The organism is Bacillus sp. Bwzl_19 (genome assembly GCF_054900515.1).
In genome coordinates this window covers 1,507,767-1,969,139 of the sequence record NZ_CM142729.1, presented here as the reverse complement: position 1 = coordinate 1,969,139, position 461,373 = coordinate 1,507,767, and the positions used below count along the sequence as shown (strand labels likewise).

The following is a 461,373-nucleotide window of genomic DNA, read 5'->3' as shown; positions in this document are numbered from 1 at the left end:
GCTGTGGGAAGTGACCTACATCAACAAAAACGGGCAATATAGTTTTAGCTATGTGGACTTTACAAGCGGCAAGATTCTCAAAAACATCACACCGTGAGACGTATTAGGGGGAGTTCAAGTTGAAATTGGCAAAAAGAGTATCCGCATTAACACCGTCTGCAACACTTGCAATTACCGCAAAAGCGAAACAGCTGAAAGCAGAAGGCCATGATGTCATCGGCCTGGGAGCAGGAGAACCGGATTTTAATACGCCTCAGCACATTATAGATGCCGCGGTGCGTTCCATGAATGAAGGACATACGAAATATACGCCTTCTGGCGGTCTGCCGGCGCTGAAAGACAGTATCGCTGAAAAATTCAAAAATGATCAGGGAATTGAATATCAACCGTCTGAAATCATTGTCTGCACCGGAGCGAAACACGCCCTGTATACGTTATTTCAGGTCATTCTCGATGAAGGGGATGAAGTGATTATACCGACTCCTTACTGGGTAAGCTATCCAGAGCAGGTGAAATTGGCGGGAGGGCGTCCCGTCTATATCGAAGGATTGGAGTCCAATCAGTTTAAAATTTCACCGGAGCAGCTGAAGCAGGCGGTCACGGAGAAAACCAAAGCAATCATTATCAACTCACCGAGCAACCCGACAGGTGTCATGTATACGAAAGAAGAGCTTGCAGAACTCGGAAAAGTGTGCCTGGAGCATGACATTCTGATCGTTTCTGACGAGATTTATGAGAAGCTTACATACGGAGGAAAAAAACACGTCTCAATCGCACAGCTTTCAGATAAATTGAAAGAGCAGACGATCATCATTAACGGCGTGTCGAAATCCCACAGCATGACGGGCTGGAGAATCGGTTATGCGGCCGGTTCCGAGCCGATTATCAAAGCGATGACGAGCCTTGCGAGCCACAGCACATCAAATCCGACGTCCATCGCTCAATACGGCGCCATTGCGGCATACAACGGGCCGGCTGAGCCGCTGGAAGAGATGAGGCAGGCATTTGAGCACAGACTGAATACGATTTACGCTCAGCTCAGTGAAATTCCCGGATTTACCTGTGTCAAGCCTGAAGGGGCGTTTTACTTGTTCCCTAACGCCAAAGCGGCAGCAGAAAACTGCGGATTTAAAGATGTCGATGAATACGTGAAGGCGCTTCTGGAAGAAGAAAAGGTCGCCATCGTGCCGGGCTCGGGCTTCGGTTCACCAGACAACGTCCGCTTATCTTACGCAACGTCACTTGATCTTTTAGAAGAAGCGGTCGAGAGAATCCGCCGCTTTACGGAAAAACACAGCTGATTCTGAAAAAGCGGCTTTTGAAGCCGCTTTTCATCTGCATTGACCCCGTAAGAGTAGAACGGGTATAATAAAGTGATGAAAAAAGAGATTCAGGCAGATTCCTGAATGTCTTTCTTGTTCTGGAGGGAAAGATTTTGAAAACAACAATCAACCAAGTGTATAAACACACAGGCGAGGAAGTAACGATTGGAGCTTGGGTCGCGAATAAACGCTCAAGCGGTAAAATCGCATTTTTACAGCTGAGAGACGGTACGGGCTTCATTCAGGGAGTTGTCGTCAAAGCTGAAGTTGAAGAAAACATCTTCCAAATCGCAAAATCAGTGACGCAGGAGACGTCACTTTACGTAAAAGGGATTGTAAAAGAAGACGAGCGTTCACCGCTTGGCTATGAGCTTGCGGTTACGTCCATTGAAGTCATTCACGAAGCGACTGATTATCCGATTACACCTAAAGAGCACGGCACGGAATTCTTAATGGACCACAGACATTTATGGCTCCGTTCGAAACGCCAGCATGCGATTATGAAAATCCGCAACGAAATCATCCGTGCGACTTACGAATTTTTCAACAAAGAAGGCTTCGTGAAAGTTGATCCGCCGATTTTGACGGGAAGCGCTCCTGAAGGCACGACTGAGCTGTTCGCGACGAAATATTTTGATGAAGACGCCTTCTTGTCTCAAAGCGGCCAGCTGTATATGGAAGCTGCAGCAATGGCGCTTGGAAAAGTATTCTCATTCGGACCGACATTCAGAGCGGAAAAATCAAAAACGAAACGCCACCTCATCGAATTCTGGATGATTGAGCCTGAAATGGCATTTGTCGAATTTGAAGAAAACCTTGAAGTTCAGGAGAATTATGTTGCTTATATCGTACAAAGCGTCCTGAAAAATTGTAAGATCGAGCTGAACACATTAGGTAGAGACACGTCCAAGCTTGAACAAATCAAAGCGCCGTTCCCGCGCATTACGTATGATAAAGCGATCGAATTCCTGAAAGAAAAAGGATTCGACGATATTGAATGGGGAGATGACTTCGGTGCGCCGCATGAAACAGCGATCGCGGAAAGCTATGACAAACCGGTGTTTATCACTCATTATCCGACGTCATTAAAACCGTTTTATATGCAGCCTGCTAAAGATCGTGACGATGTCGTGTTATGTGCGGACTTGATCGCTCCGGAAGGCTACGGGGAAATCATCGGCGGTTCAGAACGCGTTCATGATATGGATTTATTGGAAGAAAGATTAAAAGAGCACGGTCTGGATTCAGATGCGTACAAATGGTATGCTGAACTCAGACAATACGGTTCTGTTCCGCACTCCGGCTTCGGCCTCGGACTTGAGCGGACAGTGGCTTGGATTAGCGGAGCGCCTCACGTGCGTGAAACGATTCCGTTCCCAAGACTTCTGAACCGTCTGTATCCGTAATAGTTATAAAAAACGAAGTCTCCTGTAAGGGAGACTTTTTCTAAGTAAAGGGGAAAGCTCCCGGAGATAACCTTTTACAGTAAGAGGTGTAAGCATGAAAAAACAGCAATTTATAGATATGCAGGAACTCGGCATTTCAAGCATCCCTAACCTGCTGCTGACACATTATCGGCAGCTCGGGCTGAATGAAACCGAATTGATCCTGCTTTTGAAGATTAAAATGCATTTGGAAAAGGGCTCTTATTTTCCGACGCCGTTTGAACTTCAATCAGGCATGTCCATTTCTGCTGAAGAATGTACAAGCTGTCTGAGAATGTTCATTCAAAAAGGCTTTCTGTTCATTGAAGAATGTGAAGATCATAACGGCATAAAGTTCGAAAAATATTCTCTGCAGCCGCTATGGGCGAAGCTGTATGATTACATTCAGCATTCACAAAACGAAACGCAGGAAAGAACGTCAGAAAGAGAGCAAAAAAGCCTGTACACCATCTTTGAAGAAGAATTCGGAAGACCGCTGTCTCCGCTTGAATGTGAGACGCTGGCCATATGGCAGGACCAGGATCAGCATGATGCGATTTTGATTAAACATGCGTTAAAAGAAGCTGTTTTATCAGGAAAGCTCAGTTTTCGCTATATTGACCGGATTTTATTTGAATGGAAAAAGAACGGCTTCAAAACGGTTGAGCAGGCGAAGGCGCACAGCCAAAAATTCCGGCGCGTTCAAACGAAACAAAATGAACCGCAAAAAGAGTATACGAGGCAGGTGCCTTTTTACAATTGGCTGGAACAGTAACATGAGAAGGAGAGAAACGTGTTAAATTTAAAGCAGATTGAATATTGTCTTGATAAAATCAGCGATATGTTTCCGCACGCAGAATGTGAACTTGTCCATTCAAATCCTTTCGAACTGGTTGTGGCAGTCGCTTTATCTGCGCAATGTACGGATGCTCTCGTCAACAGAGTGACAAAAACGCTATTTCAAAAATATAAACGGCCCGAAGATTATTTGGCCGTACCGCTGGAAGAACTCCAGCAGGATATTAAATCAATCGGACTGTACCGAAATAAAGCCAAGAATATTCAAAAGCTGAGCAAAATGATTATCGAAGAGTACGGCGGAGAAGTGCCGAAAGACCGAGATGAGCTTGTGAAGCTGCCGGGTGTCGGACGGAAAACGGCAAATGTGGTCGTGTCCGTTGCTTTCGGTGTACCTGCAATTGCAGTAGACACTCATGTGGAACGGGTCTCGAAACGGCTTGGCATCTGCCGCTGGAAGGACTCTGTATTAGAAGTAGAGAAAACATTAATGAAAAAAGTGCCGAAAGAGGATTGGTCTGTCACACATCACAGACTAATATTTTTCGGGCGCTATCATTGTAAAGCGCAATCCCCCCGCTGTGCGGAATGTCCTTTGCTTTCGCTATGCAGGGAAGGGCAGAAGCGTGACAAAAAAGGACTGGTGAAACGGTGACGGCGATTGACATTCTGGCAGGCTATGAAACATACCTGCGCAGTCTTACAGATCTGGAAAACCTCGAGATCAAAACGGTGCTGCGCCGCCATCCGCTGTATATGGATTTCAGCGGCCAGCCGAAAGTGCAGCCATGGAGGGAAAGGAGTGAATATGTTCCGTTTCTTTTTCAGATTTGGAACGAGACGAAAGAAGCGCTGCTCCCCGTTTTTCAAACAAGGAAATCGAGATGTGATCAAAACGACATGCTGAAAGGGATCGTCTGTCTGATTGCCGCTTTTCATTGGACGGCAGGGGAGCGGGTCACATCACTCGATTGGTCTGTCCTTGAAACAAAGCATTTTCCCGCGGAACCGATTAATTGGGCGGAGAGAATGGCGTTTATTTTAACAAAACCGACTCAATTTCACTCGTTTATTCAGCTGGATGAATTAATGACGGAGATGAAAAAGCAATATCATAAATATGAAGTCATGAACAAATTATAAAAAACCTCCTTTTCTCTTAAGGAGGTTTTTTTGCATGAAAAAATCCTTCACCTGTTTGAGGTGAAGGATTTCGCACGCTAATTAGCGGTATTTGACTGGATGGTTGACGAATTTGACTGGCCGTTGACAGTTGAAGATGAGTCTTGGTTTTTATCCTTCTGGCCGCTGTCAGGATTTTTTGAACCATCTGAACCGGTATCGGAACTATTGTCAGAGCTGTTATCTTGCTGTCCGTTGTTATCCGTCCCGTTACCAGGCTGATTCGGATTGTTATTATCCGTTTGATCCTGATTGGATTGATCCGGATTTTTATTCGGGTCATCAGTAGGTGTTTGATCCGATCCGTCTGACGTATCCGTCTGATTGTCGTCCGTTTTTGAATCATCGGTTTGGGTCTTGTCTTTATCCTTATCATCAGGTTTCTGTTCATCGTCAGTCGCTTTATCTTTATCTGCATTGTCTTCTTCATCTTTCGGAACTTTGAAAGATGCTGATGCCGTATCGCTCTTTCCGTCATCATTTTCCGCTGTCACCTGGAAGCTGTATGTGGACCCAGGGGTGACATCTGAGACGACGGCTTCTTTTGCCGAACTGTTTTGAATGTCGCTGTAGCTTCCGCCATCAACAGATTGTTTGACATTGAATGTTGCATCACCATCATAATCCCAGCTTAAGTTTAATGATTTTTTGTCTTTGTCGTACTTCACTTGCAAGCCTGTCGGTTTATTGGCTTTTTCTTTCTTGTACGTTTTAGAAACGGCAGTAGGCTCCGTTCCTTTCACGAAGTACTCCGTCACTTTTTTATCATCCGGCGTATTCGGTCCGGCTAAAGCGGCGGGGTTCGAGCCTTTCTCAACTGTTTCTTTCACGACGCTGTCAGGCTGCTTGAAGCTTCCTTTACCGTCATCAACATAGGAGATCAGCTTTTGGAAAATCCGTTTTGCAACTTGCTGGTCTGCATAAGATAATGATTTTTTACCTGCTTTGTTACCAGACTCAACACCGGTCCAAACCGCCGCTGTATATTGAGGGGTGTAGCCGACAAACCATGAATCCGGTACTCCGCCTGGAGCAATGTTATATTTTTGAATATCCTCTTTAGTAAAGTTTGTCGTACCCGTTTTACCGGCGACTTCCACGTTCGGTACTTGAGCCAGTTTACCCGTTCCTGACTGCACCACTGTTTTTAGCATATCGGTAATCATGAATGCCGTGTAATCGCTCATAGCACTCTTCGGTTTCGGTGTTAAATCAAGCTTAGTTCCGTCATTAAATTCAATCGATGTGACCGCGTGCGGTTCATTGTACGTTCCGTTATTTCCAAAAGCGCTGTAGGCACCAGCCATAGTCAGCGGGGAAACGCCCGGGTTATCAGCTCCAAAACCGCCGATCGAATAAGATTCTGTTACACTGTCTTTGTTTAATCCTAGTCCTAAGTCGTTTGCGAAGTCGACGGCATTATCTTTACCTGCTGCTTGGAATGCCTTCAGAGCAGGAATATTACGTGAGTCTGAGAGAGCCTCTCGCATTGTTATCATTTGTCTGTATTTATTGTCATAGTCATGAATCGGAGTGCCGTCAGAGTACGTATAGGCTGAGTCATCAATCTGCTCATACGTCGACCATTTTTTATTTTCAATGACCGGACCGTAATCAAGAATCGGTTTTATCGTTGAACCTGGCTGGCGTTGAGTGTCTGTCGCGTAGTTAAATCCCCCGGCAGTTCTGTTTCGTCCTGCTCCGATGGCGCGGATTTCTCCGTTTGTCGTATCAAGGAGGGTGACGCCGCCCTGCATGCCTTGGGTAAAGCCGACTGTGTCGCCGTTCATCAATTGATCAAGATAATCTTGTGCTTTCGTATCAAGAGTCGTGTAAATTTTTAATCCGTCAGTTGAAATATCGACGTCTTTCTTTTCTTTTGTCTCAATTTCTTTCATAACTTCTTCGACAAAAGCGCTGTATTTATTTGTGTCCTTTTTATCGTATTCCTTTTGGCTGACGACGCCTTCATCTTTCATGGACACTTTCTTTGCTTTTTGGTATTCAGAATTTGAGATAAATCCTTGTTTTTCCATTAAGCTGAGAACGATGTTCCGGCGTTTTTCAGAAGCCTTCGGATTTTTAACCGGGTTGTATCCGGTCGGACTTTGCGGCATTCCGGCAAGGGTTGCTGCCTGTTCAACCGTAAGCTTGCTCAAATCTTTCACGCCGAAAAAGTCTTCAGCGGCTTTACCGACGCCGTAGGCGCGCGGTGAGAAATAAATTTTGTTTAAATACATTTCTAAAATTTCATCTTTAGAATAATGGCGCTCCAGCTGCAGTGAAAGCCATACTTCCTGAGCTTTCCGTTTAATCGTTTTCTGGTGGGTCAGAAGCGAGTTTTTCACAACCTGCTGGGTGATTGTGCTTCCGCCTTCTGAACCGAAACCATCCGTAAAGTTGGCGACCAAGGCGCCTCCGATCCGGATCGGGTCTATTCCGTGGTGCTTATAAAAACGGGCGTCCTCTGTTGCGATAAAAGCTTCCTTCACAACATCGGGTATATCCTTAATCGGGACGTAGGTTCGTTTTTCGCCGCCCACTTCCGCGATTTCTTTGCCGTTTTTATCGTAAATTGTTGAAGAGTAAGGCGTTTTCAGCTTGGCTTCGTCCAAAGACGGCGCACCGGAAACTAAAACGGCAAATGCCGCAGCTCCGCCGACTATGCCGAGGACAAACAGAATAACCAAGGACAGTACAATCTTTTTGAATAAACCGCCTTTACGCTGTTTCTTGCCTTTTTTCGGTGAAGAAGGCTTGGGGCTTTTCGTCTGCCTTGCCTTTCGGCGTTCTTCACGGCTCTTAAATTGATCTGACATAACATCTCAACCTTTCGTTAATCAACCTTTCGCTCAGTCTACTGTTCCTGCGAAAAATAAAGCTGTTCAATAATACTAATATAATCAATTCTCGGTGAGTATCCAAGGGAAATCGGAAAGGAAGCATCTTCTAATTCGTCTTTGCGAATTGACTTTCTGCCGTTGTTCTCCTTTCTTTCCCAAAAGACAAACAGCTTGTCAGCTTCGAGGAAATAAACCTTTTCGAAAGCGGATATAATAACAAAACAAATGCCGTCTTGCCTGACTACCTGCTTCATATGCTCAATCTGATGATCATGAAAATTCTGCAGGGGAAATGCCGTTTTGTTTTTTGTTTCTTTTGCCTCAAAATCAATGTAGCGCCCTTTATAAATTCCGTTGTAATCGGTTGTCGAAGACTGCTTAAAATAAGCTTCCTTAATAACTGCGGCGCTTCTTTTCGGATAATGGACGTTTACAATCTGGACGGGTGTCGGCTTTTTGTGAATGACAGCAATTTGGTTAGCCAGATAATATTGATTCGTTTCATTCAGGTCGTCTTCGAGGGTCATGCCGCGATTACTGTATGAATGGGACCGTTTCTGGCTGTTTTGGGATGAAACCGTTTTGTTCGGCTGAAAAGTTTTTCCATTCGGATACCGAATCACTTTTTCCATCCTCCTTATCAAACTAATAGTGACGGAAGTGAATGAACGTGCATAAACGACAGACCGTAACCGCCATTCTTCGCCAGATTGAAAAAGAGACGAAAAGAAAAAATGCCGATAACGTTTCCCGGACGAATGCCTATAAAGCATATTATGACCGCCACCCTGAGATCAAGTGGTCGCTTTTGGCATCCTTTGTGTCCCGCAATGCGGGCTGGTCGATGACTGATTTAAGAGGCATTCTCTACCAGGAGGGCCTTGACAGCAGGCAGAAAAACTGGTTTTTCCTTTCGTATGAAAGGGCGAATTGGCTTATTTTTTCTGATGCCTATCCTCAGCTTCTGGTCTACCAGTGGTCAAAACAAATCGGCGAACCTCTTTTCCGCCATCTCCCTTATTTCCGCGTCTCGGCTTTTATGCAGGAAGAATGGCTCCGTTTTTGGCGTGACGGAGATACGGAACGGCTCATGTATGCTCTTATTATAAATGAACAAAACACTATCCAAGCACCTATTATACAAAATCCTTCGTTTAAAAAGAATGTTTTTGGCACGATTCCTTTTTATTTAAGTGATTGGTTTCACTTTAATACGGTGATATTTCCCTCATTTGACGGATGTTTATACGGAATTTCCGTCAAACGGTTCTCAAAAACGGAAGAAAGAATTACGCTCGGAAAACAGCTTGCCCGTCTTTTGTTCAGCCCTGATCTTCACGCTTCTTTTTACCGATTTCTTGATACCGTTCCTCATACCGGCTCTCGCTTTGATATGGAGAAAATGATCGGCATCAAAAAAAGAACATCACCGATGCTGAGGACAACCTATCCCATTGTTGCCCACTCATTAGACGGCAAAAAAACGGATTGGTTTCAAAAAAGGTTATGGAAAGGGGCTTTTTTACAGGAGGAAATGCCGGAACAGCTTGAACTGACCGACTGGTATTTACAGAAAAGACGTGAGCTCCATGCGCTTTTCGCGGTAAAAGAGTGGCTGACGAAATGAAAAAGCCCGAAACCGTTCGCTGCGGTTTCGGGCTCTGGTGTCTTACGTGGAAGGGCGGTTTGGGCCGCCTAATTTTTTATCAAGCGTATCAGTTGTTTTTGCTTCATTTTTTTGCTGTTTACCTGCATTTTTCGGTCTCGTTTTCATACGGCACCTCCTCAACTGTATCGTTTGCATTAACGTGCCGGTTCATACAAAGTTTGCGGCACTTTTTTGTCGAAAAGTCCGCCTTTTAGGATAATCTCTGTTTGTTTGCCGAACTCCTTCTAGTTTTGTCATGTGCGGAGGAGAGCGGTATAAAAACGAGAATTATATTCGGAGAGACGCAAGTGATAAAAGGGAGGAACATGAATGTCTGTTTACACGAGTAAGGCCGATATTCTCCGTCTGCTTTCTGATATCGAAGTCCGGATTTCTGCCGCTGAAAAGACACTTACCAAGGCAGTTAAGTCCTGTCAGGCGGAAGCTGAAGAAATCAGGCAGGAACGGCTTGCCCGCCTTGAGGAAGAGGCCCGCGAGCTTCATGTTTGTATTGATGATCTGTTTTTGCCTGACCGGCGTAAAGATTTGCCGAGAGCCTGCCGGATTAGCTGATTTTGTGCGAAATCTTTGGTACGATATGTACTGAGGTGAGTCCGTTTGCAGACACAGTCGTTATTGGAACTGACAGAACAAATGATAGAGGCGGCTCTTGAAGCCGAAAGTAGGTATCAGGAAGGAAAAGAAACCGGCCGTTCATATGATTTTTTTGACATCATTAAACCTGACGTTGAAAAAAAAGACCGGCTTTGCGCGTTTTGGACTGAAGCAGCGCTTGCGTTTATTCAGGAAAACCGTCCGAAATACGTTCATCATGCACAAATTCAGGCCGTTACAGAAAATTTCGGAGAGCTGATGCTCCAATCATATGTTCATCATATTCATAAAAAAAGATACAAGGATTTAACTGAATCTGTTTTATATACGCTTCGTATACTAAGGGATGAAATTGAAAAAGAAGGCAGCTGAAAATAGCTGCCTTCTTTTATATAAAGGGGGCGGGTATGTTATTCATACGCCGGGTTTTCTGCTCCACTTGCTTCGAGAACCTTCATACTGTTTCGAAATTCGGTTGCCGTGAGATGGCCTTGAATATAGAGAAACTTTGCAAAGTCCATCAGTTTATCTGCACAATCTGTTTCATATTTTTTCACTTCTGCAAAACGTTTTCTTAAGTATGATACGTTCATAATGGTGCATCCCCTCTCATGTATGTTGAGATTATGTTAACATAACGATTCGACTTTTTTCTGTTTTTAAAAAATTAAGACTTTCGACAGCATTTGACAAAGATGAGGCTCTCCGAAAGCACATAACCAAGGCGGAATTCATACATATATAGAAGAAAACTTAGTGAGAGGTATAGGGGGAATGTCACATGCAATGGAGAGCGCAGCCATATCAAAATATGTACCAGCAGCAGCCAATGGGCTATTTCTATCCGCAGCAGATTCAGCCGTTGCAGCAGCCGTTGCAGCAGCAGTATCATCAGCAAGGGCAGTTTCCGCCGCAATTTTATCCAAATCAGGAATATGGTCAAATGCAGCAGACGTATAATCTCGCTCCTCCTCAGGCAGGCATGCCCGGGGGACCGCCGGGATTTGTGAATCCTTACCCCGTTCCCAGACCGAATCAGCAGCAGCCTTCCCAATTCTCAGGCATACTCTCCCAGTTTAAAAAGACGAACGGACAGTTTGACTTTAATAAAATGATGGATACGACAGGGCAGATGGTAAGCGCCGTAAACCAGGTCGGATCGCTTGTGAAAGGATTTACCAGTATCTTTAAATAAAAAGCATGAATGATAGATATCATTCATGCTTATTTTTTAGGGAAAAAGAGGGTAAGCGTCTGCTCATTCCAGGATGTTTCCATATCTTCTTCACGCACTTCATAAGGGAGGACAACGGTTCTTGTCATGCTTGAAGACATATGGGATGAATGCGCCTGCTTATGATCATGCCGAATAGTCACGTGAAGGTAGCGTTCTTTCGTTTCCACCAGCATATCCCCGTCACGGAATGTCTGAGGGATGCTGATGTCAACTGAGAGGCCCGCAGGCTCTTCCCTGACGTCAATCGTCACTTGTGCTTCAGTGAAAGCCGAATTGACAAGATGCTGAAAGCCCTGCATCAATTCTGAGAAGGTGCCTGATTGAAAAAAATGATCCATCGCATGGCTGATGATGTCTTCATTTCTTTCTAAATAACGTTTATCGTTTTCATTTTGATCCATATGACCACCGCCTTTTTACAACAGACTATGCGATGTTATCCCGTATGGTTAAGAATTGAAGGAAAAAAGAAAGTATGGTTAAATAGTGGAGAATAAACTGGTAACGGATTCAGATTTAGGAAGGGAGCACAACACATTGCTGAAAAAATTATTCGGATTGGGAGACAGCCGGAAAAAGCCGGCCGAGGAAGTGATTTTTTCTCCGGCTGACGGAGCGGTGATGGATTTGGCTTCAGTGCCGGATCCCGTATTTTCACAAAAAATGATGGGGGACGGGATCGCCGTCGAACCTGCAAACGGAGACATTGTTTCACCGGTTGAGGGGGAAGTGATTCAGCTGTTTCATACAAAACACGCTGTCGGCATCCGCACCCTTTCCGGAGCGGAACTTTTGATACATGTCGGTTTAGATACCGTAAACATGAACGGCGAAGGTTTTGAAGCCCATGTAAAAGAGGGAGACAAAGTCAAGACAGGCGACCTGCTTTTAACCTGCAATCTGGATTTAATAAAAGAAAAAGCAAGCAGCACCGTCATCCCTATGGTAATTATGAACGGTGATGCCGCAGAGCCTTTGCAATTTGCAGGCGCAAATGAGGCGAAAAAAGGACAAACAGAGCTTTTTACAATAAAAATGAAGTAGGCAGGGGGCTATTCCCCTGCTTTTTTTCTTGTGCAGTATTTTCATCTAGCCAGGCAAACAAATATTCGGTAAACTGTACCTCATAAAGAGGTGTGGACGATGAAGAAAAAATCACTGAGCGAACTGATTCAGGAATTAAAAGATCATGAAAATATTGTGCATTGGCATGAAGAGGAGCCGCGGGAGGCGAAAACCATGCCAATGCCGGATAAGGTAAACCCGAAAATCCGGGCGGCTCTCAAAAAGAGGGGGATCGAGCGGCTGTTTACACATCAATACTCCGCTTTTCAAACGGTTCAAACCGGAGAAAGCATTGTGGCCGTCACACCGACGGCCTCCGGTAAAACTTTGTGCTATAATCTTCCGGTTCTCCAGTCTATCGCGGAAGATTCCTCAAGCCGCGCGCTTTATTTATTTCCGACAAAGGCGCTCGCGCAGGATCAAAAAAGCGAGCTGAACGAAATCATAGATGAGACGGGCATGGACATCAAAAGCTTCACTTATGACGGCGATACCTCTCCGGCCATCAGGCAGAAGGTCAGAAAAGCCGGACACATTGTCATTACAAATCCCGATATGCTTCATTCAGCGATTCTCCCCCACCATACAAAATGGGTGAGTCTGTTTGAAAACCTGAAATATATCGTCATTGACGAATTACATACGTACCGCGGCGTATTCGGCAGCCATGTGGCGAACGTCATCCGCCGTTTAATGAGAATCTGCGCTTTTTACGGAAGCACGCCGTTATTTATCTGCACATCCGCCACAATCGCCAATCCGAGAGAATTGGCGGAGCAGCTGACGGGAAATTCTGTGAAACTGATTGACGACAACGGTGCCCCGAGCGGAAGAAAGCACTTTGCTTTTTACAACCCTCCGATTGTGAATAAACCGCTGCATATTCGAAAAAGCGCCACTGTGGAAGTGAACGAACTTGCCAAAACGTTTTTGAAAAATAAGATTCAGACGATTGTTTTTGCAAGAAGCCGTGTCCGGGTTGAAATTATTTTAAGCCACATTCAGGAAATCGTAAAAAAAGAAATCGGCGCGAAGTCTGTCAGAGGCTATCGCGGCGGATATCTTCCGAAAGAAAGAAGAGAAATAGAGCGGGGGTTAAGAGACGGCAGCATTCTCGGTGTTGTCAGCACAAATGCACTGGAGCTCGGCGTTGATATCGGCCAGCTTCAGGTCTGTGTGATGACGGGATACCCGGGCAGTGTCGCGAGCGCATGGCAGCAGGCGGGCCGGGCCGGACGGCGGCAGGGAGAGGCGCTGATTGTAATGGTGGCGAATTCTGATCCGATTGACCAATATATTGTGCGCCATCCTGATTATTTCTTTAAACGCTCTCCAGAATCTGCACGGATAAACCCTGATAATCTCATTATACTGGTCGATCATCTGAAATGCGCTGCGTATGAGCTGCCTTTCAGAGCCGATGAAACTTTCGGAGAAAATGATGCAAGAGACATTCTCGAGTATTTAGAGGAAGAAGGCGTCCTTCACGAAAACCGTGAACGCTATCACTGGGCGAGCGAATCATTTCCCGCTTCAAACATCAGTCTCCGTTCGGCCTCACAGGAAAACGTGGTCATCGTTGATCGGTCAGAAACGGCTGATGTAAAAATTATCGGAGAAATGGACAGATTCAGCGCGATGACGCTTCTTCATGATGAAGCGATTTATCTTCATGAAGGAGTGCAGTACCAGGTTGAAAAGCTTGATTGGGAGCACAAAAAAGCATACGTGCGAAAAGTCGATGTCGAATATTATACGGATGCCAATTTAGCGGTGCAGCTGAAAGTGCTGGAAATTGACAGATCAGAAAGCAGAAGGAAAACGGCCATACATTTCGGTGACGTGACAGTAAACGCTCTTCCGACGATATTTAAAAAAATTAAAATGACGACATTTGAAAATATAGGATCAGGACCGATTCATCTTCCTGAAGAAGAGCTGCATACCAGTGCAGCGTGGCTTGAATTAAAAGAGACGGATTCGGAGATCGGTGAAAAAACGCTTGAACAGCTCCTTTTAGGCATTGCTCACGTCCTGCAGCATATCGTGCCTGTATACGTCATGTGCGACCGAAATGATGTACATGTCGTGCCGCAGATCAAAGCCGCTCATACGGGATTGCCGACAATCTTTCTGTATGATCATTATCCGGGCGGAATCGGACTTGCTGATGAAGTATACAAACGATTTGATGAAATCAATGAAGGGGCTGAGCGTCTGATCAGACAATGTCCATGTCAAGACGGATGTCCTTCCTGCATCGGCTCTGAAATAGAGGGAATTGATGCAAAGAAAGCGATTCTCCGGCTCTTAAATTACGTGTAAAAGAAAAGGGGGACGAGAGATGTCCTTGAAAAATAAATTAAAGCGGATGAAAAACCACCTGAATCTCCCGGAAACTGAGAAAAAGCCGGCAGCTTCTTCGCTTCCGGTGCCTGATATTCAAGTCCCGTTTAGAGAAGATTGGGAGGCATTGGGAGTGAAGCCTTTCTTCTTTGAGGATGAATACTGCCTTATCCGTGAAACCGTCTATCCGCTTTCGCACCGCCACGGACGGTATAGCTTCAATGAACTTGATGACGTCATGGCGTTATGGAATAAAGGCGGTTTGACGCATACTTTATCAGCCGAAGGATACGAAAAAAACCAGCTGTTTTTCTTTGATACGGAAACGACCGGACTTGGCGGCGGGGCCGGCAATATGATCTTTTTGCTCGGTCATGCGAGAGTATATGAAGACCGTGTTATAGTAAAACAGCATCTGCTTCCCAAGCCGGGAAACGAGGCGGCTCTTTACCAAAGCTTTTTGAGTGAGGTTGATATTACGTCCCTTGTGACGTATAACGGCAAAGCCTTTGATTGGCCGCAGGTAAAAACAAGGCACACATTGCTTCGGGACAGGCTTCCGAAACTTCCTGAATTCGGCCACTTTGATCTTCTGCACGGGGCGAGACGGCTTTGGAAACATAAATTAGAGCGTGTATCGCTTTCGGCTGTTGAAAATGAAGAGCTGGCCTTTAAAAGGGATGAAGATACACCCGGGTATTTGGCTCCAATGCTGTATTTCCAATTTTTAAAGGCGGAGGACCCGGCTCTCCTGGAAGGAGTGCTCTCCCATAATGAACAAGATGTGCTCTCCCTTATCGCTCTTTACATTCATATGTCAAAAAAGATTTTTGCCTCCTCTGATCAGACGTCAGAACGTCAGGAAGCGTACGCCATGGCGAAGTGGTTTATCGCTCATAAAGAAACCGATCGCGCTGTTTCGCAGCTGGAAGCGCTGCAAGGCAAAGACTTTGAAGATTCGGATCGGGCCCTTTTTGACTTAGCGATGCTTTATAAAAAACAAAACCGAAGGCAAGAAGCAGTGCCCCTTTGGGAGAAACTGACGGACTCCGCTCTTCACATATGCAGACATCAATCAGCGGTAGAGCTGGCAATCTATTTTGAGCATCACGCAAAAGATTTCAAAAAAGCTCTGCAGGCCGCGCAAAAGGCTGCAAAAGACGATGAAATATCGGAAAAAGAAGCCGAGAAACTCCAAGTGAGAATTGCCCGGCTGAGGAGGAAATATTCCTCTTGAAATATTGCCCGGGAAAGCGCAAAAGCCGAGCTGTTTCGCCAAAAATATTTTTTTCTGAATCCGCATCGATTTTGTTGTAGAATGGTGCCGCATCCTGTAAAATAGCGTTAGTTATTTATAGGGGAGAGTTGGTATGTATAAAGGTGTTTTTTACTTGTTCTTTGTCGTGGTTTTTTTGATTGCGTTTGTATTTACGAATTTTAAAGACAGCTTGCTGATGCATTTCTAAATTGGGTGATTGAATTAGAACATGCACCCGCTTTTCTTCATAACTTAACAGTGTAATAAAAGTTAATGGAGAGGGGATTTAGCATGTTTCATCATCATCATCATCATTGTTGCCCAAACGTAATGCCGCCGATTGTCCATCCGACTAATTGCTGTGAACACCATTGTTTTACTAACACAGTTGTGCCGCATATTCATCCGCAACATACAACTAACGTAAATCACCACAACTTTGAGCACGTTCATTACTATCCGCATACTTTTTCAAATGTTGATCCGACGACACACCAGCATTTTCAGTGCGGAAGCCCTTGCTGCGATTATTAGTATTGAACGCTTAAGCAAAGTCGGTAAGGATATCAATCAAAATGGGGCCCGATGGGGAGCCCCATTTTTTAAGCAGGTGATCAATTGAAAGTATTAGCCGTAACGGGGTACAAGCCGTTTGAACTCGGTATCTTTAAACATGATGACCGGGCGCTTATTTATATAAAAAAGGCGATAGAAACCAGACTCAGAAGCTTTCTTGACGAAGGCTTGGAATGGATTCTCATATCCGGACAGCTGGGGACGGAGCTTTGGGCGGCAGAAACGGCGTACGATCTCAGAGAAGAGTATCCGGAATTAAAGGTTGCCGTTATCACGCCGTTCTACGGCCAGGAGGAAAAGTGGAAGGAACCGAATAAAGAAATGTATGAATCGGTGCTTGCACAGGCAGATTATGAGGAGAGCCTGACGCATCGGCCGTACGAAAGCCCGCTTCAATTCCGGCAGAAAAACGCGTTCTTTATTGAAAAGTCAGACGCGCTTTTGCTTTTATATGATCCGGAGATGGAAGGGTCGCCGAAATATATGCTGCAGCAGGCGGAAAAACGCCGCGAAAAAGACGGTTATCCGATTTATTCGATTACGATGGACGATCTCCGGGCTGCCGTTGAAGAAGAAGACTTCTTTACATAACATGCCAGAGAACATTTGACAACGGGACGTGTTTCTGAATAAAATATAACATGATGATTCACGATACGAGGTGAAAAAGATGCTTGCTGATAAAGTAAAGCTTTCTGCGAAAGACATTTTGGAAAAAGAATTTAAAACAGGTGTTAGAGGTTACAGACAAGAAGACGTTGACAAATTTTTAGATATGATTATTAAGGATTATGAAACTTTCCATCAAGAAATTGAAGAACTGCAGCAGGAAAATCTGCAGCTGAAAAAACAGCTTGAAGAAGCAAGCAAAAAACAGCCGGTGCAGTCCAATACGACCAACTTTGATATTCTGAAAAGGCTGTCCAACCTTGAGAAACATGTATTCGGCAGCAAGCTTTATGACGAATAAGACAGATGCACTTGTCAAATGAGACAAGTTGCTTTATAATGAACAAGTGTTCTTAACGTTCGGGTAATCGCTGCAGATCTTTGAATCTGTAGAGGAAAGTCCATGCTCGCACGGTGCTGAGATGCCCGTAGTGTTCGTGCCTAGCGAAGAAATAAGCTAGGGCAGCCTTGATAGGCTGACGGCAGGAAAAAAGCCTACGTCTTCGGATATGGCTGAGTATCCTTGAAAGTGCCACAGTGACGAAGTCTCATCAGAAATGATGAGAGTGGAACGCGGTAAACCCCTCGAGCGAGAAACCCAAATTTTGGTAGGGGAACCTTCTTGAAGGAACTGAACGGATAGAAGGACAGAATACTTTCTGTAGATAGATGATTGCCGCCTGAGTACGAGGTGATGAGCCGATTGCAGTACGACGGAACAAAACATGGCTTACAGAACGTTAAACATTTATTGATATGACAAATTAGAGCTCTCCTTTAAAGGGGAGCTTTTATCTTGAATGAAACGAAAGCTGAAAAGAGACAGGGTGATACGATGAAGAAGTACACACTAATAGCGACGGCGCCGATGGGAATTGAAGCGATTGTCGCCAAAGAAGTGCGTGATTTAGGATATGAATGCAAAGTAGACAACGGAAAAGTCATTTTTGAAGGAGACGCGCTTGCGATCTGCCGCGCTAACCTATGGCTGCGGACGGCTGACCGCATTAAAGTACAGGTCGCCGAGTTTCAGGCAAAAACGTTTGATGAGCTGTTTGAAAAAACAAAAGCGATTGACTGGCGCGCATATATTCCGGAAAACGCAAAGTTCCCGGTAATCGGAAAGTCCGTGAAATCAGTACTTGCCAGTGTGCCTGACTGCCAGCGCATCGTCAAAAAGGCGATAGCGGAAAAGCTGAAGCTGCAATCAGGAAAACAAAATGAATGGATTGAAGAAACGGGTCCCGAGTACAAAGTGGAGATTTCGCTTTTGAAAGATAAAGCCGTCATCACGCTGGATTCATCAGGAACAGGTCTTCACAAACGGGGATACAGGGTTGATCAGGGCGGAGCTCCGATTAAAGAAACGCTCGCTGCGGCGTTAGTTCTGTTAACCAACTGGACGCCTGACCGTCCGTTCGTTGATCCGTTCTGCGGTTCCGGCACGATAGCGATTGAAGCCGCCTTAATCGGGCAAAACATTGCTCCCGGATTTAATCGTGATTTCGTCTCAGAAGACTGGGAATGGATCGGAAAAGAACTGTGGGACAAGGCGCGTCTTGAAGTGGAAGAAAAGGCGAACTATGATCAGCCGCTGCAGATTTTTGCAAGTGACGTGGATCACCGGATGGTAAACATCGCCAAAGAAAATGCAGAAGAAGCGGGGCTCGGGGATCTGATTGAATGCAAGCAAATGCGGGTGCAGGATTTCACGACGAAACTCGAATTCGGCGTAATCGTCGGAAACCCTCCGTACGGCGAACGGCTCGGCGAAAAAAAGGAAGTCGAGCGGATGTATAAAGAAATGGGCCGGGCATTCGAATCTCTTGATACATGGTCTGTTTACATGCTGACGTCAAATGAACAATTTGAAGAAGCCTACGGAAGAAAAGCGACAAAAAAACGCAAGCTCTTTAACGGTTTTATTAAAGCGGATTATTATCAGTATTGGGCAAAAAAGAAAAAAACAATTTCAAAAATATAGTCCCTTTTATAGCAGAATTTTTGTGACAACATGATTTTAAAAATAGGTTATGAATAAGTCTTTCAAGTTATAGCCGAAAAACAGGAACTAGTGTTCTTGTTTTTCGGCTATTTATTATACTTTTAAATATAAATATCTGTGAGGTATTGTTGGATAATAAAGTAAATACATAAATTGGCTGTAAATTTCCTCAAAATAAAGAAAAAAGTATCTTTAGTTTACTAATTTCTTAAAATTTACCTACTAGTCTTGATATATATATAATATCGTTTTATAATATTTTATGTAAAAATATGAAGGAGTTGGAATTAATGAAAAAAGTATCGAAAATCTTGATGGGTGCTTCTGCATTACTGATAGCAGGGTCTACTTTTATTTGCAGTCCTAAAGCAGAAGCAGCCATGAGTTCATGGCAAACAGTTCATGGAATTAAAGGTTGTGAAGCTAGGGTTTGGACTGACGCAACAACGTATACAAGAAATGCTACTTCTATTGATGTATATGCTCAGACAAATGGAAAATGTGGGACATTGAACTATCGAATGGGTGTTACCACCTTAGATGGAGAATACAATATTGGTGATTTTTCCTATAAAGGTTCATTCTCGAATAAAACACCTGTTAAGAAGTTTTATTTTAGTAAACTACTAAAACCTGGATTTAAAGAGAGATGGCAGGTTAATGTTGAGTTATACAAAGGTGGGAAAATGAAAGATGCAGTTCAATCTAAAACTATTTATGTGGAGAAAAGAAAATAGTCAGAAAAAATTTCATTAGAAATAATTTTAAAAGGCTGTCGAATATCGACAGCCTTTTAACATCTTTACGTTTTATTCTGCCATTACCAGCGGTGCGCTTTTGCGTTGCTCCGTAAAATAATGTTGGTCTGGGACATTTCGGTGTGGCCGTTCACTTGCGATTTAGAGCGTTTCGGCCGCGTCCAATTGTGATGAAACAATTCAGAATGCTGATCTAATCGATCTTTATAACTCATGTAACCATCACTCCCGGATAGAATAAATTTGTGAAGATGGATATTCGATCGAATATCTGTTGTAGTTTGTGCAGGTCAGGTGCGGATCATTCAGGAAGGCATGTATAGAAAGTGAGGCATCGGCATAGAATGATGATTATTTCTATTTGAGAGGTGATCTTATTTTATGCTGAACAGTGAGTACTTCAGTAAAATACAAAAGGCGTTAGAAGCAACTGCGTCCCAGCTGCAGGAAGCCGGAGCGGAGCTAGATCCTTCCGCCGTGACACACGCACAGGAAAATCTTGAAAATGCGGTAAAACACACACATTCAACAGACCATCCGTTTTTATGTTCACATGTCATTAATCGGAAATAACAATTACAAAAACTTGGCGCGGCCAAGTTTTTTTGTTGTATTGAAAAGGGTTAAATGATATTATAGATGGTCTGAATGCCGAATAGTTAGGGGTTGGAGTTGGGTGACAACATCACGTTTGCCTTTTGCTTTAACAAAAGAAAAGAATTTTTACGAAGAATTGAACAATTGGATTGGTGACGTGTTTTACGATATCCTTCCCGAAAAAGGCTTTGACCTTCGGGATGAGCAGGTATTTATGGCGTTTCAGCTTGAACGGGCATTTAAAGAGAAAAAGGTCATGTTCGCTGAGGCAGGAGTCGGTACGGGGAAAACGCTGGTGTATCTGCTGTTTGCCATCAGCTATGCCAGATATACGGGGAAACCGGCCATTATTGCATGCGCCGATGAAACGTTAATTGAACAGCTTGTCAAAAAAGAAGGCGATATTTCCAAGCTGACAGAACATTTGGATTTACAGATTGATACAAGGCTGTCAAAATCCCATGAGCAGTACCTGTGTCTGAAAAAGCTTGAGAAAACGATGCAGCGTTCTGATGATGAAAAGTGGCTGGATCTTTATGAGTCGCTGCCTTCATTCGTGCATGAATCACAAGCGATGCAGCGCTTTTATCCGTACGGCGACCGCAAGCAGTACGCTGATTTGACGAATGAAGAGTGGTCAAGCGTAAGCTATGATTCCTTCCAGGATTGTTTAACATGTGATATGAGACATAGATGCGGTTTAACACTTTCAAGAGATCATTACAGAAAATCAACGGATCTGATTGTTTGTTCCCATGATTTCTACATGGAACATGTATGGACAGAAGAATCACGCAAAAGGGAAGGGCAGCTGCCGCTTTTGCCGGATCACAGCGCCGTCGTGTTTGACGAAGGGCATCTGCTGGAATTCGCCGCGCAAAAAGCGTTAACCTATCGTGTGAAGCAATCGACGCTTGAGCTGTTTTTAGAGCGCCTGCTTCAAAATGACATCAGGGAGGAATTTGCCGAATTGATTGAAGATTCCCTTGCCGCAAATGATGAGTTTTTCTATGTGCTGTCAGAGGAATCGAAGGAAATCGCCGGCTCCCACCGATTGGATATCCAAAACGACCAGCGCGTTAAGCGTGCAGCTGACGAACTGTGCCGTCTGCTTGATAAAATCGGCGAGGCGCTCGTATTTGAATCCGAAATGTATACGATTGATAAGTACGAGCTGTCAGTCGTAGAAGAATACGTCGAACAAATGGCATATTCACTTTCGCTGTATCAAAAGGATGCCATCAGCTGGCTTGAAAAGCAGGATACAGACTCAACATTTGTCGTGATGCCGAGAACTGTAGCCGAAGTGCTGGGAGAAAAGGTCTTTTCTAAAAAGATCCCTTATATTTTCTCATCAGCCACTCTTTCTGAGGGCGGTTCATTTGATTATATTGCAGACAGTCTTGGAATCCGCGATCCTTTATCATTTACCGTTGAATCTCCGTACGACTACGAGGAGCAAATGTCTGTTACGCTTCACGGTGATATGACGTCTGAGCAGAAAACAGCGAGAACCATTGAAACGATTAAGGAGAATGAAGGCCGCACCCTCGTTCTTTTCCCTTCTTTTGAAGATATGAAGGAATTTAAAGAACAGGCTGCCGCATGGGAACTGCCGTATCCGATATACTACGAAGGTGACGAAGAGATCAGCAGCCTGGTCGAAAAATTTCAGCGGGATGAAGAATCAGTGCTTTGTTCCGTCCACTTATGGGAGGGTCTTGACATTCCGGGTGACTCACTCCGAAATGTGACCATTTGGGCGTTGCCTTATCCGCCGCATGACCCTGTATTTACCGCAAAGCGGAACGGAGCGAAAAAAGACCCGTTTGAGGAAGTTGATCTGCCGTACATGCTGCTGAGAGTCCGGCAGGGAATCGGCCGCCTTATCCGCTCTAATCAAGACAGAGGAACCATATCCATTTACGCGGGCGGAGAAAGCGAACGGGTTCTGGCCGAAGTCAAAAAGGTCTTGCCTGTTACACCGAAAATCGTATAAAAACACATGCTGCGGGATTTTCATCCTGCGGCTTTTTTTAAATCCGGGAAGTTGACTTTATCACGGCGTTCCATTAGCCTGTAATTGATAGTGAAAAGGGAGGGAACGGTTATGGATTTACATACATATGAAAAAGAATTTTTTGATCTGCTGAAAAGGGTATCCCACTATGAAGAAGCCATTGCGCTTATGCATTGGGACTCAAGAACGGGAGCCCCGAAAAAAGGCTCTGATGACCGTGCGGAAAGCATCGGTCAGCTGTCGGCTGACGTTTTTCAAATCCAGACATCCGACCGGATGAAAGAGCTGATTGACATCCTTCTCGCGCATGCCGAAGAGCTGCCTGAAGATACAGTGAAAGCGGCGGAACTTGCAAAAAAAGATTATGATCATAATAAAAAAATTCCTGAAGATGAATATAGAGAATACGTCATTTTGACATCGAAAGCTGAAACGGCTTGGGAGGAGGCAAGGGCGGCTTCTGATTTTTCTATGTTTGCTCCTTACCTTGAGAAGCTGATTGATTTTAATAAGCGGTTTATTTCTTATTGGGGTTATGAAGACCACCCGTATAACGCATTGCTCGATATTTTCGAACCGGGTGTTACGGTAAAGGTGCTGGATCAGCTGTTTTCTGAATTGAAGGAAGCGATTATTCCGCTTGTCAAAAAAGTGACGGCATCCGGCAATAAACCGGACACCTCCTTTATAACAAAAACATTTCCGAAAGAAAAACAAAAAGATCTATCATTGTATTTCTTAAAAGAGCTCGGATATGAGTTTGACGGCGGCCGCCTGGACGAGACGGTGCATCCGTTTATGACGACAATCAACCGCGGCGATGTGCGGGTCACGACCAGATATGACGAGAACGATTTCCGCACCGCGATTTTCGGAACGATACATGAATGCGGGCATGCGATCTACGAGCAGAATATTGACGAAGCGCTTAGCGGAACGAACTTATCTGACGGTGCATCCATGGGCATTCATGAATCCCAATCGTTATTTTATGAAAACTTTATCGCCAGAAATCAACATTTTTGGACCGCATATTATGAAAAAATGATTGAGGCTTCGCCTGATCAATTTCAAGATGTAAAAAGAGAGGATTTTGTACGCGCCGTCAACGAGGCGAAACCGTCCTTTATCCGAATTGAAGCCGATGAGCTGACATATCCGCTTCATATTATTATCCGTTATGAAATTGAAAAAGCGATTTTCAGCAATGAAGTGACAGTTGAAGAACTGCCTGCATTGTGGAATCAAAAATATCATGATTATTTAGGCATTACGCCGCCATCTGACGCGAAAGGCATTTTGCAGGACGTTCATTGGGCAGGCGGAGATTTCGGTTATTTCCCTTCCTATGCGCTCGGATATATGTATGCGGCTCAGCTGAAGAATACCATGCTTGACGATCTGCCTGAATTTGATCAATTAATAGAACGGGGCGATTTTGAGCCGATCAAGCAATGGCTGACAGAAAAGGTTCATCAGCACGGAAGACGTAAAATGCCGCTAGACATCATTAAAGATGCAACGGGAGAAGAGCTGAACGTCCAATATCTTATTGAGTATCTCGTCGGCAAATATTCAAATTTATATTTATAAACGAAACGCCCGGTATACGCCGGGTGTTTTTCTAAAAATTCCAAAAAGACGAATAATAGAAACTGATTCTTTGTAAAAGTTCGGAAATATTCAAATTTCTCTATGCAAAAGGACTGTATCTTGTTATAATTTGATTAATATCATACGAACACTCATATAATCGCGTGGATATGGCACGCAAGTTTCTACCGGTCACCGTAAATGACCGACTATGAGTGAGCAATGGGACGGCTTTCATTCGCCGTTACGTGTAGATTATTCGGCATTGCTTGCTCTTTTTTGAGAGCGGGCAATGCTTTTTTTATTTTATATAAGCGGGGGTAATCATTGTGGAAGCATTAAAACGAAAAATAGAAGAAGACGGAATCGTTCTTTCTGACCAAGTGCTGAAAGTTGATTCTTTTTTAAATCATCAAATTGATCCGGTTCTCATGCAGCAGATTGGTCAAGAATTTGCGCGCCGTTTCGAAAAAGACGGTATCACAAAAATCGTCACGATTGAATCTTCGGGCATTGCCCCTGCGGTGATGGCCGGTCTTGAGCTCGGTGTTCCCGTCATCTTTGCGAGAAAAAGGAAGTCTCTCACGTTAACGGATGATCTGCTGACGGCGTCCGTCTATTCTTTTACGAAAAAAACAGAAAGTCAGATTGCCGTCTCCGGCAGTCACTTATCTAAAGAAGACCGCGTGTTAATCATTGACGACTTTTTAGCGAACGGACAGGCGGCAGAAGGGCTTTTGTCCATCGTGAAACAAGCTGGTGCAGCAGTTAGCGGAATCGGCATCGTTATCGAAAAATCATTTCAGCCGGGAAGAGATGAGCTCGTGAAAAAAGGATGCCGGGTCGAATCACTGGCGAGAATTCAATCGCTTGAGGACGGAAAAGTGACATTTGTACAGGAGGTCCGTTCATGAAAAACGGCTATGCCAAAACACTTTCCCTCGGTATTCAGCATGTGCTTGCCATGTATGCCGGCGCTGTTGTCGTTCCCTTAATTGTAGGAGCGGCACTGGGGCTGAACGCAAAACAGCTGACTTATCTCGTTTCAATTGACATTTTTATGTGCGGGGCGGCTACGCTGCTTCAAGTGTGGAGAAACAAATTTTTCGGCATCGGCTTGCCCGTTGTGCTCGGCTGTACGTTCACAGCGGTGGCGCCGATTATTTCCATCGGTAAGGAATACGGGATTTCAGCTATTTACGGAAGCATTTTGGCATCAGGTCTGCTAGTCATTCTGCTGTCTTTTTTCTTCGGCAAGCTCGTCGCCTTTTTTCCGCCTGTCGTAACCGGATCTGTTGTAACGATTATCGGAATGACCTTGATGCCGGTTGCGATGAATCACATTGCCGGCGGGGAAGGGAGCAAGGATTTCGGTGATCCGGCTAACCTTGCTCTCGGATTTACGGTGCTTGTCATCATTGTGCTGCTTTACCGGTTTACAAAAGGGTTCTTGAAATCCATTTCGATTTTAATCGGTATTGTCATCGGGACGGCTATCGCTTATTTTATGGGAAAAGTGCAATTTGACAATGTGGCGAACGCTGACGCCATTCAGATGATTAAACCGTTTTACTTCGGGACGCCTACATTTCATGCGGCACCGATTATTACGATGTCCATCGTTGCCATTGTCAGTCTTGTTGAATCAACCGGCGTCTATTTCGCTCTCGGTGATCTGACAAACCGGCGCCTGTCTGAACGCGATTTAGCAAAAGGCTACCGCGCGGAGGGGCTGGCGGTATTCATTAGCGGCATTTTCAACGCGTTTCCGTACACGGCCTATTCCCAAAACGTGGGGCTCGTACAGCTGACGGGAATTAAGAAAAACGCGGTCATCGGAGTCACGGGCGTACTCTTAATGCTATTCGGCCTTTTTCCGAAAATCGCAGCCTTCACGACAATCATCCCATCTTCGGTGCTGGGCGGCGCGATGGTAGCTATGTTTGGCATGGTCATTTCTTACGGCATTAAAATGCTTAGCCACATTGACTTTAAAAAGCAGGAAAACCTTCTGATCGTCGCGTGTTCGGTCGGATTGGGACTCGGTGTAACCGTCGTTCCCGATATGTTTAAGCATCTGCCGTCTTACCTAAATCTACTGACCACAAACGGAATCGTCGCCGGCAGCTTTACCGCCGTGCTCTTGAATATTGTTTATAATATGATTCCTAAAACGAAAAAAACCCTTGATGTGACAAGGGTTCAAGAGGGTTAGTCACCCGTTTTTCTTAAAAAAATAACATTTTAATAATATTTCTTTATGAAATCCCGAGATCGAGGATGCTTCCGAAAGTTTGCTGAACTTTTTGTGAGGCATCCTCTTTCATTTTATTTGTAACGTGTCCTAAAGGACAAATGTTCAAGATACTCCAATATTATTTAGTCGTTAATCCAACCTTCAAATATTCCAGTCCATGTACCATCACTTTCCTGTCTAGCTTCTTTCAAGTATAGTGTCACTCCCATGAAAACTGTTTTGTTAGGAATGCTCCATCTAGATGGATATCCAGTAAGAGGAACTCTTTTTAAATATGCTTGTGGTGTTATTACTTTTTGTTCCTTTTCAACACTGACTGTGTTAGATGTTGCTGAAGCAGCGGTTGCAAATGCAGGTGCAGCTGAAACAAGCAGAGCAAGAGACAAGGCGGAACCAGTTAAGACTTTTTTCATTTTCATTTTAAACACTCCTTTTCTTTTTTGATACAACTGTATTATTACATATTATGTTAAAAGTGTCCATGATCATTTTTGTTAACTTTTTGTGAACATACTAATAATTTACTTAAATCGTGGTTCATGAAAGGGTGATAGAATAAGCACCATCATATAACTATCAAAAAAGATAGCTATAAAACCTGAAAAGAAATAAAAGGTTTAAAAGAATTCATTGTTGAAAAAGGACAATTAAAACTTTAAAAGAGTGAGGGAATTTTGGCTGAAGTGAAATGCACCTCTTCTAAAGGTGCAAACAATCGAGAAATTGAATGTTTCGTTCCACGATGACTATAGAGTTTTTTTGAAACTGCATCATAACGAGGCTAGAATATTTGCTGTGCTGATTTATGGCAGAAATGCACGCGGGGGCTTCATATACTTAATCTAGAAGAAATTGAAAAATGTTTTTTAAAAGACGGAGTATATTACAATTGCACATCTTTTGATGGCTGCTATTTGTTAATTGTCAAAACAAAAATTTCTGCTGATCGGAACTATCTATGGATTCTTAACTAAATTGAATATGAACGAATGCTCCTTAATTTTGAAATTTTTATAGATCGGAATATTTTATCTCAGGGCTCAAATGTTTTGGGAGTGGAATATCTATCCCGCTGAGAATTATTACAGAACTCACCAGTATGATGATTAATTTTTCAGCTATTGCTTCTGACCATCTTTAGGCATGAGCAGTACAAACCTTTTCTTTTTCTTCGGATAGGTACTGAGACGCTTCTCTAAAACCTAGTACAAACAGCAGGCTGCCGCTCAAGTGACTTCACCTTCAAAACTGTTGTATGATAAGTGCGGAAGAAGCTAAGAATACTGCTGTATTTCGGGAAATGAGGGTTTCCATGACATTTACGGAACGGGCGTTAGCCATTATCAAACAGATACCTGAAGGAAAAGTGATGACGTATGGGCAAATTGCCGGCCTTGCGGGAAGTCCGCGGGGAGCGAGGCAGGTTGTGAGGATACTTCACTCCATGAGTAAAAAGCATCGTCTTCCTTGGCACCGGGTCATCAATGCAAAGGGTGAAATCGGGTTAAAAGATGAAGAGCTGTTTTCAGTACAGAAGCTGTCTCTTGAGGCTGAGGGGGTAGAGGTCACGCCAGAAGGACGGATCAATCTCAATTTATACGCATATGATCCGGAAATGTAAAAAACCTGCCGTATATATCGGCAGGTTTTTCAGTTGTATGCCCCGAGCCGGTCAGAAAGGTTTTGCCGGATGTAAGGCCATTCCTCATGAAGGATGGAGTAGTAGGCGGTATCTCTGAGGCCGCCGTCGACATCCGGAATGTGCGCGCGGCGGATTCCTTCAAATTGGGCTCCGATCCGTAAAATCGCAGTCCGTGAGCGCTGGTTGCGAACATCGGTTTTCAGCGTCACTCTGACAGCTTGCCACACGTCAAACGCATGGGTCAGCATCAAAAGTTTACACTCCGTATTGACACCTGTCCGCTGCATGGAAGAGGCATACCACGTGCTGCCGATCTCACACACTTCCGGAGCTGCATCGGGCGGCCGCGTAAACACTCCCACATCCATAAACCTCGTGCTTCCGACGATTCGATCCGTTTTAAGGCTCCGTACTGCAAAAGGCAATGCAAGCCTTTTTCCATAATCGGAAAGCGCATGCTCAATATAACGCTTTGTTTCTTGGATTCCGTCAGGTACATGGCTGTAAGCGTAAGTTGTTCTATTTTCTGAAGCCGCTTCGCAGAGTGCCTGAGAGTGATCAAGCTTCATCGGCTCTAACTGAACGAGTGACCCTTTAAGTATGACGGGTGTCAGCATTCCTATCACAACCTTTTTTATGAATGGATCAAGTATAATCGAACGGTTTGTCATTCAAAAGGGCCAATTTGCAATGAAAATGGCAGGTCAGCGAAATCCTTCATTCAAACCTCGTGCATACATTCAGGAAAAAAGCGGAAACCTTTATGTGAAGAGGTGATGGGTATGGCATATGTGTTATCGGTCGGAACGAGTATTCCGGAGCATCACGTCTCGCAAGAAAAGGCGGCGGAATTTGCGAGAGGGATGTTTGCCAATTCATTTAAGGATATTGACCGGCTGTTAAAAGCCTTTCAAAACGGCGAAATTGAATCAAGACAGTTTGTACGGCCGATTGAATGGTATAAAACGGAACGGGGTTTTTCAGAAAAGAACCGGCTGTATACGGAAGAAACCGTTAAGCACAGCGTGGATGCGGCGGTTGATTGTTTAACAAACCCGGAATGTTTAACAAATCCCTTTCCATATGAAAAAGTAGATGCGATCTTTTTTATTTCCAGCACCGGGCTTTCGACACCCAGCATTGAAGCGAAGGTGATGAATCAGCTTCCTTTTTCTGCGAAAACAAAACGGATCCCGATCTGGGGCTTAGGATGCGCGGGCGGAGCGGCCGGGCTGTCCAGGGCGTATGAATACTGCCGTGCCTACCCTGAAGCATACGTGCTTGTTATCGCGGCTGAGCTTTGCAGCTTAACGTTTCAGCCGGAGGACAAGTCAAAAAGCAATTTAATCGGAACCTCCCTGTTTGCGGACGGAATTGCCGCCGTACTAATCGGAGGGGAGAAGGCGAGCCGGAAAGACGTCAAACAGCCGCTCGTTCCGAGGATATTCGCCACTCAATCGGTGATGATGCCGGATGCGGAAGATGTGATGGGCTGGGAATTCACCGACAGCGGATTTCAAGTCATTTTTTCCAGAGACATTCCCACTCTTGTTTCACATTGGCTGAAGGATAATGTTGATGAATTTTTATATGAACATGGAGTCCTGTCTCACGACATTAAAACCTTTCTTGCCCATCCCGGCGGGAAAAAGGTCATTGACGCCTATTTAACGAGCCTTTCAATGGACGCCGGGCAGCTGGCGGCATCTCAGAAGGTGCTGCAAAAACACGGGAACATGTCTTCAGCAACTATTTTTCATGTCATAAAAGAACAGTTGTTGCACGGACGGCAGAAAGAAAACGAAAAAGGGCTGATCGGCGCTCTCGGGCCGGGATTTTCGTCTGAGCTTTTGCTGTTCAGCTGGGAAAGGGGGGCATCTTAATGTTTTGGCTGTTTATCATACTCCTTGCTGCCCAGCGGATTGCGGAGATGATCGTGGCCCGGCGCAATGAGCGGAAAGTGAAAAAACAAGGCGCCGTCGAATACGGAGAAGGGCATTACCCCTTTCTCGTTCTGATGCACGTGCTCTTTTTTGTCTCTCTTATTGCCGAGGTGGCGGCGTTTCATAAAGCGCATTCTCCAAGGTGGGCCGCCATTATATGTATCATTTTATTTGTGCAGGGGATCAGGTATTGGGCGCTTTTATCGCTGGGGCGATATTGGAATACGAAAATCCTTGTCGTGCCGGATGCGGAGCTTGTCAAAAAGGGGCCGTACAGGTGGATGAAGCACCCGAACTATGCGGTTGTCATCTTAGAATTTATCTTGCTACCGCTGTTATACGGGGCGTATTGGACACTGTTTCTCTTTTCAATCCTTAATGCCTGCATGCTTACTGTGAGGATTCGCGCCGAAGAGAAGGCTTTAGAAGAAAACACCGCAAAATAGCGATTGAAAATCATTCTCACTCATGATAAGATGTAAATATGAAAATGATTCTCATTCAAGGTGGTGCCAAAAATGACAATGTTATTTTTATTTGCAGCCGTTTGTACATACAGCTTTTTAATTGGTTTTGTATTGAAAAAAGTTTCGAATAAATCGATGTCCTCTTAAGCATCTGCGGTTTTTCCTGCCGCGGGTGTTTTTTTCTTTAACAGCTGCCGATATCGGCGGCTTTTTTGCCGTTTCCTGAAGAAAAGTGAACCATTCTTGTGTAAAATGGGAGAGAGGTTTTTTTCAGAGCTTTCTAAAAACGAAAACGTCATTTGATGCGACAGACACAAAGGGGTAAAGACACATGACAGAAGCAGAACGCCATAACAGGGAGATTTTCAGCAGAACGGGTGCCTTATACGCACAATTTTTGGATCATCAGGATGAAAAACGGGCCGATCAGCTCGCGGCCATTATGAAAAAAGCGGCTGATGAAGAGGTTTATATCGCATTTACCGGGCATTATTCGGCGGGAAAGTCCTCTCTATTAAACACATTGCTCGGTGAAGACATACTGCCGACAAGCCCGATTCCCACAAGCGCCAACCTTGTTGTCATCCGGCACGGTGCAGATAAAGTCGTGCTTCATACGACTGACGGGGCTTATGCAGAAATCAAAGGAAGTTACGATAAAGAACAAGTGCAGCAATTCTGTAAAGACGGTGAGCAAATTGAGACGGTGGAAGTCTATGCAGGCTTTGAGGAGTCAGAGCCTCATGCGGCCTACATTGACACACCGGGGATTGATTCGACGGACGAGGCGCATTTTTTATCAGCCGCTTCGATTCTTCACCAGGCAGACGCTTTATTTTACGTCGTCCATTATAATCATGTTCATTCAGAAGAAAATATGCTGTTTCTCAGCTCCATTAAAGACCGTACTCCGAATCTGTTTCTGATCGTCAACCAAATTGACAGGCATGATGAAAACGAGACGAAGTTTGAAGAGTACCGGAGACAGGTGGAAGATATGCTCGAAGGCGCGGGAATACCGAAGGAATCGCTTTTCTTTACGTCTGTCACAGAGCCTGATCATCCTTTAAACGGCATTGAAAAGCTGAAAAAACATCTGCAGCAGCTGAAACAGCAGGCAAAAGCAAATTTATGGTCCTTAACGGAACGAAAGGTCGCCCGCTTAGTCAAAGAGCATACAGACATGCTCGTAAAAGATGATAATAGCGGCGGCCAAGAGCTGTTTGACAAACAAGAAGCACTCGTCCGTTCTGTCGAAGCTGAGCTTGAAAATACCATTCAACAGGCTGAAACAGCAGAGAAAGACATCAGAAACGACGTACAGAACATATTGCAAAACGCTAATCTGACACCATTTGAGATGAGGGAGCTTGCATCTGCTTATATCGAATCGCAGCAGCCCTCATTCAAAACCGGACTTTTCTTTTCAAAAGCGAAAACGGCAGCGGAAAAAGAGAGAAGGCAGGCTGAATTCTTTGCCGATATCAAAAAAAGAACGGAAGGGGAAGCGGATTGGCATATTATCGACACATTTACGAAAGCGGCCAAGCGGTATGAAGCGGAATCTGACGAACTGATCAAGAAAATACAGGCGTACCGCACACCGCTTTCTGGCGATATCACCGCTCAGGCCCTTAAGCAGGGAGCGGCATTTTCATCTGAATACGTATTAACCTATACGAAAGACCTCGCGGAAATGATCAGACGGGAAGCCAAAAGACAGACGGCGGAACTTATTGAGGAGCTGACCGCTTATATTCAGGCAAAAAACGGACCGCTCATAGAGAGCCTGAAAAAACGACTTGAGAAAGAGAGGAAGATAAGGGATGAGCTCGCGCTATCGGCAACAGAAGAACGCAATGCCGAAGAAAAAGCCGCCCGCGTCCGCGCTTTGTGGGAAGGAGAATCGGCCTATGATACGGAAAGCAGCGACTGGTATTTGCGAAAAAAACGCCTTGCGAATGCGCCTGTCCAAAAAGAGAAACCAAAAGAGACTCTACATCATGAAGTAATCCAGCCTGAGAAAAATTCGATAAAGGAACTTCCCATAAAAGAGCAGGTCGATCGGTTCTATGAACTTGCCGGGATTCTTGACTCATCAAGCCTGTTAGGAAAACAGGCAGAAGCCTTTCGAAGCAGGGTTAAGCGGCTTGAAAACCGCCAATTTACTTTGGCGTTATTCGGCGGCTTCAGTTCCGGTAAATCGTCTTTTGCCAATGCGCTTGTCGGTGAATACGTGCTTCCTTCATCACCGACGCCGACAACGGCCACCATCAACAAAATAACCAAACCGCAAGGCGGCAAACCGCATAAATCTGCGGAGATCGTTTTTAAAACGGAAGAGGAGCTTGACGCTGAAATGCTTCAGCTGACAGAGCTGAAGGATGCTGACGTAAAGGGGCGTTCACTGAACGAGAGATGGAATTATGCCATTAAAAAGGGAAAAGTGCCGGAAGATCTTACGCCGGTGATTCAGACGATGCTTCAGGCGTTTCATACGTATGAAGAGCAGATCCGTCAAAGGCTGACATTGACGGTGCCGGTTGAAGATTTAAAACCGTACGCAGCTGAAGAAAAAACGGCCTGCTGTGTGAAAGAAGTCACCGTATATTATGACTGCCCTCTCACGCAAAAAGGCATCACCATCGTTGATACGCCGGGAGCAAGCAGTATCAACAAGCGCCACACGGAGCTTGCCTTTCAATATATAAAAGATGCTGACGCTTTCTTTTATATGACGTACTATCAGCATTCTTTTTCAAAAGGAGACAGGTCTTTTCTGAAGAAACTCGGCCTCGTCAAAGAATCATTCGGCATGGATAAAATGTTTTTTGTCATTAACGCCGCCGATCTGGCGAAAACGGAAAGCGAGCTGGAAACCGTCAAAGACTACGTTCGCTCTGAACTTTCTAAAGAAGGAATTAACCGGCCGACATTATTTCATGTGTCAAGTAAAGAAGAGCTTGCGGGGCAAAAAGAAGCTTTCTATAACAAGTTCTCTGATGTAAGAACCGGACTTGCGCACTTTATTGAAGAAGATGTAATGAGGGCCAGCTGCGCCCAGCTGCAAACAGAAGCTGACAAATTGTGCGATATGGTGGAACAGCTTCACGAATCTCTTCACCAGTCGGCAGAAGAAAAAGAAAAAAAGAAACAGCGTCTGGAGTCTTCTTATGAAAAAGCTCTTGCCGCTATTTCAAAGCGCCGTACGTCTGAGGTCATCATTCGAAAAGTGATGAAAGATACGGAAGAACAGCTTTATCACATTAAACACCGCCTGTCGTTTTATGCGAATGATATGCTGAAAACCGCTTTCCATCCGGGCCTTCAAAACGGTGATTGGAAACAGAATATATCAGCGGCGCTCAAGGAAGCGCTCAAGGAATTCCGTTTTGAATACATTCAAGAGCTGAAGACACTCGATATCCGGATGACCGGCTTTATTGAACGCCATATGACTGCGGAATGGATGGAAAACTGCCGGAAGCAGCTTATGGAAGACGGGGATTTCTCCATTTATGTCAGCGCTGAAAACGAATTTGCCGTTCAGCTGAAAGAGGTCGCTCCGGTAATTGACGCCTCGGCATTCACTCATCACGTAAAAGAAGTTAAATCGCCGAAGCAATTTTTTGAACAGAACGGAAAAGCGGCATTTGTGGAAGGACTCAGGCTCAGCCTGCAAAAAGTGACAGAAAAATGGCTTGAGCAGGAGAAAGAAAGCCTTTCAGCACGCTATACTGAGCAGGTGCGCCGTCTGCAAGAAGATATGGCGGATAAAAGCCTGTCGCAGATCCGCGAGCAGCGGGACACTTATTTACAGGGGCTTGCGGAGAACACCAATGCTGGGGAAATTGAGTACCTTTATGAGGCCGAAAAAGCATGGAAAAAGAAAGATGAAATGCTGAAAATTTAAAAATCAGGTTGGCGGGTATATAACAGTCGTGGTAGACTAAAATGAAAAAAGCGAGATGAAACCTTTTATGTCAGAAGTCCATAAAGCAATTTCAGCACACTCCGCAAAACAGCATCATCACGTCAAGTCATTTGTAGAGCTTGAATATCAGCGTGAACAAGCCATTGAAGCAGCCGTTCTCAAATGCAGACAAAATGAACCGTTCACGACGGACGCCATTAATGAAATTACCGCAAAAATGAACCAGCTGGCCAAAAAAGGCATTGTGCCGGCAAGACGTTTTGTGACTGAAGAGATGGTAAAAGAATTCGTCAGCAGACAGTAATGGATGAACATGCCGCGTGTGGCATCAGCGCATACTGCGCATACTATCCGTATCTTCTCTAAGGGGGGATACGACAATGGGCAGAACAAAACTGGGAAACAGAAATGCTCAGCAGAATAACAATGCCAAAAAGAAAAACGGCTTCGGACAAAAATTTGATTCCTATGCCGGCCGTGAAGCTGAAAAGCTGATGGCAAGCAATAAAAGACACGGTGATTGACGAAGCGGCAGCATCTTCCAAAAGGGAGGATGCTGTTTTTTTACGGCCTTCTTTGGTAAAATAGGAACATTGAATAAAGAAGGAGTTTCGATATATGAATAACAAATTACTGCTCGTTGACGGCATGGCGCTTTTATTCCGATCATTTTTCGCGACGGCCGTTCATCGCAATTTTATGATAAATGAAAACGGAATTCCGACAAACGGCGTCAATGGCTTTTTAAAGCATCTCATTACGGCGGTTGAAACGTTTCAGCCCACACATGTCGTCTGCTGCTGGGATATGGGAAGCAAAACGTACCGTAATGATTTGTTTCAGGATTATAAGGCCAATCGAAGCGAACCGCCGCTTGAGCTGATTCCGCAATTTGATTTAGCAAAGGAAGCGGCAGCTGAACTCGGTATTTTAAATATCGGCATAAAAGGCTATGAAGCGGATGACTGTATCGGCACGCTCTCTGCCTTATTTTCCGGTGAAGCGGAAATTACAATCGTAACGGGTGATAAAGACCTGCTTCAATTGCTGAATAAACAAGTTCAAGTAGCGCTGCTGCAAAAGGGCATCGGCAACTATAAAGTATATACAGAGGAAATTTTCAGAGAAGAAACAGGGGTTCCGCCAAAAGCACTGATTGACATAAAGGCGCTGATGGGAGACACAAGCGACAACTACCCCGGTGTTAAAGGCATCGGAGAAAAAACGGCGTACAAGCTGATCCGTGAGTATGAAAACATTGACCGTTTATTAGAAAGTCTTTCTTTACTACCGAAGGGCCAGCAAACAAAAATTCAGCAAAGCTTAAAAGAATTGGAGCTGTCAAGGCAGCTTGCTGAAATACATTGCGAAGTGCCGTTAGTCTGTACGTTTGAAGAAGCGCTTTTTTCATTGAAGATGGAAGAGGCAGCTCTCATGCTCAGACGCCACCAGATAAAAGGAATTGAAAGAATGCTCGAAAAGCTGAACGCCAGAGAGATCAGCTGATCCCTCTAGCGTTTTGTATTGCTTTTTTTTGCGTTGTTTTCAAGGGCTGATTTCGGGTCTTTGTGCGCATTTCCCTCCATATTTCCCTGAGGATTCACGCCTCCGGTCAGCCGGCCTTTATTTTCTTTTCTCATAGCTGTTCACCTCATTTGTAGGATGAACAGTAAGACACAATTTCATTCCGGTTATTTATTCAGCCGAATCGCTTTTTTTGCAAGCTGATCGGCTGTTTGATTTTGTCTGCCCGGAATCCACTTAATAAAAAACAATGGAAATCCGGCCTTTAATCGGATGATTTCGTCAACAAACGGCTGGAAAGTCTTGTTTTTCACCGCTTCCAGATCTGCGGCCCGCTCCACGATATCCGAATCCGTCCGGAATGACACCGACTCATATCCGCGGGCGGCACACAGCTTCATTCCTTCAATTAAGGCGAGAAATTCAGCTTCCTGGTTTGAATGGTCGCCGATCGGAATTGAGAAAGATTCTGTTTTCCCGTCATGCTTAATGAAAATACCGATACCGGACGGGCCCGGGTTTCCGGCGCTCGCACCGTCTACATAAATTTCAGCGGGCATCATCCGTCACTCTCCGTTCGGTGTCATTCGTTTTGCCGCATATGCATAAGGGACAGAAATGAGTGATACCGCAAATTTAATCAGATAAGTTGAAATAAAAATGCTGAACCACACTCCCGCGGAATAAACGCCGATAAAGGCGACGGCAGTGAAGATAAATGTATCCAGCAGCTGGCTGAGCGCCGTGCTTCCGCTGTTTCTGAGCCAGAGAAGCCTGTCTGAAGGAAAGATTCGCCGAATGGCGGAATATACATAAACATCTATCGTTTGGCTGAAAATAAAAGCCAAGAGGCTCCCGAGCGCAACACGAGGCAGAAAACCGAAAATCGTCTCAAGGGCAGGCTGCGCGATATCTGAAGCAGCCGGTTTATATAAAAGAGCTCCCTGCATGGCGCATGTCAAAGCCAGCAAAGTGGAAAAGCCGAGCCAGACGGCCTTGCGCGCTTCCCGGGGACCGTATTTTTCATTCAGCACATCCGTTGCGAAGAAAACGGTGCCGTACATGATATTTCCCAATGTCGCCGTAAGCCCGAACAGCTCAACTGTTTTGACAACCTGCAAGTTGGCGCACACCGTGGCGAAACCGATCCATACAAATAGGCCCGTTTTGCCAAATCCTTTATAAAACAAAAGAACAATGATAAAATGAATGATCGCAAATAAAATCCATAATACATCATTAAACAAAACCTGCTGACTTCCTTTCAATTTGAGAATGGTTTGATTATAGCATACGCCCGTCAACTAATGAATGGTAAGGTGATTTCAATGAATCTTAAGCCGTATATCGAAATAGAAGCAAAAGGAACAGGCCCTGTCTCGTTTTTTTCAGAAGATTGGCTGACCGTTCCGAAAGCGCGCATGCTTGCAAGAGAAGTCAGCCGCTTTCCTTATATAAAAGACATTTATTTTGAGGATGAAAAAGGCGCAAGCTGGACGCTTAAAGAGCTGGAAAAGCTTACTGAAGAGCTTGCGCAAGAACCTGACGACATTACGGTGTATTTCGACGGCGGCTTTGACAAAAAAAGCGGCCTCGCCGGACTCGGAATTGTCGTGTATTACTCTCTCGGAGGCAAGCGCCACCGCGTGCGGAAAAACAAAAGCCTAACGCTTCAAACGAACAATGAGGCGGAATATGCCGCTTTGTACGAAGCGCTTAAGGAAGTGCAGGATCTTGGCGCAAGCAGAAATTCAATCACGATAAAAGGGGATTCCCTCGTCGTTTTGCATCAGCTTGACGGCAGCTGGCCGTGCTATGACGAAACGCAAAATGAATGGCTCGATAAAATTGAAGCGCTTCTCAAATCCTTAAAGCTGACACCGGCATATGAAGCCGTAAACCGAAAGGAAAATCAAGAAGCGGATGACCTTGCCAAAAAAATTCTTTCAGGCCGGCAGATTGAAAGCCGCATAACATTAGATGGTAACGGAGATGACTGATATTGGATAAAAAAAGCATTTATAAAGAATTGACAGAGCTTCAGGATGAATATTGCAAAGACTGCTTCGTGAAAAAGCATTTCCGTAAGGAGTTCGGAAAAGCGTACGCACATTCTTTCTGCATCAATCAATGCACAGTGGGGGAGAAGCTGAAAGCCTACGGCAAGGTGCTGACAAATCAATAAAAAATAAAACCGCAGCTTCTGCGGTTTTATTTTTTGAATTCATCGAGCTGATGCTGGCAATCGTCCAGAAGCATTCGCTGCTGCTGCAGGAAATCTTGGTCGAGAGCTTGCAGCTCACTCGATTGTGACATCGTTCTCGCATCCTGAATCGCCTGGTAAGCAGATTCAAGCAGTGTGGAATTTTGTCCCCGAGTAGCCGCTGCTGTTGTTTTCTGGGCCGTTTCCACCGCTAATTCAAGCTGGCGTTTATCCGTCAGTCCGTTCGGAAAAAATTCAGAATCCATTAAAAAACACCTCCGTGAATAGTTTGGAGATTTTTTTTAGAAATATGTACGAAAAATAGAAAAAAATACAGAAAATAAGCCGATATAACTATTGAACCTGATTAATTAGGTCTTATTTACTATTATTCAGGGTATCTTGGGAGAGAAGGGAAAAACCAGCCGTGAATGATAATGATTTAAAAAAAATCCTTCAGCAGACATTTAAAGAAATATACGGTGATTTGGGAAGTTTAGCGGAAATGGCGAAAAAAGGAATGCCGTCAATGGAGAAACAAATTGAAGAAATCGAGCAGCGGTGCAAGCAGAATCTTGTAGCGATCGAGATTCAGACGGCAATCAAATAGGAGAGGCATACGCCTCTCCTCTATTTGTCATCTGATCAACATGTATTGAGTTTAGAGTTTTACAACATTAGAAGCTTGAGGTCCACGATTACCTTCGACAATTTCAAAAGAAACTTCTTGTCCTTCTTCTAATGATTTGTATCCTTCTCCTTCGATAGCAGTGAAGTGAACAAATACATCGTCTCCGCCTTCAACTTCGATGAAGCCGAATCCTTTTTCGTTATTGAACCATTTTACTTTACCGTTTTGCATATTGCTTAATTCCTCCTAGTACTGTAGCACCTTCGTGCTAAAAAAAATTTTGTCATCATCCAACCGTACGTATGTAAACGTTGTTAAATGATGGTTCAACTATACACCAAATGGGAGCGGGCGTCAAGCGGCTGCTCCCTATTTTTTATCTTTATTTTTCCAGCAGCAAACCTTATACGGAAAAAATAAAAAGCACACGAGCGTTCGTGTGCTTTTCTTTATGATAATGCCATATCTGCTTTCCCGGCCATCAGTTCAGATTCTTTTATAATGTCCTGCAAAATGACTTCAGAAGAGTTGGGAAGATGAAGGCTTTTAATATTGTCCTTCATCCGGTTCAGCTTTTCTTCATCGGCAAGAAGGGAGGTGACAGACTCTAAAATTTCTTCGTGGCGGTTGACCACGACAGCCGCACCGCGGTCTTCAAAGAAAATGGCGTTTTCCTTTTCCTGTCCGGGCACCGGTTTGTACAGAATGACCGGTACGCCGATCGCTGTCGCTTCCGTCAGTGTGATACCGCCTGGTTTTGTAATCATGCAGTCCGTAATCCGGAACAGCTCGTCAATTCTTTCTACATAGCCGAGCACTTTCAGCCGGTCGGTATTGTCACCTTCCAGGCTGCTGAGTGAATCTTTCAGCGAGCTGTTTTTGCCGCATACCACCACAACCTGCACCTGATCGTCATGAATGAGGTTTTCGCACAGTTCTTTTACGTTTTTCAGCACACCATGCGCTCCCGCCATAATAAGAAGAACTTTTTTGTCGGGAGAGAGATTGTATTTTTTATAAATCGGCTCTTTTGGCATTGTTTCCTCGAATTGAGGCCTGATGGGAATGCCTGTGATCTTTACGTTGTTCGGATGAGTGCCGATTTCAATCAGTTTTTCCTTCACGTAATCGGTGGCGACATAATATTTATCAACATTTTCATGAACCCAGATTTTGTGAAGGCAGAAATCGGTCATAACGTTGAACGTCGGGATCACTTTTCCGGTTCTCCGTCTGTATTCCGGTACGACAATCATCGGAAATGTATTGATAATAATGTCCGGCTTATGCTCTTCGACGAGCTGGCCTAAACGTTTATTTCCCATTTTAAAATAAATATTGAATTTGCGTTTATTATAGATTTTGTCAACTCCGTAATAAAACAAACGATAAAACTGTTTCCCGATTGAGAAGCTTTTTAAATAAAGGTATTGAGTAACCTCTGAAACAATCGGATTTGACTCTTGATACAAATTGGAAACCGTCACATTCAAGCCGAGACGGAGACATTGTTCGTAGAGCGTTTTGGCCACTTGAACATGCCCGTTTCCGTAATTTGCAGTCAAAATTAATACTTTTTTATTGGTATTCAAGTAAATTCACCTCAATGTAATCAACAACAAGCAAGCTTCATGCATCGTAAGGAGTTATTGTCTATAGATAAACATAACACAAGTACATCATTTTATAATAAGCGCGGCAACATATTTAAACTAAATTTAATTGATATGTTCCAGTATTTTAAAGTTTTGTTATACCCATACTGAATCAAGAGTATTTTATCATATTTTTGTCACCGTATCACTCAAAACAAAAATTAATCCCATTCATACGGGGTTTCCTGATATACATAATAATTCAGCCAATTCATAAACAATAACGTCGCATGAGCTTTCCAGCGGTTTACAGGTTCTTTCCCGCCGGGTGCAAAATAGTGCTTAGGAGCTTCTACGTTTGAAAGATTTCTTTCTATATCCCTCTCATACTCCTGAAGAAGCGTATCGGTATCATATTCCGGGTGTCCCGTTAAGAAAATCTGCTTTTCGTCTTTTGATACGATTAAACAGACCCCGGCTTCCTCAGAAACGCTCAGCACATCCAGATCCGAAGCCGCTTGCAGCTGCTCCGTATTAATATCTGTATGCCGTGAGTGGGGCACATAGTATAGCTCGTCAAATCCTCTTACTAATCTCTCATGTTTTTTAAGAACGGTATGCTCAAACACTCCGAATATTTTTTTCGGCATCTCCACTTTCTCAATTCCGTAATGGTAGTACAAACCGGCTTGAGCGCCCCAGCAGATATGGAGCGTTGAAGTGACGTTCGTTTTGCTCCATTCCATAATTTCCTTCAATTCTTCCCAGTAAGAAACATCTTCAAACGGCAGGTGCTCAATCGGAGCCCCGGTAATAATCATTCCGTCAAACCGTTTGTGGCGGATGCTGGAAAATTCCGTATAAAATTCATCCAAATGCTGCCTTGCTGTATTTTTTGGAGTGTGTGTGCTCGGAATTAAGAATGTAAAGTGAACTTGTAAAGGCGAGTTCCCCAGCAGCCTGAGCAGCTGGGTTTCCGTTTGGATTTTTTTCGGCATCAGATTTAAAATGACGATCTTCTGCGGCCGGATATCCTGATGAAAAGCCCGGCTTTCATCCATTACAAAGATGTGTTCACTTTCAAGCACCTGCTTAGCCGGCAGATGATTTGGTATATTGATAGGCAACATGCCACCTCCGTTATTCCCCGTTAATTTTCTTCATTATAGAAATTTTTAAGCCATTTTTCAATCCATCCCGGCGTAATAAACCGCAATTAGCGCATAATGACAGGATAAAAGGGGCAAATGGGCATAAAATCGGAGCGGCTCTTTATTATGACGGGTAAAGAGACGTTTGGTTCCGCGAAAAAAGCGTTTACCGTTAAATGGAAGGAAAAAGCGCTTTCCGTTTGTTTTGCAGTGTAAAACAGGTAAAATAAATGAAGAATGAAAGAAGGAGGGCCGCAGATGACAATTTACGATATAAACGTACGGACCATAACAGGCGAAGACGTAACGTTATCGGCATACAGGGGCAAAGTGATGATCATTGTGAATACAGCGAGCAAATGCGGATTCACGTCCCAGCTTAAGCAGCTTCAGGAGCTCTATGATACATATCAGCAGGAAGGTCTTGAAATATTAGGATTTCCCTGCAACCAATTTATGAACCAAGAACCCGGAGACGAGGCGGAGATTCAGGAGTTCTGTGTGAAAAATTACGGAGTCACATTCCCGATGTTTGCGAAAGTTGATGTCAATGGAGCAGGTGCTCATCCTCTTTTCACATATCTGACAGAGCAAGCGAAGGGGATGCTCGGCACAAAGGCGATTAAATGGAATTTCACTAAGTTTATTGTGGACCGAAACGGTGATGTCAAAGGGCGTTTTTCTTCAAACGTCAATCCGAAAGAGCTTGAAGATACGGTGCAGAGGCTTTTGGCCCGATAAGAGGTGATACGGTGAACGAAAAAGAGCAGCTGGAAAACGTCAGGGATTGGGTCAGAGAAAAGCTTATCAATGAACGTACGGGACATGATTGGCTTCATATTTCCCGGGTCGTAAACCTTTCTGTTTATATTGCAAAGGAAGAAGGCGCAGACTTATTTGTCACTGAGGCGGCCGCGCTGGTTCATGATCTCATTGATGCCAAGCTCGATGAAAGCGAAAGGCTGACGGCAGGCGAAGTAACAGAACGGCTGGCTGCTTTCAACATCGCGGAGGGCCCCATTCAGGAGATCGCGGATATTATCACGAGGATGTCATTCAGACACAGGAAACTGCTGAAAAAGCGGCCGCTTTCATTGGAGGGGAAAGTTGTTCAGGATGCAGACATGCTTGATGCGATCGGCGCTGCGGGCATCGGCAGGGCGTTTATGTTTGCCGGCGCGAAGGGTCATCCGATGTACGGAACTCCAACAAGTGTGCTGGCTCATATAGAGGATAAATTAATCACGCTTAAAGACTTAATGAATACAAAAACGGGGGCCGATTTGGCAGAGGAGCGGCATCAATTTCTATTGCAGTTTGTTGCCCGGATTCAAAAAGAGGCCGTGGACAAAAGCTAAGCGGCGCAATAGAACGCTTGTGCCGACTATGTTAGAATAAGTGTCAGATTGTGCATAGGAGGACCCAATATGAAGATTAAATCAATAGAACCGACGCCGAGTCCCAATACGATGAAAGTGATTTTGACTGAAGAGCTTCCGGCAGGCAAAAGCAATAATTACAAGCTGGACCAGACAGAAGGTGCTCCGGCCGTCGTACGTGATATTTTAAACATTGAGGGAGTAAAAGGTGTTTATCATGTTGCCGATTTCCTGGCTGTGGAGAGAAACGCCCGTTTTGACTGGAAAGAAATTCTGCCGCAAGTCCGATCTGCCTTCGGAATGGAACAAACAGAGCAGTCTGAAAGCCGTTCTGAACAGGAATCATTCGGTGAAGTGAAGGTTTTCGTACAAATGTTCAGCGGAATTCCGATGCAGGTCAAATTGACAGACGGCGAACGTGAAGAACGGTTCGGTCTTCCGGAACGTTTTCAACAAGCCATATTAAAGCTGCGTTCCGAAGCATCAAATGTTGTATTTGAGCGCGCCTGGAAAGAACAAGGCGTCCGCTTCGGAGATTTTACCGAAATCGGGCACGATGTCACAGAAGAGCTTCAGGCTGCTTACAGTGATGAGCGGCTCAAACGCTTGACAGAAGCAGCTGCACAGCAAAAGGGTGAAGCCAAACCGGCAGTGCAGCGGAAGGCTTATAAAGTGACACTTGATATGCTTGATGATGAAGACTGGAAGCAGCGATATGCCCATCTTGAGCAAATGGATCCGGATGAAGACGATTTACCTGTGTTGGAAAAGGCGCTTCATGATCCGAAAACCTCGATTAGAAGACAAGCCGTCGTTTATTTAGGAATGATTGAAAAGCCGTCTGTGCTTCCGCTTTTATACAAAGCGCTTGAAGACAAAACGGTGACGGTCAGAAGAACGGCTGGTGACTGCCTGTCGGATATCGGCGATGCGAGCGCCATCCCGGCAATGATGAAATCGCTCAGTGACTCAAGCAAACTCGTGCGCTGGCGTGCGGCCATGTTTTTATATGAAGTCGGTGATGAAAGCGCGCTTGAAGCATTAAAAGCGGCGGAAGACGATCCGGAATTCGAAGTCAGCCTGCAAGTCAAAATGGCGATTGAACGGATTGAGCACGGAGAAGAGGCGAAAGGTTCAGTCTGGAAACAGATGACTGAAAGCAGAAAAAAAGAACAGTTATAACAAAAAAGGTGCGCCGTGCACCTTTTTTGTTTGAATTCACTTTTTATAAAAATTATTTAGAATATTGTTGAAAAATGATTCAAAACTCTATATAGTAAGTACAATATTAATTGTTGGAGGGTTTTTATCGATATTCTGAAAGAAATAAAAGCGAAACAGGGCGGAGCCGCTGTAAACAGCGGTATGCAAAATGCGCCCTGAAATAAACTGAAAATTTTAAAAATAATACACAGAGTCTAAAAACAGTAGGAGGATCACCATGGCAGAATTACGCAGCAACATGATCACACAGGGAATTGACAGAGCGCCGCACCGTAGCCTTCTTCGCGCTGCCGGCGTAAAAGAAGAAGACTTCGGCAAGCCGTTTATCGCGGTCTGCAATTCATACATCGATATCGTTCCCGGGCATGTTCACCTGCAGGAATTTGGAAAAATCGTAAAAGAAGCAATCAGGGAAGCGGGAGGAGTGCCTTTTGAATTTAACACGATCGGAGTAGATGACGGAATCGCAATGGGGCATATCGGCATGAGATATTCGCTGCCGAGCCGTGAAATCATTGCCGATTCAGTTGAAACGGTCGTCTCGGCTCACTGGTTTGACGGAATGGTCTGCATTCCGAACTGCGACAAAATTACGCCGGGGATGCTTATGGCGGCTATGCGGATTAATATTCCAACCATTTTTGTCAGCGGGGGGCCGATGGCAGCCGGCCGCACAAGCGACGGCCGCAAGATCTCGCTTTCTTCAGTATTTGAAGGTGTAGGCGCATACCAAGCCGGGAAAATCGGCGAAAGTGAACTGCAGGAGCTGGAACAGTTCGGCTGTCCGACGTGCGGATCTTGTTCGGGCATGTTTACGGCAAACTCGATGAACTGTCTGTCTGAAGCGCTCGGTCTGGCGCTTCCGGGCAACGGAACAATTCTTGCGGCTTCTCCGGAAAGAAGAGAGTTTGTGAGAAAGTCAGCGGCCCAATTGATGGAGACTATCAAAAAAGACATTAAGCCGCGCGATATCGTCACCGAAAAAGCGATCGATAACGCCTTTGCGCTAGACATGGCCCTCGGCGGTTCAACCAACACAGTGCTTCATACGCTTGCGCTTGCCAACGAAGCGGGCGTTGAATACTCTTTAGAACGCATTAACGAAGTGGCTGAACGCGTACCGCATTTATCGAAATTGGCACCGGCCTCGGACGTATTCATAGAGGATCTGCATGAAGCAGGCGGAGTCTCGGCGGCTCTTAATGAATTATCGAAAAAAGAGGGCGCGCTCCATCTTGACGCGCTGACCGTAACAGGCCGGACACTCGGAGAAACAATAGCAAGTCATGAAGTGAAGGATTATGATGTGATTCATCCGCTCGACAATCCGTTTACTGAAAAAGGCGGTTTGGCCGTGCTGTTTGGGAATTTGGCTCCGGACGGCGCCATTATCAAAACAGGCGGCGTGCAGGACGGGATTACAAGACACGAAGGCCCTGCTGTCGTCTTTGATTCACAGGATGCCGCGCTTGAAGGCATTATAAACCGCAGAGTAAAAGAAGGAGATGTTGTCATTATCCGTTATGAAGGGCCAAAGGGCGGCCCGGGCATGCCGGAGATGCTCGCACCGACTTCTCAGATTGTCGGAATGGGGCTTGGCCCGAAAGTAGCGCTTATTACAGACGGCCGTTTTTCAGGAGCGTCCCGCGGCCTTTCGATCGGGCACGTATCGCCTGAAGCGGCTGAAGGCGGCCCGCTCGCATTCGTTGAAAACGGCGACCATGTCATCGTTGACATAGAAAAACGGATTTTGGACGTGCAAGTGCCAGAAGAAGAATGGGAAAAACGCAAGGCGGAATGGAAAGGTTTTGAACCGAAAGTCAAAACAGGATATCTTGCCCGGTATTCCAAACTCGTGACAAGCGCCAATACGGGCGGAATCATGAAAATTTAAATCAGCGGCCTGAACAATTGAATTCCGGCTCCCTCTATAGTATCCTTGACTTCATATAAGGATTTTAGAGGGGGCTGTTTTTATGTCAATGGCTTATGAAGAATATATGCGCCAGCTGGTCGTGCCGATGCGCCGCGAGCTGACGGGCGCGGGTTTTCAGGAATTAACGACCGCAGAAGAAGTGGAAAGCTTTATGGAACAAGCAGAGGGCACGACATTGGTCGTTGTCAACTCCGTGTGCGGCTGTGCCGCCGGTCTTGCCCGTCCGGCTGCGACTCAAGCTGTTTTGCAGCATGAAAAAGCGCCTGATCATACGGTTACCGTATTTGCCGGTCAAGATAAAGACGCAACTGCAAAAATGCGTGAATATTTTACGGGGCAGGAACCTTCCTCACCTTCAATGGCGCTGTTAAAAGGGAAAGATGTCGTTCACTTTATTCCCCGCCACGAAATCGAAGGACATGACATGGAGGAAATTATGAAAAATCTGACGGATGCCTTCGATGCACACTGCTAAATGCCCGAATTCCGGGCATTTTCTTTTTGGAGAAAATGATGATTACAACCAGTTACAGACCAAGCGAATATACGATACACACAGCGCAGTCACTCAGTGACAAGCTGGGTGACACTTACTGCAGCCGCAATAAACAGCCCATTGAAAAAATGCTGGAACGTTCAGCAAACGATCTTTTGGTCATCGGAAAGGAACGGTTCGAACTTTACACGAAGCAAGGGGAGAAGTTCTTTTTTCATCCGAATACAGCGATGTTCCGTGCAAAGCGTTTTTTGAGAGGGGAAGCCGAGCCGATGATAAAAGCAGCCGGATTACGCGAGGGCGACACTTTTTTAGATTGCACGCTCGGTCTGGCATCTGATGCGATTTTGGCAAGCATGGCAGTTGGAAAAAGCGGACAAGTAATCGGCCTGGAGAAAAACAAGCTTGTTTCATTGCTTGTTGAAACAGGGCTCCAAACGTGGGAAACCGGTATTGAACCGCTGCAAACCGCTATGAAACGCATTCAAGTCAAGCATGCCGACTGCTCCGATTATTTGCGGAATCTTCCTGATTCATCGGTGGATGTCATCTATTTTGACCCGATGTTTCACGAACCAGTTGAAAAGTCTGACGGCATTGCGTCGCTCCGTGCGCTGGCAGAAGAGGGATTTAACGAAGAGTGCATCACGCATGCCGTTCGGGCGGCGAAAAAATGCGTAGTGCTTAAAGACCATTGGAAAAGCCCGCGGTTTGAACGATACGGCTTCAAGGTGCTGAAAAGAAAGACGGCGCTTTTCCATTTCGGTGTCATTCATATAAGCTCATGATGTCATGGGCTTATATGTTGTTAATCAGTGATTTCCATGACGACAAAATAAAGCAGCGTGAGAAGTGATACAGTCGCAAATAAGGCGTTAATCATCTCATCCCCTCCTTTTTCTCTTTCTTATTGTAAGCGGTTTATCCGCTCGGTCACAGTTACTAATTTCCCATATTGTATGATCATGCGCTGCCGGACATGACGCCGCTCTTTGATCTATGCTAAAATAGAGGGAAAGAGGACAATAAAACAGAGGGGAACAATATCATGAAATTGTGGATGAAAAAGACCCTTGTGGTTCTGTTTACCATTGTAACGTTCGGCCTCGTGTCTCCTCCGGCTGCTTTGATGACAGACAAGCCTTCAGGACAGTCGAGCAGTCTTGAGCAGAATGATTACACCGCTTTTTATGATGAACACGCCCTGCAGGGGGATGAGAAGGCAAGGCGGGAGCCTGAATTACTGTTTCAATCGTATCAGGAGCAGCTTCTCGGTGCCGCTGAAAATCAATCATTTTTAAAATTCGGCAGCAAAATTTCTCCGGTCATTGAAGATGATTACAGAAATGAAATTCTGCCGAAAATCGAAGATGTGATTACAGGGCATTTAGCCAAGTTTCAGGATGATGAAGCGTATCAGGATGTGGTCATTTCCAGCAAACCGTCGGCCGGAAAAACTGAAAAAATTTTTCACGTGTATAACAGGCTGACGGGTGAAGATCTTTTAAGGTTCCACGTCCGCCGGGATCATCCTCCGCAAGACGGCTACTGGTTTAATTTTCATTACCATACCGCTGAAGACGGATTTCAATCACATCATGAGCTCGGCAGCATTTACTGGGACCGCAATACGCCGCCTGACTGGATGAGCGTATAATACCGTGAAGAAATAAAAAAATCATTTCTGAGAAATTTTGCAGAAATGATTTTTTATTGTGTTACACTACTAAAAGACTACTTTAAAAGGATGAAAAAGATGAAACAATATAAAGATTTGTGCCGTCATGTGTTAGAAAACGGAGAAAAAAAAGGAGACCGTACGGGAACGGGTACGATCAGCACGTTCGGCTACCAAATGCGGTTTAACCTTCAGGAAGGTTTCCCGATGCTTACGACGAAAAAACTCCATTTTAAATCAATCGCCCATGAGCTGCTTTGGTTTTTAAAAGGTGACACGAATGTCCGCTACCTTCAGGAAAACGGAGTCCGCATCTGGAACGAATGGGCGGATGAAAACGGAGAACTCGGACCGGTTTACGGCTCTCAATGGCGTTCATGGCGCGGAGCGGACGGCGAGACGATTGATCAAATCTCCCGGCTGATTCACGACATCAAGACAAATCCGAATTCCAGACGTTTAATCGTCAGCGCGTGGAATGTCGGCGAAATTGATCGTATGGCGCTTCCTCCTTGCCACTGTCTGTTTCAGTTCTATGTCGCGGACGGAAAGCTGTCGTGCCAGCTTTATCAGCGCTCAGCGGATGTATTTCTCGGCGTGCCGTTTAATATTGCGTCTTATGCGCTTTTAACAATGATGATCGCGCATGTGACGGGGCTTGAACCGGGTGAGTTCGTTCATACGTTCGGAGACGTCCACATTTACCAAAACCATGTGGAGCAGGTGAATTTGCAGCTGACAAGGGATGTCCGTCCGCTGCCGAAACTGCGGTTTGCGCGAAACGTGGATTCTATTTTTGATTTTGCGTTCGAAGACTTTATCATTGAGGATTATGACCCGCATCCGCATATAAAAGGAGCTGTCAGCGTATGATATCGTTTATTTTTGCGATGGATGAAAACCGGCTGATCGGAAAAGATAACGATCTGCCTTGGCACCTTCCGGATGATCTCGCATATTTCAAAAAAGTGACGACGGGACACACCATTGTGATGGGGCGGAAAACATTTGAATCAATCGGGCGTCCGCTTCCGAACCGGCGTAACATCGTAGTAACCTCGCGGGATGCATCCTTATTCCCGGGCTGTACTGTCGCCGGCTCGGCTGAGGAAGTGCTCAAGCTGATCCCGGCTGATGAAGAATGCTTTGTAATCGGCGGAGCTCAGCTGTACAGTGCGCTCTTCCCTTATGCGGACAGGCTCTACATGACAATCATTCACCATGTCTTTGAAGGAGACCGTTTTTTTCCGGAGTTTAATGAAGATGAATGGGAATTGACATCCCGCCATCAGGGAGTAAAAGATGAAAAAAACCCTTACGATTATGAGTACCTTGTATACGAGAAAAAGAATTGAGATAAAGCAGGGGGACAAGAATTGATTCGTTACGGCTGCCTTGTAATGTACGTTGTATTTATGTTCATGAAAAATATTCAGGAATATTTCAATCAAAAAGAGCTTGACCCGCGGCTTTCTTTTCAAAAACAGATGAGGCTGGTGTACGAGCGGCCGAAAGCGTTTATGAGAGGATGCATTGACATGTCGGGATCGGTCATCAGCATTCATCATGAGCAGCCGATACCGGACGGCCCTGTATTGTATGTGCACCCGGGATTAGGCCCGGCTGATCTTGTGCTGCTTGCGGGACATCTTGAAGAGCCGGCTGGTTTTATCGCCGGCGAGAAAGCTTTCCGGATGCCGTTTCTCGGAAATTGGCTGAAACTGATGGGCGTCATTTGTGACGGAGACAGCCGGGATGCCGTGCTTCAGGAGGCGGAAGTCCGCCTGCAAAAAGGGCAAAGCCTGATTCTTTCTGAAGACGGAAAAATCAATCCGGAGGAGCTGGCCCTGCGTTTCGATCTTCCGATTGTTCCGGTCAACACAACGGGAACAGACCGGCTGCTTCGGGGCAGGTTGCTGAAACGTCTGAAACCGGCAGACATTGAACTGCATGTAAAGCCCGCTTATTATCCGGCTGTTCAAAAACGGCTCCGTGCATAAAAAAAGCACAGTCTCTCGTAAAGAGACTGTGCTTTTTTATTTCAGATAAAAGGAACTTTGACACAATAAAATAAAATACAGAAAAACATCGAGGCGCTGCCGCCTAAAACAAAGCTGTGCCAAATGGCGTGATGAAACGGAATCTTTCTCCAAATGTAAAAAATCGTGCCGGCGGAATACAATAAGCCGCCGAGAAGAAGAAGGCCGAAGCCCGGGCCTGACAGCGAGGCGTACAGCGGTTTAATGGCGACAATAATCAGCCAGCCCATCATTAAATAGACAAGCGTTGAAAAAATGATAAACCGCTTCACGAAAAAGATTTTAAACACGATACCTCCGACGGCAAGGGACCAAACGATAATTAACAAAGTCAGGCCTAGTGCGCCTTTAAGCGGCCCTAATAAAAATGGCGTATATGTCCCCGCTATTAATACGTAAATAGCGGAATGGTCAACAATCTCAAGAATGTCTTTCGTTTTTTTATGCTGAATGCTGTGCAAAAGAGTCGAGCTGAGATACAGCAGCAGCATTGAGGCGCCGAAAATCGAAAAGCTGGCGATGTCTGTCGGCGAACCGTATTTCACCGCGAAGATAATGAGAAAAATAAGCGCCGGGATTGACAGCAATACACCGATTCCGTGTGTAACGGCATTTGCGATTTCTTCTTTTATCGTGAACAATTAAATGTCCTCCTTTTTAAAGGATTTGTTTTTGCAGTGATTGCAAAAAGCCCAACCCTTCTAATGTGATTTTTGTTCCTGCGCGTCCCCGTCCCTTTGTGACATAATTCATCTTTTCTAAGTAATCAAGCCTGTTTCTGACCTGCTGGGGCGTCAATGTCATTGTGCTGTTTTCGCTTAATTCGGAAATGCTCCGTCTGCTGGCGGGTTCGCCTTTTGCATTTAAGTCTTTAATTGATTCCAAAATAAACAAAAATTCTTCTTTTTCCATCAGTGTCAGTCGTTTTTCTTTTTTCTTGGCTGTTTTCGCTTTCTGGCTGTTTTTAATATACGGCGGGACATCCTCGGGATAAATCGTGCCGCCGGATGCTGCCGCAGCCATATAATACGCCGCATTTTGAAGCTCTCTGATGTTGCCGTTAAAGGTGTGCCGTTCACATAGAGGATAAACGGACGGATCGATATGCAAATGCTGCCCCGAAGCTGCCAGAATATGCTGAAGAAGGAGCGGTATATCGCTTTTTCGTTCAGATAAAGCAGGGAGCGGAAGACATAACACGTGAAGCCTGTAGAATAAATCTTTGTTGAACGTGTTTTCCGCATCGGCAAGATCCGCCGTGCTGCTTGCAATGATGCGGGCGGAAAGCCCGGCGTCCAGCTCGGAAAGAAGGCGGGCCTGTACTGAAAGCGGCATGTCTCCGATTTCATATAAGAATAATGTTCCGTATCGGGTTCTGTTTAATGCGCCTTCAGCACCGAACAGTTCATGCTCAAGCCGCTCTTCGCTTTGGCTGCAGTGAACGGTAATAAACAGTTCGCTGTTTCTGCGGGATTTATGGTGGATCGCTGCGGCCATTTGTTTTTTTTCGGTTCCGACTTCACCCGTTATGAAAACCGGCAAATCCGATAATGCAAATTTGGCGGCCAATCGTTTCGCTTCTAAAAAAGATTTATGTTCGCCGGCTAGTTGATGAAAAGGGTCAGTCTGTTCAATTACATTCATTAATTGGCTCCTTTTGGTTCTAATTGGTTCAAGTATAACACGTTTGTGTCTGCAGAAATATCTTTTTCTCATAAATCGGTTCATTTATGTTTATTTACAAAATTAAAATAATTGTCTTATTATTTGAATATTCATGTTATAATGGCATATTAAATAGGGATTTAAATAAGAAAGGACTCTGTAAATGAAACCGTTGCTTAAAGAAGACTCTCTCATCCAGGTAAAAGACATTTTAAAAGCGCACCAAAACGTAAAGGACGTTGTGATACATACGCCTTTGCAGAGGAATGACAGACTTTCTGAAAGATATGACTGCAATATCTATTTGAAAAGAGAAGACCTGCAGGTGGTCAGGTCATTTAAGCTCAGAGGGGCTTATAATAAAATGAGGCAGCTCTCAAAAGAGCAGACTGAAAACGGAATTGTATGCGCAAGTGCGGGAAACCATGCGCAGGGGGTTGCGTTTTCATGCAAACATCTCGGCATTCACGGCAAGATTTTTATGCCGTCAACCACACCGAGACAAAAGGTATCCCAAGTGGAGCTGTTCGGAAAAGAATTTGTTGAAATCATATTGACGGGTGACACTTTCGATGATGCGTATAAAAGTTCTGCGGAATGCTGTGAAAAGGAAAACCGCACGTTTATTCATCCGTTTGACGATCCGGACGTCATGGCCGGGCAGGGAACGGCTGCCATTGAAATTTTAAATGACATTGATGTTGAACCGCATTTTCTTTTTGCGAGCGTAGGGGGAGGAGGACTCCTATCCGGTCTCGGCACTTACATGAAAAACATCTCGCCGGATACAAAAATCATAGCGGTAGAGCCGGAGGGTGCAGCCTCCTATTTTGAATCGAAAAAAGCCGGACAAGTCATTGAACTTGAGAAAATCGATAAATTTGTCGACGGGGCGGCCGTAAAAAAAATCGGCGCGGAAACGTTTCAAACGCTTGAAACAGTCGTCGATGACGTTCTGCTTGTCCCGGAAGGAAAAGTGTGCAGCACGATTCTCGAATTATATAATCAATGCGCCATTGTAGCTGAGCCGGCGGGTGCATTGTCCGTAGCAGCACTTGATCTGTACAAGGAAGAGATTAAAGGGAAAAACGTCATCTGCTTAGTCAGCGGAGGGAATAACGATATCGGCAGAATGCAGGAGATGAAGGAGCGCTCCATGATTTATGAGGGGCTGCAGCATTATTTTATCGTTAATTTTCCGCAAAGAGCGGGGGCGCTTCGCGAATACCTCGATGAAGTGCTCGGGCCTGATGATGACATCACCCGGTTTGAATATACGAAAAAAAATAACAAAAGCAGCGGTCCTGCATTGGTCGGCATTGAGCTGAAGCATCGGGAAGATTATGGCGCGCTCATTGCCCGTATGAACAAAAAAGGATTTCATTACGTAGAGGTGAATAAAGATCAGGATCTGTTTCACCTGTTAATCTGACTTTTTTTAGAACGGCCGCGCAAAATGACAGACACGCCTTCTCAGATTGTATATAATAAAAAGAAAACAATCGAAAAAGAAGGATTGATATCTTGTTACTCAAAAGCCTAGAGTTCAAACGACGGGACGGGATTCAGGTAAAAGTGACAGAAATACCGGTTGTCACGGAAGGTGAACATTATTTTTTTCAAATCCATCAGCACCTTGAGCTTTATTTGAGAGAAGTTTTTGCTTCACAAAGTGTGAGAACAGTGTATTCATTCCGACAATATGTTAAGCGCCGTATGAAGTGGAAAGATTACGAGGCCGTTTTCAACCAAGAGATATTAAAACATAACGCATAACGGTGCACATTCCTTAGCGCCTTCCTTTCGATAAAGGAGGGTGCGGGAATTTTTTTATGACGTAAGCTGTAAGCGTTTTATCCATGGGAGGAATGAAAATGAAAATAATGAAAAGCTTCGCTGCTGTCTTTTGTTTGCTGCTCTTGTGCGCCTGCGGGGGGAAGACGATAAAAGACCCGCTGAACTATCAGATTGAGCCGTTTTCATATCAGAACCAAGACGGGAAAACAGTGTCACTGAAAAGCCTGAAGGGAAAGGTCTGGATTGCCGATTTTATGTTTACAAATTGTAATTCTGTCTGTCCGCCCATGACAGCCCATATGACTGAACTGCAAAAAAAACTGAAGGCTGAGAACCTGGACGTGCGGATTGTGTCATTCAGTGTAGATCCTGAGAATGATACGCCGAAACAGCTGAAAGCATTTGCTTCCAAATACCCGCTTTCACTTCGCAACTGGGATTTTCTGACCGGTTACAGTCAAAAGGACATTGAGGATTTTGCGCTGAACAGCTTTAAAGCCATCGTCAAAAAGCCGGAGGGAGAAGATCAGGTCATACATAAAACTTCTTTTTATTTAGTCGGGCCTGAGGGCAAGGTGCTTAAGGATTATGACGGCGTGCAGAAAGTTCCGTATGATGATATCCTATCAGATGTCAAAGCGGCTGAGGAGCTCAAGTAAACTGGCAGATTAGACATTTTCAAATCTGAAAAAACATGTTACACTTTCCACTAGTAGACGGGGAAGGAGCAACAAGATTGAAGCTGCGAATGTTCTCATTGATCGCCGGACTGGCTTTGCTTTTATCAGCTTGTTCTGTCCAGCGCACCGGTTCTCATGCTGAAGAACCGAAAACGAAAGATCATATTGTCATAGCTGCGGTCGGTGATTCGTTGACTGAAGGAGTAGGAGATCCGGAGGGTTTAGGATACGTCGGCAAGGTAGCGGATTCCCTCAAGAAAAAGGGACATGTGAAAACGGTAGATATTAAAAATTATGCGGTGCAGGGCGACAAAACGTCGGACCTGCTGAAAAAGCTTGATGATAAAAAAGTACAGAAATCATTGAATGGCGCCGACTATATCTTTTTTACCATCGGCGGTAATGATTTAATGAAGGTGCTCCGCCAGAACGTCATGCAGCTGACGGTTCAGCCGTTTCAAAAGGAAGAGAAACCTTTTGAAAAACGGTTTAAGGCGATCATATCAAAAATCCGCAAGTATAATCAAAACGCTGAGCTGGTGTATGTCAGCATGTATAATCCCTTCACATTTACGCTGCCTGAGTTAAAAGAGATTAACGGGGTTGTGACCGATTGGAATCAGATCGCCGCAAAAGAGCTGAAAAAAGATCCTCACGCCGCCGCGGTGAATGTTGAAGACTTGTTCAGTCAAAAAAGCGGCAGCAGACGGATTTCAAAGGATGATGATTTTCATCCGAATGCAAAAGGATATGCACTCATCGCCGATCGATTGTACGGCATCATTGAAAAACAAGGGTTACCAGCAGAATAGGGTGAAATAATGAAGAAGTGGAAATCGCTGTTTTTTGTTCTTCTCGCACTCAATGTGATTGCCGCCGCGGTAATCGTGACATTGATGGTTATGCCGGGAGAGCAGGCGAAAATACAAGATCAGACAAAAAGCGAGTACGGTTTTCATATCACAAGTTCCAAAGAATCACTTTCAAGGTTTGTGAATGCGTACTTAAAAGAGAAGGCATCGAATCAGCTTGACTACAAAGTGGACATCAATAACGACGTGCACGTAGCGGGTAAAATCAAGGCATTCTCAACATCTATTAATGCGGTTGTCACATTTGAACCGTCCGTGCAAAAGAACGGTGATGTGGTTCTGAAAGTGACGAAGTTTTCCTTAGGCGAATTAAGCCTGCCGATCAGCTTTGTGCTGAATTATATGGACAGCTTTTACGAACTGCCGTCATTTGTGCACGTCCATCCAAGTGACAAAAGCATCGAGGTCCGTCTGTCGGAAATGCCGTTAGACAACGGCATGTATGTAAAGGCAGATAAAATCAATCTCGACACGGATGAAATTGAATTTTCCTATTATCATCCGAAACGATAAGTTTTCATTAAAAAAACACAGATCCTTTCGGGGATTTGTGTTTTTTCGTTTCAGCGTTTTTTGTCCAGTTTGCTGAACAGTTTGATTAACGTTGCAAGCTCTTCATCAGAGTAGCAGTCAAACCGTTTAAAAAAGTATTCTGTTTTTTTCTGGTTGAAGTGATCGACAATTTTCTCCCCGTCTTCCGTAATATGGATTCTGATAATACGTCTGTCCTCTTTAGAACGGATGCGGGTGATCCATTCCTTTTCTACTAAAGCGTCGGTCACTGCGGTAATGTGGCTTGCGGAGACCTCAAGAATGGGAGCGAATTCCGTTACTTTTTTAGGTCCTTGTTCACTGAGAATCCGCAAAATGGTGAATTCGTTTCTGGACAGCTCTTTATCTAGAATTTCATTAACTTCATTTCTGATTTGTTTAAACACTTTTCGAAGCAAAGCTTCCATATCATACATCATTTGTGTCCTTACTTTCAAATCATGAACCTCCAATATGTAGTCAGCGTGGCATTCGGCTTAAGCTTCCCCTGAAGGAAGCAGAATTATTTTTATTCTGTTTATACATGCTATAATATAATAATACCACGTATGAACAAAGGAGGGCACCCGTATGTCAGAAAAAAAAGAAATCGCCACATTTGCAGGCGGCTGTTTTTGGTGCATGGTAAAGCCGTTTGACGAACAGCCCGGAATTGAAAGAGTGGTGTCCGGCTATACAGGAGGCCATACTGAGAATCCGACCTACGAAGAAGTGTGCAGTGAAACGACCGGCCATAGAGAAGCCGTTCAAATCACCTTTAATCCTGATATTTACCCGTATGAAAAGCTTGTCGAACTGTTTTGGCAGCAAATCGACCCGACTGACGCAGGCGGCCAGTTTGCAGACCGGGGAAGTTCATATCAAGCGGCGATTTATTACCATAATGATGAACAAAAAGAAATTGCTGAAGCCTCAAAAAAACGGCTTGAAGAAAGCGGCATTTTTATAAAGCCGATTGTGACAGACATTTTAAAAGCTGAGCCTTTTTATGAAGCGGAAGGCTATCATCAGCACTTTTATAAAAAAAATCCTGATCACTACGGGCGCTACCGTGTAGGATCCGGACGTCAAGGATTTCTGGATGAACATTGGAGGGACAGATAGATGGCTCTTAATAAAGAAGAAAAAATCAAATCATTAAACCGCATGCAGTATGAAGTCACACAAAATAACGGAACAGAGCCGCCGTTTCAAAATGAATTCTGGGATCACAAAGAAGAGGGGCTTTATGTTGATATCGTATCAGGAAAACCTCTGTTTACTTCTCTGGATAAATTCGATTCTCATTGCGGCTGGCCCAGTTTCACCAAACCGATTGAGGAAGAAGAGGTTGACGAAAAACTGGACACAAGCCATGGTATGATCCGGACGGAAGTGAGAAGCAAAACAGCGGATTCCCACTTAGGCCACGTTTTTAACGACGGCCCGGGGCCAAGCGGTCTCCGTTATTGCATTAACTCTGCGGCACTCCGTTTTGTTCCGAAAGACAAGCTGAAAGAAGAAGGCTATGAATCCTATCAGCATTTATTTGAGAAATAGAGCTCGGCAATGAGGCCTGCCTATCAGACAGGCCTTTTTTCTATGCTTTTTTTTCTTCATGTAATCGTTCAATAATCTTTACGACTGTGTCTTTTGTGATGAGCGGCGCTTGATCGGATTGATATCTGGGGAGATTGACCTTCCGGAATTCCGGATGTTTGGCGGGGTCCGGCAAAATCGCGTAAAGATTGCCCCATTCATACAAAGCTTCTGTCTCATGCGGAGAGGTCAGTTCTTCGTGAAGCTTCTCACCGGGGCGTTTTCCTACTTCAACAGCGGCGGGACGCGGCAGACCGTGCCGGATCGCATATTCCTCAAATCCGTGAAGCAGTTCTTCAAGCCTCAGGGACTCCATTTTAAAAATAAACGTTTCTCCGCCCTTTGTGATCACCGCAGATTGCAGGGTAAGCATCGCTGCGTCATCAATCGACATAAAAAACCTCGTCATGTTTTTATCCGTAATGGTGAGCGGGCCGCCTTCCATCATCTGTTCAAATAAAATAGGAATAACGGAACCGCGTGAACCGAGCACATTGCCGAAGCGGACCGAACAAAACACCGTACCGCGGTTTTGAACATGGTGATTTGCCTGATGAAACAGCTTCTCGGACAACAGCTTCGTAGCTCCCATTGTGTTTACCGGAGAAACGGCTTTATCGGTTTTTTAGGATATTAACCAGAAGGCGAAGAATTCCCTGTCAAAAAAGGATATCGGAGTACAGGAAGGATTTCAAACTGAGCTGGAATGGGTCCTTTTCGTCTGGCAGTCATTTTGACTATCACTTTTTGAAAAATGATTCTTAAAAGTTTATTTTTCTCTTCCCGGCTTTCCGCGGTTTCATATATATGTGCGGCATACGGTATAAGGGAGCTGAAGCAGGCAGTATCAATTTCCGGTTTGCGGCCGGAGGAATGATTCATTTCCTTTTTCACTTGCTCTAGGCCGTTCATTTCCTCGTCCAAGGCAGACTTCCTCTGTAAAAACATTTCATCTGAATAGATTCCGTTCTCGTATTTATCAAAAATGAAATGTAATTTATTGTGAAGTTCCTTCTCGCGCCGCTTAAGCTGTTCTTTCATTTGTTCTTCGGCCTTTATGCTGTTTCTGCTTTCGTATGCAGTGATCATTGATTCGATTTGTGTAAACAATTCTTTTTTGTTTAATGAGTCAAGAGACCTCAAATAATCCAAGATCGCATCTTCGACATCATCATATCTGACGTTCATACATGTATTGCGGCACCTCAGCAGCTTCATATGATATACGCTGGTTGTGCCGTCCTTATTGCGGCGTTTTCGTCTGGCTTCATATTTTGACAGCGGTGCTCCGCATTCAGCGCATGTACAGACACCCGCTAAGGCATTTAATTGAAAATCACTTCTGGCGGGGAGAAGAGGGATTTTGTGCCGGATCTTTTTTTGCACCTGATCGAATTGTTCTTTATCAATAATAGGAGCATGTGCATCAGGAACAGATATTTGCTCGCTTTCAGGTCTTATCAGGCGTTTGCCGTCTTTTGTTTTTTCCCTGACCTTATATTTAACAGTGCCGATATAAGCTTCATTTTGAAGAATGGCTTTAACGGTGGAAGGATTCCATTTCTTTTTACCGGATGGAGAGGGGATCTTAAGCGCCGTTAAGTGGGAAGAAATCGCAGTGTAGCTGTAATCTTTCCCATTCAGCCCATTTAAAAAAAGATTGAAGATCAATCGGACGACTTTCGCGTTTTCATCAGCCGCTTCCAGCTTGGATTGTTTTTTGTTTAAAGTGTACCCGTACGGCGCCATACCGGATATCCATTTTCCTTGAGCGGCGTAAGTATATTTGGCGCCCGTCATCCGTTCTCTTGTCATTTCAAACTCTTCTCTGGCCATAAATAACTCGAAGCGGATCTGTCTCATGTCGGCAGGATTTCTCGGGTCATATACTTTATAAGGCGTAATAATCAGAAGTCTGCGGCTCTGCAGCAGATTGACGATCCGCCCGGCATCACTATAGCTTCCTCTGCTGAGACGAGTGATTTCTTTGACTGCAATCGCTTGAAATGCACCATTTTCAAGGTCCCGTAAACAATCTTGAAAAATCGGCCGGCCTTCAATGCTTTCACCTGATCCGATTTCCATTTTTAAAGTAAAAGGGACTTGAATAGCGGTTAACACGCTTTCCATCAGTTCCTTTTGTTCCGTCAATGTATCTTCGCCGGTTCTTTTTTCGCGTTCCGCATCCTGGCGTGAGCGTCTGATATACCCTAAAATACTCGTAATCTCATAAGATTGAACAATGGATCGCAAGTCCAAAACTTCACCCCCATACATGTTCATAGTTGCGCAGAAGGGTTTCAAGCCGTCTGTTTCCGGTCAAATACAGCTTCGGTAAGTGAAAGGATGGCCGCAGCAACGGTGAGAACATGTTGCGGAATGAAAATACCGCTTACGATGCTGTCAGCAATATATAAGGTAATGAAGCTGATGATGAAATCGGTTATCATTTTCAGCAAACGGTACAGCGCTTTGTTTTTGACCGTTACAGCGGCCGCCGTCAGCAGGATTTTTCCGATAAACTCAAAAAAGCTTCCGATCAAAATGACCGACAGGATCAAGAGGAAAATGGAACGGTTTGATTCATATGTAATCCCGAAAAGTTTGAAAAAGCCGATAACGCCGAAAAATAAAGGAAAAGCAAATAATATGAGGGCGATCAGAATGAGCAGGCAGAATCCAAGAATGACAGCTGTGTTGATTTTATATTTTGAGTTTTTACAGGACATGGCTTCACGACACCCCCGCACCATTGTTTTCGCTATTTTATCACGTTTTGGAAATAAAAGGAGAGAGCCGTGTTATTGACTGTCTCCCTCATCTCCATAACTCGGCGGATAAGCGCCGAATTGACGTGAATAGAGCATTGTCAACCATTGATCATGCCTTTTAACAAGCGTTAATATTTCATTTGTGGCCGCCAGTTGCTGTGTCATGATTTTGTGCAGGCGGCGGATTTGCTTTTGATTCATGCAGTCAGGCTGGCCTATGCAGCAGTAAAAAAATTGCGGGTGCCAATACATCATATTCCTCCTTATCTGTGTCATTCAGAAATATGCTGAAGCAGGGAACGGTCGATATCTGAAATGGACTTGATCCCGGCATTTGTCATACTTATATCAATATCTCTTATGAAATGACTTATCACGCGCCTGACGCCGGAACTCCCCGCGACAGCTAAGCCATATACATAGGTGCGGCCTAAAAAAACCGCCGAGGCCCCGAGGGCGAGTGCTTTAATGACATCGCTGCCTCCTCGGATTCCGCTGTCTAAAAGGACGGGTATACGGTTTTGAACCGTTTCAGATATTTTCGGCAGAGCTTTGAGTGAAGCTATTTCTCCATTCAGCTGTCTTCCGCCGTGATTGGAAACGATGATGCCGTCTGCGCCGTATTGTACGGCTAATTCCGCATCGCGGGGATCGAGAATGCCTTTCAGCAGAATGGGGAGGTTTGTATGTGTTCGCAGGCAGGCAAGATCGTCCCAGGTCAGAGAGGGTTCGTGAAAAATATCTATAAAAAAAGCGATTGCAGTATTCATGTCTTTTTCGGGAGGCAGCTTAAGCCTAGACCGAAAGACGGGATCAGTCAGAAAATTTGCGATTCCCAATCCTTTTTTTGACGGATGATAACCGTTGCGTATATCTCTTTCCCGCCATCCTTGTTCCGGCAGATCGAGCGTGACAACGATGGCTGAATACCCCGCTTGCTCTGCCCGCCGAACGAAACTGATCATGATATCCCGGTCTTTCGGCCAATACAGCTGAAACCAGCGGGGACATTTTCCCATAACCGCCGCAACGTCCTCAATTGAGTAAGAGGAGTGAGTGCTTAATATAAACGGAATCCCTGTTTCAGCCGCCGCTTTTGCCGATGCCAAGTCACCATGAGGATGAGCGATCTCCTGCACCCCGATCGGAGCCAGAAGAAAGGGGGCGGGGAACGTCTGACCGAACAGAGACACAGTTATATTCCGTTTGGATACATCTCTTAGTTTGCGGGGGCGGATATTCCATTCAAAAAACGCTTCTCTGTTTGAGCGCATCGTATCCTCTGAGCCTGCTCCGCCTGAGATATAGCCGAACGGGCCGTCAGGCAAAATCCGGCGCGCCCTGTACTCCCATTCGTCATGCGACACGGGGAGCTTTTGGGCATGAGAGGAAACGTTCCTGTCCCGTGAATCAAACTCATTGTTCATTCATCAAACCCCCCGCTCATTTTTTTCTAGGGTATGAAACCTGCCCAGTCCTTGTTCATACCGATTAAAAGAATTCTTCCAAGCGGCCGACGGATAAGTGCGAACAGCTAAATGTAAAGATTGTCCAAAAAAATAACACCCGCAGTGTCTGCGGATGTTTGTCCAAAAAGTTCTATAGTCAGCGGGCTTCGACGGTAATTTTATATATGACGTAATTATCATTCACATCATAGGCGTATACGACAGCGGTGCCAAGTGACGAATGGGAGGATACAACACCGGAAGAGCTGATGCTGATCAGATTGCTTCCGGATATAATTTCCCAGCGCTTATAGCCGTTTAATAAGGACACGTTGGAGTTTCTCAGCATATGATAATCAACGGTGGTAATGGGACTGCCGAGCTGTACAACCTGATCAGGGCCTGCGGCTTCATGAGCTGACACAGAACCGGTAAATGACGGAAGAGCCAATGCGGAAATGGACAAAGCAGATACAATCAATCCTTTGCAACACTTTTTCATCAGAAATGCCTCCCCATAAATTTAATCGCGGTACAACGCCAGTATAGCATGTAAAATATTAGAAATAAGTGGATTTTTTGTGAAATTGATTGGTTGAAACGCCGACGTCAAACTACCCCTCATGCCGCATCACTAAAGAGCAGTCAAGAGACAATCATCTGCTGACATATAATGCTCCTGTGAAAACGGGGGGTTATGAGATGCCTTCTGAGGAATATGAAAAATATAAGAAGAGAACGATAAAGACCGTTCAAAAGGGAAATTATTGCATAAGGATTGTCGATCAGACAGACGGAACAAAAAATGAAAGAGTGTTTTATCAGGAATTAGCGCGGCTGTTATTTGAAAGGGCTCTGAAGAAATCAAAATAGCCCTTTCTTTTTGTTTGTTTTATCGTTCATATCTAAAAAAACCGTTTTATCGGTACTGATATTAATCACATGCGTCACCTCTTGCAGCAAAGCGGCTTCTGCGACATTTTGTCCGCCGATAAGGTTGGTTTGAATGGCTTCAAACGGATGATCCTCACAAGTCGGAACCTGCTTCAGCGCAGCGGCGTGAAAGACAATATCAACACCTTTCATCACTTGGTTTACTCTTCTGTAGTCACGTACATCGCCGAGCACAAATGACAATCTTTTTTCATCCGCATATTTTTGTTTCATCACATATTGTTTACTGTCATCTTTGCTGAACACAATGACTTCTTTAGGTGTTAAGAGCAAAAGGCGTTTTACAATTTGGCTTCCGATTGACCCTGTCCCGCCGGTAACGAGAACAGTTTTATCGTGAAAAAATGGTTTTAGCTCAACTGCTTGCTGTTTAGGCATGGCTTATCCTCCAACTCTCGTTTCTCTACCATGCATCATATGTTGAACAATTTCAGCGAGTTAATGAAAGCAACCAATAAATCAAAAATTAGAGAAAATCATTAATCTGATGCGCTTTTATTTCGCTTTACTTGATTAATAGAAAGTAAATTACTAACAAAACAATGTACTAAATATTCATTTACAATTTTGCTCCCGTCCTTTTTTCTTCTTTCATCAAAAATTTACACATTCGACAATTTTCACAAAAACTTAACACTGACAATCATGTATATATGTTACAATTGAAGTGCACGTTCATAAAAGGAGGAAGTAAAATGAATCATTCAAAAACACTTTTGTTAACCGCGGCGGCCGGACTGATGCTCACATGCGGTGCGGTGTCTTCCCAGGCAAAGCATAAGCTGTCCGATCCTTATCATTTTACCGTGAATGCAGCGGCGGAAACGGAACCGGTTGATACGGCCGGTGACGCGGCTGATGATCCTGCGATTTGGCTGGACCCCAAGACTCCTCAGAACAGCAAATTGATTACGACCAATAAAAAATCAGGTTTAGTCGTTTACAGCCTTGATGGTAAGATGCTTCATTCCTATAATACCGGGAAGCTGAACAATGTCGATATCCGTTATGATTTTCCGTTGAACGGCAAAAAAGTCGATATCGCGGCAGCATCCAATCGGTCTGAAGGAAAAAATACCATTGAGATTTACGCTATTGATGGAAAAAACGGCACATTACAAAGCATGACAGATCCAGACCATCCGATTGCAACAGCAATTAATGAGGTATACGGTTTTACCTTATACCACAGTCAAAAAACAGGAAAATATTACGCGATGGTGACAGGAAAAGAGGGTGAATTTGAACAATACGAATTAAAGGCGGACAAAAATGGATACATATCCGGCAAAAAGGTACGGGCGTTTAAAATGAATTCCCAGACGGAAGGGATGGCAGCAGACGATGAATACGGCAGGCTTTATATCGCAGAAGAAGATGAGGCCATTTGGAAGTTCAGCGCCGAGCCGGACGGCGGCAGTAACGGAACGGTTATCGACCGTGCCGACGGCAGGCATTTAACTCCTGATATTGAAGGATTGACGATTTACTACGCTGCTGACGGGAAAGGCTATCTGATGGCATCAAGCCAGGGAAACAGCAGCTACGCCATTTATGACAGACAAGGAAAGAACAAATATGTTGCGGATTTTCGCATAACAGACGGTCCTGAAACAGACGGGACAAGCGATACAGACGGAATTGACGTTCTGGGTTTCGGACTGGGGCCTGAATATCCGTTCGGTATTTTTGTCGCACAGGACGGTGAAAATATAGATCACGGCCAAAAGGCCAATCAAAATTTTAAAATCGTGCCATGGGAAAGAATTGCTGATCAAATCGGTTTCCGCCCGCTGGCAAATGAACAGGTTGACCCGAGAAAACTGACCGACAGAAGCGGAAAATAAACATGCAAAAAGCAGCTTATACAAGCTGCTTTTTGCATGTGAAGAACGTTTCATGAGAAAGTTTTGGAGCGGATAGCCGTGAGCACAGCCGGAATCCGGTCGTACGTGTAAGCAGGCACTGTCTCTTGATAATTAAGCGCCGCGATTTGTTCACGTTCACGTGGGTTTGTCATATAAAAATGGATCTTTTCCGCAAAATCCGCAAGCCCGCTGTAAGAAACAAAGGATGAAAAAGGGGGCGCGGGAGAAAGGTCTGTCAGCTGAAATGCCTGACAAGCCGCAATGTCAAAGCTTCTCGTATTTAAACTGATATTTCGGATGCCGCTCCTATTTTGATTGAGCGCAAACCGATAAGAACGGTGCGGGTTCAAAACCACATCTGCGCTGTTGTAATGCAATGCGGCATGTTCGGGTTCAATCCATTCATCCATTATGAGCACATTTTGCTGTCTGGCGATTTTTTTAGGCAGATGTCTGCGCCATCCCTTCCCGATGATCCGAAGCGTATACGGAAGCTTCGCCGCTGCTTTCACCAGTTCAACCCGATTCGGGTACGGGTATCCGATCAGAAGCAGGTTTGTGTGAAGAGAAGCGTCAGCCGCTTGTTTTGTAAAAAGCCGCTGATTAACGGGAATCGGGACATAATATACGTGCTGTAAGCCCATTTGCCGATAAGCATCAAGAGCGTTTTGTTCTATGGTCAAAACGGCATCGGCGAGCGGGGCGATTGTCTTGCTCACATCGAAATAAAAAGGATCCTCCGTCAACCATAGATAGACGGGAATCTCTTCTGTCCTCAGCCATTGAAGCCATTCAGACGGAATACGGTCGCCCGCCATCATGAGACTGATGTCAGGTTTGAATGCCCGTATACTGCGGATTGAATCTTCCTGAAGCTCAGAAACAGAAAAAAAGCGGACGGAAGACTGTAAAAAGCCTTCCTCGATCCAGCGGTCAAAATACGTGTATATGCCTTTATATCCTGAACGGATATATAAAACTTTCATCTGCTTTACGAAGTGAACGTGACACTTTCAACTTTGTCAACGTCAAGCAATGTTTTAGAAGAGCCTGCCGGTGTAACGGAATTTTCCTGCGTCACATAAACGATGCCGTGAACTTCGTCAAAGAAAACAAATTGAACCGGGCCGATCATGTCTCCAGAATCCATCACAATGCTGATGATAGTGCCGGGCTGAACTCTTGCAAAAATCCATCTCGCGGCTAGTGAAATACCGCTTCCCAGAACAGATTGAGTGCTGAGACTGTCTTTCGCAGCAGCTTCATCCACTTTTGCATCAATTGCAGATTCTAATAAATCTTTTACCTTGTTTTCCACGTTATCTCCTCCATCTGTGCCGCTAGATAAGGCGCTGTTGTCAAATATAGGGGCAATAAGAGTTTTCAATAGCTTCTTTTTGAGCTCTGAACGATCTTCGCTCATGGGGACATACACCTCCTTTAACAATTTCAACCTCACGTTTATTCATATTCCTGATTGATGAGATTGGTATAAGTCGAATGCCGTTTTGCCGTATTTTTTTCATATTTAAGAAAACAGCTGAATTTTAGAATCAGGCTTTATTTGCCTATGCGGATTAGAAAAGAGCGACATACGTTGTATAGATTAAAAAATGAAGGAGAGGAATTATTTTGGATTCAGAAGAAACTGTAAAGCACGGGGGTTTTGAGGAGGAATTTCATCTCTTACTGCTTCTTCTTCTTTTGGTATCACGCCAGCCGTCCGGAGATCAATCAGATTTACGGCGCCAGCTTGTGATGGCAAAAGAGCTTGGAGTTCCTGTATCACGCGTCAATCTGGTTAATGGCAGCACACTGCAAAACGTGATTGTCAAAGAAGTGCTGTCTGATTTGGCCGTTTTTCAAAATCCGCTCAATAATACGAGATCAAATGTGGCGATTTCAAGCATCGTCAGCTGGGGTGCTTTTTAATAACAGATATCAGGCTCTGTCTCTTTCGGAGCCGTTTTTTATGTGAACAGAAGGGGGGATGGCGGTGGAAAAGAAGGTCTCAATTATCTTAACGAGCTATAACAAACCGGATCTTGTTACACAGGCGATTGAAAGTGTTTTGCATCAGACCTACAGCAATTGGGAGCTGTTTGTAATGGATGATCATTCAAATGAAGAAACCTCGGCCGCCATCAGTCCGTATATAAAAGATCACCGCATATACTATTACAACAGTTTTATCAAACCGGCCGACCGGCTGAAATCGACCCGGTATGCCGTTTTGATTAATAATGCGCTTTCACAGGCCTCAGGCGAATACATTACTTATCTGACAGACGACACCGTATTTCATCCGGATAGGCTCAGCCGCATGGCGGAAGCGCTTAATCAATGCACCGAATTTGATGCCGTCTATTCCAGTCAGAAGGTGATACATGTAAACGAGCGCGGAACAGAACAATCCCACTTCTATCGTTTTGCTGATGCCGTGCTTGATCAGGCCGCTTTTCTCGTTGATCACTGTTCAGTGATGCACCGGAGATCATTGCTTCGGCGTGTGAAGGAGAAGTTCGGCAGTTTTTGGGACGAAGATGTCATGCATTGGAATCATGGAGACTCTGTTTTTTGGAGCAGGCTCAACACATTTACATCATTTCTGCCGATAAAAGAAGTGTTGGATACAACCTATAAAACACCCCACTCATTCCAGAACACGTATCAATCGCTTCCGTCAGTGCTGATTGACGGGGCTTTCGTTAAGGGGACGGATCAGAAAGTATATCAGCTTGACGGAAATAAAAGAAAGCCTGTAAACGAGCGCTGGCGTCCGTTATATGAAGGTAGAACCGTCATCATTCCTGATCCGTTTTTATTTCAATACGAGGAAGACAGCTCCGTCAGTATTCCGAATTTTCAGCTCGTTCGTGATCAGTTTCATGTCTATTTTTTAGAAGACGGGGTGAAAAGGCTGGTTGATTCTGGCGCATTTCGCTTTTACCAATTTAAACGGCATGACATCCTGGCTTTAGAACGGGACGAAATACAAGCGCTGCCGGACGGTCCGCCGATCAGCTGGGAGAGATCGGGCTGTATTCAGCACCTTCCCGGGAGAATGCTGTTTCGCATTGAACGGGAATTTTATGTTTATTTGAGAGGCGTTCTCCATCCGATCAGTCATGATGTAGTGAAACGCTTTTTTGCAAAGCAAAAGGCGATACCCATTTCCTTTCAGAAAATTAAACAATTACCAATTGGAAAGCCGTTCTATCCGGTGTACGATGAAATTATAAGAAATCTCAATATAACAAAAGGATGAGAGATGCAGTTGGATGTGTAAGGAAAAGGAGAGCTTTTATGACCGATCAATTTGCTAAAACCGAGAAACAATATATAGAGCTTACTTCCGGCATTCAGAGGTTCGAACATTACAGTGTATGTACAGACCCTTTGCTGCCGCAGATTTTTTCGCATAACTTTGTTCAGCTGCACCGTACATTTCCGTTAGACAGGCTGCTGCCGTTTTTTGCATCCATTCCGAACATGCTTCAAGCCAATTATATTCATGTGAAAGCGGCTCCTGAGCACACATTTCCGCTTCTTCTGAAACAAACATTGGTAAAGCAGGGCTACGTAGTGGAAGATGAGCTGTTTTTTGCAAGGAAACTGGAAAATGGGGATCGGCAGGCCGGACATCCGCTTACCGCTTGGGGGACGGAAAAAAGCCTCGCTGACGGGTCGTCTATTATGAAGATTTATGATGCCCTTTACATTGGCGAGGCGGCGGCCGAAAAAAAGCTTGAGCGGAAATATCCTTTGTATAAGGACGGGACGGTTATGCTTGTCGTGTGCTATAGCGACGCCTCCCGAACGATTCCGATCGGCTGCGGAGAGCTTTTCATCAACAAAGCGGATAAAACCGCCAAAATTGAAGAAGTCGCAATTCTGGATCAATTCCAACGAAAAGGCTACGGGTCAATATTGATGAACGAGCTGATGGCTGCGGCAAAGCTGAACGGCATGGAAACCGTATATCTTGTGACGTCCGGGATGGACGGTGTTAACCGTTTTTATGAAAAACTTGGCTTCAAAAGATTTCGGCGTGTGCATACGATTTTTCATTATTTTCTTACATAGATGGGCATTCGCATAAAACAATTGGGAGTTGGCCCGCATACAATGCCGTATATCGGAAGAAGAAAGGATGATTCGTATGTACGGATATGGGGGCTGCGGCAGTTATGGCTTCGGTTATGGGTACGGCGGCTGCGGAGGCGGAACCAGCACATTTGTACTGATCGTGGTATTGTTTATTTTATTAATCATCGTCGGTGCGGCTTTTATTTGTTAGACTGAAAAATCCTATCATGAAAATCAGCCTGCAGAGAACTTTCTGCAGGCTTTTTGTTGTTTTCATTTTTAAAAATCAGGTTGAAAAACATTTTAATACACATTATTTTTCTGGAGAAGGGGGCGAAAATGTGAAAATAACGATTGAAGAATTACCTGAATCAAGAATTGCTTATTTTCGACATGTCGGGGAGTATGGTGAAAAGCAAAACAAAGAACTCATGGAGTCTTTTAAAAATTGGGCGCAATTGAATGGTCTGCTTTATCATTCTGTCATTTTAGGAATTACGCAAGATCATCCAAATTGTACACCTAAAGAAAAATGCCGCTATGATGTTTGTATTGTTGTCAATCAAGATTTTCATGTGCCTGAACCGGCTCGGATCGGTACATTTTCCGGAGGGAAGTACGCTGTTTTCTTGCTTGATCATACAGAAGAGGCGGTCAGTGGATTTTGGAACACTGTTTTTTCTGAGATCGAAAAAAATAATCTGTCAATCAGAGAACAGCCCATAATCGAAAGATATACTTTACAAAAGATGAATCATCATTTGTGTGAAATATTGATTCCCATACAGTAAAGAAGACGGAAATGTCCGGCCTTCCTGTTGATGCACGTCAGACTGAAGCGTCTTTTTCAAAGGATTATTTTATCGAGATTGAAAGGTTGCTCATGGCAATCACAACATACAGCATACCTCGATAATATTCTTTTTTCTTAAAACAGTTAATGCCGATTCCGATCAAAATGGTTATGAGTATAAGCTGTACAGACAAATATAATTGTGAATTCGAACTGATGACGGAATAAATTAATAATAGGAAAAGAATCAATAAACTGCAGATTTTTAATATTTTCAGCAAATGAACACTCCTTTATTAATACTCTCTTACAATTTATCATAAAATAGTCTATTTGGTAATATTTTCAGAACACCCTTGGGCTGTCGGGAAATCCCCGGCAGCCTGTTTTTCAGAAAATGTTTCTGTGAAAAAAACTTTCTGAAGGATAAGAATGCCGTTATTCATCTGTTCATACAATGAAGCAAATGGGTTTTTGAGGTGGAAAGATATGGGGAGCTATTTAATTAAACCGGAGCTTGACGGGATTTATCCGACAGTAAGCCATGGAAAAGGATCATATGTATATGATCTGGGGGGAAACAAGTATCTAGACGGGTCATCAGGAGCGGTCACTTGCAATATCGGCCACGGGACGGAGGATATTATACAAGCTTTAAAAGAGCAGCTTGACTCCGTTTCGTTTGTGTATCGCTCGCAATTCACCAGTGAACCCGCAGAGGAGCTGGCTTTATTTCTGGCCGATCATCTGCCGGGCGGGCTGAACTGGTCATTTTTTGTAAACAGCGGCTCAGAGGCAGTCGAAACAGCGATGAAAATGGCCGTTCAATATTGGCAGGAAAAAGGCCAATACCAAAAATCCGTCTTTTTATCGAGATGGAGCAGTTACCACGGTATTACTTTGGGAGCGCTTTCGTTATCGGGGTTTTATGAACGGAGATACCGATTCACCCAGCTGCTCGAGCGGTTTCCCGCCGTTTCAGCGCCAAATATGTATCGTTCTGAGCTGCAGGGAGAGGAATTTGTGAAAGCGGCGGCAGCTGAACTGGAAACGGCTGTTAATCGGATCGGTGCCTCATTTATCGCGGGTTTCGTCGCAGAACCGATTGTCGGGGCAGCCGGGGCGGCCATCACTCCGCCGCCAGGTTATTATGAAGCGCTTGAGGATGTCTGCCGCCGGCACAGTATTTTGTTTATCGCAGATGAAGTCATGACGGGGCTCGGGAGAACAGGGCGAATGCTTGCATCTGAGCATTGGGGGATCGTACCTGATATCGCGGTGCTCGGAAAAGGATTAGGCGCCGGTTACGCTCCGATCGCGGCAGCCGTCGCGTCTGATGACATCATTGATACGATCAAGCGGGGCTCCGGAGTCATTATGAGCGGACATACGTACAGCGCCAACCCATACTGTGCAAGAGCGGCGCTTGAGGTGCTTCGCTATGTCAAAAAACACGAGCTGCTTTCGCAGGCAGAGGAAAAAGGCGCGATACTGATGCGGAAATTAGAACAAATCAAAGAGCGCAGCGGGGTAATCGGAGATGTCCGCGGTAAAGGCCTGCTGATCGGGGTTGAGTTCGTTAAAGATAAAACGACGAAGGAAGTTTTTCCGAAGAAACAAGGGTTCACAGAAAAAATGATAAAAGAAGCAAAAAAACGGGGCCTGCTTATTTATCCTTCAAAGCCCGGTATTGACAGCGGAGAAGGAGACGCCGTCATCATCGCGCCGCCGTTCACGATTTCGCATGCTGAGCTGGATGAACTGTCAGATCTATTTTCACAGGCTGCAGAAGAAGTTGAAAAAATGATGAAGAGGGATTGAGCTGACATGTCTATTTTTCATAAACAAATCGATATCCATGAAGCAATTGCCGATGTCAATGACGAATCTGTCATCATGTTCGGCGGTTTCGGGGGAGTGGGGTCACCTCCGTCATTAATCGAAGCGATTTTAGAAAGCGGCGTTAAAGAGCTGACCGTCATCTGCAATGATGCCGGATTTCCGGAAATCGGCATCGGCCCGCTTATCGTGCACAGGCGGGTCAAAAGGCTGATCGCTTCCCATATCGGCTCAAACCCTGTAGCCGGCAGGCAAATGACTGACGGAACGCTTGAGGTGGAATTTTCGCCTCAAGGGACGCTTGCCGAACGGATTCGCGCTGGCGGAGCCGGTCTTGGCGGTATTTTAACTGATATCGGCATTGATAACGCAACCGTTTGTGAAAACAAAGAAACCGTAACGATTGACGGAAAGCCCTATTTAGTTGAAAAAGCGCTGACGGCTGATTTCGCTTTTGTGTCCGCACATACTGCTGATGAATTCGGAAATTTGACGTATGACAAAACGGCGCGCAACATGAACCCTCTGATGGCGGCCGCGGCCGAAAGAACTTTTGCCGAGGCGGTAACGATTGTGCCGGCCGGCGAACTTGACAGCGAGCATATTGTGACGCCGGGCGTTTTTGTAGAGGGCGTCGTGCAAACTGAAGGAGTGAAGTGGAAATGGGCTTGGGAATAGCGGAAAGAGAGAGTATCGCGAAGCGGGCCGCCAGTGAAATCACCTCAGGCATGATCGTCAACTTGGGGATCGGCATTCCTTCTTTAGTGCCGAATTTTTTGCCGGCCGGCATGGAAGTGATGCTGCAGGCGGAAAACGGCGTCCTCGGGATAGGCGGAAGTCCCGAGCGAGGAGCGGAGGATGAGCTTTTATGCAATGCGGCCGGATATCCTGTCAGTACGGTAAAGGGAGCTTCCTATTTTGATTCAGGTTTGTCTTTTGCCATGATCAGAAAAGGGCTGATTGATATTACTATTTTAGGCGCGCTGCAGGTCAGCCAAACCGGAGATCTCGCCAATTGGCTCGTGCCGGGGAAAAAAGTGCCCGGAATGGGAGGGGCAATGGAGCTGGCCCAAGGGGCGAAAAAAGTGGTTGTGGTCATGAGCCACACTGATCAGAAGGGCCGGCCGAAACTGGTCGAAAGCTGTTCATTGCCGCTTACGGCCGCGCGATGTGCAGACCTCATCATTACAGAGAAAGCCGTAATCAGCATCGATGATAAGGCTTTTGTTCTTGAGGAACTGCTGAATGGCTCGACCATAGACGATGTGATTCAAACAACGGATGCTGAAATCAGATTGGGAGAATGTTTTCTTAAAAGGGGGCCTGTCCATGGATCAATTAGAAAAGAAAGTCACTGAGTGGGCGGAAGAAAACGCAGCAAAAGCGGTAAGCCTGCTGAAACGGCTGATCGGGGAAAAAAGTATGTTCGGAAATGAATTTAACGCACAGGCAGTTGTTTTAGAAAAATTGAGACAGTTTGACATGGATATTGATGTGTGGGAGCCGAGTATTAAACAATTGAAAGAACATCCTTATTTTGTATCGGAACGCGAAGACTTTCATGAAAGCCCGAATATCACCGCCGTAAAGAAAGGAGCCGGCGGAGGAAGATCACTGATACTGAACGGACATATTGATGTTGTCCCTGAAGGAAATCCCGCCGCGTGGACGTATGAACCGTTTACCGCTGTTGAAAAGGACGGCAAAATTTACGGACGCGGTTCAACGGATATGAAAGGCGGCAATACAGCCCTCTTGTTAGCGTTAGAAGCGCTTGAAGCTTGCAGCGTTACGTTAAAAGGAGATGTTCTGTTTCAAAGTGTCGTAGATGAAGAGTGCGGCGGCGCCGGAACGCTGTCGGCAGTAATGAGAGGCTACAAGGCTGACGGGGCGCTTATTCCGGAACCGACTAATTTAAAGCTATTTGTTAAGCAGCAAGGGTCAATGTGGTTCCGCATTACGGTAAGAGGATTGTCCGCACACGGCGGCACCCGCTATGAAGGGGTGAGCGCGATTGAAAAAAGCCTGCATGTCATCACGGCCCTTAAAGAACTGGAACACGTCCGCAACGCCCGCATCATTGACCCGCTTTACCGGGATGTTCCGATTCCGGTTCCCATTAATATCGGCACCGTCCAAGGAGGAACGTGGCCATCTTCGGTAGCTGACCGGGTTGTGATAGAAGGCAGATGCGGAATAGCTCCGGATGAAACGCCTGAGGCAGTAAAAGAAGAGCTTACAAGCTGGCTCAAAGATTTGGAGTACCGGGATGAATGGTTTAAACACCATCCGGCGGAAATTGAATGGTTTGGAGCTCAGTGGCTTCCGAATGATCTCCCGGATGAGCATCCGCTGATTTCCGCTTTGGAATCTTCTTTTGAGAAAATGAAAGGGGCAAAACCGATCCGTGAAGCATCCCCGTGGGGAACAGACGGAGGGCTTTTGCACCATGCGGGACAGACGCCTGTCATCGTCTTCGGGCCGGGAGAAGTCAAAGCGGCTCACCAGGCAAATGAATACATTGAAGTCCGGGCGTTAATCGATGCTGTCAAAATCATTTCTCTTTTTATGATGGAATGGTGCGGGGTGGCAGATGGGGGTGACGGAGCTGATAAAGGAACTGAGGGCTGAAAGCGGATCGGCCGAGATTGATGCAGACCGTTTCAATGAGCGGATCAGGGTCATTCGTTATGACGGGCAGCTCGCGTCGCTGATTCCGGCCGTTTTGGCAGAAGCAAAGCAAGAAGAAGCCCAAAAGGTGATTTTCTTTGCCAAGCGCGGCGATCAGCCGGAACTTGTCAAGCATCTCTTTATTCATGAGGGGGTCATAGACGGATATTACAACGGGCATGAGGCTGCTGTGATGGTGCGCTATTTATCAGAGAAACGGAGACAGTCAGATTCATATGTATCTGAAGATTCTACGGTTGACCGTATTTATGAGACACCGCAGCGGGGAGTGACTCAGACAGAAAGCGGGCTGTTGTTCAGAAAAGCGGGTGAAGGTGATGCAGACCGATTATCGCTCTTATATAAACATGTTTTTCAGACCTATCCGACTCCTGTCTTTAATCCCCTCTACATTAAAAAAACAATGAGAGAAAACACCATCTATTTTGCCGCATTCGATCAGGAGCGTCTCATCGGCGCGGCAAGCGCAGATATCAATCCCGTATTGGGGCACGCTGAAATGACCGATTGCGCGGTTCTGTCAGATTACAGAGGGAATTCCGTAACGGCACGCCTGTTTAAAGCCTTAGAGCAGGAACTAGCGGGCCAGGGAATCATTCATCTTTTTTCCTTGGCCCGTGCAGCGTCTTACGGGATGAATGCCGTTTTGTATCATGCGGGATACGGCTACAGGGGCAGGCTTGTGAACAACTGCCGGATTTCAGAAGGGCTCGAAAATATGAATATATGGTGCAAGACATTACGTTTTAGCCATTCATAAGGAGGAATTCGTTTGACAAACAAATGGTTTCAGCCGAAGCGTCATTGGAAGGAGATTGAATTGTGGAAAGATGTGCCGGAAGAAAAGTGGAATGATTGGCTGTGGCAGCTCACCCATACTGTAAGAACCGTCGATGACCTGAAAAAAGTCATTCATTTGACTGAAGAGGAAGAAGAAGGCGTCAGAATGTCTGTAAAAACGATTCCCCTGAACATTACGCCTTATTATGCTTCTTTAATGGACCCCGACAACCCGAGATGTCCGATCCGCATGCAGTCCGTGCCGCTGTCAGAAGAAATGCACAAAACGAAATATGACCTTGAAGATCCGCTGTTTGAAGATGAAGACTCACCGGTGCCCGGCCTTACGCACCGCTATCCCGACCGCGTTCTTTTTCTGGTGACAAATCAATGCTCGATGTACTGCCGATACTGCACCCGCAGACGCTTTTCCGGACAGATCGGAATGGGTGTGCCGAAAAAACAGCTTGATGCGGCGATCGCTTATATCCGGGAAACGCCTGAAATACGTGACTGCCTGATTTCCGGCGGAGACGGGCTTTTAATTAATGATCAGATTCTGGAATATATTTTGAAAAACCTTCGTGACATTCCCCACCTTGAAATTATCCGGATCGGAACGAGAGCGCCCGTCGTTTTTCCGCAGCGGATAACGGATAACCTTTGTCAGATTTTGAAAAAATATCATCCGGTCTGGCTGAACACTCATTTTAATACGAGCATCGAACTGACGGAAGAATCGGTTGAGGCGTGTGAAAAGCTTGTCAACGCAGGTGTTCCGGTCGGTAACCAGGCCGTTATTTTAGCGGGTATTAATGATTCGGTGCCGATTATGAAAAAGCTCATGCATGATTTAGTGAAAATCCGCGTCCGCCCGTACTATATTTATCAATGTGATTTGTCGGAGGGGATCGGGCATTTCAGAGCGCCTGTATCAAAAGGTCTGGAGATCATCGAAGGACTGAGGGGACATACAACGGGCTTTGCCGTTCCGACCTTTGTCGTCGATGCCCCGGGCGGAGGCGGTAAAATCGCCCTGCAGCCGAACTACTTGCTCTCCCAGAGTCCGGAGAAAGTTGTGATCAGAAACTTTGAAGGGGTGATTACGTCTTATCCCGAACCGGAAAACTATATCCCGAATCAGGCCGACGACTATTTCGAATCTGTTTTTCCGGGAACGATGGCCAAACGCGAGCCGGTCGGACTAAGCGCTATTTTCGCGGACAAAGAGGTTTCTTTCACACCGGAAAATGTATCGAGAATCAACAGAAGGAAAGCGTTTACATCTAATCCTGAGCATGAAACGCTGAAAGACCGCAGGGAAAAGAGAGATGAATTGAAAGAAAAGAAATTTATAGCACAGCAAAAGAAAGAGCAAAAAGAAGAAACGGAAGTCGGAGGTGAGTCGCCGTGAAGCCATGCGAATGGTGCAGCAATCAAAAGGCGTCAGCTTGTCAGGCGACTGTATACTGGGAGCTTCCTGACGGTACGAGGGCTATAGAAATTAAAGACACACCCGCGTTCGCCTGTTCATCCTGCGGCATGACTTATCAGGAGGAAGCGGTCATCGGCGAAATTGAAAATCAGCTTTTTTTAGTCGACGCAAAAAAATTACCGGAAACACTCACATATCAAGAGCTGATGCAGACAGAACGGATATTGAAACGGAATTATTTTGACTTCTCCTAGTTTTCTTTTGTTGTAATTTCACTCTTGAAATGTATAATAGTACAACAAAAGACAGTCATCAGGAGGGGAAACCCATGAAATCCTTTTACCACTATTTGATGAAATACAGGCACCCTAAGCCGAAGGACGCGATCAGCCAGTTTGCGAACCAGGCATACGAAGATCACGGTTTTCCGAAAACGTCAAGCGATTATCACGAGCTCAGTTCTTATTTAGAACTGAGCGCCGACTATTTGGAAACGATGTCGACATTTGATGAAGCTTGGGAAAAATATGAGACCGAGGTGCATCACGCCTGACGTAAAACCGCACATTGTGCGGTTTTTTCTGTTGAAACCGCCCGCTGACTTAAGGCGGTGATTGATTGTGAGGCGCAGAATGATCAAATCCTAAAAAACGCACCGGTACGTCTTCCATTTCGGTCAGCACTGAAACGACGGCACGTATCAAAATCAAGCCGTAAATGGTATATTTGAAGTGAAAAACGGTAAAATTACCGGAACCGTCAGAGGCGGAACCGCAGCTGTTTTATATCCCGGCGATATAACCCGACAGACCTGTTTCTGCAAGCGGTGCCCTGTGTAAGGAGCTTCTTTTCATGGGAAATAATCATACAATCTAATGAAGTGAGGGGAATCGAATGATCCATCAGGTGGGGCAGATCATGCTGTACGTCAATAATCAGGATGAGGCACTGACGTTTTGGACGGAAAAAGCGGGATTTCATGTGGTTGCCAAAGAAGATAACGGACAAGGCATGAAGTGGATTGAAATTGCGCCTTCATTGAAAGCCGAAACGAGTTTTGTTCTTCATGATAAACAAACCATTGCAAAATTGCAGCCGGAATTAGAACTCCATACTCCTTCGATTATGTTTTTTACTGAAGATCTTGATCAGTTATATCAAGATTTTTCAAATCAGAATATCACAGTCGGTGATATTGTCGACATGCCTTCTGGCCGGGTATTTAACTTTGCTGATCATGAAAACAATTACTTTGCCGTTATGGAGAAAAAAACAAAAACCTCTTCAAAATAGGGGATCATGCATCATTTGAAACTATTTTTAACAGTACGTGAAAAACCGCACATGACTTGGTGCGGTTTTTTTGACTTTTGAACATGCGCAGAAATGGATATTTCCTGTGGTTTTCATGCCCATGCGAAATAATGGCGGCCGGCATACGATAGCGTATGACAGTCCGCGGCAAGGGGGAGACAGCATGAAGCAAAATAAACCGAAATTTCAAGTGGGAGATATCGTGGTCGTCGTGATGTACGGAACCGTCGGCACCATTACGAAGGTTCATCAAATTGATAAACATTATCTTTACGAAGTCAATCATAATGAAGTGCTTTATTTCGAATCGTCCATCCAGCTTTATAAAGATTATGAGGGCGTGATCGTCGATATGGAAAAATTAGATATTGAATATGAATTTCTGATCGGCGACGTAGTATATGTAAAGGACTACGGAAAGGAATTATTCCGTGTCATCGGCCACAGAACTGAAATATGGAGATATTTAGAGGATGGCTGGGAGGACATTATTTATGAGCTGACTCGGCTGAAAGACGGAGAGTGGCTTGAAACGGAGGAAGAGGATCTCACGCTGGTTCTGAGAAAATATGAAATGGATCAGTTTGTGCATCAGCTGCTGTTTGTCCACTATGTTGGGGAAGCATCTCATGAGATCGGCGAGGATACCGCTGCGTCTGCTCTTCTTCAGTTTGAAGGCGATGCTGATGATCCCGATACACTGCATGTGCTGGCGGTATCGATCGTAGATGAGCTGCTTGATATTTATAACGATTATAAGATCCTTTATGAAATGTTCGGTGACGAAGAATATAAAGATATGATGAATTTTGTGCTGGAAAGCCTCGGGGAGCATTTCAGCTAGCCGGCAAAAAAACGGACGGTGACATATAAAAACCAGGGCAGACAGCCGGCAAAGATCACAAACGACATTCCTTTCAGCACTTTTTCCAATACGATATCAAATCCATCTCCGTCCAATAAAGCCATCATTTTCGTCATCATCTTTTCTCCCTCCGGGGCTTGTTTTTTTAAAAGTATATGAGCGGACAAAACGTTTAGAACTTTCGGGTATAATTTGAAGGGTTTTTTCATAAAACATAAAAAAGGAGGCGGTGTTAGCATGAAAGAAATAGATCTTGTGATTGACACAGAAGAGATAGCTGATTTTTTTTACAGCCAGCTTGCAATGCGCGGGTACATACCGAGTGAAGAGGAGATCTTTGAAATAGCCGACATCACCTTTGATTATTTATTAGAAAAATGTATGATAGACGAAGAGCTTGATGAAGACTGAAACTGCGGAACCGAAGTGAAAAATGCTTCGGTTTTTTCAATCGGCTCGGGAGAATGATAAATGGGGGGAAAACGTTGTACAAGCCAGCAAGTCTTTTCGCATTGTTTATTCTGCTCGCAGCAGCGATCCGGATAGAAGCCGTTCAGGCTTTTGACGAGCGGGTGATAGAAGCGGCGGTCAGGATCAGGGCTGCCTGGCTGAATGAATTGATGCTATGGATAACGGAGCTCGGCACGACCGCGGTGCTTTTGCCGCTTCTTCTTTTGACAGGCGCGGCCCTGTATATGTACAAAAAAACGCCGGATGTTGTTTTTTTGCCGCTTCTTTTTCTCATTGAACGAATTGTAAACATTAAAATAAAAGAATTGATTGAAAGAGCCAGACCCGCTTTTGAGCCGCTCGTCCATGAAACTTCATACAGTTTTCCAAGCGGCCACTCCATGAATGCGGCAGTGATATATCCTGTCATCGCCTGGTTTTTGATCAAGCATGTTCCTTTTTTTACGAAAAGAAAGCGGGCTGTCTCCGTCTTTACCGGAGGTCTCGTCCTCCTCATCGGGTTCAGCAGAATTTATTTGGGCGCGCATTTTCCGACGGATGTCCTTGCGGGATTCAGTCTCGGACTATGCCTCGTCTCGCTTTTTGCGCTCTTTGACGAAAAGTATCACCCGTTTCGACAAAAATAGAGACAGGAAAAATGAGAAAAAACGCTAATACTATTAAGAAATAAGAGGGAGGGATCTTGATGCTGTTATCGCTGCCTGTGTTTAAAAAAAAGACTTGTGCCTATGATGTGACGATTTTTCAAACACCCCGCTACGGTGAGAAAAAGGGATACAGGGTCGTCTATCGGACAGAGCTGGCCGCTGACAATCATCAAGACGCACTGGAAAGGGCATTTTCTGTTTTTAATGTGCCTGATACGGTTCCAAACGACTATCAAGCCAGATTCATAGCGACCGGAGATGTCATACTCATAGACGAAGGAAGAAAAGGAAAGACCTATTACAGGCTTAACCCTGCGGGATGGAGCAAAATTAACCGTCTGCTCGTCCAGCCGAGGTAAAACGGGGCCGGCTGAATCTTCAGCCGGCTTCCGTTTTGTCTTCAAAGGCAGTTTTAAGGCTTCCGTTTAGCAGCGGAATGCTCTTTTCCGTGCGCTTCATCAGCTGCAATCACGTCTGAAACGGGTACATGATTGTTCTTTTTCTGGCCGGTCACCCGATTGCGCTGTTTTTTGCCCATTTATGCTCACTCCTTTTTCTTAGGCTTGTCTTCCCGCCATATTCTGCCCAAGATCGCCCTGATCAATGCTGATGATTGTCTCTTACCGTTATTCAGTGTACAATGGGTGGGAGCTTGAATAGGCAGGAGGAAAAGGAAATGAGTGTACATATAAACGCAGAAAAAGGTCAGATTGCGGATACAGTGCTTTTGCCGGGAGATCCGCTGAGAGCGAAATTTATTGCGGAAACGTATCTTGAAAATGTGGAATGTTATAATGAAGTCAGAGGAATGTACGGATTTACGGGTACATTTAACGGCAAAAAAGTATCAGTGCAAGGCACCGGCATGGGTGTTCCGTCTATCTCTATCTATGTGAATGAACTGATTCAAAGCTATGATGTTCAAAACTTAATCAGAGTCGGTTCATGCGGAGCCATCCGTAATGACGTGAAGGTGCGTGACGTGATTTTGGCGATGACGTCTTCAACGGATTCACAGATGAACCGTGTCGCCTTCGGAAGTGTAGATTATGCTCCTTGCGCAGACTTCGAACTGCTTCATAAAGCGTATCAGGAAGCGCAAAAAAACAATCTTCCTGTAGCGGTCGGAAGCGTATTCACCGCCGATCAGTTTTACAATGAAGACTCTCAAATTGAAAAGCTTGCCAGATACGGCGTTCTCGGCGTAGAAATGGAAACGACTGCTTTATATACGCTTGCCGCAAAATACGGCAAAAAAGCGCTGTCTATCCTGACTGTAAGCGATCACGTGTTAACGGGAGAAGAGACAACGGCAGAAGAGCGTCAAACCACTTTTCATGATATGATAAAATTGGCGCTGCATACTGTATCGTAAACTTGGGATGAGGGTCATGCTGATAAAAGCAGCCCTCTTCTTTATGCATCGCCCTGATTCAAAAATAGAAAGGTAAGGGTAAAATGAAGAAATCCACTAAATGGTTCTCGCTCGCTGCTGCTCTCAGCGTAACTGCAATCGTGGGAACCGGCTGCAGCATTTCAGGCGGCGACAGCCATAAGGACACAAAAACAGCAGCCGAAACAAAACAATCAGATGACACATCTAGCAAAAAAACAACGAAGACAGAAGACAGCGATTTTGTATTGGAGAGCAAATATTTTAATGATATTAAAGAAGTGAACGGGCTTGAGACCATTCAAAACCCGGCAAATACACTTGCGCTCGTGAATAAGACATACACGCTGCCGGGAGAATATAAACCGAATGATCTCGTCATCCCGAAAGTTGAATTTTCTTTCACTGAGAAAATCGAGAAACGATATATCCGCAAACCTGCCGCCGATGCTTTGGCGGAACTATTCAACGCGGGGAAAAAAGAAGGCTATGATCTTGTTGCCGTTTCAGGATACCGCTCATATGACAGACAGAAAGTGATTTTCGATAATGAAGTCAGTCTGAAAGGTGAAAAGAAGGCGAAAGAAGCAGTTGCATATCCGGGACAAAGCGAACATCAGACGGGGCTTGCCATGGACATTTCCAGCAAAAGCAACGGATATGAGCTGAACGAAGCGTTCGGAAACACGGCAGATGGCAAATGGGTGAAAGACCATGCGTATGAATACGGCTTTATCATCCGCTATCCTAAAGGCAAAGAAAATGTGACAAAGTATGAGTATGAACCATGGCATTTGCGTTATGTAGGCAAAAAAGCGGCAAAAGCCATCCATGACCATCAATTAACGCTTGAAGAATACTTTAATGAAGTAAAGAAAGTGTAATAAGAAAAAGCCCGCTTGAAAAACAGAAAGCGGGCTTTCTTTTATTACCAGAAAAGTAAACCTCCAAGCGCAAATCCGGTAATTAAACCAAGACCGATACCGTAGGCTGCTCCCCAGCCTCCCCAGCCCCAGTATCCGTATCCGTAACCTCTGTGGCCTCCGTGACCGACCGGGGAGATATACACTTTGCTGCGTGTTACCCGTACGATTCTCCCTACATGCACTCTGCCGTTTCGTTCTGTAATTCTTGCTACTTTTCCATGGTGCTGTCGGCAAATATGATAATAGTTTTGCATCTTTTCTCCTCCTATCCTATCTAACCTATCTTTCTATGTCAGCTTATGATAGAGTGCCATAAAAAGGTTGGACGAAAACAGGAGGACAACTGCCGATTTACTTGTAAGCGACAAAAGCGCAGTGTCCCATATACTCACTGTACGTCTGCATAAGTTCGTAATGAGCCGTCAGCGTATCGTAGTGGGCAGGCTCGATAACGGGCGACAAATCCATTTCTGTAGTGGGATCCTGCGCATTGTTTTCATAGGAAGCGGGAATGAATTCCGCTTTTTGAAAGCCTTGCTGAAGCAATCTCTGCTTCCATGCCGCTTCATCTTGCAATACGGTAAAACCGTAGAAGTCTTTTATCTGCGTGATGGCGTTTTTCGGCAGGGGTTTTTTTAAAGCTGCTTCAATGCCGATTAGCATGCCCCCGGGTTTAAGAACCCTCAGTATTTCAGAGAGCGATGAATCAAGATTTGAAAAGGTGAGAACTGATTCAGAAAGAACGGCCGAAAATTGATTTTCCGCAAACGGAAGCCGCTCAAGCTCCGCCAAATAGACCGGAATGGTTAAGTCTTCAGCGGCAAATCGCTTTGCTGCTTTTTCAAGCATGAGGGGGTCCTTATCGACACAGGTGACGGGATACATCAGATGGCCGAGATAAGCGGCTGTCTGTCCCGTTCCGCAGCCGGCGTCAAGGATCGGCTCGCCAGAAGGAGGGGCCGCTTTTGTGAGAACGGATTTAGAAAAAGCGAGCCCGCCGGGGTGGGCTCCTCCGACTCCGAATAAGGACAGCATTTCTAAATATTTGCTCAAAGTCCGAATCCTCCTTTCTTCCTCAGCATATGTTGAGAGAAAAGCATAGGTTTGGGTAAACGGGAAAGAAGGGCGCTTCACGTTTGAAGTTGACGAATGAGCGTTCGTCTATGATAATAATGTAAGAATAAAAAGGTGGTGTTTTCTTGAAGCGGCAATTTAAACTGTTTTTTATCATATTGATCACTGCGGTCGCAGCCTCGGCGCTTACGCTGTTTATCACGGGCAATACGACCATTTTAGGACAAGGCTCGGCTGCTTTGTCGAACAGCAAATTTGAGAAATTCAATAAAGCCTACGAGCAGATTAAAAGTGATTACTACCAAAAAACAGATGACAGCAAATTAGTAGACGGAGCGATAAAAGGTATGATCAGTTCCTTGGATGATCCGTATTCTTCTTATATGGACCCGCAGGAAGGAAAGTCGTTTGGAGAAACCATTTCCGCTTCGTTTGAAGGAATCGGCGCACAAGTGGAAGAAAAGGACGGCAGCATCCTGATCGTATCACCGATCAAAGGGTCGCCTGCGGAAAAAGCGGGAATTAAACCGAATGACCAGATCTTGAAAGTCGACGGTAAAAGCGTCAAAGGCCTTAATGTAAGCGAAGCCGTCGCGTTAATCCGCGGCAAAAAGGGAACAAACGTCAAGCTCGTGCTGCACAGAGCGGGTGTCGGCGATCTGAACCTGTCGATCAAACGTGACACCATTCCGGTCGAAACGGTGTACTCTGAAATGAAAAAAGGCGGCATCGGCGAAATCCAAATCACATCCTTCTCCGAATCGACGGCAAAAGAGCTGAATTCAGCCATTGACAGCCTCGAAAAACAAGGGGCGAAAGGGTATATTTTGGATTTAAGAGGCAACCCGGGCGGACTGATGGATGAAGCCATCAAAATGAGCAACATGTTTATCGATAAAGGAAAAAATATCATGCAGGTTGAATATAAGGACGGCACGAAAGAGGTCATGAAAGCGACGAAAGAGCGCAAAGTGACAAAACCGACAGTCGTTCTCGTCAATGACGGCACCGCGAGCGCCGCGGAAATCATGTCGGCTGCGCTGCATGAATCATCGGGCATCCCGCTGATCGGCGAGAAAACGTTCGGAAAAGGGACCGTGCAGACGGCAAAAGATTACAGTGACGGATCCACCGTTAAACTGACAATCGCAAAATGGCTGACAGCGGACGGAGAATGGATTCATAAAAAAGGCATCGAACCGCAATATCAAGTCAAGCTTCCTGATTATGCAAACCTGCCTTATTTAGATGCGGAAAAAACGTATCAATACGGAGATTCCGGAACGACCGTCACAAATGCGCAAAAAATGCTGGAGGCGCTGGGATACAGCGTGAATGTAAACGGCACGTATGATAAAGCGTTTGAACAAGCGGTCAAACAATTCCAAGCAAAAGAGAAACTGAAAGAAACAGGCATTTTAACAGGAGACACAACGGCAAAATTGATGACGGACCTGCAAAAACAGCTTGCAGACAACGATACACAAAAGAAAAAAGCCGTTGAAACATTAAATAAAGCCATGAAGAAGTAAAAAAACACCCAGTGCGTCTGTTTGCGCATTGGGTGTTTTCTGTTCAAGCACCACAGCTTACGTCGTTTCTTGTTCAAATAGGTGGCTGTTCGCCTGGATGAAAAACTGTGATTGTTCGTAGTGATAGGTGACTTTTGAAAAGTCAAACGGCTGGCCGTTGGTTAAATGAAAAATCGTTTCAACGCAAAGCTTAGGCGCTCCTGTAAACAGCCCTAAGTACTCCGCTTCTTCCTCATTTAACATCCCCGCGTACAAGTATAAATCTGAAAAACCGCGCTTCAATCCGAGACCATCCCTAATATAATCAAAAATTGAATCTGACACAATCTCTTTATTCAAATACGTAATAATCGATTTGTTATAAAATGACTCCTCGATACATAATGTCTTCCCGTCAATATACCGGATTCGTTTGACATAATACACGTCGCCGTCAGACGGCATATTCAGATTTTGCGCAGCCTCAGGCGTGGGCTTTCTCACTTCCAGCGCTAATAATGTTGAGGTGACATTAAAATCTTCAAGTGATTCTTTAAATCCCTGATTAGAAAGCAGGCTGATATACCCTTTTCTTTTATTCCGTCTGACAAAAATGCCGCTTCCTCTCACTTGAAACACAATCCCCTTTTTTTCTAATAAATCCAAGGACTTGGTGATCGTGCTTTTGCTCACGTTAAACTGAGTCATTAAAGTTTGCAGCACAGGCAGTTTATCCCCTTGCTGAAGCTGATGCTCTTCTATATATTTTTCAATATCCATCGCGATTTGCTGGTATTTTAACATATACATTCCTCATTTATTTATTGTCCCGCTATTTCAGAATTATAGCATAATCGTTTTTAAAAGCCATTTCGCAAAATAAGTATAACTGTTTATGTATTGAAAAATTGTACCGGTACAATTATAATGTGAGTGTATAATATGAAAAGTAAGGGATTGAATTCTTCCAAACTTGCAAAGCGGATGTGTGAGCTGCCGCGGAGGACTATTCGGCAAAACAAGCGGCGGTCAAATAAAGGAGGATATGAACGATGGGAACATTGCCAAAAGACTTTTTATGGGGAGGCGCTCTAGCCGCCCATCAATTTGAAGGGGGATGGAACAAAGGCGGCAAAGGGCCGAGTGTAGTGGACGTCATGACGGCAGGCGCGCATGGTGTGCCCCGGAAAATAACAGATACAATTGAAGAGCGGGAATTTTACCCGAATCACGAAGCTATAGATTTTTATCATCGTTATAAAGAGGACATCGCATTATTCAGCGAGCTGGGACTAAAATGCTTAAGAACGTCCATCGGCTGGAGCAGAATTTTTCCTAGAGGTGATGAAACAGAGCCTAACGAGGAAGGACTTGCTTTTTACGACCGGGTTTTTGACGAATTGCTGAAGAATGGGATTGAACCGGTTATCACGTTGTCACATTTTGAGATGCCGCTGCATATCGCAAGGGAATACGGCGGATTCAGAAACAGAAAAACGGTCGGATTTTTTGTAAAATTCGCTGAAGTGTGTTTTGAACGATACAAACATAAAGTGAAGTATTGGATGACGTTTAACGAAATCAACAACAAGATGGATGTGAATAATCCGATCTTTTTATGGACGAATTCAGGTGTCGCCGTCAAAGAAAACGAAAACGCAAAAGAAGTCATGTATCAGGCCGGCCATCACGAACTCCTTGCAAGCGCATTGGCTGTTTCGAAGGGAAAAGAAATCAACCCTGATTTCCGGATCGGCGCGATGGTGTCACATGTTCCGATTTATCCGTACTCTTCCAACCCGGATGATGTGATGCTGGCTGAAGAAACGATGAGACAGCGTTTTTTCTTCCCGGATGTGCAGGTGCGCGGATATTATCCAAGCTATGCGTTAAAAGAGTTTGAAAGAGAAGGCTATCAGATACACTTTGAAGACGGTGATGAAGAGATTTTGAAAAACGGCACGGTGGACTATCTCGGATTCAGCTATTACATGTCCACAACCGTAAAAAGTGATGTGTTAAACGATAATACGGGGGATGTCGTAAACGGAGGATTACCAAACGGCGTGGAAAACCCCTATATTACAGCGAGTGATTGGGGCTGGGCGATTGACCCGACCGGTTTACGGTACACATTAAACCGTTTATACGACCGCTATCAGATTCCGTTATTTATAGTGGAAAACGGATTCGGCGCCATTGATACGGTAGAAGAGGATGGTTCCATTCATGACACAGCGAGAATTGAATATTTAGCGTCACATATAAAAGCTTTGGAAAAAGCAGTCACATATGATGGAGTGGATCTAATGGGCTATACACCGTGGGGAATTATCGATATCGTATCATTTACAACCGGAGAAATGAAAAAACGCTACGGCATGATTTATGTTGACCGGGATAATGAAGGCAGCGGGTCAATGAAGCGGTTTAAGAAAGACTCATTTGAATGGTATAAAAAAGTGATTGAAACAAACGGCTCATATATATTCTAAATGTGTATGTTAAAAGAGAAGGCTTCACGACTGTGTGAAGCCGCCCTTTTTATCAGTATTTTTGAAAGCGCATTCATTTTGGTGGAAAGGAGGTGACTGTCCGGCTTTTCATTCTGAATCTTTTATAAAACCCAGGAAGGGGATGATGAGGTTATGTTTTTTAAAAAAGGTCTGTACATGACGCTGGCTTTTCTTTTGCTTTCTTTTTTATTATCAGGCAGCATGGAAACCGAAGTGTATGCGACTGATCGGAAAGCTCCGGACAAAAACAAAGTAAGGGTGTGGTACAGTTCGGAAAAAGATCCGGCTTCCCGTACATGGTATGACGGTCCGAAAGAAGTGAAATACGCCTTAGATGAACAAACCCCACTGACTTTGACAAAAAAGAAGGCTTCTGACTCCACTGCCGTGTATATTGATCCGTCGCACCGCTATCAAAGTGTATTAGGCATAGGATCATCTCTGGAAGAATCCACTATCTCTAATTTATCGAAAATGTCGCCCGGAAAAAGAAAAGAAGTGTTGAAAAAACTGGTTGATCCCAATGAAGGCATCGGCATGGACGTCATGCGCATAACGATAGGGACATCAGATTTTACGGCCCAGGAATTTTATACGTATGACGATATGCCTGAAGGCCGAAAAGATCCTAAGCTCAGACATTTCTCGATTCAAAAGGATATTGATTTACACATTACAGCAACCATCAAGGAAGCGCTGGCGATAAATCCGAAGCTGAAAATCATTGCCTCACCGTGGAGCCCGCCCGCATGGATGAAAACGAATGAAAATCTCAAGCGAGGAAAGCTGAAAGATAAATATATCAGCGAGCTGGCCGTTTATTTCCGCAAATTTATTGAAGCGTACGAAAAGCAAGGGATCCCGATTTATGCGATGACTCTTCAAAATGAACCTTTGCTGGAAATTGACTATCCGAGCATGTATATGCCGCCGTCTCAGCAGCGCAAACTGGCGCAGGCCTTAAAAAAAGAAATGAAGAAACATTTAATTGACACGAAAATTTGGATTTATGATCACAATGCAAGCGGGGCGTGGAACTATATTCCGCCGATTTTAGATGATAAAAAAGGAAACCAGGCGGCAGACGGCATTGCTTTTCATGATTATGACGGAGACCTTTCCGTCATGTCGGAAATCGGAAGGCGATATCCTGATAAATCTATTCACTTAACGGAGCGGTCTGTCTGGGGGACAGAAGGAGCGGACCGGATCGCGCAGTATTTCCGCAACGGCGCGTCCAGCTACAATGCGTGGGTGACGATGCTCGACAGTCAAATTAAGACGCATCATTGGATAGGCACCCCGGATCCGACGCTGTTTATTCAGGACGCTAAAAATCCTGACCGCTATTGGAATATCCCGATCTATCATATGACAGGCAACTTTTCAAAATTTGTCGACCGCGGAGCAAAACGGATAGAAAGTAATTACGGCTCCAAAAACACAGTTTCGAACGTATCGTTTCTTAATCCTGATCAATCCATTGTAACAGTCGTGATCAACCAGACATCTGCGGAGCAAAAATTCCATGTCGTTTCAGAGGATCGGCAGTTCGAAGCCGTTATCCCGGCTAAAACCGTCGCTACCTACAAATGGCAGCACAAAAAGTAAAAAAAGCCGGCACATTTACGTGCCGGCTTCTTTCTGTTAAGCGCCTTTTTGATTCATTTTATCAGAGGGCGCTTTTCCGAATAAACCGTCTTTGACAGCGTTTGAAGCCGCTTTTTTTACAAAAAACGGGTTCAGGATGATAACGGCTGCCATGTTAGCAGTCAAACCCCAGAAGCCTTCATAAACACCGTGGGCCGATTGGGTGATGTTTACGGTGAATGTCACAATAAGACCGACGAGAAGTCCGATGATGGTTGCTTCCTTCGTCTGATTTTTCCAAAACAGACTGACGGCGATAGCCGGAAAAATCTGAACCATGCCGGAAACACCGAGAAGCTGGAGCGTAACGAGCGCCGTCGGGAACAGCATGCCGAATAATAGCGCGAGCCCGATGACGACAAATACCATTGAACGGGTGATGATCGTCAGCTTGCTTTGTGATACGTTCGGATGAATCAAATCCCGATATAAGTTATTCGCAAATAAGTTTGATGCTCCGATCGCCATGATAGAGCAGGGAATCAAAGACGCAAGAGCGATCGTGGAGTAAGCAAAGCCCTGAGCGACCCCTCCGTAAGACATTTGGATCAGCTTCAATAAAGCGAGCCGTGGATTGGTATCGTCCGGCAGGACAAGAAACGCGATAAACCCGAGAAAAATAACAAGAATCAAAACAATATTATAAAGCGGCAGAAACATGCTGTTCTTGCGGACGGCATCTGCGCTTTTTGCCGTGAATACGCCAGTCGCCGCATGAGCCCACATAAAGAGCGCCAGCGCAGATACGATGGAAGCGGTGATAAACCAAGGAATTCCTTTCGGCCCCGCGGTAGGAATCGTCAGCATTTGCGGCGCTTTTTCCGCCAACGTGTCAATCATCGGCGTCCAGCCGTGAAAATGGATCAGCGGGAGTGACACGACCATAAACAGCATAATCACCCACACCAGGATGTCTTTAATAATAGCCGTAAACGTCGGCCCTTTAATTCCGCTGAAAAAGGTATACAGCGCTACAAGCATAAAGGAAATGATAACGACCATATTGACATTTATGACACCCGTTCCGGCCACCTGAAGCGTATCCTGAATGCCGCTCAGCTGGAGACAGATATAAGGAATGAGCATAAGAACGCCGACAATGGCGACAAGACTTGCCAAAAGCTTACTGTCAAAGCGCTCACGGGCGTAATCGGCAAGTGTCGTTAATTTGTGGATTTTTGCCACTTTCCACAGCTTCGGCAAAAAGAAATAAGCAATAAAATACGCCAAAACAGAATACGGGATTGCAAAAAAGGCAACACTTCCCCCTGTATAGGCGGTGCTGGTCAAGCCTAAAAACGTATAAGCCGTATAAAGGTCCGCACCGACTAAAAACCAGACGAGGAGCCCCCCGAACCGTCTGCCGCCGACAGACCATTCCTCAACAGAAGTGCGTGATGATTTGTCTCTCCCGGCTATAAAGCCGATGCAGACAACAGTTAAAACGATGATGGCAGTAATGATCAATGCTGTTATATTTGCGGGCATCAGTCCAATCCTCCTTGCTTCTTCTGCAGCCTATAAATAAGAAACGAACATAAAGGAGTGACTGCGATCCATAAAAGCAGCCAGAAATGAAAAAAAGGCAGCCCGATAATGATCGGATGAACCCGATTAGCGACTGACAGAAAGGCCAGCTGGCTGAAAGGGATTAAAATAAGAATGAAAATTAGTGCTTTTCTGACCATTTACTTTCCTCCTGAACCCTGATAATGCTCCTTATCATAGCAGTTGTCAGATAAGATCACAAGATATTTTTCAGAAAAAAAAGAATTCTATAATTTTTTTAATTAAAACACTTTAGTTGCAACAACATTCATATTAAATTAAAATAATTAATATCTTGAATTCAAGATATTTAGGAGTGAGTACAATGAATACACAAGGATTACACCATGTTACCGCATTTGCGAAAGATCCTGCTGAAAATCTTCGGTTTTATACTGAAGTATTGGGCTTGCGGCTCGTTAAGAAAACCGTTAATTTTGATGACCCGGCCACATATCATTTTTATTTCGGCAACCAAAACGGAGAACCGGGCACGATTATTACATTTTTCCCTTTTCAGGGAAGCCGCCCGGGAACCGTGGGAAAAGGACAGGCCGGAAGAATTTATTTCTCTGTGCCGAAAGGAGCACTCCCGTTTTGGCAGCGCCGGCTTGAAGAAAACGGCGTATCTGTAATAGAGGAGACCATGCTGTCTGAACAAGTTCTCCTCTTTGATGATACAGAAGATCTGCCGCTTGCCATAATGGAAGATGAAAGAAGCGGACAGAGTGAATGGACCCCTTCGGGAATTACTGAAAAAGAAGCGATTACAGGCATGAGAGGTGTTCTTCTGTACTCGTACCGTCCTGAAGCAACCATTCAATTTCTGATGGAACGCTTCGGTTATTCCAAGACAGGAGAAGAAAATCAGATTGTCAGACTGCAATCGGAGGCACGGATCGGACATATCATAGATGTTGACCTTGCACCGAAAGAAGCAGGTGCCGGCGGTTACGGGACAGTGCATCATGTCGCATTCCGCACCACCAAAAAAGAGCAGGCGGAATGGAAGGACATTCTTGCTGATTCTCATCTTGCTTCATCTGACATTCTTGACAGGTCTTACTTTACATCAATCTATTTCAGAGAAAGCGGCGGCATTTTATTTGAAATGGCAACCGATGAACCGGGCTTTATGACGGATGAATCCTTTGAAAATCTCGGAACAGAGCTGAAGCTTCCGGAATGGCTGGAAGAGCACCGCAGTCAAATTACCGCCATTCTACCCAAAATGGTGAAAGGAGATTGATCTAATGAAACATGTGTTTGAACAGGGAACGTCAGAAAATGTCCTGCTGCTTTTGCACGGAACGGGGGGAAATGAACATGATCTCCTCTCACTCGGACGTTTTATCGACCCGAATGCAAGTTTGCTCGGGGTCAGAGGATCAGTGCTTGAAAACGGCATGCCCCGTTTTTTTAAGCGGCTGAAAGAAGGCGTATTTGACGAGAAAGATTTAATTGAACGGACGGAAGAATTAAAGAATTTTATCGATGAAGCGGCGCAAATGTACGGATTTAGCAGAGAAAAAGTGATTGCTGCCGGCTATTCAAACGGCGCCAACATTGCAGCGAGTCTTTTGTTTCATTACAAAGACGTACTGAAAGGAGCGATTCTGCATCATCCCATGGTGCCGATTCGCGGAGTGAAGCTCCCTGATATGGCAGGGCAGCCTGTTTTTATCGGGGCAGGAAAACGGGATCCGCTGTGTACAAAAGAAGAATCGGAGGAGCTTTATCAGTATCTGACAGATGCTGGTGCATCCGTTTCTCTTGTTTGGCAGGAGGGCGGCCATCAGCTCACACAGCAGGAAGCCGAGCAGGCACGAATTTGGTACAGTGAGCGATTCTTATAAAAAAACCTTAGTCTGCATAAGCGGACTAAGGTTTTTTTCGGCTTACAGCCAAGTTGACACTTGTGATACAGGCAACCGGTTGCTTTTGTGCGCCGGTTTAACGGCTTTACCGATTGAAATCAGCATGACGGGCACGAAACGTTCACTCACGTCGAATTCCTTAACGAATTGCTCTTTATTGAATCCGCCGATCGCGCAAGTGTCATAGCCCTTTGCTTTAGCAGCAAGCATCAGCTGCATCGCTGCTAAAGAAGCGTTTAAAAATGCTGAATCACGGGCAAACTGTTCATTTTGGTATGCGCCGTTAATCTGGCCTAACAGCGTCTGTTTAATCTCTTCTGTGATATTGCCTTGCTCAGCCAGTTCAGAATAAACTTCTACACCATTTTCGTTTGCTTTTAAGTCGCCTAATACGGCAATGACTGCTGATGAATCAATAATCTGTTTTTGATTGAAAGCAACCGGTAGCAGGGCGGCTTTTGCTTCATCACTGTGGAATACTTGGAAATGCCAATGCTGAAGGTTCCAGGCAGATGGGGCTTGCGTCGTAATGTCCAGAAGTTCTGTTAATTCCTCTTTTGTAATGACCGCATCTTTATCGTATTCTTTAACGGATGCGCGTTCTTTTAAAACGTCTAATACGGATGTCATCATGTTTCCTCCTTCGGATAAACGTGTTATCATAATAGAAAAGTTAGAAGCTTACTAAATGTAACTCGGGAACTAATTTTAATGGATTACAGAAAACTTGTCAATTCATAGATGAAGGGATGAACTTACGTGGGATATACAATGTGTCCTAAAATGGAATCCGCTTTTTCGCTTTTGGGAAAGCGCTGGAACGGCCTTATTATTCATGTACTGATGGACGGGCCGAAACGTTTTAAAGATATGACCGAAACCATACCGACGATCAGCCAAAAAATGCTCGCGGAGCGGCTCAAAGAGCTGGAACAAAATGAAATCATCGAGCGCCAGGTGCTGCCTGAAACACCTGTCAAAGTCATTTACAAGCTGACTGATAAAGGCATGGCCCTGCAAGCCGTTTTTCAGGAAATGCAAAAATGGGCAGACAGTTTTTGCGAGCCCGGGGCATCTGTCAAAGACGAAACATGCCATGAATAACAAAGGCTGCCAAAGGCAGCCTTTTCTTCATAATATGATGTTCACTCTTCGTAAAAACCGTTGATATAAAAAAATGTCCAGAAGGAAATGATTCCCCCGGAGAAGATTCTTTCCTCAAAACCATGTTTCCAGTACAACTGAAATGCTGTTTCAATGAAAAGATAAGGCGTTGCAGTAACACCAAATCTTACGTCATAGACCTCGCTATAGCCGGACTCAATCCCGCAGCAGGAGCAGATATCGAATGTCATTATAAACAGGACTTTTCTTTAATCCTTTACTTCCGCATACGAAACAAGGATACATACAACTCACTAGCTAAGCCGGGCGGCGTTTTACAAACTTCCGGTTAAAAACTGAGCCTCCCCAAGCCCAAAGCTCCAGTCGGCGTTCCCGTTTTCTGTAATGGAAATCATGACGTCCTCGGGTGATATGCCGCATTCTGTTTCAAGCTGTTCAGCCATCAGTTTATACAACGTTTCTTTTTGATGTTCGGTGCGGGCTTTGCTGACAATGCTGATGATGACAAGGTCTTTGCTTCTTTTGAATCCGAGCCCGGTATCTTCAATGATGAGCTCATGGGGCGGATGCTGGTGGACGATCTGATAACGGTCTGTTACAGGGACGTTAAACGCTTTAACCATGGCGCCATGGGCGGTATCCAGTAATTTTTTTAATGCTGCGTCATCCCGTCCCTCAATGACGTCAAAACGAAGTAATGGCATATTTTTTTCCTCCTGTTGGTTTTATATTGTCGCAGTTTGTGAAAAAAGTATAACAGTTAATCAAAAGATATTCAAATTATAACCATGATTTTATATATTGATGTAATGGTTGAGAGAACACATCGTTTTACAATCGCCCAATCAATTTCCTCACTTTGTGAATACCTTTAAGAATAGGCAGACATAAAGGAGGAAAAAACATGTACCCTCGTCATGCATTGTATCGCGGGAATTTCGGACCTGCCGGATTTCCGGCGAGAAGTCCTTTTTTGTTCGGCGCTCCTTTATTCGGCGGGTTTTTAGGCGGCCTTCTCGGAGGCGTGATTGCCACAGGTTTTACGAGACCCCGGTATCCGTACGGTTTCGCCGGTTACGGATACGGAGGCGCCCCATACGGCGGTTTCGGTCCGGGAGTTGGCGGTTATCCGCCATTTTATTAAAGAAAAAACGGCCCATATCGCGGGCCGTTTTTTTTATCTTAAAATCTCCACTTCCGATAAATTGTAGTCTTCCTGTTTTGAAAACATGACTTCAATCATCCCGTCTTTGTAGACTGCTTTTGTTCCTTTCCGTTTGACGAGGCTCGGAAGAACGATTTCTTTTTTTCCCTCCGCCAGACTGCTGTTCTCTACAACAAGGCTGTGTGACGTATGCTTAATCCTGATCCGGTCGAGTTCATCCTGTTCGGCGGGAATTTTCACAAAAACATGATCTGATGTTTCAAACATGTCAATTTCCGGCTTGGGCGGTTCTGCTTCGACCGGCTCAGCTTTCTTCGACATCGGATCACGAAAAGGGAATTGCCCGGCATAATCGGCACCGAATACGCTTTCCATTACTCGGTTGACATAGGTATCGACATCTTTCGGATCAGCATTTTTAAACGTTTCTTTCGAGAACTGATTTTGGAAGGGAAAATATCTGTTCCAATCAAACACGGCATCTCACCCTTTCTTAACGGACAACATAGTATATGCCCGCCGGAAGCTTCCCGTGATATAATATAATCTGTTTACAGAAAGGAAGGGGAAGGCCGTGGAAGGGAATACCGCAAGAAAAGGAATCATTTATACCGCTTGTTCTTTCGCCATGTGGGGGCTGTTTCCGGTCTATTGGAAACTTCTTGAACATATACCCGCACTGGACATTTTAGCTCACCGGATTTTATGGTCGTTTGTCTTCATGTGCGTGCTTTTAACTGTTCTTAAGAAGTGGAAAACCGGATGGCGTGAACTGCGTCTTTTGAAATCTGAAGGAGGCCTGCTGGCGCTGTTTTTTGCTTCCGTTTTAATTTCCGTTAATTGGTTTGTGTACATATGGGCCGTCAATCACGGCTTTTTGCTTGAAGCAAGTCTCGGGTACTATATTAATCCGCTTGTTTCCGTTCTTTTGGGCATCCTATTTTTAAAAGAAAAGCTGAACAGGATGCAAGCGGCGGCCGTTTCTATTGCCGGGGCGGCCGTCATTATTTCTGCGTTTCAGTATGGCGCGGTTCCTTATATCGCATTGCTGCTTGCATTCAGCTTCGGCCTTTACGGCTTATGCAAAAAAAGAACGCGCATGTCCAGTATGATCGGGCTGACGCTGGAGACGCTTCTGATTACTCCGGCTGCCCTTATTTATTTAGGTTATACAGCTGACGGGAACGCTTCTGGGTCTTTGGGTGCAGGAACATGGACGCTGCTTTTTTTCGCAGGCGTATTTACGGCCCTGCCGCTGTTAATGTTTGCGGAGGGGGCAAAGCGTCTGCCGCTGTATCAAGTCGGCATTTTGCAATATATATCGCCGACCATCACCCTTATGCTCGGCGTATTTGTGTATCATGAACCGTTTTCCGGTCAAAAAGCGTTTACTTTTATTTGTATATGGGCGGCATTGCTCTTATTTACCTTTTCACAGATAAAATGGAAACGGCCGTTAAAAAGCCGCTAAGCCTTTCGCTTTCCAGCGGAAGCGTAAATTATGTATAATCATTACGAGTATGTAAAGGAGCTGTACAATGGGCACTGATAAAGACATAGCCAAAGCTTATCAAGCACTGTGGAATAACCGCACACTCCCGGCTTCAACTCTTGAAGAAGCGGAGAAGGCAATTGATCTTGAACTGCTTGATCAAAGAACACATCCGAGGCTCCGGAAGACGCCCGAGGAAAAGTTTGCTCTGGCGGTGCAGCGAATTGTAGATTCCCGGCTGCAGCCGATTGAGAAATATGAATTGGTTGAACTACATACGAAGCGTTTGCAATTTTTACGAGAAGAAAGAGGGGAGCAGCTATGAAAGCGATCATAAAAGAAGATGTGCAAACTTCTTTAGAACGATATGCCGATCGTCCTGTATATATCCATTTGGAAACAACGACCGGGTCTTATTCAGCGCATCTGAATGAGAAAAACATGACGGTTGTAGCCTATATACGCAATGCCAAAGTGACGTACCATCAGGCGAAAATCAAAGGAAACGGCCCGTACCGCGTCGGTTTGAAAACAGAAGAGGGCTGGATTTATGCAGAAGGTTTGACTGAATATACAGTGGATGACGAAAACCGCCTGTTAATGGCAGGGCATCTGCCGGGCGGTAAATTGGCGATTTCGCTTCAAATCAGCGAAAAACCGTTTACAGTTTAAAGAAAAGGGTGAAAATCATGAAAGAACATGTACTCGTCATCCTGCCTCACCCTGATGATGAATCATACGGAGTGGCAGGACTGATTGCTTTACACAGACAAAAAGATATTCCCGTTACGTACGCATGCGCAACGCTTGGCGAAATGGGCCGGAACATGGGAGATCCCTTTTTCGCGAACCGTGAAACACTGCCGCTGTTAAGAAAGCAAGAGCTGATTGACGCATGCAAGGCAATGGACGTCACTGACCTGAGAATGCTCGGGCTTCGTGATAAAACACTTGAATTTGAAGATGACGAGTGGCTCGCGGATATGATGGAGGAGATTATCGACGATGTAAAACCGAGTCTGATTGTCACATTCTATCCTGGACACGGCGTCCATCCGGATCATGATGCATGCGGCGAAGCGGTCATCAGAGCGCTTTACAGAAAGAAAAAAGAAGACCGCCCGCGCACGCTTTGCATGGCAATTACCCGTAACAGGGAGGAAGCTGTCGGCAAACCTGATGTTATTCTTGATATTAAAGAGGTCGCCGATATTAAAATGAATGCCTTAAAAGCACACCGCACTCAAACGGAAGGCATGCTGAGAGAGCTGGAAGAAAAAATAAAAAATAATGAGCCGGTTCTCCAGACCTGGTTTGAAGAAGAAGTGTATTGGACATATCCGTGGAAAGACTGATAAAAAAAGGATAAGGCATTTAGCCTTATCCTTTTTTACGTCAGATCGGAAGCGATCGCTTCAGCGAGCGAAGACCGTATTGACAAATTTGAAAAACTAAGTCCGAGCTGCACCGCGGTTTGGGCGATTTCAGGACGGATTCCGGATAATGTCGCTTTCACGCCGAGCATTCCGAGTGATTCAATTAAGGTGAAAAGCTGTTGGGCAACCATCGTATCAATCATGGCCACGCCTGATAAATCAATGTACAGCTGTGTTATCCGCTTCTCTGAACACTGGTGCAGCGTATTCTCCAAGATCATTTTGGCCCTTGCCGTGTCAATATCCCCAATCAGAGGCAGCAGTCCGACGTTGTCAAAAAGCACAATGACAGGTGAGCTCAGTTCGGTAATCAATTCTTTTTGAGCTTCAAGCTGAATGTTTGTGTTTTTATACATCTCCTCTATGAAAATATGAATGACCACATCAAATGATTTAATCAGCGTATGGAATATATCTTCGGCATCTTCCTCTGTCACGGTGTCTGAATGCAGTCTGGTAAACTGCTTCACATGGCCGACATACAAATCACGAACTCTGATAAACTCGCGAATGATGTAATGGATAGGAGTTTTTAAATGTTCTTTATCCTGTGCGGCTTCGAACGCCCACTTTTCCAATGCCGCCGTATAAACTTCTTTTTCCTCAGAAAAAATCCGATTGATTTGATAATTAAACGCCAGATTTTGTTTTTTCAGATTCGTGAGCACCGCCGGGTCAGAAGAAGCGTAAACAGAATCAGGATCCGTATCATGAAGGGTATCAAACCATGTCTGACTGATGTCTTCTGCCCGTTCGGTTAAATAATCGTACAGCAGTATATATTTTGGCATGCTGCGCCTCCTTTATGAAATCATCATTTTTTTCATATAACGCTTTTGCAGCTTGAGCAGTCTGAAGAATAAACCGGCAGCTCCTGCGGCGAGTCCTGCAATTAACCCGATCCAATAGCCGAATGCCCCGAGGCTTGTCCAGGTGCCGACTGCGTAACCGAGAGGAAGCCCGATGATCCAATAAGAAACAAACGCCGCACCGAGTGTATAATTGACATCCTTATATCCTCTCAGAGCGCCTTGTATCGGAGCTGCTACGGCATCAGAAAGCTGGAAAAAGAGTGCATAGATTAAAAAATGCTGCGTCAAAATGAGCACGTCCGGGTCTGATGTATACATTCCGGCGATCTGCGGTCTGAACAGCAAAATGAAAGCCGCCGTGCATAAAGAAAAACAAAGGGCCATCACAATCCCGATATAGCTGTATGAACGGGCATCCCTGTAGCGTTTTGCGCCTGCTTCAAAGCCGACCAATATGGTGAGCGCCATCGATACGCTGAGCGGCAGCATATACAACAGGGAAGCAAAATTCATTGCCGCCTGATGGGCTGCAATCGTCACCGTCTGGAAATGGCTCATGAGCAGTGTGACAGCCGCAAAAATGCTCGTTTCAAAAAATACGGCAAAACCGATCGGCAACCCGATTTTCAAAAGCTTTCTGCATTCTGACGGAGAAAACCGGTACAGCTTCCGAAATACAGAGTATCCGGCAAACGGCTCAAATCTGCAGACGATAAAAAAGCTGATGGCGCAAATACACCAGTAAGTCAGGGCGGAGGCAAGACCCGCACCGACTCCGCCCAATGCCGGCATGTTGAATTTCCCGAAAATAAACACATAATTCAAGACAAAATTGATAGGCAATGAGCAGAGCGTAATAAGCATAGTGATTCTCGTTTTGCCGAGCGCATCAATAAACGATCGCAAAACGGCGTAGACAAACAAAGGAAAAATGCCGAGGGATAAAAATCCTAAAAAGTGTTTGGCGATCGTCCGGACATGCGGTTCCAGGCCCAAATGTCCCAAAATCAAATCAACAGTCAAAAAGCCGATAACGATAACTGCCGCACTGAGAATGGCTGCTACATAAACGGCCTGGATGACGGAAAACGGCGCTTCCTTTTGTCTGCCGGCTCCAAACAGCTGCGATACAACGGGCGTAACGGCCATCAATATTCCTGCAAGCCCCGTATAAACCGGTGTCCACAGGCTTGAACCGATTGCAACGCCGGCTAAATCAGCGGCGCTCACTTTCCCTGACATCACCGTATCCAAAAAGGTAATCAAAGAAAGACCCGCCTGTGTAATTAAAATCGGAATAAAGATATGTAACAGCTGTCTGACCTTTTGGCCGATCGTGTTTGTTTCTCTCAAGTTAGGTTCCCCGTTTCTTTATTTTAACGAGAGAAATTATAACATTTTATGTATAAAAAGCAATGAGGCCCGGTCTACTCTTTTTTATCCGGTTTCGGCCTTTTAAACATCTTGGCATAAATGAATGAAAGTGAAATGACCCCTAAAAAGGTGCAAATATACTGCATCAGTCGTGCGAATTCCATATCAAGTCCGCCTCCTTTCATAATTATCGTGCACACTGCGGCGCATATCCATGCGCGCGATGCAGAAAATAAGGGAAAGGAGCTGAAGTGACATGCAACACATTCAAATGTCGGAAAGTGCGTTTACCGCTGCCGTTCAAACGTATTTGAAACAAATTACGGAGGATGCCGCAATGATACTGGGGACATTGGATGAAAAAGATCAATGCCTTCTTTGCGAACTAGATGAACTGGGACATACCTTTCAGGAAATGCAGGCTATTGCTTCGTCATTTTACCTGCAGTCATATATCGAACATTTTACGCCTTCCTATATAGAGCTGGCGAAAGCCGTGCAGCATCTGGCAGAAGAAAAGCATGGGGCGCTGATTGTGATTGAACGTACAGAACCGCTGGACGGAATGATACAAAAAGGGACAAGTCTGCATGCCGAGATCAGTTCAGCTTTAATTGAAAGTATTTTTTATCCCGGCAATCCGCTTCACGACGGAGCCGTATTGGTGAGAGAAAACCGTGTGGTATCAGCAGCCAATGTGCTTCCGCTCACAACAAAAAATGTTGATCTTAAATACGGAACGCGCCACAGGGCCGCGATGGGGCTTTCAGCCGTGACTGATGCACTCGTCCTCGTTGTTTCAGAAGAAACGGGAAAAATGTCCTTTGCTAAAGACGGCGGACTGTATCCGCTTGTTTCGCCGCGGGCGCTTCACACGAAATAATAAGAAAATGGGAATATTGTACCTATTTAATATTAATGAAGTGTACATCTTTACCTTTTTCTGTATTGATGTTATCGTTTAAATATACATAAAATTTAAAAGAATAGGGAGTGGAAAGATGGCAAATGTATTGATGATCGGTTTTCCGGGAGAAGGCCATATTAACCCGTCTTTAGGCGTTGTAAAAGAATTAAAGGCAAAGGGCGAACATGTCGTATATTACGGCGTGAAGGAATATGAGAACAAAATCGCGGCAAGCGGAGCGGAATTCCGTGAATATGAGGATTTCCGGAAAGATGAATTCGGAAAAAACGCAACGGGTGATGAACAGCGGGACGCTACAGAGTTTTTGCTATTAATGATTGAGACTTCTAAAAAAGCCGCACTCCGTATTCTTGAGGAAGTAAAAGATGAATCCTACGACTACATCATGTATGATCATCATTTTCTGGCAGGCAGGCTCGTGAGAAACATGCTGAAACTGCCGGCATATTCACTTTGCACGACATTTGCAATGAATGAAGCATTTATTAAAGAGGTCTTCTCAAATACAAACCTTGTATCAGAGGAATCATCCCATTATCCGGCTTATACCGAAGCGGTCAGCCTGCTCAATGAAGAATTCAGCGCAGACATTAAAACGCCGTATGATATTTTCTCAAATGACGGCAGAAAAACCATCGTGTTTACTTCAAGAGCTTTTCAGCCGAAAGAAGAAGAGTTCGGTGATTCTTACCTCTTTGTCGGTCCGTCCATAACTGACAGGGCGGCCGCTCATGATTTTCCGTTTGAACAGCTTGAAGGAGAAAACGTCCTGTTTATTTCAATGGGTACGATTTTTAACAACCAGAAGGAATTGTTTAATAAATGCTTAAAAGCGGTCAGGGACTTTAAAGGAAAAGTCGTCATGTCAATCGGCAAACATCTTGATCCGGCGGAGCTTGATGAAATCCCGGCGAATGTTATTGTAAAGCCTTATGTTCCGCAGCTTGAGATCTTAAAGAGAGCGGACTTATTTATCACGCACGGCGGAATGAACAGTACGAGCGAAGGGCTTTACTTCAAAACCCCGATGATCGTCATTCCGATGGGCGCTGATCAGTTCGCCGTCGGAAGCCAAGTGGAAAACACAGGCGCGGGCAAGATGTTTAAAAAAGAAAATGTGACGGCGGAACTGCTCACTGAAGCAATAAAAGAGTTGAGCGAAAACCCTGAATATCAGAAAAAAGCTGATGAAATCGGAGAATCCCTGAAAGCGGCCGGGGGAGCACAGCGTGCAGCAGAGTTGATATTGGAAGACGTAAAAACTGCCGAGACCCGGGTTCTGTAATCAGCCATCTCCCGTTTCCTTTATAGGAAGCGGGTTTTTTTGGTTGTTTTTCGGGAAGGATTTTTCCTGACACAAAGAGAATTGTATGAAAAACAGACAAGAAAGGTGGAATGTCGCGGAAAAAAGCCATGTTATGAAAATGATTCCAAAGTCTTTTGTGAAATCTTCTCAATTTATGTAAAATGTGTGGCATTGGTGATGATCTAAGGTCAAATGAAACAGAAATGATGTCGACTTCTGAATGAATTCTGAATAACAGACGGCGTTCAAAGAAAAGGAACGTCCCTTTCAGCAATGATAAATAGGAGGTTTTTCGTTATATGAAGAAAAAAATCGCAGCCGGTCTGGCTGTATCTGCAGTAATGACTTCAACCTTCGCCGTGCATCCCGCTGAAGCAAAAACCATCCAAGTAAAAAGCGGCGACTCTCTTTGGAAGCTTTCCCGACAATATCATACAAGCATTTCAGCCCTCCAGACGGAAAATAAATTGAAATCTACAATACTTCACCCCGGACAGCGGCTGAATATTCCTGATGGCAGCACACATAAAACGGACCAAAAAGGAAAAAAAAGCACAGGTGCTTATACAGTTACATACGGAGATTCCTTATGGGTGATCGCAAAAAAATACCGCATGAGTGTTTCTGAGCTGAGAAGCCTGAACCGTTTGAGTTCAGATGTCATCTATCCGGGCCAAAAACTGAAAGTTAAAGGTTCCGCCGGCAGCACGGACAGAGGCGGCAAACAGACAAAGCCTGATAAAGGCGCATCAGGGACTTACACTGTAAAACCGGGTGACTCGCTGTGGAAAATCGCCAATCAAATCGGCATTACGATAGCTGAATTGAAAAAGCTGAATCAATTAACGTCAGACATGCTGTATCCGAATCAAGTATTAAAAACCAAAGGCTCTTCACATAACGGAAACAGCGGCGCAACACCGCCATCTCATTCAAACCCTTCTGAGAAGCCATCCACTTACAAAGTAAAACCAGGCGATTCCCTCTGGAAAATTGCCAATCGGTTCGGCATCACCGCCCAGCTCATCAGAGAAAAAAATAAACTGACAACTGATGTGCTTCAAATCGGACAAGTTCTGGTGATTAACGGGACGGAAAAAACAGAAGACCCTGTGCGCCAGCCGGAAAACAAACCGGCCAAGCCAAACAAACCAAATACTCCGGAACCTCCGGTGACAGGATCAAAGATTGACAGAATGATTGGCGAAGCGAAAAAATATGTCGGCGTGCCTTACCGCTGGGGGGGCAATACGCCTGCGGGATTCGATTGCAGCGGCTATATCTATTACCTCTTAAATAAGGTAGGCTCCGTTTCCCGTCTGAGCACGGCCGGATACTGGAATACAATGAAACATATCAGCCAGCCGTCAGCAGGCGACTTCGTCTTTTTTACGACATATAAAGCGGGCCCTTCGCACATGGGAATTTATTTGGGCGGAGGAGATTTCATTCACGCCAGCTCCTCTGGGGTTGAAGTTTCAAACTTAAGCAATCCATATTGGAAAAAAGCTTATTTAGGAGCACGCAGTTATTTTTAAAAAAAGCCTTTCGGGGCTTTTTTTGTTTATCATTTTTACGTTTTGACAAGACTGATGGGTAAAAATAAGGGGGAGAAACCATGAATCGTCTCTTGTTTTTTCTCATGCTCGCATCAATCACGCTTTGCGGCTGCGGGGGCGGACCCGCTCCTGTTCCGTCCAAAAAACATGGAGAAAGCCGCGCGTTGGAAGCGTCCGCATACCGTGAGCATGCCGGACTCATCAATCAAAACGGAAAAAATATCGGTTATATTGAAGTGAAAGAATCTGATGATGAAGGGTCAGACATTCATATATCGGCGGATCATCTGCCCCCCGGCGCTTCTCTCGGATTTCACATTTATGAAAAAGGGGTGTGTCAGACACCTGATTTCGAATCAGCCGGCGGGCCGTTCAACCCTTTGAATAAAGAACACGGCTTCAACAACCCGATGGGGCATCACGCCGGAGATCTTCCCAATCTTGAAGTGGGTGCCGACGGTAAAGTGGATGTCATTATGAATGCGCCGCAAACTTCGTTAAAAGAAGGGAGCAGACTCAGCCTGCTTGACCGGGACGGGAGCGCGTTCATCATTCATGAACATACGGACGATTATTTAACAAACCCGAGCGGAAATTCCGGAGCCAGAATCGCCTGCGCTCCTCTGAAAAAAAGCGCCCGCAGGGAATAAGCCCTTTTGTATTGAGAATACAAGGGCTTTTTTAGTATACTCGGTTATGGAATCCAAATGGAAAGGAAACATCACCTATGACTTCAGAATTACAGCACTTATCACTGCCGGAAGATATACAAAACAAACTGCAAGCTTATCAAAATCATCCCGTTTCCCAAGAATTTCAGGATTTAATCGGATCATCGGGCTATGAAGCCGAAGATAAAGCGATTATATTCGATGCGGTCATCGCTTTGACAATGGGAAAAAATATTCTATTAAAAGGACCGACGGGTTCAGGGAAAACAAAATTGGCGGAAACGCTTTCGAACTATTTTCATAAACCGATGCACAGCGTCAACTGCTCCGTAGACCTCGATGCAGAAGCGCTTGTCGGCTATAAAACGATTGAAAATGAACAGGGCCAGGCGACAATTGAATTCGTTCCCGGACCTGTAACAACCGCAATGAACGAGGGACATTTTTTATACATTGACGAAATCAATATGGCGAAGCCTGAAACCCTTCCGATTCTGAACGGCGTGCTTGATTACAGAAAAATGATGACAAACCCGTTTACAGGAGAAGTGGTTAAGGCAAACGAAGGATTCGGTGTCATCGCCGCTATTAATGAAGGCTATGTCGGCACCGTGCCGCTGAACGAAGCCCTTAAAAACCGTTTTGTCATTATTGATGTGCCGTATATTAAAGGAAGCCTTCTGAAACAGGTTCTGACCTCTCAATCTGTTTTAAAAGATGATAAATTAATTGAGCGCTTTATGACATTGTCTTCTGATTTAATCGCACAAGCGCATAACGGGCAAGTGTCAGAGGAAGCGGCGTCCATCAGGGCTCTCATTGATACGTGCGACTTGGCTGCGTACATTCCGCCGAAACGGGCGATTGAAAGAGGCATTGTGGAAAAACTTGATGACGACAGGGAAAAAGCCGCTGTCAGAAATATTGCAGAAACGCTGTTCGAATGAGGAATGTACAATGAAGTTTATCAAATTTAACGACAGCACGATCGATTCGTTTTTGTTCATGATGCTGACTGATCTGGCCAAAACACTGACCAGAAGCAGTGAAGTGGAAGTGGAATACGGCGTGCAGTCTTACTACAATCCCTTTGAAAAGAAAATTTATATGAGCCACTTTTGGAAAGACAGGTCAGCCGGGGATATGGAAGCCGGCTTGAAAAGCGATGTGTATTTGCGCGCTGTCGGCACACGCAGCAGCTCATTCCGGGAATTTGCCGGGTTTTTAAATGACGTTCACCGGCGCTTCAACCGCCAAAGCTTTGCAAAGCAGCTGTTCATGCTGCTTGAGGATATCAGAATTGAAGAGCTGATCAAAAAAGAGCGGCCGGGGACGAAACGTGTATTTCAGAAGCGAAGGGAGATGTACAGGAAACATTTCACAACGCAGCTGACACTGAATTTAGAACGAAGCATTTTCACTGACGCTTTGTATTGCGCGATATTTGTCAAGCTGACGGCGGAGTCTCCGCTTGAAGGCATTCCTTCCATGCAGGAAGATATTGATATGATGATACCGTATATTGAACGCCAGCTCATCAGGGTGTATGAGGCGGATTCTACGAAAGAGATCGCAAGAATAACAGAAGACCTCATGGAAGGCCTTGATGAAGTGCTGGAGAAAGATATGCTGAACACATACTTTTTTCTGCCGGAACTTGATTACGAGAGAGCGGCTGAAGAGCCTTTATTCGAAAGCATCAAAAGAGCGCCGTCATTAAGCGACGACATCACGCTCCCTGAGTCTTCCGACGGAGATGAAGATATCCATGAAGAGAAAATGAATACGTGGCATCGGGAAACCGAAGCGCCGTCAAAAAGTTTCCTTCAATTTGATATTGAGCACGGCGCGAAATCAGATATTGGGAAAGACGCCGCCAGAGAAGGAGATGACGGTGATCAGGCGCTCGGCTCCGTTCAAGGCTCCGCACGGCAGACGAAAAGAGAGGATTACTCCAAGCTTGAGGCGCTTGAATCCAGACAGGATGAACATGAGGGCGCGGGGCTTGCCGACGGAAAAGAAAACAAGTTCGCTTTCCCGGTTTACCAAACACCTCATAAAGCATCGCCCGAGGAGGAGCAGTCTTATAAAGAACAGGCGAAAACGATAGAATCATATCAAAAACGCCTGAAGCAGATGATACAAAAGATACTTGAACACAAAAAAACGCTCCCGCGGACCGACCTTCACGCGGGCCGGCTGAATCGCAAGCTGCTCCGCTACTTTACGGAACGGAATCCGCGTCTTTTCTATAAAAAGCAAGACCCCTCTTCGGAAATTGACGCCGTTTTTACGTTGCTTGTCGATTGTTCGGCCAGCATGTTCGACAAAATGGATGAAACAAAAAGAGGGATTGTTCTATTCCATGAAGCCCTGAAATCAGTGTCCGTCCCGCACCAAATCGTCGGATTTTGGGAGGATACAAACGAAGCGACCGAAACGAGCCAGCCGAATTTCTTCAATACCGTGATTCCGTTTGAAGAGTCGCTGCTGCAGGCGGCGGGACCGCTGATCATGCAGCTTGCGCCGGAGGAAGATAACAGAGACGGATATGCCATCAGACAAATGACGAAACAGCTGATGCGGCGGAGTGAGGCGCAAAAGTTTTTAATCGTGTTTTCAGATGGAGAGCCGGCGGCATTCGGCTACGAACAAAACGGCATCGTCGATACGAGCGAGGCTGTCATCGAAGCGAGAAAAAGAGGGATAGAAGTCATAAATGTTTTTCTGTCCAATACTGCGATAGAAGAATCACAGATGAAAACCATTCAGGATATGTACGGAAAGTACAGTATTTTTGTTCCGGATGTCGATCAGCTGCCTGATGTGCTGTATCCGCTCTTGAAAAAACTGCTTCATAAAAGCATAGGATAGGCTTTTTCCTATGCTTTTTCGCTTTTTATTTTAAAATGATTTAATTTTTTCGTTATGGATCTGTTTTTTTACTATTTTGTGAACAATCAAGGTAGAATCCAAACGCAATCAATGGTAAAATACCCTTGGAAGCGTTTTTATTACATAATTTTGGGCACAGCGTTCAAAAGTTATTTCAAGATAGTGAATTGATCACTTGATTATCTAGGTTGGGGGTAATATTCAAATGTTTCAAAATAATATGAAACAAAGAATGAATTGGGAAGATTTTTACGGACCGAACCTCGGCTACGCACTGGAGCTGTACGACCAATATGCTGAAGATCCAGACAGCATTGATCCGGATCTGAAAGACATGTTTGACGAACTCGGCGCTCCGCCAAGCCAAATAAAAGAGGCATCGGGAACAAAGGAACAGGGACGAGTCACCGCAGATCTGATTCAAAAGATCGCATCAGCAGTTAAACTTGCAGAAGATATTCGAACCTATGGCCATCTGAACGCTTCCGTCAATCCGCTCAGAAAGGATCAAAAAAAGAGCGAGCTCTTTCCGTTATCCGAGTACGGGCTTACAGAAGAAGAAATGAAAGCAATACCCGCGTCTGTCATTTGTAAAGACGCACCTGCCAATATAACGAACGGCTTAGAAGCCATCCAGCATTTACGCAATACGTATAAAAGAACCATCTCCTTCGAATTTGACCATGTGCATGATTTCGAAGAGCGGGCATGGATTACAAAAATGGTCGAATCCGGAGAACTGTTCCGGAAAAATTCACCGGAAAAACTGTCAGCCGTTTTAGAAAGACTGACGGAAGTAGAAGGATTTGAACAATTTTTACACCGGACATTCGTCGGCCAGAAGCGTTTCTCAATTGAGGGATTAGACGCGCTTGTGCCTGTTCTTGACGACATTATCGCCCAGTCTGTGAAAGCAGGCACAACCAATGTCAATATCGGGATGGCGCACAGGGGCCGCTTAAATGTGCTCGCGCATGTGCTCGGCAAACCGTATGAGATTATTTTCTCAGAATTCCAGCACGCGCCGAATAAAGACCTTGTACCGTCTGAAGGCTCGACCGGAATCAGCTACGGCTGGACGGGAGACGTAAAATACCACCTCGGTGCAGACAGACAGTTACAGGATGCTGAAACCAAAAGCGCCCGGATTACGCTTGCAAATAACCCGAGCCATCTGGAATTCATCAATCCGATTGTTGAAGGAAGCACGAGGGCGGCACAGGAAACAAGAACGCAAAAGGGGTACCCGGTTCAAGACGAAACAAAATCGCTCGCCATTTTAATTCACGGTGACGCAGCGTTCCCGGGAGAAGGAATTGTCGCTGAGACGCTGAACTTAAGCTCTTTGAAAGGCTATCAGGTCGGTGGGGCCATTCATATCATCGCCAATAATATGATCGGCTTTACAACTGAAAGCGATGAATCACGCTCTACGAAATATGCCAGTGATTTGGCGAAGGGTTATGAAATCCCGATCGTTCACGTCAACGCCGATGATCCTGAAGCGTGCCTGTCAGCCGTTAAATTTGCGGTTGAATACCGGAAGCGGTTTAATAAAGATTTCTTAATCGATTTAATCGGGTACAGACGGTACGGCCACAATGAAATGGATGAGCCGTCCACGACACAGCCGATGCTGTATGACGCCGTGAGAAAACACCCGACTGTCAAGCGGATCTTTGCGGAAAAACTCGTAAGTGAAGGACTGATCAGCGAGGAAAAAGCGCAAAACATTGAAGCGACAGTGACAAAACGAATTGAAGACGCCTATAAAAAGGTGCCCGCCAAAAAAGAAGATGCCGTACGGGAAATCGAATTGCCGGAACCGGTATCCAACGGTTTTCCTGACGTTGACACAGCCATTGATTTTGATGTTCTCCGCAAGCTGAACGGCGAACTCATCAATTGGCCGGAATCCTTTAACGTGTTCGGCAAGCTGAAAAGAATCTTGGAAAGACGTGCAAAAGCGTTTGATGATGACCGTAAAGTGGAATGGTCATTGGCTGAATCGCTTGCGTTTGCTTCCATTTTGAAAGACGGCACTCCGATCCGGCTGACCGGGCAGGACTCAGAGCGCGGAACGTTCGCTCAAAGAAACCTTGTGCTGCATGACAGCGAAACAGGCAAAGAATTTGTTGCACTCCATCATTTAGACGACTGCGCTGCTTCATTTGCGGTGCATAACAGCCCGCTTTCTGAAGGATCGGTTCTCGGTTTTGAGTATGGATACAACGTGTATTCGCCTGAAACTCTTGTGATGTGGGAGGCGCAGTACGGGGACTTTGCCAATGCGGCTCAAGTCTATTTTGATCAATTTATATCTGCAGGACGGGCAAAATGGGGACAAAAATCAGGATTAGTCATGCTGCTTCCTCACGGTTACGAAGGACAGGGGCCTGAACACTCCAGCGGACGCGTCGAACGGTTCCTGCAGCTGGCGGCGGAAAACAACTGGACGGTGGCCAACCTGACAAGTGCGGCTCAGTATTTCCATATTTTAAGAAGACAAGCGAAAATGCTGCTTCGTGAGGAAATCCGTCCGCTTGTGATCATGACGCCGAAGAGCCTGCTCCGCAACCCGAATACGGTATCTGAAGTACAGGAGCTGAGCGAAAGCAGATTCAAGCCTGTCTATGAGCAATCCGGTCTTTCCCATGCTTATGAAAAAGTGACTCGCGTCGTATTATCAAGCGGAAAAGTGTCAATTGACATCAGCGATCACTTCAACAAAATGGAAGGCGATAAGGATTGGCTTCATATTGCCAGAATCGAACAGCTGTATCCGTTCCCGGCAAAAGACGCGAAAGAGCTTTTCGCCAAACTGCCGAACTTGCAAGAGATCGTTTGGGTTCAGGAAGAGCCGCAGAACATGGGGGCATGGAGTTATATCAGCCCGTATCTGACGGAAATCGCGCCAAAAGGAGTAAATGTTCAATACATCGGCCGAAGAAGACGATCCAGTCCCGCAGAAGGAGATCCGACTGTCCACAAAAAAGAACAGGAACGCATTGTATCTGATAGCTTGACTCGCAAAAACTAAGGGGGAAATGAAAAAATGGCGGAAATTAAGGTACCTGAATTAGCAGAATCAATCTCAGAAGGAACGATAGCCCAATGGTTAAAGCAGCCCGGTGACTATGTAGAACAGGGTGAGTACTTGCTTGAACTTGAGACGGACAAAGTAAATGTTGAATTGACAGCAGAAGAATCGGGTGTTCTAAAAGAGGTATTGAAAGATTCGGGTGATACCGTCCAAGTAGGAGAAATTATCGGTACCATTACAGAAGGCGCTGGCGAAAGTTCTGCACCTGCCCCTTCCGAAAGTGCTCCAGCCAAAGAACAAACGAAAGAGGAAGCAAAAGCTGAACCGGCTGCACAAGAAGTCAGCCAGGAAGCACAATCAGAAGCGAAATCCAGAACGGTAGCGTCTCCGGCTGCACGCAAGCTGGCAAGGGAAAAAGGAATTGATCTTTCACAAATTCCGACGGGGGACCCGCTCGGCCGCGTGCGCAAACAAGACGTGGAAGCTTATGAAAAACCGGCTTCAAAACCTGCGGCACAGACGAAACCGCAGGCTCAAAAAACACAGCAAAGCTTTGACAAACCTGTTGAAGTGCAAAAAATGTCCCGCCGCAGACAAACGATCGCGAAACGATTGGTTGAAGTGCAGCAGACTTCTGCGATGCTGACGACATTTAACGAAGTGGACATGACGGCCGTTATGAATTTAAGAAAACGCCGTAAAGACCAATTCCTTGAGCAAAACGAAGTAAAACTCGGTTTCATGTCTTTCTTTACAAAAGCCGTAGTGGCAGCTTTGAAAAAGTACCCGCTCCTAAACGCTGAAATTCAAGGTGATGAGCTGATCGTGAAAAAATTCTATGACATCGGTATCGCCGTTGCGGCTGAAGAAGGGCTTGTCGTCCCAGTCGTACGTGACGCTGATCGTCTGACATTTGCCGGCATTGAAAAAGAGATCGGCGAACTTGCGAAGAAAGCGCGAAACAATAAATTAACATTAGGTGAGCTGCAAGGAGGTTCCTTCACGATCACAAACGGAGGTACATTCGGCTCGCTTATGTCAACACCAATCCTAAACAGCCCTCAGGTCGGAATCTTAGGTATGCACAAAATTCAGCTGCGCCCTGTAGCGATTGATGCAGAGCGTTCTGAAAACCGTCCGATGATGTACCTTGCATTATCATATGATCACAGAATCGTAGATGGTAAAGAAGCGGTCGGATTCCTTGTCACAATTAAAAACCTGCTGGAAGATCCGGAACAGCTGTTATTAGAAGGATAATGGAGACAGACAAAAAGTACACTGCCCTTATGAGCGGTGTACTTTTTTATTTGAGAGAAGGGGAGTTGTATATGAAAAGCTGTTATCCGCTTGAGATTGAATTTGAATATAATGAAGAATTGCATTCTATCACTCCGGTTCTTCTGCAAGACGAACATGACACGGTTTTAATAGACTGCGGATATCCCGGTTTTATAAATCATCTTCAAAATGCTGCTGTCCGGCATGGATTGTCGCTTCAGTCACTGTCAAAAATCATTGCAACACATCACGATATAGACCATATCGGCTCACTCGCTGCACTGCACCGTCTGTACCCGGGTATCAGCGTGACAGCACATGAACATGAAGCGCCGTATATTGACGGCTCTAAAAAATCATTACGGCTTAAGCAGGCTGAATCAACGTTTTGTTCATTGCCAGAGGAGGCAAAACCTTATGCAAAACAGTTTATCCGCTCACTTCAATCAGTCGAAGCGGCTCCTGTTCATCGGCAAGTAACTGACGGCGAGCTGCTGCCTTGGTGCGGAGGCATTCGCATTGTAGCCACGCCGGGTCATACACCCGGCCATATCAGCCTTTATCTGCCTGCCGAAAAAACAATGATCGCAGGTGATGCGGTCGTCATTGAAGACGGAAAGCTGAACCTTGCGAATCCCCGCTATACGTTACATATGGATGATGCGGTCCGTTCCGTACAGCGCCTGCTCGATTACGATATCCGTCAATTGATTTGTTATCATGGAGGTGTGTTTCAGGGGAATGTAAAAAAGCGCTCCTGCACTTGCTTCGTGACCTGCAGAAAAAACAAGGATAGGGGCGGCAGCCGCCTATCCTTGTTCAGTTATGAAAGCGGAATCTTTACGTTTTCATCCTCTCCGATGCTGTTTTTCTCTTTTTTCTTTGACCAATAAGTGGCGAGAATTGATCCAGACAGATTGTGCCATATGCTGAAAATGACGCTCGGTACGGCTGAAAGGGGGGAAAAGTGGGCTGTTGCAAGCGCCGCGCCCAATCCGGAGTTTTGCATTCCGACTTCTATCGCAATCGCTTTTTGCGAAGCATAATCCATTCTGAACAGCTTTGCACCCAGGAATCCTAACAAATAGCCGATTCCGTTATGTAAGATGACCACGCATACAATCAGCAGTCCTGATTGAAGCAGGTGCTCACGATTTACGCTGACAACAGAGGAAACAATCGCTACGATGCCGATTACAGACACGAGAGGAAGCGCGTGAACAGCTTGTCCGACCTGTTTTCTGAAGAATAGCTTCACAATCACTCCGAGGACGATCGGTAAAAGCACGGCCTGCATAATTGAAACAAACAGTGAGCCGAAAGAAACAGGGAGCCACTCTTTCGCAAACAGCATAATGAGTGCCGGCGTTACAATAGGAGCAAGCAATGTTGAGATCGTGGTGACCGCAACCGAAAGCGCCGTATTGCCTTTTGCTAAAAAGGTCATGACATTTGAGGCGGTGCCGCCCGGACAGCAGCCGACCAGAATGACGCCCGCTGCAATTTCTGCGGGCAGGCGGAGCCCGACTGATAAACAGAAAGCCGTAAGCGGCATAATCGTAAACTGGGCTATGACTCCGATCACGACATGCCAAGGTTTTCTGATTAATTCTTTAAAATCGTCTGCTTGAAGAGTAAGCCCCATACCAAACATAATAATACCCAGAAAAATTGTCATATAAGAACTGATCCAAGAAAACAAATCAGGGCAGGCGAATCCTAAACCAGCAAAGACGATCACCCATAAGCCGAAAGTTTGTCCCGCAAACCCGCTTATTTTTTTCAACCATTCCATAAACACAGCTCCTTTTTCATCCAATCAGTCAAAAAATGAGACTGACTTTTCTGTATTCCATTATAAATAATATTCTGAATAATTCAATATTAAACATTAGTTATAAATAATGATATTATGTAAACTAATATCTTCTTGACTATTCAGACATATATTCTTAAAATTAATTTTTACACTGAAATGAATTGGGAGTGCTGAAGTGAAAGAAGCTAATCAATGGTCATCTAAGCTGGGATTTATTTTAGCTACGGCCGGCTCTGCAATCGGGCTCGGCGCAATATGGAAGTTCCCTTACGTAGCGGGAACCAGCGGAGGCGGCGCTTTTCTGCTCGTTTTTATTTTATTTACGATTTTAATCGGACTGCCGCTTCTGCTTGCTGAATTTATTATCGGCAGAAAAACACAAAAAAACGCCGTTGAATCCTACAAGGCGCTTGCGCCGGGGAAAAAGTGGCACTGGATCGGATATCTCGGAATCATTACGTGTTTTATTCTATTATCCTTCTACAGCGTAGTGGGGGGATGGATATTAATCTACATTATAAAAGGCTTTACAGGCGGTTTATCGCTCTCATCCGGATTTGATACGTTATTTATCAATACCATTTCAAACCCTTATGCAGCGGTTTTCGGACAGCTGCTGTTTATCGTGATGACGATTTTAGTTGTTGCAAAAGGGGTGAGCAGCGGCATCGAAAAAGTAAGCCAGGTGCTCATGCCGGCTCTGTTTATTCTGTTTATTCTCTTAATGATCCGCTCCGTTTCGCTCCATGATGCAGCGAAGGGGTTAAAATTCTTCTTCATGCCTGATTTTGGCGCGATGGATGCCAATACCATATTATACGCGATGGGACAGTCATTTTTCTCGTTAAGCGTCGGTGTGTCCGTAATGGTTACATACAGCGCCTATTTAGAAAAAAAAGAAAATATTGTTCAATCCGCAGTTTCGGTGACGGTATTAAATGTTCTTGTTGCCGTGATGGCGGGAGTGGCGATTTTTCCGGCGGTATTTTCATTCGGCCTCAAGCCGGATCAAGGCCCGCAGCTTTTATTTAACGTGCTTCCGACCATCTTTAACCAAATGCCGTTCGGCATCGTGTTTTTACTCGCCTTTTTGCTGCTGTTTTTATTTGCGACGCTGACATCAGCATTTTCAATGCTTGAGATTTTGGTTGCCGTTTTGTCAAAAGGCGATTCGGCAAAACGAAAGCGGTATGCATGGCTCGGGGGGCTTGCAATATTTATTGTCGGAGTGCCTTCGGCGCTGTCGTACGGAATTTTGAGTGATGTTTCCATTTTTCACCGCAGTATTTTTGACGCTGCGGATTTTCTGGTCAGCAATGTCTTAATGCCGCTGGGCGCGCTTTTAATTGCCGTTTTCGTACCGCTGAAAATTCCGAAACAGGCGCTGTTTGACGAATTGAAAAGCGGTTCAGGCATAAAACGAAAATGGTTTACAGTGTGGCTCTTATTAATCCGTTATGTGTCTCCTGTAGCTATTATTATCGTTTTTCTGCACGTGCTCGGTATTTTTTAAATCAAAAGAAGCAGGCCCCCGTTCTAAACGGGGGCTTTTTTTAATAAAGCGGCCACATCACGCGGTGCGCTTGCTCAAACCGTTTCTCCGCCTCACGCCAATCCACGACATTCCACCATTGATCCACGTAAGCCGCGCGGTCGTTTTTATATTGTAAATAATAAGCGTGTTCCCACACATCCAAAGGGAGCAAAGGGATGATGTCCCATTGACTGAAGTGCTGATGCTTCTCAGCGGCCAAAATCTCCAGCCGTCCCGAGCGCGGCGCCCAGACAAGGATAGCCCAGCCGACTCCTTCGACTTTTTTCGCTGCCTGAGAAAATTGTTCTTTAAAAGCAGAATAGCTGCCGAATGACACATCAATCATTTGAAAGAGAGCGCCCGTCGGCCGTCTTTTTCCGTTTGGATTCATGGAAAACCAGAAAATACTGTGCAGATAATGGCCGGCGCCGTGAAATGCCAATTGCCGCTCCCAATGCGCCACTAAGTCGTACTGTTTCGTCTGGCGCGCGTTTTTCAGCTCAAGTTCAGCTTTATTCAGGCCGTCAACGTAGCTTTGATGGTGTTTTGTATGGTGAAGTTTCATAATCTCCCTTGAAATATACGGTTCCAGGGCGGAATAACTGTAAGGCAGTTTAGGCAGAACATGCTTGCCGATCGGCACATAGGCTCTGCGCTCCTCCGGCTCTTCCGATTCGGAAATGTCCCGGTAAAGAGCTGATGCCTGTTCGTACCATTCCGCCTCCGTTAATCCATCATCCTGAAGGGTGTGAAAAATCCGGTCGATTTGTGCCGCGAAGCGATCGAACCGCCCTTGCTGAATGACTTGTTCCTTCAAGGTTTCACACCAATTCAGCATCTCGGTTTGATAAGCGTGCCGTTTCATTTTTCTTCCTCCTTTTCACTCACTTTCATGAAAGTGCTGAGCGCAAGCAAAGAAAACACATACGGGTAGCTGTGATACTTGATGTAAAACTGCTTCGGAAGGCCGATTCCAGTCGGATAGGTGAAATGAGCTCCTTCGTAATGCCGGTTTTCAATAAGAAACGATATACCTTTTGTGACGGCTTGGTGATGAGGTTTTTCGTATTGTAGCAAAGCTTCCGCCGCCCACGCCGTCTGTATAACCGTCCCGTAAGAAAGCGGGACATAGGTTTTGATTTCTGCGCTTTTACAGGATTCTCCCCAGCTTCCGTCCTCGTTTTGAATGGACTTCAGCCAGCGGATCGCTTTTTTCACGGCCGGGTGGTTATGGCTGACACCGCAAGCCTTCATGCCCGTCAGCGCCGCCCATGTTCCGTAAATATAGCAGACACCCCATCTGCCGTACCACGATCCGTCCTCCTCTTGATGGCGGATCAGCCATTGAACGGCCTTTTCAACCTGGGGATGATCCGATGAAAGCCCCGCTTTTCCTAAACAGTGCAGCACCCGTCCAGTTAAATCGCTTGTTGAAGGGTCGATGGCAGCTTCCTCAGCCGATTCAAGCGGCAGCAGGCGGATCAGGGGATGATTTACATTTTTCTCAAAAGCAGAGAAGCCCCCGTCACTGTTTTGCATTGACAAAAGCCAGCTCAGTCCGCGCTCCCATGAGGCGGGATAAAGTTTTCGCGGGATGGCTTTAAGCACTGCGGCTGTGTCATCACAATCAGGATTATTCGTGTTGATGTTTGAAAAACCCCATCCTCCCGGTTCTGCATGCGGGTTGTGAACGGCCCAATCCGCTACTTTCGTCTGCTGCCGTTCACGCAAAAATCGAGCGGCGCTGGTGATCATCTGATCGTTATCTGAGATGCCGCTTTCCATAAGCGCATAGTTAAGAAGCGCTGTATCCCAAACAGTTGACGTTGAATTTTCCAGATACGGTATATTGCCGCAAGACGTGAGTAAAGCTTTCGTGCCGGCAAGCGCCTTTCTGATAACGGGGGAGTGGCGTGATACACCGAGAGCGAGCAGGCTGTACACCATAAAAATAGTGGCGCTTGCATAGCTTGTACAATGTGCCGTCTTCTTCTATCCGGTCAAGCATATACGTTTTGGCCGTACGCAGACCAAGCTGGTGAAAAGCGGCAGGAATCTGCAAAAGCCGCTTCCAGTGTGCGAAAAGAGAAGCGAGGTCTCTGTCCTCTGCCTGATCGGAACGAAGCCATGTAAACGGATTTTTGGTCATATGCTGATCTAAATGCTCGAGAGACGGAACGTTTGGGTTTTTCAGCGAAAATCTTTTGTTTAGCGTCACAGCCATCGGAACAAAATGAATACGCGCGTATGTACTGAACTGATAAAAATGCAGCGGGAAGGATGGGGGAATCACTAAGAAAGATAATGGCAGGTGCAGTGCGGGCCATGGATATAGGCCGTTTGCCGCCAGCATCCACTTTGTCATGAAGTGTACGTTACGCAAGCCGCCGTTTGAGATGATAAAGCGTTCGGCCTGAATCATATGCGCTTCAGAACGGTTATATAAGCCGGAAGCCAGCAAGCCGACATAGCCCTGTACAGTGGCGGTCACATTTCCTTTCCGTTCATCAGGATAGTTGGCAAATGTTCCGTCAGGGCGCTGCTTCGCGCGGATGCCTTCAGCAAGCTCAGCGATCAGTTCTTTATCATTGTCTCCGAGAGAAGTGAGGAGGAGGATCAGAAAGGCGTTAGTCAAAATCGGACCTTCAAAACAAAATGACCATGAGCCGTCCGCATTTTGCTTTTCTCTTAATAGGGAGATGGTTTTCCTTTGGCGGCTTCTGACTTTTTCATGAATAGTGCTCACACTCGCTCAACTCCTTCAGAAGCATATATATTCATATGCAAATGGCGGCATGACAAAAGAAAGAAACTGCTGGCAGGCAGCAGTTTCTTGTTTTGTCAATCAATCTTCCAGACTGATCCAGACGCTTTTCACTTCTGTATAATTATCCAGCGCATAAGAGCCCATTTCCCGTCCAAGGCCGGATTGCTTATAGCCGCCGAAAGGTGACGCCGCATCAAATACATTGTAGCAGTTGACCCAAACGGTGCCGGCCTGAAGACGGTCAGCAATGTAATGGGCGTTTTTCACATTCTCGGTCCATAGTCCGGCTGCAAGGCCGTATTCCGAGCGGTTCGCCCGCTCAATGACTTCATCAACCGTATCATACGGAATGGCGGCTAAAACCGGACCGAAAATTTCTTCTGTTGCGATGGTCATGCTGTCATCCACATCCGCAAATACGGTCGGGGAGACAAAATACCCTTCTTCAAACGGGCAGCTTCCGCCTGTGACAGCTTTGGCGCCTTCCGCTTTTCCTTTTTCAATATAAGAAAGCACGCGCTCATGCTGTTCCTGGCTGACGAGCGGGCCGATTTGCGTATCCTGATGAAGGCCGGCTCCTTGCCGAAGTGATTTCGCATATGAAACCATTTCGCTTACGACTTCATCATATTTGTCTTTGTGAATGAAGACACGGGAGCCTGCACAGCATACCTGCCCCTGATTAAACATAACCCCGTTTAAAGCGCCGGGGATGGCTTTTTTTAAATTGGCGTCAGGTAAAATGATGTTAGGTGACTTACCGCCAAGCTCCAGTGTTACGCGCTTAATATTTTTCGCGGCTTTCTCCATGATCTTTTTGCCGATTTCTGTAGAACCGGTAAAAGCAAGTTTATCAACATCGTCATGGTTGGTCAGCGCTTCCCCGGCTGTCTCGCCGAACCCAGGAACAATATTGATGACGCCGTCAGGGAAGCCCGCCTGATCTATTAATTCCGCTAAATAGAGGGCGGTCAGGGGTGTCTGCTCTGCCGGTTTCAAAACGATTGTGCAGCCTGTGGCAAGGGCGGCGCCCATTTTCCACATCGCCATAAGGAGCGGGAAGTTCCAAGGGATGATTTGCCCCACGACGCCGACAGGCTCATGGCGGGTGTAATTAAAATATGAGCCGGCGACCGGAATCGTTTGTCCGGTTATTTTTGTGGACCACCCGGCATAATAACGCATATGCTCGATTGCCAGCGGGATATCTCCATTCGTTGTTTCATTAATCGGTTTTCCGTTATCAAGTGTTTCAAGCTGCGCGAGTTCAGTTTTGTGCTCTTCCATTAAATCGGCAAGCTTATACATCAGCCTGCTTCTGGAAGCGGCCGGCATAGTGCGCCATTCGCCGTGATCAAAGGCTTTGCGTGCCGCTTTCACTGCGCTGTCAATGTCTTCAGCCTGTGCCTCGTAAAGCGTCATCAAAGTTTCTCCGGTTGCCGGATTTGGCGTGACAAATGTTGCTCCTGAAGCGCTCGGAACAAATTTTCCGTCAATATAAAGCTTCTTCGTGCCCTGTAAAAATGTTTCCAGCCTTTTTGTGATCTGCATCGTTAAAGAACTCATTCGTAACAAACCTCCCGAAATTTTTTATGGTCTGTTTTGAGCATCTTGATGTCCGCGCAAAGTAAGCGCATACAGTCATTCTATAATACAGACCCCGGTAAAATCAATTGATAACCGTTATTGCAATTCACAGGAAAAAACAGCTACAATAAGCTTATCGATGAAGAAAAGGAGTTTTACAGATGATTCATAATAATTGGCAGACAAAAGAAAGCGTCAAAAAAGTAAAATGCGTACATACAGATGCGAAAAAATATATTGTCAAAAACGTGCTGACGCCCGGCAAAGAGTACGAAGTCAAAAATGAAACAGAAGAGTTCATTTTTGTGGTGGACAATACAAATAAAGTCGGCGGTTTCTATAAAGAGTATTTTGAAGAAGTCTGAAGCTGAATGAATTTATTCGCACAGCTTCAGCGGGTGTAATCAGAAGAAGGCTGACACTGTGATGGATCAAATCTCAGATACCTATAAAGAAAGAACAATGATACGGATCGTTGATGTTTTGCAGAAACCGCGGCATTCAGAAGCCGCGGTTTTTTACCGTGAAAAGAAAAAACTGACTTTTCGAAAAAAATATGGTTTTCTTGAAACCTTTTCATCCGCTGAACCGTATTACTACATAACAGAGCACCTTTCGCGAAAAGGCTTATCTAATGAACGTTCTAAAAATGTAATCTGTTCGTAATGGTTTAAATGCCGCCTATGTCGTATTCTTATATAGGGATAAAGAACTTATTTTTTATGATTGTAATAAAACAATAGTATAGAAGCAGAAAGTGGGGTTCTTCATTGGGAATTTTTTCTGTCAGCAGATCAACCGACACAAAAAAGCTGGAGGCTTTGCTCGTTGAGGGAGAACGGATCGAAACGATTTATAAACTGCGGGTTGACCAAATATGCTTTACAAATAAACGAGTGATTTTCTTTGATAATAAAATGTTCTCCAAAAAGAAAGTGCGCGTCTTCCTTCCATATAAAACAATTGAAAGCTTCGCCATTCAAGAAGCTGGGATGTTTGATCCCGATACAGGTCTTGTTTTAATGACAAGAGGAAAAACATTCGAATTGGAATTTGCAAAAGAAACGGACTTGACCGAGGTTCAAGCCATCTTAACAAAATACTTATGCAGTTAAATATGACATAAAAGCCATCCGAATGCAGGCGGATGGCTTTTTTATTAGATAATGCTTGTTTTTCCGGAGTTCGAATCAATAAGATCCGGATCAGCAATAGAACTGATGGGAATATAAATCGGTGCCAAATCACCATTTTCTTCACCGAATCCGTAGTTGATCTTATTGGATAAAAAATAATCGATTTGCTGATAGGGGCCGATCGTAATGGAAGAACCGCGGTCGGCCGCATTCACTTTAAAGCCCCCTACATTTACCAAAACCGGCGAAAACATCATAATGGGCCTCCTTTCCCGGCGGGAATTTTATCGCATGCTGACTCGAAGGTAGACGGAGAATCAATTTGATCCCTGTCATCCACTTTGCCGTTCGTGCCAAAAAAGCCGCTCGCATCCCCAAAATTCTGTCCGTATCCCTGATTCTTTTTATCAGAATTCTGCCATTCTGCCAGTAAATTTTGTCCGACATTCACCGCTGAAGCATTTTCAAAGGAATTAATTTTCAACATGAAAATATTAATATTGATATATGGAGTTGGTTGAACCACAGGCAAACCTCCTTTAATACAGGTGTATGCCGGCTGTTATGACCGTATGCTTAAACAGGGGGCGATAAAAATGGACTTCGACAAGATGAAGCAATGGATGGAAATGGCGCAAAACATGTCCGGCGGCGATTTTTGGAAAAACGTTTTTGATGATGAACAATTGAAATCATTTCAAAACGGCCATTCTAACTTTCCCTTTCAACAGGGAGATGGGCAAATGAGAAGGAATGAGGATACTTTTCCTCTTATAGATATTGTGGAAACCCATGATGAGCTCCAATTTTTGCTGTATTTGTCCCGCTACCGGAAACAAGATGTTCAGCTGCTGTCCTACGGAGAATATATTGTCGTAAAAGGCACGAGAAAATCCTTCTTCAATGAACAGGATTTTAAACAGAAGACCGGAAAATACGGCGATTTCGAAAAAAAACTCGACCTTCCTCATTCCGCTCAGGGAACGAAGGGAATGCAGGCGGTGTTCAAAGACGGAATTTTATATATATCAATTGCTAAACATCTGGGGGATGCAAGCCAAATCATTATCGAAGGCTGACCTTATTGGCGGTGCTGTCGATTAGATCTGTATCATCGATACTCATGATAGGGATAACGACAACGGTGCAATCTCCGCTTTGTTCACCGTACCCTTCATTTCTTTTATTAACGGCTGTGCGCCTCAGTATCACGGAAGAACCGATGTTAAACGTCGCTCCGCCGCTGACACCGTTCATTTTTATATGCTCAAAGTTGATAACGGATGGAAAAAACATCATGATTCACCTCCTTTTTGTATACCATGTTTATATATTCGCAATGCAGGACGCATAGAACTTTCCAAGAGTGACGGGGAAAGAAGTGATTTTTCTTGAAAAAAATAATGAAAGAGCTTTTCAAAAAAGTATGTGAAGAAGAACTAGACAGGATTAAGAAAGTAGAGCAACAGCTTGATGAGCTTCAGGATAAATGTCATCCTGAGCCGCAAACGATTGAAGGGGAAAAAACATATGTCCATATCGAGCGCGTCAAAGTGGACAAAGTCGTCTACAACATTGATTTTGAAAAGCTGAATATAGGAGAGCTGAGCGGAATGCTGAATATCGGCGCCACATACCATACGCCGGAGCATCAGCTCAAAAAAGCCTGCCCTGAAGAATTTCGGGACAACCAGCAAAATGATGCTGCAAAAGAAGAAAGACAGACAAAGCAGCCGGCCCCGAATGTCACGATCAGGGGGAGAAAGCACTGATCTCCATTGTTTCAGCCGCCTTTTTCGAGGGTATGTAATAACTGTGACTCTAGGAATACAGACGAAAAAGGAGATGCTGAACATGTCATTATCAAAAGAACAGCGGGACAGTCTTTATCATAAATTAATCGATTTAAAGGAAAGTCTTCAGGGAGAATCAAAAGAAAATCATTCAATGAGTGAAGACACAGGGGAACTGTCGAACGGAGTAGATAATCACTTAGCTGATCACGGAAGCATTTATTTGGACAGGGTCACGAATCAGACCTTGGATGAAGTCGATCAGAATCTTTTAGATGAAGTGAACGACGCCCTCGAGCGAATGGATAAAGGAACATACGGAATATGCGAAAAAACGGGAAAAGAAATTCCGTATGAAAGGCTTGAAGCCGTTCCGTACGCCAGAATGACTGTCGAAGCGCAGCGAGAAGCAGAGGGAGATGTGAAAACAGACGCTCCGTCATATGAAAGGGAATTTCACGAGCAGGTGAAAGACCTCTCAAATAAAGAAACCGTTGATCAAAAAAGCTCACAAACTTACGAAATCCTGGATCGCGAGCAGGATTCACAGTAATATCAGCAGGTACATTCACATGTACCTGTTTTTTTATTCCATAAAAAATCTCGGAATCGAAATAAAAACGTTGACTTTATATAAAAAAGAAAGTAACATACTATTTGTAAGTAAATATTAAAAGATTACCGGGAGGAATTTAGAATGTCTCAAGTATTATTTGTAAAATCAAGTGACCGTACGGCTGAAGAAGGCGTATCCGTAAAATTATACGAAGCGTTTTTAGCTGCTTATAAAGAAAACAATCCGAATGATGAAGTGATCGAACTGGATCTTCATAAAGAAAACCTTCCTTACCTCGGAAGAGATATGATTAACGGAACATTCAAAGCTTCAAAAGGAATTGAAATGACAGACGAAGAGAAAAAACAAGCATCAACTGCTGACATTTACTTAAACCAATTCGTCAAAGCTGACAAAGTCGTATTTGCCTTCCCGCTTTGGAACTTCACAGTGCCTGCTGTGCTTCATACTTATGTTGATTACCTGTCTCGCGCAGGGGTTACTTTCACATACACGCCTGAAGGGCCTAAAGGTTTGATGGGGGATAAAAAAGTAGCGCTCTTAAATGCACGCGGCGGCGTATATTCTGAAGGACCGATGGCATCTCTTGAAATGTCATTAAACTTCATGAAAACCGTTCTCGGCTTCTGGGGAGTTCAAGATCTGCACACTGTTGTCGTTGAAGGCCATAACGCCGCACCGGATAACGCTCAAGCGATCATTGAAAAAGGACTGCAAGAAGTGAAAGATCTGGCTGCAAAATTCTAATTTCCAAAGACTCTTGCGCCCATTAGGGTGTAAGAGTTTTTTCTATTATATAGAAGAAACTGGTGACAACTTTCGCAGTGATCTTATATTGATATATTGATATTTTGTCGAAAAAACAACTTTTATGGAGATAAAAGCATTTTTTACACAGAAAAAAGGTTTTCTGTAAAAGAATTAACCCTCTTGCTAAAATACGACTGATGGTGTAGGATATAAGAGAAGCTACAGTGTTCGTATTGTTAATTAAGTTTTAACCTTTAAGCTGTAATAGGGAGTTTTATATCGGAGCCGGAATGTCATGCCTCCATTGCAGAGGACGACAGGAACGCTTCTGCAAACACCCACTTTGAGGAGTGGTGGTTTAAAACTTTCTTACTTGCGTACGGCATACGTAGCGAAAGCCATTTCCCTTGCGGAGATGGCTTTTTATTTTGGATTACCTACTGAGCGGAACTCTTTATCAGTATGATAAAATGAAAGAATCAAAGACAAAGTGAGGTTTTACAACATATGCTGGATAAAGCCCAATCCCTTCTGGCGCATTATTTTGGCTACGACAGTCTTCGCGCGGGCCAAAAGCAGGCGATACAATCAGTTGCAGAGGAGAGAAAAAACACGGTCTGCATTATGCCGACGGGGGGCGGAAAATCAATCTGCTATCAGATTCCCGCACTGCTGTTTGAAGGTACCACTATCGTTATTTCCCCTCTTATTTCCTTAATGAAAGATCAAGTCGACGCGCTTGAAGAAGCGGGTATCGCGGCAGCTTATATTAACAGCACTCAGACAAGCCGGGACATTCATGAGCGACTGACCGGTTTGAAAGAAGGGGCTTACCGGCTCTTTTACATAACACCGGAGCGTTTGACTTCTCCTGAATTCATTCACATCCTGCAGAATATTACGGTTCCTCTTGTCGCCATAGACGAAGCTCACTGTATATCGCAATGGGGGCATGATTTCAGGCCGAGTTACCGGAATATCGAAATCCTTTTTAATGAATTAAAAGAACCTCCTGTCATTATCGCGTTAACGGCGACGGCTACGCCTGAGGTTCATGATGATATCTGCAAGCAGCTTCATATTCATAAAGAACATACTGTCTATACCGGTTTTGCCAGAGAGAATTTAACGTTCAAAGTAGTAAAGGGCGAAAACAAAGACCGTTTTATCGAGCAGTACCTGGACAGAAATAAACACGAAGCCGGCATTATATATGCAGCGACCAGAAAAGAAACCGACCGTATATATGAGAAATTAAAACGCAGCGGCATTAATGCCGGCCGTTATCACGGCGGATTGGCAGATGATGACAGAAAAGAGCAGCAGGAGCGGTTTCTTAACGATCAGATACAAGTGATGGTTGCCACGTCAGCTTTCGGAATGGGAATCGACAAGAGCAACATCAGATTCGTTCTCCACGCACAGATTCCAAAAGATATGGAGAGCTATTATCAGGAAGCCGGACGGGCCGGGCGCGACGGTCTCGATAGCGAGTGCGTGCTCTTGTTTTCTCCGCAGGATATTATGGTGCAGCGCTTTTTAATAGACCAATCGGCAGCCGGAGAAGAAAAACAAAAGCAGGATCTCAAAAAACTGAGACAGATGGTGGATTACTGTCATACGGAAGATTGCCTGCAGCGGTTTATTCTGAAGTATTTCGGCGAGAGTGAGGCGGAAGCTTGCGGAGCATGCGGCAATTGCACTGATACAAGGACAGCCCATGACGTCACAAAAGAAGCGCAGATGGTATTGTCATGTATTATCAGAATGAATGAGCGTTTCGGAAAAACGATGGTCGCACAGGTGCTTAACGGGTCAAAAAATAAAAAAGTGCTGGAAAACGGCTTCAGCAGCCTGTCCACATACGGCATTATGAAGCATCAAACAACAGGGGAAATCAGTGATTTTATCGAATTCCTGATTTCAGATGAATATATCAGAATGGCGGACGGTACATTTCCGACGCTTATGGTCACACAAAAAGGCAGGGACGTTCTGCTCGGAAAGAGCGCAGTCGCGAGAAAAGAAGCCTTAGAGGCCGCCGCCGTTACCGAAAACGATGAATTATTTGAGATTCTCCGGCGTCTCCGCAAAGAGCTCGCAGCGGAACAAGGCGTGCCTCCATTTGTCGTGTTCTCAGATCAGACGTTAAAAGAAATGTCGGCGAAACTTCCGAAAACAGATCATGATCTTCTTTCCGTAAAAGGGGTAGGGGAACAAAAAAGATTGAAATACGGAGCGCTTTTTTTAGAAGTAATCCGAAATTATGTAAGAGAAACAGAGTGAAAAAAAAGTTTTTTTAGAGATTTGCACATTATGTTTTCCGTTCGCAACGGAAAAATCAGAAGCTTGAAAACCCTTGCTGTATCAGGGTTTCAGCAAGACTTACCAAGCGAGAGAAATGTTTCATGTAAAGGAACTGTAATCTAAATCAAATCGTTTTGTTATTGAACTGACATTTTCATATGTTACGATATCACCTGTTAGCCGCCAATAAAAAGCTAACAAGGGAGGATTTACTTATGAAGAAGACGATTATGTCCTTTGTGGCAGTTGCAGCAATTTCAACAACTGCATTTGGAGCTCACGCTTCTGCAAAAGAAATCACGGTGCAAAAGGGTGATACGCTCTGGGGGATCTCGCAAAAAAACGGAGTGAACCTAAAGGACCTAAAAGAATGGAATCAGTTATCTTCTGATTTAATCATTGAAGGAGAGAAACTGACTATTTCTTCAGTAGAAACAACCACATCTGGGCAGTACACAGTGAAGCAGGGCGACAGCCTCTGGAAAATTGCTCAGAAATTCGGAACATCAGTCAACAATCTGAAAAGCTTGAATAACTTGCAATCAGATATCATTTACGCAGGCACAACCTTAAAGGTGAAAGGTCAGGCTCAGGCTGCACAGCCGGCTCAAGAAGCCAGCCAGCCGCAAACTGAACAAAAACCAGCTGCAGAGACAGCACAGCCAAAACAAGAAGCTGTCCAAAAAGAGCAGCCTAAACAAGAACCTGTTCAAGAACAACAACAACCTAAACAAGAAGCGAAGGCTGTCGAAGCAAAACAGCAGCCTGTTCAATCAAATACAAACCAACAAGAGCCTAAAAAGCAGCTGACAATGACTGCAACTGCTTACTCTGCTAACGACGGCGGCATTTCCGGTGTAACGGCAACCGGAGTTGACTTAAACAAAAACCCTGATGCAAAAGTCATCGCGGTAGACCCAAGTGTCATTCCGCTGGGCTCTAAGGTTTATGTTGAAGGTTACGGAGTAGCAACAGCAGCAGATACAGGCGGCGCAATTAAAGGAAATAAAATTGACGTATTTGTTGCAAAGAAAAGTGACGCTAACAACTGGGGCGTCAGAACAGTAAATGTTAAAGTATTAGACTAGTTTCATATAGAGAGTGAAGGACACAAGGCAAAATGCCTTGTGTTCTTTTTTCTTCCCTTTTTTGTCTGTGTATAATCGTTATATGCTGAAAAAGAAAAAGCGTTCCTCGAATATGATATGGAGACAATGATTTTGAAAACGGCATCTGAAGGGATGATTCGAATGGAGCCGGAACTTATATTTTTATGGAATGCCTTCACAGAATCACCGATATTTCAAGCAGGTATATGCACAGCTTGCGCCATTGTGCTGCTGGTCATCGGATTGTCTATGCCGGCTGTGAGGCTGTTTCAGGCGCTTGAAAGAGGGAAGGGAAGGCCCGCCGTTATTGAAAAGGTGAGACACACCGGCGTAACGATGAATGGCAGGTGCGGGCTTGTTCTCCTTTTAGACATGAAAAATCAAGACGGAACGTATGATAAACGCGAACTGGCACATGCCGTGTGTCATGAAGAAATCAGCCGTTTTTATGAAGGAGCGCCCGTATGGGTGATGCCAGCGGCTGACGGCCGGTTCAAGATCGCTCCGCGCACGCCGGGGCATTAACACAAAAAGACGGGAAAGCAGCCCCGTCTTCTTGTGTTAATGCTGGTCGATCCATATCCGTCCGCCTTCTGAGCCGGCTTCTATCCTGCATGTTCCTCCGATCGGGAATGTCATCAGAGGTGTGGTATGGCCGAAATCAGCATTTGCGATAACGGGCATGGACGACAGTTCTTCTTTCGTACGGATGACGGCACGCAGAGCCTCTTCAGACACATTTGAAGCATGCTGGAACCGTCCGATAACAATTCCTTTCACGGCTGAAAAAGCGGGGAGATGGATGAGTGACTGCAAATCCCGATCAAACATATGAATGTTAGACATATGATCATCTTCTATAAACAGAATTACTTGTTCCATCTCGGGAAAGTATTCCGTGCCTTGCAGAAGATTCAGGGTGCATAGGTTTCCTCCGATCAGTGTTCCTTCCGCATAACCGGATTGAATGACGAGCGGTCCCGGATTCCGATAAAAACGTCTGTCCTCCTGGTCCATATACCATTTGTCATCGCTCCACTCGGCTGAAGGCAGTACTTCATACGGAGTGTCAGAAGCACAGCAGGCTAAGAAAGAGTCAATCGTATAGTCCAATCCTTTTTTCATGGCGAATGAAGAAAAATGGGGGCCAGAATATGTAACAAGCCCGGTTTTTTGATAAATCGAATGGCCGAGGGCGGTAATATCTGAATAGCCGCAAAGGATTTTCGGGTGCCGCTTGATGATTTCATAATCAAGATAACGGAGCAGCTGATTTGATTGGAATCCGCCGAGTGTCGTCAAAACGGCTTTGATGTCAGGATCAGCGAAAGCTTCGTGCAGATCCCGGACACGCGATTCAATGGATGATGAATCAAATTCATTTATTTCTTTCGCATACTCTGAAAAAGAGACACAAAAACCCAGCTCCTCCAATTTTGTCTTTGCGGCATTTATATTTTCTTCTGACATGACGGACATGCTTGTTGCCGGAGAAACAATACGAATGCCGTCACCTTTTTTCAATTTTTCCGGGTACAAGAAAAAACCCTCCTCTTATGGTTTTATCTATTACACCATATAAAAGAGGGTTTTTCTATTGTTTTTTACAGGTCGACCCATTTAATGCCGCCTGATTGCGTATCATTGTCAATCCAGACATCAAACTGATGCTTCTCATAAAAATGAATGAGTCTGTCGACATGATCCCAATCACGCTTAGCAATATCACCCGTCACTTTCGGGATATTCTGCTCTCTGGCGATATGTTTTAAAAACTTCATGCAGATTGAGCCGTATCCGTGGTTTGGCGGGCCTTTAATGTCCCCGATATGAATGGCATTTTCATAATAGGAAGCGATCAGTGAAAAACATCCTCTTCCCAGGTAGGCTGATTCACAATCAGTCAGCATAATCTTACATGTTTGGCCATCATCAATCGAGGAAACAATGATCCAATCGTCATTGTTCGATTGATCAATACCAAGCACTCGCGCGTCTTTAGATACATCTTTCAGATTTTCCCGCATCCTGAAAATCTGAAATTCAAGCTTATGAAGTTCTTTTTCCAGCTCTTTCTGGTCTCTTTCTTCTGCAGTAAACAAATTCATACTCCTTTCACAGTGCAAAACATCTTAGTCAAACACAAGTATCCATTGTAGTAAATGATGTCTTGGTTTGTAAATGGGTTTTGCAAAAACTTTTCTTAGAAAAGTCTGCCGTGTATATGTGGATTGACGTTTTTAAAGCCGCCAGGTTAGGGAAAGGAACAGTGAGCAGCGGAAAAAGGAGGAATCTATAATGGCAATTGACTCACTCATCGGCAAATTGAAGTACGTGATGACGGAATCTCCTGATAAAATGCTCTCCTTATATGTAAACACGGATATGAGAAATCCGGACCAGCAGGGGGAAGAGTGGAAAATCGCCTTAAAAACCGGTTTTCGGAGATTAAAGGAGTATCTGTCTGCCAGTGATCCGGAAGAAGAAAAATCTCTCGTCCGCATCATGGAACGTGTCTATCAATATATTGATGGGCTCGGTAAAGAGATGCCGCGAAGTCTCGTATTTTTTGCATCTGGAGAAGGCGGTATCTGGGAGACGATTGAATTGCAGGTGCCTGTTGAAACACGGTTTTATTGGGAAGAAACGGCTGTTCTTGACCAATTAGAACATCTTCGTGAACAATATCCGAGCACGGCTTTTATTCTCACACAGCAGAATGAAGTGAAGATCATAGAAACAGTACTCGGAAAGATTGAGGGTGTGGAGCATTACCAATACGATGTCATCAATGAATCGTGGAAACCGCAGGATGTAAGTGAAAGTTCCGCATCGATGGACGAAGACGCTGCCAAAGCCCATGTCGAAGAAAACCAAAAAAGGCTGTATAAACGATTGGCTTCAAACCTTGATCAAAAGGCCGCATCACACAAATGGGAGCGTCTCGTAATCGCGGGGGATAAGGAAACAGCCGATATTCTCGATCACCATATGAACAAACCGATTGATAGAATCATCCAAAAAAATCTGCTGAATGAAAATGAGCATAAGGTCATAGAAGAACTGTTAAAGGAAGCGTAATAAAACGAAAGGCCGGGTTTCTTAAGACCCGGTCTTTTTAGGGCTTAAGTTTGTCTAATTTCTGACGAAGCGGGCGAAACCGTTGACATCAAAGCTGAATTCTCATACCATTTGGATAGTCAGTAAAATTGAGAGAGGTCATAAGATGAACCAGACAGAAAACAAACCTAAAAGTTATACCGGTATCGTGCTGACATTGACCGTTCTGATCAACGGGTTAATTGCGGTGCTGTTTTTTATGCCGAAATCGGGTGAGGTCAGCATAGCCAATATTCATATTCTGCCAATGTTAAATGCTATTTTTAACAGCTTTACTTTTATCTTTTTGCTGGCAGCGCTCTTTATGATTAAGCAAAAAAACATTCAGGCGCATAAACGCTTTATTTTAGCGGCGTTTACGACGACTCTGCTGTTTTTGATCTGCTATGTCGTGTACCACTCGATAGCTGAGAACACTTTATTCGGCGGTCACGGCATTATTCGCGGAATTTATTTCTTTATTTTGATTACGCATATTTGTCTTTCCGCCATTATCGTGCCGCTTGCGCTGTTTACGCTGATCAGAGGCTTCAGCATGCAGGTGGAGCGTCACAAAAAAATCGCAAGATGGACGATGCCGCTCTGGCTGTATGTCAGTCTGACGGGTGTCATTGTATACTTAATGATATCGCCGTATTATTAAAAAAACCGTGCTCTGCGCGGTTTTTTTATTGAAAAAAGGCGCCCTCATACAGGGCGCCTTTTACTCTTCAAGCGTTTCAAGTGTTGTTACATTTAAGGATTGTTCAACGGTTTTGGTTTTTGCTTTTACTTTTTCTGCGTACGTGTAATCACCGTAGCAGTAGGGATAACGGAAATTGTCTTTATTCCCTCCGCAAGTGTATAATTTCGGATTCTTTTTGACCTGCTGCTCGGAGTATTGTTTTGCCAGTTCCTCAGTATGCGATCCTCCATGTTCAGCCACAAAATCAATATAGCCGACTCCCATGTTGTAGCTTTGTATAATCGTATCCAAATCTACGCCTTTTTTCTTGCCTGCTTGATACATGAGAGTGAATTGTTTGATTCCCTGTTTGATACTGGTTTGAGGGTTTTTAATTTCATTTCGCTTTAAACCCAGAGATTCTGAAGACTGCATGGGATCGTTTCCTCTTCCTTTTGACTCCTGATATATCATGCCGAGTACCAGCGATGTATATTTGGTGAGTCCTTTTTCATCCAGCTCGTCTTCTACGAGCGGTTTGTAATCTGTCAGCCGTTCAAGCACGATCGGTTTGACATCAAACGGAAGACTTTTGAGCAATTCATTATTTGAAAATAACAGGATGAGAAAGAAGGAAACCATGACAAAAACACATATCATCATAAGACCCGCGGCAGCGAAACAGCCTTTTTTCTTTTTCTCCACTGTGTTTCACCCTCAATTTCAGGAGCATTATGACTTTTTCATTATGACACAGATAACCGCGCGAAACCAAGCAGAAACCCGTATTTGAAACATAAATTTAAAATAACGGTTCTTTTGCCAGGCGCAGGATGTATCAGCATCAATTGACATTTGGTATAATTGGGCTACTTAAAAAAAGAAGGGTGAGGTATATGACTGAATTTCACGAATCCGGAAACAAGAATGACCCCGCTGTCGATTTAGATGAGGAAACATTATTTTTGGTTGCCCAGACCTTTAAGGCGCTGTGTGATCCGACAAGAATCAGAATCCTCCATTTACTGTCACAGGGTGAGCACGCGGTAAATGATATCGCAGAAAAGCTGAATTTGCTGCAGTCCACCGTTTCTCATCAGCTGCGTTTTCTTAAAAATCTGCGCCTCGTCAAATCACGGAGAGAAGGCACATCCATTTATTATTCTCCTGAGGATGAACATGTGTTAGATGTGCTTCAGCAAATGATTCACCATACGCGGCACGATTAAAAAACATCCCTGCTTTTTAGACAGGGATGTCAGCCGTACTGACCGTTATTGGTTTGGTCTCTGCTCGTTTTTAAAACATAAAAAGAGAATCCGCTGTAATAAACAGCAATGAAATAAAAGACACTGATGGTCAGCGGATCTGCGCCGACCGTTTGGCTGTACGCCTCCGGATGGGTGAAATCCGCTGTGACTCGGTAAATTTCAATAACCCGATAAACAAACCTCGAGATGAATAACGTTAATAGAATAAGTTCAATCCACAGATGAGTGCGAAAATACATTTTTCCGCGGCGTTCTTCAAAAGAAAGGTTCCGTTTGGCAAAAAGGACCAGAAGCCAGCCGCAAAAAGTTCCGAATATCAGATGGCCGTATAAAGCCGGGTGTGTGATGCTGAAAAACGCCAGAGCGGCGGCCAGCAATGAAAACAAAATCATTCTTGTATAAAGCCAGCGGGGCTTCAAAGGCTGAAAGCCGACGGACCGTTTCACCTTTTTATACAGAAAAAAGGCAATCATTAAGACAGGGCAGATGCTTTGAAGTGTGATATGCATGGTGCGGAACTCCCCCTCCGTTGAGTAGTGTATGCTTATCCGGCTGGTTTTAGTAGTCTGATTTATTCGCAGGCTGAAAGCATCTTTTATCACAGTATGCGCGTTTCTTTTTTTGGTATAAGAGAAGCGCCGCGCCTTTATCAGGATTTAAACAGAAAGTTCTTGAAAAACTAATGGTATTAGTTATAATAAAACTAACACTATTAGTTTTTAGGGGGATATTGATGAGAATCTTACAATACGGAACCGTTTGGCAACTGACCTTTTTTCCTGCGCTTTTCCCGGTGAATTGTTATTTGGTTGAAGAGGAAGAAGGAGTAACCCTGATTGACGCCGGACTGCCCAACAGTCATAAAGGAATCAAACAAGCATTACAGAAGCTTAAGAAACCGCTGAATAACATCTTACTCACCCACGCGCATGGAGATCACGTCGGTTCGCTTGACTCATTATCCGCGGAATTTCCGGATGCTTCCGTCTATATTTCTGAACGGGATTCTTTCTTGCTGAAAGGTGACACTGCTTTATTTGAGCATGAAGCACAAACGCCGATAAAGGGAGGAGTGCCGAAACATATTCAGACCGAGCCTGATCATCTGCTGAAAGGCGGCGAGCGGGTCGGATCTTTGCTTGTCATTCCCGCCCCCGGGCATACGCCGGGAAGCCTCGCTTTTAAAGATCTGAGAAACGATATGCTGATCGTCGGAGATGCTTTTCAAGTACGGGGAGGCCTCGCTGTTTCAGGTAAGCTGAAATGGAGATTTCCGTTTCCGGCTTTTGCTACATGGAATAAAGAAGAAGCTGTCAAAACCGCAAGAACACTTATCTCTCATAAACCAAGCATTTTGGCCGCCGGGCATGGAAACGTTCTCCACAATCCCGCTGATTTGATGGCTGAGGCGGCTGATGAAGCCGAACGCAGCCTGCCGGGAGGCCGATCATAATGTCGCCGAGAGTCGGAATGAGCCTTGACATGATTATCGGAGCGGCATCAAACATTGCTGACGAAAAAGGGCTTAACGAAGTGACGCTTGCGGCGGTAGCAAAGTCCTTAAACGTAAAACCGCCTTCCCTTTATAATTTTGTCGATGGTCTTCATGGAATTAAAACAGAGCTGGCCGTCTCCGGTTTAACCATGTTATATGAAAAAATGGCGGCCTCCTCAGCAGGCCTGTCAGGTGAAACGGCTTTGCTCGCTCTTGCTGATGCCTATATCCATTTCGCCGAAGCCAATCCCGGATTATATGAAGCGACATTTCAAAAAGTAAAAGACGGCCGAATTGAGAAGCTGTCCAGCCTGCTTGTGGATCTTGTTGTCAGGCAGCTGACAGCAAATGGTTATGCACGTCCCGAAAACGCAATCCATGCCGCAAGAGGACTGAGAAGCCTTCTTCACGGCTTTGCCGTGCTAAGAAAACAGAGTGCATTTGAATTAACGGAATCAATTAAGGAAAGCCGGAAGTTTGCCGTTGTTGCTTTTTTAAGAGGTTTACAAACGAGTGAACAATAATAATATTATGTAAACTAATGAATAAAACGGATTATCCAAAAGGAGGGACAAATGGATTCATTACAGCACCTCATTTGTGAACGGCGCACGTATTCACATATTTTTGATTCTCATACTCACTCCTACTGTCAAATGCTCTTTCCGCTTGAAGGACAGCTGGACTTGGAGACAGAAAGCTGTGAGATTAGATTAAAACCGGATCAAATGCTGTATATTCCGCCCGGGCATGAACACCGGTTCCGTTCTTTGGAACGAAATGAATGTCTCGTACTTGACATGCCGGCATATTTTTTAAAAGGATCATTTGAACCCGGCGTTATCAATAAGCTTGATTCTTTTTGGGCATCAATTCGGTTTCTGCTGACAGAAGAGACAAAGCAGCAGTCGGTTCATTCATTGAGTCTGCTCGCAGAATATATTGCTGAAAAGATGCAAGAAAGCGCTGCGAATGATTCAATCGCGTATATCCGCCGAAATCTCTCAAAGACATTTACAATCAAAGAGCTCGCCGCAATGGAACATTACCACCCGGCTTATTATTCCGACTGGTTTAAAAGGCAGACGGGGAAAAGCCCCAAAGCTTATATTGCCGAGCTTCGGATGAAGAAAGCGGAGCAAATGCTTATTGAAACAAAAGACCGGCTGACAGACATCGGGTATGAGGTCGGCTTTCAAAATTTGTCTTCCTTTACCAGATGGTTTGTCAGACATAAGGGAATAACGCCGCGCGCTTACCGAAACACCTTTCAAACGGATAAATAAACCCGAAGATCGGTTAAATAAACTGCGTCTTTTTTTGGTATCATGATTGTAAAAAAAGGAGTTTTTGAAATGGCAGTCATGGAAGATTTTATCAAGCTCGATCTCAGAATAGGAACGGTCGTAAAAGCAGAAGTATTTCCGGAAGCAAAGATGCCGGCCATAAAGATGACAATAGATTTCGGCGAAGAAATCGGTATGAAGCAATCAAGCGCCCAGATTACAAAACGGTATGAACCGGATGATTTGACGGGCAGGCAGGTCACCGCTGTTGTCAACTTTCCGCCTCGCCGGATTGCCGGATTTAAGTCAGAAGTACTCGTTCTCGGCGGCATCCCGGAAGAAGGAGACGTGGTTCTGCTTACGCCCAAGCAGACCGTACCGAACGGAACGAAAATCGGATAATAAAAAAAGACGTTTGCAGAAGCAAACGTCTTTTGCGTATTGAGGCGATACACCACACGCCACATTCGTGTGTGCCGCAAGGGCATGTGCATCGGCTTACACAATTCAGCTCATCGCTATATGAATATAGCATGGCGGGTGCAGAAATGCAAGAGAAATTATTGAAATGAGGGCTGAATTACCGCATGACCTCTCGTCAGGGCGTTTAAATTAGGTCAGATTAAGAAGGGATTAAAGGGATATTTCTTTGGTATATTGGAACGAAAATTCAAGCAGAGTTACTTTGAGGAATTGGAAGCATAATTTTGTGAACCTGGCGAGGTATAGCTCATTATGAACCCGACCCTTGGTTAAGTATATATACTTAAATAAGTCTATAAACGATAGTTCAGCCTGAACCATTGCTTTATCCAGAAGTGGAGAACGAAACAGAGAGACATCATGTAGTTCTGTCGGTCCTCAAAATAGAGGAATAAGTGAAGAGGTCGTCACATTTTGTTACCAACGAGCACATCATCAATGATCATGTGGGTAAAACAATCACGACTTTTGTATAGGAATTCTTACAAAAAAGTAAGGTGAGTGTAAGATAACCGCATTTCTTCACAATAAAGTATTAGATAAGAACTATAAAAGGAGTAAGGAGTGATGAAAAATGAAAAAAATGACCGTTTTTATTATAGTATTAGGCTGTCTATCGGTTTTCATGTTAGGAGGTTGCGCTGATCGAGGCGCTGTACTAGAAAGCGATTATTATGTTCAAATTCATGGAAAGGCAGAAAAAAACGAAAACAAAGACAATTACGTTTACAATTTAGAAGGGTATAACGAGAAAGGTAAGAAAAAAATGGTCTCTTTCTTTGTTGAAAAGCCTTATCAAGAAGGGGACATTGTACGTGTGCCGAGGAGCCATGACGGATATACTGGGGAACCTGAAGCTATTAAATCCGATAAACTGCCGGAAAAGATCAAAGGCCGATTTAATCTAAAGAAATAACAACAACCTGAGGTAAGTAATGTTTCGATCAGCTGAAACGAACAATGTTCAGTCCAGGACAAAGTTGATCGGAACGTTATTCCTATCAGAATCAACCACCCCAAATTGGGAGGCGTAAAAGGATCGTAACATTCTTTCGAACCAACTCAATTTGATTCAGTGCTACTGTCCACTCGTATAATGGCAAAGGGTGCACGAATCGTTCAGTCAGATATACCCGAAAGCAATGATGGAGTAACGGAATGGGATGCCGTATATTGCGACACCGTTCGGTCAGTAAAAACAAAGTGCGTCAAAATGTGGATATGTGTTCTGGTCAGAGAAACGAAGGAGGGATTTACGAATGGATTCAAAAGATGATTACTTTAAAACAGCTATTAAGTCATACTGCAAGCGACAAAATATGTCACCACAAAAATCACATTTTTCTAACCGGATTAATAATGAGCATACAAGTATTACTCAAAATACTTGCCACTCCTATCCAAAGTAGCCATTGTGCTGCAGTCAGCCATGAGGCAGTTAGGATAAAGAGTCCAATGGCAATTGATATATAATTGCCGGCTCGGTTCAGTTTACGTTTGCAATGAATTTTATATTTGGCATGAGAAATAAATTGATAGATTTTATCTTTCAGCTCATCGCTTTTTTCCTTCATCTTATCCTCTGTCTCTTTTACTTTTCGATAAAGCATATTATTCACCGTCTGCACTCCCATATCGCCGTTTTGAAAATTCAGCCATGATTTTTTCTTCATAGCCATCTGAGATGAATTGTGCCTGATCTTTAACTTGTAAATGTGCTTTTTCTTCAAAACCAACCTGTTCTTCACCATCAAAACGATAAAGTTTTTGCAGCAGCCTCCAGAATGTTTCAATTTCATCAGTTGTGAAGTCATGAAACATATCCGCTAAAAAATAGGTGGATTTTTCTGTGTAGGAAATTAACGCTTTTTTTCCTTCAGGGGTAATTTCAATATTGATTGAACGTTTATCCAGTTTGCTTGGCAAAGTGTGAACATATCCTTTTTTCGCGAGGCTTGAAATTAATTTGTTAGCGGTTTGTTTTGTTGTGCCCAGCTTTTTAGCGATATTCATAAGTGTGGTATCTTCCGTCGGTAAATGGGCAATAGCAATAAGAGTCATGTGCTGTCGGGAAGTCAACGCTTCTAAGTATTCGTCCCCCCGAGTTTGCACCTTATTGACAACCGAAAATAATGATGCGTAACTTTGTTGCATAAAATGCAGTTCCTTCATTAGTAAATTAATATCCATAGTTATCTCCAATCTAAATTGTCACCTTGTTGACAGTTATAATATACATCGAAATAGAAAATAAGTCAACATGGTGACTAATAGGGATTTACGGTTTGTTTTCACAGGGGAGAGGGATGCAAAACCCTTGGAAAAGTTTGAAGGATACTTTATTAGGAAACAAAGATATCACAGGTAAGAGAAATAGTAGAGGACTCAAAGCTGAATCCAAAGTGAGAAGGTGTTTGACATGCAGAAAGTGAACTGGTCAGAACAGTATGAATGGTTCAATAAACAGGATGAAAAAGACGGGCGTTTGATGGCGCTTCTTCGTCATGAGCTTTCATATGGTGAGATCTTACGATTATACAAGAAAGGGTTTTATTTGAAATCAAAAGAAGGGAATGTTTCCTTAAATAAGGACGATATCCGGTGTATGTTTGGGGTTGAGGAGAAAAAGGGCGGCATGTCTTAATGAACGGGAAGAGAAGAACTCTTCCCGCTTTTCGTGGCAGGTGTTAATCTTTTTCCAGCATAGTAGTCAGCCATTCTCTTAATGCAGTCTTTTGTACATACCGCTTTCCGTTTCTGGTAATGTGCGGAATGCCGGAAGTGTCAGGCACGATTTGTTTCGCTTCTTCCTTTGTAACTCCTAAATAATGGCCAATATAGAAGTGCAGATCTTTTTCCTTAATAAGAATTTGGTCAGTGTGTTCATGAGAATCAGGTGATTTAAAGTTTTTTAATCCGTCTCCTATGAAATATCCGGCTAAAGCGATGCCGATGCCGGTAAATATATCCATACAGCAAACCTCCAATAAAAGTTATCATGTTTTATACGGTCAAAACCGCCGAAAAGATTCACCTTCAGTAAGACCGGGGGAGCTTATTTTTGCTTTCCGAGCTTTTCGATCTGCACCTTTCCGGAGAAGAAAACAGCGCCTCCGCCCATATCCGCCAGCCGATCGGGGGTGAGCGAATTGACCAGCTGTTTTTTATCATCCATGTCGGCCCAAAGACCTTGGCTGACTGCAACGCCGGGAAGGACTTGTTCGCCGACGGAAGCTGTCAATTCACATTCACCGCGGTGGTTCCAAACTCTTACAGTTTCTCCGTCTTCTATGTCTAGGCGGGCAGCATCTTCTGTATGAATAAAAAGCTTTGGCGCCTTTTCCAGTTTTACGTGTTTTTCATTATTCGAAAACGTTGAATTTAAGAAATTATGATTCGGTCCCGGAACAAATAGAAACGGAAAATCGTCATCGCTCTTCAGAGGACTGTGCGTCGGCAACGCCGGATAACCTTCCTGTTTCATCTTTTCAGAATATAATTCAATTTTTCCGCTTGGTGTCTTGAGCTTGCCCGGGAAAAGCGGTTTTTTCCGTTTGGCTCTCATAAAGGAATGGCGTGAGAGCGAATCGTAATCAATATCCTCGATATACGGGTTGTCGGGACAGTCCAGCGCCTGTCTGATTAATTCTTCATCAGAATCCTGAAGCTCCCGCTCGGTAAAGCCCATCGCCCCGGCAAGCAAACGGAACACTTCTGTATTCGATTTGCTGTCTCCATACGGTTCGATCACCGGTTTTTGCAGCTGAATAAAATGATGCCAGTAAGACGTGTAAAAATCCGTACTTTCAAAAGCAGATGCAGCAGGGAGCACAATATCCGCATATTTGGCGGTTTCCGTTAAAAATAAATCATGAACGATTGTAAATAAATCCTCCCGCAGCAGGCCTTTTCTGACTTTATTCGCTTCCGGGGCAACCACTGCGGGATTGGTGCCGTAAATAAACAGGGAGCGCACGGGCGGATTTGTTTCTAAAAGAACGCTTCCGAGCCTGTTCATATTAAATGATCTTGGCTTTCTGCCGTATAGCAGATCAGGACGCTGGAGCGCCTGTCTGTTATAGTTTAATACCGCACTGTTATGTTTGATTGCGCCTCCCCCGGTGTTGAGCCATTGTCCTGTTACAGCCGGAAGACAGGCAACGGTGCGGACGATCATTCCGCCGTTGTCATGATGCTGAATGCCGTTTCCGATCCTGATAAGGGAAGGGGAGGCTTCACCGTACATTCTCGCAAGACGTCTGATATTGTCGGCTTTAACGCCTGTAATAACAGAAACCGTTTCCGGATCATACTGTTTGATATGCGCTTTTAATTCTTCGCTGCCTTCGGTGTATTCTGTGAGAAATGCTTCATCGTGAAGGTTCTCATCGAATAAGACATGCATGATACCGAGAGCGAGTGCGGCATCTGTGCCGGGACGAATGGGAATAAACCAATCGGCAAGCCGGCCGGTTTGATTCTTATGTACATCGATAACGACAATTTTAGCTCCTTTTTTCCGGGCTTTTTGAGCAATCATGACTTGGTGCATATTTGTGCTGACAGCATTGATTCCCCAAAAAATAAAGAGCTTTGCATGGATGGTCTCCTCAGGATCAGTACCCGCGCCTTCTCCCATTGTATAGTTATAGCCTTCAGATCCGGCTTTGCTGCAGATCGTACGTTCAAGATGACTCGCCCCGAGACGATGGAAAAAACGGCGGTCCATTCCCTCTGCAGCCAGTTTTCCCATATTGCCGTAAAAGCTGTACGGAAGAATGCTTTCTGCTCCTTCTTCGGCAATCAGCTCTTTCCAGCGCGCACTGATCGTATTGATCGCTTCCTCCCAAGAAATAGGCGCAAACTTTGCTTCGCCTTTTTCACCAATCCGCTTTAACGGAGCGGTTAACCGCTTCTCATCATAAATGCGCTCAGCCATGTGTCTGACTTTGTTGCATATGTTTCCTGATGTGACAGGGTGATCTGGGTCTCCCTGAATTTTAACGATTTTTCCGTCTTTTTTTGTCACAAGCAAACCGCATTGATCGGGACAGTCCAGTGAGCATACCGACTTAAAGACCCCGTTTGGCTGTTCTGCTGCAGAATTCATAGCCCATTTCTCCTCTTTTTTTATATTGTAAGCATTATAACATTTCAAAATCGAACGTCAATTCTGAAAAAAGTGTTGACATCCAGGAAAGACTTTTCTATGATGGGTTTATTCTTTTAAACAGCCTGACAATTTCATCATTTTATTTTCTATCAAGAGAGGTGGAGGGACTGGCCCTATGAAACCTCGGCAACATTTATTGTGCCAATTCCAGCAAGCGTACGCTTGAAAGATAGGAAAGAATGATCTATACATATTTGTACGCTTCAAGCGGATAAAGACGGTATATGAATCTCTTTCCTTCTTCGGGGAAAGAGATTTTTTTGTGAAAAAATTTATGTGAAAAGGATGTTTTGCACCATGACGGTTGTAATTACCGCACCATATCACGACGAGGGGCTGAAGGAGCTGACAGAGCTGTTCGGCCGGACTGTGCACAGGCCGTGGAAGAAGCACGGCCGGGCTTATCGGGAAGACGAATTAATCCGGATGATCCAAGAGACAAATGCGGCGGGGCTTATTACTGAACTTGATGAGGTATCTGAGCGTGTCATTGACATATTGCCGGATTCCGCTTTTATCGGCGTCTGCAGAGGGATGCCGTCTAATGTGGATATTGAGGCGGCGACTAAAAGAAAGATTCCTGTTTTCTTTACACCGGCCCGAAATGCCCAGGCCGTTGCTGAACTGTTTATCGGAAATGTGATTTCATTTTTGCGTCATACGTATTCTTCCCATCAGTGGCTGAAGGATGGGAAATGGAATGGTGATTATTTGCAGGCTTACGTCAAATTCAGAGGAAATGAGCTGACGGGAAAAACAGTCGGTCTTATCGGTTTCGGAGCTGTTGGACAGAGAATCGCCCGGCTATTGGCCGCCTTTGACTGTAAGGTGCTGTACTATGACCCATTTGTCAATCATGAAAACCGGGAGTATGAAAAAACGACGATGGAACGGGTATTTTCTGAAAGTGATATTGTTTCCGTTCACTTGCCGCGCACAGAAGAAACCATCGGCCTTATCGGCGCCAAGCACTTTCAATTGATGAAACAAGAAGCTGTTTTTGTCAATACGTCAAGAGCGGCGGTAACAGACAGAGAAGAGCTGTTGCGGGTGCTGAAAGAACGGCGGATTAAAGGAGCGATCCTTGATGTATTTTATCACGAACCGCCTGAATCTTCTGATTATGAAATCATTTCTTTGCCGAATGTGTTAGCGACTCCCCATTTAGCGGGGGCACCATTTGAAGTGGAGGATCATCATGTGAGGATTTTAAATGAAGCGCTTTTCAAATGGAAAAAAGATCAAACCTGCTCAATACGTGAACTTTATAACAAAAGAGAACTTGAAACAAAGGGATAGGAAAAGGAGGAAGCTGTAATGGCTGGACAAAAAGGCTACCTTGTATTTGACATCGGGACGGGGAATGCGCGAGTCGCGGTTGTGACTGCCGGCGGCGAAGTGACCGCACTTGAAAGGGAAGACATTGAATATGTGACAGATCCGCTTTATCCAGACGGCCGCTATTTCTCGCCGGAAAGAATATGGACGAAAATCAGCGCGATGGCAAGGACGGTTATTGCCAAAAGTCCTCATATTACATTAATCGGAATTACCTCAACAAGCCAGAGGCAGGGAGTTGTTCTGATCAATAAAGATAAAAAAGCATTTCTCGGTCTGCCCAATATTGATAACAGAGGGCGCGAATGGGAAAGCGGAATTGAGTTAAAAGATGAAGTGCATCAGCAAACCGGACGTCTCCCGAGCGCTTTATTTTCCGCAATGAAACTTGTCGGATTAAAAGAAAGACAGCCGTCATTATGGAAAGAAGTGACGTATATCACGAGCATCAGTGACTGGGTGACATTTGAGCTAAGCGGAATTTTGAGCTATGAGCCGTCACAGGCTGCCGAAACGCTGCTGTTTGACGTAAGGAAAAAAGCGTGGTCAGAAAAATTATGCAATATCTTCGGTGTTCCTTCTTCCATTCTGCCTTCACTCGTCAGATCCGGGACGGTTGTCGGAATGTTAACGTTTAAGAGAGCGGAGGTTCTCGGCCTTCCGGAAAGGGTACCTGTGATTGCAGGCGGAGGAGACACACAGCTTGCCATCAAAAGTGCGGATGCAAAGCCGGGGGATATCGTCATCATATCCGGCACGACAACGCCGATTACAAAGATAACGGCAGAGGCCGGAACTGAAAGTTTAGAGAAAGCATGGCTGAATTGCCACACAGAAGAAGGTCAATGGCTTCTTGAAACAAATCCGGGTGTAACCGGGCTCAATTATCAAAAATTAAAATCCATTTTTTATCCGAATGAATCCTACGGCATCATGGAACGGGAAATTGCAAGGCTGCCGAAATATGATCATGCGTGTGTTTCTGCGTTAGGCTCCTATTTATCGCCTGAGAAAAACGCACTTGCAAAAGGCGGATTTATCTTTGACGCCCCGCTGTCTCAAAATTTAAGCAGAGCGCATTTTGTCAAAGCAGCACTGCTGGAAATTGCTTTTTCAATTAAATGGAACTATGAGGCGTTAACAGAGGTAACTTCCTTTTCACAGAATGATGTGAAAGTATGCGGCGGCGGTTTCCAAAGTGATGCATTGACACAGTTTCTTGCTAACCTTCTGCAAAAGAAGATTTATAAGAGAGAAGGCTTCAGTCAGGCATCCGTGATGGGGGCGGCGGTGATTTGCAACGAGGCTCTCGGTGTGAAAGAAGAGCTTTCGAGTAACACAAAAGTTATTGAACCGGAATCGGATCAGACGGATCTCTTCCTATATGAAGAATGGAAACATACGCAAAGGTTATTTACGCATTTTCAGCCGGCGGTGAAAGCCTGACTCGGGGCTGGGATATATTTCTGAATGAATTAATGACAACATGAAAGTCTGCAGAGGAGGAACAAAAAATGCTTAATAAAATAGGAATTCCGAAACAGCTTACCTGGGGGTTTTTGGGAGTGGTGCTGTTTATGATGGGAGACGGCCTTGAGCAAGGCTGGCTCAGTCCGTTTTTAGTTGAAAACGGCTTGACGGTTCAGCAATCAGCGTCCCTGTTTACGGTTTACGGTATTTCTCTTGCAGCAGCGTCTTGGTTTTCAGGCGTCTGCCTCGAAGCCTTCGGGGCAAAGCGGACGATGTTTATGGGGCTGTTATTTTACGTCATCGGAACAGCCGCGTTTATCGCATACGGATTTGAATATCTTAATTTGCCGGTGATGTATGTCACGTATTTTATTAAAGGGCTGGGGTATCCGCTGTTTGCCTATTCTTTTTTGACTTGGGTGATTTACCGGTCGCCGAAAAACAAGCTCAGTACGGCGGTCGGCTGGTTCTGGATTGCTTATTGCTGCGGCATGTTTGTGTTTGGAGCCTGGTATTCAAGCTGGGCGATCAAATCATTCGGCTATTTGAATACCCTTTGGAGTTCGATTTTCTGGGTATGCCTCGGCGCGTTTTTTGCATTGATTTTAAATAGGGACCGCTTTGAAAAGAAAAAAGCAGATAAGCAGGAAAAGGCGCAGGAATTAATGAAGGGAATCACCATTCTTGCTGAAAATCCGCGTGTGCTCTCAGGGGGTATTATTCGGATCATCAACAGCATCGGAACATACGGATTTCCGGTATTTCTCCCCATGCATATGGCACAGCACGGTATCTCTACAAATGTATGGCTGCAGATATGGGGAACGATTTTTCTAGGCAATATCGTCTTTAACTTAATATTCGGTGCAGTCGGCGATGCATTCGGCTGGAAAAAGACCGTCATGTGGTTCGGAGGAGTGAGCTGCGGCATTTTTACCCTTTTATTATATTACGCTCCTGTTATATCACATGGGAACTTGCTTTTCGTCAGCATTATCGGCTTCATTTGGGGAGGCCTTCTTGCCGGGTTCGTTCCGATTGGAGCCATTGTCCCGACAGCAGCTGGCCAAGATAAGGGGGCGGCCATGTCTGTATTAAATCTGGCTGCCGGCCTGTCAGCGTTTGTCGGCCCGGCGCTGGCTTGGGCATTTATCGGTCTTGTCGGGGTACAGTCAGGAAAATGCGGATTTACAACGCTAAGCCCATTTCCCCGACTATTCCCCCAGTTTTAACAACGTTAAGAAAGTTTCAAGGGTCTTAAAGAATCTAACGAGACCATTTTCTCCGAATTAAAATGGTATTCTCCAAGTAAATTAATATGTTCCCAACCTAGAGGTGACATATGGTGCAATAATTCTTCATTAAAACTACCTGACCGTTTTTGATATTCAACTGCCTTTGTTAGATGTAAAGTATTCCAGATACTGATGGCATTGATAATGATGTTTAAGGCACTGGCTCTTTGCAATTGATGCTGTATGGTTCGTTCCCTAAGCTCTCCTTGTTTTCCGAAGAAAATAGCTCTTGCCAGTCCATTCATGGCTTCTCCTTTATTCAATCCTTTTTGTATTTTTCTTCTTAATGATTCATCCGAAATATAATTCAAAATAAAGATCGTTTTTTCTATTCGGCCCATCTCACGTAAGGCTGTAGCCAAGCTGTTTTGTCTTGAATAAGAACCTAATTTCCCCATAATAAGGGATGCTGAAACTGTTCCTTCCCTTATAGAATGAGCTAATCGCAAAACATCCTCATAATTCTCTTTAATGACCTTTGTATTTATTTGTCCACGTAAAATGACTTCTAATTTTGGATACTCACTTGCCTTATCTATTGTAAATAATTTCGAGTCTGATAAATCTCGTATTCTTGGAGCAAATTTAAATCCTAATAAATGGGTCAGTCCGAATATTTGGTCTGTGTAACCAGCCGTGTCTGTATAATGCTCTACTATATTTAGATCCGTCTCATGGTGTAACAAACCATCCAAAACATGAATCGCATCCCTTGAATTAGTATGAATAATCTTTGTGTAATAAGAAGAAAATTGATCACTTGTAAAACGATAGATGGTGGCTCCTTTTCCAGTTCCATAATGTGGGTTTGCATCTGCATGTAGCGATGAAACGCCTATCTGCATTCTCATACCATCGGACGAGGATGTTGTACCGTCTCCCCAATAGGAGGACAATTGCAATTTGTGATGAAAATTTACTAATACGGCTTGGGCTTTATTCATTGCATCTTCATACATGCGCCATTGTGATACATTGGCCAATTGCTTATATGTAAGTCCGGGTGTTGCTTCAGCCATTTTGCTTAAACCAATATTCATTCCCATTCCTAAAAGAGCAGCCATAATAATAATTGTTTCTTCTTTATCCGGTTTTCGATTATTGGAAGCATGAATAAATTGCTCATGAAATCCTGTTATATAAGCAATATCCATCAGTAAATCGGTTAATTTTATTCTTGGTAGCATCTGATACAGGCTTGCGCTAAATTTTTTTGCTTCTTCTGGAACATCTTTTTCTAAGCGTTCAATTGACAGCTTTCCTTTTTCAAGAGAAACCCCGTCTAACTTGTTGGAATTGGTAGCTAACCACTTTAACCTTTTGTTAAGGCTGCTGGTTCTCTCCGTCATATAATCCTCGAATGATAAACTAACTGATAATCTTGTATTCTCCTTCGTTTGATTCCATGTATCTTCTGAAAACAAATATTCTTCAAAGTCTCTATATTGTCTGCTGCCAACAATGGAAACATCTCCTGCCCTAACATGCTCCCGAAGTTCTGTTAAAACAGCCATTTCATAGTAATGACGATTGATTGTTGTACCATCATCCTCGTATAAATGCTTTTTCCAACGTTTTGAAATAAAATCCACAGGTGAGTTATCAGGCACTTTTCGCTTTCCGGATTCGTTCATTCCACGGATAATCTCAACAGCTTGTAAAAGTGGCTCATTTGCTTTTGTAGAATGAAATTCCAATACCCTTAATAGCGTTGGCGTATATTTTCTAAGTGAATAAAATCGTTTTTGCAGTAAGTCTAAATAATCATAGTCGTCAGGGCGTGCAAGCTCCTGAGCTTCTTCGACCGAAGAGACAAAAGAATTCCATTCGATAACGGATTCTAAAACCTCAAAAACGTCTAATTTTTCCTTTTTTGCTTTGATTAAAGCTTGTCCGATGTTCGTAAAGTGTATAACTTTCTCATTCAGCTTTTTACCGTTTTGTTTCTGAATTTCCTCTTGAGCCTTACGGCCTTTTGATAACAGACTAAGTATTTGTCTATCATGAATTTCAAAAGCTTTATCCGTTAACTCTTGAGTAAGATGTAATAAATAGACGGTTAATATCGAATATCGCTTATTTTCTTGAAAGTCACGGAATGCATATGGCTCATATCTTGAGCCTAAGCGAGATAGTTGAAACAGGCGATTGCGATGCAAATGACTAATTTGTACCGTTTCTAATTCCATTCCTCGTATGTATTCGAGTCGTTCTATTACTTTTAGAAATGTTTCGGGTGAAGGATGACCCGGCGGTTCCTTTAACCAACCCAATATCGTTTTATTGGATTCGGATGGATGCTGCGAAGTAATGATCTCTTCAAGCTTTCCTTTTTGTTCATTTGTAAGAGATTGACTAACAGTATTAAACAGTTTCTTTTCAGCCATTGCCCTTGCCTCCCACACCATTCTTTCAAGTGTAGTAATAGCAGGCAGTATGATTTTGTTTTTTCTTAGAAAATCTATACATTCATGTAGTAGATGTATGGCATCGCCATTTTCAAAAGCTAATTGATGAAGATGCTTAAATGCTATTCGATATTCTCTTAGAGTAAAAGTTACAAAGTCGTATTCACTTCGAAGTTCTTCCAAATGATCCCAAAGTGTATTTTCTCTTTGAGGATAAAGACTAATCGAAGATGGAGTGGCACCGATTTGTTTCGATATATAATGTATGACTGATTCCGGGATGCTTTTGATATGAGTGTATGGCCAACCGGGATACCGAAGAACAGCTAATTGAACAGCAAACCCTAAACGGTTTTCTTCTCTCCTTCGCTTATTAACTATTTCTAAATCCCGTTTGGAAAAAGTGAAGTAGGTCCCCAATATCCATTCATCTTCAGGGATTTGCATAAAATCCTGCCTCTGTTCCAGTGTAAGCAATTCTCTACCTCTCGCAATTTTCATTCAGTATCATCCCATTTCCATAATTATTCAGTTAATTAGTTCAATTATATATCAATAGAGTGTACTCTATTGATACAAGTATAGTAGACTGATAAAATCATAGTTAAGAGTGTCTCATAAGACTTGTCTCAAAAACGAGGTGAAATTTTGCAGAAAATCGGTTATGTACGCGTCAGTTCGACTAGCCAAAATCCTTCAAGGCAATTTCGGCAATTGAACGAAATTGGAATGGATATTATTTATGAAGAAAAAATTTCAGGAGCCACAAAAGATCGTGAACAACTTCAAAAAATGTTAGAGGATTTACAGGAAGGTGACATTATTTATGTTACAGATTTAACTCGGATCACTCGAAGTACGCAAGATTTATTTGAATTGATTGATTTAATACGAAATAAAAAGGCAAGCTTAAAATCACTTAAGGATACATGGCTAGATTTATCAGAAGATAATCCATATAGCCAATTCTTAATTACGGTAATGGCTGGTGTTAACCAATTAGAGCGAGACCTTATTCGTATGCGTCAGCGTGAAGGAATTGAGCTCGCAAAGAAAGAAGGGAAGTTTAAAGGACGGTTAAAGAAATATCATAAAAATCACGCAGGAATGAATTATGCAGTAAAGCTATATAAAGAAGGAAATATGACTGTAAATCAAATTTGTGAAATTACAAATGTATCTAGAGCTTCTTTATATAGAAAGCTATCGGAAGGAAAAAAATAAGCATTCATTACTTATATTAAAAATTTCCGGGGATTGTGAAACAACGTACCTAACCAAGCAGGCTATTTCTATAAGGAAGTATCAATATTTGTTTATCTAACTAGGCACGATCATCAAAGGGTTCCGAGTACATTTTAACGGAGATATACGCTAAACTCAGATTTAAAGCAAGGCTGTATTTTTCGAGAACACTTTTAAAAAACAACCTTAGTCACAAAGGAAGGTTGTTTTTATAAAGTCATGGTCTAATTAAAACAATTGCTGTCCCAAGAGCATACTTGAGACTGTAAAGGCACCAGCAGGTGGTAAAACATTAGTATATATGGGAGGTCCCAAACGGGTTGTAAAGGTTGTAGCAATCCAATTTCCGTATTCACCAGCCAGCAAAGAGGGAGGTTTCATTATAAACCGTCCACTTAAAATGAAATGCCGAATGCTTATAGCGGTCTCATCAATTATTGTCAAGTTGCCAAAAAAGGAGGCATATGGTGAATCGAAACTTATTTGTTTAGCGCTTTCGTCCCAATACCCATTAATCGGAATAGGTATACCACGAAAATTAACTGTACCTACTACTTTGTTGTCTACAATGGAATCAATGGTAAGTATACCTCTAATAATGGATCTCCCCGCAATAGAAGCATCAATCCCCCATACGGATGGAAAGGGGATACTAACTTTGGCTGTCTTTGGAATTTTCAAAATTAACCTCTCCTTGATTATTTTATGTATGGATTGAGTTGTATTTAATCATAATCCTGTAGTAATGATACAGTATATGCACAGAGAATCACTTAGGTGTTTTGTTAAGAAAGAAGCATCAATAATCAATCAGCCTACTGTCTAGATGAACAAGAGTTTGCCTGACCCACGAAAAATATGGAACATTAATTGCTGCTCATACATATGGTCTCTACCAGTTTGAAACAATTATGTATCCAATTTTTTTATCAATTCTATTAGATAGCATACTAATATTTACTTTCTGTTTTTTGTTGTCTTGCCTTCCAGAATATAAAAGAATTTTTCCCTTTCACATCTTCAACTTTTAATTTGACAATGTCACCTACCTGTAATTCTGTATTAATCCCCATCAAATATAGCTATACATCTCTTTCGCCCAATCTCGGATTTTTGGTTTCCTTTTTTTCTCCCAGTTTAATCCCAAGTTTTATTTCTTCAATGTCCTTTTTTGGTTTTAACGTTAAACGTTGAAAGGATTTCCTTTTTTGTTTTGTTGTCATTTTTTCACCTTCTAAAATGTATGAAAAATTTGATGTTTAATAACAAAACAGTTCCTTTTTATGTATTAGACAAACCTTAATACGGCGACAAATGCATGCGTTTATCTTTGTTATTACATTTTCAATGTTAAATACCCATAAATAGGATGATTAAGAGGGAGAAACTCTTAAAACTTTGGGACAATATCCGAAAAATGGGAAAAATATTAGTCCTTTCAGGAAATACAATCATCTTATTTTATAAAGGTAGGGGTGTAAAAGAAATTGAAGTTGAGAAAAGAAAAAATGAAAAGTTATAAGAGCTATTGCTGTCAACGAGAAATAGAAGAAATGATGGGGATATGGAAAAGGGGTTATTATCGAAAAAATGGAGCTATACGTCAAAAATAATTTAGATTTAAATTTCCCAAAAATCATTGAATAAAAAATTCTCCATAAAGCAAAATAAAAGAGTAAAAAAAAATTCAAGAAGGAGGAAATTATCATGACAGTAATAAATGACGTTAAAACAGCTCTAGCAGGATTGAAAAGTGCTCAAGCAAGTTTTGAAACATTTGCTCTTAGTACAGATAATCAACAAGCTAAGCAACTTTACCAAGATGCAGCTAAGCAAACCCAATCCGTTGTAGACAGCATTGAACCACGTGTTCAACAAATCGAACAAGAAGAACCTCAATACAAACAACAGTAATTAGTAAGGCGAAAAAAGGTTGGCCTCTTAACCAACCTTTTTCAGCTGTTCAAATAATGGAAAAACATGGAGGTGATTTTTTTGAAAGATAAAATAACCACATTGAAAAACCTACTTTTTATTATAATGGTCATTGGTTTCGCATCAGGATGTAATGGTAATCAAAATGAATTTATTCAAGGTAATAGTACTTTTGGTATTTCGCAAGTACATACAAGTAAGCCAATTGATCAATCCGTTGCCAATCATGCGAAAGAAAAGATAATTGCCAAGGAAGATATTACAGACGTAAAAGCTGTGAATACTGATAAAGAGCTTATGGCAGCGATTAAAGTTGAGAATTTTGATCGATTTCGATTAAAGAGTATCGAGAAGTCAGTAAAATCCGACTTAGAAAAAAAATATCCCGACTATAAAGTTTTTGTTTCGACTGATAAAAAAATATTCTGGGAACTTGAAAAGGTCGAGCAAAGACTGAAAAAAAACGATATGAATAAGAAGAACTTAAAAAATGATTTGAACAAACTGAAAAGTCTTATGAAGGAACAAACCTAAAGAGGAAGGATCGAGTTATGTCTAACAATCAAAAGAAACAACTTACTCCTGTGCAACAGGAATATCAAAAATTGCAAAAACAACGAGAGATCAAAAGACCGGTTGTTAAAAATTGTATTAAGGCCTTTTTAATCGGTGGACTTATTTGTTTGATTGGTCAGCTTATTTCAGACTTTTACATTTATTATTTCGATTTTACTGAGCAAACGGCCGGAAATCCGACGGTGGGTACGTTAATTTTTATTACAATGCTTCTTACTGGTTTTGGCGTATATGATCGAATGGCCCAATTTGGTGGGGCTGGAACAGCTGTACCTGTAACAGGTTTTGGCAATGCGGTTATATCGCCTGCCATTGAGCATCGAAGCGAAGGATTTGTACTGGGCGTAGGTGGCAACATATTTAAATTAGCGGGGGCGGTTATTTTATTTGGTGTTTTTTCTGCTTTTGTCATTGCCTTAATTAAAACCACTTTAATCCAGTGGGGTGGTTTATAATGCTAGCAGGTCATCGTACATGGATCTTCGAACAAAAGCCTGTCATTATCTCCACTGGAACCGTTGGTGGACCATTTGAAGCCAATGGTGCTATCCCAGATGATTTCGATACTCTTCATGCTGATTTATGGCTTGGGCAGGATTCCTATGAGAAAGCACATAAAATCCTTTTTGAAGAGGCTTGCCAAAAAGCCATGGAAAAAGGGGGCATACAAAAGGATCAAGTTCAATTTATCCTAGCTGGGGACTTAATCAATCAAATCACCCCAACAAGTTTCGCTAGCAGAACGATTGGAGCGCCTTATTTTGGCTTATTCGGTGCTTGCTCTACCTCGATGGAAGGACTGGCTCTAGGTGCTTATATTGTAAATACAAAAGGAGCGAAATATTTGTTAACAGGAGCTTCCAGTCATGATACAGCTGTTGAAAAACAATTTCGGTATCCAACTGAGTATGGTGGACAAAAGCCACCTACGGCACAATGGACGGTTACTGGTGCAGGTGCAGCCCTATTAAGTGATTCTGGGGAAGGACCTCATGTCACATCTGCCACAATTGGTCGTGTAATCGATATGGGATTGACAGATCCATTTAACATGGGAGGAGCTATGGCGCCAGCTGCGGTTGATACCATTGAAGCCCATTTAAAGGAACGAAATGTTGAGCCATCTTATTACGATTTAATTGTAACCGGTGACCTTGGCCAAATCGGACAGGAAGTGTCCATGGATCTATTTAAAAAGCATGGAACTCCTATTAGTGAAGAACAATACCAAGATTGTGGCCTTATGATTTATCGGGAAGGACAACCCGTTCTTGCAGGGGCAAGCGGTGCAGGCTGTTCAGCAACGGTAGTTTATGGGCATTTATTAAACCGCATGAAAAATGGTGAATTTAAACGCATGTTAGTTGTGGCTACAGGTGCTTTGCTTTCACCGTTGTCCTTTCAGCAAAATGAAACAATTCCTTGTATCGCCCATGCAGTGTCAATTGAATACGGAGGTGAACAATTAACATGATCTATTTTTGGGCTTTTGTCGTAGGCGGTTTAATTTGTATCATTGGGCAAATTATGTTTGATGTATTTAAATTGACACCAGGTCATACCTTAAGTGCTCTTGTAGTGATTGGGGCGCTTTTAGATGGATTTGGACTATACGAGCCTTTGATTGATTTTGCTGGGGCAGGGGCTACCGTTCCGATTACAAATTTTGGGAATTCGCTTGTTCATGGTGCGATGCAGGAAGCAGAAAAACATGGGTTAGTTGGTGTACTGACAGGAATGTTTGAAGTAACTAGTTCTGGTATTTCAGCTGCCATTGTTTTCGGCATGATAGGAGCTTTAATTTTTAAGCCAAAAGGATAAGGAGAATTAGGATGACAGTAGGATCAGATGTTAAACAGTGTTTTGCCAGTCTAAAAGGGGTAGAAGCAAGTCTCTCAAGTTTAGCATTACGGACTCTTGATGATGAATCGAAGCGAACTTTGCATGAGGCTATGATGGTAGTACACGAAGTAACAAAAGATTTAAAAAAAAGAGTAGGAGAACTAGAAGGAGAGGAACTTCAGTACAAAGGTTTCTAGAAAAACTATATTTACAGGAGGTGTAAGCAGTGCCTGAATGGTTAGATGTAGCTGTACGCTCAGCATTATTTGTTGCTCTTTTACTTTTCATTACAAAATGGTTAGGGAAAAAGCAAATTTCCGAACTAACTTTCTTTGAATATGTCACCGGTATTTCTATTGGGAATATTGGTGCAGAAGTGGCTATAGGACTTGAACGGAACATTTTTCACGGAATTATTGGAATTGTCATTTTTGCGGTTATTCCCTTTTTCGCTGGTTTAATTTCATTAAAAAGTAAACGTTTTCGCAATTTTATAGAAGGAAAAGCAACTGTATTTATCAAAGATGGGAAGATTATGGAAGATAATTTAAAAAAGGAAAGATATACGACAGATGAACTGTTAGATCTCCTTCGCAAGAAGGATGTCTTTCAAGTCTCTGATGTAGAATTTGCTGTTTTAGAGGCAACAGGTGATTTATCTGTGATGCTAAAGAAAGAAAATCAACCTTTAACAGCAAAGGATATAAACTTGAAGGTTGCTTCAATCAAGGAGCCTCAGACCATTATTATGGATGGTACAATAATGGATGAACCACTAGCCACGATTGGACGAAGTCGGGCTTGGCTACAAACTGAATTAGAAAAACTAGGGGTAACGATTGAAAATGTATTTCTGGGACAGGTTAATTCTTACGGAGAGTTAACGATTGATCTGTTTGACGATAAATTACAAGTCGCACCCCCACAAGAAAGACCCTTAATTCTTTCAACCTTGAAAAAATGTCAAGCAGACTTAGAACTATTTGCTCTTGGAACGGAATCAAAAGACGCCAAACAAATGTATAGGTTAAACAGTGAAAAATTACAAGAAGCCATTGATAAAGTGACCCCTATTTTAAAAGGATAAGGATTTAGCTTAGATTCATACATGACGAAAAAAAGATACCATTTTTAATTGAAATAAGTTTAAAAACCTTAGTCCAATTTCGGACTAAGGTGAATTTTTTTACGAGGTGTTAGAAGTGTCTATTTTTTTAGTTAAAGTTATTTTTATCTATATTGTGTTTATTGTAGCAGTAAATATTTTAGGGAAATCAGCTCTAGCCCAACTTACCCCTCATGATTTTGGAGCGATTCTTTTTTTATCTTAATCGAAAGTTAAAGGAAAGTAGATATCCTTTACCTGAGCTGTTGTCTAATTTAAGAACAACAGGATATCCGGATATTCACGATAATGAATATGCGATTTTGGAAGCAACAGGTGAAATTAGCATTTTTCCAAGAAAAGAATTAGTTCCTATTACTCCAAAAGATTTACATATGAAAGTGGAATACCGCGGATTACCCATAGCCGTTGTCATTGAAGGGAAAGTGCAAAAGCGTAAATTAAAATTTATCAACAAAAATGAAAAGTGGTTAAAGGAAGAACTAAAGGCAAAGGGATATCTTCAAATCAAAGATTTTTTTTATGCTGCTGTTAGAGATACCGATCATTCATTAACCATTAACAAAAAAGATGTTAACGACTAATTTTAAGACGATTTCCTCCCAATATAAATTAATGTTTTCTCTTATTTACTTCTTATTGCATTTACCACTTTCATTTTCCAAATTTATAAAAAATTATACCTATATTTAGGAATTTACCAGATGGTAATTTTCAAAATCACTAAGTCTCTAGTTAGGACAGTGCCCAGATCATTACGCCTTTCTTGATGTCAGAACTTTCCCAACCTTAATTCTCTTTTTTTCGTTCTTAATATCTTATACAAGTTCTTATAAAGGTAGTCCATAATATATAACAGACAATCCCTTCATATTCCATACGTATACTGGTTACATAGTTTGTACATGTTAAGAGTAACAGAAGGAGGGATTCCAGTTGGAGTGGATTTTTTATCTATACCTGTTAAATACGTTCTTTATCTTATTCATAGCAATTTGGGAAGTTCGTCGGCCTGCCAAGGCTTTGAATTGGATAATAATCGTCCTTTTTTTACCTGTCATTGGTTTCTGGCTATATCTTAGCATATCAAACCCTAGGTTTATTCATCGAAAAAGATTGACCTGTTCTAAAAATGAATCTAACAAATTACCTGAGACATTCGGTGCTTCAGCATCGGTAATTGCCAATGCTTTACGGCATTTCACTGTGAATGGGCTTCGAATGGGCCAAGTCCAAGTGTTTAACAATGGGATAGCAAAATATGATCAACTCCTTGTATCCCTGCAAAAAGCCCAAGAAACCATTGATCTGGAATATTTCATCTATCGGAACGACCAAATTGGTAATCGAATCACAGAACTGCTAATCGAAAAAGCATTAAATGGAGTGCAGGTTCGTTTTATGAGAGATAGCTTGGGGAGTTATAAATTCCCGCGTGAAAAAATCCGGCAGATGGTTGAAGCAGGGATAGAATGCAGGACAATATTTCCTCTGCGATTTCCCTGGATTTTGTCCAATTGGAATTATCGGGATCATTGTAAGATTGTGACGATTGACAGAAAGGAATCCTTTACTGGCGGTATGAACGTTGGGTATGAATATACAGGATTAAAGCCAGACGTAGGATTTTGGAGGGACACTCATTTGCAAATTATAGGGGAAGCAACAGGCGACTTGCAGACTGTTTTTGATGTTCATTGGGAAATCGCTGTGCCGGAAAGGATAAAATCAAAAACAAATTTGAAAACAAAATCAGAGGTAACGAAAATCAATTCAATCGGCAGAGCAGATCATTCCAAATGGTCAGCCGAATTGGGATCAGAGTTGAGCACCCTTGATGATAAAGAAATGGACATATCCGGAAAAACTAGGACATTGCATAAAGCGTATATCCATACGTTGGAAGGAAACCCTGGAATTCCTACCCCAGTCATTCGGCAAGCTTACTTTATATGTATAACACAGGCGACCAAGACTATTGATTTAACAACACCCTATTTTGTACCAGAAACGGATATTATCATGGCATTAAAGACAGCAGTAACTCGTGGTGTCCGTGTAAGATTGCTGGTTCCTCGCCACAATAATCAAAAAATCGTGGGTCTTGCAAGCCGTACTTATTACGGAGAACTTATAGAAGCTGGAGTTCAAATCTACCAGTACGACAAAGGAATGATACATGCGAAGGTGTTGACCATCGATGAGGAGATTGCTGCCGTAGGCTCAGCAAACTATGATATGAGAAGTTTTCGCCTGAATTATGAGGTGTGTCAAGTCGTGTACAGTGCTGATGTGGCAAGGGAACTCACAGAGCAGTTCGAGAGGGATCTTACTGATTCTGTACCATTAAGAATTGAAGACTTGTTGCAACGATCCCTGACCGAGCGCATTGTTGAACAGGGTGCTCGCGTGCTTTCTCCATTATTATAAGTTGAAAAAACCGGTATTATTTATCTTTCTGATTTTAATTAGCTTACATGTTGTAATATAAATATTTTAAAACATGAGGATTTTTGAAATCGAGTGAAATATAAAATGGAGGAATAAATCTTAGCGTTGTAAATCCGCATTTTCCTGACTGTACCCCAGGAAGTCGGCTGTTTTGCCGACTTCCTTTTACAGCCAGCCATTCTCTTCAAACCTGATAGATAATGTGTCTCCAAACGGCCTCGCACTTCCACTCATTTGATTCTTTTTTGTTATTTGTCGTATATTGCGCTTGCCCGGGAAATGAAGAATCATTATTTCTGATTTATTTCCCTTACCTTATTCATTCATGCGAGGTAACTTCCTAAAGGAGTGAACATGTTCCAATTAAGAAATCGCAAAGGTAAAATGGCATCCCCTCTTTAAAGGTTCTTACTCTTAACTAAACATTCATGTCCATTGCTTAAGAACCGAAAGTGATATTTCATTCATCAATCCTTCTTTTTAACCCTCAATTTAGACAAAATCTTCATTTTTTCTCCTTTAGACTTACATCTATGTCGAAATTTATCGTTCGGCATATTATATACTATCCTAACAACAGGAGGTGGCAATATGGGAAACTACGGTGGAAATTATGGTGGAAGCTCTTTCGTATTGATCGTTGTGCTTTTCATTTTGTTGATCATTGTAGGTGCTTCTTTCCTTTATTAGTACATTGACGAACCATATTCGTCTCCCAAGAAAATTGCATCTCTCAGTTCGGACAGACGCCATAAGATCTTTTTATGGCGTTTTTACTTTTGAAAACAGATAAATAAATATTAGGAGAGTTTTCTCCCTTTCTATAGCTGCTATTGTCTTGATTTGGCTACATACAAAATCTCAATAGCTAAACAAAGCACGAACTTTTCTTGGGAAAAGCAACCAGGCGCTCTTATGTTTCTGGAGGGACAAAGGTGATACTGGCGCAACAGGTGCTGCCGGTAAAGATTGAAAATCTGCATATGATTTAGCTGTTCAGCAAGGATTCATTGGAACATTAGATGAGTGGCTTGCTCAGTTAAAATCAATAAATTAAACAAACGATCTCCTCCTCGTAATGAGAGTAAGGGATTTTCAAATGAGAAACCCCCGAAAACCTTACATCCTTTTACAATTTTTTCAATAGCTATGTTATGATTATCCTCGAGAGATTTTTGAAATTTTCAGAAAGAGGGGTTTGGATGAGCAAGATCGCTTCAGAAGTTGTTGCAACTACACTGAATGATTGGTACATTGCTATAAAGAAACAAAAGGTAGATGAGTCAATAAAATATTACTCAGAGATAAAGAAACTGTTTGATGAGATGGAAGAGGATCAAGAAGTTCTTGCATATTACAGTTTGTTAGAAGAAAGACATAAAATGTTACTGCATTCCTCACGTGGAGAACCATTACCAAAACACACTTATTTCACTGCAGACAATGAAAGTTTCATAAAAAGAACAAACGATAAATTGGAATATAACTTTTATTTATTTGAAGGAATGTACGAGGCATACAACAAAAACTATGATCGAGCAATTAACTTATATGGATTAGCTGAGAAAAAACTTGCAGAAATTCCAGATGAAATCGAAGCAGCTGAATTTTACTCCAAAGTCTCCTACTTATACACTCTAGTTAAACAAAGCATTGTGGCACAACACTATATAAAGAATGCAATTACAATATATAAACGACACCCTGATTATAAATGCAAACTGGCTACTTCAACAATGATTGCGGCTGCAAACTATGCTGATATGAAACGGTTTGAGGAATCAGAAATATATTACTTAGAAGCAATTGATATTGCAAAAGAAACAAAAGATGAATTTTTAGAATCTCAGTTATTTCACAACCTTAGCATTGTTTATTCTGATTGGGACAAACCTGATAAATGCATTAAATCTCTTGAAAAAGCTGTAGGAAATGAATCCTGGTTGAATTCAATTTATTATATAAATTCTTTATTCATGATGATTAAGGAGCTATTTAAAATTGACGAAAAAATGAAAGCCATTGATTTTTACAATAAAGCACAGGGAAGACTCATATTAATGGAGAATAAGATATACGAAGCCAAAATCAGCATCCTATACCACCTTTATTGTGGTGAGTTAAAAAATAACTTCAATAATTGCATTCGTTATATTGAGTTTTTAAAACAACAAAATGACCTTGAAAGTGTAGATGAATTGGCCTACTTAGCTGCAAAAAGGTTTGAATCAATAGGTGCTTTTGAAGAAGCAACAAGCTTTTTCAATGAAAAGATTTGGGCTGAACAGAAAATGAATCAGGTGGAGGGAATCTTATGAAAAAAATTGTGCTTTGCGTATCTATTTTAACTGTAATTTTAAGCGGGGCAGCTTTAACGCAATTGAGTACGGATTCACCATCTAACATCCAAGTAGCTGAAAGGCCAGTCGGAGGTTAAAAAATGAATTTAGCCCTGCTCATATGAGTGGGCTTTTTATTTTGTCTCCACCAGTCAGCCCATCTCTGTGAAAGCGCAGTTCCTTCAGGTGTTTCTTTTCTTTTCATTATCCAATTCAAATAAACTCAACTATTGTTTTGGTTCGATGACATCCACTGCAAAGCTCACTTTTGACCAACTTTATTATGTCCACGTGCCTTCTTGCGACTTCCTCACAAATCTCCAAGAGAACAGCTTTAACCCCTTCCTCGGGGAGCGCCAATTTCCGACAAATAATTCCCTATACATGATAATACAGTTGAAACATTATTATTCTAAATTTCTTCCAATTCAACTCTTCTTTATTCGACCAAAACAAGAACAAAGGTTCAATTTAAATGTGGGGTAATAAAATTTCCCTGTGTCCCGCCCATGCCTATCCAGCTAAGCCTGTTTAAATTTAATTTTACGTGAGATTTTTCTAAAATATAAGGTCAGTTTATTTAAAAACGGGAAAATCCCATATTAATTAAAAATACGGGATTTTAATAATTCGGTTTCTTGTTTAACGTAACACTTATTCGAAAAAAATTCATTAGTTAAAGAAAAATTCAGATTCCAGCCTAAACATCTTGTATCGTCCTTCAAGTTACAAATGATTCAAGCAACTCCTTGTCTCTTGTTAACTGACTTCATAAATGCTTGATATGCTTGACAAAAGGTATCTTTTACACCTGAGCCATCCGACTTTCATCACCACATAAGCAAAAGGTAAGCTCCAATATTTAAATTAATGTGCGCCACTTAATTTAACTAGAATTTTTGCTTGAGATTTATCATTAATTAACGCATCAAACCCTTGTTCAGCGATATTATCTATATCAATTTTACTTGTAATAATTGATTGCGCGGGTAATCTTCCATTAGCAAATAATTCAATGACCTCATTGTAAGTTTCATTGCTGTATCCTACAGACCCCATTAATTTTGCACCACTAAAGATTAGTGAAGCAGGAACATTAAATTGGATATCTTGCGTGTGGAAGCTGATAACCATCATTGTGCCACGAACTTTAGTTGATTGAATAGCTTGGTGAAATGTTGACTCGACACCTGCAGCTTCAATTGCAACATCTGCTCCATCTGGGAATAATTTTCGAATTTCTTCAACAGGGTTTACTTCTTTAGCATTAAAAACGTGTGTCGCACCCATTTCAGTTGCTTTATCAAGTCGACTATTAAATAGATCAATAACAATAATATTAGACGCGCCTGCAGCTTTTGCACCTAAAACAGCAAATAGCCCAATAGGACCTGCTCCATAGACAACGACAGTATCGCCTTCTCTTACATTTGAATCCTTAATGGATTGGAAAGATACAGCTGCTGGTTCAACCATGGCTGCCAATTCTAGCGGTAAATGATCTGGAATTTTAAAAATCGTTTTTTGTGGAAGTATCACATATTCAGCAAACCCTCCGTCGATTTGTGCACCAACTGCGTCTAAAGTGATGAAACGTTCAGTTTCAGCATTTGAAGGATCTTTAAGCATCATTGGGTAGATACATACTCTGTCACCTTTTTTAAATTTTGTTACATGAGAGCCAACCTCTGCAATTTCACCAGAAAATTCATGTTGACGAAAACGATGAGCAAAAAATAACACATGTCTCAAAGTGAGACATGTGTTTTAAAGTGGTTCATTAATCTATAAATTCTTAGAAATCTGAATTAATTCTTCTTTTGTATATGAATATTCATTGCTTAACCATTTTTTTATAATCTCAAAAAAACCACTGCAGTAGAAATCGCATAGTACCATTGGGTAATCAGAATTTTGGATTTGTTTAGAAAGCGGATCATTATATTCCATTGAAATTTCATATAAATTTTCTGCACCAAATTGAATCAATTTTTCGTATAACTCAAGGCTATTATTTTTACTGGTAAGATTAAAAAACAATTCCCGATTAAGATCTACGTATTCGATTATTTCCTCAAACAATGTATGTTCTTGATCTAAACCTCCCTTTGTTTGTTCAAAGAGGTTTATCGCGATGGAATTTGATGCATCACTAAATAGCTCATATTTATCTTCATAATGACGGTAAAATGTGCTTCTATGAATCATTGCTTTTTCACAAATATGATTAATTGTGATAGATGAAAATGTTTTTTCTTTTAATAACTCCAAAAACGCATCCTTTATTATGGTTTGTGTGCGTAAACGTGTAAAATTACTCAATTCAAGTTTCCTCCTATATTTAACTCCTAAGTAATGATTGAAATTTTAATAGTTTGCATAATCCTATTTTCTTATGCCTAAATTAATAATAATTATGAAACGAGAAGAATAAAATAAACCTGGACTCATGTGAAGCGGAAAGGTTTTATAATTTCCTGCACTTGTTCTTTTGTCCTACTATAATATGTCCAAATAAAAGCCCAGCTACAAGGGCATTCCCCATAAAAAAAGCCGGAATCCTCCTTAAGAGGTTCCAGCTTTTTTTATTGTTTGATCTTTGTCAGTTCAGTGGAAACTTTTTATCATTGGTACAAATGCTGCTTCCATCACCAGTAACCCCTAGTTTAGGGCATATGAAGGGGGTATCTGACGGCTTATAATATTTCAATGCAGCCTTCTGTTCCATGAACGCGGATTCGCTGCCCATCTTTTATCAATCTGGTAGCATTTTCAACTCCGACAACTGCAGGTAAGCCATATTCACGCGCTATAACCGCTCCATGGGTCATCAGTCCGCCAACTTCGGTGACCAGACCTTTTATGGATACAAACAACGGTGTCCAGCTGGGGTCAGTAAAGGAGGTGACTAATATATCTCCCTCTTCCAGATCAGCATCTTCCATATTTAAGATGACACGTGCTCGCCCCTCTATAACTCCGGAGGAAACAGGCAGACCTGCAATCGCACCGGCGGGAAGATTTTCTCGTTTGTACTTGCCTGTAATGATTTCACCATCAGACGTGATAACACGCGGCGGGGATAGTTTTTCATATAATTTGTACTCGTTTTTTCGTTTGCTGATGATTTGATAATCCAGTTTATTTGCGCGTACGGCTTCATGAAGTTCTTCAAAAGTGAGATAGTATATGTCTTCTTTTTCATGAATAACGCCCGCTTCCACGAGTTGTTCGGCTTCTTTCAGTAAAGCCTGCTTATAAACGAAGTAGCGACTGACCATGCCGTATTTCGGATATTCCCTAAACCCGCTGAAATTCCGGATGATGCTGATCATTCGTTTTGTTTCTTTGGCTTTTTGTTCACCATCCGGTAATTGCTTCAATCGATCTAATAACTCTTGTTCTTTCTTCAAAGCTTCCTGTCGCCCTTGCTCAAATTTCCGATGGTTGGCATTAGGCACACTGTTATTGATATTATTTAGAATCATTGGGATAAGTGCAACCGGTTTTTCGCTCCATCGAGTTCTTGTAATATCAATTTCTCCGACGCACCGCATTCCGTATTTGTTGAGATAATCATCAATAGCGTCCCTGGTTTCCTGCCCGCCCTCAAACTTAACCAGCTCATCCATAAAGTGATCATCTTTTACCTGTTGTAAATAATCAATGACTTCTGGATAAGGACGTATCACATCTGCCACATCCAATAATGCCAAACCCATTTCCGAAGTAATATTGCTCGGTACAGATTGAGAAAGCATATCTGCTGCGTTTTTTTCACCTAACCACTCGTTCATTTTTTCGTTAATCCATGATGAAGCATTCATGGCAGCTCGAATTACAGCCGAACTTTTTGGGTCAAATAAAATCTTCTTTAATTGCTGCCCGATATCTTCCAGAATAAATTCAAACAAATCCGCTCCAGATTTCGTTGTGATATTTTGTTTTAACTCTTCGATCGATGTTTGGCTTCTTTTGATCAAATCCGTAACTATTGTCGGATCGTTTTCAACTTGAGCCAGCATATCTGTATTGCCTTTGAAGGGATTCGGTGCTGTTTTATCAGGTATCGACTTAATGAAATCCCGTCGCTCTATTATGGTCATAAGTGCGTCTTTTAAGAGCGGATCGTGCTGTCCCATGCCATTTAATAATCCTTCTCTGCTGTCAGGTGATGCCAGATGATGTGTGACATCAACAAATAATCTTCCGCCAGCTTTATGCATGGGTGCAGAAGTAGTCAGCAGCCAAAAAGACAATCCAAGCGGTTTTATGGGATCTGTCATCATTTGTTGATGACCGACAGAAATATAGACGTGATTTTCTTGATCGCTCGCTTCAGGAACGGGGTATAACGTTGTGATCGGACGGCTCTGGACAATATAAAAAGTATCGCGGACCAAACACCATTCGATATCTTGCGGCTGGCCAAAATAAGCTTCGATCTGTCTTCCTATGCGTGACAGCTGTAAAATTTGTTCATCAGTCAGTGTTTGAGTCTTTTGCTGATCAGGATTGATTTGCTGTGTTTCTGTTCCGCCTTCTTTTCGTCCATTGATAGCCAATTTTTTGGTTTCTATTCTCTTATCGACGATTTGCCCGTCCCGTACTTTATAACAATCGGCAGAGACCAACCCAGAGACCAATGCTTCACCAAGTCCAAAACCGGCATCGATGGATAACACCTTTCGGTTGGAGGTAATCGGATCAGCGGTAAATAAAATCCCCGAAGCCTGAGGGAACACCATCCTTTGAATGATAACTGATAAATAAACTTGGCTGTGGCCGAATCCATTTTGCATCCGATAGATCACCGCGCGATCTGTAAATAGGGAAGCCCAGCATTTGCTGATATGCTGCAAGATTGCATCGACGCCGATAATATTTAAATAGGTGTCTTGTTGACCGGCAAAAGAGGCATGTGGTAAATCTTCAGCAGTCGCACTAGAACGTACGGCATATGCATGTTCCTCGCCAAACCGGGAGAGATAGTGAGAAACTGCCTCAACGACATCGGAAGGAATTTCTGCTTCCAAAATGATTTGCCGAATTTTTCTGCTGATTTTACCAATTTGATCTCGATCCTCAACTTTCAGCATGGTCAATTGATTCAACAACGATTGTAACGTTTCGTTTTGTTCGATGGCTTTTCGATATCCTGCTGTTGTGACACAAAATCCTTCTGGGACTTGTATACCTTGAATTTTTGATAATTCTCCTAAATGTAACCCTTTTCCCCCAACGAGCAAACGCTGTGTTTTTTCCATTTCATGTAAACCAAGTACCAAAGAACTCATTCTGCATCTTCCCTTCAAAAAAAATTGACAAGAGCTTCCTAGCATGATATAATTATAATATAAGATGGACATATATAAATATTTATCAAGAAAGCGCACGTAGACTGATTATATCACCGTGTCTGTTTTTGCGCAATATAAAAAGAACCTGGCCTAATTGGCCAGGTTCTTTCTTAGTTTCCCGCTATATCCCAAAGCGATCTCATCCAGGGAAAGAACGCGAAAAGGTTTACAAAAATATCATACCTTCCGATTTCATCGTACGTTTAGACTGATACCACATCAGAATTTGAATCAGAACCTAAAAGGATTTTCCGCTAATAGTCAGTACATTTGCAGTTACATTAGCACTGCCATTGCTTTGATATCCTTCTACCGTAAGCGCGGTTTCATACATCTTACCCATTGGCATCCCTAAGCTTTCCCACTTCTTGAAATGTTCGCTGACAGATACGGTTCCGCTCGTTCGTTTTGTCTGCCGGACACTCCAATACTGTTTAAAGGTGGCGATACCTATAATGGAAGGTTGGTTGATTCGAGTGGTTTCATAAATGTCATATGTGCCCCCGTCAACAGTAAAAGTTCCCTTCGGCGTTCCAGTCGGTCTGTAGGTGCCCCAATTATCGACGATATAATATTCTGTGAGCGGATCTTTCGTCCATCCATAAACACACAGATAGGAATTCCCCCCGGGATTGAAGGTTGCGTTGTAATTGATTGATATGTTTCCAAGTTGTGAGTGAGTCTTCGTTGAATCGAATTTCTTGCCTTTTCGGAATAAAGCATTCCCAATGTTACTCCACTGGGCACTGAACGCACCGCCGCTATTAAGCGTCATACTGGTATTCCCAGAGTCCTTCCACAATTCATAGTCATAGCCATCTTGTGTGCCAGTCTGATTTGAGGTGATTGTAGTTGCCGCCTGTGCGGACCATGCAGGTAATGTCAGCGCCAGACTAAATAAAACTGCTAATAAAAACTTCATTCTTTTTTGTTTCATTTGGCATTCCTCCCGTTTGATCAGATTGTATTCAGGTCTTACCGTCATGTTTTGTTTATCCTCACCACCTTTCAAAAGAAGGCAGCCAGATCGGTTAATGTATAGGAAATAGAGTTGCATTCAATGATTTTTTGAAGCCGCTTTCAATCTTATTAACACCAACTTATCTGTGTTGCAGCTGTAGGTATGTCAGAAAAGTTTTCACAGCCCATTACGAACCACACTTATCATTAGTTTTTTCGAAAGCTCTGCAAAGCTGTATTGAGATCCTTTGTGTGAGTATAAATTTTCTTATACAAATCGAATAGTGTTTTATATTTTTGAACATTTTGTTCTTTCGGATAAAATGCAGCTGCCTCACGAATGAATTGCTCTGCACATTCTTCAAGGGATTCAAACCACCCGCTTCCAAAGGCACCCAGCATAGCAGCCCCCATGGCTGGACCTTGTTCACTTTCTAACTTAATCACCCGCGCATTGAAAATATCTGCTTGCATTTGAAGCCACGTTTCATTTTTAGCTCCCCCGCCGATAGAAACAACAGTATCAACTGATTTTCCCGCTTCACGGAACAGCTCAATTGATTCATGTAAAGAGAATGTGATGCCTTCCATTACTGCCCTCAAAAAATGCTCTCTTGTATGGGCTCCATCCATTCCAATCAAGCTTCCCCGAATGGATGAATCAGCATGCGGCGTTCTCTCACCAACCAAATAAGGAGTGTACAGCAGTCCATTTGCTCCTATCGGAATAGATTCCACCCCCTGCAGTAATTGCTCAAACGATTCGTTTGGTGCAAACGTTCTTTTAAACCAGTCCAAGCTGTATCCTGCAGCGAGCGTGACTCCCATCGTATAAAAAGAATCTTTTTTTCCATGATTAAAAAAGTGCACTTTCCCTCTAAAGTCTCTTCCTTTGTCTTCTTCACAGGAAAGTATGACCCCTGACGTCCCAATACTGCATAATGTTTTTCCGGGAGAAAGGATACCGGCTCCAACAGCACCGCAAGCATTATCTGCTCCCCCAGCGTACACTTTTGTTTTATCCGACAGCCCGGTCTCCGCTGCAACGTTCGGAAGCAGTGATCCCACACAATCATGGGATTCAACGAGCGGGGGACAAATATCCGCTGAAATACCAAATTGTTTGCAAATCTCATCACTCCACTCCTTGCGGGTAATATGTAAAAGCAAAGTTCCTGCCGCATCGGAGTATTCGGTGTGAATGACTCCAGTCATGCGGAATCTCACATAGTCTTTCGGAAGCAAAAAAACAGCAGCTTTTTTAAAGAGTTCAGGCTCATGTTCCTTCACCCATAAGATTTTAGGTAATGTAAACCCTTCCAGAACACGGTTCTTTGTGATGTCAAGCAGTCGATCACCAAATTTCTCCGTCATTCTGATACATTGAGGCGTCGTTCTGGTATCATTCCAAAGAATCGCATGACGCAACACCTGCGAATCTTGGTCAAGCAGGACTAACCCATGCATTTGTCCTGAATAGCTTATCCCGTCAATATCTTCGGCTTGAACGTTGGATATTGAAACCAATTCAGCCAATGCATTAATTGTTTGCTGCACCCAGTCTTCAGGATTTTGCTCACTATATCCCGCCTTCTCTTGGATGAGCGGATAACTTTTGGACGTTTCCGCACAAACCTTGCCGTTTTGATTAACTAAAATGGTTTTAACAGCACTCGTTCCAAGGTCTATTCCAATGACATACTTCATTTTTTTACTCCTTCCCCTCTAAATAAATCCCCAATTATAGAAATTACCCGTCATAACACAACTATAAAGGAATCATGACGGGCAGTTCAGGGGTGGCTCAGCTATCCCTGCTATAACTTTTCAGCGGGATCTGGAGCTTCTTTTTCATTTGTTATACTTCTAAAATGTATTGGTTCAATATCGCTTTTAATCGCTCCTGTCTTCCTGATTCGTTTTTAATTGGTTTATTATTCAGCGCATATTGCTCAAGTGTCTTGAAATTAGCTCTTCCTTCTGCAATTTCAAGGCCAATCCCTTCAGAAAAGCTGCGGTAACGGTGTTGAATCACATCTTCAAACACACGGTCTTCGATTAATTTGTGGGCGACTTTCAATCCTCTTGCAAATGCATCCATCCCTGCAACATGGGCATATAATAGATCATCAGGCTCAAAAGAAGATCTTCTGACCTTCGCGTCAAAGTTTAATCCGCCGCTTCCAAGGCCGCCATTTTGCAGAATTTCGTACATTGCCAATGTCGCAGAATATAAATCTGTCGGAAATTCATCCGTGTCCCAGCCTAAAAGAGGATCACCCTGATTTGCGTCAACAGAGCCAAGAAGACCATGCACTCTGGCCATGCGTAACTCATGTTCGAATGTATGTCCGGCTAATGTGGCATGATTGGCTTCAAGATTTAATTTAAAATGATTGTCCAGGCCATATTGCTTCAAAAAGGCAATGGTTGTAGCTGCATCTGTATCATATTGATGAGCGGTCGGCTCTTTTGGTTTCGGTTCAATCAAAAACTGCCCGGTATACCCGATTTCCTTCGCGTAATCCACTGCCATATGCATGAATCTGGCCAAATTATCAAGCTCAAATTTCAAATCGGTGTTTAGCAATGTTTCGTATCCTTCACGGCCGCCCCAAAATACATAGTTCTCGGCGCCAAGCTCTTTTGCCGTTTCTAACCCTTTTTTTACTTGTGCTGCAGCATATGCAAATGCAAGAAGTCGCGGCGCCATGGACGAAACGCGGATTCGTAAACATGTTTGCAGTATTCCATAATAGCTTAACGCCGCTGTTTCTCATGTACTCTTTTATCATGCTCACGATAATATCTAAATTTTGATTTGTCTCTTTTAACGTACTGCCTTCCGGTGCAATATCCCGGTCATGAAAAGCAAAAAAAGGCGCATCCAGTTTTTCAAACATTTCAAATGCCGCTTCTACTCTCGCCCTCGCGAGATCCATACCTTTATAGTGATCCCACGGCCTTTGCATCGTAGCTGCTCCAAAAATGTCTGTGCCGTCAGCAGTAAAGGTATGCCAATAAGCAATAGAAAATCGCAAATGTTCTTTCATCGTTTTTCCGCCGATTACTTCTTGAGGATTATAATATTTAAATGCTAAAGGATTAGTCGAATCTTTCCCTTCGTAAATCACTTTGTTTACGCTTTCAAAATAGTTGACTGAACCAGAATGAGAGTGAGCCATGTGGTTTCCCCCTTAAAAATAAATTCAAAACATGATAATTCAAATTCAGGCGCATTTTATGACATACTGTAAGTACGGCTTATGTTAGTTTGTTGCTCAAACAAACTAACATATTTTTATCTTATATAACCTCGTCAGTATTTTCAATATTTTTTTAGTTTTTTATGGATACATTAGATATAATAAAGATTAGATTCAGTATGTACTATGTTTCTCACTACAATAAAATTTCAACTTAATTTAAAGATTATACAAATGGAGTGGATTAAGTGGATATCGCTGATCAAACCTTTGTCAAAAAAGTAAACCAAAAGTTATTATTAAAAGAAATACTTAAGAATTCACCTATTTCAAGAGCAAAATTATCCGAAATGACCGGATTAAATAAATCAACTGTTTCATCACAGGTAAACACATTAATGAAAGAAAATCTTGTATTTGAAATAGGTCAGGGACAATCAAGCGGCGGAAGAAGACCTGTCATGCTTGTTTTTAATAAAAAAGCAGGATACTCCGTAGGAATAGATGTTGGTGTGGATTATATTAATGGCATTTTAACAGACCTTGAAGGGACGATCGTTCTTGATCAGCACCATCATTTGGAATGCAGTTCTCCAGAAATAACAAAAGACATTTTAATTGATATGATTCATCACTTTATTGCCAATATGCCGCAATCTCCGTACGGGCTTATCGGTATAGGCATATGCGTGCCCGGACTCATTGATAAAAATCAAAAAATTGTTTTCACTCCAAACTCCAATTGGAGAGATATTGACTTAAAGTCTTTCATACAAGAGAAGTTCAATGTGCCCGTTTTTATTGAAAATGAGGCAAATGCCGGTGCATATGGTGAAAAAGTATTTGGCGCCGCAAAAAATCACGATAACATGATTTATGCAAGTATCAGTACAGGAATAGGGATCGGTGTTATTATCAACAATCATTTATATAGAGGGGTTGGCGGATTCTCCGGTGAAATGGGACATATGACAATAGACTTTAATGGTCCTAAATGCAGCTGCGGGAACCGAGGCTGCTGGGAATTGTACGCTTCAGAGAAGGCTTTATTAAAATCTCTTCAGACTAAAGGGAAAAAAGTGTCCTGCCAAGATATCATAGATCTCGCCCATCTGAATGATATTGAAACTTTACATGCATTACAGAATTTTGGATTCTATTTAGGAATAGGCCTGACCAATATTCTGAATACATTCAATCCGCAAGCGATCATTTTAAGAAACAGCATCATTGAATCGCACCCTATGGTTTTAAATTCAATCAGAAGTGAAGTGTCGTCCAGGATTTATTCTCAATTAGGCAATAACTATGAATTATTACCATCCCTCTTAGGAAAAAATGCACCGGCTTTAGGAATGTCCTCTATTGTGATTGATCATTTTCTTGATATGGTTAATCATTAATTAAAATGTTTGAATCTCTATGTTTTACGCTCATCTTTTAAGATGAGTTTTTTTGTTTTTTAAACTGAGCAGGAGAATTTATGAAGGGATTTTTCACATAGGTCATTTTCTAATATGAAAAAGGAGTTCTGAAATAGAAGCCTCCTTTTTCAAAAGCGCATTATTTTTCTTTATAGCGAAAATATTTGAAGTCGGCCGGAATATGATTACCGCTGGTATCTTGGCATTGCATCCCTACAAAGGCTCCCGTGAAGAATCCTCCTCCACGGATGTAATCATCTGATAATTTTTTCGATTCCAATGCAATGTCAATTTTGTGCCAGTCTTCTTTGTTCAATGAATAGAAATAATTGTATTTTTCCTTTTCAATTATCGCTTTTAAATATACATATTTGACTTCCGGAGGAATAACAATTTTATTTTTTAATGGTTGTGAAAAAGAAAAGTTATCACATATTGTTAATTCAAGAATACGGCCAAGTTCTTCATCATGCGTGACTTGAAGAGCCGTCCAGTTCTCTGTATTGTAATAGTTCACCAAACCAGCGGCTTGCTGAAAATTTTCAGGATAAAACTCAACAGCAGTTTCCGCTTCAAAATGGAAACTTTGCCACCGTCTGGCTACAAATGCCTGAGTAAATGTCGAGGTTAATGATTCATGACCGTATAATCGTAAATGATTTGGCACTTGAGTCAATGAACCTAATTCATTCGTGAATGGAATCCTTAACGTTTGAAAATTTATATTTAATTTTGAATCCTCAAATTCATCGACTTCCGGGTACGTTGCTTCAAACATGGTTTCGGGTATAGAAGGTGCTTCTGCCTCCAAGCTTCCTTCTTTTCCGCCTGCTACATAGGGCCATTCATCTTTCCAGTAAAGTTTTTGAATAGCTGTTTCTCTGCCCAAAGGACAATATCCTCTCTGCTGAAAAATGGAATCATCATCAGGATGAATAGGGCGTCCCGTTAAATGAGCTAAATACCACTCACCTGTATGTGTTTGAACAATGGATGCATGACCGCACTTTTGCAGCGGATTTCCCGGATCATGCCATGACGTTAAAATTGGATTATCGGGATGAACTTCATATGGGCCCTCAATATTTGCAGAGCGGGCAATTGTAGCAGCATGTTCGAACCGTGTTCCCCCTTCTGCGGTTAATAAATAATAATAGTTCCCGATATGATAAAGGTGCGGAGCTTCTGTCAGTTTTCTATCAGTGCCTTTAAATATCACTTTCGGTTTTCCAATTAATTTTTGCTCCTCATCAGAATATTCCTGCATGACAATGCCTCCGAATGAGTGCCGATCAATACGCTGATCCCATAACATATTTAATAAATATTTTTTCCCATCCGTATCGTGGAACAAAGACGCATCAAACCCCGAGCTATTTAATCTAATCGGCTCCCCCCAATCACCATTAATGGTTTCACAAGTAACTAAATAGTTGTGACAATCTTTCCATGCGCCCTCTACTACCTTAACATCCGTATAGATGAGCCAAAACTTTCCGTCGCTGTAACTTAAACATGGTGCCCAGACCCCGCCTGAATCAGGGTTTCCTTTCATGTCTAATTGTGAAACTCTCTGTAATGGATGGGCAACTAAGTGCCAATTCACTAAATCTTTTGAGTGGTGTATCTGGACTCCCGGAAACCACTCAAATGTAGATACAGCAATATAATAATCTTCACCAACCCTGCAAATACTCGGATCCGGATTAAATCCTTTAAGTACTGGATTGATAATCTTCATTTGGACTCCCCCTCAGCTGTTTTCTGTTGATTCATCATGTTTTAAGCTTTGAAATCATCAATATGATCCAAATAAACTTTGTCTCTATTCTCTAATTCCCGTACCATGTTTTTATATTTTTTCTCATCTAAGTTATAGAAATTAATATCAATCATAGCTAAAACCAGTAAGAACACGGGAATAATGGTTGTTGTAATTAAAATTCCAGTCAATGCCTCCGCCGTTTGCACCTGATTTGCCACATATCCAAACTTATCTAAAACCAGCCCCGGTACAACGCCTCCCAAGGCCATGCCGAATTTAAAGAAAAATCCGATAATAGCGTATATGAGCCCCCCCATTCTTTTCCCTGTTCTGTACTCTCCATATTCTATTGTTTCAGGAATCAGCGCCCACATATATCCCCCGGCAGTGAGACTTCCGGCAGCGGCAATTAATCGAAAGAAGAGTATAAGAAACACATTGCTTGGCGGAACAAACAGTAAAGCCAAGAGGCCGATCATATTCAGTAATAATGCATAGTTTAGTAATTTCTTCTTCCCCAATAATTGATGAAGCTTAGGTATAAACGGTAAAATGACCAAAGCAGGCAAACTTCCGATCAAACCGTACCACTTCACTAAATCCTCTCTTTCTAAGTTATACGTTACATAATAGATGCCAACTGAATTACTGATTGAATTCACTCCAAAAATTATAATAAAGAAAATACTTAATACAACAAGCGGACGATTAACACGAAATTGCTCAAATATATCCGTTAATTTAATTTTTTCTTCAGTTTTTTGAAGAGTGACACGCTCTTTTGTGCTTTTAAAACAAAAGATTAAAAGGCACCCGCCTATTATTCCCATAATACCCATGGTCAGCTGCCAGCCAAGGGATTCGTTACCCGAAGTATCGCTTAAATAAGCAGCCAGTAAAGGAACAAAAAATGCAACAACAAGTCCGCCAAGATTCGCAAATAACATACGGACAGAGGTTATACTAACAACTTCTTGATTATTTCTGGTCATTGCGGAAGTTAACGCGCCATATGGAACGTTTATCGTTGTGTATGTAAGCGACAAGCCGACATAGGTTATATAGGCATATATTAATTTCCCCATATCCGAAAAGTCCGGAGTTGTAAAACAGAGTATTGCCAGGATGACAAATGGAAATGCCCCGAATAAAAGATATGGTCTAAAGCGTCCAAACCTGCTATTTGTTCTGTCTACTATTGTTCCAATAAAAGGATCAGCGAGAGCGTCGATGATTCTGACCACTAAAAACATAGTACCGGCTGTTGCTGCTGATAAACCAAATATATCTGTATAGAAGAACAAAAGGTAAGTAGATACTGTTGCATAAATCAAATCACATGCAAAATCTCCAGACGCATATCCAACTTTTTCAACCATGCTAATCTTCTTTACATTTTCACTGAGCATGATTTCCTCTCCTTTTCGGCCCTTTAATATGGAACAGTGAGAAATGGAACACTTCTTTAAAAACACCAGACAGTAAGCGCTTTCAACAAAACGATAGAGATTACCTTTCACAGAGCATTTTCACCTGCAAATGATGATCGGCAAGCAGTACATTCATGATATTCCTGAAAAAGGATAAAAGCCTTTTTCATTTTGCCTCCAGCTAAATCGTGCCTCTTATCCCCCTTCCATCCATGTTTAAAAGATCCTTATCTCATGGACGATTAAAGTGAGTTTTGTTAGTTTGTTGCATGAACAAACTAACTTGATTTAATATTATAAAATCCTTTCGGCTTTTTCAATGTTTTTTTCAGAAAATTTAAATCTGGCTGAAATAAAATGATTCCTCCCCCTACTCCCCGTATTTCGGAGGAAACACCAAAGCTTTTTGGGAAAGTTTGCGGTCCCCCAATGATTATTATCTTCATGAAATGCATCTGTAACAGCGGTTTGTCCAAATGAGATAAGTTTGAATGAGACTGAAAACAATTAAAAACACCGATAGAATGAAACTATTGGTGTTTGGAGACATGTTTTTTTATGTTGCAGCGTTTATAATGATTCACTCTTAATAACGAGATAATATGTGAAAATCACATGTCCCTTAAAAAGTTAGCGGCAGTTCTTCGAGTGCTCGCATCAGAAAATTCCCTTTCCATTTTATTTGTTCCTTTCCGCCTTTTATCTGTATATTTGGACAGCGGCGTAATAAGGTGGAAATAGCAATCTTTGATTCTAAGCGGGCAAGCTGAGCACCAAGGCAAAAATGGATGCCATGGCCAAAAGCAATATGGCGGTTATTCTTTCTTTCAATATCAAACATGTCGGCATTTGGAAATATCTTTTCATCGCGGTTTGCTGATGCTAAGGAAATGATGATCACATCTTTCCGCTTAATTTCCTGCCCATGCAGTATAAACGGTTCAGCCGTCCAGCGAATCGTCGTTAACTCAACCGGGCTGTGAAACCGCAATGCTTCTTCTATGGCTGAGTTCATCAAATCCGGCTGCCGGCGGAGCTTTTCCAGTTGATCATGGTGACACATCAAAGCATATGTCATATTGGTGATTAAGTTTACGGTTGTTTCATGACCTGCAACGATAAGCAGCATAATCATCGAGTACAATTCTTCTGTACTTAATGGTGTGCCTTCACTTTCCGCCTGAATTAATGCACTGATTAAATCTCCTGCAGGCTCGCTCCTTTTTTTACGAACTAAGTATTCCAGATATTCAACAAATTCCCCTAACAAATGGTCATTCTCCTGAAGTCTTTCAGGGGCTTCTGAAAAATCAATAATTGCTTGCGACCAAATTTTGAAATTTTGACGATCTTCCAGGGGAATACCAAGCATTTCACTTATGACGATAATCGGCAAAGGGAACGCATAATCGTCCACTAGGTTCATGAATTTGCTGGGCTGTACTTTATCCAATAAAGAATCTGCTATATGTTGGATTTTGTCTTCCAGCTGTAAAATCATCCGATGAGTAAATGCTTTCTGAACAAGAGTTCGCAAGCGATTGTGATCAGGGGGGTCTGAATTAAGCATATGCTTTCTTAAAGGCCCTTCATTCTTAAATAGAACAGGTCGTTTCTCTTCTTTTGCGGTAAATACATTTTCATAGTTTTTCTTTAATTTTTCATTCTTTAATAACTGTATTGCATCATCATATCTCGATATAAGCCAGCCTTCCCCAAGACTTCCTAAAGATAATGGGCAGAGAGGGCGGGATTTTCGCAGTTCTTTATAAAAAGCATACGCTTCATCTTTAAATGCTCTGGAAGACAATTGACTTTCCGTCAAAACCGTTAAACTCTCGTTTTGTTTTGAAAACATTGATTCAACCTCCATCTCTATGAAAGGTTATGATAATCTTTAAATAAAATTTCTCAAAGAACGATCAGCAGCCCGTTAGCTAACCCTGATTAAAAATGATCTGTTACCACACTGTTACGTTAGAACTTCCACTACTTTGATATCCCTCTGTCGCTAAGACTTGGTAAGACCAATTACTGCCCAGATTCATTCCATGACTCTTCCATGCGTTAACATGATTGCTGAAAGTGATTGCAGCGTTGATTCCAGTTGGTCTCTTCGTCTGACGGACGCTCCAGTACTGCGTAAAAGTAGTGTTATCGCCATCAATGGAAGGTGCATTATAACGTGTCGTTGTATAGATGTCATATGTACCTCCATCACTGTTTACAGTACCTTTATACGTTCCGGTAGGTCTGTAAGTACCCCATGAATCCACTACATAATATTCGATGAGAGGTGATCTCGTCCAACCATATAAAGTCAAATATCCATTGCCATTAGGCGCCCAAACACCGGCATTATAGTTTATTGTCCTAAATGGCGAACCTGTAGTCCAACCTTTACCAACAACGAAATTTCCGGTATTAGACCAATTAACACTGTAATTTCCTCCAGATCCATTGACAGCGTTTACTGTTCCGCCCCCATCAGTCCAATTTTGCCAGTAGTCTGTGCCAGCTGCAGAAGCGCTTGCTGAAAACAAACTAATACTCATTAATGCTGCCGTTAATCCAACTAAGAAATTCTTTTTAAACTTAAACATATGTTACCTCCTATAAATTTTTCTGGCTTTGACATGAGGTTGCCCTTACGCCAAAGCTTTTGATCGTTCCCTTCAATATAATAGCACGAATCAACGAGTGAATATTATGAATATTTGTAATTTAATTACAAAGGCCTAAAAAATTATATTATAGGTGTCTTGTTTCCCCATGGCCTTACTTTTTTCGTGAAATCACAATTCTTGTTTCTAAATCTGAGAATATATGACTCTCTAATTATAGAAGCTATGATTGAAGAAACCGGGCTTGCAAATTCTTATGTAGAAGAATCGTTCCTTGAAGATGAATTGACAAACGCACTTGATAAATCAGGCGATTATGCAAGAGCAGTGCAATGAAAGGAATGAAGATCGCCCTATACCTGTCAAGGTTCGGCCACCGGTCAAAAACAAGGCAAAAAAAGTATAAATCAAAATTTTCATTTCAACATTTTTTACAAATTAACGGGGCGCCGATGTACAGGAAAATGAAAAAAACACCCGATGAAACGGCGGGGGACTTATAACCTTAATTTATTTATAAAGAATAAAAAGAAACCTTTCTATAACGCTAATAAACTCCATGCAAAATTCTTCACTAAGTATTATTTTGTGATGACTATTTTCAAGAACATATTTTAACTCTTGGATTGCATGTCTAACTTTTTTGGGGTTTTTCGATTTCTCTATATCTCCCCCACAGTGGACAATACAATTTCTAATATGGTTGGCATTAATAATGAAGTGCCATTCTTTAATATCATCAGGAAAAACTTCTTTCTTAATCTTTTTTATATATAAAGCTGCTCTGGTAATACCGTTACCCTGTAAATCTTCTAGCTTAATACTTGTCTCATCCGGCTGACCGCATAAGTCTATAATCTTTTCCTCTAAAAAAGAATACACGCTAATGAATAATGAATTTCTCATAATGGAAGGAAAGACATCTCTAAAATTGACTATTTCATCATAATGCCAGTCAACAAATTCTTCTTTTTCTTCATCACTGAATTCCTTCATAGACTCTTCAAAATCATAAATCTCCCTGCCGAGACTTTGCTCAATGTATCCAGCATACTCCCTAAACATCTCTAACTTCCCAGCAACCAAAAAATGAAATGACAAATTTTTAATATTATTCATAATCAATTACTCCTTTTTTTGACCAATTATAGCCTTTCAGGTATCAAAAGTAATCTGATTATGATGACAAAGCACCTCAAGAATACTTAAGTCGGTATGCTCTTGAATATCGTTTATGATGTCTCTAAGCTCTACTAACCTTTGAGACTTGTTTAAACATCCCTGTTAAGGCACGGACAGCACAATGATAGTTACTTTCTCTAAGCTTCTGTTTTCGAAGGGATTTCCACTCTGTCAAATGGTAATAGGAATAGAGCTTGTTGTTCTCCCTGTTGTATCTCAAATTTTTGTGGTACTGCTTGTCGGTATCCCCCTTGTGCTTCTCTCACAATAACGCTCCGCCCAATCCACATAGCTGCGGCAATCAGGCGCGCTACATCTTTTAGGCGGCAGTACAATCCCCTCTATATATTCTTTCTAAACTGCCCCTACGATCAAGCGGTTAACCGCTAATCGTTTCCCCCCGCTGAATGGATGACATCGCAAAAGAACATAAAGTGAATTATTCTAAGTTACTTCAAAAGCCATTAAAGAACATCTAGGCATTCATAAAAATCCAAGGTTATAAAGATTTTTGCATTAAACAAAACCATTGAAATAAACAATGACAAGTGATACGGATAATGATATAAATTGAGCAGCCCACGGGTTGCTCTTTTTTATCAACTCCTTGTGCTAATCGCTTAATAAGAATTGCGCCTTACACATACTCCGAGAGGAAGCCAAGTACAGTAAGATCGCAGTAAAACGAAATTACTTCCCCGTTATGGCCGTCGCAGACTAGCTGCTATCCAGGCTCAGAATGTTCCTCTCGTTCGGCTTCATTCCTCAACACCTTTGTTCCGTATCCGGATACGCCATTGATAAGGGTTAGACGCGTCACCCTTGTTTTGTTGATAGGTTAAGTTTATCGACATTTCAAACATAAATAGTCCCCCAATTTTGTCGGGATTTTGTTGAAAAAAAACGCCCTGCTAAAAAAAACAGAGCGCAAAAAGCTATTTTATTAACGTGTTACTGTAAACTCAGACGTAAACCAGTCTCCATACCAAGTGTCATAATCACCATACTTGTAAGCTTTAAAGAGAACTTTAAATTTCCCACTTTTCCCTTTTCCTAAAAAGTCACTAATTAATATCTGTCTATCAATATTACCATTGGCATCAATGGTACCTCTTCTTTCTGCGAGTAACTCATGTTTGTTAACATCATTAATCATTAGTTGATAGGAGAGTTTCTTAGAATACTGGGTTTGAATGTTTATTCCGATATAAGTATCAGTTGAAGGATAATTACCTGAACGATCTGTTGTAATTTTAGCTTTTACTCCATTATGTGTCTCCCACCCGGAAGTTGCTGCAAAAGCCTGTCCAGGTTTAAAAATTCCTAAACCACCTAAAGTCAAAGCAAAAACAGCGAAAATCATCAAAACTTTCTTCATGCTTCTCATCTCCTTTTTTTATTTACACTTTTATTAAACCAATTTTTTCTAACAATAACCATATTTTTCTTGTCATTTTAGTGAATTTTTCGTCAATTAATCCCAAGTGCTGTGGCAATATGAGGATAGCACGCTGTTTTTTTCATAATAGGTATCCTTCTTCATGCCAAGTTCCATATAAATATGAATGTCTTTCACCTTTACCAGCTGTCAGGTACTTCTTCTCGATAATCAAACGTTCCTCATCATCCAAGATGTTTTTTAAAGCACATTCCATCTGCTTCACCTTTAGTTCATTAACGGTAAGCGAATCTCGGAGGGAAGGGAAAATGTTAATATCGGTAGATGAACACTCTTTTTATTTTCTAAGTGGACTTTGAGCGCGCGATAATTTTTCAATTATTTGATAACTATTTTACGGACAGCCTTTTCGTCCACATATTCCTTTGACATCTCTTCTCTCCATTCATTCATTTTTCTTGTTCCTATTTATGGATACCTCTTCCTGAATTTTCATCCAAATTAATAGGGAATCAATGATGAACAGCTGCATCAATGAAATATGTACAAGAACGACTGGGCCATAAGAGTATTCAAGTGACGTCAAATATTTACTCACATCATCAAAAAAATTGACAGAGATTCAATGAATAAGTACGAGGATTATATCTCCACAATTATGAAGTAATTTTTTATTGATTTTTTGTGGGTGTTTTGTGGGTGATACATGATTTATATTAAGTTATTAAACTTGTTAATAAACCAAAAAATCCCCTGACACCAAGAGTGCCAAGGGATTGAGAGATTAATATTGAGACATGTATTGTTCGCGCTCCCACGGATGAACCTGTGTGCGGAACATATCCCATTCGATTTCTTTTGCTTCGATGAAGTGTTCGAACAGGTGCTCGCCGAGAGCTGCAACCATAACTTCGTTTGATTTGAATTCATCGAGAGCTTCCGCCAGTGTCGCCGGAAGATCTACGATTCCGTTTTCCATGCGCTCTTCTTTGCTCATAACGTAGATGTTGCGGTCAATCGGAGCCGGCGCTTCAAGTTTGTTTTTGATTCCGTCAAGACCTGCTGCAAGCAATACGCTTAACGCCAAGTACGGGTTTGCCGCCGGGTCTACGCTGCGGACTTCAACACGCGTGCTGATGCCGCGGGAAGCCGGGATACGGATCAGCGGGCTTCTGTTTTGCGCGCTCCATGCCACGTAACAAGGTGCTTCATAGCCCGGAACAAGGCGTTTGTAAGAGTTCACTGTCGGGTTTGTGACAGCTGTAAAGCTTGTCGCGTGTTTTACAATACCGGCAATGAAGTGTTTTGCTGTTTCACTCAGCTGAAGATCAGCGTCTTTATCAAAGAATGCGTTAACGCCCTCTTTAAAGAGTGATAGATTACAGTGCATACCGGATCCGTTTACGCCGAACAGCGGTTTTGGCATGAATGTCGCATGCAGACCGTGTTTGCGGGCAATCGTTTTGACAACCAGTTTGAAAGTTTGGATGTCGTCACAAGAACGGATGGCACCGGCATATTTAAAATCGATTTCGTGCTGACCCGGAGCAACTTCATGGTGAGATGCTTCGATTTCAAAGCCCATTTCTTCAAGTTCAAGCACGATATCGCGGCGGCAGTTTTCTCCCAAGTCGGTCGGAGCGAGGTCGAAGTATCCGCCTTTATCATTCAATTCAAGCGTCGGTTCGCCTTTTTCGTCTAATTTAAACAGGAAGAATTCAGGCTCAGGTCCAAGATTGAAATCGCTGAATCCGAGTTCTTTCATTTCTTTCAGAATCCGTTTGAGGTTGTTACGCGGATCACCTTCGAACGGCGTGCCGTCCGGATTATAGATATCACAGATGAAGCGTGCTACTTTACCTTTTTCAGCCGTCCACGGGAAGATGACAAATGTGTTCAGATCAGGATATAAGTACATATCAGACTCTTCGATGCGGACAAATCCTTCGATGGAAGAACCGTCAAACATACATTTATTATCAAGTGCTTTTTCAAGCTGGCTCACAGGAATTTCTACGTTTTTAATCGTTCCGAGAATGTCTGTGAACTGAAGGCGGATATACTTTACGTTTTCCTCATTTACTAATTTTACGATGTCTTCTCTTGTGTACTTTGCCATTTCGTAAAACTCCTCCTCTAAAAGGTAAATGTATATAGCAAAACAGTTGCTAACGGATTAATGAAAGAATCGGGACATGTCACCTTGGCGGAAAGTATTCCCCCGCTGGAAACGGCCTGCCTGCATCAGTTCGTTTTTCAAAAGCTTTCTGAGTTCATCATCAGACAGATCATGCTTCATCGGTTTGGCCGTTTTGGATTTTTCTTCCGGTTCGGCAGATGCCTTATCCAGAATTTGTTTGATACCAGCCATATTGACGCCTTGTTCAATCAAATTTTTGATTTCTAACAGTTTATCTACATCATGGAATGAAAATAATCGTCTATTCCCTTCGCTTCTCGCTGGAAATATCAGTCCATTTTCCTCATAATATCGAATTTGCCGGGCAGACAGTTCTGTTAACTGCATGACAATCCCAATCGGAAATAAAGGCATTGAGCGGCGAATATTATCACTCATCTCAATTTCCCCCTTTTCTTATCTTAGTCTCATTATAGGTGATGTTATATTTTGTGTCAACACAATGTAAGGAAACTTAACATCTAATTCTTTGAAAATTGCAAACGAATTAGATCAGCCCTTTCTCCATTAAAGCATTTACGGCGCTGCAAATCGCATTTTTCACGTGCGCATAAGTTAATCCCCCTTGGACATAAGCAACGTAAGGCGGTCTGATAGGGCCATCTGCTGATAATTCAATGCTTGCTCCCTGTACGAAAGTGCCCGCTGCCATGATGACATCGTCTTCATATCCCGGCATATAGCTCGGATACGGCGTCACATGCGCATTAATCGGAGAAGCATATTGTATCGCCTGGCAAAAAGCGATCATCTTATCAGGGTCCTGAAACTCAACTGATTGGATCAGATCCGTTCTCGGCGTATTCCAGGCCGGGTTTGACGTAAAGCCCAGCTTTTCGAGAAAACGGGCGGTAAATACCGCTCCCTTCAAGCTTTGCGCCACTACATGCGGAGCAAGAAAGAAACCTTGATACATTTCCTGCAATGAATAAAGCGAGGCGCCGGCTTCACTTCCGATTCCCGGTGAGGTCATCCGGTAAGAGCAGGCTTCAATCCACTTGGCTTTTCCTACAAGATAGCCGCCCGTCTTGGCAAGGCCGCCGCCCGGGTTTTTAATTAAGGAGCCGGCCATAAGATCCGCACCGACGTGGCAAGGTTCCCGCTCTTCCGCAAATTCTCCGTAGCAATTGTCCACAAAAACAATGACATCTTCTTTGATTTCCTTTACGAAACGAATCATTTCTTCAATTTCATTTATTCTGAAGGACGGACGATTCGCATATCCTTTTGAACGCTGAATACCGATCACTTTCGTATTCGGACGGATTGCAGCCCGGACCGCTTCGAAGTCAACCTTGCCTTCTGAGGTTAAATCGACTGCATTATACCCGATTTGAAATTCCTTAAGCGAGCCTGAGTACTCCCCGCCTCTCACCCCGACGATTTCTTCAAGTGTATCGTAAGGCTTGCCTGTTATATAAAGCAATTCGTCTCCGGGTCTCAGCACACCGAACAGCGCGATTGAAATCGCGTGCGTCCCGGAAATGATTTGCGGCCTCACCAGCCCAGCCTCTCCTCCGAACACATCAGCATAGATCTCTTCCAGTGTATCTCGGCCGATGTCATCATAGCCGTACCCGGTTGAAGGCGTAAAATGCGTATCGCTTACTTTATGCTTTCTGTAGCTTTGCAAAACTCTCCATTCATTCCGTTCACTGATCTCTTCTATTTTTTTATGAACGGCGGCGATTTCCGCTTCTGTTTCTTCGGCGGTTTTTTGTAAAAGAGCGCCGTGTGTCAGTGTCTCAAACATGTTGTGTATACCTTCCTTACATGAATTTCTTCAGTTCTCCAAGTATGCTTTGTTCTTCTTGTACGTACCCCGAGACTTCGTATCGCTCATTTTCTTCATTAAAATAAAGGCCGTCGATCATAGTCTCTGATTTGATGCGTGACATCAATTTGCCTTCAGCCGCAGGCACATGAACTTCATACGCCGTCATCAGCTCCCGGCGTAAATAAGCTTCGATTTCCGCTTTTAGTTTCGCTTCATCCCCGGCGATTCTAGCGCTGATCATAATGTGGCCTTCCCCTGCTGTCGGAATGAAGTCAGGAAATGTTTCATCCCGTTTGTTATAAGCGGTCAACACCGGAATATCATCTGCCTCAAGCTCTTTTAACAGGCCGAGAACAGTCTGTTCATGCCCGGCATAATCTTCATTGGAAGAATCAATGACATGAATGATCAAGTCCGCTTCCTTCACTTCCTCAAGCGTTGAACGGAAAGCGGCAATCAGCGTGGTCGGGAGATCTTGAATAAAGCCGACCGTATCAGACAGCAGGACGCTGTAGCCGCTCGGGAGCGCCATCTTTCTCGTCATCGGATCAAGTGTTGCAAACAGCAGATCTTCTTCATAGCTGTCTGAGCTTGTTAATTTATTAAACCACGTTGATTTCCCGGCATTGGTATACCCGACAAGCGCCGCCTGAAGCACGCCATTTTTCTTGCGTCTCTCCCGGTAACGGCTTCTGTGGCGGATAACCGTTGACAGCTGTACGTTAATTTCGTGTATGCGGTTTCTAATGTGGCGCCGGTCTGTTTCAAGCTTTGTCTCACCGGGCCCTCTCGTCCCGATTCCGCCGCCTTGTCTGGAGAGATTGATTCCTTGTCCGCTCAGACGCGGCAGTGCGTATTGTAGCTGGGCTAATTCGATCTGAAGCTTTCCTTCCCTCGTCTTCGCCCTTTTTGCGAAAATATCCAAAATAAGCTGCGTGCGGTCGATGATTTTCGCTTCAATTGCCGTGGCGAGTGATTTAAGCTGACTCGGTGACAGTTCATCATTAAAAATGACCAGATCCGCTTCAAGCTCTTCACACAGCGCCTTCAGCTCGTCTACTTTCCCCTTGCCTATATATGTAGCGGCATCCGCTCTGTTCCGTTTTTGCGTAATCCGGGTCAGCACCGTTCCGTCAGCCGTTTTTGTCAATGAAGCAAGCTCGTCCATCGAATGGTCAAAGTGCTCGTCGGTCACGTGCGGAAGCTGGCAGCCGACCAGAATGACCGTTTCTTTTTTTTCTTCCTGTTCGTTCAAATGGATGTTCCTTTCTGTGTCGTATTGGGCAGTAGTACTATCATACCAAACCCGCAGGGCGTATACCACACATCCGGCGGGTTTTAAAGAGAGAAATAAAAAAGAGGCCTCTCAGACCGGCTGAGAGGATTATTCATGAGCTGCCGTCTCATCTTTTATAAATAAATCCTGGCTCTTGATCGTCATCAGATCGTTTTTTAAGTATTGGTCTCCCATTAAAAGCCTCATGGCCTGAGCGCGGATTGATTTTTCAATCACATTTCTGACAAAGCGACCGTTGCTGAATTTAATGGGGCTTGTCGTGCTTTTTACTGTCATTAAGTAATCTTTTAACTTCCATTCGGCTTCCTGACTTAATTGATACTCCCGTTCTGCTATCATGCGCTTGGCAATGTCCATCAGCTGAGTGACAGAGTAATCCGGAAAATCAATGCTGATAGGAAAACGCGATTGCAGGCCGGGGTTTAATGAAAGGAAATGTGTCATTTCTCTCGAGTATCCTGCCAGAATCAGGATAAATTCATGTTGTTTGTCTTCCATATGCTTGACAAGCGTATCGATCGCCTCTTTACCGAAATCCTTTTCTCCGCCCCTTGCAAGTGAGTACGCCTCATCAATGAATAAAATGCCGCCGAGCGACTTTTTAATCAGATCTCTCGTTTTTTGCGCCGTGTGTCCGATGTATTCACCGACCAGATCAGCACGTTCTGCTTCGATCAGATGTCCTTTTGAAAGAACGTTCATTTCGAAGAAAAGCTTGCCGATCAGTCTCGCGACGGTTGTTTTCCCGGTGCCGGGATTCCCTTTGAACATCATATGAAGAGCTTGTTTCCCGACTTTCAGCCCTTGTTCGGCCCGTTTTTGATTGACGAAGATCCATGCGTAAATTTCTTTAATGTTGCGTTTCATCTCTTCCATTCCCACTAATGTGTTCATTTCTTTTTCAATTTCTTTCAGGATGCTGTGCTTGGCTTCATTTTTTTGCAGGGCGGCCTGGTATTCCGCCTCAGCTTCCGCATTTGTCAGCACTTGCTTTTGGCCATTAAGAATGATGTTAATTTGTCCGTTATTTTTATAGGTTACAGCGCGCTCCAACATGCTCACCTCTCTGTTCTCTCTTTATCTTATTCATGATGAAGACGTTCTGTGACATCCGCCTACATCATGAGGCCCGTTTTCTCCTATATCTGTCACATTTTCCGTTCTCTTCGGGAATGATGCTGAATCCTGCGCTTTCCCGAGAAATATTTTTCATTTCTTATTGTATTCAGCTGAAACGGGGGGACAAACCATTTATTTTTATTTTCCGGGAAATGTTAGGCGGATTTCTTATTTTTCTCATGAATGACAGCCGTACAAGCACCTTTTGAATCTCATCATATGCTGTAATGAGGTGATGGAGAATGGTTAAAATTTTTATAGACCCTGGTCATGGCGGAACTGATTCAGGTGCAACCGGGAACGGCCTCCAGGAAAAAGCGGTCACTCTGGAGATCGCGCTGGCTTTGCGCACAATTCTGACGGATGAGTATGTAGGGGTTTCTGTCATGATGAGCAGGACAAGCGATAAGACGGTCAGCCTGACGGAAAGAACAGATGCCGCCAACAGCTGGGGCGCAGATTATTTTTTATCCATTCATATTAACTCAGGAGGCGGAACCGGATTTGAAAGCTATATTTACCCGGGAGTCGGAGCGCCGACCTCGACTTACCAATCAGCCGTCCACACACAAGTGATCCACGCATCAGGTTTTCATGACCGCGGAAAAAAAACAGACAACTTCCATGTGCTGCGGGAGTCAAATATGCCGGCGATTTTGACGGAGAATGGTTTTATTGATACGACAGCTGACGCAAACAACCTGAAAACATCCAGTTTTATTGAAAGCCTTGCAAGAGGACATGCCAAGGGCTTGGAGCAAGCTTTCAGTCTAAAAAAAAGGCTGACTTATATAAAGTGCAAATCGGCGCTTTCAAAGTGAAAGCAAATGCTGATGCGCTTGCCGCCAATGCGGTGTCTAAAGGTTTTGATGCAATAGTGCTTTCAACAGGCGGCTTATTTAAAGTGCAGATTGGCGCATTCTCTTCCAGAGATAATGCTGAATCGTTAGCAGAGCGGGCAAAAAAAGCGGGATTTGATACCGTCATTACACTAAACTAACGAAAAACCCCTGTTCTCCCTTTTTTAGGAGGAACAGGGGTTTTTCTGTTATTGAAGAATATCGGCGACAAACTGTGACCAAGTTTCAAGACGCTGATACACGTCTTGTTCTTTTAATTCGCTCACTTTCATCCAGCGGCCGGCGATCTGATCTTTTTCTTTCACTTCGACTTGCGCTCCAGACGCTAATTGGAGCGCAGAAAGGATGCCGATATGTACCTTCCCTACATTGTTTTCATCATCGTTGATTAAACCGAGTGTGACAATGTTTTGTTTGTCCTCCTCACGAATGTACAGTTCTTCCGCCAGCTCCCGGTCGGTATTCTCTTTCAGCACCTCTGAAAAAGAAGCCGCCCCTTCCATAGGATTCATGTGTCCGCCGAAACCGAGGGAAAGCTTATTATGGAGGCGCGATTCCCCGCCGCCCGCGAGCCGTTCATACACAAACACCTCATCATCACGGCGGATGACGACATATGGAATCGGCTGTTTAAAACGCGGGTCCTCTTCCGCGTCGCCTCTTCTGATGTCAAAAAAATGCTCCTCAATTTGAGCCATGATCTTTACGATACATTCATCTTCGCTGTTGACTCCCTGAAATGCCAGCGTTTCATTTTGAAAGACGTCGCTTCGCGGTGCAGCCAAGATGATTTCATCCATTTTATTCATGTCCGTTCCTCCTGTCTTACCTCTCCATTCAAGCCAAAAGAGCAGATATTATATCTGCTCTTCATCTTGGCCGAAATAAAAATCTTCGTCTTTAATCGGTTCTACCGTCGCTTTTTTGTAGCCGTTCCCTTTCATGGAGAAGAAATCATGTGATTTCGTTTTGGTGTTTAATCCGTTTAATACGATCGGATTAATATCCTCTTCTTCAAAGTAAGGATCGAATCCTAAGTTCATCAACGCTTTATTGGCGTTATAGCGGATAAATTTCTTTACGTCATGAGACAGCCCGACTTGGTCGTACAGATCCTCGGTATACTCAAGCTCATTATGATAAAGCTCTTCTAAAAGCTCAATCGCAAATTCGCGGAGTTCCGCTTTTTTCGCTTCTGTTTGTTTATTGTATATTTCTTGAGCAAGCAGTCCGACATAGACACCGTGGATCGCTTCATCACGAAGAATCAGGTTGATGATTTCACCGCTTTGCATCAGTTTGCCCTGTCCGTAGAAATATAACGGATAATAGAAACCGCTGTAGAAAAGGAAGCTTTCTAAGTAAACGGAAGCGACCATCGCTTTAAACAGCGAAATCTCATCATCTTTTTTTATGGCGCGGTACAGTCCGACGACGGTGTGGGCTTTTTTCTGCAGGTATTTATTCTGCTTCACCCATTCAAACACTTCGTTGATCGTTTCAGTCGGAGCAAGCGTCATAAAAATATTTGAATATGATTTTGCGTGCACCGCGTTTTCCATCATCGCCATGAAATTAAGAACCGCTTTTCGCTGATGGCCTTCTACGTGCTCGGCCACAATCGGCATGCCCGTGTTCCCCTGCTCTGTATCAAGCAGTGTCAGGCCGGCGAGAACCTTCATGTACGTATCCTGTTCATTTTTACCCAAATACTTCCAAGTGAGAAGATCGCCGTTTAATGCGATCTCTTCCGGAAGCCAAAACTGCTTTACGTTTTGGTTGTAAAACATTTGGGTGAAATCATCTTCATGCTTTGACCAGTTTGCTGCGTCATAAATTTTTGTCACTGTAAACTCTCCTTTAATCAAACAACACAAGAAAGACAGCTGTCCTGCCCGGTATCTTTCGTTCTTGCATAGTAAATGGTTTTGATGCCTCTATGGTGGGCATACAGATCAATACGGTTCAGATCACGAGTTGTCATCGTATCTTTCAAAAACAGGGTGAAGCTGATTCCCTGATCGATATGCTGCTGGATTGTCGCGATCATATCCACCACTTTGAACATGTCCATATCATAAGCTTCTTTGTAGAAGAACCAGTTATTAGACGCTAACCCCGGCATCGGGTAATACGTTTTTGAGTTTCCGTATGTTCTTTCTTCGATCCGTTCCATAATCGGCATAACGGATGCCGTGCTGGATTGGACGTAGGAAATGGAGCCTGTCGGCGCGATACACAGTCTGTAGCTGTGGTACATGCCGTTTTCAGCGACAAACGCCTTCAGCTCTTTCCAGTCTTCGATTGTCGGAATGTGCATGCCTTCAAAGAGCGCAGCGATTTTTTCGTATGCCGGCGAGAACTCTTTCTCGATGTATTTATTGAAATATTCTCCCGTTGCATAAGTGGAGCCTTCATAATGCTCAAACGTTTCGCCTTTTTCTTTCGCAAGCTCAGCTGAACGCTGGATGGAATAAAAGTTTACCATCATAAAGAACGTATTCGCGAAGTCTCTTGCTTCCGGGCTTTCATAAGCGATGCCGTTTTGGGCAAGGTAGCCGTGCAGGTTCATCGCGCCTAAACCGATCGATTTCATCGCTTTGTTCGCGCGTCTGACTGCCGGCGCGTTGCGGATATCCGTCGTCTCGGACACATGAGTCAGGGAATCCGTCGCAAGTTTCACCGTGCGCTCAATCGATTTATGTTTCATGACATTCAAAATATTTAAAGAACCCAGGTTGCAGGAAATGTCCAGGCCGATTTCATCTTCTTCGTCATAATCTGTGTAAGCTGAAACTTGTGACGCCTGAAGCACTTCAGAGCAAAGGTTTGAGAATTTCACTTTTGAGACGTGGTTATTCGCGTGCTCTTTATTTACGTTGTCCTGGAACATAATGTACGGATAGCCTGACTCAGAGCGGAGAACGGCAAGCTTTTCAAGCAATTTGCGCGCATTCACTTTTTCTTTTTTGACGCGCGGATTGTCGACAAGCTCCTCATACATCGCCGTCATGTCCATTTCGTCCATATGCTGGCCGTATTCTTTATAAATCGTATGCGGATAAAAGACATAAGCGGCTTTATCCTCTCTCGCAAGCTCGACGAACTTGTCCGGAATCACGACGCCGATGGAAAGGGTTTTAACGCGGACGTCTTCATCAGCCGAGATTTTTTTCGTATCAAGAAAATCATTAATATCCCGGTGGAAAATGTTCAGGTATGCCGCGCCTGAGCCTTGTCTTTGCCCCATTTGGTCAGCATAGCGGAACGCATTATCAAGAAGTTTCATCACGCCTACGACGCCTTTTGTGGCATTTTCCACATCTTTAATCGCTTCGCCTTTGGCACGGAGCTTCGACAGGTTAAGTGACACGCCTCCTCCGAGCTTCGAAAGCTGCATGGAGATGTCGATCGCTCTTGAAATATCATTCAGCGAGTCATTGACTTCCAAAAGGAAACAGCTGACCAGCTCGCCGCGGCGTTTGCGTCCGGCATTTAAGAATGTCGGCGTGCTCGGCTGATATTCCTGGTTAATCATTAAGCGCACATAGTCTTTCGCTTTTTCCGCGTCGCCGTTTGCAAAAAACAGGGCCACGATTGAAATTCTGTCCTCGTAACGCTCAAGGATTTTTTTCTTATCATTCGTTTTCAATGCATAATCGTTATAAAATTTAAAAGCACTCATGAAGGATGGAAAACGAAATTTCTTCGCGTAAGCTGTCTTGAAAACATCTTTTATCTCTTCAAACGAATAGAGGCTCAAAAACTCTTCTTCGTAATATTGATTTTCAATCAGATAATCCAGCTTCTCTTTCAAATCGTGAAAGAATACCGTGTTTTGATTGATATAGTCAACAAAATAGCTATGTACAGCCTCTTTATCTTTATCAAACTGGAATTTTCCATCTTGTTGGATCATAATTTCGTTATTTAACTGAATCCATTTTGGCACTTGGTTTTGTGACAACTTTTTCTACCTCCTGAGTAAACAATTCAACGTCTTTCGCTGTGCCGCTGAGTTCAAATTTAAGAAGGACCGGCACCTGATACTGCTTTGAGATCGTGTCGGCGCTTTTGGCAAAATTCTCACCCCAGATTTTATTTCCGCTCGCTGCGACTCCTTGCAGAAGATGGGCGTTTTTTTCAAGAAATGCCTGCGTTGATGCCGGCACCTGTCCGAAGTTTGTCGTGTAGGTCACCAGTACAAACGGAGTGTCCAGATCTTCAATTTCGTCCACCTTGCGGATCAGCTGAAAGTCTGTTTTATTCACAAAACGCTGAACATTCCCTGTCTTTGAATCAAATATGATTTGAACCATCCATATCACGACCTATCAAAAATAATGAATCTCTTAACACTATATATAGTATACTAACCTCTCAGAAAAACACAACATATTGAGATCGATTTATAAAAAGTTCATATTTTTGAAAGAGCGGACCTTGGTTCTGCCCCGATTAACGCCCAAAAAAGAGAGCAGAACGAGAATCATCTCTCATCCTACTCAAGGTGTCATGTGTAAGCCGATGTCTATCATAACATGAAAAAAAACTGCTTAGTAGTCTAGACTTTTATTCTTATTTTTTGTAAAATCACATTTTTTTTCGCTTTCAACGGTTTCTTCTATTTCCACATCAGCACCGATTTCTTTCAGTACGGATTTCAGAGCGCTTGTAATGGAAGCCTCTCTGATCAGTTCTTTGCCGTCAACGATGATGCTGGTTCCATATTCATAGCAGGAATCATCTTCACAGGTTTCTTCCCAATGGTTGATTATCACCTTGTGTTTCAATCGTCTCACCCTCTGCATGATCAATGTCAGTACCTAGTGTAGCTTGTGCGGCCTGCTTTGTAAATTCGAACGCTTGTGAAATTTATTCAAGCTCATCCAGCGCCGTTTCTTTTTTCAGTTTGATTTTATTCGTTTTTTCATCGTAGCGGTATATTTTCATGTAACCGTCCTCAACGACGCCGAAATGGTTATGTTCCAGCTGCACCGTGCTTTCAGTCTGCGGTTCGGTATCCGTTGAGCCGCCGTCATGATCCGTCACCACCGTCTCATGATTGCTGCATGCTCCAAACAGCAAAAAAACAGCGATCCAAACGAGCGTAATCCTGATTCTTCTCAGTTCATTCTCACTTTCAAACATGGTGTTCCGAGCCCCCTTTTATGTTTCCGATCTCCAGCCGGCAATATACAGGCGCGCATAAAAAAAGACCATGCTTCATGGTCTTTGGCAAAAAAGTCTATTCAAGCTCAAGCTGAACGTTTTTTTGCGGGGCGAACGTGGAGATGGCATGTTTATAAATAAGCTGCTGCTTCCCCTCCGTTTCGAGCAAGACGGTAAAGTTATCAAAGCCTTTTACCTGGCCGCGAAGCTGAAAGCCGTTGAGTAAAAACACCGTGACGAACGTATTGTCTTTTCGGATTTGATTCAAAAACTGATCTTGAATATTAATCGGTTTCATGTTTCGTCCTCCTTGGTTCTCAATACAATACTGTTTCGATTAAATTTCCAGTTTTCCTGCTATACACTCGAAAATTTCCTTTATTTTCTGTTCGATATCCACAGGCGGGGTCATATCGGTCCATGAGACGGACATTTTATTGCGAAACCAGGTCAGCTGGCGTTTCGCATAACGTCTTGAATTTTGCTTTAATTGTTCCACAGCCTGAGGGAGCGGCACTTTTCCATCCAGATATTCATACAGCTCTTTATAGCCGATCGCCTGAATCGATTGGCTGTCCCGGATATTCATATCATACAGCCGCTTGACTTCAGCAAGAAGGCCGGCTTCCATCATCAGGTCAACACGATCGTTAATCCGGCCGTACAGCACTTCTCTGTCCATTGTAAGACCGATGAGTACCGCATTGTAAAGCAGCTCCCGTTTTTGGGTTTTAAGATGCTCTGACATTGTTTTTCCTGATATGTGGAGAATTTCGAGCGCGCGGATGACTCTTCGCGTATTATTTTGATGAATGGCCGCCGCCGCTTCCGGATCGGCTGCCGCAAGCTTGGCATGAAGAGCTTCCGCCCCTTCTTCTGTCGCCAGTTTCTCCATGCGCTCCCGGAATACAGGATCACCGGAGTGTTCAGTGAACGTATAATCATACAGCACAGACTGAATGTACAGACCAGTCCCTCCGACAATCATCGGGAGCTTTCCTCTGCCGGCAATCTCGCTGATTTTTTCCCTCACCATTTTCTGATAATCCGCCGTTGAAAAAGTGTCGGACGGGTCCAAAATATCAATCAGATGATGCGGCACGCCTTCTGTCTCTTCTTCGGTGACTTTGGCCGTACCGATATCCATCCCCTTATATACCTGCATGGAATCTCCGCTGATGATTTCCGCATTCAGCATTTTTGCGAGTCCGATGCTCAGTTTTGTTTTTCCGACTGCCGTCGGGCCGACGAGTATGACGACAGGCTGTTTTGTATTTTTCAATATGTATCACTCTCTTTTATAAATCTCCCCCTGATTATAGCATTCATTTCTCCAGGCACCTATCCATTTTGCCCTTTTTTCTGAGCGCTAAACGTCAATTACCACCCGAGCGGCTCGTTGCCGACAACCTCTCTCGTTTTTCCTTTGAGCTTGTGGTGGTGTGTTTTCCGGTCTTGCTCCCGCGGATCGTAAACGACCCCGCCGTAGCGGATCTGAATCGGCTCATTGTAAGCGGCAAAGGTGGTCTCTGCAAGCTCATGATAATGTGTTCCGTCAACCCTCGGAATGGCAGGGCCGGAAATACCGTAATACCTATGGAAATGGCCGTTTTCAAAAGAGGTGATGCCCGAATAAAAATGTGTATGCTCATCTGTATTGCTGCCGTTCTCCGGCTGTGAAAAGCCTTCGATCAAATGGTAATGCCCCTGCACTACATCCGTTACAGCCCGGTATGCGTGTGTATGCGGAGGTTTTTTTGACCAGTCGGACTGATACAGGCCCACAAAAGCTCACTCCTTTATTTTTTTGATAAACGCCCAATCAAAAAGGGCTCCTTTCAGGGGCCTTTTTATATAGGCCGAATGTCTTGACTTGCCGGGTAAAGTTCGGATATTATTTTATTTTACTGCCTTAAACAAAAGGCATGAAGATGATGATGAGAGGGGGATTGGATATGATTCTGGGTTATATCTTCCTCACAATTGCTATTTTATCAGAGTCAATGGGTGCGGCCATGCTGAAGGTCTCCCGCGGATTTACGCGGTTTGTGCCGAGCGCACTTGTAGTGGCTGGCTATTCATTGGCCTTTTATATGCTTTCACTGACACTGAATCTCATTCCGCTCAGCTTATCCTATGCCACATGGAGCGGGGCCGGAACGGTGCTTGCGTCCATTATCGGAGCGAAGTGGTTTCATGAAAAACTGGACAAGCAGGCTGTTATCGGGCTCTTTTTCTTATTGGCCGGTGTCATTTTGATGAATTGGTAGAAAGGAGAGGCATGATAATGAAAGGATTACTCTGCTTGGCATTAGCCATTGTATCAGAAGTGTTCGGAAGCACGATGCTGAAGCTGTCGGACGGTTTTACCCACCTATGGCCCGCTCTCGGCGTCATTGCCGGAATCGGAGCCTCTTTTATGTTTTTGAGCTTCTCTTTGAAAAGCCTTGATTTATCCACCGCATACGCGACATGGTCAGGTGTCGGCACGGCTTTAACGGCGATTGTCGGCTTTATCGTTTTTAAGGAGGCCATGACAGTCAAAATGATGATCGGTCTCGTTTTGGTCATCACAGGCGTTATCCTGCTGAACCGTTCCAAGTCTCAAAAAGCTAAAAAAAATCAAACGGCCCGGAGCTGACCGTTTGAACTCATCAATCGCGGGCGGCTTTTACTTCCACTTCAAGCTCCATCTCCACGTTTCCCTGGACCGCTCGTGAAATCATACACGAGGACTCCGCTTTTTGCGCCAGCTTTCTGGCCAGCGTAAACTCCGTTTCAGTTGCACCCGGCTTTAATACTATAAACGGGCGGTGAATGATTTTTTGATATGTAAATACACCGTTTGTTACGTCTACAATTCCTTCAGATTCCATATGTAGATCTTCTTTATCCAGACCGCTTCTTTCCATCATTGCCGCAAGCGTTATAATATAACAGGTCGCGGCCGCTCCAAGCAGCATTTCATCAGGATTTGTGCCTTCTCCCGGTCCGTCCATTTCCTTAGGAATGGACACAGCTGTTTCCAGCCGGCCGCTTTTAATATCGCCGACGCCGTTCCGATTTCCGGGCCAATTTGCTTTTAAATAAAAATGGTGTTTTGCCAAGGGACAATCCTCCTTTTTTTCAGTTTACTCAACTTTCACTGGTTTGTCTTATTTTAAGCTCAAGAATACTCTTGATTGATCACTCTTTTTATCGTACGGACATACCGGTAAAATTCCTCCGTTTTTGTGAATTCTCTTTCGCGGTAATCAAAATTATCAAAAAACGCTTCCCGTTGTTCTCTGCTGATCTCAAGCTGTATGCTCAGCCCGGTTTGGGTCTGGTTATTGATATTTTCGATGTCAACTCCGGACAGCCCGGTTCTTGAGGTTGCCAATTCTGCAGAAAATCCGTTTCGTTTAAGAGCTTTCACCAATTTTTTCGCCCGCTTCCGGTCACTTCCTCCGACAAGAGTGTTTTTCTCGTCGCTTTTATAACCGTGAACTGCGATAACATAACGGTGCTGTTTAATGCTTTTGACTGCTAAAGGCTCATCGAACTTGGTGCTCGTAATATGAAGGGTCTGGTTATCATGCGTTTTTAATCCCTCAAACAGGTAGGTTGAAAAATCATCTCTGAAAGAGCGGACGATCTCGCTCACCCCGCCCTCAATTCTGCCCCCGTGCGGCGACATAATCAATACAGAGCTCCCCTCTTGCTTATTGTACGATATATGATAATCATCGGGGTCTTCGTGTTCAGCCAGATCTTTAAAATCTGTGTATGTATCAGAGGAATTCGAGGGATCAGGGTCTGACGCATAATGAACACATCTTATTAGTAAGACCATTGCTACGATAATGATGACATTAAGTAAAATTCTCTTCATCAGTTTTCCTTTTGTTCTCCTTTCTGAAAAATGAAATGTTCATTATATGGTTTTTTGTCAATAGGTCTTATCTTAACATTCTATTCACATTATCATCAGTTAAAAACTTCCCGGTTTCAAAAAATCAATGGATTGTCACGGTTCAAGCCTTCAGATGCCGGGCATCAGTGAAAAAAGGTTGAGAGAAGGCAAAAAAAAAGGGAGGAATGCCCGAATTTTCACGGACGGGAGATTGACAGAGGAAACAGAAAACATCAAGAATACGCTCTTAAAAATGCAGATCCGCCTCCCGAAGCAAATGCGCAGGACAGAATGGACTCCGTCAAAAAGGTTCTCATCTGCCTTTTTGTACAGCAGAATGCCTTCACAGCCCGCTCATCCCCTTTTTTAATAATAATGGTCCGTTTTGAAATCGAGCCGTCTTTTTTCATATATATAATATCAATTGGAAGCTGCTTTTCCAAGGAATGTCTCAATATCATGTTCATATTTATACCTCCTTCTGTCGGCTTTATTATAAACGAACAAGTGTTCGATTTCAACTTATTCGTTTCTTTTTCATCTGAAAAAGCCGCAAGTAACCAGCTCTCTGAAGGACAAACAAACTGACCGAACATACAGCCTGTTCATATGGTATAGAGAGAATCGCCAGAATGGGAGGAAAAGTATATATGTTTGGTTACTCAATGGTACAAATGGTGCGGTCAAATGCTCATAAACTGGACTGGCCGCTCAGAGAAAACGTATTACAGTTATATAAACCTTTCAAATGGACGCCTTGCTTTTTGCACAGCTTTTTCGAAGAGAAGGTAAAAAACAGAAAGAAAATGTCAGTCATCATTGAATTCGAAGAGGGATGCCACGAATCCGGTTTTCACAGCACGGGTCAGGTCCTATCAAATGAGAAACGCTGCACTATAAAAAAGCAGTTTCAAACATTTAATTGCTGCAGCGCGGAAGTCACCCCGTCCGCCCTTCATATGCTTCTTTCTCAATGCCGGGATATCCGTAAAATCTATTTAAACCGTGAAGTAAAAGCACTTCTTGATACGGCAGCGGAATCATCCCATGCAAAAGAAGTGACCCGAAACGGCACCGTATTAACAGGGAAAGGCGTAACCGTTGCCGTTATTGATACCGGAATCTATCAGCACCCCGATTTAGAAGGCAGAATTACCGGATTTGCCGACTTTGTAAACCAAAGGACAGAACCGTATGATGACAATGGCCACGGCACTCATTGCGCCGGTGATATTGCGAGCAGCGGCGCATCCTCTTCCGGAAAATATCAAGGACCGGCGCCGGAAGCCAATCTGATCGGTGTCAAGGTATTAAACAAATCAGGATCAGGAACCTTGGCTGATATCATTGAAGGAGTGGAATGGTGCATACAATATAATAAAGAATACACCGAGAACCCGATCCGGATCATCAGCATGTCGCTGGGCGGAGAAGCGCTCAGATATGACAAAGAAACGGATGATCCGCTCGTCAAGGCCGTTGAAGAAGCATGGAACGCAGGAATCGTCGTCTGTGTCGCCGCGGGCAACTCCGGTCCGGAAGCACAAACGATTTCAAGCCCCGGCGTCAGTCAGAAGGTCATCACGGTAGGCGCCTATGATGACAATGATACGCCGAGCAATGAAGATGATACGATTGCTTCTTTCTCAAGCCGCGGCCCGACGGTATACGGAAAAGAGAAGCCTGATATTCTTGCACCCGGAGTCGATATCGTATCCCTTCGTTCTCCGCGTTCATATCTTGACAAATTACAAAAATCAAACCGTGTAGGGTCCTTGTATTTCAGTTTGTCGGGCACATCCATGGCCACTCCGATCTGTGCGGGCATCGCCGCCTTAATCCTTCAGCAGAACCCGCAGCTTACGCCTGACGAAGTGAAAACACTGATCAAACAAAGTCCGGATAAATGGACAAATGAAGATCCGAACATTTACGGAGCAGGCGCAGTGAACGCCGAAAACGCCGTACCGAAAGAATAACCTTTTTCTCATGAGAAAACGGGATCGTCTGCATCAGCAGATGACCCCGTTTTTCAGTAAACAGCAGAAACATTATAATGAAGAAACTCGGAACTCTTCATATCCTGCTGTCAGAATAAAAGATGAATGCAAGACAGTGTATTTCTGAAAAAATAGGGAATAAGTATGGTGTAGATAAAAGGAGGAATGACAATGGCACTCACAAACACCGAACTGTCTGAATGGCTGCAAAAGCAAATCGGACAAACGCTTGATATCAGAAAAGGAGAGCTGACAGACAGCCGGAATGAGATTTCTGATATGGATCAAATCATGCTTCACCTTGATGATGTTCTCGTCCGCCGAACAAATCATCCCGATGACTATGTAGCGGACGAAGAACTCGTCTTAAAAGGGCACGGCACAACCTATACGGAGGAAGGCAATGTACCGCTCCCTCAAGATGCGTATGAAATCCCTTTGCTTGGTGACATTACCATTCAAAAAGAGCAGAACGGATTAAAGGTACATACAGATCGGGCCGTTTATACAATCGGGACCCGACAAGAGCAATAAAACGAAAAAAACGCCCTGAATCAGCGGCGTTTTTTTATTGGTTTTTTTCTTCCGAATAACCGTGGAACATCGTGAATGCGCAAAGCATAATACCTAAAATAATGATAATCGGGAGCCAGATAACGGCAAATTTATAATCCGGTTCGGCAAAGGCGCCAATGACCGCCCCGAAGCAATACAGCACCAAGGCAAGCGCGCGCAAAACAGCATCTCTCGTAAACTGCTTCCGCTTGTCCGATTTGTAAAACCTTGCGGTGAGATCTTCAAAAAAATTAGCAAGCGTTCCCGTTAATACGGTCGTGGAAATCCCGGCTACACCAAGTTTTCTCGCGGCTGTCGTCTGCATTCCCATTGCGAAGCTGAGCAGCATAATCAGCACATAAACAGAAATGCTCTCTGCAAAAAAACAAGAGAACAGAGCAAACAGGAGCAAAACAGCTCCTTCAATAACCAAAGCCGCAGTTACGGCAGGCGGCCAGAATGACTTCTTTTTATTGCCGACAAGCACGGCGGCGGCAATAACGCCGGCAATAAATCCGATTAACGAGGTTAAAGATTTGAGTACGGCAAGGTGCCATGAATTGCCGATCGCAAGGCCGAACAGAACGATATTCCCCGTCATATTGGCGGTAAAGACATGCCCTAAACTTAAATAACCGATCACATCCACAATTCCCGCAGTTAAACAAAGAAGCAAAAGTGCAATATTTCGGTATGTAGTCACTGTCAATGTGATCCAATCCTTTCTCATGCCGATTTCCAACATATAAGTTTACTCTTCGCGATTTCATATGTCCAGCCGGCACGCCTCTTTTTCAAAGCAAAAAAACTCCGGCGAACCGGAGAAGGTTACTGAACGATAAATAATACTCTCGTACCGTCGGAATATCCGCTCATTTGATTTCCAACCCATGAACCGGCTCCGCGATTATCCGAAGGGGTTACATATCTGATGTCAGCCCCTGCCCCGCCTTCCGTACAGACTGCCATCGGCCATTCATCACGGTCAAACCCAGGCTTTGTCGGAATGCCTTTCAATGATTCTTTCCTTCTTTCCTCAGCTCCGCCGCGATCAATTGTACAAATGTCAGAATGCCCTGCCGAAATGGCATCTTTTATATGATTCCCCGTCTCCGGATATTTTAACAGCGGGAAATACAGCACATGATCATATCGGGATGCAGCTTCAGCAGTATTCTCCGAATGGATGCCGGCGCCCATAAAGCCGAACTGAAGAAAGATCACCAAAAGCAGACTTGCCGTCCATTTCATAAACGCAGCCATTCACAGCCTCCTTAAGAAGTTGATATGAAGCGTAAATATGTATATTAGCCGGACTTAGCGCACATGATGGAATGGAAAAAAAAGTATGTTGTTTTGTTGATAATCAACGAAAATGGCGGCTTTACGATTTGTCTGTTGAACCGGCTTCTGTTTCCTTATATAGTTTAGACATACTTATGAGCCGTTGTAATCAGGTTCTTCGGCGGATAATAGGAGGAATGCCGTCCGGTCGACAGGCACCGGCTGTTTGTTATGTCTTTTTCAAAAACATGAAGGCGGGGAAATCAAGATGGAAAAAATAATGTTTCACCCACACTCATCCGAGTTTCACGAAAACCCTTTTGCGGTACTAAGCAGATTCAGAGAGCAGGATCCTATACATAAATTCGAACTGCAGCGTTTCGGAGGCACCTTTCCGGCTTGGCTCATCACACGTTATGATGATTGTATGGCGTTTTTAAAGGACGGAAGAATTACAAGAGATGTCAAACGGGTCATGCCGAAGGAGCTGATCGCGAAGCTGAATGTCAGTGAAGATATAGATTTTGTATCAGAGCATATGCTGGCAAAAGACCCTCCCGATCATTCACGCCTTCGATCTTTGGTGCATCAGGGATTCACTCCCCGGATGATTGAGCAGCTTCGCACCGGGATAGAACGGATCACAGAAGAGCTGCTGGATGAAATGGAAACAAAAGCAGATCCTGATATCATGAGAGATTTCGCCGCACCGCTCCCGTTTATCGTCATTTCCGAGCTGCTCGGAATTCCGAAAGAAGACCGTGCCAAATTTCAAGTGTGGACAAGCGCGATGGTCGACACGTCAGAAAGCGGACAAGATGCGACCAACCAGGCGCTCAGAGAGTTTAAACAATATATGCAAACACTGATTGAAGAAAAAAGAAACCACCCGGGTGAGGATCTGACAAGCAAGCTTATTTACGCAGAAGAGGACGGCCAAAAGCTGAGTGAATCAGAGCTGTATTCCATGCTGTTTTTGTTAGTCGTCGCCGGGCTTGAAACAACGGTTAACCTTCTCGGCTCCGGCACACTGGCGCTTCTTCTCCACAAAGACCAGCTGGAGAACATAAAGCGGCAGCCCGACACTATCCAGACGGCGGTCGAGGAGCTTTTGCGTTATACCTCTCCCGTCATCATGATGGCGAATCGATGGGCGATTGAAGATTTCACGTATAAAGATGTTTCCATTAAAAAAGGCGATATGATTTTTATCGGCATCGGTTCAGCCAATCGGGACCCGGAATATTTCGATGAACCCGATACATTAAATGTGGCGAGAACACCGAACCGTCATATCTCTTTCGGTTTCGGCATTCATTTCTGTCTCGGAGCCCCGCTCGCCCGGATGGAAGCATCCATTGCCTTTAATGCGCTTTTAAAACGGTTTCCGAATATAGAGCTGAACGGCTCGTCCGAGGATTTGACATGGAGAAAAAATGTGTTTTTAAGAGGGCTTGAAACATTGCCTGTCAAATTTTGATACCCGCCCCCTTTTTGGGGGCTTTTTAAATGTCTTATAAACAGGAAACAATAAATTTATATGAATATTTAGTACATAGTAAATTTAGTTCTGATTTAGGCAAAAAAGCTGCCGGATTGCTCCGGCAGCTTTCTCTATTACCGTTTTACCAACTCATTTGTTTCGTCCAGCTTTTTCCTGAAAGATTTAAGAAAATTGGCGCTTATCGTCCCTTTGTTTGCGTACAGCTTTTCGCAAAATGCCTTAATGGCGTTTTGCGGCTTTGTTTCCGTCAGCATTGTAACATGATTGGAAGAATGCACGTCCAGCAGGTGAAACTGTTTTATCTGCCGTTCCCATTCTTTCCAATACGCATCATAGTCTAACGGAATTTGTTCTTCCTCTGCTGTGAGATAACGTTCAAGATCCCCGAGAAACAAACCGCTTTTATTTCGGAAATAGTAGCATTGCAGCGCTTCCGGATGAGGCAGCGGCTTCATGTCATACTCTTCCATTCCGTAAGCGAGCTGCGTCTTCATCATTTGCTCCAGCTGCATCCGTATCGCTTCTTCTGATTTGGGCAGGCCGCGCTCTTTGGCAAGTGTGATCAATTCTTTCAGTACATCTTCTTCCTCAGCCTGAACGGTAATGTCTTCCCTGCTGATTAATGCCTCTTCAGGGTTTTCAGGCTTGAGATATGCCGTAAGCATCGTATTGATCGTTTGCAGCATGACTGACTTGATAGATGGTTTTCTTTCTTTCCATTTTTCACTGTACGGGGTATCGATCATGACGGCGCTTTTCACCGTATGCCCTTTCTCCTGCAAGAGGCGCGCTGTTTCATATGCAAGCATGCCGCCCAAGGAATATCCGCCAAGATCATATGGGCCTTTCGGCTGTACAGCTTGGATGATTCTCACATAAGAAGCGGCCATCTCTTCAATTCCTTGCAGCGGGTCTTTCCCTGTCAAACCCCTTGCCTGGATGCCGTAAAAAGGGCGCTGGCTCTTTTTGGCGAAAGGCTGATACGCTTCAACGCCTCCCGTTCCTCCGTGAAACCAAAAAACAGGACGGCCTGTTTCCTTTTCATTCAGTTTGACGAGTTCGGGAAAATTCCCGCCCGCACCTTGCGATTGGTTCGTTTTTAACAGCACGTTGAGCTCCTGAAGAGTACCGCAGTTCTGAAGAGCTTCCAGACTTATGCGGCTGTCTGCGTCCTCAAGTTTTTTCAGCAGCTGAATACAGGAGAATGAATCGAAGCCGTATTCAGTCAGCGGCTTATTTTGATCAATTTCCGCCGCATCCATCCCCAAAATGTCAGCCACAATGTCAGCCGCATCCCCGCGGCGGGACTGAGGGTTCTGTGAAACCGGCGGAAGGCTGATGTCTTCTGTCCGACCGCCTTTCCAATACTTGTGTTTTTCAAAAGGGTATGTCGGAAGCGGGACTCGTCGAACAGGTTTACCTTGGTGGAGTCTGTCCCATGGAATGTCCGCGCCTTTAACCCAGCAAAACGCCAGCTTTTCCAGATTATTTTCTGCCAGAAGCGTCTCCGTAACGACTGTACCGAGTGTCCCTTCCAGTAAAACCCCGATATCTCCTGATCCAGTCTGCTGACTGCCTGTAAAGAAGCTTTTCATTCCTTTGCTTTCTTCGGAAAACTCTCTGTAATCTGTCAGTTTTTCCAGCAGTTCATCTTGATTGCGGGCAACGAGTGCCAGGCGGCAGTTCATCGCCTCACGCCCGGTCTGAAGCGTGTAAGCAATATCCCGCAATGACGGAATATATTCAGTTTGTATGAAAGCAGCCAGCTGACCTGCGGCCGCCTTAAGCCGATCTTCGCTCTTAGCAGAAAGCACGATAAGCTGCGGTTCATGTGCAGATTCCGTGTCTTTCAGACGAGGGCTGTACTGTTCCAAGACGACATGCGCATTCATGCCGCCGAAGCCATAGCTGTTAATTGCGGCCCGGCGCGGAATCAGACTGCCATTATCGTCGGTGAGCTGTGTCCATTCTTGATTGTCTTCGGTGAAACGGAAGCGGCTTTGCTGAATGGTCATTTGCTCATTTGCAGCTGTAAAGCCGGGAATGCCCGGGATAGTATGATGCTTCATGGCCATCGCCACTTTCATAAGGGCTGCCAGTCCGGAAGCGAGTTCGCCATGGCCGATGCAAGGTTTCACAGTGCTGATATAACAAGGCGCGCTTTCCTCCTCATTCGCAAACTCGCCGTAGCCCGCTTTGATGGCATTGAACTCCAGCGCGTCTGCCATTTCGGAGGCAATGCCGTGGGCTTCAATGTATGTGACGGTTTGCGGATCGACATCGGTGCCCTCGTACGCTTTTTTCATCGCGGCCTTCATTCCCGCCGGGTTCGGCGCGTGAAGCGACATGCCCTTACCGCCATGAGACACCCCGGTTCCTTTAATGACCATGTGAATGTGATCACCGTCTTCAATTGCCGCCTCGAGCGGTTTTACGATGATAACGCCCGCCCCTTCACTTCTGACAAAACCATCGGCATCTTTTTGGAAAGATTTCGCCCGGCCGTTTTTGCTTAAATATCCCATTGAATCAAATCCGATAAAGCCCTTCGGTGACTGCAGAATATTGACGGCGCCCACGACAGCCTGCTCACATTCGTTATGACGGATCGATTGAACCGCCCTGTGCAATGCCACAAGCGTTGACGTGCAGGCAGCCTCGTAATATTCACTCGGCCCTTGTAAATTCAAGGCATATGATATCCTGTTCGGAATGATGGACGGAATGGATGTTCCATTGTTTGGGTCGCTATTGCCCGTGGCAACGAAAACGCCTGTCGGTCTACTTGATAACGCCTTATTGGTCAGGCCCGCATCCTCCATTGCCTTCCACGTATGCATCAAGAGCAGAAACTGCTCAGGCCCCATTTGCGAAGCCTCTTTAGGAGAAATTCCGAAAAAGAGCGGGTCAAATTCTCCGACTCCGTCAATAAAACCGCCCCATCTGAGGCTTGTGTCATCCTCATCATCGGCGTAACGGCGCCAGTCCCAGCGCTCCGCCGGAATTTCTGAAATACAGTGATCTCCGTTTACGGTGTGTTCCCAAAAAGACTGGATATCCGGAGATTGCGGAAACTGACCTGACATACCGATAATGGCGATTCCTTGCTTGATCTTACTGTTATCACAGGGTGGATGCTGTTCCTTCGGCAAAGTTGGCGCTTCTTTTGTTACCGAAGCCTCTTCTGTATGCTTGTGATCGGCAAGCAATTGAGAAAATTTGCTCTCATGTGCTGACGCAAAGTAGCGGGTCAGCTCTTCCGCCGTAGGATACTCGAAAAACAATGTTGGATTCACATCGATTTCTGCCTCTTCGCCGATCTCTTTTGTCAGTCCGATCAGGCTTGCGGAATCAAGCCCCAATTCCATGATATTAGCATCAGAACGCAGGGATGACGCAGGTTCATCCATCATCTTGGCGAGCTTGCCAAGGACATAGCTGCGGATATGATCTGTCAGACTGCCGGCAGAAATCGATTCTCCCGCGCTTTTCACAGTCGTTCGAGCCGGCTGATTCATCTGAAACGCTTCCGGGCGGAACCGTTTCAGGGCATAGCCTTCATAACACATAACCACTTCAGACCGGCTGTTGATTACATCTGCGTTAAACAGGATCATCTCCCCTGTTTGTTTGGCCAGCTTGATGTGCAGCCAGCAATCGGTGAGATTTTCCGGGCTGCCGAAGGTGACGGAATTAATGCCGAACGGCAGATAGCTTTCTGCATCCGCTTGATCCAATAAAGAAAGCGCGGACAAGTAAGCACTGTTGGCGATTAACGGATTTATAGCATAATTTTGCGAGTCGCCATTGTTCAGATTCAGCTTTGCTAAAACGGCATCAGTGCCTTTGTATAGGCGGGTGATCGTTTTAAATTCTTCTCCCCACACGACGGTTCCCGTTCCGTCTCCGTATAACTCATCTATCCGTCCCACTTCACTGTAAGAGCGCTGAATGGCCGCCAGATCCGCGTGCCGCTTCTGAAACGGATACGGACTGCACTCGGCATACGCCGCTGCGCTCCAATCAGGAGATGTACGGCTGCGGTACATCATGCGCAGTTCAAAAGCATCCCCGTTTTGTTTTGATTCTGTTTTCAGCTCGATGCGATCGCCTTTTTTTACGGTAATGGGATTGACGTAATTCAGTTTTTTAATTTGTCCTCCTTCTGCATCGGGAAAGAGATGATAAAACTGCTCGGCCGCCAGACTTTTGTATGTAGCGCCGACGAGTACAGGTTCTCCGTTGAATTGATGCCCTTGCACATATGGATCATCATCATTGTATTTCGCCTGAACGCCGGCCGCGTTTTCTGCTTCACCGAAATGAAAAGAAGTCCGGTGGTCAAAAGCATAGGCCGGCAGATGAACGGCGTGCTCTTGCTCCACCTGATCAAATGCGATATTCTCTCCTTTTTCCCATTGCCGCGCACGATTGGCGATAGCAGAATCGGAGAAATTGAGATTCGGCTGATCCAAGCGGTAAGCGGCCAGCTTTTTCACCAGTTCCTGAACGGTTGAAGCCGTAAATGCCGCCCGGTACTCCGAATGATGCGTTCTTTTTTGTAGCGCGGATGCGACAGCGGCCGGATGAAGAGATGGCGTCTTTTCTAAAAAGGCCGCCAGTCTGTCAAGATAGGCTTCAAAACTCCATTTCGTTTTCGCTGACACAGGGAAAATATATTCCTCAGAGCTGTTGCGGTTCTGATGGAAATCTGGACTGATATATTCTTCTATGATCAGATTCGCATATGCCCCGCCTGCCCCGAAGGAATTAATCATGCTTCTCCGCGGTATGATGTCTCCCGTCCCGGCATCCCTCATACGCTCCCAATGCTCGGTTTTTTCCTGCAGGTAAAAGGCTGTTTGTTCAAGCGCGATATTCGGATTTTGCGGTTTAGCGTTAATGGTCGGAACTAACGTTTCCCGCTCCATTTGCAATAGCACTTTTGCGAGCTGGGACATGCCGGAGGCCGCCTCTAAATGGCCGAGGTTTGACTTGACGGATCCAAGCGCGCAAAAACGTTTTTTATCGGTATATTGCGAGAACGCGTTTGTCAGGGCAATGACCTCAATCGGATCTCCCAATACCGAGCCGTTTGCCGCTGATTCAACATAACCGATTGTTTCCGGATTTATTCCGGCCTTGCTGATGGAAGCCGCCATGAGCTTCGCCTGCTGTTTCGGATCCGGCGCCGTATACATCTGCCTTCCTCCGCTATGGCACAACGCGCTGCTTTTAATGACGCCGTAAATATGGTCTTTGTCGGCAACCGCTTTGGAGAGCGGCTTCAGGAGCACCGCCCCGACCCCTTCGCCCGGCATCAGACCCGTGCCTGTTCCGAAGCTTTTACTTTCACTTCCCTGTTCAAGCAAATTCGCCCGTTCGAGCGCATCATATTTAGACGGTTCAAGCGTGAGATTAACCCCTCCGGCAATTGCCATGGAACAGCTGTTAAGCTTCAGGCTTTCACAGGCGAGATGAATGGCGCTCAGTGAGCTGGAGCATGCGGTCGTCACGCCCATGCTCGGACCCGTTAAATTGAAAAAGTGAGAAATCCGGTTGGCGATGTGCCAATCCCCTCCGTTAGAGCTGAGCGCTGCTTTTTCCAATGACGGGATATTCCAAAAATATTGATTGTACATACTGCCCATAAAAACACCGATGCCGCTGTCTGCTTCCTGCCACTTGTTTAATCTCTCTAACGAGTAGCCCCCGTTTTCAAATGTTTCCCATACGGTTTCAAGGCTTAACCGGAGCTCAGGTGTCATCTCCATCACATGGTCTTCCTTGATGTCAAACAGGTGATGGTCAAAAGCGTCAATATGCTGCAGAAAGCCGCCGTACCGTGTTTTTCGGTCTTCTTTTCGTGTTTCTTTTGCCATTGTTTTCAGAAGGCCCGACTTCCATCTGTTTTTCGGAGCCTCTGTAATACAGCTGTCTCCGGCTTTTAAATGCTCCCACAGCTCATCAAGTGTTTCGGACTCCGGGTAGCGGCCGCTGATGCCGATAATGGCGATGTCATCCCGATCAGAGCGATTAGTGTCGGCGGTTTCTGTGTCCGGCTTGGGCGCTTCCGCCTCTTTCGGTTCAGTGATAAATCGCCGTGTTTCCGTTACAAGCGGCACCGGTTCCTCTATTACGGGTTCCTGCTTCTTCGTTTCAGGGGGCGCTTGTTCAGCTCCAAATGCCTGCTGCAGCTTATCGGGGTAAGTGTCCAGCAGATACTCGGCAAGTTCTTTCGTATTCGTGTGTTCAAATAAGACCGTTTTCGGCAGCTCGCCAGTCAATGTTTCCAATTCACGGATAAAATTCACCTGCAAAATGGAGTCGATGCCGTATTTTTCAAAGCTGGTTTCCGGCTGAATTCGCTCGGGCGCAAGCTTTATCGACTTGGCTAACGTTTCTTTTATGAATTGCACCGTCCGTCTGTGACTGAGGAAGCCGGTTCTGTGAATTCAGCCGGCTCTTTGGAAGCCGCAATTTCTTCAACGGCCTGCGCGTCCGGCTGCTTTTGCCTGATGACGCCGTCGCTTTCTGCCGCCACGATCTGCTGACCGAGCTGATGTGACGATTCCGCCATAAATGTAACGTATCGATATCCCTCGCTTTCCAGCACAGACTGCCACGCTTCAGGATAGAGCCCCGGACATCCGGGGATGCGCAGCTCGGCGTCCTCATAAAGCCACCAGCCTTCCAAAAGACCGAATATCAGGTGAGAATAAACCGAATGGCTGCTGATCTCATTTAATAGCAAAATCCCGTTCTTTTTGAGCACGGCTTTGGCATTGCGAAGCGTCTGCCGAATATTTTTTGTCGCGTGAAGCACATTTGCCGCAATCACGGCATCATATGCGCCCGCGTCTACATCCTGCAAAGCCGGCGGCTCTTCCACATTAAACCGCTTATAGGTCAAATACGGATTGTCGGGCCCGTATTCTTTTTCAGCATGCAGGAAAAAGGCCTTTGACAGATCGGTATAGCAATATTCTTTTACGTGATGCTTGTACTCTTTTAATCTTTTAAAAACGGTCGCGCTTGTCCCGCCCGTACCCGCTCCGATCTCTAATATCCGGATTTCTGCGTTCGGGTCTTCTTTCAGGCGTTCTTCAATAAAAGCTGTCAATGTGTCAGCGAGCACCTCATTAAAGTAGTCTGCCGTTTCATTATTTTTATAGATTCCTTCCACCAATTCCATTGAGGAATCAGGAAACAGAACATCAGTGGCAGAAACTCTGCCGGATAAAATATCCGGCAAAGCTCTGAGGGCTGTCTCCACCAATGTGATCATCGCCTGTTTGCTGCTGTCCTTGAGTAAAGGAGCTTTCTTTTCATCCCATTCTTGCCACAGCACGTCCGCATGCTCTATCGGCCCCGTTAACACATACGTACTGCCTGACTGTTTTAAAAAGCCATTTTGCACCAAGATGGAGATGCTTTCTTCCAGCCACCTGCCGTAAAACCCCTGCAATACAGGCTGCGTCTTGTTTTCTGTAAAAAATCCGACAGATTTCAGCTGGCCTGCCAATAGTTTGTAAAGAAGATCTTCCGTGTTTTGCAAAGCCGTCCCCTCCTTAACTCAATTGTTGTACATGTCTTGTTACTTTAGGCTGATAGCTTCGCAGTTTTTGCATCGCCGAGCCGTGATGTTCAGGGTATACTTCTATCATTTCTTCCGGTTTTTCCACAGGCTCTTCCGCCTGTTTCATCATGACGAATTGATTCAATGGGCCGCCGAGCAACCGCTCAAGCGCCGCCATCGCTTCCGGCGCTTCAATCGATCCGACTCCCGCCTGTTTCATCCGTTCTTGATATTCAGCAGATGATACAATTCCGACGCTGCCCCAGTAGCTCCAATTCATCACCGCCGCCGAATACGGACACACTTGAGCCAAATGAGCGGCAAAGGCATCTTTGAAGCTGCATCCGGCCGCATAATTGCTTTGTCCGGCCGCGCGTGCAAATGATTGAACAGACGAGAAGAACAAAGCAAAGTCCAGCGGCTCATTTCGGAAAACGCGGGCCATATTCACGCTGACATTGACTTTTGCAGCGAGCACACTTTTAAAACGGCTTTCCGGCATATTTGCCAGACCCTGATCCTCTAAAACGATTGCGGAATGGATGATTCCGTTAATATGCGGGTGCGTGCGTTTGATCGTTTCATACGCACATGTGAGCTCATCCGGATTTGCCGCGTCTGCTTCAATATAAATTGGCGTCGGCCCGAATTGGCTGAGTCTGTCGATTTTTTCCCGGATAGCGCTGTTATGTTTTCGTCTGCCGATCCAAACGACGCGTGCCTGATACGTTTTCACGGCATATTCGCTCCAAGCCTCGCCGATGCCGCCGGCGCCGCCGATCACGACATAGACGCCGCCTTTTTTGTAAGCAGGCCGGTTTGACACCGGCTGCTGCACAGGAATGAGACGCTGTTTGTACCAATGATTGTTCCGGTACGCCCATGTATTGCCTTGCTCATCAAACGGCGCTGAGAACAGCTCCGCCTTTGAAACATCTTCCGGGCTTCCGGCATCAATCAGCCTTGTTTGCCAGCTTGGATACTCTTTTGCAAGCGAGCCGACCAAACCGTGAATGCCTGCATGAGCCGGATCAATAGTGTCGTCCGGCTGTACGGACTGTGTTTTTATTGTGACTGCGGTCAGGCTGATCCGCTTGCCTCCATATCCTAAAGCAAGCATTGCCTTGATCACTCTGTACATCTGGATGACGCCCGCATCCTGGGCTTTCACCATGTCACTGGCGGTGTGAAAAGGGGCGATCCATACGATATGGCCGAATGGCCCTCTGGCTTTCATTTCTGCCGCAACAGCCTCTATTTCATCCTCCGGAGTGATATGGAGCCTTTTTGCAGCAGGATGATGCATTTGAAAAGCCGCGCTCTCCTCATCCCCCGCGATAAAGACAACCTCTTCCGTCTCACATGCAGGGCTCTGGCCGCGGAATTCCGCTAGATCCCATACCGGAGCCAGAAGGTTTGCTCCATTTAATGATGTTTCCGGCGCAGGGCCTTCCATCATTCTGGAAGAAATCCCTTTAATCCTGACACAGACCCTGCCGTCCTCATCGCATAAATCAATGTCCAGCCGCTGAATTTTTTCATCCGTTCCCCGGGAGCTGACATACGCCCACATACTTGTTGTGCATGGACTGAAAATGTCCAGTTCCTCAAGAGCGAACGGCAATGACAGCTGGTTATCATCAGCGTGCAGTTTCAGTCCGATTGTCGCTTGCAAAGCTGAATCAAGCATGCATGGGTGAAGAACATATTGATCTGCCGTTTCTTCGAGGAAGGAAGGCAGACGGAGCTCAGCCAATGCTTGATTGTTTCCGATGTGAATCTGCTTAATTCCTTGCTGTCCGGGACCGTAATCAATGCCGATTTTGCTGAATAAGCCGTAACACTGCTCAGAAGTCAGCATGTTGTGGCCGCATTGAGCTTTCAGTGCGCCTATATTACGCTGCGGAGCCTTCCCGTCGCTGAGAATGCCGGCAGCCCCCTGACAGTGTATCTGCCTGCCGCTTGCTTCTGTTTTTGAAGCCGTGTAAATGTCATATACGATTTCACCGTTTTCCCTCGGAACGAGGCTGATCTGCGCTTCAATCGGACGGCTCCCCGCTTCAATCGGACGAACCCAGACGATGTTTTTCAGGCGGATGGCAGACGGACGTTCCTTTTGTCCTTTGACTGCCTGAGTAACTGCCGCCCGGGCCATTTCCAAGTAAGCGACACCCGGCATGACCGGTTTGCCTTTAATCAGATGATCGGTGAAAATCGTCTCTTGCCCCGTAAATTCGGAGCGGAAACGCTGCTCTGTTAAATCCGATACGTTTTCGTGAAGAAGCGGATGCAGCACCCGGGCCGTCGCCACGGCTTGCGGTTTCTCTGCTTTTGGCCGGTTGTCCGTGATCCAATACCGCTCTTTCGCAAACGGATAAGTAGGGAGGCTCATTCGACGGGGCTTGATATCAGCATATAGGCCGTCCCATTTGATATCACTGCCCTGCACCCATAATTCCGCAAGCTTGTCATTCTCTCGGCGGCTGATCAGCTCTTCGATATCCGATTCGCCGTTTCCGCCTGCGGCAACGGCGTTCAGCGCGGTTTTACCCGCTTTGCCTTTATAAATACCCGCCGCGTCATAATGTCCTTTTGCACAGCTATTCAGCTTGTCCCGCAGCTCTTCGGCCGAGGAAGCGATGATGGCCGCTCTTTCTTCCATGGCATCACGTCCCTGCTGAAGCGTGTAAGCAATATCGGCAAGATCCTCGTCCGTAAAAGGAGCTTGTGCCAGCTGTTGCGCCTGTTCTTGCAGACGTTCTTCTTCTTTGGCCGACAGCACAAAGATTTGAGGATGTTTGACAATGACGGTTTTTCTTTCTTCCCTCGGGATATATTCTTCAATGACAACATGGGCGTTTACGCCGCCGATGCCGAAAGAACTGATTCCCGCGCGGCGCGGCAGGTAATTGCCGTTTTCGTCTTTCAATGCCGTCCATTCTCTTTTTTCCTGTACGATGTAAAACGGACTGTCCTTCAGTTTGATATACGGGTTGATGACCTCGCTGTGGAGGCTTTTTGCGAGTGTTTTATGCTTCATCTGCATCAGCACTTTGATCACACCCGCGACACCTGCTGCCAGCGATAGGTGTCCGATATTGGTTTTGGCCGAACCCAATCCGCAATGACTCGCGTAAACGGCGGGATCGCCGGTTTTTTCGTACAGCTTTTGAAAGGCGGATTTCAGGCCGTTGATTTCGACCGGATCGCCAAGCTCCGTCCCGGTTCCGTGCGCTTCAATATAAGTGACTGTTCTCGGATCAATACCTGCTTTGTCATAAGCCGTTCTGACGACTTCGGCTTGGGCTTTCGGGTTCGGTGTCGTCAAGGAGTTCGCGCGTCCGCCGTGATTAACCGCGCTGCCTTTGATGACGCCGTAGATATGATCGCCCGCTTTTTCTGCTTCTGACAGCTTTTTCAGGAAAAGAATTCCGGCACCTTCACTGACGGCAAATCCGTCCGCCCGGTCGGAGAACGTTTTACATTTCCCTTCTTTGCTCAGCGCGCCGGCTTTGTCATAAGCAATGTGGCCTTGCGGGGTGACGACGGTATTCACGCCGCCGGCGATCGCCATATCGCAGTTCCCGTTTTCAATGGCGCATACGGCGTGATGAATCGCGACCAGTGAGCTGGAGCAAGCCGTGTCGATCGGTTCACTCGGCCCGTGCAGATTGAGCATATAGCTGACACGGTTCGGCCCCGCTGACGGGCTCATATTTGCGGCTGACGCACCGCCGATATCCAAGTCTGAAAATAGTGAGCCGTATCCGGTATTCCCAGTGCCGATGTAAAGGCCCGTTCTCGTGCCGGAAAGGCTTTTAGCGGAATATCCCGCATCTTCTATCGCTTTCCACGCATACATCATTAACAGGCGCTGCTGCGGATCCATCTGTTCGGCTTCCAGCGGTGAAATTCCGAAGAACAGCGGATCAAAATCCGCAACTCCGTCAATAAATCCGCCCCACTTTACATTTGTTTTGTTGGCTTCATAAAGCGGGTCACCGTAATACTCCCGCCAGTCCCAGCGGTCCGCCGGCACCTCTGTTATGCAATCTGTTCCCTCTTCCAAGTTACTCCAATACTCATCAATATTTGCGGCCTTCGGAAACACTCCGCTCATACCTACGATAGCGATCGGTTCCGGTTTATGTTCAACCGCTGTCTGAACAGGCTGTACGGCAGTTTTTGCAAAGCGTTTGTTCCCTGTCAGCCTGATGCCGCCGTCATCTGTTACTCGGCTTTGGTTTTCTTCTTTTTTCGGCTGTGTGCTGCCGGTAAATTGTGTTTGATAGTCTTCTGCTAAATGATGAGCCAAGGCTTGAATCGTCGCATATTCAAAAAACACGGTCGGTGTCAAATCAAGCTGGTAAGAGTCATTCAGTTTGTTGGCAAATTCCGTCAGCGTAATGGAATCAAATCCGTATTGATTGAACTCCAAATCGATATCTATTTCTTCAATATTTATTTTCAGAAGTCCGGAAACCTCTTTTGCCAGCAATTCCTGAAGTTTTGCCGTCAAGTCTTTCGGCGCAGGCGTTTCCTCCGTTTTTTTAACCGGTGAAAAAGCGGCTATTGGCGTCTTTTGAAGCAGTTTTTCCCGCATAACGGCGAGATTTCCTTCCATGACGAGCACACTTGTTTTCCCCGTGCTCCATGCTTTGTAAAGCGCTTCTATTCCGGTTTCAGTGCGCATCGGCGCCACGCCGGTTCTTTTTTCGGTGAGCTTCGCCATTTCTTCATTGACTTGCATTCCGCCGTCTTTCCAAAGCGGCCAATTGATTGACAATGTATGCCCATGGCGGTACATTGCCTTAACCAGCGCGTTGCGGTATGCCGCATAGCTGTCCATAAACGCGTTTGCCGCAGCATAATCCGCCTGTCCCGCATTCCCCGTGACGCCGGAGATGGAGGAGAAAACGATGAAAAAGTCCAGCGCTAAATGCTCGGTTGCTTCATCAAGGTTGACAAATCCATCGGTTTTAGGCGCTAATACACTGTGAAACTCTTCAGTTGTTTTCTTCGCGATATACTGATCCTTCATCACACCAGCGCTGTGAATGATGCCGTGAAGTCCGCCATATTCCGTCTCAATTGTTTTGACCAGATCCGCCGCAGTTTGAGCGTTTGTCACGTCAGCCTGTTTGTATTCCGCTGTCGCTCCGAGTGATTCAAGCGATTGGAGCTGCTGCCTCTGATTCGCGCTTAATGGGGAACGGCCGGTCAGAACCAGTGTCGGCTCTTTGACGTTACGGGCGATTTCTTTCGCGAAAATAAAGCCAAGGCCCCCGGCTCCTCCGGTAATAAGGTAAATGCCTCCGTCGTTCCAAGGAGTGCGTATTTTACTGCCGGACACAGCCGTTTCTTTGACATCAGCCCTGTATCGAATGCCGTTTTCATATTTGATATGGCCGTCATCAGCACATGTTTTATTTTCTCTGATGATGTCTGTGATTCTGCCGTTTTCTGCCGGCTCTATTTCAATCAGCTGGGTTTTCAGCCTTTTATGTTCCAGGCCGGCTGTTTTTAACAGACCTGAAATCCCTGAGAGCAGCTGATGCTTACCTGTTTTAGAAAGAACCGCCTGGATGAGTACGTCTCCTTCCGTTTCTTCCTTCAGCAGTTTTTGCAGCGTCTCCAATATCCGCCCGGTATAATCACGGAAGCGCGCTGCCGGTTTCTCATGCGGGGAGGTCATTTCAATGCATTCGGCTCCCGCAGTTTCAACGGCTTGTTTCAATCCGGGTTCTGTGTCACAAAGCATCACGATATGCCGGGCAAAAACAGGTTCCGTTTGAGCGGCAGTTTCAGTGCTTTGGGTCCATACGGGCTCAAGCATAAGCGTTTCCGGGGCTTCTTCTTTTTTCTCAGGTTCTTTTTCAGCCGTTCTGAACGACAAACCTTTCAGCCTTACGCAAACCTTGCCGTTTTCATCACAAATATCAAGATCGCGTTTTTCCACCTGTCCGGCTTTATGGTCTTCAGAAAGTCTGGCGTATACCCACATCCCGGCAGTGCACGCGCTGAATACTTCGAGCTCCTGAACCGCAAACGGAAGCATCAGTTTTTCATCATTTGTTCCGGTCAATATGCTTGATGCCTGCAATGCAGAGTCCATTAAGCCCGGATGCATGACATACTGCCGTACCGTGTCCGCACAAGCCGGATCAAGCGACAGTCGGCCCAATACGAAATCATCCCCTGTATAAATCGCTTTGACACCCCGGAAAGCCGGGCCGTAATCAAAACCGATTTTGCGGTACATATCGTACACTTCGTCTGCAGAAAACGGTGTCTCGGCGGATCGTGATTTCAGCTTTTGCAGATCAATAACCGGAGCCTCTGCGTCAGGACGGACTGATACTGCACCTTGGCTGTAAACGGTCGGCTGATCTGTTTCAAGGCCGCTGTAAATGTCAAAGTGAACGTCATTTGCAGTATCAGGAACGAGACGGATATTGACATGGATCGGCTCGTCTTCAATGGTGATCGGCCGCACCCAAACCGTATTCTTAAGCTTGACGCTTCCCTGTCCGGTCGGCACTTCAGATGCCTGTTCCATTGCAGCGCGCGCCATTTCAAGATGCGCCACTCCCGGTAAGATCGGCACGCCTTGTACAACATGGTCCGCAAGGTAAAATTCTTCTCCGGTATAGGTTGAAGTGAATCGCTGTTCGGCAAGGTTTGATGTATTTCTGTGCAGAAGCGGATGAAGCACGTCCTGCGTTCCGGCAGAAACAGCGCTTGTTCTTTCGTGCTTTCCGATGCGTTTTGCCGCCCAATAGCGGTCTTTTGCAAACGGATATGTCGGCAGGCTTATGCGTTTAGGCGGCCGGTCTCCGTACAGCTTCGCCCAATCGACGTTCAGCCCTTTCACCCATAATTCGAGCAGCTTCGCGTATTTGCCGCGTGCCATCCATTTTTCAACGGCTTCTTGAATTTCTTCATCTTCCGTCAGCATTTGCAGCGTGCCTTTGTCTATTCTTCCTCTGTACAAGTCCGCGTTCTTATCTCCATTGACAAACTGCGACAGTTTTTCCTGCAGTTCTTCAGCGGATCCGGCAATAACCGCCAGGCGTTCTTCCATGGCGTCCCTTCCGATTTGGAGGGTATAAGCCATAGAAACAAGGCCGGATTGACCGAACCGCTTTTCTGAAAGCACACGTTTCAGCTGTTCGGCTTGTTCTTTCAGGCGTTTTTCATTTTTGGCGGATAGAACGAAAAGGCATGGATCGATGTGAGAATGATCTGCTTCCGCTCTTTCTTGCGGAATGTATTCTTCGATGACGACGTGGGCATTTACCCCGCCGATGCCGAATGAGCTGATGCCCGCGCGGCGCGGCTGCTCGTTTCCTCGTTCGTCCGTCTGCGTCTTCCATTCCATCGTTTCCCGCACCAGATAAAACGGGCTGTCTTCAAGCTGAATGTACGGATTTACCGTCTCACAGTGAAGACTTTTGACTAATGTTCGATGCTTCATCTGCAGCAAAATTTTAATGATGCCCGCTGCTCCCGCGGCAAGGGATAAATGGCCGATATTTGTTTTGACTGAGCCTAAGCCGCAATAGCCGGACGCTTTCTCTTTTCCGTCTGCAAACGAGCTGAACGCTTGTTTCAGGCCGTTAATTTCAACGGGATCTCCAAGTTCTGTTCCGGTGCCGTGAGCTTCGACATAAGAGACTGTTTTAGGATCAATGCCCGCTTTTTTGTATGCGGCTTTAATGACTTCCGCCTGTTGTTTCGGGTTAGGCGTTGTCAAAGATGCCGCACGGCCGCCATGATTCACTGCGCTTCCTTTAATGACGCCGTAAATATGGTCTCCATCGGCCTCTGCCGCTGACAGTTTTTTCAGGAAAAAGAGTCCGGCCCCTTCACCATGGGCAAAACCGTCAGCTTGATCGGAGAACGTTTTGCATCGTCCTTCTTTGCTCAGCGCGCCCGCTTTATCAAAGCTGATATACACATCCGGAAGAACAATCGTATTGATTCCTCCGGCTAAAGCCATGTCGCACGTCCCTTCTTCTATTGAAGAAACGGCATGGTGAATGGCAACGAGCGAGCTTGAGCAGGCCGTATCAATCGGTTCGCTCGGCCCGTGCAGATTGAGCGTATAGCTGACACGGTTCGGTCCGACAGACGGACTTGTATTCGCCGCGGATGACCCTTCAATCGTCGCATCGGCATTGGCTAATAGAGAACCGTAGCCGGTATTTCCAGTCCCGATAAACACACCTGTTTTTGTGCCTGAGAGACTCTTTGACGCGTATCCGGCATCTTCAATCGCTTTCCATGCGTACGTCAGCAGGAGACGCTGCTGAGGGTCCATTTGCTCCGCTTCCCGGGGTGAAATCCCGAAAAATAACGGATCAAATTCAGCAATTCCGTCAATAAATCCGCCTTGGTTGACATTTGTTTTATTAACTTCCTTTGCGGGATCCCCGTAATAGTCCCGCCAGTCCCAGCGGTCTTTCGGAATCTCGGTCATGCAGTCTTTGCCTTCCTTCAGGTTTTGCCAGTAAGCATCAATGTCTTCAGCCATCGGAAAAATTCCGCTGATGCCTACGATTGCAATCGGCTCCGCCTTCTGACCCCGCTGTACTGTCTGCGGAAGTGTCTCAGGCAGAGTGCGGCGGCGCTTAACGGCCGGGCGTGTTTTTTGAGTCTCTTTTACCGGTTTTGACGATTGAACCGTTTTTGTATTAACCGCAAACCGTCCGGCGAATTCATCCTCATATTCACTGATTAAATGAACGGCAAATTCATGAATCGTCGGATGATCAAAGAAAATCGTCGGCGTTAATCTAAGCCGGTACGTCTCTCTCTCCGGAAGCGGTTTTCTCCGGAAAACATGAAAACAATTGGCTGGCTCATTTGTTCTCCTTTTTATTGCTTATTTTTTTAAAATATTGATTTATGAGTTTTCGTGATGTCATGTGAAGTGATGTGGCCGTGATGTTGTATGATTGGCAATGTTGTGTGAGATAAGAATTTCGTCTTACAATCCGCTACATGGCGGGTGAAGCTTCAGTTTCTTTTTTGATGCGGTGAATAAGCCCTGTCAGCACATGGCCCGGTCCGACTTCTTCAAATTCCATCGGCCCTTTGTTCAGCAGATAGCGGATGCTGTCGTTCCATCGCACTGAATGGTCGATCTGATCGGCCAGAACGGAGTGGATTCCGTCTTGCTCATAAGGTCTGGCATACACGTTAGAAATGACAGGAATTGATATAGCAGAAAAATGAAATGACTGTAAAAATTTTTCGAACTCTTGTTTTGCTTCGCTCATATATCTCGAGTGAAAAGCACCGCTTACGTTCAGCGGATGAAACAGCGTAACATCTTTTATTCCTTCGAATACGGTTTTGGCTCTTTCAATGTCTTCTTTGCGTCCGGATATGACAACTTGGTGAGGAGAATTCATATTGGCAATGTCAATCGTATGTAACCCGTGCGTTTGAAGGGCGTCTTCCGCTTGAGCCGGAGTTAATCCCATAACGGCGGCCATTTTTCCGTCAGTGGCCATACTCATTAATTCGCCTCTTTTACGGACAAGCTGCAGGCCTGTAATAAAATCAAAAGCGCCTGCGGCAAACAGCGCATTATATTCTCCCAAACTGTGGCCGGCCACATAATCCGGCTTTATGTCATTGTCTTGGATTTTTTTCAAATAGCTTAACGCGTTTACAACATATAAAGCAGGCTGAGTGAACTGCGTCTTGTGAAGGTTGGAATACGGATTCTCAAGACAAAGCCGTTTCATAGAATATCCGAGTGTTTCATCAGCCTGCTCAGTTAAGTCTTTAAATTCGTCAAACAATGAACTTCCCATTCCCTGTTTTTGAGAACCTTGTCCGGGGAATAAGTATGTGATCATTTTCTCAGCCATCCTTTCTCGGATTCAGATAAGAAGCATGTTCAAATTGATAGTAACTTCACAAAAATACCATGTCAAGTTAATTTATCCTATGCGGACTCCTGAAGAATGCCTATTTAACCCTGCCCAGAAGGCGGATTCAGGTCTTTCGGAACTGGCATAAGGCGAATGTCCCGCCCGGCTTTTTTCAGGAAAACTCCCGTCACCCAAGTGATTATTACCAAAAATTAAGCAATAACTATCATTCCATTTCAGTTGTTTCTAGTTCCGAAAGAAAAAGTAGATAAATAGAACTAATTATACGCTACTTAAAATGAAACAGCCCTTTTTGATTTTTTCTGTTGCGAAAATTCACAAAATGTTCTTTCTTGTCAATCTGAAAGTAAATATTGTTTTTCAGAAGACTCTCCATTTTTTGTCCCGGCTTCTCCCCGAAAGAGTGTCCCGGATATACACGCACATACGGCGGAATGGAGGCTTTGATCCGCTGTATACTGTCAAACATATCCTCCGCCGAGCTGCCCCTGTCCTCACATATACCGCAACCCTCTGTAAACACGGTGTCACCGGTAAAAAGATGATCAGAAAGCAAATAGCACATTCCCCCGGCCGTATGTCCCGGGGTCAGTATACTTTTGATGATAAATCCCCCCGCGGCAAAGGTCTGACCGTCTTCAAGCGCTATTAAGTTTCTGCACCGGAATTGATAGAAATCGATTTCAGCCGACGACATGTATATATCAGAATGATAGATTTGCTGAAGCGGCTCCGCCAAGTTTACATGGTCATAATGTGAATGTGTTAATAAAACAGCTGATAAATCAACATCCAACTCATGCAGTTTATCGGTTATTTTGCCGATTTCCCAAGACGGGTCCACCGCTATCGCAGAATTTCTGGCACGGTCTGCGATAATATAACAATAGTTGGATCACATCTGATGATACGTTTTGATTTGATGCACTTCATATGTATGATCCATTGTCACCATTCCCATTTAAAAGATCCGGGCAGACTGCTGCCGCCGCCCAGCTGACTGTAACCACTTTACCAGATGACACCACGTTTTTCCATGGATTTTCCGGTAAAGTTAAAAAACTTTCTGCTCCTGTCAAAAGCACCAGGCTGTGCCCTTTCACAAATTGCTATGCTGATATATAAGGAAATCAGAATATTCATATAGATGAATTCTTTAGGGATATTTATTCATTAAAGCTGAAACATTTATTCGGGTTTCCGGCAGAAGAAAAACGAAAAGTAAGCCAAAACTATAGAACTAGTTATTTAGACCTGATTCTTTTTTATTTCAATTATCAAAATGTTTCAACGTTAATATCAGCATAGTATTCAGTTGGTCTTTAAAGGCAAAAATATCAGATTCTCAAAAACAAAAAAAAGGAACACCAGACTGTTCATCCAGTGTTCCTTTCTTTTCATCTTACACGTTCTACATCACGCGTTTAAACATCTTTTCCATCTCATACGTGCTATGGTGAATAATGATCGGCCGGCCGTGCGGGCATGTGAACGGGTCTGCCGTTCGGCGCAGATCGTCCAAGAGCGCTTTGATTTCATCGTTGCGCAAATGACGGTTCGCTTTGATCGAGCCTTTGCAGCTCATCATTATGGCGGCTTCCTCCCGAAGTTTTTTAATGTCGATCTGTTTGGCGTCAAGCACCTGCTGAATGATTTCTTCAATCAGTTCAGCTTCTTCCCCTTTTGGAAACCAGGCCGGATGGCAGCGGACGATATAGCTGTTAGTGCCGAAAGCTTCTAAAAATACCCCTACACTTTCAAGCTCATGCTGATGCTGTTCAATGATAAGCGCTTCATTTGCCGCATAGTGAAAGGTGAGCGGCACGATCATATCCTGCACTTCAGGCTCAACCTGCCCGACTTTTTCCCGGAAATATTCGTATTTAATCCGCTCTTGGGCCGCATGCTGGTCAATGATATACAGGCCGTTTTCGTTTTGGGCTAAAATATATGTCCCGTGCATTTGGCCGATCGGATACATGACCGGAACTCTTTCTTCCTGTATTTCTTCGGAGACAGCTTCCTCTTCCGGCGCCGGAATATCAGAAACAGGCGCAGCCATTTCCGGCATGCTGGTTTCCGACGGCACTTCATGATCCGCTTCATTTGGGTGAAACTCTTCTTCTGTTACCGGCGCCGGCTCTTTTACGACCGAACTCAGCTTCATCGGCGAGTAAGACGGCTCCGGCGTTTTTTCAGGCAGTTTCCGCTCAGGCTCACTTTCACCGAACGTCATAAATTGCTGTTCATTTTTGATCGGTGCCGGCGCTGATTTTTTCGGAAGCTGGGCGCTTGGAATAAGCCGCTGCTTTTGAAAAACTTCCTTTATGCCGTCACGGATCAGCTCATGCAGTTCCGTCTCTTTGCTGAGGCGGACTTCAAGCTTCGACGGATGGACATTGACATCGACTAAAATCGGATCCATCGTAATTTCGATAAACGTAATCGGATGGCGGCCGATCGGCAGAAGCGTGTGATAGCCCTCATGCACCGCTTTTACAAGCGGGAAATTCTTAATGTATCTTCCGTTAATGACAGATGACATGTAGTTTCTGGATGCACGCGTGATTTCCGGCAGCGCAATGTAGCCCTTGACTTCAAAATCAAGTGAGCTGACATGGAGCGGTATCATTTTTTTCGCAACCGCCGTCCCGTAAATTGCGGCCAGCACATGGCGCACGTCCCCGTTTCCGTTTGTCTGCAGCAGGTTTTTCCCCTGATGGCGGAGGCGGATCGATACTTCCGGATGCGCAAGAGCGATCCGGTTGACGACATCCGTAATATTGCCGAGCTCCGTATGCACGGTTTTCATATATTTTAATCTGGCGGGTGTATTGAAAAACAGGTTAGTGACGATGATCTCCGTCCCTTTTCTGCTGGAAGTTCTCTGTTCAGAAATCATATTCCCGCCCTGAAGAATGAGATGAGTTCCCGCTCCCTCGCCGATGCTCGTTTTGATTTCCAGATGAGAAACAGACGCGATACTTGGCAAAGCTTCTCCGCGGAAACCGAGTGTTCTCACCCGGAACAGGTCATTTTCATCTTTGATTTTACTGGTCGCATGGCGGCGGAAAGCCCGCTTGCAATCCTCGGTTTCCATACCTTCGCCGTTGTCGAGCACCCGAATCGACGAAAGCCCCGCTTCCTCTATATCGATTTCAATGACTGTGCTGTTTGCGTCGATTGCGTTTTCCACCAATTCTTTAACGACAGAGGCGGGCCGTTCCACCACCTCACCGGCCGCTATTTTATTTGAAAGCTCATCTGACAGCTGGATGACTTTTGCCAAGTCCGTCACCTCTTTCTATTTTAATTTTTTTTGCAGCTTGTACATTTCATTCATCGCCTCAAGAGGCGTCATATCAAGAATATTGATCGACTTAAAGGCTTCAAGCACTTGTTTTTCTTTATGAGAAACAGCCGGTGCTTTCTGTTCTTTTTCACCGTCTGCAAAAAAGGACAGCTGTGCCGGTTCTTCCTTGACGACGGGCTTTTTCTCAGGTGCCGCCGGAAGCTCCGGTTTATCTCCTGACTGCTCTAGCTGTTTCAGAATCTCCTGCGCGCGGCTGATCAGATCATCCGGGAGCTCGGCAAGCTGGGCGACATGAATGCCGTAACTTTTATCGGCGGCTCCTTCTTTAATTTGATGGAGAAACACGACCGTTCCGTTATATTCCTCGGCGCGCACATGAACGTTTTTCAGCTGAGGAAGCTTATCTTCAAGCACCGTCAGTTCATGATAATGCGTGCTGAACAGTGTTTTAGCGCCGATATGATCATGGACATATTCAATAATCGCCTGTGCCAGCGCCATTCCGTCATACGTTGACGTCCCGCGTCCGATTTCATCGAACAGGATCAGGCTGTCTTTTGTGGCGTTTACGATCGCGTTTTTCGCTTCCAGCATTTCCACCATAAAGGTGCTTTGTCCGGAGATCAAATCGTCCGCAGCCCCGATTCTCGTAAAGATTTGATCAAAAATCGGCAGAACTGCTTCTTTTGCGGGCACAAAACAGCCGATCTGGGCCATGATTGATAAAAGTGCGATCTGTCTCATGTACGTGCTTTTACCTGACATATTCGGACCCGTAATCAAAAGCATTTCCCGTGATTCGCCCATCAGGCAATTGTTCGGCACATATTCTTGACTGTCCATCACCTTTTCAACGACAGGATGTCTGCCTTCAATGACTTTTACCTCATTATCGGAAAAGACGGGCTTTGTGTAATGCCTGTTTTCACTGATCGTGGCAAAGCATTGCAGTGCGTCGAGCTCACTCATTTGCTTGGCTAGACGCTGCAGGCGCGGAATAAATTGCTTAACCTTTTCACGCAGTCCGGCAAAAAGCTCATATTCCAGCTCGCAAATGTTGTTTTCCGCTTCTAAAATAAGCGCTTCTTTTTCCTTTAATTCCGGCGTAATGTACCGTTCGGCGTTTGTGAGCGTCTGCTTCCGCTCATACCGCCCGTCCTCAAGGAGATGAAGGTTTGCTTTTGTGACTTCAATATAATAGCCGAACACTTTATTAAAGCCGACCTTTAATGAACGGATGCCTGTATACGCGCGTTCCTGCTGCTCCAGTCTGGCAATCCAGTCTTTTCCGTTTTTGCTGGCGTCACGGTACTCATCAAGCTTCTGATGATAGCCGTCTTTTATTAAGTTGCCTTCCTTTAAAGATAACGGCGGGTTTTCATGCAGCGCATCTTCTAACAGGTCAAGCAGATCTCCGCACGGGTCAATCAAGCCGGCGCGTTCTTTTGCTTTTTTATGGTTAAGAGACCCGACAAGCTCTTTAATGCTCGGCACCTGTTTTAACGATTCTTTCAGCTGGATTAAATCCCTTGCATTGACGTTTCCGAATGCGACCCGGCCCGCAAGACGCTCCAAATCATACACTTCCTTCAGGCGTTCGCGCAGATCTTCACGCTCAAACAGATGATTGATCAGCGTCTCGACCATTTCCTGACGTTCTTCGATTTGGGATGCCCTGATCAGCGGGCGGTCAATCCATTGTTTGAGGAGCCTGCCGCCCATTGCTGTTTTCGTCTCGTCTAAAAGCCAGAGCAGTGACCCTTTTTTGCTTTTCGAACGAATCGTTTCTGTCAGTTCAAGATTCCGTTTTGAATACAGATCAATTTTCATCGCTTCTTCCAATTCATACACTTGAACCGGCTGCAGGTGATCCAGGCTCCGTTTTTGCGTTTTCTGCAAATACGTATATAAACGCATAAACGTCTCTGTCAGCTCTTCGCCAGGTAAGTGCTTTGCGATTTCAATCCGGTCTGTCATTTTCCCGTCTTCGATGGAAATCGTTGCGCCGCACCGTTCTTTCAGCTGGGCCGCTGTATTTTCATTAAACTTGCTTGATACGACAATTTCCTTTGCGCCGACTGAATAAATTTCTGACATGACATCTTCAATCCGTTCAATAAATACGGCGAGGTTTTCTCCAGTCGTTAAGTCTGATAAAGCAAGGCCGTATCCGCCAGGAAATGCGGAAACGGAAGCGATAAAATTGTTTTCCGACTCATGAATGCCTTTTCCGTCCATCACGGTTCCCGGTGTGATCAGCTGGACGACTTCTCTTTTGACAACGCCTTTGGCCGCCTTCGGATCTTCCGTCTGCTCACAGATCGCGACTTTATAGCCCTTTTTAATCAGCTGTTCAATATAAGCCGCCGCGGAATGATAAGGCACGCCGCACATCGGAATTTTATCAGCCGATCCTCCGTCTCTGCTTGTCAGTGTAATTTCAAGCTCTTGTGACGCTTTTTTTGCATCTTCAAAAAACATTTCATAAAAGTCACCAAGCCGAAAAAATAAAAAGGCATCTTGGTATTCTGCCTTTATCTTCAAGTATTGCTGTATCATAGGCGTGTAACTAGCCATCATTTAATCCCTCACTATGTATCTTCTTTTCCGCATCCCATTATAACATAAACAAAAGAGTGATATCTTTATATATAAAAAAGAGACTTGGGGTGTTATCTCCCCTAGCCTCTGCTTATTCTTCAGGATCTCCGACTAAAAATTCAGGGTTAATGTCCTCTAATTCTTCGTCAAGATCGTCTTCCCAATCATCATCATCGTCTTCTTCCCAATCAGCATTTACTTCTACGACTACTTTCGTTTCCCCGACCACTTCCGCTAAAAACTCCCGCTCGGCCTGAACAACGATTTTATTTCCGTTAGGAGAAATGGTGACTTCAAGACAATTCGGCTGCTGCAGTACTTTGGCAATGACTTCGTGCTCGTCATCTAAGTAATTTGTATCTCTGTATCTGAGTTTAATCACGTCAACATACTTCACTCTCTCGGTTACAACTTCCGTTTTTGTATTATCGGCGTAAGAGTACCAGACGTTTATATCATAATACCCTTCAATCTCTACCGTTTTCCCAATCTTTTCGGCATCATACTTGTGATTGATAATCCAGCCGCCCAATATGCTTGACGGTTTTTGATCAGGTGAGATCGTGTTGGTGCATTGGGTGAATTTTCTTCCTTTCGCAACTACCGCTTTCGTAATAATTTCCCTGTATTCAGACATTCCCGTAGGCCTCCTTGTTCTTCTTCGTGTTATCTTATGCTGGGCATTTGTCTCATGTGCATTTTTATAATAAAAATATAAAAATACAAAGTTTCTGTTTCATTGTATGCAGCCCTGCCCAGAAACTTTACTTTTAAGTCTGATAAAACTTTTTCGGGAAGATCAGGCGAAACGATAAAATGATGAATATTTAGTACATGATATAATTAGTTCTTTCAAAACAAAAAAACACGGGCCGATGAAGGCCCCGTGTTTAAAAGGAACAGCTGTTATTCGAATGTTTTACTTTTGAACCGGTTTCTCCCGTCAGCAGGTTGCCGCCGGTAGACGTAATGATTTCGTTTGTCACCTGATTGGAAATCGTGTGAGCGACAAGCTGAAGAAGGTCATTAACCTCAATCTGGGAATCTCTGAATTCCTGAATGATCGGAATCGCTTCAAGCTCTTCCTGCAGGGCGTCAATTTTACTTTCCACTTGTTTCAAAGCTTCAAGCTTTTCGTAATGCTTCAGGTTAACGGCTTGCTTTTGCAGGGCTTTAATCTGATTAATAATCACAGAGACTTTTTCATTTTCATTAATCTGCGCCTCGGCGCGTTTGAAAAAATCAACTTCTTCTGTTTCAGAAATCATTTTCGCAAGGTTCCTGGCCTGCTGTACAATGTCTTTCTTAGAGTAAAGCGTCATTATTATTTCACCTCGATTGCTTCTCCTGCCATCACACCGTCAAGCGACCATGTTTTCGCCTGTTCGATTTTGACGCGTACAATCTTGCCGATGGCGTCTTTCGGCCCTTTGAAGTTGACGAGCTTGCTTTTTTCCGTATAGCCGGCAAGAATGTCAGGGTTATTTTTGCTTTCTCCCTCAACTAATACTTCGACAGTCCGGCCTTCATATTCCTTCATTTTTTTGGCGGAAATTTCTTTCACCAAATCATTGAGGCGCTGAAGACGTTCTTTCTTGACCCTCATCGGAACGTTGTCTTTCATCTTCGCCGCAGGCGTGCCTTCACGAGGAGAGTAAATAAACGTATACGCGCTGTCAAATTCCACTTCACGATATAAAGAAAGGGTTTCCTCAAACTGTTCATCGGTTTCATTCGGGAAACCGACAATGATATCGGTAGTGAGTGAAGCGTTCGGCATCGCCGCTTTAATTTTTCCGACAAGCTCCAGATAGCGTTCTCTGTCATATTTGCGCGCCATCATTTTTAACATGGCCGAGCTTCCTGATTGAACCGGAAGATGGATATGGTCAAGCAGGTTGCCGCCTTTGGCGAGCACTTCGATCAGATGGTCATCAAAGTCACGCGGATGGCTTGTCGTGAAACGGATTCTCGGAATATCAATTTTACGCAGTTCGTCCATTAAATCACCGAGTCCGTACGTTATGTCCTCAAAATCTTTTCCGTACGCATTAACGTTTTGACCGAGCAGCGTGATTTCTTTATAACCTTCGCTTGCAAGTCTTCTGACTTCCTGGATAATTTCTTCAGGACGGCGGCTTCGTTCTTTTCCGCGGGTATACGGCACGATGCAGTATGTGCAGAATTTATCACAGCCGTACATGATGTTGACCCAGCCCTTAATTTTGCCGTTGCGGACCTTCGGAAGGTTTTCAATGACATCCCCTTCCTTCGACCACACTTCAATCACCATCTCTTTTGATAAGTATGCCTCTGATAACAGTTCCGGCAGACGGTGAATGTTGTGCGTGCCGAAAATCATATCGACAAACGGGTGCTTCTTAAGGATGCGGTTTACGACTGATTCTTCTTGTGACATACAGCCGCATACGCCCAGAATCAGGTCCGGGTTATTTTTTTTGAGCGCTTTTAAATGGCCGAGTTCGCCGAACACTTTGTTTTCAGCATTTTCCCGGATGGCGCAGGTGTTTAATAAAATGACATTCGCATCATCAACTGAATTTGTCGCTTCATATCCAAGCGCCATAAAAATACCTGCCATGACTTCCGTATCATGCTCATTCATCTGACATCCGTAAGTGCGGATATAAAACTTCCTGCCTTCCCCGAGGCCTTTAAATTCTTCTGAGATTTTAAAATCGTTATGATATTGAACGGATTCTTTGCCCCGTTTTTTCGCATCTTTTAATGAAGGCGGAATATATACGGCTTCGAAATACTTGCTGTAATCCTTTTCGGATTTTTTGTCCGCTGGATTTACTTGTCCGCTTTCCTGCTTTTGCTTTTCATTCATGTTCGAATGTCTCCTTTCAACCGAAACTTCCACCCTCAAGTATACTGGTTAAAAGCATTTGGCACAACCGCCAGCCTATTATTGTACACCTTATTGAGAATAAGAATCAATAAGAAATAAAAAAGAGGGAATCATTTCCCTCTTACACAAGCTGCAGCTCTTTTGCGGCGGAACGGATTACTTCAAGCGCCCGGTCAAGCTCCTCTTTTGTATGCTCCGCCGTAATAATGGTGCGGATTCTCGCTTTTCCTTGGGCGACCGTCGGATACACGATGCTTTGAGCAAAAACGCCGCGGGTCAATAAAAGGTCTGATAATCTCTGGGCTTTTTCTTCCTCACCTATTAATATCGGCACGATCGGCGTTTCGCTTTTTGTAAGGGTCAGCCCCATTTGAACCAGTTTGTCTTTGAAATACGCCGTGTTGTCCCAAAGCTTTTCCATATGCTCCGGCTCTTCCAGCAGGACGTCAATGGCTTCTATGCATGCGGCCGTCACCGCAGGCGGATGGGAGGTGCTGAATAAGAAAGGACGTCCTTTATGGCGCAGGTAATCGATTAGAACCTTGGACCCTGCGGCATATCCGCCAAGCACTCCGATGGCTTTGCTTAATGTGCCCACCTGAATATGGACTCTTCCGTCAAGCCCGAAGTGATTAACCGTTCCTCTCCCGTTTTTCCCGAGTACCCCGGAAGCATGCGCATCGTCGACCATTACAAAAGCATCGTACGCCTCTGCAAGTTTGACGATGTCAGGAAGAGGAGCGATGTTGCCGTCCATTGAGAAAACGCCGTCCGTGACGATCAGGCGCATGTGGTAATTCATTGATTTTTTCAGCACCCTTTCCAGATCGTCCATATCGACATGGCGGTACACCTTCTTATCTGCTTTTGTCAGCCTGATCCCGTCAATGATGGAAGCGTGGTTCAGTTCGTCAGATATAACGATATCCTCTTTTGTCAGAATGCTTGATAGGACGCCTTGGTTCGTTGTAAAACCCGATTGAAACACAAGTGCCGCTTCTGTTTTTTTAAAGTTTGCCAGCTTTTTCTCCAGCTCATTGTGCATCGTAAATGTTCCGGCGATTGTCCGGACGGACCCCGTGCCCGCTCCGAATTCCTCCGCGGCGCGTTTTGCCGCTTCGACAAGTCTTGGATGCGACGTCAAACCGAGATAATTGTTCGATGAAAGCTGAATCACGTTTTCCCCTTTGACTGCCACCGACGGCCCCTGCCTCGTTTCAATTTGCTTCATTTCCTGCCATGTTTTATTTTCTTTCATTTTATCAAGCTCTGCTTTTAGATATTCAAATTCTTTCATTGTAGAACCCTCCCCTTATGGAATCAGAATGACTTTGCCGCACTGGCCCTTTCTCATCAGGTCAAACCCTTTTTCAAATTCTTCAAGCGGAAACTGATGGGTGATCACCGGCGTCAGATCAACAAGGCCGGATTCAAGCAGATGCGATACCTGCCGCCATGTTTCAAACATTTTTCTGCCTGTGATCCCTTGGACAGTGAGACCTTTAAACACCACGTCATTTGTCAGGTCAATCGTCACCGGATGTTCCGGCAGACTCAGCATATGGAATCTTCCCCCGTTGGCCGCCATCTTTAATCCTTGTGTTATGGCTGCCGGGTGGCCTGACATTTCGCAGACAAGGTCTATCCCTTCTCCGCCCGTTAAGGTGTCAATGACTTCAAGCGGATCTTCTTTGTCAGCTGAAATGGTGATTGTGGCTCCCAATTTCTTTGCAAGAGCCAGCCTGTAATCATTTTTATCAATGGCCGCAATGCGGGATGCGCCGGCTGCCTTAGCCACCGCCACCGCCATCAGTCCGATCGGCCCGCAGCCGATAATTGCGGCGGAACCGCCTGCCAGATGGCTGTTTTCCAGCACCGTGTGAACAGCGTTGCCAAGCGGCTCTTGAACAGAGGCGACGGCAGGGTCCATGTCAGCGGGGTTTTTCCAAATGTTTTGAGCCGGCACTTTGACATATTCAGCGAATGACCCGGCTGTATCTACGCCAAGGATCTTTGTATGAGTGCACACATGATGTTTTCCTGTTAAACAGGGGACACAAGTTCCGCAGACGAAGTGGGTTTCCGCCGATACATAGTCACCTATTTTGACATTTGTGACGTGCTTACCCGTTTCTGCTACGATACCGCTGAATTCATGTCCGAATACTTGAGGTGTTTTGATTCGCTCCTGCGCCCATTGGTCCCAATTATAAATGTGAACATCTGTACCGCATATAGATGCGGCCTGTACTTTAATGAGAACTTCATTCTCATTAATGGAAGGTATGGGAATTTCTTTCAGAGTTGCTCCGAAAGCGTTTTCATTTTTAACGATAGCTTTCATCTTTCCTCCCAACATGTACACTCCTCCTCAAAAAAACACTGTAATAACTGGATTGTAACATGGTATCAGAAGGAGGTAAATACCAGCGTCCACCTGATAAAAACAATTGCTTCCGTCCGAAAAAATGGGCGGGATTTTTTTTGAATATTATATGAATAAAGTCGTTTATCATCTCTTCGTACTATTAATATAATATTGTGAGAAAATCTGACAGCAATAAAAACAACCTGCTCGCCTTACGCAAGCAGGTTGAGAATGTACATGTTTTGTTTTAACGGGGCTCGACGATTAACTTAATCGCCGTTCTTTCTTCTCCGTCAATCTGTATATCTGTAAAAGCCGGAATACAAATCAAATCTACGCCGCTTGGCGCGACAAAGCCTCTGGCAATCGCAACCGCTTTAACAGCCTGGTTTAAGGCACCCGCCCCAATTGCTTGAATTTCGGCGGCTCCGCGTTCTCTCAATACGCCGGCAAGCGCGCCTGCTACTGAATTTGGACTTGATTTTGCTGAAACTTTTAAGATTTCCATTTCTGCTCCCCCTTAGTTTTACAATGGATAAGTGAGTGTTCATTAGAACAATCATTATTAGATGTTGCTATCCAAAAAGCCATCCCCACAATGCTTTTCAAAAATAGCGGGCTACCTTCCATTTCTACTATATTCACTAAGAAGTTGCTATATTCCTGCTTTTCCTTTTAATATTTTTATAAAATAAACACATGATCACCTATTCAAAGAACATATGGTCATCATTGATTAAAATCCGTTCGATATTTACGGCTTTTTTCGTCTGATCGTCGATGTCGATGAGCACCCCGCTCAGCGTTGTTTTCCCTTCCGCAACGGTAAAACGGACCGGAAGATTGGTTTTAAACCGCTTAATGACCGTTTCTCTGTCCATACCGAGAATTCCATCATACGGACCCGTCATGCCTACATCAGTAATATATGCCGTTCCTTTCGGCAAAATGCGGTTATCTGCCGTTTGTACGTGTGTATGCGTGCCTACAACGGCTGAGGCTCTTCCGTCTGTGTACCAGCCGAGCGCAATTTTTTCGCTTGTCGCTTCAGCGTGAAAATCAATAAAAATGTACGGCGTGCGTTTTTTCGCTTCTTCTATTAGTTCATCTGCTTTAGCAAACGGATCATCAAGCGGCGGAAGAAACGTCCGCCCCTGTAAATTAATGACGGCAAGCTCTTTTCCGTTCGATTTAATATAAGTAATGCCTTTGCCCGGTGTGCCTTCCGGGAAATTCGCCGGCCGGACAAGATGCGGCACATCATCAATAAAGTCAAAGATCTCTTTTTTATCCCACGTATGGTTTCCCATAGTAATGGCGTCGGCTCCTGCTTCCATCAGGCTATGGTAGATCTTTTCCGTCAGTCCTTTTCCGTGTGCTGCATTTTCTCCGTTAATAATCGTAAAATGCGGCTTATGTTTTGCTTTCAATTTCGGGACATATTCTTTTACCATATCGCGGCCCGGAGAACCGACAACATCGCCGATAAATAAAATTCTCATAAATTCCATTCCTTTCTTTTCTGGAGACTCAAAAAAATAAAGTGATGCGCTAAGCATCACTTTATTTTGCATACTCTACGGCCCGAGTTTCTCTTATCACGGTCACTTTAATGTGGCCCGGATAATCAAGCTCGTCCTCAATTCGTTTACGGATATCACGCGCCAAACGATGGGCTTCCAAATCATTAATGGAATCCGGTTTCACCATGATGCGAACTTCACGGCCGGCCTGAATTGCAAATGATTTTTCAACACCTTCGTAAGACTCGGAGATTTCTTCAAGCTTTTCAAGTCTGCGGATATAGTTTTCGAGCGTTTCACTTCTCGCACCCGGTCTTGCGGCTGACAGTGCATCAGCTGCAGCGACCAGAACGGCGATAATGGAAGTCGGCTCTTCGTCTCCGTGGTGTGACGCAATACTGTTAATGACGACTGGATGCTCTTTATATTTGGTCGCAAGCTCCACTCCGATTTCCACGTGGCTTCCTTCCACTTCATGGTCAATTGCTTTTCCGATGTCATGCAGAAGACCTGCCCGCTTAGCAAGCTTTGCATCTTCTCCTAGCTCGGAAGCCATTAAACCGGCTAAAAACGCAACTTCCATTGAATGTTTCAGTACGTTCTGCCCATAGCTTGTACGGAATTTCAACCGGCCGAGAATCTTGATCAGATCCGGATGGAGTCCGTGAACGCCGACTTCAAATGTGGTCTGCTCACCCATTTCCCGGATATAGTCATCAACCTCGCGGCGGGATTTTTCAACCATTTCTTCAATACGAGCCGGGTGAATACGGCCATCCTGAACGAGTTTATCAAGAGCGATTCTTGCCGTCTCCCGTCTGATCGGATCAAATCCGGAAAGAATGACTGCTTCAGGTGTGTCATCAATAATCAGGTCAATACCTGTAAGCGTTTCAAGCGTACGGATGTTACGCCCTTCACGGCCGATGATACGTCCTTTCATCTCATCATTCGGAAGATTGACGACCGATACCGTCGTTTCGGCAACATGATCTGCTGCACAGCGCTGCAAAGCAAGCGACAAAATGTTTTTCGCCTTTTTGTCTGCCTCTTCTTTCGCACGGTTTTCGGTTTCTTTTGTCATGATGGCGATATCATGTGAAAGCTCATTTTCAACCCGGTCAAGAATGATTTGTTTCGCTTCATCCCGTGTCAGGCTCGAAATGCGTTCGAGTTCTGACTGCTGCATACGAATCATCTCATCCACTTTGCTTTCCATCTCTTCAATATGTTGTTGTCGTTCATTCAGAGAATGATCTTTCTTCTCCAACATCGCTTCCCGTTTATCAATTCCTTCATGTTTACGGTCAAGATTTTCTTCTTTTTGAAGTAAACGGTTTTCTTGTTTTTGAAGCTCATTTCGTCTTTCACGAACTTCCTGTTCAGCATCTATTCGAAGTGTATGGATTTCGTCCTTTGCTTCAAGCAGAGCTTCTTTTTTCAGTGCTTCAGCATCACGCTTTGCATCTTCAAGGATTTGCTCGGCAGCACCGCGTGCGCCCGCAATCTTTGCTTCGGCAATGGTTTTACGAACATAGTAGCCAACAACTAAACCGAGCAGAGTCAGCAAAATGGAGATGAGAACCGTCATTGGGGTCATACTTTCACCTCCTCTTGCTATGAACTTGGTTGTTGCTTAAATAAGTGCCGGCATGTACATTGTCTGATTTTCTCAACATACAGAACCTTCACAGGGAATGAGTCTTTCATGCCCTTGTCAAGTTTAAATGGTTTAACAATCATGTTAAAAAACAAATGTTACAACTTCATTGTAATTGTGTCGGAAATACTTGTCAAGCTTGCCAGCTTAACGATTCGCCTTCATCTCGGAATCTTCGCCATGTATATATCATACCATACCTTCAGCTGCTTTTCGTGAATGGCGGCTCGTTAGTTCGCCTGGTTAAGCAATTGGTAAATTCTGTTGTTCACCTGCCCTAATTTGGCGTTATTCTGAATATTTGACAATAAAATGACATATTTGCTTGCCGAATGGCTGAAGCTGTTCAAGATGTTGTAACCGGGCATTACGCCGTGATTGGAATAGCTTCCCGGATCAATGTAAAATCCCATGCCGTAAGCGGAACTGCTTCCTGCTGTGAACATTTTTGTAAAGCTTTCTTTTGAAAGGAGCGTGCCGTTTACGACCGCTTTATCAAATTTGTAAAGATCTTCAGCGCTCATATACATATCGCCCGCCCCGTAGAGCTGCGATAAGTCCAAAAGGTGAGGCGTGACAAGCCGGCCGCTCTCATCAACTTTGTAGCCGACAGCCGGATATTTGGCTTCAGCAAAAGTTTTGTAAAATCCGGCATGCTTCATTCCGGCCGGTTTAAACACATGGTCTTTAATATATTGTTCGTATGACTCCCCGCTGACCTGAGATACGATATAGGCGAGCACTGAATAATTGGAATCCCTGTACTCCCAAACCCCAGGCTGCCGTTTAATTCCGCGGTATTCTATATCCTTGATTAAATCAATAGGAGAAATCGGTCCCTGTCCCTCAATATGTCCGTTTATTCCTGACGTATGATTGAGCAGGTTTTTCAGTGTAATGCGCGTGCCGTTAGGAAAATTCGGCAAGTATGTACTGACGGTGTCACTCGTCTGAAGCAGCCCTTTTTCTTCAAGCTGCAAGACAGCCGTCGCGATTAACGCTTTTTGTGAAGAACCAACATAATATGATGTCTCCGGATTGTTCTTAATTTTTTGTTTTCGGTCCGCATAGCCAAAACCTTTTTTCAGCACAACCTTTCCATCTTTTACGACCATTGCTGTGCCACTGAACCCGATCTGTTGCAAGTAATTGCTGATCTGTTTATTGTGATCGATTGATTTAGGTGTTTTCTCTTTTTGCGTCTTTTCTTTTTTTTGTTGAGTCTGGTCTTTTGAAGAATCAGATTGAGCAGCGGGAGCGCTTTTAACGGATTCCTTCTCCCGGTGATGCGCTGTGACGGTCCAGATCATAATAAAAACAGTGACAAGCAGCAGAAAAAGAAACAGCCCTCCCGTTTTCATCAACTTTTTCTTTCTATGTTTATTAATTCTTGTGCGGCGGGGGCTCGTCATCTTTTTTCCTCCTCAGATATAATTTCAACTTTCGCCATGATGTTAGACGAGTGAAGGGTGAAAAAAGTTGTAACATTTCAGATAAAATTTTCCGAAACAGCCAGTGTTTTTTGAAACACACAAAAAAAGAGCGGAAATTGCTTATTCCGCTCTTTTTATCGTGCTTTTATTCTTCGAATTCAAGCTCTTCCTGAACTTCTTCCGCTTTTTCCGTAACACCGTTATTGTCCAAACCGTAATGTTCACGGATTTGTTCTTGAATCATCAGCATGATGTCTTTATTTTCTTTTAAGAACTGCTTGGCGTTTTCACGGCCCTGTCCGAGGCGTTCTTCTTCATAAGAATACCACGAGCCGCTTTTCTGCACGATATCAAGTTCAGTTCCAAGGTCGATGATTTCCCCTTCTTTGGAGATTCCTTCACCGTACATAATGTCCACTTCAGCCGTACGGAACGGAGGAGCGACTTTGTTTTTTACGACTTTAATTCTCGTTTTATTCCCCATAACGTCGTTGCCCTGCTTTAATTGCTCGGCACGGCGCACTTCAAGACGCACGGAAGAATAGAATTTCAGCGCGCGGCCGCCCGGTGTCGTCTCCGGATTTCCGAACATAACGCCGACTTTTTCACGAATCTGGTTAATAAAGATTGCGATTGTTTTAGATTTATTGATGGCGCCGGAAAGCTTACGGAGCGCCTGAGACATGAGACGCGCCTGTAAACCGACGTGTGAATCACCCATGTCACCTTCAATTTCAGCTTTTGGAACAAGCGCCGCAACAGAGTCAACGACTACGATATCGACAGCTCCGCTTCGCACCAGCGCTTCAGCAATCTCCAGCGCCTGCTCTCCCGTATCCGGCTGAGAAAGCAGCAGCTCTTCGATATTGACACCGAGCTTTTGCGCGTACACAGGATCAAGAGCATGCTCGGCATCAATAAATGCTGCCTGTCCGCCTTTTTCCTGAACCTCAGCGATTGCGTGAAGCGCTACAGTCGTTTTACCTGAGCTTTCAGGTCCGTATACTTCAATAATCCGTCCGCGCGGGTATCCGCCTATTCCGAGAGCGGTATCAAGTGCAAGGGAACCGCTCGGCACCGTTGAAATTCTTGTATCCGTTTTTTCTCCGAGCTTCATGATGGAACCTTTGCCGAATTGTTTTTCTATTTGCTTAAGAGCCATATCTAAGGCTGCCTGACGATCACTCATTTATTTTTTTCCTCCTTTATCTTGCCACTACATATACTATACCTTGTTTACTGACATTTGCCAAGAAAAAAGCGAACGCATATTCGGATTTTTTCCGCGTTCGCTTTTCTTAAAAAGAGCATTATTCCCCTTGTAAAACTTAAAAATCAGAGAAAACGTCTCTTTAAAACTTTATTTTTGATCCAGCATTTTCAAAATAAGATGGCAGCCGTATTTAGCGGCGCGCTTTCTGACTCCGGTTCTTGAGCCGGCAAAGTTAAATTCGTGCACCTCTTCTTTGCCTTCAGCGGAAATACCGATAAAGACGAGGCCCGGGGCATGCCCTTCCTGCGGATCAGGGCCCGCAACACCGGTAAAGCTGATGCCGATATCGCTTCCGGTCAGCTTTCTTACACCGGCGGCAAGCTCTTTCGCGCACTCTTTGCTGACCGCTCCGCTTTCTGCGAGCGTTTCAGCTTTCACGCCGAGCACATTTTGTTTCACGCTGTCGGAATAGCAGACAACGCCCCCCGCAAATAGTTGAGAAGCGCCGCTTAAATCAGTCACCCACTCTGAAAACAGGCCGCCGGTAAAGCTTTCGGCAGAGGAAATCGTGATTCCGTTTTGTCTGCATGCTTTTGAAAGCTCCTTCACCAGCGACGTATCATCATATCCGTAGAAAAATTCACCGACACGTTCCAAAATGGCGGCTTCCGTTTCTTTTAAAAGCCGCTCGGTTTCTTTTTCGTCGGCATGTTTTGCCGTTAAACGCAGCGTGACCTCGCCGTCGGCAGCAAGCGGCGCAATCGTCGGGTTCGTCTGCGCATCAATGATATCTTCTAAGTCAGCTTCAAGCTGCGATTCACCGATTCCGAAAAACCGCAGCACGGTTGAAACGATCTTCTCATTTGAACCGAGCTTTTTAAGAAGCAGCGGCTTCCCTTCATTTTCAAACATCGGACGCAGCTCGCTCGGCGGCCCAGGGAGCAGCATATAAAGTCTTGAGCCGTGCTCTGCAAGCATTCCCGGCGCCATGCCGAAATGATTCGCCAAAACGTCTGAGCCCTCAATGACGAGTGCCTGTTTGCGGTTATTCGGCGACATTGTCCGTTTTGTTTTCGCAAAATACTCTTCAATCGACCGGAACGCTTCGTCATTCAGAACGAGCGGGCGCCCCAAAGTGTTTGCAATGGTTTCTTTTGTTAAATCGTCCTTGGTCGGTCCGAGCCCGCCAGAAAAAATAATCAGGTCTGAGCGCTCTTCCGCAATGCGGATGACTTGCTTAAGCCGCTCCGGATTGTCTCCGACAGCGGTATGATAAAACACATTTACACCGATTTCCGCCAGCTCTTTACTGATAAACTGCGCATTCGTATTGGCGATCTGGCCGAGCAGAAGCTCTGAGCCGACTGCAATGATTTCCGCTTTTTTTGCTATTTCCATCTTTACGTCCTTCTTTCTCAGTTAGATGTTTTTAACGCATCCCAGTTCTTCGCAAAATAATCCCAGCCGGAAATGACTGTGAAGAGCACGGCCACCCATAAAGCGATATCGCCGAATGGGAAAGAAACGAGCTCAAACGGAAGATTATGAAGCAAAAGCGCGGCAACAGCGATGATCTGGGCCCATGTTTTAATTTTCCCCAGCATATTGGCGGCTACGACTTCTCCCGTTCCTGCCAGGACAAGCCTTAACCCCGTTACGGCAAATTCGCGGCTGATGATGACGATGACCATCCACGCCGGCGCAAGGTCAAACTGCACAAGCGTAATTAATGCCGCGGACACCAGCAGTTTGTCAGCCAGCGGATCTAAAAATTTTCCGAAGTTTGTCACGAGGTTCAGCTTTCTGGCGTAGTAGCCATCCACCCAGTCAGTCGTTGATGCAATAATAAACAAAACAGCTCCCGCAAGATGTGCGACCGGAATCGATTCATCTCCTATATGAAGGCTGCCCCATTGAAAAGGAACAAGCATGATAATCATAAATACAGGAATTAAAGCGATTCTTGCCAGTGTGATTTTATTCGGTAAGTTAAACATAAAGCCCCTCCAATATATGTACTCGGACGTGAAGAAAAAGTCATCTTAATCGTTCAGATGACTTTTTCCCCTTTTATTTTTTCATCTTGATTGTGATTGTCTGCGCCATCACATCATGCGGATTGAGTTCATAAGACAGAACCTCTCCGTTGATTTTAATTTTCAGGTTAGGGGCATAGCCCGTGCGTATTTCAATCTGCTTTTGATCCGTGATGTCTTTTTTATAGGTTTCACCTTTTTGCAGCGTTCCTTCTTTTAAAGAACCGCCGCTGTCATCACGGACGCGTATCCATGCGTTATCTGAAGCAATCAGTTCAAGCTTGTACTTATCAGCCCCGGAAACGTCGTATGAAGAAGCGGATCCTTCCGTTCCGGCCGCTTTGATCTCTGTTTTTTCACTGCTTTTTTCTTTCTTTTTCTGCTCTGGCTCTTTTGTGTCCTTTTTGCTGTCAGTTTGCGTGTCATTTGTATTGCCGTCATTTTTCAGCGCGGAATCCTTAGGAATCTCATACTTGCTCTCGCTTTGGGTGGCGGCCTTATCCCCGTCTGTCTGCCCGGACTTGCTCATTCCGAGCTGAATAATCGCATACACGATCGCAATGACGATAATGACACCGATGACAATAAGGACGGTCGGAAGCCATTCTGCCGCCTTTGAAGCGGACTTAGGCAGTTCCCTTTGCATGGCGAGGCCGGAGATTTTTTCCGACACATCGTCATGATACGTGTTAGGGATGTCTTTTTTATATTCTTCAAATAATTGGTCTGAATCAAGCCCGACAGCCTCAGCGTATTGCTTGATAAACGCCCGTACATAAAAATTGCCGGGAATGACGTCATAAGAGCCTTCTTCCAGAGCGGTTAAGTATCTTTTCTGAATTTTGGTCGCCGCCTGGAGTTCATCCAATGACATCCCTTTTTCCTCTCTGGCTTCTTTAAGCCGGATTGCTAATTCTGTCACAACAAACACCTTCCAATATTAAAAATCAAAGCTTGAAAAACCGGCCTGATCAAACATTTGCGGTTCTTCTGCATGTTCATATGTAATGACTTCATCAGGATCATTTCTGAGTTCGATAATATAATCGAAATCATCGAGCGTATACTCCGTATTCTGCACAAAAATATCGGGGTGCTCCACGACCTTTGTCGCCGGAAGCCTCATAATTTCACTGACGAGCTGAAGATGGCGCTCAGATCCGCGTCTTGTCGAAACGATGCCATCGAGGATAAACACGTTTTCCGTGCTGTATTCATCAGCAACCAGCTGGCTCCGGATCGTTTGTTTTAACAGCGTTGATGATACGAAAAGCCATCTTTTGCTGGCACAGACGCTTGACGCAACGATGGACTCCGTTTTTCCGACCCGCGGCATTCCCCGGATTCCGATCAGTTTGTGTCCTTCTTTTTTAAACAGCTCGGCCATAAAGTCAACCAAAAGACCAAGCTCGTCCCTTTCAAAACGGAAGGTTTTTTTGTCATCGGCATCACGCTGAATGTATCTTCCGTGGCGGACTGCGAGACGGTCGCGAAGCCTCGGTTCTCTCAGCTTCGTTACTTTAATGGTCTCCATTGTTTTTAAAATTGATTCCAGTCGTTTAATTTGATCTATATGCCGGCATCTGAGCAGCATTCCCCTTCTGGAAAGGTCGACACCGTTAATTGTGACAATATTAATTGACAGCATCCCGAGAAGAGATGAAATATCCCCGAGCAGGCCGGGGCGGTTCACTTGAATTTCATATTCAAAATACCATTCGAGCTTTGCCAAATGATATACCCCCTCCATTGTGGCAAATTTTTACCTTCCTTTATCATAAAACATTTTTCTCTAATTAGAAAGAAGAATGTTGCTCTATAGAGGAAAACATAAAAAAAGAGAGGAGAAATCCCCCCTCTTAATGAGTGCTGTTATTTTCAACAAGCTTCACCATCATATTTGCGATGGCGCGCTGTTCATCTTCAGAAGCAACGCTCCAAAGATCAGCAAGCACTTTTTCCTGATGGTTTTTCGAGTCGACTTCGTTTGCAAGGTAACCGCCGATTTCTGTAGCGAGGTCAGTGATCGTTTCATCACTCATCCCTTTTTCCTGTGCATAGTTCAATCTGTCGCCAAGGAAATTCTTCCAATTATCCCAGTTTTCTAATACTGACATGTTGGCTTCCTCCATTTCATCTGTTGTTACAAAATTATTTTGTCCGTGCAGATGTAAACTATACATACATTTTTTTCAGCAGTGCCAGCCGCCGTTTACGGATAATATATGCCCCGTAATATAAGAGGCCTTGTCCGACAATAAAAAGGCCGCCGCTTCGGCGATTTCCTCCGGCCTTGCCAGCCTGCCCGCGGGAATTTCCTCTGCTAATGCTTCTTTTTCATCAGACGTGAACTGATCAAGCATATTCGTATCAACGGCGCCCGGTGAGACTGCATTCACCCGGACGCCGCTCGGAGCAAGCTCCTTGGCAAGCGCTTTGACGAACGAATGTTGCGCTCCTTTAACCATGCTGTATAATACTTCGCACGACGCGCCTGTTTCACCCCAGACGGAGCCGATCGCGACGATGCCCCCGCTTTTTTTCCGGATCATGCCGGGCACCAGATTACGCGCCAGAAGAAAGGGGCTCGTCACATGCAGCTGAACCATCTCCCGCGCCGTGTCATCCGTAACGTCCGTAATCAGGCCGAAATGACTTTTGCCGCTGTTTAATATCAGAGCGTCCACAGGCTGTTTGACGGAGCGGCTGAGTGTTTTCGCGCCGTCTGGTGAGGACAGATCCGCCTGAATAACGGAAGCTTTTACTCCGAATGATGCGCTCAGTCTTTCCGCAAGCCCGGCTGCTGCTTCTTTATTAGAATGATAATGCAAAAGTACGTCATATCCGTTTTTTGCGAGGACTTCGCTTATACTTTGTCCGATTCCGCCGCTTGCTCCGGTTACAAGCGCTGTCTGTTTCATCAATCAACATTCCTTCTTTCCCCAGAAAAACATCCCTCAGGGCGCGAGGGATGTTTTGTTATGATTTCGGCACGACTTTGCAGACTGTCAGCCTGTCTTCTGATATTTCTTCTTTGATGACCCGCTCCACGTCTTCCGGCGTAATCTGCTCCAATACGGTTACGACATCAAACAGACTCATGTCTAAAAAGGCGTAGCGTGTGAATTGGTTGGCGATATATTCAGGCGAATTCAGCGCTTTTAAAAATGACCCGATCTTCTTTTTTCTCGCCAGGTCAAGTTTTTCCTCGGTCACGGCAGATCCTGCATCAAGCAGCATCTGTTTTAATTCGTCAGCGAGCTTATCCGGCTCCGGTGTATCTCCTCCGACAGAGGCAAAACCGAATCCGTATTCAGCCGTATAATCAAAGCTGAAGGTTTCATCAATGTAGCCTTTGTCGTATAGGTCGCCGTAATGCGGTGAGCTTTTTCCGAAAAGACACTCAAGCATGAGGTTCATGCTGAGCTCGTGCTTCAATAGCTCCCGTCCCGTTTTATATGGGTCTTTCGCCTTTAGGCCAACCAGACATTTTGAGCCTTGGACGTTCATTTTTAATTCCTGCTCCCGGCGGAAAACCGCTTCCTGCTCCCGAACTTCTTCACGTTTGATTTCAGGCTGATCTGTAAACGGCTTTTTCTCCTGGTTTTTCCGCACCTGGCTGATGATCGCTTCAGGATCTACAGGGCCGACGATAAAGAGCAGCATATTGCTCGGATGATAAAACGTTTCGTAGCACTCATACAGAAGATCTTTCGTAATATGAGAGATGCTTTCCACCGTTCCGGCAATGTCAATTTTCACAGGGTGGTCTTTATACATATTTTCGATGAGGCCGAAAAACAGCCGCCAATCCGGATTATCATCATACATGTTAATTTCTTGGCCGATGATGCCTTTTTCTTTTTCCACTGATTTTTCCGTGAAATACGGGTCCTGGACAAAATCCACGAGCGTTTCCAGGTTTTGCTCTACATTTGAGGTACTGGAGAACAGATAAGCGGTTCGTGTAAATGACGTAAAGGCATTTGCCGATGCCCCCTGCTTGCTGAAGTCCTGAAACACGTCGCCGTCCGCTTTTTCAAACAGTTTATGCTCAAGAAAATGCGCGATTCCGTCAGGGACGTGAACCATTTCTTCCTTTTTTAAAGGAACGAATTGATTGTCAATGGAACCGTACTTTGTCGTAAACACGGCGTATGTTTTATTAAAGCCCTGTTTCGGCAGCACATAGACATCAAGGCCGTTTGCCATTTTTTCATGATACAGCGTTTCTTGAAGCTGTTCGAAGTTTATCGGTTTAGTCAAGATGCTCCCCCCGTCCCTTTTAAGAAATAAGTCGTATCCAGCTTAATGTTCTTTCCGACATTGACAATGTCCTCTTTTGTCACTTTCTCAATATTGTCAAGGAATGTTTCGATCGGTATCTCCACTTGGGCTGAGGCCTGCTGGTACAGAAATTCCGCTAAGCCGTATGCCGTATCGATCGTTTCTAATACTTGGTTTTTAATAACGGCTTTTGTCTGGGCGATATCGTCTTCTGAAAAGTCACCGTTCTGCATCGCCTGAAACTGTTCTTCAATAATGGTGACGGCCTGCTTGTAATTTTTCACTTCAATACCCGACATGACCATCAAGAGCCCTTTGAAGCTTTCCACCCTTGAGGCTGCATAATATGCGAGACTCGCTTTTTCACGGACATTCATAAACAGTTTTGAATGAGAGAAACCTCCAAAGAGCCCGTTAAACACTTGCAATGCAGGATAGTCCGGGTCTGTGTATGTCGTATTGGTCCGGAATCCGATATTCAGCTTGCCCTGTTTGACGTCCTCTTCATCAATAACTTCCTTCGGATCAGGCTGTTCATTCGCCATGCTTCTTTCTAAAGGCTGCTGCGCCCGTTCGTCCGTTTTAAAATACGTATCAACGGCTGTTTTCACCTGATCTGTGTCAACGTCGCCGATGACATACAGGTCCAGCTGATCTTCGCGTATGGCTTTTTGATAGGCTTCATACAGGTCTTCCGGAGTAATGTGTTCAACATCATCGAACTCACCGTTGACGTGAAGGGCATATGGTTCGCTTTTGCACATTTCCTGAACGAGACGAAGATTAGAATATCTCATCTTATCGTCATATACGGCTTGAATCCGCTGTTTCAGGGTCCGTTTTTCCTGCGTGACATAAAGGGGCAGGAAGGCGCCGTTTTCCAAAGCAGGCGAAAAGACAAGCTCTGATAAAAGCTGAAGACCTTTTTCCAATAACGGTGTGCGGTCCTTCAGATACTTTTCATTGGGAATCTCAAGCCGGAACGTAATAACATGACGTTCTCCCTTTTTTGTCAAATCAGCGGAAACGGATGTGCCGTACAGTTCATCAAAATAAGAACGCAAATCAGCCGTTTTCGGCCGGCTTTCTGTCCCGCGGAGAAGCACATGCGGAAACAGCGCCCTTTTTGTTACAAGCTCTTTCGTTAAAGGAGCCAGCATTTTAAACGTCAGTGAAACGGTTTTAAATTTTTCAGTCTTTACGATGTGGGCGGTGATTCCGCCGTGTTTTGACTTCATTTCATTTACGTAAGTCATGTGAAACCTCCTTCGTTCATTCTTTCATATTATGTATTATGACCAAATTTCAGCATTCGCAAAAAAGAGTGCGCAGATGTAATTATATCAACTGGAGGATTTATAAGGAAACAAAAAACCTCTGCCCGAAAACCAGGCAGAGGCATTGTACGTTATTTTTTCAAATTGAAAGGCCACCAGTTGGCTCTTCCGAATATTTTCACCATGACCGGTACAAAAAACGGAAGGACAACAATTGCGTACATGAGAAGGCCGGTTAATACCACGGTTGCGATCTGCAAAAGGGAAAGAACGCCTGACGGCAGCATGGCCGCAAAGGTTCCCGCTAAAATAATTGCCGCAGAAATGATGACTGAGCCCATATTTTTCATACTGCTGATCATTGCCGCTTCCGTTCCTTCTTTTTTCAGCTCATTAAAACGGTCCATCAGGAAGATGGAATAATCCACGCCCAGAGCCATCAGAATGACAAAGCCGAAGAACGGCACGGCCCAGTTCACCCCCGGATACCCGAAAAAGTGTGTAAAGATGTACTCCGTCACGCCGATGGATGCGAAATACGTCAGGACGAGCGAAGCCACTAAATAAACAGGCATAATGAGGGAACGCAGCATGACGATGAGAATCAGAAAAATGCCCGCCAGCATAAACATCGCCGTCCGTTTGAAGTCTGAATCCGATACTTCTTTTAAATCGGCATTCATGCTCGAGACCCCGGAGACGCCGAAAGAGGCATTCTTCAAATCCGTATTCGGAATGACCCTTTTTACGCTCGCTTTGATCGCTTGAATATCTTGAATGGCCGTATTTGAATAAGGATTGTTATCAAGAACGACGGTCAATTCTGTCGTTTTTCTGTCTTCTGACATGTACGTATTAAACACGCTTTTGAAATCACTGCTTTTCAATGCGTCTTGCGGCACGAACCAGCCCGCCATTTCTTTGTCTGACGCCTTATGAAGTTCACCCAGATAATCATTCGCCCCCATCATGCCGCTTGAAACCTTCTTAAGCCCTTTTACACTATCGTTAAGCCCGGAAGAAAGATCACTGAGCTGGGAAGAAAAATCACCGAGGCCGCTTTGCATTTTTTTCTGGCCCTCCGCAAGCTGTCCTGCCGCCGATTCAAGACGCGGCATTTGTCCGGCGAGAGCCCCCTGTCCGTCTGATACTTGCTGAAGGCCGTTTTCAATTCTGGTCAGGCCGTTGATCATTGCGTTAATTTGAGTGTCAATCTTCTGTTGAGCGGCTGACAGCCGGGCAAATTGTTTTTCCGCTTGCTGCAGATTATCCTTTTGACTGTCGACCTGTTTAGAAAACGCTTCTGCGTCTGCATTTGCTTTGGAAACGGCTGACTGAACGCTTGTAAAAGCCGATTTGATCTCTTGATAGGAGGGATCGGTTTTTACTGCCGGTACCGACGCTTCCAATTTTGCAAACGGCAGCCGGTCAAGCTGCTTGTTCAGATCGGCAAGCTGCCTGCTGGCTTCATTTTTCATCGGCAGAAGGGTTTTTACCAGTTTTAAAGCGTTTTGCGTTTCTGATGCGAGACCGCTGCTTTGACTGAGCTGCGCAGACAGCATTTGTTTCTGCTCTTCAATCTGCTTTCTCATTTGAGCGACACCGGCTTTATTCTTGTTCACGCCAGCCTGCAGCTTATTCAGGTTCTCTCCTATATCAGAAAGCCCGGATTTCAGAGACAATGTCCCGTCAATAAGCTGATTGACGCTTTTCCCCGACTCTTCGATCTGCGGCTGTGAATCAGCTAACGACTTTGCGGCATTCCCTAATCCGTCTGTTATTTTTTCAAGCCCTGTATTGCCTTTGCCTAGACCTTCTTGGAGCTGTTTTGCCTGATTTGTGACAAATAATTGATTCAATCCGTTCCCTGTAGGGCGCGTGGCGCTTCTGACCGTTTTCACACCCTCTGTCTTTTCAAGTTCCCTGCTGATTTTTTCGATATCAATCAGGTGTTTTTCGGTATTTAATGCCTCGTCATTTTTTATGACGACTGTTGCCGGAAGAAGTTCTCCCGGTCCGAATGCATCTGAAATCGTATTGAAGGCGCGGACGGATTCATATTTATCCCCGATCTCGTCAAGGCTGTTGTAAGATAGCGCGCCTTTGTAAAGAAGGATCGGCGGGACGGTAAATACCGCGACGATTGCCAGACTGATAAGCGGCCGCTTAAACGAGAACGTTCCTGCTGTTTCCCATGCTTTGCTTTGAGGATGGGAAATATCGCCTCTGACAGGCCAAAACAACCTTTTTCCTAAAACAGCCATAAAAAACGGCACAATCGTCATGAGTGCAAGCAGCAGCACTGCGACACCGACTGCAACGGCGGCTGCCGACTGATACAGCTTAAATGTCGCAAATCCGATGCAGGCAAATCCGATCAGCACCGCTCCGCCGCTGTACAAAACCGTCTTTCCGGCCGTTTTGTAGGTCACAACGATCGCTTCTCTAATATCAGCGCCGTGAGACAGTTCTTCTTTAAACCGGCTGAGAAGCAGAATGCAGTAGTCTGTGCCGATTCCGAACATAATCGCAACCATAAAAATCTGAGTAAAGGTTGAAAGCGGAAAATCCAGCTGATCGACTAAAAAAGCGACAATGGATTGGCTGACTAAATAAGAGATTAATACTGATAATAGCGGCACAAACGGCGCGACCACTGACCGGAATACAAGGATCAGCACGATCAGGATAAAGGCAACCGTTATATATTCAGTCTTTTCCAAGCCGTCCTGAGAGCTTTTTAACACATCTTCGTCAATCAGCGACTGGCCTGTAATGCCGTATGATACGCCGTACGGTTTGAGCTCTTTATCAATTTTATTTTTTATTGCAATGATATTGTTTTTTGATGTATCAAGCTGCAGCTGAACAAGCATCGTTTGTTTGTCTTTTGACAGCAGCTGTTTTTTGATGTCGTCATTTTTTTCCCCGAAATATGAGGTCACCGTTTTAATATGAAGCGCTTCTTTATGTTCAGACAAAGTGCTGACGGCTTTCTGTAAACGATCTTTTTTGTCTGTCATTAAGCCTTTTTCGTGAAAGACGATGACGGCGGAAGAAGACGGTGCATCTGAATCAGACATGTCATCAATCAGTTTGCGGGCGTCTGAAGAGGAATATCCGTCCGGTACGGAAATCTGGCCTTTCTCCCGTGTCAATTCAGCCATATCAGGCGCTGTAAGCATAAATATCACCGTTGCGGCGATCCATGCCGCGGCGATGATCCAGCGGGCTTGGATAATTTTTTTCATTATGTCTGCTGATCCTCCTCTGCCATCATCAATCTGTATAATTTTTCGTATGTATTAACGAACATTTCCGCCTCGTCTTCATCAAAATACATAATATATGAACGGACGAGATCCTCAATCCGCCGCTCCACACGGTGAAATACTTCCGTCCCCTTTTCCGTGACGTTTAACAGGATGCTCCGGCGGTCGCTTTGGCTCCGTTCTCTTTTGATGTATCCTTTTTCATGCAGGCGGTTCGTCATAGAGGTAATGGCGCTTTTGTTGACGTGGCACACGGCGGCAAGTTCAATTGATTTGCAATCGGGATTGAGCATAATATAGCGGAGTATGTAATATTGATCCAATGTAAGCTCTTTGTTCACTTTCTCGGCGATAATGCTGTCAATTTTTTTTAAGACGTGCAGGTATACATCAGAATAACGCTGAATCAGCTGTTTTACTTTTTCTTCGTGCACTCTTTTCCCCCTCCTTTAATAGTTAATATGTTTAACTATTAAAGGATAACGAGCAGACGGTATCATGTCAATATTCAAAATAAAATAAAAAAAGAAAGTGCAGATTACACCGTCTTTAATGATTCCTTTTTTTCTTTTGCTTGAGAAGAGATATTTAACAGCGCTAAGAATACTGATACAATGCCGCAAAAAGCGGATAAAATAAAAATCAGCCAGCCCGCATTTGACATCAGCGCAGCAAATATTGGCGGTCCCGCCGCTACTCCGATAAACCGCATGCTGTTATAAAATGAGGTGATGGTTCCCGATTCTTCGTTGTTTACACCTTCTGTGATGACAGCGTCTAAAGCCGGTAATGCCATTCCGATTCCGATACCGCTGACACACAAGAAGATAAATAATAAATAAAAACTGTGATTCCACCACAGGCCGATAAATGACAGTGTCACGGCACTCATTCCGAAAACGATGCAAAACTTCATTTTGCCTTGGTCTTTCCCGATTTTTCTGCCTGATATATATGAACTGACGGATAGAAATAAAAGCGGGATTGCCAAAAGCGCTCCTTTAGCCACACCGTCAATTCCGTATTTCTTCTCCAGCGAGTCTGATAAATAAAACAGAACCCCGAACAGCAAAAACATAATCACGCAGCCGATAATAAACACCGTAAAGAGCCAGCGTCCGTCACGCTTAAATATGCGGCCCACATTTTTCACAAATTCAGAAATAGAAGGCGCTTCTTTTTGTTCCTCCGGCTTTGCCACCAAAAACAAAACGAGAAAAAAACTGATGAGCGAAAAAAACGGAATGAACCAAAATGGCATAAACCAAAACCAAACGGCCAAGAGCGACCCGATAATCGGGCTTAATACTTTCCCGGCGGTGTTAGACGTCTCAATGTCGCCGAGCCCCGCGGTAATCCGCTCATCATCCCCCTTGAACAAATCACCGATAAACGGCATCACCACAGGAGCCGCCCCTGCCGAACCGATTCCCTGAAGCACCCGTCCCGCCAAGATAATGGGATATGGATGCTTGAACGCGGTGGAAGCTATTGCGGCAAGCGCACCGCCCGCACCGGCTATGAGAAGACAAGGCAGAAGAACCTTTTTTCTTCCGAATTTATCGGACAGATATCCGGCAATCGGAATACAAATAATCGCCACAATCGAATAGACCGTTATAATTAACGATACTTGAAAAGACGATATGGACAGCTTCTTTTCAATCATCGGAAGCACTGGAATCAGCATGGAATTCCCGAGTGTCATGACGAGCGGTACAGAAGCCAAAGCAATGATATTTTTCGTTCCATTTTTCTTCTTACTCAACTTATTCACCCATTCACTATACTTGGTTGTTTCCTGTTTTATTGTGCCTTGCGGCAAACAAAGTATGTACGAACGGCGCAAATAAAAAAACAGACACATGACGCGTCTGTTTTAAAAACGTTTTCTTACAACATGAAAGCGGAACTTATCAGCGCGGAAATAATTTAATGAATATAATACAGGTTCATCATGCTGATTATAGTGGGTTTGTTTCAATAATAAAAGCGACGTCTCCGGCTCACATTCCAAAACGGGTGAAATCGTATCGTGATATCCGATCGGTTCAATATCAGCAACGGCATAGCTGATCACCGATCCCGAGTTTTTTTCCAAGAGATCAAAAATGGACTCCTGTTCATGACAGAAAGAATTCGGCAGAATGTCCATCGGAATCGTATCTAAACAGTAAACGACCGGAGTGCCGCTTGCCGTTCTCACGCGCTCCAAATAAAAAAGCTCCTGCTCAGGCTCAAGCCGGAATCTTGCAATATCTTCATCAGACGGTGTAATGACCTGGGACGACAAAAAAATCGTACCCGGCACCATGTTCGCTTGCTGAATCATTTTCGTCACGCTGTTGAGCTGTTCAATACCTGAAAGAAACAGCGGTTTTGTATGGACGAAAGTGCCCACACCGTGCCTTCTGATAATCACATGCTCCTCTTCAAGGATACGTAAAGCTTCACGCAGAGTCGCCCGGCTGACACCCATCGATTTTGAAAGCTCAAATTCAGAAGGAAGCTTTTCCTTTTCGGTGTAAATTCCGTTTTTTATATCCTCTTTGATTCGCTCAATCACTTTTAAATACAAGTGACGATTGTCAGCTTTTGTAGACATGTTTCCCCTCCGTAAACCACTTTCTTAAATTATTGAACAATTGGGACAACTATATCATGTTTTGATAAAAAAATAAACAGGGATGATTTTGACAGTATTATTTTAAGTGAAAGCCCTCTTCTTTTTAAGAAGAGAGCTCATCGTATTGTTCTTTTGATAATAGTACTTCCCTCGGTTTGCTTCCTTCATACGGCCCGACGACGCCCCGCTCCTCCATTGCGTCAATCAGACGGGCAGCCCTCGTGTAACCGATTCTGAACCGTCTTTGAAGCATAGAGACAGAAGCCGTCTGCATGCCGATAATCAAATCGACCGCTTCATCATACAGATCATCCGTTACTTCACTGTGTGTTTCCGCAGTTTCTTCCGGAATCATTTCTTCTTGATACTGCGCTTTTTGCTGTGTGATGACATGATCTACGACATGCTCAACCTCTTCATCCGATAAGAATGCCCCCTGCACCCGAACCGGCTTATTCGCGCCTACGGGCAGAAACAGCATATCTCCGCGCCCCAGAAGCTTTTCAGCGCCGCCCATGTCTAAAATCGTCCGTGAATCGGTCTGAGATGAGACACTGAAGGCGATTCTCGACGGGATGTTGGCTTTAATCACTCCGGTAATGACGTCGACTGAAGGCCGCTGTGTCGCGATAATCAAATGAATGCCTGCCGCCCGTGCCATCTGGGAAAGTCTCGTAATCGAATCTTCCACGTCGGAAGAAGCGACCATCATCAGATCGGCAAGCTCGTCAACGATCACGACGATGTACGGCAGCTCAGGCTGCTTTACTTCTTCTGAGGCATTTGACCGCTTGATATGATCATTATAGCCTTCTATATTTCTCGTGCCCGTATGGGAGAACAGCTCATAGCGGCGCTCCATCTCATTGACGACCTTTTTCAAAGCCTGTGAGGCCTTTTTCGGATCTGTCACGACCGGCGCAAGCAGATGAGGAATGCCGTTATATACATTCAGCTCAACCATTTTCGGGTCAATCATCATCATTTTCACTTCATGCGGTTTGGCTCTCATCAGGATGCTCGTAATAATTCCGTTGACACATACGCTTTTCCCGCTTCCCGTTGCTCCCGCTACAAGCAGGTGGGGCATTTTGTTCAGTTCGGCAAGCACGGCTTCTCCGGAAATATTTCGCCCCAAGCCGATCAGAAGCTTCGCATCCGGCTTGTCGTTGAGCTTGGATTCAAGCACTTCTTTTAAGGAAACCATCGCAACTTCAGCATTCGGCACCTCGATGCCGATTGCTGATTTGCCCGGAATCGGCGCTTCTATCCGGATATCTTTCGCGGCCAGCGCGAGCGCGAGGTCATCGCTCAGATTGACGATTTTGCTGACTTTGACCCCGACGTCCGGATATACTTCATATTTTGTGACGGCCGGACCGAGATGAACCTGCGTCACTTTCGCCTTTACGCCGAAGCTTTGAAAGGTGCGCTCGAGTTTTCTTGCATTCTCGTAAATGTTTTTCTTATCTGTCTGCTGGCCGGTATGTTTCGGGTCAGCCAGTATGTCCAAGGAAGGCATTTGATAATCCTTATTTTCCAGCTCTGTAAACGTCATCGGCGGAGCCGCGGGCGTTTCGTCACTGTCTTGGACGCCGCCGGAAGGCTCTTCTTGTGCCGCTTGTGCCGTCTCCTGCGTCTTTTCAGGAATCAGCGGCTCGTCGCGCTGCTCCTCACGATCTGAAAAGCTTGAAATAATCGGCTCTGAATGGATGATCGGCGAAATGATTTCCTCATCCTCTTCCTCCGGTTCAGGCTCTTCTTTTTTCTTTTGAACACGTTTTTTTGTTTTCGTTTTCGGCGAAGACATATTCGTTCTGACTGTTTTCATATCTTCAAGAAATGCCTGCCATTGCCCGCGGATAAACCCGCCGACGGGGCTCGTCCACTTTTTGAGCGTTTCCTGCAACGAACGGCCCGTTACAAGAATCAGTCCCATTAAGATCAGCACGATCGCCATAATCTGTGAACCCGTTGATGCAAATAAAAAGTGGGCAGCTGCAAACAGTACCGCGCCGATCATACCGCCCCCCAAGTCAGGTGAGGCAGCCTGCTGTTTCATATCGATCATAAACAGCTCCCACGTGTTGCCGATGACACTTGCCGACTGAATCGACCCATGATGGGACAGATTTTTAAAGAGCTGTACGTGAGACAGCAGCAAAATACTGGCGATAATACAGTACAATCCCGCCTTTCTTCTCGTTAAAAGACTCGGACTCTTCTTTTTCCAAAACAGCGAAATTCCCAGAAGGAACAGCGCCAGTAAGCATAAAATAAACCACTCTCCGGCAAAAAAACGGAACAGGTACACAAATGTCTGTCCCACAACGCCGAGCTGCAAAACAGCAATAATCGAGATTGCAACACAGAGCAGTCCGCTTAGCTCGTATTTTATATTGAGCTTACTCTCTTGTTTCTTTTTAGATTTCCGTTTTTTCTTTGCCACACTCATCACCTTACTGCGTTAAAAAATGTAAAACCATACATCATGAAGAAAAGCAGCCTTTTACCGGCTGCATTTTTCTGTAGGATTCCCCTATTATAGCATATTTTGCCCCTGAGAAACGGACTGAATGCCGGTTAGATTTTCAACTTAATTTTTTGTCCCGGAGCGATGTCCGGATTCAGAAAATCCATCGGGTTCGTACTTAGAATCTGTACGACTTCAGCTTCATTTCCCTTCATTTCAACTAACAGCGGCACACCGGCGTAATCTACCTGTTCATGCACGCTTTGTTCTGCTTCATGACCGTAAACGACTTCTTGGGGCATGACGGTATAAAGGATCATTGAATCATCCTTCCTTCCTCGCCCTTTCGTTCCTCAATCAGCTGATTCAGCTTTTTTATCGCCTGTCCGACGCCGCCGACGGCGTCAATTAAGCCGTAATCAGCCGCATCTTTGCCGACTACGTTCGTTCCGATATCCCGGGTAAGGTTTCCTTTTGAAAACATCAGTTCTTTGAATTTTTCTTCGGAAATATTGGAATGATTGGTCACAAAGTTGACGACCCGCTCCTGCATTTTGTCCAAGTATTCAAACGTTTGCGGGACGCCGATAACCAGACCTGTCAGCCGAACGGGGTGAATGGTCATTGTCGCTGTTTCCGCGATAAAGCTATGATCACATGACACGGCAATCGGCACACCTATAGAGTGGCCTCCGCCAAGTACGATTGAGACGGTGGGTTTTGACAAGGATGCGAGCATTTCCGCAATCGCAAGACCTGCTTCCACATCGCCGCCGACGGTGTTTAAAATGATCAGAAGGCCTTCAATTTTCGGATTTTGCTCAATGGCGACGATTTGCGGAATGACGTGTTCATATTTGGTTGTTTTATTTTGCGGCGGGAGCTGGACATGCCCCTCAATTTGGCCGATGATTGTCAGACAGTGAATATTGGTATCCTGAGACATTTGCGGCAGAGATGTCTCTCCCAGCTGCTGAATTTTGCTCATAAGGCTGTCTTTCGCATCTGATTTTTCGGGCTGCTGTTCTTCGGTGTTTTCCATACGATGATCCATTTTATTTTTCACCCTTTCCGAATGTCTCTTTGTATTATGAACAAAGATGCGGATTTCCATCCGGAGATGAACAAAAACAAAAGCCGCAGCATCATGCGCTCCGGCTTTTGTGTATATTATACTTCCATAATGATCGGAATGATCATCGGCTTGCGTTTTGTTTTTTCATAAAGGAATTGGTTCAGCGCATCGCGCATGGCTTGTTTCAGCGTGGACCATTCCACTGCAGATGTTTCCGTCGCTTCAGTCACGATGGAGCGGACGAGCTCAGTAGCTTGTACAATTAAACCTTCTGATTCTCTGACATATACGAAACCGCGCGTAATGATTTCAGGACCCGATACGAGGTTCTTTTTCTGCTTATCAAGCGTAATCACGACGATGAGAATGCCGTCTTGTGACAGCAGGCGGCGGTCTCTCAGCACGATGTTGCCGATGTCGCCGACACCGAGGCCGTCAATCAGGACATTTCCGTATGTGACCTTATCCCCGATTTTCACATTCTGGCCGCGGAATTCAACGACGTCGCCTTTTTCAATTAAGAAAATGTCGCTGCGTTTCATGCCGATTTCTTCAGCGATTTTGGAATGCGCTTTTTGCATTCTGATTTCACCGTTTACCGGAATTAAATATTTCGGTTTTAGCAAATTAAGCATTAGTTTTAATTCTTCCTGTGAACCGTGACCGGACACATGCACGCGTTTTTGGGCGAAAATGACTTGAGCGCCGGCGCGGACAAGCTGGTTGACGGTTTTGGAATATACCAATTCATGCCCCGGGATCGGTGTTGATGCAATGACAACGGTATCTCCTTCTTCAATGTTAAGCTGCTTGTGCGCCTGCTTCGCCATCCGCGTAAGAGCGGCTAACGGCTCACCATGGCTTCCTGCCGTAACAATTGCCACTTCGCGCTTCGGATATTTTTTCACATCCTGCACCGGAATAAACAGTTCATCATCGGCTTCAATATAGCCGAGCTTTCGTGCAAGCTGAAGTACGTTTTGCAGATTTTTTCCGGCGATTGCAAGTTTGCGGCCATTCTGTGCGGCAGCCTGAATCACTTGCTGGATCCGGTTGATATTAGACGCGAATACGGCAACGATGACGCGATTTTCTGAAATGTACATCGCATCGGAAATTTCACCGCTTACATCTGCTTCTGACGGAGTGTATCCCGGGCGCTCCGCATTGGCACTGTCAGAAAGCAGGGCAAGCACACCGCTGTTTCCGATTTTAGCGATTTCGCCAATATCACATGATTGGTGATATGCAGGCGTCTGGTCAAATTTGAAGTCTCCCGTGCATACAATAGAGCCAAGTGATGTTTTGAAGCTGACTCCCACTGAATCCGGAATGCTGTGAATCGTTTTAAAGAACGATACTTTTGTTGATTCAAATGTAATGACTGATTTAGAATGAACTTCACGTAAATCAGCTTTTCGATTATGCCCGTACTGCTTGAGTTTTTCTCTCAGCAAAGCAAGCGTAAGCTTCGTTCCGTATACCGGTACCGACAGCTTGTTCAATAAATAAAAGACGCCTCCGATGTTTTCATCGTGTCCGTGTGTCAGAAAGATGGCCTTCACGCGGTCAGCCCGTTCTACTAAGTAGGAAATATCCGGAATGACGACATCAATACCGAGCATTTCATTTTCAGGGTGCATCAGCCCCGCATCTACTACAAATATGTCTGAGTCAATTTCAATGACATATAGGTTCTTCCCAATTTCTCCGACACCGCCAAGGGCGATAATTCTGACGTTTTCTGTATTTTTCTTTTTCAAAATCTGTATCCTCCTAGTCTCATACCCGTCCATCATCACTTGTTCCTATTATAACTGATATCAATTTTAGAAAACAAGAAGAAGCGGAAGGTTTAGGGAAAACCAATATGTAGACAAAACGGTCAAACTCACGATAAAAATGAGAATGACCGCGTATTTTAACTGTATAAATTTTTCTTACAGTTCGCTGATGACGCTGCTCAGGCTCAGACGTTCATCTTCATTCAGCGGGATAAGAGGAAGACGCACAGATCCGACATCAAGTCCCTTCAGCTGAAGCGCCGTTTTGACCGGAGCCGGGTTCGGCGCTTTAAAGAGCTCCTTCATGATCGGCAGAAGCTTCTGATGAATCAGTGCCGCGGTTGCCGTCTGCCCGTTCGTATAGTTTTTAATCATCTGCTGCATGTCAGAACCTACGATATGGCTGGCCACTGACACGACCCCTCTTCCGCCGACTGCAAGAATAGGAAGCGTTAACCCGTCATCACCTGAATAGACATAAAAATCTTCCGGCGTTTCGGCAATGATTTTCGTAATGGCATCAAGATCGCCGCTTGCTTCTTTAATCGCAGAGATATTCGGAATCTCCGCAAGTCTGATGGCCGTTTCCGGCGCAAGTGAAGCGACCGTTCTGCCCGGCACGTTGTAAAGCATAACAGGAAGAGACGTTTCTTCAGCTATCGCCTTAAAATGACGGTACATGCCCTCTTGTGAAGGCTTATTATAATACGGCGTGACAAGCATCACACAATCAACGCCGGCTTCTTCAGCTTTTTTTGTCAGTTTAATGGAGTCTTTCGTATTGTTGCTTCCCGTACCCGCAATAACAGGCACTCGTCCGTTCACTTCTTTGACTGTAAATTCAAAGAGTGCAATTTTTTCTTCCGTTGAAAGTGTCGGAGATTCGCCGGTCGTTCCTGCGACGACTAAAGAATCCGTGCCGTTTTTCAACAAATAGTCGATTAATGTAGACAGTTTTTGAAAGTCTACATTCCCTTTACTGTCAAAGGGGGTAATCATCGCTGTAGATATATTTCCGACATTCATTTTTTTCACCTCATCATGATTCAATCACATTTACTTTGAAAGTTCAAACACTTCATGCAGCGCATTTACGGCTGTTACCATATCTTTTTCATGAACGAGCACCCAGATCGTCGTATGGCTGTCGGCAGATTGCAGAATCGGAATGCCTTTATCCGAAAGTGCTGAGACGATTTTTGACGTCACGCCCGGCACACCCATTATTCCGGCACCGACCACTGACACTTTCGCACAGCTTTCCGTCACTGTCGGCTCATAGCCTAATTCGGCCAAAATGCCGCGCGCGGCTTCCGTTTTACTGCCGGCTACGGTATATACGATTTCACTCGGCGTAATGTTAAAGAAATCCACGCTGATGCCGGCATTCGCCATTGCTTTAAAGACTTCTGTCTGAACATTGTATTGCCCCATTTTGGCTGGAACCTTAAATTGCGTCACATCTTTTACATGGGCGATCCCCGTGATCAGCCGTTCGAACACATCGCTGCCGACCTTGGACGAATGATGAGACGTCACCAAAGTGCCTTTGTCTTTTGAATAAGTGGAGCGCACTCGGATCGGCACCTTTGCCTGCATGGCGATCTCCACCGCGCGCGGATGAATGACTTTCGCTCCTTGATAGGCAAGATTGCAGATTTCCGTATATGTGACATTCGGAAGCGGCTTAGCATTTTCCACGATTCTCGGGTCGGCCGTCATGACGCCTTCCACGTCCGTAAAAATGTCGATAAATTCCGCATCAACCGCAGCGCCGATCGCCGCTGCTGATGTATCGCTTCCTCCTCTGCCGATCGTCGTCGTGTCGCCTTTTTCAGTCGCTCCCTGAAATCCTGCGACAACGACGGCATCATGGCTGGCGAGTGTCTCGAACAGCCGCTCTGTTTTCATTTCTATAATTTTGGCGTCAGTATGCTGGGCGTTTGTTAAAAACCCTGCCTGGGCTCCTGTTAAAGCTGCGGCTTTTATGCCGTTTTCCTTCAGCATGCTGGTAAAAACAACAGACGAAATCGTTTCTCCGCAAGACAAAAGCATATCCTGCTCTCTCGGAGAAATATCGGACTGGCTGCCGTAAAGAAGCCCGATCAAAGAATCTGTCGCGTACGGGTCTCCTTTTCTTCCCATCGCCGATACGACAACGATAACTTTATAACCTTCACTGATGGCATCTTTAATGTGTGCTAACGCAAGCTTGCGGCCTTTGTCATCTTTTACGGATGTTCCGCCGAATTTTTGAACAATGATCTTCACTATTTTCACTCCAAATTAGTCTGACGTAACAGAAGAGAGCAGGCAGAGCCTTACTCTCTTCTGATCGCCTATAGAAAATACGTTTGTTTTATACGAGGTTCAGTTTTTGCAGGCTTTCCGCAATTTGAACTGAGTTCCAAGCGGCGCCTTTTAACAGGTTATCAGAAACAACCCACAAATGAAAACCGTTTGCTCTGTCCAAATCTTTACGGATTCTTCCTACAAATACATCACGTTTACCGACGCAATCAGCAGGCATCGGGTAAAGCTGCTCCGCCGGATCATCCTGAAGCGTAACACCCGGAGCCTCTTTTAAAAGCTGTTTAATGTCTTCAACGGTTGCGTCATCACGGTCAAGCTCAATGTAAACAGATTCTGAGTGGCCTGTTTCAATCGGCAGTCTGACACATGTCGCAGCCACTTCCAGCTTCGGCATATGCATGATTTTTTTCGTTTCATTAATCATTTTCATTTCCTCAAACGTGTAGCCGTTATCTTGGAATTTATCAATTTGCGGAATGGCGTTAAAAGCGATTTGATAGTGCTTTTTGTCCCCTTTAACCGGCATAATGGACGGTTCTATAGGTTCATTGTTTAAAATCGCCTTTGTCTGGCTGTACAGCTCTTTCGCCGCTTCATTGCCGGCCCCGGACACAGCTTGGTAAGTAGATACAATGACTTTTTTCAAACCGTATGCTTTGCGGATCGGTTCAATCGCCGCCACCATCTGAATCGTTGAACAGTTAGGGTTGGCGATAATGCCGTTATGTTGATGCAGATCAGCTTCGTTCACCTCAGGCACTACAAGCGGTGTATTTTCGTCCATACGGAATGCGCTGGTATTGTCAATCACGATGGCTCCCCGTTTTACAGCCTCAGGCGCCAGGCTTTGTGATACGCTCCCGCCGGCGCTGAATAACGCGATATGAACGCCTTCGAAGCTTTCCGGAACAGCTTCCTGCACTGTATATTCTTCGTCTTTAAACGTTACTTTCGTACCAGCAGAACGCTTTGAGGATAGTAGTGTGAGTGTTTCGATTTCAAAGTTTCTGTCTTCCAATGTTTCCAGCATTTGCTGTCCTACGGCTCCCGTCGCTCCGACAACTGCTACGTGTAATCCTCTTCCCATCTGTAAAACTCCTTCCGCCAATTAAGCATCATTTGTTGAATTGACTTTGCATTTTACGTTTTATTTTACCATAGAATAGTCACGGATTGACCGAATTTTTTTATTCCGGAATGATTTTCTCTATCATGATTTTTTATTCTTGATGCTGTACGAGCACCGGCTGAACCTGCTGATGCAAAAGAGCTTTTTCCACCGTAATCGGAAGGAGATCCATTCTGGCGACAAGCGATGTCGGTTTTTTCACATGGTCATCCTGGCCGAACGGGATGAAAAATATATGTTTTGCGGACATCAGCCTCATTAAATTCGTTCCGTTTAAACCAAGGCCGTCATTTGTCGAAATTCCGAGCACGACCGGCCGGCTGTTGCGGATCGTGGCTTTCGCCGCCATAAGGACAGGGCTGTCAGTCATCGCATTTGCGAGCTTGCTCATTGAGTTTCCGGTTAAGGGGGCGATGACCATGCAGTCGAGCGGAAGTTTCGGCCCGAGAGGCTCCGCTTTTACGATGGAATCAATGACCTCAAAACCTGTTGCTTCTTCAATTTTTCTGACCCAATCTTCCCCCTCTCCAAAGCGCGTATCGGTCGATTGGACCGTCGACGTCACAATCGGCCGGACTTCAGCCCCCTGACTGACAAGCGCTTCTATTTGCGGAAAAACCTCTTCATATGTGCAATGAGAGCCGGTTAATCCGAATCCGATTCTTTTCCCTTTCAAAGACATGGCTATCTCCCCTCTTTCTTTAAGTCTGCCAAAAGCTTGCTCAGTACGTTCGCAATAATCTGTCCCGCTGTTTTCGGAGCCACAATCCCCGGAAGCCCCGGAGCAAGCAGCGCTTTAATGCCTTGCTTTTCAGCATATTTGAAATCCGTTCCGCCCGGACGGGATGCTAAATCCAAAATCAAGGTCCTCGGCGTCATACGCGATAAAACCCTTTGATTCAGAATCAGGCTCGGTACGGTGTTAATGCAGATATCGATATCATTTACATGATCAGTAATCTCTTCAATTTGAAAAGGAAAAAGCCCCATTTCCGATATACGGGCCAAATGAGACGAACTCCGCGCTCCCACTTTTACCTTCGCCCCTAACGCTGCAAACGTCCGGGCGATTGTCATACCGGTGCGCCCCATGCCGAGAACGGCGACATTTGACCCGTGAATGGTATAATCCGTATGCTGAATCGCCATCATGATTGTACCTTCGACAGTGGGAATCGAGTTGAATATCGCGATGTCGTCCCGCTCAAATAATTTAACAAGCTTGCGGCCGGCTTCGCTGGCGATGCCCTCGAGGTATGCGTTAGAGATGCCGGAATAAATAACGCAATGCTCCGGTGTCTGCTCGAGATAGCTTTGCTTTAATACCACTTCTTCATTTGAAAAAACCGTGGAAACAACGCCTTCTCCGGTCGTTGCCGATACAGGCAGGATGATACTGTCTATTTTCGGAAATGGAATCTCATCAATTTTGCATTTGACGGTTCCCGTAAAACCGTCATCCAATTGGTCAAACCCTGCAAGATAAATATCGGCATGCTGTTCTGTCAGTTTTCTTATAATCTCAAGCTGTCTTGCGTCACCGCCAATGATCGCAATTGTCAATCCGGTTAACATTTGAAACGTTCACCTTCTTTACAGTTACTGGATCTTATAAGTGTCATCCTCCTCTTCATCGTATGTGCGAAGAGAAAGGGCGGTGAATGTACAGCGTTTTTTTCATAAAAAAAGCACCGGCTGTTTGAGCCGGTGCTTGCGAAAAATGAATACGGTCTACTCTTCTGGAGGAGTGATCTCCCCGGGAACATCTAAAATGATCATGTCTGACCCGATTTTTTGAATATGATTCCAGGGAACACGGATGTCGTGGCCTTGTTTTCTCAACCCGAACCATTTTACCGTCGGTATCAACAGCGCGGTAATTTGTCCGTCCTGTTCATTAATTTCCAAATCGGTCTGGCCGAGCACGCCGAGTCGCTCTGCCCGTTTAATGTCTACAATTTCTTTACCTGACAGTTCACTGAGCCTCATGATAGCCACCCCCTTGTACTATATGACCCTGAGCAAAAAAAAATGCCTGCCCCGTACAGAGGCAGACTTCCCGCTTAAGATGAGGCCGGCATATTGCCGGTCGGACTGATGAGCGATAATGCGTAATCATCCGTAAATAAGCGGCGGCTCAGGCCGTTGACGCTCTCCAGGCTGACTGCATTTAATTCAGCGATAATTTCATCCATCGTCTTATGCTTTCCGAGCAGGAGTTCGTTTTTCCCGTTCCGGCTCATTTTGCTGTTTGTGCTTTCTAAGCTGAGCATTAAACTTCCCTTCATTTGCTCTTTGCTGTTTTCCAGTTCTTTCGGGGTAATGCCGTCACGTTTTAGAACCGATAACGTTTCTTGAATGGTTTCAGACAGAAGCCCGAGCTGATTAGCGCCGGTGCCTCCATAAATCGTCAGCATACCGCTGTCTTCATAGGAACTGTGATAGCTGTATACAGAATAGGCCAGTCCTTTATCTTCACGCACATCCTGGAAAAGACGGCTGCTCATGCTTCCGCCCAGCACGTTGTTTAAGACGATTAAATCGTAGATGTCCGGGTCTCCGACTTTCAGGCCTTTAAAACCGAGGCAGAGATGCGCCTGTTCGGTGTCTTTTTTTCTGGTCAGCTTTTCATAATGAAACTCAGGCTGGCTGATACCGCTTGCCTTGCCCTTTGCTTCGTATGTACCGAACCATTTCTCCACGTCTTTAATAAATTGTTCTGTTACATTTCCGGCGACAGAAATGACGACGCGGTCCGGTGTGTAAAAGTTATCCATATGCTGTCTGAGAGAATCACCGTTAAAAGCAGAAAGCGTTTCCTCCGTCCCGAGTATCGGGTAGCCGAGCGAATGATTTCCGTATGTCGCTTTGCTCAGCAGATCGTGGACAATGTCATCCGGCGCGTCTTCATACATCTTAATTTCTTCATATACGACGTTCTTTTCTTTTTTGAGTTCATCTTCATCAAAAGCAGAATGAAAGAACATATCGGCCAGCACGTCAAGTGCGTAGTTTGCATGTTCATCCAGCACTTTGGCGTAATAGCACGTATATTCTTTTGAAGTGAAGGCATTCACTTGACCGCCTATCCGATCGAAGGATTCTGCGATTTCCCGTGCGGATCTCGTATTTGTTCCTTTAAAAAACATATGCTCAAGAAAGTGCGAAATACCGTTTGTATCCGGCGTTTCATGGCGTGATCCCGTTCCGATCCAGACGCCGATTGCCACGGACCGCACCGTTGGATTATTTTCAAGCACAACTCTTACACCGTTTTGGCATGTATAGCGTTTTATCAAGTTTGTTCCTCCTATTCAAAGACAGGCAAACTACCGCCTGCTACTTCATCAGCCTGTTTTCATCCATTAAGTCAGACACTGAGCCGAGCGCATAGCCTTTTTCTTTGATTTTTGTAATCAGCGTTTCCAGGCTTTTCGCAGTCGGATCAGTCGGATGCATTAAAATCATGGCTCCGTTATGTATTTTGCTCAACACCCTTGTTTGTAAAACAGCCGGAGACGGTTTTTGCCAGTCAATGGTGTCAACGGTCCACATGATGGTGCCCATTCCTTTTTCCGCCGCAAGGTCGACCACGGCTTTTCTGAAGCTGCCGCTTGGCGGCGCAAACCATTTCGGCTTCATGCCGAGCGTCTCGCTGATTTGTGCATTGGTTTTGTCAAGCTGTTCGGAAATGCTTCCTGATGTCAGTTTGCTCATATCAGGGTGATTGTATGAATGATTTCCGATTTCATGTCCGTCTGCCGCTATTTTTTTCCCAAGTTCCTGATTGTTTTTGAGCCATTTTCCTTCAAGAAAGAAAGTTGCTTTGACCTGATGCTGCTTCAGAATAGGCAGCATTTGCTCCACGTATTCATTTCCCCAAGCTACATTTATCAGGAAAGCGACCATCGGCTTGTCGGGATTTCCTTTATAAATGGGTTCGGGCGCAAGAGAATCGAGATGGACTTTCGGTTTTACCTGTTCATAGACAAGGTCATCTTCGTGAAATTCTCCATCCTTTTTCATTTGCTTATAGGATTTTTCCACATTGACCTTTAAACCGTTATAACCAGGTATCGCCTTCCATATTTTATCAATCCTCGCATCTTGCGGCTTCACTTCATACTCCGGCGCTTTTTGGAGCAATTCCTCATAAAGCGGATCTTTTGATGCTGACACAGTCACTGCGTCTTTTTTCATTGCGTCTATGTAATCAACTGTATACGGGTTTTTTAACATCTCAAACGAAACAAAAAAAAGAAATAAAAAAACGGCAAACGGCACGAATTTTTTCAACATGTCCTTCCCCCCTCATCACACATTATGTATGAGGAGGACAAGGTAGAACCCGCTGTTGTCTTTCTCAAAATAAAGAAGCCGGGTCTCCCAGGCTCCTTGTTAGGTTTTCATTTAAGATTGTTGTTGTTCTTGTTCTTTTTCTTTCTCTTCGCGCAGCACTGCTTTACGCGACAGGTTGACTCGTCCCTGTTTGTCGATTTCAGTTACCTTCACAAGGATTTCGTCACCGATTTTCACAACATCCTCAACTTTGCCGACCCGTTCGAGCGCAAGTTCAGAGATGTGAACGAGACCGTCTTTTCCGCTGAAGATTTCAACGAAAGCGCCGAATTTCTCAATCCGCTTGACTTTACCGAGGTAAAGCTGGCCGACTTCGACTTCTCTGACAAGATCTTCGATGATTTTTTTCGCTTTTTGGTTGCTGCTTTCATCAGTAGAAGAAATAAAGATGGTGCCGTCTTGTTCAATGTCAATTTTAACACCGGTATCTTCAATGATTTTGTTGATTTGTTTGCCGCTCGGTCCGATAACGTCACGGATTTTATCCGGATTAATTGTCATCGTTAAGATTTTCGGCGCATATTGAGAAAGTTCTTTTCTTGATTCACCAAGCGTGCTGAGCATGCTGTTCAAGATTTCCATTCTTCCTTTTTTCGCCTGCTGAAGCGCTTCTTCAAGAATTTCTCTTGAAAGGCCTTCAATTTTAATGTCCATTTGCAGCGCTGTCACGCCTTTTTCCGTGCCGGCTACTTTAAAGTCCATGTCACCGAGGGCATCTTCCATCCCTTGAATATCCGTTAATACCGTATAGTACTCGCCTGATTTCACAAGTCCCATCGCGATACCCGCAACAGGCGCTTTAATCGGAACACCGGCGTCCATCATGGCAAGCGTGCTCGCGCAAATGCTGGCCTGTGAAGTGGAACCGTTTGATTCAAGCACTTCAGATACGAGACGAACCGTATACGGGAAGTCTTTTTCATTCGGAATGACCGGCTCAAGCGCACGCTCTCCAAGAGCCCCGTGACCGATCTCACGGCGTCCCGGTCCGCGCATCGGGCCTGTCTCCCCTACGCTGAATTGCGGGAAGTTATAATGATGCATAAACCGTTTTGATTCTTCCACGCCTAAACCGTCAAGAATCTGAACGTCGCCAAGAGCACCTAATGTACAAACACTGAGCGCCTGCGTCTGTCCTCTCGTAAACAGCCCGGAGCCATGCGTTCTCGGCAGAAGGCCGACTTCTGAAGAAAGCGGGCGGATTTGATCGACACCGCGGCCGTCAGGACGGACTTTTTCTTCTGTGATCAAACGGCGCACTTCGTTTTTCACAAGTTTAGACAGTGTCTGTTTCACTTTTTTGATCGTATCTTCATCGTGCTCTTCTTCTTCAAATTTCGCGACGACTGCATCTTTCACTTTATTGATCGCATCTTCACGCGCATGCTTTTCGTGAACCTGAATGGCGCTGAGAAGATCCGGCTCCGCAAGACTTTTTACTTTTTCGCTGAGCTCTGCATCAATTTCATACAGTTCAATTTCGGTTTTTTCTTTGCCGACTGCCGCCACAATTTCTTCTTGGAATGCGATCAGGCGCTTAATTTCTTCGTGGCCGAACATTATCGCCTCAAGCATGATTTCCTCAGGAACTTCATCCGCTCCCGCTTCCACCATGTTGATGGCGTCTTTTGTGCCTGCAACGATGAGGTTGATATCACTTTTTTCAAGCTGGTCAACCGTCGGATTGATGATGAACTGTCCGTCAATGCGGCCTACCGTCACACCCGCAATCGGACCTTCAAACGGAATATCGGAAACGCAAAGAGCAAGTGATGAACCGAACATTGCAGCCATTTCAGATGAGCAGTTCTGATCAACACTCATGACAATACTGATAACCTGTACTTCGTTACGGAATCCGTCGGCGAAAAGCGGACGGATCGGACGGTCGATCAGACGGCTGGCTAATACGGCCTTTTCACTCGGACGGCCTTCTCTTTTAATAAAGCCGCCGGGAATTTTACCTACTGCATATAATCTTTCTTCGTAATTAACGGTAAGCGGGAAAAAATCTAGCGGTTTCGGTTCTTTTGATGCGGTTGCTGTGCTGAGCACTGCGGTATCGCCGTAGCGGACCATAACAGCGCCGTTTGCCTGTTTGGCAAGCTGGCCGGTTTCTACTGTAAGCTGTCTGCCGGCCCAATCTATGGTAAAGACATGTTTCTCTTGTCCCATTCGATTACGAGCTCCTCTCTTAATGTGTGAAATAATCAATTACTCCTATTATGAACGAAATGAATTGAACATATCAATGTCAAAGTAGTATGTAAAAGGATTTCATTGTTTTTTATCATTATTTTTTCGCTTTAATACGATAAAAAAGCGGGAATCCTCCCGCTTTTTACGATTATCGACGTAAGCCTAGTTTATTAATTAACTCACGGTAACGAGTTACGTCTTTATTACGCAGATACGTAAGAAGATTACGACGTTTACCTACCATTTTAAGAAGACCGCGACGTGAGTGGTGATCTTTCTTGTGAGTACGCAAATGCTCGTTCAAGTTGTTAATTGAGTCTGTTAGGATAGCGATCTGAACTTCTGGAGATCCAGTATCAGATTCGTGTGTTTTGAACTCGCTGATGAGTTGGTTTTTACGCTCTTGAGTAATTGCCATCCTGTTTCACCTCCATATCATAATTAGCCCCAGTTACCTAGCAACCGTCGGTGACTTCGGATTGCCAAGCAATGGTTTTAAGACTACGAAACATATGATACTAAAAATCGCGCCCATATGCAAATCTTTTAGAATAAAATTTGTGTACTTTTGATGATTTTTCCGTTATTTGCTGAAAAAACGGATCGCTTCTTGTTTGTCTTTCTCGATCTGGGCCGTCAGTTCATCGATGCCGTTAAACTTCCGTTCGCTGCGGATGCGTTTGTACCACTCGATTTTAACGTCTTCCCCGTATACATCCTGTTGAAAATCAAATAAATGAACTTCAATTGACGGCTGATCGGGACGCTTTTCATAAAAGGTAGGTTTATAGCCGATATTGCAGACGCCTTCATACTTCTCGCCTTTTATTTCGGCTTTCACGGCATAAACGCCTGTCGGCGGCACGATATAACTGTTGTTGAGGCCGATATTGGCCGTCGGAAAGCCGATGGTGCGGCCTCTTTTGTCTCCGTGAATCACAGTGCCCCGGATAAAATACGGCTGGCCGAGGAGAGTGTGTGCCAGCTCAACGTCGCCATCCTGCAGCGCTGACCTGATGTAAGTGGAACTGATCTTTCTGTCCTGCTCGGTCTGTTTTTCGACAGTCGTGCATTCAGCCTTGCCGTTTAAATCGTCCGGCAGTGTGGCCATCGTGCCTTTTCCGTATTTTCCGTACGTAAAATCAAAGCCTCCCACAGCATGCTGAGCGTTTAATCCTAAAATATAATCCTCGGCAAACTGTTTTGGAGACAAAGCCGCAAACGCTTCATCAAACTTTACGATATACAGCACATCGGCGCCTAAACGTCCGATCTGGCTGATTTTATCTTCAAGCGGCGTAATCAGATCCTTTGGCTCTTTGTCCCTGCCCAAAACATGGGAAGGGTGGGGATGAAACGTCATGACGGCCAGCGACAGGCCTTTTTCTTCGGCAATTTGTCTGGCTGTTCCGATTACTTTCCGGTGCCCTAAATGAACGCCGTCAAAGTAGCCGAGCGCCATGACAGACGCCGGCTGCTCTTCTTTTTGTAAATGATGCGGATGAGAAATATGTATCGTCTTCACAGAACGGTCACCTTTTTTCTTATTGTTCGCTTTTTTGCATCAGCACTTTAGCCGGTTTCAGCAGTCCTTTTTTTGAAGGGTGCGGCATATAAATGGCCACACATTCTCCGGCTTCGGTACAGACCGCTATACGGGCGTCAGCTGTCATTGCAGAAAATTCAGCCGGGATGTCAAACACTGACCCGTTTTCAGCTTTCTTAGCTAATGTATCACTTATGACCCATTTCGGCAAATGATTGAGCGCTCTTTCAATCGGCACCGCATGCTCTGCAACCGTGCCGTCTGAAGCCTGCTGCTCAAGCTCATCAAACGTGAAACACTCATCAAGGCTGAAATCGCCGGAAGCAGTCCGGATAAGATGCGACATATGCGCGGGATAGCCGAGCTTTTCACCGATTGTCACTGCCAATGTTCTGACGTAAGTCCCTTTTGAGCACGTGACTGTGAAGCGGAATGACGCTGTATCATCCGTATAAGTGACAGGTGAAGTGAGGGAGATATCTTCAATCGTGATATTCCGCTTCGGCCGCTCCACTTCAATACCCGCTCGGGCGTATTCATAGAGCTTTTTCCCGTTCACCTTCACCGCGGAATACATCGGCGGCACTTGCTCCTGCGGTCCCTTTAGTTCGTCTAAAACGGCTTTGATGTCCGTTTCATTTATCGGCTCCTTGACAGGTTTTACGCTGACGGTTTCCCCCGTCTGATCTTCAGTCGAGGTGGAGAAGCCGAGAGTGATCTCAGCATCGTACGTTTTTGACTTGTCGGTAACGTACTCAACGATCTTTGTGGCCCGTCCGACACAGATCGGCAGTACGCCTGACACTTCCGGATCAAGTGTGCCCGTATGACCGACTTTCTTTGTTTTTAACAGTTTTCTTATTTTCATTACACAGTCGTGAGAAGTCATGCCGACCGGTTTATGTAAAAGGAGAACTCCGTTAACCATCTGTCTTTCGCTCCTTTGTTATCATTTGTATCCCGTAAAACGCAGAAAAGAGGACAGACGACAACGCCCATCCTCTTTTCCCGTTATTCAGACGGTTTATCTGAATGCAGTTCGTGAATCAATGTTTCAATACGGTTGCCGTATTCAATTGATTCATCAAATTCAAATTCAAGCTCAGGCGTTTTACGGAGTCTGATTCGGCTGCCGATTTCGGAACGGATAAATCCCTTCGCTTTCTCAAGGCCTTTCAGCGCCTCCTCTTTCTTTTTCTCTCCGCCGAGAACGGAGATATACACCTTCGCTATTTGCAAATCACCTGAAACACGTACGTCTGTTACAGTCAGAAATCCGATTCTCGGGTCTTTCAGCTTTCGGCTGATAATATCCCCAAGCTCTTTTTTCATCTGTTCTCCGACACGGTTTGCTCTCATACTCAATTCAATCACCTCTAAGTTAAAACCACTCTGTTCTAGTGATCGTCCGTTCTATTTCGGGAAAGGAGTCAATAAACGCGAGTACGCGCTGAATCTCCTTTTCCGCCTGAACGTGAGAGGAGGAGACGACGGCGATTCCGAAGCTGGTCCGCTGCCAAGTGTCCTGATAGCCGATTTCAGCTGCCGACACGTTGAACTTATTCTGAACCCTCGTCATAATCCGCTTCAGAACGGCTCGTTTCTCCTTTAATGATCCCGCATCGTAAATGATGCATTCACATTCCGCAAATCCGATCACTTTCTTTCGATTTCCTGCATGACATACGCTTCAAGGATGTCACCTTCGCGGATGTCATTGTATTTCTTAATCGTAATACCACATTCATACCCTTGTGAAACTTCTTTCACATCATCTTTGAAGCGTTTCAGAACATCTACTTCCCCTTCGAAGATTACCACGCCGTCACGGATCAAGCGAAGTCCGCTGTCACGTGTAATGTGGCCGTCTGTTACATATCCGCCGGCAATCGTGCCGATTTTCGACACTTTGAATGTTTGGCGCACTTCAACCTGACCGATGACTTTTTCTTCGTATTCAGGATCAAGCATTCCTTTCATCGCCGCTTCAATTTCTTCGATGACTTTGTAAATGATACGGTGAAGACGGATATCTACATTTTCAGCTTCAGCCGTGCTCTTAGCATTTCCGTCTGGGCGCACATTAAACCCGATAACGATTGCATTTGAAGCAGATGCGAGAATGATGTCTGATTCCGTAATCGCACCGACGCCTGTGTGAATGATTTTCACTTTTACGCCTTCTACTTCAATTTTTTGAAGAGCGGCCGTTAACGCTTCGGCAGAACCTTGAACGTCCGCTTTTACGATTAAGTTGATATCTTTGACATCGCCTTGTTTAATTTGCTCAAACAGATCATCAAGGCTCAGCTTCGCTTTGTCGCTGCGCTGTTCTTCCAATTGCTTGGAAGCACGCGCTTCACCGACAGAACGGGCTGTTTTTTCGTCTTTAAAGACGAGGAATTGATCGCCAGCTTGCGGTACGTCATTTAAGCCCGTGATTTCCACAGGTGTGGACGGTCCGGCTGTTTTCACGCGGCGGCCGAGATCATTGACCATGGCCCGCACGCGGCCGAATGTATTTCCGACAACGATCGGATCTCCGACTTGCAATGTTCCCGTTTGAACGAGAAGTGTCGCAACAGATCCTCTTCCTTTATCGAGCTCAGCTTCAATAACCGTTCCTTTTGCCTGACGGTTCGGATTGGCTTTCAGCTCTTCTACTTCACTGACAAGCAGAATCATTTCGACAAGCTCGTCAATTCCCTTACCTGTAAGAGCGGACAGAGGAACGAAAATCGTTTCTCCTCCCCATGCTTCCGGAACGAGTCCGTATTCAGTCAGTTCCTGCATAACACGGTCAGGGTTCGCGCTTTCTTTATCCACTTTATTCACGGCAACGATAATCGGAACCTCAGCCGCTTTCGCATGGTTGATGGCTTCGACTGTTTGCGGCATAACGCCGTCATCAGCCGCTACGACTAAAATGGTAATATCGGTTACTTCCGCTCCGCGTGCGCGCATCGTTGTGAACGCTGCGTGTCCGGGTGTATCAAGGAAAGTGATTTTTTTGCCGTTTTCTTCGATCTGGTAAGCCCCGATATGCTGGGTGATTCCGCCGGCTTCTCCTTCAACAACTTTAGTCTTTCTGATGCTGTCAAGAAGGGTCGTTTTCCCGTGGTCAACGTGGCCCATGATCGTTACGACAGGCGGACGGATTTGAAGATCTTCTTCTTTGTCAGCCTCTTCATATTTTTCAAGCTCAGTTTCTTCAAGCACAATCACTTCTTCTGTTTCTACACCGTATTCAGATGCGATCAGTTCGATTGTGTCTTTGTCAAGCTCCTGGTTAATCGTAGCCATTACGCCCAGAAGCATCAGCTTTTTAATGATTTCAGACGGTTCTTTGCCCAGTTCTTCGGCTAAGGCTCCGACTGTTAAAGAGCCGGAAAACGTAATTTTCTCAGGAAGCTCTTTTTTCGGCTTCAGCGGTTTTTGCTGATGCTGATTTTTGTTGTTATGATTGCGTTTGTTTTTGTTTTTGTTGTTGTTGTTATTCTTCTTGTTTTTGTTAAATTGATTATTCTGCACGTCATTCTTCTTTCCGTCTCGAATTTTGTTTGGTTGATTCCCAGCAGGCTGCTGATTAACCCCTTGCGGCTGCTTGTTTTTGTTCGTTTCCGCAGGCTTTTGAGATTTAACGCCGGCGCCGCCTTTTTTAAATTTCGCATCAAGCTGCTTAATGGTCTTTTCTTCAAGCGTTGCCATATGGTTATTTACTACTATATCCATGTTTTTCAGCGCCGTCAAAATTTCCTTACTTGAAACATTGATGGCTTTTGCATATTCGTATACTCTCATTTTAGCCATTCGTTCACCCCCAAAAATATTAATCGAGCAAGCTGATCAGCTTATTCGCAAAACCTTGGTCAGTGACGGCGACAACGACACGTGATTCCTTGCCGATAGAGCGGCCGAGATCCGCGCGGCTTTCGACTTTTTTATAAGGTACTTTATAATAATTGCATTTATCGGATACTTTTTTTGCAGTATTCGCAGATGCATCTTCTGTCAGCAGAACAAGTTTTGCACGCGCATTTCTAATTTCTTTTATAACCAAGTCCTCGCCCGACACGACCTTACGAGCTCGATTGGCCAGACCCAGCAAGGGAAACCATTCCATTCCAGACATGTTATTTTTTCACCTTTTCCGCCAGTTCCAGCAATTCTTCGAAAATCTGGTCATCGATTTGTGATTGAAATTGATTTTGCAATGTGTTTTTCTTTTTCGCAGCTAAGATGCATTCTTTCTCAAGGGTGATATAGGCACCCCGCCCGTTCTTCTTGCCTGTCGGATCGACTGAAATCTCTCCTTCTTTTGAACGGACAATTCGGATCAGTTCCTTTTTAGGCTTCATTTCCCCCGTTACCACACATTTGCGCAGAGAAATTTTTTTTCGCTTATTCACCTAAAGTCACCTCTTATTCATCCGATTCGGCTGTTTCAGGCTCCATAAAGAGCGGCTCTAAATCGTCATCTTCTTCATGCTCTCTCGGAAAGATGCCAATGTCTCTTGCATCCGTTTCACTTTTGATATCAATTTTCCATCCTGTCAGTTTCGCGGCTAAGCGGGCGTTTTGCCCTCTTTTTCCGATTGCCAGAGAAAGCTGGTAATCAGGAACGATGACAGTCGTGGCTTTTTCTTCTTCGTTGACGATGACATCCAGCACTTTAGATGGGCTGAGCGCATTGGCAACAAATTCAACCGGATCGTCAGACCAGTTGACAATATCAATTTTTTCGCCTTTCAGTTCATTGACGATCGCCTGTACGCGCTGGCCTTTAGGACCGACGCATGAACCGACAGGATCGACGTCAGGATCATCAGTGCGGACGGAGATTTTAGAGCGGTCGCCCGCTTCTCTGGCAACGGATTTCAGTTCGACCGTTCCGTCATAAATTTCCGGCACTTCGATTTCAAAAAGACGCTTCAAAAGACCGGGATGTGTTCTTGATACATAGATTTGCGGCCCTTTTGTCGTTTTTTCGACTTTTGTAATGAATACTTTAATACGATCGTGAGGTTTATAGCTCTCATTCGGCATTTGTTCATTAACGGGCAGCAGCGCTTCAATCTTGCCGAGAGACACGTAAATAAATTTGCTGTCTAAACGCTGTACAATTCCCGTCATGATGTCTTCTTCACGATCGATAAATTCTGAATAAATCACGCCGCGCTCAGCTTCACGGACACGCTGCGTCACAACTTGTTTTGCTGTCTGCGCAGCAATGCGGCCGAAGTCTTTCGGCGTTACTTCTATTTCAACGACATCTCCGACAAGGTAGTTCGGATGGATGTGCTGGGCGTCGTCAAGCGAGATTTCAAGCCTTGAATCGTATACCTCGTCTACGACATCTTTTCTTGCGAACACGCGGATGGTGCCCGTCTCACGGTTCAGATCGACCCGTACGTTTTGCGCCTGGTTAAAATTTCGCTTATACGCAGAAATTAAGGCAGCTTCAATTGCTTCGATGATAATGTCTTTACTGATGCCTTTTTCTTTTTCAAGAATCGTGAGGGCATCTAATAGTTCACTGCTCATGTTAGCGGTCTCCCCCCTTAAACACTAATACTTCATTCATTAAAAAGTTACAGCTAATCTTGCGTTAGCTATTTTTTCATACGGAATATTGACCCGTTTCTTTCTTGTTTTAATCGTCATCTCTATTGTAGCAGTTTGTCCATCAAATTCAGCCAATTTGCCTTCAAACACTTTTAAACCGTCAATCGGTTCGTACGTTTTCATGTACACATTTTTGCCCAGTGATTTTTCGAAGTCGGCTTTTTTCTTTAATGGACGCTCGGCTCCAGGAGAAGATACTTCAAGAAAGTAGTTTTGAGTGATCGGATCGGCCTCATCCAGCTTTTCGCTTAACGCTTCGCTGACTTTGGCGCACTCCTCAATATCAACACCGTTATCGGAATCAATAAACACGCGAAGGAACCAGTTTTGACCCTCTTTGACAAATTCAATGTCTACGAGTTCAAGCTGAAGGTCATCTAGTATGGGCTGAGCCATTTCTTGAACGGTATCAGTCACTTTTTTGCTCATGTTTTTCCTCCTTGTGCTGTCGATATCATATCAGCCGTTCCTCTGCATAAAAACCCTGCTTCTAAAGAGCAGGGGCTTTGAGAAAACGATGGACATGTCGAGGCAAAATTGCCTGTTCAATACAAAAGAGCGGGTTTCCCCACTCTTTGGCCTCGGTAATCGTTAGCATTTCCAATAAAACTATACCATAACCATATATTTAATGCAAATCAAACTCCGCCTAAAAGGCTTGCTGCCAAAGCTTAAAACAGTGACAGCTGGTTTTGGTCCGGAAGCGACTCCAGACAACCGTGGCGGTCTAAATACTCTAAAATGGTTTTTGACACTTTTCCGCGTTTTTGAAGGTCTTCTTTTGAAAGGAACTCTCCTTCTTCCCGCGCTTTTACAATATTGAGAGCGGCGTTGGTTCCGAGACCCGGAATTGAGTTGAACGGCGGGATCAGACTGTTGCCGTCAATGATAAATTCCGAAGCGCTTGAACGGTATAGATCGACCTTCTGGAAGGAATAGCCGCGTTCACACATTTCAAGCGCAAGCTCTAACACGGTAAGGAGGTTTTTTTCCTTCGGCGAAGCATCAAGCCCTTTAGAGCTGATATCATCCATAACCGCCCTGATGGCAGTCGAGCCTTTAATCATCGTATCAATGTCAAAGTCATCGGCACGTACGGTAAAATACGCAGCATAGTATAAAAGCGCGTGATGCACTTTAAAGTATGCAATCCGTACCGCCATTAATACATATGCGGCGGCGTGGGCTTTCGGGAACATGTATTTGATTTTTTTGCATGAATCAATATACCAGTTCGGCACATTGTTCTTTTTCATTTCTTCTTCCCATTCCGGCGTCAGGCCTTTGCCTTTACGGACAAATTCCATGATTTTAAAGGCCAGTGAAGGCTCAAGGCCCTGATAGATCAAATAAACCATGATGTCATCGCGGCAGCCGATCACTTCGCTCAGTTCACACGTATTGTTGTGTATCAGTTCCTGCGCATTGCCGAGCCATACGTCAGTCCCGTGAGAAAGCCCGGAAATCTGAACAAGCTCAGAGAACGTCGTCGGCTTCGTATCTTCGAGCATCTGCCGCACAAATCGCGTCCCGAATTCAGGAATGCCGAGCGTCCCCGTTTTGCAGCCGATCTGCTCTTCAGTGACGCCGAGTGATTCTGTCCCTTGGAAAATCTTCATAACCTCAGGATCATCCGTCGGAATCGTCTTCGGATCAATTCCGCTTAAATCCTGGAGCATCCGGATGACTGTCGGATCATCGTGTCCTAATATATCAAGCTTCAGCAGGTTGTCATGAATGGAGTGGAAGTCAAAGTGAGTTGTTTTCCATTCAGAACCCGTCGCATCAGCCGGGAATTGAATCGGTGAAAAATCGTAAATATCCATATAATCAGGCACAACGATAATGCCCCCCGGGTGCTGGCCGGTCGTTCTCTTAACACCGGTGCAGCCCTGTACGAGGCGGTCGATTTCAGCGCCGCGCATGTGAAGGTTGTGGTCGCCCGCATAGCCTTTCACATATCCGTAAGCCGTCTTTTCCGCAACGGTGCCGATCGTTCCCGCACGGTAAACATTATCTTCACCGAACAGCACTTTCGTGTAGTTATGCGCATGCGGCTGATACTCACCTGAGAAGTTCAAGTCGATATCGGGTACTTTATCGCCTTTGAAGCCTAAGAACGTTTCAAACGGGATATCGTGTCCGTCCTTTTTCAAAGGAGTGCCGCAAGACGGGCAGCTTTTATCCGGAAGGTCAAAACCGGAACCGACGGATCCGTCATTAAAGAATTCGGAATACCGGCAGCTCGGGCACACATAGTGCGGAGCGAGCGGGTTCACTTCAGTGATTTCCGTTAAAGTCGCCACAAGTGATGAACCGACGGATCCCCGGGAGCCGACGAGATAGCCGTCATCCAGAGACCGTTTTACAAGCTTATGAGAAATGAGATATATAACGGCGAATCCATGGCCGATGATGCTTTTTAATTCTTTCTCTATTCTCGCTTCAACAATTTCAGGAAGCTCTTCACCGTAAATGCTTCTGGCGCGCTGATAGCTCATTTCACGGATTTCTTCATCGGCTCCGTCAATTTTCGGCGTGTACAGGTCGTCTTTAATCGGTTTGATCTCTTCGATCATGGAAGCGACTTTTTGTGTATTCTCAACCACGATTTCTTTCGCTTTTTCCGCACCCAGAAAGGAGAAAGCATCCAGCATTTCATCTGTCGTTCTGAAATGCACTTTAGGCAGTTCATGTCTGTTTAACGGGTTGGCGCCGCCTTGAGAAGAAACTAAGATCTTCCGGTAAATTTTATCCTCATCGTTTAAATAGTGGACATTTCCTGTCGCAACGACCGGCTTATTCAGTTTTTCCCCGAGCTTCGTAATGTTTGTGATAATTTCTTTCAGCGCTTTTTCATCCCGGACGAGCTCAAGCTGCAGAAGGTGCCTGTATACTTCCGGCGGCTGCACTTCAAGATAGTCATAGAAAGATGCGATATCTTCAACCTCTTCAGGTGATTTTTGCATCATGCCTTCAAAGACCTCTCCCCTGTCACAGGCAGAACCGATTAACAGGCCTTCTCTGTATTTATCAAGCTGCGACCTTGGAATGCGCGGCACTCTGTAGAAATATTGAATATGAGAAATGGACACGAGCTTAAACAGATTTTTCAAGCCGGTCTCATTCACGGCAAGCAATGTAGCGTGATAAGGCCTTGATCTTTGGTAAGCATTGGATTGTCCCATATTCTCATTCAGCTGATCATGATAAAAAATATCTTTTTCAGCCGCGTCTTTGAGCATTTTTAACAGCAGATATCCTGTTGCTTCAGCGTCAAAGACCGCTCGGTGGTGCTGGGTTAATTCGATATCAAACTTCTTACATAACGTATTTAAGCGGTGATTTTTAAATTCAGGATACAGGAAACGCGCGAGTTCCAGCGTATCAATGACCGGATTTTTCGCTTTTTCGGTTTTCAAAAGGCGCTTATACGCTACATTTAAAAATCCCATATCAAAGCTGGCGTTGTGAGCCACTAGCACATCATCGCCGATCCATTCTTTAAAATCCCTGACAACGTCAACGACATCGGGCGCGTCGCGGACCATGTCATCCGTAATTCCGGTGAGCTCTATCGTCGTTGCTGACAGAGGGTGGTGCGGATTGGCGAACGCTTCGAATTTATCAATGATTTCTCCGCCTCTTATTTTGACTGCCGCAAGCTCAATGATGGTGTCATACACTGCTGACAGACCCGTCGTTTCAACGTCAAAGACGACATATGTGTCTTCTTCCAGAAGACGGTGAGCGGGATTGTATGCGATCGGAACGCCGTCATCTACGATATTGGCTTCCATTCCGTAAATCATTTTAATACCGTGCTTTTTCGCGGCGGAATATGCATCCGGGAAGGACTGCACGACGGCATGATCAGTTAACGCAATCGCTTCGTGTCCCCATTTTTTCGCCTGTTCGACAAGCTTTCCGATGCCCGTTACGGCGTCCATTTGGCTCATCGGAGAATGCAGATGAAGCTCTACCCGTTTTTCGCCTTCAGGAGCGGTGTCTTCCCGGGTTTTGGCTTTTATTTCATTCACGTCATTTGCAATCATGACGAGGTCTCTGACGAATGTATCGTTTTGGATGCTTCCCCGCGCTTTCACCCACATGCCTTTTTTCAGTGTTTTCATGAGGGCGGCGTCTTCTTTTTCTCTTGCAAACATTTTCACTAGAATACTGTTTGTATAATCCGTAATTTTGAAAATACAGAGCGTCCGTCCGCTTTTCAGCTCGCGTGTTTCAGCATCAAACACATAGCCCTGCACCGTGATTCTTCTTTCTTCATCCATGATGCTGTCAAGCGTCCGGATTTCTTCGTTCTCTTTAATTTGATAGCCGATGACAAGCGGTCCGGATGGCGTCTGATCCTCATCGCCCTCTTTTTCCTTCTTCTCCATTTCGATAAGCGCCTGCATCGCCCGCTCCTGATCTTCAGCAAGCTTTTGCTCGCGGAATTTCTGAACTTCTTGGTCAGACACGAAAATTTCGGTATCCAGCTGCAGTTCAGGAAAGCCGAATTGGCGATAGCTGTGCTGAATCAGTGCGCTGTATTTATTTTTGAGCGCCGATGCTTCTGTATCCGTCTTTGTTTTCACGATCAGCTTGTTTCCCTTGAGCTTCGGCTTCTGCTGATTCAAAAGGGCCACCATCGGCGGCGAGGTTCCTTCAAGCTCTTCGATACAGCGCGTCCAATAATCCTGTACAAGCTCCTCTGACACGCTAGGGTCAATGACTTGAATGGATGATGTGACACGGGCGATGTGAGCAAACGATTGTGTTAACCTCATCATGAATGAATCATATATTTGATACGGCAAAAGAGCCTTGAAGCGAAATTGGAAATGCCAGGCCTTTTCTGCTTTATGGATTGTCAGTTTATCAATCTCTCCATCTTCAAAGTATGTCATGAAGGTATCATCTGTCATATTAAGCTGCTGCAGAAGAATCTGAAACTGTCTTCTGTTTACTGATAACTGTTCCATTCAGACAGTATCCCTCCCTTAAAACATCATAAGTGAAGGTACCTCCGCAGGTGATGAGGTACCTTCTTTTTTCTCTATTTTAACATGATTTTGTACGATTCGTTATGGCGATTACTTCGTCTTGATAAATTCAGAAAGCTCATCCACTGAAACTTCGGCGGATTCACCGGTTTTGCGGATTTTCACTTCTACGATGCCTTCATCGGCACGTTTACCGACAGTGATGCGGATCGGAAGGCCGATCAGGTCAGAATCAGCAAATTTCACGCCTGCGCGTTCTGCGCGGTCATCGTATAACACCTCATAACCTTCCGCTTGGAATTTGCCGTAAAGCTTCTCAGCAAGCTCTTTTTGCGCTTCGTTTTTCATATTCAGCGCCAAAATATGAAGATCATACGGAGCAACGCTTTTCGGCCAGATCAGGCCTTTTTCGTCGTGATGCTGTTCAGCGATTGCTGAAAGCGTTCTGGACACGCCGATTCCGTAACATCCCATCAGCATCGGCTGCGCCCGCCCGTTTTCATCAAGGTATGTCGCATTCATAGCTTCTGAGTAACGCGTGCCGAGCTTAAAGACTTGTCCGACTTCAATTCCCTCAGCGAAACGGATCGTGCCTTTTCCGTCAGGTGACGGATCGCCTTCCTGAATGATTCGAAGATCGGCATATGCTTTTACAGACGCATCGCGTTCGATGTTTACGTTTCGGTAATGGCGGTCTTTTTCATTCGCGCCGCTTACGGCGTTTACCATCACTTTGACAGCCTGGTCGGCATAAATCTCAATGTCGCCGGCAGCGCCGATCGGCCCCGCAAATCCCGGCTCCGTGCCAAGCTTCTCCGCTACTTCTTCATGAGACGCAAGCTCAACCACTTCCGCGTTCAGAAGGTTTTTCACTTTTACGTCATTGACCTCATGATCGCCTCTTACTAACACGAGAACAAATCGGTCATCCGCTTTAAACAGCATTGATTTGATGCAGGCGCTCGGCTCGATCTGCAAGAAAGAAGCCAGCTCTTCAATGCTTTTAACATTCGGCGTATCAATTTTTTCCAGCGCCTCAGGTTTTTCATCTGACGGCTCGGTGTTCATGACAACTTCCGCCATTTCCGTGTTAGCTGCGTAAGAGGACCCATCGGAATATGCGATGGTATCTTCCCCTATTTCGGAAAGAGCCATAAATTCATGCGTGTCTTTTCCGCCCATTGCGCCTGAGTCGGCAATAACGGGACGGACATTTAATTCGCAGCGTGCGAAAATGCTGCTGTATGCGCCGTACATGTTTTGGTACGTTTCTTCCAGACTTTCTTCAGAGGCATGGAAAGAGTACGCATCTTTCATGATGAATTCGCGTCCCCGCAATAACCCGAAACGCGGGCGTTTTTCATCTCTGAATTTAGACTGGATCTGGTAAAGAGTGAGCGGCAGACGCTTATAAGATTTCACCTCATCGCGCACGAGAGAAGTAATGACTTCTTCATGTGTCGCGCCTAAAGCAAATTCGCGGCCGTGACGGTCTTTCAGACGCATCAATTCAGGCCCGTACGTATACCATCTGCCTGATTCCTGCCAAGTTTCAGCCTGCTGAAGGGCCGGCATCAGCATTTCCACCGCGTTGATTTTTTCCATTTCTTCACGCACGATCTTCTGAATGTTTTGAATGACCCTGTAAGCCAGGGGCATGTAGCTGTAAACCCCGCTCGTATTTTGTCTGATAAATCCCGCTCTCAGCAGAAGCTTATGGCTTTTTGCTTCAGCATCAGCCGGCACTTCTCTCAGGGTCGGAATAAGCGTCAAACTTTGTCTCATGTCTTCGCACCTCTGATTTTTTTACTAGTCAATTATAAGAATAAACGCTGGATATCGTTCCATGTGACAACCAGCATAAGAAGCATTAAGAAAGCGACGCCGATAAATACGACAAATGCTTCCTTGTCACGGTTAATCGGCTTGCCGCGGATTGCTTCAATAAATAAAAACAGCAGTCTTCCGCCGTCAAGCGCCGGGATCGGCAGCAGGTTGACGATTCCAAGGTTGATGCTTAAAAACGCCGCAAACTGGAATAGGTTGATAATACCGGTTTTTGCAACCTGATCCGTCATATCATAAATTCCGACAGGGCCTGAAAGCATATCAAGCTTAAACTGGCCTGTCACGATTTTGCTCAGATTGGTCAAGATCGCCTTTGTGACATCAACCGTAGATGTCGCGCCGTAAGCGATCGCAACAAACGCGCCTTTTTCAGTCGGCGCATAAGAGCCGAAGCGGCCGATTGTTTTTTTGTTTTCATCTTTTACGGCTTCAGGGGTAACCGAGATATGAAACGATTTGCCGTCACGTTTCACGGCGACATCGATTTTTTTCCCGGGATTGTCTTTTACCGCTGTCACGATGTCAGTCCATGACCGCATCTTTTCACCGTTAATGCTCTGGATATAGTCGCCTTCTTTTAAACCGGCAGCCGCTGCGCGTCCATTGTCTGTCAGTTTTCCGAGCTCAGGCTGATTCGAAGGCACGCCTTGAATGAATCCAAGCATGACGAGAATGACATATGCTAAGATGAAGTTCATAATCGGACCGGCAGCAATCGCCTTAATCCGCTGCCATACAGGTTTTGACCCGAATTGGCGGTTGTAAGGCGCAATCTGCACTTCTTCTCCGTCTACGATGAAAAAAGAGGTCTGACTGACAGTAAAGCCCGACAGTTCATCTTCTTTCCCCTGCTCATACCCTGTAATCTTCATTTCGTGCTCAAGATCAGCCGTCTCCACCTCGACAATTAAAGCGTCGGGGTATTTTTCCTTTTGATTAATGATGACTTTTTCCACTTCGTCGTCTTTATTAAAAAGAAGCCCGACGGTATAACCGGGTTTGACTTCAATCATCTCCGGGTCTTCACCGGCCATGCGGACGAACCCGCCGACCGGAAGGAGCCTGATTGTATACACGGTTTCATTCTTTTTAAATGAAAAGATTTTGGGCCCGAAGCCGATCGCAAATTCACGGCAAAGGATTCCCGCTCTTTGGGCGAGCAGTAAATGCCCCAGCTCATGGAAAAAAACGAGCGTTCCGAAAATAATAATAAACGCGATAACTGTATTCACGAACATACCACCTTATGTGAGTATTGAATTAACGTATCCCCGGGTGTCTTTGTCCACTTCTTGGATATCCGCAAGACTCGGATCCTGAATTACGCTGTGGCGGTTCAATGCTTTTTCAATCAGATCCTCAATCGATAAGAACGAAATCCGTCCGGCAAGAAAAGCGGCGACGGCTTCTTCATTGGCTGCATTTAAAACCGTCGGCATCGTTCCCCCTATTTTACCTGATTCAAAGGCAAATTGTAAGCAGCGGAACCTTTCAAAGTCAGCTTTCGCAAAATGAAGGCTTCCGATCTCCCATAATTCAAGCCTTTTTGTTTCAGGCAGAGGCAGCCGGTCCGGGTATGTCAGCGCGTATTGAATCGGCACCCTCATGTCCGGATTTCCGAGCTGGGCAATGACGCTTCTGTCGTGAAATTCAACCATCGAATGAATAATGCTCTCCTTATGTAAAACAACGTCAATCTGTTCATACGGAATGTCAAACAGCCAGTGCGCTTCAATGACTTCAAGCCCTTTATTCATCATTGTAGCCGAATCAATCGTAATCTTTGCACCCATCGACCAGTTCGGGTGGTTAAGGGCGTCGGCAATCGTTACAGACTGAAGCTCCTGCCGTGTTTTATCCCTGAAACTGCCGCCTGATGCCGTAATGATCAGACGCTCGATATTTTTGCTCTGTTCTCCTTGCAGCGCCTGAAAAATAGCGGAATGTTCGCTGTCGACCGGAAGAAGGGGCACGCCGTATTGTTTTGCGTGTCCTTTCACTATATGCCCGGCAGTGACAAGAGTTTCCTTATTTGCAAGCGCAATTGTTTTTTTCTGTTCAATCGCTTTCAAAGTCGGGATTAAACCGACGCTTCCGAGCAGCGCGTTGACCACGATATCCACTTCATCCATGACCGCCGCTTCGATCAGGCCTTCTTCTCCGATGCCGATTTGACACTCATGAGAAAAAGACGCTTCTTTCACTTTTCGATATGTATCCATGTCGCCGACTGCTACATATTTCGGCTGAAACGTTCTGATCAACGGGATTGCTTTTTCGGCGTTTTTACCGAAAGTCATCGAGACGAGACGGAATTGGTCTTCATGCATGCGCAATACATCCAATGTCTGCTCCCCTATTGATCCCGTTGCTCCTAAAAGACAAATATTCTTCAAAATGCCACTCCCATTCTATGCGTCCAGATCGGTCTTATTTTCATATTAGCCTTTCTCATGAAAAAAGCGCAAGCAGAAAGTACAAGAACGGCATGACAAACAAAAAGCTGTCAAATCGATCTAAAATGCCGCCATGCCCCGGAAGGATTTTCCCCGAATCCTTCACATCATAGTGCCGTTTCAGCGCTGATTCCACCAAATCCCCGATCTGTCCGAAAACAGACAGAACAAGTGTGATGACCAAAAGAACCGGGTATGAAATTGGAAGACCGGCAAACAGCTGAAAAACAGCCGTGAAAATAAGGGCGATGGCAATACCGCCGAGAAACCCTTCCACCGTTTTGTTAGGACTGATTTCAGGCCACAGCTTCCGCTTTCCGAGCGACTTTCCTACAAAATATGCGCCCGAATCCGTTGACCATATGACAACGCAGGCATAAAAAATATACAAAAGCCCGTTTGTTTCAATGTTTCTGATTTCGATAAAATAATGAAAACACAGTCCGATATATACCGTCGCTAGGACGATAAACCCGACTTCATCAAACGTAAAGGTGTTTTTCACAAGCACCGTATAGCTGAGCAATATCAAAACGGCGAAAATCGTTACTTCCATTTTCGCGTCAAAAAAATGATATTTGTCCGGCATCATATACAGCCATAATAACAGGAGGCTGATCAGACCCGGAAAAGAAAAAAACTTGAGCTTTTTCATCCGCAAAAGCTCAAAAAGCGCTATACTGCCCATCACATAAACAAATACGGTGAACGGCAATCCTCCGAAAATAACCAAAAATAAAAATAGTGCCGCTGCCAGAACACCCGTTAACAATCTTTGTTTCATTTCCACCATCCTCTAAATTCCGCCAAACCTCCGGCCCCGCTGCTGAAATTCTCCCACTGCCTTCAGAAAGTGATCTTCTTTAAAATCGGGCCACAGGACATCTGTAAAAACAAATTCACTGTAAGCCACCTGCCAAAGCATAAAGTTGCTCAGTCTGATTTCTCCGCTCGTTCTTATGAGCAGCTCCGGGTCCTGGATTGATTCTGTCATTAAATGCTTGGAAAAGAGCGCTTCATCAATGTCTTCGATATTCAGCGTACCGCTTTTCACCTGTTCGGCCAATGCTTTTGCCGCATTGACGATTTCCGTGCGTCCGCCGTAGTTCAAAGCGAAATTGAGAATCAGCCCGTCATTTTGTTCTGTATCTTTTACGGCCTTCTCAATCGCCTTATACGTATGAGAAGGGAGCGCGGATTCATCTCCGATTATTTTCACACGTACATTCTCCTCTATCAATTCAGGAAGATACGTATTCAGGAACTCTTCCGGAAGCTTCATCAAAAAGTCGACTTCCATCTTCGGGCGCTTCCAGTTCTCCGTGGAAAACGCGTAAAGAGTCAGAACTTTGACGCCGAGCTGATTTGCGAGCTTTGTCACTCTTTTTACCACTTTCATTCCTTCATGATGTCCGGCAATCCGCGGAAGTGAGCGCTTCTTCGCCCAGCGTCCGTTACCGTCCATAATAATGGCGATGTGTGCGGGAATTTCACCCTTCAGTATGTCTTCTTTTGTATACCGTTCTAAGTTGGAAGCCGCATTCTGCTGATTCTTCCAATTTTTGAGTATGTTGAGCATGAGATTCCTCCGTCACCCAAAAAGGTTGCGTTGCTGATGATCAATGTAATCAACAGTATTAACAAAAAAACCCCCTGTAAACATGAGAGGGTCTTTTCACATTATCTATTGTACATAGTTTTTCATTAAACTTCCATGATTTCTTTTTCTTTGTCCTTTGTAACACTGTCAATTTTTGACACAAATTCATCTGTCAGCTTTTGAACGTCTTCACTGGAAGCACGAAGCTCGTCTTCTGTAATGTCTCCGTTTTTCTCAAGCTTTTTGAGTTCATCGTTGCTGTCACGGCGGACATTACGAACTGCTACTTTCGCTTCTTCCGCGTATTTTTTCACGACTTTGACAAGTTCTTTACGTCTTTCTTCCGTCAGAGCAGGAATCGCGATGCGGATAATTGTGCCGTCACTTGTCGGAGTTACGCCAAGATCAGCTTTCAGAATCGCTTTTTCAATATCACCGATTGCTGTTTTGTCATACGGTGTGACAACAAGCATACGCGCTTCAGGCACATTGATAGAAGACAGCTGGTTTAAAGGTGTTTGGGCACCGTAGTATTCTACTGTCACTTTATCCAATAGAGACGGGTTGGCACGTCCCGCGCGTACTGACGCCAATTCGCGTGAATAAGCGGCAACCGCTTTTTCCATGCGTTCTTTTGTTTGAGTTAATACTTCGTTTGACAACGTTATTTCCCCCTTACGATCGTTCCGATTGATTCGCCGATTACGGCACGCTTAATATTTCCTTCTTCCATAATAGAAAAGACGATCAGCGGAATATCATTATCCATACATAGTGAAGAAGCCGTAGAATCCATGACTTCCAGCCCGTCTTTTAACACATCGAGATAAGATAATTTTTCGTATTTAACGGCTGTCTCATCTTTTCTCGGATCAGCATTATACACACCGTCGACATTATTTTTCGCCATTAAGATCACATCCGCTTCGATTTCAGCGGCACGCAACGCTGCGGTTGTGTCCGTAGAGAAATAAGGGTTTCCTGTTCCCGCGGCAAAAATCACAACGCGTTTTTTCTCCAAGTGGCGGATGGCTTTTCTTCTGATGTAAGGCTCAGCGACCTGACGCATTTCAATTGATGTCTGCACTCTGGACTGAATTCCGAGAGTTTCAAGGCTGTCCTGCAGGGCAAGTGAGTTCATGACAGTAGCAAGCATGCCCATATAATCGGCCGTCGCACGGTCCATTCCTAAGTCACTGCCTGTTTTTCCGCGCCATAAGTTGCCGCCGCCTACGACTACGGCCACTTCGACGTCAAGCTCAGCGATTTCTTTTACCTGTTTAGCGATGGATTGGATGACAGTCGGATTAATCCCGTTTCCCTGCTCTCCTGCCAGTGCTTCTCCGCTAAGCTTTAAAACGATACGATTGTATTTTGGTTTTTCCATAATAACCTCCAAGTGTAAACATTGCCGTTTCCTATTATGCAAGAGAAAAAAAGGTTTGTAAATATAGTTTTAAAAATAGGGAACACAAGTAGTGTCCCCTATACTGCCTGAAAAGCCGCGAAAGATTCGCCAAGGCTTTCCGCCATTATTTTTTCACTTGGTTCATAACTTCTTCAGCAAAGTTTTCTTGGCGTTTTTCAATACCTTCTCCAACTTCGTAGCGGACGTAAGTTTTAACAGATGCGTTTTTCGCAGCCACAACTTGTTTCACTTTTTCGTCTGGGTTTTTAACGAAAGCTTGGTCTAATAAGCAAATTTCTTCGAAGAATTTGTTCAGACGGCCTTCAACCATTTTCGCTACGATGTTTTCCGGTTTGCCTTCTTGAAGAGCTTGCTGAGTCAGGATCTGACGCTCATGGTTTGCTTCTTCTTCAGACACTTGGTCACGTGAAATGTAACGAGGATTTACCGCTGCAACATGCATCGCGATGTCTTTTGCAAGATCTTCGTCAGTTGTTCCGCTAAGAACAGATAATACGCCGATGCGGCCTCCCATATGAAGGTAAGCACCGAACGCTTCGCTGTCTTCTTTTGTAATAACAGCAAAACGGCGAAGAGTGATTTTCTCTCCGATTTTAGCAACGTTGCTTGTGATGTATTCTTCAACAGTAGAACCGTTTTCCATCTTTTGACCCATTGCTTCTTCAAGATCAGCAGGAGCGTTTGCAAGAAGGTGGTCAGCAAGTGTGTTCAGAAGCTCTTTGAAGCCTTCGTTTTTCGCAACGAAATCAGTTTCAGAGTTTACTTCCAGGATAACGCCTTTGTTGCCGTCAGTTTTAATAAGAGTAGAACCTTCAGCAGCGATACGGTCAGCTTTTTTAGCCGCTTTCGCAATCCCTTTTTCTCTTAGAAGGTCGATTGCTTTGTCCATATCTCCGTCAGTTTCAGTCAACGCTTTTTTACAGTCCATCATACCAGCGCCTGTTTTTTGACGCAGTTCTTTTACCTGCTGTGCAGTAATAGCCATTTGAATTCCTCCTTATATGTGTAAACAAGATATGTATAGATACATTTTTCTTAAAAAAAGGTGATAAAAGGCAGTCCCTCTTATCACCTTTTGATTAGGTTACGCAGTTGTCGTTTCTGTTTCAGGTGCAGTCTCTTCAGCAGCTTCCGCTTCTTCTTCGCCTTGCTTCGCTTCAAGAATAGCATCTGCCATTTTAGAAGTAAGAAGTTTGACAGCGCGGATTGCGTCATCGTTTGCAGGGATTACGACATCAATTTCATCAGGATCACAGTTTGTATCTACAATTCCGATGATAGGAATGTTCAATTTGCGAGCTTCCGCAACAGCGATGCGCTCTTTGCGAGGATCGATGATGAATAATGCATCAGGAAGATCCTTCATGTCTTTAATTCCGCCGAGGAATTTTTCAAGACGCTCTAATTCTTTTTTCAATTGAACAACTTCTTTTTTCGGAAGTACTTCAAACGTACCGTTTTCTTGCATTTTTTCGATGTCTTTCAGACGCTTAATGCGTTTTTGGATTGTTTCGAAGTTTGTCAGTGTACCGCCCAACCAGCGTTGGTTGACATAGTACATGCCAGAGCGTACAGCTTCTTCTTTAACAGAATCCTGAGCTTGTTTTTTTGTGCCGACGAAAAGGATTTTTCCGCCTTCAGCAGCAAGGTTTTTCGTGAAGTTGTAAGCTTCCTCTACTTTTTTCACTGTTTTTTGAAGGTCAATGATGTAGATTCCGTTACGCTCCGTGAAAATGTAACGCTTCATTTTTGGGTTCCAGCGGCGTGTTTGGTGGCCGAAGTGAACACCAGCTTCAAGCAATTGTTTCATAGAAATAACTGACATGTGATTTCCTCCTAATAAAATGGTTTTTTCCCTCCGCTTAGGTCATTTTTGTGCAGAACTGCCGCCTGCAGCACCCTCTGCATAAATCGTTAAGCGTGTGTATTTAACACCAAGACATAATATAACACAGCTTTATGCGACAATCAAGAATCCTTTACAGCTTTGCCGCGAAATTTTAAAAACAGCTCGATTTCGGTCTTTCCGCTCTTCATCCGTCTGGCAATTTCCGCGGGAGTGAGCCCCTGTTCATATAATTCCGAAACACGTTCTTCAAACGAAGGCGCCCCGCTGTTTTCCTCGCTTTCAGCCCGTTCCGTTGCACTGATGAGCTTTTCCATGTGGTCCGGAATATCAGGCTCTTTTTGCGGTTCTGGCCTAGGCCGTGCGTCTTCTGCACCCGGGTCTTGATCAGCCCGGCTTTTTGTATCTTCAAGTCTTTCATTTTCTTCTTTTAATTCAAGCAGAAACGCAGCAAGGGTGTTTTCCGTCTCCTCAAGAATCTTCTTCTGCTGACGCTCCGTCTCCTTGAGGGCTGAAAACCTCGTGTACAGAATAATGACGGCATAAAGCAGTACGCCGTGAAGCACAAAGCTTAAAAGCCATAATAGTGTTGACATGTTTTTCACTCGCTAACCATGAGTTCATTATTGAATTACTTTTTCAAGCAGATGCTTTAATTTAAACAGCGCCTTTGAATGAATCTGCGAAATCCGTGAGGTCGAAAGGTTCAGGACTTGTCCGATTTCGGTCAGAGTCAGTTCTTCTTTATAAAATAAACTGACGACAAGCTGTTCTTTTTCAGAAAGCTCGTGGATTTTGCCTGCAAGCTGGGCGATCAGCTCGTCCTTCATAATTTTTTCTTCCGGCGGCACATTTTTGTCATCTCTGATCATCACTTGAATATTCTCACCGTCATCCTGGTCGTGAAGCTTTTCATCAATTGATAAGAGATTGGCAAAAAAGCCTTCATTCATCGTTGATACTACGTCCTGCTCCGTCATCCCCAGCTCTTCGGCGATCTCTGAAGGCGTCACATTCCGTAGGTAGCGCTGTTCAAGTTTTTCGATCGCCGCTTCGACTTTTTTGTCTTCTCCCGTGAAGTTCTGGGCAGCCAATCTTCTTTACGCAGCCCGTCGATGATTGCACCGCGAATTCTAAACGAGGCATAGGTATCAAACTTTAAATCCCGGCCGGGGTCGAATTTTTCTAGGGCATCGTATAAACCGAGCATACCAAGGCTCATTAGATCGTCTTTATGCACCGATTTCGGCAGTCCGACGGAAATTCTGCCGACATGATATGTGACCAGCGGCATGTAACGGCGCATTAAATCATCACCGGCTTTAGGATCTTTCCACTCTTTCCAGCGCGACCACAGCACCTGATCTTCATAATTCAAGGATTGCATCGTTATCCCCCTACCTCATACCTTTATTAAATCGTTGTTTCACCTTGTTTAACAGTTCGGATGTGCAGCATGCAGGACTTTGGCTCAAATTCAATCGTCCGGCCGCTTGAGCCGCCGGTATCTTCACTGATGACCGGGATGTTATACATTGAAAGCTGCTCTTTGATGGCCGCTACGTTCCTTGGGCCGATTTTCATCAGATCGTTTGTCATTTTGAACTTAAACATCTCCGCTCCCCCGGCGAGTTTTGCTTTCAGGGCAAACTTGCGGCATCCGGCTTTCAAAAGCATGTCAATCGTCGTCTTAACGGCCGTGTCTGCGTATTTTGCACGGTTAAGCTCCGCCGTTTTCGATAAACCGGAGTCCGGCAGCATGACGTGAACAAGTCCTGCCGTTTGTTTGTCTTTATCGTATAAAACCAGCCCCACACATGAACCGAGTCCCGAAGTCCGGATTTTATCCGGGTAACGCGCGACTTGAACATCCGCAATCCCCACTTTAACGACTGCGGCTTCCGCACGGCTCATAAAGCCGCACCCAATGAGACGAAGAGCTTTTCAAAAGAATCATAGTCCGGGAGCATAAACATATGGGCTTTGAGCTCCTGCCGGCTGCCCTGGTCAAAAATAGAAGTATCCACGACAATGGCATGTTCTCCGACTTGGCTGAGCTCCATCAGTCCTTCGCTGATAACCGCGCCGAACATATCAAGCGAGATTTCCGGCACGCTCGGGTAAATCTCAAGCTTCGTCAAATCAGCCAATGCCGTTAAATAGGAACCTGCTAAAATATTGCCGAACTCATGTAAAGCAGAAGAACTCAAATGATCTTCGCCCAACTGGTCAATATCAAAATTCGGATTTCCGATCAGCTCTCTGATAAACTGTTCCGCTTGATGAAAAGGCATGATGAGAAAGATAGAACCGGTCATGTCGCCTTCCATTCTTAAAAAGATACTGGCGACCGGCGTTTCGGCACCGCCGAAAAAATCAGCAAGCTCATCAAATGTCAATAAAGTCGCAAACGGCACTTCCATATCAATCTTTCTGTTCAGCAGCTGAGCCATGGCAGAAGCTGAATGACCAGCCCCGATATTTCCGACTTCCCGCAAAATATCCATCTGCTCTTCTTTGATCGCTTCAAACTTACTCATGTTGTCTTATCCCCTTTAAGCATTCGGTTCTCCGGACGCAGATGCCGAAGCACCTTTATCCAGCACCGCATGCGCATCGATAATATTGAGGAGCCTGTTATCTTGCTTTACGATCTGTTTAATCCACACATCCGCTTCCTTTGTCTGGCTTTCTGGCGCGGATTCAATTTCATTTTCATGCACGGTGATGACGTCATTGGCCTCATCCACGACCCAGCCGACATCGGCGTCACGGTAAGAAATGATTATTATCCGTGTCTCTTCTGTAATGTCCTGTTCAGGCTGATTCAGACGTTTTCTTAAATCAAGAACCGGCGTAATCACCCCGCGCAGGTTGATAACACCGCGGATATAAGATTCCACTCCAGGGACTCTCGTCGGTTTTTGCCACTTTTCAATTGATTTTACCTGGGAAACTGAAATAGCGTATTCTTTTCCGTTTATCATAAACACAATCATTTTTTCACCTGTTTTGATTTCAGCAGTCATGCGGGCACCTCCTCATGTCGTTTTAGTAGATCAGCGCATTGCAATCAATAATCAGCGCCACTTCTCCGTTTCCAAGAATCGTAGCGCCGGAAATCGCAAAGACGTTCGTTAAATAGTCACCGAGTGATTTCAGTACGACTTCCTGCTGGCCGATAAAAGAGTCCACGACAAAAGCAGTAGATTTATCGCCCTTTTTCACGACGATCACATGGAACTGATCCGCATCCTGTTTTGAATCCGTAATGCCGAATTCTTTTTTCAGATAGACGATCGGGACGATCTGCCCTCTGAAATCAATCACTTCTCTGTCATGCGTCTGCAGGATATCTTTCTTATCAATCACAGCAGTCTCTATAATAGAAGAAATCGGAATCGCAAAAGTCTCTTCTTCAAGTTTAATGAGAAGGACGGATATAATTGAAAGTGTCAGCGGAAGCTGAATACTGAAAAGAGAACCTTGGCCTTCCGCGGATTTGACACTGACAGAGCCGCCGAGGGACTCGAGTTTATTTTTCACAACATCCAGGCCGACACCCCGCCCTGAAATGTCAGAAATTTGATCGGCAGTCGAAAAGCCCGGTGCAAAAATAAGCTCGTAAATCTCATTATCTTCAAGCGTTTCAGCATCACGTTCAGTGATTACGTTCCGTTCAAGCGCTTTTTCAAGAATTTTCTTTCTGTTCAGGCCTGCCCCGTCATCTTCAACCTCAATAAAGACATGGTTCCCGCTGTGATACGCTTTAAGCACGACATGACCTGATTCCGGTTTTCCTTTATTCACCCGCACTTCAGGTGATTCAATGCCGTGATCGATGCTGTTTCTGATTAAATGGACAAGCGGATCGCCGATTTCATCAATCACCGTGCGGTCCAGCTCCGTTTCAGCACCGATGATGGACAATTCAATTTTCTTGTTTAATTCCTTTTGAAGCTGGCGGATCATTCTCGGGAAACGGTTAAAGACGGTTTCTACCGGCACCATCCGCATATTAAGAATAATAGACTGAAGGTCCCCGGAGATTCTTGTCAGGCGTTCAACGGTTTCAGTCAGTTCATTGTGATCAAGCTCTTTGGCGATCTGCTCAAGGCGTCCGCGGTCAATGACAAGTTCTTCAAAAAGGTTCATCGAAGAATCCAGTCTCTCAATGTTGACACGAATCGTTTTCGATCCGCTGTGGTGCTTCGGCTGTTCTTCCGCTTTCGCTTGCGGCTTTGGCTGTTTCTCGGCTGTTTTAGCCGGAACTTCTTTCACCGGTTCAGGCGCTTGCGGTTTTTCAGCCGTTTTTAACGGCGCGCCGACAGAAAGCTCGACCTTCTCCACTTCTGAAATGCCGCTGATAAGCTCTTTAATTTCTTCAGCAGGCTGCTTCGTCAGGAAACACACCTGAAAATCCGTTCCGAAATCTTCCGTCTCAAGCACTTCCGCGGCAGGTATCGTTTTTGCGACTTCACCGGCTTCATTCAGCTTTTCAAAGATCATATACACGCGGACGGCTTTGAGCATGCAGTTTTCATTCAGGGAAACCGTTATTTCATAGCGGCTGAACCCCTGCTCTTCTGCCTCTTCAATGACAGTCCGTTCGAACTCATCATAATTCCATTCAGCTGAAGCCTGTTGCGTTGAGCCCGGCGGCTCTGCCGTTTCAGCTGAAGCGGCAGTCTCATGCACCGCGTTTACGTCGAGCTTCGCGCTCACTTCAGAAATGTCGCGCTTGCCGTCTCCTCCGTCAATAATGGACTGCACCATCTCTTCAAGATGATCAAGCGCTTCAAACAGCACATCCAGCCAGTCTGATGTAACCGGCATTTCTCCGTTGCGGATTGCGTCCAGCACATTTTCCATCAGGTGGGTTAAATGCGCCAGATCTGTATATCCCATCGTTGCGCTCATGCCTTTCAGCGTATGGGCGGCTCTGAAGATGTCATGCACAATCTGAAGGTCTGACGGATCTTTTTCCAACAGCAGCAGCTTTTCGTTACATGTCTGTAAGTGCTCTTTACTTTCATCAATAAAGACATCTAAATATTGATTCATATCCAATTGATTCACACCCTCTCTTTTTTCACACATCCGGTGATGGATGCCGCGATTTCTTCCACATGTTTAATCTCATGAATGAGGCCCGCTTTGATCGCTGACTTCGGCATTCCGAACACAACACAGGATTCGTCGGATTCCGCAATCGTTTTTACGCCGCCTGTTCTGAGCATTTCTTTGACGCCTTCGGTTCCGTCACTGCCCATGCCGGTCATAATGACGGCTACCTTTTCATAATCGGACAATCGGCTTGCCGAACGAAACAAATAATCGGCTGACGGTTTATGCCGGCTTTCCGTATCATGAACGTCTAGAATGATGCGGAGTCTTCCGCCGTCCTCTGCAACCGTCATATTCTTTCCGCCGGGCGCGATGTACACCCATCCGTCTTTAGCCTCTTCACCGTTTTCCGCTTCCTTCACCTGAATGTCCGACAAATGGTTCAGCCTGTCTGCAAGTGAAGCGGTAAAGCCTTCAGGCATGTGCTGCACGACAAATACAGGCGCTTTTAAATCCTTCGGCAGCTTCGGAATCACCTTTTGCAGAGCCCGCGGTCCGCCTGTAGAAGTCGCAATGAATACGGCCTGCTTAGCGGATTTTGCTTTCGGCCTTTCAAATCCCGCCGCAGCCGGACGTTCCGGGGTGAGAGGCTCTTTTACTGCCGCCTCAGTTTTTTTGCGCGGGACAGTCCGGCGGCAATCACCCTTTCAATCAGCTGTTCTTTAATTTTATAAAGATCAAGTGAAATCGCTCCGGAAGGCTTGGTGATAAAATCAAAAGCGCCCATTTCCAAACAGTTGATCGTCCGGTCTTTTCCTTGCTGCGTCTGGCTCGATACCATGATTACGGGAAGTTTATATATGCTGATGATTTTCCGCAATGTATCCGTTCCGTTCATGACCGGCATTTCAATATCAAGCGTGACAACATCCGGCTTAAGAAGCTCTATTTTTTTCAGCGCCTCTTCTCCGTTTCTGGCTGTCCCGATGACTTCTATCTGCCCTTCCGCAGCCAGAAAATCGGTAATCATCTTTCTCATAAAAGCTGAGTCATCAACGACAAGCACACGAATCACTGTAAAGTCCTCCTCATTAAAAAAGAAGATAATCTCTCAATAAATGCCGGTTTCTCTTCTCTTGGTTTGTTTTCTTCCGTTTGAAACAAGACATCCGTCAAAAGACGGACGGACCTGCTGGCTTTTGCTTGAGGACTTTTTATTAAAAAAGGCACCTGGTCAATGACAGCTTGACTTACTAGCGGATCATCGGGTATGGAGCCGGCGAAACGCACCTCCGCGCCTAAAAACGTATGAATCGCGTGAGAAAGGCGGGTGTACGTGTCCAGCGCATGTTTTTGGGCGCGGGCGCGATTGACGGCAATATTTACGGTCAGCCGCTCATCCGCGAGAAAGAGATGTTTGATCGCGCTGTAGGCATCCATAATTGCCGTCGGCTCAGGCGTTGTCACGGCGAGAATATCTTCCGCCGATAAAATAAACGGCAGCTGTTCTTTTGAAAGTCCCGCTCCCATATCAAACAGGACGTAATCAAAATCGCTTAATACAGCGGAAAGACCGTTCATAAAAGCCGACCACTTCTCTCTGTCAGCTTGATAAATCGCCTCAAGCCCTGTTCCTCCGGATATGTAGCGAAGGCCTTTCGGACCGGAGGACAGTGAATGAGCGAGCGCATACCGATTCTCCATCACATCAATAATGGTGCGGGAAGAAGCAGCGCCGATCAGCACATCAATGTTGCCCATTCCGATGTCAAGATCAATGATGAGTGCTTTTTTCCCTTTTTCCTGCAGGGCAACTGCCATGTTTAATGTTAAATTAGATTTTCCGACGCCGCCTTTACCGCTGATGACGGCCAATGTCTTCGCTTTTTTTTCATAAAGCTCCGGCTTGATCAATTGCCGCTGCCTCATTTTCCTTCTTAATGACTCTGCCTGATCGGGTTTCATGTCAAAAGCATCCTTACAAACTCTTTTGGTGAAACCGAAAGGATGTCTTCAGGCACATCCTGTCCATTTGTCAGATAGGCCGCGCCGATTCTTGATTCCGACAGCAGTTGAAACACGGAACCGAGCGAGGCGGTTTCATCCGCTTTCGTAAAAATGAATTGATTGACCGGCACACCGGAAAACTGTTTCAGCACCTGTTTCATATCTTCATATTTTGCAGATGCCGATAATACGAGAAAGGATTGTAAACCTGAGTCAAACGGAATCATCTCTTGTAATTCCGTAATATACTGCTCTTCTTTGAAATTTCTTCCGGCTGTATCAATGAAAACATGGTCATATTCAGCGAATTTTTCCTGCGCCTTCAGACATTCTTCTTTTGAATAACATACTTCAAGAGGAGCCTGAAGCAGCTCAGCATACGTCTTCAGCTGTTCAACCGCGGCAATACGGTACGTATCCGTCGTCATAAATGCAATTTTTTTATGCTCTGTCAGCATTGATGAGGCTGCGAGTTTTGCAAGTGTAGTCGTTTTGCCGGCTCCGGTTGAACCGAAAAGCACGACATATTTTGATTGAATTCCTTCCTGCCACCTGTCTGCTGAAGGGAGTTTTTTCACTAACAAATCCTGCAGTTTCGAGTTGACATTTTCATCAGTTAAATCGCCGGAAGCAATTGAAGAACGGAGCAATTCACTCAGCACGGCGTTTTGCGTATGATCAGGAAGCCCGGCTTGCTTCAATAGTCTCTCGGCTTTTTTTAATGGTTCAGGGAGCACCTCTTTGTAATGTGCCAGATCGTCTGAAGTACTGTGATCAGAAAGACGCGGCGGCTGAACGGGCTCAGCTTTCTCCGCCTTTTCCGTCTTTTTCATTTCTTCACCGGCAGCAGGCGGAGTTTTTCTCGCTTCCCTGACGTCACGATCTAAAACGGCTATCACTTCAACGGCTTGCTGTGACCGCAGCCCCAGCCATTTTCGTTTCTTTACTTGTTTTGAATGTAAAATAACGGCATCGTTACCGAGTTCCTTTTTGATTTGCTTCGCGGCATCCTGCATTGAAGCGGCTGTAAATTTTTTTATCTTCATTAAATATCCACCACTCCAATGCTCTGTACTTCAACGTTTGCTTCCAGCTCATTATAAGAAAGAACCGGCAGATCAGGGAAATAGCGTTCTAACAGCTGTTTTACATACATTCTGACAGCGGGCGAGCAAAGAAGAATTGCCGTCTCCTGCCGGATGGAAAGCTGCTCGGCCTCTTTAGCGACAGAACGGATGATACTGTCTGAAACCTCGGGATCGAGCGACAAGTAATTGCCTTGTTCAGTCTGCTGAACCCCGTCTGCAATTGCTTTTTCCACCCGGCCTGAGCATGTCATGACTTTTAGCGTTTCATGCTCTCTCGCATATTGAGCCGTGATTTGTTTGGCAAGCGACTGTCTCGCGTATTCTGTCAAAAGGTCTGAATCTGTTGTTAATCTTCCGTAATCGGCAAGTGTTTCAAAAATGGTCACCAAGTTTCTGATTGAAACTTTTTCTCTCAGCAATTTGGCAAGCACCTTTTGAATATCGCCGACAGAAAGAGGGTTTGGCGTGACTTCCTCAACAAGCACAGGATAATTTTCCTTCAGATGATCGATCAGCTGCTTTGTTTCCTGTCTGCCGACCAGTTCATGGGCATGCTGCTTAATCTTTTCTGTAATATGCGTGGATACGACAGACGCCGGATCAACAACGGTATACCCCAGCATGTCCGCTTCATCCTTCGCTGCTTCACTGATCCATTTTGCGGGCAGTCCGAACGACGGCTCAATCGTTTCAATTCCTTCAATGACATCATCTTCAGGCGTAGGCGACATCGCTAAGTAATGATCAAGCAGAAGCTCTCCTTTAGCGACTTCGTTGCCTTTAATTTTCAATCTGTATTCATTCGGCTGAAGCGCGATGTTATCTCTGATGCGCACAACCGGAATGACAAGCCCCAATTCAAGCGCAAGCTGACGTCTGATCATGACGATGCGGTCAAGAAGATCACCGCCCTGCCCTGCGTCTGCAAGCGGCACAAGCCCGTATCCGAACTCAAATTCAATCGGATCAATATGTAGAAGCTGTACAACGCTTTCCGGGCTTTTCAGTTCATCCGCCTGAGCCTCTTCTTCAAGAATTTCTTCCTCTTCTTCGCTCGGCTTATCCGTTTTGGACAGCGTGTAGGCGCCGAATGCAAGCAGGCCGGCAATCGGCCCCGTCAGCAGAATGCCGATCGGTGTAAGAAGACCAAGCAAAAGAACAGTTCCCGCGGCTACATACAAGAGCTTCGGATAAGCGAACAGCTGGCCTGTAATATCATGACCGAGGTTTCCTTCAGATGCCGCTCTCGTCACGACAATCCCCGTAGCCGTAGAAATGAGCAAGGCCGGCATTTGAGAAACGATACCGTCACCGACCGTCAGCATTGTAAAGTGAGAAGCAGCTTCTTGTATGCTCATCCCCTGCTGCAGCATGCCGATTACGATCCCGAAAATAATATTGATCATCACGATGATGATACCCGCGATGGCATCCCCTTTGACGAATTTGCTCGCACCGTCCATGGCACCGTAAAAATCCGCTTCCCGGGCGACTTTTTCACGTCTGTGCTTTGCGTCCTGCTCCGTAATCATGCCGGCGTTTAAATCCGCGTCAATACTCATTTGTTTTCCGGGCATCGCATCGAGCGTAAATCTCGCCGCGACTTCCGATACCCTCTCGGCGCCTTTTGTAATGACGATAAACTGAATAATAATCAAGATAATGAAGACAACAAGCCCTACCAGCACATTTCCGCCGACAACGAAATTCCCGAATGTCTCAACAACCTTTCCCCCTTCTCCATGAGAAAGAATCGAACGTGTCGTCGACACATTGAGCGCAAGGCGAAAAAGCGTCAATAACAGCAGCAATGACGGGAAGATCGAGAATTGCAGCGGTTCTTGCATATTCATTGTGGTGAGAAGCACGATCAACGCAAGAGAGATATTAATGATGATCAAAATACTTAACAACCATGGAGGGAATGGAATCACCAGCATTGCCACAATGAGGACAACACTTATTAAAACCGATAAATCTCTTGTTGACATGCTGTTTTTCTCTCCTTTTGAATCTGAAATTCACTATACTTTTTGTTTCGTTTTATATACATAAGCCAAAATTTCCGCAATGACTTTGAAAAACTCTTCCGGCACGGCCTGGTCAATGTCAACCTGATCATATAACGCACGCGCGAGCGGCCTGTTTTCTATCGTCATGACATCGTGCTCTCTGGCGATCTGCCTGATTTTTAATGCGAGATGATCGACCCCTTTAGCAACAATGTAGGGGGCGTCCATTTTCTTTTCATCATATTTTAAAGCAATCGCATAGTGGGTCGGGTTGGTAATGATGACGTCGGCTTTCGGCACTTCCTGCATCATTCGCCTCATTGCCATTTCCCGCTGCTTCTGCTTAATTTTGGACTTGATAATCGGATCACCCTCCGATTTTTTATATTCATCTTTTATATCCTGCTTTGACATTCTGATATTTTTCTCATAGTCAAAACGCTGGTATAAGTAATCAAGCCCGGCCAGCAGCATTAAAGCCCCCGAGCCCGCAAGCCCCATCCAAAGAGTGAGTTTAGAAACGAAAGTGAGCACTTCCGCAGGCGTTAAAAGCGGAAGGCGGAGAATATCGCCATAATGCAGCCAGAGCACCATAAAAGCGGCAAAACCGACCACGGTAATCTTCAAAATCGATTTGACCAGTTCAACTATCGCCCTCATGCTGTAAATCCGCTTAAATCCTTTCAAGGGACTGAGCTTGTTCAGGTCAGGCTTGAGGACTTCCGCGGAAAACAGAAAACCGACCTGCATGTAATTGGACACGATTCCTGCCAAAAGTGCGACCAGCATAATCGGCGCAAGGATGAGGCTGATATCTTTCACTGTATCCACGAAAAGCTCATGCACGTTAGATTCAGACAATTCTAATGCTATCGATTTCGTATAAAACGTTTTAATAAAGGACAGCAGCCTGTCCCGCATATAAGGTCCGAGCGCGATCAGCGAAAGAAAGATAATCAGTAAAGAAACGGCTGTATTTACATCCGTACTTTTCGCGACCTGTCCTTTCTTTCTTGTATCCTTCCGTTTTTTCGGGGTGGCTTTTTCCGTTTTTTCACCGGCAAAGAATTGCAGATTCAGTCTGAGTCTCATCATGTCACACCGACCAATGCCAATAGATTCCGCATTGTTTCAACGGTAAGGCTGAAGATATTGCGGACGATGACAAACATCACCGCCATACAAACGATCAGCATAATAAAGCTCACAGCTATTTTCAGGGGAAGCCCGACCACGAAAACGTTCAGCTGCGGCACTGTTCGCGCCACAATGCCGAGCGCCAAATCAACTAAAAACAGACTGGCCACAACCGGCGCAGACATTTGAAAAGCGATAATGAACATGGCATTGAAGCTTTTTGCGATAAAAAGTCCAAAGCGATCATTTCCAAACGACGGAAATGCCTGATCAAGCGGGATATACTGAAAGCTGTAATAAATCCCGTCCAATAAAAGATAATGGGCGTTTACACTGAGCATAAATAACAGCGCCAGCGTATAAACGAATTGGCCGATCAGCGGGCTTTGCGTGCCTGATTGCGGATCAATTACATTGGCGATGGAAAAGCCCATTTGAAAATCAATAAAGGAACCCGCTATCTGGATCGCTGCCATCATCATGAAAGCAATCAGCCCAAGGCTCAAGCCCACAACGGCCTCTTTTATGACAAGCAGCATATACTGTTCCCCTATGTCAATTGCCGGCGCATGTTTCAGTGTGCTGAAGCAGATCACCGAAAGAAAAAAAGCAAAGCCGATTCGGTGAACCGCCGGCAGATTCCGGTGCCCGAACACCGGCACCGTTACAAAAAAAGCAGAAATTCTGATAAAAACCAATAAAAAAGCGGGAAATAAATCAATGATGGAATTCATTTGATTCTACCCTGCAAATCGGTTCAGATGAGAGAACAGATCAGTTGTAAACGAAAGAATCGTCGACAGCATCCAAGGACCGAAAAAGATCAGTCCGAGCATCACCGCCACGATTTTCGGAATGAACGCAAGCGTCTGTTCCTGGATTTGAGTTGTCGCTTGAAAGATACTGACGAGCAAACCGACGATCAGCGCGATCGCAAGTAACGGCCCGCAGATCATAAGTGTTACATATACGGCTTTTTCCGCCATGGAAATTACAAATTCTGAACTCACAATTAGCACCTACCCTAAAAGCTGTCAAGCAAAGATTTCACGATTAAATACCATCCATCGACCAAAACGAAAAGCAATATTTTAAAGGGCAGAGAGATCATAACCGGCGGAAGCATCATCATTCCCATTGACATTAAGACGCTCGCCACGACCATATCGATAATTAAAAACGGAATAAAAATCAGAAAGCCCATTTGAAAAGCGGTTTTGAGTTCTGAGATCGCATAAGCGGGCACCATCGTCGTCAAAGGAATATCCTGAATCGATTCGGGTTTTTTCATTTTGGCATAGTTCATAAACAGCGCCAGATCCTTCTGCCTTGTATGCTTGCTCATATACTCTTTAATCGGTTTCTCGGCTTTTGTATATGCTTCATCGAGACTGATTTTGTTGTCCATCAACGGCGTTAAGGCATCCTTATTAATCTCTGAAAAAGTCGGAGCCATGATAAAAAACGTCAAGAACAGCGCAAGACCGATTAAAACCTGATTCGGAGGCATGTTCTGCGTCGCCAGTGAAGTTCTCACAAAGGACAGGACGATGACGATTCTCGTAAAGCAGGTCATCAAAATCAGAATCCCCGGCGCCACTGAAAAGACAGTCAAAAGCAGCAGTAATTTAACAGTGGAGCTGACTTCGGTCGGACTGCTTGAATTAAAAAGATTAATGAATTCATTCATGATGATACGGGCCTTTCTTCTTTCCTTCAGAACGGCTTTGTTTCAGCTCGTTCAGCTGTTCTTTCAGCGCTTTTGAAAACGACGGAAGCATCGTTTGCGGCTTCTTTTCTCCATCCTTACGCGGATTTACGAGTTTGGTCCATTCCACTTTTGAGGACATCGCCTCTTCGTATTGGCTCAGAATCGCCTCGCGCTCTTTTTCATCTTCAATTTCTTTTAAAAGCTGTATCGTCTCGCCGACACCGACTACGAGAACGCTGTTTCCCACTTTAATCAGCTGCACGGAGCGGTTTTGGCCGACTGACGTTCCGCCGATATTTTCTACGTATTGAAACGGCTTCAGAAGGCGGTTTCTTTTATTCATCAGTTTGACAACTCCGTAGATCAGCAGAATGACAAATAATAACGCCCCAATCATCTTTACAAAATCAAAAGCGGAGACAGAAGATGCAGAAGCATCCCCTATCTCTTGATCAGCCGTTTGTTTCGATGTATCGCTTTTTTTCTCTGTTTTGTTTGTTGATTGTTTGTCAAACCATTCGTTGACAGTGGAATTGTCAGACTCCGCTGCAAAAGCAGGGAACGGATGTACATTGAGTAAAACGAAACAACAAATCAAAGCTAGTAAACCATGACTCTTTTTCAACAGTCGTACACCCTTTAGCTTAATGTTTTATTAATGGCTTCAAGCACGCGGTCTGCTTGGAATGGCTTCACGATAAAGTCTTTTGCGCCGGCTTGAATCGCGTCAATAACCATTGACTGCTGCCCCATAGCCGAACACATGATGATTTTCGCCTGCGGATCGATTTGTTTAATTTCCTTTAATGCGGTAATCCCGTCCATTTCAGGCATTGTAATATCCATTGTCACAAGGTCGGGTGAATGCTCTTTGAATTTTTCGACTGCCTGTGCTCCGTCCGAAGCTTCAGCTACAACGTCAAAACCGTTCTTCACTAAAATATCCTTGATCATCATTCTCATAAATGCTGCATCGTCTACAATTAAAATTCTGTGTGCCATAATCTGTTTCTCTCCTCTATGTTCGCTTATTTTAAATTGTTAAGGCGGTCTGCCTGACTTAAAATATCAGTGACTCTCACGCCGAAGTTTTCTTCTATGACAACGACCTCGCCCTTTGCTACGATCCGCTGATTGACCAGAATGTCAACGGGTTCACCCGCCAGCTTATCAAGTTCAATAATGCTTCCCGCAGAAAGTTCCAGGATTTCTTTAACGCTTCTCTTCGTTCTGCCGAGCTCGACCGTAACGGAAAGCGGGATATCCATCAGCATATCAAGGTTATTCCTTGAACCGTGCCCATCCGCTGCGTTTTGATCAAACGCCTGGAACTCCACCGGAGCGACTTGAACAGGAGCGGCTTTTTTAGCAGTTCCCTGTCTCTTCGGAAGCTCGGGTTTTGCCTGCGGCTCCTGCTGAATGGCAGGTTCCGGCTGCGGCGTTTCGTATGTTTCCCGCGGTTCTGATACGGTTTCATCGGCCTCAGGCTGATCTGTATCCATCAGCTCTGCGATCAGATCTTTCGCAAATGTGATCGGATAAAGCTGCATGATGCTCGAATCGATGAGTTCACCGACTTTCAAACGGAATGAAACTTTTACAAGCAGGTCATCCTCAGGTATTCTGTCTGTCCCTTTTTCTTCCGTCACATCCAGAAGTTCAACCCTTGGCGGAGAAATGTCGATCTTTTTACTGAATACGGTCGACATTGACGTAGCAGCCGAGCCCATCATTTGATTCATTGCTTCCTGCACGGCGCTCAGGTGGATCTCACCGAGTGACGGATCGGCGCCTTGGCCGTCCCCCCCGATCATCAAATCCGCGATGATAGCCGCGTCGCTTTGTTCTACGACGAGCAAATTGCTGCCGTCAAATCCTTCTGTGTAGTTCACTTCAATGGCAACATACGGATGAGGAAATTCATCACTGATTTTGCTTTTTGAAATGACGGTCACACTCGGCGTCGTAATGTCCACTTTTTGATTTAAAAGAGTGGACAGCGCCGTAGCCGAGCTGCCGAACGAAATATTCCCGATTTCTCCGATCGCATCACGCTCAAGTTCAGACAAGTTCGCTTCTTGAGGCTGTTCTGTATCCTCTGAGTGACTGCCTGTGCCATTAAGAAGAGCATCGATTTCATCTTGAGATAATCTATTGTTCATCTTGTTCACCTCTTATGTCGTGATCTAAAATTTGCACTGCCTGTCTTCGATTCACCCGGCCGGCCTGCCCTAAAAACTTCGGTTTGTTTCCGACCAATACAGTAAGAGGATCAGTCACTGATTTGTCCAGAGTTATACAGTCCCCGACTTCCAAACTTAAAAATTCTTCTATTGTCAGTTCAGAAGCGCCCAAGAGAGCCACAACGGGAATTTGAGCCGTCATGATGCGCTTTTCAAGCGACTTCGTTTCTTCGGGCTTCGCTTCATTCCGGTCTGATTGCATCCAATAGTGTACGGAAAGCTTAGGGATAATCGGCTCAAGCACGACATGGGGAATACAAAGATTAATGACACCGCTGATTTCACCGATCTGCGTATTGAGAGAAATGACCACGACTGTTTCATTTGGCGAAACCATCTGTACAAACTGAGGATTCACTTCGAATTCAGTCATTTCAGGGTCAATATCAGCATGGATTGCCAAGCTTCTTTGTAGTTGCCCAGTGCATTTTCAAATAAGTTAGAAATAATGTTTGTTTCAATTTCCGTAAGATTGTCAGCTTTGTTATGCGTGATGCCGATGCCTCCCATGACGCGGTCAAGCATGGCGTAGGCGATGGTGGGATTAACCTCCATCATGATTCTGCCTTCCATCGGATGAACATCGAATAAATTCAGGATCGTCATGTTCGGTATGGAGCGGATAAATTCTTCATACGGCACCTGGTCGACTGAGCTGACAGATATATGAATATACGTTCTGAGCTTGGCGGAAAAATGTGTTGTGAGAAGCCTCGCAAAGTTATCATGTATCCGGGTTAAACTTCGTATCTGATCTTTCGAAAACCTGAGCGCCCGTTTAAAATCATATACCTTTACTTTTTTCTCTTTAACTTCCTTTTTCAGCTCTTCCGCATCCGCCTCACCCGTCGAAATGGCGGAAAGCAGTGCGTCTATTTCATTTTGGGAGAGAACTTCTCCTGACATCTTCTTCACCTCCGTATTCTGTCAAATTTGTTTTTATTGCAGATTAAAGGAGGTAATGTACACTTTCTGAACTTTTCCTTCTTGGAGATAGCTGTTTACTTTTTCTTTTAATGATTGTTTAAACGCTTCTCTTCCTTTATCTCCCTCAATCTCTCCGGCGCTTGTATCGGCTAAAATGGAAATAATGTTGTCTTTCACTTGAAAATCGCGTTTTTCAAGTTCTTCCTTCGCTTTAGCCGAGTCGGTCTCAAGTTTGATGCCGATGCGGATGATGCTGTCAGATTTTAGATTTGTCGTGATATCGTCGACAGACACAGTGGCTGCAACGACTTCGTCGATTGTCGGCTTTTTGTCTTTATCGGAATTTCCGCTGACGACAAAATACGCTGCCGTTCCGAGGCCGGCGATGACAATTAAAATAATCAGCATAATGATGACTAATTTTTTCTTCATTCTTCTTCCTCTATTCCCTGATCCAGTGAAAATATTTGTATGCTATGGTAAAACGATATGACTTTTTCGAGAACTGCTTCTTCCGGTTCTTTCACTACGAACTTTTTGCCGTTTGACAGTGTAATCGTCGTGTCGGGGAAGCACTCAATCTGTTCGATAAACAGCGCGTTCAGCGTAAAAGGCTGGCCGTTTAAACGGGTGACTTGAATCATGCTATCCGGAGAAGCGGCCTAGCCGCTTCTCCTCCCTCCTTACCGTTTCAGATTAACCAGCTCCTGAAGGATTTCATCTGAAGTCGTAATGATTTTTGAGTTTGATTGGAAACCGCGCTGTGCAACGATCATTTCGGTGAATTCATCTGTCAGATCAACGTTTGACATTTCAAGATAGCCCGCCAAAAGCTTACCCGTGCCATTTTCGCCCGGAGTGGTAACAGCGCTCGCAGCTCCTGAACTTAACGATTCTCTGTAAAGGTTTCCTCCGATTTTTTCCAGACCGGAGCTGTTAGGGAACGTGACAAGACCGATTTGCCCGGCATTATGAACCGCATCCCCTGCATCAGTGTATGTAACGGTTCCGTCCGCACCGATACTGTAATCTTTCGCATCAGTCGGAATGTTGATTTTGCCGCCGCCGATTTTTTCAAGATAGTATCCGTCAGTTGTAACAAGGTTGCCTTTATTGTCTTTTCCGAAATTCCCTGCCCGTGTGTAAACGATTCCCGAACCTGTATTAATCTGAAAATAGCCGTCTCCGTCAATGGCAAGGTCGCTTTTATTCTGTGTAGCCTGCGGCGCGCCGGTAGAATGAACGACATCAATGGAAGAAGTCGCGGCACCCAAGCCGATTTGTTTTGAATTGGTCACGTTTGAACCGCCGGCGACTGTCTGGCTGATCATATCTTTAAACGTAACGCGGCTTTTCTTAAATCCCACTGTGTTGACATTGGCGATGTTATTGCCGATTACATCTAGTTTTGTCTGAAAGTTTTTCATGCCGCTGATACCGGAATATAATGAACGTAACATGTTAAATTCCCCCTGGGTTTCTTTTTATTTAGATGTTTCGCTGACTGCCGTGACATTCCACGGACTGACCTCTTTGCCGTTTTCAAGCACGAGCATATAATTGCCGTTTGAGTGTTTTACTGAATTGACGGGGCTTGTCTGATCCTTCCCGTCGCTGTCGCTGAATGTGACACTTTTGCCGATCCAGTTCACATACATCGTAAACGGATCTTGATTTTCGACATATTTTGTCATCGTCGTATTCAGGTTCATCATTTGTTCCAATGAAGAAAATGTCGCCATCTGGCTGATGAATTCTTTGTCATCAACCGGATTGAGCGGGTCCTGGTTCTGAACCTGCGTCATTAAGATCTTTAGAAATTCGTCTTTTCCTAAATTCGTGCTGCTGTTCACGGCGGCGGTGCTCTTCGTGCTTGAAGCACCCGCCGCGGCATAATCCGAGTTTACTGATGTCAACTATTCTTCCTCCATTTCATTGAGAGAAAGCTCCTCCAGCATATCTCCGAAATCCCCTGACTGCTGCTGGTTCTTCTGCTCTCTCTGTCCCTGATGCTGCTGTTTATTGTGGTCGGCCGTCTGCCCGTAAACCGGCTGCTGATCCCCGCTTTGAAGCGGGACGGTAAAACGGTCGATCTGGACCGACATATTCGGAAGCGACTGTTTCAGCTGAGGAAGATGCTGTTCCAGCAGCTCTTTCGCAGACTGGCTTGATGCGATGATTTTGCTTTGAAACATCCCGTTTTCGTTTGTCACCTTAATTGTGACAAATCCGAGGTTCTCGGGATTAAGACGAATCGTAAAGCTTCCGGTTGTTTTCCCGAAAGGCGTATATTTCATCTGTTTCCAGCCGCTGATGACCTGTTCCGTTAACGGTTTATTTTCTGCCGGCTGCTGTTCAGCTCCTGCGGACGCTTGCTGAATGCCGGCAATGCTTCTCGTTCCCGAAAACAGGATATGCGCAGACAATTTGCTGTCAGGCGCCTTTACGTGAGAAACTGTGCCGCCGTTTTGCTGATCGGTTTTCCCGGCTGACTCTTGGGACGATTCAGATGATTGAGATAACACAAAAGCTTTCAGCTCAGTTTCAGCCATGTTCCATTCCTTTGTCCCTTTTTGAGAAAGGCCCGCAAGCTGCTCAGTGACGCTTTGAAAGCTCTTCAGCTCAGCGGCCGACATGGAGTAAAGCTTAGATGCAGATTCGTTTTTCGGAAACAGCGTCTGCCGCAGATCTTGAATCACACGGTCCGGTACGCCTTGTTTTTTCAACGCATCTAATAAACGGGTGCCTTCCTGGTAAACTGCCTTTGCCTGTGCGCTGTCCGGCAGCTCCTCTTGATGCGTGAAGAGCCGGGCTACAGCTTCTTGAATGAATAGAAGACCCGTCTCCAGCGCATCGCGGGCGGAATTCTCATCCTTTGCGGAAGAATTCGGCTCATTTTTTTCAGGCTTCACCCCATGCCGTTTGCCGGCTAACATGTCTTGAACAGATTCAGCAAGCTGTTTCAATAAAGGAAGGGCTGTTTCAGTCGTTTGCTTCCCTTCAAGGGCTTTTACCGCCTCAAGCAGCTGTTTCAGCTGCAGTTCTTGATCTTCGGGGCCGGCCTTCAGCCAATCACCGATTTTCGAAAGAGCTTCATTCAGCTTTGCATCACTTGTTTTTGCTTCATCTCCGGGCTGCTGTTGAGAACTGATTTCCGACAGAAGCCAGTTCTGAAATAGGCCTAAGCTGTTTACATTCAACTTCACATTGCTGTTTTGCGCAGTCTGTGTACGATTCCCCGTTATTTCAAGCAGCTTCAACTTACATCACTCCTTATTTCCGTCAGCGGATAGTTTTTCTGTATACTTAGCCGCTTGTTCAGGAGTCAATTTCGTCAAGATGTCAGCAAGCTGCTTTTTACTTAATCCGTTTAAAATATCGAGGGCTTCTTTTTCTTTCAGCTTTACGATAATGCTTGCCGCTTTACCGCTGTCCATACTTTTATAGATGTTGATCATTTTATCTTTTCCGGCTGAATCCGAAGCGGCTTTTTTCGTCTCATCCGTTTTCTGCTGCTGTTCAGCTTCCTGTTTCAGTGAACGGATTTTCTGATTCAGATTGTCGATTTCGGATTTGCTTGTGTCCAAATCTTTATTCAAAATGTTAATTTCACTTTTTTGTTCCTTTATGGTCTTTTCAAGAGAAGCCGTTCTGTCTTCCTTCTGCTTTTCCGCCGCGCTTTTCGTTTCTTTCGTTTCAGGAACCAATTCTTTTAAAACAGGCGTTTTAGCTGCTGTTTCCTGAATCGGTTTCATCACATCTACGCCGGCAGCCCAAAGGACGATGCTTGCGACGATGATCAGAAAAATCAGCGGGATAATGATAAAAAGCAGGATTGAACCGAACTTTCCAGATCCCTTTTCTTTATCGGCCATTTCATTCGCTCCTAATGCCCCTGAATCATAAACTGCTTGATTGAAATATCGTCCATTTCTCTCATTTCTGCAGCTTTGTCTTCAAGTGCGAACATATTAAATTGTTTTTCCCGCATTTTTTCGAATTTCTTTACTTCGATGTTTTTTTCGGTGAGCTGTTCCTGCTTCTCATTCATTTCATTTCGTTTCATGATGACAAGCTTTTGATAATGATAGATGGTGTTCTCAAGATTGGAAACGAATTGCTGATAATGTCTCATTTCCTGAACGCTCATCCCGCATTTCAGCTTTGATTCTTTGTCTTTTTCGAGCAATTCTTTTTTGCTCATATTTTCATATAGTTTTTCAGCTACTGTTTCAAATTCGGAAACCGACTGTCTGTATTCAGTCAATGTTTGGTCTTTTTCATTTTCTTTTAATTCCAGCAGCTTTTGAAATCTGAATTGGTACGCCACGATGTTATTCCTCTTTTCCTGTCAGACTCGTCAATGCCGCAATACTATTTTCCAATTGAGCGGGTTCTTCCGTTCCTTGTTTTAAAAATTGAATAAGCTGCGGATAAAACTGAATCGCTTCATCAATTTCTCTCGATGACCCTCTTTTGTAAGCTCCGATATTAATGAGATCTTCAGAGTTTTGATAAGTTGACAGAAGATCGCGGAATTTGTTGGCCGCCTTTATATGGGCTGGGTCTGAAATATTAGACATGACCCTGCTGATGCTTTTCAGAATATTCACCGCCGGGAACTGCCCTTTGTTGGCAAGCGCCCGATCGAGAACGATGTGTCCGTCTAATATTCCGCGCACCGTATCGGCAATCGGTTCGTTCATATCGTCTCCGTCAACGAGAACGGTATAAAAAGCTGTTATCGTCCCTTGTTCATTCGCACCCGTTCTTTCTAGCAAACGGGGTAAAATAGCGAACACAGAAGGTGTATATCCTTTTGTTGTCGGCGGTTCACCCGCTGCCAGCCCTATTTCCCGCTGGGCCATCGCGACCCTCGTGACGGAGTCCATCATGAACATGACATTCCGGCCTTTATCACGGAAATATTCCGCAATGGCGGTGGCCGTATATGCCGCTTTCAAGCGCATTAATGCGGGCTGATCAGAGGTCGCGACTACGACAATCGAACGTTTCAGGCCTTCTTCACCTAAATCCTTCTCGATAAATTCACGCACCTCGCGCCCCCGTTCGCCGACGAGTGCGATAATGTTTAAATCGGCTTCGGTCTGCTTTGCGATCATGCCCATCAAGGTGCTTTTTCCGACTCCGCTCCCGGCAAAAATTCCGATTCTCTGCCCTTTTCCCACTGTCAGCAGACTGTCAATCGACCTGACACCGACACCCATCTTTTCCCGTATCGGCGGCCGTTTCATCGGGTTTGGCGGCGGCTGTTCCGTCGAAACGGGAGACAAACCTTTCGGAAGCGCCCGGCCGTCAAGCGGTTCGCCGAACGCGTCGACAACTTGTCCGATTAAACCTGCGCCTACTTTGATGCGGAGCGACTCGCCAGTAGCCTCTACTATGCTGCCCGGTGCGATGCTGGCCGCTTCCAGATAAGGCATTAACAGAATGTTTTCATCCTGGAAGCCTACAACCTCAGCTTTAATTGCTTTTTTCGCATGGCCTTTCGGATAAATGAGACAAACATCTCCGATCGAGCTTTCGGGCCCTTTTGATTCAATCATCAGCCCGATGACACGCTTAACCTTGCCATAGCGTTTGTACGGATCGGCTGTTTCAATCGAGTCTATTAAATACTGTGTCTTCATTGCTCCGCTCCCGCCTCAAGCGCCGTTAAAAGCTTTTGTTTTAATTGCATCAGCTGGGTGTCTATACCGGCATCTACCCGACCGAACGGAGTTTCTATCGAGCACGTTCCCCTTGCAGCTTTTTCATCGGCATATAAGCTTAACCTGCATTCTTTGTATAACAGCTGCTGAATTTCGTCCATATGCTGATGAACCGTTTCATAATATTCAGGATCTACATAGATGGAGATGTCATCATAATCTTTCACTTCGGCTATTACCTGTTTGACCAGCAGAAGGAAAGCTTCTTTATCATCGCTTTTTTGCTGCCATACTTTTTTGGCGAGCGCAACGGAAAGCTCAATGATTTCTTCCTCAGCGCTTTCCAGTTTTTCCTCGACTGACTGTCTCGCCATTTCCGTAACCGCATTGGCGCGGCTGATGAGATTTGCGTATTGGGTTTCAGCCTCGGCTTTTCCCAAAGCCATGCCTTCTTGATAACCTTCTGCCTTTGCTTCTTCCATCAGTCTTTGTTTTTCTTCCGCCCAGCGGCTTTTCTCTTCTTCAATCTGCAGAAGAGTATACTCCAATTGATTTTTCGCTTCTTCAGACACCCGGTCGGCTTCGGCCTTGGCAAAAGCCATGAGAGCCTCAGGGTTTTCGGCTTTCTCCAGGTCAAACTGGGGATGCGTATTTCTGACTTCCTGCAAGGAAAGCTTACGACGTTTCTGTTCAGGAGAAAATGATGATTGCTGTTTAATGACATTAGACAATAATATCGTCTCCTCCGCCTCGCGCGATTACAATTTCACCGGCTTCTTCAAGCTTGCGGATGACGCCCACGATTCTTGATTGCGCCTCTTCCACATCACGCAAACGCACAGGCCCCATAATTTCCATTTCCTCTTTAAACGTTTCAACCATACGCTGTGACATATTGCTGAAGACGATCTCCTTGACTTCCTCGCTCGCAACCTTCAATGAAAGCAGAAGGTCGTCGTTTTCAACGTCCCTGATGACGCGCTGAATCGCACGGTTATCAAGGGTGACAATATCTTCAAAGACAAACATCCGTTTTTTGATTTCATCCGCCAATTCAGGATCTTGTATTTCTAATGAATCAAGGATTGTTTTCTCCGTTCCTCTGTCTACGCCGTTTAATACTTCAACAACGGCTTCTATGCCGCCGGTCTGCGTATAATCCTGCGTAAAGGAGGAGGACAGCTTTTGTTCAAGGACCCGCTCCACTTCATTGATGATTTCAGGAGACGTCCTGTCCATAACCGCAATCCTTCTTGCCACCTCAGCCTGAACGTCCGGGTTCAGCTCAGACAAAATTTGTCCGGCCTGCACCGGATCAAGGTAGGATAAAATCAGCGCCATCGTTTGCGGATGTTCCTGCTGAATGAAATTTAAAATCTGTTCGGGCTCCGCTTTTCTCGCAAAGTCAAACGGCTTTACCTGCAAAGAAGAGGTCAGCCTGTTTAAAATGCTTACCGCTTTGTCTTCTCCGAGCGCTTTTTCAAGCACTTGGCGGGCGTAATTTAAACCGCCTTGAGAAATATAGTCCTGAGCGATTGCGATATTATGAAATTCTTCAATGATTTCATCTTTTCTCTGATGATCGACGCTTCTGACTCCCGAAATCTCAAGTGTCAATCTTTCAATTTCTTCTTCAGACAAATGCTTGTAAACAGAGGCTGATACATCAAGACCTAAGGAAATCATGAGGATGGCTGCTTTTTGTTTTCCTGTAAGCTTGTTCTGATCACGTTTCGCCATTTTCCATTCCCCCTAATCCTCGTCCAGCCAGCTTCGAAGCAATTTTGCAAAGTCTTCCGGTTTTTCTTTAGCCATTTTTTCAAGCTGTTTTCGTCTGACTGTTTCTTCCGTTTCATTTTGCTCTTCGTTAATATCAGGCAATCGAACCGGCTCCGGCGGTGTTTCATATTCGTATTCTTCATACTCATCTTCTTGTGAGCGTTTCTTTCTGATGAGAAGAATAATAAGCAGAATAATGGCCGCAAGCAGTACGCCGCCTGTAATGTATACCCAGATCGGGAGACCTGATGAGTTTGCCGACGCAGTATTCGTGCTGACTTTTCCGTCAAACGGCTGAACCGATACGACGATTTTGTTGTTGATATCATTGTTCGTCAGTTTTTGATTTTGCGCCTCATTTTTATCAAGAGACGTTCTGACGACGGTTCCTAAAATCTTTTGAATATCAGCCTGTCTTTGAGCTGTTAAAGACGCGGCATTTTTCGGATTCGGCGGCTCCACCATGACCTGAATGCCTAAATCGCGCACTTTATATGGGCTTTCCGCAATTTCTTTATGAATGCGGTTGACTTCATAGTTGATTTTATTGCTGCTTTTTTCGTAGTCTCCGCTGTTTGAACCGCCGTTGGCCGCTGCATAGTTTGCGGTGTCATTGCTTCCCGTTCCGGCCGTGCCGCCGTTGGCTGCTCCGTCGCCTTTATACGTTTCCGCCACTTTTTCGGCGCTTATCGCTATGCCTTCCATGTTATCTTTATCGACAGGCTCGACGATGTCTTCAGTGCGTTTTTCTTTCGTAAAGTCAATATCAGCCGTAACGGATACAACGACTTTATCCTGCCCCATCATTGTGCCGAGCAGTGACTGAACATGTTTTTGAATGTCCTTTTCGACCTGCGACTTAATACCCTGCTGAGAAGCATAACTGTCAGAAACGGACCCTGCACCGCTGTCACTTTTGTCATAGTATGTAGAGTTTTGGTCCATTATGACGATATTATCTTCTTTTAAGTTCGGGACGCTTTTAGAAACAAGATGGTACAGCCCGTTGATCTGGCTTTGATCAAGTGAGTAGCCCGGTTTTATCTGCAAAACGATCGATGCGGATGCTTCCGGCTGATCTTCACCGACAAACACGGCTTCTTTCGGCATATTGATCATGACTTTCGAGCTTTTAATACCGTCCATTTCATTTATCAGGTTTGACAATTCAGTCTGAGTCGCATCAACCTTTAAAACGTCAAACTCATTATCTGTCAGGCCGAAGCCTGCATTTTTTCCGAAAAACGAATAATCAATTGATCCCGTTTTCGGCAGGCCTTCCGCGGCAAGCTGGACTTTAAGCGAATCCACTTGGCTCTCAGGAACCATAATGACCGTGCCGCCGTCTGCAAGTTCAGAAGACACTTTTTTCGTATCGAGCTCCTCTTTAATCTGCCCCGCTTCTTCCGCGGACAAATCTTTATAAAGAGGCACCATCTTTTCAGACGAAGTAAAAATAATAACGACGATGAGTAAAATTATGAATGCGGCCAAGCCGCTTACCATGAGTATCTTCTGTGTTTTTGATCTGTTATTCCAAAACGCTGACGTTTTGGTTTTCATTTGCATTAGAGTACGATTCATGTTAACCCCCGGTCATTCCAGTCATTCTCTTCAATCTGACCACTACATCTGCATTCTCATGATTTCCTGATAGGCTTCCACGGCTTTATTGCGGAATTCGGTAGCGGCCGTCAGAGAAATATTTGCTTTTTGGGCAGTGATCATGACCTCGTCAAGGTTTACATCCTTTCCTGCAGCCAGTTCGTTCGTTATTTGGTCAGATTTTACTTGTGACTCATTTAACGAATCAATTGAGTTTTTTAAAAGCTCCGAAAAGCTTGTTTGGTTTGAAGAATCAGTTTTTTGCGTTTGGTTTAATTGATTCGTTACGTTTTGAGTGTTTTGCGTTTGTTGAAGCTGAAAAGGAGTAATAGCGTTAACCACTTACATCACCTTACTTTCCGATTTCTAAAGCCTTTAAAAGCATGCCTTTGGAGGCGTTCAATGCCGTCACGTTTGCTTCATATGATCTCGTGCTGCTGACAAGATCCACCATTTCCTTTAATGGGTCTACATTTGGTTTTTGTACATATCCGTCTTTATTCGCATCCGGATTTTCCGGGTCGTAAACAAGATTAAAAGCGGATGGGTCTTCCGTAACCGCGGATACTTTTACGCCATTTCCCGCGCTTCCGATTCCGTTCATCTTGGAATTTAAAAGGGACGAAAATGATTCGCCTCCGGATTGGAGAGATACGAGCTTTCTTCTGTAAGGCACCCACTCGCCATTTACCTGCTTCGCTCTCGTTGTATCCATATTGGCCAGATTGGACGATACGACGTCCATCCGGACACGCTGTGCGGTTAAAGCAGAGCCGGAAATATTTAAGCTTTGAAAGCCACTCATTATTTTCCTCCTGTCAAGACGGTTTTCAGGGAATTGAATTTGCCGCTCATTCTTTCAACCAAAGCCTGATAATTAATTTGGTTTTCGGCTAAATCTGTCATTTCTTTGTCTATATCCACATTGTTTCCGTTTTGCTGGTACGATGTATCACCGCTGGACACAATGGAATAATCGGCCCCCGAATCCGTAAAGTCAACGTGCCGATAGTCGGTTTTTACAGCCTCAAGATTAGATGTTTCCTGATCTAACAAATTTCGGAAAGAGACTTTTTTTGCCTTATAGTTCGGTGTATCTATATTGGCGATATTGTTAGTTATGACTTTTTGCTTAATGTCCGCTCTCCCCAAGGCATTCTCAAGATTTTGTATAGTTCCAGAAAATAAGTCCAAATCCACTTACCTCCATTTCAGATATTTTTCTCCTAAAAATCCTTGTCGATAATTGTAAAACCATATGCTTATTGTAAGAAATAACAGGCTTAAAGTCTATGAAGTTAGGCTAAAAAAAAGTGCTCAATTATATCTATTTTGTAAGTAGGTATTAAGTCCTAGAGTATTTGTACTACAAGCATTTGTTTAATATAAGACTGAAAATAGCTCAATTTCTGTATTTTCCCCTTTTTTCACACAGCAAGATGGATTATCTCAGATCAGATTCCAATAATCAACTTTAAATTGCAACTTTTCACCCATTGTTCATAAAAAAAGCAGGACCCCCATTTTCAGGGGATCCTGCTTTTGGTTTAATGTGATTTAAGATTTTCCAATTCAATAAGGAATTTGTTGTTCAGAACTTTAATGTAAGTTCCCTTCATTCCCAGTGATCTGGATTCAATGACGCCGGCGCTTTCCAGCTTTCTCAGCGCGTTAACGATTACTGAACGCGTAATGCCCACACGGTCCGCAATCTTACTTGCCACAAGCAAGCCTTCGTTTCCGTCAAGTTCTTCAAAGATATGCTCAATCGCTTCAAGTTCACTGTAAGACAGAGAACTGATCGCCATTTGAACGACTGCTTTGCTTCGTGCTTCTTCTTCGATTTCTTCCGCTTTTTCTCTTAAAATCTCCATTCCTACAACGGTTGCTCCGTATTCAGCAAGAATGAGATCATCATCTTCAAATTGATCCTGCAGACGGGACAGAATCAATGTGCCCAGACGCTCGCCTCCGCCGATAATCGGGACAATCGTCGTTAAGCCTGCCTGGAACAGGTCTCTGTTTTCAACAGGAAATGCCGTGTATTCACTGTTGATATCAAGGTTTGAAGACGTCTCCGGAACGTTGAACAGATTTTTCGTGTACTCTTCCGGGAACTGGCGGTCTTCCAGCATTTTTTTCATGCGGTCATTTTCGATCTGCTGATTAATAGAGTAGCCTAAAAGCTTTCCTCTGCGGCTGACGACGAAAATATTAGAATCAATGACATCACGAAGCGTTTCAGCCATTTCTTTAAAGTTTACGGGTTTGCCTGCCGCAGCCTGCAACATGCTGTTAATAATTCGTGTTTTTTGTAGTAAAGCCATGTTAAATAATCCTCCTAGAATTCCTCTTATTAAATTTTCACAATATAAATTGACTTAGATCTTTGTTGTTTGCAATCGTTCCGAGCTTTTCTTCAACGTATTGCGGCGTGATGGCGACTTTTTCCATCGTCACGTCCGGCGCTTCAAACGACAGGTCTTCCAACAGCCTTTCCAATATCGTGTGAAGCCTTCTCGCTCCGATGTTATCCGTATCCTGATTCACATGATAAGCCACTTCGGCGATCTTACGAATAGCTTCGTCAGAAAATTCAAGAGATATACCTTCTGTCTGCAATAAAGCCTGATATTGTTTTAACAGCGCGTTATCGGGTTCCACGAGAATCTTCACAAAATCATCCACCGTCAGCTTGCTCAATTCTACACGAATCGGAAAGCGGCCCTGCAGCTCCGGAATCAGATCGGACGGTTTGGCCATATGGAATGCTCCGGCGGCTATAAACAGCACGTGATCTGTTTTGACGGAGCCGTATTTCGTGACGACGGTAGAACCTTCGACAATCGGGAGGATATCCCTTTGCACACCCTCTCTCGATACATCGGCTGAGGAAGAAGCTCCTCCGTTTTTAGCAATCTTATCTATTTCGTCAATAAAGATGATGCCGCCCTCTTCAGCTCTTAACACAGCCTCCTGGCTGACTTCATCCATATCAATTAATTTGCCTGCCTCTTCATTGGTCAGAACCTTCCTAGCCTCTCTGACCGTCATTTTACGGCGCTTTTTCTTTTTGGGCACCAGATTGCTCAGCGCATCCTGCATATTCATGCCCATCTGCTCCATACCCGAGCCTTGCAGCATGTCAAACATCGACGGCTGCTGCTCTTCCACCTCTACGGAAACGTAATGGTCTTCGAGCTCTCCCAATGCGAGCTGATGCGCCATGCGTTTTCTTTTTTCTTCAAGACTAGCTTCTTCCTGCTGATCGGCTTCATCATCGTTTGTCGGCTGGCCTCCCCCGAAAAGCATTTCAAACGGGTTTTTCACTCCCGCTTGTTTTTTCTTTCCCGGTACGAGAAGCCGCACAATACGTTTGTTTGCATTTTCTTCAGCCTGTTCTTTTACTTCGCTGATTTTTTCTTCTTTAATGAGCCGCACTGATGTCTCAACGAGGTCTCTGACCATTGATTCGACATCTCTGCCTACATAGCCGACTTCTGTAAATTTTGTCGCTTCAATTTTTATAAATGGCGCACCGGTAAGCTTGGCGATCCGTCTGGCGATCTCTGTTTTCCCCACCCCGGTCGGGCCCATCATCAGAATGTTTTTGGGAACGATCTCATCTCTCAGTTTTTCATCAAGAAGACTTCTGCGATAGCGGTTTCTTAATGCCACGGCGACAGCTTTTTTCGCATCCTGCTGTCCTACAATGTATTGATCCAACCGATCTACAATTTGTCTCGGTGTTAACGGTTTGTTTTCCATGCGCCTCAAGTCCTTTCTATTCAAGTTCTTCCAAAATGATCTGATCGTTTGTGTACACACAAATCTCGCCCGCGATTTTCAAAGCGGCATGTGCAATATCTTTGGCGGACAGGTTCTCTCCGGCATAGGTTTTCAGCGCTCTTCCTGCTGACAGGGCGTAGTTTCCGCCGGAGCCGATCGCCATAATGCCGTCATCCGGCTCAATCACTTCACCTGTTCCCGATACGAGAAGCAAGGTATCCTGGTTCATGACAATCAGCATGGCTTCCAGCTTGCGCAGCACTTTATCGCTGCGCCATTCTTTCGCAAGCTCAACCGACGCACGTTTTAAATTGCCGTTGTATTCTTCAAGCTTCGCCTCAAACATTTCAAAAAGTGTGAAAGCGTCTGCAACAGATCCTGCAAAGCCGGCAAGAACCTTTCCGTTAAACAGCTTTCTCACTTTTCTGGCAGTATGCTTCATGACTACAGCCTGACCGAATGTGACCTGGCCGTCTCCTGACATAGCGCTTTTTCCTTTATGCTGGACGGCAAAAATCGTTGTCGCATGAAAAGATGACATGAGAAGGGCCTCCTTTTAATTTTCTTTAAAAGCTCTCGGATGGTGGGACATATATGTGTTTCTCAGCATTTCCTTCGATACATGCGTGTATATCTGTGTAGAAGACAGATTGGAATGGCCCAGAAGTTCCTGAACGCTTCTTAAATCAGCCCCTTCATTCAGCAGATGGGTCGCAAACGTGTGCCGAAGCATATGCGGGTGTATATGTAAAGTGCCGGATGCCTTTTTTACAAGCCCGCTTAAAATATACCGGATTCCTCTGGCGGTAAGCGGACCGCCTCTTTGATTGACAAACAGCACATCATGAGGCTCTTTTGCTTTTTCAAGCAGGCACTGTCTGCCGCTGTTGATATACAGCTCCAGCGCATCACGGGCATATGAGCCGAACGGGATGTAGCGCTGCTTCCTGCCTTTCCCGTGAACGAGCACCGTATCCATGAACAGGTCAAGATCACTGACAGTGAGCGTACAGCACTCACTGACCCTCATTCCGGTCGCATAAAGAAGCTCAAGCAAGGCCTGATCGCGCATCCCTGACGGCTGACTTCTGTCTGAAACAGCGAATAGTTCCTCAAGTTCTTTTTCATAAAGAAACTTCGGAATCCGTTTCTCTTGTTTCGGCAGATGAACAAGCTGAAACGGATTCTCTTCAACAAGCTTTTCCCTCATTAAAAATTTATAGAAGCTTCTCAAAGCTGAAATTTTCTTGCTGATTGTTTTTCTTGACAGGCCTTTTTCATAAGCTTCTGTCAAAAATATTCTCACATCATGATATGCAGCTTCATTCAATCCATTTATATTTTGAGCATGCAGAAACATCCCAAATTCTTCAATCGAATTAACATAATTCACAATAGTATATTGTGAATAATTTTTTTCAATTTGTAAATATTCAACGAATAACTTTAAAAAAAAGTTAACATTCTCAGCCATTATGAAGACCTCCCTCTCCGAAGGGCTTTTAAATGGTATCATATTATGCATTGAAGTTGCAATGAAAAGCTATATCGTTTTCGAAATAGTTTGAATAGTCTCAATTGCGCGTTTAGCGTATTCTTCGTTTCGTTCTTTTTTGTTTTTAATTTTAACAGGCAATTCTTTTAATAAGCCGAAGTTTGCATTCATCGGCTGGAAGTTCTTCTGGTTTGTCGTCGTAATGTAGTGAGCCATGCTTCCGATCGCCGTCTCCTGCGGGAATGTCACAAGGTCCTGACCGAGAACAAGTTTGGCTGCATTGATTCCCGCTACAAGACCTGACGCAGCAGATTCAACATAACCCTCTACGCCGGTCATTTGGCCCGCGAAAAACAGGTCGTTCCGCTGTTTAAATTGATATGTCGGATTCAAGAGGCTCGGCGAGTTGATAAATGTGTTTCTGTGCATAACGCCGTATCTGACGATGTCAACATTTTCAAGGCCCGGGATCAGTTTAAGCACTTCTTTTTGATCTCCCCATTTTAAATGTGTCTGAAAACCTACAATATTATAAAGCGTTCCCGCCGCGTCGTCCTGTCTGAGCTGAACGACTGCATAAGGCCGCTTGCCTGTTTTAGGATCTTCCAGTCCGACCGGTTTCATCGGTCCGAACAGCATCGTTTTCTTGCCTCTTTTCGCCATGACTTCAATCGGCATGCAGCCTTCAAAGAAGATTTCTTTCTCGAATTCTTTTAACGGAACCGTCTCAGCCGTCGTCAGCGCTTCATGGAAACGGTCAAACTCTTCCTCAGTCATCGGGCAGTTTAAGTATGCCGCTTCTCCCTTGTCATAACGGGATTTTAAGTACACTTTATCCATATCAAGGCTGTCTTTTTCAACAATCGGCGCCGCCGCGTCATAAAAATACAGATATTCTTCTCCTGTGAGCTCTTTCAGCTGCTGTGAAAGCGATTCTGACGTAAGCGGACCGGTCGCGATAACTGTCGGGCCTTCCGGAATCTCAGTTACTTCCTCGTGAAGAACCGTTACGTTCGGATGGTTTTTCACAAGATCCGTCACGCTTTGCGCAAATTCATGGCGGTCAACGGCAAGCGCTCCCCCTGCCGGAACCGAGCACTTATCAGCAGATTGAATGATTGCTGAGTCAAGCGCCCGCATTTCTTCTTTTAATACGCCTACCGCATTGGCGAGCGTATTTGAACGCAATGAGTTGCTGCATACCAGTTCCGCGAATTTGTCAGTATGATGGGCTGCCGTCTGCTTTACGGGCCGCATTTCATATAGCTTTACTTGAATTCCTCGTTTTGCAAGCTGCCATGCCGCTTCACTTCCGGCTAGGCCCGCTCCGATTACATTTACTGTTTGCTGGTTCATTTCTTTTCATCTCCTGTTGTTTGTCCCTTCCACACAAAGAAGGTGAGCAAGGCTCTGCTCACCGCTACTTCTGTGGTTCTTCCTTATAATCGCATTCGACGCATTGGACTTGTATGCCTTTTTTAAGCTTTTTCTCTACGAGCATATTTTCACATTTCGGGCATTTTCGTTCAATCGGTTTGTCCCAAGATACGAAGTCGCATTCTGGATAACGGTCACAGCCGTAAAAAACGCGTTTCTTTTTTGATTTTCGTTCGACAATGTTTCCTTCATGGCATTTAGGACATTTAACGCCGATTTGTTTGACTATCGGCTTGGTATTCCGGCAGTCAGGGAAGTTGGAGCACGCCATGAATTTCCCGTACCGGCCCATTTTGTAAACCATCCGGGAGCCGCATAACTCACAATCTTCATCCGCGTATTCAGGTTCAATTTCCACTTCTTTCATTTCGGCTTCCGCTTTTTTCACGCGCTTTTCAAAGTCGGTATAGAAGCTGTCAATGATTTGAACCCATTCTGTCTCGCCGTCTTCAACATGGTCAAGATCTCTTTCCATTTTTGCCGTGAATTCAACGTTTATGATTTCCGGGAAAAACTCCATGATCAGATCCAGCACGATCTGCCCTAGCTCAGTCGGCACAAACCGTTTATTGTCTAGTGCCACGTAACCGCGGCGCTGGATGGTGTCAAGAGTCGGCGCATACGTTGAAGGACGGCCGATACCCAGTTCTTCAAGGGTTTTAACCAAGCGCGCCTCTGTGTAACGCGGAGGCGGCTGAGTAAAGTGCTGCTCAGGCTCAATATCTTTGGATAAAACCGTGTCTCCCTCTTTAAGGTCCGGAAGCATGCGGTCTTTTTCTTCCAGCTGATCGTCTTTACCCTCTACATAGACTTTCATGAAGCCGGCGAATTTGACTTTACTGCCGTTTGCCCGGAATGTCAATCCGTTATTGCTGAGATCAACACTCATCGTATCCAGAACGGCTGGCGCCATCTGACTTGCAACAAAGCGCTCCCAAATCAGCTTGTATAATCTGAGCTGGTCTCTTCCAAGCACCGCTTTTAACTCGGCAGGTTTTCTGAGTACTGAAGTCGGACGGATCGCTTCGTGGGCATCTTGTGCGTTTTCATTTTTCTTTGCCGCTTTCCGTTTTCCCGCTAAGTACTCTTTTCCGTATGCCTGATCAATAAAAGCTGACGCTTCTTCAACGGCTGTGTTGGAAATCCGCGTTGAGTCCGTTCTCATATACGTGATGAGCCCGACTGTTCCTTCTTTGCCGAGATCAATTCCTTCATATAACTGCTGAGCGATCATCATCGTTTTCTTCGCTCTGAAATTCAGTTTCCTTGCAGCCTCCTGCTGCAGGGTGGACGTTGTAAACGGCAGAGCGGGATTTCGTTTACGTTCTTTTTTCGTAACCTTGTCTACCGTATACTTATTGCCTTTCAGCTCAGCAAGAACAGCTTTCACGTCTTCTTCGCTTTTTAAAGGAAGCTTTTTGCCGTTTTTTCCGAAAAAGCCGGCTTCAAACGTCTCTTTTCCTTTTAAAAATGAGCCGGTAATCGTCCAGTACTCTTCAGGTTTAAAGTCGTTGATTTCCTTTTCCCGGTCGATGATCAGCCGGAGCGCAACGGATTGCACACGGCCCGCACTGAGGCCTTTTTTTACTTTTTTCCAAAGAATCGGACTGATTTTGTATCCGACGAGTCTGTCTAATATGCGGCGCGCCTGCTGCGCATCGACAAGATCCATATTGATCATGCGCGGATGTTTAAATGATTCTTTAATGGCGTCTTTTGTTATTTCATTAAAGACGACCCGGCAGTCCGAGCTTAGATCCAGATCAAGGCTGTGCGCGAGATGCCATGCAATCGCTTCCCCTTCTCTGTCGGGGTCGGCCGCGAGATAGACTTTTTTTGCTTTCTTGGCCGCTGTTTTTAATTCTTTTAAAACAGGGCCTTTCCCGCGGATCGTAATATATTTCGGTTCAAAGTTCTGTTCGATGTCAACTCCCATTTGACTTTTTGGAAGATCCCGGACATGTCCCATTGAAGCTTTGACTTTATATTTTTTCCCTAAATAACGTTCAATCGTTTTCGCCTTTGCCGGCGATTCCACGATGACTAGATAATCAGACATTTTCATCCCCCTCAAGAGGTGTTCTCTCTCTTTTCAAGTATCAATTCATTTTAGAGCTGCCTTTTTATGGCTTTCAACATTTCATTCTTTATGATGAACGTCATTTTATACATGAAAATAATGTGCAACTTTAAATCCTCACTATTATTAAATATTACAATACCGTTTGTCAAACGATATTTCAAAAGGGTTCCGTATACTGAACGCCTCGGGCGGTCAGCTCTCCGTCAATATCCTCTGCGCATAATACCGCTTTCGCCCCTTCTTGAATGAGTTTTATAGGTCCTCCGGAATATGGATTAAAAATGGAACCGGGAACGGCAAATACCTCTCTCCCTTGATCAAGGGCTTGATAAGCCGTGATTAATGAACCGCTTTTTTCTTTTCCCTGCACAACTACAATTCCTTCACTTAATCCGCTGATTATGCGGTTTCTCATCGGAAAATGCCACTTTTTCGGCTTTGTTTCAGGAGGATGTTCTGAGAGTAGGAGATGATGTTCAGCCATATATTCTGCTAACAGGAGATTTTCCCGGGGATAGATATGATGGAATCCGCCGGCTATTACGCCGATCGTAAGCCCTTTTGCCCTGATGCTCGCCTTATGAGACAATCCGTCTATGCCGGATGCCAGCCCGCTTACTATGACCCAGCCTTTTTTTGAGAGTTCAGCGGTAAGATGCCCAACCGCTTTTATTCCGTCTTCCGTCGGTTTCCGCGTTCCTACAATCCCTATTTTTCTGCCTTTTTCAAGAAGTGACGTATGCCCTTTTGCAAACAAGACAGCCGGCGGATCATAAATTGTTTTAAGCCATGAAGGATAGCGGCTTGATGAAATCGGGATGACAGTACTGCCTTCTCGGCGGTAATCGGACAGAACTTTATCAAGTTCCGGTTCCTTGCGCTCTATTTCTCGAAAAATTGCTTTCGGAGCTGTTTTCCCTTCTGACAAAACAGTTAATGGATGCGGATCTCGTAAAAAAGACAGAGAGTGATCAGCTTTCCACCATTTTAATAGAAGAGACGGGGAAATGATTTGATTGATACTGCAGACCATTAAACAGCGCGACGCTTGATCCAAATCTGGCAACCTCCTCTTTTGTACAGCAAAAACAGGAACAGCCGTTACGGCTGCCCCTGCTTTGATCAGTGAGTTTTGCACGTTTCAAATAAGCCTTTTTCTTTCAACACCTTAATCAGTGTTTCACCCATTACAGAAGGGGTTTCCGCCACTTCAATCCCGCAGGCGTTCATCGTTTTGACTTTTTCTTCTGCCGTGCCTTTTCCTCCGGAGATGATGGCGCCCGCATGGCCCATGCGTTTTCCAGGAGGGGCAGTTTTACCGCCGATAAAGCCGACAACAGGCTTTGTCATGTTCGCTTTCACCCACTCAGCCGCTTCCTCTTCAGCTGTGCCGCCGATTTCTCCGATCATGATGACGGCGTGTGTTTCAGGATCTTCATTGAATGCTTTTAACACGTCAATAAAGTTCGTGCCGTTGACCGGGTCGCCGCCGATACCTACAGCGGTAGATTGGCCTACGCCGGCTTCTGAAAGCTGATGGACAGCCTCGTATGTCAATGTTCCTGAACGGGATACAACGCCTACATGCCCCTTCTTATGAATGTATCCCGGCATAATGCCGATCTTACATTCTTCAGGCGTAATAACACCCGGGCAGTTCGGCCCTATTAATCTCGTTTTCTTGCCTTCCATAAAGCGTTTCACTTTCACCATGTCCAAAACCGGAATGTGCTCAGTGATACAAATGACAAGATCAATTTCCGCGTCAACCGCTTCCATAATTGCGTCTGCCGCAAACGGAGCCGGCACATAAATGACTGACGCATCAGCGCCCGTTGTGTGAACCGCTTCTGCGACCGTATTGAATACCGGCACGCCTTCCGCTTCAGTTCCGCCTTTTCCAGGTGTTACACCGCCAACGATATTCGTGCCGTATTCCAGCATCTGCTTTGTATGAAATAAAGCGGTAGAACCTGTAATCCCCTGTACAATAACTCTTGTATCTTTATTGATAAAAACACTCATTATCTGGTCCCCTGCCTTTCATTCTTTCCTAAACTAAGGATACGATTTTCTGCGCGCCGTCTGCCATTGATTCCGCAGATGTGATATTTAAGCCTGATTCATTCAGGATTTTCTTTCCTAAATCTACGTTTGTCCCTTCAAGGCGCACGACCAGCGGCAATGTCAATCCGACTTGTCTCGTCGCTTCAACAACGCCTTCGGCAATGACATCACACTTCATGATGCCGCCGAAAATATTAACGAAAATTCCTTTTACGTTTTGATCGGAAAGAATGATTTTAAAAGCTTCCGTAACTTTTTCAGCGGTTGCGCCGCCCCCGACATCCAGGAAGTTTGCAGGTTCTCCGCCGTAGTGTTTAATGATATCCATTGTAGACATTGCAAGACCCGCGCCGTTTACCATACAGCCGATATTTCCATCAAGGGAAATGTAGCTTAAATCGTATTTTGAGGCTTCGATTTCTTTCGGATCTTCTTCATCTAAATCTCTGTATTCCATAATGTCTTTTTGTCTGTATAACGCATTACTGTCGAAGTTCAGCTTAGCATCAAGCGCCATGACGTTTCCGTCTCCCGTGACGACGAGAGGGTTGATCTCGGCGATGGAGCAGTCCTTCTCAACAAATGCTTTATATAGTCCGAGCATAAATTTAGCGGCTTTGCCGACAAGCTCTTTCGGGATGTTAATTGCGAATGCAATCTCCCTCGCTTGATAGCCCTGAAGGCCTACAGCCGGATCAATAACCGCTTTTTTAATTTTTTCAGGTGTTTTTTCCGCTACTTCTTCAATTTCCGTTCCGCCTTCTTCAGACGCCATTAAAACGATTCTTGAAGTGGCGCGGTCAAGTACAAGCCCGACGTAGTATTCCTTTTTAATATCGCAGCCTTCTTCAATAAGTAAGCGTTTTATTACTTGTCCGTCCGGACCCGTTTGATGTGTGACGAGCGTCTTGCCTAACAGTTCTTCGGCATACTCCTTCACTTCATCCGTTGTTTTTGCAATCTTTACCCCACCAGCTTTGCCGCGGCCGCCAGCATGGATTTGCGCCTTTACGACATAAACCGAGCTTGACAGGCTCTCTGCTTTTTCAACTGCTTCCTCTGCTGTAAAAGCCACTTTACCTTCAGGAACAGACACCCCGTATTTTCTGAGGACTTCTTTTCCCTGGTACTCATGGATATTCATTTCCCATCCTCCTAACTTATGTAGCAAAACTAAAAATAGACTGCGCTTTCATTCTATATAATACTGGAAGAATTGTCTAGGGTTCAAAACAAAATCTTTATATCCTTCCAAACATTCTAACTTTTATTTTATTGAAAATATAAATTTAAACGGAGTCTGGGAAATGATTGATCCTTATTTTTCGTTTTTCAGGCTTTCATCCAGCCGGTAAACAAATGAAAAAATTTCAGCGACGGTTTCATAAAGCGCTTCCGGTATCTGATCGTCGACCGTCAAATGCCGCATTAATTCGACAAGGGTCCTGTCTTCCTGAATCGGGACCCCCGCCTTCTCAGCTTCTTTTATGATATTTTCCGCCACATGCCCCCTGCCTGTTGCGATAACCTTCGGGGCTTGATCTTTCTGCCGGTCGTAATGCAGGGCGACAGCTCTTCTTAACCGAGTCTGCTCTTTCATACTTTCACATCCACTTTTCGTCCGCCGTCTTTTTCCATAAACTCATCCACAAGAGCGCTCTGGTCTTTCGGACGCCGTTTTTTTGCCGTGATGCCTGACAGGCTGAAGCCCGTTTCTTTTACGGCTTCTTTCAAAGCCGGCACGAGAGGGTCGATGGCCGCCTGAAGTTCAAAATCGGTCTCAACTGTAATGGTCATTACATTTTGCTGAATCATACAGTCCACGACGGTTTCTTGCAGCGTTTCAAGATGCAGTAAAAACAGGAGCCTGCAATGTGACGGATCGAGTTTTCCGTCCGGCTTCTTCCGTCCTTTAAAAAGAACTGTAATATCATTCTCATATGCGGACGCTCCCAATGGAAATGACAGCACCATCTGCGTAAAAGAAGGGTTATGCTGCTCAATAAACAGTTGGCCGTTTAATTTATGAATAAGCGGTTCTGCCTCTTGTTTAACGGCTTGGGGTGCTTCTTGAAGCGTCCGGACAGCCTGGAGGGCCGTTTTCAGCGCTTGTTTCTCCGGCTGCGGAGACATTCCCTTTTCAAGCGCTGTAATGAATGATAATTCATCACGGGTGCCCAGCCCTTTTTTGATTCTCTGCAAAAGGCTTAATACATCATGTTTTTCCGTATATTTCAGTTCGGTAAGCTGGACAGCTTTTTCGAAAACAGCCGTCTCCTGTTCTGTCAGTTGTGCTTTTTGAAGAACAGGTGCTGTTTTGGATGTTTTTTCTTGCGAAATAAAAGCCTTGATGATGTCCGCCGTTTCTTTTACGGGGCGGTTTTCATTCTTTTCGGCTGATGCCATTAATTTTTCGATAATCTGTTTTGCCTCTTTTTCAGGCAGTTCCGTATCCGTCCTGGCATTCGGAAGAGAAGGCTGGCTCGGGGCTGTCTTTCCGTTTTCACGAGTCACTCGGACAAATGGTGATTGTTTTAATTCTGTCCCTTCTCCTTCTTCTGTCAGCCCGGTTTCTGAAATCGGCATGCGCGCGGCCGAAGCAAGCTTCTTCAAGAGACGTTCTGCATGAAGATCTGTTTCCGCGTCTAACACGTCAGAAACCGCCTCTTTAAGCACAGACAGCTCTTTTGCCGATTGCGGAGCCTGATTGATTGCCTGAAGCAGTCCTGATAGAAGGCGGCGGGTCGGAAACGGGTATTTGACGGCATGAATGGCTGACAAGACTTCCGGATGCGCGGGCAGTTCCCGTTTAAGTGCAAATACAATAGTTTCTGCCGCTTTTTTCAATTCGGCTGCCGGGAGCGATTCAGCCCAGCGGATACAGGCTTTGAGGCTGTTTTCCGTCATCGGCAGTTTCTGATGCATAAACGTTTCGGCAATATGCTGAGACACCGGTCCCGGTTTGACGGAAAGGGCGTTCAGCAGTCTTCCCGCCGCTTCTTGAACGGTTTTCGGGCTTCCTTCGAATTGGTCAACGACATGAAGCCGGCCCGTTTTTTCAGCCGGCTGCTTTTCATAAGAAAACCAGTAATACGCCTGCGGCCGGAGGGCAGTTTCAAGCTTTCCCTGCATCGTCCGGCCGCCGATTTGGATAAGGGCGCTTTGATCATCCAACAAGCGGAGAACCTTCCCTAACAGCAGCCTTTGGGTACCGCTGTCTTTGCTGCCGTCTTGCCTTTCCGGAGAGGTTTCTGTTATCAGCTGTCTGAAAGCCGCTTGGATTTCGCCGCTTATGTTCATGTCTTACGCCTCTTTTCTAACAATAAGATTGAACGGGAGCGAACGTTTTTCGGTGAATATTTGTCGGTCCGTATGCCTGAAGAGCTTCAAGATGTTCTTTCGTTCCGTAGCCTTTATTTTTTTCAAAGCCGTACATGGGATAGGTTTTGGCGTATTCAGCCATGAGACGATCCCGCGTTACTTTTGCTATGCAGGCTCCGGCGGCAATTGATACGCTTTTGGCATCCCCTTTTATGACAGATGACTGCGGAATGTCAAGCGGAAGCGTCATGGCATCTGCAAGCAGATAATCTGGTGTTTCCGCTAAAGCATTGACCGCTTTTACCATCGCCAGTCTTGCCGCCTCATAAATGTTGATTCGGTCAATAACATCCGCATGGACAATGCCGACTCCTATAGCCGCCGCTTCTTCCGTGATCCGGGTGTAATACTCCTCGAGCTTCTTTTCCGATAATTTCTTCGAGTCCGTGAGACCGAGAATTTCGCACTGTGCCGGCAAAATGACAGCGCCGGCGACAACCGGTCCGGCAAGCGGCCCTCTTCCCGCTTCGTCAACACCAGCAATCAGGCGGAAGCCCTTTTTGTATGACAGTCTTTCGTATGCCGTCATGTTCAGCCACTGCTCTTTAAGAGCTTTTTCCTTCGCATGCTTTTTCAGCCATTGCTCTAAAAGCGTCTGTACGCTTTTTCTCGGATCTTTTTCACATTGGGCAAGGAAAGGGTCGCTTTCGTCCCTGACCTCTTGCAGGCGTTCTTTTACGCTTTTTACGGTTAATGTATTCACGTTCTCTTCTCCCTTACATTATGTATATCGGTATTCTGCGGAAAAAATAAAGACCCGCATCGCTGCGCGTCTTTATTCTGATGGTGTTTCAAACGAAAGCCTGCCGAATTTTTCCGTCCGGATGTCCCGAATGATGACTTCTGTGGTTTTATCATAGTCAACCAGCCCGCCGCCCATCAAACAGCCGCGTTTTTCACCGATCGCGTCAAATAGGGCGGCAATGTCTTCAGGGATTTCCTGAAGTCCGTAGCGCTCCTTTAAGCGGTCAGGATAATGCTCTTCCAGAAAGCGCAGTCCGAAGACGGCCACATCCTGCAGGTTGATAATAGTATCTTTAATCGCCCCGGTGATCGCCAGGCGCAAGCCAACAAGCTCATCTTCAAATTTAGGCCATAAAATTCCCGGTGTATCGAGCAGCTCTAATTCCTTGCCTACCTTTACCCACTGCTGTGAAGTGGTAATGCCGGGCCTGTCTCCCGTCTTGGCAATGTTTTTTTTGGCCAGCCGGTTGATGAGCGTAGATTTCCCTACGTTCGGAATACCGATGATTAATGCGCGGATGGCTCTTGGCCTTATGCCTTTTGCTTTCATTTTATCGAACTTATCTTTCAGAAGCTCTTTCGAGGACGGGACGATTTGATGCAGTCCCTGCCCGTTAACGGAGTTTATTGAAAGAGAGGGAATGCCCTGTTCCTGAAAATGGTCCTTCCACTGGGCAGTCACAGCCGCATCCGCCTTATCGGCTTTGTTTAAAAGCATAATGCGCGGCTTATCTTTTAAAATCTCCTCAATCATCGGATTTCTCGATGACATCGGTATTCTTGCATCCACCAATTCGTATACGATATCAATTAATTTCAGTTTCTCTGTTACTTCCCGTCTCGCTTTAGCCATATGGCCCGGGAACCATTGAATGGTCATGTGACTTAGACACCTGCCTTATTTGCCGGAACCGTATGTTCCGGTGATCTCTTATGTATTTTACGTTGCTTGTTCTGCTTTTACAAATTTCATATAAAAAAAGAGCCTGTTACGGGTAACAAGCTCTTTTCGTTCGTTATCATTATCGTCTGATTTCTTTAATACGAGCCGCTTTTCCGCGAAGTTCACGCAGGTAGTAAAGCTTAGCGCGACGTACTTTACCGTAACGTACAACTTCGATTTTCGCGATTTTTGGTGTGTGTACAGGGAATGTACGTTCAACGCCAACACCGTAAGAAATCTTACGAACTGTGAACGTTTCGCTGATTCCACCACCACGACGCTTGATCACAACACCTTCAAAGATCTGGATACGCTCACGGTTACCCTCAACAACTTTTACGTGTACACGTAAAGTGTCACCAGGACGGAACGCAGGAAGATCAGTGCGAAGCTGTTCTTTTGTGATATCTTGAATTAGTTTTTGCATCGTTTTCAACTCCTTCCAACAGATGCTCTTAGCCACAACTGCAAGGCACAGCGGAACATCGTTTTCAAGCTTTTGAAGGATAAGCCCTCTTAAGCCACAAGTAGTATCTTATCATATCTTCACTGCCCGCGCAATAGAATCTATTCGTTTTCCCACTCGGAAATCCATTTTCTTTGCTCATCAGTAAGAGGATAGTTTTCAAGAAGATCCGGACGTCTTAAAAAGGTTCTTCTGATTGATTCTTTATTGCGCCATTCGTTTATTTTGGCATGGTTTCCGGACAGAAGGGTCTCAGGCACTTTTAAGCCTTTATAATCTGCCGGCCTTGTATAATGCGGATGCTCTAAAAGCCCCGTGCTGAAGGAATCCTCCATGTGAGATGCTTCTTTTCCCAGGACGCCCGGCAAAAGCCTGACAACGCTGTCGGCAATCATCATCGCGGGGAGCTCTCCCCCGGTCAGCACAAAATCCCCGATGGAGATTTCATCAGTGACAAGGTGTTCCCGGATCCGTTCATCATACCCTTCGTAATGTCCGCAGATAAACATCAAATGTTCCTCTTCCGCCAGCTCCTCGGCTTTCTTCTGAGTAAAACGTTCACCCTGCGGGCAGACGAGAATAATGCGCGGTTTGGCGTCCGTATCGGCTGTCAGCTTTTCAACGGCATCAAATACGGGCTGCGGCTTTAACACCATCCCGGCTCCCCCGCCGTACGGGTAATCATCAACCGTTTGGTGTTTATTATCCGAAAAAGCGCGGAAATTGATGACGTCAAAACGAACCGCCTCTTTTTCCTGTGCTTTTTGCAGGATGGATGAGCCGAGCACCCCTTGAAACATTTCGGGAAACAGTGTTAAAAAGTCGATTTTCATTCGTCTATTAACCCTTCCATTACATGAATCATAATTTTCTTCTCATTTATATTAATATCCTTTACCACAGAAGCAATATACGGAATGAGCGCATCTTTTTTTCCTTTTCTCGCAACTACCCATACGTCATTAGCTCCGGGCGTCAAGATTTCCTTTACTGTGCCGATCAGTTCCCCGTCCTCTGATACAACTTCGCAGCCGATGATTTCATGAAAATAAAATTCGTCTTCTTCAAGCTCTCCCAAGTCTTCTTCAGGGACTTTGATGATCATGTTTCTTAGGTGCTCGACTTCATTGAGGCTCGGCATTTCTTTGAATTGCAGCAGATGAAACTGTTTGTGAAGCCTGTGGGTGTTGACCGTTACTTTAACAGGCTCCGCGGCTCCTTCCGCAAACAAATAGAGCGTACTGCCGGGCTTGTACCGTTCTTCGGCAAAGTCCGTTTTAGAAATAACCCGCACTTCGCCTTTAATGCCGTGGGTATTTACAATTTTGCCTACATTAAACCATCTGTTTGTCATATTATCACCTCGGGCGAATTTCAATCACTACCCCGTCTTTTATGACGATGGTATTTGCCGCTGTTTTTTCATGCCAGTTATCACCGACGTCAATTGAAAGCAGCGCATCGATCTCCTTTTCCTTCACTTCGCTTCCGAGCGGGAGCGAGTGTGTCTGGCTTATTTGGAAATCGATCATTTTGATTTTGTCTTGTCTCTTTTCAATGGCTTTTTTAAAAGATTCCGCCACATCGGGATTCTGCTGATCTTTTTCATGTTTTCTAAGCTGAAAATAGAGCTGGCTGCATTCTCGTTCAAGCGTTTGCTTTTTTTCTGCAAAAGAGGCCAAAAGCTTTTCTTTACTTTGCTCGGTCAGAACCTGCATAACGGTTACCCTGTGAATAATCTGCATAGCACCAGACTCCCCACTCTTCCAACATATTTCTGTTCATTTGCTTTTTTTACGTGTAAAAAAAGGGGAGGTGCCGGCCCTCTCCCTTTCAGTCAAATATTTCAAATTGAACTTTCTTAGAAGACTGTGCGCCAGCTGCAAAAACGACGGTTCGAATCGCTCTTGCAGTCCGGCCTTGCTTTCCGATAATTTTACCGGTATCTGACTTATTGACAGATAAGCGCAGCGCAATCTTTTGATCGGTCTCTTCTTTTGTGACCGTTATGTCTTCCGGATGGTCGACAAGCGGAGCCACAATGCTGACAATCAAATCTTCCAAGTTCTGATCAGTCATTACTTGCCTTGTTTAGCGTTGTGGAATTTTTCCATAATTCCTTGGCTTGAGAACAAGTTGCGGACTGTATCAGAAGGTTTAGCTCCTGTTTGCAGCCATTTAAGAGCAAGCTCTTCGTTGATTTTCACTTCAGCCGGCTTTGCAACCGGGTTGTATGTGCCGACTGTTTCGATGAAACGGCCGTCACGCGGTGAACGAGAATCTGCTACAACAATACGATAGAAAGGAGATTTTTTTGCTCCCATACGTTTTAAACGAATTTTTACTGCCATTTTACTAGCACCTCCGAAAATATTTCAACAAGATAGTATATTAACAATGATAAAAGTGTTTGTAAAGTGTTTTTTCTTAACAACGGTTTTATCATGTATAACCGATTACATAAAAGGTAATTTAAAGCCTTTTTTCTTCCCTTTTGACATGTTTGTCATCTGCTTCATCATTTTTTTCATTTCCTCGAACTGCTTTAAAAGACGGTTGACTTCCTGAACGGATGTTCCGCTTCCTTTAGCGATCCGCTTCCGCCGGCTGGCGTTGATGATATCCGGCTGTTCTTTTTCAAGAACAGTCATTGATTTGATGATCGCTTCCACATGATTCAGCTGTTTTTCATCCACTTGGATGTTTTTTAAGCCTTTCATTTTGCCTGCGCCGGGCATCATTTGCAGCAGTTCGTCAAGAGGCCCCATGTTTCGGACCTGACCGAGCTGCTCCAGAAAATCATCCAATGTGAAGCTCATCGTTCTCATTTTCTGCTCAAGCTCTTTGGCTTTGTCTTCATCAACAGTCGCCTGAGCTTTTTCAATCAAGGTTAACACGTCACCCATTCCGAGAATCCGGGATGCCATCCGCTCAGGATGGAACGCTTCTAAAGCGTCGAGTTTTTCTCCCATTCCGGCGAATTTAATCGGCGTTTCAGTGACTGCGCGGATAGAAAGCGCCGCACCTCCGCGGGTATCCCCGTCAAGCTTTGTTAAAACAACACCCGTTAAACCGAGCTGGTCATTAAAGCTTTTGGCGACGTTTACCGCATCCTGACCGGTCATCGAGTCGACGACAAGGAAAATTTCCTCAGGATTTGCGACTTCTTTTACGCCGGAGAGCTCATCCATCAGTTCGTGATCGATGTGCAGCCGTCCGGCGGTATCTAAAATCACGTAATCATGATGCTCTTCCTTCGCTTTTTCAATCGCCTGTCTGGCGATTTCCACCGGGCTGACCTGATCGCCAAGAGAAAAGACCGGCATATCAAGCTGTTTCCCCAGTGTTTCCAGCTGCTTAATCGCAGCGGGGCGGTAAATATCCGCAGCCACGAGCAGCGGTTTGCGGTTATGTTTTTTGCGCAGCAGGTTGGCAAGCTTCCCTGTGGTTGTCGTTTTACCGGCACCTTGGAGCCCGACCATCATAATAACGGTCGGCGGGCGTTTGGCGACGGCAATTTTGCTTTCTTCGCCGCCCATCAGCTCGGTAAGCTCTTCTTTTACGACTTTAATAACCTGCTGGCCGGGTGTCAGACTCTTCATGACGTCCTGTCCGACAGCCCGTTCACTTACTTTTTTCACAAAATCCTTTACGACTTTAAAGTTAACGTCAGCCTCAAGAAGCGCAAGACGAACTTCACGCATCATCTCTTTTACGTCTTGTTCGCTGACTTTTCCTTTTCCGCGGATTTTTGAAATCGTCTTTTGCAGTCGGTCGGCTAATCCTTCAAATGCCATTGTTTGCCGCCTCCTAATCTAATTTCTCAAGCGCTTCAATCAGAGCCGTCATTTTTTCTTCTTCCTGCAAGCCGGAAGCAAGCTCTTTCAGCTTTGTAAACATTTCTTTACGCTCCTGAAACTTTTTAAAAAGGAGCAGTTTTTCTTCATATTGTTCAAGCATCGCTTCTGTCCGTTTGATGTTATCATAAACGGCTTGCCTTGAAACGTCATACTCTTCGGCTATTTCACCAAGGGAGAAATCGTCCAGATAATAAAGCGACATATAGCTCTTTTGTTTTGACGTCAGCAACGACTGATAGAAGTCAAACAAATAGTTCATTCTCGTCGTTTTTTCGAGCGACATTTGAGCTCTCCCCTTTGTTAAGTCAAATCCCTTTACAAAAACATAGTTTACATGGTTTCAGAGCGTCTGTCAAGTTTTTATCTTGTCAATGAATGCAGGTATTCGCCCTGTCAGTTTGCTGGTGTTTTCCGCCGCTTTTATAAGCGAACAGCCGGAGCGCTTTTTTGCGCCCGGCTGAAACAGACTGTCTATTCTTCCGCTTTTTCAACTAAATCCGAAAAGAGACCGTATACGTAAGATTCTGCATCAAACCGCTGCAGATCGTCAACCTTTTCTCCGAGGCCGACCAGTTTCACGGGAATATGAAGCTCATTGCGGATCGCCAAAACAATTCCGCCTTTTGCGGTGCCGTCAAGCTTCGTTAACGCGATACCCGTCACATTCGTCGCTTTGGAGAATTCTTTCGCCTGCGCCATCGCGTTCTGGCCAGTCGTCGCGTCGAGCGCGAGCAGAACCTCATGCGGAGCCTCAGGCACTTCGCGTTCGATGACGCGTTTGACCTTTTCAAGCTCTTTCATTAAGTTTACTTTATTCTGAAGGCGGCCGGCCGTATCACAAATCAGCACATCCGCGCCTCTTGCTTTAGCCGCGTGTACGGCATCGTAAATAACCGCCGCAGGGTCGCTTCCGGCAGCCTGCTTAATGACAGGCACGCCTGTACGCTCTCCCCACACTTCAAGCTGTTCAATCGCTCCGGCTCTGAAGGTGTCTCCGGCAGCAAGCACAACGGATTTACCTTCATTCTTCAGCTTATGGGCAAGTTTTCCGATCGTTGTCGTTTTTCCGACGCCGTTTACGCCGACAAGCAGAATAACGTTTAAGCGCCCGTCCTGAATATTCAATTCAGAAATCTCTTCGTTGCCGCTGTTATAAATTTCGACGAGTTTTTCAGAAATGACGGACTGCACTTCCTGAGGGTCCTGGATGTTTTTCAGCTTCACTTCTTTTTTGAGCTCGTCAATCAGCTCCATGACCGTTGTAAAACCGACGTCAGCGCCAATCAGGACTTCCTCAAGCTCTTCGAAGAAATCTTCGTCGACTTTTCGGTAGCGGGAGACGAGTTCGTTCACTCTATTTGAGAAGGAATTTCTTGTTTTTTCAAGGCCATCTTTAAATTTTTCAGAGACGGAGTCTGTCTGTTTCGTGATTTTCTCTTTTAATTTTTTAAAAAAGCTCATCTTTCAACCTCTTTCCTCGTTACTGAACGAATTCTTTTGTTTCTTCCAGTTTGACCGACACCATTCGGGAAACGCCGGATTCCTGCATTGTAACACCGTAAAGGACATCCGCTTCCTCCATGGTGCCTTTTCTGTGGGTGATGACGATAAACTGGCTGTCGCCGCTGTATTTTTTTAAGTATTGCGCAAACCTGAATACATTGGCTTCATCAAGCGCAGCTTCCACTTCATCAAGCACGCAGAACGGCACTGGCCTTACTTTCAAAATGGAGAATAAAAGGGCAATGGCCGTCAGCGCCCGTTCTCCCCCTGACAAAAGATTTAAGTTTTGCAGTTTTTTGCCCGGAGGCTGCGCGATAATGTCCACGCCGGAGTTGAGAAGGTCATTCGGTTCGGTCAGCTTCAATTCAGCTCGTCCTCCTCCGAACAGGGAACGGAACACGTCGTTGAATTGCGAACGGATCTGTATAAACGTTTCATGGAATCGCTTCGACATTTCAGAATCCATTTCTTCAATGACTTGAAACAGTGTATTTTTCGCTTCCGTCAGATCATTTTTCTGCTCTGTTAAAAACTGATACCGTTCGTTCACTCTTTCAAATTCATCGATGCTGCCGAGATTGACCGCGCCAAGCTCTTCAATTGAAAGTTTGATCAGTTTGACCCGTTTTCTCGCCTCTTCAGGCTCGATTTCGAGCTGATATTTTTCTTTTGCCCCTTCAAAAGATAAGCTGTACTCCTCGCGTAAATATTGCAGCAGATTATCAAGCTCAACTTCCATCCGGCCGAGTTTTACCTCTTCATCTTTCAGAATTTCTGTTTTTTGCTTGTACAGCCGCTTCATCTCTTTCAGCTCAAGCTCATTCGTATCAAGAGCCCGCTGGAGCTTTACGCGCTGGTCGCGCCGGCTGGCAATCAATTCGATCGTTCTCGTTTTATCGTGAAGCTTGTGTTGAGCCGCTTCTTCAAGCTGCTCCTCGCCGCTTGTGCTGGACGTCATCTCTGAGGTCAGCAGGCTTAAATCTTCCCGTGTTTCTTTCAGAGCGAGCTGCGTTTCTTCAAGCTCTTTTCTCAGCCTCTTGAGATTGTCTTCTTCACTCGAGCACGCCTGTTCTTTTTTCGCTGCGGCAATTTTACATTCTGTCAGTTCATGAGAGAGCGTTTCTTTTGTTGAGGATAGGGTCTGCTTTTGTTTTGTCAGCCTGTCCATCTCTTCCTCAAGTTCTTTCAGCTGGCCTGATGCCTCACTCAGCTGTTCTTCCAGCGCTGATTTACGCGTCTCTTTGTCCCGGCTGCTTTCCGTTAGTGATGCTTTCTCCTGATCGTAAAGCTCCAGGTGGGTATTGATGTTCTTTTCAGCGACTTCGAGTTCATACAGCCTGCCTTTTACATCCTGCTGCTTTGTTCTGAAAGCTTCACCGTCTTCCCGGAGACTGCTCAGCGTATGTTCAAGCTCTTGAATAGCCTGTTTCAGTGTTTTGACCTCTTTTTCAAGCAGAGCTGTTTTTTCTTCCATTTCAGCAAGCCGCGCAGTTACCGTCTCAAGCTCCCGGCTTCTGCCGAGCAGAGAATTGTTTTTCTTTTTGACTGCGCCGCCCGTCATTGATCCGCCCGGATTAACGACATCGCCCTCAAGCGTCACGATGCGGTAGCGGTGACCGAGAAGCTTGGCCAGTTCATTCGCGCCTTTTAAATCTTCAGTGATCAGCACGGTGCCGAGAAGGTTTTGAATGACATTTCGATATGCCGCATCATACGTGACAAGCCCGCTCGCTGTGCCGAGAAAAGAAGGATGCTTCGAAGCCGTCTGTTCATCACGGGTTTGGAGCTGGCGCGGCTTCATGACCGTAAGCGGCAGGAACGTCGCGCGGCCGAAGGAATTCTGTTTTAAATATTGAATCGCTTTCCGCGCCGCCTGCTCATCGTCTGTGACAACGTGCTGCGCCGCTGCGCCGAGTGCAATTTCGATCGCCGTTTCATATTTTTGTTCGGTGGAAATCAGTTCGAGAACGGCGCCGCGGATGCCGCCAAGCTGCTCTTTCTGTTTCAGCACTTCTTTTACACCTTGGTAAAACCCTGAAAAATCGCCCTGCATCGTTTCAAGCATATCTTTTTTGGATCTGGCCTGCTGTACAAATTGATACGCTTGATACAGCGCTGATTCTTTCTTTTCATACTGGCGTTTTTTCTGTTCATATGCGGTCTGGACTTCGCGGTAGCGGCCGACCTGATTGTGAATGTCCGCTTCAACGGCGGCCAATTCTTCTTCGCACGCCGCTTTGCGGACGGAAATATCATTTCGTTCCTGAAGATATTTTTCATTGTTTGCGGTCAGTCTCGCCTGCTGAACGGCAGATTGGGACATCTGGTCATCTAAAAGCTGCAGCTCGTTGCGGATCGACGCCTGGCTGTTTAACAATTCAAAGTAATCGCTTTTTAATTGTTCGATTTTCTCTTCTACGTTTTCATTATGCAGACTGAGAGCCTGCTGCTTTTCTTTCACCTGAGCATCTAACCGTTTCACTTCCGCACGCAGCTTATCAAAGACGGCAGACTGTTTTTCGATGTCCGCTTTCAGTTCGGCTTCTTTGTTCGTGTAATGTGTAACGGATTCCTCAAGCTGTTCCCGGTTTTGCGCGGCGTTTTTTTTGCGCTCTTTGAGCACTTCTTTCCGGCCTTCCAGCTTTTCAAGCTCTTCACTGGTCACGAGCAGAACCTGCTGCAGCTCGTTGACGGATTCATCAAGCGCGTGAATTTTATCTCTCGTCTCTTCTATCATCGCTTCTTTAGCAGATATCGCCGATGATTCCGCCAATTCTTCTTCTTTTGCCGCCTGCACCTTTTCTTTTAAACCCGACCATCTGCCATGCAGTTCTTCGATATCAAAAGCGGTAAGGGCGATTTCGACATGCTCAAGCTCTTTCTTTTTTTCTAAGTAGTCTTTGGCGATTGATGCCTGGATTTTAAGCGGTTCGACCTGATCTTCAAGCTCGTGGAGAATATCTTCCACCCTGTTTAAGTTATCCTGCGTCTCAAACAGCTTGTTTTCCGCTTTTTTCTTTCTTGTTTTATATTTCAGCACGCCGGCCGCTTCTTCAAAAATACTGCGGCGGTCTTCCGCTTTGCTGCTGAGAATCTCTTCGACTTTCCCCTGGCTGATAATGGAAAACGCTTCTTTTCCGAGCCCGGAGTCCATGAATAAGTCAATGATGTCTTTCAGGCGGCACTGCTGATTGTTGATGAGAAATTCACTTTCTCCGGAACGGTATACCCGTCTCGTCACGCTGACTTCGTGATAATCGATCGGGAGAAAATGATCTTCATTATCAAGTGTTAAAGTGACTTCGGCAAGATTCAGCCGCTTGCGTGAGTCACTTCCTGCAAAAATGATATCTTCCATTTTTCCGCCCCGAAGCGAGCGGGCTGATTGTTCGCCGAGCACCCAGCGGATGGCTTCGGTGATGTTGCTTTTTCCGCTGCCGTTTGGCCCGACAACGGCCGTGACGCCTTTTACAAAGTCAACGGATATCCGTTCTGCAAATGATTTAAATCCTATAACGTCTAAACGTTTGAGGAACATCCCAGATCCTCCTTATCGTATAAGTATCTCAATATTATCATAATCAACCGCTTATATCAGGCGCATACATATTGAAATCCCCCTAGGGGTACAGGGGGATTTTATTGTTTCGTATGGTGTTTTTGCAATTTTGCAAGAGCTTCCTGTGCCGCATGCTGCTCGGCTTCTTTTTTGGAACGTCCGTTCCCGATACCGAGCGCCTCACCTTTAAGAGAGACAAGCGCCTCGAATTCCCGGTTGTGGGCGGGCCCTTTTTCATTGAGAATTTTGTACTCAAGCGATCCTTTCCCGTCCCGCTGTACAAATTCTTGAAGCTGGCTTTTGAAATCCATCACATGAGAAAAAGCACCATCGTTTATTTTAGGGAACACGTACACTTTCAGGAATTGCTGAACCGGCTCAAGGCCCTGATCCAGATACAGTGCGCCGATAAACGCTTCAAACACATCCGCTAAAAGCGCAGGACGCTTTCTGCCGCCCGTCATTTCTTCTCCTTTACCCAAGAGAACAAGATCGCCGAATGACAATTCGTGGGCAAGGGAGACGAGTGACGGCTCGCATACGATAGCGGCTCTCAGCTTCGTCAAATCTCCTTCACTCATGGCCGGATATTTGGCAAATAAGAATTGGGAGATCGTCAGTTCCAAAACAGCGTCACCTAAAAATTCAAGCCTTTCATTGTCTTCATACGGCTTTTTCCGATGCTCATTCACATAAGATGAATGTGTAAATGCTTGATACAAAAGTTTCTCGTTTTGAAAATGAACCGAAATCCGTTCTTGGAACTCTTTAAACTGCTCTATTTTTTTATAGAACTTTTTTTTATCTTTAAAATGTGAGTGTTTTGACATAGTAACCTCCATAGGCACATCAGGTTCACCGCGCTCCCCGCCGTAAACGGAATCGGCAGCGCGTACAGCGTCAGACGCCGGTAACCGCACGATTAAAGGGCTAAAGCCCCGCTGTCAGGCGGGACTTTTAGCATCAGCTTATTGCTGGTTTTGTATGTAGTTCACAGCGTCGCCGACTGTTGCAATCTTTTCAGCATCTTCGTCAGAAATCTCCATATCAAACTCGTCTTCAAGTTCCATAACAAGCTCAACTACATCTAGGGAATCAGCACCTAAGTCTTCCTTGAAAGAAGCTTCAAGTTTGACGTCAGCTTCATCAACGCCAAGGCGGTCTACGATGATTTTCGTTACACGCTCTAATGTATCTGCCATAGCAATTCACCTCCCCTCAAGTATTATAGTGGATTCGTTTTTAAAAAACTAGAGAAACTAGGATGAAATTTTAAAAACAAATCTTTACATCACCATTCCGCCGTCAATATGAAGGGTTTGGCCCGTCATATAACGCGATCCTTCAGAAGCAAGGAACGTGACAACGCTGCTGATATCGGAAGGTTCCCCGAAACGCGCGAGCGGAATCTGCTTCAGCATTTCATCTTGGACTTCTTTAGAAAGCTTGTCCGTCATATCCGTGGAAATAAAGCCCGGAGCAATCGCATTGACCGTAATATTGCGGCTTGCAAGCTCTTTGGCTGATGATTTTGTCAAGCCGATCACACCGGCTTTGGCCGCCACATAGTTCGCCTGACCGGGGTTTCCGCTGACGCCGACGATTGATGATACGTTGATAATCCGGCCGGAGCGCTGTTTCATCATCTGTCTTGTCACGGCTTTCGTGCAGTTGAAAACACCTTTCAGGTTAATGTTGATGACGTCATCCCATTCATTTTCTTTCATTCTCATGAGAAGATTGTCTTTTGTAATCCCCGCATTGTTGACGAGAATGTCGATTGAAGAAAATTCAGCGACAGCCTCTTTCATCATGTTTTGTACTTCTTCGGAATTTGATACATCAGCTTTTACCGCGATCGCGTTTCGGCCCATAGATTTGATCTCATCTACGACTTCGTTCGCTTTCGCTTCATTTCCGGAATAGTTGACTACTACGTTGCAGCCGTTTTTCGCAAGATCAAGCGCGATCGCCCGCCCGATTCCGCGGGACGCTCCTGTTACCACTGCTGTTTTTTCATTAAGCATCCTGATTCTCCTCCTTCAGCGTTTGAATCGCCAGTTCAATGGTTTCTTGGTCAGAAACCGCGATTGTTTTAAGGCGGCGGTTCACTTTTTTCACAAGGCCTGAAAGCACTTTGCCGGGCCCAATTTCAACAAACGTCGTGACGCCTTCGTCAATCAGTTTGTTAATCGTTTCTTCAAAGCGTACAGGTGAATACAGCTGTTCGATCAGTTTCTTTTTGATATCGTCTTTGTCTGTCATGACGTCAGCCGAAACGTTTGAAATAACGGGAACAGCCGCATTCTTTACATCACAGGCACTGAGCACGTCTTCAAGTTTTTGCGCCGCGGGCTTCATTAATTCAGAATGGAACGGTCCGCTTACTTCTAATGGGATCGCCCGTTTTGCGCCGTTGTTCTTCGCTTCTTCTGAAGCCAGCTCCACGCCTTTTGCCGTTCCGGAAATCACGATCTGGCCGGGACAGTTCAGGTTTGCAAGCTGTACGAGATGGCCGTTTTCTGTCACTTGATCCGTCACCTTTTTCAAGGACTCCGCATCCATCCCCAGAATAGCGGCCATTGCGCCTTCTCCCGCAGGCACGGCTTCATTCATGAATTCTCCCCGTTTTCTTACCGTGTAAACGGCATCTTTAAATGTCATCGCTCCCGCCGCAACAAGCGCCGAATATTCTCCGAGACTGTGTCCGGCTGTGAAATCCGGTGTGATGCCGGATTCTTTAAACTTTTCCAATACGGCAATGCTTGTTGTCAACAGCGCAGGCTGCGCATTGTATGTAAGGGTTAATTCCTCAGCGTCACCTTCAAAAATGAGCGAGCTCAGCTTTGTTTCAAGCGTTTCATCCGCTTCATCAAAAATACGTTTTGACGCTTCTTCACGTTCGTACAGGTCTTTTCCCATACCGATATATTGTGATCCCTGTCCGGGAAATAAAAATGCAATCTTACTCATGATGCGGTAACCTCCAGACTACTCATCTGTTTTTTCTTCTTTTACTTCTTCTTCTATAAATGCGGCCACGTTTTGGCTCACCATTTCTCTCGCCTGGCGCACCGCGTGGTAAACAGCGCGTGCGTCAGAAGAGCCGTGCGCTTTAATCACAGGCGCTTTCAGTCCGAAAAGACTCGCTCCGCCGTACTCAGAATAGTCCATTTTCAGTTTCATTTCCATCAGCTTCGGCTTTAGCACTCCCGCTGCCAGCTTAGAAACAAAGCTTGACGTCAGTGTATCTTTCAGCATTTTGAAAATCGATAACGCTGAACCTTCCAATGTTTTCAGAGTGACGTTGCCCGTAAAGCCGTCTGTGACTATGACGTCAGCAGCGCCTTCCAGCAAGTCTCTCGCCTCAACGTTTCCGACAAAATTCACGTTTGTTTCTTTTAATAATTCAAACGTCTTTTTTGTCAGGTCGTTTCCTTTCTTTTCTTCTGTGCCGACATTTAACAAGCCGACGCGGGGCGAGCTGATTCCGAGAACCTGCCGTGCATATACAGATCCCATAATTCCGTACTGGACAAGGTGTTCCGGTTTGGCATCGACATTGGCTCCCACGTCCAAAAGAAGGAAACCGTCCCCTGATACGGTCGGAAGCGTCGGCGCAAGAGCCGGCCGGTCGATTCCTTTAATTCTGCCGACGATAAACAGTCCCGCTGTCATGAGAGCGCCCGTATTCCCCGCTGAGATGCAGGCGTCCGCTCTGTTTTCAGCCACTTCCTGCGCCATCAGCACCATAGAAGAGTTTTTCTTTCTGCGTACGGCGCGGACCGGTTCATCCGTCGGTTCAATCACTTCATCGGCGTGCAATACGGTGATGCGGTCTGATGTTGTTGGCAAGTGTGATTCTATCGTTGTCTTGTCACCGACCAGCGTAATATGAATATCGTCAAAAGCCTCAATACTCTTCATTACTCCGTCAATAACAGCTTTGGGTGCGTTGTCTCCTCCCATTGCATCTACAGCTATTCTCATGCATGCTCCACCTTTATGATTGTTTTGAACGGTACATGTCAAAGATGCCGGAGAACACGACTTCTTCTCCCACATAGCTGTTGACTTCAACTACCGTTCTGCCTTTTTCTTTTTCGACTGCCGTCACTTTGGCTTTCGCAACGACGCGCTCGCCTTCTTTCACCTGTCTTGTAAAGCGGATATTTGCGCTTGCGGTCAGCGCCAGCTCATCATCAATGACGGCTACGGCGAGTGAGTTCGCCTGCGCAAACAAATGATGCCCCCGCGCAATTTGATTGCGGCTGAAAACATGTTCGCGTCTTACTTCTAATATAGAAATGGCCTGGCCGTCAAGCTCCAGATCAATGATTTCACCGATCACTTCATCTAACGACAGTGATTTCACTTCATCATCAAGCGTTTGTTCTGCCACGTTTTTAATTCTTTCTCTCAGCTCCGGTATTGAGAGCTCCAAGCGGTCTAAGCGGATCGTCTGAATGCTGACGCCGAAATTCCCCGCTAATTCTTCATCTGTGATGAAGGGTGTCGATTTGATCGTCTGCTGCAATAATTTTTGGCGTTCTTTCTTGCTTCTTCTCATCTGTAAACACCATCCGGACAATTAAGACTAGGTACTAATAGTAGTATATAATTTCATAGATTGGAATGCAATGATTGTTTTTTGAAAGCCGCCCAATTTTGCAGAATCAGCTTAATTTCTCCCCTTCTAAGACACCGCTTGAGAGCAGTTGAGCGCGGAGCATGCGGTACTCGTCATCTTTCCAAAAAGCCTCTGATGACACCAGATTGGCCGCATCCTGGCGGGCCGTTTCCAAAGCTCTGTAGTCATGAACCATATCCGCCACCTTGAACTCGGGCATACCGCTCTGTTTTTTCCCGAAGAAATCGCCGGGACCGCGCAGCTCAAGGTCCTTTTCAGACAGTTCAAAGCCGTCGTTTGTCTCCGACATGATTCTCATCCGTTCTTTCCCGGTTTCGGATTTCGGATCGGCCATCAAGATGCAGAAAGACTGATGGTCTCCCCGTCCGACCCGGCCGCGGAGCTGATGGAGCTGAGACAGCCCGAAACGGTCGGCGTCATAGATGACCATAATCGTCGCATTCGGCACGTTCACCCCGACTTCTACGACAGTTGTTGACACAAGAACCTGACATTGATTGGCGCTGAATTCTCTCATCACCTGATCTTTTTCATCAGAATGGAGCTTCCCGTGCATCAGACCGACATTCCATTTGCCGCGGTAAACCTCAGACAGCATGTTATATACGTCAATCGCATTCTGAACATCCAGCTTATCCGACTCTTCAATGAGCGGGCAGATAATATAGGCCTGCCTTCCCTGCTTCAGCTCTTTTTCAATAAAAGCCAAAATCCGCTCCAGCATGTCGTGTTTCACCCAATACGTTTCGATTTGTTTTCGTCCCGCGGGCATTTCATCTATAACGGAAACATCCATTTCTCCGAAGACGGTAATGGCTAATGTTCTCGGTATCGGGGTGGCTGTCATAAACAGCACATCCGGGTCCTGGCCTTTATTCCTGAGTTTTTTGCGCTGGTCGACCCCGAACCGATGCTGCTCGTCCGTAATGACAAGGCTCAGCGCTTTAAATTCCACTTCATCCTGGATTAAAGCATGGGTCCCTACTAAAATATCAATTTCTCCGAGAGCAAGCCGCTCCAAAAGCTCTCTGCGCCGCTTTCCTTTAACAGAACTCGTCAAAAGCGCGATGTTCACATCTTCATTTGCAAATAACGATACGAGAGAGTCGGCATGCTGTTCGGCCAGAATTTCAGTCGGCACCATTAAAGCCCCCTGATACCCCGACAGGATCGCAGCGTACAAAGCGATGGCGGCGACGGCCGTTTTCCCTGACCCGACATCGCCTTGCAGCAGACGGTTCATACGGTAAGGAGATGTCAAATCAGCGGTAATTTCACGGAGCACGCGCATCTGTGCGTTCGTGAGCGAAAACGGAAGGCTGGCTGTAAAAGCGGCGAGCTTTTCAGCCGGAAACACATGGCTGATGCCTTTTGACTGTTCTCTTTCCGCTTTACGGAACGCCTGCATTTTCAGCTGAAATAATAAGAATTCTTCGTAAACAAACCTGCGTCTTGCCTGCTGTAACGATTCCCTCGTTTCCGGCTGGTGCATCGTCTGCAGGGCTTGTTTGTAATCAGGCAGCTTGTAACTGATTCTCAATTTTTCAGGAAGCGGATCGGCAATATTGTCCAAATGGTGCTTCAAAGCTTCCTTAATAAACCGCCTCATCATTTTAACGGTGACGTTTTCTTTAACGGAATAAACAGGCTCAATGCTTTTATCTTCTTGATGAGGCCCGTTTTTTAATTCCTGCACAGAAATGGTCTGCCTGTGTTTATCCCATTTCCCGGATATCGTGACGACAGAACCGAGCGTCAGTTTCTTTTTTAAGTACGGACGGTTAAAGCAGACCGCGGTAATTAAATAATTGCCGACAAGCACCCTGAATGTCAGCCTGTTTCGTTTTTTGCCGTAATAGGTAAGAGAAGGTTCTGAATGAACCTTCCCTTCTACTGTAACTCTTTCTTCATGTTTAACTTCTTCCAAATCCCTCAGCTCATAGTCATCATAACGGTAAGGGAAATAATTCAGAAGATCAGAAATGTCATAGATACCCAATTCTTGCAATGTTTTTTCTGTTTCCGGCCCAATGCCCTTAATCTCCGCTATACTAGTTTGCTGATGGTGTTTCACTTGATTTCAGCGCTCCTCCGAAAATTTTCTTCTCTAATTCTCTTCCCGTCGGTGTCGCGGCTAAACCGCCTTGTCCCGTTTCACGCAATGCTGTCGGCATCGTCTGGCCGATTTTGTACATCGCGTCAATTACTTCATCGCAAGGAATTCGGCTTGTAATTCCGGCCAGCGCCATATCTGCCGCGATCATTGCGTTGGATGCTCCCATTGCGTTTCGTTTGACACACGGCACTTCTACCAAGCCGGCGACCGGATCACATACGAGACCGAGCATATTTTTAAGCGTAATCGCCATTGCTTCTGCTGATTGCTGAGGCGTTCCGCCCGCCATTTCCACAATCGCAGCGGCCGCCATACCTGATGCTGATCCGACTTCCGCCTGACAGCCTCCGGCAGCTCCTGAAATACTCGCATTATTTGCTACGACAAAACCGAACGCTCCGGCCGTAAACAGAAATCGGATCATTTGTTCCGTCGTGGGGTTCAGCTTATGCTTTACGGCGAATAACGTTCCCGGCACAACCCCGGCAGAACCGGCGGTCGGCGTGGCGCAGATCGTTCCCATCGCCGCATTGACTTCATTTGTCGCCACAGCTTTAGAAACGGCGTCTAAAATCAGATTGCCTGACAGGCTTTTACCCGATTGGATGTATGCCTGAAGTTTCACGGCGTCTCCGCCTGTTAAACCGGTCTGGCTCGTGACACCCTTCAGCCCTTTTTCAACCGCAGCTTCCATGACGGAGAGATTACGCTCCATTCCTTGAAAGATTTCTTCCCGTGTTTTTTGCGTCACTTCCATCTCTTGAGTGATCATTACTTCTGAAATCGGAATCTGTTTTTCTTGAGTGATTTCTATTAATTCTTTTACATTACGAAACATGTCATTTTCCTCCTGACTTTTTAGTCAGCTATCTTAGTAACCTGTATAATATTCGGAAGTGTTGAAAGTTCGTCCAGCACTTCTTCTTCAATATTCTGATCGACTTCAATCGTCATCAGCGCAAGCTGTCCGACATCCTTGCGCGCCACTTCCATATGTCCGACGTTGATGGAGAATTTCGCAAGCACATTGGCAACGCCTGCAATCGTGCCGAATTTATCATTATGAACGACTAAAATAGCCGGATGGTTTCCGGAAAGACGCAGCTCAAAACCGTTAAGCTCCGTAATTTCTATTTTTCCGCCGCCGATTGAAATACCGGTAAGGGCAAGCTCCCCTTCATCATCAGAAATGACGATACGCGCCGTATTCGGATGAACGGGCACAGCATCCTCTGTGCGGAACTCTATATATATGCCCTTGTCTTCAGCAATTTGAATCGCTGTTTTAATCCGCTCATCAAATGTATCAAAATCAAGCAGGCCGCCGATAATCGCGACATCAGTGCCGTGGCCCTTATACGTTTCTGCAAATGATCCGTAAAAAGACACAACAATCCGGCGGGGCTCCCGCCTGAATAAGCTTCTGGCCACTCTGCCGATACGGGCGGCGCCTGCGGTATGTGAACTGGACGGACCGATCATTACCGGGCCGATAATATCAAAAACGCTTCTATATTTCATGCTGGTTTGTTCCTCCTTAACATCACTTGATTCAGCGCTTTTCTTTAGACTAATTGAACATTTATAAATTGGCAAGCAGGCGCACTGCCGCACTGCCGCAGGTAAATATAGGCATAAGAATAGAAGGGCCTGATAAGCCCTTCTATTCTGCCGCAATTATATATGGGTACAGAGGCTGTCTGCCGTTATGGATTTCAACCTCGATATCTTCACAGACGCTTGTAATATATTCTGCGAGTTTCTCAGCTTCTTCTTCCGGCGCGTCTTCTCCGTACAGGATGGTGACGATTTCATCTTCTTCCCCGATCATTTCATCCAGCAGCAATTTCGCCGCACTTATCCGATCTTCGGCGCTGCCGATAATCGAACTGTTTAAAATGCCGATAAAATCACCTTTTTTAATATCCTTTCCGTCAATATGGGTGTCTCTGACTGAATATGTCACCTGTCCGCTTTTCACATTCCGGATGGCCTCAAGCATATTGGCTTCATTTACATCAGCCGGCTGGTCAGGGTTAAACGCAAGCAGGGCGGTCATACCTTGCGGCACCGTTTTTGCCGGAATGACAATTACATTTTCTTCAGCCACACTCGCCGCTTGATTGGCAGCCATCACAATATTTGAATTGTTCGGAAGAATGAAAACCGTTTCCGCATTGACAGACTGAACGGCTTCCACAATATCTTCCGTGCTCGGATTCATTGTCTGGCCGCCTTCGATTACGTGTGAAGCGCCGATGCTCGTAAACAGTTCAGAAATGCCTTCTCCCATTGCCACGGTCACGATTCCAAAAGGCTTGCGGGCTTCTTTCATAACGCCGGCCGGCTTTTTTTCATCATGTTCTTGGCTGATAATGGAAGTATGCTGCTCCCTCATGTTTTCAATTTTGATTTTAATTAAATCGCCGTAACGCTGTGCAAGATTGAGCACGTTCCCGGGTTCTTCGGCATGAATATGAACTTTCGCCAGCGTATCATCAGCTACAACCAGCAATGAATCGCCGTAACGGCTCAGTTCGTTTCTGAACGTTTCTTCCTTGAACGTCCGTTTATCTTGATCCAGCCTTACCATCACTTCCGTACAGAATCCGAATTCAATGTCTTCTGTACTCAGCATGCTCTGCGCGCTTTTATGATGCTCGGCATTCACCATATCATCCAGAGCCGGAAGAACCGCTTTTTTCGGTACGGACTCTCCTTTTAAGGAGGCCAAAAAGCCTTCATATACACAAAGCAGACCTTTTCCGCCGCTGTCAACGACACCGACGTCCTTTAAAACAGGCAGCAGGTCCGGCGTGCGGTTCAGCGACGCTTCCGCTTCTTCAATAACAGTCTCCATGACCGCAATGATATCGGTTTCTTCTTTGGCCGAGGCGACCGCTTTTTTAGCCGCATCCTTCGCCACGGTTAAAATCGTTCCTTCAACCGGTTTCATGACCGCCTTATATGCCATATCCACTCCCGCTTGGAGTGCAGCGGCAAATTCTTGGGCGTTTATTTCTTTTTTGTTTTCAATGCTCTTTGTGAAGCCTCTGAATAATTGGGACAAGATCACCCCTGAGTTTCCTCTCGCTCCCATAAGCAGGCCTTTTGACAGGGCGATGCCGACTTTGCCGATGTCAGGTGAGTCAAGGTGCTCTACCTCTCTTGCACCTGATGACATCGATAAATTCATGTTTGTTCCGGTATCGCCGTCCGGCACGGGAAACACATTCAGCGCATCCACCGCGGATGCGTTTTGAGACAATGTCTCAGCCCCCGCCAGAATCATTGCCGCAAAAGCTCTCCCATCTAAGTTTCGTCTAGACAATACTCATCCTCCTCACTACGGGTTCGTTACTCGTACGCCTTGGACATAAATATTTACAGAATCAACTGCAAGTCCGATTGTTTGATTTACTGTGTATTTTACCTTCGTCTGAACATTGTGAGCTACTTCGGATATTTTAGTGCCGTAGCTGACAATAATGTACATGTCGATATGTATTTGTTCTGATTCCTGACGGACATGTACGCCTCTTGCGAAGTTCTCTTTCCGGAGGATTTCAGACAAACCGTCTTTAATCTGGTTTTTGGAGGCCATCCCCACTATTCCGTAACAGTCAATGGCAGCGCCTCCGGCAACCATTGCGATGACTTCGTTGGATATATCAATCTGTCCGTATTTTGTCTTCATTTCAATGGACACACAGGTTCCTCCTTCAGGTGCATAGAGTTATCATTATTCTACTATATGTATCCCATTATGAAAAGAAAAGATACAGAAGCGGCGCTTCAGCGCGGGAGATGTGATTGGTTTTACATGTCAAGTGATTTTTCTTGAAAGTAAGGGAAACAATAGTTGCAAACGGTTTTTAGCTGTGGTAAATTATTTAAAGTATTGTATAACGAAAGCATCTGAGACACTATGTTTGAAAAGATGTTTCGCGCAGTTAGGAGGGAAACAAATGGCACGTAAATGTTTTATTACAGGTAAAAAAACAAAAGCCGGAAACAACCGTTCTCACGCAATGAACGCTTCTAAGCGTACTTGGGGCGCCAACCTTCAAAAGGTCCGCATCCTCGTTGACGGCAAACCTAAAAAAGTGTATGTATCTGCCCGGGCTTTAAAATCCGGTAAAGTTGAGCGTGTATAAGCAAAAATGAACGCCTGCCCTTTTATGCGGCAGGCGTTTTTTATGCGTTCAAAGAGGGCAATTCAGCTTCTTGGGCTTACTCTTTTCTAAATGAGCCCAGCATCGCCCGGACAATTCCTCCTAAAAACTTCGGCAATTTAATGGTATAAAATTTCATTTTGTCCCCTCCTATAAGTCCCGTATCCGCTGCGTTCATCACTTTAGGATTCATGGTTTTTTCCGCATATGGCAGAAGCCGCTTTTCTAATCCGCGCTCCTTACCATTATTAATATGCCTTTTGCAAACGAAAAAGTACCTCGTGAATGAATGAGTTCGTTACTAATACATAGTGTGGAACCCAGGGGAATATGACAATTATCCAGGGGATATTTAAAACCGATGAGTGTCAGGCCGTCTGCGGCTTCCGAAAACGGAATAAAAGAAATATAGCGTCTGCGCACTTTTTCTTCAATTGTATAGCGGCCGGGTTCGAACATCTGAATCTCATTCTGCCGGTCGATCAGCTTGACAACCGTATCCTTATTTAAAGCTTTATACAAAAGCTGAATGTTCCCTAAAAAGTGATCTGCTCTTCCGCCCGTCACACCGAATATCCGAATGTTCTCCGGTTCTTTTTGTAAAGCCCAGTCAAGAGCGAGTTCAAGATCGGTATAATCTTTTTCCGCCTGATACACATGGAGGGCCGGCGCCGCTTTTTGAATCTGCAGGAGCTCTTCTTCCGTAATGCTGTCAAAATCACCGAAAGCTTCCTGCGGAACGATTCCGGCCTCCAAAAGAGCGACCGTCCCTTTATCCACTCCGACCCACGTCGTATCTCCGTCTGTGTACTCGGACAGATCGGGAATAAACTCCCGAGGGCCGCCCGCAACGATATTGATTGTCTTCATATGTTTTCCTTTCCCTCTCAGACGCGAAAAGAGCCGGCGGCTTTCACCGGGCTCTTTATCAGCATGTTTATTCTGCGTTTCGGATCTCAGCGATGGCTTTTTTCCGATCCGGCTGATTATATACGGCGGACCCGGCAACAAGCAGATTAGCGCCCGCTTCAGCGCATAAAGGAGCTGTTTCTTTATTAACGCCCCCGTCCACCTCGATTAAAAGTTCAGAGAGGCCTTTCTCCTCTGCCATCTGTTTGACTTGACGGATTTTCGGAAGAACCGAGTGAATAAAGCGCTGACCTCCAAAACCGGGGTTCACCGTCATTAACAGCACAAGGTCCAACTCATCGATCACATGTTCAATGATTTGAACGGGCGTATGCGGATTGAGCACAACTCCCGCTTTTATCCCCTGCTCTTTTATCAATTGAATGGTCCGGTGAAGATGCGGACACGCCTCAGCGTGAACGGAAAGGATGTCCGCACCGGCTTTTGCAAATGCTGGGATGTAGCGGTCCGGGTTTTCAATCATAAGATGGACATCCAGCGGCAGATCAGTCACTGGACGGACGGCTTCAACGATAAGCGGTCCGATTGTAATGTTAGGGACGAAATGGCCATCCATGACATCAATATGGATATAGTCCGCTCCTCCTTTTTCCACGTCTTTAATTTCCTCGCCCAGTGAAGCAAAATCGGCGGAAAGAATTGATGGCGCAACCTTAATCATATTAATACCTCGGCTTTCTCTCTTTTATTTCCTGCATAAATTCTTTGTAATGCTCATAGCGGTACGGCTGAATGTCTCCTTCTTCCACCGCTTGCTTTACCGCGCATTTCGGCTCCTTCAGATGCAGACAGCCTCTGAATTTGCATGAGGCGCTTATTTCTCTGATCTCAGGGAACGTGCTGCCCAGCTCTTCTTCCTCAATGCCGGTGAATTCAAGCGAACTGAACCCCGGAGTATCCGCCACAAGACCGCCTGATGTATGAATGAGCTCTACATGGCGTGTCGTATGTTTCCCGCGTCCTAAATGAGTGGAAATCTCGTTTGTTTTCAGCTCAAGCTCCGGGCTGATCGCATTTAAAAGCGAAGATTTTCCGACTCCGGACTGCCCGGCAAACACCGTGGTTTTATTCGCGAAGTGTTTCACAATGCCTGTTAAGCCGCTGTTTTCTTTTGACGACGTCACATATACGTCATAACCGATCGCCTGATAGTCTTTCATGTAAGATAGAATCTTCTCTTTCGATTCCCCGTCTGAAGCTAAGTCCATTTTTGTTATGCAGATGATCGGGTGAATGCCGTTGGCTTCCACAAGAACGAGAAACCGGTCCAATAAGGACGTGCTGAACGCCGGCTGAACGGCGGAAAAGACGAGAACGGCCTGGTCCACATTTGATATCGGCGGCCTGACCAGCTCGTTTGTTCGTTCTTTGATTTCCAACAGGTAGCCTTCTTTATCATTTTCAGCCTGATAAACGGCATAATCGCCGACCAGAGGCGTTATTTTATTCTTTCTGAAAATGCCCCGGCCTCTGCATTGAATGATCTTGTCCTGTGATTCATCCAGGACATAATAGAATCCGCTTAACGCTTTAATAATTTTGCCCTCAGGCATACGGTCCCTCCTTGTCAGTCATTATCTTTCGGGTATTCAATCGTTTTGTAGCTGACGACTTTATGATCGACCATCACTTGATAATACCCCTTCTGTCCCTGATCAATCTTCAGTTCAATTGTTTTTTCAGTCGGTTCTTTTATTTTAAACGAATCATACGTATCAGAGATGCTGTGGTCTTTATCATCGATGGCGATTTGCACTTCGAGCTCGTCCCCTTCATGTTCGGGTTCGTAGGGGATGCTGATTTTTTCTTTTACCGTTTTGGCCGGTTTTTCTTCAGGCCCGAGCGAAAACGTTACTTCAACATCACTTCCCGGCTTAACCGCAGTGCCGGCTGACGGCTCTTGCTTCATGACCTGTCCCTCAGGCACGTCATCTGAGTGAGCTTCCTTTTCAACAAGCTGCAGGCCGTTATCTTCAAGATACCCGGAAGCCGCTTCTTTGCTGTATGTTTTTAAGTCTCTCAGCGTAACGTCCGCCGGTCCGAGGCTGACTGTTAAGCTGACTTCATCATCACTTGCGACCATGTCGGTGCCGGCTGATGGGTTCTGATCAATTACAGTGCCAGCCGCACTGTCATCGTTCTCTTCTTTTACATTGACATGTTTGAAGCCTTTATCCTTAAGCGTTTTTTTCGCATCATCGATCGGCCGGCCTTTCACGTCAATCAGCCGGGTTTTCGGTTTCCCGATGCTTTTGTACAGTTTTACAGAAGAGCCTTCTTTAACGGCAGAACCCGCTTTCGGATCAGTTTTGACCATTAATCCCTCTTCGATTTTTTCATCTTCAATGTCCGTCATATCAGGATCCGCTTGGAGGCCGTTCTTTTCAAGCAGGGCTTCCGCTTTTTCGTACTTCATGCCCCGTACATCGGGGACGCTTACCTCTTTTGGCATAAACAAAGACGGGAACACGGTGACCGCAAGAACAGCCGCCATTATGAAAATAAAGCAGACAGCCAGCAAAACCCACGGCCATTTCCGTTTCTTCTTTTTGGCGGACGGCTGTTCTTTATCATCCGTCTCTGCCGGCGTTTCCGCCTGCGGCGCGGCTATCGCACCGTCAGTAATAACGGGAATCGCTTTCGTCATTTCCTCATCATCCTGCACGGAGAATTTTTGTTCATTCAGCCTGCCGGCGTCAAAAGCCGTTCTGATGTCCGCTTCCATGTCCTCTGCGCTTTCATAGCGGTGAAACGGGTCTTTGGCGGTTGCCTTTAAAATAATGTTTTCCACGCTCTGCGGAATGGAAGGGTTCCACTTTCTGGCGGAAGGCGTTTCTGCTTGCAGGTGCTTTAACGCAATGCTGACGGCTGATTCTCCGTCAAAAGGCATTTTGCCTGTTAAAAGCTCAAACAGCACGATGCCGAGCGCGTAAATATCCGATTTTTTCGTTGCCAGACCGCCTCTCGCCTGCTCCGGAGACAAATAATGAACCGAGCCGAGCACAGAATTCGTATGTGTGATTGTCGTCGAAGTGAGAGCTGTGGCGATGCCGAAATCCGTCACCTTAATATGTCCTAAATGATCTATCAAAATATTGTGCGGTTTGATATCCCGGTGCACGATATGGTTATGATGGGCATGGGCGATGGCTGAGACGATCTGCTCCATAACAGACAGCGCTTCTTTCGGATGAAGCGGTCCGTGTGCGGTTATGTATTCCTTTAACGTCATGCCTTCCACATATTCCATGACAATATAATAAATGTCGCCTTCCTCCCCGATATCGTAAATACTGACGATATTCGGATGATCAAGGCTTGATGCCGACTGTGCTTCTCTTCTGAAACGCCTGATAAAATCAATGTCATTCACAAAGTCAAACCGCAGAATCTTAATTGCGACTTCACGTTCGAGAATGATGTCCTCAGCTAAAAAAACGTTCGCCATTCCGCCGCCGCCAATGGGCCGGAGGATATGATAACGCCCGCTGATCCGCTTGCCGGTTAGCACTTGTCTTCACCCTCTTTTGCATCTGCGGAAAGCTCAATCAATACAGCCGTGATGTTGTCCTCGCCGCCGTTTTGATTCGCTTTGCTGATGAGAAGGTCTACCTTTTCCTGAGGCGCAGATTCGGCTTGAAGCATTTGTTTGATCTCGTGATCTTCTATTTTATTTGACAGTCCGTCAGAGCATAAAAGCAGCTGATCGCCGTCAGAAAGCTCAAACGAACGGGCGTCGGGGCTGATGGTTTCATCAGTCCCCAGCGCTCTCGTCAGTACATTTTTCCGCGGATGATGCTCGGCGTCCTCTTTTGAAATTTCTCCCGTCTTGACCAGCTCATTCACAAGCGAATGGTCTTCAGTCAGCTGAGTGAATTCCCCGTCTTGAAGCAGGTAGCACCGGCTGTCTCCGATATGGGCGACAGTGACAAATTTCCCCGTGAATAAGGCGCAGACAACGGTTGTGCCCATTCCCCGGCATTCTTCATTCGCTTTAGCGTGGTCATATACCTTGGCATTCGCCTCATGAATCCGGTCTTTCAGCCAAACCTCGCAATCAGATGGCAGTGAAGGAACCGTTTCAGCTTGGTTCCACTGCTCTTCCATCGCTGCAACCGCCATCCTGCTCGCCACATCTCCGGCTAGGTGACCGCCCATGCCGTCGGCGACAACCGCAAGCGCCGCTTCTTCTTTTGTGAAAATGCCCGCCGCATCTTCATTATGCTGGCGGACTTTACCTGTATCTGTTTTCAAGGCTGTAATCAACCTCTTCACCTCGTCTCGTCTTGACGCTCCTTCGCGCGAAGCTGACCGCAGGCCGCGTCAATGTCATGGCCTTGCTCTCTTCTGATCGTGACATTTACACCGCGGGATTTTAACGTTTTTTCGAATGCGAAAATCTGATCTCTCGGTGTGCGGACGTAATCCCGTTCAGGCACATAGTTTACAGGAATTAAGTTGACATGGCATTTAACGCCTTTTAACAGTTCTGCAAGCTCTTCTGCGTGTTCGACCTGATCATTTACGCCTCCGAACAAGCCGTATTCAAAGCTGATCCGTCTGCCTGTTTTCTCAATATAATATTTGACAGCTTCCATAAGGTCAGGAAGCTTATAAGCTTTGTTAATCGGCATCAGGCGGCTTCTGATCTCCGTATTCGGGGCATGCAGAGAAATCGCGAAATTGATCTGCATTTTTTGATCTGCGAAATCGTATATCTTCGGAATGATGCCGCTTGTGGAAACCGTAATATGACGCGCTCCGATGTTCAGCCCTTTATCATGGTTAATGATTTTTAAGAAAGCGAGCATTTCATTGAAATTATCAAACGGCTCTCCGATACCCATGATAACGACTGAGCTGACGCGTTCATCCGTTTCATCAAGCGCCTTTTGCACTTTCACGACTTGAGCGACGATTTCTCCCGCTTCAAGATTCCGTTTCAATCCGCCGAGCGTTGACGCACAAAATGTGCAGCCGATGCGGCAGCCGACCTGTGTCGTTACACATACAGAATTGCCATACTCATGTCTCATTAAAACCGTTTCAATTGTATAACCGTCATGAAGCTCAAATAAAAATTTCATTGTGCCGTCTTGTGACGTCTGCTTTACAGCCGTTTTCAGCGTTGTCATCACAAAATTGCTCTCGAGTTTTTCACGCAGGCTTTTTGAAAGGTTTGTCATTTCATCAAATGAAGACACCCGTTTTTCATACAGCCATTCAAAAATCTGTGCTGCTCGGAACGGTTTTTCGCCATTCTCGGTCAGCCATTGTTTGATTTCATCTAATTCAAAAGAGTAAATGGACGGCTGCTCAGTCCGCAGCTCTTTCCGTACGCTTGTCTTTTTTAATTGTGTCATTTTTTATCCCTTCTTTCTCATGCTGCTAATAAAGAAACCGTCTGTTCCGAAATAATGCGGAAGAATTTGAAGGCTTCCATCCTGAACAAAGGGTCTCGCCTTTTCAGGCAGCCGCTTTTCAAGAGACAAATCGGGTTCAAACTCAGGGTGTTCTTGTATAAACGCATGCATAACTTCTTCATTTTCTGTCCGATCCATTGTACACGTACTGTATACGAGTGTGCCACCTTTTTTTACTAATGGGGCGATTTCCCTTAAAATGCCGAGCTGGATCTCTGACAGCCGTCTGCTGTCCTCCGGCGTCTTCGTATATTTCATATCGGGTTTTCTTCTGATAACTCCGAAGCCTGAGCACGGGGCATCAACGAGAATCCGGTCAAACCGTTCTGCGCCAAAAGCGTCCCCCGCTTTCCTTGCATCCATCGTTTGCGCGTCGATGATCGTAAGTCCGAGCCGTTCTGCTCCCTCTTGAATCAGCTTCACTTTATGTCGGTGAAGATCAAGTGACGTCAGGCTGCCTTCGTTCTTCATCAGTTCCGCGATGTGAGCCGACTTTCCTCCCGGTGCGGCGCATGCGTCAAGCACGGTTTCCCCCGGTTTCGGATCCAGCGCCCGCGCGACAAGCATTGAGCTCTCATCCTGAATGGATACTTGCCCGTTTTGGAAAAATTCCGTGCTCGCGATGCTTCCTTTTAAAAGCTTAATCGCATCAGGAGAAAGGTCTCCGGCTTCCGCTTCCAGACCAGCATTCTCCATCTCATTCAGCAGCGTTTCCTTGTCAGCCTTGATCCGGTTGACACGGAGCGTCTGTTTCGGCGGAACGAGATGAATCCGGCAGATCTTTTCAGCCGTCTCAAAGCCGTACGCTTCGACCCACTCTTTTACGAGCCATTCGGGATGGCTCGTCTCTGTTGAAAGACGGGGAACCGGGTCTTCGATTTCAGCGAATGACGGCGCCCCCTCACGCTGCAGAGAGCGGAGGATGCCGTTGACAAAGGATGCGATGCCCTTATGCCCGCGTTTTTTGGCGATTTCAACCGCTTCATGGATGGCGGCGCGGTCCGGAATTTTTTCTAAATACTCCATTTGATATGCGGACAGACGCAGCAGCTGAATCACCCATGGCTTCACCTTATTCGGCTTGCGGATAAAAGGCTTCAGCATATAGTCTAAAGCGATTTTATTTTGCAGCGTTCCGTAGACAAGCTCTGTCAGCAGTCCTCGGTCCTGATCGCTGAGCGTGTTCGTTTTGATAACCGATGTAAGAAGCAGGTTGCTGTATGCCTGATTTTGCTCAAGCTTTTCAAGCGCTTCAAGGGCAAGCTCCCGGACATTAATTTTCTTCATCTGCTGCTCCTAACACGTCACCGGACTGCACATTTTTGCCTCTTACAAAATCCTCGCCCTTCATCCGTTTTTTTCCCGCCGGCTGCAGCTCTGTGATCAAAAGGGCGGTGCCGTTTCCTGATGCAACGACAATGCCGTTTTGCTCCGCACGGATGACAGTTCCCGGCGCTGCTTCAGTATTGGCCGCAACTTTTTCAGATGCCCACACTTTGATGTTTTGTCCGTTCAACGTTGTATAGGCGACAGGCCAAGGGTTTAAGCCTCTGATCTGGTTGTAAATGTCTTCTCCGGGCTTTGTCCAATCAATCCGCTCCTGCTCGCGCTTAATGTTAGGCGCGTAAGTCGCTTTTGATTCGTCCTGCCTGATCGGTTTAATATTTCCGGAAATGACGTTCGGAACGGTCTCTGACAAAAGCTTCGCCCCCGCTACGCTTAATTTGTCGTGGAGCGTGCCGACGTTATCTGTTTCATCAATTTCCACTTCGATTTTAGAAATCATATCGCCCGCATCAAGCTTTTCAACCATATACATGATCGTCACGCCCGTTTTCTTTTTGCCTTGAAGAATCGAATAATGTATCGGCGCTCCGCCTCTTAATTCAGGCAGAAGTGAAGCGTGCACGTTGATACAGCCGTATTTCGGGCCGTCCAGCAGCTGCTTGGGCAAAATCTGTCCGAATGCCGCCGTAACAATCAGGTCCGGCTTCAGGCTGAGCACTTTTTCTATTTCTTCTTCAAGCCTTACTTTTTCGGGCTGAAGCACGGGAATACCGTGGCGTTCAGCTTCAGCCTTTACAGGAGGAGGCGTCATGATTTTTTTTCTGCCTTTCGGGCGGTCAGGCTGCGTAACGACCCCTGCCACTTCATATCCGTCTTCAATAAGTGTGCGCAGCACGGGAACTGAAAAGTCGGGTGTTCCCATAAAAACGATCCTTGTCATCCAATCATCCTTCCATTTCTGCCAGTTCTTCTTCAGTGTAGTAAGCCGTGATTTTTGATGTGAATAAAATGCCTTCTAAATGATCCATTTCATGCTGGATGGCCCTGGCCAAAAAACCTTCCGCTTCTACAATAAACGGTTTTCCTTTACGGTCATAAGCTTTCACCTTTACGTAATCGGGGCGGGTGACCTCACCGTATACTCCCGGAAAGCTTAAGCAGCCCTCGACTCCGATCTGTTCACCGCTCTTTTCAAGAATGACCGGATTTACAAGATCGATCCGGCCGCTTTCTTCACCGATATCCACGACGGCCGCTCTTTTTAAAATGCCGATTTGCGGCGCGGCAAGGCCGACGCCATCCATTTCGAGCATCGTATCGTACATGTCATCAAGCAGTTTTTTTAATTTTTTATCAAACACTGTCACTTCTTCGGCAGGTGTTTCCAGAACCTCCGCCGGGTGTGTGACGATTTTTTTCACAGCCAAAATTTTGCCCTCCAAAACTAATGTTACATCAGCATGTACGGATTCATATCAATTGAAATCATTACATGCTTTTGCGCAATGTCGCGTTTATAATGCTCCAGAATTTTTTTCAACTGAATCTGCAACTCGTTTTCCTGTCTGTATTTTATCACGCATTGATAGCGATATCTATCTTTGATCCTGGCAATCGGGGAAGCCGCCGGCCCGAGAATTTTCGTGTCCGGTCCGCATCCCGCTCTTAAATAGTTTGTAATCTTTTCAGCGGTGACCGCGGCTTTTGCGGATTCTTCATGAGAAACGGTCACCAGCGCCACGTAATAATAAGGCGGATATGACTGGGCCCGCCTGTGCGCCATCTCCTGCTGAAAGAAAGTTTCATAGTCATGCGTTTTCGTCAGCTGAATGCTGTAATGAGACGGTGTGTACGTTTGTATGACTACCGTTCCCGGCTTTTCATGCCGCCCGGCCCGTCCGCTTACCTGCGTCAACAGCTGAAATGTCTTCTCCGCCGCCCTGAAATCAGGGATGTGAAGCGTCGTATCTGCGCTTAATACTCCGACGAGCGTCACGTTCGGAAAATCAAGCCCTTTTGCGATCATTTGCGTACCGAGCAGGATATCCGCTTTTCCTTCACCGAAAGCTGACAATAGCTTTTCATGAGCGCCTTTTCTTGAGGTCGTGTCCACATCCATCCTGATCACGCGCGCCTGAGGCAGCACTTTGGTAAGCTCCTCCTCTACACGCTGCGTTCCCGTGCCGAAAAAGCGGATATGCTCACTGCCGCATTCCGGGCACGTTCCCGGAACAGGCTCCTCATGGCCGCAGTAATGGCATTTCAGCCTTTGTCCGTAGCGGTGATAGGTCATTGAAATGTCGCAATGCGGACATTGGGGCACATAACCGCAGTCCCGGCACATCACAAACGAAGAATATCCCCGTTTATTCAGAAAGAGAACGGCCTGCTCTTTTTTCGCAAGCTTCTCCTCCAGCTGTTCCATCAGCTCTTTTGAAAACATCGATCTGTTGCCGTTTCGCAGTTCTTCTCTCATATCAACGAGAGATACATCCGGCATGAGCTGGCGATTTACGCGGTGTTTTAACGGAAGCAGCTCATAAACGCCTTTTTTGGCCCGTGCAAATGACTCCAATGTCGGCGTGGCGCTCCCGAGGACGACCGGACAGCTGTGATGCTCGGCCCTGCGGATGGCTACGTCTTTTGCATGGTACCGCGGCATTTCCTCCTGCTTATAGGAGGATTCGTGCTCTTCATCAATAATGATCATGCCGAGATTTTCAAATGGGGCAAAGATAGCCGATCTGGCTCCGACGACGAGCTTTACTTCCTTACGCTGAATTTTGCGCCATTCATCGTATTTTTCACCTGTTGATAATCCGCTGTGCATGACCGCAACCTGTGAGCCGAAGCGGCCTTTAAAACGATTGACCATTTGCGGCGTCAATGAGATTTCCGGAACAAGCACGATGGCTTCTTTTCCTTTAGCCAGCACCTTTTCGATAGACTGCAGGTAAATTTCCGTTTTGCCGCTCCCTGTCACACCGTGAAGCAGAAAGACGTGATGAACATGATCGGCTACGGCCTTCTTAATCGGCTCAAAAGCGGCATGCTGCTCTTCAGTAAGAGAGAGAGGCTCTGTTTTTTTGAACATTCTGTCCTGATAAGGATCGCGGTAAACCTCCTCAAAGCTTTCCGTAAGAAGCCCCTTTTTAAGAAGCGTTTTCAGCGTCGCTGAACTGGAATCGGTCTTTTGGCAAAGGTCAGCCGCGGAAATTTTTGCTCCCCCGTCAATAAAATAAGTAAGCACGGCAAGCTGTTTAAAAGCCTGTTTTGTCAATGAATCTGCGTGCCGGGCGAGTTCTTCTTTGTCTGCCCCCGCCTCAATCATGCGGATCATTTTTTTATTCGTTTTCTGGGCGACTTTATAGGTGACATCAATGCTTCCTTTGCGCACGAATTTTTGCAGTGCCGAAAGAATACGTTCATCGGTAATATCTGAGTACAGAAGGCTCTTCTGATTTCTGAAAAGCTGCCTGATGTCCGGTGTCAGCGCTTCTTCGTCAACGACTTTCAGCTCTTTCTCGTACTTCGCCTTCAGTGCGGCCGGCAGCATTGCCTGTAGTGCCGTGATTTTAAACGATAGCGTTTTGTCAGAAAGCCATGAAGACAGCTGCATCAGCTCTTCCGTCAGAACGGGTGTCAAATCAAGAAGCTTCTCGACTTCCTTCATTTGCCCGCCGTTTAATTCAGACGAATCTTTCAAACCGGTCACGAACCCTTGAAGCTTGCGCGGGCCGAACGGGACAATCACCCGCATGCCGACTTCGATCATCCCTCTTAAATGATCGGGAATTTTGTAATCAAAGGGCCTGTCAATGTTTTTGGAGCTGACATCGACAATGACTTCTGCCACATTCATACGGGTTTTTGGTCCTCTGCTTTCAAAGCGGTCATTTCCTTCAGCATTTCAAAGGAAACGTCAAGTTTAGACATAAGCGCAAGCTCCCGTTTTCTTCCGTCCCGGAAATAGAAGGTGACGACATTCGTATCTGTGCCAAACCCCGCTCCTTCGGCTTTCACATCATTCGCAACGATCATATCAAGGTTTTTCTGTTCGAGTTTTCTGCGCGCATAGCGTTCGACGTCTTGCGTTTCAGCCGCGAATCCGACCAGAAGCTGGTGTGTTTTCCGTTCGCCCAGTTCTTTCAGTATGTCTGCCGTACGGTTGAATTCGATCACGAGTGAACCGTCTTTCTTCTTCATTTTGTGATCAGAAACAGCCGCCGGCGTAAAATCGGCCACGGCCGCCGTCTTAATCACGATGTCGCATGAATCAAACACAGAAAGCACGGCTTCTCTCATATCTGCTGCTGATTGCACCGGAAGGAACTGATACAGCCCCCGAGGCGGCTCTAACGACACCGGGCCTGAAATCAGCGTCACCCGCGCACCGAGACGGACGGCAGCTTCGGCAGCGGCATAGCCCATTTTGCCGGTGGATTTATTTGTGAAAAAACGGACGGGGTCCACTGCTTCGCGCGTCGGGCCGGCTGTAATGACAATATGTTTTCCTTTCAGCGGCGCATCGTCTTCAGGTTTCTTAAAATGCTCTCTGACACGCTCAACAATAAGCTCCGGCTCCTCTAATCTTCCTTTGCCGACATATCCGCATGCCAAATAGCCTTCACTCGGCTCGATAAAGCGGACGCCGTCCTGATAAAGCACGGAGATGTTCCGCTTCACCGCCGGATGATCATACATATGGACATTCATCGCAGGCGCCACCCAGACCGGGGCCTCCGCTGCCAGCACCGTCGTTGTGAGCATATCGTCGGCAATTCCGTTGGCAAGCTTGCCGATGACGTTTGCCGTAGCGGGTGCGACAATGATTAAATCCGCCCAGTCAGCGGCATCTATATGCGAAATAACCTTCGGATTTTGTTCTTTAAATGTATCTGTATACACTTCATTCCGGCTCAGCGCCTGAAATGTCAGCGGAGAAACAAACTCACGCGCGGACTCAGTCATAATCACTTTTACGTTCGCACCGGCCTGAACCAGTTTGCTGGTAAGCGCAGAAGCTTTATAAACGGCAATCCCTCCGCTGACGCATAGCAGAATGTTTCGGTTTTTCATGAAGTCTTCTCCCCTTTATGAAAACATTGGACAAATCCTAAACGGAAAAAAATAACAACCTATGTAGAGATAGGTTGCTACGTGTGCTTGTTATTCGCTGTCTTCTCTTTCAAACGAAAGCAGGCCCGCGTCAATTTCTTCCAAAGCTTTGCCTACATATTTGTGAGAAATAGTATGTTCAATCTGCTGGTCTTTTTTGATCTGCATTTCGCGCGCGCGTCTTGCAGACACAGTGACCAGCGTATATTTAGAATCTAATTTATTCATTAAAGAGTCAATTGACGGATCTAACATAAGTTATTCTACCTCCAGCATTTTCTTATATCTCGGAGCAACGCGTTCACGCTTTAAGTGCTCGGCGAGAACAATTGCGTTAATCTTATCACAAGCCGTTTGGATATCATCGTTTTCCACGACATAATCATACGCGTCCATCATTTCGATTTCAGCTTTTGCGGCCTTCATTCTGTTTTCAATTAAATCGTCGGTTTCAGTTCCTCTTGTCACGATTCTGTTTTTCAGCTCAGAAAGACTCGGCGGCGCTAAGAAGATAAACAGGCCTTCCGGAAATGCATTCCGCACTTGGAGCGCGCCCTGCACTTCAATCTCTAAGAAGACGTCTTTTCCTTCTTGAAGCGTCTGTTCGACATAATCGACGGGCGTTCCGTAATAGTTGCCGACATATTCCGCCCACTCAAGCAGTTTGTTGTTTTCAATCATGCGTTCGAATTCATCTCTTGATTTAAAGAAATAATCGACGCCGTCGACCTCGCCCTCTCTCGGGTTTCTCGTCGTGACTGAAATTGAGTATTCAAATTTCGTGTCTTCTTGTGAAAATATTGCTTGCCGAACCGTTCCTTTTCCAACTCCTGAGGGACCTGAGAGAACGATTAATAACCCTCTTTCTTTCATGCGGCAATTACCCCTGCCCTTCATCCATAATTTCTTCTTTCACAGAAAGTCTGTGTGCAACTGTCTCAGGCTGGACGGCAGATAAGATAATGTGATCACTATCCATGACGACAACTGCACGGGTTCTTCGTCCGTATGTAGCGTCTATTAGCATTCCGCGGTCTCTTGCATCCTGAATCATTCGCTTTATTGGCGCAGACTCCGGGCTGACAATCGAAATCATCCGATTGGCGGAGATGATATTGCCAAATCCGATATTAATCAGTTTAATCGTCATCTTCTACGTTCCCCCTGTAAAATAGACGTCTCTAGTGTAACCCGAAGAGACCGTCTGTAAACAATACGCACAGTCGCTATTCTATATTTTGCACTTGTTCCTTCAATTTTTCAATAGAACTTTTCATTTCCACGACAAGCTTTGTGATTTGATGATCATTGGCTTTTGAGCCGATCGTGTTCGCTTCGCGGTTAAGCTCCTGCACGAGGAAATCAAGTTTGCGTCCGACTGCCCCGCCTTCTTTTAATATATCACGGAATTGAACAAAATGGCTCTTCAATCTGGTAATTTCTTCCGTAATATCAGAACGGTCGGCGAAAATGGCGCATTCCGTGACCAGCCTGCTTTCGTCGAGTGCGTCCTCCGTCCATTCCTTCATGCGGGCGTAAAGGCGCTCGCGGTAATGCATAACAACGGCCGAAGCGCGGTCTTTCACCTGTTCGGACAGCGTCTCAAGCCGCCCAATGTGCAGAAAACAGTCTTCCGCCAAAAGCCGGCCTTCTTTTTCCCTCATGTCACAAAGTTCCTTTACCGCAAGTTCAGCGGCTTCCCTGATGACTTCTTCAAGCTTGTCATCACGCATCTGCTCTTCGTGAATCTGCGCAATATGTTCAAAAGTAAAGAAATCCATTGCATCGGGTTCCGCGGCCAGACTGTAGCGCTCTTTCATGACACGTGCGGCGCTCACATATTCATCAAGGAGCTCCCAATCAATTTTCAGGCTTCTTTTTATGAGCGCGTCACTGTTTACAGTGAGAAACAGCTCTACTCTTCCGCGCTGTATATGCTGCAATATCATTTGTTTCAGCTTATCCTCTACATATAGCAAAGGCCGTGGCAGACGGGCGTTCACTTCTTTGAACCGGTAATTGACGGATTTCAATTCAACGGTTGCCGAGAGATCGCCTTTTGTGCTGCTTGCGCTGCCGAAGCCTGTCATACTCCGTATCATATGAAACACCCAATTCTTTCCCGTTATCAAAATAAAAGGGCAATAGACATGCTATTACCCCTAAGATTATATCATATGGAATTATTTTTTTCTTGTCAAAAGTGAACCCGCCAGCAAAAAAGTAGGTATGCCCGACATACCGACAATAAGCATCCAATCGCCCGGCGTAATCGGCACTGTTTTGAAAATAGGCTGCAGCGGCGGATAATAGATGACGATGACCATCAGGAAAATAGAAGAAACGATGGCGCCGAGCAGATAGATATTTTCAAACGGATTCCGGGAAAAAACAGATGTTTCGCTCCGGCAGTCAAACACGTGTATAAGCTGAGCGAGGACAAGAGTCGCGAATGCGACGGTCTGTGCATACGGCAGATTTTCAGGGTTGCGGTGATAGACGATGATAAACGCTAAAATGGTTGCGGCCCCGATCAAAAACCCTCTTGAGACGACTTTCCAGCCCAGTTTTCTCGCAAATACCCCTTCTTTCGGATGCCGCGGCTTCCGCCTCATCAGGTCATCTTCCGGCTGATCCATACCGAGCGCCATCGCCGGCAGCCCGTCAGTCACTAAGTTCACCCACAAGATCTGAATCGGAACGAGCGGCAGCGGCAGAGCGAGAAGCATCGCAAACAGCATGACTAAAATTTCACCGACGTTGGAGGCGAGCAAATACCGGACGAATTTTCTTATATTTTCATAGATATTTCTCCCCTCTTTTATGGCTGATTTAATTGTGGCGAAGTTATCATCTACAAGAATGAGAGAGGAGGCTTCCTTCGCCACATCCGTTCCCGTCACGCCCATGGCAACGCCGATATCAGCCTGCTTTATGGCTGGTGCGTCATTTACCCCGTCACCCGTCATGGCGACGACGTGTCCGTTTTCCTGGAACGCTTTGACGATTTTTAATTTATGTTCAGGTGACACACGGGCGAATACGTAGATATCATCGACCGTCTCGATAAGCTCTTTCTCCGAAAGCTTATTCAGCGTCTTGCCGTCCATCACACGTCCTTTTTTCGGAAGAAGCCGCAAATCTTTTGCAATTGCCTTTGCCGTTTCGACGTGATCACCTGTAATCATTACCGTTTTAATGCCTGCTTCACGGCATTCTTTAATGGCCTGTCTGACCTCCGGACGCGGCGGATCAATCATGCCTGACAAACCGAGCATCGTCAGATTTTTTTCCGCCTGCTCCATTGTCGGCTTTTCGCCGGACTTAAGCGGTTTATAAGCAATCGCGATCGTCCGGAGGGCTTGCGATGCCAGCTCTTTCAGGATCGTTTCTGTTTCTGTTTTCATTTCTCCTGAAAAAGGCGCGCTTCTGCCGCCGTGCATCATATGTGACGAACGGTCAATCAGCACATCGGGCGCTCCTTTGGTAATGACGAACTGCTTTTTTTCTTTATCTTCTACGATGACGGTCATCATTTTGCGGACGGAGTCAAACGGAAACTCGGCAACCACCCGGTATTGTTCACTGAGCCAGTCGTTTGAATAGCCGCCTTTTCTCGCAGCCGTCAGCAGCGCACCTTCTGTCGGATCGCCGTCAAGCACATAATGACCGTCTTTCAGTTCAATTTCTGACGTATTGCATAATGCGCCAAAAACCAGCATCTGTTCAAGAATCTTCTCATCTTTCGGCTTGATTTCCCGCTCATCACACGTGAACTCACCCGCTGGCTCATAGCCGATGCCTGACACTTTAAATGTTTTTCCGCCTGACCACATATGGGTGACGGTCATTTTGTTTTGTGTCAGCGTGCCGGTTTTGTCAGAACAAATGACAGAGGCGCAACCCAATGTTTCAACTGCCGGGAGCTTTCTGACAATTGATTTTTGTTTAATCATGCGCTGGACGCCGATTGATAAAGCCACCGTGACAATAGCGGGAAGCCCTTCCGGAATCGCAGCGACCGCCAATGACACCCCGGCCAAAAACATACTGTAAAGCTCATGTCCCTGTAAGACGCCGACCGCAACGACCAATACCGTCAAAAGCAGCGCGATGATGATTAAAATTTTGCCGAGCTCTTCAAGTCTTCGCTGCAGCGGTGTTGAAAGGTTGCCTGCGGATTCCAGCATATCGGCGATTTTCCCCATTGCCGTATTCATTCCTGTACCGACGACGACGCCGACACCGCTGCCGCGCGTCACGATCGTACCCATAAACGCCATATTATTAATATCGCCTAAAGAAACATCCGGTTTTCTCAGCTTATCAGCTTGTTTGACAACCGGAATTGATTCCCCGGTCAGCGCCGATTCTTCAATTTCAAGGCTCTTCGCTTCAACGATCCTCACATCCGCGCCAATCCGGTCGCCGCTTGTAAATTTCACGATATCGCCGGGAACGAGCTCCTTGGACTGAATTTTCTTCCAGCTCCCGTCCCGTAATGCTGACACATACGGCGTTGACAATTCTTTTAATGCATGTAAAGATTTTTCCGCCCGCCTCTCTTGGAAAAAACCGAGCACCCCATTGACAAATACAATCGCCATAATAGCTATGGCATCTACATATTCGCCTAAAAACCCGGAAATTAAGGTTGCCACCAACAGCACGAGCACCATAAAATCCTTAAATTGGGCGAAAAACACGACGATCGCCGGTGTCCTCTTGCCCTCCTGAAGCTCGTTCGGTCCGTGCTTTTCAAGGCGTTTTTTCACCTCTTTTTCGGTCAATCCCTGTTTAATGGACGTATTTGTTGCTTTCAGTAAATCGGTTTGTCCCATTTCATGAAACTTCATTCTTCTCGTCCACTCCCCCTGCTCGCTTTAGAGATGTCACTCTACAAACAAGCTTATTCTGACTCGTCCCTTTTCATGCTATAATTATCGAATGCAGGAAGAAGGAAAGGGTGTTTTATATGTCTTTTGATGGCATGTTTACATACGGAATGACACATGAATTAAACAGCCGGATCGCCGGAGGCCGGATTACGAGAGTCCATCAGCCTTTTAAGCACGATGTGATATTCCATATCCGCGCTAACGGAAAAAACCATAAATTATTATTATCGGCGCATCCGAGCTATTCACGGGTGCACATGACGAATCAGGCCTATGAGAATCCGAGCGAGCCCCCGATGTTTTGTATGCTGCTCAGAAAGCATATAGAAGGCGGATTTATTGAGAAAATAGAACAGGCCGGATTAGACCGGATTATGATATTCCGCATAAAAAGCAGAAATGAAATCGGCGACGAGACCGTAAGAACGCTGTATGTTGAAATTATGGGACGGCACAGCAATATTATTCTGACTGACGGAGAAGGAGCCATCATCGACGGGCTGAAGCATTTATCTCCATCGATGAACAGCTACCGGACCGTTCTGCCGGGCTATGATTACAAGCTCCCTCCCGCTCAGGAAAAAATTTCACCGCTGGCCGCGGACGAAGAGGACATTTTGCGTTATCTCAGTTTTCAGGAAGGACGGCTTGACCAGCAGATTGTCAGACATTTCTCCGGGGTTTCTCCGCTGTTTGCAAAAGAAGCCGTTCACAGAGCGGGCCTCGCGAACAAAATAACGCTGCCAAAGACGCTGACAGACATGTTCCATGCCGTGAAGGATTGCAGGTTTACACCGAACATTACGACAGCAGCCGGAAAGGAATACTTTTATCTTCTGTCTCTCACGCATGTAAATGGAGAGGAGCGCACCTTTCACTCACTGAGTGAGCTGTTAGACCGGTTTTATTTCGGCAAAGCGGAGCGCGACCGCGTCAAACAGCAGGCTCAAGATCTCGAGCGGTTTGTCGCAAATGAACGGAAAAAGAACGCCAATAAGATTAAAAAGCTGGAAAAGACGCTGGACTACTCAGAGAACGCGAAAGAATTTCAGTTATACGGCGAGCTGCTGACGGCGAATTTGTATATGCTGAAAAAAGGTGACAAAGAAGCGAATGTCATCAATTATTATGATGAAGAGAGTCCGACGGTGGCCATCCCTTTAAATCCGAACAAAACACCGTCAGAAAACGCGCAGATGTATTTTACAAAGTATCAAAAAGCGAAAAATTCCGTTGAGGTTGTAAAAGAACAGATCCGTCTGGCCGAGGAGGAAATCGCTTATTTCGACCAGCTGATTCAGCAGCTTTCCTCCGCTTCCACAAAGGATATTCACGAAATAAGGGAGGAGCTTGTTGAAGGCAAATATCTGCGTCCGAAACAGCAGAGAGGACAGAAAAAACAGAAACAGCACGTTCCTGTTTTGGAGCAGTATGAATCTTCACAGGGATTGACGATCCTGGTCGGCAAAAACAATAAACAAAATGAGTATTTAACGACAAAAGCCGCCGCAAGGGATGATGTATGGTTCCACACGAAAGACATACCGGGATCCCACGTTGTGATTAAAAGCAGCGATCCCGATGAACAATCCATATTGGAAGCAGCTGCGATCGCCGCTTATTTTTCCAAGGCGAAAGATTCCGGCTCCGTGCCTGTTGATTATACAAAAATCAGACATGTGAAAAAGCCAAACGGCGCAAAACCCGGATTTGTCACCTATGACAGCCAGCATACCGTATTTGTCACACCTGATGCCGACCTTGTCATACGGCTGAAAAAATAAACGCACCTCCAAGCTGATACCCGCACTCAGCTTGGAGGTGTTTTTTTATTACCTTATTTCTGAACATAAATGGAGACGGACCCTCCGTTTACATGAAACTCTCCCCAGCCGTCAGATCCGATTTTTACAGTATCTGAACGGTTGCCCGTTATGTCATACCATGTCTCGCCGGCATTTTTCAGGCCGGCATACATCCGCTTTGATCCGCCGGGTCCGTCCGTGATTAAAGCGGCCAAACCTGATTTGGCGGCGGAGCTGTCACCTTCCCTCGTCCATCCGATCACATCCGGGTGGTCAATATAATCGTGCTGGGGCCCGTATGCGTACTCCTTACGCGCTTTTAAAATCGGCTCTATCTTATCTTTCAGTGAGGGAATTTCCTTTGGCGATGTCCCTTTTGTCCCGTACATATCCCCATAGAACACCTGAGGATAACCGGATTCTCTTGTCAAAATAAAGGCGTATGCAAGCGGTTTAAACCAAGTTTGGACTGTCGATTCCAATGACTGTCCCGGCTGTGTGTCATGATTTTCAACAAATGTAACCGCCTTTTCCGGATGCTCGGACACAACGGTACCGTCCAGCAAACGCCTCATATCATATCCGCCTCCTTGTGAGGAAGCCGCCTGTAAATTGAAATGAAGCGGAACATCAAACACGGATTGATTAAAGCTTGTTTTATTCAAGTAGTTTTCGAGTTTCCCGGCATTATTCTGCCAATACTCCGCAACCGTAAACATTTCTTTTCCCGTCGCCTGTCTGACCGCCTGAACCCAATCACGCAGAAATGAAAATTTAATATGTTTGGCGGCATCAATACGGAAGCCGTCTAATGACAGTTCATTCGCATACCAGATACCCCATTTTTTTGTCTCTGCCACGACATCAGGGTGGTCGTAGTCAACATCAGCATACATTAAATAGTCATAGTTGCCGTTTTCACTTGATACTTCCCAATCCCACGCTTTTCCTTCCCCACGAAACTTAAAGATGCGGCTGATCTTCCGGGATTCATCCCAGTCCGCTCCGTCGAAATGATACCAATGCCATTTAAAATCACTGTACGTGTTTCCACGGCCCGGAAAACGAAAATCCGTCCACGCTTTGATTTGATATTCCCCCGAAGTTTCCTGATTTCTATTGGCCGGATTGACTTCGACGGCAGTTACATCTTCTGTTGCATCAGCACCAGCCTTATGATTCAAAACCACATCTCCGTATACTTGGACGTTCCGGGAATGCAGTGAGCCGATCGCATCTTGAAGCTCTGATTTTGTGCCGTATTTCGTTCTGACCGTCCCTTTTTGCTGGAATTCTCCTAAATCATACAAATCATAAGGTCCGTATCCGTTATCGGATTGGCTCGTTCCTTTGTATGCGGGAGGAATCCAGACGGCAGTGATTCCGATATCCGATAAATGTTCCGCATCATTCTGCAATCGTTTCCAATGCTGGCCGTCGTTCGGCGTATACCATTCAAAATACTGCATCAGCGTGCCATTTACGGCTGATGTTTTTGTAATCGGCAAACTGACAAATAACAGCGTGCACATAAGCACAAGTCTGAACGAAACTGTCCGCTTTCGTTTTTGAATCATGTTTCCTCTCCCTCTCATTTTCTTATACAAATTATATTTTACATATCAGTAAAATAATAACAACCCCCCTTTATTCCTATTTTTTACACAGCGGACAGTCTGGACAGCATAAAAAATACCCTGTCTGATGACAGACAAGGTATTTTTATGTTCTTCTTCTTTTCTCAAACAATCGATCCACTTCTTCAGCCAAATCATCAGTCATCAAAGGCTCAATGTTTTCAGCCAGTCTTTTCGTATGTGCGGGGCTTGCCCCGCTTGTTGATACTGATACTTGAATGCGCCCTTTGCGGATGATCTTCGGCATATATACGCTGCCTTGTTCAGCCTTGCTTACACAGTTGACCAGCTGCGTTTCAGAAGCGTTTGCGGCTATCTCCTGATTCACGCCTCGGTCATTTGTCGCGGCAATAATGAAAAAAGCGGGCTTGAGATCTTTCATTTCAATTCTCCGGGGAATCCAGCGGATGCGTCCTTCATCCGCCAGCTTTTTAATTTCAGGCAGGGCCTCAGGACTGATCACGGTAATATCAGCGCCTTCCGGAAGCACCGTTTTCAGCCTTCTTAATGCAACATTGCCCCCGCCAGCAATAATGATTCTTTTTCCGCTGAGATTAATGTGAAGAGGCAGCATACTGTCCCCCCTTAAAATCAAACCGCCCGCCGGGGTTTCGAACAGCTTCTGTCACACGGTTCAAAAACGCCTGCTTAATATGCGGGTGAAAACCTAAGTATGAAGCGAGATGCACATTCCGATTGACCGCTTGAAGCTTTTGGACTTCCCGTTCAATCTCAGTCATCAAAAGCCCGGTAAACAAAAGATACGGGACGATAAAAACGGGTGCTCCGTCATCGACTCTAAGGCTGGTAAACACTTCTTTATAGTGCGGATCACAGGCTGTTAAAAAACAAGGAATGACTTCTTTAACAGATGTGATCGCCTCAAGTTTTCCGGCAATCTCACTGACGGCATGTTTAACCGCCGGATCTCTGCTTCCTCTTCCGATCAGCACCACTTTCGCCTGCTCAATCGGCACTCCGGTATCCTCAATGCGATGATGGACCGCTTTTACGACTTCATCATCCACTCCGATCGGAACGCCGTATGTCACTTTTATATCGGGATTCCGGGCCGCTGCGCGGGCGATTTCAGCCGGGATATCATGTTTTGCGTGGGCAGCGGTCAACAAGAGCAAAGGCACTGCGGCAATATGAGTGGCGCCTTGTTTGACACATGCTTCAAATCCCGCTTCAATAGACGGTTCCTGCAGTTCTAAAAAACAGATTTCCTGAATGGGAGCGTCTGCGTGCGGCCTGCACCCTTTTAAAAATGCCGCCGACTCTGTCTGCGCTTCTTTCAGCCGGCTTCCGTGCCCGATGTATAAAATCGCCTGCTTCATTTACAACGCCTCGCTCAGATCCAGATTTTTCAGTTCAGATTCAAACCAGTCCAGCTTACAGTGATAATTGACGACATCACCGATGACAATTAAGCTCGGGTTTTTGATCTCTTCTTTTATCACTGTGTCTGAAAGTGTGCTGACGGTGCAGACGACTGTTTTTTGCCTGTCCGTCGTCCCCCAGTGAATAAAGGCTGCCGGGGTGCCGCCGTCTCTGCCGTTTTCCAGCAGCATTCTTTCAATCTGCCGGATATTTTTAATTCCCATATAAATCACCAGCGTATCAATGCCCGTCGCCAGCGCTTTCCATTTTTCTTCAAAGTCGTCTTCTTGTTTATAATGTCCTGTAACGAAAGCGACATTGGAGCTCGCCTCCCTGTGCGTCACTGGTATGCCGGCGTAAGCAGCTGCCGCAATTCCTGATGTAATGCCGGGAACGATCTCAAACGGAATGGCGTTTTGCGCGAGAGCCTCCGCTTCTTCGCCCCCGCGGCCGAAAACAAACGGGTCGCCCCCCTTGAGCCTTACAACGGTTTTTCCCTTTTTCGCATACTTCACGAGGAAACGGTTGATCGTATCCTGCTTCATTATGTGAAAATCCGGGAGCTTGCCGCAGTAAATCAGGTCCGCTCCTTCTCTTGCATACTGTAAAATCTCTTTGTTTACCAATCTGTCATATAAAATAACGTCCGCTTTCTGTATGGCTTTCATTGCCTTCACCGTTAATAAGTCCGGATCTCCCGGACCGGCTCCAACGATAAATACTTTCCCCATAGCATGTCTCCCCGATCCGTTTTGACATCTTCTCAGAACAGCCGCGAGGCCGCACTTCAGCTATTTTACCATATCCCGCCATTCGCGGGGATATCCGGCTGATTGCGCGGCCTTTTTGGACTTATTATGCTAAGCTGTTTTTCACAAAATCAATCAGTCTGCCGGTGCATTCCTCACGTTCATATTTGCCTGAATCAAGTACCAGCTCAGGCGCTTTCGGCTCTTCATACGGTGAGTCGATCCCCGTAAAGAACGGGATTTCACCGTTTCTTGCTTTTTTATATAAACCTTTCGGATCGCGCTTTTCACATATATCGAGGTCGCATTTCACGTAAATTTCATTAAATTCGCCTTCTGCCACGAGCTCTCTCACCTGATCTCTGTCCTCACGGAACGGAGAAATAAAGGCTGTAATGACAATGGTGCCCTGCTGAACGAAAAGCTTTGCCACTTCCCCGATTCGGCGTATATTTTCCTTGCGGTCATCATCAGAAAAGCCTAAGTCCTTGTTTAAACCGTGGCGGATGTTATCGCCATCAAGCACAATGACCTGATAGCCTTGTTCAAACAGTTCGCGCGCTGCTGCGTTTGCAATCGTGGATTTCCCTGAGCCGCTCAAACCCGTCAGCCAGAGGATAGAGCTTTTATGCTTATTTTTCTGCTGGTATTCTTCTTTCGTTATTGAAGCTTCATGCCATACGATATCACGATTTGTCACTCTTTTTTCCTCCTTAAGAAACGCCTGCTTCTTCTTTCGTTTTCATCCCTTTAATTAACACCTCGACAACTTCGGGACGGCTGAATTCCGCCGGCGGCATGACGCCGCTTCTCAGCATTTCTCTGACCTTTGTTCCTGACAGAATGACGTGGTCTTCTCTGTCATGCGGACATGTTTTGGCCGTTCCCATGTTGCCGCATTTTTGGCAGAAGAAGCTGTGCTCGAATTTCATCGGTGTAATCCCGAGCTCCTCCGCTGTAAATTGATCAAACAGCTCTTGCGCTTCATATGTGCCGTAGTAATCACCGACGCCGGCGTGATCGCGGCCGACGATAAAATGCGTACAGCCGTAGTTTTTGCGGACAAGCGCGTGGAAAATGGCTTCTCTCGGTCCCGCATACCGCATGGCCGCCAAAAATACGCCGAGGAAAACGCGGTCTTTCGGATAATAATGATCGAGCAGCACCTGGTAGCTTTCCATTCTGACATCCGCCGGAATGTCATCTGATTTTGTTTCACCGACGAGCGGGTTCAAAAACAAGCCGTCAACCGTCTCAAGAGCGGTTTTCTGGATATATTCGTGAGCGCGGTGAACCGGATTTCTCGTTTGGAAACCGACGATGGTTTTCCAGCCTTTTTCTTCGAAGCTTCGTCTCGTTTCAGCAGGTTCAAACGTAAACTCCGGAAACTGCTTTGACGCTTTTTTAATTAATGTGATCGGCCCGCCGACATACGTATCGCCGCGTGAAAATAGTTTTTTCACGCCGGGGTGCGCGGCATCATTGGTTTTATATACGTGAACGGCTTCTTTTTGTTTATCCGGCGTATAAATATCTTCGATGTCCACGACGCCGTATGTTTCTCCGCCGTAAGTCAGTTTCACGGTGTCTCCGACGGCAAGCTCAGCCGCTTTTTCCGAATCGACCGGAAGCGTGATCGGCAAAGACCAGACGGCACCGGATGCCAATCGCATATTTTCTACGACTGACACGTAATCTTTTTCTGTGAAAAATCCTTCAATCGGGCTGTAGCCCCCGATTCCGATCAGTTCTAAATCAGCGAACGAAATCAAATCAAGCTCAATTTCTTTTTGAACGGATGTAAGATCATACTGCTCATTCACCCGATTAATTAATGTGCCTCCGTGCGGTGCTAAACTCATAATTCATTATTCCTCCCAGTTAACAGATAAATAAACTCAGATTAATAGTTAGATGCCCCCGCCTTGTTCATGGACAGAGCGTTTCTCTTTTCGGATGGCTTTCATCAGACTGGCGGCTCCGCCAAATGCCAAAAGCACGCTGGCCATCATAAAGATGGAATAGTAATCTCCTTTTAACAGCAGTGAGACAAGCAGATACGAAATCGACAGTGACAAGAACGGGGAAACGACCCATACTTTGAGCATCGTTTTTACGACTTCTTTATGAAAAACGTTCGGCCCGTTTTTGGCCATTCCGATACCGATAATTGATGATGATGTCACCTGCGCCAAAGGGACAGGCAGACCGAAGACGGAACTGATAATGACAAGCCCCGCGCCGGTTCCGGAAAGCAGGATGCCTTCGCCGGCTGAAAATCTCGTAATCTTTTTTCCGTTGGTTTCAAGCACTTTGCGTCCTAATAGCAGAGCGCCGAGAGCGACAAATACGCCTCCGTACAGCGTCCCTTTGGACACGCTGAGCACGCCGGCCGCAACCAACGGGCCTACCGCATTTGCGACGTTGTTCATTCCGGCTGAAAAAGCTTCCCAAAACCCCGCAACAAGCAGCACAATCCCCAAAATCTTCTGTTTCCGATTCGAAACGACCCGAATATTCAGATAACTGAATACCTTCGATACGAGAAACGTGAAACAGAATGCGACAAACGGAACAAGCACCCAAAAGATCACGATCACCAGAAGATGCTGTAAAAACAACACTTTGTATGCGACGCCGACACCGACAATCGCTCCGACAGTGACCTCACTCGTCGACAGCGGAATGCCGAGCACATTCGCCGTGAATAACGATAGCGCCGCCGCCCCGATAATAATGCAGACGATGGTGAGCGTAATTGTCTGTTCGGGAATGATTCCGCCGCTGATCGTCTTAACGACTTCTCCGCCGCCGATAACCGCCCCTGACAGGACGCCGGCTGCGCAGATGATCAGCGCATACGTTTTCTTTTTAACGGCGCCTGACCCGTAAGCGACTCCCATTGAAGCTGCGGCTCCGCTGGCTCCGATATTCATGGCAAAAAACAGGCTGAATAAAATAGCGGCTAATTCCATCTTGCAGCTCCTTTATTCATGCAGTCCGCATTCTGTTTTCGCCATGCCGTTCCATCTGCCGCTGCGCAAATCTTCTGCGGTAAACGCAGGTGAAGTGCACGGTTCACAGCCGATGCTCGGATAGCCCTGATCATGAAGGATATTGTAATCCAGCTCATGCTTGGATGTATATCTCCAGATGTCTTTCCATGTCCAATGGATCAGCGGGCAGACTTTAATTGATTGAAACTTGTCGTCTTTATTCAGGAAATTCGTATTCGCCCGGCTCGGCCCTTGATCGCGGCGAAGGCCTGACAGCCATGCCGGACGCCCGGCGAGCGCTTCTCTTAACGGCAGAATTTTTCTGATGAAGCAGCACTGGTTCGGTTCTCTTTCCCATAGTTTATCCCCGTGAGCCTCGGCCTGTTCCTCAAGCGTAAGGCCGGGCTGTTTCAGGATGATGTTAAGTCCCGGATAACGTTCTTTCACTTTTTCGATCGTTTCATAGGTTTCTTTAAAGTGAAGGCCCGTATCGAGAAACACGATTTCCGCGTCTTTTTTCACTTTAGAAATCAAATCGATCAGGACGATGCCCTCAATCCCGAAGCTGCACGCGTAAACAAGCTGGTCTCCGTAGTGGCCGTACGCCCATTTTAAAACGGATAGCGCGCCTTTATAGGAATCGTCTTCCGGAAATGTAATCGCCGGTTCTTCCCATGTGTCATACGTTAGCATTTTTTCTTTCCTCCTCCCGGAGACAATCAAACAGCTGTTGTTTTCTGCCGGTTGTCTTATCCCTCAATCTTTTTTTCATAAAAAAACTTTCAATCCAGCGGAATGAAAGACAGTGACCCGATATAGCCCTTATCTTCAAAATGCTGTGCATTTTTCTGGATGCGGCACCTTGCAATACATGCAGGTTGCCGGGCGTCATCGGTCCAGTCCCTCAGCCGCTCTTGATAAGCTTTTTAGATTTGTACTAAATTTTAGCACAATTCTAACAGAAGTCAACCCGAGTTTTTTGATAGGAATAATAAAAACAGGCCCTGAGGCCTGTTTTTATTATTATTATTTTTTAAACCAATCTTTTGACTCGGGATTCTGTTTCCATGATTTCAGTTTCTCAACGTCATCTGAATGAATCGTTCCGTTTTCTAGCGCCACTTCAATCAGCGTGTCATAATCCGTTAATGAGTAATACGGCAGACCCGCTTTTTTAAAGGCTTCTCTTGCTTTCGGCAGTCCGTATGTAAAAATGGAGATGACGCCGAGGACTTCCGCACCCTCTTTTTGAAGGGCCGCCGCAGCTTCGAGCACGCTGCCTCCGGTAGAAATCAAGTCTTCAATCACGACTGTTTTTTGCCCTTTTTTAACGGCGCCTTCTATTTGATTTCCTTTGCCGTGCGCTTTCGGCTTGCTTCTGACGTAGCACATCGGCGCGCCAGTACGGTCTGCGAGAAGCGCAGCGTGCGGAATGCCTGCCGTTGCAGTTCCGGCGATCATCTCCGCTTCGGGGAAATGCTCTTTCAGCAGTTTGCTGAGCCCGTCCGCCACGTCATTTCTCACTTCCGGATACGACAATGTCAGACGGTTGTCACAATAGATCGGTGATAAAATGCCGCTCGCCCAAGTAAATGGCTCATTCGGACGTAAAAAGACAGCTTCAATGTGTAATAGATGTTTTGCGATAGCTTGTTTCATCGGCGAACACCCTCCCATTCCAGTTTAATTGCTTCATATGCTTTAACGGGATTTTCCGCTTTTGTAATTGAGCGGCCCACGACAATGGCTGACGAGCCGTTTTCTTTCGCAAATGACGGAGTCGCCGTCCGGACTTGATCGTCAGATGCGTCACTAGCGGTGCGGATGCCGGGCGTGACTGTCAGAAATGACGGCCGGACCGCTTCATAAATGGCTTTTGTTTCATGAACCGAACATACCACTCCGTCCAGCCCGCACTCTTCCGCCATTTTTCCGTAATGAACAACCGTTTCTAAAAGCGGCTTTTGCAGCAGAAGCTCTTCCTTCGCCATCTGCTCTGAAGTGCTGGTCAGCTGGGTGACTGCAATTAAAGACGGGCGTTTTTTGCCTCTCGGCGTGCCCTCTTCAAGCCCTTCTAGAGCCGCGCGCATCATCCGTGCGCCTCCCGCTGCATGGACATTGACGAGATCAACGCCGAGGCCGGCAAGCCGTTTCATCGCTTTATTGACTGTAGTCGGAATATCGTGAAGCTTCAAATCTAAAAATATGTCACAATTCCGTTCTTTTAATTGGTGAATGATGGCCGGGCCTTCCTGATAAAAAAGTTCCATCCCCGTTTTGACAAACAGCCTTTCCTTTTCAAACAAATCTAAAAACGCTAAAGTCTCTTCCCCTGATGCAAAATCAAGCGCGATGATGGGCAGGTTGTTTTTCATGCTTCCAGCTCCTTCCGATGCATTCACTTACAGATTGAAAGCCGTATTGGCGCAGCACACGAGGGAGCTGTTCTATGATTTCCGGGCAGACAAACGGATTGACGAAGTTTGCCGTGCCGACTGCAACAGCACTCGCCCCGGCAAGAAGAAATTCCAGTGCATCCTCCGCGGTCTGGACGCCGCCCATCCCGATAATCGGAATTTGAACGGCCTGGCTGACTTCGTATACCATCCGGATGGCGACCGGTTTGATTGCCGGGCCTGACAGTCCGCCCGTTTTATTTGCTAAAATCGGCCGTCCTGTCTTAAGATCGAGCCTCATCCCGACGAGTGTATTAATCATCGTCAGGCCGTCAGCACCGGCTGCTTCAATCGCCTTGGCAATTTCGGTTATGTTGGCGACATTAGGCGAAAGCTTCACATATACAGGCACTGCGGAAACTTCTTTCACCGCTTTTGTCAGATCGGCCGCCATGGCGGGATCAGTGCCAAAAGCAATCCCGCCCGTTTTGACATTCGGACACGAAATGTTAAGTTCAAGCGCATGCACATTCGGCGCTTTGCTGATGTGCTCGGCCACTTCTTTATAGTCTTCCACCTGAGAACCGGCGACGTTTGCGATAATCGGCGTGTCAAACTGTTCAAGCCAAGGCAGCTCATGTTTGAGTACATGCTCAAGTCCGGGATTTTGCAGGCCGATGGCATTCAGCATTCCCGCGCTTGTCTCCGCCACTCTCGGTGTCGGATTTCCGAAACGCGCTTCGTTCGTAGTGGCTTTAATCATGATGCCTCCGAGGCATGATAAATCATAAAATCCGGCATATTCCTTTCCGAAACCGAAACATCCGGAAGCGGGGATGATCGGGTTTTTCAATCGGAGACCCGGCAAATTCACCTCTAACATTACAGCGCCACCTCCTCAGCTTTAAATACCGGCCCGTCAAGGCAGACTTTCACATATGATGTATCGCTTTCGCCCGTACGGCACACGCAGGCGAAGCAGGCCCCTATGCCGCAGCCCATCCGCTCCTCCATCGAGAGATAAACCTCTTTATGGCCGTACTGCTGCTTCAGTGCTTTCAGCATCGGTGTCGGACCGCAGCTGAGCAGGACATCGAATTCGAGCTGCTTTTCGCGGATGATGTCAGTGACAAATCCTTTTTCTCCATATGTCCCGTCAGCCGTTGCCACATAGGTGTCTCCGTACGCGAGACATTCCTGTTCATAAAAAACATCCTTTGCTGATTGAAACCCAAGCACGTGAATGACGTTTACGCCTTTTTCCGTCAGGCGCTTTGACAGTTCCTGCAAAGGCGGAACCCCGACTCCGCCTCCGACTAACAGCGCGGTTTTGCCGGGTTCAATCCGCCGGACGGGGAATCCGTTGCCGAGAGGGCCGAGAACGTCAATCATGCTGCCCTCTTTTTTCTCGGACAAAAGACGCGTTCCCTCACCGTCAGTTCTGTAGATAACGGATACTTCATTCACGGCGAAATCGACGTCCGCAATGCTGAGCGGCCTTCTTAAAAGCGGCGTGACCGCGTCACTCACCTTTAAATGAAGAAATTGTCCCGGCTCGGTAAAGTGCCGGACAAGTTCTCCTTTCAGCACCATCTTATAGATCTGGTCGGCAATTTCCGAATTGGATTGAACAGTCAAATGCGCTTTTTTCATATCGTGACAGCCGCCTTTTGATTGGTTTCAGATGCAGGCATATGATCCGCACAGAAAGTCATGCTTTCCAATACCCGCAAAATGGCTTCGGCCGTATCTAAAGATGTCAGGCAGGCGACTCCGTTCTCAACGGATTCGCGGCGGATTCTGAAGCCGTCTCTGGCCGGCTGTTTGCCTTTTGTCAGCGTATTGATGACAAATTGCGCTTCACCGTTTCTGATGACGTCGATGAGATTTTTTCCTTCTTCGCCGATTTTCCCGACGACCTGAGCCGGAATCCGGGCGTCTTTCAAATAAGCCGCCGTTCCTTCCGTCGCCAAGATGTTATAGCCGATTGCGTGGAACCGCTTCGCGATCATAAGTCCTTCTTCTTTATCTTTATCGGCAACGGTCAATAGCACTGAGCCGTAATTCGGGATTTGAATGCCAGAGGCAATCAGCGCTTTGTAGAGCGCTTTTTCCAGGGTTGAATCTTTGCCCATGACCTCTCCCGTCGATTTCATTTCAGGCCCTAATGTAATATCCACTCTTCTCAGCTTCGCGAATGAGAAGACAGGCGCTTTCACGAATACCCCCTGCTGTTCAGGCTGCAGCCCTTCTTTGTAGCCGAAATCAGCAAGCTTTTGGCCGAGAATGACCTTTGTCGCCAGATTCGCCATCGGAATCTTTGTGATTTTGCTTAAGAACGGCACGGTTCTGCTTGACCGCGGATTTACTTCGAGCACGTACACTTCACCTTGCGACAGTACGAACTGGATGTTCAGCAAGCCGATGATGTTGAGTCCTTTTGCCAAAGCTACAGTGTATTGTTCGATTTTTTTCTTAATGTCTTCGCTTAAAGACTGAGGCGGATAGACGGCAATTGAATCTCCTGAATGGACGCCGGCCCGCTCGATATGCTCCATAATTCCCGGGATGACGACTGTTTCGCCGTCAGATACGGCATCGACTTCGATTTCTTTTCCCGTCAGATAACGGTCGATTAACACCGGATGCTGCGGGTTGATTTTGACCGCGTTTTTCATATAGTGAAGCAGCTCTTCTTCATGATAGACGATTTCCATCGCCCGGCCGCCGAGCACGTATGAAGGGCGGACAAGAACCGGATAGCCGATGGATGCGGCAATTTTGACCGCTTCGCTCACCGATACAGCGGTTTTTCCGAGCGGCTGCGGCACATTCAGCGCCTCAAGCGCCTGCTCAAACTTATCCCTGTCTTCCGCACGGTCTAAATCCTCAAGTGATGTGCCGAGGATTTTGACGCCGCGGGCGCTTAATTCTTCCGCAAGGTTGATCGCCGTCTGGCCGCCGAATTGGACGACAACTCCTTCCGGCTGTTCCAAATCGATGATGTGCATGACATCTTCAACCGTCAGCGGTTCAAAATACAGCTTGTCTGATATGCTGAAATCAGTGGACACCGTCTCAGGGTTGTTGTTGATAATAATCGCTTCATAGCCTGCCTGCTTGATCGCCCAGACAGAATGAACGGTCGCATAGTCAAATTCGACGCCCTGTCCGATGCGGATCGGACCTGAGCCTAGGACGACGACACTTTTTCTTGGTGTAACCTCAGACTCATTTTCTTCCTCATATGTGCTGTAGAAGTACGGAGTTTCTGATTCGAATTCCGCCGCGCATGTGTCCACCATTTTATATACAGGCTTGATGGCTGCTTCTTTTCGCATTTGATACAGCTCTTGTTCCGGCATGTTCCATTCCCGGCTGATATATTTGTCGGAAAAGCCGAGTTCCTTCGCTGTCTGAAGGACGGCGAGGCTGCCTTTTTCCGCTTTCAGCTTTGTTTCAAAGGCGACCAGCTTATAGAGCTTGTGCAAAAAGAAAACGTCAATTGCGGAAAACTCATGAAGCTGCTCTACCGTGTAGCCTCTTCTGAAAGCTTCAGCGAGGTAAAACAGCCGTTCGTCTCCGGCCTTTCTGATCCGTTTTTCCAAAAGCCCGTCAGAAATCTCTTCCGCATCCTTCAGTTCGAGATGATAGACATCGGCTTCCAGTGAGCGGACTGCCTTTAACAGTGATTCTTCAAGGGTGCGTCCGATGGCCATGACCTCTCCGGTCGCTTTCATTTGTGTTCCGAGTCTGCGGTTTGCCGATTCAAATTTATCAAACGGCCAGCGCGGGATCTTAGAAACGACATAGTCAAGCGCGGGCTCAAAAGCCGCATATGTTTTTCCCGTTACGGGGTTCATCATTTCATCAAGAGAAAGCCCGACTGCGATTTTCGCCGCAAGTTTTGCGATCGGGTAACCCGTTGCTTTTGAAGCGAGGGCAGATGAGCGGCTCACCCGCGGATTCACTTCGATAATGTAGTATTGGAAGCTGTCGGGATCCAGCGCGAGCTGAACATTACAGCCGCCTTCTATGCCGAGTGCGCGGATCAGCTTTAATGAAACATTGCGCAAAAGCTGATATTCCCTGTCGCTCAACGTCTGACTCGGAGCAACGACGATGCTGTCGCCCGTATGGATGCCGACCGGATCGATATTTTCCATGTTACAGACGACGATCGCATGATCTCTGCTGTCTCTCATGACTTCATATTCGATCTCTTTGTAACCGGCGATGCTTTTTTCCAAAAGGCATTGATGAACGGGGCTTAGTTTTAATCCGTTTTCGACGATCTCCTTCAATTCCGCTTCATTTGAGCAGATGCCGCCGCCCGTTCCGCCTAATGTGTAAGCGGGGCGGACGATAACCGGAAACCCGATCCGGCTGACAAATTCCTCGGCTTCCTGCAAAGTGCGGATAATCTCACTTTCGGGCACCGGTTCATTCAGCTCATTCATCAGCGTACGGAACAAGTCGCGATCTTCCGCCTGCTGGATGGCTGACAGCTTTGTGCCGAGCACTTCCACTCCGCATTCTGCAAGAACTCCGAGATCAGACAGCTCGACCGCAAGATTCAGCCCTGTCTGTCCTCCCAAAGTCGGCAGGATGGCGTCCGGCCGTTCTTTTCTGATAATACGCGTGAGAAATTCCGGCGTCAGCGGTTCGATATATACCCGGTCGGCCATTTCCGTATCCGTCATAATCGTTGCCGGATTTGAATTGACGAGAATGACTTCATAACCTTCTTCTTTTAAAGCCAGACACGCTTGTGTGCCCGCATAATCAAATTCCGCCGCCTGTCCGATAATAATCGGGCCTGATCCGATCACTAATATCTTTTTAATGTCTACGCGTTTTGGCATGCCGCTTCCCCTTCTTTCTCAGTTGTTTCGATCAAGTCGATGAATCTGTCAAATAAATGATTGGCATCTTCCGGCCCCGGTGAAGCTTCAGGGTGGTACTGAACGGTAAATGCCGGCAATGTTTTATGTTTGAGTCCTTCGATCGTTTGATCATTGATCGCAATATGTGTCACTTCAAGCTCTGTTTCGTCTATAGAAGAGACTGTATATCCGTGGTTTTGGGCGGTTAAAGCGACTTTCCCGGTCGCAAGCTCTTTAACCGGATGGTTGGAGCCCCTGTGTCCGAATTTCATTTTTTCCGTATCCGCTCCTGATGCCAGTGCAAATAATTGGTGGCCGAGGCAGATTCCGAATAACGGCACCTTCCCGAGTATGCCTTTTATCATCTCAATGGCTTCCGGCACATCTTTCGGATCTCCGGGTCCGTTAGAAAGCATAATGCCGTCAGGCTTCAGCTGGAGCACTTCTTCCGCCGTTACATTGTACGGCACAACGATGACATCACATTTTCGTTTGTTTAATTCTCTTAAGATGCCATGCTTCATGCCGAAATCAACGAGTACGATGCGTTTTCCGCGGCCCGGACTCGGATATGCCGTTTTCGCTGATACTTGAGCGACTTGATTTCTCGGAAGTTCCGTTTCTTTCAGAAGTGCAAGAACCGCTTCGACATTCTCCTCACATGATGCAAACGTTCCTTTTAATGCACCTGCCGTGCGGATCATTCTTGTAAGCTTTCTCGTGTCAATCCCTTGTAAGCCGGGGATATTTTTCATCTTCAAATACTCATCAAGCGTGTAAGCCGATCTCCAGTTGGATGGCAGCTCGCACAATTCTTTTACGATCAGCCCTTTTACAAAAGGAGTAATGGATTCAAAGTCATCTCTGTTAATCCCGTAGTTGCCGATCAGAGGATACGTCAGCGTCACGATATGCCCGCAGTAGGAAGGGTCTGATAAAATTTCCTGATAACCGGTCATTCCCGTATTGAATACGACTTCACCGGCGGTATGCTCAAGGCTCCCGAATGCTTCCCCCTCAAATACCGCTCCATTTTCCAGCACTAGTCTTCTTTTCATTTGACGAGTCTCCCTTCTTCGTATGCAAGCTTCCCGCCAGCCATCGTTGCGACAGGCCAGCCGAAGCACTTCATCTTGTTGAATGGCGTATTTTTTCCTTTAGATAAAAATGTATCTTTGTCAATTGCCGCTTCTTTTTCCAGGTCGATCAGGGTAATGTCAGCCGGCGCGCCCGGTGCAAGCGTTCCGTACGGAAGACCGAACGCCTCGCAAGGTTTTTTCGTCATGAAGTCAACCAGCTGCTTCAGCGTCCACGATCCGCTTTTCACAAAGTGTGTGTACAGAAGCGGGAAGGCTGTTTCTAAACCGACGATACCGAAAGGCGCAAGCTTCATGTCCGTGTTTTTCTCTTCTTCGGTATGCGGCGCATGGTCAGTGGCGATGAAATCAATCGTGCCTTCCAATAGCCCTTCAATCAGTGCCGCTCTGTCCTCTTTGCTGCGAAGCGGCGGATTCATTTTAAAATTGGTATCAAGCCCTGGGATATCTTCGTCACAAAGCAGCAGATGGTGCGGCGACACTTCGGCTGTCACGCGAATTCCCGCTTTTTTTGCGTCTCTTACGGCTCTGACGGATTCTTTCGTGCTGATATGACACACATGGTAATGGCAGCCCGCCGCTTCCGCCAGCAGCACGTCACGAGCGATATGTACCGCTTCACAAATGGAAGGTATGCCATTCAGGCCGTTCGCTTTTGAAAAAGCACCTTCATGTACGCTTCCGCCGTAAATCAGTGAGTTATCCTCACAATGAGCGACAATCGCTTTATTCATTGAAGCCGCCCGTTTCATTGCTTCATACATCATTCCGGCAGTCTGAACGCCGACGCCGTCATCGGTGAAAGCAAATGCGCCGGCTTCATGAAGCACCTCAAAATCTGTCATTTGTTCGCCGGTTTGTCTGATCGTGATCGAAGCGTAAGGAAGAACCCGGACAGATGAGGTTTCTTTGATCCGGTTTTGCAGCCATTCCATCTGCTCCTTCGTATCCGGCACGGGCCTTGTATTCGGCATGGCGGCGACAGTGGTAAAACCGCCCCGCGCCGCAGCTTTAGAGCCCGTTTCAATCGTTTCTTTTTTCTCACCGCCCGGTTCTCTGAAGTGTACATGAAGGTCTACGAGCCCCGGTGAGACGAACAGACCGGAAGCGTCGATCACGGTTTCCCCGTCTTTTGCCGTCAGTATGCCGGTTTCCGCAATGATTTCTCCTGTTACCCGGATATCCTGCGCCACTTTTTCTCCCTGTTCATTTAACATCCAGCCGTTTTTAATGAGATAAGACATAAGCCGCTTCTCCCCTTTTCGCATTGGTTTGCAGTGCTCTTTTTAAGACTGCCATTCTGATATACACACCATTTTCCATTTGTTTAAATATTCGTGATTTTCCGGATTCCACTAATATTGTGTCAATTTCGACCCCTCTGTTTACCGGTGCGGGATGCATGATGATGGCATGCCGCTTCATGCTTTCCGCACGCTTTGCGGTCAGCCCGTATGCTTCCAGGTAGCCTTTTTGGTCCGCTTCTGTCTGATGTCTTTCATTTTGAATGCGGAGCAGCATGACGACATCTGAAGCTTGTATGGCTTCATCCGTCTGAACACAGGTGCCGAAGGAGTTGTTCTCATCCTGCCATTGCGGCGGACCAGAAAACAGCACGCGTGCGCCGAGCCTTGTCAGCACCTCGGCATTTGACCTTGCCACCCTGCTGTGTTTGATATCGCCATGAATGGAAACGGTCAGACCCTGAAAATTCTCAAATTCCTCTTGAATCGTCATTAGATCGAGCAATGATTGGGTCGGATGCTGGCCGCAGCCGTCGCCCGCATTTAAGATCGGAATATTTACTTTGCCAGTCAGATCCTTGTAATATTCATCCGTGCTGTGCCTGATGACGCAGGCGTCCGCTCCGATTGCTTCCAGTGTTTTGATCGTGTCGTATAAAGACTCGCCTTTTTGAACGCTTGTACTCGTGCCGTCTAAATTGAGCACGTTCATACCGAGCTTTTTTTCCGCCACTTCAAAGCTGAACCGCGTTCTCGTGCTTGGTTCAAAAAACAGATTCGCAACGAATTTTCCCGAGAGATCGGGGCACTCTGTTCCCTCTTTTATCGCTTTTGCCTCACGCAGCAATTCTGTAATTTCAGCCGTGCTCAGTTCAGACATCGCCGTTAAATGATTCATGTTTTTTTCTCCTCCGTTTCCGATTGAAGGCCGTAAAAAAACACCCCGGCCTACAGACTCGGGGTGCGGTTAAAGAGAGAAGCAGCGTACAGCTTCTTCCCGTTATAACCCTTCCAAGCCTCTCTGGACTTTCTTTAAAAGGTTTACATATGATTTTGTTGTTCTGCTGCGTCCGCGTCTTCATCATTTGTGTGCGGCAGGATAAGGTTCAGGATGACTCCCACGATTGCCGCAAGCGCCATGCCGGATATTTGAAACCCGCCTTTTGATACTTGAATGAAAGCACCGCCGACGCCGATCACGAGGATGACGGATGTGATAATTAAATTTCTCTTGTTTTCATAATCAATGTTGTTGTCAATCAGCATTCTCAAGCCGCTGGAGGCGATGATTCCGAAGAGCAGGAAGGAAACGCCGCCCATAACTGCGGACGGAACAGAGCTGATCAGCGCTGAAACTTTGCCGATAAATCCGAAGCACAGCGCAATCACACCCGCGCCGCCGATGACAAAGACGCTGAAAACCCTTGTAATTGCCAGTACACCGATGTTTTCGCCGTACGTTGTCGTCGGCGGGCCGCCGATTAACGAAGCGATGATCGTCGCAACACTGTCCCCCATTATGGAGCGGTGCAGCCCCGGCTTTTTAATGAAATCCTGTCCGACAACTTTACTCAGCACCATTTGATGGCCGATATGCTCTGACATCGTCACGAAAGCGACCGGCACCATCGCAGCCGCAATGCCCAATGTCACTGACGGCGTATAGTCTTTGAAAGGTATGATAAATTCAGGAACGGCGAACCATTTTGCATCAATGACCGGCTGGAAATTGACGATTCCCTGTGTCAGCGCAAACAGATAGCCGCCTATAATGCCGATCAATACCGGGATCAGGCTTAAAAATCCCCGTAAAAAGATGGCGCAGATAATGGTGATTGCCAAGGTGACACCGGCTACACTGAAATGCCTCAGACTGTAGACGAGTTCTTTCGCATTCGGATCGGCATACATTGCCATATTGACGGCTGTGCTTGCCAGTCCGAGTCCGATGACGATGATGACCGGCCCTACGACCACCGGCGGCAGCAGCTTCATCAGCCACCCCGTTCCAAGCTGCCTGATAAGGAGCGCGATCAGCCCGTACACAATTCCCGCCAGGAAAGCGCCGACCATGGCAGCCCCCGGTCCCCCCGTCGCTTTCACCAAGATAATCGGTGAGATAAAAGCGAATGATGAGCCGAGATAAGCGGGAATCCGGCCTTTTGTCACCAAGAGGTAAGCGAGTGTTCCGATTCCGCTTGTGACAAGCGCGACTGCCGGGCTCATCCCGACCAGTTTCGGCACGAGAATGGTTGAGCCGAACATGGCGAATAAATGCTGCAGGCTGAATGACAGCCAAGACAATGGATTGGGGACGTCCCTGACTCCCAGGTTTACTTTTTTCTTACTCATGGCGTGTTTCCTCCCGGTTGACTTTCAAATGGTATAAAAAAACCTCTTTGCTTTTATTGCAAAGAGGCATACAAAACCCGGCCGCGTCGATCCGCCCGGCTTTGTGTTTTAAAATCCTCTTCGCAAACTCTCTGGAATGCATTTAAAAAGGGTGATTATTCATTTTCGTAAATGGCGACCATATCAGTCTGATCAACTTCGCTCAGCTGAACCATCACTTTTTCAGCTTTTGAGGTCGGAATGTTTTTCCCGATATAGTCCGCTCTGATCGGCAGCTCCCGGTGCCCTCTGTCGACAAGCACGGCAAGCTGTATCGATGACGGCCGCCCGACATCAACGAGTGCATCCATCGCCGCTCTCACCGTCCGGCCGGTATAAAGCACATCATCAACCACAATGACCTTTTGATCTGTAATATCGGCCGGAATGTCCGCACCTTTTACAAGCGGTTCTTCATTGCTCGTTTTTTTCGTCAGATCGTCACGGTAAAGGGTAATATCGATTTCTCCCACGGTGACCGGATTCCCTTCAATCTGCTCAATCCGTTCGGCCAGCCGCTTTGCTAAATAAATGCCTCTTGTTTTAATCCCTACAAGAATGCAGTCATTCATTCCTTTATTCCGTTCAATCATTTCATGGGCTATCCTTGTCAGCGCCCGTCTGATGGCCTGTTCGTCGAGAATAACAGCTTTTTGATTCACTCGTGACACCTCTCCATTCGTATATAAGAAGAAAAAACCCCTCCTGCCAGAGCATAGAGGGGTTCCTTTCCAGGACGAAGACACACACGTATCTCTTCTGTCCTATCCGTTATCCTTCTCAGCCTCTCTGGACTGTGTTAAAGAATCTATTCAGCTTGTTTTTATTATTTCAGAAAAGAAACTCGCTGTCAATGACTATTTCTCAAAAGTTCAATGAGTTTTTTCATATCTTCAGGAAGGGGCGCTTCAAACTCCATGTATTCGCCCGTCCGCGGATGATCAAAGCCTAATATTCCGGCATGCAGCGCCTGGCCGTTGAAATCAACCGTTTTTCTCGGCCCGTACTTCGGATCGCCCGCCAAAGGAAATCCGATATATTTCATATGGACGCGGATCTGATGCGTTCTCCCAGTCTCAAGACGGCACTCTACGAGCGTGAAATCTTGAAAACGCTCAAGCACGTGGAAATGCGTGACGGCGTTTTTGCTGCCTTCTCTTGTTACGGTCATGCTTTGACGGTCTTTTTTATCCCTTCCGATCGGAGCGTCAATCGTTCCGTCATCGTGTGAAATCACTCCGTGAACAACCGCTGTGTACTTTCTGGTCACGGTTTTATTGACGAGCTGGTTAACGAGTGACTCATGCGCCATATCGTTTTTGGCGACCATTAACAGGCCGGAAGTATCCTTATCAATCCGGTGGACGATTCCCGGGCGCATTACGCCGTTAATACCGGAAAGGTCATTGCAGTGAGCCATCAGCCCGTTTACAAGCGTCCCTGTCACATGGCCGGGCGCCGGGTGTACGACCATCCCCCGCGGTTTGTTCACAACCAAGACATCCTGGTCCTCATAGTAAATGTCCAAGTCCATCGGCTCTGCAAGCACGTCCAGTTCTTCCGGTTCAGGAATGGTGACGTTTACCTGATCGCCGGGCTGCATTTTATAATTGGCTTTGACGGATTTGCCGTTAACGGATACCAATCCCTCTTTTACCCATTGCTGCACTTGAGTGCGTGACCAGTTTTCTCCTGTTGAAGCCAAAAATTTATCAATCCGTTCGCTTTTTTGTTCAGGCTGAACGGTTATCTCAAATTGATTCATGTTATTGCTCCTTCTTTTTCCCGCTGTCAAACAGCATATGAATAAATAAAAGTATCACACCGACGCACAGTGATGAATCCGCGATATTAAAAATCGGATATTGATAATTCACGATGATGACATGAATAAAATCCACCACTTCCTGGCGCGCCGCCCGGTCAATAAAGTTTCCGGCCGCACCTCCCAGCATTAAGCCGAGAGAAATCCCGAGTAACATCTGCCCTTTTGCATAACGCTGTATGTAATAAACGATTCCGATAATCACGGCGATGGTAATGACGTAGAAAAACCACATTTGCCCGGCTAAAATCCCCCATGCCGCTCCCGTGTTGCGATGAGAAGTGATATAAAGCACCTGATCGATGACAGGTATGCTTTGTCCCAATTCCATATGGCTGACGACAAGCCATTTGGTCAATTGGTCGGCAATAATAATAAAAAGAGCGATAAGATAATAAAGCACACACGTTCCTCCAGTATACAGTTACTTTTATCCTTTATGAATTTTATCAGTAAAAGATGGCGGAGTAAAGGCAGATCATAAGCGCATGCAGACAGACGCTGTCACTCATACAGCGCCTGATCATATGCATAATCTCCGGGTACCCAGTATGGAAGGGTTTTCTTTTCAAATTGAGCGGGATAATAAAAATCATCAGCGGTTCTGGCCGTCGGCAAAACCGCAAGCTTGTCAATCGGAATGGGGGCGCCTGTTTTTTCACAATAACCGTACGTATTGTTTTCAAACTTAGACAGGGCAAGAAGAACGTCCTGAAGTTCTTCTTTTATATGATAGATCAGAGTTGCTTCTTGGTCGTTCATTGAAGGTTCAACAGATGCTGACATGTGAAAGCAAGAATATTCGAATAATCTTGATTGAAGTTCTTCTTTCATCATGAGAAGCTCCGTGTGGATTGCGGTCAGTTGATCATTCATTCATTCATCACAACTCCTGCTCTTGATGTTATAGCTTTATTGTTGCCCCGGCTGCGTCATTTGAAGCCCATAAGATTTTTCCTATCGTTCTAATCGATGACATTGCTGGCATGTAAAAAAGCGCCCGGCTGACCGGGCGCTTTCTCATTCATTATTTTTGATAATATTTTTCAACGATTTCCGCATTTCGCAGTGATAATGTCGGATACTTCGGATTGGCTCCGACATCTTTAGAAATCACGCGGGACCGCTCACACATCTGGCCTTCCGCTTTTTCTACGGTCATTTTTCCTGTCGTGAAGCTTTGCGCTGTTTCCGGCGCTTCACTTTCGTCTTTTACTGTCAGTTCTGAGACGATAAACAGCTGCGCGATATTTTCTTTAATGGATGACAAAAGGTCGCGGTTTTCTTTGTTCGGATACAAAGTCAGGCTCGCTTCCAATGATCTTCCGATAATTTTCTCGTTACGGGCTGTTTCCAAAGCCTTCAGCACGTCGTTGCGAAGCTCCATGAAGCGGTCGAATTTTTCTTCTGTCGCTTGACTGTCCGGAACAGAGATGGTTTCCGGCATATCTGTCAGCTGTACGCTCGCTTCTTCAACAAATGATAAGTGAGACCACATTTCATCCGCTGTATGCGGGAGAATCGGCGCCGTCAGCTTCACTAACGCCAGCAGCGTTTCATAAAAGACGGTCTGCATGCTGCGGCGGTCCGGATGATCCGCATGCTCGATGTACACAACATCTTTTGCGAAATCAAGATAGAAAGAGCTGAGCTCGATCGTGCAGAAATTGTGAATGCTGTGATAAACAACCGCAAATTCGTATTCATCGTACGCTTTTTTCACCTTATCGATCAGCTTATTGAGCTTGATCAGCATATATTGATCCACTTCGCGAAGATCTTTAACAGCAACGGCATTGACACTTGGATCGAAGTCAAACAGGTTGCCGTGAAGGAAGCGGAACGTGTTGCGGACTTTCCGGTATACTTCAGCGACCTGCTTCAGAATGTCTTCAGAAACCGGGTGGTCGGCCTGATAGTTTACGGAAGATACCCATAAACGCAGAATTTCTGCTCCAAGCTGTTTTGCGATTTTTGTCGGGTCAATCGTATTGCCGAGTGATTTACTCATTTTACGGCCGTTTGCATCAAGTGTAAATCCGTGGCTTAATACGCCTTTATACGGTGCTTGGCCAGTGACTGCAACAGCGGTTGAAAGAGATGAGTTAAACCAGCCGCGGTATTGGTCAGAGCCTTCAAGGTATAAATCAGCCGGGCGGACGAGATCATCACGTTCTTCAAGAACGGCCTGATGAGAAGATCCTGAATCAAACCATACATCCATAATGTCTTGTTCTTTCGTGAAAATACCGTTCGGGCTTCCCGGATGTGTAAACCCTTCCGGCAGGAGGTCTTTTGCCTCTCTTTCAAACCAGACGTTTGAGCCGTGTTTTTTGAACAGCTCAGAAACGTGTTCAATCGTTTCGTCAGTGATGACCGGCTCACCGTTTTCAGCATAAAATACCGGGATCGGAACGCCCCAGACGCGCTGTCTTGAAATACACCAGTCACCGCGGTCGCGCACCATGTTGTAAAGGCGCTGTTCGCCCCACTCCGGCACCCACTTCGTTTGTTGGATGGCATCAAGCAGATCGGATCTGAAATCTTTAATTGATGCAAACCATTGCGCTGTCGCTCTGAAGATGGTCGGTTTTTTTGTTCTCCAGTCATGCGGATAGGAGTGTGTAATAAACTCGAGCTTCAAGAGCGCGCCGTTTTCTTCAAGCTTCTCCGTGATCGGTTTATTGGCTTTATCGTAAAACATTCCTTCAAAGCCCGGCGCTTCGTCAGTCATGTTACCTTTTTCATCAACAGGGCACAGTACTTCTAAGCCGTACTTTTGGCCGACGATAAAGTCATCTTCCCCGTGGCCCGGAGCAGTATGAACACAGCCTGTTCCGGCATCGGTTGTGACGTGGTCACCAAGCATGACGAGTGAATCTCTGCCGTACAGTGGATGTTCTGCAGTGATGTATTCTAATTCTCTGCCTTTATATGATGCGACAACTTCCGGATTTTCAAATCCGCATGCCTGCGCGACGCTTTCGATTAATTCAGCCGCCACTACGTAACGCTTGTCTCCAACCTTGATGACATTGTATTCAAGGTCAGGATGAACGGAAATTCCGAGGTTGGCAGGGATCGTCCACGGCGTCGTCGTCCAGATAATAAAGCTTTCACCGTTTTCCAGAACACCTTTGCCGTCTTTCACCTTAAATGCAACATAAATAGACGCGGAACGTTTGTCCTGATATTCAATTTCCGCTTCTGCTAAGGCAGATTCACTGGAAGGCGACCAGTTGACAGGCTTCAGGCCTTTATAAATATAGCCTCTTTTCGCCATTTCGCCGAAAACGCGGATCTGCTGCGCTTCAAATTCAGGCTGAAGGGTCACATATGGGTTTTCCCAATCGCCTCTGACGCCGAGACGCTTAAATTGTTCGCGCTGTCTTTCGATCTGCTGCCATGCATATTCTTCGCAAAGCTTGCGGAAATCGGCTACGGACATTTCTTTCCGGTTTACTTTTTTGTTTTTCGTCAGCGCCGTTTCAATCGGCAGGCCGTGTGTATCCCAGCCAGGCACATACGGTGCGTTATAGCCGCTCATTGATTTATAGCGGACGATAAAATCTTTCAGGATTTTGTTCAGGGCATGGCCCATGTGGATGTCTCCGTTTGCATAAGGAGGTCCGTCATGCAGTACGAATTTCGGGCGGTCTTTCGTCCGTTCTTGAACAAGACGGTAAATGTCCTGCTCCTCCCAATCTTTTTGCATGTCCGGCTCACGGTTCGGAAGATTTCCGCGCATCGGAAAATCTGTTTTCGGCATTAACAGCGTATCTTTGTAATCCATTTTCATTCCTCCACAACATTTTTCAGAAAATAAAAAAAGCCCTCTCATCCCATAAGGGACGAGAAAGCTTATCTCGCGGTACCACCCTTTTAGAAAAAACGGTCAGCCGTCCTTTCCTCTCGAACATCGTAACGTGATGGAACGTCCTTTCCTACTGGCGGTTCAGAAAGGAAACTAAAGGGCTGATCTGCATGCTTCCGGCCATCCCGGGCTTTCACCTTCCCCGGTTCGCTTTATAGCCTGTTTTGAGTCATGCCGGTCCCTTTCAATCGTCTTTTCATCTGAATTTATGAACGTATTATATTCGAACGGGCCGGAGAATGTCAAGAAAATCAGAAAATTATTCTTTTTCCTCAAATACCGCGTCGACTTCGTATTCTAACAGATGATCCCAATCATCGTTTTTCAGCAGGTCGAGCTGCGCTTCAATCAGCATTTGGAAACGCGTTCTGAACACTTTAGACTGTTTCTTCAGCTCTTCAATTTCCATTGCGATTTTTCTTGATTTGGAAAGCGACTCATTGATAATGCGGTCGGCATTTTTTTCAGCTTCACGGACGATCAGCTTCGCTTCTTTCTGCGAGTTGCGCTTTACGTCTTCTGCCGCTTCCTGGGCTACGAGAATTGATTTATTCAGCGTTTCTTCAATATTGGCAAAGTGGCCGATTTTTTCGTCCAGCTCGTTCACTTTCGCCTCAAGCTCCGTTTTTTTACGGAGTGCAATTTCGTAATCTTTTCTGACCTGCATTAAAAATTCATTTACTTCATCTTCATCATATCCGCGAAAACCTTTTGTAAACGTTTTGTTATGGATATCATTCGGCGTTAATGGCATATTGCCACCTCCATTTTTACATTTCAGTACGGTTATCTAGTTCACATTATAAAACAAATACGGCACAGATGGAGAAAAAAACTGAAAAAACGACTTATTTTTGCCGTTCAAACGTAACTTTCCATTTGTCTTTTTTCGTTTTTCCGTCAACTTTTGTCAAACTGCATCGTCCGAAGCCCCGAATCGAAAGCATGTCCCCTTCAGCAACCTGATAGGAAGGATCCTCAACGGCTTTCCAATTCACCTTAACGAGCCCGTTTTTCACAAGCGCCTGCGCTTTCTGCCGGGATTGCCTGCTCATTAAAGCGCAGACGGCGTCAAGGCGTAATGAAGAAACCGTGTCTTCCCTTATTTCGACATCTGAAGCGGGAATGTGAAGTGCGGAAAGCTCGATTTTCTCAAGCTTTACCGGCGCTTTGCCCGCTTTGGTCAGCTGGGTGCCGACAAAATCGGCGATTTCACCTGAGACGATAAGCTGCACGGCTTCCTCTGAGAAAATCAGATCACCGTATTTCTGCCGCTTTAAGCCGATTCCCATTAATGACCCGAGAAGAGAGCGGTGGTCGATGCTGACGAATTTTTCAGCGTATTGAACTTCAAAAGCCCGGAGCTCAAAATCATCCTGTTCAGGTTCCATATATTCGGGGTATAAAATCGCGCGTTTGCGTTCAGCCCTGTCATAGCCTCCGAAAAACGCAAGGCCGCAGGCATCACCGATAACGGCTTTTACAATCACCTGTTCCCGGGGATCTAAGAAATCAGTCAGCTTCATCCGGTACTGGTCCTGGACAATCTGTTTCCATTCAAGCACCTGATCAATAAAAGGCCGCTCGTCTTGTCTGAAGTGCTGGTAAATATCGCTCATGTTCTTTCCTTTCTATGTAAAGAGGCTTGGCTGGTGCCAAGCCCGTATCAAACTGTCACATTCAAGTATACATTGCGATCATGCGGTACAGGCCCCAAAGTCCCGTCGTGGCAAATCGAAGCACGATAATCGCTACAATCGGGGATATATCCAGCATGGCAATGGGCGGAATGATCCTTCTGAACGGTTCTAGGTACGGTTCGCAAATCGCTGCGAGAAACCGTCCGACCGCCGTTTCTCTCGTACTCGGCACCCATGACATAAAGATATAGATAATCAGGGCAAACGAGTAGATGTAAATTAAATAACTCAGAACGGAAAAAATTTGATAAAGAATCATCCTGCTTTACCACCTCTGATGTTCGTCTTCATTTATGAGCTCCGAAATCGTGCCGGAAACATCGACATTATCAGGCGTGCACAGAAAAATATCCGAACCGATTCTTTGAATGTCGCCGCCGATAGCATAGACGGTTCCGCTTAAAAAGTCGACGATTCTTTTCGCCTGATCATGCTGGATGCGCTGAAGATTGACGACAACCGCCCGCCTGTTCTTTAAATGATCGGCGATTTCCTGCGCTTCCGCATATACACGAGGTTCACTCAACACCACTTTAGAGGATTTCTGAACACTTTGCAAGCTTACTACGTTCTGCTTCCCCGCCGGCTTCTGGGCGTAGGCAGGCTGTTTATCTTTCTGCTGTTCGTGTTCTTCCGGATGATCCTTCTCTGTTTCAATGTATTCGTACTCGTACTCCTCCTCATCCATTGAGAAAAAGTTTTTCAATTTATTTTTCATGCTCATTTGTTTACACCCCCCGTTTCATTTCCGACTAATGAAGAGCCGATTCGGATAAAAGTAGCGCCCTCTTCAACAGCGATTTCATAATCATTTGACATGCCCATTGAAAGTTCCCGGCACGGTGCGTTTGTCTGATTCAGCTGCTGCACCTGATCCCTCAGATCACGCAATTGCCGGAAGCAGGCTCTGATCGTTTCTGTATCGTCTGTCAGGGGAGCCATCGTCATCAGGCCCTCTACAGAAATGTTTCTAAAGTCAGAAAGCTCTCTGATAAAGGGGATGACCTCCTCTGTTTTCAAACCGTGCTTAGACGGCTCACGCGAAGTATTCACCTGCACAAAACAGCGAACCGCATGCGGCGCCCGTTTTTCAATCTCTTTTGCCAATGACAGTCTGTCTAAGGAATGAATATAAGATACACGGTCAACGACCGCCTTCACCTTTCTGGTCTGAAGACTGCCGATAAAGTGCCACTCCGGGCTGCCTTTGATGACATCCTGCTTGCGGATAAGCTCCGTATCCCGGTTTTCTCCCAGACTTGTAATACCAGCATCGACGGCCTCTTGAGCCCTTTCGGCTGATACGTATTTTGTAACCGCGATGACGGTTACATCTTCGGGGCTTCGGCCCGATCTGTTACATGCTTCGTTTATTCTTTCGTTTATATGTCGTAATTGATCAGCAACACGCAAGATAACTTATGCCTCCTTCATTCCGATAAAGGACATCATGCGTCCCGTTTTCCCTTTGTCGCGGCGGTGTGAAAAGAATAATTCATGCTCTCGTTCAGTGCATAAACCGCTGACTGAAATGTTTTCTTCCGGAATGCCGCAATGTATCAGAAGAAGGCGGTTTACCTCTTTTAAATCAAGCTGATACTGGCCTTTTTCCGTTTCACATATGGCGGATTCAGCCGAAAAAGGCAGCGCCCGGACTTCATTAATGACGCGGTCGTCGACGGTATAGCTTACTGCACTGATAGACGGACCGATGACAGCCTGAATATCTGTTAAGCGTGAGCCTTCTTCGTTTACCCAGCGTTCCGTCATGATGCGCCCGATTTGTCTGACCGTCCCCTTCCATCCGGCATGGGCAGCGCCGATAATGGAATTTACCGGGTCATAAAAATACAAGGGCACACAGTCTGCAAAACACAGGGCCAAAAAAAGATTCGTATCTTTCGTATAGAGCCCGTCCGTCCCGCGGAATGCGGAGGAATAGTCTCTCGCCCCTTTTCCTTTATCCCCGGCCGTCACGTGTCGGACGCGGTTTTCATGTGTCTGATCTGCGAATACCCAGGAATCCAGATCAGTACCGCATAAGGACGCTATGACTTCACGGTTTTTCACAACATCATGAGCTTCGTCCCGGACGTGCAATCCGGTATTTAATGACTCATACGGAGGATTGCTGACACCTCCGTTTTTGGTTGTGAATCCGGCGATGACCTTTGTGTTATGCTGATTCACATGATTCCAGTCTTCTATCATGAGTGCCGAGGGGGTGGTAAAACTAAACGGGTGATATGTATTCATGAGGATCCAACCTTTCGACAAACATTAAAAAAGCGTAATTTCCCACTCATTTTAACACAATTTCAAGCATACGTTTAGCGGCTGATTGAAAAATCGGATAAATAAATGTGCCGGAAACATTGAGATTTCCGGCATTTTACAAGTAAAGGGAGGATTACGCTCCCCCCTTTGGTTCGTTTACACGCACTAAGATGACATCTTCCCCAATTTTAACTATATTTCGCCAAGGAATGATCATTTCCTCTTCTTTTCCGAAAAAACCGAGAACTTTTCCGCTCCCGCCTAAAATAATCGCCTGAATTTTCCCCGTTGTCACGTTAATATCAATATCACCGATGCTGCCGAGTTTTTTTCCGTTCGACACGTTTACCACATCTTTTATTTGAAATTCAGATATGCTGATCATTCGTATCACGCCCTTCGCCCATTCTTTTTCCTATTATATGAACGGCCGGGCTGAACCTTGTCACATCGGGCAATCTTTTTTGCGGCTGCACCAGGTGAGGATAAAGCTCAGCATGACTTTCGTATAGTCTATAAGCTCATCAACGGACACTTCCTCGTTTACGGAGTGGGCGTTTTTTAAATCACCGGGCCCGTATATTACACTCGGAATCCCGGCATTATAAAGCCACCCTCCGTCAGTTACGGTTTGGGAAACATCAATGACCGGCTCCTGTTTTTTGACGGCTGAGTGTGAGGCCGCCAGGACAGAAACTGCCGGATGCTCCGGGTCGATTTCAAGCGCCGGGAACACCTCGCCTCTGTCTTCAATCATGGAAGAGCCGCCCCATTTGAACACCGGCCTGTTCTCCCTGAGCCACAGATCGCTGTCAGAGACACGATTTATATAGTCTTCGATTTCAGCGGCTGCTTGTTCGTGTGTTTCGTTCGGATAAAAGTGGACGGTAATCCATAATCTGCATTCATCGGCGACAAACGCTGCGTGCCTTCCCCCTTCAATGACGGCGGGGTTGATTGTATTGGTGCCGGGCGCAAAGCCGGGATAGCTTTTCGTTACCGCCCAGTGGCGCTCCAGCTCACCCAAGGCAGTGATGATTTTCGCCATTTTTTCGATTGCGCTCGCTCCGAATGCGCCACCGCCCGCATGAATCAGATTGCGCCTCATGCCGTCATGAAATGTTTTTTTGCTTTTCAATTCTATCCAGCCGGTGATTACACCGCCCTGCCCTTGAATATGCAGGCTGCTCGTATCGGCGACAACCGCAAAATCCGCGTAATAGCCGCGTTTGCAGCATTCCAGCGTCCCCGCCTCACCGACTTCTTCTCCGATCACAGACTGTACAATAAGGTCGCCCGCAAGCTTAATGCCCGCATCATGTATCAGCTGCAGAGCAAAAAGAACACACGCCAATCCCCCTTTCATATCAGCAGCGCCCCTTCCGATCAGCATGCCGTCTTTTACGAGCGGCTGAAACGGGTCAGTATCCCAGTCTTCACCCTGAACCTCGGCCACGTCAATGTGTCCGTTTAAAATCAGGCTTTGATGCCGGTTTGAATCCGTCCCTTTTAAAACGCCGACTACGTTCGGATCTTCCGGATACACATCCCACATATCGACCGAGCAGCCGGTTTCTTTTAAAAATCCGGCGACCCACTTCTGAGCTTCTGCCGTATTTCTTGCCGGCGGGGCCGGAGTCGGAAAGGCTATCAACCTTTCAGCAATATGTATTAAGTCGTCCCGCCGTTTTTCCGCCTGGTGCAGCAGCATGTCAAGCTGATTCATTGAAAATCTCTCCTTTGGCTGTATCAAAAAAACCGTTTCATCAAATGAAACGGGTAAAAAACGGATCTTCCTCCGCTTTTTTCACCGCTTCCCTCCGCCGGCATGATCCGGATCAGGTCCGTTAAGGGTTGAGACAAACGTCTCTCTCAGCTGCATGGCAGCACCCCCAGGGTGAACGTTATGTTATTTTACGGATGATGCCGCTTTTGCACGTGTTAAAAACGGGCGGCCGTTGTTCCATATGACATTGACAGGCATATCGAAAAACGCTGTAAGCCGCTCATCAGAAAGCATGTCTCTGATTTTCCCTGATGCGAACACCTCGCCTTGTTTTAAAAGCAGCGCCTGATCAAATACCGGCAGAATTTCTTCAGCATGATGGGTGACATAAAGGATGGACGGCGCATTTTCTTTTTCAGCGATAGACGTAATCGTGTCCAGCAGCTGCTCTCTTGCCATAAAATCCAGACCCGTCACGGGCTCGTCCAAAATCAGCAGTTCCGGATCAGCCATAAGCGCCCGCGCAATCAGCGCTCTTTGCCTTTCCCCCTGTGATAACGTCTCATACCTTCTGTCGGCGTAACTGATGGCGCCTAAATCCTTCAGAAGACCGATCGCTTTTTCCCTCACCTGTTCACTCGGGGTTTCGTACAGCCCGATTGAGGCGTACGCGCCGCTCAGGGCGATTTCAAAAGCGGAATCCGCGGCATATAATTTGTGCTGAAGTCCTGCTGAAACAAGGCCGATTTTCCTTCTGAGTCTGTCACCGAGCTCTGTTTTGCCGAAATGGTGGCCGAGCACCTGCATCTCTCCTGAAGTGGGGAAGTAATATGAGCATAACATATTCAGCAAAGCGGTTTTTCCGGCTCCGTTTAATCCGTACAGCACCCAATTTTCGTTTTTCTCAACGCGCCAGTTGATATCTTTCAAGATCCATTTGCCGTTTCTTTTTAATGATACATTGTCCAGATGTAAAATCATTGCGCTTTCCCCCGTTTATTTATTCAAATTTTCTTAAAACTTTTCATATTAGAATACATTACTTTTTTGCAGACGTAAACCGGCGCATGAAAAAAGCCTTTAACACAATGTTTAAAGGCTTTTTCCGTTATTGATGGATATTCTTATTCATTTGTTTAATGGCTGCCTTTTCAAGCCTTGAGACCTGAGCTTGGGATATGCCGATTTCTTCTGCGACTTCCATTTGGGTTTTCCCCTGGAAAAAGCGTTTTCGCAAAATCATTTTTTCCCGTTCGTTCAGTCGTCTCATGCCTTCTTTCAGAGCCAGCTCCTCAATCCATTGTGTATCCTTATTGCGCTCATCACTGATCTGGTCCATCACGTAGATCGGATCGCCGCCGTCATTATAAATCGGCTCAAACAGTGATACCGGATCTTGGATGGCGTCAAGGGCAAACACAATTTCTTCATGGGGCACTTCAAGAACTTTGGCGATTTCCTCTGCTGTCGGCTCCCTGCTTGTCTCACTGATTAACCGCTCTCTTACTTGAAGCGCTTTATATGCGATATCGCGAAGCGACCTCGAGACGCGGATCGGATTGTTATCCCGCAAATATCTGCGGATTTCTCCGATGATCATCGGTACAGCGTATGTTGAAAACTTAACATTATGGCTGAGGTCAAAATTATCAATGGATTTCATTAGTCCGATGCAGCCGACCTGAAATAAGTCATCAACATACTCTCCTCTGTTGTTAAACCTCTGAATGACGCTTAAGACAAGGCGCAGATTGCCGTTTACAAGCTTTTCCCTCGCTGAATCATCGCCCTCATCCTGCAATTGCTTAAACAGCTTTCTCATCTCTTCATTCTTGAGCACCGGTAATTTGGAGGTATCAACCCCGCAAATTTCGACTTTATTTCTTGACACGTTTTTCCCTCCCACTAGGAGCTGCTGTACAACGTTAAGTATCTCCTCGGGTGGGAAAAATATGCACCGGCTTTTTACAGAAATAAACATCCGCCTCCGACAATCCTTGCAGCAGTAAGGGCCGTCAGATGGAAAAAATTTTACACCATTTTGTTAAACTCTTTTCGCAGTCTTTTGATAATCCGCTTTTCGAGCCGTGAGATATAAGATTGTGAAATGCCCATCATGTCGGCTACATCTTTTTGGGTTTTTTCTTCTTCTCCGATAAGTCCGAAACGCAGTTCCATGATCTGCTTTTCTCTATCGTTTAATTGCTCAAGCGCTTTTTTCAGAAGTTTTTTATCCACATTGGCTTCAATGTCTTTTGTAATAATATCATCATCTGTACCGAGCACATCCGAAAGGAGCAGTTCGTTTCCGTCCCAATCAATGTTCAGCGGTTCATCAAAAGACACCTCTGAACGGATTTTATTATTTCGGCGCAAGTACATTAAAATTTCGTTTTCAATACATCGTGACGCATACGTCGCAAGTTTTATTTTCTTCTCAGGATTAAAAGTGTTTACCGCTTTGATCAAACCGATGGTGCCGATGCTGATTAAGTCCTCGATATTGATGCCCGTGTTTTCGAATTTGCGGGCAATGTAAACGACAAGGCGTAAGTTTCTTTCAATCAGGATGGCCCGCGCCGCCTGATCCCCGCTCGGCAGCTTTAATAAGAGCACCTGCTCCTCTTCTTTAGACAAAGGCGGCGGCAGCGCCTCACTTCCTCCTATGTAATACACTTCATCACTTTTCAGTCCGAGTTTCATCAGCCATTTATACCACAAATATGTCAGACGCAGCTTAAGTTTTTTCATCTTCCTCCCCCTTCTAAATACAACGCGTTTTGAGTATGATGAATAACAGACTTTTCGTCAGGATACATGTTTCACAGCCTTTCCGGTCAGCATCTTCGGATGAACGATTCCGTCAAATTCACCGTCCGCTGATAGTGGTTTCGTGCTGATGCCGATCAGGCATTTTTCACATGCGATCATCTCGTCTTTTGTTAAAATCGTGACGTAATCCGGCTTTAAACAGAGTAAAAATTGATTATCCTGGCCGACGCCCCTGTATGGAATCAGCCTCAGCTTATCCGCATGCCGGAACGATTCATCAAGCTGCTCTATCACTTCAAGCGGACCGGCGGAATTGATGATGTCCGTTTCCTTTTCGCTGAGAATCGGAGCGAATTTGTCAATGTGGAGAATCATGACCGGCGTTTTCGTCAGCGGATCATACAGCTGATTTCCGGAATCCACCAAACCTTTCGCGCGGATTGTCTGTCCGCTGAATTCTGCCTGAACCATGACAAGTTCATCGTACTGAATGGACTTCGTCTCGATGTCTTCGATTCTCTTTTTTGAAAAAAACCATACAGCCGGAAATCCGATGACAACAAACATCCAGCTGATCGGGTCGCCGAAGCCGGTCTGGCTCGTGACCATAACGCCGTTTTGCACAATTGATTCTGTCTGCAGCAGGGAATGTACGCCGATCATTCCCCCGCCGACGAGAAAGGTCGCGAAATAAAAGGCGAACAAATTTTGAAAAAAGTACCGAAACCGTTTAAAGCCAAAAGCCGTAAGCACGATCACAACTGAAAATGCCATTTTTCCCGCCGGATGCTCCACAAAGGGAGAAACAGGCGTAAACATCAGAAGTACAATGGTTGACCCGATGAAACCGCCGGCGGCCACTCTTCTTTTTTTTACCTGGCGTTTTAAAATAAAGGCGGTTAATAAAAGCAAAAGAGAATCAAAACAAAAGTTCAACAGCCAAATGACATCCAGATAGATTTTCACATCTGACCCCTTTCCTCTTTTGTCTTACATATCTGTTTCTCTCTCTTGTTTCATAAGTATAAAGCAAGCTCTGTGGGAAAGTCTGTCAATTAATGTTGAGGGGAAAGTACAATTTTTAAGGGATAATCGTTTTATTTGTCGAGGGCCGGGAGGATTGATTCCTATTGACCGCCGCAACAAAAAAAGCGCTGCCGTGTCTTGGCAGCGCTCTGTTTTAATCGTTAATATAAAGTTTTCCTTTTGCCGTCTGTCTCGTTTCATTTCCGTAGTCATCTCTTACGATAACGTCAATTTTTGCTCCGCTTGCTTTGATAGAAGAGGTCGCCGTCCAGTAACTCTCATATCTTCCCGGAGAAATTTCTCTCAGCGGAAGCTCCGTTGCGTTTTGGCTCCCCGCCCGCGCGTTTGTCAGAGGCAGACGGATAACGAAGGTTGCGTCTAATTTCTTCCCGCTTGAAAAGGCGATTTTCACTGATTCTCCGGCTTTTAATTCTTTATCCGCTCCGGGAACCAGCCCCGAAATGACGGGAGCGTTGTAATTGACATCGATTACCGTCTTTTTCGTTGTTTTGTTACCCGCTTCGTCTGAGGCCGTAACCTTGATCTCATTGCTGCCGTTTTCCAGAAGGATTCTTGCTTGATAAGAGCCGTTATTCACTTCTGCTTTTTTGCCGTTCACCTTTACCTCTTTTAAATGGGCGTCATAAGCTTTTCCTTTTACGGTCACTGCTTCTTTATTTGTTTTATCTCCGTTTGCCGGACTGTCAATCGTCACATCCGGCTTATCCTGGTCCAATATGACCGTGACAGGGCGTGACTCATCTGTTGATCCCCTGTCTGTCACAGATGCCGCCGTCAGCCGATTGGCATCTTTACGGAGTGTGACATCCGCCTGGAAATTGCCGTCTGCACCGGCTTTCGTTTCAGCGGCGGTTTTACCGTTATTGGTAAGGCGGACAGCGGTTCCCGGAGAGGCCGTTCCTTTTACCGTGATTGTCTTCTTGTTTGTAAACGACCGGTCATCAGGTGACGTAATGTCAGGCACAATAGCTTCGTAGTTGACCAGAGCCCGGATCATAAAGTTTCCGTCTGATTTATCGGCTTTTGACCAGCTGCCGTCGAGATATTCCCAATTTCTGTTCGAATACGGACTGCCGTCATCAGATGACAGGGCCGGTGAATAAGGATTGGGTTTCGTCTGGCGGAACACTAGATAAAAATCCTTTCCGACTGCGATTCCTTTTGAGCTGAGATCCACTTTCGTCCATTCTCCGTTTCGAAGCGCTTCAGCTTGGAACGGGCCGGCAATTTTGCTGCCCGGGGCCCCGTCAGGTCCGGATGCATCGTAAACTTCCGCTTGAAATTCGGTGCCGCCCGGATCAGGCCAGTCCGCGCCCCAAAATTTAAAGAGGCCTCCTGTCAGCATACCGTGTTCTTTTCCGTCTTTAAGCGTCATCTTGACCGCGGATTTGCTGCCTGCCTTAAAATATGACAGCGCGGCTTCTTCGGTCCCGTTATCATAGGCAATTTCCCCTTCATAGCCGATATACGGCTTAAGCTTGGCGTTTTTTTCAGCATCTCCTTTGATATCAACAGAAAATTCACTGTTGTAAAAGCCTTTTGCGGCTGCTTTGATTGTATAGGAGCCCTCGTACGCCTGAAGCGAATATTCCCCTTTATCATTTGTCACCGCCGGCTCAATTGCGGCATCCTCTACAACATAAAGCACAGCCCCTTCCACCGGTTCGCCTGTTGACTGATTGGTGATGGTTCCTTTTAACGTACCGGACGGCATTTGCTCCAAGGTAAAGTCTGCCTGTGCGGTTTTGTCTGATTGAATGGAAACTTGTTTCACAGCTGGCTTAAATCCGTAAGCCTCAGCTTTCAGCGTGTAGTTTCCCGCTTTATGAGACAGGCTGTAGCTTCCGGTTGCAGGGTCGGAATACACGGATTTCCCCGTCTCGGCGACACTGATTTGCGCTCTGAGCGGCAGGAGATTGGTTTCACGTTTCACCGTTTTCTCGGGTGATTTCACCGCCGGTTTAGCCTCTTTCGGACTGACAGCTTTTTTCTTCAGATGACCGGGCGTTGTTTGTCTATTGGATTTCCTTTTTTCGGCTGCTTTGCCGAGAGAGCTGCTTGAAAGCCGGACATCATCGATATACCATCCGTCTTCATTGAGTACTTCGTCTGACTGCATATTAAACATAAGCTTTATGTTTTGGCCTTTATACGCAGATAAATCTGCTTCTTCATCGTTCCATCCGGCGGAGTCACCATTGTAAACAGCCGCCTGCTCCCAATTTGATTTTCCTTCCGGAAGAACGAACACATACCCGTAATCAAAGAATTCTTCGAGCTTGTGCCAGCTTTTAAATTGCAAAAACAACCTTCCTGAATCCGGAACCTGGATCGGAGGCATCACCAAATTCATATTGGCTGAATCGGCATAAGGTCCGGACAGGTTCGTCGCATATACTTTATCTCCGGAAAATGCAGCGCCTGGCCCTGAACTCGGGATTCCCCATTCCCATTGGTCATGTGTCCCGTAACTGAACCAGCCGGCCGGCTGTGATTCAAAATCCTCTTTGTACCCCGCCGTAATGCTTGGTTTTACGTCAGCCCGGTACGTATCAGATTCTGCGGAATGACCTCCGAAATCTTTTATTGTCCATTTATAACTTACCGTGCTGCCCGTTACGTGCGGAATGTCCGCCTGGTATGTTCCCTTTTTTTCATCACCGCTTTTTCGAACGGCGGCGATCGTTTTCCACTCTCCTTTATCAAACTGATAGGAAAGTAACACCTCCGTCACACTTACATCATCTTCCGCCGTAACCGTTAACGGGAGGTTTGCACCTTTGTAAGCTTCTGAGACGGGTTCATGATGCCAGCTGGGCGGATTGTGATCTTCACCCGCAGAGGATACCTTGCCTTCTATGCTTCCTATTCCATCTGTTACAGCAGAAACAGCGTCAAAAGCATTGACTAAGCCGTGGCCGTAACCGTTATTCGGTGATTCCGGAAAATCGGAGTCTGTCAGCTTTTCGGCGGTGCGCGTCAAAACGTCTTCCATTTCATCGACCGTAATAGAAGCGTTCGCCTGCCGTAGCAAAGCCGCCGTCGCTGCCACATGCGGTCCGGCCATTGAAGTTCCGTTCCAGCCGCCTTCATATGTTCCCCCAGGAATAGAGGAACGGATATTCACTCCCGGTGCCGAAATATCCGGTTTTGTTTCATGATACGGTGAGGGGCCTTGAAGTGAGAAATCAGCGAGTTTCTTTTGGCTGTCGGTCGCACCTGTCGCAAATGCTTCCGGATAATTGGCCGGATTTGCGATTGAACCGGGCCCCCCCGGTGTAAACAAGTCTACATTTCCCGCAGAGAATTCCGGAAAAATCCCTGCTGCTCTCCATGCATTCACCATATCGCGGTACCACTCATCGATTCCTGAGCCGCCTGCCCAGGAATTATTGACAACATCCGGCGCCATCTCGGGATGAGGAGTACCGTTTTTATCTTTTGGCGCAAGCACCCATTCACCGGCATCCAAAATGTCGGCATCGGTTCCTCCATCATCCGAAAATGCTTTTACTGCGATCCATTTCGCGCCAGGGGCCACACCGATTTGATTTGAGCCGTCAGGTTCTGAACCCGTCATGGTGCCTGTTACATGAGTGCCATGTTCAAGGTCATCGTAGGGCGCGTCTTTTTTAGCCACGGCATCATACCAGTTCATTTCATGGTTCGGCACTGCGGGGTTTTTAGGATCGTACCCCCGGTATTTTTCCTTAAGCGCCGGATGATCCCACTGAACCCCTGTATCAATGGAGGCGACAACCGTACCGGTGCCGTCGTACCCTGAGGCCCATGCCTTCGGCGCGTCAATTTGACTGATGTTCCATTCAATGCCTCCCTTTGCTTTGATCTCTTTTTGTTTTTTCTTCATTTGAAAAGGAGCTTTTGATTGAGTAAGCTGACGCTTTTCATTCGGAAGAACTTTTTCTACTTCAGGAAATGAGGCGGCTTTTTCCATTACCTCTTTCGAAGCAGTGACTGCCATTCCGTTGACAATATAATAGGAATGGATATGATCCGCCTTGCCTTTCTTTTTTTGTTTTTCCAAATATGTTTTCATATTTTGCTGCGCATCATGAGCCGCCACTTTTAAAGAAGAGATGACGGCTGACCGCTTTTGATATTCGGTTTTTGCCACGGAAAGCGATTGAGACTTGGCGTTTTTTTCTGCTTCTTTAACTGCTTTTTTCGTATTGGCTTTCTCTTTAAATTTGATGAGAAACGTGACTTTATCACTTTTTTCAAAACGCTTTTTGACTGAATCGGAAATCTTATGCTGAATGCTCTTAGAGGCAGAAAGATCTTTGGTGAAAGAAACCGCTCCCGGTGTGCTGTTCGCTCCGGCCGTACCCGGAAACAGCAGTGAACTGACGACAATCGCGCTTAAAACGGAGCCTGTCCATCTTTTTCTCGTTTTTTTCTTCAATCGTATCCCCCCTTATCTGGAAACGCAATATTAAATTGGTATCCCCCCTCATAATTGGAATCGTTTGTAATTTCGATGTTGTACGTTAAATGTAGACAATCTTCTATTCAGATATTGTCACATTCTGTCAGATGGTCACCCGAAATCAAAAAACAATCAAATCGTCGTAGGAATAAAGTTTCTTTTTCCGCTGTATGAATCATTGGGGATAGGAAGGAAGACTGGTCGTGAAAAAGAAAAAGGACAAAACCATGTGGTCTTGTCCTTTTTGCATTATCCGCGTTTGTTGCGGTTTCTTAAAAATGTAGGAATATCGAGGGCATCATCAGCCGGCTGTGACGTATGACGGTTCACCGTATTTTGATGCTGTGTTTCTTCTCGTTTCGGCTCACGTTTCGCAGCAGGCTGACTTTGAGACTTCAATCCTTGGTTCAAAGTCGGACGCTGCGGTTTTGAGTCATCTTTTTCCTGTTCGATAAAACCGGTCGCGATGACGGTGACGACGATTTCATCTTTCAGATTTTCATTGATAACTGAACCGAAAATCATATTTACATCAGGGTCAGACGCAGAAGCGACGATATCGGCTGCTTCCTGCACTTCGTAGAGGCTTAGGTTTGTACCTCCCGTAATGTTCATTAGAACACCTTGCGCGCCGTCGATTGCCGCTTCCAGTAACGGGCTGGAGATTGCCTTTTTGGCAGCTTCCGCAGCACGGCTTTCGCCTGTAGCAATCCCGATCCCCATCAATGCTGAACCTTTGTTGGACATGATGGTTTTGACATCGGCAAAATCCAGGTTGATTAAACCAGGTGTCGCGATAAGGTCAGAGATACCTTGCACCCCTTGGCGAAGCACATTATCAGCTTCACGGAATGCTTCAAGCATCGGTGTGTTTTTATCGACAATTTCCAGAATGCGGTCATTCGGGATAACGATCAGCGTGTCAACGGCTTCTTTCATTGCCGTGATACCGCCTGCAGCCTGCAGCTGGCGTTTTCGCCCTTCAAATGTAAACGGTCTTGTTACGACTCCGACAGTCAAAGCTCCTAAGTCCTTGGCGATTTGCGCAATAACCGGTGCGGCTCCCGTTCCGGTACCGCCTCCCATTCCGGCTGTAACGAACACCATGTCAGCGCCTTTTAACGCTTCTTCGATTTGTTCTTTACTTTCTTCAGCGGCTTTTTTGCCGACTTCCGGATTCGCTCCCGCTCCGAGACCGCGGGTCAGCTTTTCTCCGATCTGCATTTTCACTTCCGCTTTTGACAGGTTAAGAGCTTGGGCATCGGTATTTACCGCGATATACTCTACACCCTGTACTTCGTTTTCAATCATTCGGTTGACCGCGTTATTACCGCCGCCTCCTACTCCGATTACTTTAATTGATGCTAAGCCGTCTATGTTTGTTTCGAAATCCAACATGCTAAATCCTCCTAATCTGCCGAATGACTATCAATCTATTCCCAAAACATGCTTAATAGTTTTTTCATTTTGCTCGGTTTGTTGTGTTCGGCTTGTGTTTTTTGTTTTGCTTTTGGACGCTGCTGCGCCTCTGGCCGCTGATGATGTTCTTCTTCGTAAGAGACCGCGATTTCCTGCACGGCTTCTTCCGGCATATGAAAGCCTATTTTTCTCCCCTGAATTCTGGCATTTCGGCAGGCAAATTGTATCAGGCCGACACCCGTCATATACTGAGGGTCTCTTACACCGATATAATTCGGGCTTGCGACCCTTACATTGTGCCTCAGCACTTCCTGTGCCAATGAAAGCACTCCGGGCATTGCGGCCTGTCCGCCGGTCAGCACAAAGCCGCCGGGCAGATCTGTAATTCCCATATGCTCAATTTCGGTTGCGGCAATCTCCAGAATCTCTTCCACTCTTGCTTCAATAATATTCGCAATTTCCTGCTGTGTAAAAGATTGCTTTTGATTCGTTCCTATGACGGTGACTTCGAATACTTCATCTTCTGAAGCCTCATCGTAGAATGCATGTCCGAATTGTTTTTTTACTCTTTCAGCCTCTTCGGTGGAAGTGCGCAATCCGATCGATACATCTTTAGTGATGTTTTCGCCTCCGAGCGGAATGACGGCTGTCTCCTTCAGGTGCCCCTGTTCAAATACCGCCACCGTCGTCGAGCCGCCGCCGATATCAATCATGGCGACTCCGAGGTTTTTTTCGTCTTTTGACAAAGCCGCCGAACCGGCCGCAAGCGGCTGCAGGCAGATATCAGTAATTTCAACGCCCGCTCTCTCCACACAGCGAAGTAAATTATGTAAGATCGTTTTGGAGCCGGTAATCAGCGTGCCTTCTACTTCCAGGCGCACTCCGAGCATTTTTTTCGGATCGGTAATTTCATCTCTTCCGTCAACGATAAACTGTTTAGGAATGACGTCAACGATCAGCTGCTCATGCGGCACTGACACGACCTGTGCCGCTTCCATCACCCTGCGGACGTCTTCAACGTGAATTTCTTTGTTTTCACTGGAAACAGCGACAACGCCGTTCGTATCTTGAATATGAATATAATTTCCATTAACGCCGACAATGGCTTTTTTCAGCGGAAAACCTACCATTCTTTCAGCTTGGTCAAACGCTTTTCTTATAGAATGAACGGTTTCATCTATATCAACGATTGAGCCTTTTTTCAACCCTTCAGACGGTACATTTCCCACTCCGATAATGTTAAGGGAATCATCTGTCATTTCTCCGACGATCACTTTTGTATTGGACGTACCGATGTCAAGACTGACGTAAAGTTCATTGTTGTTCATTCTATGGCACCTCCTCACATTTCGATCAATTCTATTCTATTATTTGCGGAACAACAATACAATGAATGTGGCTTTACAAGTGTGTAACAAAAACAACAGCATCAACAAATTCTTATCTGATTTCTCACAATTTATGTTTAATGAAACTATTCGTTATATTCTATGTATATCCTCTTTTATATCGCATTTTTTTTATTTTTTTTAGAGACGGCCCACCTTACCGTAAAATTTCTTGTCACGGATCACACTGTGCAATTCAGATGCAAATATACCCGCTTTCCACTAGTCTACACTAAGATGAATCTTCAGAAAAGCTATAGATATTGCCAGAAACATCCAAAAAAAGAAGAAACAGGAGGAAAATTCCAAATGCAATGCTCACTGCAGAAAACACGCCCATTGCATTGAGAATTTTCCGCTTGTTCGGCAGCCATATCCCCGGCAGAAACAAACATAGTCATAATTATTCCGCTATCGGTTATATCGGCTGCCCCGCTGATTGCAATAGATTCTTTTGAATCACCTTGAAAATAGTTCTTTAGAACTATTCAGTTTCTTTTTTCTTGTCAGATTTACCTTTGTTAAATTCTTCAAAATACGTAGCGACTTCTAAGTGGATAATTCCCTTTTTCCCGCCGTCCAGCTGAGAAACGATAGAAGGATAGGTCTTCATCCGGCTGGCAAACGTTTTAATGGAAGCTGTAACTACATATCCGTCGTTCATATACAGCTTGATCCGGTCCTGATCCATTTTTACCGGAGTGTAGTAGATTTCAGAAATCGACTGTTTTAACGAACCGGAAAGCTTATCAAGCTGTTCCGCCATTTTGACCCGCTTTTTCGCGTTTGTCCAGTCAACTAAAATCGGGCCCGCGTCATCCGGCGTGACTTCGTTCGGCAGCACGGTCCCGTTCTCCAGCACTTCATAATACACATCGTTTCGCTGCAGATACGCGATGGTCTTATATTCTTCAATGTGAATTTTGACTTTGTTAGGAAATGCTTTTGAAAGGTCCGCCTTTTTCACCAGCTTGTTCTGCTCAATCATTTCTTCTGTTTTTTTCTTGTTCAGACTCCAGAACTCGGTTTGTCCGTTATGTATATCAGAAAGCTCGGTGATCTCTTTTTCAGATACGTTTTCGTTTCCGGAAACGGTGACAGAAGAGACTTTGCTGATCGGCATCTGCAAGTACACGATGATCAGCACCATCATAAAAAAGAGCACAATGAATGAAATCAGCCGGCGGTTTGCTTTTTGTTTCCGCTGCTCTTTGATTTTCGGAATCCGTTCTTCAATATTTACGATTTTTTCTCTTTCATGATTTGGGTTCACTGCCTGTCCACCTCACTAAGAATGAAACAGCTTGACATTCGTCTGATTGAAAAACAAACGGCATGCTGTGATGCCGTTTGACATTTGTTAAAAGTATATCACATGAGCTCATGTAAATCAGAGAACCTTTTAACGATTCCCGCCGATGATTTCAACTTCTGTATGCATTTCGACATCATACTGCTCACGGATTGTCTTTTTCACATATTCAATCAGATCGAGGACGTCCTTGGCAGTCGCTCCTCCGGCATTGACGATAAAATTCCCGTGCATTTCGGACACTTTCGCTCCGCCGATCTGATGTCCTTTTAATCCCGCTTTTTCAACGAGATTGCCGGCATGATTCGGCAGCGGATTTCTGAATATGCTTCCTGCGCAAGGGCTGGAGTACGGCTGAGTATTTTTTCTGTAATCTTTGTTTTGCTGCATCTGCGCCGTGATGGCTTCCCGTTCCTTTTGCTCAAGCTTAAGAACTGCCTCGAGACACACGCCGGGACGTTTTTTCTGCAGCACAGACGTTCTGTAGCTGAAATCCATCTCGTCGTTCGTCAGCCATTCGATTGTGCCGTCTTCAAATAAGATACGGGCTTTCACAAGAATCTCACTCATATCAGATCCGTGCGCCCCGGCATTCATATAGACGGCTCCGCCGATTGACCCGGGAATGCCTGCTGCAAATTCGAGACCGGACATTCCTTTTTTACTCATGGAAGTCGCAAGGCGGACGACTGAATAACCGCCTCCGACCGTCACCTGATCGCCGTCAATCTCCAAATGATCGAGACCCGCTCCCAGCTTGATGACAACTCCTCTTATGCCTTCATCAAGGACGAGCAGATTTGAACCCCGGCCGATAACCGTCCATGGCAGATCATATTTTTTCACAATATTCATAATATCTTTGACCGCTTCCACACGGTTTGGGATGATCAAAATATCCGCCGGTCCGCCGATTTTCATCGTTGTATGATTCGCGAGCGGTTCTTGTTCCAGCACTTTGCCGACTTCGCGGTCTCTTAATTCCTGAATTACGTTCTCCATCGTAAACCTCCGCATTCCATTTGCTCTATTTTTTAATGTCTTCCATGATACTGTACAGTCTGGCTGCCGCATCCGGAACACCGAGTGATTTTGTCCGCTCACTCATGTCTTTTAACGTTTCGTCATTCATTACGATTTTGTCCAGCGCAGCGATCAGTTTTTCTCCGCTGAGCTCGGTTTCCTTCAGTACGATCGCAGCGTCATGCTGGCTGAGCGCCTGTGCATTGACTTCCTGGTGATTGGCTGTCACATACGGACTCGGAATGAGCACACTCGGAATGCCGAGTGCGGTGATTTCCGCAATCGTTGTCGCTCCGGCTCTTGCCACAATGACATCAATTGACTGTAAGTACTCCGGCATTTGATGCAAAAACGGTTTTGTCACCATATTATCAGCGGCTTTTCCGCCTTTCAGCTCAGCCGTTACTTTCTCGTAATGCACTTCCCCGGTAATATAAAGAACTTGGTAAGGTCTCGTTTTCAACTCTTCCTGCATATCGATAACGGCACGGTTAATAGGAGCCGCACCTCTGCTTCCGCCGAAAATGAGCACCGTTTTTTGATTGTCTTTCAGCCCGAATTCAGTTAATGAGCGGCCTGTCTTAATTGAGACGACTTCAGAGGCTCTCGGGTTTCCCGTAAAAACAACTTTTTCAGCAGGAAAATGCGATTTTGCCTCTTCAAAGCAAATCGCCACCTTATTAACATATTTCGAGAGAAACTTATTTGTGATGCCGGGAAGGCTGTTTTGCTCATGAATGATCGTCGGAATCCCCATTTTTGCCGCCGCGTATACAACCGGTCCGCATACATAGCCGCCTGTACCGATAACAGCATCAGGTTTAAATTCTTTTAAATACGATTTGCTTTTCTTCACGCCTTTTAAGAAACGCATGACCGTTTTTACATTTTCAAAAGAAAGCTTTCGTTTGAAACCAGTAATTTCAATGGCGCGAAACGGAATATTTTCCCGTTCAACAATTTTTTTCTCAAGACCGTTCTCTGTTCCGATATACAAAAATTCCACATCCGGATGCCGGCGCTGAACTTCTTTAATAAAAGCAAGAGCCGGATAAATGTGTCCTCCGGTTCCGCCCCCGCTTACTGCAATACGCATTTGTATGTCCCCCTTAATCACACAGCGATAACCCTGTTTTTTAGGACAGGGTTATTGATGTTGTCTGTTTTTTTATAAATAACGAATAGATCATGAGTGATGAGGCAAGATACAGATCAATACCTCGAGTACCGGCTTACATTTAAAAGCACGCCTACCGCTGCGAGCATCAGCGTCAATGATGAGCCTCCGTAGCTTAAAAACGGCAGCGTGATTCCTGTTACAGGGATCAGCCCCGTCACAACGCCGATATTAATCATGACTTGAATAGCAATCATAGAAATAATACCGATGGCGACAAAACTGCCGTATAAATCCGGAGCGCCGAGCGCGATCCTGACGCCGCGCCATAATAAAATACTGAACAGCAGCAATATGAGCGAGCCTCCGATAAAGCCGAGTTCCTCAGATAAAATAGCAAAAATGAAATCGGTTTGCGGCTCCGGCAGGTAAAAAAACTTTTGCCGGCTTTGGCCGAGCCCCATCCCGAACAGGCCGCCCGGACCTACGGCATAGAGCGACTGAATGATCTGAAACCCGCTTCCAAGCGGATCCTCCCACGGGTTTAAGTAAGAGGTGATCCGTTTAATCCGATAAGGAGCGGACAGAACAAGCGCCGCAAATCCGCTTAAACCGATGAGTCCGAGAAACGCGAAATGAGCGATTCGCGCACCGGAAACAAAAATCATCACGATGCACGTGCCCACCATCACCGTCCCCGTTCCAAGGTCGGGCTGGCACATGATAATAATAAATGCAGAAAACACGATTCCGAGCGCGGGAACGAATCCGCGTCTGAATGACGTAATGTTCTTCTGTTTTTCAGAAAGAAATTTAGCCAGAAACGCAATCATCGCGAGTTTCATAAACTCCGAAGGCTGAATGCTGAACGCTCCCACTCCGATCCAGCTTCTTGAACCGTTCCGCACCATTCCGACTCCCGGAATCAGCACAAGCACTAGCAGAAAAAAACAAATGATCAGAAGCAGCTTCGACCATGTGCGCCATGTCCAATAATCCACATTCATAATGAAAAACATGGCAATGACGCCGATTCCCGCAAACAGCAGCTGCCGTTTCGCAAAGAAAAACGAGTCGTCAAATTTATAATCCGCCCAAACCGCACTTGCACTGTAAACCATAATTAATCCTATTGTTAAAAGCAATAACGTAATGATAACTAATAACAAATCAGGCGATGTTTTTTTAGTAGTCAAAGCAATCGACACCCCAAGCATAAGTCATTTAGGGCTGCCGGATAAACAGAGACAAGCCCTTACTTAAGCATATGCACGGCATCTATAAACATGTCACCGCGTTCTTCAAATGTTTTGAATTGATCCCAGCTTGCACACGCAGGTGACAAGAGGATGACGTCTCCTTCATTTGAGAGCGCAAACGCCGCAGATACTGCTTGTTCAACATTATCGACACGTTTGACATGTTGTATTCCCAGCTCATTGCCCAGTTTTTCTATCTTCGGCGCTGTCTGTCCGAACGTAAGAACTGCTTTGACATTGTCCATATACGGTTTCAGTTCGTCAAACCCGTTGCCGCGGTCAAGTCCGCCTGCAAGCAGAATAACCGGTGCTTTGAAAGCGGAGAGCGCTTTGCTTGTGGCTAAAATATTCGTCGCTTTGCTGTCATTATAAAATTTACGATTCTGAATCGCAGTCACATACTGCAGACGGTGTTTGACACCGGTAAAGCTTGTCAGCACCTTCTGAATCGCTTTATTAGACGCACCCGCCGTTTTTGCCGCGGCCACAGCGGCCAAAATATTTTCTAAATTGTGCGCGCCCGGCAGCACGATGTCATCAACAGGCAGAATCGCTTCATCGCCAAACATCAGCATTCCGTCTTTAATGAATGCGCCGCTTGACAGTTCCTGAGAAACTGAAAACGGAACAGTGCCGGCTTTTCCGCCTTTGGCAAGCCGCACGACTGTTTCATCGTTTTGGTTAACGATGGCCGTATCACTCTCAAGCTGATGCAGATACACCTTCTGCTTTGCTTTTTCGTAATTTTCACGGCTGTGGTGGTAATCCAAATGAGCGTCAAACACATTTAAAATCAGGCCGATTTCAGGTCTGAACGCATGGGTCCCCATAAGCTGGAACGAAGAAAGCTCCGTGACGATCCATTCATCGCCGTCAGCATGATAAGCCACTTCACTGGCGACAGTGCCGATATTTCCTGCGATCAGCGTTTTTATCGAGTCAGCTTTCAGCATTTCGTAGATCAGGGTCGTCGTTGTTGTTTTCCCGTTTGAACCTGTAATGCCGATGAATTTAGCATTGGTGATATAATACGCAAGCTCGATTTCCGTCCAGACCGGGATGCCTCTTCTTTGCGCTTCCTCCACCATGATATTTTCATACGGGATTCCGGGATTTTTGATCAGAATGGTAATGTCATGCTGATCAAAAAGTGATGTCGGATGCTCACCGCAGATGACCTCAATTCCTCTTTCTGAAAGCCTCTGGGCAGGTTCGTTTTCTTCAAAGGCTTTTTGATCATTCACGACGACGTTAATGCCTTTTTCATGAAGAATCGACGCAGCCGCATATCCGCTTTTCGCCAGTCCGAGGACCAGAAAGTTTTGTTTTTGCAAAAAAAGTTCGTTTTCCACTTATAACCACACCTCGATGTAAATTCCTAAAACGGCAAGCAGCAGTCCCGCAGTCCAGAATGTGACGACAACTCTCCATTCAGACCATCCGACCAATTCGTAATGGTGGTGAAGCGGACTCATTTTAAAGATTCGTTTTCCTGTCGTTTTAAAGCTGATAACTTGTAAGATAACAGATAATGTCTCAATAACAAATACTCCGCCGATAATGACGAGCAGAATTTCAAGCTTCGTCAAAATGGCAACGGTCACGATCGCTCCCCCGAGCGCAAGCGAACCGGTATCCCCCATAAACACTTTTGCGGGATGGGCGTTGAATACAAGAAAACCGAGAACGGCGCCGACAACGGCAACCGAGAAAATCGCAACATCATATTGTGACTGATTCCACGCAAGGATCGCGAAAGCGCCGAATGCGATAGCCGCGGTACCGGACAAGAGACCGTCCAGACCGTCTGTCAGGTTGACGGCATTTGAACCTCCGACAAGCATAAAGAGAACGAGGATAAAGTATCCCCAGCCGAGATCGATTGACAGATGTGTGCCCGGCACCCTGATGCCGGTTGAAAAATGGCAATAATGATATACTCCATAAAATACAATGGCGATAATGATCTGACCGATCAATTTCTGCTTCGATGTTAATCCGAGATTCCGTTTCATTACCACTTTAATATAATCATCCAGAAAGCCCAGCAGGCCGTACCCGATTGTGACAAACAGCAGAAGAAACATTTCCGCGCTCAGCTGCGAAAATTTCTGCGTCATCACAATTGCCGTAATGGCGATGGATACGATAATCATGACCCCGCCCATCGTCGGCGTCCCTGATTTTTTCATATGTGATTTCGGCCCCTCTTCCCTGATGCTCTGGCCGAATTTTAAGCGTCTTAAAAACGGGATAAGAATCGGAGATATCAGAACACTGATTAAAAATCCCATTATTATTGTAAATAAAATCACTTGCTCAAGCATTGCTCTTTTCTCCTCCCGTTTCGTTCAAACGACATACGTAGTTATCATATTCACATTTTTTCCCCGTAATTCTTTTCATTTCCCTCATTCTAACACTCTTTCCTGTTTTACTTTTTATTCAGCTCAACAATAGCTCTTCCCGCTACTTCGGCGTCATCAAAATCGAATGTTTCATTGCCGATCTGCTGATAAGTTTCATGCCCTTTTCCGGCAATCAGGACCACATCTCCCTTTTTCGCGTTTGCAATGGCAAAAAAGATGGCCTGCTCGCGGTTTGCGATACTGTGATAGTAGGTTCCTTCTACCCCTCTTTCCATATCTCTTAATATGGCCAGCGGGTCCTCGCTTCTCGGGTTATCTGAAGTAAAGATCGGTTCGTCGGCAATCCGCACCGCAATTTCCGCCATTTTCGGGCGTTTCGTTTTGTCCCGGTCACCGCCGCAGCCGACGACGACGAAAAGCTTGCCCTCTGTCATGTCTTTGCATGTATTCAGGACGTTTTCCAGACTGTCGGGCGTGTGCGCGTAATCGACGACGACAGGAAACGGCTGATTGTGGTTCACCAATTCAAACCGGCCTCTGACACCTTGCAGCTCTTCAAGAGCGCTTGTGATCGTATCAAACGGCAGACCCGCTGCGATCGCTGTCGCCGCTGCAGCCAGTACGTTATACACATTGAACCGGCCGACGAGCGAAACCGTAATCTGCTTTGTTCCTTTTGGCGTAACGAGTTCAAAGCTTGTGCCTTGCGCAGAGATCTCAATTTGTTTCGCCATGACATCGGCATCGTTTTCGATTCCGTATGTAAGGATATGCGCCGCCGTCACTCTTTCAAAGTAAGCACTGGCTTTGTCATCTGCGTTTAAGACGGCCCGCTTCGGCTTTTCATGGTTGAAGGAGCCGCCCAGCTGGGAAAACAGGAGGCTTTTAGCCTGTCTGTAGTCTTCCATCGTCTTGTGATAGTCTAAATGATCCTGCGTCAGGTTCGTGAACACGGCGATATCATAATCGCAGCCGTGTACCCTGCCGAGTGACAGAGCGTGAGAAGACACTTCCATAATAGCTGTCTCAACATGCTCATCATTCATTTTCTTGAACGTTTTTTGCAGTGTGACGCTTTCGGGCGTTGTATTTTTGACCGGGAATGTCTCATCGCCGATTTTAATGTACATCGTTCCGATTAAACCGGTCTGTCTGCCCGCTTTTTTGAAAATCTCGTCCACCATATGCGTCGTTGATGTTTTGCCGTTTGTGCCGGTGATGCCGATAAGCTGCAGCTGCTTTGTCGGCTGCCCGTAAAACGCGTCAGAAAGAACGCTGAGCGCCCGCTGTGACCGGCGGACGATAATGACAGGAACATCGACGTCAAGCTCTTTCTCGGCGACGATGGCCGCTGCGCCGTTTTCTGCGGCTTTTTGGGCGAAATCATGCCCGTCTACCGTATACCCCTTTATACACACAAAAAGACTCCCTTTTCTCACTTCCCTGGAGTCCATCTCGATTGAAGTTATGTCAGGGTCATGAAAGTCATTTTGAACAGGTTCGGTCATTAAATATGTAAGCAGCTTTGTAAGTTTCATTGTATCAAACCTCTCAGAAATTCTATTCATTCTTTTATCATGATAACCGTTTATAAAAGTCAGAATGGCTTTTAAACATACAGTTCATATTTTAGCGTAAATAAAAGGATACATCCAGTTAATCTTAAAAGTTATCTTCTTTTTTTCTCTTTATGATAGAGGCAGCCGAAAACAATCGGCTGCCTCAAAAAGACTCATTCTTCACTCAAGTAAACCCGGATCTTAGAGCCTTCTTTTACTTTCGTTCCGGCTGCAGGTGATTGTTTTACAATTTTGCTGCCTTTTCCTGAGGAGTCAATATTCAAATTGACAAGCAGCGACTCAAGATCAGAGACAGACATCCCTACAACATTCGGAACCTCTATTGTTTTTGTGTCGTTCCATTGATATTTTTTCTCGATTTGATTTTTTCGCGGTTTAATGCCGAGCTCCGGCAGACTGTCTCTCATTATATTTCCGACAATCGGCGCGGCGACGGTTCCCCCGAATTGAATTGTGCCTTTCGGATTATCAACCGCGACATATACGACAAAGCTGGGGTCATCAGCCGGCGCAAAGCCGATAAAGGAGACAATGTGGTTGTTTTCGAGATATTTGCCGTCTTTGACTTTTTGTGCCGTACCTGTTTTACCGCCGACGCGATATCCTTCCACAAAGGCATTCCGTCCCGTTCCCTGAGCGACGACGCTTTCTAAAGCGTATCTGATCTGCTTTGACGTTTCCTGGGAAATAACTTGCCTTTTCGCAATCGGTGATTGTTTCTTAACGGTTTTTTTCGTAACGGGATCAACCCACTCTTTGGCGATAAACGGCGTGTAAAGCGTTCCGCCGTTTATTGCTGCGGATACGGCTGCCACCTGCTGAATCGGCGTGACGGAAACCCCTTGTCCGAAAGCGGTTGTCGCCTGTTCGACCGGACCTACTCTGTCAAGCGGAAATAAGATTCCCGTTCCTTCCCCTTGCAGATCGATGCCTGTTTTCTTTCCAAAGCCGAAGTCCTTAATATATTGAAACAGCTTTTGTTTTCCGAGCCGCTCCCCAAGCTCTACAAACCCCGGGTTGCAGGAATTTTGGACGACTTCAAGATAAGACTGCGAACCATGGCCGCCCTTTTTCCAGCATCTGAGGCGGGCGCCGTCCACCTCGGCGAATCCTCTGTCATAAAAGTGGTCTCTTTGCAGGTTTACTTTTTGCTCCTGCAGCGCTGCCGCAAGCGTAATGATCTTAAAGGTCGAACCCGGTTCATACGTGCTCCACACCGGCAGATTCCGGTTGTAAACGGACGGATCCACTGATTGATAGTCGGCCGGATCAAAATCAGGACGGCTTGACATTCCGAGCACTTCCCCGTTTTTTGGATTCATCGCGACCGCAATCATTCCGTCCGGGTTGTATTTCGCCGCTGCATTGTCGAGCTCTCTTTCTATAATCGTCTGAACTTTGGCGTCAATCGTCAATTTCATATCAAGTCCGTCTTTCGGAGGGGTGTAATCATCTGCTTCATCCGGCATTTTCTTCCCCTTGGCATCTGTATAAAATTTCACAGATCCCTTTACACCTTTTAAGTCATCATCATAATAAGCCTCCAATCCGAGAAGGCCCTGATTATCAATACCGGCAAAACCGAGAACATGGGACAAAAAGCTTCCGTACGGGTAATGGCGGATGCTGTCTTCAGCCACATAAACACCTTTTAAGTTGAGCGCTTTGATTTCTTTCGCTTTTTTATTAGAAATTTTCCGGCCCTCAGGTGAGATTTTTTCTATAGAGGTTTTCTTTGTAATGTGTTTGTAGACCTTCTCTTCCGACATATTTAAAACTGACGCAAGGAGCTTGCCCGTTTTGATGGGATTTTGGATCTGGCGCGGTACGACAAAGACGGTCGGCGCGCTCTTATTAGTTGCCAGCTTCACGCCGTTCCGATCAAGGATCTCTCCCCGTTCAGGCTCAAACGGCAGATTCCGGCTCCAAGAATCCTTAGCCAGCGAAGTCAGCTTTTCTCCCATTACAAATTGGACATAGCCTAATCTGCTGTCAATGATCAAAAAAATGATCACGCCAAAAAGCAAAACCAGTAATAAACGTTTTCGAACCGTTACATTTGAAACGCGCAAGGGACCGTCCACTCCTTATTTAGGCTTGTTTCAATTTATGCCTCAGCTTGGACACATAGAACGGCGGAGCATAAAAAAGAAGCCCGCAGCAGCTGCGGGCTTCTCTGTTCCGTTAATCAGGATTTTTAAATTTCACCTTAATCACGGTATTTTCTTTCAGTTCTTTACCTTTTTTGACACTTTGGCTTGCAGCGTAACCTTCGCCGCTCACATCAATGTGAATGCCTGATACTTTGCTGAATTGAAGCACTTCACGTCTCGACCATCCGGACATATCCGGCATCGTCACCTTCCCGTCTGTTTTTAAGAAGATTTTCTGATTGGTGATCACATCTTCCCCGGCTTTCGGATACTGCTCTTTTACGGCAACATCGCTGCCGATGACAATCGGTGTGAGATGTTCATTTTTCGCTTCCTTCTCAGCATTTGTAACTGTCTTGTCTGTCAGGTCAGGCATTTTTTGGCTTTTCGTTTCCTCCTGACCGGCATCTGACTTTTCCGTCGGTTCGATGTTCAGGTAGTGCAGGCTGTTTTTCATCGTCGGGTTAAAAATTTCCGCGACAGGATCAGAACTGCTTTGACCCTCTTTTAATTGCGGCTGCTGAACGGCTACATAAATGACGAGCTTAGGATCATTTTTCGGCGCCATGCCCATGAATGAAAACACATAGTTGCTCGTTCCCGATAAATATCCGCCCGTTCCGGCGATTTGCGCGGTTCCCGTTTTCCCCGCGACATCAAAACCTTCAATTTTATAAGGTTTTCCCGTTCCGATGTCTGACGTCACGACTTCTCCGAGCAGGTTTCGGACTTGTTTGGCCGTATCGGCTGAGATCGGCGTGCCTACTTGTTCGGGCTTTGTCTGCTTGACGACTTTTTTCGTATCAGGGTCAACAATATGATCAATGACGTAAGGCTTCATCATTTTTCCGTTATTGGCAATCGCAGTGACCGCCTGAAGCTGCTGGATCGGCGTTATCGCCGATGCTTGGCCGTAAGCCGTAGACGCTTTATCAAAATCATATTTGAAGTTAATTTTGCTTGAAACTTCACCAGGCAGATCAATCCCTGTTTTTTGATAAAGTCCAAATTTGTGCAGATACTCATTAAACCGGTCAAATCCGAGTTTTTCGTTTGCCAGTTTGGCGAAGGCGACATTTGACGACCTCATGAGACCGTCATGAAAACTTGTCATGCCCCAGCCGGCACCGTTGTTCCAATCTTTAACATGTTTGCCGCCCACTTTATAGGTTCCTGATTTGTATTTCTCGTTTGCAGAAAACACATTTTCCTGCATCGCCGCGGCAAGGGTGAAAATCTTCATCGTCGAACCCGGTTCATACGCGTACGACACTAAGTCGTTATAATAATTGGTGACGTTTCTGATATTCGGGTCAAAACTCGGGCGCTGCCCCATCGCAAGCACTTTGCCTGTTTTCGGTTCTACGACAGCCGCCATGATTTTTTTCGGTTTATATTTTTCCGCCACTTTTGTCATGCTGTCTTCTAAAAAGGTTTGAATTTTCTGATCAATGGTTAAATATACATTGTCACCATTTTTGGGTGCGGTGATTTTTTCTTTGCTGTTCGGAAGTTTCCAGCCGGATTTATCACTTTCGTAAGTGACGGACCCGTCGCGTTCCGTCAGATAGTTGTTCAGTATTTTTTCAAGCCCTAAAGAGCCTTGGATCTGGTTTGTTTTTTCGTTCACATCGGCATAGCCGAGAACATTTGACAAAAATACGCCATTCGGATAATAGCGCTTCGTATCTCTTAAGAAAGAAATACCCGGAAGATTCATTTTTTCGATCTTTTGTTTTTTCGCATAAGAGATATCACGGCCGGCTGAACCGAATTCCACCTGCTTCGCGCCATCCCTGTTTAAGATGTCCAGAATCTCGCTTTTATCAAGATTAATAACACTCGCCAGCTTTTCCGCTGTTTTCTCTTTATCCTTGACATACTGAGGCTTCATCTTTTTATCAAGTATGGCAATGAGCTTATATGTCGCCGTGTCCTCAGCCAGCACTTTGCCGTTCCGGTCAAGAATGGAGCCGCGGCTCGCTTCTATCGTCCGCTTTTTTTCGTGCTGCTCGGTCGCTTTTGTTGCAAGTTCTACCCCGTTTGCTTTACCGGTTAATTGAATGTACGCCATTCTCCCGAGAATGACAAAGAAAAAGAGAGCGAAACAAATACTCAGTATCGCTGCTCCTCTGTTCATAAACTTATTTTTTTTAGGCATGGGTTATCATTCCTGTATGTTTTTCACTTTTTTATCTTTCAGATTCAAACCGTGCTTTTTGGCGATATCCATCAGGCGCTGAGGCTGGCTCAAGTCAGCCGCCGTTTTTTCGAGATCAGCGATCTGCTTATTCTTCTCAGATACTTTCTCTTCCAGTTTTTGCACCTCAATATTGGATTGGTATGCCGCATATGCCTTTGATACGATAAACATCGAAGTGGAGAGAACGGCAATGGCAAATAGGACGAGCAGCACCTTTTCCCCAAGTGTAATGGAAGCCCTCTTTTTGACAATCACCTTTTTTTCGGGGCTTATCACTGGCCGTTGTTGTTTTTCCTGCTGGTAAGCTAAGTTGCTCATAGGCTGATGACCTCCTTTAATCTTGTCATTTGCTGCCCGTTATTTTCGTTTTTCCGCAATGCGGAGCTTCGCTGAGCGGGCGCGGTTATTTTCTTCAAGCTCCTCTTTTGATGCCGTAATGGGTTTTCTCGTAATCAGTTTTAATTCCGGCTCAAATTCTTCCGGTATCACAGGAAGACCCGGAGGCAGTTCGGGAAGTGATGATTTTTCCTTGAATGTCGTCTTGCACATTCTGTCTTCCAGCGAGTGAAAAGTGATCACAGATACCCTTCCGCCCGGCTTCAGCACCTCTATCGCTTGCAAGAGGGCCTCTTCAAATACTTGAAGCTCGTCGTTTACGGCGATTCGAATAGCCTGGAATACGCGTTTGGCCGGATGGCCTCCGCTTCTTCTGGCCGGAGCCGGTATCGCGTCCTTTATTAGATCGACCAGTTGGCCGGTTGTTTGAATAGGCGATTTCTCTCTTGCCTCTTCAATTTTTCTGGCGATTTGCTTGCTGAATTTCTCTTCTCCGTATTTAAAGAAAATCCGCACAAGATCCTCATACCGCCATTCATTTACGACTTCTTTCGCCGTAAGGGCGGCCGACTGGTCCATCCTCATGTCCAGCGGTGCGTCATGATGATAGCTGAATCCCCGTTCCGGTGTATCAAGCTGCGGAGAGGATACTCCTAAATCAAATAAAATCCCGTCGACACTCGTAATGCCGTGTTCATGTAAACATTCTTTTAAATAACGAAAATTGCTTTTCACCAGAATGAGTTGTCCTTTGTATTCGGACAGTGTCTGCTTTGCGTTTTCAAGCGCTGTGTCATCTTGGTCAAAGGCGATCAGGCGTCCTTTTTCCGATAATTGCTGCAATAAATATGTACTGTGCCCGGCGCCCCCCAGGGTGCAGTCCACATAGGTTCCGTCCGGTTTGATATTTAAACCGTCGACGGTTTCACGAAGAAGTACTGTCTTATGCTGAAACATTTGTGTCGGTCCCACCTTTATCAGGAATGAATTGAATTGTCAGTTGTTGTTGTGATGCACGAAGATCCATTATATATCAAATCCAATCATGTTTTCAGCAATTTCAGCGAATGAATCTTCTTGCTCTTCTGTGTATTGTTCCCAGATTACCTTGCTCCACAATTCAATTCGATTGGAAACCCCGATGACAACACATTCTTTTTCCAGTTTTGCGTAATTCAGAAGAGATGACGCAATATTAACCCTTCCCTGCTTGTCCAGTTCGCATTCGGTCGCACCGGAAAAAAAGAAACGGGTAAACGCGCGGGCGTCTTTTTTGGTGAGCGGCAGAGCCTTCAGCTTTTCTTCAATCAGCTTCCATTCATTCATCGGATATCCGAAAAGACATTGGTCAAGCCCTCTGGTCAGCACAAATTGCTCACCGAGGCCTTCTCTGAATTTTGCGGGTACGATCATGCGGCCCTTTGCATCAATAGTATGCTGGTATTCACCCATAAACATGATAAGGACCCCCACTTTCTCCCCTAAACTCACCACTATCCGCCACTTCTCTCCACAACCTCATTTTACACTGTTTAAACATAAAAAAAAACCCTGAACTATTCAGGGTTCTTTAAAACTTTATTTCAAAGTTTGACAATCTGATGTTGGTTTTGAAAAGAAAATGGCAGATATTTGAAGGTTGTGAAGAATTTTGGACCATAGCGGTTCAAATAATACATCACATTCCAGATCCGCTCTTGCGGTGCGCCGAGCGGTCTGATGCTGTTTTGGATTCTTTCGTAGTCTCGCAGCACAAAACCTTCTTTTTCTTCAATTCTTTTCGTTACCGTCCGTTCCAAAAACAAGAGCTGATCTTGAATGAAAGCGGCATTCTTCTGTAAGAGCGGCTCAAGACTTGAATCGACCTTAAGCGCTTCGTTCCTTACACTTTTATGGACAGCTTCAATCTGCGACTTCGCCTGCTCCATCACAGCAGAAAACTCTTCCGGAATCTGCTCTTCAAAATAAGTGTCTTTCAGGTGTCCGGTGCCGTGTTCAATCGCTTCCTGAAGCGGGATATTCCGTTCTGAAAGCTTCTTTTCAATATGGCGCTCAAGGATCGTAATGTTCAGTCTCGGCACTACCGGTGTCATGGCGAAGCCCATTAATGAGAAAGCCTGCTTCAGCTCGCCCCAATAATTGATTTCTCCCGGTCCTGCGATAAACGCAAGCGTCGGGATGAGAAACTCCTGCATAAGCGGCCTTGTCACAACGTTATTGCTGAAACATTCAGGTTTTTCTTCCATATGGGTATGAAGTTCGTCATTCGTCCACTTCAGGTCAAGCTCCTTAATGACAAAAACGCCATTTTCTTTTTCAATTAAGAAGCGCTCTCCCTCATGTTCGTAAAACAGGTTGGCTTGTTCTTTGTCTGATTCAATAATCGGGTGATAACCGGCTTCCCGCATAAGACGCTGCTGATCTGACACGGCTTTGGCAAGCTCATTATTGTGTTTTAAAATCTGCTGAAACATTCCCGTTTCCAGCTTTTTAATCCCGGGATCTCCCGAATTCATCAGAATAAGGCCTTCTTCTTGAAACAAGTCAGCGATCAACAGTTCAAAAAAGTCCGTGAACGTCTCTGATGAGCGTAAACATCGCATCACATTTTGAAGGAGTGCGTTTGTATGATCCGTTTCCTCAAACGCAGCGAACACTTCTTCAATCCACGCCGCACATTTTTCCTGATCAAGCGGGGTTTTAGCCGCCAATGTTTTTTTCCAGTAAGACTGCGGAAGTTTCTGTTTCACCGGCCCTTTTTTCTCTGTTGACGTGTGCACATAATTAATTTCTTCCAGATCGTGATCTTCACCCGCCACCCAGAAAATCGGAACGACAGGTATCTGTAACGCCTCTTCCTGCTGTCTGGCAAGTACGATAATGGAGATAATTTTATGTATGGTGTAAAGAGGCCCCGTTAAAAGACCGGCCTGCTGCCCGCCTACAACCGCTGTGCTTTTTGGATCTCTTAGTTTTTCGATGGAGGCCTGCATGGCTGCGGAGTGAAATTTTTCATGATAGGAGGATAGGTAATCCGCTAATTCCTCTCTGGCAAACGGCCGTGAAGACAGGTCACGGAGCCGCTCTTGCCATACATCCTCAGAATGAATATCATAATCAAAAAATGAAGACATGTTTTCTCCATCTATATAGTGCTGCACAAACGTATTTTGACTTTTGATGGAAAGTTCAGTTAGCTGCATCTGTCTGGAACTTCCTTTCTCCAATAAATAGTTAGGTTTCCGAAATGAGTATAGCATGTTACCGGAAAACCTCAAAAGACTTTGTTTCAGTTTCTTTCTAACGCTTTTATGCTGCGGTGTAAAAACGGGAGATGAACGGCCGGCAATCCGCGGTTTTCCGCTTCTTTTACAAGGTAGCCGATAATCGCATCCGCCTCTGTCCGTCTTCCTGCCATGATATCAACAAGCATGGAAGAATGATTTTTTTCCGTCAGGCCGCAAACTTCGCAAACCCTGTTCCACGCTTCCTCTTTATCGACAAGGCCAAGTATTGCCTCCGCTTCTTCAAACACGTTTCTCATATATTTTTTGTAAGCGGCATTTGTCAGCAGCTCTCCGTTTTGCACGCGCAGCAATGCAGTTAACGGGTTGATGCATACATTTATGATCAGTTTTCCCGTTAGAAGACGATACCAGTCGTTTTCATCATATACGGGAAAATCCCGGTGCATGCCGGAAAAGATGCTTTTGAGCGTTTCCGGACGGGACGCGCGGAATACACTCCATCTCACGGCTCCAGCTCCCGTATGTTCAACGGCATGATCCGATATTCTTTTCGCCCCGTGCTCAACCGTGCCGACATAAAGTGAATGATCCGTACGCCATTCCTTGATGTCGTTTATGTGTTCCATGCCGTTTTGCAAAAACAACACATTCGTCCCTTTTATTGTCTCAAGATCCGGCAAAACAACACTGAGCTGATGCTGTTTCACAGCTGCGATTAAGAGGTCGTATCCGAAAGTGATGCCTGTTTGCGCTCTGCATGACGCCGTAAATTCTTTTCCGTCTTTCACAAGCCGTATACCGCACGTGTTAATCGCATCAGCCTGCTCCGTCCGCCGCGTTATGACCGTTACCTGATGGCGGGACGATAAGTAGCAAGCACATAAAAGGCCCACCGCTCCGCCGCCAATAATTCCGATTTTCACACTGTCACACCCTATATCTGCATTTTTCCATATTATCATAGCAGAAGCCGCTCCAAATTACTTCAATTTCGTTTTGAGCAATAAGACAGACAAACATATTATAGTTGGAATTTTCAATTAAAGCGTTTACAATAATGGTAGAACACAACAAAGGGGGAGTTTGTGTTGAAAATAGAGCGCCTGCTCATCAACTTTAAAACACTCGAAGAATTTAAAAGGTTTAAGGAATACGGGATGCAGGAGCTATCGATGCTTGAAGATCTTCAGGATAATATCATTGAAAATGACAGCACCTCGCCTTTTTACGGGATTTACTTCGGGGATAAACTAGTGGCGAGAATGAGTTTATATCAGGTAAACGGAAGTGCGAATCCGTATTTTGATCAGCGTCAGGACTTTTTGGAACTTTGGAAGCTTGAAGTTCTTCCGGGCTATCAAAACAACGGGTACGGCAAAGCGCTTGTTGATTTTGCCAAATCCTTCAGAATGCCGATCAGGACAAATTCACGCATGAAATCAGCAGAATTCTGGGATAAGATGAATTTTGAGCCCGTTAAATATGATATGGCGCGTGATAAAGGAGAAAATCCTTATATCTGGCATCCTGATATGGACGGTGAAATGACTTCCGGGGAAACAGCATAATAAAAAACCGGCCGGGACACTGCCCTCAGGCCGGTTGATTTTACAGGCCCTGCGCCGATTTTCTTTCGTCATCTTTCGAATTGACCATCCTTCTCGCCCTGTCCATGATGTCAATTAACGCTTTGTAATCTTCTTCTGTCATCTCCAGCTTGTTTCTCAAGCTTTCGTTTTCCTCACGCAGATCCTCGACTTCTTTTTGCAGCGCGGTCAGCTGCTCTGCGAGTTTTTCTTTTTCATGACGCACATCCGCTGCGGCTGGCGACTCTTTAAATTGCTGCAGAAACAAAATCACATCATCAATGGACAGCTCTTTTTCTCCTTCCGTCCTGCGGATCGGAGGCTGCTTGACGGTTCCCGGCAGATTGGCGGAATGCACTCCGATCTGCTTTCTTAATTCCTTCCGCTGTTTTTTCGCCAGTTCTATCCCTGACTGATATTGTTTCCTGACATAAGAATTCCATCTGAATCCGCAGGCGGCAGCCGTTCTCGTCAGCGCTCTGCCCACTTCTTCAAAAGCGGAAAGCTGGGTCCCGCCTTCCCGAATGTGCCTGAGCACGACTTCAGCCAGCAGCAAATCTTCATCTTGCGTCCACGCGTCTTGTCTCGTTATCGTCAATCGTATCTCCCTCCATATTTGCTCATTTACCTCATACATATGCCGCTGATAGATTAGATAGACTATTGGCGCTCACAATTTTTTCGCCGGAAGCAGGCCGGAGGGAGAAAAAAAGAAAAGCGCAGGAACCGAGATTCCCGCGCTTTTCTTCATACATTAATTGCTTTTTACATTTATGTCTTTGCCGTTGTATGATCCGCATGCTTTACATACACGGTGAGACAATTTCATCTCTCCGCATGACGGGCATTCTGTCATACCAGGTACATTTAGTTTGAAATGTGTACGGCGCAATCTTTTTTTCATTTTAGAAGTTCTTCTAAAAGGTACAGCCATTATTCCCACCTCCTTAAAGAGTTAAGATTCATCATCTTGTGTTAAGAGCTTTTTCAGATCCGCAAGTCTTGGGTCGATCTGATTTTTCTTGTCTTCCTCAGAAATCACTTGCCAATCCTTACCCACTTGGGGAGCGGCTCCTTTTTTTTGTTCAGTTTCACAAAAGATTTGCATAGGAATTTCTAAAAGAATCTCTTCTTTTACGATCGGAGTTAAGTCGACGGTATCGTCTTCAGCAATATGAACGTCCTCATCTTCTATATCATCCGTCTTATGAAATCTAAACAGTTCTTTTGTCGCGATTGTAAATGGATACGGCACATCAACTAAAGTTCTTGAGCACGGCAAAACCATTTCGCCTGAAATCGTAAAGTCAAACGAAACCTGCTTGGATTCAATCTCCGCGCGGCCCTTTACCCGGACGGGAGAAATGCGGCGGATGTCAGAATTCAATTTTGTCAGCTCATTCAACTCAACTGTTTCATCAAATTCAAAGCTCTTTTTCGCCATTTGATGAAGCTGATAAATCGTCCATTTCATTTGTATCACCTCAGGAAAGCAACAAACATGATTATAGCTTTTCAGAATGTTTTTGTCAATATTTTTTCTTTACAGCATAATGCCGCCGTCATGCAATCGTTGACAGCCGGATGGGCTATGCATACACTAAACAAAACGGACGCAAAATGCACTTCATTTGCAAATGTACCACACGAAGCAAAACATAGCAAGAAAGGCGGGACAAATATGAAAGCAGTCGGCCTGGTTGTTGAATATAATCCCTTTCATAACGGACACCGCTATCATGCGGAACAAGCAAAAATCAATACGGACAGCAGCGTTGCGGCGGCGGTGATGAGCGGCCCTTTTTTGCAGCGCGGGGAACCGGCCGCCGTCTCAAAGTGGGCCCGGACAAAAATGGCGCTTGAAAACGGCGTGGATATCGTCATTGAGCTCCCTTATATGTATGCTGTGCAAAAAGCGGAATTATTTGCGCGCGGCAGTGTTTCGCTTCTTCATCAATTAGGATGCAGCAGCTTGTTTTTCGGAAGTGAAAACGGCCGGATCGAACCATTTATTGAAGCGACTGAAGCGTTCAGCCGAAAGGAAGCTGACTGCACCGTGATTCTGAAAGAGGAATTAAAAAAAGGGCTCAGCTATCCGGCCGCCGCCTCAAAAGCATTTTCACACGTATTCAAAGGTGAGGACATGCTTGACCTGTCTAAGCCGAACAATATTCTCGGTTTTCACTACGTCAAAGCCATACAAGCCTCCGGGTCTGCCATGAAGCCTTATACGACAGCCAGAATCGCTTCCGGGTATCATGACGCCGAGCTTCCCGGAGATAACAGCCGGATAGCCAGCGCCACAAGCATCCGAAAGGCGCTGATAGAAAAAGGAACGGCGGCCGCTAAGAACTTTCTCCCCGAAGCGTCTGTGCGCGAGCTGGACGCATACAAAAACTCATACGGATTATGGCACAGCACTGAAGACTATTTTTCATATGTAAAATACAGCCTCAGCACTTTGTCCGCAGAAGAATTAAGCCGAATCTATGAAGTGGAAGAAGGCTTAGAGCACAGAATTCTGCGCACCATCAGACAAGCCCGGTCCTACCGCGAAATGATGGAATTATTGAAAACAAAACGCTATACGTGGACGAGATTGCAGAGGATGAACACGCATATTCTGACACGGACAAAAAAAGAAGATATGCACCGGCTCTTAAAGCCTTCAAGCGCTCCTTATATCCGTCTTCTCGGAATGACTAAAAAAGGACAGGCATACCTGTCAGCAAAGAAAAAAGAGCTTACCGCACCGCTTGTCAGCAAGCTCTCTTCTTTCTCTCATCCCGCTCTGGATTTGGACATATCAGCGGGACGGATTTACAGCCTGCCGATAAAAGAACCTGAACGCACACTGTTTGAGAAGCAGGAATTTTCACAAGCACCGATCCGCTATGATGAAGACGAAAAACGTTTTTTAAATGCATAGAAAAAAAGCACCTGACTGTATCAGGTGCTTTTTACTTTCAGCTTATCCAAATAATCAAGTGCGTCCTGCATCGTATCGACAGGAACGATTTTCATATCGGACTTAATCGCTTTCGCCGTTTTTACTGCATTTTTATAATCAGAGTTTTCAGCTCCGTTTTGGTTCGGCGCAAAGAAAATATCTTTTCCCGCTTTGTCTGCGGCGACGACTTTCTGATCGATTCCGCCAATCGGTCCGACCTTGCCGTCAACGTCGATTGTTCCCGTTCCGGCTATATTGTAGCCTTTTGTTTCGTCAGGTTTTGTCAGCTGATTGTAAATTTCCAAAGACATCATGAGACCGGCAGAAGGCCCGCCGATGTTTTCAATACTGAAATGAAGATCCGGCTTCACTTTCACGTTCCGGTCCGTATATAATGCTACGCCGATTCCGGCTCTTTTCGGATCGTCCGGGAATGATTTCAGCTTAAGGGTAACTGTCTTTTCTTTCGTGTCACGTTCAATGTTAAACGTTACTTTTTCTCCCGCTTTTTTGCTGCTGATATAATCAATCAGCTTTTCAGCGGATTCATATTTTTTCCCGTCCGCGCTGATGATTTTATCACCGACCTTTATTTTTCCTTTTGCCGGCATATTGGAGACGACTGAGCTGGCGTAAATGCCGTTAAATGAGTATTTTACCTGTTTGCCGGCTTTTTGATAAGCGGCAATGACCGCGTTTTCTTGAGAGCTTTTCATCATCTGCAGTTGGCGCTTCATATAGTCTGAATCAGTTTCGCCCTCTTCTTTTATGCTTTCATCAGGGACGATTTCATCGTAAGGATGCACCTTCGCCCAAAGATATGTATACGGATTGGCGGGGCCTACTTTGACAGTCATCAAGGAAAGGCTTCCTTTTTCAGGGTAGCCTCCGTCCACCTTAATCAGCGGTCTCAGCTCTGATGCTTCTCCCGGCTGTGTAATGTAATACGGAAGCTTAATAAATGTAATAGCGATTAATAAGATCAGGATGATAAACACCCAGCGAAAATGTTTTGCTTTCATATGAGTTAGCCCTCCCAGTTCTCTATTTCTTGTTTAATCCGGCCGATCATCCGATCTGCGGCCTCTTCGCCTGCTGTGATCATATGATCAATGTTGGCAAAAGAGCTTGAGCTGAATGATTCGAGAGAAGGGCGGATCATGACGTCTGCGGCAATGGTCTGGTGACGGACCAATTCATTTTGCAGTATATCCATACTTTGCATGATTACATCAAAAATATGTGCCGCTTTTTCCGTTTTTTTCACCCTGGATACGTCAGAGGCGATGACGATATCAGCGCCCATATCCTTTACGGCGGAAACCGGGATTCTGTCGACTACCGCGCCGTCGACTAAAATACGCCCGTTCATTTTTTGCGGGACGAAAACGCCCGGTATGCTGATGCTCGCGCGGACGGCTTCGGATACGGAGCCTTTCGTAAAAACGAGTTTTTCTCCGGTCTGGAGGTCGCAGGCCACGATGCCGAGCGGGATCCGGAGTTCTTCTATCGGCTTGCCGAACGTATACGCATGAACGAGCTGCCTGATGCGGTCCCCTTTTAAAAATCCGAGCTTCGGCATCGTATAATCCGCGTACAGCCGCCGCTTAAATGCTTTGGCGACTTTTTTCATCGTGGCCACATCATGCCCGGCCGCATAAAAGCTGCCGACTAACGCCCCCATGCTGCTGCCGGCAATCATATCAATTGGAATCTGATGCTTATGTAAACTGGATAACACTCCGAGATGAGCAATGCCTCTTGCCCCTCCCGAACCTAACGCTAACCCGATTGTAGGTTTGGCCAACGCGATGAACCCCCTATAGAAATCCTATACATGAATTCTATGGTCTAAATTGAACCCCTATGCTCGTATATTAGTACAGGATGACGAATAGGTACTTGCCCGGCCGTCCTAAGGTCTGTTCTATATTTTATCATGATATAAATATCAGTGCGCAATTTTAGCATCGGGGAGGTAAGAATGAATTTGTCTAAGTTTCATACATTTTTGATTTCATTGTTTTTTATTTTTTTGACGGCGACGGTTATTTCACACCCGCAGGCCTCATTCGAAGCCTCCAAAACCGGTCTTTCCATGTGGTGGGAGGTAGTTTTTCCTTCTTTGCTTCCGTTTTTTATTCTTTCTGAGCTTTTAATCGGATTCGGCATCGTCAGGTTTGTCGGCCTTTTACTCGAACCCTTTATGCGCCCGATTTTCAGAGTGCCGGGGGTCGGCGGATTTGTACTGGCTATGGGCATGGCTTCAGGCAATCCGGCCGGCGCAAAGCTGACTGCACGGCTGCGCCAGGAAAAACAAATCTCCAGAGTAGAGGCTGAACGCCTCGTCTCTTTTACCAATTCATCCAATCCGTTATTTATATTCGCGGCTGTGGCGGTCGGCTTTTTTCATAACGCGTCACTCGGCATTCTTTTGGCATCGGCTCACTATCTCGGAAACATCGCCGTCGGTTTGACGATGCGTTCATACGGACGGAAAGAAGAAGCGGCGTATACCGGTAAAAAGACGATCGTGCTTCCTTCGCTGAAAGAAGCATTTCTGGCCCTCCACAAGGCGCGGCTTTCGGAAAAGCGGCCGCTCGGTAAAATTTTGGGCGACGCCGTCACCTCTTCTGTACAAACCTTGCTGATGGTGGGCGGTTTTATTATATTGTTTTCGGTTTTCAGCCGCTTGTTATCAATCGTACAAGTCATGGATGTACTTTCTGTATTTACAAACGCGCTGCTTTCGCTCTTCCATCTTCCTGTAAGCCTGGACATTCCTCTTATCAGCGGAATGTTTGAAATTACGCTTGGGAGCAAGCTGGTCAGTGAAGCGGATGCCGCCTTGCTGCCGAAAGCAATGATTGTGAGTTTTATTCTCGGGTTCAGCGGCCTTTCCGTACAGGCGCAGGTAGCCGGCATTTTATCGGAAACAGATATCCGATTTAAACCGTTTTTTACGGCGCGTATCCTTCAGGGCATTTATGCCGCTCTATTTGTTCTTTTACTGTGGAAGCCGCTTTACCTCGCATTGGACGAACCTTATCAGTCGGTATTCCTGCCTTTCCGTGATCAAAACGCGGCCACGGCTGCAGTTAGCGGGTGGAACACACTGATCGAAATCGGTCCCACCGTAACGCTGGCGGCTCTGGCCGTATACGCACTGATTTATTGTTACAGGCTGTCTGCACGGATAAAAAAAGGATGAGACGCTAAACAGCGTTCTCATCCTTTAAATTTTTGCTGCAGCGCCTGTTCGACTTCCGGAGGAACAAACTCTGAAACAGGCCCGTTATATTTTGCGACCTCTTTTACGATGCTTGAACTTAAAAAAGAGTACTGATTGTTCGTCATCATAAAAAAGGTTTCTATTGATTCGTCAAGCACGCGGTTGACAGAAGTCCCCTGCATCTCATACTCGAAGTCAGAAACGGCTCTGAGCCCCCTGATAATCGCCTTCGCCTGCTTTTTTTTCGCATAGTCGATCAACAGTCCCTGTGACGTCTCGACCGTAATATTCGGTATGTCTTTTGTCACTTCTCTTAACAGCTCACAGCGTTCCTCGACTGTAAACAGCGGCTGCTTCGAAGAATTATTGAGCACGCATACGTACACCTGCTCAAACACGTTTGCTCCCCGTCTGATAATGTCCAGATGTCCGTAGGTGACGGGGTCAAAACTTCCGGGACATACAGCTATACTTGCCACATCATTACCCCCTATTTCGGTATATCGTCACTCCTGTAAGCCCGTAAATTTCCCTTCTTGTTACGGAAAGCGCGCCGACAGCTTCAGGAAGCGCAACGGCTTTATCATGCTCCGCTACGACAAAACCGTCTTCATTCAGCATGTTCTGCTCATCAATCATTTCGATAAGCGCTTTCAGCTTTTGTTCCTTATACGGAGGATCTAAGAAAATTCCGTCAAAACCTTTTTCCCGTTTCGCCGCGGCATAGAGAGCCCGCTCTGCATCATTGCGGTATACCTCCGCTGAAGACAGGAGATCAAGCGCTTTTATATTCGCTTTTACCGTCTGGATGGCTTTGAAATCACGATCCACAAAGATACAGCGGTCAAATCCTCGCGACAGCGCTTCAATCCCGAGACCGCCGCTCCCCGCAAACAAATCCAGCCCCGTTCCTCCGTCAAAATACGGGCCGATCATATTAAAAATAGACTCTTTTACTTTATCCGTCGTCGGCCTTGTTGATGTGCCCGGCACAGCCTTTAAGGCTCGTCCTTTTCTCGAACCGGAAATTACTCTCATTTTTCACACCACTTTTTCTGAAAACTTTGATGTTTCGCTTCGGCTGAGCCGTTATGTACAAAAACAATCCTTATCTTAACATAAAGCATTCTTTCAAACAATGAACGCGAAATCATGTATACATACTCACATTCCTGTCAAGACTACGTGTAACAGCATCAATGAATGATGTTGTTGCCAACCGCGGAGAAGACTTACGTTTCCCCATAAGTTCTTCCTCCGGTTTCTCCTCTCCCTTTGCCTTCTCCTTAACTTGTTAAGGAATAGAAGGACCCCGCAGGTATCTGCGGGGATTTTTTTATATGCCGATCTTATAATCGTACTCTTTCGCTTTATCAAGCTTTGATTCAAATTCCAGCTTTAAAAAAGGCTTATAAGAAGGCTCTACTTTCTTCACGTATGAATAAGATGAAATCTTTTCCATCGTTTTTTCGATCAGCTCCATATCGCAATACAGCACAACGTATTTCAGCCGTTTGGAAACATAATGAACGTTGCCGAATTTTCTCAGCATTTTACTGTGTTTTAAAGAATGCAGATATACGATTATGCCTTGGCGCTTGCTTTCCATCATGATCACCCGCCTGACTTTCTGTTCATTTTATGTAAAAGACGAGACGGCCGTCTCGTCAGGAAACTTTGCATCCGCACCCGCCGCCGGAACCGCAGCCGCCGCCGCAGGATGACAGGCCGTCAAAATAAGGATTCCCCGTCGGAACTTTTACATGCTCCGAGACGGCCGTTCCGAGTTCAATGCTGATCTCGTCAAGCAGCGACTGAAGCTCAGTCTCCGCTTTTTTAAATTCGGCCACCTTATCATTTAAATCCAGCTCCCGCTTCATTTCTCTCATTTTGCGGGAAATCTCTCTATAGTCAGGATGATATTTGCCAAAGCGCTGCACATCCTCATACTGCTCTTTAATGCTCATAAAAGAACGAATAATCCGCCGTGCCTCTTCATCTTCATGGAGACGCTTGTAACAATCGCGGTAATTTTCAGCCGTCTCAGACTGCAGAATCATGCCGGCAAGCTGCTCCGCTTCACTTTGAAGCCTGACGGACTCAACTGTTGCATACATCAATACGCACCTCCAGTTGTTAGTTTACCATGAAACCAGCCAATTGGAAAATGCGGGCGTTAAAATGCCTTTTAATCCTGCGAACGCATGGCGTGAACCATCTGCATCATCATCTGCGCCATCTGAATCCCGTTTGAGAATTGGCTTACCCGATGCGGTATCGTTTTTTCGTAAAAATTCATCATGTCCAGCTGAAAGGAATTGAGATCGTCCGGTTTTCTCGCAAGTCTGCGGTACCAGACGGGGCGCTGCCGTATAAACCGTTTTCGTTCCTCATCTGCAGATATGAATTCCTGAACCTCTTTTCGCATACACGATCCCCTTCTTTAATCCTTCCTGAACGAAAAAGGATGTTGTCCGGAGCCTTGCCGGGGCTGCTTTGTGCTGCTGCCCGAAAATTGGCTTAAAAGGCTTTGCAATGATGAAATGGACTGGCTCATTTTATTGATCTGCTCATTCATTTGGTTTATATCCATCTTTTTGACGGCAGTGACCATTTTTGAAACGAAATCGTTTTTTTCAGCTGATTCCTTTTTGGTTTCCGCTTCAGAAGAAGGCTGAACGGTCTCGTCTTTAAAAGGCTCCCACATCGAATCGTCCTCACCGAGGAGAACCCAATTTTCATAGACTTCCTGCCAGCTTCTTTGTTCCTTGCGAACATTTTGAATCAGTTTGGGATGCTTTTTTACGAATTGTTTAAAATCATCGATTGATTGCCGTGATTGCTGATTCGCCACAATTCTCACCCCCTCCGAAAAGTTTTGCCTGCTATAATGTATCGGTTCAGGCGCCTTAATGTTCGCCTAAATTACGAAAAAAAGCAGGTATGTGTAAAATTTATTGATTCCGGCAGGAGCCCGCCCGCGAAAAACAAAAAAACCGCGGGGGACGCGCCCCTCTGCGTTTTTTTACTCCCAAGGCTTAATAAAGTTCTGCGTATAATATTTCCGGTCCACGCCGACACCGAGGTGCGTGTAATCCGGGCTTAACAGCGCCTTTCTGTGTCCTTCGCTGTTCAGCCAGCCCTCCACGGCTGCAGGACCGTCCACATAGTTGTACGCAATATTTTCACCGGCCTCCTGATATTTCACATCGCCTTTTTTCAAGCGGTCTTTCAGAGTCCCGTATTTCTTTGAGACATGGGAGAAATACTTGTTGTCTTTCATGTCCTTGCTGTGGCCGAATGCCACTTTTGCAGCGCCTTCGTCCCATTTCAACCTTGCAAGTCCGTGTTTCACGCGAATGACATTTGTAATATCGAGAATCTGCTGCTCACTCGCTCGTTCAATGTCGTCCCATTTTTTATCGGAAACAGGCTCGGGTTCTGTCAGTCTTCCTCTGTACATGACCTCATACGGCCTTTGTTTTACAAGCGTTTCGGCATCAAATGCCCTGATGCTTGACAGATTCCCGTCAAATTTGTCCATATACAGCTGAACATACATACCGCCTATCTTAACAGTGGGACGGGTATTGATATCTTCTTCAGAAAACTCAAACCGGTACGTGTTTCCCTTGTCAGTCACATTGACAAACGGGGCAACCTGCGTCGTTTTAAAAACTTCGCCTGTCGATTCGCCGATCTTAAACGGTTTTGCGTTGATGCCGCTTCCCGAAGCATATAATGTCACGGCTTTATCATTCAGAATACCGACTTGTACATATTGGTCTTTCCCCTGGTTGTACACCCACCATTCATAATCATAGGCAGAAGGATCTTTCCGGGACGGTTCCCCAAGTTTCTTTTTCACATCGGCAGCAGATTTCCCCATGAGAGAAAGCAGTCCGGATGACGGGATTTTCAGCCGTTTTCCGCTCGCTTCTTCATTGGCAGCATGAGGCTCCTCCTGATTCGTCTTTTTCTGAGGAGCCGATCCATATTGTATAATCAGAACATACGCTCCGTAAATAAGCAAAAGGATAACGAGAGCCCTGGCGATATTTTTCAACCTCTCACCCCCATGAAATCAAACCGTTCAGTTATTGTTTATTCTTATACAGTACAGCCTATTTGTAACGTCCGTGGTTTATGTTTAATGAATAAACCCCTCCGGACCTCCGTCTTCAGAAATGTCAGACAGCGCCCGGCCTGCTTGCTCATTTGATTGCTCAGCCAAGGAAAGATCGCCGAGCGTGACAATGCCGACCAGTTTTTTATCCCTTGTGACGGGGATTCTTCTGAGCTGATGCTCAGCCATCATATGGAGCACTTCTTCCACAGAAGCGTCTTCTTCTGCACTGATAACCCGCTCAGTCATTGCGTCTGTTATTTTTTGAGAGTTCGGCCTTTTTGAAGCAATTCCCCGTAATACGAGATCTCTGTCTGTCACGATCCCGACAAGTGTTTCGCCGTCTTCATCCACAATCGGAATGGCGCCGACATCCGCGTCTTTCATCTTCACCGCAGCTTCATATACATTATCTAATACTGTACAATATTGCAAGTTTGACGTCATGAGCTTATTGATCTTTGTCATTGCGGAATTCCTCCTTTTTTCTGCTACTATTGTCGTCAAATTTTTCTTTTTGCATACTTTCACCGTATGAATCATTGAAAGTGTAACGCTTTCATACTATGATTGTCAGGAAAGGTAAATTTTAAAAGGAGGGGGAAGGTTTGAAGTTTGAAAACAGCGGTCTTGAAGGGGTAACAGCGGAGCTCAGCCGCTTGAATGATCTGATGGAAAGCAAAGGGCTCATTCTGGCGGGACAATGGGATTATGAAAGAGTGACTTACGACAAAAAGTTTTCAGTTCCTGAGGGAACATTTTATCTGCGGATTCAAGGAACGGCACAAGAGGGCGATGTAGGCGGCAGCCGTGCCGTAATTCAGCTGAAGGCCCCTCTTTTAGGAAAGCATTATTATCCGCACGGCGTAGAATACGGCAGCGCTGAAGAATTTCCGGAACATGTCGTCGCAGAAAGCAAGGCGTTACTGCTTGAATTGGCAGAGTCTTTAAAAACAGTGCAAATGTAATAAAAAGTACAGCATATTCTGCTGTACTTTTTTTATGAGACGGTATGCTCGATATACGGCGGCTCTGACGGCGTATCTTTTTCCCGTTCCGTTCTGACCCACTGAAAAAAGATGACAGCCAAATATGTTCCGTAAACCGCCTCTTGAATGATTTTCATCAGCACTGCCCCAAGCTGCTGATCTTCCAAAGGAGGAAGCGTGTTAAACATCTCCGGTCCGGATAAAGGGATCTGTTCCAGCAGATCTAAAGGAACACAAAGCTTCATTGCTTCGGCCCAAGCCGCCGGGTCTGTATACGTGGCATACATGGGCGCCCCGCTGAACATAATGAGCGCGCAGGCCGGCGTTAACAGAATCCCGTCTGCCATAATGTACCCCAGCTTCATTAAACCGCTGAGACGGGGCAGACCTTCCACCTGATGCACAAGCGGCCACCACATAAAAAACGCCGTTACAAAGATGAGTCCGTTCATCAGCGTGTGATACAGCGAATCCGTTTTGACGGCATCAAATATAAACGGGATATGATACAGTGAAAAAATGCCGTTAAACAGCAGCAAAGCGATAAGCGGCAGTGAAAAGAACGAAAACAGCGGCTTTACGACGGGACGGAAAATCACTTTTTTCCATGCCCAGCCGGGAATTCCGGAAATCAACAGCGGCGGTACGACTAAAAACAAAACCGCCATTTGCGCCATATGGGCGCTGAACATCACATGCCCCAATAAATCAACGGGACTTCCAGCAGCCGCGTAAAAAAATAACGCGGAAAGCACAAACAGCACCTTCTCCTTAGCGGACACACGCCCTTTATGCCGGCTGCACCAGTAAAAGTAAATACCTGTTATCACGGCAGTTATACAAAACAGATAAGGGCTCCACATTGCGCGAAACCCGAACATTTCCAAATTAATCAACTCTCTCACTCCCCGCCGCCCCGATTACCACCAAATAATCGTGACAAATGCAAGCACGGTGATAAACGCGACAAATATTCCCGAATACAGAAATAGTGACGGCGCTTCATGCCCTTTCTGGCTCATATGCATAAAGTAAAACAGCTGAAAAATGACCTGGATGACCGCAAGCAGGATAAGAAACGGCATCGTAAACCACCCGGCAATGCCGTCAGCAGCCACCGTCAAAAACGCGACGAGCGTAAGGCCGATCATTAAACCGAAGGATATGACCTGATATTTCATCTCCTCGGCATTTTTCTTTTTCCGATATTCGAGATCCGTACTGACAGTCCCTCTGTTTTTGTTATCGTCCATCGTTATCCCACCATCCCCATCAAATATACAACGGTAAAGATAAAGACCCACACGACATCGATAAAATGCCAATATAGACTGGCCACATAATATTTCGGCGCGTTATAAAGGCTGAGCCCTCTTTTAGCATTCCGGATCATCAGAGCGCTGATCCATAACAGCCCGAAGGCCACGTGTGCTCCGTGTGTGCCGACAAGCGTATAAAACGCTGAGCCGAGCGCAGAGCTTGTGATCGTAAATCCGAACTCGTGAGTGTAATGCTTAAATTCATAGATTTCAACCCCTAAAAATCCGGCTCCCAATAAAACGGTAATCAAAAGCCACACCTGCATTTTTTTAAAGGAGAAATTTTTCATATGATACATCGCATACACACTCGTTAAGCTGCTCGTTAAAAGAAGCATCGTGGCGATAAACACGATCGGCAGCTCAAACATATCAGCCGTTGACGGCCCTCCTGCTTTTGATTCCCGCAAAGCAAGGAATGTCGCAAAAAGCGAGGCGAACAGAACCGTTTCCCCGCCGAGAAACAGCCAAAATCCTAAAAACTTATTTTTCCCCTCCAGCGTTGCTTTTTCAGGAGAAGCCGGAAAGGTTTCAGCAGTCATTTTTTCCTGCAGCTGCATTACGCCTTCACCCCTTTATCATCATTCGGCAGATCTTCTTTGTGAATATGATAGCCGTAATCATCGACCACAGAGCGAAGCAGCATAGTAAAGAATGTGATTCCGAGCCCTATAAAGATAACCGGAAGCCCCCATGAATAATCGGAGTGGTATAAAAACCCGAACGCTGCGACAAAGAGCCCGAAGGATATGATAAGCGGCATGATGGAGCCGTTCGGCATATGAATGTCCTCTACTGGCTCTGCAGGCGCCATCCCTTCATTTCCGGCCTGCTTTTCGATCCACAGCGGATCAAGTCCCCGTACAAACGGAAGCTGTTTAAAATTATATTCAGGCGGCGGCGAAGAGACCGCCCATTCGAGCGTACGTCCGTCCAGCCACGGGTCGTTCCCGACGTATTTCCCTTTTATAGAGGTATAAACAATATTGACGACGAGTAAAACAGCCGCGCCCGCCATGAAAAACGCACCGATTGAACTGATCAGGTTGCCGGTATCAAGCCCCTGGCCGGGCAGATATGTGTAAACGCGCCGCGGCATTCCCATCAAGCCCAGGAAATGCTGGATGAAGAAGGTAAGATGAAACCCGATGAAAAATAAGACGAACGAAATTTTCCCCATCGTTTCATGAAGCACCTTTCCAAACATTTTCGGCCACCAGAAATGCACGCCCGCCAGGATGCCGAACACAACGCCGCCGATAATGACGTAATGGAAATGCGCAACGACAAAATACGTATCGTGGAACTGATAATCCGCCGCAGCGGCCGCCAGCATGACACCCGTCACTCCTCCGAGCACGAAAGAAGGAATAAAGGCGACGGCATACAGCATAGGCGTCGTGAATTTGACATTTCCTCCCCAGATGGTCAATAGCCAGTTGAAAATCTTAATGCCCGTAGGCACCGCAATCGCCATCGTCGCAACCGCAAATATCGCATTGGCAATCGGTCCGAGTCCCGTCGTAAACATGTGGTGAACCCATACCATGAATCCGAGAAAGCCGATCAAAACAATCGCAAAGACCATTGAGGAATAACCGAACAGGCGCTTTCTCGCAAATACGGGAATGACTTCCGAAAAAATCCCAAAGGCAGGAAGAATTAAAATGTATACTTCCGGATGCCCGAAAATCCAAAACAGATGCTCCCAGATAATCGTATTTCCGCCCAATTCAGGATTGAAGAAATTCGTTCCGAACAAACGGTCCAGCATCATCAGCGCCAAACCGACGGTGAGCGGAGGAAATGCGAATAAAATGAGTGCCGACGCCACAAATGTCGTCCATGTAAACAGCGGCAGTCTCATATATGTCAAACCGGGCGCCCTCATGTTAATAATGGTTGCGAGAAAGTTGATCCCCGCAATCAGCGTTCCTAAGCCCGATATTTGCAGCCCGAGCACGAAAAAGTCAATGCCGTGCCCTTTTGAATTCAGCGCAAGCGACGCATATGACGTCCAGCCTGCATCGGGAGCCCCTCCTAAAAACCAGCTCAGATTCAAAAAGATTCCCCCGAAGAAAAACAGCCAGAACCCAAGCGCATTCAGAAATGGAAATGATACGTCACGCGCCCCGATCTGAAGCGGGACAACCGCGTTCATGAGCCCGAATAACAGCGGCATTGCCGCCAGGAAGATCATTGTCGTCCCGTGCATCGTCATAATTTCATTAAACTGCTGCGCACCTACAAAATCGTTCCCTGGCCTCAAGAGTTGAATCCTGATAAGCATGGCCTCAAGTCCGCCGACGACGAAGAAAAATCCCCCGGCGATCATGTATAAAATCGCGATTTTCTTATGGTCAACCGTCGTCAAATAATCCCAAAGCAAAGAGCCTTTTCTCTGCTGTCCTGTAAGCGTATTCATCATTTGCGACCTCCCCCCTGATATCTCCCTGTCCTTACTTGTTCTCCGCTTTCAGACCTTTTAAATATTCATACAGCGCATCCGTTTCAGCGTCCGAGAGCTTCGGATACGTGCCTGTCATTTTATTGCCCGGTTTAATGCTGTCCGGATTTTTCAGCCAGGCTTTTATATTCTCTTTATTCGCATCCTTAATGCCGGCCACTTTGACACGTTCGCCGAAGGTAGCCAGGTTCGGAGCCGTTCTTGCCGCTTCAGCCCGTTTGTCATTAGGCTCAACCGCATGACAGCTCAGGCAGTTTTTTTCCTTAAACAGCTCTTCTCCTTGCGCGGCTAAACCGGAATCTGTTGTATGCTTATAATTCTTCATCGCTTTCGTCCATTGTTTAAATTCTTTTGACGGCAGCGGTTTCACTTTGAAATCCATTAGCGCATGTGAAGGTCCGCACAGCTCCGCGCATTTCCCGAAGAAGTATTCTCCCGCTTCTTTGCTGCGTTTAGAATCAAAGGTCAAAAAGAAAGTATTGTCGTTATCCGTATTCGTATCGATTTTTCCTCCGGCTGACGGAATCCAGAAAGAGTGTTTCACATCGGATGACTTCAGCTTGAAATAAACGCGTTCATCTGTGGGAACGATCAGCTCCTGACTTGTCACAAATCCGTAATCAGGATACTCGAATTCCCACCAGTATAAATTCGCCCTTACATTAATCACGAGCGCATCCTCTGCTTTACGGTTTTTCTTATCCATCGGCGACGTATCCGCCAGCGCCAATGTCTGGATGACAACCGGGATGACAAGAATAATCAGAAGCAGGATCGGAATAACGGTCCAGGTGATTTCTAAAAAACGGTTCCCCTCCACCTGTTTCGGTATCGTGTCTTCTCCGACACGCGACCGTCTGAATCTCACAATGACGTAAAAGAAAATAACTGCTACGACCGCAACGACGACAACCATGATAAGTGTGCTGAGCACCGTCAGATCATACTGTTTATCAGCCACTTCGCCGGCAGGCTTGAGTGTGGACAGAAACGGTTTTCCACAGCCGCTCAATAAAAGCGGCACTAAGGCTAATAATGATAAAAGACGCCAACGCTTTAACATTTCACCCAACCCCTTTTTTGAATCAGTACAAGATGCACAAGCAGTAAATCTGCTTCCAGCTGAAATACTTCATTTCCTCATTACTTAAAATATGAGATTTTTTACTTAAAATTCCATCTATGTATAAAAGCAAAGCCGCCTGATTAAACAAAAGGTCAAGGCGGCGTTTACTAGTTGTCATTGTTTGTTTTGGCGATCAAACAAGCTCATTATTCAATTAAAACAGCGTGAAGACCACCATCGCTACAAAATAAATGGTCATGTAATTAAGCGAATAGACAAACATAAGAGTTGCCCACTTCATGATGTTTTTCATACGGAATCCCATCAGTCCGAGAACAAGCCATCCGACATTCAGCAGAGTGCCGAGAATCACGATCGGAAGACCGAGACTGCCGAGGAAAAACGGAAGCGGCAGCAGACATGCAACCCAGACAATAATCTGTCTTTTCGTCACTTCAAAGCCGTGCACGACCGGAAGCATCGGAATATTCGCTGCTCTGTAATCTTCCGTCTTCTTAATCGCAAGCGCTAAAAAGTGCGGAATCTGCCAGATGAATAAAATCATGAATAATACCCATGCGACAACACCGATGTGCCCTTCAACCGCTGTCCAGCCGATTAACGGCGGCACGGCGCCTGATACGCTTCCGACAACCGTATTAATCGTATAGCGGCGTTTCGTCCACATTGTATAAAGAACAACGTACGTAAACACGCCGATAAAACCGATGACTGCAGCCATCACGGTGGTCATCAAAAGCATGATAAGTCCTAAAGCAATGAGTAAAATTCCTGACCACAGCGCTTGATTCGGCTGAATCTTTCCGGTAACCGTCGGTCTTACTTTCGTGCGTTCCATTAAATGATCAATATCACGGTCGTAATAGTTGTTAATCGCACAAGAACCGGCGATGATCAAAGAAGACCCTATTAATGTAAGAAGCACAGTGTTTAAATTGCCTAAAAAACTCAGACCGGATATATGTAACGCAAGCCACATGCCGGTAAAAGTCGTAATTAAATTCGAATTGACGATTCCTATTTTGATAAGTGAAAGAAAATCCTTCCACGCCGTCGTCTCTTCAATCTGTCCGTCTATAGCTGTATCATTTAAAATTCTGGAATTAGCCATAACGCAAACCTCCCTTACAAACCTAAAGCAGGTTTTTTAAGACCTGCAACTCTATCATACAAGATAATGACCTGTAAAAAAACATCCTCTTAAATATTAAACGAGAAACAGGAATTTATTTGTGAACTTTTTATGAATTTTACCATCTCCGCCGATTTCGTAATAAAGCGGTTACTTTATTTCTATCAGACCCATTTCGAATAATCAACCCCATTATCTAAGAAGTCTTAATTCTATTATATTTTTGTGAACAAACAGAATTGAGAATTGCCACAAAACACATATTCGCTTACACTTGGTACGTATATCATTTTGTCCAGTTTGTTAAGAAGGTGAATGTAAAATGAATAAAGCTTTAAAAGCGCTCGGTGTGCTGACGACATTTGTCATGCTCGTCGTGCTGATCGGCGGGGCTCTTGTCACAAAGACAGGGTCAGGTCTCGGATGCGGAAGACAGTGGCCGCTTTGCCACGGCCGTTTTTTCCCGGAGCTTAACGCCGCTTCTATCATTGAATGGAGCCACAGACTCGCAAGCGGTGTCTCAATCGTTCTCGTGCTGAGTCTCGCTTTTTGGGCATGGAGAAAAGTCACGCCTGTATTCCGTGAAACAACCTTTCTCGCCATTATGTCCATTATCTTTTTATTTTTACAGGCGCTTCTCGGCGCACTAGCGGTTGTCTTCGGATCAAATGCGCTCGTTATGGCGCTTCATTTCGGCATATCGCTGATCTCTTTCGCTTCGGTTCTGATTTTGACGCTGCTCATATTTGAAGCTGATAAATCAGACAAAAAGCTCGTCAAGCCGCTCAGAATCGGCAGAAAAATGCAGTTTCATATGATCGGCCTTTCGATTTACACGTATATCGTCGTTTATACGGGTGCTTATGTGCGTCATACGAAATCAAGCCTTGCCTGTCCTGACGTTCCGCTTTGCAGCAGGCTGCACCACGGGCTTCCGTCCCAATTTCAGGAGTGGGTGCAGATGGGCCACAGAACGGCAGCCCTGCTTCTGTTTGTCTGGATTCTTATCGCTTTCGCGCATGCTGTGCGCTCCTACAAAGACCAAAAACAGATTCTCGGAGGCTGGATAGCGGCTCTTGCCTTTGTTTTATTACAGGCGCTTTCCGGAATCATGGTTGTTTATTCAGAAATGGCCACCGGCTTTGCACTCGCCCATTCACTCTTTATTGCCGGCTTGTTCGGCGTCTTATGCTATTTCTTATTATTAATCGCCCGCTTCCGTTACGAATCAAAACAGCGGAACATCTGAGGTACATGAGAAGGCCGAAGCGTTAGAGCTTCGGCCTTTTTACATACAAAAAACCTGACCGCAATGGTGCGGATCAGGTTTTTTTAAATTCTACGCTTTTTCAATCTCAATCAGTAAATCGCCTGTCTGAATCGGTTCACCGTTTTTCACATGAATCTGCTGAATCGTCCCGGAGAACGGCGCCTGCACCGTCGTCTCCATTTTCATCGCTTCATTAATCATCAGATGATCCCCTTTGTTCACCTTCGCACCGGTTTGCGTTAACAATTTAATAACGGTTCCCGGCATTGATGCTGCGATGTGGCTTGGGTTTGTCCGATCGGCCTTTAATTTTTCCTGTACGGATGATTTAATGCTTTCATCTTTAATGACCACCTCACGAGGCTGGCCGTTCAACTCAAAATAAACGACACGTGTCGCATCAGGCTGCGGTTCACCGATAGACACAAGCTTTACGATCAGCGTTTTTCCTCGCTCGATTTCCACTTCGATTTCTTCACCGAGCCTCATGCCGTAGAAGAAAGTCGGTGTGTCCAATACGGAAATATCACCGAAGCGTTCAGCCGTTTTAACGTATTCAGTGAATACCTTCGGATAAAGAGCATACGCGATTGCGTCCTGATCACTCAATTCCATCTGATGAGTTTCTTTCCATTCTTCTTTGATGCCTTCAAAAGATACCGGTTCAAGCAGTTCACCCGGTCTTACCTTAATCGGCGTCTGTCCTTTTAGAACGAGCTTTTGCAGTTTTTCCGGAAATCCGCCGTGCGGCTGGCCGATCTGTCCTTTAAAGAGCTCAACAACAGAATCCGGAAAATCAAGAGTTTCGCCTTTATCATAAACATCTTGTTCCGTTAAATTGTTTTGCACCATGTAAAGCGCCATATCTCCGACGACTTTGGAAGAAGGCGTTACTTTAACGACGTCGCCGAACATGCGGTTGACGACGCTGTACATGTCTTTCACTTCATTCCAGCGGTCGCCGAGGCCGACTCCTTTTGCCTGCTGCTGCAGATTGCTGTACTGTCCGCCCGGCATTTCGTGATTATAAATCTCAGTATGCGGAGACTTCATCCCGCTTTCAAATTCACTGTAATATTGACGGACGGATTCCCAATATTGTGACAGTCTTTCAACCTGCCGGACATCCATTTCAGGACGGCGGCTGTTTCCTTCAAGCGCATGATAAAATCCGCTTGCACTCGGCTGTGAAGTCAGACCCGCCATTGAGCTGACGGCGACATCTACGATATCCACACCCGCTTCAACGGCTTTGGCATAGAGAAAGACGCCGTTGCCGCTCGTATCATGCGTGTGAAGATGAACGGGAATATCAATCGTTTCCTTCAGCGCTGAGACAAGTTCGTATGCGGCTTGAGGTTTCAAAAGACCGGCCATGTCTTTAATGCCGAGAATATGCGCTCCCGATGCCTCAAGCTCTTTTGCCATAGAAAGATAGTATTTCAGATCATACTTCGTCCGGCTCTTATCAAGAATATCTCCCGTATAACAAATCGCAGCCTCCGCCACTTTTCCGGTTTCACGGACGGCATCGATGGCCAGCGTCATCCCTTTCACCCAGTTCAGGCTGTCAAAGATCCGGAATACGTCAATACCTGATGCTGCTGACTGCCGGACAAATTTTTGAATGACATTGTCCGGATAGTTTGTATAGCCGACGGCATTTGATGAACGAAGCAGCATCTGGAACAATGTGTTCGGCACTTCCTTGCGGAGATCTTCAAGGCGTTTCCAAGGATCTTCCTTTAAGAAACGGTACGCTACATCAAATGTCGCCCCACCCCACATTTCAAGGCTGAACAGTTCAGGCCACAGAGCAGCCGTAGGGTTTGCGATTTTTTTCAAGTCATTGGATCTGATCCGGGTTGCAAGCAGGGACTGATGGGCATCCCTGAACGTTGTATCGGTCAGAAGTACGGATTTCTGCTCTTTCACCCAGTCAGCAAGCCCTTCAGCGCCTCTTTCATCAAGAATCTGCTTCGTGCCGCTTGCCGGCTTTTCGCCGATACCTAACGTAACAGTCTGGGGCTTATCAAACGCAGGTTTTTCTTTTTTTCCGATTCCCGGAAAACCGTTCACCGTTACATTGCCGATATAGGAAAGCATTTTTGTTCCGCGGTCCTTCTGTTTAGGAAAAACAAACAGCTCAGGCGTTGTGTCGATAAACGATGTATCGTATTGTCCCGTCAGGAATTTTTCATGCTTTGCCACGTTTTCAAGAAACGGGATATTGGTCTTAATGCCCCTGATTCTGAATTCCTGCAGGTTGCGGACCATTTTTGCGGATGCCTGTTCAAACGTCAGCGCCCATGTCGACAGCTTGACGAGCAGTGAATCATAATAAGGCGTGATGACGGCGCCTTGGAAGCTGTTCCCAGTATCAAGACGCACGCCGAAGCCGCCGCCTGAGCGGTAAGCCATAATTTTACCCGTGTCAGGCATAAAGTCATTCAGCGGATCTTCAGTGGTCACGCGTGACTGTATCGCATACCCGTTTGTAAAAATGTCTTTCTGATGAGGGATGTTGACGGCACGGCTGTGCAGACCGTGGCCCTGCGCGACGAGGATTTGCGTCTGAACGATATCAACCCCCGTAATCATTTCCGTAATCGTATGCTCCACTTGTACGCGCGGATTCACTTCAATAAAGTAAAATTCACCGTCCGCTACGAGAAATTCCACTGTTCCAGCGTTGATATAGCCGACATTTTTCGCAAGTGCGACAGCCGCTTCACAGATCTCGTCTCTTAATTCAGGCTGTAAGGACACGCTCGGCGCCACCTCAATGACCTTTTGATGCCGTCTTTGAACGGAACAGTCCCGCTCATACAGATGGACGACATTTCCTTCTTTATCTCCGATCACCTGAACTTCAATATGCTTAGGATTTTCGATCAGTTTTTCAACATACACTTCGTCGTTTCCGAATGCGGCTTTCGCTTCGGATTTGGCCCGCTCAAACGAATCTTTCAATTCGTTTTCGTTCCTGACGATTCTCATTCCGCGGCCGCCGCCTCCGAGCGACGCTTTAATAATAAACGGAAATCCGTGTACTTTTGCGAATTGTTCGACATCTTTTAATGTTTCGGCAGGCCCGTCACTCCCCGGAATAACGGGGATGCCGGCTTTTTCCGCCTGCTCTCTGGCCTTGACCTTATCTCCGAACATATCCAAATGCGCTGACGTCGGTCCGATAAATACGATGCCCTCTTCTTCACAGCGTCTCGCAAATTGGATATTTTCAGACAGAAATCCATAGCCCGGATGAATGGCATCAACGCCGTTTCTTTTCGCGATCTCAATAATCCCTTCAATATCAAGATACGCGTCAATCGGTTTTTTGCCTTCTCCGACAAGATAGGCTTCATCCGCTTTATAGCGGTGGTAGGAACCTGAATCTTCTTTTGAATAAACGGCTACCGTTCTGATGTTCAATTCTGTGCACGCCCGGAAAATCCGGATCGCAATTTCTCCCCTGTTTGCTACTAACACTTTTTGGATGGATTGTTGTGACAAACTTTTCTCCCCCTTGGCCTAATAAATATGTAGTTTATAATAAAGGAATATCCGCCCTGTGTATACACTTGTTTTTTACAGATACACAGTTTTTTCCGCCTGCCGTCTTTTTACCCCCTTAGACGGAATCGGTTCCCTCTTTTTCTTCTTTTCCGAGTACTTGACATGCATACTCACATTCACCAAAATACCGGCGCTCGTTAATAACAAGAACATTGACGAGCCTCCGTAGCTGATAAACGGCAGCGGAACACCTGTGATCGGAATTAAACCGCTGACACCGCCGAGATTGATGAAAGTCTGTATCGCAATCATGCTGGAAATCCCGATTGCCAAGAGGCTCCCGAACGGATCTTCACATTTTCTCGCAATATAAAAGCCTTTTAACACGATAAAAGCAAGCAGCACAATGACGAACAGGACGCCGAATATACCGAGCTCCTCTGAAATAACCGCCATAATAAAGTCTGTATGCGACTCCGGCAGATATCCGTATTTTTGAATGCTTTCTCCGAGACCGAGGCCGAAAAAGCCGCCTGAGCCGATCGCATAATACGAATTTATAATCTGCAGGCCTGATGTGCTGGCGTATTTAAACGGATTTTCAAGGCTTTCAAACCGGCTCATGCGCCCGGGTGTCAAAATATCATCCCATTTCAGATAGATGATCGGGCTGACAAGGAGTAATACGATTCCCGCCAGGAGAACCAGTTTCAGCAGCGTCTTTCCGCTGAATCCCGAGCACATAATGACGCAAAACGCGATTAGACCGATAATCATCGCCGTTCCGAAGTCAGGCTGAATGGCGATAAGCGCACAAATGACGACGGTAACGATCACCGGCGGCGCAACTCCTGTCAAAAGCTGATCGATGTAGCTTTGTTTCTTCGCGTACACCGCGGCAAGATACAGAATCAGGGTCAGCTTGACAAATTCCCCCGGCTGAATGGCCATTCCGCCGATTTTAAACCAGCTTTGCGCGTTTCCGGCAACATGTCCGAAAACAAACAGCGCGCACAGCGCAGCCACTGACGCAAGCAGTATTATTTTCTGAATCTTTTGATGGGCAAACACTTTGTACGGAAAAACGGCCGCGATGATAAACAGCACGAGCCCTGCAATGACGGCGAACAGCTGCCGTTTAAAAAAATAGTCGCTGCTCACGCCGTAACGCATAACAGCGGTAATCATGCTTGAGCTGTATACCATTACCAATCCGAAACTGCACAGCAGAATGATAGCGCATATCAATGAATAATCGTAAGATTTTAACATTCTTTTAAACATAACATCCTCTTTCCTGCTTAAAGCTTACGTTTAATACTTATTGCGTATTATATTTTACTATAATTCATAAACAATTTACGCAGTTTCTTTATAGTTTTTCGGATGAAATGCAGATTAAGAGACCGTCTTACGAAAAGAAGATGCAAAAATAACGGTTTACGGTTATAAAAAAACCCAAACCGTTAAATAGTTTGAGTTTGATCATTTATTTTCCTGTAAACGCGTCATGCAAAGCAGACAGTTCTCTTTCAAGTCTGTCCAGCAGTTCTTTTCCGTCGTTTTCATCAACTAATCCCAGGCGGACAGCAAAATCGATTTCCCTCGACAGTCCGAACATCTGAGTATCCAAGACCTCTTCGTACAGAGGACATTGAGGCATCGTTAAGTTATCCATTTGTACTCGGATCAGCTTCAAAATCTTCTCAGCATCCAGCTTCAACAGCTCGAATGCCTTCTGCTGATGGTCAACTATAATCTCTGAAGCCAAAAGTATCCCTCCGTTCCCCAGGCGAGTACCTAATTCTTCTATTTATCATAAAGGGTATCAGGTGAAATTGCAAGAGGATTTAAGCAGATGTTATGATAAAAAATGTTTCAAAAAATACTCAGCCTGTATTTCTCAGACATGATTTCCAAAAGCTTCACACCCGCGATGCTGTTGCCTTTTTCATCAAGCGCCGGGCCAAATATACCGATTCCGAAATTATACGGCGAAATGCCCATGATGCCTCCCGAAACGCCGCTTTTTGCGGGAATGCCGACCTTGATTGCGAATTCACCGCTCGCATTGTACATGCCGCATGTCACCATAAACGTCTTGCAGATTCTCGCCACATCTTTTTTAATGACCTGCTCCCCGGTTTCCGGATGCTTGCCGTCAAGTGCGAATACGCAGCCGATTTTGGCTAAATCAAGACTGCTCATCTTAATCGCGCACTGTTTTGTATACAAATCCATAACCTCTTCAACATCGCCTTTAAAAATGCCATATTGCTTCATGTAATAACACATTGCCCGATTGATCATGGATGAACTGAATTCCGATTCTGCGACATGTCTGCAGTATGTAATTTCCTGATTATTCGCAAGTCTTCTGATGAATCCGAGCAGATAATTCAGCCGGTCTTTCGGCGAATGCCCCTTAATTAAACTCGTAACGACGAGAGCTCCCGCATTAATCATCGGATTTAAAGGCTTGCCCGGATTCACTGTCTCAAGCTTAATCATAGAATTAAACGGGTCGCCGGTCGGCTCCTGCCCCACGCAGCTGAATACCTTTTCCTTTCCGTAATCCATCAGTACGAGCGCCAGAGAAAGCACCTTCGAAATGCTCTGCAGCGTAAATGTCCGGTCGGCGTCGCCTGCCGTCAGACATGTATTTTCCGCATGATAAATCGTGACCGAAAGGCTGTCTTGCCCTGATTCAGCCAGAGCCGGAATATAGTCTGCCACTTTGCCTTCTCCGGTCTTTTTTTTCGCTTCTTGAACGAATGCGTCCAGCTCCTGGTAATGCCGGCATACCATTTCGATCCCCTCACTTCGCTGCCGTTGTTTACATCTAATTTGCGACGCAAAGTGACAATTCATGCGAAAACTTTTATACTTTAATTAAAGGGGGGCTTCACCATGAGCGTTATTCAAGTAAAAGGCAATGTTACATACCCGATTACAATTGATCCGAGTGTCTGGATTTTCGATGACCGCAAGTTTCCGTTTGAAAACAATCAGCCCGTTCATTCAGACGTCTCTGCAGAAACCCAGGAGCATACGCTTGATCCGGAACGGGTGATCAGAGAAGGGCGCATTTCGCCGCCGACTTTAAAAAGCGAAAAACGTTATGAAAAAGAAAGATTAATGAACGGCAGCTTCGCCATGAAGCTCGGCGCTGTTTTAGCAAATGCCGAGCCGAAAGAAAGCGCTGTCCTGTGCGTATTTATTTCAGAATCTGAAAGAACCGAGGTGCCGCTTGAAAAGGCGATGGACGCAACCGCCCATTTCAGCGATGCGGGGAAGCCTCTTCAAGACGGCGGTCCGGTCCATTTTTACGTGGACGGCAACTTTAAAAAGCCGATAACAGGCGTCACAGAAATCGAAGTTCTATAACAAATCGGCCGCAAGCTGTGCAAGGCCGGATCTTTCGCCTTTCACAAGCTTCACGCTGCCGGAGACGGTTTGTCCTTTAAACCGCTCTACGACGTAAGCAAGTCCGTTGTTCAAACTGTCTAAATATGGGTGATCTATTTGCTCCGGATCGCCCATCAAGACAATTTTGCTGCCTTCTCCAACCCGTGTCAAAAGCGTTTTGACCTCGTGCCTCGTCAAATTCTGAGCCTCATCAATAATAATAAACTGATCCGGAATGCTTCGTCCCCGAATGTATGTCAGAGCCTCAACCTGAATTGATCCGATGCCTGCCAAAATCGCTTCAAGTTCACCCGGCTTTTTCGCATTGAACAAAAATTCAAGATTATCAAAGATCGGCTGCATCCACGGCTTGAGTTTTTCCTCTTTTTCGCCCGGCAAATATCCGATGTCCTTCCCCACCGGAACGATGGGACGCGCGACAATCAGTTTTTTATAAATACCGAGATCCTCCGTCTGTAAAAGCCCCGCAGCGAGAGCAAGCAAGGTTTTTCCCGTTCCCGCTTTTCCGATCAGGGTGACAAGCGGGATATCTTCCCTCAGCAGAAGTTCAAGCGCCATTGTCTGCTGAACGTTCTTCGGCCTGATCCCCCATACGTGCTCATCATCAAAGACGAGTCTTTTTACGTTCTCTCCTTTCTTATCTGTCATGCCCACCGCAGACGAAGATCCTCCTAATTCATCTTTCATCAGCATAAACTGATTCGGATAAACCTGATGCTGCTGAAGCTCCTTGACTGAAATTTGTTTGTTTTTATAAAACGAGGCAAACCGCTCTTTATTCATAAATACATCTTTGTACCCGCTATATATCTCATCATGGTCAACGACTCTGTCGTTTAAAAAGTCCTCTGCCAAAAGTCCGATGGCATCCGCCTTTACCCTGACAAGCACATCCTTGCTGACCAGAATGACGAGGCGGCCGTTTTCTTTCGTTTCCTCCTCAAGGCTTAAATTCTTTGCCACCGCCAAAATGCGGTTATCATTCGTTTTTTCGATAAAAATTTCCTGAAGCTGATGAAATGACCGATGGTTCAATTCAATTCTGAGCGTTCCTCCGCTTTCCAGCGGAACCTTTTCGTGCAGCCTTCCTTTCTCCCTGAGCCCGTCTATCAGCTTAGATACGTGCCTCGCATTTCTCCCGACCTCGTCCATATACCGCTTTTTTGAATCGACCTCTTCCAGCACGACGGCAGGGATGACAACTTCGTTTTCTTCAAAGGAAAAAATGGCGTTAGGATCCTGCAAAAGTACATTCGTATCTAACACATAAATTTTACTCAAGTCTCAGCCTCCTGAAATAAGGATCATCGTATGCTTCTTTTCGTGAAAAACGGGGATGCCTGCTAAAATATATTATTTGGTGCATAAAGATAGAAGGTTAATTCAACAATAAAATAAATGAAAGCATTCAAGGAGGGAATCTGACGTGCGAATTCTTTTCATTATCATACAAGCGTTGTTTATTCTGACCGGCTGTACCGCTGTACAGGACGGCCGTGAACGCAATATCCGGAACGAATCGACCGATCAGCGCGAAGCAAAACCGATTCATGTAAAAAATACAGCTCCTGAGACAGCTGAAAATCCCGGTCGGACGGATATCGCAAAGCATCTCGTCGAGGTAACCGAAAAAATCCCCGGCATTACAGATGCCACCGCGGTTGTACTCGGGAGATACTCCGTTGTCGGGATCGATGTGTATGACAATTTAGAAAGGAGCAAAGTGGAAAGCATTAAATACACCGTTGCCCAGGCGTTAAAAAATGATCCTTACGGCGCCAATGCCGTTGTCGTGGCTGATCCTGATACAGTTTCCCGCCTGAGGGGCATGGCTAGTGATATTAAAGCCGGCCGGCCCGTTTCAGGCATTTTGGACGAACTTGCTGCAATCGTCGGACGCGTTATGCCGGAAGTCCCGAATGATGTGACCGACAATGAAAAAGAATCACCGACTAAATCGAATGATGACCAGCTGAACGAAAGAGATCAGAAGAAGCTGCAAAACGAACAGAACGATCAATCAGATCATCATATGAAAAACCGCCAGTAAAAAACAGCGCCCTTCCTTTGGAGCGGGCGCTGCTTTCTTTCCCTTTGGCAGACGGGTCATTCATGATATAATGCTTGTCATAGTGAAAGAGGTGAAAACTCAATGAGAGTAAAATGTTCCATTTGCGACAAAATTGAACAAATTGATGATGAAACACTGACAGCCAAACGCCTCCGCAATCGTCCGATTCATACATATATGTGCCAAGAATGCCATGACCGAATCAAAGTCAAAACAGAGGCGCGGCTGAATACCGGACACTTCTCCTTTCATCCAGGGCAAAAAACGAAAAAAGATAAAATAAAAAAATGACCCGCCGAAAGGCAAGGTCATTTTTTTTATTGCGGTTTAGCTGACTGGTTCTTTTTGGACTGGTGCAGACGGATTTTGTAAATGATCAAAATCAAGGCAGCGACAACCAGACCTTCTCCGACCGGCAGAAACACACCGAAAAAAGTCAGCACGGTGCAGCCGAGCATGAGAAAGAGATAAACTGCCGCAGCCTTTAAAACCGGCAGCCGTTTGGCAAAGCCGAGTTTAAATACAATCACCGAAAGCACGACGATCGTTCCGTATAACAGCCACATTCCCGTCAGCGGATGCTCATCCACTTGGTAAAGAGCAGCAAAGAACGACAGCCGTTCACTTACTTCATTCAAAAAGATCCCCCTCCCCTTTTCCGTTCGGGTTCTATCTTTTCAAATTCTGCAAGTGATTAAGACATTCCTGCTGTTTTTTTCTTTTTCGCCGCTTTTTCACGTTCGTTTTTGTTCAGGATTTTCTTTCTTAAACGGATGGATTCCGGTGTTACTTCACAGTATTCATCCTCGTTTAAGTACTCGAGTGATTCTTCAAGCGACATAATGCGCGCTTTCTTAATCGTAGTCGTTTGGTCCTTCGTTGCGGAACGGACGTTTGTCTGCTGTTTCATTTTGCTGACATTGACGACAAGGTCATTGTCACGGTTATGTTCGCCGACAATCATGCCTTCATATACTTCTGTGCCCGGCTCAACGAAGATGACGCCGCGGTCTTCAATACCTTGAATTCCGTAAGATGTCGCTTTTCCGTTTTCCATGGAAACGAGCACACCCTGACGGCGGCCTCCGACTTGGCCTTTTTGCATCGGCTGATAGCTGTCAAACGTGTGGTTCAGGATACCGAAACCGCGTGTCAGTGACAGAAACTCAGTAGAATAACCGATGAGTCCGCGAGAAGGTACGGTAAAGATCAGACGGACCTGGCCGTTTCCGTTATTAATCATATCAAGCATTTCGCCTTTTCTCGCACCCATTGATTCCATAACAGAACCGGTATGCTCTTCAGGCACGTCAATCTGCACGCGCTCAACAGGCTCGCAGCTTACGCCGTCGATTTCCTTAATGATAACTTCAGGTTTAGACACTTGAAGCTCATAGCCTTCGCGTCGCATGTTTTCAATTAGAATGGACAGGTGAAGCTCACCGCGTCCTGAAACAACCCATGCGTCAGGCGATGCAGTCGGTTCAACACGCAGACTGACGTCTGTTTGAAGCTGGGCGTTCAGACGCTCTTCAATTTTACGGGCTGTGACATATTTGCCTTCACGGCCTGCAAACGGGCTGTTGTTTACGACAAATGTCATTTGAAGCGTAGGCTCATCAATGCGCAGAACCGGCAGCGGCTCATGGTGGTCAGCCGGACAAACCGTTTCACCGACGTTGATGTCCTCCATTCCGGATACGGCAACGAGGTCTCCCGCTCTCGCTTCTTCAATTTCCACGCGTTTCAATCCTTGGAAGCCGAAGATTTTCGTTACGCGGAATGATTTCACCGTTCCGTCAAGCTTCATTAATGAAACCTGCTGGCCGACTTTCATCGTACCGCGGAAAACGCGGCCGATACCGATACGGCCGACATAATCATTGTAATCAAGAAGCGCCACTTGGAATTGCAGAGGCTCTTCAGCGTTGTCAACCGGCGCAGGGACATGTTCAAGAATCGTTTCATAAAGTGATTCCATGTTTTCGTCCTGCTTTTTCGGGTCCAGACTCGCCGTTCCGTTAATCGCGGAAGCGTACACGACAGGGAACTCAAGCTGTTCCTCGTTTGCGTCAAGCTCGATGAACAAATCAAGCACTTCATCGATGACTTCTTCCGGACGGGCGAAATCACGGTCGATTTTGTTTACAACGACAACAGGATTTAAGTTCTGCTCAAGGGCTTTTTTCAGTACGAAACGGGTTTGCGGCATACAGCCTTCATATGCGTCAACGACTAACAGAACGCCGTCAACCATTTTCATAATCCGTTCTACCTCTCCGCCGAAGTCGGCGTGTCCCGGAGTGTCCAAAATATTAATGCGTGTATCTTTATAGTTAATCGCAGTATTCTTCGCGAGAATTGTAATACCGCGTTCACGTTCAAGATCGTTTGAATCCATTGCGCGTTCGGCAATATTTTCGTTGGCACGGAATGTTCCGGCTTGGTGAAGCAATTGGTCTACCAAAGTCGTTTTCCCATGGTCAACGTGGGCAATAATCGCGATATTGCGAAGATCGTTTCGAAGTTTCACATTTTCATCTCCTAAAAAAATTAGATAACTTTCATATTATACCACACATCCTCTTTAAAAGCGTCACGTTTTTCTGTAAACTGAAAGTATGACGTTAAAGGGGATGGAAATATGAAAAAATTGAATTGGCTCTTATTATTATTTGCATTCGCAGCAGTCTTCAGCATGATGCTGATCGGCGTATCAATCGCTGAAAAAAGCGCATGGGGCATCATCGGAAGCATTGTTCTCGTTATCGCCATGATGGGAAGCGGTTTCACCGTAAAGAAAAAAATGCGCGAACAGGGACTGCTTGATTAAAAGCATGACCCTTTGCAAAATTCCGTAAACATGAAAAAGCACAATGCCTTATGAAGCCTGAATCTTAATTCAGGCTTTTTTGCTTTCTCAAAACAGACTGAGAAGTAAGGCTTACCTCCCCCGCCGCCTAGTCAGGAAGCCGGAAATGGCGGCATGCCTTCTAGTTACAACAGCAGAGTTCCTCAGAAAGTGCGGTCTGAAATAGTCCGGCATCGTTATGCAGAAAATACCATAACTCCTATTTCAATTCCAACATTGTATTTTTATACTTGGATTGTAAGCAAATACACATGACAAGGAGAGAACGAAATGAACACATCTTTTTTGAAAAAAACCGCTGTAACTGCCGCCGCAACCGCTTCAGCCGCCTTGCTTGCATTCAGCCCGCTTGACTCTGCCGGCGCAAAAACGATTCAGTCAAATGAACCGCATGTGCTGCAGGCTTCCGCTGAGAAAACACCGGAAGACGCGGCAAAGCTGCTTGACATCATCAACCAATCGATTTACGAAAAAGACGGAGTCTATTATTTTGACGGTGAAAAAGCGGTTGAATTGGGATTAAGTCAAGAAGAAGCACAGATCATTCAAAAGCTGTGGGACAGCTCAGCCGAATTTTTAACCGTACTTTCCCAATGTATTGAGAAAACAGATGGCGAATATACATTTAATAAAGAAAAAGCAATAGAACTTGGTTTTACGGAAAAAGAGGCCATTATCGTTGATCAGCTGTTCAATACTCTCTCCCAGAGTCTTCATATCCTTCAATCTGCGCTGGTTGAAGATGACGGCGTGTATACTTTTGATCAGGGACTTGCAGAAAAAGCGGGTGCAGGCAAAAAAGAAGCAGAGCTGTTTGCCGGATTCATTAATTCACTGCCCCAAGAATTGCTTGAAGGCATTTATACAGCCTTTCACCCGGCTGAGTAAATGGAAAAAAACGCCCGGTCATTCAGCCGGGCGTTTTTTAAATCAGCAATTTAAGGGCCAGCATGATGAGAAGTACAGCACCGAACAAGCAGGCGGCTTTTGTCAGCAGCCTCCCGTAATACCGTTCCCGGAAGCGTCTTTCTTCCTCTTCATAACAGGCGGACGCCTTCATCTCCGCACTGCCTAAGTCAAGCGGTTCCTTCATCATATGATATAAACTTCCGCACTCACTGCATGCTTCAAGATGGCGGGAAATATACCGCTCTGTTTCTGTTTCACAATCGCCTTCAATATATAAAGGGAGTAAATCTCTCACTAAACAGCAAGTCATATTAATACAGCCCGAAGCAGAATCCCGGCATAAAACCAAACTCTCTCACGGCTGATTTTCGGATGGAAATTTAGCGCGTATAAAACAGCAAGGCAGACGGATGACCACTGAATGACCAACACACTCTGTCTGCTTAAAATGAAATATCTGTCGAAATGCTGAATAAAATGACTGAAAATCTCTGACATCTGTAACAATCCTTTACGTTTATTAAGGCCTCACCCGTTTAGACAACCGGCATTCAAAAAAGTTTTAAAGATCTTAACATTTTTCCCCTATCATTTTTCCCGTCTTCATTTGTCATTTTTTCCAGAAAAAATCGCGTCATTCGACTCATGTCTAATCCAACACGTGTCTCTCGGCTTATCCCCTGACACCGCCCGCCGACAGCCCGCATGGGACGATTCTATCAATTCAGCCGCGGAGTCTAGTTTTATATTGCAGAATGCGAGATTGCTGGTTTATTATAACAATATAAGTTTTCATTATTTTCAAAAAGGGGGATTTATTGTGGGTTTAGGTAAGAAATTGTCTGTTGCTGTCGCCGCTTCCTTTATGAGTTTAACCATCAGTCTGCCGGGTGTTCAGGCCGCTGAGAATCCTCAGCTTAAAGAAAACCTGACGAATTTTGTACCGAAGCATTCTTTGGTGCAATCAGAATTGCCTTCTGTCAGTGACAAAGCTATCAAGCAATACTTGAAACAAAACGGCAAAGTCTTTAAAGGCAATCCTTCTGAAAGATTGAAGCTGATTGACCAAACGACCGATGATCTCGGCTACAAGCACTTCCGTTATGTGCCTGTCGTAAACGGTGTGCCTGTGAAAGACTCTCAAGTCATTATTCACGTCGATAAATCCAACAACGTCTATGCGATTAACGGTGAATTAAACAACGATGTTTCCGCCAAAACGGCAAACAGCAAAAAATTATCTGCAAATCAGGCGCTGGATCATGCTTATAAAGCGATCGGCAAATCACCTGAAGCCGTTTCTAACGGAACCGTTGCAAACAAAAACAAAGCCGAGCTGAAAGCAGCAGCCACAAAAGACGGCAAATACCGCCTCGCCTATGATGTAACCATCCGCTACATCGAACCGGAACCTGCAAACTGGGAAGTAACCGTTGATGCGGAAACAGGAAAAATCCTGAAAAAGCAAAACAAAGTGGAGCATGCCGCCACAACCGGAACAGGTACGACTCTTAAAGGAAAAACGGTCTCATTAAATATTTCTTCTGAAAGCGGCAAATATGTGCTGCGCGATCTTTCTAAACCTACCGGAACACAAATTATTACGTACGATCTGCAAAACCGCGAGTATAACCTGCCGGGCACACTCGTATCCAGCACCACAAACCAGTTTACAACTTCTTCTCAGCGCGCTGCCGTTGATGCGCATTACAACCTCGGCAAAGTGTATGATTATTTCTATCAGAAGTTTAATCGCAACAGCTACGACAATAAAGGCGGCAAGATCGTATCCTCCGTTCATTACGGCAGCAGATACAATAACGCAGCCTGGATCGGCGACCAAATGATTTACGGTGACGGCGACGGTTCATTCTTCTCACCTCTTTCCGGTTCAATGGACGTAACCGCTCATGAAATGACACATGGCGTTACACAGGAAACAGCCAACCTGAACTACGAAAATCAGCCGGGCGCTTTAAACGAATCCTTCTCTGATGTATTCGGGTACTTCAACGATACTGAGGACTGGGATATCGGTGAAGATATTACGGTCAGCCAGCCGGCTCTCCGCAGCTTATCCAATCCGACAAAATACGGACAGCCTGATAATTTCAAAAATTACAAAAACCTTCCGAACACTGATGCCGGCGACTACGGCGGCGTGCATACAAACAGCGGAATCCCGAACAAAGCCGCTTACAATACGATTACAAAAATCGGCGTGAACAAAGCGGAGCAGATTTACTATCGTGCTCTGACGGTATACCTCACTCCGTCATCAACTTTTAAAGATGCAAAAGCCGCTTTGATTCAATCTGCGCGGGACCTTTACGGCTCTCAAGATGCTGCAAGCGTAGAAGCTGCCTGGAATGCAGTCGGATTGTAAACAAGAAAAGAGACCGGAAATCCGGTCTCTTTTTTATATCTAAAAACATTTCACAGTGGCTTCACCATGATCATATATGTCTTTTCCCGATCGTCTTTTTCAAGCTTCAGCTGTTCAAAGCCGCACTGGCTTAAAAACAACACCCATTCCTGCCTGGCAAGGGGAACGGCTGTAAACATCGCTTTATGCTCCGCTCTCAGCCGGCCGGCAATCTCTTCAATGACCGCGCGCCCGATTCCTTTCTCTTTTGCCTCCGGAGCGACGGCCACAGTTCCGAGCCACGGTTTTCCGTTTGAAGGGGCCCATTCCAAATGAAAGCTGACGGCGGCAGGAGTGCCGTCAAGCTCCCATACAAGCCACGTTCCATTGTACATGGAGTACGCAAGCATAAACTCCGCCGCATTTTTCGTTCCGAATTCTTCGGCTTTCCACACCGGGTGTGCTGCCGCCAGCTGCTCCATAAATCCAAGATCCTCTTCTTCAAACTCCCTATCTGTCAGCATGTAAATAGTCGCCAAAAATGATTTTATGTATCGCCGGATTGCCCGCAAGCACGCTGTGGTTTTCTAAAAACGTAAACGGCTCACCGTCTGTGGTCGTGTAAATACCTCCGACTTCGTTCAGGAGCACACAGCCGGCAGCATAATCCCACGGCGCAAGCCTCATCGTGATGTATGCGTCAATGCGTCCGGTCGCAACACTGGCCAGCTCAAGTGCCGCCGAGCCGTAGGAGCGCGTTCCTCTCACCCGTTTCACGAGCGGCGCCAAAATACTCGGATCAATTCTTCGGTTTTCCGTTACCCATGTGGCATTGATTGCAATAATCGCTTCTTCAATGGAAGCCTCTTTTAAAGGAGCAAGCGGCGTGTCATTCAGATAAGCCCCTTTTCCGCTGAATGCGTGATACAGTTCGTCCTGCATTACATCATAAATTAAGCCGATTTTGCCTTTTCCGTCTTCAAAAATGCCGATGGAGATCGCGAAATGCCGCTTTTGATGGACAAAATTCATTGTTCCGTCAATCGGATCAATGATCCAGACGATTCCGTCAAGAGAGCGGAGTTTATCCCCCTGTCCTTCTTCTCCGAGGATGCGGTGTCCGGGAAAAGTTCCCTGTATACGGTCAATGAAAAAGCGTTCCGTCTCTTTATCAATATTTGTGACTAAATCATTCGGATTTGATTTTGTTTCAATCGTCAAGCTTTCCTGCATGGATTGTCTGATTCTCGCTCCGGCTTCTTTTACCCACTGTTTTGCGATTTCATCAATTTCCGTCCAATTTGTCATACCGTGTACCTCTTTTCTATGTATAGCTTACTCTATAGCATACTGATAAAGACGATTAAAAAGCAAGGAAAATGAAAAAAATGCCTTCTCACGTAAAAACGAACCATTTCTTGCGGTTCGTTTTTACTATTCTTTATCCGTTAAGACGAATCCATTCTTTTCTGAGACGTTCCAGTTTTCTTTTGCTGAGATCGATTTGATCTTCATTCTCTTTTTGCATGGCCTCATACAGGGTTGCCAATTCATAATCAACCTCTAGTCTCCAGACAGCTACACGGTTATTTTTTTCCTCTCTGAATCCTTCCTTCACCACTTGCCTCATTGTCTTTCGCCCCTTCCAGAGATCATTTGTTAAAAAAGCATCCCATTTTCCAATTTTCCAAATCATTTATGATACTTCTTATATCGTATGGAAACTTATATTCGGCTGTAACAACATTCTTAAAATTGTGTGTTTACCTATTCGTTTTTTACCACCGATCCTCTCTGCTGAAACGTTCTCAATGTTTTTGCGGCCGGCGGCGGCTGTGGTAAAATATGAATACTTACGATAAGGAGGAAAAAGATGACTCAGATGCGTTTTACAAAAGAAGACTTTGACACATTTACAATAGAAGGTTTAGATCCGCGCATGGAGGTATTAAAAGAACAAGTCCGGCCGAAGCTGACCCTGTTAGGAGAGCATTTCGCACCGACATTGTCGGCATTGACCGGAGATGAAATGTTCCCGCATGTCGCCAAGCACGCAAGAAGATCTGTCAACCCGCCTGCTGACAGCTGGGTTGCCTTTGCCAACAGCAAACGCGGCTATAAGAAGCTCCCCCACTTTCAGATCGGATTATGGGACACCCATATGTTTGTATGGTTTGCCATCATTTATGAATCTCCGATAAAAGAGGAATACGGCAGATTGCTGGAGGCGAAGCAGGAGGAAATCACAAAACAGATTCCCGGTCATTTTGTATGGTCGCCGGATCATACGAAGCCCGGGGCGTACAAGCAGTCCGACATGGATCAGGAACAGCTGAAAACATTGTTTGAACGCCTGCAGACAGTAAAAAAAGCAGAGCTTTTGTGCGGTATCCAGCTTCCAAAAGAAGACGTGATAAACATGAACAACAATGAATTCCTGCAAACCATTGAAGATGCTTTTAGGAAGCTTTCCTTTTTATACACACTGACTCAGAAAGTCTCATAACATAAAAAGCGGGCCGATTGACGGCTCGCTTTGTTTACATTTTAATAACCGCTTGATCTGATTGTTTCGCCTGTTTCACAGTCCGGTAAGGAGAATAGGTGCTGTCAGCTTCAAATCGACTGCAGATTTTCTTTTCTTCCGCTTTTCCGGGAACGATTTCTTTAAAGCGGCGGTACGCATTCAGAAGCCTGTCTCGGTCAGCTCCTTTTTCGTAGGCGTTTTCCACCTGCTGAAAAAAAGCAATGACATCCACGGCTTCCTCTGTCGTCCAATCCTCATTCATCGGATATTGATATTCCAAATGTCTTCACTCCTTTATATTCCTGCTCAAAATAAGCATCTTCCATAGATCATAAATTGTTCTTTACATTCTTTCAAGTTCATAATATAATTCATTTGTTTTACGTTTAAAAAACGGGTAATAAATTGAATGTAATACAAACTAATCCGTAGGTATTATGATAAAGGTGGGAAAACAATTGCCGCAACATGAAACACCCCTGTACAGCGGACTGAAAAAGCACGCGGACAGACAGCCTGTCCAGTTCCACATTCCGGGCCATAAAAAAGGCGCGGGAATGGATCCGGAATTCAGACAATTTATCGGAGAAAACGCGTTAAGCATAGATTTAATTAATATTGAACCTCTGGATGATTTACATGCGCCAAAGGGCATCATTAAAGAAGCGCAGGACCTGGCCGCTGAAGCATTCGGCGCAGACCATACCTTCTTTTCCGTTCAAGGGACGAGCGGCGCCATAATGACGATGGTAATGGCCGTATGCGGACCCGGAGATAAAATCATCATTCCGAGAAACGTCCATAAATCCATTATGACGGCCATTGTATTTTCCGGAGCGGTGCCGATTTTTATACATCCGGAAATTGACGATGAACTCGGAATTTCTCACGGCATCACGCTTGAATCTGCCGAGCGGGCTTTGACTGAGCACCCTGACGCAAAAGGGCTTCTTGTCATAAACCCGACGTATTTCGGTGTGGCAGCTGACCTGAGCAGCATTGTCAAGCTCGCGCATTCTTTCAATGTGCCTGTTCTTGTCGATGAAGCGCACGGCGTGCATATTCATTTTCATGATAAGCTTCCTCTGTCCGCCATGCAGGCGGGCGCAGATATGGCAGCCACTAGCGTGCACAAATTGGGAGGCTCTCTGACCCAGAGCTCCATTTTAAATGTGAGAGAAGGCCTTGTATCCAAAGAAAGAGTGCAGTCGATTCTAAGCATGCTGACGACAACGTCAACATCCTATCTGCTTCTCGCTTCACTTGATGTCGCAAGAAAACGGCTCGCTACAGAAGGCCGCGGCCTTCTTGAAGATACGATCCTGCTGGCGAATCAGACACGGGAACGTCTCAATCAAATTGAAGGCATCCGCTGTG

452 protein-coding genes, 2 other RNA genes, 18 pseudogenes and 4 riboswitches (2 of these 476 running past the window's edge) are annotated in these 461,373 nt (G+C 45.4%); of the genes and pseudogenes, 153 read left to right on the top strand and 319 right to left on the bottom strand.

Annotated features, from left to right (window positions below):
- The 6 genes from tseB to ACW5MY_RS10340 form a co-directional block, all read left to right on the top strand.
- Nucleotides 1-97 carry the 3' end of a cell wall elongation/penicillin-binding protein regulator TseB gene (tseB, locus tag ACW5MY_RS10365; RefSeq protein ID WP_289393686.1) on the top strand. 389 nt of this gene lie to the left of the window's left edge, so 97 of the gene's 486 nt are visible here — the last part of the coding sequence; the start codon falls outside the window, past its left edge; the stop codon is at nucleotides 95-97.
- Between the two features lie 22 nt (nucleotides 98-119).
- Nucleotides 120-1,301 (top strand): pyridoxal phosphate-dependent aminotransferase, encoded by a 1,182-nt coding sequence (locus tag ACW5MY_RS10360; protein WP_014470056.1) that lies wholly within the window; start codon nucleotides 120-122, stop codon nucleotides 1,299-1,301.
- A gap of 134 nt (nucleotides 1,302-1,435) precedes the next feature.
- Complete coding sequence (gene asnS, locus ACW5MY_RS10355; protein WP_013352650.1) at nucleotides 1,436-2,728, top strand: asparagine--tRNA ligase; 1,293 nt, start codon at nucleotides 1,436-1,438, stop codon at nucleotides 2,726-2,728.
- 94 nt (nucleotides 2,729-2,822) lie between these two features.
- A complete protein-coding gene (gene dnaD / locus ACW5MY_RS10350) occupies nucleotides 2,823-3,521 on the top strand; it encodes a DNA replication protein DnaD (protein WP_013352649.1) in 699 nt (232 codons plus the stop codon).
- Nucleotides 3,522-3,539: 18 nt separating this feature from the next.
- The gene (gene nth, locus ACW5MY_RS10345; protein ID WP_013352648.1) at nucleotides 3,540-4,199 is read left to right on the top strand and encodes an endonuclease III; all 660 of its coding nucleotides are present in this window, start codon (nucleotides 3,540-3,542) and stop codon (nucleotides 4,197-4,199) included.
- A complete protein-coding gene (locus ACW5MY_RS10340; RefSeq protein WP_013352647.1) occupies nucleotides 4,196-4,687 on the top strand; it encodes a YpoC family protein in 492 nt (163 codons plus the stop codon). Before nth ends, ACW5MY_RS10340 begins: the two co-directional genes overlap by 4 nt.
- A 77-nt stretch (nucleotides 4,688-4,764) precedes the next feature.
- Here ACW5MY_RS10340 and ACW5MY_RS10335 read toward each other — a convergent pair whose 3' ends face one another.
- Nucleotides 4,765-7,545 (bottom strand): PBP1A family penicillin-binding protein, encoded by a 2,781-nt coding sequence (locus ACW5MY_RS10335; protein WP_013352646.1) that lies wholly within the window; start codon nucleotides 7,543-7,545, stop codon nucleotides 4,765-4,767.
- A 38-nt stretch (nucleotides 7,546-7,583) separates the two neighbouring features.
- Nucleotides 7,584-8,192: a Holliday junction resolvase RecU gene (gene recU, locus ACW5MY_RS10330; protein WP_014470057.1), complete on the bottom strand. Its 609-nt coding sequence runs from the start codon at nucleotides 8,190-8,192 to the stop codon at nucleotides 7,584-7,586.
- A gap of 41 nt (nucleotides 8,193-8,233) precedes the next feature.
- On the opposite strand from recU, the gene ACW5MY_RS10325 reads away from it, so the two are divergent.
- Complete coding sequence (locus tag ACW5MY_RS10325; protein WP_289393685.1) at nucleotides 8,234-9,196, top strand: DUF2515 domain-containing protein; 963 nt, start codon at nucleotides 8,234-8,236, stop codon at nucleotides 9,194-9,196.
- 42 nt (nucleotides 9,197-9,238) lie between these two features.
- Here ACW5MY_RS10325 and sspM read toward each other — a convergent pair whose 3' ends face one another.
- A complete protein-coding gene (gene sspM / locus ACW5MY_RS10320; RefSeq protein ID WP_013352643.1) occupies nucleotides 9,239-9,343 on the bottom strand; it encodes an acid-soluble spore protein SspM in 105 nt (34 codons plus the stop codon).
- A 204-nt stretch (nucleotides 9,344-9,547) separates the two neighbouring features.
- Here sspM and ACW5MY_RS10315 point away from each other — a divergent pair, with 204 nt between their 5' ends.
- Nucleotides 9,548-9,790 (top strand): DUF5446 family protein, encoded by a 243-nt coding sequence (locus ACW5MY_RS10315; RefSeq protein ID WP_013352642.1) that lies wholly within the window; start codon nucleotides 9,548-9,550, stop codon nucleotides 9,788-9,790.
- A 45-nt stretch (nucleotides 9,791-9,835) separates the two neighbouring features.
- Nucleotides 9,836-10,204, top strand: a complete 369-nt coding sequence (locus ACW5MY_RS10310; RefSeq protein WP_013352641.1) for a YppE family protein — start codon at nucleotides 9,836-9,838, stop codon at nucleotides 10,202-10,204.
- Nucleotides 10,205-10,242: 38 nt separating this feature from the next.
- Here ACW5MY_RS10310 and ACW5MY_RS10305 read toward each other — a convergent pair whose 3' ends face one another.
- A complete protein-coding gene (locus tag ACW5MY_RS10305; RefSeq protein ID WP_003153532.1) occupies nucleotides 10,243-10,425 on the bottom strand; it encodes a YppF family protein in 183 nt (60 codons plus the stop codon).
- 188 nt (nucleotides 10,426-10,613) lie between these two features.
- Here ACW5MY_RS10305 and ACW5MY_RS10300 point away from each other — a divergent pair, with 188 nt between their 5' ends.
- Nucleotides 10,614-11,027: a YppG family protein gene (locus ACW5MY_RS10300; protein ID WP_174201956.1), complete on the top strand. Its 414-nt coding sequence runs from the start codon at nucleotides 10,614-10,616 to the stop codon at nucleotides 11,025-11,027.
- A 29-nt stretch (nucleotides 11,028-11,056) separates the two neighbouring features.
- On the opposite strand, the gene ACW5MY_RS10295 is transcribed toward ACW5MY_RS10300, so the two are convergent.
- Nucleotides 11,057-11,470: an Hsp20/alpha crystallin family protein gene (locus ACW5MY_RS10295; protein WP_013352639.1), complete on the bottom strand. Its 414-nt coding sequence runs from the start codon at nucleotides 11,468-11,470 to the stop codon at nucleotides 11,057-11,059.
- Between the two features lie 136 nt (nucleotides 11,471-11,606).
- Here ACW5MY_RS10295 and ACW5MY_RS10290 point away from each other — a divergent pair, with 136 nt between their 5' ends.
- The 10 genes and pseudogenes from ACW5MY_RS10290 (at nucleotide 11,607) to ACW5MY_RS10245 (ending at nucleotide 19,725) form a co-directional block, all read left to right on the top strand.
- Nucleotides 11,607-12,113: a PTS sugar transporter subunit IIA gene (locus ACW5MY_RS10290; protein ID WP_013352638.1), complete on the top strand. Its 507-nt coding sequence runs from the start codon at nucleotides 11,607-11,609 to the stop codon at nucleotides 12,111-12,113.
- Nucleotides 12,114-12,212: 99 nt separating this feature from the next.
- Nucleotides 12,213-14,459, top strand: a complete 2,247-nt coding sequence (locus ACW5MY_RS10285; RefSeq protein WP_013352637.1) for a DEAD/DEAH box helicase — start codon at nucleotides 12,213-12,215, stop codon at nucleotides 14,457-14,459.
- 19 nt (nucleotides 14,460-14,478) lie between these two features.
- Nucleotides 14,479-15,717, top strand: a complete 1,239-nt coding sequence (locus tag ACW5MY_RS10280) for a ribonuclease H-like domain-containing protein (protein WP_013352636.1) — start codon at nucleotides 14,479-14,481, stop codon at nucleotides 15,715-15,717.
- 121 nt (nucleotides 15,718-15,838) lie between these two features.
- A pseudogene (locus tag ACW5MY_RS10275) lies at nucleotides 15,839-15,946 on the top strand (hypothetical protein); the annotation flags it as partial.
- Nucleotides 15,947-16,029: 83 nt separating this feature from the next.
- A complete protein-coding gene (cotD, locus tag ACW5MY_RS10270; protein ID WP_014470062.1) occupies nucleotides 16,030-16,272 on the top strand; it encodes a spore coat protein CotD in 243 nt (80 codons plus the stop codon).
- Between the two features lie 84 nt (nucleotides 16,273-16,356).
- The gene (locus ACW5MY_RS10265; RefSeq protein ID WP_013352634.1) at nucleotides 16,357-16,905 is read left to right on the top strand and encodes an SLOG family protein; all 549 of its coding nucleotides are present in this window, start codon (nucleotides 16,357-16,359) and stop codon (nucleotides 16,903-16,905) included.
- A gap of 79 nt (nucleotides 16,906-16,984) precedes the next feature.
- A complete protein-coding gene (gene gpsB, locus ACW5MY_RS10260) occupies nucleotides 16,985-17,284 on the top strand; it encodes a cell division regulator GpsB (RefSeq protein ID WP_003153541.1) in 300 nt (99 codons plus the stop codon).
- A gap of 55 nt (nucleotides 17,285-17,339) precedes the next feature.
- An RNA gene (gene rnpB, locus ACW5MY_RS10255) (RNase P RNA component class B) lies at nucleotides 17,340-17,721 on the top strand.
- Nucleotides 17,722-17,818: 97 nt separating this feature from the next.
- On the top strand, nucleotides 17,819-18,967 hold the full coding sequence (locus tag ACW5MY_RS10250) for a THUMP domain-containing class I SAM-dependent RNA methyltransferase (protein ID WP_013352633.1): 1,149 nt from the start codon (nucleotides 17,819-17,821) through the stop codon (nucleotides 18,965-18,967).
- A 311-nt stretch (nucleotides 18,968-19,278) separates the two neighbouring features.
- Nucleotides 19,279-19,725: a hypothetical protein gene (locus tag ACW5MY_RS10245; protein ID WP_013352632.1), complete on the top strand. Its 447-nt coding sequence runs from the start codon at nucleotides 19,279-19,281 to the stop codon at nucleotides 19,723-19,725.
- 83 nt (nucleotides 19,726-19,808) lie between these two features.
- Here ACW5MY_RS10245 and ACW5MY_RS10240 read toward each other — a convergent pair whose 3' ends face one another.
- Nucleotides 19,809-19,961: a YpzG family protein gene (locus ACW5MY_RS10240; RefSeq protein WP_003153548.1), complete on the bottom strand. Its 153-nt coding sequence runs from the start codon at nucleotides 19,959-19,961 to the stop codon at nucleotides 19,809-19,811.
- Nucleotides 19,962-20,127: 166 nt separating this feature from the next.
- Here ACW5MY_RS10240 and ACW5MY_RS10235 point away from each other — a divergent pair, with 166 nt between their 5' ends.
- The 5 genes from ACW5MY_RS10235 (at nucleotide 20,128) to pbuX (ending at nucleotide 26,171) form a co-directional block, all read left to right on the top strand.
- Nucleotides 20,128-20,319, top strand: coding sequence for a hypothetical protein (locus ACW5MY_RS10235; RefSeq protein WP_013352631.1), 192 nt, complete (start codon nucleotides 20,128-20,130; stop codon nucleotides 20,317-20,319).
- A 103-nt stretch (nucleotides 20,320-20,422) separates the two neighbouring features.
- Nucleotides 20,423-22,342, top strand: coding sequence for an ATP-dependent DNA helicase (locus tag ACW5MY_RS10230; RefSeq protein ID WP_013352630.1), 1,920 nt, complete (start codon nucleotides 20,423-20,425; stop codon nucleotides 22,340-22,342).
- Between the two features lie 111 nt (nucleotides 22,343-22,453).
- Nucleotides 22,454-23,956: a carboxypeptidase M32 gene (locus ACW5MY_RS10225; protein ID WP_013352629.1), complete on the top strand. Its 1,503-nt coding sequence runs from the start codon at nucleotides 22,454-22,456 to the stop codon at nucleotides 23,954-23,956.
- 132 nt (nucleotides 23,957-24,088) lie between these two features.
- Nucleotides 24,089-24,188: riboswitch (purine riboswitch) on the top strand.
- A gap of 97 nt (nucleotides 24,189-24,285) precedes the next feature.
- Nucleotides 24,286-24,870 (top strand): xanthine phosphoribosyltransferase, encoded by a 585-nt coding sequence (gene xpt / locus ACW5MY_RS10220; protein WP_013352628.1) that lies wholly within the window; start codon nucleotides 24,286-24,288, stop codon nucleotides 24,868-24,870.
- Complete coding sequence (gene pbuX, locus ACW5MY_RS10215; RefSeq protein WP_118977654.1) at nucleotides 24,867-26,171, top strand: xanthine permease PbuX; 1,305 nt, start codon at nucleotides 24,867-24,869, stop codon at nucleotides 26,169-26,171. Before xpt ends, pbuX begins: the two co-directional genes overlap by 4 nt.
- Nucleotides 26,172-26,335: 164 nt before the next feature.
- Here the strand turns inward: pbuX and ACW5MY_RS10210 are convergent, their stop codons facing one another.
- Nucleotides 26,336-26,632, bottom strand: coding sequence for a hypothetical protein (locus ACW5MY_RS10210; RefSeq protein ID WP_013352626.1), 297 nt, complete (start codon nucleotides 26,630-26,632; stop codon nucleotides 26,336-26,338).
- An 893-nt stretch (nucleotides 26,633-27,525) separates the two neighbouring features.
- Here ACW5MY_RS10210 and ACW5MY_RS10205 point away from each other — a divergent pair.
- The gene (locus ACW5MY_RS10205; RefSeq protein WP_013352625.1) at nucleotides 27,526-27,834 is read left to right on the top strand and encodes an MGMT family protein; all 309 of its coding nucleotides are present in this window, start codon (nucleotides 27,526-27,528) and stop codon (nucleotides 27,832-27,834) included.
- Between the two features lie 29 nt (nucleotides 27,835-27,863).
- Here the strand turns inward: ACW5MY_RS10205 and ACW5MY_RS10200 are convergent, their stop codons facing one another.
- Nucleotides 27,864-28,472, bottom strand: coding sequence for a GNAT family N-acetyltransferase (locus ACW5MY_RS10200; RefSeq protein WP_289393684.1), 609 nt, complete (start codon nucleotides 28,470-28,472; stop codon nucleotides 27,864-27,866).
- A 165-nt stretch (nucleotides 28,473-28,637) separates the two neighbouring features.
- Between ACW5MY_RS10200 and ACW5MY_RS10195 the strand changes: the two genes are divergently transcribed.
- The 7 genes from ACW5MY_RS10195 (at nucleotide 28,638) to ACW5MY_RS10165 (ending at nucleotide 35,705) form a co-directional block, all read left to right on the top strand.
- Nucleotides 28,638-29,738: a type III polyketide synthase gene (locus tag ACW5MY_RS10195; RefSeq protein ID WP_013352623.1), complete on the top strand. Its 1,101-nt coding sequence runs from the start codon at nucleotides 28,638-28,640 to the stop codon at nucleotides 29,736-29,738.
- Nucleotides 29,738-30,244, top strand: a complete 507-nt coding sequence (locus ACW5MY_RS10190; protein WP_013352622.1) for an isoprenylcysteine carboxyl methyltransferase family protein — start codon at nucleotides 29,738-29,740, stop codon at nucleotides 30,242-30,244. The genes ACW5MY_RS10195 and ACW5MY_RS10190 overlap by 1 nt, the downstream gene beginning before the upstream one ends.
- A 72-nt stretch (nucleotides 30,245-30,316) precedes the next feature.
- The gene (fbpC, locus tag ACW5MY_RS10185) at nucleotides 30,317-30,412 is read left to right on the top strand and encodes a Fur-regulated basic protein FbpC (protein WP_118977655.1); all 96 of its coding nucleotides are present in this window, start codon (nucleotides 30,317-30,319) and stop codon (nucleotides 30,410-30,412) included.
- Nucleotides 30,413-30,596: 184 nt separating this feature from the next.
- On the top strand, nucleotides 30,597-34,178 hold the full coding sequence (dynA, locus tag ACW5MY_RS10180; protein WP_013352621.1) for a dynamin GTPase: 3,582 nt from the start codon (nucleotides 30,597-30,599) through the stop codon (nucleotides 34,176-34,178).
- Between the two features lie 67 nt (nucleotides 34,179-34,245).
- Nucleotides 34,246-34,503 carry a YpbS family protein gene (locus ACW5MY_RS10175; RefSeq protein ID WP_014470260.1) on the top strand — a complete coding sequence of 86 codons (258 nt, stop codon included), beginning with the start codon at nucleotides 34,246-34,248 and terminating at the stop codon, nucleotides 34,501-34,503.
- A 76-nt stretch (nucleotides 34,504-34,579) separates the two neighbouring features.
- Nucleotides 34,580-34,723, top strand: a complete 144-nt coding sequence (locus ACW5MY_RS10170) for a hypothetical protein (protein WP_013352619.1) — start codon at nucleotides 34,580-34,582, stop codon at nucleotides 34,721-34,723.
- 94 nt (nucleotides 34,724-34,817) lie between these two features.
- Nucleotides 34,818-35,705, top strand: a complete 888-nt coding sequence (locus ACW5MY_RS10165; protein ID WP_013352618.1) for a 5'-3' exonuclease — start codon at nucleotides 34,818-34,820, stop codon at nucleotides 35,703-35,705.
- A 5-nt stretch (nucleotides 35,706-35,710) separates the two neighbouring features.
- On the opposite strand, the gene sspL is transcribed toward ACW5MY_RS10165, so the two are convergent.
- The 3 genes from sspL to ACW5MY_RS10150 are packed head-to-tail and all read right to left on the bottom strand — an operon-like array spanning nucleotide 35,711 to nucleotide 36,970.
- Entirely contained in the window at nucleotides 35,711-35,839 is a 129-nt protein-coding gene (gene sspL, locus ACW5MY_RS10160) for a small, acid-soluble spore protein L (RefSeq protein WP_003153575.1), read from the bottom strand.
- A 51-nt stretch (nucleotides 35,840-35,890) separates the two neighbouring features.
- Entirely contained in the window at nucleotides 35,891-36,283 is a 393-nt protein-coding gene (locus ACW5MY_RS10155; protein WP_014470262.1) for a reverse transcriptase-like protein, read from the bottom strand.
- Between the two features lie 6 nt (nucleotides 36,284-36,289).
- Nucleotides 36,290-36,970 (bottom strand): queuosine precursor transporter, encoded by a 681-nt coding sequence (locus ACW5MY_RS10150; RefSeq protein WP_013352616.1) that lies wholly within the window; start codon nucleotides 36,968-36,970, stop codon nucleotides 36,290-36,292.
- Nucleotides 36,971-37,051: 81 nt separating this feature from the next.
- Between ACW5MY_RS10150 and ACW5MY_RS10145 the strand changes: the two genes are divergently transcribed.
- Together ACW5MY_RS10145 and ACW5MY_RS10140 are read left to right on the top strand one after the other, a co-directional pair.
- A complete protein-coding gene (locus tag ACW5MY_RS10145) occupies nucleotides 37,052-37,723 on the top strand; it encodes a ribonuclease H family protein (RefSeq protein WP_013352615.1) in 672 nt (223 codons plus the stop codon).
- Between the two features lie 2 nt (nucleotides 37,724-37,725).
- Nucleotides 37,726-37,908, top strand: coding sequence for a zinc-finger domain-containing protein (locus ACW5MY_RS10140; protein WP_013352614.1), 183 nt, complete (start codon nucleotides 37,726-37,728; stop codon nucleotides 37,906-37,908).
- A 26-nt stretch (nucleotides 37,909-37,934) separates the two neighbouring features.
- On the opposite strand, the gene ACW5MY_RS10135 is transcribed toward ACW5MY_RS10140, so the two are convergent.
- A complete protein-coding gene (locus ACW5MY_RS10135; protein WP_462061605.1) occupies nucleotides 37,935-38,192 on the bottom strand; it encodes a DUF2564 family protein in 258 nt (85 codons plus the stop codon).
- A 161-nt stretch (nucleotides 38,193-38,353) separates the two neighbouring features.
- Between ACW5MY_RS10135 and ACW5MY_RS10130 the strand changes: the two genes are divergently transcribed.
- Nucleotides 38,354-38,536: a hypothetical protein gene (locus tag ACW5MY_RS10130; RefSeq protein WP_013352612.1), complete on the top strand. Its 183-nt coding sequence runs from the start codon at nucleotides 38,354-38,356 to the stop codon at nucleotides 38,534-38,536.
- A 51-nt stretch (nucleotides 38,537-38,587) separates the two neighbouring features.
- On the opposite strand, the gene cspD is transcribed toward ACW5MY_RS10130, so the two are convergent.
- From cspD to metA, 4 genes and pseudogenes are all read right to left on the bottom strand, one after another.
- On the bottom strand, nucleotides 38,588-38,788 hold the full coding sequence (cspD, locus tag ACW5MY_RS10125) for a cold-shock protein CspD (protein WP_003153604.1): 201 nt from the start codon (nucleotides 38,786-38,788) through the stop codon (nucleotides 38,588-38,590).
- Nucleotides 38,789-38,803: 15 nt separating this feature from the next.
- Nucleotides 38,804-38,915: pseudogene (locus ACW5MY_RS10120) on the bottom strand (hypothetical protein); the annotation flags it as partial.
- A gap of 91 nt (nucleotides 38,916-39,006) precedes the next feature.
- Complete coding sequence (locus tag ACW5MY_RS10115) at nucleotides 39,007-40,149, bottom strand: diglucosyl diacylglycerol synthase (protein WP_289393681.1); 1,143 nt, start codon at nucleotides 40,147-40,149, stop codon at nucleotides 39,007-39,009.
- A gap of 224 nt (nucleotides 40,150-40,373) precedes the next feature.
- Nucleotides 40,374-41,279 (bottom strand): homoserine O-acetyltransferase MetA, encoded by a 906-nt coding sequence (metA, locus tag ACW5MY_RS10110; RefSeq protein WP_013352610.1) that lies wholly within the window; start codon nucleotides 41,277-41,279, stop codon nucleotides 40,374-40,376.
- A 282-nt stretch (nucleotides 41,280-41,561) separates the two neighbouring features.
- Between metA and ACW5MY_RS10105 the strand changes: the two genes are divergently transcribed.
- From ACW5MY_RS10105 to ACW5MY_RS10060, 10 genes are all read left to right on the top strand, one after another.
- Nucleotides 41,562-42,044: a glutathione peroxidase gene (locus tag ACW5MY_RS10105; RefSeq protein ID WP_013352609.1), complete on the top strand. Its 483-nt coding sequence runs from the start codon at nucleotides 41,562-41,564 to the stop codon at nucleotides 42,042-42,044.
- 11 nt (nucleotides 42,045-42,055) lie between these two features.
- On the top strand, nucleotides 42,056-42,661 hold the full coding sequence (locus ACW5MY_RS10100; protein WP_013352608.1) for an HD domain-containing protein: 606 nt from the start codon (nucleotides 42,056-42,058) through the stop codon (nucleotides 42,659-42,661).
- 69 nt (nucleotides 42,662-42,730) lie between these two features.
- A complete protein-coding gene (locus ACW5MY_RS10095; RefSeq protein ID WP_013352607.1) occupies nucleotides 42,731-43,864 on the top strand; it encodes a conserved virulence factor C family protein in 1,134 nt (377 codons plus the stop codon).
- A gap of 259 nt (nucleotides 43,865-44,123) precedes the next feature.
- Complete coding sequence (gene ilvD, locus ACW5MY_RS10090) at nucleotides 44,124-45,800, top strand: dihydroxy-acid dehydratase (protein WP_013352606.1); 1,677 nt, start codon at nucleotides 44,124-44,126, stop codon at nucleotides 45,798-45,800.
- 82 nt (nucleotides 45,801-45,882) lie between these two features.
- Complete coding sequence (locus tag ACW5MY_RS10085) at nucleotides 45,883-46,317, top strand: BrxA/BrxB family bacilliredoxin (protein ID WP_013352605.1); 435 nt, start codon at nucleotides 45,883-45,885, stop codon at nucleotides 46,315-46,317.
- A gap of 38 nt (nucleotides 46,318-46,355) precedes the next feature.
- The gene (locus tag ACW5MY_RS10080) at nucleotides 46,356-47,126 is read left to right on the top strand and encodes a class I SAM-dependent methyltransferase (RefSeq protein ID WP_013352604.1); all 771 of its coding nucleotides are present in this window, start codon (nucleotides 46,356-46,358) and stop codon (nucleotides 47,124-47,126) included.
- A gap of 260 nt (nucleotides 47,127-47,386) precedes the next feature.
- Nucleotides 47,387-47,995, top strand: coding sequence for a YpjP family protein (locus ACW5MY_RS10075; protein WP_013352603.1), 609 nt, complete (start codon nucleotides 47,387-47,389; stop codon nucleotides 47,993-47,995).
- 99 nt (nucleotides 47,996-48,094) lie between these two features.
- A complete protein-coding gene (locus ACW5MY_RS10070; RefSeq protein ID WP_013352602.1) occupies nucleotides 48,095-48,889 on the top strand; it encodes a thymidylate synthase in 795 nt (264 codons plus the stop codon).
- Nucleotides 48,886-49,371 (top strand): dihydrofolate reductase, encoded by a 486-nt coding sequence (locus ACW5MY_RS10065; protein WP_013352601.1) that lies wholly within the window; start codon nucleotides 48,886-48,888, stop codon nucleotides 49,369-49,371. Before ACW5MY_RS10070 ends, ACW5MY_RS10065 begins: the two co-directional genes overlap by 4 nt.
- Nucleotides 49,372-49,392: 21 nt before the next feature.
- Nucleotides 49,393-50,016, top strand: coding sequence for a lysophospholipid acyltransferase family protein (locus ACW5MY_RS10060; RefSeq protein WP_013352600.1), 624 nt, complete (start codon nucleotides 49,393-49,395; stop codon nucleotides 50,014-50,016).
- Nucleotides 50,017-50,057: 41 nt separating this feature from the next.
- Here ACW5MY_RS10060 and trhA read toward each other — a convergent pair whose 3' ends face one another.
- Together trhA and ACW5MY_RS10050 are read right to left on the bottom strand one after the other, a co-directional pair.
- The gene (gene trhA / locus ACW5MY_RS10055) at nucleotides 50,058-50,696 is read right to left on the bottom strand and encodes a PAQR family membrane homeostasis protein TrhA (RefSeq protein WP_013352599.1); all 639 of its coding nucleotides are present in this window, start codon (nucleotides 50,694-50,696) and stop codon (nucleotides 50,058-50,060) included.
- Between the two features lie 16 nt (nucleotides 50,697-50,712).
- The gene (locus ACW5MY_RS10050; RefSeq protein WP_013352598.1) at nucleotides 50,713-51,699 is read right to left on the bottom strand and encodes a sigma 54-interacting transcriptional regulator; all 987 of its coding nucleotides are present in this window, start codon (nucleotides 51,697-51,699) and stop codon (nucleotides 50,713-50,715) included.
- Between the two features lie 184 nt (nucleotides 51,700-51,883).
- Here ACW5MY_RS10050 and ilvA point away from each other — a divergent pair, with 184 nt between their 5' ends.
- From ilvA to ACW5MY_RS10025, 5 genes are all read left to right on the top strand, one after another.
- The gene (ilvA, locus tag ACW5MY_RS10045; RefSeq protein ID WP_013352597.1) at nucleotides 51,884-53,152 is read left to right on the top strand and encodes a threonine ammonia-lyase IlvA; all 1,269 of its coding nucleotides are present in this window, start codon (nucleotides 51,884-51,886) and stop codon (nucleotides 53,150-53,152) included.
- 92 nt (nucleotides 53,153-53,244) lie between these two features.
- The gene (locus ACW5MY_RS10040) at nucleotides 53,245-53,496 is read left to right on the top strand and encodes a DUF2535 family protein (protein WP_013352596.1); all 252 of its coding nucleotides are present in this window, start codon (nucleotides 53,245-53,247) and stop codon (nucleotides 53,494-53,496) included.
- 98 nt (nucleotides 53,497-53,594) lie between these two features.
- Nucleotides 53,595-54,176 (top strand): SCO family protein, encoded by a 582-nt coding sequence (locus ACW5MY_RS10035; RefSeq protein WP_013352595.1) that lies wholly within the window; start codon nucleotides 53,595-53,597, stop codon nucleotides 54,174-54,176.
- Nucleotides 54,177-54,253: 77 nt separating this feature from the next.
- The gene (locus tag ACW5MY_RS10030) at nucleotides 54,254-55,009 is read left to right on the top strand and encodes an SGNH/GDSL hydrolase family protein (RefSeq protein WP_013352594.1); all 756 of its coding nucleotides are present in this window, start codon (nucleotides 54,254-54,256) and stop codon (nucleotides 55,007-55,009) included.
- A gap of 9 nt (nucleotides 55,010-55,018) precedes the next feature.
- Nucleotides 55,019-55,582, top strand: coding sequence for a YpmS family protein (locus ACW5MY_RS10025; protein WP_013352593.1), 564 nt, complete (start codon nucleotides 55,019-55,021; stop codon nucleotides 55,580-55,582).
- Between the two features lie 50 nt (nucleotides 55,583-55,632).
- Here the strand turns inward: ACW5MY_RS10025 and ACW5MY_RS10020 are convergent, their stop codons facing one another.
- Nucleotides 55,633-56,058, bottom strand: a complete 426-nt coding sequence (locus ACW5MY_RS10020) for a MarR family transcriptional regulator (RefSeq protein ID WP_013352592.1) — start codon at nucleotides 56,056-56,058, stop codon at nucleotides 55,633-55,635.
- A gap of 133 nt (nucleotides 56,059-56,191) precedes the next feature.
- On the opposite strand from ACW5MY_RS10020, the gene msrA reads away from it, so the two are divergent.
- Nucleotides 56,192-56,725, top strand: a complete 534-nt coding sequence (msrA, locus tag ACW5MY_RS10015; RefSeq protein WP_013352591.1) for a peptide-methionine (S)-S-oxide reductase MsrA — start codon at nucleotides 56,192-56,194, stop codon at nucleotides 56,723-56,725.
- A complete protein-coding gene (gene msrB, locus ACW5MY_RS10010; protein ID WP_013352590.1) occupies nucleotides 56,726-57,160 on the top strand; it encodes a peptide-methionine (R)-S-oxide reductase MsrB in 435 nt (144 codons plus the stop codon). It abuts the gene before it with no gap.
- A 40-nt stretch (nucleotides 57,161-57,200) separates the two neighbouring features.
- On the opposite strand, the pseudogene ACW5MY_RS10005 reads toward msrB, so the two are convergent.
- The 7 genes and pseudogenes from ACW5MY_RS10005 to ACW5MY_RS09975 form a co-directional block, all read right to left on the bottom strand.
- Nucleotides 57,201-57,821 (bottom strand): annotated as a pseudogene (locus ACW5MY_RS10005) (polysaccharide biosynthesis protein); the annotation flags it as partial.
- Nucleotides 57,822-57,832: 11 nt separating this feature from the next.
- Complete coding sequence (locus tag ACW5MY_RS10000; RefSeq protein ID WP_013352589.1) at nucleotides 57,833-59,458, bottom strand: recombinase family protein; 1,626 nt, start codon at nucleotides 59,456-59,458, stop codon at nucleotides 57,833-57,835.
- 41 nt (nucleotides 59,459-59,499) lie between these two features.
- Complete coding sequence (locus ACW5MY_RS09995) at nucleotides 59,500-59,928, bottom strand: YrvL family regulatory protein (RefSeq protein WP_013352588.1); 429 nt, start codon at nucleotides 59,926-59,928, stop codon at nucleotides 59,500-59,502.
- 72 nt (nucleotides 59,929-60,000) lie between these two features.
- Nucleotides 60,001-60,222 carry a hypothetical protein gene (locus ACW5MY_RS09990; RefSeq protein ID WP_014470268.1) on the bottom strand — a complete coding sequence of 74 codons (222 nt, stop codon included), beginning with the start codon at nucleotides 60,220-60,222 and terminating at the stop codon, nucleotides 60,001-60,003.
- Between the two features lie 20 nt (nucleotides 60,223-60,242).
- Nucleotides 60,243-61,397: an alpha-hydroxy-acid oxidizing protein gene (locus ACW5MY_RS09985; RefSeq protein WP_013352586.1), complete on the bottom strand. Its 1,155-nt coding sequence runs from the start codon at nucleotides 61,395-61,397 to the stop codon at nucleotides 60,243-60,245.
- Nucleotides 61,398-61,575: 178 nt separating this feature from the next.
- Entirely contained in the window at nucleotides 61,576-61,920 is a 345-nt protein-coding gene (locus ACW5MY_RS09980) for a BLB8/JUQZ-1 family protein (RefSeq protein ID WP_013352585.1), read from the bottom strand.
- 362 nt (nucleotides 61,921-62,282) lie between these two features.
- Nucleotides 62,283-62,750, bottom strand: coding sequence for an SDR family NAD(P)-dependent oxidoreductase (locus ACW5MY_RS09975; protein ID WP_014471907.1), 468 nt, complete (start codon nucleotides 62,748-62,750; stop codon nucleotides 62,283-62,285).
- 317 nt (nucleotides 62,751-63,067) lie between these two features.
- Here ACW5MY_RS09975 and phyC point away from each other — a divergent pair, with 317 nt between their 5' ends.
- Complete coding sequence (gene phyC, locus ACW5MY_RS09970) at nucleotides 63,068-64,219, top strand: 3-phytase (RefSeq protein WP_061573794.1); 1,152 nt, start codon at nucleotides 63,068-63,070, stop codon at nucleotides 64,217-64,219.
- Between the two features lie 50 nt (nucleotides 64,220-64,269).
- Here the strand turns inward: phyC and ACW5MY_RS09965 are convergent, their stop codons facing one another.
- On the bottom strand, nucleotides 64,270-65,226 hold the full coding sequence (locus ACW5MY_RS09965; protein WP_013352582.1) for a CgeB family protein: 957 nt from the start codon (nucleotides 65,224-65,226) through the stop codon (nucleotides 64,270-64,272).
- Nucleotides 65,227-65,231: 5 nt separating this feature from the next.
- Nucleotides 65,232-65,663 (bottom strand): hypothetical protein, encoded by a 432-nt coding sequence (locus ACW5MY_RS09960; RefSeq protein ID WP_013352581.1) that lies wholly within the window; start codon nucleotides 65,661-65,663, stop codon nucleotides 65,232-65,234.
- A gap of 209 nt (nucleotides 65,664-65,872) precedes the next feature.
- On the opposite strand from ACW5MY_RS09960, the gene cgeC reads away from it, so the two are divergent.
- The 5 genes from cgeC (at nucleotide 65,873) to ACW5MY_RS09935 (ending at nucleotide 69,120) form a co-directional block, all read left to right on the top strand.
- Nucleotides 65,873-66,172, top strand: a complete 300-nt coding sequence (gene cgeC / locus ACW5MY_RS09955; RefSeq protein ID WP_013352580.1) for a spore maturation protein CgeC — start codon at nucleotides 65,873-65,875, stop codon at nucleotides 66,170-66,172.
- Nucleotides 66,173-66,236: 64 nt separating this feature from the next.
- Entirely contained in the window at nucleotides 66,237-67,508 is a 1,272-nt protein-coding gene (locus ACW5MY_RS09950) for a glycosyltransferase family 2 protein (protein WP_041481649.1), read from the top strand.
- Between the two features lie 38 nt (nucleotides 67,509-67,546).
- On the top strand, nucleotides 67,547-68,326 hold the full coding sequence (locus ACW5MY_RS09945) for a GNAT family N-acetyltransferase (protein ID WP_013352578.1): 780 nt from the start codon (nucleotides 67,547-67,549) through the stop codon (nucleotides 68,324-68,326).
- Nucleotides 68,327-68,402: 76 nt separating this feature from the next.
- Entirely contained in the window at nucleotides 68,403-68,540 is a 138-nt protein-coding gene (locus tag ACW5MY_RS09940; RefSeq protein ID WP_013352577.1) for a YjcZ family sporulation protein, read from the top strand.
- A 130-nt stretch (nucleotides 68,541-68,670) separates the two neighbouring features.
- A complete protein-coding gene (locus ACW5MY_RS09935; protein ID WP_013352576.1) occupies nucleotides 68,671-69,120 on the top strand; it encodes an AraC family transcriptional regulator in 450 nt (149 codons plus the stop codon).
- Nucleotides 69,121-69,184: 64 nt separating this feature from the next.
- Here the strand turns inward: ACW5MY_RS09935 and ACW5MY_RS09930 are convergent, their stop codons facing one another.
- The gene (locus ACW5MY_RS09930; RefSeq protein WP_013352575.1) at nucleotides 69,185-69,403 is read right to left on the bottom strand and encodes a hypothetical protein; all 219 of its coding nucleotides are present in this window, start codon (nucleotides 69,401-69,403) and stop codon (nucleotides 69,185-69,187) included.
- 208 nt (nucleotides 69,404-69,611) lie between these two features.
- Between ACW5MY_RS09930 and ACW5MY_RS09925 the strand changes: the two genes are divergently transcribed.
- The 10 genes from ACW5MY_RS09925 (at nucleotide 69,612) to ACW5MY_RS09880 (ending at nucleotide 78,025) form a co-directional block, all read left to right on the top strand.
- Nucleotides 69,612-70,943 (top strand): aspartate aminotransferase family protein, encoded by a 1,332-nt coding sequence (locus ACW5MY_RS09925; protein ID WP_041481648.1) that lies wholly within the window; start codon nucleotides 69,612-69,614, stop codon nucleotides 70,941-70,943.
- A 6-nt stretch (nucleotides 70,944-70,949) separates the two neighbouring features.
- Entirely contained in the window at nucleotides 70,950-71,639 is a 690-nt protein-coding gene (locus ACW5MY_RS09920; protein WP_013352573.1) for a CoA transferase subunit A, read from the top strand.
- Nucleotides 71,624-72,319, top strand: a complete 696-nt coding sequence (locus ACW5MY_RS09915) for a 3-oxoacid CoA-transferase subunit B (protein WP_013352572.1) — start codon at nucleotides 71,624-71,626, stop codon at nucleotides 72,317-72,319. Before ACW5MY_RS09920 ends, ACW5MY_RS09915 begins: the two co-directional genes overlap by 16 nt.
- On the top strand, nucleotides 72,291-73,592 hold the full coding sequence (locus ACW5MY_RS09910) for a peptidase (RefSeq protein WP_013352571.1): 1,302 nt from the start codon (nucleotides 72,291-72,293) through the stop codon (nucleotides 73,590-73,592). The genes ACW5MY_RS09915 and ACW5MY_RS09910 overlap by 29 nt, the downstream gene beginning before the upstream one ends.
- Nucleotides 73,570-74,412 carry a putative beta-lysine N-acetyltransferase gene (gene ablB / locus ACW5MY_RS09905; protein ID WP_038463238.1) on the top strand — a complete coding sequence of 281 codons (843 nt, stop codon included), beginning with the start codon at nucleotides 73,570-73,572 and terminating at the stop codon, nucleotides 74,410-74,412. The genes ACW5MY_RS09910 and ablB overlap by 23 nt, the downstream gene beginning before the upstream one ends.
- A 12-nt stretch (nucleotides 74,413-74,424) precedes the next feature.
- Nucleotides 74,425-75,846 (top strand): lysine 2,3-aminomutase, encoded by a 1,422-nt coding sequence (gene kamA, locus ACW5MY_RS09900; RefSeq protein WP_014470283.1) that lies wholly within the window; start codon nucleotides 74,425-74,427, stop codon nucleotides 75,844-75,846.
- A complete protein-coding gene (locus ACW5MY_RS09895; protein ID WP_013352568.1) occupies nucleotides 75,843-76,121 on the top strand; it encodes a YokU family protein in 279 nt (92 codons plus the stop codon). The genes kamA and ACW5MY_RS09895 overlap by 4 nt, the downstream gene beginning before the upstream one ends.
- A 74-nt stretch (nucleotides 76,122-76,195) precedes the next feature.
- Nucleotides 76,196-76,420 carry a YozE family protein gene (locus ACW5MY_RS09890; RefSeq protein WP_013352567.1) on the top strand — a complete coding sequence of 75 codons (225 nt, stop codon included), beginning with the start codon at nucleotides 76,196-76,198 and terminating at the stop codon, nucleotides 76,418-76,420.
- Between the two features lie 341 nt (nucleotides 76,421-76,761).
- On the top strand, nucleotides 76,762-77,160 hold the full coding sequence (locus ACW5MY_RS09885) for a VOC family protein (protein WP_013352566.1): 399 nt from the start codon (nucleotides 76,762-76,764) through the stop codon (nucleotides 77,158-77,160).
- Nucleotides 77,161-77,344: 184 nt separating this feature from the next.
- Nucleotides 77,345-78,025, top strand: a complete 681-nt coding sequence (locus tag ACW5MY_RS09880; RefSeq protein ID WP_013352565.1) for a hypothetical protein — start codon at nucleotides 77,345-77,347, stop codon at nucleotides 78,023-78,025.
- Here the strand turns inward: ACW5MY_RS09880 and ACW5MY_RS09875 are convergent.
- Nucleotides 78,022-78,165: a hypothetical protein gene (locus tag ACW5MY_RS09875; RefSeq protein WP_012117771.1), complete on the bottom strand. Its 144-nt coding sequence runs from the start codon at nucleotides 78,163-78,165 to the stop codon at nucleotides 78,022-78,024. The genes ACW5MY_RS09880 and ACW5MY_RS09875 overlap by 4 nt on opposite strands.
- A 118-nt stretch (nucleotides 78,166-78,283) precedes the next feature.
- On the opposite strand from ACW5MY_RS09875, the gene ACW5MY_RS09870 reads away from it, so the two are divergent.
- The 3 genes from ACW5MY_RS09870 (at nucleotide 78,284) to ACW5MY_RS09860 (ending at nucleotide 79,523) form a co-directional block, all read left to right on the top strand.
- Nucleotides 78,284-78,457, top strand: a complete 174-nt coding sequence (locus ACW5MY_RS09870; RefSeq protein WP_013352563.1) for a YozD family protein — start codon at nucleotides 78,284-78,286, stop codon at nucleotides 78,455-78,457.
- A 74-nt stretch (nucleotides 78,458-78,531) separates the two neighbouring features.
- Complete coding sequence (locus tag ACW5MY_RS09865; protein ID WP_013352562.1) at nucleotides 78,532-79,143, top strand: phosphatase PAP2 family protein; 612 nt, start codon at nucleotides 78,532-78,534, stop codon at nucleotides 79,141-79,143.
- A 59-nt stretch (nucleotides 79,144-79,202) separates the two neighbouring features.
- Nucleotides 79,203-79,523 (top strand): YodL domain-containing protein, encoded by a 321-nt coding sequence (locus ACW5MY_RS09860; RefSeq protein WP_003153700.1) that lies wholly within the window; start codon nucleotides 79,203-79,205, stop codon nucleotides 79,521-79,523.
- Nucleotides 79,524-79,576: 53 nt separating this feature from the next.
- Here ACW5MY_RS09860 and ACW5MY_RS09855 read toward each other — a convergent pair whose 3' ends face one another.
- The gene (locus tag ACW5MY_RS09855; protein WP_003153701.1) at nucleotides 79,577-79,702 is read right to left on the bottom strand and encodes a hypothetical protein; all 126 of its coding nucleotides are present in this window, start codon (nucleotides 79,700-79,702) and stop codon (nucleotides 79,577-79,579) included.
- 138 nt (nucleotides 79,703-79,840) lie between these two features.
- Here ACW5MY_RS09855 and deoD point away from each other — a divergent pair, with 138 nt between their 5' ends.
- Nucleotides 79,841-80,539, top strand: coding sequence for a purine-nucleoside phosphorylase (deoD, locus tag ACW5MY_RS09850; RefSeq protein ID WP_014470285.1), 699 nt, complete (start codon nucleotides 79,841-79,843; stop codon nucleotides 80,537-80,539).
- An 83-nt stretch (nucleotides 80,540-80,622) separates the two neighbouring features.
- Nucleotides 80,623-81,441: a M15 family metallopeptidase gene (locus ACW5MY_RS09845; protein ID WP_013352560.1), complete on the top strand. Its 819-nt coding sequence runs from the start codon at nucleotides 80,623-80,625 to the stop codon at nucleotides 81,439-81,441.
- 44 nt (nucleotides 81,442-81,485) lie between these two features.
- Here the strand turns inward: ACW5MY_RS09845 and ACW5MY_RS09840 are convergent, their stop codons facing one another.
- Together ACW5MY_RS09840 and ACW5MY_RS09835 are read right to left on the bottom strand one after the other, a co-directional pair.
- Nucleotides 81,486-81,737, bottom strand: coding sequence for a hypothetical protein (locus tag ACW5MY_RS09840; RefSeq protein WP_013352559.1), 252 nt, complete (start codon nucleotides 81,735-81,737; stop codon nucleotides 81,486-81,488).
- A gap of 97 nt (nucleotides 81,738-81,834) precedes the next feature.
- On the bottom strand, nucleotides 81,835-82,536 hold the full coding sequence (locus tag ACW5MY_RS09835; RefSeq protein ID WP_014470286.1) for a class I SAM-dependent methyltransferase: 702 nt from the start codon (nucleotides 82,534-82,536) through the stop codon (nucleotides 81,835-81,837).
- Nucleotides 82,537-82,682: 146 nt separating this feature from the next.
- On the opposite strand from ACW5MY_RS09835, the gene ctpA reads away from it, so the two are divergent.
- Complete coding sequence (ctpA, locus tag ACW5MY_RS09830) at nucleotides 82,683-84,089, top strand: carboxy-terminal processing protease CtpA (protein ID WP_289394437.1); 1,407 nt, start codon at nucleotides 82,683-82,685, stop codon at nucleotides 84,087-84,089.
- Nucleotides 84,090-84,146: 57 nt separating this feature from the next.
- On the opposite strand, the gene ACW5MY_RS09825 is transcribed toward ctpA, so the two are convergent.
- Complete coding sequence (locus ACW5MY_RS09825; RefSeq protein ID WP_013352556.1) at nucleotides 84,147-84,872, bottom strand: GntR family transcriptional regulator; 726 nt, start codon at nucleotides 84,870-84,872, stop codon at nucleotides 84,147-84,149.
- Between the two features lie 248 nt (nucleotides 84,873-85,120).
- On the opposite strand from ACW5MY_RS09825, the gene bglA reads away from it, so the two are divergent.
- On the top strand, nucleotides 85,121-86,563 hold the full coding sequence (gene bglA, locus ACW5MY_RS09820) for a 6-phospho-beta-glucosidase BglA (RefSeq protein ID WP_013352555.1): 1,443 nt from the start codon (nucleotides 85,121-85,123) through the stop codon (nucleotides 86,561-86,563).
- Between the two features lie 153 nt (nucleotides 86,564-86,716).
- Nucleotides 86,717-88,195: a glycoside hydrolase family 30 protein gene (locus ACW5MY_RS09815; protein WP_014470287.1), complete on the top strand. Its 1,479-nt coding sequence runs from the start codon at nucleotides 86,717-86,719 to the stop codon at nucleotides 88,193-88,195.
- A 36-nt stretch (nucleotides 88,196-88,231) separates the two neighbouring features.
- On the opposite strand, the gene ACW5MY_RS09810 is transcribed toward ACW5MY_RS09815, so the two are convergent.
- Nucleotides 88,232-89,722, bottom strand: coding sequence for a sodium:solute symporter family protein (locus tag ACW5MY_RS09810; protein ID WP_013352553.1), 1,491 nt, complete (start codon nucleotides 89,720-89,722; stop codon nucleotides 88,232-88,234).
- Nucleotides 89,722-89,922, bottom strand: a complete 201-nt coding sequence (locus ACW5MY_RS09805) for a DUF3311 domain-containing protein (RefSeq protein ID WP_013352552.1) — start codon at nucleotides 89,920-89,922, stop codon at nucleotides 89,722-89,724. Before ACW5MY_RS09805 ends, ACW5MY_RS09810 begins: the two co-directional genes overlap by 1 nt.
- A 185-nt stretch (nucleotides 89,923-90,107) precedes the next feature.
- Here ACW5MY_RS09805 and ACW5MY_RS09800 point away from each other — a divergent pair, with 185 nt between their 5' ends.
- Together ACW5MY_RS09800 and ACW5MY_RS09795 are read left to right on the top strand one after the other, a co-directional pair.
- Nucleotides 90,108-91,031 carry a ring-cleaving dioxygenase gene (locus ACW5MY_RS09800; RefSeq protein ID WP_014470288.1) on the top strand — a complete coding sequence of 308 codons (924 nt, stop codon included), beginning with the start codon at nucleotides 90,108-90,110 and terminating at the stop codon, nucleotides 91,029-91,031.
- 4 nt (nucleotides 91,032-91,035) lie between these two features.
- Nucleotides 91,036-91,638 carry an alpha/beta hydrolase gene (locus ACW5MY_RS09795; protein ID WP_014470289.1) on the top strand — a complete coding sequence of 201 codons (603 nt, stop codon included), beginning with the start codon at nucleotides 91,036-91,038 and terminating at the stop codon, nucleotides 91,636-91,638.
- 42 nt (nucleotides 91,639-91,680) lie between these two features.
- Here the strand turns inward: ACW5MY_RS09795 and ACW5MY_RS09790 are convergent, their stop codons facing one another.
- Nucleotides 91,681-92,289, bottom strand: a complete 609-nt coding sequence (locus ACW5MY_RS09790) for a nitroreductase family protein (protein WP_041481647.1) — start codon at nucleotides 92,287-92,289, stop codon at nucleotides 91,681-91,683.
- Nucleotides 92,290-92,418: 129 nt separating this feature from the next.
- Here ACW5MY_RS09790 and ACW5MY_RS09785 point away from each other — a divergent pair, with 129 nt between their 5' ends.
- Nucleotides 92,419-92,763, top strand: a complete 345-nt coding sequence (locus ACW5MY_RS09785; RefSeq protein WP_014470291.1) for a winged helix-turn-helix transcriptional regulator — start codon at nucleotides 92,419-92,421, stop codon at nucleotides 92,761-92,763.
- 335 nt (nucleotides 92,764-93,098) lie between these two features.
- Here ACW5MY_RS09785 and ACW5MY_RS09780 read toward each other — a convergent pair whose 3' ends face one another.
- Complete coding sequence (locus tag ACW5MY_RS09780; protein ID WP_013352547.1) at nucleotides 93,099-93,488, bottom strand: tautomerase family protein; 390 nt, start codon at nucleotides 93,486-93,488, stop codon at nucleotides 93,099-93,101.
- Nucleotides 93,489-93,688: 200 nt separating this feature from the next.
- On the opposite strand from ACW5MY_RS09780, the gene ACW5MY_RS09775 reads away from it, so the two are divergent.
- On the top strand, nucleotides 93,689-93,928 hold the full coding sequence (locus ACW5MY_RS09775; RefSeq protein ID WP_013352546.1) for a hypothetical protein: 240 nt from the start codon (nucleotides 93,689-93,691) through the stop codon (nucleotides 93,926-93,928).
- A 33-nt stretch (nucleotides 93,929-93,961) separates the two neighbouring features.
- Here ACW5MY_RS09775 and ACW5MY_RS09770 read toward each other — a convergent pair whose 3' ends face one another.
- Nucleotides 93,962-94,426, bottom strand: a complete 465-nt coding sequence (locus ACW5MY_RS09770; RefSeq protein ID WP_289394434.1) for an Hsp20/alpha crystallin family protein — start codon at nucleotides 94,424-94,426, stop codon at nucleotides 93,962-93,964.
- 97 nt (nucleotides 94,427-94,523) lie between these two features.
- Between ACW5MY_RS09770 and rarD the strand changes: the two genes are divergently transcribed.
- The 4 genes from rarD (at nucleotide 94,524) to bshB2 (ending at nucleotide 96,796) form a co-directional block, all read left to right on the top strand.
- Nucleotides 94,524-95,420: an EamA family transporter RarD gene (rarD, locus tag ACW5MY_RS09765; protein ID WP_013352544.1), complete on the top strand. Its 897-nt coding sequence runs from the start codon at nucleotides 94,524-94,526 to the stop codon at nucleotides 95,418-95,420.
- A 67-nt stretch (nucleotides 95,421-95,487) separates the two neighbouring features.
- Nucleotides 95,488-95,766 carry a hypothetical protein gene (locus ACW5MY_RS09760; protein WP_013352543.1) on the top strand — a complete coding sequence of 93 codons (279 nt, stop codon included), beginning with the start codon at nucleotides 95,488-95,490 and terminating at the stop codon, nucleotides 95,764-95,766.
- Entirely contained in the window at nucleotides 95,763-96,113 is a 351-nt protein-coding gene (locus tag ACW5MY_RS09755; protein ID WP_007407960.1) for a YojF family protein, read from the top strand. Before ACW5MY_RS09760 ends, ACW5MY_RS09755 begins: the two co-directional genes overlap by 4 nt.
- A gap of 17 nt (nucleotides 96,114-96,130) precedes the next feature.
- A complete protein-coding gene (gene bshB2 / locus ACW5MY_RS09750; protein ID WP_013352542.1) occupies nucleotides 96,131-96,796 on the top strand; it encodes a bacillithiol biosynthesis deacetylase BshB2 in 666 nt (221 codons plus the stop codon).
- A 35-nt stretch (nucleotides 96,797-96,831) separates the two neighbouring features.
- On the opposite strand, the gene ACW5MY_RS09745 is transcribed toward bshB2, so the two are convergent.
- On the bottom strand, nucleotides 96,832-97,668 hold the full coding sequence (locus tag ACW5MY_RS09745; protein WP_013352541.1) for an STAS domain-containing protein: 837 nt from the start codon (nucleotides 97,666-97,668) through the stop codon (nucleotides 96,832-96,834).
- A gap of 12 nt (nucleotides 97,669-97,680) precedes the next feature.
- Nucleotides 97,681-99,042, bottom strand: a complete 1,362-nt coding sequence (locus ACW5MY_RS09740; protein ID WP_013352540.1) for an MATE family efflux transporter — start codon at nucleotides 99,040-99,042, stop codon at nucleotides 97,681-97,683.
- Between the two features lie 277 nt (nucleotides 99,043-99,319).
- On the opposite strand from ACW5MY_RS09740, the gene cdaS reads away from it, so the two are divergent.
- The 9 genes and pseudogenes from cdaS to ACW5MY_RS09695 all read left to right on the top strand — a co-directional run bounded on the left by cdaS (nucleotide 99,320) and on the right by ACW5MY_RS09695 (nucleotide 111,542).
- A complete protein-coding gene (gene cdaS / locus ACW5MY_RS09735) occupies nucleotides 99,320-99,946 on the top strand; it encodes a sporulation-specific diadenylate cyclase CdaS (protein WP_013352539.1) in 627 nt (208 codons plus the stop codon).
- A gap of 118 nt (nucleotides 99,947-100,064) precedes the next feature.
- On the top strand, nucleotides 100,065-101,276 hold the full coding sequence (locus ACW5MY_RS09730; RefSeq protein ID WP_013352538.1) for a macrolide family glycosyltransferase: 1,212 nt from the start codon (nucleotides 100,065-100,067) through the stop codon (nucleotides 101,274-101,276).
- A gap of 320 nt (nucleotides 101,277-101,596) precedes the next feature.
- Nucleotides 101,597-102,835, top strand: coding sequence for a C40 family peptidase (locus ACW5MY_RS09725; protein ID WP_013352537.1), 1,239 nt, complete (start codon nucleotides 101,597-101,599; stop codon nucleotides 102,833-102,835).
- An 80-nt stretch (nucleotides 102,836-102,915) separates the two neighbouring features.
- Nucleotides 102,916-103,506, top strand: a complete 591-nt coding sequence (locus ACW5MY_RS09720; protein ID WP_013352536.1) for a superoxide dismutase family protein — start codon at nucleotides 102,916-102,918, stop codon at nucleotides 103,504-103,506.
- A 77-nt stretch (nucleotides 103,507-103,583) separates the two neighbouring features.
- Complete coding sequence (locus tag ACW5MY_RS09715) at nucleotides 103,584-104,474, top strand: AAA family ATPase (protein ID WP_013352535.1); 891 nt, start codon at nucleotides 103,584-103,586, stop codon at nucleotides 104,472-104,474.
- 10 nt (nucleotides 104,475-104,484) lie between these two features.
- Nucleotides 104,485-106,401 carry a vWA domain-containing protein gene (locus ACW5MY_RS09710; RefSeq protein ID WP_013352534.1) on the top strand — a complete coding sequence of 639 codons (1,917 nt, stop codon included), beginning with the start codon at nucleotides 104,485-104,487 and terminating at the stop codon, nucleotides 106,399-106,401.
- A 226-nt stretch (nucleotides 106,402-106,627) separates the two neighbouring features.
- Nucleotides 106,628-109,462: a 2-oxoglutarate dehydrogenase E1 component gene (gene sucA, locus ACW5MY_RS09705; RefSeq protein ID WP_013352533.1), complete on the top strand. Its 2,835-nt coding sequence runs from the start codon at nucleotides 106,628-106,630 to the stop codon at nucleotides 109,460-109,462.
- A 15-nt stretch (nucleotides 109,463-109,477) separates the two neighbouring features.
- Nucleotides 109,478-110,725: a 2-oxoglutarate dehydrogenase complex dihydrolipoyllysine-residue succinyltransferase gene (gene odhB, locus ACW5MY_RS09700; protein ID WP_013352532.1), complete on the top strand. Its 1,248-nt coding sequence runs from the start codon at nucleotides 109,478-109,480 to the stop codon at nucleotides 110,723-110,725.
- Between the two features lie 71 nt (nucleotides 110,726-110,796).
- Nucleotides 110,797-111,542: pseudogene (locus ACW5MY_RS09695) on the top strand (MBL fold metallo-hydrolase).
- 27 nt (nucleotides 111,543-111,569) lie between these two features.
- On the opposite strand, the gene ACW5MY_RS09690 reads toward ACW5MY_RS09695, so the two are convergent.
- The gene (locus ACW5MY_RS09690) at nucleotides 111,570-112,541 is read right to left on the bottom strand and encodes a bile acid:sodium symporter family transporter (protein WP_462061604.1); all 972 of its coding nucleotides are present in this window, start codon (nucleotides 112,539-112,541) and stop codon (nucleotides 111,570-111,572) included.
- 199 nt (nucleotides 112,542-112,740) lie between these two features.
- Between ACW5MY_RS09690 and ACW5MY_RS09685 the strand changes: the two genes are divergently transcribed.
- A complete protein-coding gene (locus ACW5MY_RS09685) occupies nucleotides 112,741-114,078 on the top strand; it encodes a sodium-dependent transporter (RefSeq protein ID WP_013352529.1) in 1,338 nt (445 codons plus the stop codon).
- A gap of 40 nt (nucleotides 114,079-114,118) precedes the next feature.
- On the opposite strand, the gene ACW5MY_RS09680 is transcribed toward ACW5MY_RS09685, so the two are convergent.
- From ACW5MY_RS09680 to ACW5MY_RS09670, 3 genes and pseudogenes are all read right to left on the bottom strand, one after another.
- Nucleotides 114,119-114,964, bottom strand: coding sequence for a superoxide dismutase (locus tag ACW5MY_RS09680; RefSeq protein ID WP_013352528.1), 846 nt, complete (start codon nucleotides 114,962-114,964; stop codon nucleotides 114,119-114,121).
- Nucleotides 114,961-116,845: pseudogene (locus ACW5MY_RS09675) on the bottom strand (terpene cyclase/mutase family protein). The gene ACW5MY_RS09680 and the pseudogene ACW5MY_RS09675 overlap by 4 nt, the downstream one beginning before the upstream one ends.
- Nucleotides 116,846-116,944: 99 nt before the next feature.
- Nucleotides 116,945-118,432 (bottom strand): aldehyde dehydrogenase family protein, encoded by a 1,488-nt coding sequence (locus tag ACW5MY_RS09670; protein WP_071348163.1) that lies wholly within the window; start codon nucleotides 118,430-118,432, stop codon nucleotides 116,945-116,947.
- Between the two features lie 182 nt (nucleotides 118,433-118,614).
- Here ACW5MY_RS09670 and ACW5MY_RS09665 point away from each other — a divergent pair, with 182 nt between their 5' ends.
- The 3 genes from ACW5MY_RS09665 to ACW5MY_RS09655 all read left to right on the top strand — a co-directional run bounded on the left by ACW5MY_RS09665 (nucleotide 118,615) and on the right by ACW5MY_RS09655 (nucleotide 119,568).
- Nucleotides 118,615-118,818, top strand: coding sequence for a DUF6501 family protein (locus tag ACW5MY_RS09665; protein ID WP_007407979.1), 204 nt, complete (start codon nucleotides 118,615-118,617; stop codon nucleotides 118,816-118,818).
- A 61-nt stretch (nucleotides 118,819-118,879) separates the two neighbouring features.
- The gene (locus ACW5MY_RS09660; protein ID WP_232469738.1) at nucleotides 118,880-119,119 is read left to right on the top strand and encodes a hypothetical protein; all 240 of its coding nucleotides are present in this window, start codon (nucleotides 118,880-118,882) and stop codon (nucleotides 119,117-119,119) included.
- 104 nt (nucleotides 119,120-119,223) lie between these two features.
- The gene (locus ACW5MY_RS09655) at nucleotides 119,224-119,568 is read left to right on the top strand and encodes a PH domain-containing protein (RefSeq protein WP_003153783.1); all 345 of its coding nucleotides are present in this window, start codon (nucleotides 119,224-119,226) and stop codon (nucleotides 119,566-119,568) included.
- 44 nt (nucleotides 119,569-119,612) lie between these two features.
- On the opposite strand, the gene ACW5MY_RS09650 is transcribed toward ACW5MY_RS09655, so the two are convergent.
- Together ACW5MY_RS09650 and ACW5MY_RS09645 are read right to left on the bottom strand one after the other, a co-directional pair.
- On the bottom strand, nucleotides 119,613-119,846 hold the full coding sequence (locus tag ACW5MY_RS09650; protein WP_013352524.1) for a hypothetical protein: 234 nt from the start codon (nucleotides 119,844-119,846) through the stop codon (nucleotides 119,613-119,615).
- Nucleotides 119,843-120,115 (bottom strand): hypothetical protein, encoded by a 273-nt coding sequence (locus tag ACW5MY_RS09645; protein WP_014470303.1) that lies wholly within the window; start codon nucleotides 120,113-120,115, stop codon nucleotides 119,843-119,845. The genes ACW5MY_RS09650 and ACW5MY_RS09645 overlap by 4 nt, the downstream gene beginning before the upstream one ends.
- 70 nt (nucleotides 120,116-120,185) lie before the next feature.
- On the opposite strand from ACW5MY_RS09645, the gene ACW5MY_RS09640 reads away from it, so the two are divergent.
- Nucleotides 120,186-120,668, top strand: a complete 483-nt coding sequence (locus tag ACW5MY_RS09640; RefSeq protein WP_289394431.1) for an Hsp20/alpha crystallin family protein — start codon at nucleotides 120,186-120,188, stop codon at nucleotides 120,666-120,668.
- Here ACW5MY_RS09640 and ACW5MY_RS09635 read toward each other — a convergent pair.
- Nucleotides 120,655-120,888: a hypothetical protein gene (locus tag ACW5MY_RS09635; protein ID WP_289394430.1), complete on the bottom strand. Its 234-nt coding sequence runs from the start codon at nucleotides 120,886-120,888 to the stop codon at nucleotides 120,655-120,657. The two genes, ACW5MY_RS09640 and ACW5MY_RS09635, sit on opposite strands and share 14 nt — an antisense overlap.
- Before the next feature lie 92 nt (nucleotides 120,889-120,980).
- Between ACW5MY_RS09635 and ACW5MY_RS09630 the strand changes: the two genes are divergently transcribed.
- From ACW5MY_RS09630 to ACW5MY_RS09600, 7 genes are all read left to right on the top strand, one after another.
- On the top strand, nucleotides 120,981-121,361 hold the full coding sequence (locus ACW5MY_RS09630) for a hypothetical protein (RefSeq protein ID WP_353131713.1): 381 nt from the start codon (nucleotides 120,981-120,983) through the stop codon (nucleotides 121,359-121,361).
- Between the two features lie 82 nt (nucleotides 121,362-121,443).
- Nucleotides 121,444-121,935, top strand: a complete 492-nt coding sequence (locus tag ACW5MY_RS09625; RefSeq protein WP_065521107.1) for a TraR/DksA family transcriptional regulator — start codon at nucleotides 121,444-121,446, stop codon at nucleotides 121,933-121,935.
- 144 nt (nucleotides 121,936-122,079) lie between these two features.
- A complete protein-coding gene (locus tag ACW5MY_RS09620; RefSeq protein WP_462061885.1) occupies nucleotides 122,080-122,706 on the top strand; it encodes an FMN-dependent NADH-azoreductase in 627 nt (208 codons plus the stop codon).
- Nucleotides 122,707-122,922: 216 nt separating this feature from the next.
- Nucleotides 122,923-123,108, top strand: a non-coding RNA gene (ssrS, locus tag ACW5MY_RS09615) — 6S RNA.
- A gap of 108 nt (nucleotides 123,109-123,216) precedes the next feature.
- On the top strand, nucleotides 123,217-124,995 hold the full coding sequence (gene recQ / locus ACW5MY_RS09610) for a DNA helicase RecQ (protein ID WP_289394425.1): 1,779 nt from the start codon (nucleotides 123,217-123,219) through the stop codon (nucleotides 124,993-124,995).
- A 236-nt stretch (nucleotides 124,996-125,231) separates the two neighbouring features.
- Complete coding sequence (locus ACW5MY_RS09605; RefSeq protein ID WP_013352516.1) at nucleotides 125,232-126,104, top strand: 3D domain-containing protein; 873 nt, start codon at nucleotides 125,232-125,234, stop codon at nucleotides 126,102-126,104.
- Between the two features lie 162 nt (nucleotides 126,105-126,266).
- Nucleotides 126,267-126,650, top strand: coding sequence for a hypothetical protein (locus ACW5MY_RS09600; protein ID WP_289394462.1), 384 nt, complete (start codon nucleotides 126,267-126,269; stop codon nucleotides 126,648-126,650).
- Nucleotides 126,651-126,686: 36 nt separating this feature from the next.
- Here the strand turns inward: ACW5MY_RS09600 and ACW5MY_RS09595 are convergent, their stop codons facing one another.
- Together ACW5MY_RS09595 and ACW5MY_RS09590 are read right to left on the bottom strand one after the other, a co-directional pair.
- Nucleotides 126,687-127,664, bottom strand: coding sequence for a S66 family peptidase (locus tag ACW5MY_RS09595; protein ID WP_013352514.1), 978 nt, complete (start codon nucleotides 127,662-127,664; stop codon nucleotides 126,687-126,689).
- Between the two features lie 65 nt (nucleotides 127,665-127,729).
- Nucleotides 127,730-128,233 (bottom strand): N-acetyltransferase, encoded by a 504-nt coding sequence (locus tag ACW5MY_RS09590; RefSeq protein ID WP_013352513.1) that lies wholly within the window; start codon nucleotides 128,231-128,233, stop codon nucleotides 127,730-127,732.
- Nucleotides 128,234-128,423: 190 nt separating this feature from the next.
- On the opposite strand from ACW5MY_RS09590, the gene ACW5MY_RS09585 reads away from it, so the two are divergent.
- On the top strand, nucleotides 128,424-129,206 hold the full coding sequence (locus ACW5MY_RS09585) for a VLRF1 family aeRF1-type release factor (RefSeq protein ID WP_013352512.1): 783 nt from the start codon (nucleotides 128,424-128,426) through the stop codon (nucleotides 129,204-129,206).
- Between the two features lie 145 nt (nucleotides 129,207-129,351).
- Nucleotides 129,352-129,888, top strand: coding sequence for a DUF420 domain-containing protein (locus ACW5MY_RS09580; RefSeq protein WP_013352511.1), 537 nt, complete (start codon nucleotides 129,352-129,354; stop codon nucleotides 129,886-129,888).
- Nucleotides 129,889-129,948: 60 nt separating this feature from the next.
- On the opposite strand, the gene ACW5MY_RS09575 is transcribed toward ACW5MY_RS09580, so the two are convergent.
- Entirely contained in the window at nucleotides 129,949-130,614 is a 666-nt protein-coding gene (locus ACW5MY_RS09575; protein WP_014470309.1) for a lysozyme family protein, read from the bottom strand.
- A 191-nt stretch (nucleotides 130,615-130,805) separates the two neighbouring features.
- On the opposite strand from ACW5MY_RS09575, the gene czrA reads away from it, so the two are divergent.
- Complete coding sequence (gene czrA, locus ACW5MY_RS09570) at nucleotides 130,806-131,138, top strand: Zn(II)-responsive metalloregulatory transcriptional repressor CzrA (protein ID WP_013352509.1); 333 nt, start codon at nucleotides 130,806-130,808, stop codon at nucleotides 131,136-131,138.
- Nucleotides 131,139-131,167: 29 nt separating this feature from the next.
- Here czrA and ACW5MY_RS09565 read toward each other — a convergent pair whose 3' ends face one another.
- Complete coding sequence (locus ACW5MY_RS09565) at nucleotides 131,168-131,689, bottom strand: hypothetical protein (RefSeq protein ID WP_013352508.1); 522 nt, start codon at nucleotides 131,687-131,689, stop codon at nucleotides 131,168-131,170.
- A gap of 224 nt (nucleotides 131,690-131,913) precedes the next feature.
- Between ACW5MY_RS09565 and ACW5MY_RS09560 the strand changes: the two genes are divergently transcribed.
- The 5 genes from ACW5MY_RS09560 to ACW5MY_RS09540 all read left to right on the top strand — a co-directional run bounded on the left by ACW5MY_RS09560 (nucleotide 131,914) and on the right by ACW5MY_RS09540 (nucleotide 135,360).
- A complete protein-coding gene (locus ACW5MY_RS09560; protein ID WP_013352507.1) occupies nucleotides 131,914-132,633 on the top strand; it encodes an MBL fold metallo-hydrolase in 720 nt (239 codons plus the stop codon).
- Entirely contained in the window at nucleotides 132,633-133,199 is a 567-nt protein-coding gene (locus ACW5MY_RS09555; RefSeq protein ID WP_013352506.1) for a TetR/AcrR family transcriptional regulator, read from the top strand. Before ACW5MY_RS09560 ends, ACW5MY_RS09555 begins: the two co-directional genes overlap by 1 nt.
- Before the next feature lie 51 nt (nucleotides 133,200-133,250).
- The gene (locus ACW5MY_RS09550) at nucleotides 133,251-133,961 is read left to right on the top strand and encodes an AraC family transcriptional regulator (protein ID WP_013352505.1); all 711 of its coding nucleotides are present in this window, start codon (nucleotides 133,251-133,253) and stop codon (nucleotides 133,959-133,961) included.
- 69 nt (nucleotides 133,962-134,030) lie between these two features.
- Nucleotides 134,031-134,363, top strand: coding sequence for a chaperone CsaA (gene csaA / locus ACW5MY_RS09545; RefSeq protein ID WP_289394423.1), 333 nt, complete (start codon nucleotides 134,031-134,033; stop codon nucleotides 134,361-134,363).
- Nucleotides 134,364-135,018: 655 nt separating this feature from the next.
- The gene (locus ACW5MY_RS09540) at nucleotides 135,019-135,360 is read left to right on the top strand and encodes a YxeA family protein (RefSeq protein WP_013352503.1); all 342 of its coding nucleotides are present in this window, start codon (nucleotides 135,019-135,021) and stop codon (nucleotides 135,358-135,360) included.
- A gap of 418 nt (nucleotides 135,361-135,778) precedes the next feature.
- Here the strand turns inward: ACW5MY_RS09540 and ACW5MY_RS09535 are convergent, their stop codons facing one another.
- Together ACW5MY_RS09535 and ACW5MY_RS09530 are read right to left on the bottom strand one after the other, a co-directional pair.
- Nucleotides 135,779-136,063 carry a hypothetical protein gene (locus ACW5MY_RS09535; protein WP_014470312.1) on the bottom strand — a complete coding sequence of 95 codons (285 nt, stop codon included), beginning with the start codon at nucleotides 136,061-136,063 and terminating at the stop codon, nucleotides 135,779-135,781.
- The gene (locus tag ACW5MY_RS09530) at nucleotides 136,056-136,634 is read right to left on the bottom strand and encodes a MarR family winged helix-turn-helix transcriptional regulator (protein ID WP_013352501.1); all 579 of its coding nucleotides are present in this window, start codon (nucleotides 136,632-136,634) and stop codon (nucleotides 136,056-136,058) included. The genes ACW5MY_RS09535 and ACW5MY_RS09530 overlap by 8 nt, the downstream gene beginning before the upstream one ends.
- Before the next feature lie 229 nt (nucleotides 136,635-136,863).
- Between ACW5MY_RS09530 and ACW5MY_RS09525 the strand changes: the two genes are divergently transcribed.
- The gene (locus tag ACW5MY_RS09525; RefSeq protein WP_014471891.1) at nucleotides 136,864-137,088 is read left to right on the top strand and encodes a hypothetical protein; all 225 of its coding nucleotides are present in this window, start codon (nucleotides 136,864-136,866) and stop codon (nucleotides 137,086-137,088) included.
- 43 nt (nucleotides 137,089-137,131) lie between these two features.
- Here the strand turns inward: ACW5MY_RS09525 and ACW5MY_RS09520 are convergent, their stop codons facing one another.
- Nucleotides 137,132-137,416 (bottom strand): hypothetical protein, encoded by a 285-nt coding sequence (locus ACW5MY_RS09520; protein WP_013352499.1) that lies wholly within the window; start codon nucleotides 137,414-137,416, stop codon nucleotides 137,132-137,134.
- Between the two features lie 83 nt (nucleotides 137,417-137,499).
- The gene (locus ACW5MY_RS09515; protein ID WP_013352498.1) at nucleotides 137,500-139,554 is read right to left on the bottom strand and encodes a molybdopterin oxidoreductase family protein; all 2,055 of its coding nucleotides are present in this window, start codon (nucleotides 139,552-139,554) and stop codon (nucleotides 137,500-137,502) included.
- A gap of 146 nt (nucleotides 139,555-139,700) precedes the next feature.
- Nucleotides 139,701-139,793, top strand: a riboswitch (SAM riboswitch).
- Nucleotides 139,794-139,914: 121 nt separating this feature from the next.
- Here ACW5MY_RS09515 and ACW5MY_RS09510 point away from each other — a divergent pair.
- The 3 genes and pseudogenes from ACW5MY_RS09510 to ACW5MY_RS09500 form a co-directional block, all read left to right on the top strand.
- Nucleotides 139,915-140,916 (top strand): 2-hydroxyacid dehydrogenase, encoded by a 1,002-nt coding sequence (locus ACW5MY_RS09510; RefSeq protein ID WP_014471890.1) that lies wholly within the window; start codon nucleotides 139,915-139,917, stop codon nucleotides 140,914-140,916.
- An 18-nt stretch (nucleotides 140,917-140,934) separates the two neighbouring features.
- On the top strand, nucleotides 140,935-142,401 hold the full coding sequence (locus ACW5MY_RS09505; RefSeq protein ID WP_289394422.1) for an FGGY-family carbohydrate kinase: 1,467 nt from the start codon (nucleotides 140,935-140,937) through the stop codon (nucleotides 142,399-142,401).
- 68 nt (nucleotides 142,402-142,469) lie between these two features.
- Nucleotides 142,470-143,597 (top strand): annotated as a pseudogene (locus tag ACW5MY_RS09500) (RbtT/DalT/CsbX family MFS transporter); the annotation flags it as partial.
- 65 nt (nucleotides 143,598-143,662) lie between these two features.
- On the opposite strand, the gene ACW5MY_RS09495 reads toward ACW5MY_RS09500, so the two are convergent.
- Complete coding sequence (locus ACW5MY_RS09495; RefSeq protein ID WP_289394043.1) at nucleotides 143,663-146,629, bottom strand: Tn3 family transposase; 2,967 nt, start codon at nucleotides 146,627-146,629, stop codon at nucleotides 143,663-143,665.
- Between the two features lie 147 nt (nucleotides 146,630-146,776).
- Here ACW5MY_RS09495 and ACW5MY_RS09490 point away from each other — a divergent pair, with 147 nt between their 5' ends.
- On the top strand, nucleotides 146,777-147,352 hold the full coding sequence (locus ACW5MY_RS09490; RefSeq protein ID WP_001169292.1) for a recombinase family protein: 576 nt from the start codon (nucleotides 146,777-146,779) through the stop codon (nucleotides 147,350-147,352).
- A gap of 249 nt (nucleotides 147,353-147,601) precedes the next feature.
- On the opposite strand, the gene ACW5MY_RS09485 is transcribed toward ACW5MY_RS09490, so the two are convergent.
- Complete coding sequence (locus tag ACW5MY_RS09485; protein ID WP_041481646.1) at nucleotides 147,602-148,054, bottom strand: hypothetical protein; 453 nt, start codon at nucleotides 148,052-148,054, stop codon at nucleotides 147,602-147,604.
- 401 nt (nucleotides 148,055-148,455) lie between these two features.
- Nucleotides 148,456-148,596: a hypothetical protein gene (locus ACW5MY_RS09480; protein ID WP_013354185.1), complete on the bottom strand. Its 141-nt coding sequence runs from the start codon at nucleotides 148,594-148,596 to the stop codon at nucleotides 148,456-148,458.
- 484 nt (nucleotides 148,597-149,080) lie between these two features.
- On the opposite strand from ACW5MY_RS09480, the gene ACW5MY_RS09475 reads away from it, so the two are divergent.
- From ACW5MY_RS09475 to ACW5MY_RS09420, 12 genes and pseudogenes are all read left to right on the top strand, one after another.
- Nucleotides 149,081-149,287 (top strand): DUF1657 domain-containing protein, encoded by a 207-nt coding sequence (locus tag ACW5MY_RS09475; protein WP_013352384.1) that lies wholly within the window; start codon nucleotides 149,081-149,083, stop codon nucleotides 149,285-149,287.
- A gap of 81 nt (nucleotides 149,288-149,368) precedes the next feature.
- Nucleotides 149,369-149,842 carry a YhcN/YlaJ family sporulation lipoprotein gene (locus tag ACW5MY_RS09470; RefSeq protein WP_009336487.1) on the top strand — a complete coding sequence of 158 codons (474 nt, stop codon included), beginning with the start codon at nucleotides 149,369-149,371 and terminating at the stop codon, nucleotides 149,840-149,842.
- Between the two features lie 17 nt (nucleotides 149,843-149,859).
- Nucleotides 149,860-150,339: a stage V sporulation protein AC gene (gene spoVAC, locus ACW5MY_RS09465; RefSeq protein ID WP_013352385.1), complete on the top strand. Its 480-nt coding sequence runs from the start codon at nucleotides 149,860-149,862 to the stop codon at nucleotides 150,337-150,339.
- Nucleotides 150,339-151,358 (top strand): stage V sporulation protein AD, encoded by a 1,020-nt coding sequence (gene spoVAD / locus ACW5MY_RS09460; protein ID WP_013352386.1) that lies wholly within the window; start codon nucleotides 150,339-150,341, stop codon nucleotides 151,356-151,358. The genes spoVAC and spoVAD overlap by 1 nt, the downstream gene beginning before the upstream one ends.
- Complete coding sequence (gene spoVAE, locus ACW5MY_RS09455) at nucleotides 151,355-151,705, top strand: stage V sporulation protein AE (protein WP_013352387.1); 351 nt, start codon at nucleotides 151,355-151,357, stop codon at nucleotides 151,703-151,705. Before spoVAD ends, spoVAE begins: the two co-directional genes overlap by 4 nt.
- An 11-nt stretch (nucleotides 151,706-151,716) precedes the next feature.
- Nucleotides 151,717-151,923 (top strand): DUF1657 domain-containing protein, encoded by a 207-nt coding sequence (locus ACW5MY_RS09450; protein ID WP_009336483.1) that lies wholly within the window; start codon nucleotides 151,717-151,719, stop codon nucleotides 151,921-151,923.
- 29 nt (nucleotides 151,924-151,952) lie between these two features.
- Complete coding sequence (locus ACW5MY_RS09445) at nucleotides 151,953-152,813, top strand: DUF421 domain-containing protein (protein WP_061573669.1); 861 nt, start codon at nucleotides 151,953-151,955, stop codon at nucleotides 152,811-152,813.
- Nucleotides 152,814-152,928: 115 nt separating this feature from the next.
- Nucleotides 152,929-153,436: pseudogene (locus tag ACW5MY_RS09440) on the top strand (DUF421 domain-containing protein).
- Nucleotides 153,437-153,788: 352 nt separating this feature from the next.
- Nucleotides 153,789-155,282, top strand: coding sequence for a phospholipase D-like domain-containing protein (locus ACW5MY_RS09435; RefSeq protein WP_013352389.1), 1,494 nt, complete (start codon nucleotides 153,789-153,791; stop codon nucleotides 155,280-155,282).
- 612 nt (nucleotides 155,283-155,894) lie between these two features.
- On the top strand, nucleotides 155,895-155,993 hold the full coding sequence (locus tag ACW5MY_RS09430) for a YjcZ family sporulation protein (RefSeq protein WP_014470361.1): 99 nt from the start codon (nucleotides 155,895-155,897) through the stop codon (nucleotides 155,991-155,993).
- Nucleotides 155,994-156,505: 512 nt separating this feature from the next.
- Entirely contained in the window at nucleotides 156,506-157,621 is a 1,116-nt protein-coding gene (locus ACW5MY_RS09425; protein WP_013352382.1) for a response regulator aspartate phosphatase, read from the top strand.
- A complete protein-coding gene (locus ACW5MY_RS09420; protein WP_038462791.1) occupies nucleotides 157,618-157,740 on the top strand; it encodes a PhrK family phosphatase-inhibitory pheromone in 123 nt (40 codons plus the stop codon). The genes ACW5MY_RS09425 and ACW5MY_RS09420 overlap by 4 nt, the downstream gene beginning before the upstream one ends.
- 170 nt (nucleotides 157,741-157,910) lie before the next feature.
- On the opposite strand, the pseudogene ACW5MY_RS09415 reads toward ACW5MY_RS09420, so the two are convergent.
- From ACW5MY_RS09415 to xylA, 7 genes and pseudogenes are all read right to left on the bottom strand, one after another.
- A pseudogene (locus tag ACW5MY_RS09415) lies at nucleotides 157,911-158,077 on the bottom strand (hypothetical protein); the annotation flags it as partial.
- 432 nt (nucleotides 158,078-158,509) lie between these two features.
- Nucleotides 158,510-159,355: pseudogene (locus ACW5MY_RS09410) on the bottom strand (zinc-binding dehydrogenase); the annotation flags it as partial.
- A gap of 72 nt (nucleotides 159,356-159,427) precedes the next feature.
- Entirely contained in the window at nucleotides 159,428-159,964 is a 537-nt protein-coding gene (locus tag ACW5MY_RS09405) for a TetR/AcrR family transcriptional regulator (protein WP_014470362.1), read from the bottom strand.
- A 374-nt stretch (nucleotides 159,965-160,338) separates the two neighbouring features.
- A complete protein-coding gene (gene ppsA, locus ACW5MY_RS09400) occupies nucleotides 160,339-162,939 on the bottom strand; it encodes a phosphoenolpyruvate synthase (protein WP_462061881.1) in 2,601 nt (866 codons plus the stop codon).
- 301 nt (nucleotides 162,940-163,240) lie between these two features.
- The gene (locus ACW5MY_RS09395; protein WP_014470364.1) at nucleotides 163,241-163,939 is read right to left on the bottom strand and encodes a glycoside hydrolase family 11 protein; all 699 of its coding nucleotides are present in this window, start codon (nucleotides 163,937-163,939) and stop codon (nucleotides 163,241-163,243) included.
- A gap of 230 nt (nucleotides 163,940-164,169) precedes the next feature.
- Entirely contained in the window at nucleotides 164,170-165,669 is a 1,500-nt protein-coding gene (xylB, locus tag ACW5MY_RS09390; protein ID WP_014471855.1) for a xylulokinase, read from the bottom strand.
- A 151-nt stretch (nucleotides 165,670-165,820) separates the two neighbouring features.
- Nucleotides 165,821-167,147, bottom strand: a pseudogene (gene xylA / locus ACW5MY_RS09385) (xylose isomerase).
- A gap of 269 nt (nucleotides 167,148-167,416) precedes the next feature.
- Here xylA and xylR point away from each other — a divergent pair.
- Complete coding sequence (gene xylR, locus ACW5MY_RS09380; RefSeq protein ID WP_014470367.1) at nucleotides 167,417-168,571, top strand: transcriptional repressor XylR; 1,155 nt, start codon at nucleotides 167,417-167,419, stop codon at nucleotides 168,569-168,571.
- Nucleotides 168,572-168,731: 160 nt separating this feature from the next.
- Here xylR and xynB read toward each other — a convergent pair whose 3' ends face one another.
- The 12 genes and pseudogenes from xynB to spoVK all read right to left on the bottom strand — a co-directional run bounded on the left by xynB (nucleotide 168,732) and on the right by spoVK (nucleotide 183,322).
- On the bottom strand, nucleotides 168,732-170,333 hold the full coding sequence (gene xynB / locus ACW5MY_RS09375; RefSeq protein WP_014470368.1) for a xylan 1,4-beta-xylosidase: 1,602 nt from the start codon (nucleotides 170,331-170,333) through the stop codon (nucleotides 168,732-168,734).
- A gap of 41 nt (nucleotides 170,334-170,374) precedes the next feature.
- Nucleotides 170,375-171,766 carry an MFS transporter gene (locus tag ACW5MY_RS09370; RefSeq protein WP_289394407.1) on the bottom strand — a complete coding sequence of 464 codons (1,392 nt, stop codon included), beginning with the start codon at nucleotides 171,764-171,766 and terminating at the stop codon, nucleotides 170,375-170,377.
- Between the two features lie 643 nt (nucleotides 171,767-172,409).
- Complete coding sequence (locus tag ACW5MY_RS09365) at nucleotides 172,410-173,645, bottom strand: cytochrome P450 family protein (RefSeq protein ID WP_462061878.1); 1,236 nt, start codon at nucleotides 173,643-173,645, stop codon at nucleotides 172,410-172,412.
- Nucleotides 173,646-173,748: 103 nt separating this feature from the next.
- The gene (gene xynA / locus ACW5MY_RS09360; protein WP_014470371.1) at nucleotides 173,749-174,390 is read right to left on the bottom strand and encodes an endo-1,4-beta-xylanase XynA; all 642 of its coding nucleotides are present in this window, start codon (nucleotides 174,388-174,390) and stop codon (nucleotides 173,749-173,751) included.
- A gap of 531 nt (nucleotides 174,391-174,921) precedes the next feature.
- Complete coding sequence (locus tag ACW5MY_RS09355; protein WP_014470374.1) at nucleotides 174,922-175,530, bottom strand: histidine kinase; 609 nt, start codon at nucleotides 175,528-175,530, stop codon at nucleotides 174,922-174,924.
- A gap of 1,006 nt (nucleotides 175,531-176,536) precedes the next feature.
- Complete coding sequence (locus ACW5MY_RS09350) at nucleotides 176,537-176,971, bottom strand: hypothetical protein (protein WP_014470376.1); 435 nt, start codon at nucleotides 176,969-176,971, stop codon at nucleotides 176,537-176,539.
- A 94-nt stretch (nucleotides 176,972-177,065) separates the two neighbouring features.
- Nucleotides 177,066-177,370: pseudogene (locus ACW5MY_RS09345) on the bottom strand (ArpU family phage packaging/lysis transcriptional regulator); the annotation flags it as partial.
- A 406-nt stretch (nucleotides 177,371-177,776) separates the two neighbouring features.
- Nucleotides 177,777-179,111, bottom strand: coding sequence for a type I glutamate--ammonia ligase (glnA, locus tag ACW5MY_RS09340; protein WP_013352363.1), 1,335 nt, complete (start codon nucleotides 179,109-179,111; stop codon nucleotides 177,777-177,779).
- 57 nt (nucleotides 179,112-179,168) lie between these two features.
- Nucleotides 179,169-179,570, bottom strand: a complete 402-nt coding sequence (locus tag ACW5MY_RS09335; RefSeq protein WP_013352362.1) for a MerR family transcriptional regulator — start codon at nucleotides 179,568-179,570, stop codon at nucleotides 179,169-179,171.
- Between the two features lie 109 nt (nucleotides 179,571-179,679).
- The gene (locus ACW5MY_RS09330; RefSeq protein WP_013352361.1) at nucleotides 179,680-180,945 is read right to left on the bottom strand and encodes a methionine gamma-lyase family protein; all 1,266 of its coding nucleotides are present in this window, start codon (nucleotides 180,943-180,945) and stop codon (nucleotides 179,680-179,682) included.
- A gap of 16 nt (nucleotides 180,946-180,961) precedes the next feature.
- The gene (gene hflX / locus ACW5MY_RS09325) at nucleotides 180,962-182,224 is read right to left on the bottom strand and encodes a GTPase HflX (RefSeq protein WP_013352360.1); all 1,263 of its coding nucleotides are present in this window, start codon (nucleotides 182,222-182,224) and stop codon (nucleotides 180,962-180,964) included.
- A 129-nt stretch (nucleotides 182,225-182,353) separates the two neighbouring features.
- Nucleotides 182,354-183,322, bottom strand: a complete 969-nt coding sequence (spoVK, locus tag ACW5MY_RS09320) for a stage V sporulation protein K (RefSeq protein WP_038462785.1) — start codon at nucleotides 183,320-183,322, stop codon at nucleotides 182,354-182,356.
- Nucleotides 183,323-183,627: 305 nt separating this feature from the next.
- On the opposite strand from spoVK, the pseudogene ACW5MY_RS09315 reads away from it, so the two are divergent.
- A pseudogene (locus ACW5MY_RS09315) lies at nucleotides 183,628-184,385 on the top strand (N-acetylmuramoyl-L-alanine amidase).
- A gap of 48 nt (nucleotides 184,386-184,433) precedes the next feature.
- Here ACW5MY_RS09315 and ACW5MY_RS09310 read toward each other — a convergent pair.
- The 9 genes from ACW5MY_RS09310 to ACW5MY_RS09270 form a co-directional block, all read right to left on the bottom strand.
- On the bottom strand, nucleotides 184,434-185,054 hold the full coding sequence (locus tag ACW5MY_RS09310; RefSeq protein ID WP_013352357.1) for a hypothetical protein: 621 nt from the start codon (nucleotides 185,052-185,054) through the stop codon (nucleotides 184,434-184,436).
- A 48-nt stretch (nucleotides 185,055-185,102) separates the two neighbouring features.
- A complete protein-coding gene (gene nrdF / locus ACW5MY_RS09305; RefSeq protein ID WP_013352356.1) occupies nucleotides 185,103-186,092 on the bottom strand; it encodes a class 1b ribonucleoside-diphosphate reductase subunit beta in 990 nt (329 codons plus the stop codon).
- A gap of 17 nt (nucleotides 186,093-186,109) precedes the next feature.
- The gene (gene nrdE, locus ACW5MY_RS09300; protein WP_013352355.1) at nucleotides 186,110-188,212 is read right to left on the bottom strand and encodes a class 1b ribonucleoside-diphosphate reductase subunit alpha; all 2,103 of its coding nucleotides are present in this window, start codon (nucleotides 188,210-188,212) and stop codon (nucleotides 186,110-186,112) included.
- Nucleotides 188,172-188,564, bottom strand: a complete 393-nt coding sequence (gene nrdI / locus ACW5MY_RS09295) for a class Ib ribonucleoside-diphosphate reductase assembly flavoprotein NrdI (RefSeq protein ID WP_013352354.1) — start codon at nucleotides 188,562-188,564, stop codon at nucleotides 188,172-188,174. Before nrdI ends, nrdE begins: the two co-directional genes overlap by 41 nt.
- 237 nt (nucleotides 188,565-188,801) lie before the next feature.
- Nucleotides 188,802-189,038 carry a hypothetical protein gene (locus tag ACW5MY_RS09290; RefSeq protein WP_289394405.1) on the bottom strand — a complete coding sequence of 79 codons (237 nt, stop codon included), beginning with the start codon at nucleotides 189,036-189,038 and terminating at the stop codon, nucleotides 188,802-188,804.
- A gap of 82 nt (nucleotides 189,039-189,120) precedes the next feature.
- Nucleotides 189,121-189,396 carry a YmzC family protein gene (locus ACW5MY_RS09285; protein WP_013352352.1) on the bottom strand — a complete coding sequence of 92 codons (276 nt, stop codon included), beginning with the start codon at nucleotides 189,394-189,396 and terminating at the stop codon, nucleotides 189,121-189,123.
- 97 nt (nucleotides 189,397-189,493) lie between these two features.
- Nucleotides 189,494-189,715 (bottom strand): RNA chaperone Hfq, encoded by a 222-nt coding sequence (gene hfq / locus ACW5MY_RS09280; RefSeq protein ID WP_003154064.1) that lies wholly within the window; start codon nucleotides 189,713-189,715, stop codon nucleotides 189,494-189,496.
- Between the two features lie 39 nt (nucleotides 189,716-189,754).
- On the bottom strand, nucleotides 189,755-190,699 hold the full coding sequence (gene miaA, locus ACW5MY_RS09275; protein WP_013352351.1) for a tRNA (adenosine(37)-N6)-dimethylallyltransferase MiaA: 945 nt from the start codon (nucleotides 190,697-190,699) through the stop codon (nucleotides 189,755-189,757).
- Nucleotides 190,700-190,797: 98 nt separating this feature from the next.
- A complete protein-coding gene (locus ACW5MY_RS09270) occupies nucleotides 190,798-191,202 on the bottom strand; it encodes a YmaF family protein (RefSeq protein ID WP_013352350.1) in 405 nt (134 codons plus the stop codon).
- Between the two features lie 170 nt (nucleotides 191,203-191,372).
- Between ACW5MY_RS09270 and erbA the strand changes: the two genes are divergently transcribed.
- Both erbA and erbB read left to right on the top strand, forming a co-directional pair.
- Complete coding sequence (gene erbA, locus ACW5MY_RS09265; RefSeq protein WP_013352348.1) at nucleotides 191,373-191,687, top strand: SMR family multidrug efflux transporter EbrA; 315 nt, start codon at nucleotides 191,373-191,375, stop codon at nucleotides 191,685-191,687.
- 17 nt (nucleotides 191,688-191,704) lie between these two features.
- Nucleotides 191,705-192,058: an SMR family multidrug efflux transporter EbrB gene (erbB, locus tag ACW5MY_RS09260; protein WP_014470379.1), complete on the top strand. Its 354-nt coding sequence runs from the start codon at nucleotides 191,705-191,707 to the stop codon at nucleotides 192,056-192,058.
- A 13-nt stretch (nucleotides 192,059-192,071) separates the two neighbouring features.
- Here the strand turns inward: erbB and ACW5MY_RS09255 are convergent, their stop codons facing one another.
- The 3 genes from ACW5MY_RS09255 to ACW5MY_RS09245 form a co-directional block, all read right to left on the bottom strand.
- Entirely contained in the window at nucleotides 192,072-192,524 is a 453-nt protein-coding gene (locus tag ACW5MY_RS09255) for an OsmC family protein (protein WP_013352346.1), read from the bottom strand.
- A gap of 59 nt (nucleotides 192,525-192,583) precedes the next feature.
- Nucleotides 192,584-193,291 carry a poly-gamma-glutamate hydrolase family protein gene (locus tag ACW5MY_RS09250; protein ID WP_013352345.1) on the bottom strand — a complete coding sequence of 236 codons (708 nt, stop codon included), beginning with the start codon at nucleotides 193,289-193,291 and terminating at the stop codon, nucleotides 192,584-192,586.
- A gap of 254 nt (nucleotides 193,292-193,545) precedes the next feature.
- Nucleotides 193,546-193,779, bottom strand: a complete 234-nt coding sequence (locus ACW5MY_RS09245) for a hypothetical protein (RefSeq protein WP_014471844.1) — start codon at nucleotides 193,777-193,779, stop codon at nucleotides 193,546-193,548.
- A 183-nt stretch (nucleotides 193,780-193,962) separates the two neighbouring features.
- Here ACW5MY_RS09245 and ACW5MY_RS09240 point away from each other — a divergent pair, with 183 nt between their 5' ends.
- Nucleotides 193,963-195,291 carry a S8 family peptidase gene (locus ACW5MY_RS09240; RefSeq protein WP_013352344.1) on the top strand — a complete coding sequence of 443 codons (1,329 nt, stop codon included), beginning with the start codon at nucleotides 193,963-193,965 and terminating at the stop codon, nucleotides 195,289-195,291.
- 192 nt (nucleotides 195,292-195,483) lie between these two features.
- Entirely contained in the window at nucleotides 195,484-195,846 is a 363-nt protein-coding gene (locus ACW5MY_RS09235) for a hypothetical protein (RefSeq protein WP_013352343.1), read from the top strand.
- Between the two features lie 34 nt (nucleotides 195,847-195,880).
- On the opposite strand, the gene ACW5MY_RS09230 is transcribed toward ACW5MY_RS09235, so the two are convergent.
- Complete coding sequence (locus tag ACW5MY_RS09230; protein WP_013352342.1) at nucleotides 195,881-196,612, bottom strand: YoaK family protein; 732 nt, start codon at nucleotides 196,610-196,612, stop codon at nucleotides 195,881-195,883.
- 83 nt (nucleotides 196,613-196,695) lie between these two features.
- The gene (locus ACW5MY_RS09225; RefSeq protein ID WP_232469737.1) at nucleotides 196,696-197,067 is read right to left on the bottom strand and encodes a NucA/NucB deoxyribonuclease domain-containing protein; all 372 of its coding nucleotides are present in this window, start codon (nucleotides 197,065-197,067) and stop codon (nucleotides 196,696-196,698) included.
- A 352-nt stretch (nucleotides 197,068-197,419) separates the two neighbouring features.
- On the opposite strand from ACW5MY_RS09225, the gene ACW5MY_RS09220 reads away from it, so the two are divergent.
- Nucleotides 197,420-198,631, top strand: coding sequence for a cytochrome P450 family protein (locus tag ACW5MY_RS09220; RefSeq protein ID WP_013352340.1), 1,212 nt, complete (start codon nucleotides 197,420-197,422; stop codon nucleotides 198,629-198,631).
- Between the two features lie 137 nt (nucleotides 198,632-198,768).
- On the opposite strand, the pseudogene ACW5MY_RS09215 reads toward ACW5MY_RS09220, so the two are convergent.
- From ACW5MY_RS09215 to ACW5MY_RS08585, 127 genes and pseudogenes are all read right to left on the bottom strand, one after another.
- A pseudogene (locus ACW5MY_RS09215) lies at nucleotides 198,769-206,213 on the bottom strand (beta-ketoacyl synthase N-terminal-like domain-containing protein).
- A 13-nt stretch (nucleotides 206,214-206,226) separates the two neighbouring features.
- A pseudogene (locus tag ACW5MY_RS09210) lies at nucleotides 206,227-215,049 on the bottom strand (SDR family NAD(P)-dependent oxidoreductase); the annotation flags it as partial.
- A gap of 187 nt (nucleotides 215,050-215,236) precedes the next feature.
- On the bottom strand, nucleotides 215,237-216,106 hold the full coding sequence (gene fabD, locus ACW5MY_RS09205) for an ACP S-malonyltransferase (RefSeq protein WP_013352328.1): 870 nt from the start codon (nucleotides 216,104-216,106) through the stop codon (nucleotides 215,237-215,239).
- A 304-nt stretch (nucleotides 216,107-216,410) separates the two neighbouring features.
- Nucleotides 216,411-217,022, bottom strand: coding sequence for an MBL fold metallo-hydrolase (locus ACW5MY_RS09200; RefSeq protein ID WP_434534074.1), 612 nt, complete (start codon nucleotides 217,020-217,022; stop codon nucleotides 216,411-216,413).
- A gap of 531 nt (nucleotides 217,023-217,553) precedes the next feature.
- Nucleotides 217,554-219,431 (bottom strand): DNA mismatch repair endonuclease MutL, encoded by a 1,878-nt coding sequence (gene mutL / locus ACW5MY_RS09195; RefSeq protein ID WP_013352326.1) that lies wholly within the window; start codon nucleotides 219,429-219,431, stop codon nucleotides 217,554-217,556.
- Between the two features lie 15 nt (nucleotides 219,432-219,446).
- On the bottom strand, nucleotides 219,447-222,032 hold the full coding sequence (gene mutS, locus ACW5MY_RS09190; RefSeq protein WP_014470386.1) for a DNA mismatch repair protein MutS: 2,586 nt from the start codon (nucleotides 222,030-222,032) through the stop codon (nucleotides 219,447-219,449).
- Nucleotides 222,033-222,147: 115 nt separating this feature from the next.
- Nucleotides 222,148-222,693: an outer spore coat protein CotE gene (cotE, locus tag ACW5MY_RS09185; RefSeq protein ID WP_013352324.1), complete on the bottom strand. Its 546-nt coding sequence runs from the start codon at nucleotides 222,691-222,693 to the stop codon at nucleotides 222,148-222,150.
- A 253-nt stretch (nucleotides 222,694-222,946) separates the two neighbouring features.
- Nucleotides 222,947-223,378: a regulatory iron-sulfur-containing complex subunit RicA gene (ricA, locus tag ACW5MY_RS09180; protein WP_013352323.1), complete on the bottom strand. Its 432-nt coding sequence runs from the start codon at nucleotides 223,376-223,378 to the stop codon at nucleotides 222,947-222,949.
- Nucleotides 223,379-223,380: 2 nt separating this feature from the next.
- Nucleotides 223,381-224,910, bottom strand: coding sequence for a tRNA (N6-isopentenyl adenosine(37)-C2)-methylthiotransferase MiaB (gene miaB / locus ACW5MY_RS09175; protein WP_007611533.1), 1,530 nt, complete (start codon nucleotides 224,908-224,910; stop codon nucleotides 223,381-223,383).
- Nucleotides 224,911-225,052: 142 nt separating this feature from the next.
- Nucleotides 225,053-226,228 (bottom strand): glycine C-acetyltransferase, encoded by a 1,176-nt coding sequence (locus tag ACW5MY_RS09170; protein ID WP_013352322.1) that lies wholly within the window; start codon nucleotides 226,226-226,228, stop codon nucleotides 225,053-225,055.
- A gap of 15 nt (nucleotides 226,229-226,243) precedes the next feature.
- Entirely contained in the window at nucleotides 226,244-227,290 is a 1,047-nt protein-coding gene (gene tdh / locus ACW5MY_RS09165) for an L-threonine 3-dehydrogenase (RefSeq protein WP_014470388.1), read from the bottom strand.
- A 256-nt stretch (nucleotides 227,291-227,546) separates the two neighbouring features.
- Nucleotides 227,547-227,807, bottom strand: a complete 261-nt coding sequence (spoVS, locus tag ACW5MY_RS09160) for a stage V sporulation protein SpoVS (protein ID WP_003154135.1) — start codon at nucleotides 227,805-227,807, stop codon at nucleotides 227,547-227,549.
- Between the two features lie 199 nt (nucleotides 227,808-228,006).
- Nucleotides 228,007-228,801, bottom strand: a complete 795-nt coding sequence (gene ymdB, locus ACW5MY_RS09155; protein WP_013352320.1) for a 2',3'-cyclic-nucleotide 2'-phosphodiesterase — start codon at nucleotides 228,799-228,801, stop codon at nucleotides 228,007-228,009.
- A gap of 61 nt (nucleotides 228,802-228,862) precedes the next feature.
- A complete protein-coding gene (rny, locus tag ACW5MY_RS09150) occupies nucleotides 228,863-230,422 on the bottom strand; it encodes a ribonuclease Y (protein ID WP_003154140.1) in 1,560 nt (519 codons plus the stop codon).
- Nucleotides 230,423-230,712: 290 nt separating this feature from the next.
- Entirely contained in the window at nucleotides 230,713-231,894 is a 1,182-nt protein-coding gene (locus tag ACW5MY_RS09145) for a serine hydrolase domain-containing protein (protein ID WP_013352319.1), read from the bottom strand.
- A gap of 166 nt (nucleotides 231,895-232,060) precedes the next feature.
- A complete protein-coding gene (gene recA, locus ACW5MY_RS09140) occupies nucleotides 232,061-233,104 on the bottom strand; it encodes a recombinase RecA (protein WP_013352318.1) in 1,044 nt (347 codons plus the stop codon).
- A gap of 171 nt (nucleotides 233,105-233,275) precedes the next feature.
- Nucleotides 233,276-234,526 carry a competence/damage-inducible protein A gene (locus ACW5MY_RS09135; protein WP_013352317.1) on the bottom strand — a complete coding sequence of 417 codons (1,251 nt, stop codon included), beginning with the start codon at nucleotides 234,524-234,526 and terminating at the stop codon, nucleotides 233,276-233,278.
- Nucleotides 234,527-234,543: 17 nt separating this feature from the next.
- On the bottom strand, nucleotides 234,544-235,125 hold the full coding sequence (gene pgsA / locus ACW5MY_RS09130) for a CDP-diacylglycerol--glycerol-3-phosphate 3-phosphatidyltransferase (RefSeq protein ID WP_013352316.1): 582 nt from the start codon (nucleotides 235,123-235,125) through the stop codon (nucleotides 234,544-234,546).
- Between the two features lie 73 nt (nucleotides 235,126-235,198).
- A complete protein-coding gene (locus ACW5MY_RS09125; protein WP_013352315.1) occupies nucleotides 235,199-236,086 on the bottom strand; it encodes a helix-turn-helix domain-containing protein in 888 nt (295 codons plus the stop codon).
- 18 nt (nucleotides 236,087-236,104) lie between these two features.
- A complete protein-coding gene (locus tag ACW5MY_RS09120) occupies nucleotides 236,105-236,896 on the bottom strand; it encodes a DUF3388 domain-containing protein (RefSeq protein WP_013352314.1) in 792 nt (263 codons plus the stop codon).
- A gap of 127 nt (nucleotides 236,897-237,023) precedes the next feature.
- Nucleotides 237,024-237,281: a DUF3243 domain-containing protein gene (locus ACW5MY_RS09115; RefSeq protein ID WP_003154150.1), complete on the bottom strand. Its 258-nt coding sequence runs from the start codon at nucleotides 237,279-237,281 to the stop codon at nucleotides 237,024-237,026.
- 75 nt (nucleotides 237,282-237,356) lie between these two features.
- Entirely contained in the window at nucleotides 237,357-238,085 is a 729-nt protein-coding gene (gene ymfI, locus ACW5MY_RS09110; RefSeq protein WP_013352313.1) for an elongation factor P 5-aminopentanone reductase, read from the bottom strand.
- A gap of 58 nt (nucleotides 238,086-238,143) precedes the next feature.
- Entirely contained in the window at nucleotides 238,144-239,430 is a 1,287-nt protein-coding gene (yfmH, locus tag ACW5MY_RS09105; protein WP_013352312.1) for an EF-P 5-aminopentanol modification-associated protein YfmH, read from the bottom strand.
- Nucleotides 239,427-240,707, bottom strand: coding sequence for an EF-P 5-aminopentanol modification-associated protein YfmF (gene yfmF, locus ACW5MY_RS09100; protein WP_013352311.1), 1,281 nt, complete (start codon nucleotides 240,705-240,707; stop codon nucleotides 239,427-239,429). Before yfmF ends, yfmH begins: the two co-directional genes overlap by 4 nt.
- A 152-nt stretch (nucleotides 240,708-240,859) precedes the next feature.
- A complete protein-coding gene (locus ACW5MY_RS09095) occupies nucleotides 240,860-243,979 on the bottom strand; it encodes an MMPL family transporter (RefSeq protein ID WP_289394404.1) in 3,120 nt (1,039 codons plus the stop codon).
- The gene (locus ACW5MY_RS09090; protein WP_013352309.1) at nucleotides 243,979-244,434 is read right to left on the bottom strand and encodes a MarR family winged helix-turn-helix transcriptional regulator; all 456 of its coding nucleotides are present in this window, start codon (nucleotides 244,432-244,434) and stop codon (nucleotides 243,979-243,981) included. Before ACW5MY_RS09090 ends, ACW5MY_RS09095 begins: the two co-directional genes overlap by 1 nt.
- Before the next feature lie 104 nt (nucleotides 244,435-244,538).
- Nucleotides 244,539-245,768 carry an MFS transporter gene (locus ACW5MY_RS09085; RefSeq protein WP_462061866.1) on the bottom strand — a complete coding sequence of 410 codons (1,230 nt, stop codon included), beginning with the start codon at nucleotides 245,766-245,768 and terminating at the stop codon, nucleotides 244,539-244,541.
- A gap of 111 nt (nucleotides 245,769-245,879) precedes the next feature.
- On the bottom strand, nucleotides 245,880-246,605 hold the full coding sequence (locus ACW5MY_RS09080; RefSeq protein ID WP_013352307.1) for a GntR family transcriptional regulator: 726 nt from the start codon (nucleotides 246,603-246,605) through the stop codon (nucleotides 245,880-245,882).
- 124 nt (nucleotides 246,606-246,729) lie between these two features.
- Nucleotides 246,730-249,075 (bottom strand): FtsK/SpoIIIE family DNA translocase, encoded by a 2,346-nt coding sequence (locus ACW5MY_RS09075; RefSeq protein WP_013352306.1) that lies wholly within the window; start codon nucleotides 249,073-249,075, stop codon nucleotides 246,730-246,732.
- 134 nt (nucleotides 249,076-249,209) lie between these two features.
- A complete protein-coding gene (locus ACW5MY_RS09070) occupies nucleotides 249,210-249,419 on the bottom strand; it encodes a YlzJ-like family protein (protein WP_013352305.1) in 210 nt (69 codons plus the stop codon).
- Complete coding sequence (locus ACW5MY_RS09065) at nucleotides 249,416-250,153, bottom strand: ClpP family protease (protein WP_013352304.1); 738 nt, start codon at nucleotides 250,151-250,153, stop codon at nucleotides 249,416-249,418. The genes ACW5MY_RS09070 and ACW5MY_RS09065 overlap by 4 nt, the downstream gene beginning before the upstream one ends.
- Nucleotides 250,154-250,269: 116 nt before the next feature.
- Nucleotides 250,270-251,937, bottom strand: coding sequence for a ribonuclease J2 (gene rnjB, locus ACW5MY_RS09060; protein ID WP_289394402.1), 1,668 nt, complete (start codon nucleotides 251,935-251,937; stop codon nucleotides 250,270-250,272).
- A 177-nt stretch (nucleotides 251,938-252,114) separates the two neighbouring features.
- Nucleotides 252,115-252,984 carry a 4-hydroxy-tetrahydrodipicolinate synthase gene (gene dapA, locus ACW5MY_RS09055; protein WP_003154166.1) on the bottom strand — a complete coding sequence of 290 codons (870 nt, stop codon included), beginning with the start codon at nucleotides 252,982-252,984 and terminating at the stop codon, nucleotides 252,115-252,117.
- 30 nt (nucleotides 252,985-253,014) lie between these two features.
- Nucleotides 253,015-254,229, bottom strand: coding sequence for an aspartate kinase (gene dapG / locus ACW5MY_RS09050; RefSeq protein WP_013352302.1), 1,215 nt, complete (start codon nucleotides 254,227-254,229; stop codon nucleotides 253,015-253,017).
- A gap of 88 nt (nucleotides 254,230-254,317) precedes the next feature.
- A complete protein-coding gene (gene asd, locus ACW5MY_RS09045; RefSeq protein WP_013352301.1) occupies nucleotides 254,318-255,358 on the bottom strand; it encodes an aspartate-semialdehyde dehydrogenase in 1,041 nt (346 codons plus the stop codon).
- A gap of 133 nt (nucleotides 255,359-255,491) precedes the next feature.
- On the bottom strand, nucleotides 255,492-256,082 hold the full coding sequence (dpaB, locus tag ACW5MY_RS09040; RefSeq protein ID WP_013352300.1) for a dipicolinate synthase subunit B: 591 nt from the start codon (nucleotides 256,080-256,082) through the stop codon (nucleotides 255,492-255,494).
- A 2-nt stretch (nucleotides 256,083-256,084) separates the two neighbouring features.
- Complete coding sequence (dpaA, locus tag ACW5MY_RS09035) at nucleotides 256,085-256,975, bottom strand: dipicolinic acid synthetase subunit A (RefSeq protein ID WP_013352299.1); 891 nt, start codon at nucleotides 256,973-256,975, stop codon at nucleotides 256,085-256,087.
- Nucleotides 256,976-257,131: 156 nt separating this feature from the next.
- Complete coding sequence (locus ACW5MY_RS09030; RefSeq protein ID WP_003154176.1) at nucleotides 257,132-257,389, bottom strand: YlmC/YmxH family sporulation protein; 258 nt, start codon at nucleotides 257,387-257,389, stop codon at nucleotides 257,132-257,134.
- 74 nt (nucleotides 257,390-257,463) lie between these two features.
- Complete coding sequence (locus ACW5MY_RS09025; protein WP_013352298.1) at nucleotides 257,464-258,699, bottom strand: M16 family metallopeptidase; 1,236 nt, start codon at nucleotides 258,697-258,699, stop codon at nucleotides 257,464-257,466.
- A gap of 40 nt (nucleotides 258,700-258,739) precedes the next feature.
- The gene (locus ACW5MY_RS09020; RefSeq protein WP_013352297.1) at nucleotides 258,740-259,699 is read right to left on the bottom strand and encodes a polysaccharide deacetylase family protein; all 960 of its coding nucleotides are present in this window, start codon (nucleotides 259,697-259,699) and stop codon (nucleotides 258,740-258,742) included.
- Nucleotides 259,700-259,810: 111 nt separating this feature from the next.
- The gene (gene pnp / locus ACW5MY_RS09015; protein ID WP_014470391.1) at nucleotides 259,811-261,934 is read right to left on the bottom strand and encodes a polyribonucleotide nucleotidyltransferase; all 2,124 of its coding nucleotides are present in this window, start codon (nucleotides 261,932-261,934) and stop codon (nucleotides 259,811-259,813) included.
- A gap of 172 nt (nucleotides 261,935-262,106) precedes the next feature.
- Nucleotides 262,107-262,376, bottom strand: coding sequence for a 30S ribosomal protein S15 (gene rpsO / locus ACW5MY_RS09010; RefSeq protein WP_003154182.1), 270 nt, complete (start codon nucleotides 262,374-262,376; stop codon nucleotides 262,107-262,109).
- Between the two features lie 165 nt (nucleotides 262,377-262,541).
- Entirely contained in the window at nucleotides 262,542-263,483 is a 942-nt protein-coding gene (gene ribF, locus ACW5MY_RS09005) for a bifunctional riboflavin kinase/FAD synthetase (protein ID WP_013352295.1), read from the bottom strand.
- A 19-nt stretch (nucleotides 263,484-263,502) separates the two neighbouring features.
- Complete coding sequence (gene truB, locus ACW5MY_RS09000) at nucleotides 263,503-264,432, bottom strand: tRNA pseudouridine(55) synthase TruB (protein WP_013352294.1); 930 nt, start codon at nucleotides 264,430-264,432, stop codon at nucleotides 263,503-263,505.
- Nucleotides 264,433-264,515: 83 nt separating this feature from the next.
- Nucleotides 264,516-264,869, bottom strand: coding sequence for a 30S ribosome-binding factor RbfA (gene rbfA / locus ACW5MY_RS08995; RefSeq protein ID WP_003154185.1), 354 nt, complete (start codon nucleotides 264,867-264,869; stop codon nucleotides 264,516-264,518).
- 16 nt (nucleotides 264,870-264,885) lie between these two features.
- Nucleotides 264,886-265,164 carry a DUF503 domain-containing protein gene (locus ACW5MY_RS08990; protein ID WP_013352293.1) on the bottom strand — a complete coding sequence of 93 codons (279 nt, stop codon included), beginning with the start codon at nucleotides 265,162-265,164 and terminating at the stop codon, nucleotides 264,886-264,888.
- Nucleotides 265,161-267,314 (bottom strand): translation initiation factor IF-2, encoded by a 2,154-nt coding sequence (gene infB / locus ACW5MY_RS08985; RefSeq protein WP_013352292.1) that lies wholly within the window; start codon nucleotides 267,312-267,314, stop codon nucleotides 265,161-265,163. Before infB ends, ACW5MY_RS08990 begins: the two co-directional genes overlap by 4 nt.
- 19 nt (nucleotides 267,315-267,333) lie before the next feature.
- Nucleotides 267,334-267,636, bottom strand: coding sequence for a YlxQ family RNA-binding protein (locus ACW5MY_RS08980; protein WP_003154192.1), 303 nt, complete (start codon nucleotides 267,634-267,636; stop codon nucleotides 267,334-267,336).
- A 1-nt stretch (nucleotide 267,637) separates the two neighbouring features.
- Entirely contained in the window at nucleotides 267,638-267,913 is a 276-nt protein-coding gene (gene rnpM, locus ACW5MY_RS08975; protein ID WP_462061862.1) for an RNase P modulator RnpM, read from the bottom strand.
- Nucleotides 267,914-267,926: 13 nt separating this feature from the next.
- A complete protein-coding gene (nusA, locus tag ACW5MY_RS08970; RefSeq protein WP_013352291.1) occupies nucleotides 267,927-269,048 on the bottom strand; it encodes a transcription termination factor NusA in 1,122 nt (373 codons plus the stop codon).
- Nucleotides 269,049-269,087: 39 nt separating this feature from the next.
- Nucleotides 269,088-269,558: a ribosome maturation factor RimP gene (gene rimP, locus ACW5MY_RS08965; protein ID WP_013352290.1), complete on the bottom strand. Its 471-nt coding sequence runs from the start codon at nucleotides 269,556-269,558 to the stop codon at nucleotides 269,088-269,090.
- A 242-nt stretch (nucleotides 269,559-269,800) separates the two neighbouring features.
- The gene (locus tag ACW5MY_RS08960; RefSeq protein ID WP_013352289.1) at nucleotides 269,801-274,114 is read right to left on the bottom strand and encodes a PolC-type DNA polymerase III; all 4,314 of its coding nucleotides are present in this window, start codon (nucleotides 274,112-274,114) and stop codon (nucleotides 269,801-269,803) included.
- Between the two features lie 111 nt (nucleotides 274,115-274,225).
- Complete coding sequence (proS, locus tag ACW5MY_RS08955; RefSeq protein ID WP_013352288.1) at nucleotides 274,226-275,920, bottom strand: proline--tRNA ligase; 1,695 nt, start codon at nucleotides 275,918-275,920, stop codon at nucleotides 274,226-274,228.
- 32 nt (nucleotides 275,921-275,952) lie between these two features.
- Complete coding sequence (gene rseP / locus ACW5MY_RS08950; RefSeq protein WP_088030506.1) at nucleotides 275,953-277,221, bottom strand: RIP metalloprotease RseP; 1,269 nt, start codon at nucleotides 277,219-277,221, stop codon at nucleotides 275,953-275,955.
- 6 nt (nucleotides 277,222-277,227) lie between these two features.
- Nucleotides 277,228-278,379 carry a 1-deoxy-D-xylulose-5-phosphate reductoisomerase gene (gene dxr / locus ACW5MY_RS08945; protein WP_013352286.1) on the bottom strand — a complete coding sequence of 384 codons (1,152 nt, stop codon included), beginning with the start codon at nucleotides 278,377-278,379 and terminating at the stop codon, nucleotides 277,228-277,230.
- Nucleotides 278,380-278,434: 55 nt separating this feature from the next.
- Nucleotides 278,435-279,232, bottom strand: coding sequence for a phosphatidate cytidylyltransferase (locus ACW5MY_RS08940; protein WP_014470393.1), 798 nt, complete (start codon nucleotides 279,230-279,232; stop codon nucleotides 278,435-278,437).
- A gap of 3 nt (nucleotides 279,233-279,235) precedes the next feature.
- On the bottom strand, nucleotides 279,236-280,018 hold the full coding sequence (locus ACW5MY_RS08935) for an isoprenyl transferase (protein ID WP_013352284.1): 783 nt from the start codon (nucleotides 280,016-280,018) through the stop codon (nucleotides 279,236-279,238).
- Between the two features lie 125 nt (nucleotides 280,019-280,143).
- Entirely contained in the window at nucleotides 280,144-280,701 is a 558-nt protein-coding gene (frr, locus tag ACW5MY_RS08930; protein WP_013352283.1) for a ribosome recycling factor, read from the bottom strand.
- A 2-nt stretch (nucleotides 280,702-280,703) separates the two neighbouring features.
- Complete coding sequence (pyrH, locus tag ACW5MY_RS08925) at nucleotides 280,704-281,426, bottom strand: UMP kinase (protein ID WP_013352282.1); 723 nt, start codon at nucleotides 281,424-281,426, stop codon at nucleotides 280,704-280,706.
- A gap of 145 nt (nucleotides 281,427-281,571) precedes the next feature.
- Entirely contained in the window at nucleotides 281,572-282,453 is an 882-nt protein-coding gene (tsf, locus tag ACW5MY_RS08920; protein WP_007409794.1) for a translation elongation factor Ts, read from the bottom strand.
- A 99-nt stretch (nucleotides 282,454-282,552) separates the two neighbouring features.
- Entirely contained in the window at nucleotides 282,553-283,293 is a 741-nt protein-coding gene (gene rpsB, locus ACW5MY_RS08915) for a 30S ribosomal protein S2 (protein ID WP_003154215.1), read from the bottom strand.
- A gap of 143 nt (nucleotides 283,294-283,436) precedes the next feature.
- The gene (locus ACW5MY_RS08910) at nucleotides 283,437-283,910 is read right to left on the bottom strand and encodes a DUF6115 domain-containing protein (protein ID WP_013352281.1); all 474 of its coding nucleotides are present in this window, start codon (nucleotides 283,908-283,910) and stop codon (nucleotides 283,437-283,439) included.
- Between the two features lie 27 nt (nucleotides 283,911-283,937).
- Nucleotides 283,938-284,701 (bottom strand): annotated as a pseudogene (gene sigD / locus ACW5MY_RS08905) (RNA polymerase sigma-28 factor SigD).
- A gap of 26 nt (nucleotides 284,702-284,727) precedes the next feature.
- Nucleotides 284,728-285,228 (bottom strand): chemoreceptor glutamine deamidase CheD, encoded by a 501-nt coding sequence (gene cheD / locus ACW5MY_RS08900; protein ID WP_013352280.1) that lies wholly within the window; start codon nucleotides 285,226-285,228, stop codon nucleotides 284,728-284,730.
- Nucleotides 285,225-285,854, bottom strand: a complete 630-nt coding sequence (gene cheC, locus ACW5MY_RS08895) for a CheY-P phosphatase CheC (protein WP_013352279.1) — start codon at nucleotides 285,852-285,854, stop codon at nucleotides 285,225-285,227. Before cheC ends, cheD begins: the two co-directional genes overlap by 4 nt.
- A gap of 15 nt (nucleotides 285,855-285,869) precedes the next feature.
- The gene (cheW, locus tag ACW5MY_RS08890) at nucleotides 285,870-286,343 is read right to left on the bottom strand and encodes a chemotaxis protein CheW (RefSeq protein ID WP_013352278.1); all 474 of its coding nucleotides are present in this window, start codon (nucleotides 286,341-286,343) and stop codon (nucleotides 285,870-285,872) included.
- A gap of 22 nt (nucleotides 286,344-286,365) precedes the next feature.
- Nucleotides 286,366-288,384 carry a chemotaxis protein CheA gene (gene cheA, locus ACW5MY_RS08885; RefSeq protein WP_014470396.1) on the bottom strand — a complete coding sequence of 673 codons (2,019 nt, stop codon included), beginning with the start codon at nucleotides 288,382-288,384 and terminating at the stop codon, nucleotides 286,366-286,368.
- Nucleotides 288,385-288,389: 5 nt separating this feature from the next.
- A pseudogene (locus ACW5MY_RS08880) lies at nucleotides 288,390-289,456 on the bottom strand (protein-glutamate methylesterase/protein-glutamine glutaminase).
- A complete protein-coding gene (locus tag ACW5MY_RS08875) occupies nucleotides 289,453-290,346 on the bottom strand; it encodes a MinD/ParA family protein (RefSeq protein ID WP_013352275.1) in 894 nt (297 codons plus the stop codon). The pseudogene ACW5MY_RS08880 and the gene ACW5MY_RS08875 overlap by 4 nt, the downstream one beginning before the upstream one ends.
- Nucleotides 290,343-291,434, bottom strand: a complete 1,092-nt coding sequence (gene flhF, locus ACW5MY_RS08870; RefSeq protein WP_013352274.1) for a flagellar biosynthesis protein FlhF — start codon at nucleotides 291,432-291,434, stop codon at nucleotides 290,343-290,345. Before flhF ends, ACW5MY_RS08875 begins: the two co-directional genes overlap by 4 nt.
- On the bottom strand, nucleotides 291,434-293,467 hold the full coding sequence (flhA, locus tag ACW5MY_RS08865) for a flagellar biosynthesis protein FlhA (protein WP_014470398.1): 2,034 nt from the start codon (nucleotides 293,465-293,467) through the stop codon (nucleotides 291,434-291,436). Before flhA ends, flhF begins: the two co-directional genes overlap by 1 nt.
- Nucleotides 293,468-293,500: 33 nt before the next feature.
- Nucleotides 293,501-294,580, bottom strand: a complete 1,080-nt coding sequence (gene flhB / locus ACW5MY_RS08860) for a flagellar biosynthesis protein FlhB (protein ID WP_289394459.1) — start codon at nucleotides 294,578-294,580, stop codon at nucleotides 293,501-293,503.
- On the bottom strand, nucleotides 294,580-295,359 hold the full coding sequence (gene fliR / locus ACW5MY_RS08855; protein WP_013352271.1) for a flagellar biosynthetic protein FliR: 780 nt from the start codon (nucleotides 295,357-295,359) through the stop codon (nucleotides 294,580-294,582). Before fliR ends, flhB begins: the two co-directional genes overlap by 1 nt.
- Nucleotides 295,360-295,365: 6 nt before the next feature.
- Nucleotides 295,366-295,635: a flagellar biosynthesis protein FliQ gene (gene fliQ, locus ACW5MY_RS08850; protein ID WP_013352270.1), complete on the bottom strand. Its 270-nt coding sequence runs from the start codon at nucleotides 295,633-295,635 to the stop codon at nucleotides 295,366-295,368.
- Between the two features lie 14 nt (nucleotides 295,636-295,649).
- Nucleotides 295,650-296,315, bottom strand: a complete 666-nt coding sequence (gene fliP / locus ACW5MY_RS08845; RefSeq protein WP_462061857.1) for a flagellar type III secretion system pore protein FliP — start codon at nucleotides 296,313-296,315, stop codon at nucleotides 295,650-295,652.
- Nucleotides 296,308-296,961 carry a flagella biosynthesis regulatory protein FliZ gene (fliZ, locus tag ACW5MY_RS08840; protein ID WP_013352268.1) on the bottom strand — a complete coding sequence of 218 codons (654 nt, stop codon included), beginning with the start codon at nucleotides 296,959-296,961 and terminating at the stop codon, nucleotides 296,308-296,310. Before fliZ ends, fliP begins: the two co-directional genes overlap by 8 nt.
- Nucleotides 296,962-296,975: 14 nt before the next feature.
- Nucleotides 296,976-297,338: a chemotaxis protein CheY gene (gene cheY / locus ACW5MY_RS08835; RefSeq protein WP_003154238.1), complete on the bottom strand. Its 363-nt coding sequence runs from the start codon at nucleotides 297,336-297,338 to the stop codon at nucleotides 296,976-296,978.
- Nucleotides 297,339-297,364: 26 nt separating this feature from the next.
- Complete coding sequence (fliY, locus tag ACW5MY_RS08830) at nucleotides 297,365-298,498, bottom strand: flagellar motor switch phosphatase FliY (protein ID WP_013352267.1); 1,134 nt, start codon at nucleotides 298,496-298,498, stop codon at nucleotides 297,365-297,367.
- Nucleotides 298,488-299,485, bottom strand: a pseudogene (gene fliM / locus ACW5MY_RS08825) (flagellar motor switch protein FliM). The gene fliY and the pseudogene fliM overlap by 11 nt, the downstream one beginning before the upstream one ends.
- Nucleotides 299,486-299,518: 33 nt before the next feature.
- Nucleotides 299,519-299,938: a flagellar basal body-associated protein FliL gene (fliL, locus tag ACW5MY_RS08820; RefSeq protein ID WP_013352265.1), complete on the bottom strand. Its 420-nt coding sequence runs from the start codon at nucleotides 299,936-299,938 to the stop codon at nucleotides 299,519-299,521.
- Nucleotides 299,935-300,150 carry a swarming motility protein SwrD gene (swrD, locus tag ACW5MY_RS08815; RefSeq protein ID WP_013352264.1) on the bottom strand — a complete coding sequence of 72 codons (216 nt, stop codon included), beginning with the start codon at nucleotides 300,148-300,150 and terminating at the stop codon, nucleotides 299,935-299,937. Before swrD ends, fliL begins: the two co-directional genes overlap by 4 nt.
- Nucleotides 300,151-300,189: 39 nt before the next feature.
- Entirely contained in the window at nucleotides 300,190-300,966 is a 777-nt protein-coding gene (flgG, locus tag ACW5MY_RS08810) for a flagellar basal body rod protein FlgG (RefSeq protein WP_013352263.1), read from the bottom strand.
- A 24-nt stretch (nucleotides 300,967-300,990) separates the two neighbouring features.
- The gene (flgD, locus tag ACW5MY_RS08805; protein ID WP_013352262.1) at nucleotides 300,991-301,422 is read right to left on the bottom strand and encodes a flagellar hook assembly protein FlgD; all 432 of its coding nucleotides are present in this window, start codon (nucleotides 301,420-301,422) and stop codon (nucleotides 300,991-300,993) included.
- Nucleotides 301,423-302,766 (bottom strand): flagellar hook-length control protein FliK, encoded by a 1,344-nt coding sequence (locus ACW5MY_RS08800; RefSeq protein ID WP_014470399.1) that lies wholly within the window; start codon nucleotides 302,764-302,766, stop codon nucleotides 301,423-301,425.
- Nucleotides 302,767-302,772: 6 nt separating this feature from the next.
- Nucleotides 302,773-303,381, bottom strand: a complete 609-nt coding sequence (locus tag ACW5MY_RS08795; RefSeq protein WP_013352260.1) for a MotE family protein — start codon at nucleotides 303,379-303,381, stop codon at nucleotides 302,773-302,775.
- 11 nt (nucleotides 303,382-303,392) lie between these two features.
- Nucleotides 303,393-303,836: a flagellar export protein FliJ gene (gene fliJ, locus ACW5MY_RS08790; RefSeq protein ID WP_003154253.1), complete on the bottom strand. Its 444-nt coding sequence runs from the start codon at nucleotides 303,834-303,836 to the stop codon at nucleotides 303,393-303,395.
- A 4-nt stretch (nucleotides 303,837-303,840) separates the two neighbouring features.
- Nucleotides 303,841-305,157: a flagellar protein export ATPase FliI gene (fliI, locus tag ACW5MY_RS08785; RefSeq protein ID WP_013352258.1), complete on the bottom strand. Its 1,317-nt coding sequence runs from the start codon at nucleotides 305,155-305,157 to the stop codon at nucleotides 303,841-303,843.
- Nucleotides 305,154-305,909, bottom strand: a complete 756-nt coding sequence (fliH, locus tag ACW5MY_RS08780) for a flagellar assembly protein FliH (RefSeq protein WP_013352257.1) — start codon at nucleotides 305,907-305,909, stop codon at nucleotides 305,154-305,156. Before fliH ends, fliI begins: the two co-directional genes overlap by 4 nt.
- The gene (gene fliG / locus ACW5MY_RS08775) at nucleotides 305,902-306,918 is read right to left on the bottom strand and encodes a flagellar motor switch protein FliG (RefSeq protein ID WP_013352256.1); all 1,017 of its coding nucleotides are present in this window, start codon (nucleotides 306,916-306,918) and stop codon (nucleotides 305,902-305,904) included. The genes fliH and fliG overlap by 8 nt, the downstream gene beginning before the upstream one ends.
- Before the next feature lie 12 nt (nucleotides 306,919-306,930).
- Nucleotides 306,931-308,541, bottom strand: coding sequence for a flagellar basal-body MS-ring/collar protein FliF (fliF, locus tag ACW5MY_RS08770; RefSeq protein ID WP_013352255.1), 1,611 nt, complete (start codon nucleotides 308,539-308,541; stop codon nucleotides 306,931-306,933).
- 42 nt (nucleotides 308,542-308,583) lie between these two features.
- Nucleotides 308,584-308,904, bottom strand: a complete 321-nt coding sequence (gene fliE, locus ACW5MY_RS08765) for a flagellar hook-basal body complex protein FliE (protein WP_289394347.1) — start codon at nucleotides 308,902-308,904, stop codon at nucleotides 308,584-308,586.
- 10 nt (nucleotides 308,905-308,914) lie between these two features.
- On the bottom strand, nucleotides 308,915-309,367 hold the full coding sequence (gene flgC / locus ACW5MY_RS08760) for a flagellar basal body rod protein FlgC (RefSeq protein ID WP_013352254.1): 453 nt from the start codon (nucleotides 309,365-309,367) through the stop codon (nucleotides 308,915-308,917).
- Nucleotides 309,367-309,756: a flagellar basal body rod protein FlgB gene (gene flgB, locus ACW5MY_RS08755; protein WP_013352253.1), complete on the bottom strand. Its 390-nt coding sequence runs from the start codon at nucleotides 309,754-309,756 to the stop codon at nucleotides 309,367-309,369. The genes flgC and flgB overlap by 1 nt, the downstream gene beginning before the upstream one ends.
- Before the next feature lie 353 nt (nucleotides 309,757-310,109).
- Nucleotides 310,110-310,889 (bottom strand): GTP-sensing pleiotropic transcriptional regulator CodY, encoded by a 780-nt coding sequence (codY, locus tag ACW5MY_RS08750; protein WP_013352252.1) that lies wholly within the window; start codon nucleotides 310,887-310,889, stop codon nucleotides 310,110-310,112.
- Nucleotides 310,890-310,926: 37 nt separating this feature from the next.
- Nucleotides 310,927-312,330, bottom strand: a complete 1,404-nt coding sequence (gene hslU, locus ACW5MY_RS08745; RefSeq protein WP_014470401.1) for an HslU--HslV peptidase ATPase subunit — start codon at nucleotides 312,328-312,330, stop codon at nucleotides 310,927-310,929.
- Nucleotides 312,331-312,346: 16 nt separating this feature from the next.
- Nucleotides 312,347-312,892: an ATP-dependent protease subunit HslV gene (gene hslV, locus ACW5MY_RS08740; RefSeq protein WP_013352250.1), complete on the bottom strand. Its 546-nt coding sequence runs from the start codon at nucleotides 312,890-312,892 to the stop codon at nucleotides 312,347-312,349.
- Nucleotides 312,893-312,907: 15 nt separating this feature from the next.
- Nucleotides 312,908-313,825 (bottom strand): tyrosine recombinase XerC, encoded by a 918-nt coding sequence (xerC, locus tag ACW5MY_RS08735; protein ID WP_013352249.1) that lies wholly within the window; start codon nucleotides 313,823-313,825, stop codon nucleotides 312,908-312,910.
- Nucleotides 313,826-313,894: 69 nt separating this feature from the next.
- Nucleotides 313,895-315,202, bottom strand: a complete 1,308-nt coding sequence (gene trmFO, locus ACW5MY_RS08730) for an FADH(2)-oxidizing methylenetetrahydrofolate--tRNA-(uracil(54)-C(5))-methyltransferase TrmFO (protein ID WP_013352248.1) — start codon at nucleotides 315,200-315,202, stop codon at nucleotides 313,895-313,897.
- Between the two features lie 64 nt (nucleotides 315,203-315,266).
- On the bottom strand, nucleotides 315,267-317,342 hold the full coding sequence (gene topA, locus ACW5MY_RS08725; RefSeq protein WP_014470402.1) for a type I DNA topoisomerase: 2,076 nt from the start codon (nucleotides 317,340-317,342) through the stop codon (nucleotides 315,267-315,269).
- A 181-nt stretch (nucleotides 317,343-317,523) separates the two neighbouring features.
- A complete protein-coding gene (gene dprA, locus ACW5MY_RS08720) occupies nucleotides 317,524-318,423 on the bottom strand; it encodes a DNA-processing protein DprA (protein ID WP_013352246.1) in 900 nt (299 codons plus the stop codon).
- 65 nt (nucleotides 318,424-318,488) lie between these two features.
- The gene (sucD, locus tag ACW5MY_RS08715; protein ID WP_003154281.1) at nucleotides 318,489-319,391 is read right to left on the bottom strand and encodes a succinate--CoA ligase subunit alpha; all 903 of its coding nucleotides are present in this window, start codon (nucleotides 319,389-319,391) and stop codon (nucleotides 318,489-318,491) included.
- A 28-nt stretch (nucleotides 319,392-319,419) separates the two neighbouring features.
- Nucleotides 319,420-320,577, bottom strand: coding sequence for an ADP-forming succinate--CoA ligase subunit beta (gene sucC / locus ACW5MY_RS08710; protein ID WP_013352244.1), 1,158 nt, complete (start codon nucleotides 320,575-320,577; stop codon nucleotides 319,420-319,422).
- A 174-nt stretch (nucleotides 320,578-320,751) separates the two neighbouring features.
- On the bottom strand, nucleotides 320,752-321,033 hold the full coding sequence (locus ACW5MY_RS08705; protein WP_013352243.1) for a FlhB-like flagellar biosynthesis protein: 282 nt from the start codon (nucleotides 321,031-321,033) through the stop codon (nucleotides 320,752-320,754).
- On the bottom strand, nucleotides 321,030-322,733 hold the full coding sequence (locus tag ACW5MY_RS08700) for a hypothetical protein (protein WP_014470403.1): 1,704 nt from the start codon (nucleotides 322,731-322,733) through the stop codon (nucleotides 321,030-321,032). The genes ACW5MY_RS08705 and ACW5MY_RS08700 overlap by 4 nt, the downstream gene beginning before the upstream one ends.
- A gap of 16 nt (nucleotides 322,734-322,749) precedes the next feature.
- Nucleotides 322,750-323,517 carry a ribonuclease HII gene (locus ACW5MY_RS08695; RefSeq protein ID WP_013352241.1) on the bottom strand — a complete coding sequence of 256 codons (768 nt, stop codon included), beginning with the start codon at nucleotides 323,515-323,517 and terminating at the stop codon, nucleotides 322,750-322,752.
- A 72-nt stretch (nucleotides 323,518-323,589) separates the two neighbouring features.
- Entirely contained in the window at nucleotides 323,590-324,438 is an 849-nt protein-coding gene (ylqF, locus tag ACW5MY_RS08690) for a ribosome biogenesis GTPase YlqF (protein ID WP_013352240.1), read from the bottom strand.
- Between the two features lie 142 nt (nucleotides 324,439-324,580).
- Nucleotides 324,581-324,928, bottom strand: a complete 348-nt coding sequence (gene rplS, locus ACW5MY_RS08685; protein ID WP_003154288.1) for a 50S ribosomal protein L19 — start codon at nucleotides 324,926-324,928, stop codon at nucleotides 324,581-324,583.
- Nucleotides 324,929-325,068: 140 nt separating this feature from the next.
- Nucleotides 325,069-325,800, bottom strand: coding sequence for a tRNA (guanosine(37)-N1)-methyltransferase TrmD (trmD, locus tag ACW5MY_RS08680; protein WP_013352239.1), 732 nt, complete (start codon nucleotides 325,798-325,800; stop codon nucleotides 325,069-325,071).
- Nucleotides 325,797-326,321 carry a ribosome maturation factor RimM gene (rimM, locus tag ACW5MY_RS08675; RefSeq protein WP_462061845.1) on the bottom strand — a complete coding sequence of 175 codons (525 nt, stop codon included), beginning with the start codon at nucleotides 326,319-326,321 and terminating at the stop codon, nucleotides 325,797-325,799. The genes trmD and rimM overlap by 4 nt, the downstream gene beginning before the upstream one ends.
- Before the next feature lie 4 nt (nucleotides 326,322-326,325).
- Entirely contained in the window at nucleotides 326,326-326,712 is a 387-nt protein-coding gene (locus tag ACW5MY_RS08670) for a YlqD family protein (protein ID WP_013352237.1), read from the bottom strand.
- Nucleotides 326,713-326,800: 88 nt separating this feature from the next.
- The gene (locus ACW5MY_RS08665; RefSeq protein WP_007611392.1) at nucleotides 326,801-327,046 is read right to left on the bottom strand and encodes a KH domain-containing protein; all 246 of its coding nucleotides are present in this window, start codon (nucleotides 327,044-327,046) and stop codon (nucleotides 326,801-326,803) included.
- On the bottom strand, nucleotides 327,046-327,318 hold the full coding sequence (rpsP, locus tag ACW5MY_RS08660) for a 30S ribosomal protein S16 (RefSeq protein WP_003154296.1): 273 nt from the start codon (nucleotides 327,316-327,318) through the stop codon (nucleotides 327,046-327,048). Before rpsP ends, ACW5MY_RS08665 begins: the two co-directional genes overlap by 1 nt.
- A 105-nt stretch (nucleotides 327,319-327,423) precedes the next feature.
- Nucleotides 327,424-328,764 (bottom strand): signal recognition particle protein, encoded by a 1,341-nt coding sequence (gene ffh, locus ACW5MY_RS08655; protein ID WP_013352236.1) that lies wholly within the window; start codon nucleotides 328,762-328,764, stop codon nucleotides 327,424-327,426.
- A 13-nt stretch (nucleotides 328,765-328,777) separates the two neighbouring features.
- Nucleotides 328,778-329,110 (bottom strand): putative DNA-binding protein, encoded by a 333-nt coding sequence (locus tag ACW5MY_RS08650; protein WP_003154299.1) that lies wholly within the window; start codon nucleotides 329,108-329,110, stop codon nucleotides 328,778-328,780.
- 188 nt (nucleotides 329,111-329,298) lie between these two features.
- Nucleotides 329,299-330,288 carry a signal recognition particle-docking protein FtsY gene (ftsY, locus tag ACW5MY_RS08645; RefSeq protein ID WP_013352235.1) on the bottom strand — a complete coding sequence of 330 codons (990 nt, stop codon included), beginning with the start codon at nucleotides 330,286-330,288 and terminating at the stop codon, nucleotides 329,299-329,301.
- Between the two features lie 19 nt (nucleotides 330,289-330,307).
- Nucleotides 330,308-333,868 carry a chromosome segregation protein SMC gene (gene smc, locus ACW5MY_RS08640; RefSeq protein WP_014470405.1) on the bottom strand — a complete coding sequence of 1,187 codons (3,561 nt, stop codon included), beginning with the start codon at nucleotides 333,866-333,868 and terminating at the stop codon, nucleotides 330,308-330,310.
- A gap of 101 nt (nucleotides 333,869-333,969) precedes the next feature.
- Entirely contained in the window at nucleotides 333,970-334,719 is a 750-nt protein-coding gene (gene rncS / locus ACW5MY_RS08635) for a ribonuclease III (protein WP_013352233.1), read from the bottom strand.
- Between the two features lie 138 nt (nucleotides 334,720-334,857).
- Entirely contained in the window at nucleotides 334,858-335,091 is a 234-nt protein-coding gene (gene acpP / locus ACW5MY_RS08630; RefSeq protein WP_003154310.1) for an acyl carrier protein, read from the bottom strand.
- A gap of 84 nt (nucleotides 335,092-335,175) precedes the next feature.
- Complete coding sequence (gene fabG, locus ACW5MY_RS08625; RefSeq protein ID WP_013352232.1) at nucleotides 335,176-335,916, bottom strand: 3-oxoacyl-[acyl-carrier-protein] reductase; 741 nt, start codon at nucleotides 335,914-335,916, stop codon at nucleotides 335,176-335,178.
- Nucleotides 335,909-336,862 (bottom strand): ACP S-malonyltransferase, encoded by a 954-nt coding sequence (gene fabD / locus ACW5MY_RS08620; RefSeq protein WP_013352231.1) that lies wholly within the window; start codon nucleotides 336,860-336,862, stop codon nucleotides 335,909-335,911. Before fabD (ACW5MY_RS08620) ends, fabG begins: the two co-directional genes overlap by 8 nt.
- 18 nt (nucleotides 336,863-336,880) lie before the next feature.
- Nucleotides 336,881-337,879: a phosphate acyltransferase PlsX gene (gene plsX / locus ACW5MY_RS08615; RefSeq protein ID WP_013352230.1), complete on the bottom strand. Its 999-nt coding sequence runs from the start codon at nucleotides 337,877-337,879 to the stop codon at nucleotides 336,881-336,883.
- Between the two features lie 13 nt (nucleotides 337,880-337,892).
- Nucleotides 337,893-338,459 (bottom strand): transcription factor FapR, encoded by a 567-nt coding sequence (gene fapR / locus ACW5MY_RS08610; RefSeq protein WP_013352229.1) that lies wholly within the window; start codon nucleotides 338,457-338,459, stop codon nucleotides 337,893-337,895.
- A 106-nt stretch (nucleotides 338,460-338,565) separates the two neighbouring features.
- Nucleotides 338,566-340,614, bottom strand: a complete 2,049-nt coding sequence (gene recG / locus ACW5MY_RS08605) for an ATP-dependent DNA helicase RecG (protein ID WP_013352228.1) — start codon at nucleotides 340,612-340,614, stop codon at nucleotides 338,566-338,568.
- The gene (gene sdaAA / locus ACW5MY_RS08600; protein WP_013352227.1) at nucleotides 340,592-341,494 is read right to left on the bottom strand and encodes an L-serine ammonia-lyase, iron-sulfur-dependent, subunit alpha; all 903 of its coding nucleotides are present in this window, start codon (nucleotides 341,492-341,494) and stop codon (nucleotides 340,592-340,594) included. Before sdaAA ends, recG begins: the two co-directional genes overlap by 23 nt.
- Nucleotides 341,495-341,514: 20 nt before the next feature.
- Nucleotides 341,515-342,177, bottom strand: a complete 663-nt coding sequence (sdaAB, locus tag ACW5MY_RS08595; RefSeq protein WP_013352226.1) for an L-serine ammonia-lyase, iron-sulfur-dependent subunit beta — start codon at nucleotides 342,175-342,177, stop codon at nucleotides 341,515-341,517.
- 142 nt (nucleotides 342,178-342,319) lie between these two features.
- Complete coding sequence (locus ACW5MY_RS08590) at nucleotides 342,320-343,987, bottom strand: DAK2 domain-containing protein (protein WP_013352225.1); 1,668 nt, start codon at nucleotides 343,985-343,987, stop codon at nucleotides 342,320-342,322.
- 15 nt (nucleotides 343,988-344,002) lie between these two features.
- Nucleotides 344,003-344,365, bottom strand: coding sequence for an Asp23/Gls24 family envelope stress response protein (locus ACW5MY_RS08585; protein ID WP_013352224.1), 363 nt, complete (start codon nucleotides 344,363-344,365; stop codon nucleotides 344,003-344,005).
- Nucleotides 344,366-344,624: 259 nt separating this feature from the next.
- Between ACW5MY_RS08585 and rpmB the strand changes: the two genes are divergently transcribed.
- Complete coding sequence (gene rpmB / locus ACW5MY_RS08580; protein ID WP_003154328.1) at nucleotides 344,625-344,813, top strand: 50S ribosomal protein L28; 189 nt, start codon at nucleotides 344,625-344,627, stop codon at nucleotides 344,811-344,813.
- Between the two features lie 76 nt (nucleotides 344,814-344,889).
- Here the strand turns inward: rpmB and spoVM are convergent, their stop codons facing one another.
- The 17 genes from spoVM to ACW5MY_RS08495 all read right to left on the bottom strand — a co-directional run bounded on the left by spoVM (nucleotide 344,890) and on the right by ACW5MY_RS08495 (nucleotide 362,445).
- Complete coding sequence (gene spoVM / locus ACW5MY_RS08575; protein ID WP_003154329.1) at nucleotides 344,890-344,970, bottom strand: stage V sporulation protein SpoVM; 81 nt, start codon at nucleotides 344,968-344,970, stop codon at nucleotides 344,890-344,892.
- An 86-nt stretch (nucleotides 344,971-345,056) separates the two neighbouring features.
- Nucleotides 345,057-345,701, bottom strand: coding sequence for a thiamine diphosphokinase (locus ACW5MY_RS08570; protein WP_013352223.1), 645 nt, complete (start codon nucleotides 345,699-345,701; stop codon nucleotides 345,057-345,059).
- A gap of 67 nt (nucleotides 345,702-345,768) precedes the next feature.
- The gene (rpe, locus tag ACW5MY_RS08565) at nucleotides 345,769-346,422 is read right to left on the bottom strand and encodes a ribulose-phosphate 3-epimerase (RefSeq protein ID WP_014470407.1); all 654 of its coding nucleotides are present in this window, start codon (nucleotides 346,420-346,422) and stop codon (nucleotides 345,769-345,771) included.
- A 1-nt stretch (nucleotide 346,423) separates the two neighbouring features.
- Nucleotides 346,424-347,314: a ribosome small subunit-dependent GTPase A gene (rsgA, locus tag ACW5MY_RS08560; RefSeq protein WP_014470408.1), complete on the bottom strand. Its 891-nt coding sequence runs from the start codon at nucleotides 347,312-347,314 to the stop codon at nucleotides 346,424-346,426.
- Between the two features lie 14 nt (nucleotides 347,315-347,328).
- A complete protein-coding gene (gene pknB, locus ACW5MY_RS08555) occupies nucleotides 347,329-349,272 on the bottom strand; it encodes a Stk1 family PASTA domain-containing Ser/Thr kinase (RefSeq protein WP_014470409.1) in 1,944 nt (647 codons plus the stop codon).
- The gene (locus ACW5MY_RS08550; protein ID WP_014470410.1) at nucleotides 349,266-350,027 is read right to left on the bottom strand and encodes a Stp1/IreP family PP2C-type Ser/Thr phosphatase; all 762 of its coding nucleotides are present in this window, start codon (nucleotides 350,025-350,027) and stop codon (nucleotides 349,266-349,268) included. Before ACW5MY_RS08550 ends, pknB begins: the two co-directional genes overlap by 7 nt.
- Before the next feature lie 5 nt (nucleotides 350,028-350,032).
- Nucleotides 350,033-351,124, bottom strand: coding sequence for a dual-specificity RNA methyltransferase RlmN (gene rlmN, locus ACW5MY_RS08545; RefSeq protein WP_014470411.1), 1,092 nt, complete (start codon nucleotides 351,122-351,124; stop codon nucleotides 350,033-350,035).
- Nucleotides 351,125-351,127: 3 nt separating this feature from the next.
- Nucleotides 351,128-352,471 (bottom strand): 16S rRNA (cytosine(967)-C(5))-methyltransferase RsmB, encoded by a 1,344-nt coding sequence (rsmB, locus tag ACW5MY_RS08540; RefSeq protein WP_462061844.1) that lies wholly within the window; start codon nucleotides 352,469-352,471, stop codon nucleotides 351,128-351,130.
- Nucleotides 352,458-353,411 carry a methionyl-tRNA formyltransferase gene (gene fmt / locus ACW5MY_RS08535; RefSeq protein WP_013352216.1) on the bottom strand — a complete coding sequence of 318 codons (954 nt, stop codon included), beginning with the start codon at nucleotides 353,409-353,411 and terminating at the stop codon, nucleotides 352,458-352,460. Before fmt ends, rsmB begins: the two co-directional genes overlap by 14 nt.
- Before the next feature lie 4 nt (nucleotides 353,412-353,415).
- Nucleotides 353,416-353,898 carry a peptide deformylase gene (gene def / locus ACW5MY_RS08530; protein ID WP_013352215.1) on the bottom strand — a complete coding sequence of 161 codons (483 nt, stop codon included), beginning with the start codon at nucleotides 353,896-353,898 and terminating at the stop codon, nucleotides 353,416-353,418.
- 23 nt (nucleotides 353,899-353,921) lie between these two features.
- The gene (gene priA, locus ACW5MY_RS08525; protein ID WP_289394341.1) at nucleotides 353,922-356,333 is read right to left on the bottom strand and encodes a primosomal protein N'; all 2,412 of its coding nucleotides are present in this window, start codon (nucleotides 356,331-356,333) and stop codon (nucleotides 353,922-353,924) included.
- Nucleotides 356,330-357,550: a bifunctional phosphopantothenoylcysteine decarboxylase/phosphopantothenate--cysteine ligase CoaBC gene (coaBC, locus tag ACW5MY_RS08520; protein ID WP_014470413.1), complete on the bottom strand. Its 1,221-nt coding sequence runs from the start codon at nucleotides 357,548-357,550 to the stop codon at nucleotides 356,330-356,332. Before coaBC ends, priA begins: the two co-directional genes overlap by 4 nt.
- Nucleotides 357,551-357,640: 90 nt before the next feature.
- Nucleotides 357,641-357,844 (bottom strand): DNA-directed RNA polymerase subunit omega, encoded by a 204-nt coding sequence (gene rpoZ, locus ACW5MY_RS08515; protein WP_003154346.1) that lies wholly within the window; start codon nucleotides 357,842-357,844, stop codon nucleotides 357,641-357,643.
- Nucleotides 357,845-357,847: 3 nt separating this feature from the next.
- Entirely contained in the window at nucleotides 357,848-358,462 is a 615-nt protein-coding gene (gene gmk, locus ACW5MY_RS08510) for a guanylate kinase (RefSeq protein ID WP_013352212.1), read from the bottom strand.
- A 7-nt stretch (nucleotides 358,463-358,469) separates the two neighbouring features.
- The gene (gene remA / locus ACW5MY_RS08505) at nucleotides 358,470-358,739 is read right to left on the bottom strand and encodes an extracellular matrix/biofilm regulator RemA (protein WP_003154355.1); all 270 of its coding nucleotides are present in this window, start codon (nucleotides 358,737-358,739) and stop codon (nucleotides 358,470-358,472) included.
- A 76-nt stretch (nucleotides 358,740-358,815) separates the two neighbouring features.
- Nucleotides 358,816-359,691: a YicC/YloC family endoribonuclease gene (locus ACW5MY_RS08500; RefSeq protein ID WP_014470416.1), complete on the bottom strand. Its 876-nt coding sequence runs from the start codon at nucleotides 359,689-359,691 to the stop codon at nucleotides 358,816-358,818.
- Nucleotides 359,692-359,772: 81 nt separating this feature from the next.
- Nucleotides 359,773-362,445 (bottom strand): calcium-translocating P-type ATPase, SERCA-type, encoded by a 2,673-nt coding sequence (locus ACW5MY_RS08495; protein ID WP_014470417.1) that lies wholly within the window; start codon nucleotides 362,443-362,445, stop codon nucleotides 359,773-359,775.
- A 119-nt stretch (nucleotides 362,446-362,564) separates the two neighbouring features.
- On the opposite strand from ACW5MY_RS08495, the gene ACW5MY_RS08490 reads away from it, so the two are divergent.
- A complete protein-coding gene (locus ACW5MY_RS08490; RefSeq protein WP_014470418.1) occupies nucleotides 362,565-364,271 on the top strand; it encodes an Rqc2 family fibronectin-binding protein in 1,707 nt (568 codons plus the stop codon).
- Nucleotides 364,272-364,324: 53 nt separating this feature from the next.
- Here the strand turns inward: ACW5MY_RS08490 and amyS are convergent, their stop codons facing one another.
- The 51 genes from amyS to ACW5MY_RS08235 form a co-directional block, all read right to left on the bottom strand.
- Nucleotides 364,325-365,869, bottom strand: a complete 1,545-nt coding sequence (gene amyS / locus ACW5MY_RS08485) for an alpha-amylase (RefSeq protein ID WP_014470419.1) — start codon at nucleotides 365,867-365,869, stop codon at nucleotides 364,325-364,327.
- Between the two features lie 145 nt (nucleotides 365,870-366,014).
- Nucleotides 366,015-366,503, bottom strand: coding sequence for a precorrin-2 dehydrogenase/sirohydrochlorin ferrochelatase family protein (locus ACW5MY_RS08480; protein ID WP_289394339.1), 489 nt, complete (start codon nucleotides 366,501-366,503; stop codon nucleotides 366,015-366,017).
- A complete protein-coding gene (locus ACW5MY_RS08475) occupies nucleotides 366,484-367,269 on the bottom strand; it encodes a sirohydrochlorin chelatase (RefSeq protein ID WP_013352206.1) in 786 nt (261 codons plus the stop codon). Before ACW5MY_RS08475 ends, ACW5MY_RS08480 begins: the two co-directional genes overlap by 20 nt.
- The gene (gene cobA / locus ACW5MY_RS08470) at nucleotides 367,270-368,043 is read right to left on the bottom strand and encodes a uroporphyrinogen-III C-methyltransferase (RefSeq protein ID WP_013352205.1); all 774 of its coding nucleotides are present in this window, start codon (nucleotides 368,041-368,043) and stop codon (nucleotides 367,270-367,272) included.
- A gap of 124 nt (nucleotides 368,044-368,167) precedes the next feature.
- Nucleotides 368,168-368,761 carry an adenylyl-sulfate kinase gene (gene cysC, locus ACW5MY_RS08465; RefSeq protein WP_013352204.1) on the bottom strand — a complete coding sequence of 198 codons (594 nt, stop codon included), beginning with the start codon at nucleotides 368,759-368,761 and terminating at the stop codon, nucleotides 368,168-368,170.
- Nucleotides 368,762-368,774: 13 nt separating this feature from the next.
- Nucleotides 368,775-369,923, bottom strand: coding sequence for a sulfate adenylyltransferase (gene sat / locus ACW5MY_RS08460; RefSeq protein WP_013352203.1), 1,149 nt, complete (start codon nucleotides 369,921-369,923; stop codon nucleotides 368,775-368,777).
- Between the two features lie 48 nt (nucleotides 369,924-369,971).
- Complete coding sequence (locus ACW5MY_RS08455) at nucleotides 369,972-371,036, bottom strand: inorganic phosphate transporter (RefSeq protein WP_013352202.1); 1,065 nt, start codon at nucleotides 371,034-371,036, stop codon at nucleotides 369,972-369,974.
- A gap of 12 nt (nucleotides 371,037-371,048) precedes the next feature.
- Complete coding sequence (locus ACW5MY_RS08450) at nucleotides 371,049-371,750, bottom strand: phosphoadenylyl-sulfate reductase (protein ID WP_013352201.1); 702 nt, start codon at nucleotides 371,748-371,750, stop codon at nucleotides 371,049-371,051.
- A 126-nt stretch (nucleotides 371,751-371,876) separates the two neighbouring features.
- Nucleotides 371,877-371,981, bottom strand: a riboswitch (SAM riboswitch).
- Between the two features lie 102 nt (nucleotides 371,982-372,083).
- Nucleotides 372,084-372,716: an orotate phosphoribosyltransferase gene (gene pyrE, locus ACW5MY_RS08445; protein ID WP_013352200.1), complete on the bottom strand. Its 633-nt coding sequence runs from the start codon at nucleotides 372,714-372,716 to the stop codon at nucleotides 372,084-372,086.
- Nucleotides 372,713-373,432: an orotidine-5'-phosphate decarboxylase gene (gene pyrF / locus ACW5MY_RS08440; RefSeq protein WP_013352199.1), complete on the bottom strand. Its 720-nt coding sequence runs from the start codon at nucleotides 373,430-373,432 to the stop codon at nucleotides 372,713-372,715. The genes pyrE and pyrF overlap by 4 nt, the downstream gene beginning before the upstream one ends.
- Nucleotides 373,401-374,336, bottom strand: a complete 936-nt coding sequence (locus ACW5MY_RS08435; RefSeq protein ID WP_013352198.1) for a dihydroorotate dehydrogenase — start codon at nucleotides 374,334-374,336, stop codon at nucleotides 373,401-373,403. The genes pyrF and ACW5MY_RS08435 overlap by 32 nt, the downstream gene beginning before the upstream one ends.
- Nucleotides 374,336-375,106 carry a dihydroorotate dehydrogenase electron transfer subunit gene (locus tag ACW5MY_RS08430; RefSeq protein WP_013352197.1) on the bottom strand — a complete coding sequence of 257 codons (771 nt, stop codon included), beginning with the start codon at nucleotides 375,104-375,106 and terminating at the stop codon, nucleotides 374,336-374,338. The genes ACW5MY_RS08435 and ACW5MY_RS08430 overlap by 1 nt, the downstream gene beginning before the upstream one ends.
- On the bottom strand, nucleotides 375,103-378,318 hold the full coding sequence (carB, locus tag ACW5MY_RS08425; RefSeq protein ID WP_013352196.1) for a carbamoyl-phosphate synthase (glutamine-hydrolyzing) large subunit: 3,216 nt from the start codon (nucleotides 378,316-378,318) through the stop codon (nucleotides 375,103-375,105). Before carB ends, ACW5MY_RS08430 begins: the two co-directional genes overlap by 4 nt.
- Nucleotides 378,303-379,397: a carbamoyl phosphate synthase small subunit gene (locus ACW5MY_RS08420; protein WP_462061840.1), complete on the bottom strand. Its 1,095-nt coding sequence runs from the start codon at nucleotides 379,395-379,397 to the stop codon at nucleotides 378,303-378,305. The genes carB and ACW5MY_RS08420 overlap by 16 nt, the downstream gene beginning before the upstream one ends.
- Nucleotides 379,394-380,680, bottom strand: coding sequence for a dihydroorotase (locus tag ACW5MY_RS08415; protein ID WP_013352194.1), 1,287 nt, complete (start codon nucleotides 380,678-380,680; stop codon nucleotides 379,394-379,396). The genes ACW5MY_RS08420 and ACW5MY_RS08415 overlap by 4 nt, the downstream gene beginning before the upstream one ends.
- The gene (locus ACW5MY_RS08410; RefSeq protein WP_014471818.1) at nucleotides 380,664-381,578 is read right to left on the bottom strand and encodes an aspartate carbamoyltransferase catalytic subunit; all 915 of its coding nucleotides are present in this window, start codon (nucleotides 381,576-381,578) and stop codon (nucleotides 380,664-380,666) included. Before ACW5MY_RS08410 ends, ACW5MY_RS08415 begins: the two co-directional genes overlap by 17 nt.
- 143 nt (nucleotides 381,579-381,721) lie before the next feature.
- A complete protein-coding gene (gene pyrP / locus ACW5MY_RS08405; protein ID WP_013352192.1) occupies nucleotides 381,722-383,032 on the bottom strand; it encodes a uracil permease PyrP in 1,311 nt (436 codons plus the stop codon).
- A gap of 155 nt (nucleotides 383,033-383,187) precedes the next feature.
- Nucleotides 383,188-383,733: a bifunctional pyrimidine operon transcriptional regulator/uracil phosphoribosyltransferase gene (gene pyrR / locus ACW5MY_RS08400; RefSeq protein WP_003154392.1), complete on the bottom strand. Its 546-nt coding sequence runs from the start codon at nucleotides 383,731-383,733 to the stop codon at nucleotides 383,188-383,190.
- A 188-nt stretch (nucleotides 383,734-383,921) separates the two neighbouring features.
- Nucleotides 383,922-384,836 (bottom strand): RluA family pseudouridine synthase, encoded by a 915-nt coding sequence (locus ACW5MY_RS08395; RefSeq protein WP_013352191.1) that lies wholly within the window; start codon nucleotides 384,834-384,836, stop codon nucleotides 383,922-383,924.
- Nucleotide 384,837: 1 nt separating this feature from the next.
- A complete protein-coding gene (lspA, locus tag ACW5MY_RS08390; RefSeq protein ID WP_013352190.1) occupies nucleotides 384,838-385,299 on the bottom strand; it encodes a signal peptidase II in 462 nt (153 codons plus the stop codon).
- Between the two features lie 101 nt (nucleotides 385,300-385,400).
- Nucleotides 385,401-385,772 carry a TraR/DksA family transcriptional regulator gene (locus ACW5MY_RS08385; protein ID WP_013352189.1) on the bottom strand — a complete coding sequence of 124 codons (372 nt, stop codon included), beginning with the start codon at nucleotides 385,770-385,772 and terminating at the stop codon, nucleotides 385,401-385,403.
- 151 nt (nucleotides 385,773-385,923) lie between these two features.
- Nucleotides 385,924-388,689 (bottom strand): isoleucine--tRNA ligase, encoded by a 2,766-nt coding sequence (ileS, locus tag ACW5MY_RS08380; protein WP_013352188.1) that lies wholly within the window; start codon nucleotides 388,687-388,689, stop codon nucleotides 385,924-385,926.
- A 340-nt stretch (nucleotides 388,690-389,029) separates the two neighbouring features.
- Complete coding sequence (divIVA, locus tag ACW5MY_RS08375; RefSeq protein ID WP_003154406.1) at nucleotides 389,030-389,524, bottom strand: septum site-determining protein DivIVA; 495 nt, start codon at nucleotides 389,522-389,524, stop codon at nucleotides 389,030-389,032.
- Between the two features lie 94 nt (nucleotides 389,525-389,618).
- Nucleotides 389,619-390,389 (bottom strand): YlmH family RNA-binding protein, encoded by a 771-nt coding sequence (locus ACW5MY_RS08370; protein ID WP_013352187.1) that lies wholly within the window; start codon nucleotides 390,387-390,389, stop codon nucleotides 389,619-389,621.
- 61 nt (nucleotides 390,390-390,450) lie between these two features.
- Nucleotides 390,451-390,729, bottom strand: a complete 279-nt coding sequence (locus ACW5MY_RS08365; RefSeq protein WP_003154408.1) for a YggT family protein — start codon at nucleotides 390,727-390,729, stop codon at nucleotides 390,451-390,453.
- Between the two features lie 6 nt (nucleotides 390,730-390,735).
- Nucleotides 390,736-391,194, bottom strand: coding sequence for a cell division protein SepF (gene sepF / locus ACW5MY_RS08360; protein WP_013352186.1), 459 nt, complete (start codon nucleotides 391,192-391,194; stop codon nucleotides 390,736-390,738).
- Complete coding sequence (locus ACW5MY_RS08355; protein WP_013352185.1) at nucleotides 391,191-391,883, bottom strand: YggS family pyridoxal phosphate-dependent enzyme; 693 nt, start codon at nucleotides 391,881-391,883, stop codon at nucleotides 391,191-391,193. The genes sepF and ACW5MY_RS08355 overlap by 4 nt, the downstream gene beginning before the upstream one ends.
- A gap of 6 nt (nucleotides 391,884-391,889) precedes the next feature.
- On the bottom strand, nucleotides 391,890-392,726 hold the full coding sequence (gene pgeF, locus ACW5MY_RS08350) for a peptidoglycan editing factor PgeF (RefSeq protein ID WP_013352184.1): 837 nt from the start codon (nucleotides 392,724-392,726) through the stop codon (nucleotides 391,890-391,892).
- A 154-nt stretch (nucleotides 392,727-392,880) separates the two neighbouring features.
- Entirely contained in the window at nucleotides 392,881-393,132 is a 252-nt protein-coding gene (locus tag ACW5MY_RS08345) for a YlmC/YmxH family sporulation protein (protein WP_003154415.1), read from the bottom strand.
- A 60-nt stretch (nucleotides 393,133-393,192) separates the two neighbouring features.
- The gene (locus ACW5MY_RS08340) at nucleotides 393,193-394,473 is read right to left on the bottom strand and encodes an acetylornithine deacetylase (RefSeq protein WP_013352183.1); all 1,281 of its coding nucleotides are present in this window, start codon (nucleotides 394,471-394,473) and stop codon (nucleotides 393,193-393,195) included.
- Nucleotides 394,474-394,545: 72 nt separating this feature from the next.
- Nucleotides 394,546-394,651: riboswitch (TPP riboswitch) on the bottom strand.
- Between the two features lie 5 nt (nucleotides 394,652-394,656).
- Entirely contained in the window at nucleotides 394,657-395,454 is a 798-nt protein-coding gene (locus ACW5MY_RS08335) for an ABC transporter ATP-binding protein (RefSeq protein WP_013352182.1), read from the bottom strand.
- Between the two features lie 127 nt (nucleotides 395,455-395,581).
- Nucleotides 395,582-396,364 carry an RNA polymerase sporulation sigma factor SigG gene (sigG, locus tag ACW5MY_RS08330; protein ID WP_013352181.1) on the bottom strand — a complete coding sequence of 261 codons (783 nt, stop codon included), beginning with the start codon at nucleotides 396,362-396,364 and terminating at the stop codon, nucleotides 395,582-395,584.
- Between the two features lie 140 nt (nucleotides 396,365-396,504).
- A complete protein-coding gene (gene sigE, locus ACW5MY_RS08325) occupies nucleotides 396,505-397,224 on the bottom strand; it encodes an RNA polymerase sporulation sigma factor SigE (RefSeq protein ID WP_013352180.1) in 720 nt (239 codons plus the stop codon).
- A 57-nt stretch (nucleotides 397,225-397,281) separates the two neighbouring features.
- On the bottom strand, nucleotides 397,282-398,211 hold the full coding sequence (gene spoIIGA / locus ACW5MY_RS08320) for a sigma-E processing peptidase SpoIIGA (RefSeq protein WP_013352179.1): 930 nt from the start codon (nucleotides 398,209-398,211) through the stop codon (nucleotides 397,282-397,284).
- Between the two features lie 214 nt (nucleotides 398,212-398,425).
- Nucleotides 398,426-402,715: a S8 family peptidase gene (locus ACW5MY_RS08315; RefSeq protein WP_014470428.1), complete on the bottom strand. Its 4,290-nt coding sequence runs from the start codon at nucleotides 402,713-402,715 to the stop codon at nucleotides 398,426-398,428.
- A gap of 273 nt (nucleotides 402,716-402,988) precedes the next feature.
- The gene (ftsZ, locus tag ACW5MY_RS08310; protein WP_013352177.1) at nucleotides 402,989-404,137 is read right to left on the bottom strand and encodes a cell division protein FtsZ; all 1,149 of its coding nucleotides are present in this window, start codon (nucleotides 404,135-404,137) and stop codon (nucleotides 402,989-402,991) included.
- Between the two features lie 35 nt (nucleotides 404,138-404,172).
- Nucleotides 404,173-405,486, bottom strand: coding sequence for a cell division protein FtsA (gene ftsA, locus ACW5MY_RS08305; protein WP_013352176.1), 1,314 nt, complete (start codon nucleotides 405,484-405,486; stop codon nucleotides 404,173-404,175).
- Between the two features lie 544 nt (nucleotides 405,487-406,030).
- Nucleotides 406,031-406,819 carry a cell division protein FtsQ/DivIB gene (locus ACW5MY_RS08300; protein ID WP_013352175.1) on the bottom strand — a complete coding sequence of 263 codons (789 nt, stop codon included), beginning with the start codon at nucleotides 406,817-406,819 and terminating at the stop codon, nucleotides 406,031-406,033.
- 129 nt (nucleotides 406,820-406,948) lie between these two features.
- Entirely contained in the window at nucleotides 406,949-407,860 is a 912-nt protein-coding gene (murB, locus tag ACW5MY_RS08295) for a UDP-N-acetylmuramate dehydrogenase (RefSeq protein ID WP_013352174.1), read from the bottom strand.
- A 25-nt stretch (nucleotides 407,861-407,885) separates the two neighbouring features.
- Complete coding sequence (gene murG / locus ACW5MY_RS08290) at nucleotides 407,886-408,977, bottom strand: undecaprenyldiphospho-muramoylpentapeptide beta-N-acetylglucosaminyltransferase (protein WP_013352173.1); 1,092 nt, start codon at nucleotides 408,975-408,977, stop codon at nucleotides 407,886-407,888.
- Between the two features lie 116 nt (nucleotides 408,978-409,093).
- Nucleotides 409,094-410,194 (bottom strand): stage V sporulation protein E, encoded by a 1,101-nt coding sequence (spoVE, locus tag ACW5MY_RS08285; RefSeq protein ID WP_013352172.1) that lies wholly within the window; start codon nucleotides 410,192-410,194, stop codon nucleotides 409,094-409,096.
- A gap of 59 nt (nucleotides 410,195-410,253) precedes the next feature.
- Nucleotides 410,254-411,609: a UDP-N-acetylmuramoyl-L-alanine--D-glutamate ligase gene (gene murD / locus ACW5MY_RS08280; protein WP_013352171.1), complete on the bottom strand. Its 1,356-nt coding sequence runs from the start codon at nucleotides 411,607-411,609 to the stop codon at nucleotides 410,254-410,256.
- Complete coding sequence (gene mraY, locus ACW5MY_RS08275) at nucleotides 411,610-412,584, bottom strand: phospho-N-acetylmuramoyl-pentapeptide-transferase (protein WP_013352170.1); 975 nt, start codon at nucleotides 412,582-412,584, stop codon at nucleotides 411,610-411,612. It lies immediately after the preceding gene.
- Nucleotides 412,585-412,691: 107 nt separating this feature from the next.
- Nucleotides 412,692-414,164: a UDP-N-acetylmuramoyl-L-alanyl-D-glutamate--2,6-diaminopimelate ligase gene (locus ACW5MY_RS08270; protein ID WP_013352169.1), complete on the bottom strand. Its 1,473-nt coding sequence runs from the start codon at nucleotides 414,162-414,164 to the stop codon at nucleotides 412,692-412,694.
- A 194-nt stretch (nucleotides 414,165-414,358) separates the two neighbouring features.
- Nucleotides 414,359-416,278, bottom strand: coding sequence for a stage V sporulation protein D (locus ACW5MY_RS08265; protein ID WP_289394329.1), 1,920 nt, complete (start codon nucleotides 416,276-416,278; stop codon nucleotides 414,359-414,361).
- A gap of 112 nt (nucleotides 416,279-416,390) precedes the next feature.
- Nucleotides 416,391-418,520, bottom strand: a complete 2,130-nt coding sequence (pbpB, locus tag ACW5MY_RS08260) for a penicillin-binding protein 2B (protein ID WP_013352167.1) — start codon at nucleotides 418,518-418,520, stop codon at nucleotides 416,391-416,393.
- Nucleotides 418,521-418,526: 6 nt separating this feature from the next.
- Nucleotides 418,527-418,880, bottom strand: coding sequence for a cell division protein FtsL (gene ftsL / locus ACW5MY_RS08255; protein WP_013352166.1), 354 nt, complete (start codon nucleotides 418,878-418,880; stop codon nucleotides 418,527-418,529).
- A gap of 39 nt (nucleotides 418,881-418,919) precedes the next feature.
- Nucleotides 418,920-419,855, bottom strand: a complete 936-nt coding sequence (rsmH, locus tag ACW5MY_RS08250; protein ID WP_013352165.1) for a 16S rRNA (cytosine(1402)-N(4))-methyltransferase RsmH — start codon at nucleotides 419,853-419,855, stop codon at nucleotides 418,920-418,922.
- A gap of 69 nt (nucleotides 419,856-419,924) precedes the next feature.
- On the bottom strand, nucleotides 419,925-420,356 hold the full coding sequence (gene mraZ / locus ACW5MY_RS08245; protein WP_013352164.1) for a division/cell wall cluster transcriptional repressor MraZ: 432 nt from the start codon (nucleotides 420,354-420,356) through the stop codon (nucleotides 419,925-419,927).
- 125 nt (nucleotides 420,357-420,481) lie between these two features.
- Entirely contained in the window at nucleotides 420,482-422,101 is a 1,620-nt protein-coding gene (bshC, locus tag ACW5MY_RS08240) for a bacillithiol biosynthesis cysteine-adding enzyme BshC (RefSeq protein WP_289394328.1), read from the bottom strand.
- An 86-nt stretch (nucleotides 422,102-422,187) separates the two neighbouring features.
- Complete coding sequence (locus tag ACW5MY_RS08235; RefSeq protein WP_061573876.1) at nucleotides 422,188-423,069, bottom strand: 2-dehydropantoate 2-reductase; 882 nt, start codon at nucleotides 423,067-423,069, stop codon at nucleotides 422,188-422,190.
- A gap of 162 nt (nucleotides 423,070-423,231) precedes the next feature.
- On the opposite strand from ACW5MY_RS08235, the gene ACW5MY_RS08230 reads away from it, so the two are divergent.
- Nucleotides 423,232-423,714: an N-acetyltransferase gene (locus ACW5MY_RS08230; RefSeq protein WP_013352161.1), complete on the top strand. Its 483-nt coding sequence runs from the start codon at nucleotides 423,232-423,234 to the stop codon at nucleotides 423,712-423,714.
- A 40-nt stretch (nucleotides 423,715-423,754) separates the two neighbouring features.
- On the opposite strand, the gene gerR is transcribed toward ACW5MY_RS08230, so the two are convergent.
- From gerR to ACW5MY_RS08215, 3 genes are all read right to left on the bottom strand, one after another.
- Nucleotides 423,755-424,330, bottom strand: coding sequence for a sporulation-specific transcriptional regulator GerR (gerR, locus tag ACW5MY_RS08225; RefSeq protein WP_013352160.1), 576 nt, complete (start codon nucleotides 424,328-424,330; stop codon nucleotides 423,755-423,757).
- Nucleotides 424,331-424,486: 156 nt separating this feature from the next.
- Nucleotides 424,487-424,666, bottom strand: coding sequence for a 50S ribosomal protein L32 (rpmF, locus tag ACW5MY_RS08220; RefSeq protein ID WP_003154457.1), 180 nt, complete (start codon nucleotides 424,664-424,666; stop codon nucleotides 424,487-424,489).
- 21 nt (nucleotides 424,667-424,687) lie between these two features.
- Complete coding sequence (locus tag ACW5MY_RS08215; RefSeq protein WP_013352159.1) at nucleotides 424,688-425,206, bottom strand: YceD family protein; 519 nt, start codon at nucleotides 425,204-425,206, stop codon at nucleotides 424,688-424,690.
- 207 nt (nucleotides 425,207-425,413) lie between these two features.
- Between ACW5MY_RS08215 and ACW5MY_RS08210 the strand changes: the two genes are divergently transcribed.
- Nucleotides 425,414-426,661: a nucleotidyltransferase gene (locus ACW5MY_RS08210; protein ID WP_013352158.1), complete on the top strand. Its 1,248-nt coding sequence runs from the start codon at nucleotides 425,414-425,416 to the stop codon at nucleotides 426,659-426,661.
- Nucleotides 426,662-426,681: 20 nt separating this feature from the next.
- On the opposite strand, the gene ACW5MY_RS08205 is transcribed toward ACW5MY_RS08210, so the two are convergent.
- Nucleotides 426,682-427,704, bottom strand: coding sequence for a SepM family pheromone-processing serine protease (locus ACW5MY_RS08205; RefSeq protein WP_013352157.1), 1,023 nt, complete (start codon nucleotides 427,702-427,704; stop codon nucleotides 426,682-426,684).
- A gap of 5 nt (nucleotides 427,705-427,709) precedes the next feature.
- Nucleotides 427,710-428,489 carry a patatin-like phospholipase family protein gene (locus ACW5MY_RS08200; protein WP_013352156.1) on the bottom strand — a complete coding sequence of 260 codons (780 nt, stop codon included), beginning with the start codon at nucleotides 428,487-428,489 and terminating at the stop codon, nucleotides 427,710-427,712.
- Between the two features lie 177 nt (nucleotides 428,490-428,666).
- Between ACW5MY_RS08200 and ylbJ the strand changes: the two genes are divergently transcribed.
- Complete coding sequence (gene ylbJ / locus ACW5MY_RS08195; protein WP_014472570.1) at nucleotides 428,667-429,893, top strand: sporulation integral membrane protein YlbJ; 1,227 nt, start codon at nucleotides 428,667-428,669, stop codon at nucleotides 429,891-429,893.
- 17 nt (nucleotides 429,894-429,910) lie between these two features.
- On the opposite strand, the gene coaD is transcribed toward ylbJ, so the two are convergent.
- The 8 genes from coaD to ACW5MY_RS08155 form a co-directional block, all read right to left on the bottom strand.
- A complete protein-coding gene (gene coaD, locus ACW5MY_RS08190; protein WP_013352154.1) occupies nucleotides 429,911-430,393 on the bottom strand; it encodes a pantetheine-phosphate adenylyltransferase in 483 nt (160 codons plus the stop codon).
- A gap of 4 nt (nucleotides 430,394-430,397) precedes the next feature.
- Complete coding sequence (gene rsmD / locus ACW5MY_RS08185) at nucleotides 430,398-430,952, bottom strand: 16S rRNA (guanine(966)-N(2))-methyltransferase RsmD (protein ID WP_007409693.1); 555 nt, start codon at nucleotides 430,950-430,952, stop codon at nucleotides 430,398-430,400.
- 298 nt (nucleotides 430,953-431,250) lie between these two features.
- On the bottom strand, nucleotides 431,251-431,523 hold the full coding sequence (locus ACW5MY_RS08180; RefSeq protein WP_013352153.1) for a YlbG family protein: 273 nt from the start codon (nucleotides 431,521-431,523) through the stop codon (nucleotides 431,251-431,253).
- A gap of 58 nt (nucleotides 431,524-431,581) precedes the next feature.
- Nucleotides 431,582-432,031, bottom strand: a complete 450-nt coding sequence (gene ricF / locus ACW5MY_RS08175) for a regulatory iron-sulfur-containing complex subunit RicF (RefSeq protein WP_013352152.1) — start codon at nucleotides 432,029-432,031, stop codon at nucleotides 431,582-431,584.
- A 71-nt stretch (nucleotides 432,032-432,102) separates the two neighbouring features.
- Nucleotides 432,103-432,342 carry a YlbE-like family protein gene (locus tag ACW5MY_RS08170; RefSeq protein WP_003154475.1) on the bottom strand — a complete coding sequence of 80 codons (240 nt, stop codon included), beginning with the start codon at nucleotides 432,340-432,342 and terminating at the stop codon, nucleotides 432,103-432,105.
- Between the two features lie 15 nt (nucleotides 432,343-432,357).
- Nucleotides 432,358-432,768, bottom strand: a complete 411-nt coding sequence (locus tag ACW5MY_RS08165; protein ID WP_013352151.1) for a YlbD family protein — start codon at nucleotides 432,766-432,768, stop codon at nucleotides 432,358-432,360.
- Between the two features lie 171 nt (nucleotides 432,769-432,939).
- A complete protein-coding gene (locus tag ACW5MY_RS08160) occupies nucleotides 432,940-433,980 on the bottom strand; it encodes a CAP domain-containing protein (RefSeq protein ID WP_013352150.1) in 1,041 nt (346 codons plus the stop codon).
- 84 nt (nucleotides 433,981-434,064) lie between these two features.
- Entirely contained in the window at nucleotides 434,065-434,508 is a 444-nt protein-coding gene (locus ACW5MY_RS08155; protein ID WP_013352149.1) for a CBS domain-containing protein, read from the bottom strand.
- Nucleotides 434,509-434,648: 140 nt separating this feature from the next.
- Between ACW5MY_RS08155 and ACW5MY_RS08150 the strand changes: the two genes are divergently transcribed.
- Nucleotides 434,649-435,008, top strand: coding sequence for a YugN family protein (locus ACW5MY_RS08150; RefSeq protein WP_013352148.1), 360 nt, complete (start codon nucleotides 434,649-434,651; stop codon nucleotides 435,006-435,008).
- A gap of 32 nt (nucleotides 435,009-435,040) precedes the next feature.
- On the opposite strand, the gene ctaG is transcribed toward ACW5MY_RS08150, so the two are convergent.
- The 6 genes from ctaG to cyoE all read right to left on the bottom strand — a co-directional run bounded on the left by ctaG (nucleotide 435,041) and on the right by cyoE (nucleotide 441,013).
- Entirely contained in the window at nucleotides 435,041-435,925 is an 885-nt protein-coding gene (gene ctaG / locus ACW5MY_RS08145; protein WP_014471807.1) for a cytochrome c oxidase assembly factor CtaG, read from the bottom strand.
- Nucleotides 435,926-435,949: 24 nt separating this feature from the next.
- A complete protein-coding gene (ctaF, locus tag ACW5MY_RS08140; protein ID WP_007409686.1) occupies nucleotides 435,950-436,282 on the bottom strand; it encodes a cytochrome c oxidase subunit IVB in 333 nt (110 codons plus the stop codon).
- A 2-nt stretch (nucleotides 436,283-436,284) separates the two neighbouring features.
- A complete protein-coding gene (gene ctaE, locus ACW5MY_RS08135; protein WP_013352146.1) occupies nucleotides 436,285-436,908 on the bottom strand; it encodes a cytochrome c oxidase subunit III in 624 nt (207 codons plus the stop codon).
- Nucleotides 436,908-438,776, bottom strand: a complete 1,869-nt coding sequence (gene ctaD, locus ACW5MY_RS08130; RefSeq protein ID WP_013352145.1) for a cytochrome c oxidase subunit I — start codon at nucleotides 438,774-438,776, stop codon at nucleotides 436,908-436,910. The genes ctaE and ctaD overlap by 1 nt, the downstream gene beginning before the upstream one ends.
- Before the next feature lie 31 nt (nucleotides 438,777-438,807).
- Entirely contained in the window at nucleotides 438,808-439,878 is a 1,071-nt protein-coding gene (gene coxB, locus ACW5MY_RS08125; RefSeq protein WP_014470439.1) for a cytochrome c oxidase subunit II, read from the bottom strand.
- Between the two features lie 217 nt (nucleotides 439,879-440,095).
- On the bottom strand, nucleotides 440,096-441,013 hold the full coding sequence (cyoE, locus tag ACW5MY_RS08120; protein WP_013352143.1) for a heme o synthase: 918 nt from the start codon (nucleotides 441,011-441,013) through the stop codon (nucleotides 440,096-440,098).
- A gap of 343 nt (nucleotides 441,014-441,356) precedes the next feature.
- On the opposite strand from cyoE, the gene ctaA reads away from it, so the two are divergent.
- The gene (ctaA, locus tag ACW5MY_RS08115; protein WP_013352142.1) at nucleotides 441,357-442,283 is read left to right on the top strand and encodes a heme A synthase CtaA; all 927 of its coding nucleotides are present in this window, start codon (nucleotides 441,357-441,359) and stop codon (nucleotides 442,281-442,283) included.
- A 90-nt stretch (nucleotides 442,284-442,373) separates the two neighbouring features.
- Here the strand turns inward: ctaA and pyc are convergent, their stop codons facing one another.
- The 4 genes from pyc to glsA form a co-directional block, all read right to left on the bottom strand.
- Complete coding sequence (gene pyc, locus ACW5MY_RS08110) at nucleotides 442,374-445,820, bottom strand: pyruvate carboxylase (protein ID WP_013352141.1); 3,447 nt, start codon at nucleotides 445,818-445,820, stop codon at nucleotides 442,374-442,376.
- 75 nt (nucleotides 445,821-445,895) lie between these two features.
- The gene (locus tag ACW5MY_RS08105) at nucleotides 445,896-447,107 is read right to left on the bottom strand and encodes an FtsW/RodA/SpoVE family cell cycle protein (RefSeq protein WP_013352140.1); all 1,212 of its coding nucleotides are present in this window, start codon (nucleotides 447,105-447,107) and stop codon (nucleotides 445,896-445,898) included.
- A gap of 205 nt (nucleotides 447,108-447,312) precedes the next feature.
- Nucleotides 447,313-447,594 (bottom strand): Fpa/YlaN family protein, encoded by a 282-nt coding sequence (locus ACW5MY_RS08100; protein ID WP_003154494.1) that lies wholly within the window; start codon nucleotides 447,592-447,594, stop codon nucleotides 447,313-447,315.
- A gap of 107 nt (nucleotides 447,595-447,701) precedes the next feature.
- Nucleotides 447,702-448,631, bottom strand: a complete 930-nt coding sequence (gene glsA, locus ACW5MY_RS08095) for a glutaminase A (RefSeq protein WP_061573874.1) — start codon at nucleotides 448,629-448,631, stop codon at nucleotides 447,702-447,704.
- A gap of 102 nt (nucleotides 448,632-448,733) precedes the next feature.
- Here glsA and ACW5MY_RS08090 point away from each other — a divergent pair, with 102 nt between their 5' ends.
- The gene (locus ACW5MY_RS08090; RefSeq protein ID WP_013352138.1) at nucleotides 448,734-449,210 is read left to right on the top strand and encodes a hypothetical protein; all 477 of its coding nucleotides are present in this window, start codon (nucleotides 448,734-448,736) and stop codon (nucleotides 449,208-449,210) included.
- On the opposite strand, the gene ACW5MY_RS08085 is transcribed toward ACW5MY_RS08090, so the two are convergent.
- Entirely contained in the window at nucleotides 449,205-450,533 is a 1,329-nt protein-coding gene (locus ACW5MY_RS08085) for a PhoH family protein (protein WP_013352137.1), read from the bottom strand. The genes ACW5MY_RS08090 and ACW5MY_RS08085 overlap by 6 nt on opposite strands.
- 145 nt (nucleotides 450,534-450,678) lie before the next feature.
- On the opposite strand from ACW5MY_RS08085, the gene ACW5MY_RS08080 reads away from it, so the two are divergent.
- Complete coding sequence (locus tag ACW5MY_RS08080) at nucleotides 450,679-451,302, top strand: YhcN/YlaJ family sporulation lipoprotein (RefSeq protein ID WP_013352136.1); 624 nt, start codon at nucleotides 450,679-450,681, stop codon at nucleotides 451,300-451,302.
- Between the two features lie 102 nt (nucleotides 451,303-451,404).
- Nucleotides 451,405-451,614 carry a YlaI family protein gene (locus tag ACW5MY_RS08075; protein WP_013352135.1) on the top strand — a complete coding sequence of 70 codons (210 nt, stop codon included), beginning with the start codon at nucleotides 451,405-451,407 and terminating at the stop codon, nucleotides 451,612-451,614.
- A gap of 26 nt (nucleotides 451,615-451,640) precedes the next feature.
- Here the strand turns inward: ACW5MY_RS08075 and ACW5MY_RS08070 are convergent, their stop codons facing one another.
- The gene (locus ACW5MY_RS08070; protein ID WP_013352134.1) at nucleotides 451,641-451,961 is read right to left on the bottom strand and encodes a YlaH-like family protein; all 321 of its coding nucleotides are present in this window, start codon (nucleotides 451,959-451,961) and stop codon (nucleotides 451,641-451,643) included.
- Between the two features lie 56 nt (nucleotides 451,962-452,017).
- Complete coding sequence (gene typA / locus ACW5MY_RS08065; RefSeq protein ID WP_003154502.1) at nucleotides 452,018-453,856, bottom strand: translational GTPase TypA; 1,839 nt, start codon at nucleotides 453,854-453,856, stop codon at nucleotides 452,018-452,020.
- A 111-nt stretch (nucleotides 453,857-453,967) separates the two neighbouring features.
- On the opposite strand from typA, the gene ACW5MY_RS08060 reads away from it, so the two are divergent.
- Nucleotides 453,968-454,156 carry a YlaF family protein gene (locus ACW5MY_RS08060; protein WP_003154504.1) on the top strand — a complete coding sequence of 63 codons (189 nt, stop codon included), beginning with the start codon at nucleotides 453,968-453,970 and terminating at the stop codon, nucleotides 454,154-454,156.
- A gap of 309 nt (nucleotides 454,157-454,465) precedes the next feature.
- Nucleotides 454,466-455,083 carry a hypothetical protein gene (locus ACW5MY_RS08055; protein WP_013352133.1) on the top strand — a complete coding sequence of 206 codons (618 nt, stop codon included), beginning with the start codon at nucleotides 454,466-454,468 and terminating at the stop codon, nucleotides 455,081-455,083.
- A 37-nt stretch (nucleotides 455,084-455,120) separates the two neighbouring features.
- Here ACW5MY_RS08055 and ACW5MY_RS08050 read toward each other — a convergent pair whose 3' ends face one another.
- Both ACW5MY_RS08050 and ACW5MY_RS08045 read right to left on the bottom strand, forming a co-directional pair.
- A complete protein-coding gene (locus ACW5MY_RS08050; RefSeq protein ID WP_041481641.1) occupies nucleotides 455,121-455,414 on the bottom strand; it encodes an anti-sigma factor family protein in 294 nt (97 codons plus the stop codon).
- A pseudogene (locus ACW5MY_RS08045) lies at nucleotides 455,414-455,602 on the bottom strand (hypothetical protein); the annotation flags it as partial. The pseudogene ACW5MY_RS08045 and the gene ACW5MY_RS08050, both read right to left, overlap by 1 nt.
- A gap of 322 nt (nucleotides 455,603-455,924) precedes the next feature.
- On the opposite strand from ACW5MY_RS08045, the gene ACW5MY_RS08040 reads away from it, so the two are divergent.
- Nucleotides 455,925-457,490 (top strand): M4 family metallopeptidase, encoded by a 1,566-nt coding sequence (locus ACW5MY_RS08040; protein ID WP_014470445.1) that lies wholly within the window; start codon nucleotides 455,925-455,927, stop codon nucleotides 457,488-457,490.
- Between the two features lie 50 nt (nucleotides 457,491-457,540).
- Here the strand turns inward: ACW5MY_RS08040 and ACW5MY_RS08035 are convergent, their stop codons facing one another.
- The 3 genes from ACW5MY_RS08035 to ACW5MY_RS08025 form a co-directional block, all read right to left on the bottom strand.
- Nucleotides 457,541-457,993, bottom strand: a complete 453-nt coding sequence (locus ACW5MY_RS08035) for a GNAT family N-acetyltransferase (RefSeq protein WP_013352129.1) — start codon at nucleotides 457,991-457,993, stop codon at nucleotides 457,541-457,543.
- A complete protein-coding gene (suhB, locus tag ACW5MY_RS08030) occupies nucleotides 457,980-458,777 on the bottom strand; it encodes an inositol-1-monophosphatase (protein WP_013352128.1) in 798 nt (265 codons plus the stop codon). The genes ACW5MY_RS08035 and suhB overlap by 14 nt, the downstream gene beginning before the upstream one ends.
- Before the next feature lie 133 nt (nucleotides 458,778-458,910).
- Complete coding sequence (locus tag ACW5MY_RS08025) at nucleotides 458,911-459,099, bottom strand: hypothetical protein (RefSeq protein WP_003154513.1); 189 nt, start codon at nucleotides 459,097-459,099, stop codon at nucleotides 458,911-458,913.
- 243 nt (nucleotides 459,100-459,342) lie between these two features.
- Here ACW5MY_RS08025 and ACW5MY_RS08020 point away from each other — a divergent pair, with 243 nt between their 5' ends.
- Complete coding sequence (locus ACW5MY_RS08020) at nucleotides 459,343-459,975, top strand: DUF1054 domain-containing protein (RefSeq protein ID WP_013352127.1); 633 nt, start codon at nucleotides 459,343-459,345, stop codon at nucleotides 459,973-459,975.
- Nucleotides 459,976-460,009: 34 nt separating this feature from the next.
- On the opposite strand, the gene ACW5MY_RS08015 is transcribed toward ACW5MY_RS08020, so the two are convergent.
- A complete protein-coding gene (locus tag ACW5MY_RS08015) occupies nucleotides 460,010-460,276 on the bottom strand; it encodes a UPF0223 family protein (protein ID WP_013352126.1) in 267 nt (88 codons plus the stop codon).
- A gap of 178 nt (nucleotides 460,277-460,454) precedes the next feature.
- On the opposite strand from ACW5MY_RS08015, the gene ACW5MY_RS08010 reads away from it, so the two are divergent.
- Nucleotides 460,455-461,373 carry the 5' portion of an aminotransferase class I/II-fold pyridoxal phosphate-dependent enzyme gene (locus ACW5MY_RS08010; RefSeq protein WP_013352125.1) on the top strand. Its footprint extends 554 nt past the window's final position, so 919 of the gene's 1,473 nt are visible here — the first part of the coding sequence; its start codon is at nucleotides 460,455-460,457; its stop codon lies off the right edge, out of view.

What these genes read in the sequence shown, in the direction of transcription:
- ACW5MY_RS09245 (WP_014471844.1), bottom strand. Translation starts at nt 193,779, where the DNA reads ATGAACATGATATTGAGACATTCCTTGGAAAAGCAGCTTCCAATTGAT.
- acpP (WP_003154310.1), bottom strand. Translation starts at nt 335,091, where the DNA reads ATGGCAGATACATTAGAGCGTGTAACGAAAATCATCGTAGACCGCCTT.
- ftsA (WP_013352176.1), bottom strand. Translation starts at nt 405,486, where the DNA reads ATGAACAACAATGAACTTTACGTCAGTCTTGACATCGGTACGTCCAAT.
- xynB (WP_014470368.1), bottom strand. Translation starts at nt 170,333, where the DNA reads ATGAAGATTATCAATCCAGTACTTAAAGGATTTAATCCGGATCCGAGT.
- flhB (WP_289394459.1), bottom strand. Translation starts at nt 294,580, where the DNA reads ATGAGACTCAGACTGAATCTGCAATTCTTTGCCGGTGAAAAAACGGAA.
- ymdB (WP_013352320.1), bottom strand. Translation starts at nt 228,801, where the DNA reads ATGAGAATTTTATTTATCGGCGATGTTGTCGGTTCTCCGGGCCGCGAT.
- rimM (WP_462061845.1), bottom strand. Translation starts at nt 326,321, where the DNA reads ATGACAAACAGATGGTTTAATGTAGGCAAAATTGTAAATACCCACGGC.
- ACW5MY_RS09980 (WP_013352585.1), bottom strand. Translation starts at nt 61,920, where the DNA reads ATGAAAAAGTGTTGCAAAGGATTGATTGTATCTGCTTTGTCCATTTCC.
- ACW5MY_RS08450 (WP_013352201.1), bottom strand. Translation starts at nt 371,750, where the DNA reads ATGCTAACGTATGACACATGGGAAGAACCGGCGATTACATTTCCGGAA.
- ACW5MY_RS08475 (WP_013352206.1), bottom strand. Translation starts at nt 367,269, where the DNA reads ATGAAGCAGGCGATTTTATACATCGGGCACGGAAGCCGGCTGAAAGAA.
- ACW5MY_RS08480 (WP_289394339.1), bottom strand. Translation starts at nt 366,503, where the DNA reads ATGCTGCCTCTTCACATTAATCTCAGCGGAAAAAGAATCATTATTGCT.
- ACW5MY_RS09860 (WP_003153700.1), top strand. Translation starts at nt 79,203, where the DNA reads ATGCTGTTATCGCTGCCTGTGTTTAAAAAAAAGACTTGTGCCTATGAT.
- fabD (WP_013352231.1), bottom strand. Translation starts at nt 336,862, where the DNA reads ATGAGTAAGATTGCATTTTTATTTCCCGGACAGGGATCACAATATATC.
- cyoE (WP_013352143.1), bottom strand. Translation starts at nt 441,013, where the DNA reads ATGGCTAATTCCAGAATTTTAAATGATACAGCTATAGACGGACAGATT.
- ACW5MY_RS10195 (WP_013352623.1), top strand. Translation starts at nt 28,638, where the DNA reads ATGGCATATGTGTTATCGGTCGGAACGAGTATTCCGGAGCATCACGTC.
- cheC (WP_013352279.1), bottom strand. Translation starts at nt 285,854, where the DNA reads ATGAGTAAGTTTGAAGCGATCAAAGAAGAGCAGATGGATATTTTGCGG.
- sucC (WP_013352244.1), bottom strand. Translation starts at nt 320,577, where the DNA reads ATGAATATCCATGAGTACCAGGGAAAAGAAGTCCTCAGAAAATACGGG.
- ACW5MY_RS09995 (WP_013352588.1), bottom strand. Translation starts at nt 59,928, where the DNA reads ATGTCCTGTAAAAACTCAAAATATAAAATCAACACAGCTGTCATTCTT.
- dpaA (WP_013352299.1), bottom strand. Translation starts at nt 256,975, where the DNA reads ATGTTAACCGGATTGACAATTGCGATCATTGGCGGTGACGCAAGACAG.
- ACW5MY_RS10025 (WP_013352593.1), top strand. Translation starts at nt 55,019, where the DNA reads ATGAAGAAGTGGAAATCGCTGTTTTTTGTTCTTCTCGCACTCAATGTG.
- pbuX (WP_118977654.1), top strand. Translation starts at nt 24,867, where the DNA reads ATGAAAAACGGCTATGCCAAAACACTTTCCCTCGGTATTCAGCATGTG.
- ffh (WP_013352236.1), bottom strand. Translation starts at nt 328,764, where the DNA reads ATGGCATTTGAAGGATTAGCCGACCGACTGCAAAAGACGATTTCAAAA.
- ACW5MY_RS08940 (WP_014470393.1), bottom strand. Translation starts at nt 279,232, where the DNA reads ATGGTGGAAATGAAACAAAGATTGTTAACGGGTGTTCTGGCAGCGGCA.
- ACW5MY_RS09510 (WP_014471890.1), top strand. Translation starts at nt 139,915, where the DNA reads ATGACGGTTGTAATTACCGCACCATATCACGACGAGGGGCTGAAGGAG.
- ACW5MY_RS09625 (WP_065521107.1), top strand. Translation starts at nt 121,444, where the DNA reads ATGTCATTATCAAAAGAACAGCGGGACAGTCTTTATCATAAATTAATC.
- ACW5MY_RS09565 (WP_013352508.1), bottom strand. Translation starts at nt 131,689, where the DNA reads ATGCATATCACACTTCAAAGCATCTGCCCTGTCTTAATGATTGCCTTT.
- ACW5MY_RS09775 (WP_013352546.1), top strand. Translation starts at nt 93,689, where the DNA reads ATGTACCCTCGTCATGCATTGTATCGCGGGAATTTCGGACCTGCCGGA.
- pnp (WP_014470391.1), bottom strand. Translation starts at nt 261,934, where the DNA reads ATGGGACAAGAGAAACATGTCTTTACCATAGATTGGGCCGGCAGACAG.
- rsgA (WP_014470408.1), bottom strand. Translation starts at nt 347,314, where the DNA reads ATGCCTGAGGGCAAAATTATTAAAGCGTTAAGCGGATTCTATTATGTC.
- ACW5MY_RS09730 (WP_013352538.1), top strand. Translation starts at nt 100,065, where the DNA reads ATGGCAAATGTATTGATGATCGGTTTTCCGGGAGAAGGCCATATTAAC.
- ACW5MY_RS10075 (WP_013352603.1), top strand. Translation starts at nt 47,387, where the DNA reads ATGAAATTGTGGATGAAAAAGACCCTTGTGGTTCTGTTTACCATTGTA.
- codY (WP_013352252.1), bottom strand. Translation starts at nt 310,889, where the DNA reads ATGGCTTTACTACAAAAAACACGAATTATTAACAGCATGTTGCAGGCT.
- ACW5MY_RS10035 (WP_013352595.1), top strand. Translation starts at nt 53,595, where the DNA reads ATGAAAATAATGAAAAGCTTCGCTGCTGTCTTTTGTTTGCTGCTCTTG.
- cotD (WP_014470062.1), top strand. Translation starts at nt 16,030, where the DNA reads ATGTTTCATCATCATCATCATCATTGTTGCCCAAACGTAATGCCGCCG.
- ACW5MY_RS09520 (WP_013352499.1), bottom strand. Translation starts at nt 137,416, where the DNA reads ATGGATATATTTACCGGCATCGGCATCGCTTTAGCCGGATATTTCATA.
- fbpC (WP_118977655.1), top strand. Translation starts at nt 30,317, where the DNA reads ATGACAATGTTATTTTTATTTGCAGCCGTTTGTACATACAGCTTTTTA.
- ACW5MY_RS09065 (WP_013352304.1), bottom strand. Translation starts at nt 250,153, where the DNA reads ATGGATCATCGTATGGAAAACACCGAAGAACAGCAGCCCGAAAAATCA.
- ACW5MY_RS08155 (WP_013352149.1), bottom strand. Translation starts at nt 434,508, where the DNA reads ATGACAAAGATCAATAAGCTCATGACGTCAAACTTGCAATATTGTACA.
- rncS (WP_013352233.1), bottom strand. Translation starts at nt 334,719, where the DNA reads ATGTCAAAACACTCACATTTTAAAGATAAAAAAAAGTTCTATAAAAAA.
- ACW5MY_RS10155 (WP_014470262.1), bottom strand. Translation starts at nt 36,283, where the DNA reads ATGCCCGCTGAAATTTATGTAGACGGTGCGAGCGCCGGAAACCCGGGC.
- ACW5MY_RS08910 (WP_013352281.1), bottom strand. Translation starts at nt 283,910, where the DNA reads ATGTCAACACTATTATGGCTTTTAAGCTTTGTGCTTCACGGCGTACTG.
- ACW5MY_RS08875 (WP_013352275.1), bottom strand. Translation starts at nt 290,346, where the DNA reads ATGAAACCCGATCAGGCAGAGTCATTAAGAAGGAAAATGAGGCAGCGG.
- sucD (WP_003154281.1), bottom strand. Translation starts at nt 319,391, where the DNA reads ATGAGTGTTTTTATCAATAAAGATACAAGAGTTATTGTACAGGGGATT.
- suhB (WP_013352128.1), bottom strand. Translation starts at nt 458,777, where the DNA reads ATGACAAATTGGACGGAAATTGATGAAATCGCAAAACAGTGGGTAAAA.
- nrdI (WP_013352354.1), bottom strand. Translation starts at nt 188,564, where the DNA reads ATGGTTCAAATCATATTTGATTCAAAGACAGGGAATGTTCAGCGTTTT.
- flgC (WP_013352254.1), bottom strand. Translation starts at nt 309,367, where the DNA reads ATGAGTGGCTTTCAAAGCTTAAATATTTCCGGCTCTGCTTTAACCGCA.
- ACW5MY_RS09095 (WP_289394404.1), bottom strand. Translation starts at nt 243,979, where the DNA reads ATGAAAAAAATTATCCAAGCCCGCTGGATCATCGCCGCGGCATGGATC.
- ACW5MY_RS08420 (WP_462061840.1), bottom strand. Translation starts at nt 379,397, where the DNA reads ATGAAAAGAAGACTAGTGCTGGAAAATGGAGCGGTATTTGAGGGGGAA.
- recQ (WP_289394425.1), top strand. Translation starts at nt 123,217, where the DNA reads ATGCTGGATAAAGCCCAATCCCTTCTGGCGCATTATTTTGGCTACGAC.
- ACW5MY_RS09600 (WP_289394462.1), top strand. Translation starts at nt 126,267, where the DNA reads ATGGAGCCGGAACTTATATTTTTATGGAATGCCTTCACAGAATCACCG.
- glnA (WP_013352363.1), bottom strand. Translation starts at nt 179,111, where the DNA reads ATGGCAAAGTACACAAGAGAAGACATCGTAAAATTAGTAAATGAGGAA.
- ACW5MY_RS09355 (WP_014470374.1), bottom strand. Translation starts at nt 175,530, where the DNA reads ATGAATAATATTAAAAATTTGTCATTTCATTTTTTGGTTGCTGGGAAG.
- cheW (WP_013352278.1), bottom strand. Translation starts at nt 286,343, where the DNA reads ATGACTGCTGAAATCAAAACAGGTGAAAAAATGATTGTGTTTATGATA.
- ACW5MY_RS09540 (WP_013352503.1), top strand. Translation starts at nt 135,019, where the DNA reads ATGAAAAAAATGACCGTTTTTATTATAGTATTAGGCTGTCTATCGGTT.
- bglA (WP_013352555.1), top strand. Translation starts at nt 85,121, where the DNA reads ATGGGAACATTGCCAAAAGACTTTTTATGGGGAGGCGCTCTAGCCGCC.
- fliR (WP_013352271.1), bottom strand. Translation starts at nt 295,359, where the DNA reads ATGAATTCCATCATTGATTTATTTCCCGCTTTTTTATTGGTTTTTATC.
- ACW5MY_RS09505 (WP_289394422.1), top strand. Translation starts at nt 140,935, where the DNA reads ATGGCTGGACAAAAAGGCTACCTTGTATTTGACATCGGGACGGGGAAT.
- spoVM (WP_003154329.1), bottom strand. Translation starts at nt 344,970, where the DNA reads ATGAAATTTTATACCATTAAATTGCCGAAGTTTTTAGGAGGAATTGTC.
- ACW5MY_RS09990 (WP_014470268.1), bottom strand. Translation starts at nt 60,222, where the DNA reads ATGTATTGGCACCCGCAATTTTTTTACTGCTGCATAGGCCAGCCTGAC.
- ACW5MY_RS09365 (WP_462061878.1), bottom strand. Translation starts at nt 173,645, where the DNA reads ATGTTTTCAAAACAAAACGAGAGTTTAACGGTTTTGACGGAAAGTCAA.
- ctaE (WP_013352146.1), bottom strand. Translation starts at nt 436,908, where the DNA reads ATGCAGCTGCAGGAAAAAATGACTGCTGAAACCTTTCCGGCTTCTCCT.
- ylbJ (WP_014472570.1), top strand. Translation starts at nt 428,667, where the DNA reads ATGAATTTGTCTAAGTTTCATACATTTTTGATTTCATTGTTTTTTATT.
- trmD (WP_013352239.1), bottom strand. Translation starts at nt 325,800, where the DNA reads ATGAAAATCGACTTTTTAACACTGTTTCCCGAAATGTTTCAAGGGGTG.
- ACW5MY_RS10190 (WP_013352622.1), top strand. Translation starts at nt 29,738, where the DNA reads ATGTTTTGGCTGTTTATCATACTCCTTGCTGCCCAGCGGATTGCGGAG.
- ACW5MY_RS09080 (WP_013352307.1), bottom strand. Translation starts at nt 246,605, where the DNA reads ATGTCTACAAAAGCTGACAATCGTCACTTGTATTTAAAAGTGATTGAG.
- gpsB (WP_003153541.1), top strand. Translation starts at nt 16,985, where the DNA reads ATGCTTGCTGATAAAGTAAAGCTTTCTGCGAAAGACATTTTGGAAAAA.
- ACW5MY_RS09285 (WP_013352352.1), bottom strand. Translation starts at nt 189,396, where the DNA reads ATGTTTGAAAGTGAGAATGAACTGAGAAGAATCAGGATTACGCTCGTT.
- pbpB (WP_013352167.1), bottom strand. Translation starts at nt 418,520, where the DNA reads ATGCCTAAAAAAAATAAGTTTATGAACAGAGGAGCAGCGATACTGAGT.
- ACW5MY_RS09870 (WP_013352563.1), top strand. Translation starts at nt 78,284, where the DNA reads ATGAAAGAAATAGATCTTGTGATTGACACAGAAGAGATAGCTGATTTT.
- sdaAA (WP_013352227.1), bottom strand. Translation starts at nt 341,494, where the DNA reads ATGTTTCGTAATGTAAAAGAATTAATAGAAATCACTCAAGAAAAACAG.
- ACW5MY_RS09670 (WP_071348163.1), bottom strand. Translation starts at nt 118,432, where the DNA reads ATGAGTTCTTTAACGATGCAGATCACAAAAAGGCTGGAAACATTTTTA.
- cdaS (WP_013352539.1), top strand. Translation starts at nt 99,320, where the DNA reads ATGCAACACATTCAAATGTCGGAAAGTGCGTTTACCGCTGCCGTTCAA.
- spoVS (WP_003154135.1), bottom strand. Translation starts at nt 227,807, where the DNA reads ATGGAAATCTTAAAAGTTTCAGCAAAATCAAGTCCAAATTCAGTAGCA.
- ACW5MY_RS10080 (WP_013352604.1), top strand. Translation starts at nt 46,356, where the DNA reads ATGATTACAACCAGTTACAGACCAAGCGAATATACGATACACACAGCG.
- rseP (WP_088030506.1), bottom strand. Translation starts at nt 277,221, where the DNA reads ATGTTCGTGAATACAGTTATCGCGTTTATTATTATTTTCGGAACGCTC.
- ACW5MY_RS09590 (WP_013352513.1), bottom strand. Translation starts at nt 128,233, where the DNA reads ATGAATTTGTTTACTGCAGAAGAAAGAGACCAGAAAGAGCTGGAAAAA.
- ACW5MY_RS10165 (WP_013352618.1), top strand. Translation starts at nt 34,818, where the DNA reads ATGAATAACAAATTACTGCTCGTTGACGGCATGGCGCTTTTATTCCGA.
- sucA (WP_013352533.1), top strand. Translation starts at nt 106,628, where the DNA reads ATGTTTCAAAATAATATGAAACAAAGAATGAATTGGGAAGATTTTTAC.
- trmFO (WP_013352248.1), bottom strand. Translation starts at nt 315,202, where the DNA reads ATGAACCAGCAAACAGTAAATGTAATCGGAGCGGGCCTAGCCGGAAGT.
- rimP (WP_013352290.1), bottom strand. Translation starts at nt 269,558, where the DNA reads ATGAGCAAAAAAGTGACTGATACCGTTCAAGAAATGGCTCAGCCCATA.
- ACW5MY_RS09760 (WP_013352543.1), top strand. Translation starts at nt 95,488, where the DNA reads ATGGGCACTGATAAAGACATAGCCAAAGCTTATCAAGCACTGTGGAAT.
- ACW5MY_RS09070 (WP_013352305.1), bottom strand. Translation starts at nt 249,419, where the DNA reads ATGATCCTTTATACCGTCATGCCCCAAGAAGTCGTTTACGGTCATGAA.
- rpmB (WP_003154328.1), top strand. Translation starts at nt 344,625, where the DNA reads ATGGCACGTAAATGTTTTATTACAGGTAAAAAAACAAAAGCCGGAAAC.
- ACW5MY_RS09370 (WP_289394407.1), bottom strand. Translation starts at nt 171,766, where the DNA reads ATGCTCAGTGAAAATGTAAAGAAGATTAGCATGGTTGAAAAAGTTGGA.
- spoVAE (WP_013352387.1), top strand. Translation starts at nt 151,355, where the DNA reads ATGATCTATTTTTGGGCTTTTGTCGTAGGCGGTTTAATTTGTATCATT.
- remA (WP_003154355.1), bottom strand. Translation starts at nt 358,739, where the DNA reads ATGACGATTAAACTGATTAATATCGGATTTGGCAATATCATCTCCGCC.
- rpmF (WP_003154457.1), bottom strand. Translation starts at nt 424,666, where the DNA reads ATGGCTGTACCTTTTAGAAGAACTTCTAAAATGAAAAAAAGATTGCGC.
- ACW5MY_RS09230 (WP_013352342.1), bottom strand. Translation starts at nt 196,612, where the DNA reads ATGTTGGAAATCGGCATGAGAAAGGATTGGATCACATTGACAGTGACT.
- ACW5MY_RS09825 (WP_013352556.1), bottom strand. Translation starts at nt 84,872, where the DNA reads ATGTTAAAATACCAGCAAATCGCGATGGATATTGAAAAATATATAGAA.
- ACW5MY_RS09395 (WP_014470364.1), bottom strand. Translation starts at nt 163,939, where the DNA reads ATGAAACAAAAAAGAATGAAGTTTTTATTAGCAGTTTTATTTAGTCTG.
- cheY (WP_003154238.1), bottom strand. Translation starts at nt 297,338, where the DNA reads ATGGCACACAGAATTTTAATTGTAGACGATGCAGCATTTATGAGAATG.
- ACW5MY_RS08935 (WP_013352284.1), bottom strand. Translation starts at nt 280,018, where the DNA reads ATGCTCAACATACTCAAAAATTGGAAGAATCAGCAGAATGCGGCTTCC.
- ACW5MY_RS09715 (WP_013352535.1), top strand. Translation starts at nt 103,584, where the DNA reads ATGACTTCAGAATTACAGCACTTATCACTGCCGGAAGATATACAAAAC.
- ACW5MY_RS08215 (WP_013352159.1), bottom strand. Translation starts at nt 425,206, where the DNA reads ATGAAATGGACGATTTATCAGCTTCATCAAATGGCGAAAAAGAGCTTT.
- ACW5MY_RS08385 (WP_013352189.1), bottom strand. Translation starts at nt 385,772, where the DNA reads ATGAATGATCAACTGACCGCAATCCACACGGAGCTTCTCATGATGAAA.
- bshB2 (WP_013352542.1), top strand. Translation starts at nt 96,131, where the DNA reads ATGAAAGAACATGTACTCGTCATCCTGCCTCACCCTGATGATGAATCA.
- ACW5MY_RS08500 (WP_014470416.1), bottom strand. Translation starts at nt 359,691, where the DNA reads ATGATACGGAGTATGACAGGCTTCGGCAGCGCAAGCAGCACAAAAGGC.
- ACW5MY_RS09965 (WP_013352582.1), bottom strand. Translation starts at nt 65,226, where the DNA reads ATGAAAGTTTTATATATCCGTTCAGGATATAAAGGCATATACACGTAT.
- ACW5MY_RS08335 (WP_013352182.1), bottom strand. Translation starts at nt 395,454, where the DNA reads ATGATTTTACATCTGGACAATGTATCATTAAAAAGAAACGGCAAATGG.
- gmk (WP_013352212.1), bottom strand. Translation starts at nt 358,462, where the DNA reads ATGAAAGAAAGAGGGTTATTAATCGTTCTCTCAGGTCCCTCAGGAGTT.
- msrA (WP_013352591.1), top strand. Translation starts at nt 56,192, where the DNA reads ATGTCAGAAAAAAAAGAAATCGCCACATTTGCAGGCGGCTGTTTTTGG.
- ACW5MY_RS09745 (WP_013352541.1), bottom strand. Translation starts at nt 97,668, where the DNA reads ATGCCAAAATATATACTGCTGTACGATTATTTAACCGAACGGGCAGAA.
- rsmB (WP_462061844.1), bottom strand. Translation starts at nt 352,471, where the DNA reads ATGAAGAAAATTAATGTCCGGGAGCTTGCCCTTGAAGCGCTTGAAAAG.
- ACW5MY_RS09650 (WP_013352524.1), bottom strand. Translation starts at nt 119,846, where the DNA reads ATGATGTTTTCGCCGGTTTTGGTAAATGTAGGGGGCTTTAAAGTGAAT.
- fmt (WP_013352216.1), bottom strand. Translation starts at nt 353,411, where the DNA reads ATGACAAGGATCGTTTTTATGGGAACACCCGACTTTTCAGTTCCCGTG.
- ACW5MY_RS08435 (WP_013352198.1), bottom strand. Translation starts at nt 374,336, where the DNA reads ATGTTAGAGGTGAATTTGCCGGGTCTCCGATTGAAAAACCCGATCATC.
- ACW5MY_RS09875 (WP_012117771.1), bottom strand. Translation starts at nt 78,165, where the DNA reads ATGATGACGAAAATGATGGCTTTATTGGACGGAGATGGATTTGATATC.
- ACW5MY_RS09515 (WP_013352498.1), bottom strand. Translation starts at nt 139,554, where the DNA reads ATGAATTCTGCAGCAGAACAGCCAAACGGGGTCTTTAAGTCGGTATGC.
- ACW5MY_RS09335 (WP_013352362.1), bottom strand. Translation starts at nt 179,570, where the DNA reads ATGAGTGATAATATTCGCCGCTCAATGCCTTTATTTCCGATTGGGATT.
- ACW5MY_RS08960 (WP_013352289.1), bottom strand. Translation starts at nt 274,114, where the DNA reads ATGGAACAGTTATCAGTAAACAGAAGACAGTTTCAGATTCTTCTGCAG.
- ACW5MY_RS09235 (WP_013352343.1), top strand. Translation starts at nt 195,484, where the DNA reads ATGGCACTCACAAACACCGAACTGTCTGAATGGCTGCAAAAGCAAATC.
- fliF (WP_013352255.1), bottom strand. Translation starts at nt 308,541, where the DNA reads ATGAATCGTACTCTAATGCAAATGAAAACCAAAACGTCAGCGTTTTGG.
- ACW5MY_RS09450 (WP_009336483.1), top strand. Translation starts at nt 151,717, where the DNA reads ATGACAGTAGGATCAGATGTTAAACAGTGTTTTGCCAGTCTAAAAGGG.
- infB (WP_013352292.1), bottom strand. Translation starts at nt 267,314, where the DNA reads ATGGCTAAAATGAGAGTATACGAATATGCAAAAGCCATCAATGTTTCA.
- ACW5MY_RS09890 (WP_013352567.1), top strand. Translation starts at nt 76,196, where the DNA reads ATGAAATCCTTTTACCACTATTTGATGAAATACAGGCACCCTAAGCCG.
- ACW5MY_RS09940 (WP_013352577.1), top strand. Translation starts at nt 68,403, where the DNA reads ATGTACGGATATGGGGGCTGCGGCAGTTATGGCTTCGGTTATGGGTAC.
- ACW5MY_RS09530 (WP_013352501.1), bottom strand. Translation starts at nt 136,634, where the DNA reads ATGGATATTAATTTACTAATGAAGGAACTGCATTTTATGCAACAAAGT.
- ACW5MY_RS09960 (WP_013352581.1), bottom strand. Translation starts at nt 65,663, where the DNA reads ATGAGCGAAGATCGTTCAGAGCTCAAAAAGAAGCTATTGAAAACTCTT.
- ACW5MY_RS09880 (WP_013352565.1), top strand. Translation starts at nt 77,345, where the DNA reads ATGAAGCAAAATAAACCGAAATTTCAAGTGGGAGATATCGTGGTCGTC.
- fliL (WP_013352265.1), bottom strand. Translation starts at nt 299,938, where the DNA reads ATGAAGAAAAAATTAGTCATCATTATGCTGATTATTTTAATTGTCATC.
- rlmN (WP_014470411.1), bottom strand. Translation starts at nt 351,124, where the DNA reads ATGACACAATTAAAAAAGACAAGCGTACGGAAAGAGCTGCGGACTGAG.
- ACW5MY_RS09640 (WP_289394431.1), top strand. Translation starts at nt 120,186, where the DNA reads ATGGACTTCGACAAGATGAAGCAATGGATGGAAATGGCGCAAAACATG.
- ACW5MY_RS09795 (WP_014470289.1), top strand. Translation starts at nt 91,036, where the DNA reads ATGAAACATGTGTTTGAACAGGGAACGTCAGAAAATGTCCTGCTGCTT.
- ACW5MY_RS09815 (WP_014470287.1), top strand. Translation starts at nt 86,717, where the DNA reads ATGTTTTTTAAAAAAGGTCTGTACATGACGCTGGCTTTTCTTTTGCTT.
- ACW5MY_RS09755 (WP_007407960.1), top strand. Translation starts at nt 95,763, where the DNA reads ATGAAAGCGATCATAAAAGAAGATGTGCAAACTTCTTTAGAACGATAT.
- ylqF (WP_013352240.1), bottom strand. Translation starts at nt 324,438, where the DNA reads ATGACCATTCAATGGTTCCCGGGCCATATGGCTAAAGCGAGACGGGAA.
- ACW5MY_RS09170 (WP_013352322.1), bottom strand. Translation starts at nt 226,228, where the DNA reads ATGAAAGAATTTGAATATCTAAAAGCAGAGCTTGATAAAATGAAAGAA.
- sspL (WP_003153575.1), bottom strand. Translation starts at nt 35,839, where the DNA reads ATGAGAAAAGAAAATAAAGGCCGGCTGACCGGAGGCGTGAATCCTCAG.
- ACW5MY_RS08090 (WP_013352138.1), top strand. Translation starts at nt 448,734, where the DNA reads ATGAGCGTTATTCAAGTAAAAGGCAATGTTACATACCCGATTACAATT.
- ACW5MY_RS09985 (WP_013352586.1), bottom strand. Translation starts at nt 61,397, where the DNA reads ATGAACAATGAGTTTGATTCACGGGACAGGAACGTTTCCTCTCATGCC.
- ACW5MY_RS09885 (WP_013352566.1), top strand. Translation starts at nt 76,762, where the DNA reads ATGATCCATCAGGTGGGGCAGATCATGCTGTACGTCAATAATCAGGAT.
- ricA (WP_013352323.1), bottom strand. Translation starts at nt 223,378, where the DNA reads ATGACGCTTTACTCTAAGAAAGACATTGTACAGCAGGCCAGGAACCTT.
- sspM (WP_013352643.1), bottom strand. Translation starts at nt 9,343, where the DNA reads ATGAAAACGAGACCGAAAAATGCAGGTAAACAGCAAAAAAATGAAGCA.
- ACW5MY_RS08980 (WP_003154192.1), bottom strand. Translation starts at nt 267,636, where the DNA reads ATGTCTGGAATGGAATGGTTTCCCTTGCTGGGTCTGGCCAATCGAGCT.
- spoVK (WP_038462785.1), bottom strand. Translation starts at nt 183,322, where the DNA reads ATGTTGGAGCGCGCTGTAACCTATAAAAATAACGGACAAATTAACATC.
- ACW5MY_RS09780 (WP_013352547.1), bottom strand. Translation starts at nt 93,488, where the DNA reads ATGCCATTACTTCGTTTTGACGTCATTGAGGGACGGGATGACGCAGCA.
- ACW5MY_RS08665 (WP_007611392.1), bottom strand. Translation starts at nt 327,046, where the DNA reads ATGACTGATCAGAACTTGGAAGATTTGATTGTCAGCATTGTGGCTCCG.
- flhA (WP_014470398.1), bottom strand. Translation starts at nt 293,467, where the DNA reads ATGTCAACAAGAGATTTATCGGTTTTAATAAGTGTTGTCCTCATTGTG.
- ACW5MY_RS08410 (WP_014471818.1), bottom strand. Translation starts at nt 381,578, where the DNA reads ATGAATCATTTAACGGCGATGTCTGAACTGAGCACGGCTGAAATTACA.
- pyrF (WP_013352199.1), bottom strand. Translation starts at nt 373,432, where the DNA reads ATGAAAAACAACCTGCCCATCATCGCGCTTGATTTTGCATCAGGGGAA.
- ACW5MY_RS10240 (WP_003153548.1), bottom strand. Translation starts at nt 19,961, where the DNA reads ATGAGTTATAAAGATCGATTAGATCAGCATTCTGAATTGTTTCATCAC.
- ACW5MY_RS09680 (WP_013352528.1), bottom strand. Translation starts at nt 114,964, where the DNA reads ATGAAACGGCACGCTTATCAAACCGAGATGCTGAATTGGTGTGAAACC.
- recA (WP_013352318.1), bottom strand. Translation starts at nt 233,104, where the DNA reads ATGAGTGATCGTCAGGCAGCCTTAGATATGGCTCTTAAGCAAATAGAA.
- ACW5MY_RS10225 (WP_013352629.1), top strand. Translation starts at nt 22,454, where the DNA reads ATGGATTTACATACATATGAAAAAGAATTTTTTGATCTGCTGAAAAGG.
- ACW5MY_RS10210 (WP_013352626.1), bottom strand. Translation starts at nt 26,632, where the DNA reads ATGAAAATGAAAAAAGTCTTAACTGGTTCCGCCTTGTCTCTTGCTCTG.
- ACW5MY_RS08795 (WP_013352260.1), bottom strand. Translation starts at nt 303,381, where the DNA reads ATGGCCGATAAAGAAAAGGGATCTGGAAAGTTCGGTTCAATCCTGCTT.
- ymfI (WP_013352313.1), bottom strand. Translation starts at nt 238,085, where the DNA reads ATGAAACAGACAGCGCTTGTAACCGGAGCAAGCGGCGGAATCGGACAA.
- ACW5MY_RS10105 (WP_013352609.1), top strand. Translation starts at nt 41,562, where the DNA reads ATGACAATTTACGATATAAACGTACGGACCATAACAGGCGAAGACGTA.
- ACW5MY_RS10175 (WP_014470260.1), top strand. Translation starts at nt 34,246, where the DNA reads ATGTCAGAAGTCCATAAAGCAATTTCAGCACACTCCGCAAAACAGCAT.
- erbB (WP_014470379.1), top strand. Translation starts at nt 191,705, where the DNA reads ATGAAAGGATTACTCTGCTTGGCATTAGCCATTGTATCAGAAGTGTTC.
- ACW5MY_RS09525 (WP_014471891.1), top strand. Translation starts at nt 136,864, where the DNA reads ATGCAGAAAGTGAACTGGTCAGAACAGTATGAATGGTTCAATAAACAG.
- ACW5MY_RS08570 (WP_013352223.1), bottom strand. Translation starts at nt 345,701, where the DNA reads ATGAAGACAATCAATATCGTTGCGGGCGGCCCTCGGGAGTTTATTCCC.
- spoVAD (WP_013352386.1), top strand. Translation starts at nt 150,339, where the DNA reads ATGCTAGCAGGTCATCGTACATGGATCTTCGAACAAAAGCCTGTCATT.
- ACW5MY_RS09710 (WP_013352534.1), top strand. Translation starts at nt 104,485, where the DNA reads ATGAAGTTTATCAAATTTAACGACAGCACGATCGATTCGTTTTTGTTC.
- ACW5MY_RS10300 (WP_174201956.1), top strand. Translation starts at nt 10,614, where the DNA reads ATGCAATGGAGAGCGCAGCCATATCAAAATATGTACCAGCAGCAGCCA.
- ctaF (WP_007409686.1), bottom strand. Translation starts at nt 436,282, where the DNA reads ATGGACGATAACAAAAACAGAGGGACTGTCAGTACGGATCTCGAATAT.
- ACW5MY_RS09030 (WP_003154176.1), bottom strand. Translation starts at nt 257,389, where the DNA reads ATGAGGCTCAGTGAACTGTCAGGTAAAGAAATTGTAGACATTAAACGG.
- rpoZ (WP_003154346.1), bottom strand. Translation starts at nt 357,844, where the DNA reads ATGTTAGATCCGTCAATTGACTCTTTAATGAATAAATTAGATTCTAAA.
- yfmF (WP_013352311.1), bottom strand. Translation starts at nt 240,707, where the DNA reads ATGACTTACGTAAATGAAATGAAGTCAAAACACGGCGGAATCACCGCC.
- fliP (WP_462061857.1), bottom strand. Translation starts at nt 296,315, where the DNA reads ATGAATGAATTCATTAATCTTTTTAATTCAAGCAGTCCGACCGAAGTC.
- ACW5MY_RS09725 (WP_013352537.1), top strand. Translation starts at nt 101,597, where the DNA reads ATGAAGAAAAAAATCGCAGCCGGTCTGGCTGTATCTGCAGTAATGACT.
- sat (WP_013352203.1), bottom strand. Translation starts at nt 369,923, where the DNA reads ATGAGTTTAGCACCGCACGGAGGCACATTAATTAATCGGGTGAATGAG.
- ACW5MY_RS09480 (WP_013354185.1), bottom strand. Translation starts at nt 148,596, where the DNA reads ATGACAACAAAACAAAAAAGGAAATCCTTTCAACGTTTAACGTTAAAA.
- fliG (WP_013352256.1), bottom strand. Translation starts at nt 306,918, where the DNA reads ATGGCGAAACGTGATCAGAACAAGCTTACAGGAAAACAAAAAGCAGCC.
- ACW5MY_RS09225 (WP_232469737.1), bottom strand. Translation starts at nt 197,067, where the DNA reads ATGGGCGCCGGCATCCATTCGGAGAATACTGCTGAAGCTGCATCCCGA.
- ACW5MY_RS09665 (WP_007407979.1), top strand. Translation starts at nt 118,615, where the DNA reads ATGATTCATAATAATTGGCAGACAAAAGAAAGCGTCAAAAAAGTAAAA.
- cotE (WP_013352324.1), bottom strand. Translation starts at nt 222,693, where the DNA reads ATGTCTGAATACAGGGAAATTATTACGAAAGCGGTAGTTGCGAAAGGA.
- ppsA (WP_462061881.1), bottom strand. Translation starts at nt 162,939, where the DNA reads ATGAGTTCTTTGGTACTTGGTTTACATGAAATGGAAAAAACACAGCGT.
- csaA (WP_289394423.1), top strand. Translation starts at nt 134,031, where the DNA reads ATGGCAGTCATGGAAGATTTTATCAAGCTCGATCTCAGAATAGGAACG.
- ACW5MY_RS08430 (WP_013352197.1), bottom strand. Translation starts at nt 375,106, where the DNA reads ATGAAAAAAGCGCATTTGACTGTTCAATCCAATTCGGAAATTGCCGAC.
- xerC (WP_013352249.1), bottom strand. Translation starts at nt 313,825, where the DNA reads ATGGCTGAGAATGTTAACTTTTTTTTAAAGTTATTCGTTGAATATTTA.
- hslU (WP_014470401.1), bottom strand. Translation starts at nt 312,330, where the DNA reads ATGGAAAACAAACCGTTAACACCGAGACAAATTGTAGATCGGTTGGAT.
- ACW5MY_RS09020 (WP_013352297.1), bottom strand. Translation starts at nt 259,699, where the DNA reads ATGTTGAAAAAATTCGTGCCGTTTGCCGTTTTTTTATTTCTTTTTTTT.
- miaB (WP_007611533.1), bottom strand. Translation starts at nt 224,910, where the DNA reads ATGAATGAAAAGCAAAAGCAGGAAAGCGGACAAGTAAATCCAGCGGAC.
- dapA (WP_003154166.1), bottom strand. Translation starts at nt 252,984, where the DNA reads ATGAATGTCGGAAATATATCTACAGCGATGATTACCCCCTTTGACAGT.
- ACW5MY_RS10235 (WP_013352631.1), top strand. Translation starts at nt 20,128, where the DNA reads ATGCTGAACAGTGAGTACTTCAGTAAAATACAAAAGGCGTTAGAAGCA.
- ACW5MY_RS09855 (WP_003153701.1), bottom strand. Translation starts at nt 79,702, where the DNA reads ATGGGCAAAAAACAGCGCAATCGGGTGACCGGCCAGAAAAAGAACAAT.
- swrD (WP_013352264.1), bottom strand. Translation starts at nt 300,150, where the DNA reads ATGATTCAAGTCACCCGTTTAAACGGCCAGCCTTTTACGCTGAACGCG.
- rplS (WP_003154288.1), bottom strand. Translation starts at nt 324,928, where the DNA reads ATGCAAAAACTAATTCAAGATATCACAAAAGAACAGCTTCGCACTGAT.
- ctaA (WP_013352142.1), top strand. Translation starts at nt 441,357, where the DNA reads ATGAATAAAGCTTTAAAAGCGCTCGGTGTGCTGACGACATTTGTCATG.
- nusA (WP_013352291.1), bottom strand. Translation starts at nt 269,048, where the DNA reads ATGAGCAGTGAACTATTAGATGCCCTCACGATTCTTGAAAAAGAAAAA.
- topA (WP_014470402.1), bottom strand. Translation starts at nt 317,342, where the DNA reads ATGTCTGATTATCTAGTCATCGTGGAATCGCCGGCAAAGGCGAAAACG.
- fliY (WP_013352267.1), bottom strand. Translation starts at nt 298,498, where the DNA reads ATGAACAATAGATTATCTCAAGATGAAATCGATGCTCTTCTTAATGGC.
- ACW5MY_RS09420 (WP_038462791.1), top strand. Translation starts at nt 157,618, where the DNA reads ATGAAAAAAATTGTGCTTTGCGTATCTATTTTAACTGTAATTTTAAGC.
- ACW5MY_RS09810 (WP_013352553.1), bottom strand. Translation starts at nt 89,722, where the DNA reads ATGCCCGCAAATATAACAGCATTGATCATTACTGCCATCATCGTTTTA.
- mraY (WP_013352170.1), bottom strand. Translation starts at nt 412,584, where the DNA reads ATGCTTGAGCAAGTGATTTTATTTACAATAATAATGGGATTTTTAATC.
- ACW5MY_RS09690 (WP_462061604.1), bottom strand. Translation starts at nt 112,541, where the DNA reads ATGGAATGGTTGAAAAAAATAAGCGGGTTTGCGGGACAAACTTTCGGC.
- ACW5MY_RS09920 (WP_013352573.1), top strand. Translation starts at nt 70,950, where the DNA reads ATGTCTATTTTTCATAAACAAATCGATATCCATGAAGCAATTGCCGAT.
- rpsO (WP_003154182.1), bottom strand. Translation starts at nt 262,376, where the DNA reads ATGGCAATTACTCAAGAGCGTAAAAACCAACTCATCAGCGAGTTCAAA.
- ACW5MY_RS10250 (WP_013352633.1), top strand. Translation starts at nt 17,819, where the DNA reads ATGAAGAAGTACACACTAATAGCGACGGCGCCGATGGGAATTGAAGCG.
- ACW5MY_RS10285 (WP_013352637.1), top strand. Translation starts at nt 12,213, where the DNA reads ATGAAGAAAAAATCACTGAGCGAACTGATTCAGGAATTAAAAGATCAT.
- ACW5MY_RS09975 (WP_014471907.1), bottom strand. Translation starts at nt 62,750, where the DNA reads ATGCCTAAACAGCAAGCAGTTGAGCTAAAACCATTTTTTCACGATAAA.
- plsX (WP_013352230.1), bottom strand. Translation starts at nt 337,879, where the DNA reads ATGAGAATAGCTGTAGATGCAATGGGAGGAGACAACGCACCCAAAGCT.
- sdaAB (WP_013352226.1), bottom strand. Translation starts at nt 342,177, where the DNA reads ATGAAATATAGAAGCGTTTTTGATATTATCGGCCCGGTAATGATCGGT.
- cspD (WP_003153604.1), bottom strand. Translation starts at nt 38,788, where the DNA reads ATGCAAAACGGTAAAGTAAAATGGTTCAATAACGAAAAAGGATTCGGC.
- msrB (WP_013352590.1), top strand. Translation starts at nt 56,726, where the DNA reads ATGGCTCTTAATAAAGAAGAAAAAATCAAATCATTAAACCGCATGCAG.
- ftsY (WP_013352235.1), bottom strand. Translation starts at nt 330,288, where the DNA reads ATGAGCTTTTTTAAAAAATTAAAAGAGAAAATCACGAAACAGACAGAC.
- pyrE (WP_013352200.1), bottom strand. Translation starts at nt 372,716, where the DNA reads ATGAAACAAGCTATCGCAAAACATCTATTACACATTGAAGCTGTCTTT.
- ACW5MY_RS08025 (WP_003154513.1), bottom strand. Translation starts at nt 459,099, where the DNA reads ATGAGGCAAGTGGTGAAGGAAGGATTCAGAGAGGAAAAAAATAACCGT.
- ACW5MY_RS08705 (WP_013352243.1), bottom strand. Translation starts at nt 321,033, where the DNA reads ATGAAAGAGCAGACTCGGTTAAGAAGAGCTGTCGCCCTGCATTACGAC.
- ACW5MY_RS09915 (WP_013352572.1), top strand. Translation starts at nt 71,624, where the DNA reads ATGGGCTTGGGAATAGCGGAAAGAGAGAGTATCGCGAAGCGGGCCGCC.
- smc (WP_014470405.1), bottom strand. Translation starts at nt 333,868, where the DNA reads ATGTTCCTCAAACGTTTAGACGTTATAGGATTTAAATCATTTGCAGAA.
- ACW5MY_RS10315 (WP_013352642.1), top strand. Translation starts at nt 9,548, where the DNA reads ATGTCTGTTTACACGAGTAAGGCCGATATTCTCCGTCTGCTTTCTGAT.
- ftsL (WP_013352166.1), bottom strand. Translation starts at nt 418,880, where the DNA reads ATGAGCAACTTAGCTTACCAGCAGGAAAAACAACAACGGCCAGTGATA.
- ACW5MY_RS08395 (WP_013352191.1), bottom strand. Translation starts at nt 384,836, where the DNA reads ATGAATCAATTTGAGATAACCGTTCAGCCTGAACAAAAAAGCGAACGG.
- ACW5MY_RS09945 (WP_013352578.1), top strand. Translation starts at nt 67,547, where the DNA reads ATGACCGATCAATTTGCTAAAACCGAGAAACAATATATAGAGCTTACT.
- xylB (WP_014471855.1), bottom strand. Translation starts at nt 165,669, where the DNA reads ATGAAGTATGTCATTGGAATAGACCTTGGAACGAGTGCTGTTAAAACC.
- mraZ (WP_013352164.1), bottom strand. Translation starts at nt 420,356, where the DNA reads ATGTTTATGGGTGAATACCAGCATACTATTGATGCAAAGGGCCGCATG.
- ACW5MY_RS08700 (WP_014470403.1), bottom strand. Translation starts at nt 322,733, where the DNA reads ATGAACATAAGCGGCGAAATCCAAGCGGCTTTCAGACAGCTGATAACA.
- ACW5MY_RS10065 (WP_013352601.1), top strand. Translation starts at nt 48,886, where the DNA reads ATGATATCGTTTATTTTTGCGATGGATGAAAACCGGCTGATCGGAAAA.
- ACW5MY_RS09620 (WP_462061885.1), top strand. Translation starts at nt 122,080, where the DNA reads ATGTCTCAAGTATTATTTGTAAAATCAAGTGACCGTACGGCTGAAGAA.
- ACW5MY_RS08170 (WP_003154475.1), bottom strand. Translation starts at nt 432,342, where the DNA reads ATGCGAAAAGAGGTTCAGGAATTCATATCTGCAGATGAGGAACGAAAA.
- ACW5MY_RS09495 (WP_289394043.1), bottom strand. Translation starts at nt 146,629, where the DNA reads ATGAAAATTGCGAGAGGTAGAGAATTGCTTACACTGGAACAGAGGCAG.
- rsmD (WP_007409693.1), bottom strand. Translation starts at nt 430,952, where the DNA reads ATGAGAGTAATTTCCGGTTCGAGAAAAGGACGAGCCTTAAAGGCTGTG.
- ACW5MY_RS09790 (WP_041481647.1), bottom strand. Translation starts at nt 92,289, where the DNA reads ATGACATCCGTATTAGACGTTTTAAAAGAACGCGCATCCGTTAAAGAA.
- ACW5MY_RS09430 (WP_014470361.1), top strand. Translation starts at nt 155,895, where the DNA reads ATGGGAAACTACGGTGGAAATTATGGTGGAAGCTCTTTCGTATTGATC.
- ACW5MY_RS10325 (WP_289393685.1), top strand. Translation starts at nt 8,234, where the DNA reads ATGAACGTGCATAAACGACAGACCGTAACCGCCATTCTTCGCCAGATT.
- asd (WP_013352301.1), bottom strand. Translation starts at nt 255,358, where the DNA reads ATGGGAAGAGGATTACACGTAGCAGTTGTCGGAGCGACGGGAGCCGTA.
- glsA (WP_061573874.1), bottom strand. Translation starts at nt 448,631, where the DNA reads ATGGTATGCCGGCATTACCAGGAGCTGGACGCATTCGTTCAAGAAGCG.
- ACW5MY_RS09240 (WP_013352344.1), top strand. Translation starts at nt 193,963, where the DNA reads ATGTTTGGTTACTCAATGGTACAAATGGTGCGGTCAAATGCTCATAAA.
- ACW5MY_RS08670 (WP_013352237.1), bottom strand. Translation starts at nt 326,712, where the DNA reads ATGCAGATTATTCACAGGGTAACCGTTATGCAGGTTCTGACCGAGCAA.
- ACW5MY_RS10245 (WP_013352632.1), top strand. Translation starts at nt 19,279, where the DNA reads ATGAAAAAAGTATCGAAAATCTTGATGGGTGCTTCTGCATTACTGATA.
- pgsA (WP_013352316.1), bottom strand. Translation starts at nt 235,125, where the DNA reads ATGTTTAACTTACCGAATAAAATCACACTGGCAAGAATCGCTTTAATT.
- czrA (WP_013352509.1), top strand. Translation starts at nt 130,806, where the DNA reads ATGACTGAATTTCACGAATCCGGAAACAAGAATGACCCCGCTGTCGAT.
- rpe (WP_014470407.1), bottom strand. Translation starts at nt 346,422, where the DNA reads ATGATTAAGGTTGCGCCATCAATTCTTTCCGCCGATTTTGCTTCACTG.
- murG (WP_013352173.1), bottom strand. Translation starts at nt 408,977, where the DNA reads ATGCGTATTGCAGTAAGCGGGGGCGGAACCGGAGGACACATTTATCCG.
- ACW5MY_RS09805 (WP_013352552.1), bottom strand. Translation starts at nt 89,922, where the DNA reads ATGGTCAGAAAAGCACTAATTTTCATTCTTATTTTAATCCCTTTCAGC.
- erbA (WP_013352348.1), top strand. Translation starts at nt 191,373, where the DNA reads ATGATTCTGGGTTATATCTTCCTCACAATTGCTATTTTATCAGAGTCA.
- ACW5MY_RS09330 (WP_013352361.1), bottom strand. Translation starts at nt 180,945, where the DNA reads ATGTTTGAGACACTGACACACGGCGCTCTTTTACAAAAAACCGCCGAA.
- ACW5MY_RS09220 (WP_013352340.1), top strand. Translation starts at nt 197,420, where the DNA reads ATGGAAAAAATAATGTTTCACCCACACTCATCCGAGTTTCACGAAAAC.
- ACW5MY_RS09560 (WP_013352507.1), top strand. Translation starts at nt 131,914, where the DNA reads ATGAGAATCTTACAATACGGAACCGTTTGGCAACTGACCTTTTTTCCT.
- ACW5MY_RS09585 (WP_013352512.1), top strand. Translation starts at nt 128,424, where the DNA reads ATGGCAATTGACTCACTCATCGGCAAATTGAAGTACGTGATGACGGAA.
- ileS (WP_013352188.1), bottom strand. Translation starts at nt 388,689, where the DNA reads ATGGATTACAAAGATACGCTGTTAATGCCGAAAACAGATTTTCCGATG.
- tdh (WP_014470388.1), bottom strand. Translation starts at nt 227,290, where the DNA reads ATGTTGGGAGGAAAGATGAAAGCTATCGTTAAAAATGAAAACGCTTTC.
- ACW5MY_RS09840 (WP_013352559.1), bottom strand. Translation starts at nt 81,737, where the DNA reads ATGCAAAACTATTATCATATTTGCCGACAGCACCATGGAAAAGTAGCA.
- ACW5MY_RS10295 (WP_013352639.1), bottom strand. Translation starts at nt 11,470, where the DNA reads ATGGATCAAAATGAAAACGATAAACGTTATTTAGAAAGAAATGAAGAC.
- ACW5MY_RS08495 (WP_014470417.1), bottom strand. Translation starts at nt 362,445, where the DNA reads ATGAAGTTTCATGAAATGGGACAAACCGATTTACTGAAAGCAACAAAT.
- dpaB (WP_013352300.1), bottom strand. Translation starts at nt 256,082, where the DNA reads ATGTCTTTGAAAGGGAAAAGAATCGGATTCGGATTAACCGGCTCTCAT.
- sepF (WP_013352186.1), bottom strand. Translation starts at nt 391,194, where the DNA reads ATGAGCATGAAAAATAAATTGAAAAACTTTTTCTCAATGGATGAGGAG.
- ACW5MY_RS10335 (WP_013352646.1), bottom strand. Translation starts at nt 7,545, where the DNA reads ATGTCAGATCAATTTAAGAGCCGTGAAGAACGCCGAAAGGCAAGGCAG.
- ACW5MY_RS08180 (WP_013352153.1), bottom strand. Translation starts at nt 431,523, where the DNA reads ATGGAAAGCAAGCGCCAAGGCATAATCGTATATCTGCATTCTTTAAAA.
- ACW5MY_RS08205 (WP_013352157.1), bottom strand. Translation starts at nt 427,704, where the DNA reads ATGAAAGCAAAACATTTTCGCTGGGTGTTTATCATCCTGATCTTATTA.
- flhF (WP_013352274.1), bottom strand. Translation starts at nt 291,434, where the DNA reads ATGAAGATAAAAAAATTTACAGCCGCTTCAATGCAGGATGCCGCGAAG.
- ACW5MY_RS09115 (WP_003154150.1), bottom strand. Translation starts at nt 237,281, where the DNA reads ATGTCAGTATTAGAAAACTGGGATAATTGGAAGAATTTCCTTGGCGAC.
- phyC (WP_061573794.1), top strand. Translation starts at nt 63,068, where the DNA reads ATGAATCATTCAAAAACACTTTTGTTAACCGCGGCGGCCGGACTGATG.
- ACW5MY_RS09925 (WP_041481648.1), top strand. Translation starts at nt 69,612, where the DNA reads ATGGGGAGCTATTTAATTAAACCGGAGCTTGACGGGATTTATCCGACA.
- ACW5MY_RS08075 (WP_013352135.1), top strand. Translation starts at nt 451,405, where the DNA reads ATGAGAGTAAAATGTTCCATTTGCGACAAAATTGAACAAATTGATGAT.
- ACW5MY_RS08345 (WP_003154415.1), bottom strand. Translation starts at nt 393,132, where the DNA reads ATGATCAGCATATCTGAATTTCAAATAAAAGATGTGGTAAACGTGTCG.
- ACW5MY_RS09550 (WP_013352505.1), top strand. Translation starts at nt 133,251, where the DNA reads ATGGATTCATTACAGCACCTCATTTGTGAACGGCGCACGTATTCACAT.
- ACW5MY_RS08650 (WP_003154299.1), bottom strand. Translation starts at nt 329,110, where the DNA reads ATGTCGCTCGAAAAAACGACGAGAATGAACTATTTGTTTGACTTCTAT.
- bshC (WP_289394328.1), bottom strand. Translation starts at nt 422,101, where the DNA reads ATGCAGCTAACTGAACTTTCCATCAAAAGTCAAAATACGTTTGTGCAG.
- divIVA (WP_003154406.1), bottom strand. Translation starts at nt 389,524, where the DNA reads ATGCCATTAACGCCGAATGATATCCATAACAAAACGTTTACAAAAGGT.
- hslV (WP_013352250.1), bottom strand. Translation starts at nt 312,892, where the DNA reads ATGTCATCTTTTCATGCGACAACGATTTTTGCCGTCCAGCATAAAGGA.
- ACW5MY_RS10050 (WP_013352598.1), bottom strand. Translation starts at nt 51,699, where the DNA reads ATGAATGTAATTGAACAGACTGACCCTTTTCATCAACTAGCCGGCGAA.
- mutS (WP_014470386.1), bottom strand. Translation starts at nt 222,032, where the DNA reads ATGGCTAGTTACACGCCTATGATACAGCAATACTTGAAGATAAAGGCA.
- ACW5MY_RS08365 (WP_003154408.1), bottom strand. Translation starts at nt 390,729, where the DNA reads ATGATTCTTTATCAAATTTTTTCCGTTCTGAGTTATTTAATTTACATC.
- proS (WP_013352288.1), bottom strand. Translation starts at nt 275,920, where the DNA reads ATGAGACAAAGTTTGACGCTTATTCCGACCCTGAGAGAAGTGCCGGCT.
- ACW5MY_RS09660 (WP_232469738.1), top strand. Translation starts at nt 118,880, where the DNA reads ATGGATCAAATCTCAGATACCTATAAAGAAAGAACAATGATACGGATC.
- ctaD (WP_013352145.1), bottom strand. Translation starts at nt 438,776, where the DNA reads ATGATGAATACGCTTACAGGACAGCAGAGAAAAGGCTCTTTGCTTTGG.
- dynA (WP_013352621.1), top strand. Translation starts at nt 30,597, where the DNA reads ATGACAGAAGCAGAACGCCATAACAGGGAGATTTTCAGCAGAACGGGT.
- ACW5MY_RS08105 (WP_013352140.1), bottom strand. Translation starts at nt 447,107, where the DNA reads ATGTTTAAAAGAATGTTAAAATCTTACGATTATTCATTGATATGCGCT.
- ACW5MY_RS09350 (WP_014470376.1), bottom strand. Translation starts at nt 176,971, where the DNA reads ATGAAGAAAGTTTTGATGATTTTCGCTGTTTTTGCTTTGACTTTAGGT.
- murB (WP_013352174.1), bottom strand. Translation starts at nt 407,860, where the DNA reads ATGGAGAACGTAATTCAGGAATTAAGAGACCGCGAAGTCGGCAAAGTG.
- ACW5MY_RS08455 (WP_013352202.1), bottom strand. Translation starts at nt 371,036, where the DNA reads ATGGAATTAGCCGCTATTTTATTCAGCCTGTTTTTTGCCATGAATATC.
- fapR (WP_013352229.1), bottom strand. Translation starts at nt 338,459, where the DNA reads ATGAGAAGAAGCAAGAAAGAACGCCAAAAATTATTGCAGCAGACGATC.
- ACW5MY_RS09605 (WP_013352516.1), top strand. Translation starts at nt 125,232, where the DNA reads ATGAAGAAGACGATTATGTCCTTTGTGGCAGTTGCAGCAATTTCAACA.
- ACW5MY_RS09475 (WP_013352384.1), top strand. Translation starts at nt 149,081, where the DNA reads ATGACAGTAATAAATGACGTTAAAACAGCTCTAGCAGGATTGAAAAGT.
- flgG (WP_013352263.1), bottom strand. Translation starts at nt 300,966, where the DNA reads ATGTTACGTTCATTATATTCCGGTATCAGCGGCATGAAAAACTTTCAG.
- ACW5MY_RS09635 (WP_289394430.1), bottom strand. Translation starts at nt 120,888, where the DNA reads ATGATGTTTTTTCCATCCGTTATCAACTTTGAGCATATAAAAATGAAC.
- ACW5MY_RS10305 (WP_003153532.1), bottom strand. Translation starts at nt 10,425, where the DNA reads ATGAACGTATCATACTTAAGAAAACGTTTTGCAGAAGTGAAAAAATAT.
- cheD (WP_013352280.1), bottom strand. Translation starts at nt 285,228, where the DNA reads ATGAGCCGTGCGGAAGCCGCAGTCGTTAAAGTGGGGATTGCGGATGTT.
- coxB (WP_014470439.1), bottom strand. Translation starts at nt 439,878, where the DNA reads ATGTTAAAGCGTTGGCGTCTTTTATCATTATTAGCCTTAGTGCCGCTT.
- ACW5MY_RS09845 (WP_013352560.1), top strand. Translation starts at nt 80,623, where the DNA reads ATGAAGAAATCCACTAAATGGTTCTCGCTCGCTGCTGCTCTCAGCGTA.
- pyrH (WP_013352282.1), bottom strand. Translation starts at nt 281,426, where the DNA reads ATGGAAAAACCAAAATACAATCGTATCGTTTTAAAGCTTAGCGGAGAA.
- fabD (WP_013352328.1), bottom strand. Translation starts at nt 216,106, where the DNA reads ATGATCACATACTTATTCCCCGGACAAGGTTCTCAAAAACAGGGAATG.
- pgeF (WP_013352184.1), bottom strand. Translation starts at nt 392,726, where the DNA reads ATGAATACATATCACCCGTTTAGTTTTACCACCCCCTCGGCACTCATG.
- priA (WP_289394341.1), bottom strand. Translation starts at nt 356,333, where the DNA reads ATGAATGTGGCAGAAGTCATTGTCGATGTCAGCTCCAAAAACATTGAC.
- ilvD (WP_013352606.1), top strand. Translation starts at nt 44,124, where the DNA reads ATGGCAGAATTACGCAGCAACATGATCACACAGGGAATTGACAGAGCG.
- ACW5MY_RS08020 (WP_013352127.1), top strand. Translation starts at nt 459,343, where the DNA reads ATGACTCAGATGCGTTTTACAAAAGAAGACTTTGACACATTTACAATA.
- sigE (WP_013352180.1), bottom strand. Translation starts at nt 397,224, where the DNA reads ATGAAAAAACTTAAGCTGCGTCTGACATATTTGTGGTATAAATGGCTG.
- ACW5MY_RS09720 (WP_013352536.1), top strand. Translation starts at nt 102,916, where the DNA reads ATGAATCGTCTCTTGTTTTTTCTCATGCTCGCATCAATCACGCTTTGC.
- ACW5MY_RS09310 (WP_013352357.1), bottom strand. Translation starts at nt 185,054, where the DNA reads ATGAATAAAATGGATGAAATCATCTTGGCTGCACCGCGAAGCGACGTC.
- ACW5MY_RS09910 (WP_013352571.1), top strand. Translation starts at nt 72,291, where the DNA reads ATGGATCAATTAGAAAAGAAAGTCACTGAGTGGGCGGAAGAAAACGCA.
- odhB (WP_013352532.1), top strand. Translation starts at nt 109,478, where the DNA reads ATGGCGGAAATTAAGGTACCTGAATTAGCAGAATCAATCTCAGAAGGA.
- hfq (WP_003154064.1), bottom strand. Translation starts at nt 189,715, where the DNA reads ATGAAACCGATTAATATTCAAGATCAGTTTTTGAATCAAATCCGAAAA.
- cobA (WP_013352205.1), bottom strand. Translation starts at nt 368,043, where the DNA reads ATGGGGAAAGTATTTATCGTTGGAGCCGGTCCGGGAGATCCGGACTTA.
- carB (WP_013352196.1), bottom strand. Translation starts at nt 378,318, where the DNA reads ATGCCAAAACGCGTAGACATTAAAAAGATATTAGTGATCGGATCAGGC.
- ACW5MY_RS08060 (WP_003154504.1), top strand. Translation starts at nt 453,968, where the DNA reads ATGAAAAAATTGAATTGGCTCTTATTATTATTTGCATTCGCAGCAGTC.
- ACW5MY_RS10085 (WP_013352605.1), top strand. Translation starts at nt 45,883, where the DNA reads ATGTCAATGGCTTATGAAGAATATATGCGCCAGCTGGTCGTGCCGATG.
- coaBC (WP_014470413.1), bottom strand. Translation starts at nt 357,550, where the DNA reads ATGAAAAACCGAAACATTCTGCTATGCGTCAGCGGAGGGATTGCCGTT.
- ACW5MY_RS09145 (WP_013352319.1), bottom strand. Translation starts at nt 231,894, where the DNA reads ATGACGAGCCCCCGCCGCACAAGAATTAATAAACATAGAAAGAAAAAG.
- ACW5MY_RS08490 (WP_014470418.1), top strand. Translation starts at nt 362,565, where the DNA reads ATGTCTTTTGATGGCATGTTTACATACGGAATGACACATGAATTAAAC.
- ilvA (WP_013352597.1), top strand. Translation starts at nt 51,884, where the DNA reads ATGAAACCGTTGCTTAAAGAAGACTCTCTCATCCAGGTAAAAGACATT.
- ACW5MY_RS10145 (WP_013352615.1), top strand. Translation starts at nt 37,052, where the DNA reads ATGAATCTTAAGCCGTATATCGAAATAGAAGCAAAAGGAACAGGCCCT.
- ACW5MY_RS08050 (WP_041481641.1), bottom strand. Translation starts at nt 455,414, where the DNA reads ATGACTTGCTGTTTAGTGAGAGATTTACTCCCTTTATATATTGAAGGC.
- ACW5MY_RS10135 (WP_462061605.1), bottom strand. Translation starts at nt 38,192, where the DNA reads ATGGATTCTGAATTTTTTCCGAACGGACTGACGGATAAACGCCAGCTT.
- ACW5MY_RS08210 (WP_013352158.1), top strand. Translation starts at nt 425,414, where the DNA reads ATGAAAGCAGTCGGCCTGGTTGTTGAATATAATCCCTTTCATAACGGA.
- fliI (WP_013352258.1), bottom strand. Translation starts at nt 305,157, where the DNA reads ATGAAGACACAGTATTTAATAGACTCGATTGAAACAGCCGATCCGTAC.
- tsf (WP_007409794.1), bottom strand. Translation starts at nt 282,453, where the DNA reads ATGGCTATTACTGCACAGCAGGTAAAAGAACTGCGTCAAAAAACAGGC.
- ACW5MY_RS08035 (WP_013352129.1), bottom strand. Translation starts at nt 457,993, where the DNA reads ATGCTGACAGATAGGGAGTTTGAAGAAGAGGATCTTGGATTTATGGAG.
- rpsP (WP_003154296.1), bottom strand. Translation starts at nt 327,318, where the DNA reads ATGGCAGTAAAAATTCGTTTAAAACGTATGGGAGCAAAAAAATCTCCT.
- ftsZ (WP_013352177.1), bottom strand. Translation starts at nt 404,137, where the DNA reads ATGTTGGATTTCGAAACAAACATAGACGGCTTAGCATCAATTAAAGTA.
- ACW5MY_RS09800 (WP_014470288.1), top strand. Translation starts at nt 90,108, where the DNA reads ATGAATACACAAGGATTACACCATGTTACCGCATTTGCGAAAGATCCT.
- xynA (WP_014470371.1), bottom strand. Translation starts at nt 174,390, where the DNA reads ATGTTTAAGTTTAAAAAGAATTTCTTAGTTGGATTAACGGCAGCATTA.
- ACW5MY_RS10280 (WP_013352636.1), top strand. Translation starts at nt 14,479, where the DNA reads ATGTCCTTGAAAAATAAATTAAAGCGGATGAAAAACCACCTGAATCTC.
- spoVAC (WP_013352385.1), top strand. Translation starts at nt 149,860, where the DNA reads ATGTCTAACAATCAAAAGAAACAACTTACTCCTGTGCAACAGGAATAT.
- ACW5MY_RS08055 (WP_013352133.1), top strand. Translation starts at nt 454,466, where the DNA reads ATGAACACATCTTTTTTGAAAAAAACCGCTGTAACTGCCGCCGCAACC.
- ACW5MY_RS10205 (WP_013352625.1), top strand. Translation starts at nt 27,526, where the DNA reads ATGACATTTACGGAACGGGCGTTAGCCATTATCAAACAGATACCTGAA.
- fabG (WP_013352232.1), bottom strand. Translation starts at nt 335,916, where the DNA reads ATGCTTAATGAAAAAACAGCAGTGGTAACAGGAGCGTCCCGCGGAATC.
- rsmH (WP_013352165.1), bottom strand. Translation starts at nt 419,855, where the DNA reads ATGTTTCAGCATAAGACAGTACTTCTTCGTGAAACCGTCGACGGTTTA.
- ACW5MY_RS09250 (WP_013352345.1), bottom strand. Translation starts at nt 193,291, where the DNA reads ATGAAGAGAATTTTACTTAATGTCATCATTATCGTAGCAATGGTCTTA.
- amyS (WP_014470419.1), bottom strand. Translation starts at nt 365,869, where the DNA reads ATGATTCAAAAACGAAAGCGGACAGTTTCGTTCAGACTTGTGCTTATG.
- ACW5MY_RS08415 (WP_013352194.1), bottom strand. Translation starts at nt 380,680, where the DNA reads ATGTCTTATCTCATTAAAAACGGCTGGATGTTAAATGAACAGGGAGAA.
- dnaD (WP_013352649.1), top strand. Translation starts at nt 2,823, where the DNA reads ATGAAAAAACAGCAATTTATAGATATGCAGGAACTCGGCATTTCAAGC.
- ACW5MY_RS09425 (WP_013352382.1), top strand. Translation starts at nt 156,506, where the DNA reads ATGAGCAAGATCGCTTCAGAAGTTGTTGCAACTACACTGAATGATTGG.
- ACW5MY_RS10170 (WP_013352619.1), top strand. Translation starts at nt 34,580, where the DNA reads ATGGGCAGAACAAAACTGGGAAACAGAAATGCTCAGCAGAATAACAAT.
- rny (WP_003154140.1), bottom strand. Translation starts at nt 230,422, where the DNA reads ATGACCCCAATGACGGTTCTCATCTCCATTTTGCTGACTCTGCTCGGT.
- deoD (WP_014470285.1), top strand. Translation starts at nt 79,841, where the DNA reads ATGAGTGTACATATAAACGCAGAAAAAGGTCAGATTGCGGATACAGTG.
- ricF (WP_013352152.1), bottom strand. Translation starts at nt 432,031, where the DNA reads ATGTATGCAACAGTTGAGTCCGTCAGGCTTCAAAGTGAAGCGGAGCAG.
- ACW5MY_RS09135 (WP_013352317.1), bottom strand. Translation starts at nt 234,526, where the DNA reads ATGGAAATAGCAAAAAAAGCGGAAATCATTGCAGTCGGCTCAGAGCTT.
- ACW5MY_RS08270 (WP_013352169.1), bottom strand. Translation starts at nt 414,164, where the DNA reads ATGAAACTTACAAAGCTGCTTACATATTTAATGACCGAACCTGTTCAA.
- pyrP (WP_013352192.1), bottom strand. Translation starts at nt 383,032, where the DNA reads ATGAGTAAGAAAAAAGTAAACCTGGGAGTCAGGGACGTCCCCAATCCA.
- ACW5MY_RS09555 (WP_013352506.1), top strand. Translation starts at nt 132,633, where the DNA reads ATGTCGCCGAGAGTCGGAATGAGCCTTGACATGATTATCGGAGCGGCA.
- ACW5MY_RS10095 (WP_013352607.1), top strand. Translation starts at nt 42,731, where the DNA reads ATGAAGATTAAATCAATAGAACCGACGCCGAGTCCCAATACGATGAAA.
- ACW5MY_RS10200 (WP_289393684.1), bottom strand. Translation starts at nt 28,472, where the DNA reads ATGCTGACACCCGTCATACTTAAAGGGTCACTCGTTCAGTTAGAGCCG.
- ACW5MY_RS09580 (WP_013352511.1), top strand. Translation starts at nt 129,352, where the DNA reads ATGAACCAGACAGAAAACAAACCTAAAAGTTATACCGGTATCGTGCTG.
- rpsB (WP_003154215.1), bottom strand. Translation starts at nt 283,293, where the DNA reads ATGTCAGTTATTTCTATGAAACAATTGCTTGAAGCTGGTGTTCACTTC.
- ACW5MY_RS10070 (WP_013352602.1), top strand. Translation starts at nt 48,095, where the DNA reads ATGAAACAATATAAAGATTTGTGCCGTCATGTGTTAGAAAACGGAGAA.
- truB (WP_013352294.1), bottom strand. Translation starts at nt 264,432, where the DNA reads ATGGTTAACGGAGTTCTCCTTTTACATAAACCGGTCGGCATGACTTCT.
- ACW5MY_RS08370 (WP_013352187.1), bottom strand. Translation starts at nt 390,389, where the DNA reads ATGAGCGATATTTACCAGCACTTCAGACAAGACGAGCGGCCTTTTATT.
- ACW5MY_RS08340 (WP_013352183.1), bottom strand. Translation starts at nt 394,473, where the DNA reads ATGAATCAGCTTGACATGCTGCTGCACCAGGCGGAAAAACGGCGGGAC.